Source organism: Perlucidibaca piscinae DSM 21586 (assembly GCF_000420045.1).
Lineage (GTDB): Bacteria > Pseudomonadota > Gammaproteobacteria > Pseudomonadales > Moraxellaceae > Perlucidibaca > Perlucidibaca piscinae.
The window spans coordinates 328,879-714,546 of the sequence record NZ_ATUE01000006.1; the positions used below are offsets into that span (position 1 = coordinate 328,879).

346 protein-coding genes, 12 tRNA genes and 5 pseudogenes (1 of these 363 only partly in view) are annotated in these 385,668 nt (G+C 64.6%); 133 read left to right on the plus strand and 230 right to left on the minus strand.

What is annotated here, in order from left to right:
- The 5 genes in view from phrB to F595_RS12975 are tightly spaced (at most 43 nt apart) and all read right to left on the minus strand, a layout consistent with a single transcriptional unit that may run on beyond the window.
- Positions 1–93, minus strand: the beginning of a protein-coding gene (gene phrB / locus F595_RS0105650) for a deoxyribodipyrimidine photo-lyase (RefSeq protein ID WP_022955902.1). It extends 1,368 nt beyond the left edge of the window; the window shows 93 of its 1,461 coding nt (coding positions 1–93); the start codon lies at positions 91–93; the stop codon falls past the left edge of the window.
- A 15-nt stretch (positions 94–108) separates the two neighbouring features.
- Positions 109–1,026, minus strand: a complete 918-nt coding sequence (locus tag F595_RS0105655; protein WP_169446963.1) for a MerR family transcriptional regulator — start codon at positions 1,024–1,026, stop codon at positions 109–111.
- A 43-nt stretch (positions 1,027–1,069) separates the two neighbouring features.
- Complete coding sequence (locus tag F595_RS0105660; RefSeq protein WP_022955904.1) at positions 1,070–2,287, minus strand: SAM-dependent methyltransferase; 1,218 nt, start codon at positions 2,285–2,287, stop codon at positions 1,070–1,072.
- Positions 2,284–3,048: a DUF1365 domain-containing protein gene (locus tag F595_RS0105665; protein WP_022955905.1), complete on the minus strand. Its 765-nt coding sequence runs from the start codon at positions 3,046–3,048 to the stop codon at positions 2,284–2,286. Before F595_RS0105665 ends, F595_RS0105660 begins: the two co-directional genes overlap by 4 nt.
- Entirely contained in the window at positions 3,045–4,358 is a 1,314-nt protein-coding gene (locus F595_RS12975; RefSeq protein WP_022955906.1) for an NAD(P)/FAD-dependent oxidoreductase, read from the minus strand. Before F595_RS12975 ends, F595_RS0105665 begins: the two co-directional genes overlap by 4 nt.
- A gap of 257 nt (positions 4,359–4,615) precedes the next feature.
- On the opposite strand from F595_RS12975, the gene F595_RS0105675 reads away from it, so the two are divergent.
- The 5 genes from F595_RS0105675 to F595_RS0105695 all read left to right on the plus strand — a co-directional run bounded on the left by F595_RS0105675 (position 4,616) and on the right by F595_RS0105695 (position 8,600).
- Positions 4,616–5,551: an ABC transporter ATP-binding protein gene (locus tag F595_RS0105675; protein WP_022955907.1), complete on the plus strand. Its 936-nt coding sequence runs from the start codon at positions 4,616–4,618 to the stop codon at positions 5,549–5,551.
- A complete protein-coding gene (locus F595_RS0105680) occupies positions 5,548–6,330 on the plus strand; it encodes an ABC transporter permease (RefSeq protein ID WP_022955908.1) in 783 nt (260 codons plus the stop codon). Before F595_RS0105675 ends, F595_RS0105680 begins: the two co-directional genes overlap by 4 nt.
- 4 nt (positions 6,331–6,334) lie before the next feature.
- Positions 6,335–7,153, plus strand: a complete 819-nt coding sequence (gene queF / locus F595_RS0105685) for an NADPH-dependent 7-cyano-7-deazaguanine reductase QueF (protein ID WP_022955909.1) — start codon at positions 6,335–6,337, stop codon at positions 7,151–7,153.
- An 86-nt stretch (positions 7,154–7,239) separates the two neighbouring features.
- Positions 7,240–7,902 carry a hypothetical protein gene (locus F595_RS0105690; RefSeq protein ID WP_156873808.1) on the plus strand — a complete coding sequence of 221 codons (663 nt, stop codon included), beginning with the start codon at positions 7,240–7,242 and terminating at the stop codon, positions 7,900–7,902.
- 20 nt (positions 7,903–7,922) lie between these two features.
- Positions 7,923–8,600: a hypothetical protein gene (locus F595_RS0105695; RefSeq protein ID WP_022955911.1), complete on the plus strand. Its 678-nt coding sequence runs from the start codon at positions 7,923–7,925 to the stop codon at positions 8,598–8,600.
- Here the strand turns inward: F595_RS0105695 and F595_RS0105700 are convergent.
- The 7 genes from F595_RS0105700 to F595_RS0105730 all read right to left on the minus strand — a co-directional run bounded on the left by F595_RS0105700 (position 8,584) and on the right by F595_RS0105730 (position 15,416).
- A complete protein-coding gene (locus F595_RS0105700; RefSeq protein ID WP_022955912.1) occupies positions 8,584–10,035 on the minus strand; it encodes a protein adenylyltransferase SelO in 1,452 nt (483 codons plus the stop codon). The two genes, F595_RS0105695 and F595_RS0105700, sit on opposite strands and share 17 nt — an antisense overlap.
- A 4-nt stretch (positions 10,036–10,039) precedes the next feature.
- On the minus strand, positions 10,040–11,185 hold the full coding sequence (locus tag F595_RS0105705) for an acyl-CoA desaturase (protein ID WP_026913269.1): 1,146 nt from the start codon (positions 11,183–11,185) through the stop codon (positions 10,040–10,042).
- Positions 11,186–11,293: 108 nt separating this feature from the next.
- Positions 11,294–12,544, minus strand: coding sequence for a serine hydrolase domain-containing protein (locus F595_RS12980; protein ID WP_022955913.1), 1,251 nt, complete (start codon positions 12,542–12,544; stop codon positions 11,294–11,296).
- Positions 12,545–12,557: 13 nt separating this feature from the next.
- A complete protein-coding gene (locus F595_RS12985; RefSeq protein ID WP_022955914.1) occupies positions 12,558–13,139 on the minus strand; it encodes a DUF4282 domain-containing protein in 582 nt (193 codons plus the stop codon).
- 17 nt (positions 13,140–13,156) lie between these two features.
- Entirely contained in the window at positions 13,157–14,200 is a 1,044-nt protein-coding gene (locus tag F595_RS0105720) for a DUF2804 domain-containing protein (protein ID WP_022955915.1), read from the minus strand.
- 5 nt (positions 14,201–14,205) lie between these two features.
- Positions 14,206–14,490 carry a PA4642 family protein gene (locus tag F595_RS0105725; protein WP_022955916.1) on the minus strand — a complete coding sequence of 95 codons (285 nt, stop codon included), beginning with the start codon at positions 14,488–14,490 and terminating at the stop codon, positions 14,206–14,208.
- Between the two features lie 11 nt (positions 14,491–14,501).
- Positions 14,502–15,416, minus strand: coding sequence for an acyltransferase (locus F595_RS0105730; RefSeq protein ID WP_022955917.1), 915 nt, complete (start codon positions 15,414–15,416; stop codon positions 14,502–14,504).
- 193 nt (positions 15,417–15,609) lie between these two features.
- On the opposite strand from F595_RS0105730, the gene F595_RS0105735 reads away from it, so the two are divergent.
- The 4 genes from F595_RS0105735 to modC all read left to right on the plus strand — a co-directional run bounded on the left by F595_RS0105735 (position 15,610) and on the right by modC (position 19,456).
- Positions 15,610–16,794 carry a CaiB/BaiF CoA transferase family protein gene (locus F595_RS0105735; RefSeq protein WP_022955918.1) on the plus strand — a complete coding sequence of 395 codons (1,185 nt, stop codon included), beginning with the start codon at positions 15,610–15,612 and terminating at the stop codon, positions 16,792–16,794.
- Between the two features lie 91 nt (positions 16,795–16,885).
- On the plus strand, positions 16,886–17,656 hold the full coding sequence (gene modA / locus F595_RS0105740) for a molybdate ABC transporter substrate-binding protein (RefSeq protein ID WP_022955919.1): 771 nt from the start codon (positions 16,886–16,888) through the stop codon (positions 17,654–17,656).
- 37 nt (positions 17,657–17,693) lie between these two features.
- A complete protein-coding gene (gene modB / locus F595_RS0105745; RefSeq protein ID WP_022955920.1) occupies positions 17,694–18,392 on the plus strand; it encodes a molybdate ABC transporter permease subunit in 699 nt (232 codons plus the stop codon).
- The gene (gene modC, locus F595_RS0105750) at positions 18,389–19,456 is read left to right on the plus strand and encodes a molybdenum ABC transporter ATP-binding protein (protein ID WP_022955921.1); all 1,068 of its coding nucleotides are present in this window, start codon (positions 18,389–18,391) and stop codon (positions 19,454–19,456) included. Before modB ends, modC begins: the two co-directional genes overlap by 4 nt.
- Before the next feature lie 18 nt (positions 19,457–19,474).
- On the opposite strand, the gene F595_RS0105755 is transcribed toward modC, so the two are convergent.
- The 7 genes from F595_RS0105755 to F595_RS0105785 all read right to left on the minus strand — a co-directional run bounded on the left by F595_RS0105755 (position 19,475) and on the right by F595_RS0105785 (position 26,587).
- Positions 19,475–19,825 (minus strand): DUF3147 family protein, encoded by a 351-nt coding sequence (locus tag F595_RS0105755; protein ID WP_022955922.1) that lies wholly within the window; start codon positions 19,823–19,825, stop codon positions 19,475–19,477.
- Positions 19,822–22,980 carry an efflux RND transporter permease subunit gene (locus F595_RS12990; protein WP_211213141.1) on the minus strand — a complete coding sequence of 1,053 codons (3,159 nt, stop codon included), beginning with the start codon at positions 22,978–22,980 and terminating at the stop codon, positions 19,822–19,824. The genes F595_RS0105755 and F595_RS12990 overlap by 4 nt, the downstream gene beginning before the upstream one ends.
- A complete protein-coding gene (locus F595_RS0105765; protein ID WP_022955924.1) occupies positions 22,970–24,553 on the minus strand; it encodes an efflux RND transporter periplasmic adaptor subunit in 1,584 nt (527 codons plus the stop codon). The genes F595_RS12990 and F595_RS0105765 overlap by 11 nt, the downstream gene beginning before the upstream one ends.
- On the minus strand, positions 24,550–25,821 hold the full coding sequence (locus F595_RS0105770; protein WP_022955925.1) for a TolC family protein: 1,272 nt from the start codon (positions 25,819–25,821) through the stop codon (positions 24,550–24,552). Before F595_RS0105770 ends, F595_RS0105765 begins: the two co-directional genes overlap by 4 nt.
- A 69-nt stretch (positions 25,822–25,890) precedes the next feature.
- Entirely contained in the window at positions 25,891–26,307 is a 417-nt protein-coding gene (locus F595_RS0105775) for a hypothetical protein (protein ID WP_156873809.1), read from the minus strand.
- A gap of 54 nt (positions 26,308–26,361) precedes the next feature.
- A tRNA-Leu gene (locus F595_RS0105780) sits at positions 26,362–26,447 on the minus strand.
- Between the two features lie 66 nt (positions 26,448–26,513).
- A tRNA-Cys gene (locus F595_RS0105785) sits at positions 26,514–26,587 on the minus strand.
- A gap of 206 nt (positions 26,588–26,793) precedes the next feature.
- Between F595_RS0105785 and gspE the strand changes: the two genes are divergently transcribed.
- The 11 genes from gspE to F595_RS0105840 all read left to right on the plus strand — a co-directional run bounded on the left by gspE (position 26,794) and on the right by F595_RS0105840 (position 35,528).
- Complete coding sequence (gene gspE, locus F595_RS0105790; protein WP_026913271.1) at positions 26,794–28,314, plus strand: type II secretion system ATPase GspE; 1,521 nt, start codon at positions 26,794–26,796, stop codon at positions 28,312–28,314.
- The gene (gene gspF, locus F595_RS0105795; protein WP_022955928.1) at positions 28,314–29,537 is read left to right on the plus strand and encodes a type II secretion system inner membrane protein GspF; all 1,224 of its coding nucleotides are present in this window, start codon (positions 28,314–28,316) and stop codon (positions 29,535–29,537) included. Before gspE ends, gspF begins: the two co-directional genes overlap by 1 nt.
- Before the next feature lie 12 nt (positions 29,538–29,549).
- Positions 29,550–29,975: a type II secretion system major pseudopilin GspG gene (gene gspG, locus F595_RS0105800; protein WP_022955929.1), complete on the plus strand. Its 426-nt coding sequence runs from the start codon at positions 29,550–29,552 to the stop codon at positions 29,973–29,975.
- Complete coding sequence (gspH, locus tag F595_RS14155) at positions 29,972–30,562, plus strand: type II secretion system minor pseudopilin GspH (RefSeq protein ID WP_022955930.1); 591 nt, start codon at positions 29,972–29,974, stop codon at positions 30,560–30,562. Before gspG ends, gspH begins: the two co-directional genes overlap by 4 nt.
- The gene (gene gspI, locus F595_RS13000) at positions 30,552–30,947 is read left to right on the plus strand and encodes a type II secretion system minor pseudopilin GspI (protein WP_022955931.1); all 396 of its coding nucleotides are present in this window, start codon (positions 30,552–30,554) and stop codon (positions 30,945–30,947) included. Before gspH ends, gspI begins: the two co-directional genes overlap by 11 nt.
- Positions 30,947–31,585: a type II secretion system minor pseudopilin GspJ gene (gene gspJ / locus F595_RS14160; RefSeq protein WP_022955932.1), complete on the plus strand. Its 639-nt coding sequence runs from the start codon at positions 30,947–30,949 to the stop codon at positions 31,583–31,585. The genes gspI and gspJ overlap by 1 nt, the downstream gene beginning before the upstream one ends.
- Before the next feature lie 22 nt (positions 31,586–31,607).
- Positions 31,608–32,606: a type II secretion system minor pseudopilin GspK gene (gene gspK / locus F595_RS0105820; RefSeq protein WP_026913273.1), complete on the plus strand. Its 999-nt coding sequence runs from the start codon at positions 31,608–31,610 to the stop codon at positions 32,604–32,606.
- On the plus strand, positions 32,606–33,814 hold the full coding sequence (gspL, locus tag F595_RS0105825; RefSeq protein ID WP_022955934.1) for a type II secretion system protein GspL: 1,209 nt from the start codon (positions 32,606–32,608) through the stop codon (positions 33,812–33,814). Before gspK ends, gspL begins: the two co-directional genes overlap by 1 nt.
- Before the next feature lie 28 nt (positions 33,815–33,842).
- The gene (gene gspM, locus F595_RS0105830) at positions 33,843–34,316 is read left to right on the plus strand and encodes a type II secretion system protein GspM (RefSeq protein WP_022955935.1); all 474 of its coding nucleotides are present in this window, start codon (positions 33,843–33,845) and stop codon (positions 34,314–34,316) included.
- Positions 34,313–34,891 (plus strand): hypothetical protein, encoded by a 579-nt coding sequence (locus F595_RS0105835; protein ID WP_022955936.1) that lies wholly within the window; start codon positions 34,313–34,315, stop codon positions 34,889–34,891. Before gspM ends, F595_RS0105835 begins: the two co-directional genes overlap by 4 nt.
- Positions 34,892–34,958: 67 nt before the next feature.
- Positions 34,959–35,528, plus strand: a complete 570-nt coding sequence (locus tag F595_RS0105840) for a 2-hydroxychromene-2-carboxylate isomerase (protein ID WP_022955937.1) — start codon at positions 34,959–34,961, stop codon at positions 35,526–35,528.
- 24 nt (positions 35,529–35,552) lie between these two features.
- On the opposite strand, the gene F595_RS0105845 is transcribed toward F595_RS0105840, so the two are convergent.
- The 4 genes from F595_RS0105845 to F595_RS0105860 are packed head-to-tail and all read right to left on the minus strand — an operon-like array spanning position 35,553 to position 42,687.
- Positions 35,553–37,016, minus strand: a complete 1,464-nt coding sequence (locus F595_RS0105845; RefSeq protein ID WP_022955938.1) for a glycosyltransferase family 2 protein — start codon at positions 37,014–37,016, stop codon at positions 35,553–35,555.
- Complete coding sequence (locus F595_RS0105850; RefSeq protein WP_022955939.1) at positions 37,013–38,101, minus strand: HEAT repeat domain-containing protein; 1,089 nt, start codon at positions 38,099–38,101, stop codon at positions 37,013–37,015. Before F595_RS0105850 ends, F595_RS0105845 begins: the two co-directional genes overlap by 4 nt.
- Positions 38,102–38,126: 25 nt before the next feature.
- Positions 38,127–38,504 (minus strand): response regulator transcription factor, encoded by a 378-nt coding sequence (locus F595_RS0105855; RefSeq protein ID WP_026913276.1) that lies wholly within the window; start codon positions 38,502–38,504, stop codon positions 38,127–38,129.
- Positions 38,505–38,520: 16 nt separating this feature from the next.
- On the minus strand, positions 38,521–42,687 hold the full coding sequence (locus tag F595_RS0105860; protein ID WP_084682846.1) for a CHASE domain-containing hybrid sensor histidine kinase/response regulator: 4,167 nt from the start codon (positions 42,685–42,687) through the stop codon (positions 38,521–38,523).
- A gap of 170 nt (positions 42,688–42,857) precedes the next feature.
- On the opposite strand from F595_RS0105860, the gene F595_RS14165 reads away from it, so the two are divergent.
- On the plus strand, positions 42,858–43,232 hold the full coding sequence (locus tag F595_RS14165) for a hypothetical protein (protein WP_156873812.1): 375 nt from the start codon (positions 42,858–42,860) through the stop codon (positions 43,230–43,232).
- Between the two features lie 58 nt (positions 43,233–43,290).
- On the opposite strand, the gene F595_RS0105870 is transcribed toward F595_RS14165, so the two are convergent.
- Complete coding sequence (locus F595_RS0105870; protein ID WP_022955943.1) at positions 43,291–44,943, minus strand: electron transfer flavoprotein-ubiquinone oxidoreductase; 1,653 nt, start codon at positions 44,941–44,943, stop codon at positions 43,291–43,293.
- 240 nt (positions 44,944–45,183) lie between these two features.
- On the opposite strand from F595_RS0105870, the gene F595_RS0105875 reads away from it, so the two are divergent.
- On the plus strand, positions 45,184–45,789 hold the full coding sequence (locus F595_RS0105875) for a DUF1285 domain-containing protein (RefSeq protein WP_169446965.1): 606 nt from the start codon (positions 45,184–45,186) through the stop codon (positions 45,787–45,789).
- Between the two features lies 1 nt (position 45,790).
- On the opposite strand, the gene F595_RS0105880 is transcribed toward F595_RS0105875, so the two are convergent.
- Together F595_RS0105880 and F595_RS13015 are read right to left on the minus strand one after the other, a co-directional pair.
- Positions 45,791–47,041, minus strand: coding sequence for an MgtC/SapB family protein (locus F595_RS0105880; RefSeq protein WP_022955945.1), 1,251 nt, complete (start codon positions 47,039–47,041; stop codon positions 45,791–45,793).
- Positions 47,038–48,684 (minus strand): L,D-transpeptidase family protein, encoded by a 1,647-nt coding sequence (locus tag F595_RS13015; protein WP_022955946.1) that lies wholly within the window; start codon positions 48,682–48,684, stop codon positions 47,038–47,040. Before F595_RS13015 ends, F595_RS0105880 begins: the two co-directional genes overlap by 4 nt.
- A gap of 98 nt (positions 48,685–48,782) precedes the next feature.
- Between F595_RS13015 and F595_RS0105890 the strand changes: the two genes are divergently transcribed.
- Positions 48,783–49,517: a murein L,D-transpeptidase catalytic domain family protein gene (locus tag F595_RS0105890; RefSeq protein ID WP_026913279.1), complete on the plus strand. Its 735-nt coding sequence runs from the start codon at positions 48,783–48,785 to the stop codon at positions 49,515–49,517.
- On the opposite strand, the gene rapA is transcribed toward F595_RS0105890, so the two are convergent.
- From rapA to F595_RS13020, 3 genes are read right to left on the minus strand one after another with little or no spacing between them, the layout of a single operon-like run.
- Positions 49,482–52,295 (minus strand): RNA polymerase-associated protein RapA, encoded by a 2,814-nt coding sequence (rapA, locus tag F595_RS0105895; protein ID WP_022955948.1) that lies wholly within the window; start codon positions 52,293–52,295, stop codon positions 49,482–49,484. The two genes, F595_RS0105890 and rapA, sit on opposite strands and share 36 nt — an antisense overlap.
- 17 nt (positions 52,296–52,312) lie before the next feature.
- Positions 52,313–52,981, minus strand: coding sequence for an RluA family pseudouridine synthase (locus F595_RS0105900; RefSeq protein WP_022955949.1), 669 nt, complete (start codon positions 52,979–52,981; stop codon positions 52,313–52,315).
- Between the two features lie 45 nt (positions 52,982–53,026).
- On the minus strand, positions 53,027–54,304 hold the full coding sequence (locus F595_RS13020) for a TCR/Tet family MFS transporter (RefSeq protein ID WP_022955950.1): 1,278 nt from the start codon (positions 54,302–54,304) through the stop codon (positions 53,027–53,029).
- Between the two features lie 134 nt (positions 54,305–54,438).
- Here F595_RS13020 and F595_RS0105910 point away from each other — a divergent pair, with 134 nt between their 5' ends.
- From F595_RS0105910 to F595_RS0105920, 3 genes are read left to right on the plus strand one after another with little or no spacing between them, the layout of a single operon-like run.
- A complete protein-coding gene (locus F595_RS0105910) occupies positions 54,439–55,371 on the plus strand; it encodes a DMT family transporter (protein WP_022955951.1) in 933 nt (310 codons plus the stop codon).
- 18 nt (positions 55,372–55,389) lie between these two features.
- Entirely contained in the window at positions 55,390–56,703 is a 1,314-nt protein-coding gene (locus F595_RS0105915) for an alpha/beta fold hydrolase family protein (RefSeq protein ID WP_040568143.1), read from the plus strand.
- Entirely contained in the window at positions 56,696–57,487 is a 792-nt protein-coding gene (locus F595_RS0105920; protein WP_022955953.1) for an MlaA family lipoprotein, read from the plus strand. Before F595_RS0105915 ends, F595_RS0105920 begins: the two co-directional genes overlap by 8 nt.
- Here F595_RS0105920 and cysG read toward each other — a convergent pair.
- The gene (gene cysG / locus F595_RS0105925) at positions 57,484–58,863 is read right to left on the minus strand and encodes a siroheme synthase CysG (RefSeq protein ID WP_022955954.1); all 1,380 of its coding nucleotides are present in this window, start codon (positions 58,861–58,863) and stop codon (positions 57,484–57,486) included. The genes F595_RS0105920 and cysG overlap by 4 nt on opposite strands.
- Before the next feature lie 3 nt (positions 58,864–58,866).
- Positions 58,867–60,150 carry a serine--tRNA ligase gene (gene serS, locus F595_RS0105930; protein WP_022955955.1) on the minus strand — a complete coding sequence of 428 codons (1,284 nt, stop codon included), beginning with the start codon at positions 60,148–60,150 and terminating at the stop codon, positions 58,867–58,869.
- A 192-nt stretch (positions 60,151–60,342) separates the two neighbouring features.
- Here serS and F595_RS0105935 point away from each other — a divergent pair, with 192 nt between their 5' ends.
- On the plus strand, positions 60,343–61,092 hold the full coding sequence (locus F595_RS0105935) for an EcsC family protein (RefSeq protein WP_022955956.1): 750 nt from the start codon (positions 60,343–60,345) through the stop codon (positions 61,090–61,092).
- A 228-nt stretch (positions 61,093–61,320) separates the two neighbouring features.
- On the opposite strand, the gene F595_RS0105940 is transcribed toward F595_RS0105935, so the two are convergent.
- From F595_RS0105940 to F595_RS14990, 6 genes and pseudogenes are all read right to left on the minus strand, one after another.
- Positions 61,321–61,614: an addiction module antidote protein gene (locus tag F595_RS0105940; protein WP_026913283.1), complete on the minus strand. Its 294-nt coding sequence runs from the start codon at positions 61,612–61,614 to the stop codon at positions 61,321–61,323.
- A gap of 11 nt (positions 61,615–61,625) precedes the next feature.
- Positions 61,626–61,916 (minus strand): annotated as a pseudogene (locus F595_RS13025) (type II toxin-antitoxin system RelE/ParE family toxin).
- A gap of 116 nt (positions 61,917–62,032) precedes the next feature.
- A complete protein-coding gene (locus F595_RS0105950; protein WP_022955958.1) occupies positions 62,033–63,334 on the minus strand; it encodes a replication-associated recombination protein A in 1,302 nt (433 codons plus the stop codon).
- Between the two features lie 33 nt (positions 63,335–63,367).
- Positions 63,368–64,009, minus strand: a complete 642-nt coding sequence (lolA, locus tag F595_RS0105955; protein ID WP_022955959.1) for an outer membrane lipoprotein chaperone LolA — start codon at positions 64,007–64,009, stop codon at positions 63,368–63,370.
- 14 nt (positions 64,010–64,023) lie between these two features.
- Positions 64,024–65,538, minus strand: a pseudogene (locus tag F595_RS14985) (DNA translocase FtsK); the annotation flags it as partial.
- Positions 65,539–66,135: 597 nt separating this feature from the next.
- Positions 66,136–66,681 (minus strand): annotated as a pseudogene (locus F595_RS14990) (DNA translocase FtsK 4TM domain-containing protein); the annotation flags it as partial.
- Positions 66,682–66,784: 103 nt separating this feature from the next.
- Between F595_RS14990 and trxB the strand changes: the two are divergent.
- The 4 genes from trxB (at position 66,785) to infA (ending at position 69,510) form a co-directional block, all read left to right on the plus strand.
- Entirely contained in the window at positions 66,785–67,738 is a 954-nt protein-coding gene (trxB, locus tag F595_RS0105965) for a thioredoxin-disulfide reductase (protein WP_022955961.1), read from the plus strand.
- A 15-nt stretch (positions 67,739–67,753) separates the two neighbouring features.
- Positions 67,754–68,491: a leucyl/phenylalanyl-tRNA--protein transferase gene (gene aat, locus F595_RS0105970; protein ID WP_022955962.1), complete on the plus strand. Its 738-nt coding sequence runs from the start codon at positions 67,754–67,756 to the stop codon at positions 68,489–68,491.
- The gene (locus tag F595_RS0105975) at positions 68,488–69,195 is read left to right on the plus strand and encodes an arginyltransferase (RefSeq protein ID WP_022955963.1); all 708 of its coding nucleotides are present in this window, start codon (positions 68,488–68,490) and stop codon (positions 69,193–69,195) included. The genes aat and F595_RS0105975 overlap by 4 nt, the downstream gene beginning before the upstream one ends.
- Before the next feature lie 96 nt (positions 69,196–69,291).
- On the plus strand, positions 69,292–69,510 hold the full coding sequence (gene infA / locus F595_RS0105980; protein WP_022955964.1) for a translation initiation factor IF-1: 219 nt from the start codon (positions 69,292–69,294) through the stop codon (positions 69,508–69,510).
- Positions 69,511–69,646: 136 nt separating this feature from the next.
- Here the strand turns inward: infA and F595_RS0105985 are convergent, their stop codons facing one another.
- From F595_RS0105985 to F595_RS0106000, 4 genes are all read right to left on the minus strand, one after another.
- Positions 69,647–71,338 carry an AMP-binding protein gene (locus tag F595_RS0105985; RefSeq protein ID WP_022955965.1) on the minus strand — a complete coding sequence of 564 codons (1,692 nt, stop codon included), beginning with the start codon at positions 71,336–71,338 and terminating at the stop codon, positions 69,647–69,649.
- Positions 71,339–71,434: 96 nt separating this feature from the next.
- Complete coding sequence (locus F595_RS0105990; RefSeq protein WP_022955966.1) at positions 71,435–72,319, minus strand: Dyp-type peroxidase; 885 nt, start codon at positions 72,317–72,319, stop codon at positions 71,435–71,437.
- 131 nt (positions 72,320–72,450) lie between these two features.
- Positions 72,451–74,622: a malate synthase G gene (locus F595_RS0105995; protein ID WP_022955967.1), complete on the minus strand. Its 2,172-nt coding sequence runs from the start codon at positions 74,620–74,622 to the stop codon at positions 72,451–72,453.
- Positions 74,623–74,738: 116 nt separating this feature from the next.
- Positions 74,739–75,743 carry a LysR family transcriptional regulator gene (locus tag F595_RS0106000; RefSeq protein WP_026913285.1) on the minus strand — a complete coding sequence of 335 codons (1,005 nt, stop codon included), beginning with the start codon at positions 75,741–75,743 and terminating at the stop codon, positions 74,739–74,741.
- Between the two features lie 129 nt (positions 75,744–75,872).
- On the opposite strand from F595_RS0106000, the gene F595_RS0106005 reads away from it, so the two are divergent.
- Entirely contained in the window at positions 75,873–77,474 is a 1,602-nt protein-coding gene (locus tag F595_RS0106005) for an isocitrate lyase (RefSeq protein WP_022955969.1), read from the plus strand.
- 275 nt (positions 77,475–77,749) lie between these two features.
- Here the strand turns inward: F595_RS0106005 and F595_RS13035 are convergent, their stop codons facing one another.
- Positions 77,750–78,664, minus strand: coding sequence for a metal-dependent hydrolase (locus F595_RS13035; RefSeq protein ID WP_022955970.1), 915 nt, complete (start codon positions 78,662–78,664; stop codon positions 77,750–77,752).
- Between the two features lie 105 nt (positions 78,665–78,769).
- Between F595_RS13035 and F595_RS0106015 the strand changes: the two genes are divergently transcribed.
- The gene (locus tag F595_RS0106015; RefSeq protein WP_084682850.1) at positions 78,770–79,807 is read left to right on the plus strand and encodes a helix-turn-helix domain-containing protein; all 1,038 of its coding nucleotides are present in this window, start codon (positions 78,770–78,772) and stop codon (positions 79,805–79,807) included.
- A 121-nt stretch (positions 79,808–79,928) separates the two neighbouring features.
- Positions 79,929–81,581 carry an OmpP1/FadL family transporter gene (locus F595_RS0106020; RefSeq protein ID WP_084682851.1) on the plus strand — a complete coding sequence of 551 codons (1,653 nt, stop codon included), beginning with the start codon at positions 79,929–79,931 and terminating at the stop codon, positions 81,579–81,581.
- A 106-nt stretch (positions 81,582–81,687) separates the two neighbouring features.
- Here the strand turns inward: F595_RS0106020 and ttcA are convergent, their stop codons facing one another.
- The 12 genes from ttcA to gyrA all read right to left on the minus strand — a co-directional run bounded on the left by ttcA (position 81,688) and on the right by gyrA (position 96,999).
- Complete coding sequence (gene ttcA / locus F595_RS13040) at positions 81,688–82,728, minus strand: tRNA 2-thiocytidine(32) synthetase TtcA (RefSeq protein WP_022955973.1); 1,041 nt, start codon at positions 82,726–82,728, stop codon at positions 81,688–81,690.
- A gap of 87 nt (positions 82,729–82,815) precedes the next feature.
- On the minus strand, positions 82,816–84,438 hold the full coding sequence (locus F595_RS0106030) for an OmpP1/FadL family transporter (protein ID WP_022955974.1): 1,623 nt from the start codon (positions 84,436–84,438) through the stop codon (positions 82,816–82,818).
- Between the two features lie 96 nt (positions 84,439–84,534).
- Positions 84,535–85,251, minus strand: a complete 717-nt coding sequence (gene pyrF / locus F595_RS0106035; protein ID WP_022955975.1) for an orotidine-5'-phosphate decarboxylase — start codon at positions 85,249–85,251, stop codon at positions 84,535–84,537.
- A gap of 10 nt (positions 85,252–85,261) precedes the next feature.
- The gene (locus F595_RS0106040; RefSeq protein WP_022955976.1) at positions 85,262–85,558 is read right to left on the minus strand and encodes a lipopolysaccharide assembly protein LapA domain-containing protein; all 297 of its coding nucleotides are present in this window, start codon (positions 85,556–85,558) and stop codon (positions 85,262–85,264) included.
- Positions 85,558–85,881, minus strand: a complete 324-nt coding sequence (locus F595_RS0106045) for an integration host factor subunit beta (RefSeq protein WP_026913287.1) — start codon at positions 85,879–85,881, stop codon at positions 85,558–85,560. Before F595_RS0106045 ends, F595_RS0106040 begins: the two co-directional genes overlap by 1 nt.
- Before the next feature lie 107 nt (positions 85,882–85,988).
- Positions 85,989–87,662: a 30S ribosomal protein S1 gene (rpsA, locus tag F595_RS0106050; protein ID WP_022955978.1), complete on the minus strand. Its 1,674-nt coding sequence runs from the start codon at positions 87,660–87,662 to the stop codon at positions 85,989–85,991.
- Positions 87,663–87,862: 200 nt separating this feature from the next.
- Entirely contained in the window at positions 87,863–88,585 is a 723-nt protein-coding gene (cmk, locus tag F595_RS0106055; protein ID WP_051144641.1) for a (d)CMP kinase, read from the minus strand.
- A gap of 2 nt (positions 88,586–88,587) precedes the next feature.
- Entirely contained in the window at positions 88,588–90,849 is a 2,262-nt protein-coding gene (locus F595_RS0106060) for a bifunctional prephenate dehydrogenase/3-phosphoshikimate 1-carboxyvinyltransferase (protein WP_022955980.1), read from the minus strand.
- Entirely contained in the window at positions 90,846–92,003 is a 1,158-nt protein-coding gene (gene hisC / locus F595_RS0106065) for a histidinol-phosphate transaminase (RefSeq protein ID WP_022955981.1), read from the minus strand. Before hisC ends, F595_RS0106060 begins: the two co-directional genes overlap by 4 nt.
- Positions 92,000–93,097 (minus strand): prephenate dehydratase, encoded by a 1,098-nt coding sequence (gene pheA, locus F595_RS0106070; RefSeq protein ID WP_026913289.1) that lies wholly within the window; start codon positions 93,095–93,097, stop codon positions 92,000–92,002. The genes hisC and pheA overlap by 4 nt, the downstream gene beginning before the upstream one ends.
- 39 nt (positions 93,098–93,136) lie before the next feature.
- Complete coding sequence (gene serC / locus F595_RS0106075; RefSeq protein WP_022955983.1) at positions 93,137–94,219, minus strand: 3-phosphoserine/phosphohydroxythreonine transaminase; 1,083 nt, start codon at positions 94,217–94,219, stop codon at positions 93,137–93,139.
- Entirely contained in the window at positions 94,216–96,999 is a 2,784-nt protein-coding gene (gene gyrA / locus F595_RS0106080) for a DNA gyrase subunit A (RefSeq protein ID WP_022955984.1), read from the minus strand. The genes serC and gyrA overlap by 4 nt, the downstream gene beginning before the upstream one ends.
- Positions 97,000–97,179: 180 nt before the next feature.
- Between gyrA and ubiG the strand changes: the two genes are divergently transcribed.
- The 3 genes from ubiG to F595_RS0106095 are packed head-to-tail and all read left to right on the plus strand — an operon-like array spanning position 97,180 to position 99,371.
- On the plus strand, positions 97,180–97,902 hold the full coding sequence (gene ubiG / locus F595_RS0106085; RefSeq protein WP_022955985.1) for a bifunctional 2-polyprenyl-6-hydroxyphenol methylase/3-demethylubiquinol 3-O-methyltransferase UbiG: 723 nt from the start codon (positions 97,180–97,182) through the stop codon (positions 97,900–97,902).
- Complete coding sequence (locus tag F595_RS0106090) at positions 97,899–98,573, plus strand: HAD family hydrolase (protein WP_022955986.1); 675 nt, start codon at positions 97,899–97,901, stop codon at positions 98,571–98,573. The genes ubiG and F595_RS0106090 overlap by 4 nt, the downstream gene beginning before the upstream one ends.
- A 39-nt stretch (positions 98,574–98,612) precedes the next feature.
- Positions 98,613–99,371: a YciK family oxidoreductase gene (locus F595_RS0106095; RefSeq protein ID WP_022955987.1), complete on the plus strand. Its 759-nt coding sequence runs from the start codon at positions 98,613–98,615 to the stop codon at positions 99,369–99,371.
- Positions 99,372–99,383: 12 nt separating this feature from the next.
- On the opposite strand, the gene F595_RS0106100 is transcribed toward F595_RS0106095, so the two are convergent.
- The 7 genes and pseudogenes from F595_RS0106100 to F595_RS0106130 form a co-directional block, all read right to left on the minus strand.
- Positions 99,384–99,821, minus strand: coding sequence for a DUF2721 domain-containing protein (locus F595_RS0106100; protein ID WP_022955988.1), 438 nt, complete (start codon positions 99,819–99,821; stop codon positions 99,384–99,386).
- 4 nt (positions 99,822–99,825) lie between these two features.
- On the minus strand, positions 99,826–100,836 hold the full coding sequence (rluB, locus tag F595_RS13045; RefSeq protein WP_022955989.1) for a 23S rRNA pseudouridine(2605) synthase RluB: 1,011 nt from the start codon (positions 100,834–100,836) through the stop codon (positions 99,826–99,828).
- Between the two features lie 29 nt (positions 100,837–100,865).
- Positions 100,866–101,393: pseudogene (gene scpB / locus F595_RS13050) on the minus strand (SMC-Scp complex subunit ScpB); the annotation flags it as partial.
- On the minus strand, positions 101,383–102,312 hold the full coding sequence (locus tag F595_RS13055) for a segregation and condensation protein A (RefSeq protein ID WP_022955991.1): 930 nt from the start codon (positions 102,310–102,312) through the stop codon (positions 101,383–101,385). The pseudogene scpB and the gene F595_RS13055, both read right to left, overlap by 11 nt.
- 49 nt (positions 102,313–102,361) lie before the next feature.
- Positions 102,362–103,579, minus strand: a complete 1,218-nt coding sequence (locus F595_RS0106120) for a tryptophan--tRNA ligase (protein WP_026913292.1) — start codon at positions 103,577–103,579, stop codon at positions 102,362–102,364.
- A 130-nt stretch (positions 103,580–103,709) separates the two neighbouring features.
- Complete coding sequence (locus tag F595_RS0106125; RefSeq protein ID WP_022955993.1) at positions 103,710–104,330, minus strand: L-threonylcarbamoyladenylate synthase; 621 nt, start codon at positions 104,328–104,330, stop codon at positions 103,710–103,712.
- Positions 104,327–105,325, minus strand: a complete 999-nt coding sequence (locus tag F595_RS0106130; protein WP_211213142.1) for a PHP domain-containing protein — start codon at positions 105,323–105,325, stop codon at positions 104,327–104,329. Before F595_RS0106130 ends, F595_RS0106125 begins: the two co-directional genes overlap by 4 nt.
- On the opposite strand from F595_RS0106130, the gene F595_RS13060 reads away from it, so the two are divergent.
- Genes F595_RS13060 through mnmC form a run of 3 tightly spaced genes read left to right on the plus strand, consistent with a single transcriptional unit; the run spans position 105,324 to position 107,451 of the window.
- The gene (locus tag F595_RS13060) at positions 105,324–105,908 is read left to right on the plus strand and encodes an inner membrane-spanning protein YciB (RefSeq protein ID WP_022955995.1); all 585 of its coding nucleotides are present in this window, start codon (positions 105,324–105,326) and stop codon (positions 105,906–105,908) included. The genes F595_RS0106130 and F595_RS13060 overlap by 2 nt on opposite strands.
- 23 nt (positions 105,909–105,931) lie before the next feature.
- Positions 105,932–106,231, plus strand: a complete 300-nt coding sequence (locus F595_RS0106140) for a YciI family protein (protein WP_022955996.1) — start codon at positions 105,932–105,934, stop codon at positions 106,229–106,231.
- Positions 106,232–106,236: 5 nt separating this feature from the next.
- Positions 106,237–107,451: an FAD-dependent 5-carboxymethylaminomethyl-2-thiouridine(34) oxidoreductase MnmC gene (mnmC, locus tag F595_RS0106145; protein ID WP_022955997.1), complete on the plus strand. Its 1,215-nt coding sequence runs from the start codon at positions 106,237–106,239 to the stop codon at positions 107,449–107,451.
- Here the strand turns inward: mnmC and F595_RS0106150 are convergent.
- The 5 genes from F595_RS0106150 to F595_RS0106175 are packed head-to-tail and all read right to left on the minus strand — an operon-like array spanning position 107,442 to position 115,212.
- Positions 107,442–108,029 carry a transglycosylase SLT domain-containing protein gene (locus tag F595_RS0106150; RefSeq protein ID WP_022955998.1) on the minus strand — a complete coding sequence of 196 codons (588 nt, stop codon included), beginning with the start codon at positions 108,027–108,029 and terminating at the stop codon, positions 107,442–107,444. The two genes, mnmC and F595_RS0106150, sit on opposite strands and share 10 nt — an antisense overlap.
- On the minus strand, positions 108,026–110,059 hold the full coding sequence (gene ligA, locus F595_RS13065) for an NAD-dependent DNA ligase LigA (protein WP_022955999.1): 2,034 nt from the start codon (positions 110,057–110,059) through the stop codon (positions 108,026–108,028). Before ligA ends, F595_RS0106150 begins: the two co-directional genes overlap by 4 nt.
- The gene (gene zipA, locus F595_RS14170; protein WP_022956000.1) at positions 110,059–110,955 is read right to left on the minus strand and encodes a cell division protein ZipA; all 897 of its coding nucleotides are present in this window, start codon (positions 110,953–110,955) and stop codon (positions 110,059–110,061) included. The genes ligA and zipA overlap by 1 nt, the downstream gene beginning before the upstream one ends.
- A 42-nt stretch (positions 110,956–110,997) precedes the next feature.
- Positions 110,998–114,507 (minus strand): chromosome segregation protein SMC, encoded by a 3,510-nt coding sequence (smc, locus tag F595_RS0106170; RefSeq protein ID WP_022956001.1) that lies wholly within the window; start codon positions 114,505–114,507, stop codon positions 110,998–111,000.
- Between the two features lie 9 nt (positions 114,508–114,516).
- Positions 114,517–115,212: a GntR family transcriptional regulator gene (locus tag F595_RS0106175; RefSeq protein ID WP_022956002.1), complete on the minus strand. Its 696-nt coding sequence runs from the start codon at positions 115,210–115,212 to the stop codon at positions 114,517–114,519.
- Positions 115,213–115,398: 186 nt separating this feature from the next.
- Here F595_RS0106175 and F595_RS0106180 point away from each other — a divergent pair, with 186 nt between their 5' ends.
- Both F595_RS0106180 and F595_RS0106185 read left to right on the plus strand, forming a co-directional pair.
- Complete coding sequence (locus F595_RS0106180; RefSeq protein WP_022956003.1) at positions 115,399–117,063, plus strand: nitrite/sulfite reductase; 1,665 nt, start codon at positions 115,399–115,401, stop codon at positions 117,061–117,063.
- A complete protein-coding gene (locus F595_RS0106185) occupies positions 117,047–117,547 on the plus strand; it encodes a DUF934 domain-containing protein (protein WP_022956004.1) in 501 nt (166 codons plus the stop codon). The genes F595_RS0106180 and F595_RS0106185 overlap by 17 nt, the downstream gene beginning before the upstream one ends.
- 78 nt (positions 117,548–117,625) lie before the next feature.
- On the opposite strand, the gene F595_RS0106190 is transcribed toward F595_RS0106185, so the two are convergent.
- The 8 genes from F595_RS0106190 to F595_RS0106225 all read right to left on the minus strand — a co-directional run bounded on the left by F595_RS0106190 (position 117,626) and on the right by F595_RS0106225 (position 124,988).
- Positions 117,626–118,720, minus strand: a complete 1,095-nt coding sequence (locus F595_RS0106190; protein WP_022956005.1) for a PepSY-associated TM helix domain-containing protein — start codon at positions 118,718–118,720, stop codon at positions 117,626–117,628.
- 16 nt (positions 118,721–118,736) lie between these two features.
- Entirely contained in the window at positions 118,737–119,144 is a 408-nt protein-coding gene (locus F595_RS0106195) for an ExbD/TolR family protein (protein ID WP_022956006.1), read from the minus strand.
- Between the two features lies 1 nt (position 119,145).
- Positions 119,146–119,895 carry a MotA/TolQ/ExbB proton channel family protein gene (locus tag F595_RS0106200; RefSeq protein WP_022956007.1) on the minus strand — a complete coding sequence of 250 codons (750 nt, stop codon included), beginning with the start codon at positions 119,893–119,895 and terminating at the stop codon, positions 119,146–119,148.
- 10 nt (positions 119,896–119,905) lie between these two features.
- On the minus strand, positions 119,906–120,571 hold the full coding sequence (locus F595_RS14650; protein WP_022956008.1) for an energy transducer TonB: 666 nt from the start codon (positions 120,569–120,571) through the stop codon (positions 119,906–119,908).
- Positions 120,572–120,632: 61 nt separating this feature from the next.
- Entirely contained in the window at positions 120,633–120,959 is a 327-nt protein-coding gene (locus F595_RS0106210) for a DUF3325 family protein (protein WP_022956009.1), read from the minus strand.
- Positions 120,956–122,656: a PepSY-associated TM helix domain-containing protein gene (locus F595_RS13080; RefSeq protein ID WP_022956010.1), complete on the minus strand. Its 1,701-nt coding sequence runs from the start codon at positions 122,654–122,656 to the stop codon at positions 120,956–120,958. The genes F595_RS0106210 and F595_RS13080 overlap by 4 nt, the downstream gene beginning before the upstream one ends.
- A 9-nt stretch (positions 122,657–122,665) precedes the next feature.
- Positions 122,666–122,944 carry a hypothetical protein gene (locus F595_RS0106220; RefSeq protein WP_022956011.1) on the minus strand — a complete coding sequence of 93 codons (279 nt, stop codon included), beginning with the start codon at positions 122,942–122,944 and terminating at the stop codon, positions 122,666–122,668.
- 4 nt (positions 122,945–122,948) lie between these two features.
- Complete coding sequence (locus F595_RS0106225; protein WP_022956012.1) at positions 122,949–124,988, minus strand: TonB-dependent siderophore receptor; 2,040 nt, start codon at positions 124,986–124,988, stop codon at positions 122,949–122,951.
- 268 nt (positions 124,989–125,256) lie between these two features.
- Here F595_RS0106225 and F595_RS0106230 point away from each other — a divergent pair, with 268 nt between their 5' ends.
- Entirely contained in the window at positions 125,257–125,676 is a 420-nt protein-coding gene (locus F595_RS0106230; RefSeq protein WP_022956013.1) for a hypothetical protein, read from the plus strand.
- A gap of 22 nt (positions 125,677–125,698) precedes the next feature.
- Here the strand turns inward: F595_RS0106230 and prpF are convergent, their stop codons facing one another.
- From prpF to F595_RS0106270, 8 genes are all read right to left on the minus strand, one after another.
- Entirely contained in the window at positions 125,699–126,886 is a 1,188-nt protein-coding gene (gene prpF, locus F595_RS0106235; protein ID WP_022956014.1) for a 2-methylaconitate cis-trans isomerase PrpF, read from the minus strand.
- A gap of 221 nt (positions 126,887–127,107) precedes the next feature.
- Positions 127,108–129,711 carry a Fe/S-dependent 2-methylisocitrate dehydratase AcnD gene (gene acnD, locus F595_RS0106240; RefSeq protein ID WP_022956015.1) on the minus strand — a complete coding sequence of 868 codons (2,604 nt, stop codon included), beginning with the start codon at positions 129,709–129,711 and terminating at the stop codon, positions 127,108–127,110.
- A gap of 87 nt (positions 129,712–129,798) precedes the next feature.
- Complete coding sequence (gene prpC, locus F595_RS0106245) at positions 129,799–130,953, minus strand: bifunctional 2-methylcitrate synthase/citrate synthase (protein WP_022956016.1); 1,155 nt, start codon at positions 130,951–130,953, stop codon at positions 129,799–129,801.
- 48 nt (positions 130,954–131,001) lie between these two features.
- Positions 131,002–131,901 (minus strand): methylisocitrate lyase, encoded by a 900-nt coding sequence (prpB, locus tag F595_RS0106250; RefSeq protein ID WP_022956017.1) that lies wholly within the window; start codon positions 131,899–131,901, stop codon positions 131,002–131,004.
- Entirely contained in the window at positions 131,901–132,671 is a 771-nt protein-coding gene (locus F595_RS0106255) for a GntR family transcriptional regulator (protein WP_022956018.1), read from the minus strand. Before F595_RS0106255 ends, prpB begins: the two co-directional genes overlap by 1 nt.
- Before the next feature lie 177 nt (positions 132,672–132,848).
- The gene (locus tag F595_RS0106260; protein WP_022956019.1) at positions 132,849–134,204 is read right to left on the minus strand and encodes a TrkH family potassium uptake protein; all 1,356 of its coding nucleotides are present in this window, start codon (positions 134,202–134,204) and stop codon (positions 132,849–132,851) included.
- A 2-nt stretch (positions 134,205–134,206) separates the two neighbouring features.
- Entirely contained in the window at positions 134,207–134,860 is a 654-nt protein-coding gene (locus F595_RS0106265) for a potassium channel family protein (protein ID WP_022956020.1), read from the minus strand.
- Positions 134,857–136,215 (minus strand): MFS transporter, encoded by a 1,359-nt coding sequence (locus F595_RS0106270; protein WP_022956021.1) that lies wholly within the window; start codon positions 136,213–136,215, stop codon positions 134,857–134,859. The genes F595_RS0106265 and F595_RS0106270 overlap by 4 nt, the downstream gene beginning before the upstream one ends.
- Positions 136,216–136,314: 99 nt before the next feature.
- Here F595_RS0106270 and F595_RS13085 point away from each other — a divergent pair, with 99 nt between their 5' ends.
- On the plus strand, positions 136,315–137,634 hold the full coding sequence (locus tag F595_RS13085; protein ID WP_084682884.1) for a lytic murein transglycosylase: 1,320 nt from the start codon (positions 136,315–136,317) through the stop codon (positions 137,632–137,634).
- A gap of 11 nt (positions 137,635–137,645) precedes the next feature.
- Here F595_RS13085 and F595_RS0106280 read toward each other — a convergent pair whose 3' ends face one another.
- From F595_RS0106280 to F595_RS0106300, 5 genes are all read right to left on the minus strand, one after another.
- Positions 137,646–137,891 carry a glutaredoxin family protein gene (locus tag F595_RS0106280; protein ID WP_022956023.1) on the minus strand — a complete coding sequence of 82 codons (246 nt, stop codon included), beginning with the start codon at positions 137,889–137,891 and terminating at the stop codon, positions 137,646–137,648.
- The gene (gene rlmKL, locus F595_RS0106285; RefSeq protein ID WP_026913301.1) at positions 137,888–140,119 is read right to left on the minus strand and encodes a bifunctional 23S rRNA (guanine(2069)-N(7))-methyltransferase RlmK/23S rRNA (guanine(2445)-N(2))-methyltransferase RlmL; all 2,232 of its coding nucleotides are present in this window, start codon (positions 140,117–140,119) and stop codon (positions 137,888–137,890) included. The genes F595_RS0106280 and rlmKL overlap by 4 nt, the downstream gene beginning before the upstream one ends.
- On the minus strand, positions 140,116–141,156 hold the full coding sequence (locus F595_RS0106290) for a quinone-dependent dihydroorotate dehydrogenase (RefSeq protein WP_022956024.1): 1,041 nt from the start codon (positions 141,154–141,156) through the stop codon (positions 140,116–140,118). Before F595_RS0106290 ends, rlmKL begins: the two co-directional genes overlap by 4 nt.
- Before the next feature lie 128 nt (positions 141,157–141,284).
- A complete protein-coding gene (gene pepN / locus F595_RS0106295) occupies positions 141,285–143,909 on the minus strand; it encodes an aminopeptidase N (protein WP_022956025.1) in 2,625 nt (874 codons plus the stop codon).
- Entirely contained in the window at positions 143,906–144,730 is an 825-nt protein-coding gene (locus F595_RS0106300) for a DUF2797 domain-containing protein (protein WP_026913302.1), read from the minus strand. Before F595_RS0106300 ends, pepN begins: the two co-directional genes overlap by 4 nt.
- A gap of 30 nt (positions 144,731–144,760) precedes the next feature.
- On the opposite strand from F595_RS0106300, the gene F595_RS13090 reads away from it, so the two are divergent.
- The gene (locus F595_RS13090; protein ID WP_022956027.1) at positions 144,761–145,222 is read left to right on the plus strand and encodes a DUF6231 family protein; all 462 of its coding nucleotides are present in this window, start codon (positions 144,761–144,763) and stop codon (positions 145,220–145,222) included.
- 6 nt (positions 145,223–145,228) lie between these two features.
- On the opposite strand, the gene F595_RS0106310 is transcribed toward F595_RS13090, so the two are convergent.
- Entirely contained in the window at positions 145,229–145,501 is a 273-nt protein-coding gene (locus F595_RS0106310; protein ID WP_022956028.1) for a YeaC family protein, read from the minus strand.
- A gap of 2 nt (positions 145,502–145,503) precedes the next feature.
- Positions 145,504–146,388: an NAD(+) kinase gene (locus F595_RS0106315; RefSeq protein ID WP_040568150.1), complete on the minus strand. Its 885-nt coding sequence runs from the start codon at positions 146,386–146,388 to the stop codon at positions 145,504–145,506.
- A 184-nt stretch (positions 146,389–146,572) separates the two neighbouring features.
- On the opposite strand from F595_RS0106315, the gene F595_RS13095 reads away from it, so the two are divergent.
- Positions 146,573–147,652 carry an AraC family transcriptional regulator gene (locus F595_RS13095; protein ID WP_051144642.1) on the plus strand — a complete coding sequence of 360 codons (1,080 nt, stop codon included), beginning with the start codon at positions 146,573–146,575 and terminating at the stop codon, positions 147,650–147,652.
- A gap of 158 nt (positions 147,653–147,810) precedes the next feature.
- Here F595_RS13095 and F595_RS0106330 read toward each other — a convergent pair whose 3' ends face one another.
- Complete coding sequence (locus F595_RS0106330; protein WP_022956031.1) at positions 147,811–148,404, minus strand: 6-pyruvoyl trahydropterin synthase family protein; 594 nt, start codon at positions 148,402–148,404, stop codon at positions 147,811–147,813.
- A gap of 204 nt (positions 148,405–148,608) precedes the next feature.
- Between F595_RS0106330 and F595_RS0106335 the strand changes: the two genes are divergently transcribed.
- Complete coding sequence (locus F595_RS0106335) at positions 148,609–149,595, plus strand: malate dehydrogenase (protein ID WP_022956032.1); 987 nt, start codon at positions 148,609–148,611, stop codon at positions 149,593–149,595.
- A gap of 70 nt (positions 149,596–149,665) precedes the next feature.
- On the opposite strand, the gene F595_RS14175 is transcribed toward F595_RS0106335, so the two are convergent.
- A complete protein-coding gene (locus F595_RS14175) occupies positions 149,666–150,829 on the minus strand; it encodes a GGDEF domain-containing protein (RefSeq protein ID WP_022956033.1) in 1,164 nt (387 codons plus the stop codon).
- A gap of 126 nt (positions 150,830–150,955) precedes the next feature.
- Between F595_RS14175 and F595_RS0106345 the strand changes: the two genes are divergently transcribed.
- Entirely contained in the window at positions 150,956–151,936 is a 981-nt protein-coding gene (locus F595_RS0106345) for a magnesium and cobalt transport protein CorA (protein WP_022956034.1), read from the plus strand.
- 136 nt (positions 151,937–152,072) lie between these two features.
- On the opposite strand, the gene rraA is transcribed toward F595_RS0106345, so the two are convergent.
- Both rraA and F595_RS13105 read right to left on the minus strand, forming a co-directional pair.
- Positions 152,073–152,552, minus strand: a complete 480-nt coding sequence (gene rraA, locus F595_RS0106350; RefSeq protein WP_022956035.1) for a ribonuclease E activity regulator RraA — start codon at positions 152,550–152,552, stop codon at positions 152,073–152,075.
- A gap of 10 nt (positions 152,553–152,562) precedes the next feature.
- A complete protein-coding gene (locus tag F595_RS13105) occupies positions 152,563–153,279 on the minus strand; it encodes an NAD(P)H-binding protein (RefSeq protein WP_211213143.1) in 717 nt (238 codons plus the stop codon).
- Positions 153,280–153,310: 31 nt separating this feature from the next.
- Between F595_RS13105 and F595_RS0106360 the strand changes: the two genes are divergently transcribed.
- Complete coding sequence (locus F595_RS0106360) at positions 153,311–154,012, plus strand: lytic transglycosylase domain-containing protein (protein ID WP_022956037.1); 702 nt, start codon at positions 153,311–153,313, stop codon at positions 154,010–154,012.
- 4 nt (positions 154,013–154,016) lie between these two features.
- On the opposite strand, the gene F595_RS0106365 is transcribed toward F595_RS0106360, so the two are convergent.
- Together F595_RS0106365 and ppsA are read right to left on the minus strand one after the other, a co-directional pair.
- Positions 154,017–154,328, minus strand: a complete 312-nt coding sequence (locus F595_RS0106365) for a Rieske (2Fe-2S) protein (RefSeq protein ID WP_022956038.1) — start codon at positions 154,326–154,328, stop codon at positions 154,017–154,019.
- 82 nt (positions 154,329–154,410) lie between these two features.
- Complete coding sequence (gene ppsA / locus F595_RS0106370; RefSeq protein WP_022956039.1) at positions 154,411–156,783, minus strand: phosphoenolpyruvate synthase; 2,373 nt, start codon at positions 156,781–156,783, stop codon at positions 154,411–154,413.
- Positions 156,784–157,113: 330 nt separating this feature from the next.
- On the opposite strand from ppsA, the gene ppsR reads away from it, so the two are divergent.
- Positions 157,114–157,938: a posphoenolpyruvate synthetase regulatory kinase/phosphorylase PpsR gene (ppsR, locus tag F595_RS0106375; RefSeq protein ID WP_022956040.1), complete on the plus strand. Its 825-nt coding sequence runs from the start codon at positions 157,114–157,116 to the stop codon at positions 157,936–157,938.
- A gap of 130 nt (positions 157,939–158,068) precedes the next feature.
- Entirely contained in the window at positions 158,069–160,306 is a 2,238-nt protein-coding gene (locus F595_RS0106385; protein ID WP_022956042.1) for an NADP-dependent isocitrate dehydrogenase, read from the plus strand.
- An 18-nt stretch (positions 160,307–160,324) separates the two neighbouring features.
- Here the strand turns inward: F595_RS0106385 and F595_RS0106390 are convergent, their stop codons facing one another.
- Positions 160,325–160,858, minus strand: a complete 534-nt coding sequence (locus F595_RS0106390) for a lipocalin family protein (protein WP_022956043.1) — start codon at positions 160,856–160,858, stop codon at positions 160,325–160,327.
- A 202-nt stretch (positions 160,859–161,060) separates the two neighbouring features.
- On the opposite strand from F595_RS0106390, the gene F595_RS0106395 reads away from it, so the two are divergent.
- On the plus strand, positions 161,061–161,846 hold the full coding sequence (locus tag F595_RS0106395; protein ID WP_169446966.1) for an endonuclease: 786 nt from the start codon (positions 161,061–161,063) through the stop codon (positions 161,844–161,846).
- Positions 161,847–161,893: 47 nt separating this feature from the next.
- Here F595_RS0106395 and clpA read toward each other — a convergent pair whose 3' ends face one another.
- Both clpA and clpS read right to left on the minus strand, forming a co-directional pair.
- Positions 161,894–164,167, minus strand: a complete 2,274-nt coding sequence (clpA, locus tag F595_RS0106400; RefSeq protein WP_022956045.1) for an ATP-dependent Clp protease ATP-binding subunit ClpA — start codon at positions 164,165–164,167, stop codon at positions 161,894–161,896.
- A 22-nt stretch (positions 164,168–164,189) separates the two neighbouring features.
- Positions 164,190–164,552, minus strand: a complete 363-nt coding sequence (gene clpS / locus F595_RS13110) for an ATP-dependent Clp protease adapter ClpS (protein WP_022956046.1) — start codon at positions 164,550–164,552, stop codon at positions 164,190–164,192.
- A gap of 345 nt (positions 164,553–164,897) precedes the next feature.
- Between clpS and F595_RS0106410 the strand changes: the two genes are divergently transcribed.
- The 7 genes from F595_RS0106410 to F595_RS0106440 all read left to right on the plus strand — a co-directional run bounded on the left by F595_RS0106410 (position 164,898) and on the right by F595_RS0106440 (position 172,969).
- Positions 164,898–165,542, plus strand: coding sequence for a pseudouridine synthase (locus tag F595_RS0106410; RefSeq protein ID WP_026913306.1), 645 nt, complete (start codon positions 164,898–164,900; stop codon positions 165,540–165,542).
- A gap of 86 nt (positions 165,543–165,628) precedes the next feature.
- A complete protein-coding gene (mnmA, locus tag F595_RS0106415; RefSeq protein WP_026913307.1) occupies positions 165,629–166,723 on the plus strand; it encodes a tRNA 2-thiouridine(34) synthase MnmA in 1,095 nt (364 codons plus the stop codon).
- 10 nt (positions 166,724–166,733) lie between these two features.
- A complete protein-coding gene (gene hflD, locus F595_RS0106420; protein WP_022956049.1) occupies positions 166,734–167,366 on the plus strand; it encodes a high frequency lysogenization protein HflD in 633 nt (210 codons plus the stop codon).
- A gap of 35 nt (positions 167,367–167,401) precedes the next feature.
- A complete protein-coding gene (gene purB, locus F595_RS0106425; protein ID WP_022956050.1) occupies positions 167,402–168,766 on the plus strand; it encodes an adenylosuccinate lyase in 1,365 nt (454 codons plus the stop codon).
- Between the two features lie 20 nt (positions 168,767–168,786).
- Positions 168,787–169,995 (plus strand): JmjC domain-containing protein, encoded by a 1,209-nt coding sequence (locus tag F595_RS0106430; RefSeq protein ID WP_022956051.1) that lies wholly within the window; start codon positions 168,787–168,789, stop codon positions 169,993–169,995.
- Between the two features lie 43 nt (positions 169,996–170,038).
- Entirely contained in the window at positions 170,039–171,421 is a 1,383-nt protein-coding gene (locus F595_RS0106435) for an anthranilate synthase component I family protein (RefSeq protein WP_022956052.1), read from the plus strand.
- Between the two features lie 135 nt (positions 171,422–171,556).
- Complete coding sequence (locus F595_RS0106440) at positions 171,557–172,969, plus strand: hypothetical protein (RefSeq protein ID WP_156873813.1); 1,413 nt, start codon at positions 171,557–171,559, stop codon at positions 172,967–172,969.
- A gap of 96 nt (positions 172,970–173,065) precedes the next feature.
- Here F595_RS0106440 and thrH read toward each other — a convergent pair whose 3' ends face one another.
- A complete protein-coding gene (gene thrH / locus F595_RS0106445; protein WP_022956054.1) occupies positions 173,066–173,680 on the minus strand; it encodes a bifunctional phosphoserine phosphatase/homoserine phosphotransferase ThrH in 615 nt (204 codons plus the stop codon).
- Between the two features lie 185 nt (positions 173,681–173,865).
- Here thrH and F595_RS13115 point away from each other — a divergent pair, with 185 nt between their 5' ends.
- A complete protein-coding gene (locus tag F595_RS13115; protein ID WP_022956055.1) occupies positions 173,866–174,624 on the plus strand; it encodes a phosphoadenylyl-sulfate reductase in 759 nt (252 codons plus the stop codon).
- An 8-nt stretch (positions 174,625–174,632) separates the two neighbouring features.
- Here the strand turns inward: F595_RS13115 and cysB are convergent, their stop codons facing one another.
- Positions 174,633–175,613 (minus strand): HTH-type transcriptional regulator CysB, encoded by a 981-nt coding sequence (cysB, locus tag F595_RS0106455; protein WP_022956056.1) that lies wholly within the window; start codon positions 175,611–175,613, stop codon positions 174,633–174,635.
- Between the two features lie 121 nt (positions 175,614–175,734).
- Between cysB and F595_RS0106460 the strand changes: the two genes are divergently transcribed.
- Both F595_RS0106460 and F595_RS0106465 read left to right on the plus strand, forming a co-directional pair.
- Positions 175,735–176,811, plus strand: coding sequence for a 3-deoxy-7-phosphoheptulonate synthase (locus F595_RS0106460; protein WP_022956057.1), 1,077 nt, complete (start codon positions 175,735–175,737; stop codon positions 176,809–176,811).
- Positions 176,812–176,948: 137 nt separating this feature from the next.
- Positions 176,949–178,565 (plus strand): S8 family peptidase, encoded by a 1,617-nt coding sequence (locus F595_RS0106465; protein ID WP_211213144.1) that lies wholly within the window; start codon positions 176,949–176,951, stop codon positions 178,563–178,565.
- A 245-nt stretch (positions 178,566–178,810) separates the two neighbouring features.
- Here F595_RS0106465 and nfuA read toward each other — a convergent pair whose 3' ends face one another.
- Positions 178,811–179,440 (minus strand): Fe-S biogenesis protein NfuA, encoded by a 630-nt coding sequence (gene nfuA, locus F595_RS0106470; RefSeq protein ID WP_156873814.1) that lies wholly within the window; start codon positions 179,438–179,440, stop codon positions 178,811–178,813.
- 140 nt (positions 179,441–179,580) lie between these two features.
- Between nfuA and metH the strand changes: the two genes are divergently transcribed.
- Together metH and F595_RS0106480 are read left to right on the plus strand one after the other, a co-directional pair.
- Positions 179,581–183,318, plus strand: a complete 3,738-nt coding sequence (gene metH / locus F595_RS0106475; RefSeq protein ID WP_022956060.1) for a methionine synthase — start codon at positions 179,581–179,583, stop codon at positions 183,316–183,318.
- 85 nt (positions 183,319–183,403) lie between these two features.
- Positions 183,404–183,640 (plus strand): hypothetical protein, encoded by a 237-nt coding sequence (locus tag F595_RS0106480; protein WP_022956061.1) that lies wholly within the window; start codon positions 183,404–183,406, stop codon positions 183,638–183,640.
- A 6-nt stretch (positions 183,641–183,646) separates the two neighbouring features.
- On the opposite strand, the gene sohB is transcribed toward F595_RS0106480, so the two are convergent.
- From sohB to F595_RS0106505, 5 genes are read right to left on the minus strand one after another with little or no spacing between them, the layout of a single operon-like run.
- Positions 183,647–184,687: a protease SohB gene (sohB, locus tag F595_RS0106485; RefSeq protein ID WP_022956062.1), complete on the minus strand. Its 1,041-nt coding sequence runs from the start codon at positions 184,685–184,687 to the stop codon at positions 183,647–183,649.
- Positions 184,680–185,516, minus strand: coding sequence for an NAD(+) diphosphatase (gene nudC, locus F595_RS13120; protein ID WP_022956063.1), 837 nt, complete (start codon positions 185,514–185,516; stop codon positions 184,680–184,682). Before nudC ends, sohB begins: the two co-directional genes overlap by 8 nt.
- Positions 185,509–186,225 carry a DNA polymerase III subunit epsilon gene (gene dnaQ / locus F595_RS0106495; RefSeq protein ID WP_022956064.1) on the minus strand — a complete coding sequence of 239 codons (717 nt, stop codon included), beginning with the start codon at positions 186,223–186,225 and terminating at the stop codon, positions 185,509–185,511. The genes nudC and dnaQ overlap by 8 nt, the downstream gene beginning before the upstream one ends.
- On the minus strand, positions 186,222–186,677 hold the full coding sequence (gene rnhA, locus F595_RS0106500; protein WP_022956065.1) for a ribonuclease HI: 456 nt from the start codon (positions 186,675–186,677) through the stop codon (positions 186,222–186,224). The genes dnaQ and rnhA overlap by 4 nt, the downstream gene beginning before the upstream one ends.
- Positions 186,674–187,393 carry a hypothetical protein gene (locus F595_RS0106505; protein WP_022956066.1) on the minus strand — a complete coding sequence of 240 codons (720 nt, stop codon included), beginning with the start codon at positions 187,391–187,393 and terminating at the stop codon, positions 186,674–186,676. Before F595_RS0106505 ends, rnhA begins: the two co-directional genes overlap by 4 nt.
- 29 nt (positions 187,394–187,422) lie before the next feature.
- Between F595_RS0106505 and gloB the strand changes: the two genes are divergently transcribed.
- The 7 genes from gloB to F595_RS0106540 all read left to right on the plus strand — a co-directional run bounded on the left by gloB (position 187,423) and on the right by F595_RS0106540 (position 196,331).
- Positions 187,423–188,208, plus strand: coding sequence for a hydroxyacylglutathione hydrolase (gene gloB / locus F595_RS0106510; protein WP_022956067.1), 786 nt, complete (start codon positions 187,423–187,425; stop codon positions 188,206–188,208).
- A 141-nt stretch (positions 188,209–188,349) separates the two neighbouring features.
- On the plus strand, positions 188,350–189,876 hold the full coding sequence (locus F595_RS13125) for a transglycosylase SLT domain-containing protein (protein WP_022956068.1): 1,527 nt from the start codon (positions 188,350–188,352) through the stop codon (positions 189,874–189,876).
- Positions 189,877–189,891: 15 nt separating this feature from the next.
- Positions 189,892–191,730: an extracellular solute-binding protein gene (locus F595_RS13130; protein ID WP_169446968.1), complete on the plus strand. Its 1,839-nt coding sequence runs from the start codon at positions 189,892–189,894 to the stop codon at positions 191,728–191,730.
- Positions 191,730–192,803: a microcin C ABC transporter permease YejB gene (gene yejB, locus F595_RS0106525; RefSeq protein WP_022956070.1), complete on the plus strand. Its 1,074-nt coding sequence runs from the start codon at positions 191,730–191,732 to the stop codon at positions 192,801–192,803. Before F595_RS13130 ends, yejB begins: the two co-directional genes overlap by 1 nt.
- Positions 192,804–192,805: 2 nt before the next feature.
- Positions 192,806–193,831: an ABC transporter permease gene (locus tag F595_RS0106530; protein WP_022956071.1), complete on the plus strand. Its 1,026-nt coding sequence runs from the start codon at positions 192,806–192,808 to the stop codon at positions 193,829–193,831.
- Complete coding sequence (locus F595_RS0106535) at positions 193,821–195,407, plus strand: ABC transporter ATP-binding protein (RefSeq protein ID WP_022956072.1); 1,587 nt, start codon at positions 193,821–193,823, stop codon at positions 195,405–195,407. The genes F595_RS0106530 and F595_RS0106535 overlap by 11 nt, the downstream gene beginning before the upstream one ends.
- Before the next feature lie 126 nt (positions 195,408–195,533).
- Entirely contained in the window at positions 195,534–196,331 is a 798-nt protein-coding gene (locus F595_RS0106540) for an enoyl-ACP reductase FabI (RefSeq protein WP_022956073.1), read from the plus strand.
- Positions 196,332–196,445: 114 nt separating this feature from the next.
- Here F595_RS0106540 and F595_RS13135 read toward each other — a convergent pair whose 3' ends face one another.
- The 10 genes from F595_RS13135 to F595_RS0106590 form a co-directional block, all read right to left on the minus strand.
- On the minus strand, positions 196,446–198,347 hold the full coding sequence (locus tag F595_RS13135; protein ID WP_022956074.1) for a SurA N-terminal domain-containing protein: 1,902 nt from the start codon (positions 198,345–198,347) through the stop codon (positions 196,446–196,448).
- Positions 198,348–198,460: 113 nt separating this feature from the next.
- Positions 198,461–198,736 (minus strand): HU family DNA-binding protein, encoded by a 276-nt coding sequence (locus tag F595_RS0106550; protein ID WP_022956075.1) that lies wholly within the window; start codon positions 198,734–198,736, stop codon positions 198,461–198,463.
- Positions 198,737–198,895: 159 nt separating this feature from the next.
- Positions 198,896–201,292: an endopeptidase La gene (gene lon, locus F595_RS0106555; RefSeq protein WP_022956076.1), complete on the minus strand. Its 2,397-nt coding sequence runs from the start codon at positions 201,290–201,292 to the stop codon at positions 198,896–198,898.
- Positions 201,293–201,450: 158 nt separating this feature from the next.
- Positions 201,451–202,743: an ATP-dependent Clp protease ATP-binding subunit ClpX gene (clpX, locus tag F595_RS0106560; RefSeq protein ID WP_022956077.1), complete on the minus strand. Its 1,293-nt coding sequence runs from the start codon at positions 202,741–202,743 to the stop codon at positions 201,451–201,453.
- Between the two features lie 27 nt (positions 202,744–202,770).
- Positions 202,771–203,409 carry an ATP-dependent Clp endopeptidase proteolytic subunit ClpP gene (gene clpP, locus F595_RS0106565; protein ID WP_022956078.1) on the minus strand — a complete coding sequence of 213 codons (639 nt, stop codon included), beginning with the start codon at positions 203,407–203,409 and terminating at the stop codon, positions 202,771–202,773.
- Positions 203,410–203,559: 150 nt separating this feature from the next.
- Positions 203,560–204,864, minus strand: a complete 1,305-nt coding sequence (gene tig / locus F595_RS0106570) for a trigger factor (RefSeq protein WP_022956079.1) — start codon at positions 204,862–204,864, stop codon at positions 203,560–203,562.
- Between the two features lie 223 nt (positions 204,865–205,087).
- Positions 205,088–205,163 (minus strand) — tRNA-Lys (locus F595_RS0106575).
- Between the two features lie 49 nt (positions 205,164–205,212).
- Positions 205,213–205,288, minus strand: a tRNA-His gene (locus F595_RS0106580).
- 20 nt (positions 205,289–205,308) lie between these two features.
- Positions 205,309–205,385: transfer RNA gene (locus F595_RS0106585), tRNA-Arg, on the minus strand.
- A gap of 28 nt (positions 205,386–205,413) precedes the next feature.
- Positions 205,414–205,490, minus strand: a tRNA-Pro gene (locus tag F595_RS0106590).
- A gap of 207 nt (positions 205,491–205,697) precedes the next feature.
- Here F595_RS0106590 and folD point away from each other — a divergent pair.
- Entirely contained in the window at positions 205,698–206,540 is an 843-nt protein-coding gene (gene folD / locus F595_RS0106595; protein WP_022956080.1) for a bifunctional methylenetetrahydrofolate dehydrogenase/methenyltetrahydrofolate cyclohydrolase FolD, read from the plus strand.
- Positions 206,541–206,691: 151 nt separating this feature from the next.
- Here folD and F595_RS0106600 read toward each other — a convergent pair whose 3' ends face one another.
- The 3 genes from F595_RS0106600 to F595_RS13140 all read right to left on the minus strand — a co-directional run bounded on the left by F595_RS0106600 (position 206,692) and on the right by F595_RS13140 (position 211,166).
- Complete coding sequence (locus F595_RS0106600; RefSeq protein ID WP_026913313.1) at positions 206,692–207,987, minus strand: hemolysin family protein; 1,296 nt, start codon at positions 207,985–207,987, stop codon at positions 206,692–206,694.
- Positions 207,988–208,065: 78 nt separating this feature from the next.
- Positions 208,066–209,466, minus strand: coding sequence for a cysteine--tRNA ligase (cysS, locus tag F595_RS0106605; RefSeq protein WP_022956082.1), 1,401 nt, complete (start codon positions 209,464–209,466; stop codon positions 208,066–208,068).
- Complete coding sequence (locus tag F595_RS13140; protein WP_051144644.1) at positions 209,463–211,166, minus strand: glutamine--tRNA ligase/YqeY domain fusion protein; 1,704 nt, start codon at positions 211,164–211,166, stop codon at positions 209,463–209,465. The genes cysS and F595_RS13140 overlap by 4 nt, the downstream gene beginning before the upstream one ends.
- 179 nt (positions 211,167–211,345) lie before the next feature.
- On the opposite strand from F595_RS13140, the gene F595_RS0106615 reads away from it, so the two are divergent.
- Together F595_RS0106615 and F595_RS0106620 are read left to right on the plus strand one after the other, a co-directional pair.
- On the plus strand, positions 211,346–211,846 hold the full coding sequence (locus F595_RS0106615) for a peptidylprolyl isomerase (protein WP_022956084.1): 501 nt from the start codon (positions 211,346–211,348) through the stop codon (positions 211,844–211,846).
- A 4-nt stretch (positions 211,847–211,850) separates the two neighbouring features.
- Positions 211,851–212,591, plus strand: a complete 741-nt coding sequence (locus tag F595_RS0106620) for a UDP-2,3-diacylglucosamine diphosphatase (protein ID WP_022956085.1) — start codon at positions 211,851–211,853, stop codon at positions 212,589–212,591.
- A gap of 1 nt (position 212,592) precedes the next feature.
- Here the strand turns inward: F595_RS0106620 and F595_RS0106625 are convergent, their stop codons facing one another.
- Together F595_RS0106625 and miaE are read right to left on the minus strand one after the other, a co-directional pair.
- On the minus strand, positions 212,593–213,396 hold the full coding sequence (locus tag F595_RS0106625) for a putative RNA methyltransferase (protein WP_022956086.1): 804 nt from the start codon (positions 213,394–213,396) through the stop codon (positions 212,593–212,595).
- Positions 213,387–214,049, minus strand: a complete 663-nt coding sequence (gene miaE, locus F595_RS0106630; RefSeq protein WP_022956087.1) for a tRNA-(ms[2]io[6]A)-hydroxylase — start codon at positions 214,047–214,049, stop codon at positions 213,387–213,389. Before miaE ends, F595_RS0106625 begins: the two co-directional genes overlap by 10 nt.
- Before the next feature lie 133 nt (positions 214,050–214,182).
- Between miaE and F595_RS13145 the strand changes: the two genes are divergently transcribed.
- Entirely contained in the window at positions 214,183–215,094 is a 912-nt protein-coding gene (locus tag F595_RS13145; RefSeq protein ID WP_022956088.1) for a lysophospholipid acyltransferase family protein, read from the plus strand.
- Between the two features lie 39 nt (positions 215,095–215,133).
- Here F595_RS13145 and F595_RS0106640 read toward each other — a convergent pair whose 3' ends face one another.
- Complete coding sequence (locus F595_RS0106640) at positions 215,134–215,775, minus strand: hypothetical protein (protein ID WP_156873815.1); 642 nt, start codon at positions 215,773–215,775, stop codon at positions 215,134–215,136.
- Between the two features lie 117 nt (positions 215,776–215,892).
- On the opposite strand from F595_RS0106640, the gene F595_RS0106645 reads away from it, so the two are divergent.
- Positions 215,893–216,228, plus strand: a complete 336-nt coding sequence (locus tag F595_RS0106645) for an Hpt domain-containing protein (RefSeq protein ID WP_084682854.1) — start codon at positions 215,893–215,895, stop codon at positions 216,226–216,228.
- A gap of 110 nt (positions 216,229–216,338) precedes the next feature.
- Here F595_RS0106645 and katG read toward each other — a convergent pair whose 3' ends face one another.
- A complete protein-coding gene (gene katG, locus F595_RS0106650; protein WP_407635949.1) occupies positions 216,339–218,495 on the minus strand; it encodes a catalase/peroxidase HPI in 2,157 nt (718 codons plus the stop codon).
- 450 nt (positions 218,496–218,945) lie between these two features.
- Between katG and F595_RS0106655 the strand changes: the two genes are divergently transcribed.
- The gene (locus F595_RS0106655; protein ID WP_022956092.1) at positions 218,946–219,326 is read left to right on the plus strand and encodes an MAPEG family protein; all 381 of its coding nucleotides are present in this window, start codon (positions 218,946–218,948) and stop codon (positions 219,324–219,326) included.
- A gap of 21 nt (positions 219,327–219,347) precedes the next feature.
- On the opposite strand, the gene F595_RS0106660 is transcribed toward F595_RS0106655, so the two are convergent.
- Both F595_RS0106660 and F595_RS0106665 read right to left on the minus strand, forming a co-directional pair.
- A complete protein-coding gene (locus tag F595_RS0106660) occupies positions 219,348–220,805 on the minus strand; it encodes a porin (protein WP_022956093.1) in 1,458 nt (485 codons plus the stop codon).
- 93 nt (positions 220,806–220,898) lie between these two features.
- Positions 220,899–221,324 carry a hypothetical protein gene (locus tag F595_RS0106665; RefSeq protein WP_156873816.1) on the minus strand — a complete coding sequence of 142 codons (426 nt, stop codon included), beginning with the start codon at positions 221,322–221,324 and terminating at the stop codon, positions 220,899–220,901.
- A 211-nt stretch (positions 221,325–221,535) separates the two neighbouring features.
- Between F595_RS0106665 and F595_RS0106670 the strand changes: the two genes are divergently transcribed.
- A complete protein-coding gene (locus F595_RS0106670) occupies positions 221,536–222,231 on the plus strand; it encodes a DUF2490 domain-containing protein (RefSeq protein ID WP_169446970.1) in 696 nt (231 codons plus the stop codon).
- Positions 222,232–222,331: 100 nt separating this feature from the next.
- Positions 222,332–223,954 carry a phytoene desaturase family protein gene (locus tag F595_RS0106675; RefSeq protein WP_022956096.1) on the plus strand — a complete coding sequence of 541 codons (1,623 nt, stop codon included), beginning with the start codon at positions 222,332–222,334 and terminating at the stop codon, positions 223,952–223,954.
- On the opposite strand, the gene F595_RS13150 is transcribed toward F595_RS0106675, so the two are convergent.
- Positions 223,929–225,158: an MBL fold metallo-hydrolase gene (locus F595_RS13150; RefSeq protein ID WP_022956097.1), complete on the minus strand. Its 1,230-nt coding sequence runs from the start codon at positions 225,156–225,158 to the stop codon at positions 223,929–223,931. The two genes, F595_RS0106675 and F595_RS13150, sit on opposite strands and share 26 nt — an antisense overlap.
- Before the next feature lie 164 nt (positions 225,159–225,322).
- Positions 225,323–225,399, minus strand: a tRNA-Val gene (locus F595_RS0106685).
- Positions 225,400–225,652: 253 nt separating this feature from the next.
- On the opposite strand from F595_RS0106685, the gene F595_RS14905 reads away from it, so the two are divergent.
- Complete coding sequence (locus F595_RS14905; protein ID WP_265596739.1) at positions 225,653–225,775, plus strand: hypothetical protein; 123 nt, start codon at positions 225,653–225,655, stop codon at positions 225,773–225,775.
- A gap of 9 nt (positions 225,776–225,784) precedes the next feature.
- Here the strand turns inward: F595_RS14905 and F595_RS0106695 are convergent, their stop codons facing one another.
- The 18 genes from F595_RS0106695 to leuC all read right to left on the minus strand — a co-directional run bounded on the left by F595_RS0106695 (position 225,785) and on the right by leuC (position 245,772).
- Positions 225,785–226,993 carry an O-succinylhomoserine sulfhydrylase gene (locus F595_RS0106695; RefSeq protein ID WP_022956099.1) on the minus strand — a complete coding sequence of 403 codons (1,209 nt, stop codon included), beginning with the start codon at positions 226,991–226,993 and terminating at the stop codon, positions 225,785–225,787.
- A 27-nt stretch (positions 226,994–227,020) separates the two neighbouring features.
- Entirely contained in the window at positions 227,021–228,526 is a 1,506-nt protein-coding gene (gene purF, locus F595_RS0106700; RefSeq protein ID WP_022956100.1) for an amidophosphoribosyltransferase, read from the minus strand.
- Between the two features lie 10 nt (positions 228,527–228,536).
- Positions 228,537–229,058 (minus strand): CvpA family protein, encoded by a 522-nt coding sequence (locus tag F595_RS13155; RefSeq protein WP_169446972.1) that lies wholly within the window; start codon positions 229,056–229,058, stop codon positions 228,537–228,539.
- 88 nt (positions 229,059–229,146) lie between these two features.
- Positions 229,147–230,076, minus strand: a complete 930-nt coding sequence (locus F595_RS14180) for an SPOR domain-containing protein (RefSeq protein WP_022956102.1) — start codon at positions 230,074–230,076, stop codon at positions 229,147–229,149.
- A 7-nt stretch (positions 230,077–230,083) separates the two neighbouring features.
- The gene (gene folC, locus F595_RS0106715; RefSeq protein WP_022956103.1) at positions 230,084–231,358 is read right to left on the minus strand and encodes a bifunctional tetrahydrofolate synthase/dihydrofolate synthase; all 1,275 of its coding nucleotides are present in this window, start codon (positions 231,356–231,358) and stop codon (positions 230,084–230,086) included.
- Between the two features lie 51 nt (positions 231,359–231,409).
- Entirely contained in the window at positions 231,410–232,273 is an 864-nt protein-coding gene (gene accD / locus F595_RS0106720) for an acetyl-CoA carboxylase, carboxyltransferase subunit beta (RefSeq protein WP_022956104.1), read from the minus strand.
- A 39-nt stretch (positions 232,274–232,312) separates the two neighbouring features.
- Positions 232,313–233,122, minus strand: a complete 810-nt coding sequence (trpA, locus tag F595_RS0106725; protein ID WP_022956105.1) for a tryptophan synthase subunit alpha — start codon at positions 233,120–233,122, stop codon at positions 232,313–232,315.
- A gap of 3 nt (positions 233,123–233,125) precedes the next feature.
- Positions 233,126–234,352, minus strand: coding sequence for a tryptophan synthase subunit beta (gene trpB / locus F595_RS0106730; protein WP_022956106.1), 1,227 nt, complete (start codon positions 234,350–234,352; stop codon positions 233,126–233,128).
- The gene (locus F595_RS0106735; protein ID WP_022956107.1) at positions 234,349–234,978 is read right to left on the minus strand and encodes a phosphoribosylanthranilate isomerase; all 630 of its coding nucleotides are present in this window, start codon (positions 234,976–234,978) and stop codon (positions 234,349–234,351) included. Before F595_RS0106735 ends, trpB begins: the two co-directional genes overlap by 4 nt.
- A gap of 132 nt (positions 234,979–235,110) precedes the next feature.
- Positions 235,111–236,136, minus strand: coding sequence for a FimV/HubP-related protein (locus tag F595_RS0106740; RefSeq protein ID WP_022956108.1), 1,026 nt, complete (start codon positions 236,134–236,136; stop codon positions 235,111–235,113).
- A 77-nt stretch (positions 236,137–236,213) separates the two neighbouring features.
- Positions 236,214–237,056, minus strand: coding sequence for a tRNA pseudouridine(38-40) synthase TruA (gene truA / locus F595_RS0106745; RefSeq protein ID WP_022956109.1), 843 nt, complete (start codon positions 237,054–237,056; stop codon positions 236,214–236,216).
- A complete protein-coding gene (locus F595_RS0106750) occupies positions 237,053–238,771 on the minus strand; it encodes a type IV pilus assembly protein FimV (protein ID WP_022956110.1) in 1,719 nt (572 codons plus the stop codon). The genes truA and F595_RS0106750 overlap by 4 nt, the downstream gene beginning before the upstream one ends.
- Entirely contained in the window at positions 238,772–240,319 is a 1,548-nt protein-coding gene (locus F595_RS0106755; protein ID WP_156873817.1) for a FimV/HubP-related protein, read from the minus strand. It abuts the gene before it with no gap.
- A gap of 60 nt (positions 240,320–240,379) precedes the next feature.
- Positions 240,380–241,351, minus strand: coding sequence for an Asd/ArgC dimerization domain-containing protein (locus F595_RS0106760; RefSeq protein WP_022956112.1), 972 nt, complete (start codon positions 241,349–241,351; stop codon positions 240,380–240,382).
- Positions 241,351–242,469 carry an aspartate-semialdehyde dehydrogenase gene (asd, locus tag F595_RS0106765; RefSeq protein WP_022956113.1) on the minus strand — a complete coding sequence of 373 codons (1,119 nt, stop codon included), beginning with the start codon at positions 242,467–242,469 and terminating at the stop codon, positions 241,351–241,353. Before asd ends, F595_RS0106760 begins: the two co-directional genes overlap by 1 nt.
- 84 nt (positions 242,470–242,553) lie before the next feature.
- Positions 242,554–243,627: a 3-isopropylmalate dehydrogenase gene (gene leuB / locus F595_RS0106770; RefSeq protein ID WP_022956114.1), complete on the minus strand. Its 1,074-nt coding sequence runs from the start codon at positions 243,625–243,627 to the stop codon at positions 242,554–242,556.
- A gap of 37 nt (positions 243,628–243,664) precedes the next feature.
- Complete coding sequence (gene leuD / locus F595_RS0106775) at positions 243,665–244,318, minus strand: 3-isopropylmalate dehydratase small subunit (protein ID WP_022956115.1); 654 nt, start codon at positions 244,316–244,318, stop codon at positions 243,665–243,667.
- Between the two features lie 35 nt (positions 244,319–244,353).
- On the minus strand, positions 244,354–245,772 hold the full coding sequence (gene leuC / locus F595_RS0106780) for a 3-isopropylmalate dehydratase large subunit (RefSeq protein WP_022956116.1): 1,419 nt from the start codon (positions 245,770–245,772) through the stop codon (positions 244,354–244,356).
- A 132-nt stretch (positions 245,773–245,904) separates the two neighbouring features.
- Between leuC and F595_RS0106785 the strand changes: the two genes are divergently transcribed.
- The 3 genes from F595_RS0106785 to F595_RS0106795 all read left to right on the plus strand — a co-directional run bounded on the left by F595_RS0106785 (position 245,905) and on the right by F595_RS0106795 (position 248,337).
- Complete coding sequence (locus tag F595_RS0106785; RefSeq protein WP_022956117.1) at positions 245,905–246,816, plus strand: LysR family transcriptional regulator; 912 nt, start codon at positions 245,905–245,907, stop codon at positions 246,814–246,816.
- An 83-nt stretch (positions 246,817–246,899) separates the two neighbouring features.
- Positions 246,900–247,343, plus strand: a complete 444-nt coding sequence (locus F595_RS0106790; protein WP_022956118.1) for an MAPEG family protein — start codon at positions 246,900–246,902, stop codon at positions 247,341–247,343.
- 40 nt (positions 247,344–247,383) lie between these two features.
- On the plus strand, positions 247,384–248,337 hold the full coding sequence (locus F595_RS0106795; RefSeq protein ID WP_022956119.1) for a homocysteine S-methyltransferase family protein: 954 nt from the start codon (positions 247,384–247,386) through the stop codon (positions 248,335–248,337).
- Positions 248,338–248,373: 36 nt separating this feature from the next.
- On the opposite strand, the gene F595_RS0106800 is transcribed toward F595_RS0106795, so the two are convergent.
- On the minus strand, positions 248,374–249,747 hold the full coding sequence (locus F595_RS0106800; protein ID WP_051144645.1) for a flavin monoamine oxidase family protein: 1,374 nt from the start codon (positions 249,745–249,747) through the stop codon (positions 248,374–248,376).
- 65 nt (positions 249,748–249,812) lie between these two features.
- On the opposite strand from F595_RS0106800, the gene F595_RS0106805 reads away from it, so the two are divergent.
- Positions 249,813–250,454, plus strand: a complete 642-nt coding sequence (locus tag F595_RS0106805; protein WP_022956121.1) for a TetR/AcrR family transcriptional regulator — start codon at positions 249,813–249,815, stop codon at positions 250,452–250,454.
- A 21-nt stretch (positions 250,455–250,475) separates the two neighbouring features.
- On the opposite strand, the gene F595_RS0106810 is transcribed toward F595_RS0106805, so the two are convergent.
- From F595_RS0106810 to F595_RS13170, 4 genes are all read right to left on the minus strand, one after another.
- On the minus strand, positions 250,476–251,483 hold the full coding sequence (locus F595_RS0106810; RefSeq protein WP_022956122.1) for a 3-oxoacyl-ACP synthase III family protein: 1,008 nt from the start codon (positions 251,481–251,483) through the stop codon (positions 250,476–250,478).
- A 103-nt stretch (positions 251,484–251,586) separates the two neighbouring features.
- Complete coding sequence (locus tag F595_RS0106815; RefSeq protein WP_022956123.1) at positions 251,587–254,688, minus strand: efflux RND transporter permease subunit; 3,102 nt, start codon at positions 254,686–254,688, stop codon at positions 251,587–251,589.
- Positions 254,688–255,815, minus strand: coding sequence for an efflux RND transporter periplasmic adaptor subunit (locus F595_RS13165; RefSeq protein WP_084682857.1), 1,128 nt, complete (start codon positions 255,813–255,815; stop codon positions 254,688–254,690). Before F595_RS13165 ends, F595_RS0106815 begins: the two co-directional genes overlap by 1 nt.
- Positions 255,812–257,224: an efflux transporter outer membrane subunit gene (locus F595_RS13170; RefSeq protein ID WP_051144646.1), complete on the minus strand. Its 1,413-nt coding sequence runs from the start codon at positions 257,222–257,224 to the stop codon at positions 255,812–255,814. Before F595_RS13170 ends, F595_RS13165 begins: the two co-directional genes overlap by 4 nt.
- Positions 257,225–257,348: 124 nt before the next feature.
- On the opposite strand from F595_RS13170, the gene F595_RS0106830 reads away from it, so the two are divergent.
- Positions 257,349–257,975 carry a TetR/AcrR family transcriptional regulator gene (locus tag F595_RS0106830; RefSeq protein ID WP_022956126.1) on the plus strand — a complete coding sequence of 209 codons (627 nt, stop codon included), beginning with the start codon at positions 257,349–257,351 and terminating at the stop codon, positions 257,973–257,975.
- 81 nt (positions 257,976–258,056) lie between these two features.
- Here F595_RS0106830 and F595_RS0106835 read toward each other — a convergent pair whose 3' ends face one another.
- Entirely contained in the window at positions 258,057–258,974 is a 918-nt protein-coding gene (locus F595_RS0106835) for a metal-dependent hydrolase (protein WP_040568155.1), read from the minus strand.
- 98 nt (positions 258,975–259,072) lie between these two features.
- Here F595_RS0106835 and F595_RS0106840 point away from each other — a divergent pair, with 98 nt between their 5' ends.
- Complete coding sequence (locus tag F595_RS0106840; protein WP_022956128.1) at positions 259,073–259,711, plus strand: TetR/AcrR family transcriptional regulator; 639 nt, start codon at positions 259,073–259,075, stop codon at positions 259,709–259,711.
- Here F595_RS0106840 and F595_RS0106845 read toward each other — a convergent pair.
- The 9 genes from F595_RS0106845 to F595_RS0106885 form a co-directional block, all read right to left on the minus strand.
- The gene (locus F595_RS0106845; protein WP_022956129.1) at positions 259,693–260,094 is read right to left on the minus strand and encodes a DUF2237 family protein; all 402 of its coding nucleotides are present in this window, start codon (positions 260,092–260,094) and stop codon (positions 259,693–259,695) included. The two genes, F595_RS0106840 and F595_RS0106845, sit on opposite strands and share 19 nt — an antisense overlap.
- Positions 260,087–260,443 (minus strand): HNH endonuclease, encoded by a 357-nt coding sequence (locus tag F595_RS0106850; RefSeq protein ID WP_022956130.1) that lies wholly within the window; start codon positions 260,441–260,443, stop codon positions 260,087–260,089. Before F595_RS0106850 ends, F595_RS0106845 begins: the two co-directional genes overlap by 8 nt.
- Before the next feature lie 3 nt (positions 260,444–260,446).
- Complete coding sequence (locus F595_RS0106855; protein WP_022956131.1) at positions 260,447–260,896, minus strand: thiol-disulfide oxidoreductase DCC family protein; 450 nt, start codon at positions 260,894–260,896, stop codon at positions 260,447–260,449.
- Positions 260,897–260,947: 51 nt separating this feature from the next.
- A complete protein-coding gene (locus tag F595_RS0106860) occupies positions 260,948–263,998 on the minus strand; it encodes an efflux RND transporter permease subunit (protein ID WP_022956132.1) in 3,051 nt (1,016 codons plus the stop codon).
- Entirely contained in the window at positions 263,995–265,041 is a 1,047-nt protein-coding gene (locus F595_RS0106865) for an efflux RND transporter periplasmic adaptor subunit (RefSeq protein WP_022956133.1), read from the minus strand. Before F595_RS0106865 ends, F595_RS0106860 begins: the two co-directional genes overlap by 4 nt.
- A 92-nt stretch (positions 265,042–265,133) precedes the next feature.
- Positions 265,134–265,820, minus strand: a complete 687-nt coding sequence (locus F595_RS0106870) for a sterol desaturase family protein (RefSeq protein WP_022956134.1) — start codon at positions 265,818–265,820, stop codon at positions 265,134–265,136.
- 103 nt (positions 265,821–265,923) lie between these two features.
- A complete protein-coding gene (locus F595_RS13175) occupies positions 265,924–266,661 on the minus strand; it encodes an HPP family protein (protein WP_022956135.1) in 738 nt (245 codons plus the stop codon).
- 69 nt (positions 266,662–266,730) lie between these two features.
- Positions 266,731–267,483: a hypothetical protein gene (locus tag F595_RS0106880; RefSeq protein WP_022956136.1), complete on the minus strand. Its 753-nt coding sequence runs from the start codon at positions 267,481–267,483 to the stop codon at positions 266,731–266,733.
- 10 nt (positions 267,484–267,493) lie between these two features.
- A complete protein-coding gene (locus tag F595_RS0106885) occupies positions 267,494–268,552 on the minus strand; it encodes an SAM-dependent methyltransferase (protein ID WP_022956137.1) in 1,059 nt (352 codons plus the stop codon).
- 113 nt (positions 268,553–268,665) lie between these two features.
- Here F595_RS0106885 and F595_RS0106890 point away from each other — a divergent pair, with 113 nt between their 5' ends.
- Complete coding sequence (locus F595_RS0106890) at positions 268,666–269,721, plus strand: MBL fold metallo-hydrolase (RefSeq protein WP_040568331.1); 1,056 nt, start codon at positions 268,666–268,668, stop codon at positions 269,719–269,721.
- 54 nt (positions 269,722–269,775) lie between these two features.
- Positions 269,776–270,645, plus strand: a complete 870-nt coding sequence (locus F595_RS0106895; protein ID WP_022956139.1) for a class I SAM-dependent methyltransferase — start codon at positions 269,776–269,778, stop codon at positions 270,643–270,645.
- Here the strand turns inward: F595_RS0106895 and F595_RS0106900 are convergent.
- From F595_RS0106900 to F595_RS0106920, 5 genes are all read right to left on the minus strand, one after another.
- Entirely contained in the window at positions 270,599–271,798 is a 1,200-nt protein-coding gene (locus tag F595_RS0106900; protein ID WP_084682860.1) for an MFS transporter, read from the minus strand. The genes F595_RS0106895 and F595_RS0106900 overlap by 47 nt on opposite strands.
- A 22-nt stretch (positions 271,799–271,820) precedes the next feature.
- Complete coding sequence (gene aroC, locus F595_RS0106905) at positions 271,821–272,939, minus strand: chorismate synthase (RefSeq protein ID WP_022956141.1); 1,119 nt, start codon at positions 272,937–272,939, stop codon at positions 271,821–271,823.
- 25 nt (positions 272,940–272,964) lie between these two features.
- Positions 272,965–273,858, minus strand: coding sequence for a 50S ribosomal protein L3 N(5)-glutamine methyltransferase (gene prmB, locus F595_RS0106910; RefSeq protein WP_265596740.1), 894 nt, complete (start codon positions 273,856–273,858; stop codon positions 272,965–272,967).
- Positions 273,859–273,983: 125 nt separating this feature from the next.
- Entirely contained in the window at positions 273,984–274,394 is a 411-nt protein-coding gene (locus tag F595_RS0106915; RefSeq protein ID WP_022956143.1) for a type II toxin-antitoxin system VapC family toxin, read from the minus strand.
- Positions 274,395–274,396: 2 nt separating this feature from the next.
- On the minus strand, positions 274,397–274,654 hold the full coding sequence (locus tag F595_RS0106920) for a type II toxin-antitoxin system Phd/YefM family antitoxin (RefSeq protein WP_022956144.1): 258 nt from the start codon (positions 274,652–274,654) through the stop codon (positions 274,397–274,399).
- A gap of 124 nt (positions 274,655–274,778) precedes the next feature.
- On the opposite strand from F595_RS0106920, the gene F595_RS13180 reads away from it, so the two are divergent.
- Together F595_RS13180 and folE are read left to right on the plus strand one after the other, a co-directional pair.
- On the plus strand, positions 274,779–275,507 hold the full coding sequence (locus F595_RS13180; protein ID WP_022956145.1) for a Smr/MutS family protein: 729 nt from the start codon (positions 274,779–274,781) through the stop codon (positions 275,505–275,507).
- A gap of 65 nt (positions 275,508–275,572) precedes the next feature.
- On the plus strand, positions 275,573–276,115 hold the full coding sequence (gene folE / locus F595_RS0106930; RefSeq protein ID WP_026913327.1) for a GTP cyclohydrolase I FolE: 543 nt from the start codon (positions 275,573–275,575) through the stop codon (positions 276,113–276,115).
- A 135-nt stretch (positions 276,116–276,250) separates the two neighbouring features.
- Here the strand turns inward: folE and F595_RS0106935 are convergent, their stop codons facing one another.
- On the minus strand, positions 276,251–277,009 hold the full coding sequence (locus F595_RS0106935; protein ID WP_026913328.1) for a TIGR01458 family HAD-type hydrolase: 759 nt from the start codon (positions 277,007–277,009) through the stop codon (positions 276,251–276,253).
- A gap of 139 nt (positions 277,010–277,148) precedes the next feature.
- Here F595_RS0106935 and hrpB point away from each other — a divergent pair, with 139 nt between their 5' ends.
- Positions 277,149–279,716 carry an ATP-dependent helicase HrpB gene (hrpB, locus tag F595_RS0106940; RefSeq protein WP_040568336.1) on the plus strand — a complete coding sequence of 856 codons (2,568 nt, stop codon included), beginning with the start codon at positions 277,149–277,151 and terminating at the stop codon, positions 279,714–279,716.
- 291 nt (positions 279,717–280,007) lie between these two features.
- Here the strand turns inward: hrpB and F595_RS13185 are convergent, their stop codons facing one another.
- The 5 genes from F595_RS13185 to F595_RS0106965 all read right to left on the minus strand — a co-directional run bounded on the left by F595_RS13185 (position 280,008) and on the right by F595_RS0106965 (position 287,022).
- Positions 280,008–281,096 carry a putative solute-binding protein gene (locus F595_RS13185; protein ID WP_022956149.1) on the minus strand — a complete coding sequence of 363 codons (1,089 nt, stop codon included), beginning with the start codon at positions 281,094–281,096 and terminating at the stop codon, positions 280,008–280,010.
- 5 nt (positions 281,097–281,101) lie between these two features.
- On the minus strand, positions 281,102–282,220 hold the full coding sequence (locus F595_RS0106950; RefSeq protein WP_022956150.1) for a putative solute-binding protein: 1,119 nt from the start codon (positions 282,218–282,220) through the stop codon (positions 281,102–281,104).
- 139 nt (positions 282,221–282,359) lie between these two features.
- Positions 282,360–283,250, minus strand: a complete 891-nt coding sequence (locus tag F595_RS0106955; protein ID WP_022956151.1) for an alpha/beta fold hydrolase — start codon at positions 283,248–283,250, stop codon at positions 282,360–282,362.
- On the minus strand, positions 283,247–284,074 hold the full coding sequence (locus F595_RS0106960; RefSeq protein WP_022956152.1) for an alpha/beta fold hydrolase: 828 nt from the start codon (positions 284,072–284,074) through the stop codon (positions 283,247–283,249). The genes F595_RS0106955 and F595_RS0106960 overlap by 4 nt, the downstream gene beginning before the upstream one ends.
- A complete protein-coding gene (locus F595_RS0106965) occupies positions 284,071–287,022 on the minus strand; it encodes an insulinase family protein (protein ID WP_022956153.1) in 2,952 nt (983 codons plus the stop codon). Before F595_RS0106965 ends, F595_RS0106960 begins: the two co-directional genes overlap by 4 nt.
- 86 nt (positions 287,023–287,108) lie before the next feature.
- Between F595_RS0106965 and F595_RS13190 the strand changes: the two genes are divergently transcribed.
- Entirely contained in the window at positions 287,109–288,644 is a 1,536-nt protein-coding gene (locus F595_RS13190) for a DUF3336 domain-containing protein (protein ID WP_022956154.1), read from the plus strand.
- Positions 288,645–288,761: 117 nt separating this feature from the next.
- A tRNA-Lys gene (locus tag F595_RS0106975) sits at positions 288,762–288,837 on the plus strand.
- A 122-nt stretch (positions 288,838–288,959) separates the two neighbouring features.
- Here the strand turns inward: F595_RS0106975 and F595_RS0106980 are convergent.
- From F595_RS0106980 to F595_RS0106995, 4 genes are read right to left on the minus strand one after another with little or no spacing between them, the layout of a single operon-like run.
- On the minus strand, positions 288,960–289,340 hold the full coding sequence (locus F595_RS0106980) for a type II toxin-antitoxin system VapC family toxin (protein ID WP_022956155.1): 381 nt from the start codon (positions 289,338–289,340) through the stop codon (positions 288,960–288,962).
- On the minus strand, positions 289,337–289,540 hold the full coding sequence (locus F595_RS0106985) for a type II toxin-antitoxin system VapB family antitoxin (RefSeq protein WP_022956156.1): 204 nt from the start codon (positions 289,538–289,540) through the stop codon (positions 289,337–289,339). Before F595_RS0106985 ends, F595_RS0106980 begins: the two co-directional genes overlap by 4 nt.
- A gap of 54 nt (positions 289,541–289,594) precedes the next feature.
- Complete coding sequence (chrA, locus tag F595_RS0106990; RefSeq protein WP_022956157.1) at positions 289,595–290,929, minus strand: chromate efflux transporter; 1,335 nt, start codon at positions 290,927–290,929, stop codon at positions 289,595–289,597.
- Entirely contained in the window at positions 290,922–291,797 is an 876-nt protein-coding gene (locus tag F595_RS0106995) for a ChaN family lipoprotein (protein ID WP_022956158.1), read from the minus strand. The genes chrA and F595_RS0106995 overlap by 8 nt, the downstream gene beginning before the upstream one ends.
- 58 nt (positions 291,798–291,855) lie before the next feature.
- Between F595_RS0106995 and F595_RS0107000 the strand changes: the two genes are divergently transcribed.
- Positions 291,856–292,275 carry a VOC family protein gene (locus F595_RS0107000; RefSeq protein ID WP_022956159.1) on the plus strand — a complete coding sequence of 140 codons (420 nt, stop codon included), beginning with the start codon at positions 291,856–291,858 and terminating at the stop codon, positions 292,273–292,275.
- A 1-nt stretch (position 292,276) separates the two neighbouring features.
- On the opposite strand, the gene F595_RS0107005 is transcribed toward F595_RS0107000, so the two are convergent.
- A complete protein-coding gene (locus F595_RS0107005; RefSeq protein ID WP_022956160.1) occupies positions 292,277–293,182 on the minus strand; it encodes a hypothetical protein in 906 nt (301 codons plus the stop codon).
- Positions 293,179–293,409 (minus strand): TIGR02450 family Trp-rich protein, encoded by a 231-nt coding sequence (locus F595_RS0107010; RefSeq protein WP_026913333.1) that lies wholly within the window; start codon positions 293,407–293,409, stop codon positions 293,179–293,181. Before F595_RS0107010 ends, F595_RS0107005 begins: the two co-directional genes overlap by 4 nt.
- A gap of 194 nt (positions 293,410–293,603) precedes the next feature.
- Here F595_RS0107010 and F595_RS0107015 point away from each other — a divergent pair, with 194 nt between their 5' ends.
- Both F595_RS0107015 and F595_RS13195 read left to right on the plus strand, forming a co-directional pair.
- Positions 293,604–294,641 (plus strand): putative solute-binding protein, encoded by a 1,038-nt coding sequence (locus F595_RS0107015; protein ID WP_022956162.1) that lies wholly within the window; start codon positions 293,604–293,606, stop codon positions 294,639–294,641.
- A gap of 151 nt (positions 294,642–294,792) precedes the next feature.
- Positions 294,793–296,121: a YncE family protein gene (locus F595_RS13195; protein ID WP_022956163.1), complete on the plus strand. Its 1,329-nt coding sequence runs from the start codon at positions 294,793–294,795 to the stop codon at positions 296,119–296,121.
- Positions 296,122–296,124: 3 nt separating this feature from the next.
- Here F595_RS13195 and F595_RS0107025 read toward each other — a convergent pair whose 3' ends face one another.
- Positions 296,125–297,051 carry a histone deacetylase family protein gene (locus F595_RS0107025; protein ID WP_022956164.1) on the minus strand — a complete coding sequence of 309 codons (927 nt, stop codon included), beginning with the start codon at positions 297,049–297,051 and terminating at the stop codon, positions 296,125–296,127.
- 12 nt (positions 297,052–297,063) lie between these two features.
- The gene (locus F595_RS0107030; protein ID WP_022956165.1) at positions 297,064–298,812 is read right to left on the minus strand and encodes an N-acyl-D-amino-acid deacylase family protein; all 1,749 of its coding nucleotides are present in this window, start codon (positions 298,810–298,812) and stop codon (positions 297,064–297,066) included.
- A 107-nt stretch (positions 298,813–298,919) separates the two neighbouring features.
- Here F595_RS0107030 and F595_RS0107035 point away from each other — a divergent pair, with 107 nt between their 5' ends.
- Genes F595_RS0107035 through F595_RS0107055 form a run of 5 tightly spaced genes read left to right on the plus strand, consistent with a single transcriptional unit; the run spans position 298,920 to position 303,762 of the window.
- Positions 298,920–300,020: an AraC family transcriptional regulator gene (locus tag F595_RS0107035; RefSeq protein WP_022956166.1), complete on the plus strand. Its 1,101-nt coding sequence runs from the start codon at positions 298,920–298,922 to the stop codon at positions 300,018–300,020.
- A 46-nt stretch (positions 300,021–300,066) separates the two neighbouring features.
- Entirely contained in the window at positions 300,067–300,441 is a 375-nt protein-coding gene (locus F595_RS0107040) for a response regulator transcription factor (RefSeq protein ID WP_022956167.1), read from the plus strand.
- A 1-nt stretch (position 300,442) separates the two neighbouring features.
- Positions 300,443–301,225 carry a YaiO family outer membrane beta-barrel protein gene (locus F595_RS0107045; RefSeq protein ID WP_022956168.1) on the plus strand — a complete coding sequence of 261 codons (783 nt, stop codon included), beginning with the start codon at positions 300,443–300,445 and terminating at the stop codon, positions 301,223–301,225.
- Positions 301,170–302,309: a HEAT repeat domain-containing protein gene (locus F595_RS0107050; protein ID WP_156873819.1), complete on the plus strand. Its 1,140-nt coding sequence runs from the start codon at positions 301,170–301,172 to the stop codon at positions 302,307–302,309. The genes F595_RS0107045 and F595_RS0107050 overlap by 56 nt, the downstream gene beginning before the upstream one ends.
- Positions 302,302–303,762, plus strand: a complete 1,461-nt coding sequence (locus tag F595_RS0107055; RefSeq protein WP_022956170.1) for a glycosyltransferase family 2 protein — start codon at positions 302,302–302,304, stop codon at positions 303,760–303,762. The genes F595_RS0107050 and F595_RS0107055 overlap by 8 nt, the downstream gene beginning before the upstream one ends.
- Here F595_RS0107055 and F595_RS0107060 read toward each other — a convergent pair whose 3' ends face one another.
- From F595_RS0107060 to F595_RS0107075, 4 genes are all read right to left on the minus strand, one after another.
- Complete coding sequence (locus tag F595_RS0107060) at positions 303,763–304,161, minus strand: response regulator (RefSeq protein WP_022956171.1); 399 nt, start codon at positions 304,159–304,161, stop codon at positions 303,763–303,765.
- Positions 304,133–306,238 carry an ATP-binding protein gene (locus F595_RS0107065; RefSeq protein ID WP_156873820.1) on the minus strand — a complete coding sequence of 702 codons (2,106 nt, stop codon included), beginning with the start codon at positions 306,236–306,238 and terminating at the stop codon, positions 304,133–304,135. The genes F595_RS0107060 and F595_RS0107065 overlap by 29 nt, the downstream gene beginning before the upstream one ends.
- 93 nt (positions 306,239–306,331) lie before the next feature.
- A complete protein-coding gene (locus F595_RS0107070) occupies positions 306,332–307,798 on the minus strand; it encodes a hypothetical protein (RefSeq protein ID WP_022956173.1) in 1,467 nt (488 codons plus the stop codon).
- A 2-nt stretch (positions 307,799–307,800) separates the two neighbouring features.
- The gene (locus F595_RS0107075) at positions 307,801–309,978 is read right to left on the minus strand and encodes a TonB-dependent receptor family protein (protein WP_022956174.1); all 2,178 of its coding nucleotides are present in this window, start codon (positions 309,976–309,978) and stop codon (positions 307,801–307,803) included.
- A gap of 256 nt (positions 309,979–310,234) precedes the next feature.
- Here F595_RS0107075 and F595_RS0107080 point away from each other — a divergent pair, with 256 nt between their 5' ends.
- The 8 genes from F595_RS0107080 (at position 310,235) to F595_RS0107115 (ending at position 322,252) form a co-directional block, all read left to right on the plus strand.
- A complete protein-coding gene (locus F595_RS0107080; protein ID WP_022956175.1) occupies positions 310,235–310,720 on the plus strand; it encodes a hypothetical protein in 486 nt (161 codons plus the stop codon).
- A 113-nt stretch (positions 310,721–310,833) separates the two neighbouring features.
- The gene (locus F595_RS0107085) at positions 310,834–311,988 is read left to right on the plus strand and encodes a glycosyltransferase family 87 protein (protein ID WP_022956176.1); all 1,155 of its coding nucleotides are present in this window, start codon (positions 310,834–310,836) and stop codon (positions 311,986–311,988) included.
- A gap of 4 nt (positions 311,989–311,992) precedes the next feature.
- The gene (locus tag F595_RS0107090) at positions 311,993–313,153 is read left to right on the plus strand and encodes a glycosyltransferase family 87 protein (RefSeq protein ID WP_084682863.1); all 1,161 of its coding nucleotides are present in this window, start codon (positions 311,993–311,995) and stop codon (positions 313,151–313,153) included.
- A 28-nt stretch (positions 313,154–313,181) separates the two neighbouring features.
- Entirely contained in the window at positions 313,182–316,655 is a 3,474-nt protein-coding gene (gene mfd / locus F595_RS13200; protein ID WP_022956178.1) for a transcription-repair coupling factor, read from the plus strand.
- A gap of 3 nt (positions 316,656–316,658) precedes the next feature.
- On the plus strand, positions 316,659–320,336 hold the full coding sequence (locus tag F595_RS0107100) for a fused MFS/spermidine synthase (protein ID WP_022956179.1): 3,678 nt from the start codon (positions 316,659–316,661) through the stop codon (positions 320,334–320,336).
- Positions 320,333–321,298 carry a sterol desaturase family protein gene (locus F595_RS0107105; protein ID WP_022956180.1) on the plus strand — a complete coding sequence of 322 codons (966 nt, stop codon included), beginning with the start codon at positions 320,333–320,335 and terminating at the stop codon, positions 321,296–321,298. The genes F595_RS0107100 and F595_RS0107105 overlap by 4 nt, the downstream gene beginning before the upstream one ends.
- The gene (locus F595_RS0107110) at positions 321,295–321,777 is read left to right on the plus strand and encodes a TadE/TadG family type IV pilus assembly protein (RefSeq protein ID WP_022956181.1); all 483 of its coding nucleotides are present in this window, start codon (positions 321,295–321,297) and stop codon (positions 321,775–321,777) included. Before F595_RS0107105 ends, F595_RS0107110 begins: the two co-directional genes overlap by 4 nt.
- Before the next feature lies 1 nt (position 321,778).
- Positions 321,779–322,252, plus strand: coding sequence for a TadE/TadG family type IV pilus assembly protein (locus F595_RS0107115; RefSeq protein WP_022956182.1), 474 nt, complete (start codon positions 321,779–321,781; stop codon positions 322,250–322,252).
- A gap of 13 nt (positions 322,253–322,265) precedes the next feature.
- On the opposite strand, the gene F595_RS0107120 is transcribed toward F595_RS0107115, so the two are convergent.
- From F595_RS0107120 to cpaB (F595_RS0107180), 13 genes are all read right to left on the minus strand, one after another.
- Entirely contained in the window at positions 322,266–324,356 is a 2,091-nt protein-coding gene (locus F595_RS0107120) for a TadG family pilus assembly protein (RefSeq protein ID WP_022956183.1), read from the minus strand.
- A 6-nt stretch (positions 324,357–324,362) separates the two neighbouring features.
- Entirely contained in the window at positions 324,363–324,605 is a 243-nt protein-coding gene (locus tag F595_RS0107125; RefSeq protein ID WP_169446974.1) for a DUF3613 domain-containing protein, read from the minus strand.
- 12 nt (positions 324,606–324,617) lie between these two features.
- Positions 324,618–325,400 (minus strand): tetratricopeptide repeat protein, encoded by a 783-nt coding sequence (locus F595_RS14185; RefSeq protein ID WP_022956185.1) that lies wholly within the window; start codon positions 325,398–325,400, stop codon positions 324,618–324,620.
- Positions 325,401–325,403: 3 nt separating this feature from the next.
- A complete protein-coding gene (locus F595_RS13210) occupies positions 325,404–326,606 on the minus strand; it encodes a type II and III secretion system protein family protein (RefSeq protein ID WP_169446976.1) in 1,203 nt (400 codons plus the stop codon).
- A 52-nt stretch (positions 326,607–326,658) separates the two neighbouring features.
- The gene (gene cpaB / locus F595_RS13215) at positions 326,659–327,624 is read right to left on the minus strand and encodes a Flp pilus assembly protein CpaB (RefSeq protein WP_022956187.1); all 966 of its coding nucleotides are present in this window, start codon (positions 327,622–327,624) and stop codon (positions 326,659–326,661) included.
- Positions 327,625–327,725: 101 nt separating this feature from the next.
- The gene (locus F595_RS0107145) at positions 327,726–327,971 is read right to left on the minus strand and encodes a DUF3613 domain-containing protein (RefSeq protein ID WP_022956188.1); all 246 of its coding nucleotides are present in this window, start codon (positions 327,969–327,971) and stop codon (positions 327,726–327,728) included.
- Between the two features lie 21 nt (positions 327,972–327,992).
- Complete coding sequence (locus tag F595_RS13220; RefSeq protein WP_022956189.1) at positions 327,993–328,715, minus strand: hypothetical protein; 723 nt, start codon at positions 328,713–328,715, stop codon at positions 327,993–327,995.
- Positions 328,712–329,602, minus strand: coding sequence for a type II secretion system F family protein (locus F595_RS0107155; protein WP_022956190.1), 891 nt, complete (start codon positions 329,600–329,602; stop codon positions 328,712–328,714). The genes F595_RS13220 and F595_RS0107155 overlap by 4 nt, the downstream gene beginning before the upstream one ends.
- 1 nt (position 329,603) lies before the next feature.
- Entirely contained in the window at positions 329,604–330,482 is an 879-nt protein-coding gene (locus F595_RS0107160) for a type II secretion system F family protein (RefSeq protein WP_022956191.1), read from the minus strand.
- 2 nt (positions 330,483–330,484) lie between these two features.
- Positions 330,485–331,759 carry a CpaF family protein gene (locus F595_RS0107165; protein WP_022956192.1) on the minus strand — a complete coding sequence of 425 codons (1,275 nt, stop codon included), beginning with the start codon at positions 331,757–331,759 and terminating at the stop codon, positions 330,485–330,487.
- 3 nt (positions 331,760–331,762) lie between these two features.
- Complete coding sequence (locus F595_RS13225) at positions 331,763–332,971, minus strand: AAA family ATPase (protein ID WP_022956193.1); 1,209 nt, start codon at positions 332,969–332,971, stop codon at positions 331,763–331,765.
- Positions 332,972–332,977: 6 nt separating this feature from the next.
- Positions 332,978–334,222, minus strand: a complete 1,245-nt coding sequence (locus F595_RS0107175; RefSeq protein ID WP_022956194.1) for a type II and III secretion system protein family protein — start codon at positions 334,220–334,222, stop codon at positions 332,978–332,980.
- Between the two features lies 1 nt (position 334,223).
- The gene (gene cpaB / locus F595_RS0107180; RefSeq protein ID WP_022956195.1) at positions 334,224–335,216 is read right to left on the minus strand and encodes a Flp pilus assembly protein CpaB; all 993 of its coding nucleotides are present in this window, start codon (positions 335,214–335,216) and stop codon (positions 334,224–334,226) included.
- 277 nt (positions 335,217–335,493) lie between these two features.
- Between cpaB (F595_RS0107180) and F595_RS0107185 the strand changes: the two genes are divergently transcribed.
- Complete coding sequence (locus tag F595_RS0107185; RefSeq protein ID WP_022956196.1) at positions 335,494–335,679, plus strand: hypothetical protein; 186 nt, start codon at positions 335,494–335,496, stop codon at positions 335,677–335,679.
- A gap of 175 nt (positions 335,680–335,854) precedes the next feature.
- Positions 335,855–336,010 (plus strand): Flp family type IVb pilin, encoded by a 156-nt coding sequence (locus F595_RS14490; protein WP_022956197.1) that lies wholly within the window; start codon positions 335,855–335,857, stop codon positions 336,008–336,010.
- Positions 336,011–336,071: 61 nt separating this feature from the next.
- Here F595_RS14490 and nagZ read toward each other — a convergent pair whose 3' ends face one another.
- Positions 336,072–336,950, minus strand: a complete 879-nt coding sequence (gene nagZ / locus F595_RS13230; protein WP_022956198.1) for a beta-N-acetylhexosaminidase — start codon at positions 336,948–336,950, stop codon at positions 336,072–336,074.
- Positions 336,951–337,071: 121 nt separating this feature from the next.
- On the opposite strand from nagZ, the gene F595_RS13235 reads away from it, so the two are divergent.
- Together F595_RS13235 and F595_RS13240 are read left to right on the plus strand one after the other, a co-directional pair.
- Positions 337,072–339,282, plus strand: a complete 2,211-nt coding sequence (locus tag F595_RS13235) for a carboxy terminal-processing peptidase (protein ID WP_022956199.1) — start codon at positions 337,072–337,074, stop codon at positions 339,280–339,282.
- Between the two features lie 54 nt (positions 339,283–339,336).
- Complete coding sequence (locus F595_RS13240) at positions 339,337–340,809, plus strand: phospholipase D-like domain-containing protein (protein WP_084682867.1); 1,473 nt, start codon at positions 339,337–339,339, stop codon at positions 340,807–340,809.
- On the opposite strand, the gene F595_RS0107210 is transcribed toward F595_RS13240, so the two are convergent.
- The 4 genes from F595_RS0107210 to F595_RS13245 form a co-directional block, all read right to left on the minus strand.
- A complete protein-coding gene (locus tag F595_RS0107210) occupies positions 340,793–341,851 on the minus strand; it encodes a pilus assembly protein TadG-related protein (protein ID WP_022956201.1) in 1,059 nt (352 codons plus the stop codon). The two genes, F595_RS13240 and F595_RS0107210, sit on opposite strands and share 17 nt — an antisense overlap.
- A 37-nt stretch (positions 341,852–341,888) precedes the next feature.
- Positions 341,889–342,314: a TadE/TadG family type IV pilus assembly protein gene (locus F595_RS0107215; RefSeq protein ID WP_169446978.1), complete on the minus strand. Its 426-nt coding sequence runs from the start codon at positions 342,312–342,314 to the stop codon at positions 341,889–341,891.
- Positions 342,315–342,436: 122 nt separating this feature from the next.
- Positions 342,437–343,555, minus strand: coding sequence for a Tad domain-containing protein (locus tag F595_RS0107220; protein WP_022956203.1), 1,119 nt, complete (start codon positions 343,553–343,555; stop codon positions 342,437–342,439).
- Positions 343,556–343,578: 23 nt separating this feature from the next.
- Positions 343,579–344,022: a TadE/TadG family type IV pilus assembly protein gene (locus tag F595_RS13245; RefSeq protein WP_084682868.1), complete on the minus strand. Its 444-nt coding sequence runs from the start codon at positions 344,020–344,022 to the stop codon at positions 343,579–343,581.
- 305 nt (positions 344,023–344,327) lie between these two features.
- Here F595_RS13245 and F595_RS0107230 point away from each other — a divergent pair.
- Positions 344,328–344,415: transfer RNA gene (locus F595_RS0107230), tRNA-Ser, on the plus strand.
- A gap of 75 nt (positions 344,416–344,490) precedes the next feature.
- Positions 344,491–345,642, plus strand: coding sequence for a glycosyltransferase family 87 protein (locus F595_RS0107235; RefSeq protein WP_022956205.1), 1,152 nt, complete (start codon positions 344,491–344,493; stop codon positions 345,640–345,642).
- A gap of 1 nt (position 345,643) precedes the next feature.
- On the opposite strand, the gene F595_RS0107240 is transcribed toward F595_RS0107235, so the two are convergent.
- Positions 345,644–346,096, minus strand: coding sequence for an HIT family protein (locus F595_RS0107240; protein ID WP_022956206.1), 453 nt, complete (start codon positions 346,094–346,096; stop codon positions 345,644–345,646).
- A gap of 461 nt (positions 346,097–346,557) precedes the next feature.
- Positions 346,558–347,046, minus strand: a complete 489-nt coding sequence (locus F595_RS0107245) for a hypothetical protein (RefSeq protein WP_022956207.1) — start codon at positions 347,044–347,046, stop codon at positions 346,558–346,560.
- Positions 347,047–347,232: 186 nt separating this feature from the next.
- Between F595_RS0107245 and F595_RS14190 the strand changes: the two genes are divergently transcribed.
- The gene (locus F595_RS14190; protein ID WP_022956208.1) at positions 347,233–347,811 is read left to right on the plus strand and encodes a helix-turn-helix transcriptional regulator; all 579 of its coding nucleotides are present in this window, start codon (positions 347,233–347,235) and stop codon (positions 347,809–347,811) included.
- A 47-nt stretch (positions 347,812–347,858) separates the two neighbouring features.
- Here F595_RS14190 and F595_RS0107255 read toward each other — a convergent pair whose 3' ends face one another.
- On the minus strand, positions 347,859–349,052 hold the full coding sequence (locus F595_RS0107255) for a Bcr/CflA family multidrug efflux MFS transporter (protein WP_022956209.1): 1,194 nt from the start codon (positions 349,050–349,052) through the stop codon (positions 347,859–347,861).
- The gene (gene rmuC, locus F595_RS0107260) at positions 349,049–350,443 is read right to left on the minus strand and encodes a DNA recombination protein RmuC (protein WP_022956210.1); all 1,395 of its coding nucleotides are present in this window, start codon (positions 350,441–350,443) and stop codon (positions 349,049–349,051) included. Before rmuC ends, F595_RS0107255 begins: the two co-directional genes overlap by 4 nt.
- Before the next feature lie 46 nt (positions 350,444–350,489).
- Between rmuC and F595_RS13255 the strand changes: the two genes are divergently transcribed.
- Together F595_RS13255 and F595_RS14195 are read left to right on the plus strand one after the other, a co-directional pair.
- On the plus strand, positions 350,490–350,975 hold the full coding sequence (locus tag F595_RS13255; protein WP_022956211.1) for a hypothetical protein: 486 nt from the start codon (positions 350,490–350,492) through the stop codon (positions 350,973–350,975).
- On the plus strand, positions 350,953–351,933 hold the full coding sequence (locus F595_RS14195) for an alpha/beta hydrolase family esterase (RefSeq protein WP_022956212.1): 981 nt from the start codon (positions 350,953–350,955) through the stop codon (positions 351,931–351,933). The genes F595_RS13255 and F595_RS14195 overlap by 23 nt, the downstream gene beginning before the upstream one ends.
- Positions 351,934–351,939: 6 nt before the next feature.
- Here F595_RS14195 and F595_RS0107275 read toward each other — a convergent pair whose 3' ends face one another.
- From F595_RS0107275 to F595_RS0107285, 3 genes are all read right to left on the minus strand, one after another.
- On the minus strand, positions 351,940–352,407 hold the full coding sequence (locus tag F595_RS0107275; RefSeq protein ID WP_022956213.1) for an RES family NAD+ phosphorylase: 468 nt from the start codon (positions 352,405–352,407) through the stop codon (positions 351,940–351,942).
- Positions 352,407–352,865 (minus strand): type II RES/Xre toxin-antitoxin system antitoxin, encoded by a 459-nt coding sequence (gene parS, locus F595_RS14200; RefSeq protein WP_022956214.1) that lies wholly within the window; start codon positions 352,863–352,865, stop codon positions 352,407–352,409. Before parS ends, F595_RS0107275 begins: the two co-directional genes overlap by 1 nt.
- Before the next feature lie 71 nt (positions 352,866–352,936).
- Positions 352,937–354,502, minus strand: a complete 1,566-nt coding sequence (locus F595_RS0107285) for a helicase HerA-like domain-containing protein (RefSeq protein ID WP_022956215.1) — start codon at positions 354,500–354,502, stop codon at positions 352,937–352,939.
- Between the two features lie 181 nt (positions 354,503–354,683).
- On the opposite strand from F595_RS0107285, the gene tusD reads away from it, so the two are divergent.
- Genes tusD through F595_RS13270 form a run of 6 tightly spaced genes read left to right on the plus strand, consistent with a single transcriptional unit; the run spans position 354,684 to position 358,129 of the window.
- Entirely contained in the window at positions 354,684–355,073 is a 390-nt protein-coding gene (gene tusD / locus F595_RS0107290) for a sulfurtransferase complex subunit TusD (RefSeq protein WP_022956216.1), read from the plus strand.
- A gap of 15 nt (positions 355,074–355,088) precedes the next feature.
- A complete protein-coding gene (gene tusC, locus F595_RS0107295; protein ID WP_022956217.1) occupies positions 355,089–355,445 on the plus strand; it encodes a sulfurtransferase complex subunit TusC in 357 nt (118 codons plus the stop codon).
- Complete coding sequence (locus F595_RS0107300; RefSeq protein ID WP_022956218.1) at positions 355,442–355,735, plus strand: DsrH/TusB family sulfur metabolism protein; 294 nt, start codon at positions 355,442–355,444, stop codon at positions 355,733–355,735. Before tusC ends, F595_RS0107300 begins: the two co-directional genes overlap by 4 nt.
- On the plus strand, positions 355,732–356,154 hold the full coding sequence (locus tag F595_RS0107305; protein WP_022956219.1) for a TusE/DsrC/DsvC family sulfur relay protein: 423 nt from the start codon (positions 355,732–355,734) through the stop codon (positions 356,152–356,154). Before F595_RS0107300 ends, F595_RS0107305 begins: the two co-directional genes overlap by 4 nt.
- Before the next feature lie 24 nt (positions 356,155–356,178).
- On the plus strand, positions 356,179–357,210 hold the full coding sequence (locus tag F595_RS0107310; RefSeq protein ID WP_040568365.1) for a glycosyl transferase family protein: 1,032 nt from the start codon (positions 356,179–356,181) through the stop codon (positions 357,208–357,210).
- Positions 357,194–358,129, plus strand: a complete 936-nt coding sequence (locus F595_RS13270) for a DUF1853 family protein (protein WP_022956221.1) — start codon at positions 357,194–357,196, stop codon at positions 358,127–358,129. The genes F595_RS0107310 and F595_RS13270 overlap by 17 nt, the downstream gene beginning before the upstream one ends.
- A 17-nt stretch (positions 358,130–358,146) precedes the next feature.
- On the opposite strand, the gene F595_RS13275 is transcribed toward F595_RS13270, so the two are convergent.
- The 13 genes from F595_RS13275 to F595_RS0107380 all read right to left on the minus strand — a co-directional run bounded on the left by F595_RS13275 (position 358,147) and on the right by F595_RS0107380 (position 365,605).
- Positions 358,147–358,440, minus strand: a complete 294-nt coding sequence (locus tag F595_RS13275) for an MGMT family protein (protein WP_022956222.1) — start codon at positions 358,438–358,440, stop codon at positions 358,147–358,149.
- Complete coding sequence (locus F595_RS0107325) at positions 358,437–359,489, minus strand: double zinc ribbon domain-containing protein (protein ID WP_022956223.1); 1,053 nt, start codon at positions 359,487–359,489, stop codon at positions 358,437–358,439. The genes F595_RS13275 and F595_RS0107325 overlap by 4 nt, the downstream gene beginning before the upstream one ends.
- Before the next feature lie 6 nt (positions 359,490–359,495).
- Complete coding sequence (locus F595_RS0107330; RefSeq protein WP_156873821.1) at positions 359,496–359,783, minus strand: hypothetical protein; 288 nt, start codon at positions 359,781–359,783, stop codon at positions 359,496–359,498.
- A gap of 118 nt (positions 359,784–359,901) precedes the next feature.
- Positions 359,902–360,183, minus strand: a complete 282-nt coding sequence (locus tag F595_RS0107335; RefSeq protein ID WP_022956225.1) for a type II toxin-antitoxin system RelE/ParE family toxin — start codon at positions 360,181–360,183, stop codon at positions 359,902–359,904.
- Positions 360,180–360,431 (minus strand): type II toxin-antitoxin system prevent-host-death family antitoxin, encoded by a 252-nt coding sequence (locus tag F595_RS0107340; protein WP_022956226.1) that lies wholly within the window; start codon positions 360,429–360,431, stop codon positions 360,180–360,182. Before F595_RS0107340 ends, F595_RS0107335 begins: the two co-directional genes overlap by 4 nt.
- A gap of 196 nt (positions 360,432–360,627) precedes the next feature.
- Positions 360,628–360,704, minus strand: a tRNA-Asp gene (locus F595_RS0107345).
- Positions 360,705–360,732: 28 nt separating this feature from the next.
- Positions 360,733–360,808 (minus strand) — tRNA-Val (locus F595_RS0107350).
- Positions 360,809–360,896: 88 nt separating this feature from the next.
- Positions 360,897–361,097, minus strand: a complete 201-nt coding sequence (locus F595_RS13280; RefSeq protein WP_022956227.1) for a hypothetical protein — start codon at positions 361,095–361,097, stop codon at positions 360,897–360,899.
- Positions 361,094–361,636, minus strand: a complete 543-nt coding sequence (locus F595_RS0107360) for a L,D-transpeptidase (RefSeq protein ID WP_022956228.1) — start codon at positions 361,634–361,636, stop codon at positions 361,094–361,096. The genes F595_RS13280 and F595_RS0107360 overlap by 4 nt, the downstream gene beginning before the upstream one ends.
- The gene (locus F595_RS13285) at positions 361,614–361,856 is read right to left on the minus strand and encodes a hypothetical protein (protein ID WP_022956229.1); all 243 of its coding nucleotides are present in this window, start codon (positions 361,854–361,856) and stop codon (positions 361,614–361,616) included. Before F595_RS13285 ends, F595_RS0107360 begins: the two co-directional genes overlap by 23 nt.
- Positions 361,857–361,868: 12 nt before the next feature.
- Positions 361,869–362,408 (minus strand): DUF6586 family protein, encoded by a 540-nt coding sequence (locus tag F595_RS14205; protein WP_022956230.1) that lies wholly within the window; start codon positions 362,406–362,408, stop codon positions 361,869–361,871.
- Between the two features lie 7 nt (positions 362,409–362,415).
- Positions 362,416–365,085 (minus strand): type I DNA topoisomerase, encoded by a 2,670-nt coding sequence (topA, locus tag F595_RS0107375; RefSeq protein ID WP_022956231.1) that lies wholly within the window; start codon positions 365,083–365,085, stop codon positions 362,416–362,418.
- Positions 365,086–365,161: 76 nt separating this feature from the next.
- A complete protein-coding gene (locus tag F595_RS0107380; RefSeq protein ID WP_022956232.1) occupies positions 365,162–365,605 on the minus strand; it encodes a hypothetical protein in 444 nt (147 codons plus the stop codon).
- A 197-nt stretch (positions 365,606–365,802) separates the two neighbouring features.
- Between F595_RS0107380 and lexA the strand changes: the two genes are divergently transcribed.
- Positions 365,803–366,414: a transcriptional repressor LexA gene (gene lexA / locus F595_RS0107385; RefSeq protein WP_040568157.1), complete on the plus strand. Its 612-nt coding sequence runs from the start codon at positions 365,803–365,805 to the stop codon at positions 366,412–366,414.
- Positions 366,415–366,424: 10 nt separating this feature from the next.
- Here the strand turns inward: lexA and F595_RS0107390 are convergent, their stop codons facing one another.
- From F595_RS0107390 to F595_RS0107410, 5 genes are all read right to left on the minus strand, one after another.
- The gene (locus F595_RS0107390) at positions 366,425–367,546 is read right to left on the minus strand and encodes a beta-ketoacyl-ACP synthase III (RefSeq protein ID WP_026913344.1); all 1,122 of its coding nucleotides are present in this window, start codon (positions 367,544–367,546) and stop codon (positions 366,425–366,427) included.
- 275 nt (positions 367,547–367,821) lie between these two features.
- A complete protein-coding gene (gene fadA, locus F595_RS0107395; RefSeq protein WP_022956234.1) occupies positions 367,822–369,000 on the minus strand; it encodes an acetyl-CoA C-acyltransferase FadA in 1,179 nt (392 codons plus the stop codon).
- Positions 369,001–369,014: 14 nt separating this feature from the next.
- Complete coding sequence (gene fadB / locus F595_RS0107400; RefSeq protein ID WP_022956235.1) at positions 369,015–371,165, minus strand: fatty acid oxidation complex subunit alpha FadB; 2,151 nt, start codon at positions 371,163–371,165, stop codon at positions 369,015–369,017.
- A 153-nt stretch (positions 371,166–371,318) separates the two neighbouring features.
- Positions 371,319–373,766: an ATP-binding protein gene (locus tag F595_RS13295; RefSeq protein ID WP_022956236.1), complete on the minus strand. Its 2,448-nt coding sequence runs from the start codon at positions 373,764–373,766 to the stop codon at positions 371,319–371,321.
- A 126-nt stretch (positions 373,767–373,892) separates the two neighbouring features.
- Entirely contained in the window at positions 373,893–374,324 is a 432-nt protein-coding gene (locus F595_RS0107410) for a PaaI family thioesterase (protein ID WP_022956237.1), read from the minus strand.
- A gap of 257 nt (positions 374,325–374,581) precedes the next feature.
- Between F595_RS0107410 and F595_RS0107415 the strand changes: the two genes are divergently transcribed.
- Complete coding sequence (locus F595_RS0107415; protein ID WP_022956238.1) at positions 374,582–376,345, plus strand: proline--tRNA ligase; 1,764 nt, start codon at positions 374,582–374,584, stop codon at positions 376,343–376,345.
- 92 nt (positions 376,346–376,437) lie between these two features.
- Here the strand turns inward: F595_RS0107415 and F595_RS0107420 are convergent, their stop codons facing one another.
- Positions 376,438–377,199: a hypothetical protein gene (locus F595_RS0107420; protein ID WP_022956239.1), complete on the minus strand. Its 762-nt coding sequence runs from the start codon at positions 377,197–377,199 to the stop codon at positions 376,438–376,440.
- 205 nt (positions 377,200–377,404) lie between these two features.
- On the opposite strand from F595_RS0107420, the gene F595_RS0107425 reads away from it, so the two are divergent.
- The 5 genes from F595_RS0107425 (at position 377,405) to F595_RS0107445 (ending at position 380,582) form a co-directional block, all read left to right on the plus strand.
- Positions 377,405–377,479: transfer RNA gene (locus F595_RS0107425), tRNA-Val, on the plus strand.
- Positions 377,480–377,704: 225 nt separating this feature from the next.
- Complete coding sequence (locus F595_RS0107430; protein WP_022956240.1) at positions 377,705–378,037, plus strand: H-NS histone family protein; 333 nt, start codon at positions 377,705–377,707, stop codon at positions 378,035–378,037.
- A gap of 104 nt (positions 378,038–378,141) precedes the next feature.
- Positions 378,142–378,540, plus strand: a complete 399-nt coding sequence (locus tag F595_RS14655; RefSeq protein WP_022956241.1) for a hypothetical protein — start codon at positions 378,142–378,144, stop codon at positions 378,538–378,540.
- Positions 378,541–378,580: 40 nt separating this feature from the next.
- Positions 378,581–379,867, plus strand: coding sequence for a DUF3422 family protein (locus F595_RS0107440; protein ID WP_022956242.1), 1,287 nt, complete (start codon positions 378,581–378,583; stop codon positions 379,865–379,867).
- A 151-nt stretch (positions 379,868–380,018) separates the two neighbouring features.
- A complete protein-coding gene (locus F595_RS0107445) occupies positions 380,019–380,582 on the plus strand; it encodes a lipocalin family protein (protein WP_022956243.1) in 564 nt (187 codons plus the stop codon).
- Here the strand turns inward: F595_RS0107445 and F595_RS0107450 are convergent.
- The 3 genes and pseudogenes from F595_RS0107450 to F595_RS0107455 form a co-directional block, all read right to left on the minus strand.
- A complete protein-coding gene (locus tag F595_RS0107450) occupies positions 380,579–382,171 on the minus strand; it encodes a cryptochrome/photolyase family protein (protein ID WP_084682875.1) in 1,593 nt (530 codons plus the stop codon). The genes F595_RS0107445 and F595_RS0107450 overlap by 4 nt on opposite strands.
- Positions 382,172–382,190: 19 nt before the next feature.
- Positions 382,191–382,265: pseudogene (locus F595_RS14995) on the minus strand (DUF2256 domain-containing protein); the annotation flags it as partial.
- A gap of 14 nt (positions 382,266–382,279) precedes the next feature.
- On the minus strand, positions 382,280–383,167 hold the full coding sequence (locus tag F595_RS0107455) for a MerR family transcriptional regulator (RefSeq protein ID WP_022956245.1): 888 nt from the start codon (positions 383,165–383,167) through the stop codon (positions 382,280–382,282).
- 238 nt (positions 383,168–383,405) lie between these two features.
- Between F595_RS0107455 and F595_RS0107460 the strand changes: the two genes are divergently transcribed.
- Positions 383,406–384,527, plus strand: coding sequence for an SMP-30/gluconolactonase/LRE family protein (locus F595_RS0107460; RefSeq protein WP_022956246.1), 1,122 nt, complete (start codon positions 383,406–383,408; stop codon positions 384,525–384,527).
- A gap of 417 nt (positions 384,528–384,944) precedes the next feature.
- On the plus strand, positions 384,945–385,668 hold a 724-nt coding region (locus F595_RS0107465), incomplete at its 3' end, for a VCBS domain-containing protein (RefSeq protein ID WP_026913350.1).

Consider the following 385,668-nt stretch of genomic DNA (forward strand, 5'->3'; position numbering starts at 1 on the left):
CGGGTCGCGGGCGGCAGCGGCGAGGGCGGTGTTGTCAGCAAGACGCAGGTCCTGGCGCAGCCAGACCAGGTGATGGGGCAGTGCAGCGGTCATCGTCTCATCCTGTGTTCAGCGGTGCTGGCGTCGCCATTGCAGCACCGTGGTGCCGAGGCTGCCGAGGTCGGTCATCAGGCGCACGCCGTCGACCTGGCGGCGCGAGCTGCGCAGCGCCGCGCCACCGGCCCAGATATCGACCGAGGCAGGCAGGCGGAAGCGCAGTTCCTCGAGGTATTCCACCGCGCGTGTGGCCGGGAACGACGCACTGATGGACAGCGCCACCACGTGCATGCGATGGCGCGACACGGCCTGCACCACATCGCGCAGCGGCATCTGTGCGCCGTAGCTGACGGCATCGACGTTGTCCAGGCGCAGCAGCGCCTCGACCATGAGAATGCCCAGCGTGTGCAGCTCGTCCGGCGGCGTGGTGAGCAGAACCCGGGGCGGCTGCGTGCTCGGGCTCAGGTTGCTGATGGCGTTGCGCACCAGACCCTGCACCTGCTCGGTGAACAGATGCTCCTCGTGAACCTGCAGGTCGCCGCGCATCCAGCCATCGCCCACCACCGTGGTGGCATGGGCGAGGAAGTCGATGATGAAGCGCTGCAGGCCCAGACTCACCAGCTGGTGCGACAGATAGGCCCTGACCCGGCCGGGATCCTGTGACTGCAGGGCCGACAGCAGCTCCTTCTCGAGCTCGGGGAAGCTCTGCTGGACATCCTGGCCCTGGGCCTTGAGCAGGGCATCCAGCTCGTTGCTGGCCAAGCTGATGATCTTGCCGGGACGGAATCCCTGCTCGATGAGGCGACGCAGCAGGCGCAGGCGATTGACCTGGTCCATGGGATAGATGCGATCGCCCTGGGTGTCGCGTGCCGGCTGCGGAAAGCCGTAACGGCGTTCCCACATGCGCAGCAGTTCCTTGGACACGCCGGTTTCGCGTTCGACAGCCTGGATGGGCAGCATCAGGGCGGTGTCGTCGCTGTCCTCGGTCATGGTGTTCATCCTCGTTGTCACGGTCACGGTCACAGGTGTCAGGTCAGGCCGGGCGCGTGAACACGGCCTGGCAGACATCGGTGCGGGCGGCGTCGAAGCCGGCCTCGCAGTAGCCATAGTAGAAGCGCCAGATGCGCTGGAACGCCTCATCGAAGCCCTGTTCGCCGATGCGGGTCAGATGGGCTTCGAAGCCGTCACGCCAGCGCCTCAGGGTTTCCGCATAATCCGGGCCGAAGCAGTGCATGTCCTGCAGCTGCAGGCCGGCGGTCTCGCCACACTGACGCAGACGTGTCGGTGACAACAGCATGCCACCCGGAAAGATGTATTGCTGGATGAAGTCTGTCTTGCGGCGGTAATCGTCGAAGCGGCTGTCAGCGATCAGGATGGCCTGGATGCCGGCGCGTCCGCCCGGCTTCAGCAGGTCATGCAGCTGACCGAAATACGATGGCCAGTAGCTTTCGCCGACGGCTTCGATCATCTCGATGGAGGCGATGGCGTCGTACTGGCCGCGCACGTCGCGGTAGTCCTGGAAGCGGAATTCGCACAGGGACTCGATGGCCGTGCCGCGCACCCGTTCACGCGCCCAGGCCAGCTGTTCGCGTGACAGCGAGATGCCGGTGACGCGCACGCCACGGGTGGATGCGGCGTGCTCGGCAAAGCCACCCCAGCCGCAGCCGATCTCGAGGATGTGATCCCCGGCCTTGACGCCGAGGCGATCGAGCAGGCGTTCGTACTTCGCGGTCTGGGCCTCGGCCAGGTCCTGGCCGGGATGGCTGAACAGCGCCGATGAGTAGGTCATGGTGCGGTCCAGCCAGAGCCGGTAGAAGTCGTTGCCCAGGTCGTAGTGGGCATGGATGTTCTTCTTGCTGCCCTTGCGCGTGTTGCGGTTGCCCACGAAGTGCTTGAGCTTGTACAGCAGCGTGCCCCAGAAGCTGCCGTAGAAGGCCTGCTCGAGCGCTGCCTCGTTGGCCATGGCCAGCAGCAGGAAGGCGGGGATGTCCGGTATCTCGAGCTTGCGGTCACGGTAGGCCTCGGCCAGGCCGATGTCGCCCGAGCGCAGGATCTGGCCGCACGCTGACCAGTCACGGATCTCCAGCGCAGCGTCCGGCCCGGGGGTGTGGCCGCCCGCATGCAGGGTGCTGCCGCTGGGCAGGGTCAGCTGCAGGCTGCCGACCTCGATGCGCTGCAGCAGGTTCATCAGCAGGCGTGCCATGGCTGGCGCGCGAGCGATCTCGATGCGGGTGTTTTCGGACAGGTTCATTGCGTGATCTCCTCGACCGGCGGCGCCGGCTTGCGATGAAACGTGGCGCCACGAAGCCAGAGCTTCAGGGCCTGCCAGTGGATGCGCCAGACCACCAGGACGGTGCTCCAGCCGAAACGGAACAGGGCGCCCAGCAGATGACGGGTGTCTGCGGGCTGGTGCACGGCATGCACCCAGGTCGCGAGCTGCAGTTCGCCATCGCGCCAGTAGTCGATGTGCAGCTGTTCGCGGGTTTCCGCCGCGCCGTCGACGCGACTGAAGCGGAAGCGGTATTCGCCTGCCACCGGCATGAAGGGCGAGACATGGAACACCTTGCGGCAGTTCAGTTCGCAGTCGTTGCCGATGACACCCTGGCCCGGTGCCGTAAGCAGGTAGACATGGCGCTCGCCAAAGGTGTTGTTGACCTCGGCCAGCACGGCGCGGCGCTGGCCGTCACGATCCAGGCAGAACCAGAAGCTGACGGGGTTGAAGACAAAGCCCAGCACGCGTGGCTGACAGATCAGCTCGATGTCGCCATCGGCTGCGGTGATGCCGTGGCGTGCCAGGATGTCGCGCGCCCAGGCCTCGCCATCCGCGCCATTGCCGTGATCGCGCCAGTGGTGACCGAACAGGTTCCAGCGTTCAAGGCTGAACAGCGGCGAGCGCAGGCTGGCTCGCGCCGACAGGCGAAAGCGTATGAGCAGGCTGCCATAGCGAAACACGTTGTGCGGGCCGCGCGGGCGCGCGTGCCCCACTTCGCCGACCAGCAGGCTGCTGTTCATGCCGCGGCTTCCCGCGCGTCGCTCGTGTCCGCAGCGGCCCGGGTCTGGCTGTCGCCCAGCCAGGGAATGTCGGCACCGAGCAGGCTGGCCACCGCCATGCCCGACTTCAGGCCATCCTCATGAAAGCCGTAGCCGGCCCAGGCGCCACAGAAGTAGACATGATCCAGGCCCTGGATCGCGGCCAGCTCGTGCTGCGCCTCGTAGGCCGGCTCATCCAGCAGCGGATGCGCGTAGTGCATGACCTTCAGGGTTTTTTCCGGTGCCGGCGGCACCGGCGGATTCAGCGTGACCAGCACCGGGCTGGTGAAGGGCAGGGGCTGCAGGCGATTGATCCAGTAGGTCACGGCCACCGGCGTGGCGCCGTCGCTGCCGGGCGCGGCATAGTAGTTCCAGGCCGACCAGGCGACGCGGCGCTGCGGCATCAGGTCGGCATCGGTGTGCAGATAGGCGACATTGGGCTGGTAGCGTATCGCCGACAGCACCTGGCGTTCGGCCGGACGGGCATCGCTGAGCAGGGCCAGGGCCTGGTCACTGTGCGTGGCCAGCACCGCGCAATCAAAGTCTTCGCTGCCGGCATCGGTCACCACCGTCACTCCGTGGCGGTTGCGTGACAAGGAGCGTACCGGGGTGGCCAGGCGCACGCTGGCGATGCCGTCGCAGAGGCGACGCACGTACTCGCGTGATCCGCCGCGTATGCTTTTCCATTGCGGACGATCGGAAATCTGCAGCAAGCCGTGGTTGAGGCAGAACTGGATGAAGGTCTCGGCCGGGAAGTCGGCCATCGCGGCCATCGGGCTGGACCAGATGGCGCCCCCCATGGGAAACAGGTACCAGTCGCGGAATTCGTCGCTGTAGCGGTTGTCGGCCAGCAGCTGACCCAGCGTGAGCTGGCGCTCGCGTGACTGCACCAGCAGGCGGCGGGCATGGCGGTTGAAATGCAGGATGTCACGCACCATGCGCCAGAAACCCGGTCGCACCAGGTTGCGCCTCTGCGCGAACAGCGTCGCCAGGCTGGCGCCGGCCCACTCCAGATCGACGTGCGGCAGCTTGACGCTGAAGCTCATGTCGCTGTCGGGGGTATCGATGCCCAGCCGCTGGAACAGCGCGACCAGGTTGGGGTAGGTGCGGTCGTTGTGAACCAGAAAGCCGGTATCCACCGGATGCGTGATGCCGTCCAGCGTGATGTCATGGGTATGGCTGTGACCACCCGCCCGGTCCTCGGCTTCAAACAGGGTGACCTCGTGGTGCGGATTGAGCAGCCAGGCCGCGCTGAGGCCACTGATTCCGGAGCCGATGACAGCGATTTTCATGATGTGTTCCGTTCCTGTTGAGCGTCTGTGTTGAACAGACGCGACATATGTCGTGTTGTTACAGTAGGCGAGCATCAAATTATTTGTATTGGACAAAATGATTTTGTTCAGTCTTTTTTCATGCTCTTAACTGGACAGACGTAGTACGCCAGCGGCAGCTGTTCCGCAGCGGCGGATCGGGCTCATGCTAGACTTGCTCGGTTCTGTGGCCGCGATCGAGCTGGCCGTTTCGTGCTCACGTCCTTTCAGGAGCCTTCATGACCGCCGCCTTGCAGCTGACTGGCGTCACCAAGACCTACCGTTCCGGCGTCTCCGCCCTCAAGGGCATCAATCTCACCGTCGCCCCCGGCGATTTCTTCGCGCTGCTCGGCCCCAACGGTGCCGGCAAATCCACCTCCATCGGCATTGTCAGTTCGCTGGTGAAGAAGACGTCCGGCACGGTGAGCATCTTCGGCCATGACCTGGACAGCGATCTCGAGGCGGCCAAGCGCCAGATCGGCGTGGTCCCGCAGGAGTTCAACTTCGGGCAGTTCGAGAAGGTCATCGACATTCTCGCAACCCAGGCCGGCTATTACGGCATCGCACGCCCCCGGGCCTACGAGCAGGCTGAGAAGTACCTGCATCAGCTCGGTCTCTGGGAAAAGCGCGACCAGCAGGCGCGCATGCTCTCCGGCGGCATGAAGCGCCGTCTGATGGTGGCGCGCGCGCTGGTGCACGAGCCGCGTCTGCTCATCCTCGACGAGCCCACGGCCGGGGTCGACATCGAGTTGCGCCGCTCCATGTGGGACTACCTGACCACGCTCAATCAGCAGGGCACCACCATCATTCTCACCACGCACTATCTGGAGGAGGCAGAGTCGCTGTGTCGCAACATCGCCATCCTCGACAAGGGCGAGGTGGTCGAGAACACCGACATGCGCTCGCTGCTGGCCAAGCTGCAGCAGGAGACCTTCGTGCTCGACATCAGCCACGAGCTGAACGTGGTGCCGGAGCTGGATGACTACCAGATCCGCCAGCCGGTGGCCGGCGCACTCGAGGTCACCATCCGGCGCGGCCAGACCCTGAATGCCGTTTTTGCCGCACTCAGTGCCCAGGGCATAGACGTCACCAGCCTGCGCAACAAGACCAATCGCCTCGAGGAGCTGTTCGTGTCCCTGGTGGAAAAGAACCTGGCTGACGGAGGTGCGGCATGAGCACGCTGCTTTCGCAACCCAACCGCATCGCGCTGCAGACCATCGTCGTCAAGGAAGTCCGGCGCTTCACGCGCATCTGGGTACAGACCCTGCTGCCGCCGGCCATCACCATGACGCTGTACTTCGTCATCTTCGGCAACCTGGTCGGACGCAGCATCGGCGGCATGGGCGGCATGCCCTACATGCAGTTCATCGTGCCCGGCCTGATCATGATGGCCATCATCACCAATGCCTACGCCAACGTGGTGTCCAGCTTCTTCGGGGCCAAGTTCCAGCGCAGCATCGAGGAGCTGCTGGTGTCGCCGGTGCCGCACGCCATCATCCTCTGGGGCTTCGTGCTCGGTGGCGTCGCGCGCGGGCTGGCGGTCGGCCTCATCGTCACCGTGCTGTCGCTGTTCTTCACCGACCTGCATCTGCATCACGTCGGTGTCATGCTCTACAGCGTGCTGATGACGGCCATCCTGTTCTCGCTGGGCGGCTTCATCAATGCGGTCTACGCCAAGACCTTCGATGACGTGTCCATCGTGCCGACCTTCATCCTGACACCGCTGACCTATCTTGGCGGCGTGTTCTACTCGATGGATCTGCTGTCGCCGTTCTGGCAGTCGGTGTCCTACCTGAACCCCATCGTGTACATGGTCAATGCCTTCCGCTACGGCGTGCTCGGCCACAGCGACGTCTCGGTGACGGTGTCGCTGACCTTCATCACGGTGCTGGTCGTGGTGCTCTACGTGGTCGCGCTGCGCCTGCTGCAGCGTGGCACCGGCATGCGGGAGTGAGGCCATGGATCTGCACGAGCTGACCCGTCTGGGCCAGGCCACCGACTATCCTGACGACTACGCACCCGAGCTGCTGCAGCCAATTCCGCGCAGCCTGGGCCGGGCCGGACTCGGTCTGGACGAGGAGGACGGACTGCCGTTCACCGGTGTCGACCTGTGGACGCATTACGAGGTGTCGTGGTGCGATGAGGGAGGCAAGCCGGTGGTGGCCATCGCCGAGATTCGCGTTCCGGCCGACTCGCCCAACCTGATCGAGTCCAAGTCGCTGAAGCTGTATTTCAACAGCCTCAACTTCATGCGCTTTGCCCGCCGCGATGACGTTCTGGCCGTCGTGGAGCGTGATCTGTCGGCTGCTGCCGATGCCGCGGTGCGCGTGACCTTGAGCGCCGCCGCCGAGGCCGGGACGATGCCGGCTTGGCCCGGTCTCTGCGTGGATGATCTGCCCTTGCGGACCGATGTCTACGAGCCTGATCCGGCGCTGCTCACGGTGACCTCGGACGAGATCGTCGACGAGGTGCTGCATTCGCATCTGCTGCGCAGCAACTGCCCGGTGACGGACCAGCCGGACTGGGGCAGCGTGCTGATCCACTATCGCGGCCCGCGTCTGGATCCGGCCGGCGTGCTGGCCTACATCGTGTCGTTCCGGCGTCATTCGGACTTTCACGAGCAGTGCGTCGAACGCATGTTTGTCGATCTGCAGCAGGCCGGGGCACAGCAGCTCTCGGTCTATGCCCGCTACACCCGTCGCGGCGGCCTCGACATCAATCCGTTCCGTTCCAATTTCGAGGTTTTGCAAAGCAGCTGGCGCACACCGCGTCAATGAGTCTTGCCAAAGCCGGTGTGGACGGCGAATATGCCAGCCACACTGCCTACCATGTGCCAACACAAACAAGAAGATGGATGCTGCTCATGACTTATTACTTCGCCTTCCCGCTGGATGCGGCCCTGCAGTCCTCGATTGACGAGATCCTGGCCGGCCAGGCGGTCGGACGCTTCCCGGATCCGTCGACCAGCGTCGCGGTCGCGATCGGCACCACCGACGGCATCGTCAAGGCCACGGCCGAGGACGTCATCCAGATCCTCAAGCACAACGGCGAGGGCGCGGGCGTGCTCGACGTGCTGGCCAAGCTGCTGAAAGGCACCATGCACGTGCTGATTCGCCAGATCATGGGCAAGGTCGACCACAAGGAGCAGGAGCGTCTGGCCGGCTATCTGCGCAACCGTCGCATCGTCATCAACGGCGAAACCCGCTTCGGCTTCGTCATGCCGGCGGCGCTGGGCGAGACCCTGGAAGGCATTCTCGAGAACATCGACCACGGCCGCATGGAACATGTCCGTGCCGAGCTGACGGCGGCCATGCTGGAGTTCGTCGATCACGCGGTGAAGAGCTTCTACGAGGACTTCACGCAGTGTCTCGAGCTCGGCATGATCAAGCGCAAGATGGTCGACATCGGTCATGGCACCGTGCTCAAGGGCAGCCACAGCGCCGTCAAGAAGCTGTTTGCGACCATGTCGGACGATGACCTCAAGCAGGTCGCCCAGCATTACCACACGATGTTCGTTTCCGACTGAGCCGGCGAGGTCCTGCACACGTGACAGAGCGTTTTGCCTTTCCGGCCTCGCAGGCCCTGGCGGAGGATTTCGAGGCGGTCATCCAGGCATTCGCGCATGGTATTCCGCGTGAGCCGCAGTCGGCACGTGTGGTTGCCCTGGCGCAGCGCTACGCCGACGAGATCGTCGATGCCCTGATCCTTGCTCTGGTGCGCGGGTCGGCTCCGGACAGCCATGCCCCGGGCGTGCTCGACAAGGTTGCCAGCCTGATCAAGGGCACGGTGCATGCCCTGATCCGTCAGGTGGTCGGCAAGCTCAGCAACAAGGAGCTGGCCTCGGTGGCTGACTATGTCAGACACCGTCGTTCGCGCATCGAGGTCGATGGCGTCCTGCGTGACCACATCAGCTTCGATCTCGAGCCCCAGGATGCCTTCTTCCTGCGCTCGACCTGGAGCAAGGCGGCACAGGGCGAGGGCGATCTGGCCGAGATGACCCGTGCCATGACCCTGTTCGGCGAGCTGGCGATTGACGCGTTCTACGTCGACAGCGCCAAGGCGCTGAGCATGGGCTTCATCGCCCGCAACATGTTCAATGTCGGGCACGTCGCGATCAGCAAAGGGGCGAAGACGGCCATCAGCCATCTGGTTCCGAACATGAAGGCGCGCGAGCTGCAGTATTTCGGCGCCTACTTCCTCGGCATGCTCAAGACGAGCAGCTGATCTCCAGGCAGCGCCCCCAGGCGGGCGCTTCACCGGCATAGGCGCTCCACTCGGCACGCTCCTCGAAGGGGGAGCGCACCACCTCCAGCAGACGCTTGAGCGGCACATCGTCGCCGTGTTCGGCCGCCTTGATGGCGATTTCCGCGAGGTAATTGCGCAGCACGTAGAGCGGATTGACGGCTTTCATGGCCTGCTGGCGCAAATCATCGGTGCACCCGGCCTGCTGCACGCGCCGCGCGTAGCGCGCCAGCCAGGCGAGCGCGCGTTCCTGCTCTGCCGGAAAGCGTTGCATGACCTGTTCCTGCAGCTGCTCCAGGGCATGTGAAGACAGCCAGCGGAAGCTCAGGTTGAAGTCGGCCTTGGCGGCTTGCAGCAGCGCCAGCCAGTCCTGAACCAGTTCGCGATCACCGCTCACCACGTCGTCCAGACCCAGGCGCCGGTTCATGCCGGCATCATAGTGCGCGATCAGCGTCGGCTCGTAGAGCGACAGGGCCTCACGCAGGGCTTCCACCGGAATCAGGGGTGACAGGCCATGCGCCAGCGCATTCAGGTTCCAGAACCCCACCGAGGGCTGCAGATACCAGGCGTAGCGACCGTTGTGATCGGAGTGGTTGCAGATGTGGTAGGGGTCGTAGGTTTCCAGGAAGCCGTAGGGGCCGAAATCCAGGGTTTCACCCACGATGGAGAAGTTGTCGGTATTCATCACGCCATGCGCGAACCCAGTACGCTGCCAGTCCGCCATCAGCCGCGCGGTGGCGGTCACCACCTCGCTGAAGAAGGCGCTGTGGCGCTGTGGCAGAGCGCTCAGATGCGGGTAGTAACGCGCGATGACGTGGTCGGCGAGCTGTCCCAGCAGGGCGGTCTGGCCGCTGTGGTGCAGCCACTCGAAATGGCCGAAGCGGATGTGGCTTTGCGCCACGCGCAGCACGGTGGCTGCGGTTTCCATGCGCTCGCGGCGTACTGGTTCGTCCGAGCCGGCAAGCGCCGCCACCCGTGTGGTCGGCACGCCAAGGGCATGCAGTGCCTCGCCGGCCAGGTATTCCCGGATGCAGGAGCGCAGCACGGCGCGGCCATCGCCCATGCGCGAGAAGGGCGTCGGGCCGGCACCCTTGAGGTGCAGCTCGAACGCGCTGCCATCCGGCGCCAGGCCATCGCCGAGCAGCAGGCCGCGACCATCACCGAGATCCGGATTCCAGCCACCGAACTGGTGGCCGCCATATTTCATCGCCAGCGGTTCAACGCCAGGCCAGCCCTGTGCCGCAGACAGCATGGCAAGCGCTTCAGGGCCCTGCCACCAGGCACGGTCGTCCAGGCCGAGGCGGGCCAGCAGGCCGGTGTTGAGATCGATCAGGCGGGGATGGCGTAGCGGGGAGGGAGCCTGCCGCCGCCAGAGGGCGGACGGCAGGTCTGCATGACGCTGTGCGAGCGGCAGCATGTGCTCAGGCAGGTACCTGGGCGGTGAGCAGGCGCAGGCGCTTGCGCTGCATCTTCAGACGGTACTCGATTTCCTGGAAGCGGGTGCGGAAGCTGGCTTCCTCCCACTTCTGCAGCAGCTGCTGCTTCTTCTCGGCATACCAGGCTTCCTTGAGCGCGCTCCACTCCTGCATGACCTGGGCGAAGTGCTCGGACTCCTGGGCCAGACGCTGCTTCCATGCCTCGAGCTGGGCATGACCGGCGGTCTTGCGCGCCAGCTTGGCTTCCGCCTGCTTGAACTGCATGGTCAGGCGCGCCTTCTCGATGGCGAATTCCGGGCAGCGCTTCAGGTTGCGCGCGAGACCCAGCACCGACAGCGAGAAGATCAGCCACTTGGTCGGGTCGAACTGGTACCAGCGAATGCCGTTGCGGTAGTCGTACTGGAAGATGTGGTGATAGTTGTGATAGCCCTCGCCGTAGGTGAACAGGGCCAGCACCGGGTTGTCGCGCGCCGAATTCTCGTCGGTGTACGGACGTGTGCCCCACATGTGCGCCAGCGAGTTGATGAAGAACGTGGTGTGGTGGCTCCAGACCAGGCGCAGCAGGCCGCCCAGCAGCAGGACGCCGGCCATGTCACCGGCCAGGTAGCCGATCAGGGCCGGCACGCCGAGGTTCATGACCACGGCCAGCGGCACGTAGTAACGGTGCTGGAACATCACGATGGGGTCGTTGAGCAGGTCCGGCGCGTTGCGGAAGTCATCCTTGCCGGACTCGTACTGGCGCAGCATCCAGCCGATGTGCGAGAACCAGAAGCCGCGACCGGCGGAGTAGGGGTCCTTGTCATCATCGTCGATGTGACGGTGGTGGGTGCGGTGGCCCGACGCCCAGACCAGGATGCTGTTCTGCAGCGCCATGGTGCCGAACAGCATGAAGAAGACCTTCACGCTCCAGTGGGCTTCATAGGCGCGGTGCGCCCAGAGACGGTGGTAGCCGCCGGTGATCGACATGCCGTTAAGTATCGACAGCACCACGAAGCTGACCCAGGCAGCCGTGGTGAAGTCGTTCGCCCAGGCATAGAGCGGAATCAGGATCATGGCGAGAAGCGGCGTGACGGCCAGGACAACGGCGCCATACCAGTTGATCGGGGGACGAGACGCGCGGTCTGCGTGCATGGGTAACCTCAATTCAGTGAATAAATGTTCACATCTTCAGTATACCGGAAAAGCGGTCAAGGGACCGCTCATCCGATAGACGGCTGTATATACAAATGTCATTTCAGCTTAATGACGGGGAAAAGAAAAGGAGATTTTTGTCAGCAATTTGCCCAGCGCCGGCAAATGTGGGCCCAGCACCGGCTTGCCCGAGGTCAGCAGGGCGACCGAGATGTCACGCTCCGGATCGGCCCAGCAGAAGATGTTGGAGAAGCCGAGATGGCCGAAGGCGCGACCGGTCATGGGGCCGTAGAGACCGACCGGATTCTGTCCCAGCATCATGCCCAGGCTGTAGCGCAAGGGCATCATCAGGGTGCCGTCGAACTGCGGCTTGCCGGCCTCGATGGTGGCCCGGCGTATGGTCAGCGGGTCGAAGATTCGCACTCCGTCCAGCGTGCCGCCACGCAGCAGCAGCTCGAAGAAGCGGCAGGCCTCGTCGGCGGTGGCGTAGATGTTGCCGGCCGGGCAGGCGATGTCCATGAAGCGCTCGTCGTTGGTGACCTCGACCACGCGCTCGAGACTGTCACCGAGGGCATTTTGGATGAACCAGTCCAGCGGACCCACGGGCTTGAATCCGGTGGCGTAGCTGCGAGCCTCGATGCCGCGCAGTTCAGGCACCAGTCCGTAGTTGAAGGTGCGCATGCCGAGCGGCTTCTGGATGGTCTCGGCCAGGTAGTCGCGCGGGTCCAGGCCGGTGATGGCCCGGATCAGCTCGCCGAGGATGTAACCCCCGGTCATGGCATGGTAGGCCGCGCGGTGACCACTGCGCGTCTCGGGTTCGGCCCGGTAGAGAATGTCCACGACGGCCTGGGTGTCGAACAGCGTTTCCGGATCGAAATCCCCCTTCACGGTGGGGATGCCGGCACGGTGCGAGAGGATGTGTGCGGTGGTGACATGGCGCTTGCCGTTGGCACCGAAGGCGGGCAGGTAGTGTTCCACCGGCGCCAGCAGATCGAGCTTGTGATCCTCGGCCAGCTTGTGGATCAGCATGGCGGTGACCACCTTGGAGGCGGAGAACAGGCAGAACGGGGTATCCGGCTGCGCCAGCACGCGTGCCGCGTCAGGACGGTCGTCGGGGCCGTTGCCGATGCGGTGGCCGATGGCGCGATCAAGAATGACCTCGCCGCCCTTGCGCAGGCAGATGGACACGGCCGGGGAGATGCCGGTGGCATAGAGTGCCTCGACGGCGGCCCAGACTTCGGCCTTGGCTTTCTCGCTGACGCCGACACGGGCGGGATCGACTTCACGTGACGGGTTGTATTGCGTCACCGAGGCCAGATCGGCAGGTACGCGGCAGGTGTTGCTGGACAGCAGTTTCATGGTCTTTTCTCTCTCACTTGTCCGCGGAGCGCTTTTCTTCCTGGGCGGCCTGGAAGGCCTTCATGAACGGCATCAGGCGCGATATCCAGTGGTTGCCGCTGAACAGGTGGTCGAGCTTGTCCACGGTCGGCTTGATGCTGGCCAGAGTGCGCACGTCTTCGGACATGCGGAACACCACGAGCAGGAACTCGGTGGTGGCGCGACAGGCCGAGGCCCAGACCAGCAGCGCCAGCGGTGACACGGCGAGGTAGGTGAGGCCGCGCTGGGTGTCTTCCTGGAAGGCATCCCAGACCAGCTGTCCGATGACGGCTAGGCCGCCAATCACCAGGATCACGTAGAGCATGGGTAGCAGCTGCACGGTCAGGTAGCGCTGGAACTTGAGGTCGAAGAGCAGGCGCAGGTAATCCATGGCGAGCTGCTGCAGCGAGCGCCGCACCGGGGTGGTTCGGGTCTGCTTCAGGGTGATCTGCGGCACCCGTTGCGGACGCTTGGGCGCTGCCGGGCGCGGCCTCTGCGACCCGTTGTCGAGATGACGCTCCGGATGGCCGGCTGGCAGGCGTCGGTTGGGATCACGGCCGGTGGGGGGCAGGGACATGCGTGGCTATCTCCGGATTACCAGCGGACAAATTGGTCTTCGACGAAGCCCGTCAAGGAAGTGACAGGATATATTGTCTCATTTACGCGCAAATGTCCGTCAAAGACACCGAAAATTTGCTGGAAGTGACTGGCGACCAGGGGCAGGCGCATTTTTTCCTGATGTCGCCCGAGGGCGGTGAAGCGCAGATCGACCTGGCCATCCAGCGACACGATGTGCCAGGGCGCCAGCGGCTTACGCTGCTCGAAATGAAATGCGGTCCCGGTCACAGGGACCAGGCGTCCGTCCAGCCACAGGCAGTTCTCGCTGTGCGTGGTCTCGTTGACGCCGCAGGAGAGATTGAGGCCGATGGTCACCGCCGGCGCGTTTGCGGGCTGGCTGAGTCCGGACAGGCAGGCCCAGTTCCACCAGGTCTCGCGACGCATGTAGCCGCAGGAGAAGTCGTGGTGGCCCATGGCACCGCAGGCGGCCAGATCGACGAGGCGGCTGCCCCAGCGCAACGTGCCGGTCAGCGGCAGGCCGGCGGTCTTGTTGGCGTAGACCCAGCCGTGATAGCCGGCACGCGTGCACAGCGACATGGGTTCGAAGCCGGTCTCGGGCATGTCGGCATCAATGCTCAGGGTGTCGCCCCAGCGCACCTGCAGCGATTTGCTGCGCGGTGTTCCCTGATAGCGCTGCACGATGTTCAGATCGCCGCTCTGGAAGCGGCTTTCACCCTCCACCGGGCTTTGCGACAGGGTCATGCCGAGATGCCCCGGCAGACGCACCGAATGCGTCAGCTTCTCCCCGCTGTGGCGGTCGAAGACATAGAGAAAGACGCTGTTGAGGTAGCCCAGATCGATCAGGGCACAGCCAAAGATCAGGTCACGGCTCATGCCGCCGAAGTACTGGAACTGCTTGTAGCCGAGATGCCGCGCCAGCAGGCCGCGCGCATGTCCGAAGGCATCGCGCTGGTCGTCCAGGGCCGGATCGATGCGCTGGACGCTGTCGGCAAAGCGGCCGAAGCGTGGCTGTCCCTGGGTGAACAGGGACTCGGGATCAAGCAGCCCGGCGCGGCTCATGGCGTTCAGACCGTGCGCTGCAGCAGGGCCAGGAAAGGAGCGGCCTGGGCGTGGCCCTGGAGCAGGTCGGTCAGGGTCTGGCCATTGCGGTTGCGCGCCTGCAGATCACGACCGGCGGCGCTGAAGAAGGTCAGGAAGCGGGCGAAGTCGTCGTCACGCATGTGCTTGTAGGCGGTGTAGAGAACATGAAAGTCAGCCGATTCGCCGGCGGGCGGCTGGCGCTCCAGGTAGGACTGGATGCGTTCGTCAGACCAGGTTTCGCCGAAACGGGCGGGTTGCGAGAGGGCCATGAGGAGTCCTGTCAGTGGTGTGAAGAGGGGGCCGCTGTCAGCAGCCTGTCCAGGGTATTGTCTTTCTCTGCCCAGATATTGCCAATCCATTGCTGGAATTCGGCGCGATAGGCGGCATCGTTCTCGTAGCTGGAATGGCAGAAATGCGGCGGAATGTCGCGCAGGCGCACATCGACGACGATGCGACGCACGCGGCCGCAGCAGAAGTCCCAGAAGCTGGGCACGCCATCCGGATAGGCGATGGTCAGGTCGAGCACGCAGTCCATGCGCTCGCCCAGAGCCGACAGCACGAAGGCGGGGCCGGCCGCCTTGGGCTTGAGCAGGTGCCGGTAGGGCGAGGCGGTAGCCTGGTGCTTGGCCGGCGTGAGGCGGGTGCCTTCGATGTAGCTGAGCACGCTGACCGGATAATCCGCGTACTTGGCGCAGGCCGCACGTGTGGTTTCCAGATCCTTGCCGCGCAGCTGCGGTTTGCGCGCCAGAAGCTCCTTGCTGTAGCGCTTCATGAACGGATAGTCGAGGGCATAGACGGCAAGGCCCACCACCGGCACGTAGAGCAGCTCCTGCTTGATGAAGATCTTCAGGGGCGGAATGCGCCGGTTGAGCACGTGGAAACTGGTCAGGATGTCGAGCCAGGCTTGGTGGTTGGCCATGACGAAGTACCAGCGGTCACGACGCAGGGTTTCCATGCCATGCACCTCCCAGCGCAGGCCGGGCAGCAGCCGGTAGAGGCGACCGTTGTTGGAGGCCCAGTTCTCCTGCACCGCCGTCAGCAGGCGTCGCACTGGCGGAGCCAGCGTCGGCAGCCACAGGGCCAGCAGCTTGAGCGGGCTCAGCAGCAGAATCAGCAGCGAGGAAAACACGGTGCTGGCAATCAGCAGCGTGCCCATGATGACGCCTCGCAAAGGGGCGGGAAGCAGTGACAGCATGAGCAACCTGGTGACGTGAAAACGGACTGAGCAGCCGAGTATGTCGACAGGCTCCGCAAACGGCAATCGTTCTGACATCTTGCGTCAGGCTGGCTGAGCGATCTCGTCATTGGCAATCACCGGCCAGACTGGCTAGGATCGCGACTCATCAGTCACGCAGTCTCGCGTGACCTGTCTGCCTGAGGAAATTGCGATGCCTGGTCCGCTTGCCGGCTTGAAGGTTCTGGATTTTTCGACACTGCTGCCCGGTCCGTTCGCCACCATGATGCTGGCCGATCTGGGCGCAGAGGTGCTGCGCGTGGAGTCACCGTCGCGACCGGACATGGTGCGGCTGATGCCGCCACTGGCCAGTGACGGCAACTCGGCGGCGCATGGCTACCTGAACCGCTCCAAGCGCTCCATTGCGATCGACCTGAAGTCGCCGGACGGCGTCGAGATCGTCAAGCGCCTGGTCAAGGACTACGACATCGTCGTCGAGCAGTTCCGTCCCGGCGTCATGGACCGCCTAGGTGTCGGTTACGAGGCGCTCAAGGCCGTCAATCCCGGCCTGATCTACTGCTCCATCACCGGCTACGGCCAGGACGGTCCCTACAAGGACCGCGCCGGTCATGACATGAACTACCTGGCCATTGCCGGGGTGCTGGGTTACAACGGTCGCCGCGAGACCGGGCCGGCGCCGATCTCGGTGCAGGTTGCCGACGTGGCCGGCGGCTCCTGCCATGGCGTCATCGGCATTCTTGCCGCTGTCATCCACCGCAGTGCCAGCGGCGAGGGCCAGCACATCGACATCTCGATGACCGATGCCGCTTTCAGCCTGCATGCCCTGACCGCGCCGGGCGCCCTGATGGGTGGGGATCAGCCGGATCTGGAAACCACCCAGCTCAATGGCGGCAGCTTCTACGACTGCTACCGCACCGCCGATGGCCGTCATTTCTCGGTGGGCGGACTGGAACCGCAGTTCTTCATGCAGTTCTGCGCCGCCATCGGTCGCCCCGAGCTGGCGCCGCAAGGCCTGGACATGCGTCCGGAGTCGGTGGCTGTGCTCAAGCAGGCCATCCAGGCCGAAATGGCCAAGAAGACCTATGCCGAATGGTCGGCGATCTTCGCGGCGCTGGATTCCTGCACTGAGCCGGTACTGAGCTTTGCCGAGGCGGTTGAGCACCCGCATGTGCAGGCACGCGAGCTGGTGATCGAGGTCGAGCAGCTCGATGGCGGCCGCCAGCGGCAGCTGGCGTCGCCGATCAAGTTCTCGAAAACCCCGCCGGTGTATCGTCACAGCGGCGTCAGCCTCGGTCAGCACACCCGTGACGTGCTGCGCGAGGCCGGCTACAGCGACGACGAGATCAGCGCGCGCCGCTCGGCCAACGTGATTTTCTGATCCTGCGTGCAGGCAGGGCAGTGACGTCAGCCAACGTGTAAACTGGCCGCGTCGCTGTCCTGTCGAGCGTGCCTGGCACGCAGGGTGTGCCATGCCGCTGTGTCGTTCACTCCTGCTTTTCTGCCTGCTGCTGTGCCAGCCGCTGACGGCCGCTGCCGCCAGCATCACCATCGCGGCGGCATCTGACCTCAAGTTCGCCATGGACGAGGTCATTGCGGCCTTCAAGCAGCGTCACCCCGGCGATCAGGTCGAGGTCGTCTACGGCTCGTCCGGCAAGTTCCAGACCCAGATCCGCCTTGGTGCACCTTATGACCTGTATTTCTCGGCCGACATCGCCTACCCGCGTGCGCTCGCCGAGGCTGGCCTCGCCGCCTCGCCGGTGACGCCCTATGCCCATGGCCGGCTGGTACTGTGGAGCACCCGGCCTGACAGCCGCACGCTGACGCTGGCCAGCCTGGCTGATCCGGCGATTGGCCGCATTGCCATTGCCAATCCCCGCCATGCACCCTATGGCAAACGTGCCGTCGAGGCCTTGCAGGCTGCCGGTGTCTGGTCACGGGTCGAGGCAAGGCTGGTGCAGGGCGAAAGCGTGTCGCATGCCGCGCAGTTCGTGCAGAGCGGCAATGCCCAGGTCGGCATCATCGCGCTGGCACTGGCGTTGAGTCCGGAGCTGGCGCGCCAGGGCGGCTATCAGCTCATCCCGGACAGCCTGCATGCGCCGCTGGAGCAGGGCTTCATCATCACCCGGCGCGCGGCCGGCAACGCGCTGGCGCGCCGCTTTGCCGCCCACATGCAGGCGGATGACACGCGTGCGCTGATGCAACGCTACGGGTTTGTCCTGCCTGAGCGTGAGCGGCGCTGAACCAGCACATGCGTAAGCGCGCAAGGAGTGTGGCGAGATGCTGATGGCAAGTGACTGGCAGGCGCTGTGGCTGACCGCCCAGCTGGCGGCGATCGTCACCGCGCTGCTGCTGGTCATCGGCACCCCCATCGCCTGGTGGCTGTCACGTACCCGCTCCCTGTGGAAAGGCCCGGTTGCTGCCGTGGTGACCTTGCCGCTGGTGCTGCCGCCCTCGGTCCTGGGGTTCTATCTGCTGCTCGCGATGGGCCCCGAGGGTCCGCTCGGGCAGCTGACCGATGCCCTGGGCATGGCGCCGCTGTCGTTCAGCTTCGAAGGTCTGGTGGTCGCGTCGCTGTTCTATTCGCTGCCGTTCATGGTGCAGCCGCTGCTGGCGGCCTTCGAAAGCGTCGGCAGGCGCCCGCTCGAGGTGGCCGCGACCCTGCGTGCCTCGCCGCTGGATGCCTTCTTCAGTGTCGTGGTGCCGCTGGCGGCGCCGGGCTTCCTCACCGCCTGCGTGCTCACCTTCGCGCACACGGTCGGCGAGTTTGGCGTGGTGCTGATGCTGGGCGGCAATCTGCCCGGCGAAACCCGTGTCGCCTCGGTGCAGATCTATGACCATGTCGAGGCGCTGGATTATGCCTCGGCCCACCGTCTGGCCCTGGTCCTGCTGATCTTCTGCTTCGCGGTCCTGCTGGTGCTGCATGCCGTTCGCCTGCGCCAGCGCCGCGCGGACAGCAGTCAGGAGAGCGCGTCATGACCGGGCTGCAGGCCCGTTTTCATCTGCAGCGTCCGGGCTTCTGCCTGGATGTCGCGCTCGACCTGCCGGCACGTGGCGTGACGGCACTGTTTGGTCCTTCCGGGTCCGGTAAGACCACGCTGCTGCGTTGCATCGCCGGCCTCGAACGTGCCCGCGGCAGCGAACTGGTGGTGGCAGGAGAGGTCTGGCAGGACGCCCGCCACTGGCTGCCGCCGCATCAGCGGCCGATCGGCTACGTGTTCCAGGAAGCCAGCCTGTTCCCGCACCTGAACGTGCTCGACAACCTGCGCTACGGCCAGCGTCGACAACGTGACGCGCAACGCATCAGCCTGCAGCAGGCCATCGACCTGCTCGGCATCGGGCACCTGCTGGCGCGACGTCCGCAGGCGCTGTCAGGCGGCGAGCGCCAGCGCGTCGCCATTGCCCGGGCACTGTCGGTCAGCCCGCGTCTGCTGCTGATGGACGAGCCGCTGGCGGCACTGGACCTGCAACGCAAGCGCGAGATCCTGCCGTATCTCGAGCGTCTGCATGACGAGCTCGACATGCCGGTGATCTATGTCAGTCATGCGCCTGACGAGGTCGCCCGCCTGGCGGATCATCTGGTGGTGCTGGACGAGGGCAGGGTGACGGCCAGCGGCGCGCTCGGTGATGAGCTGGTGCGCTTCGATCTGCCCGTCCGGCTCGGCGAGGATGCCGGCACCGTGCTTGACGGCGCCGTTGCCGAGATCGACAGGGACTGGCACCTGGCGCGTGTCGACATAGATGGCGGCAGCCTCTGGGTGCGTGACTCGGGGCTGGTCGTTGGCCAGCGCGTGCGCCTGCGTGTGCTGGCCCGCGACGTCAGCCTGGCGCTGGAGCCGGGCCGCAGCAGCATCCAGAACCTGTTGCGCGGGCAGGTCGACGCCATCGCCGACGATGACCATCCGGGTCAGGCCCTGGTACGCGTCCGTGTCGGGGACACCCGGCTGCTGGCGCGACTGACGCGTCGCGCCATCGCCAGTCTGGGCGTGGCCCCCGGGCAGGATCTGTGGGTGCAGATCAAGTCGGTGGCCTTGCTGGCCTGATGCCGGATGCAGGACGACCTAGAGCAGATCGATGCCGTATCGGCGCAACAGCCAGGCAAAGGCGGCAAAGCAGACGCTGGTGATCACGATGCAGCTCAGCAGGGTCAGCCAGAAGCCGACACGTGGCAGCAGCAGCGGAAACGCCAGGAACATGGGCAGCGTAGGCAGCACATACCAGAAGGTGTACCAGGCATGGTTGGCGATCCGTGCCTGGGGCTGGTTTTCCAGATAGAGCCAGATCAGCGTCAGGATGGTGACCAGGGGCAGGGCGGCCACCAGTCCGCCCAGCTTGTCACTGCGCTTTGCCAGCTCCGACACCAGCACGACCATCGCCGCGGTGATCAGGTACTTGCTTGCAATCCAGATCATCGTGCGTCTCCTTCTTTCGTTGGTGCGGTGTCATTGGCGATGCCACCAGTCCTGGCCATGTCGCCAAACCTCAGATACAGGCTGGGCACCACGAACATGTTCAAGGCCGTGGATGAGAGCAGACCGAACAGGATCACCACCGCCATCGGGGCCTGGATCTCGCTGCCCGGTTCACCGGCGGCCAGCGCCAGCGGAACCAGTGCCAGACCGGCTGCCAGCGCTGTCATCAGGATCGGCAACAGGCGCTCTCCAGCCCCTCTCAGTATCGCGGTTCGCAGATCCTGAACCCCTTCGACCTGCACCAGGTGGCGGATATGCGACACCAGCATGACCCCGTTGCGGGTGGCGATGCCGAACAGCGTGATGAAGCCGATCAGGGTGGCCACCGACAGCACGCCGCCGACCACATGCATGCCGACCACGCCACCGATCAGCGCCAGCGGCAGGTTCAGCATCACCACCAGGGCATCGCGCGTGGAGCGGAACGCCAGGTACAGCAGCATGAAGATGCCAGCCAGCACCATGGCACCCAGCACGGCCAGGGTTTGCGTGGCCTCTCTCGCGCTTTCGAACTGGCCGCCGTATTCGATGAAGTAGCCAGCCGGCAGCGTGACCTGCTGCGCGACGCGACGCTGAATGTCCTCGACCACGCTGGACAGGTCGCGCTCGGCGACATTGACCATGACCACGATCTTGCGCTGCACGTTCTCGCGACTGACCAGATTGGGGCCGCGGTCGCGCGTCACCTCGGCCAGCGCCGACAGCGGCAGGCGTGCGCCGGACGCGGTAGTGATCAGGGTCGACTGCAGTGCCTCGAATGACGCCCGCGCCGCCGGGTCGAAGCGCACCACCAGATCAAAGCTGGCCTGGCCTTCCAGGATGCGCGACACCTCGCTGCCGGCAAGCGCCGTCTCGACGGCATCGGACACCTCGCGCACGGACAGTCCATGCTGCGCGATGGCATCGCGGCGGAAGCGGATGCTGACAAACGGAATGTCCGCCTGCTGCTCGAGGGCGACGTCGACGGCACCGGGCACGCCGGTCGCGACACTCCTCACCGATTCGCCCAGCGTGCGCAGCGCCTGCAGGTCAGGGCCGAAGAGCTTGATGGCAATATTGGCCCGGGTGCCGGACAGCATGTGGTCGATGCGGTGCGAGATCGGCTGGCCGATGACGACACTCATGCCGGACAGTGCCGCGAAGTCGGCGCGCAGTGCTGCCAGCAGCTCGCCCTTGTCGCGCTCCTTCATCACCAGGGTAGTCTCGATTTCCGAGGCATGAATCTCCTGGGCATGCGGATCGGCAGGAGCGCGCCCGGTGCGTCGTGCGGTAGCCACCACCTCCGGCTGCGCCAGAAGGATCGCTTCAACGCGCTGTGCCATGCGATCGGATTCGGCCAGTGATGTGCCTGGCAACGTGGTGACGTTCACCGTCAGGCTGCCCTCGTTGAAGTCGGGCAGAAAGGTGCGACCGGCGCTGAACAGCGCCAGCAAGGCAAGCACCAGCGCGAGGCCCGAGATGCCGGCCACCCGTTGCCAGTGCGGCAGCAGGCGGGTCAGGCTGCGTTCGTACCAGGCCTTGAGCCGGCTGATCAGCACCGGCTCGCGATGGGCCAGCACCTGCGGGTCGTCAGGCAGAAAGCGCTCGGCAAGCAGGGGCGTGACCGTGATGGCCACCAGCAGCGAAGCACTCAGGGCCACCACATAGGCAAAGCCCAGTGGTGCCAGCAGACGTCCCTCCACGCCGGTCAGGAAAAACACCGGCAGGAACACCAGCATGATGATCAGCGTGGCGAACACGATGGAGCCCTGGATCTCGCGGGTTGCCTCGAACACGACCTGGCGAACCGGAGCACGGCTGGCGCTGCCGGACTCCCTGCGCTGACGCAGGCGCCGCATGATGTTCTCGACGACGATGATGGCGTCATCGACCAGGGCGCCCAAGGCGATTGCCAGGCCGCCCAGTGTCATCGTGTTCAGCGAGGCACCCAGGGCATGCAGAATCAGGATCGCGACCATCAGCGACAGGGGCAGGGCCACCAGCGTCACCGCCGTGGCACGCCACGACAGAAGAAAGGCGAACACGATGGCAATCACCAGAATCACGCCGTCACGCAGTGCCGACAGCAGGTTGTCCATCGCCCGCTCGATGAAGTCGGCCTGGCGAAAGATTCTGCTTTCTATCGTCATGCCTGCCGGCATGCTGCCCTGCAGGACGGCAAAGCTGTCATCCAGGCGTTGCGTCAGGGCCAGCGTGTTCACGCCCGGCTGTTTCTGGATCGCAAACACCACAGCAGGCTTGCCATTGTGCGATGCCGTTCCGCGCACCGTGCCCACGCCGATGGCCACCTCGCCCAGATGGCGCACAAGCACCGGCTGGCCAGCCACCACGGCCACCAGGGTCGAGCCGATATCGTCCATTGACTGCAGACGGCCCAGCCCCTGGATCAGGTACTCCTGGCCGTTCTCCTGATAGAAGCCGGCCGGCGTGTTCTGGTTGCTCTGGCGCAGGGCCTCAAGTACCTGATCCACCGTGATGCCGTATGTCGACAGCCGCTCCGGGTCGAGGGTGACCTGATACTGCTTCTCGTCACCGCCAATCGTGAGCACATCGGCAACGCCGGGCACGGCAAGCAGGCGTCGCCGGACGACCCAGTCCGCCGTTGTCTTCAGGTCGGCGCCGGAGGCGCGGTCCGACGTCAGCGCGACAAACATGATCTCGCCCATGACCGATGCCGCCGGGGCCATCTGTGGCGGCGGCAGATCGGCTGGCAGCGCGGAACGCGCCAGCTGCAGCTTTTCAGCCACGATCTGACGGGCTTCCCGGATCTCCATGCCCCAGTCGAACTCGACGGTGATCACCGCCAGGCCAATGCTGGTGTTCGAGCGCACCCGGCGCACGCCGGGCGAGCCATTGAGCGCGGTCTCGATGGGGAAGGTGACCAGGCTTTCGACATCGGTCGGTGACATGCCGTGCGCTTCCGCCACCACGGTGACTGACGGTGCCGTGAGGTCAGGAAAGACATCCACCGGCATGCGGGTGGCTTGCCATCCTCCCATGATCATCAGCACCACGGCCGCTACGAAGACCAGCAGCCGGTTGTGCAGCGACCAGAGAATCAGGCGGGCAACAAGCGACGGGGATTCAGTGCGCATGGCCATGCCCCATGGTCGCCGGAGAAGCCGCGGCAAGACGGATCTGGTAGGCACCGGTGGTCACCACGCGTTCGCCGGCGGCCAGACCTGACGTGATGGCAATGCGATCGCCATCACGCGCGCCGACGCGTACCGGCCGACGTTCGAAGGACTCACCCTGCCTGAGCACGTACACCACCGGCTGCCCGTGCTCGTCGAGCACGGCAGCAGCCGGAATCACGATGCCGGGGCGACCGCTGCCGCTGTAGACCCTTGCGCGCACACGCATGCCGGCACGCAAGCTGCCCTCGCCATTGGCAAACTCGAAAATGGCCGGCACGGTACGCGTGGTGGCATCGACCATGCCGCCATAGGCAACCAGACGGGCATTGCGTCCGACATCCAGGGTGACCGGCGTGGGCCCGCCGTCCAGCTCGAACGATGCCCCCGTGGGCGCCGCAATCCGCCCCAGGTCACTTTCGGCAATGCGTGCCTCCAGCCAGAGCGTATCCAGCGAGGCAACGTGAATGATGGTCTGGCCTTCGTTCACGGCGGCACCGGCTGCGCCATTGACCGCCACGATGCGACCGGAAACGGGCGATCTCAGGGCTATGCCACCCGATGCGCCGGCAAGGCCACGCATTCTCTGTGTCGCAGCCTGCAGTTCTGCCTTCGCCAGTCTGGCCGCCAGTGACGCCTCGCGCACCCGCCTGGCAGGAATGGCCTCGTCGGCCAGCAGCGCCTGCAGCCGTTCCAGGTCTGCCTCCGCCTGTTCGGAACGGATGCGGGCGCGCTGCACATCCAGCTCCAGGCTGGCAGCATCGGTGTCACCACCCAGTCGCGGACTCAGATAGGCCAGGACCTGACCCGCCTTGACCGCCATGCCGAGCTCGGGAAAGCCGTCGGCAGTTGCGCGCAGAATGCCCGCTCCGGGCGCTGTCAGCATGGCTTCGCCAGCGGCGCGAGGACGCAGCGTTGCCGACACCGCGACCGAGTCGCGCACGGGCGCCGACACGGCTTGCGCGGTCGCGAACGGCATCTTCCATTGCTGTTCCTTGGTGAAGCTGATCAGTCCCGGCTGTTCGGCATCATGCGACAACGCCAGATCGGCACTGGTCTGATCCGCGAACACATCCACCTCGCCAAGATCATGGACAATGGTCCGGGAAGGCGTCACCAGGCTGAGGGTGAGCCTGCGAATGCCCTGGTGCCGGGGTGTGAGCACCGGCCGGAAAATGCCAGCGGTGTCACTGACATTGACCTCGACACGCTCGTCCGGGCGATTGTCTCCCGACAGGGTGACGATGAGGCGGCCGGCGCTGGCGGGCGTGAAGTCCTTGAGCCAGGTCAGGTGAGCGACAAACTCCGATGCCTGACCAGCCACCAGGGGCGGGTACTCGACAAAAAGCTCGCTGTCCGGCGTGTAGTGGGTCACGCGCACGCCGGCGCCGTGACCATGCTCATCGTGGCCGGCAGCATCACCCTGTGCTTCGTCCGGGGCGTGCGCGTTCGCTGTCTCGTCAGTCGCTGCCGAACAGCCGGCCAGCACCAGGGTCAGGGTCGTGAACAGCAGAGTTGTCTTCAGGATGGTCATGGTGCGGCTCCCGCCAGCGAATCCAGTTCTATGCGGACCAGGCGAGCGCGCAGCTCGAGGTCGATGATCATGCGTTCGGCATCCAGCTCGGCACGATAGGCATCCAGCAGCTCGAGGACGCCGGCCTCACCCGCGCGATAGGCCTTTTCAGCGATGCGCGAGAGGGTTCTGGACTCGGCCAGGGCACTGGCCCGAAACGCGATGGCCGCGTCACGCAAGGCCTGCAGCTGATGCCATGTGCCTTTCACGTCAGCCTCGGCAGCGGACAGGCGCAGGCGTTTCTCGGCGCTGGCCGCCTTTGCCAGGGCATGCAGCCGGGCCGCCTGCGGCTGGCCACGATCAAGCAGAGGCAGTGGCACCGCGAATGACAGGGCCAGGCCCTTTTCGGTGCCGGTGACGGTGTCGATTTCCTTCTGGCCAATGCCCACGGTGACATCCTGGGCCCAGCCGCGTCCGGCCGCCTTGCCTTCGCTGGCTAGTGCCTCCGACTGCGCACTCAGCAGTCGCAGGTCGGCACGGGCAGGAAGACGCGCCAACAGGCTGTCCAGGTCTTGAGCAGGGGCGGGCAGCAGCTCGCCAATGACCCTGGTCGCAGCGGGATCGTCCGCAGCCACCAGATTGGCCAGTTGATGCCGTGTGCGCATCAGGCCGGCATCGGTCTGCAGGTACGTTGCCCGGGCGGTCTGCAGCTCCCGGTCCAGCCGCCGCTTGTCATAGCCGGACACCTCGCCGGACGTCGCCAGGCGCGTGACTGTCTTGCCGGTGTCCGCGAGACGGCTACGCCACGCCGACATGACCTTGAGATTTTGTTCCTGCGCCAGCGCTTCCGCGAAGGTCTGGCGGACCCGGACAGTCATGTCCTGACGGGCCAGACCCTGTTCGGCGACTGTGGCGTCACGGCGTCTTTCCGCACCTTGGGCAGTCAGGGCACGCTTGCCTGACAGATCCAGTGTCTGCGAAAGCTTCCACACGGTTTCCGTGGTCTCTGTCCCGGTTGCGCGGGTCTGGTCGCGGTCCAGCGAAAGCACCGGATTCGGCCAGCGGCCAGCCTCGGCAACGGCGCTGTCAGCCGCCGACAGGTGCTGCCGTTCGACCTCCGCAACGCCGGGTCGCGCCAGCGCGCGCTGGATGGCCTGCTGCTCGGTGAGTGCCTCGGCACGGGCGGTCACACTGCCGACGGCAGCGGCAAGAACAATGAGTCGGGCAAGATGCGTCCAGGAACGGACGTCCTGAACACGCGATTTGCGCGAAGGGGCATATCCCGGCATGGGGATCTCCTCGTCGAGTAAAGCCATGGGACGGACAGGGCAGGGCCAGTCCGTGACAGACATCAAGTGTCAGGCGACGAGGGCTTGCGGGGGTCTGAAGAGGGCGCTGGGCAGGCTGCCCGGAATGCCATCGGAGGGCTGGGGACTCATCACCATGCCGGCCACCGAGGTATCGACACGGGTTTCCTGGGTCAGTGTCAGCGGCATGTGACCGAGCAGGTGGCCCATCATGGTGTGGGCATCGTCATGCTCGTTCTGCATCACGCTGGCCAGATCACCCGCAGGCTGGGCATCGGGCGCGGAGACATCATGCATGTGATGCGCGCTGCCATCGCTGGCATCGGCATGCCCGGCGTGAGCCAGATGATGGTGACCGCCGTGCTCGTGAACCACCACCATCTGCCAGCCAAGGCCGGGAGAAAACAGTGTGGCCAGCATGAGCAGCAGGGTCAGGCGGGCGGTGAGCATGTGCAGACGGGTCATCATGATGAGAAGGCTAGCACCCGGATGTCGTGTCGCGCCAGAATGATTGCGTGGTGTTGGTGCCCGAGACCGGAATCGAACCGGTACGACCAAAGGTCGAGGGATTTTAAGTCCCTTGTGTCTACCAGTTTCACCACTCGGGCGGGTAGGGTGCTGCGGGTTTCCGCATCGCCTCAGAAGCGATCCTGACGGCAGCGGGGGAAGAAATATGGAGGCTGGGACCGGAATCGAACCGGTGTACGCGGAGTTGCAGTCCGCTGCATAACCATTTTGCTACCCAGCCAAAGGGGCGTTGCTCCCTTGCGAGAGGCGGCATCATAGCCAGCGCCCCCAACAGCGTCAAGCCGTCAACCACGCGTGGCTGCTGGCGTTTTAGGCTGTCGCGCCATGCCCCGGCAGGCGTTAATAAATGACATACAGAGTCACACTGACGCGCAACAAGGGCATGCAGTAGACTCGCATCAAAGTCACACGAACAGGTTGAATTTCATGATGTCTGCGACATTGGCCGTCTCCGACATGCCATGGCCGGAGCCACCGCGCGTGGTCCGGTTGCCCTACAGCTTTGCCAAGCGTCACGGGCTGGTCCTGCACATCGAATCCGAGGAAAACTGGTGCCTGCTCGCACGGCCGGACTGGAAGCTCAGTGCCCTGGCCGAGGCGCGTCGTCTGCTCGGCCGGCCGGTGTATTGCCGTCCGGTCTCGGAAAGCCAGTTCAATGATGCGCTCAGCCGCAGTTACCAGGGTGACGCCGGCGACTCCATGCAGGCCGCCGAAGGCATCGGTGACCAGATCGACCTCGAGAAGCTCGCGGACCTGGTGCCGGAAACCGAGGACCTGATGGAGCAGGAGGACGATGCCCCCATCATCCGCCTGATCAATGCCATTCTCCAGGAGGCGGTGCGCGAGAACGCCTCCGACATCCACATCGAGACCTTCGAGAAGCGCCTGTCAGTGCGTCTGCGCGTCGACGGCGTGCTGCGCGAGGTGCTGCAGCCGCGTCGCGAGCTGGCGCCGCTGCTGGTGTCGCGCATCAAGGTCATGGCGCGTCTCGACATCGCCGAGAAGCGCGTGCCGCAGGATGGCCGCATCTCGGTCAAGCTCGCCGGCCGCGAGGTCGACGTCCGTGTCTCGACCATGCCGTCGAGTTCGGGCGAGCGCGTGGTGCTGCGTCTTCTCGACAAGCAGGCCGGGCGCCTCAACCTGTCCAGCCTCGGCCTCACCGCCCACGATCATCACGTGCTGCGCGAGCTCATCGCCAAGCCGCACGGCATCCTGCTGGTCACCGGTCCCACTGGTTCCGGCAAGACCACCTCGCTGTATGCCGCGCTCACCGAGCTCAACGACCATTCCCGCAACATCCTCACCGTCGAGGATCCCATCGAGTACCAGCTCGACGGCATCGGCCAGACCCAGGTCAACACCAAGGTCGACATGACCTTCGCGCGCGGCCTGCGTGCCATCCTGCGTCAGGACCCGGACGTGGTCATGGTGGGGGAGATCCGTGACCGCGAGACGGCCGAGATCGCCGTGCAAGCCTCGCTCACCGGTCACCTGGTGCTGTCGACCCTGCACACCAACTCGGCCGTGGGTGCGGTGACGCGTCTGGTCGACATGGGCATCGAGCCTTTCCTGCTGTCGTCGTCGCTGATCGGCGTGGTGGCTCAGCGCCTGGTGCGCGTGCTCTGCAGCGACTGCCGCGAGCCGCACCGCGCCGATGTCGCCGAGTGCGAGCTGCTCGGTGCCGATCCGTCGTCGGCACCGACGATCTATCGCCCGGTCGGCTGCCCGGTCTGCAACCAGCGTGGCTATCGCGGTCGTACCGGCATCTATGAAGTGGTGGCCATCGACGAGCCGCTGCGTCGCCTGATCCATGAGCGGGCATCCGAGCAGGCGCTGGAACTGTCGGCCCGTGAAAGCGGTCCCGGCATTCGTCAGGATGGCATGCTCAAGGTGCTCGCTGGTGTAACATCGCTGGACGAAGTCTTGCGAGTGACACGAGAGGATTGATGCCTGCTTTTGACTATGTGGGTGTGGATGCGGCGGGCAAGCGACACAAGGGCATTCTCGAAGCGGACAGCGCCCGCCACGCGCGTCAGCTGCTGCGTGACAAGGGCTGGGTCCCGGTCGTGCTCGGTGCGGCTGCCGAAAACACGCAGTCGACAACCGTCAGTGCGCGCTTTTCACGTTTTCTGACCCCGGGCCTGAGCGCCCGCGATCTGGCCATGATCACGCGTCAGCTGGCCACGCTGGTGCAAGCCGGCGTGACCCTCGACGACGGTCTTCGCGCTGTTGCCCAGCAATCCGAGAAACCCTCGGTGTCGCGCCTGCTCACGGCCGTGCGTGCCCGTGTGCTCGAGGGCTACAGCCTGGCACAGAGCCTGGCCGAGTTTCCGCAGGCCTTTCCCTCGCTGTACCGTGCCACCGTCGCGGCCGGCGAGAAGTCCGGTCACCTCGACCTGGTGCTGAGCCGTCTCGCCGATTACACCGAAAGCCGCCACGAGACCCGTCGCAAGGTGCAGGGCGCGCTGATCTATCCTGCCATCCTCACCGTGCTGTCGCTGCTCATCGTGGTCGGCATGCTGACCTATGTCGTGCCTGACATCGTCAAGGTCTTCGAGAACCAGGAGCAGGCGCTGCCGCTGATCACCCAGCTGCTGATCGCGGCCAGCGACTTCCTGCGCGAATCCATGGGCTGGCTGGTCATTCTGCTGCTGCTGACGTTTCTCGGCGCGCGCCGCCTGCTGCGCAACCCGGTCTGGCAGACACGCTGGCACCGCTTCCTGCTGCGACTGCCGGTGGCCGGCCGCCTGATTCGTGATGCCCAGGCCTCGCGCTTCGTGAGCACGCTGGCCATCCTCACCCGCAGCGGCGTGCCGCTGGTGGAGGCACTGCACATCGCCACCGGCGTGGTCGACAACCTGCCCATGCGCGATGCGGTTTCCGAGGCCACCAGCCGTGTCACCGAGGGCGGACGCCTGGCGCCGGCGCTGAGCCAGTCTGGGCTGTTTCCGGCCATGATGATCAACATGATCGCCAGCGGGGAGTCCAGCGGCGAGCTCGACGACATGCTGGCGCGCACCGGGCAGATGCAGGAGCGCGAGCTGACCGGCAGCATCGCCACCCTGGTCGGCCTGTTCGAGCCCATGATGCTGCTGATGATGGCCGGGGTGGTTTTGCTCATCGTTCTGGCTATCATGCTGCCCATCGTGCAAATGAATAACCTGGTCTAAGGAGTTTCCCTGATGTCGCTGCCTCGCCGTCGCCGCCAAGCCGGCTTCACGCTGATCGAAGTCATGGTGGTGGTTGCCATCATCGGCATTCTTGCCCTGATCATCGTGCCCAATGTCGTCGGCAAGGATGACCAGGCCCGCGTCACCTCGACCAAGGCCAGCCTGAGCGCCGTCGCCAACGCCCTTGAGCTCTACAAGCTCGACAACTACCGCTACCCGTCGACCGAGGCCGGTCTCGACGCGCTGGTGAATCGCTCGCCGGAGGCGCGCGTGTTCCCCGATGGCGGCTACCTGAAGAAGACGCCGGTGGACTCCTGGGAGCATCCGCTGCAGTACGTGACACCGGGCAGCAGCGGCAAGGCCTATGACCTGTACTCGCTGGGTGCCGACAATGCCGAAGGCGGCGAAGGCTACGCGGCGGACATCTATTTCGAATGAGACAGCCGGGCCGGCAGCGCGCACGACAGCGGGGCTTCACCCTGATCGAGGTGCTGCTGGTCGTGGTGCTGATCGGCATTCTCATGGGCGTGGCCGTGCTCAGCCTGAATGCCGGGGACGGCAGCCGTCGCCTGCAGCAGGCGCAGTCGGCGCTGACCGGCCAGCTTGGCTACGCGCGCCTGCTCGCCGAGAACGAGCAGCAGGAGATCGGCGTGCGCCTGCAGGCACCGGGCTATCGCTTCCTTCGTTTCGAGCCGGCAACGCGGCGCTGGCTGCCGGTGCGGGATGACCCCGTGCTCAAGCCCCAGGAGTGGCCGGATCTGACCTTCAGCTGGCGTGACAGTGGCGAGCCGGTGGCGTCGCCTCTGAGCGCCGCTGCAGCCGGTCCGTCAGGCGTTTCTGCCTCGAGCCCGGCGCCTGAGCGCCCGGACTTCGTGTTTCTCTCCAGCGGAGAGGCTACGCCGGGTGAACTGACCATCAGCGTGCGTGACGGCAATGCACTGGCACGTCGTCTGCAGGTCAGCGACCTTGGCGATGTGCGCGACCCCGAGCGCCTGCCGACGGCAGGAGGTCAGCGTGGCAACTAGGCAGCGCGGCTTCACCCTGATCGAGGTGCTGGTGGCCATGGCCATCTTCGGCATCGTCGCGCTCACCCTGCTGACCCACAACCGTGACCAGGTCCGCCAGGCGGCCAGCCTGGAGGATCGTCTGCTGGCACACTGGGTGGCGCTGAACACGCTTACCGAGCTGCAGACCGGCAACAGCTTTCCTGACCTCGGCAAGGCCGAGACCAGTGCCGTCATGGCTGGCCGGGACTGGTTCGTCGACTACCAGGTGCAGCCGACCCCGGTCAACGATGTACGCAACGTGCGCATTGATGTGTCGGCCTACGACGTGGTCAGCGAGCAGAAGGGCAATGTGCTGGTATCGCTGACCGGTTTCGTCGGGCGCCGTGGCGGGGCGGGCAACTGATGCGTGCGACCCTGTCACAGCGCGGCTTCACTCTGATCGAGCTGCTGGTGTCGATTGCCATCATGGCGCTGGTCAGCGTCGGTGCCTTCAGCCTGCTCACCAGCACCACGGTGACCGGGGAGCGGGTGACGGCACGCCAGCAGCAGCTGTTGGGTCTGGAGCGCCTGCAGGGCGTGATCGCGAATGATCTGGCGCAATGGGTGGATCGCCCGGTTCGTGACGAGTTCGGTGACCCCTTGCCGCCATTCTTGCTGGCCCCAGACGGCAGCCTGGAGTTCACCCGCCGGGGACTCAGCAATCCGCTCGACAAGCCGCGTAGCGACATGCTGCGCGTGCGTTACGAGTTACGTGGCGACCAGCTCTGGCGGCTGTCCTGGAATACCCTGGACCGCATGCCCGGCATGCTGCCATCGGCCACGCCGCTGGGACCGGCAGGCGTGTCGCTGCGCTGGCAGGTGCAGGCCGCGCCCGGCAGCCGTCAGCAGTCGGTGTGGCCATCCACCGACTCCGGTGCCACCGGCCAGAGTCGCGCCGTGCTCACGGCGGGCGCCCCGGAAATCGTCAATCTCGTGCTGCGCCTGCAACCCTGGGGTGAAATTCGTCGTGTCTATGCCTTGCCCAGCCATGATCCGCAGTGACCGCAGACGCGGGCAACGTGGCGTGGCGCTGCTGACCATGCTGCTGGTGGCTGCCCTGGCGACCACGCTGGTGGTGGCCTTGCTGGGCCAGCAGATGCGCGTGCAGCGCGAGCTCGGCGGACAGCTGCAGCAGGACCAGATGGCCGAATACCATCGCGGAGCCGGTCTGTTCGCGCTGGCCGCCCTGCGCGAGGACGCACGTGGTGGCAGCACCGTCGATCATCCCGGCGAGTTCTGGGCTCAGCCGTTTCCGCCGTTTCCGGTACCGGGCGGCGTGATCATGCCGGTGCTGCGTGATGCCCAGTCGCGCTTCAACCTGAACAGCCTGGTGTCCGGTCGCCAGCTCAATGACGATGCCGTCGCGGTCTACCGCACCATCCTGCAGGCCAACGCCTTGCCCACGGAGCTGGCCGACAGCCTGATCGACTGGCTGGATGCCGACACGCTGCCGTTCTCGGCACAGGGCGCCGAAGATGACTACTACCTGCGTCAGAGTCCGTCCTACCGTGCCGGCAACCAGTCGCTGAGCACCTACAGCGAGCTGCGCCTGGTGCGTGGCTACAGCCAGGATGTGTTGCGCACGCTGGCACCGTGGGTGGTGGTGCTGCCAGCGCGCGCCAGTCAGCTCAACGTCAATTTCCTCACGCCGGCACTGCTGGAAGCGCTGCTGCCGTCGATTCCGCCGGCGTCGGCACTGGCTCTGCTGCAGAACCGCCCGCCAGCCGGCTGGAAGAAGGTCGACGAGTTTCTCGACAACCCGCTGTTCAACGGCGTCGATGCCGACAGCGTGGCGCGTCTGCGCCGCCTGCTCACGGTACGCAGCGACTATTTCGAGCTGTACACGCGCATTCGTCTGGCTGATCGCGAACGACAGTCATGGTCGTTGATTCTGCGCGAGCAGCGTGGTGCTAAACTCGCGGTCATCGCCAACGAGCGCAACCCGGCCTGGGTGCCGGTTTTCGAGGCGCTGCCCGCAGCAGCGGCCTCCGAGCCAGATCAAGAAGAACAAGGAACTCCCTGATGGACATGCTTTTTCTGCGCCTGCCGGCGCCGGGGCAGCGGGAACTGACCGCGCTCAGCTGCGTTGCCGGCAGCTGGCAGCGCCTGGGTATCTGTCGTGAGGGCGACGACCTGGGTGCCTGGCTGGCCGCACAGCGCGGCCTGCCGACGGTGCTGATCACCCCGGCCGGACTGGATATCGCGCTGACCCTGGACGCCACGCCCAAGCAACGGCGCGAGGCCGGCATCGCGCTGGTGGCGCTGGCTGAGGAATCGCTGGCCGAGGATTTCGAGCGCCTGCACTGGGTGCTCGACAGCCTGGATGAGCATCAGGTGCTGGCGCGCGGCATTCGTCGTGACTGGCTCGAGAGCTGGCTGGCACGCCTGGCCGATGCCGGCCTGAGCGTGAAGGCGGCCATCCCCGAAGCCGCGCTGCTCAGTGCCGATGCCGAGAACTGGGCCTGGCTGCCCAGCGGCAACGAGGTGTTTCTGCAAACCGCTCCCGGTCAGGCTGCCATGATCCAGCCCGCGGACGCCGTCACCGTGCTGACCCAGCTGCTGGCGCAACGGCCGATGCAGACGCCCGTGCGCCTGCGTCATCCGCAGGGCAGCACGCTGCCGACGCTGCCGGACAGCGTGCATGCCGCGCCCGCGCCCTGGCAGGACTGGAGCGATCTGCTGCGTCACCAGCCGCCCTCGGAATGGCTCAAGCATCGCGCCAACTGGCTGACCGGCGAGCTGGCACCACGCAGCCAGGCGCGCTATTCGCGGGTCTGGATCGGGGTTCTGGCGCTCGCGCTGCTGGTGGTTCTGGTGCAGGCCGGGTTCGCGCGCTGGGAGGCCCGTCAGCTGCAGCAGGCCACCGAGCAGGCCCGTGCCGAGGCCGAGGCGGCCTATCGCCAGGCCTTCCCGCAGGATCGTCGCATCATCAATCTCGAACGCCAGTTTGCCGCCCGCCAGCAGCGCGCCGGAGACCTGGCCGCCGACCAGATCCTCTCGCGGCTGGCGCAGACCAGCCCGGGCCCGCAATGGCAGATCCAGCGTCTGGATTACCGTGGCGGCAGCACCCGTGTCGAGGTCATGGGCCCGTCCCAGGGCGAGTTGCAACGCTGGTTGAACAGTCTGATCGCCAGTGGCCTGAGTGCGCGGATAGAGACCAGCCAGGCGGCTGACAATGCCATCAAGGCCACGCTGCTGCTGCAGTCCGGTGCCGAGCAGGGAGGTCGCTGAAATGTCGCTGCGAGATCAATTCGATAGCATGCGCGCCCGTGTCACCGAAGGTTGGCAGGGCCTGGGGGATCGCGATCGTCGCGCCCTGACGCTGCTGCTGGTGGTGTTTCTGCCGCTGATCTGTGTCTTCGGCATCTGGCTGCCCGCCGATCGTGCGCTGGTGACGGCGCGCGAGGAGCATGCCGCCGCGACGGCACTGGCGGCACGCATCCGCCAGCACGCCCCGGCGCTGGCCATGGCTGGTGCTGCCTCGGGAGGCTCGCTGACACCCGATACGCTGCCGCCGCAGCTGCAGTCGCTTGCCGGCACCAACGGCCTGGCCATCGAGCGCATGGACAAGGACGGCGAGGGCATGCGCCTGGTCTTCGCCTCGGCCCCGGCCGGTGGCGTGCACAGCTTTCTCGGCGCCTGCCGACAGCAGGGCATACGGATCAGCGAGCTGCAGATCACCCGGCTTGCCGACGGTTCCGGCAGCCAGGTCAAGCTGCTGGCGACGTTGTGATCACGGACTGGCTGAGCACGCTGGGTCGCACCGGCAACCGGGTTCAGGCCGAGCTGACGCCGCGCGAGTTTCGCTTGCCGGATGCGGTGATCAATGCAGCACTGCTGCGCTACGTGGTGCAGGGTGACATACGCCGCCTGAGTGTTGCCTGCCATGCCGGCTGCCTGACCCTGGACATCGCGTTCACCACGCCGTGGGCACAGGTCGCCGTCAGCGGCGACTTCCGCATTGATGACTTCCATCTCGATGGTGCGCTGCAGCGCGTGCTGCTGGCGCAGCAGGGCAGGTTGCGGGTGCAGGCCGACAACTTCGCCGCGCCCTGGCAAGGCAGTGTCTACCGTCTGCTTTCGCCGGTGTCCGGCTGGCTCGCCGAACGCCTGCTCAAGCACTTTCTGCTCAAGCTCAAGGGCACGCGCATTCTGCGTCGGCACTACCGTTTCGATCTGTCGCACTACATTCCGGCGCAATCCTGGCTGGCACTGACGGCCAGGACCGTGCCGCTGCACGGTTCCCGTTGCGAGCCCGGCACGCTGGTGCTGCTCGGGCATGTCGACGTGCTGGGTGTGCTCAAGTGACTTTGCTCGCAGTCTGATCCGGACTGCGCTAGTCTCGGGGCACCGCCATTTTCACCGGAGTGTTTCCGTGTCTGCACGCATTGAGTTCTTTTACGACATCGCCAGCCCGTACAGCTTTCTTGCCGCCCTTCAGATTCCGCGTCTGCAGGCACTGGCCGAAGTCGAGTGGCGCCCGTTCCTGATTGGCGGCGTGTTCAAGGCCTCCGGCAATGTCATGCCGGCGGCCAATCCGGCCAAGGGCCAGTACATGTTCAAGGACCTCAAGCGCCTGTTCGCCTATCACGGCGAGCCGTTCCGGTTTCCTTCCCGCTTTCCGATCAATTCGCTGCTGGCCATGCGCTGCCTGACCGCGCTGCCGCCGGAGCAGCGTCCCGAGGCCACCCTGACCCTGTACCGTGCCTACTGGGGCGGTGCCGATCGTGATCTGGCCGATCCGGCGGTGCTTGCCGAGCTGCTTGGAGCCGAGGTGGTGGCGCGTGCTGCCGACGAGGCCGTCAAGGCCGAGCTCAAGGCCACCACCGAGGATGCCGCGACGCGCGGTGCTTTTGGCGCACCGACCTTCTTTGTCGGCAAGGACATGTATTTCGGCGAAGACCGCGTGTTCCTGATCGAGCATGCGCTGCAACAGGCAGGCTGAGCCTGCCGGCAGGGCGACCTGGCATCAGGCGCCCTTGCTGTCCTCCGAGACCCATGACGTGCTGCGTGCCATCACGCCCCAGCTGGCCTTCTTGCCGATCAGCCAGTGCCAGGTGCCCACCAGTCGCCACCAGCTGATCAGCTGGCGATACCCCAGATTCTCCAGGATGGCCCAGAGAAACAGGTTGATGCTGTCGCTGAAGCGCGGATAGACATGAAAGCTGCGCTCTTCCAGCAGGATGGCGGAGCAGGACAGCACCAGCCCCAGTCCTATGGTGGCCAGGAAGAACATCAGTGCGGCTTCCGGGTTGAGGAAGCCGACGTAGTACAGCAGCACGGTGAAGATGAAGCCCAGGATCTCCACCATGGGGCTCAGGGCTTCGACCACGATCATGAATGGAAACGCGATCCAGCCCACCGTGCCCGAGCCGCGCCGGAAGCACAGTGACCGGTGTTCGCTGAGCACTTCGAGCAGTCCGCGCTGCCAGCGTATGCGCTGCTTGCGCAAGGTTGAGAGGTCTTCCGGCGCATCCGTCCAGCACACCGGATCGGGCACGAAGTTGATGTGATAGGGCAGGTTGTTCTCGATGTGGTAGCGATGCAGCCGAACCACCAGCTCCATGTCTTCGCCCAGGCTGTTGCACTTGTAGCCGCCGACACGGATCACTGTATCGCGCTTGAACACGCCGAAAGCACCACTGATGATCAGCAGCGCATCCAGCTGTGACCAGCCCAGCCGGCCGAACAGGAAGGCGCGCATGTATTCCAGCACCTGCATCTTGGCCAGTCGGCTTTTCGGCAGGCCGATGTTGGCGAGCTGACCGTTGTGCACGCGGCAGCCATTGACGATGCGGACGGTGCCGCCAGCGGCAATGGTGTCCTCGCGTTCGAGGAAGATGCGCACCACGCGCAGCAGGCTGTCACGCTCCAGTACCGAGTCGGAATCCATGCCGCAATACAGCGGGTATTTGGCGACATTGATGCCGGCATTGTTGGCGTCAGCCTTGCCGCCGCCATTGACCTTGTCGATCAGCACCAGGTTGGGAAAGCGCAGGGAACGGTACACCGCCTTGATCGGGGCGCATGGCACCTCGTAGCGGAACGCCATCGGGCAGGGTTCCATGGCAAATTCACGGATCATGATGCCGATGGTGTCGTCGTTGCCGCCATCATGAATGACCACCAGTTCGAACTGCGGGTAGTTCAGTTGCAGCAGGGAGCGCACCGAGGTCGCGATCAGCTTCTCCTCGTTGTACGCGGTCAGCAGGATGCTGACCCCCGGCAATGCTGCGTCATAGACACGTGGCAGGTACATTTCCCGGCCGCCGCGCGTGACATGACGGACGATGCTGAAGGCGATCAGGTTGAGTGACATGTAGCTGCCGAACACGATCACCTGATAGATCAGAAAGAACAGATAGATGACGCTGGTGAGTACGGCCAGGGGCCCGGAGCCCATGCTGGCCGGGGTCAGCAACCATTCGCTCATGACAGTGTTCCGTCAGTGATGCTTTCGGAATAATGCAGCCAGCCACGCAGGAACAGGGCTTCGCGCCAATGCTGACGTGCGCTTTCATGCGTCAGGCCGGGCAGCAGGGCCAGCGCGGCATCGCGCTGCAGGCCGGGCAACTGTGCCAGTGCGCGCGCTGCTGTCTGCTGCTGCTGCCAGTCATCACAGTCCAGCGCCGACACCAGCAAGGCCTGGTCCCTGCTGGTGCCGACACGACCCAGGGCGGCCAGCGCGTTGCGCCGCAGCGTGGCATTCTCATGCTGACTCATTCTGACCGCCAGTGCGTGAAGGTCGGGGTCATCATCGAGTTGCAGGATGATGGCCAGCAGCCTGGTGTCATCCGGGAAGCGCTTCATGACGTGTCTGGCGACCTGATGAAACTCGGACTCGGCCAGCGCATGCAGAATTTCCAGCAGCTTGCCCAGTCGTGACGCGGGCCAGGTCTCCAGTGCCTTGGCAAACTCGGCATGCAGCAGCTTGGCAGGTGCGAGCTTGAGCAGCTGGCCTATGCGCAGCGCAGGCCAGCCCGGGTTGTCGAGCCGGTCAAGGACCATGCCGACACCGTTGTGCGGATCGATTTCCACGAGGGCACGTGCCGCTGCCAGAGACATCAGCGGGTAGTCATTGTCCAGCATGGACAGGGCCAGGGGCAGGGCACGGGTGTCCTTCATGGCGCCAAGCGCCAGCAGTGCCTGCAGCTTGAGATCGGTCTTTCCCGATCTGAGCTGGGGCAGCAGATGTTCATGCAGGCGCAGGCGCATGGCCAGCACACCCAGACCATGCGTGCTTTCAAATCCCCTGATGCGTTCGACGCAGTCCAGCCAGATGTCGGTCACGATGCGCGCATCGGCAGGGTTCAGTGCCGGCAGCTGTTCGGGCATGTCATTGACCATGGCGGCAAAGCAGTACGGGCGCCAGATCGCATCCACGTCACGAGCCCGCTGTTCCCGCTTGAGCCTGAAATATCTGAGCACCAGGCTGGTCAGCAGGCAGCCGACACAGCTGAGCAGCAGCACGATGACCACGATGGTTATGGGCTGCAGGGTGATTTCTGTATCAGGCATGACGAGTAATCTTTTCCTGGTTAGCTCAAGCCCGGCTGCGCAGCAGCTTGTTGACGCGCGCGGTCAACTCGGCTGGCTGGAAGGGCTTGAGCAGATAATCGTTGGCGCCAATGGCAAGCGCCTTGACGATATCACTGGACTGGGTCTTTCCGGTCAGCATGAGCACCTGGATCCGTGCCGTTTCAGCATCCGCATGCAGGGCTTCCAGCACCTGGAAGCCGTCGAGCAGCGGCAGCAGCACATCCAGGATGATCACATCGGGTCGCAGACTTCGGGCCAGCTCCAGACCGGCCCGGCCGTCGGACGCATGCTGGAATGCGTAGCCCTGGCGCTCCATGAGAAAGCGCACCAACTGCGCCGAGGTCTGGTCATCTTCTATGTAGAGTATGGTCGGTGTCGACATGGCGACGGCCTCCGGTTCAATGGGCTTCGGCGAGAAGTATTTCGCCATTGTGCAGCAGTTCGGCGAGGGCTTCCTGCTCGCCGTCAGTTGGCTGATCTGACTGCAGCAGGCGTTGCTCGAGGGCCCGGGCCTGACGACTCAGCGGCAGCAGGCCTACGGTGCCGGCCTCGCCAGCCAGCTTGTGCAGTTTTTTGGCGAGATCGGCCCGCTCCGACGCGACATCCGGACGGCTGCCACGCAGGGTTTCGAGATGCCGGGGCAGGCTGTCGTGCACAAAGCTGCCTCTCAGCATGGCCATCATTTGTTCCAGTTCCGGATCATCGGCAGCTGAGTCCACGCTGTCGGCAATGGCAGGTTGCGTGACATGTTCCTTGATGGTGCTGATCAGCATGGTGGCCTCGAACGGTTTGGCGATGAAGCCGTTCATGCCGGCTGCCAGCGCCTGGTCGCGCTGGGTCTCGAAGGCGCCGGCCGTCAGCGCAAGTACAGGCAGGTGGCGCGTGGCGGCGTTGTCGCGGATGCAACGGGTGGCGGTATAGCCGTCCATGACCGGCATCTGGACATCCATCAGCACCAGATCAAACAGGGCAGGAGCCTGCTTGAGGGTGTTAACGGCCTCCTGGCCATCGCTCGCCTGCACCACCAGCGCACCGGCCCGCTCCAGAATGAAGGTAGCCACCTCACGGTTCAGACTGCTGTCATCAACCAGCAGCAGACGCAGACCTGCCAGCGCCTGCGGCTCCTGCAGCACCGGATCGTCAGCAAAACGCTTGCGGCTTTCGGCCTTTCTTTCAGCGTCCAGCTGAAAGTCGATGACAAAGCTGAACTCGCTGCCCTGGCCCGGAACGCTATGCACCGTCAGCACACCGCCCATGAGCTCCACCAGGCGCTTGCTGATGGCTAGCCCGAGTCCGGTTCCGCCATGATTGCGGGAGATGCTGCTGTCGGCCTGGCTGAAGGCGTCGAAGATGAGCTCCAGCTTGTCCTTGGGGATGCCGATGCCGGTATCACGGATGGCAAAGTGCAGCGAGATCGTGGTGCTGCCACGGCTGACGACATTGGCGTCAAGACATACGCTACCTGCGTTGGTGAACTTGACGGCATTGCCGAGAAGATTGGTCAGCACCTGGCTCAGGCGCAGCGGGTCACCGATCAGGTAGCGCGCTTCATCGGGAACCTGGTTGACGTTGACCGTTACCGGCTTGTTGCCCAAGGCTCCCTGGGCAATGCTGCTCAGGTTGTCCATGGTTTCCTGAAGATCGAAAGCGACACGTTCGAGCTGAAGATGACCGGCCTCGATCTTGGAGAAGTCGAGGATGTCATTGATGATGCTCAGAAGATGGTGACTCGCTATTTTGATTTTACGCACCATGTCGAGCGGGGTTGCATGCAGGGCTTGCTTTTCCAGCATGTAGCAGAGTCCGATGATGCCGTTCATGGGCGTCCGTATCTCATGGCTCATGGTGGCAAGGAAGTTACTCTTTGCTTGGCTTGCCTCTTCAGCAATGTTTTTGGATTCAAGCAAGGCTTCCTCGAAATGGATGCGTTCGGAAATGTCCTGCGCGATGCCGAGATAGCCCGTGATGCAGCCATTCGGTGCACGCAGCACGGTGACCGAAAGAGAGACCGGAACCCGTCGGCCATCTTTGCGGACATAGTGCCAGTTGCTACGTTCGACACCGTGCTGCTCGGGCAGGTGCACAAAGACGCGGAATCCTGACACATTGCTGCCGCTCAGCCTGCTCAGCTCAATGCCGCGAGCGACGACTTCCTGCGGACAATGGATGAGGGCGGGTGTCTGCTTGCCGACCATTTCCTCGGCGCTGTAGCCCAGCATTTCCTCAGCGCCCCGGTTGAACACTGTGATGATGCCATCGGCATCGGTGGCGATGATGGAGAAGCCGCTTGCCGCTGCCAGCACCTCACGGAACAAGGCGGTGATGCGTTGCAGTTCGAGTTCGGCCTTCTTGCGCTGGGTGATGTCGATGCGCAGCGACACGTAACGTTCGATCTCGCCGTTGCTGCCGTAGAACGGCGCGATCACGCTGTCTACCCAGTAGAGTTCGCCGGATTTCTTACGGTTGCAGACTTCGCCGCTCCAGGCCTTGCCCGAGCGTATGGTTTTCCAGATCTCCTGCCAGAATTCGCGGCTATGGGTATTGGAGCTGATCAGACGATGGTTCGAGCCGATCAGTTCTTCCTGGCTGTAGCCACTGATGTTGGTGAAGTTGTCATTGATCTCGATGATTCGGCCCTTCGCATCGGTGACCGAATACAGCATCTGCTGGTTGATGGTGGTGAGCAGGATGGTGTTCTGCTGCACCAGTGCCTCCAGGCGCATGCGGCTTTCAGTGATTTCCGTCACGTCATGCACGATGACGTAGAAGCCGACTACCTCGCCAGCGATCCGGTCTGGCAGGTAATGTGCCAGCGAGTGCCGGACAGTGCCATCGCGGGAGGTGATGCTGCGCTCGAACTGCTGGGCTTCGCCTGCGAGTACTCTGCGTATGTGGGGCAGATTCTGCTGATAAAGCTCGCGCCCGAGCAACTCACTCATGTGATGACCATGAATTTCACCATGGTCGGTAGCGAACCAGACCTGATAGGCCTTGTTGGCAACGCGGTTTATGAGGTTCTTGTCCCAGTAGCCGATCATCGACGGCATGGCGTCAAAAATGGTTTCCAGGTCGCGCTTGGCAATCTGCAGCTCCTCGGTTCTGCGCGCGACTTCCTGTTCCAGCGTGCTGTTGAGCTGGCGTATCTGCAACTCTGCCTGATGCTCGCGGCTGACATCATGAATGAGCAGAACTCGTTTTTGCACTGAAGCAGGCGTGCCCTCTGACTTAAACGCCGAGAAGTCCACATGCAGAGTCGCACCATCTACGCGGGTCAGTTCGCAGCGAGTATGTTGAACAGACGATCCGCTGAGCACGTTGTTGAGTAGCTCGAGAACAGACTGTCGACTTGTCTCATTTGTCAGCAGGTCCAGAAAATTCTGACCCATGACCATGTCGGTGGAATAGCCGAACAGGTTCGTTCCAGCCTGGTTCCAGTCCGTGATGCGGTTTCCGCTATCGATTTCAACAATGGCATCATTGGTGTTTCTGAGCATGCGCCAAAGACGTGCCTTGCTTGTCCACTCGGTGACTTGCTGATGCCGGAAGAGCGCATAGCTGTGAAACAACGCCGCTAGCAGAAGGCTCAGCAGACTGCCGATGAGAATCACATGCCATGGTTTCAACATCTGCTGGCTGACCAGCGTGGAGGGCGAGGCCGTGAACGTCAGCTGCCAGCGTTGTCCGAGAAGGCTCACATCGATTTGATGAGAAACCAGATCGCTGCCAGGATCAGCAAACGCCGGCGATTGAAAAAATGGCACCAGTGTGCCCGCCTGCGAATAAGCCGCCGCATTCAAGCCCATGGAAGTTGGTATGGATCCTCCAAGCACCATATCGGCAATCAGGGTGGCATTGACCAAACCAATGACTTTGTTGGCGCGCTCGGACAGGCTTTCAGGTGTCTTGATGCTTGCATAGACTGGCAGCACCAGCAAAAAGCCTTTGCGTGACTTGTCCACCTGTACCAGGTGAATAGGCTCGGTGAGCGTGGCCTCGCCAGTACTTGCGGCCTGTACAAGTGCGCGGTGGCGACGATCCTCTGAAGCAATGTCGAGACCGATCGCCGGTTTGTTTGGCGTTTCAGGCGTCAGCAAGTAAATGACCCAGCGTTCGCGGTTGACGGCATTGAACTGCTTGAGCTTCATCATCGTTATGCCCATGCTGAGAGCATCTGCCTTGACCTGTTCGTCACTCAGACTCCGTGGCAGCCGCTTGATGTAGCCGTAGCCCTGCATGCCAGGAAACTCGGAATGAATGTTGCGAGATGCGGCATAGCGGTGAAATGCCTCATAGTCCATACCGCCCGGATGTGCCAGAAATGCACCACGCAAACCGAGAAGACCGTAGACGTAGAGTTTCATGCGAGACTGGATCTTGTTCGCGGCCTCGCTCGATTGTGCGCGGATTTCCTGCTGGATATAGTTTGCTCGCTGTTCATGCAGCAGGTACGCAGTGGAAAAAGTCAGCAACAAGCCCACCAGCAGGGTAACGGTAAAGAAAAGACGCGGCCGTACGGGCTCATCTTCACGCGATTGCAATAAAAAACGCCAAGACCAGGGCTTCATGTTGATTCGCTCGGCAAACTCATGATTGTTAATGAGATCACGTTAGTTAATGCTGTAATTTATGGCGATTATGAAGTGACGTTTCGCAGGCTATCCACCGGTTGTCATGGTGAAATTGTTGGTTAACTGTCGCACTGATGAACGGGGTGTTTCAGACCCGAGGGGGCATCGTGGCTGCAATCTGGCTCTATGGTGAACATCTGGACGTGGATGATCTGGTCGAGCGTAGCTGTCTGCGCCAAGGCTGGCCTGTCCGTCGCGGCGTTGATGTCGCGTCCGACATGGACAGCTTGCGCGAGCAGCCACCGGCACTTCTCCTGCTCGTCGCCGGCAGAACGGCCCGTGATGACTTTGCCGCCCTCTACACCGTGCGCGCAGATGCCGCGCTCGCCGCGGTACCGGTGATGATGATAGGCACACCGGGCGGTCCGGTACGCGAGCTGGAAGAGGCGGTGGCCCTGGGCGCTAATGAATTCATGGATTCATTCCATGTCGAGGAGTTTGTCAGCCGCGTTTCCCTGCTGCTGGGCACACGTGATGCCTGAATCGCAGGCATGAAAAAAGCGGCCCTGAGGCCGCTTCTTTCAACACCGAATCACCCGATCACATGTTCGGGTAGTTCGGGCCGCCGCCACCTTCCGGAACCACCCAGTTGATGTTCTGGGCCGGGTCCTTGATGTCGCAGGTCTTGCAGTGCACGCAGTTCTGCGCGTTGATCTGGAAGCGCTTCTCGCCAGCCTGCTCGACGATCTCGTACACGCCGGCCGGGCAGTAGCGCTGCGCCGGTTCCGCGTACAGCTTCAGGTTCTTGGTCAGCGGAATGCTGGCGTCCTTCAGCGTCAGGTGGATGGGCTGGTCTTCCTCGTGGTTGGTGTTCGAGATGAACACCGACGACAGCTTGTCGAAGCTGATCTTGCCGTCCGGCTTCGGATACTCGATGGGCTGGTGGAACGAGGCCAGGTCCAGCGTCTTGTAGTCCGGGGTGGTGTCGTGGATGTTGAACGGCAGCTTGCCGTCAAACCAGTTCTGCTCGACGAAGTTGTAGGCAGCACCCATGAAGGTGCCCATGCGGTGCATGGCGGCGCCGAAGTTGCGTGCCTTGTACAGCTCCTCGTACAGCCAGGAGGCCTCGAAGCGGTCGACGTATTCGGTGACTTCATCACCACCGGTACGGCCGGCCTTGAGGGCGTCAAACAGGCCTTCAGCGGCCAGCATGCCCGACTTCATGGCGGTGTGGCTGCCCTTGATCTTGGAGAAGTTCAGGAAGCCGGCGTCGTCACCGATCAGCACGCCACCCGGGAAGGTCAGCTTGGGCAGCGAGTTGAGGCCGCCCTTGACCACGGCACGGGCGCCGTAGGAAATGCGCTTGCCGCCTTCTAGGTACTGCTTGAGCACCGGGTTGTGCTTCAGACGCTGCATCTCGTCGAACGGCGACACGTACGGGTTGTGGTAGGAGAGGTCGGTGATCAGACCCAGCGAGACCTGGTTGTTCTCGGCGTGGTAGAGCCACCAGCCACCGGTGGAGCCGGACTCGAGCAGGGGCCAGCCGGCGCCGTGCAGCACCAGACCGGGCTTGTGCTTGGCCGGATCGATTTCCCAGAGTTCCTTGATGCCGATGCCGTAGTGCTGAGGATCGGAATCCTTGTCCAGCTCGTACTTGCTGATCAGCTGCTTGCCGAGGTGGCCGCGGCAGCCTTCGGCGAACAGGGTGTACTTGGCGTGCAGCTCGTAGCCCGGGGTGAACGAATGCTTCTGTTCGCCGCTGCGCGAGACGCCCATGTCGCCGGTGGCGACGCCCTTCACGGAACCGTCTTCATTGAAGAGGATCTCGGAGGCGGCGAAACCGGGGAACAGCATGACTTCCAGCTCTTCGGCCTTGGTGGCCAGCCAGCGCACCACGTTGCCGAGGCTGACGATGTAGTTGCCATCGTTGTGCATGGTCTTGGGGATGGCCCAGTGCGGCGTCTTCACGGCCTTTTCCTGACCCAGCAGGAAGTAGACTTCGTCGCCGGTGACCGGCACGTTGAGCGGGGCGCCTTCGGCCTTCCAGTTCGGGAACAGCTCTTCCATGGCACGTGCTTCGAAGACCGCGCCGGACAGGATGTGAGCACCGAATTCCGAGCCTTTCTCGACCACGCAGACCGAGATCTCGTGACCGCTCTCGATGCTCAGCTGACGGAGACGGATAGCCGCGGACAAGCCCGCCGGGCCACCGCCGACCACAACAACGTCAAACTCCATCGCTTCTCTTTCCACGATGTTCTCCTACACGCAAAAGGACAAAGGGCCCGGGCAGTCCCTGACAGGGCAGCCGCACCAGACGCAAAACCCGCGTAGTATAAAAGCAAGGCGTGAGCAGTCCAATGCAATGCCGTGTCTTTTGTACGGTTTTGTCGCGGTTCAAGACGATCGGTCTGACGGAAACTGCGATAATCGTTGCAGAACCAGCAAGCCGGCAGGCCTGAGCCTTGTGGCCGGCGGGGGAACACCATGACCATGAGCACACCCATGATGCCGGCAACCGAGACCGATACCTCGCCGGCCAGCGCCGCCGACAGAGTCGCGCGTCGCCTTGAACAGGCCTGCGCCGGTCAGCGCAAGCCACCGCTGCATCTCTGGCACCCGGCCCTGAGTGGCGACATGGACATGGTGATTCGTCGCAACGGCGACTGGGTGCACGAGGGCACGGTGATCAAGCGCCAGGGCCTGGTCAACATATTCAGTTCCATCCTGCGTCGCGAAGTCGACGATCATTACTACCTGGTCACGCCGGTGGAGAAATGGCGCATCCGCGTGGACGATGCCCCGTTCCTGATCACCACGGTCAGCCGCGAGCAGCATGAAGGCGTCGACTGCGTGCTGCTGACCTGCAACACCGGCGAGGTCATCGTGGCAGGCCGCGATCATCCGGTCTGGCTTGAGGAGCGCAACGGCGAGCCCGCCCCCTATGTGCTGGTGCGTGACCGCCTGCATGCTCTGATCGGACGCAATGCCTGGTATGAGCTGCTGTCATGGTGCGAGGACGAGACGCTGGCTGACGGCGAGCATGTGCTGCATCTGGCCAGTGCCGGCCAGCGTTTCGAGATGGGCCGCTACCGCTGACTCAGGTCAGCAGAAGACCGGCCCAGAGCGCGGTCAGCACGGCAATCTGGCCCGGCACCACACGCAGGAAGAAATCGCGACCACCGCTGCTCCACGCCACCACGGCCTTGGACAGCGTGTTGGTGCTGAGTGCGGCCAGCACCGGAATCGCGACATGGTCCACCGGCAGGCGGCCGCTGGCTGCCAGCGAACCGGTCGAGATTGCCGAGGAGTGGGCATCGGCAAAGCCGCCGATCGCGGTCGCCAGCACCACGCCGTGCTCGCCCTGCCAGGCCAGCAGCGCTGCCGCCAGCCAGCTGATCACGGTGATCATCAGGGTGAGGAAACCGACCAGGCGCAGATCGAAGATGCTGCCTGGCGTGAGTGTGCCGTCATGGCTGACTTGGCCATGCCCGGGCCGCATGAACGCCACGCCATAGAGCACCGCGACCAGACCACCCAGCAGCAGCGGCCACTGCATGGCGGCAAAGGCGGGCGGGTAGGCGGCCAGCAGCAGCAGACCCATCTGCACGATGGTGGCGACGGTCGACAGCACGGCACCGGTCACGCAGGGCAGCAGCAGATCCGGCCGGCTTCTGGCCTGGACGCCCATGCTGGCGATGGTCGCGGTGCTGGACGCGAAGCCCGAGAAGAAGCCGGCCAGCGCCAGACCGCGCGAGGCGCCCAGCAGGCGGACGGCGAGATGGCCGATGGCACTGATGACCATCAGCAGCACGGTGAACTTCCAGATCACACGCGGATTCAGGGACTCATCCGGTCCGAGATAGGTATCGGGCAGCACCGGCAGGATGACCAGAACCGCCGTCAGCAGGATCAGGCCGTCACGCGCCTCGACACTGGTCAGCCAGCGCTTGGCGAAGTGATGCAAGGGCTCGCGCATGGCCAGCAGCAGGGTCAGGATCACCGCAAGGGCCACTGCCACCACGGCATCCTGCCGGCACAAGGCGCCCAGGCAGGCGGTCAGCAGCAAGGCCATTTCGCTGGTGAGCCCGGGGTCGCGGTCGCGGCTTCGCAAGTAGCTGGCGCCCAGCAGCAGACCGGTGACCGCGAGCAGCACCGACAGCAGCACGATGCCGCCGATGACCATGGCGACATACCCCGCCAGCGCCGTCACCGCACAGGTGCGCAGGCCGATGGCACCGCGTTCCTCACCATCGCCTTTCTTGCGCTCACGCTCCAGACCGACCATGAGGCCGATGCCGACCGCACTGGTGATCGGCAGCAGCTCCTCGAAGGTCATCAGGAAGCTCATGGCAGACTGCTCTCGCGGGCATTCAGCACGGGCAGGGTGCGGCGCGTGTCCAGCGCCGCGAGAATGCGGGCATCCTGGTCATAGACATCGGGCTTGAAGGAGACATGGCCGTCGTTGCCGATGTCCACGGTCCAGTAGGCAATCAGGATGGGTATCTGCTGATCCAGCGACTGGTTGCGGGTGCGCCGGTCCTGCAAGGCGGCATCCAGCTGTTCGCGTGTCCAGGCAGTCTTGCCGTTGAGCAGCAGTACGGCCAGTTCGTGGATGTTCTCGACACGGATGCAGCCGGAGCTGAACGCGCGCTGACTGTCGCTGAAGTGGCTTTTGTGCGGCGTGTCATGCAGATAGATGCTGTCGTCATTGGGGAAGCGTATGACCAGCTCGCCCAGCGAGTTCTTCGGGCCTGCGGCCTGGCGCAGAAAGATGTTGCCCGGTGCCGACCAGTTCACGCTGCCTGCCGGAATGACCTTGCCGCGTGCATCCAGCACCTGCATGGTGTTCCTGGTCAGGTAGCCGCGATCACGCCGGATGGCCGGCAGCGAGTCCTCGCGGAAGATGGTAGGCGGGACGGTCCAGGTCGGGTTCAGCGTCAGGTGCGTGATGCGTGACTGCAGGATGGGCGTGGGTCGCACGCTGCGACCGATCTGCACCCGCGATCGCCAGCGCACCACCTCGTTCTCGACATACTGGATGCGGTAGCCGGCCAGATCGACGATGACCGCGCGTGGCAGCTTCTGGCGGTCGAACCAGCGCAACCGCTCCAGGTTGGCGCGCAGCTGGCCGATGCGTGCCGACAGCGGCACATTGAGGGCATTGACCGTTGCCAGGCCGACGATGCCGTCCGCCGTCAGGTAGGACTCCTTCTGAAAGCGCATCACGGCCTCCTGCAGCACTGCGTCATAGACCGGGCTGTCGGCATTGCCGCCATCCGGCAGCAGACCGGCCAGGCGCAGGCGTTCGCGCAGCACCGGGACGCGCGCATCCTGGTCGCCCGGGCGCAGCGAGGCGCCGGCGGGCAGACGCGGCCACTCGCCGACCGTGGCCAGCTGCTGCCGGTAACGCGCCAGCGCCCGCCGCACGATGGCGTATTGCGGCAGGGTGGGGCGGGCACGCTGGAAGAAGTCGGCGAGCTGATTGGCCTCGGCGGCGTCGCGCGCCAGATCGAGGCCGGCCAGCGGGTCTATGCTGCGGCTCTTGAAGTTCCAGTGCGAATCCAGCTGTACCGGGTCAACCTTGCCGCGGAACAGGTCACGGCCGGCGAGCAGATAGGCCTGGGTGGCCAGCAGTTCGCGCTGCAGTACGGCGCTCTGGCTGGTGTCCTTCTCCAGCGCGGTCAGCGTAGAGAGAAAGTAGTCCTCGGGGTCGAGGCCGTCGTCACGCAAGCCGTCCAGCTCGCTCAGCAGGCTGCGCAGACGCGGTCTGTCCCATAGGCTGTGCCAGTCACGCGCCTGGTAGAAGCGGCTGACGGCCTGCGGCATGGCATCCGGGCTCAGGCTCAGCGAGGCGCGCACGTCATGGGGCGCGAGCACGCCGCTGAGTTCGGCTTCCAGAGCGGCGACGGCCGGGGCGGCGGGGCTCAACGTGAGGGCAAGGACGGCAAGCAGGGTGGCCGGACGGCAGGCGCGGAAGCGGTGAGGAACCATGACGTCCCCTTGAAATGGGTGAAAACTGACCTCATGGTATACTGATTGAATGGCAGGCCGGATGTCTCTCGGCTGGCAAAACGACGAGGGCATGCATCATGCGATCACGTTTCATCCAACGAGCGGCCTCTCTGCTTGCGGCAACGGCCCTGTCTGCCACCGCGTTGACTGCCAGTGCCTCGCCAGCCTCTGTCGCGGCCCTTAGCCGACTCGCGCCCGATCTCGACCCCAGCGTGCTGCAGCTGGCCATGAACGCCCTGCAGTGCGCCGGCGACAACGGCATGGCCGCGTCGTCACGCCTGGCTGTGATCGATTACTCGAAGGCATCCAGCGAGCCGCGTCTGTGGGTATTCGACCTCGAGCGCCAGCGTCTGCTGTTCCGTGAGCTGGTTGCCCACGGCCGCAACTCCGGCGACAACTACACGCGCCATTTCTCGAACCAGAAAGACAGCCTGGCCACCAGTCTCGGCCTGTTTCGCACCGGCGAGACCTACGTCGGCAGCAACGGCTATTCGCTGCGTCTGCAGGGGCTGGATGCCGGCTTCAACGACCGTGCCGAGGAACGCGCCATCGTCATGCATGGCGCCCCCTACGTGAACGAACAGGTGGTGCAGAAGCTCGGCCGGCTCGGTCGCAGCTGGGGTTGCCCGGCGGTGCGCAGCGGCATTGCCCGGCAGATGATAGACACCCTGAAGCAGGGCCACTTCGTGTTTTCCTACTACCCCGATCCCGAGTGGCTGGCATCGTCACGGCTGCTCAACTGCCGTGCGCCAGCCACCCTGGCGGCGCTGGGCCGCTCAGGCCGCAATGATCAGGCGTACCGCGTAGAGTGACATGTGCAGGCTGGCCAGGGCATTGCGGCCGGCTTGCAGTCGCTCGCGCTGAGCCAGGATCTCGCTGTCGCGCACGGCCGGATTGACCGCCTTCAGTGCCTGCAGGCGCTCCAGTTCGCTGCCCTCGATGCGCTCCCACTCCGCCAGTGCCTGTTCACGGCAGCTCGCCAGCTGCTGCTGGGCCAGTACATCGGCAGCGCTGAGCAAGGCATCGGCATCGTCGCGATGGGTCTTGATCACCGTGCGCGCCAAGCGGTTTTCCGGCACCACGAGCTGGCGCTGCAGACCGGCAGCCGCGACCTGGGGCGCCAGATCACGGCCGCGGGCATCGACCAGCAGTCGCAGCGGCTCGGCCTGCAGCACGCGGTCCAGCGCCAGATGTGCCGGCGCCTGCACGTCGGCCTGGTACCAGGCCTCGAGCAGCAGGGTGCCGGGCTTGACCGAGGTCTTCTGCAGCACGGCAACCTGCACGCTGCCCTGGGCTGCCTGCGACAGCCACTCCAGCACGCCGGTGACCATGGGGTGCTCCCAGGTCAGGAACTGCCAGTCTTCGTGTGACAGCGCGGTGTCGCGGCAGGCACACACGGTCATGCCGTCCGGATCGAGACCGGGGAAGGCGTCAATGAGCTGATGCTCACCAGGCTGCAGAATCCAGGTACGGTGCGCGCCATGGTCCTCGACGTGGACGCCGAACGCCTCCCAGGCCGCCAGCATGAAGCGGTCCAGGCGCTCTTCCGCGTCCTGCGCGGCGAGTGCGGCAACCAGCGGCTCGGCAATGTCGGCACGACAGGACTGCAGCTCCAGCAGGCGGTCGCGGCCATCGGCCAGGTCTTCTTCCAGGGTGGCGCGCAAGGCTGCGGCACGCTCGATGAGCGCATCGAGCAGGGCCTCGTCGGCACTCGGGCGCAGCAGCCCCTTGAGCTCGCCGAGATAATGTTCGTGCACGGTGGCGGCGGTGGGCGAGCAGCGTGCGAATACCGACAGCGCCTCGTCATACCAGCGGAACAGACGTGCCTGCGCGGAGTTTTCCAGAAGGGGCACATGCAGCTCAATGGTGTGCTTCTGGCCGATGCGATCAAGACGGCCGATGCGCTGTTCGAGCTGGTCGGGGTTGTCAGGCAGGTCGAACAGCACCAGATGATGGGCAAACTGGAAGTTGCGGCCTTCTGAGCCGATCTCCGAGCAGATCAGGATCTGCGCGCCCATGTCGTCGTCGGCGAAATACGCTGCCGCACGGTCACGCTCGAGCAGGTTCATGCCTTCGTGGAACACCGCTGTGCGTATGCCCTCGCGCAGGCGCAGCCAGTTTTCCAGGGCTTCGGCCACCGGTGCCGTGCGCGTGATCAGCAGGCACTTGTCGCGCTTGTGTGCTTTCAGCCAGCCGGCCAGCCAGGGCAGGCGCGGATCCTCTTCCAGCCAGACCTCTTCCTCGACGCGGGTCTCCGGCCAGATCGCGCCCTTGGCGACCCAGGGGACGTAGCTAGGCGGCACCGGCAGCGTCACCGGGTGACTGCGACGGACTGGAAAGCCGCCGACGGCGGCGCGGGTGTTGCGGAACAGCACGCGACCGAGGCCGTGGCGATCGAGCAGGGCATCGAGCGCGGCGCGGCGGCCCTGTTCGTCATCGAGCTGCAGCGCGAGATCCGGCAGATAGCGTGCCAGCGTGGCGGACTGGGCCGGCGAGAGGGCATCGGCCAGCAGGGCGTCGGCGAGATCGCGGGTGTCACGCCAGGCGTCATGTTCGTCGAGGAAGGCTTCCAGCGACGGATAGCGCGCCGGATCCAGCAGGTGCAGACGGGCGTAATGGCTTTCCACACCCAGCTGCTCGGGCGTCGCGGTCAGCAGCAGCAGACCGGGAATGGTTTCCGAGAGCAGGGCCACGGTTTCGTAATCGACGCTGGGCTCTTCCGGTGACCACGCCAGGTGGTGGGCTTCGTCGACCACGAGGATGTCCCAGGGCGCTTCGCAGGCCGAGGTGAGCAGATTGGGATGGTCGGTGAGCAGCGACAGCGGCGCCAGCACCAGCTGTTCGCTGAGGAAGGGGTTGTCACCGCTTTCCGCCATGGCCGCGCAACGCGTCAGGTCGAACAGGCTGAAGGCCAGGTTGAAACGGCGGCGCATTTCCACCAGCCACTGATGCACCAGGCTGTCCGGCACCAGGATGAGGATGCGCTGAGCTCGGCCCTGACGGATCTGCGCATGCAGGATGAGACCGGCCTCGATGGTCTTGCCGAGACCGACTTCATCGGCCAGCAGCACGCGCGGTTGCAGACGCCGGGCCACGGTGTGCGCGACCGAGAGCTGGTGCGGAATCAGGCCGACGCGGGCGCCCGCCAGGCCACGGGTGGTGCTGCGTGCCTGCGCCTGCTGTTCACGCGCGGCCTGCAGGCGCAGCGGAAACCACTGGCTGCCATCGATCTGGGAAGCAAGCAGACGTTCCTTGGGGCGTGACAGTCGCAGTTCCGGCGAGACCCGGGTTTCCATGAGATCACGTTCGCTGCCGTCCTGGCTGCGCACGCGGTAGCGGAACAGGCCATGAGCCTCGCTGACGCCGGTGACCTGCCAGGTCTGGCCATCGACGTCGGTGATGTCATCACCGACACTGAACTGGATGCGCGTCAGCGGCGCGTTGGCGCGGGCATAGACGCGTGATTCCTCGCTGCGGGGAAACAGCACGGTCATGGCGCGGGCATCGGCCTCGACGATGACGCCCAGCCCGAGTTCGGGTTCGGCATCGGAGATCCAGCGTTGGCCAAGGGCAGGCAGTGCGTTCTTCATGTCAGGGTCTGGCAGTGTCAGGAGGTGAAGGATTCCGGCAGCACGAAGCGCATGCGCTCGCCACTAGACGGATGATCAAAGGAAAGTTCGCTGGCGTGCAGGCACAGCCGCGCGCGAGCACACTGCCAGACCTCGCTGGCATAGAGGCTGTCGCCGACGATGGCGTGGCCCATGGCCTGGCAATGCACGCGCAGCTGGTGCGTGCGTCCGGTGACCGGGGTCAGGGCCAGCAGGGTGGTGTCCGCACGGCGTTCCAGCACCTGCCAGTGTGTGGTGGCGGGCTTGCCATTGACGGCATCGACGACCTGGCGCGGCTTGATTTCCGGCGCGTAACGCATGGGCAGATTGATTTCGCCGGCGTCATCGGCCACCAGGCCGGCAACCAGCGCGACGTAGCGCTTGTGCACGGTGCGCGCCTCGAACTGCATGCCGAGTGCGCGGACGGCCGCCTTGGTGCGGCCGAACACCATGACCCCCGAGGTGTCACGGTCAAGACGGTGCACGGCATGGAACAGCGGATCAACCGCCTGCAGGCGGGTCAGCAGACTGTCGTGCTTGTCGCTGCCGAGGCCGGGCACGCTGTGGATGCCCGACGGCTTGCTGACCACCACGCACTCCGCATCCGCATGCAACAGGGCCAGGCCAGGCCATGAGGCAGAGAAAACGGAGGAGGCGGGTTCAGTCATGGCGCGGATTGTACTTAAAAGCCTGGCCGGGGTGGCAAACGATTGTCAGACACTCGCCTGTACCGGCGGCAGGTCATCGTGACGTGGTGCCGGCCGGTAACGCAGGATCAGCACCAGCGCGACCGCCTGCAGCACGGCACTGACATAGAACGTGCCACCCAGGCGCCAGTCATCCGCCGGCAGGCTGGCTGCCAGACCCAGCAGTGGCGTGCCGATCAGCGGCGCGACCACGGTGCAGAGGCTGGCAATGCTGTTGAGCGCGCCCTGGGTCAGGCCCTGCTCATGCGCCGGTGCGGCATGCGAGACCACGGCCTGCAGTGCCGGCGTTGCAGTGAAGGCCAGCATGTTGAGCACGATCAGGACATAGAGCATCCAGCCTTCGGGTACCGAGCCATAGGCAATCGATGCCAGGCAGGCGGACAGGATGGCACGTCGTGCCAGGCTGACCTCGCCCCAGCGCTTGACCAGTCCGCCGAGCAGCACGCCCTGGGCAAGTACCGCCATGAGGCCGACCAGGCACAGGGCATAGCCGTTGTCGGCGGGCGTCCACTGGAAGCGGAAGGTGGTGTAGAGCACCCAGGTGGTGTGCATGATCCACTGAGCCAGCAGCACCAGGGCATAGATCACCAGCAAGGGACCGACACCATGCAGCGAGCGCAGATGCGTCAGCGCGCCGACCGGGTTGGCCTGTTTCCACTGGATCGGCCGGCGTTGCTCGCGCGGCAGCGACTCGGGCAGCAGCCACCAGCCGTAGACGGCATTGACCAGCGACATGCCGGCGGCGACCCAGAACGGCAGCCGGATGTCGCCGCTGGTGGCAAGCACGCCACCCAGCACCGGTCCGATGATGAAGCCGAGACCGAAGGCCGCACCGATGGCACCGAAGCCCTTGCTGCGTTGGGACGGTGGCAGGATGTCGGCGGCATAGGCATTGGCGACGGTCATGCAGGCACTGGTGGCACCGCTGACCAGACGCGCGAGAATCAGCACCACCAGCGATGTCGTGGTGGCTGACACGAGATAACTGAAGCCGAGACCGGCAATCGACAGCAGCAGCACCGGACGCCGGCCGTAACGGTCACTGAGCGCACCCAGCAAGGGCATGGCGAGGAACTGCACGAGCCCGAACACCATCATCAGCAGGCCGTAGGCATAGGCCTGCTGATCGGGACTGTCGACCAGCTCGCCGACAAGACCGGGCAGCACGGGCAGCATGAGACCGATGCCAAGCATGTCGATGAACACGGTGACAAGGACAAAGCGCAAGGCCGGGTTGCGGGTGTCGGGAGCAGGTGGCGAGGCGAGGGCGGTCACATCGGTCATCGCATGGCTGGAGTCATCGCAGTCTACCTGTCGCCCGCGGAAACGCCATCCGGACGGCATGCGACTCGTCAGTCCGGACGCCACATGGTAAAAGGCAGCTTGAGGCGACATGGGCTCGCCGGCAGGAACCCGTCATGTCGTCGTCCGCACCCGCCAGTGATACCGGATTTCTCTACGCGGCCGTGACGCTGCTGATCTGGTCGAGCTTTGTCGTGGTGTCACGGCTGGGCGCGGAAAGCACGCTGACGGCCTTCGACATCTCCGCCTTGCGCATTGCCACGGCCGCGCTGGTGCTGTCTCCGTGGTGGCTGCCGCGTCTGCTGCGACCGGCCCTGCGTCAGCTGCGCTGGTACCAGTCACTCAGCTTCGCCATGCTGGCCGGCATCTTCTATCCCTTGCTGGCGTATCTGGGCTTCGAGTCGGCACCGGCCAGCCACGGCGCCGTGCTGATCTCCGGCATGCTGCCGTTCTTCACCTCGGTGCTGGCGTTCTTCCTGCTTGGCGAACGTCCCGGCCGCACGCGCGTGCTGGGTCTGGTGCTGATTCTTTCCGGCGTGCTGACCTTGCTGTTCAGCCAGCATGCGCCGGCTGCGTCCTCGGCAAGCACGCTCAGCGGCGATCTCTGCCTGCTTGGCGCCAGTGCCGTCTGGTCGCTGTTCACGGTGCTGCTCAAGGTCTGGCGCGTGCGTGCCTTTGACGTGACGCTGGGCGTGTCGGCGTTCTCGGCACTGATCTATCTGCCGGTTTTCCTGCTGTTCCTGCCCAGTCAGCTGGCTCAGGCCTCGTATGCGGAAATCGGTCTGCAGGCGTTCTTCCAGGGCTTCGTGGTGGTCTGTGTCGCCATGTGGACCTATGCACGCGCCGTCGAGCTGCTCGGCAGCGTTCGCGTGGTGATCATGATGTCGGGTGTGCCGGTGGTCGGCGTGCTGCTGGCGATTCCGGTGCTGGGCGAAGCGCTTTCTGCCGGATCGGCACTGGGCACCGTACTGGTCTTTCTGGGCGCCTTGCTGGGGGCAATGAACAAGCCCGAGGCGGCCGCGACACCGGTTGGGAAGTCCTCCACATGAGTGCGTATAATTTATATTATGTTAAATAGCATGTTTTCCAGGATGAGTGTCGTGGTGGCTGCCAGCCTGTTCTGGCTCTCGGCACCCGCGCATGCCATCGCTGTGGATGCTGCCAGCTACGGCTTTCCGCTGAGCAATCCCTTTGTCGCCACCATCGCGACCACGCCGGCTCCGCTGCAGCCGCAGGATCTGCCGCAGGACAAGTTCATCGACCAGAGCGACTTCAGCCTATCGCTGCATCCGGACCGCGAGTTCACGCTGCCTGACGAATTCTGGGCCGTGAAGAAATTCAAGTACCGGCTGGCGCGCCAGCATCAGGCCGCGCCGCTGATCTTCATCATTGCCGGCACCGGCAGCGACTACGCGGCCGGCAGCATGGAGTTTCTCAAGCGCGTCTACTATCAGGCCGGCTATCACGTCGTGCAGCTGTCATCGCCGACCAGCTACGACTTCATGTCGGCGGCTTCGCGCTTCGCCACGCCGGGTTTCAGCCGCGAGGACGCACGCGATCTCTACCGCGTCATGCAGGAAATCCGCAACAGGCATCCGGATGTCGAGGTCACGCGCTATCTGCTCACCGGCTACAGCCTGGGCGGACTCCATGCCGGCTTTGTTAGCCAGCTCGACAGCATCAATCAGGTGTTTGATTTCAAACGGGTTTTGATGATAAATCCGCCGGTGAACCTGTTCGCATCGGTGGGCCAGCTTGACAAGCTGGTCAATGTCTCGGTGCGTGGCGTCAGTGACACGCAGACCTTCTATGATCATATTTTCAGCAAGCTGGCGACGTTTTTCCGGGACCGAGGCGGACTGCGTCTGGATGCCGCCATGCTCTACGAGTTCCAGCAGTCGGAACAGGGCCTGACCAACGAGGAAATGGCCATGCTGATCGGCACGGTCTTCCGCTTTGCCGCCTCCGACATCGTGTTCACCTCGGACCTGGTCAATCAGCGCGGCCTCATCGTGCCGCCCGGCAAGCGCCTGACCAACGGTACCTCGCTGACGCCGTATTTCGCGCAGGCGCTGCAATGCAACTTCAACTGCTACATCCGGACCCAGCTGCTGCCGTTCTGGCGCAAGCGCTTTGACGGTGAAGACATCAAGTCCCTGATCGAGGAAACCGGACTGGCGGCTATCGAGGAGCACCTGCGTGACAATCCGCGCATTGCGGTGATGACCAATGCCGACGACCTGATCCTGGTGCCCGGCGATCTGGCCTGGCTGCGCGCGGTGTTTGCCGACCGGCTCACCGTGTACCCGTCAGGCGGGCACCTGGGCAACATGAACTACCGCCGCAACGTGGCGGACATGCTGGCGTTCTTCCATGAATAAGCTCTGCCTTGCCGGCATCGGCATCCCTGCCCTGCTCGCCTCCGGTCTGGCGCTGGCGGCAGCGACGACAGCACCGGCCAGCCATGACGAAGGCTTCAGCAACCCTGTCGCCTCGCTGCGCTTCCACCAGATCGACGGCGCACCGGACCGCTTCGAGCGCGCCACGCTCAAGGCGCTCAAGGTGCATGACCCGCTGGAGCCGTTCAACCGGCGCATGTACCTGCTCAATCTGCAGCTGGACCAGCGCGTGCTGGTGCCTACCATGCGCTACTACCGGTTCTTCGTGCCCGCGCCGGTGCGCAGCGGCGTGCGCAACGTGTTCGCCAACCTGGGCGATGTCAGCAACCTGGTCAACAGCGTGCTGCAGGGCAAGATCGTGCGCAGCGGCAGCACCGGCGCCCGCCTGCTGCTCAACACCACAGTGGGCATTGCCGGGCTCTGGGATCCGGCGACCCGGCTCGGCCTGGCGCGGCAAAGCGAAGACTTCGGCCAGACCCTGGGCTTCTATGGCGTGCCGTCCGGCCCGTTCCTGATGCTGCCGCTGCTGGGACCGTCGAATGTCCGGGATGCCGGCGGCCAGGTTGTCGACATCAACATCGAGAGCGCCATAGACCTGCTTGGCGCCGCCACCTTGCAGGCCGAACAGCCCTATCTGATCGCGCTGCGCGTGGTCGATACCCGCGAGGCGGTGCCGCTGAATTACGGCCAGCTCAACTCGCCGTTCGAGTATGAAAAGCTGCGTTACGTGTTCACGCGGGCGCGTGAATTGCAGGTGGCGGACTAGTCGCGGAACCAGTTCAGTCGCTCGCGCAGCGTCACCACGTCGCCAACGATGATCAGCGTCGGTGCCGGCAGCGGCGTGGCTGCCAGCTTGTCGGTGATGTCCTGCAGGGTGCCCGTGACGACCTGCTGCTGAGGCGTGGTGCCACGCGAGATCATCGCGACCGGCGTGCTGATCGGCAGGCCGTGCGCCAGCAGCTGCTCACGGATCGGGCCGAGACTGACCAGACCCATGTACAGCACCAGCGTCTGGTTGGGATGCACCAGCTCTGCCCAGGGCAGATCCGGGGTGCCGTCCTTGAGATGGCCGGTGACGAAGCGTACCGACTGGGCATGGTTACGGTGCGTCAGCGGAATGCCGGAATACGCCGCACAGCCACTGGCGGCGGTGATGCCGGGCACGACCTGGAACGGAATGCCGGCATCGGCCAGTTCCTCGATCTCTTCGCCGCCACGGCCGAAGATGAACGGGTCACCGCCCTTGAGACGGCAGACGCGCTTGCCCTCGCGCGCCAGACGCACCAGCAGGCCGTTGATGTCTTCCTGCGGCAGGGCGTGATCCGCCCTCGCCTTGCCGACATAGATCCGGTCGGCATCACGGCGGCAGAGATCCAGAATGGGCGCGCTCACCAGACGGTCATAGACCACGACATCGGCCTGCTGCATCAGACGCAGCGCCTTGAAGGTGAGCAGGTCCGGGTCGCCGGGCCCGGCGCCGACCAGGTAGACCTCGCCGGAGGGCGGCTTTGCCGGATTCTCCAGCAGTCCGGCCAGTTGCTGGCGCGCTTCGGCCTCACGGCCGCCGAACACCAGCTCGGGCAGCGGACCGTCCAGCACCGACTCCCAGAACTGGCGACGTGCCGAGGCATCGGGAAAGTGCTGCTTGGCCTGCTTGCGGAATTCGCCCAGCAGGCTGGCGAGACGACCGTAGGCCGCAGGAATCAGCGACTCGATCCTGCCGCGCAGACGTCGCGCCAGCACCGGCGACACGCCATTGCTGGAGATGCCGATGAGCAGTGGCGAGCGATCGATGATGGCCGGGAAGATGACCGTGCACAGCGCCGGCGCATCGACCACGTTGACCGGGATGCTGCGGGCCTGGCAAGCCTGCGACACGGCGGCATTGACCGCCTCGTCGCTGGTGGCGGCAATGACCAGCACGTTGCCGACGACGTCATCTTCCTGGAAGCGACGCAGCTGCACCGTGCCGCCCTGTGCCTTGATGTCGGCACGCAGGGATGGCAGCACCTCGGGCGCGACCAGCGTCACCCGCGCACCGGCGCGCAGCACCAGCGAGGCCTTGCGTGCGGCGATGTCGCCGCCGCCGACCACCAGGCAGGGTCTGTCCTGCAGTCGGAACCCCAGCGGCAAGGTTTCCATGAATCAGCTCCGCACCGAGCTGAGCTGGGTCAGACCGCCGACATAGGGCTGCAGTGCGGCCGGAATGCGGATGCTGCCGTCGGCCTGCTGGCCGTTTTCCAGCACCGCCACCAGGGTGCGGCCGACCGCCAGGCCGGAGCCGTTGAGGGTGTGCAGCAGATCCGGCTTGCCGGTGTCCGGATGACGGTAGCGGGCCTGCAGACGGCGCGCCTGGAAGCTGCCGAAATTCGAGCAGGAGGAAATCTCGCGGTACTTGCCCTGCCCCGGCAGCCAGACCTCGAGGTCGTAGGTCTTGCAGGCCGAGAAGCCCATGTCGCCACCGCACAGCAGCATGACCCGATACGGCAGCTCCAGCGCCTGCAGCACGGCCTCGGCATGGCCGGTCAGGGTCTCCAGCGCGGCATCGGACTCCTCGGGACGCACGAACTGCACCAGTTCGACCTTCTCGAACTGGTGCTGACGGATCATGCCGCGGGTATCGCGGCCGTAGGAGCCGGCCTCGCTGCGGAAGCACGGCGTGTGCGCGACATAGCGGCGCGGCAGATCGGCGGCCGGCAGGATCTCGTCGCGGTGCAGGTTGGTCACCGGCACCTCGGCGGTCGGAATCAGGTACAGCTCACGCTCGCCCTGCAGCTTGAACAGGTCATCGGCGAACTTGGGCAGCTGGCCGGTGCCCTGCAGGCTGTCGGCATTGACCAGATAGGGAACGTAGAGCTCCTCGTAGCCATGCTGGCGCGTGTGCATGTCAAGCATGAACTGGGTCAGGCCGCGATGCAGACGTGCGAGATCGCCCCTGAGCACGGTGAAACGCGCGCCGGAGAGCTTGCTGGCACGGTCGAAATCCATGCCCAGCACCTCGCCGAGATCGACGTGATCGCGCGCCTCGAAGGCGTATTCACCGGGCGTGCCCCAGCGCCGCACCTCGACGTTGTCATCCTCGCCCTTGCCGGCCGGCACGCTGTCGTGAGGCAGATTGGGCACCGCCAGGGCCAGCGTCTGCCATTCTGCCTGCACCGCTGCCAGGGCCTGCTCGACCTCGGCCAGACGCGTGTTGATGGCGGTCATTTCGGCCTGCAGCGCATCGGTGTTTTCGCCCGCCTTCTTGGCCATGCCGAAGCGCTTGGAGCCGGCGTTGCGCTCGCCCTGCAGACGCTCGGTCTCGACCTGCAGATCGCGGCGACGGGCCTCCAGCGCGGTCCAGACCTCGCTGTCGAAGGCGACATGGCGCTTGGCCAGTGCGGCAGAAACGGAGGCATGGTCATGGCGCAGCAGTTTCGGGTCCAGCATGGAGGGAGGTCCTTGAAACGGTGTGGAATGGTGATGTGACAATGATAGTCGAGAAGCGGGCCGGATGGGTGCTGCTGTACTCGGGTTGCCGTGCGCGTGGCAGCCTGTCGGACGGAGCTGTTGCGGGCGTGGTGGCGATGGCATGCTCGGTGGCAGTGGATTTGCGGCAGGTGTTGGCAGGGAGTGCTGTGCGTGTTTTTCCAAGGGGTTGATGGGCTTGGATATTTCATCAGACTTTCTGCTTTATACCGCCAGTCATGTTTTTTATACCGCATCACTGCGGTCGAATTTAAGTTAGACAAGGGGGCAAGTGTGTCGAAAGGCTTGACGGAAGGCGCGATCATGCGCGCACTGGACTTTGCGTATGACAAGGCAGTCAATGGCGTAGCTGGCATGGATTCGGCGAGCGAAATCGCCGAGAGCTACATGAAGGTGGAGGGGTCAAAGATAGATCAAGCCAACTCATTGATCCGTTGGCAAAACACAAAGGCCGGAACGTCTGGGTTCCTGACTGGCCTTGGCGGCATCATTGTGATGCCCGTAACTATCCCAGCCAATATCGCTAGCGTCATGTATGTCCAGATTCGCATGATCGCTGCCATTGCACACCTCGGCGGTCACGACCTGAAAGATGACCGAGTAAAGGCTCTAGTTTATACATGCCTGACCGGCAATGCAGCCAAGGACATAATGAAGGACATTGGCATCGTTGTGGGCAGGAAGCTTACAGAGAATGCAATTAAGAACGTGAGTGGAAAGACCATAACAGCCATAAACCAAAAAGTAGGGTTTAGGCTTCTAACAAAGTTCGGAGAAAAGGGGGCCGTCAATCTTGGCAAAGCAATACCGCTAGTCGGGGGGATTGTTGGGGCAACGTTTGATTCCGTCACCACGAACATCATTGGCAACATAGCTCGTGACACATTTATCTCCAGCAAGTGAAGCCCTTGTCTAACAATTCATTCAAGCCGACGCCGCTTCGCGGCGCGGCTTAATTCAGGCGTTAAACGCCCTCAGCATGCCCTTGGCTGCTTTCAGTCGGGGAAGACTGCATGTTCTCGCATGAGCCGATGACTGAAATAATCTGGTCGGACTTCGGCGCTTACGGATCTGGATCCCATCCTGATTTAATTGTCGTAGAAAACCCAACCAATTGCGGCAGCAGTCACCTCAAGCCGCCACAACAGTCCACCGCAGTCCCAACGCCTGACTGACCTTGAGGATGGTCGCGAAGCTGGGGTTGCCTTCTTCCGACAGCGCCTTGTAAAGGCTTTCCCGGCCAAGCCCGGTATCGCGAGCCAGGCCTGTCATGCCCTTCGCTCGAGCGATCACGCCCAGCGCCTTGGCGATGAAGGCGGCATCATCCCCCGCCTCCTCCAGACAGGCTTGCAGATACATCACCATGTCTTCCTCGGTCTTGAGGTATTCGGCACTGTCCCACTTGCGCAGTTTGATGGTGCCCATGTCAGCCTCTTTCAAAGTTGTCGCGCCAGCTCTAGCGCGCTCCTGATATCACGGCGCTGTGTGGATTTGTCGCCGCCGGCCAGCAGAATCACGACTTCCCGCCCACGCTGCACGAAATACAACCGGTAACCGGGGCCATGGTGAATACGCATCTCTGAAACACCTTCGCCGACTGGTTTGCAGTCGCCGAAGTGACCCTATTCGGCACGGTCGATACGCATCTGAATGCGGTGGACTGCGATCAGGTCGCGCAAGCCCGCGAACCAGTCATCGAACACGTCCGTTGTGAGGATGGTCTTCATGGCATGCTCGTATCTTTCAGGATACACCCGAGCCCCGGCGGCCACAATTGCCAGGGCGCTCATGACATGAAGTGAAGTTCAGATTGTCGGCTTTCGCCAATCAACCGAACGGGGTCTCACCCCTTCCCCGCCTCCTTGTCCAGCTTCCGCAGAAACACCAGCTTGTCGCCGATCTTGATCTCCAGCCCGCGTGGCACCGGCTGGTACCAGCGTGGTTCCGGCATGTCTTCAGGCAGGTAGCGCTCGCCCGCTGCATAGGCATGCGGCTCGTCATGCGCGTAACGGTAGGCGTGGCCGTAGCCCAGCTCCTTCATCAGCTTGGTCGGGGCGTTGCGCAGATGCACCGGCACCTCGCGGCTGCTGTCCTTGGCGACAAAGGCGCGTGCCGCGTTGTAGGCGTTGTAGCCGGCGTTGCTCTTGGCGGCCACGGCGAGGTAGATCACCGCCTGGCCCAGCGCCAGTTCGCCTTCGGGCTTGCCCAGGCGCTCGTAGGTCTGGGCCGCGTCGTTGGCGATCTGCAAGGCGCGCGGGTCGGCGAGGCCGATGTCTTCCCAGGCCATGCGGATGATGCGTCGAGCCAGGTAGTACGGGTCGGCGCCGCCGTCGAGCATGCGGCACAGCCAGTACAGCGCGGCATCGGGGTCGGATCCGCGCACCGACTTGTGCAGTGCCGAGATCTGGTCATAGAAGTCGTCGCCGCCCTTGTCAAAGCGGCGCAGGCTGCCTTGCAGCACCTCGGCAAGACCCGCCTCGCCCAGCGTGCCGTCACCGGCCTCGGCGAGGTCGGCGGCCAGCTCCAGCAGGTTCAGCGCGCGGCGCGCATCGCCATCGGCAGCATGGGCAATGGCCTTGAGCTCGGTGTCCGTGAAGCGGGCATCACGCTCCGCCAGGCCGCGCGCATCGTTGCAGGCATGCTGCAGCAGGCCCTGCAGGTCTTCAGGTGCCAGCGACTTCAACACGTAGACACGGGCGCGCGACAGCAGCGCTTGGTTGAGCTCGAAGGACGGGTTCTCGGTGGTGGCACCGATGAAGATCAGCGTGCCGTCCTCGACATGGGGCAGAAAGGCGTCCTGCTGCGACTTGTTGAAGCGGTGCACCTCATCGACGAAGAGCACGGTGCGCTGACCGCTCTGGCGGTAGAACTGCGCCTCCTCGATGGCGGCGCGGATCTCCTTGACCCCCGACAGCACCGCCGACAGGGCCAGGAAGCGGGCATCACAGGCACTGCACATCAGCCGCGCCAGCGTGGTCTTGCCGACGCCGGGCGGCCCCCACAGGATCATGGAGTGCAGCTGGCCGTTCTCCAGCGCCTCGCGCAGCGGCCGGCCACGCGCCAGCAGGTGCTGCTGCCCCACGTACTCGTCCAGGCTGGACGGGCGCAGGCGTGCCGCCAGGGGCTGCCAGGGCGTGTCACGCATGGTCTGCCTCCTGACCTGTCGTCGTTGCCGGTCTCATTCGCGGATGATGTCGGTGCCCTTGGGCGGTTCGAAGCGGAACAGCGACGGCGCCAGCGTGGTGTTCAGGCGCAGATTGCGGAACTCGATCAGGGTCTGCTGGCCGAGGCTGTCCTTGAGCCGCATCACGGTCGGTGTCTTGCCCTTGAACTGCAGGCTCACGGAGGCGAACAGCGCATCCTTGGCACGTGGCGTGAGCTGGTATTCGGTCTGCAGCAGGCGCTTCTTCTCGCTGACGCGGAACTGCTGCTGCAGCAGCTTGGCATCGCCGGAGAGCAGCAGCGCCGGGGTCTGGCCCATGTCCTTGCCGAGCGGGCGTATGGTCATCTGCATCAGGTCAGGGTCATGCACCCTCACCTCCTTGCCATCCGAGACGATCAACTGCTGATAGGGCTGGTGCACGGCCCAGCGGAACAGGCCCGGCTTGCTCAGGCTCAGGCTGCCGGTGACCACGGTGGGCGCCTTGCCGGTCTGCTGGCTGGTCTGGGTGAAATCGGCCTGGAAGGTGTTCAGGCTTTTCAGGCGTTGCGCCAGGGCAGCACTGGCGTCTGCCGCCGCCGCATGGGCGGCAGCGGGCAGCGCGATCGCCAGCACGGCGATCAGGGAAACACGGCGGAACAGCGTAAAGTCAGCATTCACCTGGGGTTCTCCCCTCATTCGTTGCGGCTCGGTACCATGACTTCACGCTGGCCATTGCTCTGCATCGGCGACACCACACCCGCGTTCTCCATTGCCTCGATCAGGCGGGCAGCGCGGTTGTAGCCGATCTTGAACTTGCGCTGCACGAACGAGATCGACGGACGTCTCGTCTCCAGCACAAAGGACACCGCTTCGTCATAGAGCGCGTCCTGTTCCGGATCACCGCCGACATCGTCGAAGCCTCCGAAGCCGCCACTCTTGCCACCGCTGTCGGTGACTTCGAGGCTGCCTTCGAGAATCTCGTCGATGTAGTCCGGCTCTCCGCGACTGCGCCAGTCACCACAAACGCGGTGAACCTCGTCGTCGCTGACAAAGGCACCGTGAACACGTTCCGTGAGGCTGGTGCCAGGCGGCAGGAACAGCATGTCACCGTGACCCAGCAGCATTTCGGCGCCACCCTGGTCGAGGATGGTGCGCGAGTCGATGCGCGAGCTGACCTGGAAGGCGATGCGGGTCGGCACGTTGGCCTTGATCAGGCCGGTGATGACGTCCACCGACGGGCGCTGCGTGGCCAGGATCAGGTGGATGCCGGCGGCACGCGCCTTCTGCGCGATGCGCGCGATCAGCTCCTCGACCTTCTTGCCGACGATCATGATCATGTCGGCGAACTCGTCGATGATGACCACGATGAAGGGCAGCTTGCCGAGGTCGGCGGCCTCTTCCTGGAAGATGTCCTCGCCCGGGCGCCAGAGCGGGTCCTTGATCGGCTCGCCGGCGGCGATGGCCTCGGCCACCTTCTTGTTGTAGCCCTCGAGGTTGCGCACGCCGAGCTTGGACATCAGCTTGTAGCGGCGCTCCATCTCGGCCACGCACCAGCGCAGCGCGTTGGCGGCATCCTTCATGTCGGTGACCACGGGAGTCAGCAGGTGCGGAATCTTGTCGTAGACCGACAGCTCCAGCATCTTGGGGTCGATCATGATCAGGCGCAGCTCGGCCGGCGTGGCCTTGAACAGCATGGAAAGGATCATGGCGTTTACACCCACCGACTTGCCCGAGCCGGTGGTGCCGGCGACCAGCAGGTGAGGCATGCGCGCCAGGTCGGAGACGATGGGGTTGCCGGCGATGTCCTTGCCCAGCGCCAGCGTCAGCGGGCTCGGGCGCGAGGCGAAGGCCTGCGACGACAGGATCTCGGACAGACGCACCATCTCGCGGTCCTGGTTGGGCACCTCGATGCCGACCACGGACTTGCCCGGGATGACCTCGACCACGCGCACCGACACCATGGCCATGGCACGTGCCAGATCCTTGGCGATGTTGGTGATGCGCGCGACCTTGACCCCGGCGGCCGGCTGGATCTCGAAGCGCGTGATGACCGGACCGGGCTGCACCGCGACCACGGTGGCGTCGACGTTGAATTCCTTGAGCTTGATCTCGAGCAGGCGCGACATGGCCTCCAGGGTCTCGACCGTGTAGCCCTTCTTGCCGCGCGGCTCGGGCGCATCCAGCAAGGCCAGGCTGGGCAGTGTTGAGCCGTCACTGATGCGCTGGATCACCGGCTTGGCGGTCGGTCGTGGCGTGACCGCTGCCGGGGTGGCACTGGCCGGCTGCACGCTGCCCAGCGGCGCGATCGCGATGCCTGAGGCCGTGACCGCTGCCGCGCCAGCCGCAATACCCGCAGCCGAGGGCACGACCACGGTTGGCGCACGCGGAGCCGACGGCTCGTCAGTGTCCCAGGGCAGGTCGTCATCACTGGCGTCGTGGTCAACGGGCATGGCAGCCGGCAGGCCGGACGACACCGGCGCTGGCACGACAGATGCGGCAACCGGTGCGGCCATCGGCATGGCCTGTGCCTGCGGCATCACGGGCGCGAAACTGCCCGACGACAGTGTGGGCTCGATGCGAACGGCCGGTGTCGCCGACGGGGCAGCCGGCACGGATTGCGGCGCAGCGGCGGCCGCCACGGCCTTGTCGGCACGTTCGGCAGCGGCTGCCGAGCGGGCGGCCTGGTGCTGCTCCCAGCCTTCGGCCACGGTGTTCTTCAGGCGATTGCCGACCTCCCCCGCCGCCGGTCTGGCCATGGACCAGAGCCCGGTCGCGGCCAGCCACAGGCCGCTGCCGATGCGCTGCAGCAGCCACGACCAGGACAGGCCGCTGGCCAGCGTCACGGACAGCAGGAATACCGTGATCAGGATCAGCGAGCTGCCCATGATGCCGGTGTAGCGCCACATGGCCATGCCCAGGGTCTGCCCCAGCACGCCGCCGGCGGCATTTTCCAGACCATGCCCCGGCGTGACGAAATGCAGCTGCAGCAGCGCTGCCAGCGAGAACATGGCAATCAGCCAGGCCAGCGCCTGACGCAGGCCGGTCAGCGCACCGGCCGGCTGGCGCCAGAGCAGCATCACGCGCCAGATCAGCAGCGCGGGGACGGCCCAGGCCAGGCCGCCCAGAAGAAAGCCCAGCACATCGGCCATCCAGGCACCGAGCACGCCGCCGGCATTGCGCACCGGCTCGTTGCCGACACGCGTCCAGGCGCTGTCCGATGGATCATGGCTGGCGAGCGCCAGCAAAGTGAAGCCGGCGAACAGCAACCAGACCAGGGTGCGGATCTCGCGCAGCCCGGGCTTGTTGCCGGCATTTTCGTCAGCGGGTTGTCGAGACGCGGACACAGGCATTTTCCTTCATCATCAATGCGATCATTGTAGCGGTCAGCGTCGACCTTGGCATGGCCCCTGCTATACTGATCGCCTGTCTTTTACCCTTATTCGCGGAGTTTCCATGGCCAGTGTGCACCACCGTCTGATCATCCTGGGTTCCGGTCCGGCCGGCTACACCGCCGCTGTCTACGCCGCGCGCGCCAACCTGCAACCGGTGGTCATCACCGGCATGCAGGCCGGCGGCCAGCTCACCACCACCACGGAAGTCGACAACTGGCCCGGCGACGTCGAAGGCCTCACCGGTCCGGCCCTGATGGAGCGCATGCAGCGCCATGCCGAGCGCTTCGGCACCCAGGTGGTTTATGACCACATCAATGCCGTCAAGCTCGACCAGCGCCCCTTCGTGCTCAGCGGCGACAGCGCCGAATACACCTGTGACGCTCTGATCATCGCCACCGGTGCCTCGGCCCAGTACCTCGGCCTGGAGTCGGAAACCGCCTTCATGGGTCGCGGCATCAGCGCCTGCGCCACCTGCGACGGCTTCTTCTACCGTGGCCAGCGCGTCATGGTGGTCGGCGGCGGCAACACCGCCGTGGAAGAGGCGCTGTACCTGTCGAACATCGCCGAACACGTCACCTTGGTGCATCGCCGTGACAAGCTGAAGTCCGAGAAGATCCTCCAGGACCACCTGTTCGAGAAGGAAAAGGCCGGCAAGATCAGCATCATCTGGAACCACGCCCTGCAGGAAGTGCTGGGTGATGACTCCGGCGTCTGCAATGCCCGCCTGCGCTCCACCGTGGATGGCAACGAGCAGATCGTGCCGGTGGCCGGCATCTTCATTGCCATCGGCCACAAGCCGAACTCGGACATCTTTGCCGGTCAGCTCGCCATGGCCAACGGCTACATCTCGGTCAAGGGCGGCAGCGAGGGCAATGCCACCGCCACCAGCGTGCCCGGCGTGTTCGCCGCCGGCGACATTGCCGACCACGTCTACCGCCAGGCCATCACCTCGGCGGGTGCCGGCTGCATGGCCGCGCTCGATGCCGAGAAGTACCTGGACGCGCTGGGCCACTGAGGCGCGTCGACCGGCATGGTCCATCTGCCCTGGCTGGAGGCTGACGACCCGTTTCCTCCGCCCGGGCAGGCGCTGACCGAGCCCGCCGGCCTGCTCGCGGCCGGTGCCGATCTCTCCCCTGCCCGCCTGGTCTCGGCCTACCGGCAGGGCATCTTTCCCTGGTACAACGAGGGCGAGCCGGTGCTCTGGTGGTCACCGGACCCGCGCGGCGTGATCTTCCCCGAGCAGTTCGACGCCAGTCGCAGCCTGCGTCAGCAGCGTCGTCGCAGTGGCTGGATGCTGGCCGTTGACCGGGACTTCGACGCCGTGCTGGCCGGTTGTGCCGGGCCCCGTGCCGGCGCCGGAGGCACCTGGATCAGCCCCGACATGCAGGCGGCCTATCGCCAGCTGCATGACCTGGGTCTCGCGCACTGCATCGCGGTGTACCGGCACGGCACCCTGGTCGGCGGCCTCTATGGCGTCAACTGCGGCGGCCTGTTCTGCGGCGAATCCATGTTCAGTCATGCCAGCGATGCCTCCAAGCTGGCGTTCTGGGCCTTGATGCGTCTTGCCGTCCGCTGGCAGTGGCCCGTGCTCGACTGCCAGCTGCCCAACCCGCATCTGCTCAGCCTGGGCGCGACAACCATCCCCCGTACACGATATCTGTCGTTTGTCACTCGACTTGTTGAGCAGCCTGCGCCACAGTGGAATCATGCCGAGGCCCTCCTGCGCGAGGAGGGGTTTCCGGTGATGTCTCAAGGGACCGGGTCATGAGCAGCGCCTCTTCACTGAAGTTCTTCACCACCTCGCCGCATGACTGCAGCTATCTCGAGCAGCGCAAGGCGGTGACGCTGTTTGCCGACCCCGAGTCGGACATGACCCCGGCGCTTTACAGTCACCTGTCCATGCTCGGTTTCCGGCGCAGCGGCAACTACGTGTACCGGCCGCAGTGCGAGAGCTGCCGCGCCTGCATCTCGGTGCGCATCCCGGTGGCTTCGTTCGTGCCCAGCCGCAGCCACAAGCGCTGCTGGAAAAGCAACCAGGACATCACCGTCACCTGCGTGCCGGCGGCCTGGGATGAAGCCCACTACAGCCTCTACGCGCGCTACATCGCCAGTCGCCACCGCGACGGCGACATGTATCCGCCCACACCCCGGCAGTATCGCGAGTTTCTCACCTGTGACTGGTCCGAGACCTTCTTCGCCGAATTCCGCATTGACGGCCGGCTGGTCGCGATCGCCGTCACCGATGTCGTCGACGACGGCCTGTCTGCCGTCTACACCTTCTATGATCCGCAGGAAACCGCACGCAGCCTCGGCACCTACGCCATTCTCTGGCAGATAGCCGAGACCCGGCGCCAGGGCCTGGGCCATCTCTACCTGGGCTACTGGGTGCGGCATGCGCCGCGCATGCGCTACAAGTCGCAATTCCGCCCGCTGGAGCTGCTGATCGAGGGCGAATGGCTGCTGGCTCGATGACCTTTGCCAGCGCCAGGATTTTCATGCACAATGCGGCGGTTTTGTGGGCAGCCTGCTTCTGCCTTTACCACTGACTGCCCCCGAGGCCCTTGCTGCATGTCGAAAGAAGATCAGATCGAATTTGATGGTGTTGTCGTCGATACCCTGCCCAACACCATGTTCCGCGTCAAACTGGAAAACGGTCACATTGTCACCGCTCACATCTCCGGCAAGATGCGCAAGCACTACATCCGCATTCTCACGGGTGACCAGGTCAAGGTCGAAATGACGCCTTATGACCTGACCAAGGGCCGCATCACCTACCGTGTGCGCTGACCCCGTGCAGGTGGCATGAAAAAACCGGCGAAAGCCGGTTTTTTGTTTTCCGCGGGAACCATCACGGCGCACCCGCCGGGATGACAACCGCCCCGCCCCTGTGCGCCAGACAGCGCCAGGAACGGGGCGGCCGGACTCAGTCCTCCCAGACCACTTTCTGACGCATGGCCAGCCAGGCATCGGCGTTCGGCAGATAGCGGTCCTCGATGATGTTGCGCTTGATCTTCATGGTCGGCGTCAGGTAGCCGTTGTCCATGGTCCACTGGTCCTTGACCACCACGACGTAATCCAGCTTCTCGTGGTCCTCGAGGGTGGCGTTGACGCTGGCCAGCAGGGACTTGAACTCCTCGGTCAGCGTGGCCTTGTCGAGACGGCCGTCCTTGAGCTCGGCCTGGGCATCCAGCGACAGCATGAAGAGCGCGAACGGCTGCGGCTGACCCGGGCCGGTGACGCAGATGACTTCGACCTTGGGGTGGTTGTTGAGCTTCTGCTCGATGGGCACCGGGGCGATGTACTTGCCCTTGGAGCACTTGAACAGCTCCTTGACGCGGCCGGTGATCTTGAGGCGGCCCTGCTCGTCGATCTCGCCACGGTCACCGGTCTTCAGGAAGCCGTCATCGGTGAGGTCTTCGGCGGTCTTCTCCGGGGCCTTGTAGTAGCCCATCATCTGGCCCGGGCTCTTCACCAGCACTTCGCCGTTGTCGGCGATCTTGCACTGCACGCCGGGGTTGGCGTGGCCGACATAGCCGGGGCGCACCTCACCCGGACGCGAGCCGTGCGAATAGCCGAAGTTCTCGGACATGCCGTAGACATCCAGCAGCTCCAGACCGATGCCGTGGTACCACTGCAGGATGTTCGGCGGCAGCGGTGCCGATGCCGTGATGGCCAGGCGCACCTGGTCCAGACCCAGCTGCTTGAGAATCTTCCGCTTCACCAGCGTGGAAATGATGGGCAGGTTGAACAGCACCTTCTGCTTGGACGGCGGCAGCTTCTCGTTGATGGCCAGGTAGAACTTGGTCCACAGACGCGGCACCGAGAAGAACACGGTGGGACGCGCGCGCTGCAGGTCCTGCTGGAAGGTTTCCAGCTTGTCGGCAAAGAACACCTGGAAGCCGAAGTACAGCGAGGCGGTCTCGACCACCGCACGCTCGGCGACGTGGGCCAGCGGCAGGTAGGACAGCATCCGCTCGTTGCGCGAGATCTTGTAGGTGTCACGCAGCGCGTTGGCGACCGACACCATGGTGCCGAAACTGTGCATGACGCCCTTCGGGCGACCGGTGCTGCCCGAGGTGTAGACGATGGTGGCGAGCGCGTCGGTGGCCGGCAGCACCACCTCGCTGACCGGTTCGGTACCGGCGACGATGTCCTTCCACTGCGGGATGTCGCTGCGCGGGCACAGCGGCAGACCGATCTTGGGCAGGTCTTCCGGCAGGTTCGGGCCGATGTCGTTCCAGCCGTCGGCAACGCCATCCATCTTGCCGATCATCAGCAGCTTGACTTCGGCATGATCGAGCACGTACTCGGCGGTGTCCCAGTTCAGCGTCGGGTACAGCGGCACGGTGACGTGGCCGGCCATCCAGATCGCGAGGTCGGCAAGAATCCAGTGCGCACTGTTGCGCCCCAGCAGGGCAATGCTGGATTGCGCCGGCAGATTCAGCGACTTGATGTGATTGGCAACGCGCTTGACCTGATCAGCAGCCTCGCCCCAGGTGATTTCAAGGGTTTGTCCGCCCGGCATCGGCTGGGTCATGTAGACCTGCCGCGGGCTGGTTTCGGCCCACAGCATGAAGCAATGCAGCAGGGTGGATCGGGAGGCGTAACGGCTCATGACAGGCTCCATCTTGTTGTTGAAATGGCACTGGGACCAAGGTCGTATTGCAAGCTGTGTTATACCAGAAATCGTGACTCCGGAGTTCTGCTACAGTCACAATCCCAGGCGGGCGAGATCCAGGCGCGCGTCACGCAGCGGCGGGCACCAGAGGTAGGCGCCGTTGACTGGCCGGCTGAAGCGGAACAGGGCGTCGACGATGCCGTCCTCGGCGCCACTCATGCGTGTCAGCTGGGCCTCGAAGGCATCCAGCGAACTGCCGAAGGCGACAAACATCAGGCCGCCGTGATGACCGGCAACCCAGGGCATGGAACGGCGCCAGACAAAGGCCTCCGGGCTGAAGCTCTCCTGCGCGGTGCGCTTGACGTGGGCACTGTCCGGAGCCTCGTCAAGCTCCTCGTTGTCAGCACGACGACGGCCGATGGCCATGTCCTGTGCCGTCGGCGACATGGCGTCGAAGTCCTCGAAATCATGCAGCCACTGCTGCACCGCGACAAAGCTGGAGCCTTCCAGACCGTCACCGCCCCCAACCGCCACCGTCGCCACCCGGGCGATGTCATCGCCCTGCGGATTCTCGGTACCGTCCTCGTAGCCGGTCAGGTCCCTGCCCTGTTCGTGCAGGAAGGCCTCGACGCTGTGATGACGCGCGAACGCCGGCTGCAGTGCCTGTACCAGCTGACGCTCGCGATGCAGCAGCTCGCCGCGATCGCTGCCGCGCAGCCACAGCCACAGGGACACCGGATGGCAGGGAATCGGCACCAGGCTGCCGGGAATGACCGGGCCGGCGCGCAGGCCGGGCATGTCATGGCCCAGCGCCCGCAGCACATCCTGCCCGAGGGCGACGACCGTGGCCTTGCCGTCAGCCAGCGTCTGCAGACGCCGCAGTGCCGCGACCAGATCGCCGGTGTCGGCAAGCTGCAGGCTGATGTAGCGCGCCTGATCCGGCAGGCTGGCAAGTATTCCGGGCTGGCTGTGGGTCATGACAAGACATCTCGAAGGCATCACTGCACCGACCATAAGCGAGGCCGGGGCGAAAAAAAAGCCGCCGCCCGCTGCCGGGCGACGGCTTTCTGCTCGATCACGGTCCGCCGTGCGGGACGGCGGACAACGGATCAGGCGCGAGCGGCCTTGAGCTGCAGACGCGAGCGGTGCAGCACCGGCTCGGTGTAGCCGCTGGGCTGCTTGCACCCGTCGAACACCAGCTCGCAGGCCGCCTTGAAGGCGAGTCCGTCGAAGCCCGGTGCCATCGGCGTGTACAGCGGGTCGCTGGCGTTCTGCTGGTCAACGATGATGGCCATGCGCTTCATCACGTCCATGACCAGCTCGGCCGAGACCACGCCATGACGCAGCCAGTTGGCGATATGCTGGCTGGAGATGCGCAGCGTGGCACGGTCTTCCATGAGGCCGACGTTGTTGATGTCGGGCACCTTGGAGCAGCCGACGCCGAGGTCGACCCAGCGCACCACGTAGCCGAGGATGCCCTGGCAGTTGTTTTCCAGCTCGGCCAGCTTCTCGGCGTCCGTCCAGTCCGGGTTGGCGGCCAGCGGCGGGTTGAGGATGGCATCGACCGGATCGCCGGCGACCAGCTTGAGCTCGTCCTGGCGGGCCTTCACGTTGACCTGGTGGTAGTGCAGCGCGTGCAGCACGGCACCGGTCGGGCTCGGCACCCAGGCGCAGGTGGCGCCGGCATTCGGGTGGGCCGACTTGGTGGCGACCATTTCCTTCATCTCGTCGGGCTTGGGCCACATGCCCTTGCCGATCTGGGCGCGACCCTGCAGGCCGCAGGCGAGACCGATGGAGACGTTGCGACGCTCGTAGGCAGCGATCCAGGCCTGCTTCTTGACGTCGTCCTTGCGCACCACCGGGCCGGCTTCCATCGAGGTGTGGATCTCGTCACCGGTACGGTCCATGAAGCCGGTGTTGATGAAGATGGTGCGCTCGCTGGCCTGGCGGATGCACTCCTTGAGGTTCACCGAGGTGCGACGCTCTTCATCCATGATGCCGATCTTCAGCGTGTTGCGCGGCAGGCCGACGGCGTCTTCGGCAGCGGCGAAGAGCTCGACCGCGAAGGCGACTTCTTCCGGGCCGTGCATCTTGGGCTTGACGATGTAGGTCGAGCCGGTGCGCGAGTTGACCAGGGCGATGTTGGCCTTGTCGTTGCGCACGCGACGGGTGATCAGGGCAGTGATCAGGGCATCCATGATGCCCTCGAAGACTTCCTCGCCATTGAGCAGCACGGCCGGGTTGGTCATCAGGTGGCCGACGTTGCGCAGCAGCATCATGGAGCGGCCGTGCAGCGTGAAGCTGCCGCCCTGCGGGCTGGTGTAGCTGCGGTCGGCGTTCATGCGGCGCACCACGGTCTTGCCGTTCTTCTCGAACGACTCCTCGAGGGTGCCGGTGACCAGGCCCAGCCAGTTGCGGTAGCCCTCGACCTTCTCTTCGGCGTCAACGGCGGCAACCGAGTCTTCCAGATCCTGGATGGTGGTGACGGCGGCCTCGACCAGCAGGTCCTTGACGCCGGCCAGGTCATCCTTGCCGACATGGTGGCTGGCATCGACCTGGATCTCGATGTGCAGGCCGTTGTTCTTCAGCAGCACGCCGGTCGGGGCGGCGGCATCGCCGGTGTAGCCGACGAACTGGGCCGGATTGGCGAGGCCGGACTGGCTGCCATCCTTGAGGCTGACCACGAGCTGGCCGTTGGCAACCGCATAGCGGGTGGCGTCGACGTGCGAGCCGGCGGCCAGCGGGAAGGTCTGGTTGAGCACGTTGCGGGCATAGGCGATGACCTTGGCGCCACGGGCCGGGTTGTAGCCCTTGCCCTTTTCGGCACCGTCGGCTTCGTCAATCACGTCGAAGCCGTAGAGGGCGTCGTACAGCGAGCCCCAACGGGCGTTGGCGGCATTGAGGGCATAACGGGCATTGCGCACCGGCACCACCAGCTGCGGACCGGCGAGCACGGCGATTTCCTCGTCCACGTTCTCGGTGCTGATGCTGAAGTCGGCACCTTCCGGCACCAGGTAGCCGATCTCGGTCAGGAAGGCCTTGTAGGCGGCCTTGTCGAAACCGGGGTTGGCACGGTGCCAGGCATCGATGCGGGCCTGCAGGTCGTCGCGCGTGGCGAGCAGCGCCTTGTTCTTGGGGCTCAGGCGCGTCATCACCTGTTCGAACTGGCTCCAGAAGTCGCCGGCTTCGACACCCGAGCCGGGGATGATCTCGTTGTTGACCAGGTCGTACAGGGATTTGGCGATTGCGAGTCCGCCGTGTTGGATGCGTTGCTCAGTCATGTCCGTCAGCCTCGTGGGAGCGTGTGTCGAATGCGGTGTGCCGCCCATGCCGCCACAGGGCGAGGCGGCCGGGTGTCAACTCAGGTGGCGTAGTCTACTCAAAACCTCGGGTGTGGTCATTCCCGATCAATGGCCTTGCGACGGCGTGGCGACCATTGTCTGCCCTCCTCGTCGCGCCGCTCCTGCTCGTTGATCTGGCGGGCGACATAGAGAATCAGGTGACGCAGCCAGCGGTGCGCCGGACTGTGCTGGAGAATGGGTCCCCAGGCCATCTTCAACTCGAACTCCGGGATGAAGAACGGCGGATCCTTGACCAGCAGCTGCGGATGATCGCCCTGCAGACGGGCAATGCGTGACGGCAGCGTGGCGATCAGGTCGGTCTTGTGCGCGACCAGCGCCGGCATCTGGTAGTGACGGGTGTAGATGGCGATGTGGCGCTTCTGTCCGATGCGCTCGAGCGCGGCATCGATCTGGCCCAGCCCGCCCCGTTCCGGGTTCATGCCGAAGCCGATGCCCATGCCGGTCTTGGACACCCAGATGTGCCGGGACTCGATGTAGGTTTTCAGGTTGAAGCGGTTGGCAATCGGATTGCTCCGGTTGACGAGACAGGAAAAGCTGTCAGACCACAGCGTAATCTGATGAAATGACTGGGGAATCTCGTTGAAGCGGTTGATCGCCAGATCGACCTTGCCCTGCTCGATGTCCTGCACGCTGACGTCGGATGGCGTGAGGAAGTCGAGCACCACGTCCGGCGCTTCCGACCGCAGCGCCTTCACCAGCGCCGGCATCAGGGTGGCCTCGGCATAGTCCGATGACATGATCCGGAACACCCGCTTTGATGTCAGTGGTCGGAAATCCTGCTTGGGTTCGAGGATCTCGGTGACCGCGGAAAGCGCCTCCCGAACCCGTGGCGCAAGCTCCAGGGCGCGCTCGGTCGGGGTCATTCCACTGCTCGAGCGAATCAGAAGCGGATCATTGAAAAGATCACGCAAGCGCTTGAGTCCGTTGGACATTGCTGGCTGCGTTATGCCCAGCTGCTCGGCCGAGCGTGTCACGCTCTGCTCACGCAGAAGCACATCCAGATACACTAGGAGATTGAGGTCGACCTGCTCAAGATTCATTTGGTGAATACCGACAATCAGACGCATATATTTTGAAAATTATGCCACAGATCGTAGACTGCGCGGGCTTTCTGCCGAGGCCGTCCGCAGATGACATCGGCTTCATCCAACCCTGAACAGGAAATCGTCATGACGACTTACAAGTCTGCTCTGGAACACGTTCGCGCCGTCAAGGCCAAGCTCGGTGGCACCTGGGGCGCCATCCACCCGGAAGACGCTGCCCGCATGATCGTGCAGAACCGCTTCCGCACCGGCCTCGACATCGCCAAGTACACCGCCTCGATCATGCGCAAGGACATGGCCGAGTACGATGCCGACACCAGCAAGTACACCCAGTCGCTGGGTTGCTGGCACGGTTTCATCGCCCAGCAGAAGATGATCGCCAACAAGAAGTACTTCGGCACCACTGACAAGAAGTACATCTACCTGTCCGGCTGGATGGTTGCCGCCCTGCGCTCCGACTTCGGCCCGCTGCCCGACCAGTCCATGCACGAGAAGACCTCGGTGCCGGCCCTGATCGAAGAGATCTACACCTTCCTGCGTCAGGCTGATGCCCGCGAACTCAACGACCTCTTCCGCGCCCTGCAGAAGGCCGAAGAAGCCGGTGATGCCGCCAAGGCCGCCGAAGTCGAAGCCAAGATCAACGGCTTCCAGACCCACGTCGTGCCCATCATCGCCGACATCGACGCCGGCTTCGGCAACGAAGAAGCCACCTACCTGCTCACCAAGAAGATGATCGAAGCTGGCGCCTGCGCCATCCAGATCGAAAACCAGGTGTCGGACGCCAAGCAGTGCGGCCACCAGGCTGGCAAGGTTACCGTTCCGCACGAAGACTTCCTGGCCAAGATCAACGCCGTTCGTCTGGCCTTCCTGGAACTCGGCATTGACGAAGGCGTCATCGTCGCGCGTACCGACTCCGAAGGTGCCGACCTGACCCAGAAGATCCCGGTCTCCAAGAAGAAGGGCGACATCGCTTCCCAGTACATCAGCTACCTCGACACCAAGGAAATCGACATCAGCGAAGCCGCTGACGACGAAATCCTGATCAAGCGTGACGGCAAGCTGCACCGCCCGACCCGTCTGGCTTCCGGCCTGTACCAGTTCCGCGAAGGCACTCAGATCGACCGCGTCGTGCTGGATTGCGTCACCTCGCTGCAGAACGGTGCCGACATGCTGTGGATCGAGACCCCGACCCCGAACGTCGCGGAAATCGCCCACATGGTCAACCGCGTCAAGGAAATCGTTCCGAACGCCAAGCTGGTCTACAACAACAGCCCGTCGTTCAACTGGACGCTGAACTTCCGTCAGCAGGCTTACGACCGCTGGGTCGCCGCCGGCAAGGACGTGTCGGCCTACGACCGCGCCAAGCTGATGGACGCCAAGTACGACGGCACCGAGCTGTCCAACGACGCCGACGAAATGATCCGCACCTTCCAGGCCGATGCGGCCCGTGAAGCCGGCGTGTTCCACCACCTGATCACGCTGCCGACCTACCACACCGCCGCTCTGTCGACTCACGAACTGGCCAAGGGCTACTTCGGCGAGCTGGGCATGCTGGCCTACGTGGGCGGCGTGCAGCGCAAGGAAATCCGTGAAGGCATCGCCTGCGTCAAGCACCAGGCCATGGCCGGCTCGGACATCGGCGACGACCACAAGGAAATGTTCTCCGGTGACAACGCCCTCAAGGCGGGCGATGCCTCCAAGAACACCATGAACCAGTTCGGCGGCTGATGCCACCGACACGGTGAGTGAAAAAAACCGCGCGCAAGCGCGGTTTTTTTATGGGCGTTCACGGCACCGTGACGCTGCAGGGGGTGTCGGTCGGGGCTCAGGTTTCCGGGCTTGCAGGAACACCAACGCCGGGTTCCACCCAGATGTGGTGTACGTGCATGCCGCCAACACACCCACTCCCTGTTCCGGCCGGAACCTCGGCAATCATCCGCTGCCGGGAACCGGCCATGAAAAAACCGCCATGAAAGGCGGTTTTTTCATTTCAGAATAGACGCTTAGTGCAGAGACTTGGCGCCCTTGACGAGGTGGCTGATCTCGCCATCAACACCGAACAGACGCTCGCGCCATTCGGCAACCAGGGCGTTGGTGTCGTGATCGTTGGGATGGAAGCCCGGCTTGAAGAAGTCGAGGAACTTGGGCAGCAGACGCGTCATGCGACCCTGGCGACCAAACAGCGACAGGAAGCCGCGTGCGTTGTTGCGCACATCGAACAGCTTGCCGTCAGCCTGCAGGATGCTGGCCGTGGCATAGGCCATGACGGCACCCAGAATGACCGTGGTCAGACCCATGGTGGCGACACGCACGGCATAGCTGCCGCCAGTCTGCTGATAGACATCCCAGGCGACCGCCTTGTGTTCGGTCTCTTCCAGCGCGTGCCACATCCACAGCGGACGCACGTCCGTGTTGATGGCATCGTGGTGATCCTGCTCGGCAAGCAGCTGTTCGCCGAGCAGCGCGGTGAAATGCTCCAGGCAGATGGTCGCGGCAAGATTGAGACGCGGGTGGATCTTGCCGACGGTGTCGAGCAGGAAGCGCAGCTGCTTCTCGAGACGCTCGGCCGGCAGCTTGTGGTTCTCGATGTAGGCATTGAGCACCTGGTGACCCTGGGTGTGCAGGGCCTCCTGACCGATGAAGCCGGCGATGCCTGCCTTCAGGTCCTCGTCGGTGATCTGGTCGCGATAGTGCTTCACGGCACGCACAAAGAACTGTTCACCTTCGGGCAGGAGCACGGAGAATGCCGACCAGTACGCGGTCAGAAAGGCATCATCGGCGTACCAGTGCTTGCTGCGGGTGTCTTCAAGATTCATCGCGACGCGACGCGGCGGAATGCCGACGCGGGCGCCCAGCGGTTGACGCGAGGCCGTTTGCTTGAGGTTTTCGGTGACATCGGTCGAAAGTGATGCAGTCATCATGCCCCTCCGGATAAAGAAAAATCGGGCACGCCAACTGTGCTTTTGACCGGGTTCCGACAACAGGTTATTTTGGGACATCTTCTTGTCATTATGTGCCATTGAATGATGTCATCGTTGGACAACCTCGATACACAAGGCCTTCCCGGCGCCTATGCCCTGCTCCTGCTGGATGTCACGCGGCGCTGGGGCGTGGAGGACCAGGATCTGCTCGCCACCCATGGCCTGACGCGCGAACAGCTCACCTCGCCCACCGTGCGCATCCCCATGGCGGTCATGAACGCCATCTATGAGCAGGCTCTGGTGCTGACCGAAGAGCCGGCGCTGCCGTTCTACATCGGCATGCAGATGAAGCTGTCCAGTCACGGCTTCATCGGCTTCGCCGCCATGACCGCCGACACGGTGGCGCAGGCGCTGGAACTGGTCGAGCGCTTCATCAGCCTGCGCATCATGGGGTTTTCCATCCGCCTCACGCGCCAGGACGAGCGCGCCAGCATTCACCTGGACACGGCCTTCAACCTTCAGCCCCTGCGTGATGGCGCGGTAGCCGCGCTGATGATCGGTCTCGGCCAGATGGCACAGGTCGTCACCGGCCAGACCCTGTTCGGCGTCGCGGAAATCGACATCCCCTACAACACGCGCTACGAGTCGTTCAAGCACATCCTTCCCGCGCAGATCAGCTTCGGCCGCCCCGGCAACGTCATCCATTTCGATGCGAGCTATCTTGACCTGCCACTGGTCATGGCCGACAGCCACTCCATGCAGCTGGCCGTCGAGCAATGCGAACGCGAACTGATGGCCCTCGGACTCAACAATCGCTTCATCATGCAGGTCAGACAACTGGTGAAGAAGGAGCCACAAGGCTTTCATTCACTTGAAGAAGTTTCCGAGAAACTGCACATGTCTGAGCGCACGCTCAAACGTCAGCTGGCGCATGAAGGCACGACCTTTTCGGACATTCTGGAGGACATGCGCCGGCAGGCCGCCATCGAAATGCTGGAGCGCGGCGAAGACTCCGTGGAACGCATCTCGGACAGCCTGGGCTACTCCGATGTCGCCAACTTCTCGCGTGCCTTCAAGCGCTGGACCGGGGCCAGCCCGGCGCAGTACCGGCGCAGCCTGGGCGCGACACCGGGAGCCTGAGCCAGCTCTCGCTGGCCACGATCAATACATATGTCAGATTTTATCGGAATCTGCTCTTGCCCGTGCAGACACACTGTGAAAAACTCCGTAGATCCCCGTTATAATAAGAAAAGGGTGCTACATGGGTTCCTCCAGCCTTTCCCGCTTTCCGCGTCATCTCCTCGCCGCCTCCGTTCTGATGTGCTCCGTCGCCGTGCATGCCGGCGGCTTCGACCTGCCCACCATTGCGGCATCACACCAGGGCACCTCGAACGCCAACGCCATCGAGGCCAATGATCCCTCCGTGCTGTACTACAATCCGGCCGGCATCACCCGCCTGCGTGGCACGCAGCTGTCGCAGAGTGCGTCCCTGCTGCTGCTCCGCGGCAAGGTCGAGGATCGCGGCACCACCGGCACACCGCAGCCTGGCCAGGAAGAGGGTCGCCCGCTGGCTGACGCCCCCTACAGCGATGGCAAGCCGGGCTCGTTCTGGCCACAAGTCCTTGCTGCCGGCGGTCTGTTTGCCACCACGCCCTACGATGACATGGTCACCCTCGGTCTCGGCATCTTTGCCGCCGGTGGCGGCAACCTGAACTTCAAGAAGGACTGGGCTGGCGCCTACCATATCGATGCCGTCGCGGTCGAGCTGGTCAACATCAACCCCTCGGTCGGCATTCGCTTTGACGACAAGCACAGCGTGGGTGCTGGCGTGCAGATCATCGGTGGCCACCTGAGACAGCAGAACCAGATTGATGTCGAGGGCGTCGCGCCCTACCTGCTGTCGCCCGTCATCGACAATGCCACGCTGGAAACCCTGCGCCTCAACAACGAGCTGACCCAGATCGTCGGTCAGATCTGCGATCAGAACCTGCTGTCACCGGTCTGCAGCATCGACCTCGGTACCGTGCTGCCGCCCGACGTGACCCTGCAGCTTGCCGATGGTGCTGCTCCGCTGATCATCGACCCCAAGAGCACTGGTTCCGTACAGGTTGAAATGTACGGTTACGGTCTGGGCTACAACCTCGGCTACATGTTCCAAGTCAATGACCGTACCCGCTTAGGCATCGCCTACCGCAGCGATGTGGACATGAAGTTCCGTGGTGACCTGGAATGGGATCTCAATGACATCCGCGAGACGCCGACCGGCTCGGTCATCGTCAGCGCGATCAATGACGGCAACGGCGACATCCGCGACTTCCTGCGCAAGTACCTGCGTCCGGACACCACCGCCAAGTCTGACATCACCATTCCTGCCCGTCTGTCCTTCCACGGCTTCCACCAGCTCAGCCAGAAGATCGACGCCATGTTCGACGTGACGCTGATCAACACCTCCGTGCTGGACGAAATCCGTGTCAAGTTCTCTGACAAGAGGGACCCGCAAGGCAACAAGGTCGTGCAAGGCGATGCCAGCGTGCAGACCAAGTGGCGCGACTCCTACAAGGTGTCGGTGGGTGCCAACTACCGCTGGGATGACAAGCTGACCTTGAAGACCGGCTTCCAGTTCGACAAGACACCGGTGCCCGATGCCAATTCCCGTCACCCGGGCCTGCCTGACAGCAACCGCTACATGTATTCGGTGGGCGCCAATTACAAGGCCAAGAAGAACCTGAGCTTTGACGCGGCCTACAGCTACGTGATGCTGGAAGACTCCAACGCCAACTACCGCGACGCCTGCCGCGGCGTGATCAACGAGAATGACGGCAGCCCCTGTACCGGCAACGGCGGCACCTTCCGCGGCCGCTTCTCGGACACCAGCATCCAGGTGCTGTCGGTCCAGATGAACCAGCGCTTCTGAGGCAATCGACGTGCATGAAAAAGCCGGCATCAGCCGGCTTTTTCATGTCTGGGAGATTCATGACTGGAACATGCCCGTCACCCTGCCGGTGGCCGGGCAGCCAACGTCAATCCAGCTGCACGTTCACCATCGGCACGCGATCCGGTGCAGTCACCTTGGCCTCGGTCGGCACGCGACGCGTTTCCAGGCCCTCGAAGTCGAACAGCTCGCGATCGGCCAGCTGTGACGGCGCCACGTTCTGGATGGCGGTGAACATGCTGTCCAGGCGCTGCGGGTACTGCTTGTCCCAGTCACGCAGCAGCTGGTTGATGGCCGCGCGCTGCAGATTGGCCTGCGAGCCGCACAGGTTGCAAGGAATGATCGGGAAACCCTTGAGTGCAGCGTATTCGGCGATGTCCTTTTCCTTGCAGTAGGCCAGCGGGCGAATCAGCACGTTCCTCCCATCATCGGAGAGCAGCTTGGGCGGCATGGCCTTGAGACGGCCGGCATGGAACAGGTTGAGGAACAGCGTGGCCATGATGTCGTCGCGGTGGTGGCCGAGTGCAACCTTGGTGGCACCGATCTCCTGGGCAAAGGCGTACAGGTTGCCGCGACGCAGGCGCGAACACACGGCACAGTAGGTCTGCCCTTCCGGGGTCAGTTCCTTGACGATGCTGTAGGTGTCCTTCTCGAGAATGTAGAACGGCACGCCGCGTTCGGTCAGGTACTTCGGTAGCACATCCTCGGGGAAGCCGGGCTGCTTCTGGTCCAGGTTGACGGCGACGATCTCGAACGTGACCGGTGCGCTGATCTGCAGATTGAGCAGGATCTCCAGCATGGTGTAGCTGTCCTTGCCACCGGACAGGCAGACCATGACCTTGTCGCCATCCTGGATCATGTTGTAGTCCTGGATGGCCTGGCCGGTCAGACGGCGCAGGCGCTTCTGCAGCTTGTTCAGGCGCTGGCGGGTGGCGGCATCGGGACGCGCCGACGCGGCTGCCGTTTCCGGCAACTCAGCCTCGCCTGCGCTGTCGTCGCCATCCAGGTCATCCGCGTCATCGTCCAGGGTGAGAGCCGAGGCAGCAGCATCCTGCGCTGCCGGCGGCACGAACCAGCGGGCGATCGGGTCGTGTTCGGCGGAGGAAGTCGTGTCAGCGGGATGGCTCATGCGCGTGCCTGTGTCGATGAAAAAGTGCGCGCATTTTCGCGGAAGCCACCGGTGCTGTAAATCGCTTTGCGCATCCCCCGCATGTCTTCAGAAGCGCTGGTTGATCTGGATGCCCAGGGACTTCACGTAGGTATCCTTGAACTCGCCGCGAAAGGTGCCGCCGTTGCCGGTGCATTCGCCGCCATCGGTGGCACCGACGCCGTCATCCTGCGAGGGGATGTAGCCGGACGGGTGGCAGTCATCGGTGTAGTTTGCCTTGGCATCCTTGAGACGGATGTGGCTGTAAGCCAGGTCCATGCTCAGGTTCTTGCGCAGCAGCAGGTTGGCACCCAGGGAAAGCACCACGCGGTCGGCATCGGGCGTGGTGGCATCACGTGATTCCGGATCAGGCACCGGGGTCTGCTCGAAGCCGATGCCGCCGCGCAGCAGCAGCCGCTCGTCCCAGCGGTAGTTGGCGCCGGCAGCAATCTTCCAGGTATCACGGAAACGGGTGTTGACGACCCCGTCCCCTTGCCGAACGGTCCCGTTCGGTCCCTGCCGGTCGGCGATCTCCAGTCTCAGGGCCTGAATGCTGCTGGATCGGGTCCAGGTCGCCGAGCCCATCACGGCCCAGTCGGCATCGAGCTGGTGAAACAGGGCCATGCCGACCGAATCCGGGGTGGTGAAGCGGATGCGCCCGTCACTGTCCGGCCTCACGTAGCGCCGCGTGTAGTCCTGCAGCGAGATCTGCGGGGATGCCAGCGCCCCGGCCAGCGATACCGGATCGCCTTCGCGCACGCCGGTGATGTCAGGGATGTTGCCGCTGACATCGCGGAAATCCCAGTCGACGTCACCACTGACGCGCATGCGGATGGCGGATCGGTAGGTCAGGCCGACGCGAGTGCGATCGTCATTGAAACGGTACATGTAGCCGATGTTCCAGCCATGTCCGATGCCGAGACCGTCGAACAGCAGCTTGCCCTCGCCGGCGCCATCACTGACCAGCGGTCCGGCCAGCAGGTCGGCAACCTCGCTGCACACGACAGCGGAGATGCCGCCAACCAGCGGCAGGCCGGATGGCGAGCAGAGCTGGCTGGCACCGCTCTGGATGGTGCGGCGAGCGATGCCGTTGGCGCCCTCCTGGACGTCGACGCCGGCGCGCAGGCGCACATGCATGATCTGCGCGGACAGTCCGAGACCCAGGCTGTGCTTGTCATCGAAACGGATCGCCAGCGACGGGTTCAGGTTGATCGACTCGATGGCGCCGGCGTCCTTGAAGAAACGGCCTGCCCAGTCCGACTTGTAGTTGACGTTGGCGCCGTAGGGCACGAACAGGCCGAACCCCAGCGTGATGCGGTCATCGTAGGGCGTGACCACATAGAACTGCCCGGCCGGAATGGCTTGCGGATGATAGCTGCCGGCACTGCCACCGGTGACAGGCACCAGCTCGCCGTTCTCGTATTTGGTGGTGCCGTCATTGACGAAGCGTCCGCGCACCGACAGCACCTGACCGGCCTGACTCACGGTCGTTGAGCGCAGTCGCACCATGCCGGCGGGATTGAAGAACACGGTCGAGGCATCGGCCGCTTCGGCGGCATTGGCCTGGGCCGTGCCCATGGCTGCCGTGGACTGCCAGGGATACTCGAGACCGGCAGCCTGCAGGACCGCGGAGTGTGACAGGGAAACCAGAAAAACCAGGCGCGGAACGCCACGCGCAAGGGCTGCAAACATTATGACCAACCAGTCGTCGCCGATGAGCGGCGAATGGTGTCATGCAGACCTCAGGTTGACAAGCTCACGTGTCCAATTTGGAACCAAGTGAACGGATTACACGACACCCAGGGAACGGTTGATGTCGATCAGAGCCTGCACCGGGTCTGCCGCCTGCGTGATCGGCCTGCCGATCACCAGATAGTTGACGCCTGCGGCGACAGCCTCGACCGGCGTCATGATGCGACGCTGGTCGTCACCGGCACTGCCGGCAGGACGGATACCGGGAGTCACCAGCTGGAAACTGGCCGGCAGCTGCTCGCGCAGCATGACGGCCTCCTGGGCCGAACACACCACGCCATCAAGCCCGCTGTCGGATGCCAGCCTGGCAAGACGCAACACCTGGCTGCGCGCGTCATCGACACAGCCGGTCTCGGCCAGCTCTTCACTGGTCATGCTGGTCAGCACGGTCACCGCGGTCAGCAAGGTGCGGTGCTGATGCCGGGCAAGCGTCTCGCGAGCCGCTTCGAGCATGCGACGGCCACCGCTGGCATGGACATTGACCATCCACACGCCAAGATCGGCAGCAGCGGCAACGGCACCGGCCACGGTGTTGGGAATGTCATGGAACTTGAGATCGAGAAACACGTCAAAGCCGCGCGTCTGCAGATCACGCACCAGCTGCGGACCGGTGTGCGTGAACAGCTCCTTGCCGACCTTGAGGCGGCAGGAGCCCGCCGGCAGGCGATCAACCAGTGCCAGGGCATCGTGCGAGGTGGTGAAGTCGAGCGCGACAATTACCGGCGACGTGGTCACAGCGGAAACCGGGGACATGCGTAGAGACTCAGTAGATAGGTGGCGACGGCGGCACGGGGGGGGATGGGGGCTCGCTGCTGACGGTCGTGGCCTGGCGTGACTTGCGCCAGAGTGACAACCGGGTCAGGCTGCTGCCAGTGACAAGACCCAGCAGCATGCCGCTGACGAACACCACGAGGATGACGAAACCGGCGTTGACCGGTCCGATCTCGGCAAACAGCAGATTCAGGGTCAAGGGCGCGTTGTTGACGATCACCATCCAGAAGCCGGCGAACAGGAAAGCGGCCAGCAGCAGCCAGAACACCAGCTTGCGCAGCATGCTCATCAGCCCTCTCCTTCCGATGCCTGATGGATCGGCGTGTTCGCGGCGCTTTCATTGACGCGGTCACGCAATTCCTTGCCGGGCTTGAAGTGCGGCGTGCTCTTCGCCTCCAGCGACACGGATTCGCCTGTCTTGGGGTTGCGACCGATGCGCGGGGCGCGATGGTGCACCGAAAAACTGCCGAAACCGCGGATCTCGATGCGCTCGCCGTCACTCAATGTTGATGACAGATGCTCGACGATGGTCTTGACGGAAAGCTCGACATCCTTGCCCGTCAGGAGCTGCTGCCGGGCAGCCAGGCGCTCGATCAATTCGGATCTGGTCAGGGTCATGGCCGATGGCTCGCGTCAATAAATGACAATGGCCTGATTCTAAACAAAAAAAAGCGGGAGGTGACAACACCTCCCGCTTTTTTAGACAGCCGGTTGGCCGATCAATTGCCCATTTGGGCCTTGATCAGGTCACCGATGGTCTTCGGACCGGCGGCATCGCTGCCCTGCTCGCGCAGGCTGGCAATGGCTTCGCGGTCTTCGGCTTCATCCTTGGCCTTGACGGACAGGGAGATGACGCGGGTCTTGCGGTCGATGCCGATGATCTTGGCTTCGACGCTGTCACCGACAGCCAGGTGCTTGGTGGCATCTTCGACGCGGTCGCGGCTCAGTTCGGAAGCGCGCAGGCTGGCTTCAACACCATCCATGACTTCGATCGTGGCGCCCTTGGCGTCAACCGACTTGACGGTGCCCTTGACCACGGCGCCCTTGTCGAACTGGGCCACGAAGTCACCGAACGGGTCACGCTCGAGCTGCTTGATGCCCAGCGAGATGCGCTCACGCTCCGGATCAACCGAGAGAATGGTGGCTTCGATCGGATCGCCCTTCTTGAAACGACGGACAGCGTCTTCGCCGCTTTCGTTCCAGGAGATGTCGGACAGGTGAACCAGACCGTCGATGCCGCCATCGAGACCGATGAAGATGCCGAAGTCGGTGATCGACTTGATGTTGCCGGACACCTTCTCGCCCTTCTCGTGCTGACGCGCGAAGGCATCCCACGGGTTCTCGCGGCACTGCTTGATGCCGAGCGAGATACGGCGACGGTCTTCGTCGATGTCGAGAACCATGACTTCCACTTCGTCGCCGATCTGGACGACCTTGGACGGGTGGATGTTCTTGTTGGTCCAGTCCATTTCGGACACGTGCACCAGACCTTCGACGCCTTCCTCGATCTCGGCGAAGCAGCCGTAATCGGTCAGGTTGGTGATCTTGGCCTTGACGCGGGTGCCTTCCGGATAGCGACCCATCAGGGCCAGCCACGGATCTTCGCCCAGCTGCTTCAGACCCAGCGAGACACGGTTGCGCTCGCGGTCGAACTTGAGGACCTTGACGGTCAGTTCGGTGCCGACTTCAACGATCTCGGACGGGTGCTTGATGCGCTTCCAGGCCATGTCGGTGATGTGCAGCAGACCATCGATGCCGCCCAGGTCAACGAACGCGCCGTAGTCGGTCAGGTTCTTGACGATGCCCTTGACGACCTGGCCTTCCTGCAGGTTGGCGAGCAGCTGTTCGCGCTCGGCCGACGATTCGGCTTCCATCACGGCGCGGCGCGAGACCACGACGTTGTTGCGCTTGGCGTCGAGCTTGATGAGCTTGAATTCCAGCTCGCGGCCTTCCAGGTGCGCGGTGTCACGGATCGGACGGATGTCGACCAGCGAACCCGGCAGGAACGCGCGGATGGAACCGACGTCAACGGTGAAGCCGCCCTTGACCTTGCCGGAGATGATGCCGCGGACGATTTCGCCAGCTTCGAAGACCTTCTCCAGACGGATCCAGGTTTCGGCACGCTTGGCATCGGCACGCGACAGGATGGTGCGGCCCAGGCCGTCATCCAGCTGCTTGACGACGACGTCGACGTTGTCGCCGACGGCGACTTCGAGCTCACGGCGATCGTTGAGGAACTCTTCGCGGTCGATCACGCCTTCGGACTTGAGGCCGGTGTCAACGGTGACCCAGTCGCTGTCGATGCCGACAACGATACCCTTGATCAGCGCACCGCGCTCGACGTCCAGGGAAACCAGGCTTTCTTCAAAAAGGGCGGCAAATGAATCAGTCATGTAATCCTTCCAGTGCCGGGATTGGCACTTGTATGGCAGCCACCTGACCAGCTCAGGCGGGTTGGTTGGTTTACGCCACGGCGACGACCAGGCTGGTGGACGTCGACGCCATGACGCCAAAAACAAGAGGCCTTGACGGCCTCTTGTCGTTCAGCTCGCATTCGCCCGGTGGCCCGGCAGTTCACAGGCTCGTGAGCGAATCACAGGTATCTGGCGAGTCCGGGCGCTGTAGCCGCTGCCGCGAACACGCGATCGACCACGGCATCGATTCCGAGGTCGGTACTGTCGAGTATCAGCGCATCGGCGGCAGGCCTCAGGGGCGCCACGGCACGCTCGGTATCGCGCGCATCACGCGCACGGATATCGTCGATCAGACTCTCAAGATTAGCATCGAAGCCCTTTTCCAGCAACTGGCGATAGCGTCGCTCTGCCCTCGCCTCGGCCGACGCGGTCAGGAAGATCTTCACGTCGGCATCCGGAAACACCACCGTTCCCATGTCGCGACCGTCGGCGACCAGGCCCGGACCTTCACGGAAAGCCTGCTGACGAGCCAGCAGCGCCTGCCGCACGGCGGGCAAGGCCGCAACCTGGGATGCGGCACGGCCGGCTTCTTCGGTGCGGATGACATCGGTGACGTCCTCGCCCTCGAGCAGGATCACCGGCTCGCCATCGGTGTTGCTAATGAACTGCACATCCAGATGCGCAGCCAGCACTTCCAGTGCCGCCTCGTTGTCCATGGCCACGGCATGGCGTTGCGCGGCAGCACCGAGCAGGCGATAGAGCGCGCCGGAATCCAGCACATGAAAGCCGAGTCGCTGTGCGACACGGTGGGCGATGGTGCCCTTGCCCGAGCCGCTGGGGCCGTCGATGGCGATCACCGGAACCGTGATGGCACGCGGGCTTTTCTCGATTTCTGCACTCATGTTCACGCGTCCGTCTGTTGCGAGGCCGAGCGTTCGCTGGCCTGGATTCTCAGGCCGCAGCGACTGGCAAGGCCGATGAAGTCCGGAAAGCTGGTGGCCACATTGGCGCAATCACGGATCACGATGGGGCCGGCAGCACGCAGGCCTGCAATGGAAAACGACATGGCGATGCGATGATCGCCGTGGCTGATCACCTCACCCTGCCCGAGCTGGCCACCCTCGATGATGATGCCATCCGGCGTGGGGGTGGCGGCAATGCCCAGGGTGTGCAGGCCGTCGGCCATGACCTGGATGCGATCGGATTCCTTGACGCGCAGCTCCTCGGCGCCGGTCAGCACCGTGGTGCCTTGCGCGCAGGCGGCGGCAATGAACAGGGCCGGGAATTCGTCGATGGCCAGGGGCACCTGGTCCTCGGGGATGCGGATGCCCTTGAGGCGAGCGCTGCGGATGCGGATGTCGGCCACCGGCTCGCCGCCGATCTCGCGTTCGTTCATCACCGTGAGGTCGCCGCCCATGGCGCGCAGGATGTTGATGACGCCAATGCGTGTCGGGTTGATGCCGACATGCTCCAGGGTCAGGTCGGCATCTTCCGCGATGGACGCCGCCACCATGAAGAAGGCCGCCGAGGAAATGTCGGCAGGCACGTCGATGCTGGTCGCGGTTAGCTCGCCACCGCCCTGGATGGTGACGGTGGCACCATCGACCTGCACGTCGTAGCCGAAGCCGCGCAGCATGCGTTCGGTATGATCACGGGTCGGCGCCGGCTCGGTCACCGAGGTGCTGCCCTCGGCCCAGAGACCGGCAAGCAGGACGCCGGACTTGACCTGGGCACTGGCGATGGGCAGGTCGTAATGAATGCCCTTGAGTCCGCCGCGCGAGGCGGTCACCGACCCCAGCACGCTGACCGGCGGCGTGCCGCGCTCGCCCGTGGTCTGGATTTCCGCGCCCATCAGGCGCAGCGGCTTGGCGATGCGCTCCATGGGACGCTTGTTGAGGGAGGCATCCCCCGTCATCACGGTATCGAACGGCTGCGCCGAGAGAATGCCGGAAAGCAGACGCATGGTGGTGCCGGAGTTGCCGACATAGAGCGCGCCGGGCGGGGCCTTCAGGCCGCGCAGGCCGACGCCGTGCACACGCACGCGGCCACGGTCGGGACCTTCGATGACCACGCCCATGTCACGAAAGGCCTGCAGGGTGGCAAGCGCATCCTCGCCTTCGAGAAAGCCGCTGACCTCGGTGACGCCGTTGGCCAGCGAACCGAGCATGATGGAGCGGTGCGAAATGGATTTGTCACCGGGCACGCGGGCACGGCCGGACAGACGGCCGCCAGGCTGGACGGTGAAGATCAGTTCATTGGATGAGGTCATGGACTTGGCATAGGCCGTACCGGCCAACATGTGGGTGAAATGTTCTCGTGCGGCACGCGCACGGGTGAAGATGCCCAGCAGGGTCTCACTGTCGCCCTGCTCGATGGCGCGACGCAGGGTCTGTGTGCCTGCCTCGAAGGTGCCCAATGCCTGCAGCACGGCCTCGCGGTTGGCGAGGAAGATGTCATGCCACATCAGCGGGTCGCTGGCGGCGATGCGGGTGAAGTCGCGAAAACCGCCGGCAGCATACCGGAAAATGTCGAGATTTTGGGATTCGCGTGCCAGCGTGTCGACCAGCGAGAACGCCAGCAGATGCGGCAGATGGCTGGTGCGCGCGAGCACGGCATCGTGCCGGGCGACATCCATGGTCAGCACATCGGCATCGGCATGGCGCCACAGCGACTCGACCAGGGCCAGCGCGCGCGGATCGGTATCCGGCAGCGGCGTCAGGATGACCTTGTGGTTGGCAAACAGGCTGGAGCGGCCGGCAAGCACGCCACTCTGTTCGGAGCCGGCAATCGGGTGGCCGGGCACGAATCCGGCAGGCACCCTGCCCCAGACCCGCTCGGCAGCCGCCACGACATTGCCCTTGGTGCTGCCGACATCGGTGATCACCGTCTGCGCCGTCACCGCCGGCCGTATGCTGCGCAGGACCTGCTCGGTGGCATTGACCGGCATGGCCAGGATCACCAGATCCGCGCCGCGGACCGCATCGGCGGCGTCGCTGTAGCCGATGTCGATGAGTCCGAGCTGCTTGGCCGTGCGCAAGGTGGCCGCACTGCGGCTGGATGCCGTGATGCGCTCGACCAGCTGCTTCTCGCGCAGGCAGCGCGCCAGGCTGGAGCCGATCAGTCCGAAGCCGACGAACGCGACCTGGCGCAACGGCCAGCGGCTCATGCGCCCGCTCCTGCTGGCGACTCCGCGGCATCGGCACGGGCCAGCACGCGCTGCAGCGCGGAAATGGCAAACGCGTTCTCCTCAGCCAGGCCGATGGAGATGCGCAGATGCTGCGGCAGACCGTAGTTGGCCACCGGACGCACGATCACGCCCTCCTGCAGCAGGGCCTGGAACAGCGCCATGGCCGGGCGACCCATGTCGACACAGAGAAAGTTGCCACGTGACGGCATGGCCTGCAGACCCATGTCAGCCAGGGCTGTCAGCAATTGCTCGCGGCCGGCGGCATTGAGCGCGCGGCTGCGCTGCACGAAGGCGTCATCCTCCAGCGCGGCGGCGGCGGCGACCAGGGCCAGGCTGTTGACGTTGAACGGCTGACGCACGCGGTTGAGCAGGTTGCAGACGGCCGGACTGGATACCGCATAGCCGACGCGCAGGGCTGCCAGTCCATAGGCCTTGGCAAAGGTGCGCGAGACCACGAGGTTGGCATGCTCATCAAGCAGGTCGAAGCCGTTCAGCGCCGCCGCATCGTCGACAAACTCGCCGTAGGCCTCATCGAGCACCACGATGACGTGTGACGGCACGCGCGCCATGAAGCGACGGAAGTCATCGGCCTCGAACCAGGTGCCGGTGGGATTGTTGGGGTTGGCCACGAACACGACCTTGGTGGCAGGCGTGATGGCGGCGGCCATGGCCTCGAGATCATGGCCGAAATCACGTGCCGGCACCTCGATGCCGCGCGCGCCCACGGCCTGCACGGCCAGCGGGTAGACGGCAAAGGCATGCTGGCTGAACACGGCATCATCGCCCTCGCCCAGGAAGGCACGCGCAACCAGCTCAAGCACGTCGTTGGAGCCGTTGCCCAGCGTGATGCGATCCATGGCCCAGCCGAAACGGCGCTCGATGGCGGATTTCAGCACATAGCCGTTGCCGTCCGGATAGCGCGCCAGCTCCAGCGGGTTGAGCAGCGCCTGCTGCACCGCTGCCAGGGCCCTGGGCGACGGGCCCAGCGGATTCTCGTTGCTGGCCAGCTTGACCACACGGCTGAGGCCGAGCTCTCGCTGCAGCTCCTCGACCGGCTTGCCGGGCTGGTACGGTGAAAGCTTCTGCACGCCGGGACGCGCCCGGGACAGGAAATCGTGATCCGATCCGCTCACAGCACGGCCCTGGGGTAGGAACCCAGCCACTTCACGTCGCGCATGCGCGGGCTGAGCTCGGCCATGACGTCCTGCACCAGCGGATCATCGCGGTGACCCTCGAAATCGATGAAGAAGACGTAGGTCCAGAGATCGGTCTTGCTTGGCCGGCTCTCGATGCGGGTCAGGTTGATGCCGCGGCGTGCGAACGGTTCGAGAATGTGATGCAGGGCGCCCGCCTCGTTGTGCGGCAGCGCCACCACGATCGAGGTCTTGTCATCCCCGGACGGCGCCACGCCCTCGTTGCCGAGGATCAGGAAACGCGTGGTGTTGTTGGGGTTGTCCTCGATGCATTCGTGACGCTTCTGCAGACCGTAGATCTCGGCAGCGGTCTCGCCGGCAATCGCCGCCGAGTGCCATTCGCCCTTGATGCGACGCGCCGCTTCGGCATTGCTCGACACCGCGACACGCTCGGCCTTGGGGAAATGCGCATCCAGCCACTGCCGGCACTGCGCCAGCGCCTGCTGGTGGGCATAGATGCGCGAGATGCTGGCGACCTGGGTGCCTTCGCTGATCAGCAGGTGGTGATGGATGCGCAGCTCGACCTCGCCGATGATCCTGACCGTGCTGGTCAGGAACGAGTCCGCGGTATGCGTGACGATGCCCTCGGTGGTGTTCTCCACCGGCACCACGCCATAGCTGACGGCACCGGCCGTCACCTCGCGGAAGACCTCGTCGATGGTGTTCAGCGGCACGGTTTTCACCGAATGGCCGAAGTGCTTGAGCGCCGCCGTCTGCGTGAAGGTGCCGTTGGGGCCCAGAAAGGCGATGCTCAGCGGCTGCTCCAGCGCCAGGCAGGCCGACATGATCTCGCGGAACAGGCGCGCCATCTCCTCGGCATGCAGGGGGCCGGTGTTGCGCGCCATCACCTTCTGCAGCACCTGGGCCTCGCGCTCCGGACGGTAGAACACGGTGGCATCAGGCTGGCTGACACGCTTGACCTCGGCAACCTGCTGGGCACAGCGGGCGCGGGCATTGATCAGGTCCTGGATGCTGCTGTCAATGCGGTCAATCTCCTGACGCAGGGACTCCAGGCTGGGCAGCGATTCACTCATGGGCATCACTCGACATGCAGGGATGACGGACTGGCCGACTCAGCCGTGACGGCGAGAGAAGTCGGCCATGAACGCGATCAGGGCATCGACGGCAGCTTCCGGCACGGCGTTGTACAGACTGGCGCGCATGCCGCCCACCGAGCGGTGACCGGCCAGATTGAGCAGACGCAGCTGCTCGGCCTCGGCCAGGAAGGTCTTGTCGAGACGGGCATCAGCCAGCGTGAACGGCACGTTCATGCGCGAGCGATTGGGCACGGCCACCGGGTTGGCATAGAACGGATTGTCATCAATCGCGGCATAGAGCTTGCGCGCCTTGCGGGCATTGGTCTCGGCCATGGCGGCAAGACCGCCCTGCTGCTTCAGCCACTGGAACACCAGGCCGGACAGGTACCAGGAATAGGTCGGCGGCGTGTTGTACATGGAGCCGTTCCTGGCCGCCACGGCATAGTCCAGCAGCGTCGGCGTGCCCGGCAGCACCTGGCCGAGCAGGTCGTCACGCACGATGACCACGACGATGCCGGCCGGGCCGATGTTCTTCTGCGCGCCGGCATAGATCAGGCCGAACTTCGAGACATCCAGCGGCTCCGAGAGAATGCTGGAGGAGAAGTCAGCCACCAGGGGCACATCACCCACGGATGGAATGAAGTCGAACTCGACGCCGTGAATGGTCTCGTTGGGCGTGTAGTGCAGGTAGGCGGCATGCGGGTCCAGCTGCCAGCTGTCGAAGGACGGCACGCGGGTGAAATTGTTCGCGACATCGGTGGCGACGACATTGACGCCGCCGAACTTGCGCGCTTCCTCGATGGCCTTCTCCGACCACACGCCGGTGCAGACGTAGTCGGCCGAGGCCTTTCCACGCAGCAGGTTCATCGGGATCTGGGCAAACTGCAGCGAGGCGCCCCCCTGCAGGAACAGCACCTTGTAGTTGGCCGGGATGGCCAGCAGGTCACGCAGGTCCTGCTCGGCCTGTTCGGCGATGGCGACGAAGTCCTTGCCGCGATGGCTCATCTCCATCACGGAGCAGCCACGCCCCTGCCAGTCGACGAGGTCGGCCTGTGCCTGTTGCAGAACGGCTTCCGGCAGAGCGGCCGGACCTGCGCAGAAATTGAAAGCTCGCGTCATGCTTGCACCGGAGTATCAGTATCAGTGTCGTGTGAGGGGGCGGCTGCCGCATCGGCAACCACGGAGTCATCGGCGACCGTCACGGCATCCTCGAGAATGTCTTCCTCGACTTCGTCGAGACGGACCAGACCGACCAGATGTTCGTCCTTGCCGAGCTTGATCAGCGTCACGCCCTGGGTATTGCGGCCCGAGGACGAGACCTCGCCGACGCGGGTGCGTACCAGCGTGCCCTGATCCGAGATCAGCATCAGCTCATCGCTGTCGGCTACCTGGACGGCACCGATCAGCTCGCCATTGCGCTCGGAGGCCTGCATCGCGATCACGCCCTGACCGCCACGGCCACGGCGCGGGAACTCGGCGAGGCCGGTGCGCTTGCCGAAGCCGTTGCGCGACGCGGTGAGGATCTGCGCGCCCGAGACCGGAATGATCATGGAGATCAGCTGCTGGCCGGCCGGCAGTCGCATGCCGCGCACGCCGCGGGCGGTACGGCCCATGGTGCGCACGTGCTTTTCCTTGAAGCGGATGACCTTGCCGCCATCGGAGAACAGCATGACTTCGCAGGCGCCGTTGGTGACGGCAGCGGCGATCAGGGTGTCGCCCTCGTCCAAGCGCAAGGCGATCAGACCGTTGCTGCGCGGACGGCTGAACTGGGCCAGCGGTGTCTTCTTCACGGTGCCGGAGGCGGTTGCCATGAAGATGTAGGCGCCCGTGGGCTCGTCGAGACCGGTCAGCGCCAGATCATCGGCGTCGTCCTGCTCGCCACTGTCGCCGTCCTCGATCTCGACCGCCTCGCCGACGATGTCGTCAAGCTCCTCGTCATCGGCCACGTCCTGGTCGGCCTGCTCCGGGTGATAGGCGGCCAGGTCAATCGGCAGCAACGCGGTGACGCGCTCGCCCTCGCCCAGCGGCAGCACGTTGACGATGGGCTTGCCCTTGGAGCCGCGACCTGCCTGCGGCAGCTCGTAGACCTTGAGCCAGTAGACCTTGCCGGCGCTGGTGAAGCACAGCACGGTGTCGTGGGTGCTGGCGACCAGCAGATGCTCGATGTAGTCCTCGTCCTTCATCGCGGTCGCCGACTTGCCGCGGCCGCCACGGCGCTGGGCGCGGTAGTCGGTGATCGGCTGGATCTTGGCGTAGCCGCTGTGGGAAATGGTCAGCACCACGTCCTCTTCGCTGATCAGGTCTTCCAGCGTGAGGTCGAGGCGCGAGGCAATGATCTCGGTACGACGCTTGTCGCCATAGGTCGAGAGCATCTCGCGCAGCTCTTCGCGGATCACGTCGAGCAGGCGCTCGGGATCGGCGAGGATAAGCATCAGGGCGCGAATGCGGTCGAGGATCTCGCCGTACTCGGCGACCAGCTTGTCCTGCTCCAGCCCGGTAAGACGGTTGAGGCGCAGGTCGAGGATGGCCTGGGCCTGTTCCGGCGACAGCTTGTAGCGGCCGTTGTTGAGGCCGTAGACCAGCGACAGGCCTTCCGGACGGCTGGCATGCTGGTCACCGGCACGCTCGAGCATGCCCTCCACGGCGCCGGGCAGCCAGGTCTCGGTCATCAGGCGCTCGCGTGCCTCGGCCGGGCTGGGCGACTTCTTGATCAGCTCGATGACCGGATCGATGTTGGCCAGCGCAACCGCCAGGCCTTCGAGAATGTGGCCCCGCTCGCGCGCCTTGCGCAGCTCGAACACGGTACGGCGCGTCACCACTTCCCGGCGATGGCGCACGAAAGCCTCAAGAATCTGCTTGAGATTCAGCACCTTGGGCTGGCCTTCGTCGATGGCCACCATGTTGATGCCGAACACGCTCTGGAGCTGGGTCTGGGCAAACAGGTTGTTGACCACCACCTCGGCCATTTCACCGCGCTTGAGCTCGATGACGATGCGCATGCCGTCCTTGTCGGACTCGTCACGCAGCTCGGAGATGCCTTCCAGCTTCTTTTCCTTGACCAGCTCGGCGATCTTCTCGATCACGCGCGCCTTGTTCAGCTGGTAGGGAATCTCGGTGAAGATGATGCTCTGGCGATTGGTACGGGCATCGGTCTCGATGTGATGACGGGCACGCAGGTAGATGCGGCCACGGCCGGTGCGGTAGGCCTCGACGATGCCGGCACGACCGTTGATGATGCCCGCCGTCGGGAAATCGGGACCGGTGACGTGCTGCATCAGGCCGTCGATGTCGATGTCCGGGTTGTCGATCAGCGCCAGCACGGCGTTGATGACTTCGCTCATGTTGTGCGGCGGAATGTTGGTGGCCATGCCCACCGCGATGCCGCTGGAACCGTTGACCAGCAGGTTGGGCACGCGCGTAGGCATCACCGCCGGAATCATCTCGGTGCCGTCGTAGTTCGGCACCCAGTCGGTGGTTTCCTTGTCGAGATCAGCAAGCAGGTCATGCGCGAGACGGGTCATGCGCACTTCGGTGTAACGCATGGCGGCGGCGTTGTCGCCATCCACCGAGCCGAAGTTGCCCTGGCCGTCGACCAGCAGGTAGCGCAGCGAGAACGGCTGCGCCATGCGCACGATGGTGTCGTACACCGCCGTGTCACCGTGCGGGTGGTACTTGCCGATGACGTCACCGACGACACGGGCGGACTTCTTGTAGGCCTTGTTCCAGTCGTTGCCAAGCTCGTGCATGGCGTAGAGCACGCGGCGGTGCACCGGCTTCAGGCCGTCACGGACGTCCGGCAGCGCGCGCCCGACAATCACGCTCATGGCGTAGTCGAGGTAGGACTGTCTCAGCTCGTCTTCGATATTGACTGGAAGAATTTCCTTGGCAACGTCGGACATGCGGTTTTCTCTTCTTCTGGGCCGTCGTCAAAGCCGGCGATTGTATCACAGCTGACCATCGTCAGCAGCCTGCAGAACCGCGCAAACCCTGTAATGCGGCTATACTTCGCGCACTTCGCCGAGCCACCGCCATCGCGGCTGCCGGCGCATCCAGACCAGGAGATCGCAGCTGTGCAAGAAATGCTCAATGTCGACCGGGCCGAGATCGCCAAGTTCGAGGCGCTGGCGGAAAAATGGTGGGATCGCCAGTCCGAGTTCAAGCCGCTGCATGACATCAATCCGCTGCGCCTGGACTGGATAGACGAGCGTGCAAGTCTCTCCGGCAAGCGTGTGCTCGACGTCGGCTGCGGCGGCGGCATCCTGTCCGAAAGCATGGCGCGCCGCGGCGCCGCCGAGGTGCTGGGCATAGACATGGGCGAGGCGCCGCTGGCCGTGGCCACCCTGCATGCCAGCCAGCACGGCGTCGGCAACGTCAGCTATCGCCAGGTCACCGTGGAGGCGCTGGCCGAGGAGCAGCCGGCCAGCTTCGACGTCGTCACCTGCATGGAAATGCTTGAGCACGTGCCCGACCCGGCCGCCGTGGTCGCGTCCTGCCAGCGCCTGGTCAAGCCCGGTGGCACGGTGTTCTTCTCGACGCTCAACCGCAACCCCAAGTCCTGGCTGTTCGCCATCGTTGGCGCCGAGTACGTGCTGCGCATGCTGCCGCGCGGCACCCACGACTACCAGAAATTCATCCGTCCGGCCGAGCTTGGACGCTGGATACGCGACGCCGGACTGGATCTCGGCGACATGACCGGCCTGCACTTCAATCCGCTGACCGGACGCTACTGGCTGGCGGCCAATGTCGACGTCAACTACATGATGGCGACGTCGCGTCCGCTGTCGCCGGAGCAGGCATCGTGAGCAGCCTGCCGCACGCCGTCTTCTTCGATCTCGACGGCACCCTGGTCGACACCGCGCCCGACTTTCATGCCGTGATCAACCGCCTGCGTGAACGCGAGTCGCTGCCTGCCCTGCCTTACGACATCATCCGTGCGGTGGTGTCCGAGGGCGCGCGCGCCGTCATCAGCGCCGGCTTTCCGCACCTCGCCAGTGATGATCCGGCGCTGGAACAGCTGCGCGAGGACTTCCTGAGCGCCTACGAGCAGCACCTGGCCGACCATTCACGCCTGTTTCCCGGCCTTGATGACGTGCTTGCAAGCCTCGAGGCACAGGGCATCGCCTGGGGCGTGGTGACCAACAAGCACAGCCGCTACACCCTGCCCCTGATGCAGGCGCTGGCGCTGGACAGCCGCTCGGCTGCCACCGTCTGTCCGGACCACGTGACGCGCACCAAGCCCGACCCGGAGCCGCTGTTCAAGGCTGCCGAGCTGGCCGGCGTCGATGCCGCACGCTGCATCTATGTCGGTGATCACGTGCGCGACATCATCGCCGGCCGAGATGCCGGCATGCAGACCGTGGCCGTGGGCTGGGGCTATGTGCAGGACGGCGACTCGCCGGCGGACTGGCAGGCCGACGTGCTCTGCGAGCGCGTCGATGACTTTGCCCGCTGGCTGGCCGAGCGCCTGGCCTGAGCGCTTCTTTCTCTTACGGATACTGCTGCGAGACACACGATGCAAAGCTATGAAGCCGCTTCTGACCTGATGAAAGACCGCGTGGTGCTGGTGACCGGCGCCAGTGACGGCATCGGCCGCGTCGCGGCGCTCACCCTGGCCGCGCATGGCGCTACCGTGATCCTGCTCGGCCGCGTGCTGGAAAAGCTGGACGCCGTCTATGACGAGATCGTTGCCGCCGGCCATCCGACACCGGCCATCCTGACCCTGGACTTGAGCATGGCGGGCGAGCACGAGTGCCGCCAGCTGGCCGAGGTCGTGGAAACCACCTTCGGCCGTCTCGACGGCGTGCTGCACAATGCCGCCGTGCTGGGCGACATCACGCCGCTGGAAATGTACGACCCGGATACCTGGGACTTCGTCATGAAGGTCAATCTGCGCGCGCCCTTCGTGCTAACCCAGGCGCTGCTGCCCCTGCTCAAGCAGTCGCCCGATGCCAGCGTGGTGATGACCACCAGCAGCGTCGGTCGCCGTGCCCGTGCGTTCTGGGGCGCCTACGCGATCTCCAAGTGCGGCATCGAGGGCATGGTGCAGATGCTGGCCGACGAGCTCGCCAACGTCTCCAGCATCCGTGTCAACGCCATCAATCCGGGCGCGACACGAACCAACATGCGCGCCAGCGCCTACCCCGGCGAGAACCCGGACGGCGTCACCCGCCCGGAAGCCCTGATGCCGCTTTACCTGTATCTGCTCGGCCCGGACAGCCAGGGCATCACCGGGCAGTCCTTCGACGCCCAGCCCCCCAAGGCCGCCAGCTGAGCCGGCCAGCCCTCACAGATGCTTGTGCCAGGCCTGGTCGCGGACATCGAGCTCCTCGATGTCCGCGAGATGGGTTTCCAGTGCCCGCGTCGAAATCAGGATCTCGCGCAGTGACAGCGCCAGCGCAAGGAACATCAGCACCAGGCTGATGACGAAGGCGATCAGGGCGCCGAGCTGGAACTTCAGCAGCACCAGCCCGATGCAGAGAATGCACACCACCAGGCTGGATACGCCGCAGGCCTGCATGTCGCGAATCAGCAGCAGACGATTGCGCAGATTGCCGATCTGCGCCAGCACCAGCGCATCCGGCGCCCGCTTGTAGTGGTCATGCAGGTTGCGGATGAGTGACGCCAGCGCCAGGAAGCGGTTGGTGAACGCCAGCAGCAGCAGGGAAATGGCCGGGAACAGGATGGACGGGGTGCTCACGTCGATGATCATGGTGCCGGCCACAGGCTTACTCCTCGCCGTCCTGGCCACGACCGTCGCGGCGCTGCTGACGCAGGTAGCCACCCTTGCGGCTGGCCGGCTGGCTGTCACGCGCCAGTGCCGGAGTCGACGTGCTGCCGGGCCGGATGATGCGACCTGAGCGTGGCGCCGGCGCATCGGTGTTGGCAGCCGCCACCTTGCGACGCGTGCGCGAATCGACCGGACGTGCCTTGAGCGGGTTCTCGCGCTGCTTGTCGATGCGGCGCTTGGCCAGCCCGAACAGGCCGGTGCCGCCACGACGCGGACGCAGCTCGACCGCGCCCAGCAGCGCGTCGATGTCGGGCTTGTCGAGCTCGATCCAGCGCCCGGTGCGAAGCTCGCGCGGCAGCTGCTGGGTGCCGTAGCGTGTCCGCAGCAGTCGCGAGACCTTGAGCTCCTGCGACTCGAACAGCCGACGCACTTCGCGGTTGCGGCCTTCCTTCACCACCACCTGCCACCAGCGGTTGAAGCCCTCGCCGCCGAGCTCGGACATGCTCTCGAACTTGGCCGGACCGTCCTCCAGCTCGACACCCTCGCAGAGAGTGCGCTGGATCTCGGGCGTGACCACGCCCATCACGCGCACCGCGTATTCCCGCTCGATGCCGCTGGAGGGGTGCATGAGGCGGTTGGCAAACTCGCCGTCATTGGTGAACAGCAGCAGACCGGTACTGTTGATGTCGAGGCGTCCGACCATGACCCAGCGCTCGCCGTTGAGACGCGGCAGACGGTCGAACACGGTGGGACGCCCCTCGGGGTCGGAACGCGAGCAGATCTCGCCTTCCGGCTTGTAGTAGGCAATGACGCGGCGACGCAGCTCGGACTCAACGGTGAAATGCACCAGGCGTCCGTCCAGGCGCAACTCGGCATCCGCCTCGATGCGATCACCGAGGCTGGCGACACTGCCATTGACGCTGACGCGGCCGTCGAGGATCGCCTGTTCCATGTGGCGACGCGAACCCAGGCCGGTACGGGCGAGGACCTTCTGCAGTTTTTCACTCATTGTTTTCTATCCAGGTCAGCGGCGATCTCGTCGAGATCGCGAATGGAGGCCAGCGCTGGCAGATCGGCCAGGCTTTGCAGGTTGAAGTCGTCGAGAAAGCTGCGCGTGGTGGCAAACAGTGCCGGACGCCCAGGTACTTCCTTGTGGCCGGCGACACGAATCCACTCGCGCTCGAGCAGGGTCTTGACGATCTGGCTGCTCACCGACACGCCACGAATGTCCTCGATCTCGGAACGCGTGATGGGCTGGCGGTAGGCGATCAGCGCCAGCGTCTCCAGCAGGGCTCGCGAATAGCGCTGCGGACGCTCCTCCCAGAGCCGGCTCACCCAGGGCCCGACGTCACTGCGGACCTGGAAGCGCCAGCCCGAGGCCACCTGCTGCAGCTGCACGCCACGACCGGCATAGTCATCGGCCAGTGCCGCGAGAATCGCCTTCAGACTGCCGGCATCGGGCGCTCTGCCCTCCTCGAACAAGGCTTGAAGCTGCTCGATGGAGAGCGCACGGCCGGCCGCAAACAGCGCGCCTTCGACAATGGCTTTGAGTTCGTCAGGCGTCATCGAATGCCCCTTCGCTGCCGGACGCTTCCGGCTCGTTGTCGTTCAGTTCAGCGAGATCCAGATCATTACCTTGGGCATCGCCGATCCGGGCCCGGACATGGATGTCGGCAAAGGACTCGGTCTGTACCAGATCAATCAGCCCTTCCTTGACCAGCTCCAGGATGGCCATGAACGAGACCACCACGCCGAGCCGTCCCTCCTCGACCACGAACAGCGAGACAAACGGGTGGAAGCCGCCACCGCGCAGGCGGTCGAGAATGCCGCTCATGCGCTCGCGCATGGACAGCGTCTCCTTGGAGATCTGGTGCGACTCGTAGAGATCGGCACGACGCAGCACGTCCTGCAGGGCCAGCAGCAGCTCGCGCAATTCGACCTGCGGCGGCTCGACGGGACGTCGGTAGTCCGGCGCCATGGCGGCGGCGACAAAGAAGTCGCGACCCTCGCAGGGCAAGCCGTCGATCTGCTCGGCAGCCCGCTTGAAGCGCTCGTACTCCTGCAGACGACGGATCAGCTCGGCGCGCGGATCGACCTCCTCGACGCCATCCGGCCCCTTCGGGCGCGGCAGCAGCAGGCGCGACTTGATCTCGCCCAGCCAGGCGGCCATGAGCAGGTATTCGGCGGCGAGGTCGAAATTCAGCGCGCGCATGACCTCGATGTACTCAAGGTACTGGTGCGTGATCTTCGCCACCGGGATGTCGAGGATATCGAGGTTCTGCGCGCGAATCAGGTACAGCAGAAGGTCCAGCGGCCCCTCGAAGGTGTCGAGAAAGACCTGCAGGGCATCCGGGGGAATGTAGAGATCGTCCGGCAGCGTGGTGACCAGCTCACCCTTGACGCGTGCCACCGCCGTCAGGGACGCAGGCGCATCCTCGGCAATCGGTGCAGCGGTGGCGGTGGTTTCCGGCACGGTGTCGGTCATGTCGTTCTCGGCTTGCCGCTTCGCAGCGGTAAAAGGCATTAGACCGGGCTTAGCGCGTGTAGGCAAGCCCCAGTGCCTGCCGGACATCGGCCAGGGTGGCGCCCGCCACCTCGCGGGCACGCTCGGCACCATCGGCCAGCACGCTGCGCAGCATGTCCGGGGCCTGCTCGAACTCGCGGCCACGGGCACGCATGGGCTCCAGCTCGGCATTGATGGCATCGATCACCGGCTTCTTGCACTCGAGGCAACCGATGCCGGCACTGCGGCAACCCTGCTGCACCCACTCCTTGCGCTGTGCATCGGAATAGACCTCGTGCAGCTGCCAGACCGGGCAGACATCGGGATTGCCGGCATCGCTGCGACGGATGCGCGCCGGATCAGTCGGCATCTTGCGCACCTTGGCATCGACATCATCCGGTGCTTCACGCAGCGAGATGGTGTTGCCATAGGACTTGGACATCTTCTGGCCGTCGAGACCCGGCATTTTGGAGGCCGGCGTCAGCAGCGGCTGCGGCTCCGGCAGGATGATCTTGCCCGAGCCCTCGATGGAGCCGAGCAGACGCTCCTTGTCACCCAATGTGATGTTCTGCTGGTCACGCACCAGGGCCTGCGCCGTGCCCAGGGCCTCGACATCGCCGGTCTCCTGGTAGCGCTTGCGCAGATCGACATAGACCTTGGCCGCCTTCTTGCCCATCTTGGTGATGGCGGACTCGACGGCCTGCTCGAAGCCGGGTTCGCGACCGTAGAGATGATTGAAGCGGCGCGCGACCTCGCGCGTCAGCTCGACGTGCGAGACCTGGTCGGCACCCACCGGCACCAGACCGGCGCGATAGAGCAGGATGTCAGCCGCCTGCAGCAGCGGATAGCCGAGAAAGCCGTAGGTGGCCAGATCCTTCTCGCGCAGCTTTTCCTGCTGGTCCTTGTAGGTCGGCACGCGCTCCAGCCAGCCCAGCGGCGTCATCATGGACAGCAGCAGATGCAGCTCGGCGTGCTCGGGCATGGCCGACTGCACGAACAGGGTCGCGGCGCGCGGATTGACGCCGGCGGCCAGCCAGTCCACCAGCATGTCCATGGTGGCCTGCTCGATGGCGGAGGGATCGTCGTAATGCGTGGTCAGGGCATGCCAGTCGGCGACAAAGAAGAAGCAGTCATATTCATGCTGCAACTTGACCCAGTTCTTCAGCACGCCGTGGTAGTGACCGAGGTGAAGACGCCCGGTCGGGCGCATGCCGGACAACACGCGTTGCTGCGAAGCGACTGAACTCAACACCCATCCCCTGCAAAGACCACAATCAGCCGGTGAGTATAGCCTGCCTGTTTCGTCATTGCAGTGCGGCGGGCGGCCAATTTGGCCATGACCGGTTCATGCTGGGGGATCGGTCGCGACGCTGGCACGCTCAGGCAAAGGCGCTGACATCGCCGAGGCCTTCGCGCATGACCTGCGGCACGCCGTCGCTGAAATCAATGACGCTGGTGGCCTGGGTGCTGCAGATGCCGGCATCGAGCACGGCATCGATCTGGTTGTGCAGACGCGCCAGGATGTCCTCGGGATCGCTGAGCGGATCGCTGTCACCCGGCAGGGTCAGCGTCGTCGACAGCAGAGGCTCCTGCAGGAGCTCGAGCAGGCCCCGGGCCACCGGATGATCCGGTACGCGTATGCCTATGCTCTGCTTCTTCGGATGCAGCAGGCGGCGCGGCACATCGCGGGTGCCGGGCAGAATGAAGGTATAGGCACCCGGTGTGTGCGCCTTGAGCAGGCGGAACACCGGATTGTCGACCTTGGCGTAGGTGCCGATCTCCGACAGGTCACGGCAGAGCAGGGTCAGGTGATGCTTGTCGTCGAGCTGGCGCAGACGTCTCAGCTTTTCCATGGCGGCCTTGTCGCCGATGTGGCAAACCAGCACGTAGCTGGCATCGGTGGGCACGGCCAGGATCGCCCCGCCCTGGATCAGCTCGACCGCCTGCTTGAGCACGCGCGGCTGCGGATTGACCGGATGCAGTCGCCAGTGCTGGGTCATGACAGGGCCTCTGCCACCACCGGGACAGACCCGGTGGCAACGTCCGTCGCCATGCACGCTGGCAGACCGTCGACCGGCCAGCCCCAGGCCGTCCACACCGGTGTGCATCCTGCCGGCAGACGCGGAAAGTTGCCCAGAGCAATCCAGGGTGCCGGGGTGCCATGGTAGTCACTGCCCTGCGAGGCCAGCAGCCCCAGCTCGACCGACAGGCGACCCAGATACTGCACCATGTCCGGCTTCTCGGTGGCGGTGGCAACCTCGATGGCCTCGCCACCCGCCTGCCGGAAGGCCGCGATCAGGCCTCGCATCTTGGTCCGCGTCAGCGGATAGCGGCCGGGATGCGCCAGCACCGCGACTCCGCCGGCTGCGCGAATCCAGCTCACCGTATCCTCCAGGCTGGCCCATGGCATTGGCACCGAGGCCGGTTTGCGCGGGCCCAGATAACGGTCAAAGGCCTGCTGGATGGAGCTGACATGGCCGTTCGCAAACAGCCACTGCGAGAAATGCGTACGACTGATGGCGTCGGGACTTTGCGCCAGGGCCAGAACACCGTCGTAAACACCGGTCATGCCCAGTGCCTCCAGCTTGTCGGCCATGTGGCGGGCGCGCAGCGCGCGCGCACCGGCCTGTCTTGCCAGTCCGTCACGCAGAATGGGGTTTTCCGGATCAACCTGCAGACCGACCACATGGATGTTGTGCCCGTTCCAGGCTGCCGAGATCTCGACGCCGTTGATCAGGCAAAGACCGTGCACGGCTGCGGCGGCTCGGGCCTCGGTCAGGCCCGCCACGGCATCGTGATCGGTCAATGCCAGGGCCTTGACGCCGGCGCGCGCAGCCAGCGCCACCAGATCGGCTGGCGCAAGGCTGCCGTCCGAGTAGCGACTGTGGCTGTGCAGATCAATTTCCGGCATGGCATCCGGCTCCACGACTGCTTTAAGATGCCCCACTTTAACAGATCCGGACTGCTGACGCGGGCCGGCACGGAGACTGCTCATGAGAGCCTGGCTGGACTTCCTGCCGCTGGTGGTGTTTTTCGCGGCCTACAAGATGCACGGCATCATGACGGCGGCCATGGCCCTGATGATCGCCGTGGTGCTGATCTACGGCGGGCTCTGGTGGCGCGAGCGACGTCTCGAGACAGGCCAGTGGATCACCGTGATCGCGACCGTGCTGCTGGGCAGCCTGACGCTGCTGCTGCATGACGAGCGCTACCTGCAGTGGAAGGCACCCGGCGTCTATGTCCTGCTCGCCCTGATCTTCGCCGGCAGTCGCTGGATCGGCGAGCGCCCGCTGGCCGAACGCATGATGGGACAGGCCGTGACCTTGTCGGCCGCGCAATGGCAGGGTCTGAACTGGGCCTGGGTGGTGTTCTTCCTGGCATCGGCTGCCGCCAATGCCTGGGTGGTGCTGTTCCTGCCCGCCTGGTGGGTGGACTTCAAGCTGTTCGGCAGCCTGGCCATGACCTTTGCCTTCGTGCTGGCACAAGGGGTCTGGTTCGTCCGCATCGGTGCCCTGCGCGCTGACACCGGCAACGGCTCCGGCAATGATTCCGGCCACGACCCCCGCAACGATTCCTGACCCTGACGCGAGCATCCGACACCATGTGGTACGCCATTCTTTCCGAAGACGCCCCTGATACCCTGCCCCTGCGCCTGGCCCATCGCCCGGCGCATCTGGCACGCCTGCAGGCACTGCAGGCCGAAGGACGCCTGCTGCTGGCCGGTCCGCATCCGGCCATCGACAGTGAGGATCCGGGTCCTGCCGGCTTCACCGGCAGCCTGGTGGTCGCCGAGTTCGACAGCCTCGACGCCGCCCGCGCGTTTGCCGACAGCGATCCGTTCGTGACGCACGGCGTCTATGCCCGCGTGGTGGTCAAGCCCTTCCGCAAGACCCTGCCCTGACCGGCATGACGGTTGATGTCATCGTGGTCGGTGCCGGCATCGCCGGCGCCAGCACTGCCTGGCATCTGGCCGAGCGTGGCGCCAGCGTGCTGGTTCTGGAGTCCGCCGCGCAGCCCGGCAGCGGCGCATCCGGCAATCCGGTCGCCATCCTCTACCCCAAGCTGGTGCCGGCCCAGCATCTGGACGGACACCTGCAGTCACAGGCCTTCCTGCGCGCACTGAAGACATTGCAGGACCCGCGCCTGAGCCCGCACTTCCTGCGCTGCGGCGTGCTCTGGCTGGCCGGGCGCAAGCCGGTCGTCGACATGGACAGCCGGCATCCCTGGTGGCAGACCCAGGTCTGGCCGGTGACGGCGGCCGAGGCCGGTGCGCATGCCGGGCTGACGCTGTCCACCGGTGGCTGGTGGCTGCCGAATGGCGGTCTGCTTCATCCCGCCGGCCTGCTGGCCGCGTTGCTGGCGCATCCGCGCATCCAGGTGCGCACCGCCTGCCGCGTGCTGGGACTGCGACCTGTCGCCGGCAACACGGGTGCCGGCATGGCGCCCGGCTGGCAGGTACACACCAGCACGGGCGAACTCGAGGCTGCCTCGGTGGTGATTGCCAACGCCGGCGATGCCCTGGCCTTGCCACAGACCGCCACCCTGCCCCTGAGTCCGGTGCGCGGACAGATCACGACCTTCAGTGGCGCCAGCGCGCAGCGCGCCGTGCTCTGCTATGGCGGCTATCTGAGCCCGTCCTGGCGGGGGCTGCAGTGTCTGGGCGCGACCTTCCAGCCCGGTCGCGTTGACGACGCGCTCGACGACAGCGATGACAGGGTCAATCTGCAGACGCTGGCAGCGCTGCTGCCGGACGTGGCGCGGGCGCTCGCGGACAGTCCACGCGGACCGTCACGCACCAGCGTGCGCTGGCAAACCACGGATTACCTGCCGCTGATGGGCGAACTGCCCGATCTGGCGCGGTATCGTGACTGGCTGCTGCAACGCAAGCCGAAGAAGGGACTGCGGGCACCGGCGGATCCCGACAGCCCCCGGCTCTTCGTCAGTGTCGGCCATGGCGCCAAGGGCTTCACCCAGGCCTGGTTCGGCGCCGAGCTGATTGCCGCGCAATGGGCTGGCGCGGAACCGGAGCTGCCGGCAGACCTGATTGCGCAGGTGCGTCCCGAACGTTTTCTGGAAAAGGCCTGGCGACGCGGTGAACTGACGGTTCCGGCTCAGGGCTGAGCGGGCAGCAGACAGCTTGCCAGCTGCTCGCGGTAACGCGCCTCGGTCGCCACCACCTTGTCGGTATAGGCCAGCAGCCAGGGCTTCTGCAGATGTCTGCCGGCGCGGTAGCCGTTGCGTCCCTCGTGGTAGGTCAGATACAGCATGCGCATGTCGTCGGCAGCCGCGCCCATGCTCTGCCGCGTGCCCTGGTGATACCAGCCGATGAAGTCCACGGCGTCGGCAAAGTCGTCACGCCGCGCATAGCCCCTGCCCTCGCGCTGGCGATACTCGTCCCAGGTGCCGTCGATGGCCTGGGCATAGCCATAGGCGGAGCTCGGTCTGGGGCCGGGAATGAAACCGAGGTAGCGGATGCGTCTCGGTCTCGCCTCGGGCCGGAACGAGGACTCGTGATAGACCGTGGCCATGATGATGGAGGGGCTGACCTGCCAGCGTGCCTCAGCGCTCAGCAACGGATGCTGCCACTGCGGACGCTGGGCGAGCACGCGACAGGCATCATCGGCATGACGTGGCGGCAGCGACAGGCTGCTGCACCCGCTCAGCAGCAGCACCGCACCGGCGGCGGCAAGACGTTTCATCGTTCATGCTCCTGCAGCAGCGCCAGCAGGCCGGCCTCGTCCATCACCGGAATGCCGAGTTCGCGCGCGCTGTCGAGCTTGGAACCGGCACCCGGTCCGGCCACCACGGCATGCGTCTTCTTCGATACGCTGCCACTGACCTTGGCGCCGAGGGCGCGCAGGCGATCACCGGCCTGGTCGCGACTCATGGACTCCAGGGTGCCGGTCAGCACCCAGGTCTGACCCTGCAGCGGCTGGGCCTGCGGCTGCGGTGCCTCGACCTCGGGCCAGTGCACCCCGGCGGCCTGCAGCTCGGCAATGACCTGCCGGTTGTGCTGCTCCTGCAGGAAGTCGCGAATCGACTGCGCCACCACGGGGCCGACGTCCGGCGTCTGCACCAGCAGCTCGACCTCGGCCGCGATCAGCGCCGGCAGATTGCCGAACTGACGCGCCAGTGCCGCTGCCGTGCTCTCGCCGACATTGGGAATGCCGAGCGCGAACAGGAAGCGCGGCAGCGTGGTGTCACGACTGCGCGCAATGGCCTGCAGCAGGTTGCCTGCGGATTTCTCCGCCATGCGTGGCAGCGTCAGCAGCTGCTCCAGCGTCAGCCGATAGAGACCGGCGCTGGACTCGAGACCGAGCTGATCCACCAGCAGATCTATCCACTTCTCACCCAGGCCCTCGATGTCCATGGCACGCCGGGAGGCGAAATGACGTATCGCCTCCTTGCGCTGTGCCGGGCAGTAGAGACCGGCGGAGCAGCGCGCGATGGCAGCCTCTTCCTCCTTGATCACGGCCGAGGCACAGACCGGACACTGCGCCGGCAGCGCCGTCAGGGGGCGCTGCTCATGCCCGTCATCATCGACGCGGCGCAGTACCTTGGGAATCACGTCACCGGCACGGTGGATGACCACGGTGTCGCCAGCACGCAGATCGAGACGCATGACCTCGTCGTGGTTGTGCAAGGTGGCATTGCTGACCACCACACCGCCCACAGGCACTGGCGTCAGGCGCGCGACCGGCGTCAGGGCCCCGGTACGACCGACCTGCCAGTCGATGGCCTCGAGTCGCGTGCTGACCTCCTGGGCCGGGAACTTGTAGGCCACCGCCCAGCGCGGCGCGCGCGCGATGAAACCCAGCTCCAGCTGCTGGCGACGGTCATCGACCTTGACCACCATGCCGTCGATGTCGAACGGCAGCGCATCGCGTTGCGTCAGCAGGTGGGTCCAGGCCTGCTGCACGAAATGCGGACCGGGTCCGGTGCAGGCCAGCTCGCTGACCTGGAAACCCTGCCCGGCCAGCCAGCGCAGGCTCTGGCTGTGGCTGGCCGGCCACTCAGCCCCTTCGAGCCGGGCAATGGCATAGGCATAGAAGCTCAACGGGCGCTGCGCGGTGATGCGCGAGTCGAGCTGGCGCAGGGCACCGGCAGCGGCATTGCGGGGATTGGCAAACGGCTTGTCACCGGCTGCCAGCTGGCGCGCATTGAGCGCCTCGAAGCCGGCGCGCGGCATCACCACCTCGCCACGCACTTCCAGACGGGTCGGCCAGGCGTCCGCCGGACCGGCAAGACGCAACGGCACGGTGGCAATGGTGCGCACATTGGCGGTGATGTCTTCGCCGGTACTGCCATCGCCCCGGGTCGCCGCCTGCACCAGCACACCCTGTTCGTAATGCAGGGCCACGGCGAGGCCGTCGAACTTGGGCTCGCAGGCGTAAGGCACGCCAACCGCCAGCTCCCAGCCCAGCCGCTCACGCACGCGGCGGTCGAAATCCAGCCAGTCGGTCTCGTTGAAGACATTGTCCAGCGACAGCATGGGCACGACATGCGGCACTGGCGTGAATGCCGTGTTGATGGCGGAGCCGACACGCTGCGATGGCGAGTCGGCGCTGATCAGCTCAGGGTGTTCGCGTTCGAGCGCCAGCAACTCCCGGAACAGCGCGTCATAGCTGGCATCAGGCAGCTCGGGCGCATCCAGGGTGTGATAGAGGTGGGCGTGATGGTGAATCAACGACCGCAGAACCTGCAGTCGTTGCTCGGGAGAATCGGACATCAGTGACTCGACAGACGGTGACGTTCAAAGGCCGCAAGCTCATCGCGCCACTGCGCCATGAGTTCGGGCGTGACCAGCGCGGAGCCGGAATCCAGCATCTCGCCATCGAGGTCGGCAGCCAGTCGCCGCGCCGTGTCCATCATCAGATCGAAGGCGGTCAGCGACTTGTAACCCGGCACTGCCATGAAGAAGCTGACGCCGGGCACCTGCAAGCGGCTGAGTTCGTCAATGTTGAAAGTTCCGGGCTCCAGCGCCTGCGCCATGCTGAACAGGGTCATGCCGTGGCCGGTGGGAAACTCGTGACGGTGGAAGATGTTCATGTCGCCAAAGCGCAGACCGTACTGCAGCAGACGCTCGAGCAGCTGCTGACCGGCAAAGCCGTTCTGTCGCGACATGACATGCAGGGTGATGACGTAATCGACCGGAGCCGGCTCGGCAGCCACCACCGGCAACGGTTCAGGCTCAGGCTGGTCGGCGAACAGATCGGTCTGCTCGCGGGCAGGCCGGACGGGCTGCGGCGGGATCTCCGTGGCGACCGGTGTCGCCGCAGCGGCATCGGACGTTGCGACCTGAGCTGCAACGGCATCGAGCAGCGCATCACACGGCGGGTTGTCGGCTGACGGGGCTGCCGGAACGGTCGTGTCAGCGGACGGCTCTGGAGCCGGGGCATCGACAACCACATCCCGTGGCGGCACGGTCGGCGCCTGTCGCGGCTTCACGCGCACCGGACTGACGATCTCGTTTCGCTCCACCGGCGTGTTGTCGATGCGGTCCTGGGGTACCGGCTCGATACGCAGCTTCAGACGCTGGCCGCGCCTGAACACCAGACCCGCACCAACGGCAACCAGCAGGACAATCGCCAGAGCCCAGGTCCACCACGGCAAGCTCGCAATCATTTCTCGCTCATCCCCTCAACAGTAAACGGCAGTCGCCCCAATTCACTGGGCGGCCAAGGCAGCAGCCTCATCGACATTCACGGAGACCAGACGCGACACGCCCGGCTCCTGCATGGTGACCCCCATCAACTGGCGAGCCATCTCCATGGCAATCTTGTTGTGTGTAATGTAGATGAACTGTACCTGTTCAGACATCTGTTCCACCAGCCTCGCGAAACGGCCGACATTGGCATCATCCAGCGGCGCATCGACCTCGTCGAGCATGCAGAATGGCGCCGGATTGAGGCGGAAGATGGAAAACACCAGAGACAGCGCGGTAAGCGCCTTCTCGCCGCCGGAAAGCAGGTGAATAGTGGAGTTACGCTTGCCGGGCGGGCGCGCCATGATGGTCACGCCAGCCTCCAGCAGGTCCTCGTCGGTCAGCTCCAGATAGGCGCTGCCACCGCCGAAGACCTTGGGGAACAGGTCCTGCAGGCCGGCATTGACCTTCTCGAAGGTCTCCTTGAAGAGCTGCCGGGTCTCGCGATCGATCTTGCGGATGGCGTTCTCGAGGGTTTCCAGGGCCTCGTTGAGGTCGGCATCCTGCTGATCCAGGTAGACTTTGCGCTCGGCCTGGGCCTGGTACTCCTCGATGGCAGCCAGGTTGATGGCACCAAGCCGGCTGATGCGGATGCCGGTGCGTTCCAGCGCCAGCTGCCATTCCGACTCGCCGGCCTCTGGCGGCAGGCTGGCCAGCACGTCATCCAGCACGTGTTCGGTTTCCTGCAGCTGCTCCAGCACACTCTCGCGGCGCGCCACGGCCGTCTGCCAGGACAGCCGATGCCCCTGCAACGCGTCACGCAGGCTCTGCACCGACAGATCGGCGCGGCTGCGCGCCTGCTCCAGCTCGCGCAGCTGCTGCTGGATGGCCTCGACCTGATCGCGCACGCGCGCCAGTGCCTGCTCGGCCTCCAGGTGGCGGGCCAGCAGCTCGTCCAGCCTGTCGCCATCCTCCTCGCCCGGTGCTGACAGCTCCATCTGCTGCTGCACCAGGGCTTCGCGGCGCTCACGCAGGGCATCCAGCTGCTCTTCCAGACGGGCCAGACCAGCACCCAGTCCCTGCACGCGGGCACGCACCGACTGCTCGCGCATGCCGCTCTGGTAGACCGCATCACGGCGCTGGCGCTGCTGCTGACGCGCCAGTTCGACCTGGCTGCGCAGGGTCTCGCGCATGCCCAGATGCTGCTCGCGATCACGCGTGTCCTGGCTCATCAGATCCAGTGCTTCCTGCAGCAGCAGTCTGGCCTCGGCCAGGTTTTCCTGATCCAGCTCCTGTTGCCGACGCACTTCCTGCTGGTCCTGGCCGATGCGCTCGCGACGGGCCACGAACTGCTCCAGACGCACCTGGCGGGCACCGATCTGCGCCTGCAGCTCGGCAAGCTGGCGCTGGCGCTGGGTCAGCTCACGCTGCAGATTCTCACGGCCCTGCTCGTCCTGGCGCAGCTGTTCGCGAACCGCCTGCTGGCGCTGCTGGCATTCGGCCAGACTGTCCTGCAGGCTGTCGCGCTCGCTGCCGAGGCTGTCGAGCTCGCGGCGACGGGCCAGCTGACCGCTGGCCGGGTCCTTGTCACGTACCTGGTAGCGCAGCCAGGCGGCTCCCACCCAGATGCCCTCGGGCGTGATCATGGATTCATGCGGTGCCAGGCTGGCACGCTCGCGCAGCGCCGTGTCGAGGTCATCCGCGACGCGGATGCTGTCGAGATGCGTGCGCAGCCAGTCCGGGCCGCTGATCAGAAGCCCGCTCAGGCGACCGCTGGCCGCCGTGACAGCAGCGCCTGATCCGGCGGGTGCATCACTGAAGCAGATCTGGCCGGCCGGCAGCCTGGCCAGATCCGCCGCGATGGCACGCATGTCATCAATCTGCAGCGCCGACAGGGTCGGACCGAGCACCGTCTCCAGCGCGGTTTCCCAGCCGGCCGCAATCTGCAGGTCAGCGGACAGCGGCCGCGCCTGGATGCCACGCTCCTGCAGCCAGGCATTGACCGCGCGCTGGCCCTTCTCGGCGGCTTCCTGCAATGCCGACAGCGCGGCATGACGACCGGTGACCGCCTGCAGACGCTGACGCAGCTGGTCGAGCTCGGCAGCAACCCGCGACAGCTCGTCACGTTGTGACTGCACCGACGCCAGCACGCCGGCCACGCCCTCCTCGGCCTCGGCCACCCGCATCTGCTGCTCGGCAGCCTGCTCCTGCAGCTCGTCGAGCTCTTCCTGCAAGGGGCCGCCCTGCAACGCGGCCTGCTCCTGGTCGAGACGCTGCAGGCGCTCCTGGCCACGGCGCAGCGCCTGTTCGAGGTGCTGGATGCGCGACTGCTCGACATCGGCACGCTGACGCGGCGCCTGCGACTGCAGGTTGAACTGGTCCCAGGCCAGCTGCCAGGACGCCATCTGCTGCTCGGCATCGGCGAGCTGCTCGTCGGCGCTGTCGGCTTCGGCACGCAGCAGCTCGTGACTGGGAGACAGCGTCATCAGCTCGTCCTCGGCCTCGGACAGGGCGGCACGGTCCTGGTCAAGCAGGCCCTGGGCCTGGCCCGCCTGGCGCTCGACCACCTGCAGGGCATCCCGGATCTCGACCAGACGCTCCTGGCGGTAACGCTGCGCCTGCTGGACCCGGGCGATGTCGCTGCCGAGCTGATAGTAGTGGCTCTGCGCGGCGTTGAATTCGTCACTGAGGCTGAACTGCACCTCGCGATCACGCACCAGCGCGGCCTCGTGCTCGCGCTGAGCGGCCATGGCGGCCTCGAGACGCACCTCGTGATCGCGGATGGTGCTCTCGAGCCCCTGCACCTCCTGATCCAGCGCGCGCCAGCGCAACGCCTGCAGCTGCGCACGCAGCTGGCGCTCCTCGGCCTTCAGTTCCTTGTATTTCTCGGCATCGCGGGCCTGCTTCTCAAGATGCTGAAGCTGCTTGCCAAGTTCCTCACGTATGTCATTGAGGCGGTCAAGATTTTCCCGCGTATGACGCATGCGGTTCTCGGTCTCGCGACGGCGTTCCTTGTACTTGGAGATGCCCGCCGCCTCCTCGATGTATACACGCAGCTCCTCGGGCTTGGACTCGATCAGGCGCGAGATCATGCCCTGCTCGATGATGGCGTAGGAGCGCGGGCCAAGGCCGGTGCCGAGGAAGATGTCGGTGATGTCCTTGCGCCGGCAGCGCGTGCCGTTCAGGTAGTAGTCGGAACGTGCCTCGCGGGTGACCACGCGCTTGATCGCGATCTCGGCGTATTGCGCGTACTCGCCGCCCAGCCCGCCATCGGCATTGTCGAAGATCAGCTCGATGGAAGCCTGGCCCACCGGCTTGCGCCCGGTGGAGCCGTTGAAGATGACGTCGGTCATGTTCTCGCCGCGCAGGTGCTTGGCCGAGCTTTCGCCCATGACCCAGCGCACGGCGTCGATGATGTTGGACTTGCCACAGCCGTTGGGGCCGACAACCGCCGACAGATTGGTCGGGAACAGGGCCGTGGTGGGATCCACGAACGACTTGAAACCGGCCAGCTTGATGGATTTGAGACGCATGAACAGTCCTTAGCGGCGGTAACGGCGCGCCCAGGCCATCTCGATCTGCTTGACGCGCAGCAGGGACTCGATGACCAGGTTGCGTTGGTGTAGCAGGAATTCCTCGACCAGCTCGACAGCCTTGTCGGACTGCCGCAGCAGGATGGCATCGAGCAGGCCGCGCAGCAGCCCCCAGGACTCCTCAAGCTCGCGACGGCTCATCTGCAAGGCCATGTAGCAGGCACGACGCAACGAGGGGTGCAGGTCGGCCAGGGTGTTGTCGAGGTAGAGATTGCCCGCGAAACGGCGCGCCTTCATCAGCAGCGCCAGGCTGCCGTCGTGAAAGGCCTCGACCTCCTGCTCGTCGACGGCGGTGCGCAGACGGGCCAGGTCCTCCAGGTAGGGATCGAGATCCTGCTGGCGCCAGAGGTCGGTCATCTGCCGCACCACCAGCCCCATCAGCACCACCATCATGTCGTAGAGACCCTTGACCTGGGTCGGCGACAGCTCGGAGACCACCGCGCCGCGGCGCGGATAGATCATGATCAGGTGGCGACGCTGCAGGATCAGCAGGGCTTCGCGCACCGAGCTGCGACTGACGTCCAGCTCGGCGGCGATGCGCAGTTCCTGGATGCGCTCGCCCTCGACCAGATCACCGGAAATGATCTGGTCGCCGAGGTGCTGGGCGATCTGTTCAGCAAGACTGTCGGTTGCGCGGAAGCTCATGCCTGCCAGGGGTTCGTCAGGATCAAAGGGCTATGCTAGCACAGCTGTTCACTCTCGCCAGACTGTCTGACATGCGTGTTTTTTATAACCGGATCACGCAGTCAACATAACTAAAATGCATTTTAAATAGATAATGCGCCCTGCTACTCTTTACGCCGCTTTTTCTGACTCCCCGGAAGCCTCTCCATGTACCGCTACGATGCGTACGACCAGCGAATCGTCGATGATCGTGTTGCCCAGTTCCGTGACCAGACCCGCCGCTACCTTGCCGGCGAGCTGAGCGAAGACGAGTTCCGTCCGCTGCGTCTGCAGAACGGCCTCTATGTCCAGCGCTTCGCCCCCATGCTGCGCATCGCGGTGCCCTACGGCATGCTGTCAAGCCGTCAGCTGCGCATGATCGCCGACATCAGCCGTCGCTACGACCGTGGCTACGCGCACGTCAGCACGCGCCAGAACATCCAGCTCAACTGGCCGGCCGTCGCCGACGTGCCGGACATCCTGGCCGACTTGGCCACGGTCGAGATGCATGCCATCCAGACCAGCGGCAACTGCATCCGCAACACCACCACCGACCAGTTCGCCGGCGTCATCGCGGGCGAGATCGAGGATCCGCGCCCGACCTGCGAGCTGATCCGCCAGTGGTCGACGTTCCACCCGGAATTCGCCTTCCTGCCGCGCAAGTTCAAGATTGCCGTCAACGCCCACCCGGACGTCGACCGTGCCGCCACCCAGGTGCATGACATCGGCGTCTACATCGTGCGCAATGCCGCCGGCGAGCGCGGCTACAGGATCCTCGTCGGTGGCGGCCTCGGCCGCACCCCCATCGTCGGCTCGGTGATCCGCGAGTTCCTGCCGCACCAGGACCTGATCGCCTACCTCGATGCCGTGCTGCGCGTGTACAACCTGCATGGCCGCCGCGACAATAAGTACAAGGCGCGCATCAAGATCCTGGTCAAGGCGCTGACCCCGGCGGTCTTCGCCGAACAGGTAGAGGCCGAGTTCAAGCACCTGCAGGGCGGTGCGCTGACCGTGCCGGATGCCGAATTCCAGCGTCTCGCCAGCTTCTTCACCGAGCCGGACTACCAGCGCGACCTGCCGGCGCAGTCCGCCGTACTGAACGCCGCACGGGCCGCCGATCCGGCACTGGACAACTGGGTGCACCGCAACGTCAGCGCCCACAAGGTGCCCGGCTATGCCATCGTGACCCTGTCGCTGAAGCAGACCGGCATCGCCCCGGGCGACATCACCGCCGAGCAGATGGATGCCGTCGCCACCCTCGCCGACCGCTACAGCTTCGGCGAGCTGCGCACCACCCACGAACAGAACATCGTGCTCGCCGACGTGCGCCAGGACGACCTGCCGGCACTGCATGCCGAGCTCAAGGGTCTGGGCTTCGACACCGCCAACATCGGCTTCCTGACCAACATCATCTGCTGCCCGGGCGGCGACTACTGCTCGCTCGCCAATGCCAAGTCGATTCCGATCGCCGAGGCCATCCAGCGCCGCTACAGCGACCTCGAGGAGGTCTACGACCTCGGCCCGATCGACCTCAACATCTCGGGCTGCATGAACGCCTGCGGCCATCACCACGTCGGCCACATCGGCATTCTCGGCGTCGACAAGAAGGGCGCGGAGTTCTACCAGGTCTCGCTGGGCGGCAGCGCCGGTCATGACGCCAGCATCGGCGACATCCTCGGCCCGTCGTTCAATGCCGAGGACATGGCCGAGGTCATCGAGGAGATCCTCAACACCTACCTCGACCTGCGTCAGGCCGGCGAGTCCTTCCTGGCCACCTACCGCCGCGTCGGTATCGAACCCTTCAAGGAGCGCGTCTATGCCAACGCTGATTAAGGATGGCGTGATCGCTGTCGACACCTATGTGCCGGTTCTGCCGGTGGATGGCGTGCTGACCCTGCCGGCAGGCGGTGACATTCTGGTCTCGCTGGACACCTTCACGGCACATCGTGAGCAGGTGCTTGCCCATGGCGGCCGCAAGGGCGTGCAGCTGAAGCCGGACCAGTTTGCCGAGTCGCTGGCTGATGTCGTTGCCAGCCTGGACCTGATCGCCGTCGAGTTCCCCGCCTTTGCCGATGGTCGTGGCTATTCCACGGCCTACCTGCTGCGCCAGCGCCTTGGCTACGGCGGTGAACTGCGCGCCGTCGGCGACGTGTTCAAGGACACGCTGTTCTACCAGCAGCGCGTGGGCTTCAACGCCTTCGCCATCCGCGACGACAAGGATGCCAGCGTGGCCCTGAAGGGTCTGCAGGACTTCTCCGAGGTCTATCACGCCTCGGCCGACCAGCCCTCGCCGCTGTTCCGTCGCCGCCTGGCCTGATCGCCCGGGGGCGTGTCAGACCGGCAACAAAAAACCGCGCCTGTGCGCGGTTTTTTGTTGGGCGGCGCGTGACTCTGATCAGGCGCGGCGGCGACGCCCCGTGACGAACAGATAGGCGCCAATGATCGCGAATGCCGGCAGCGCCAGGCTGCTGAACAACAGCATGAGCTGGCCGGACCAGCCCCAGTACTGACCGGTATGCAGCATCTTCCAGGCGGCCGTCAGCTGCTCGCCCTGCGGGCGCTGCTCGAAACGCAGATGCTTGGCGACCGAACCGTCAGCCGCCACCAGCAGTTCATGCTTCTCGCGGTCATGGGCCAGGTCGGCGTCGTAGTACTCGACCTTGACCTCACCGTCCTTGAGGCTCTTGAGGGCGATCACGGCACGATCATAGGCAGGCACCTGCGCCGAGAACACCGACCAGCCGGCATCCACACGCGCGGCGAACTCGGCTGCCGGCAGCACCGGCGGCAGCACATCAGGAGCCTTGGGCTTGGCCGGCAACTCGACATCCAGCGCTCGGTAGATCGCGGCCTTGTAGCTGTCGTAGGACCAGCTCAGTCCGGTGCTCGCCGAGAACGCGAGCAGCAGGAAAACCCAGGTGCCGGCGACGGCATGCAGCTGCCAGTAGAACGCACGCCCCTTCAAACCGGGTCGCAGCAGGAGCCAGTAGCGCGTTTCGCGCGGGCGACGCAGCCAGCGCAGCGTGATGCCGCTGAAGGCCATGACGATGAGGATGATCGCCGACACGCCCGTCACCGCCTTGCCGACATCGTCCAGCAGCAGGCGGCGATGCAGGCCCTCGATGAGCTCGAAGGTCTCCTCGCCGCGCACCTCGGGCAGCACGGCACCCGTTGACGGGTGCACCAGGACAGACTCGCCCTTGGCATTGCCGACCTTGACGAAGGTGACTTGCGACGGCCTGTCGGCACGCCCGCTCACGGTCAGTGCCTGGATCGGCCTGTCGGGACTGGTCTGGCTGACCGCCGCATACAGTGCTGCCGGTGACAGCACCGGCGAGCGGTTGTCATCCAGCGTCAGCACGCCGGGGTTGAGCAGACGCAGGATCTGCGGCTCGAAAGCCATCAGGGCGCCGGTGCTGCCCACGACAATGAACACGAGGCCGGCGACGAGGCCGAGCCAGCCATGCAGCAGGAGAATGCCTTTCTTCACGTGCAACGTCCTTGCATCAATCCAGTTGTTCGGTGACGAAACCGACCTTGCTCAGACCGGACTCGCTGGTGGCCGACAATACACGAGCCACTGCCTCGTAGGGAGTCTTGCGATCCGCACGCAGGTGGACTTCGCTGTCATCGGGGAAAGGCGCCAGCGCCGCCGCCAGCCCCTCCGCCGGCACCGGATTGCCGTTGACGCGGATGCCGCCATCCGCCAGCACGGCAATCTCGACCGGCTTGGTCTTGATCAGCAGCGGTTGCGAGCTGGCCTTGGGCAGATCGACCTTGACCGCATGCGACATCAGTGGCGCGGTGATCATGAAGATGATCAGCAGCACCAGCATGATGTCGATGAAGGGAATCATGTTGATCTCGGCGTTGGCCTCGATCTCGTCGCCCTGCTCGAACGATCCGAACGCCATGTCAGACGCCTCCCGCCTGCTGGGTCTGCTGGACGCGGGTGATCATGCGGTCCGAGGTGCGTTCGACGTCATGCAGCAAGGTGCCGGTGGCGAGGCCGGTGGACAGGAAGGTGAACACGTCATGGGCGAAGGAGTTCAGCTGCACCAGGGTGTTGCGGTTGAGGCGCACGAAGACGTTGTAGGCCACGGCACTGGGGATGGCCACCGCCAGGCCCAGACCGGTCATGATCAGCGCCTCGCCGACGGGACCGGCGACCTGGCCGATGCCACCCTGGCCGTTCAGGCTGATCGCCATGAGGGCGTGGTAGATGCCCCAGACCGTGCCGAACAGGCCCACGAAGGGCGCGCTGGAGGCCACTGTGGCGAGAAAGGTGAGACCGCTTTCGAGACGGGCCTTGTCCTGGTCAATGGCACGCTTCAGCGAGCGGGTCAGGAACTCCTCGGCCGAACCGGCATCGATCAGGCTGTTCTGGTTGCGCGACTGGTGCTGCTCGACGGCGGTGAAGCCATGATGCACAAGGTGCGAGAACGGATCGGTGATGCCGGTGCTGCGCAGCTTGCGCGCCACGGCCTCGATGCTGGGCGCGGCCCAGAAGCCGCGGATGAACTCGCGCGAGCGGTTCTGCGCACCGTAGTAGCGCCAGCCCTTGGTCAGGATGTAGTACCAGGTCCCCACGGACATGATGAACAGCACGAACAGAATGAACAGGGCAACACCATCTGCCTGCGCGATGAAACTCTGGAACCCCATGATCAACCTCTCAACGCGTCAACTTGAAGACAACCGGGACGATGACCCAGTCGGAAAAGGCATCGTCACCACGACGAGCCGGAACAAAACGCCAGCGCCTGACCGCATCAAGCGCGGCATCATCCAGACGGACAAAGCCGCTGCCCTGGTGCAGCAGCACCTCCTGCGCCTTGCCGTCAGCACTGACCAGCACGCGCAGCAGCACCTTGCCCTCTTCGCCGTTGCGGCGTGACAAGGCCGGATAGGCCGGTGCCGGATTGTTCAGATAGCCGGCATCGAAGCGCGGCGGCACCACCGGTGGCGCCAGTGCCGGCTCGGGCGGCGCCGGCTTGCTCACTACCGGCTGAGGCGGCGGCGGCTCCGGTTCACGCGTGCGCTCAAGCGGCGCTGGTGCGGGCTCGGCGGAGCGCACACGCTGCACCACCGGCTTCGGTCGCGGGGTCTCGACCACCGGTTTCGGCGGAGTCACCACGGGCTTGACCGGTGCTTCCGCCGGCGGACTGACCGAGATCATGCGCACCGACAGGACATCGGTCTGGATGCGCTCTGCCGGCGAGGCCAGGAACCAGAGTGCCGCGAACACGGCGACGTGCACGCTTGCCACCGCCCCCAGCGACAGGGCGGCATGGCGAGGCGGAAGCTGGAAGGTGTCGTGGGAGCTGGCGTATTGCGTCATGGGTGAATGGTAGCCTGTGGCTGATCCACATTCAATTAATGAGAATCACTATCAAGTAAAATCAGGGGATTTCCTGGCGATTCAGATGCAACAGACGCAGGACAGAGGGACGCCATGCCAGCAGACAGGCTGTCGCGGTGGATGCCGCGATCTGCAGCATGAGCCAGACCAGCAGTGCCATCCCGCCCTGATCGACCTGCAGGCAGCACCAGCCTGCCAGCACAAGACAGCCTAGCCCCAGCACACGCAGGCGCAGGACATGCGCCCTGGATGGCAGCGCGCTGGCGGGATGAAGCCGTCGCCAGTGCTCCGCCTGGGATGATGCCAGCCACGCCATCCCGGTCAGGGAGGTGAGACAGGCCGCTGACAACCAGAGTGCGGCGTTCATGCCCGTCCCTCCTTGCGAGCATCCGTCCTCTCTGCCTCTGCATGGAAAACGGTAGCGGTTTCCGCTGACGTTCGCTGCAGCCGCCACCCGGTCAGTGTACTCAGCACGGCAACCAGCAAGAGGATCAGATCCAGACCCGCGACGGGCCAGTAGGGCTCGACAATCACGGTTTTCACCAGATGATCCCCCGTGCTCAACCAGTTGGCAGCAACGGCGACCACGGCCATCCCCGCGATGCACAGGCATTGCTCTTCCCAGGCGCGGCTTCTGGTAGCGGGCTGCAGTGGCAACGATCGCCACAGGGCATGTGCCAGCGCCAGCAGCCATCCCGCCCAGAACAGGCCCTTCTCCCAGTCCGCCTTGCCGGCAAGCTCTGACGGCAGCAGGCGGTTGGCAATCAGCATGGCCAGGGTGGCGATCACCATGCCGGTCACCGTGGCAACGGCAAACGCCTCAACCAGCCCTGTCCCCGGCCTCTGCTCACGGCGTCGCTTTCTGACGAAGAAGACAAAGCCGGTAGCGATGCAGACGCATCCCAGCAGACCGCCCAGCACATAGAGCCAGCGCAGCAGCCAGTGCTCGAAATGCTGCAGGTGCAGCCCGGTCAGGAACTCGTTCAGCGCCAGCATCGCAGAATGTGGCGGGTCCTCATGAATCACCTCGCCGCTGCTGGCGCGGAAATGAATGCCCTCGCCCACCAGCGCCACCCGGTCGCTGCCGGCGCGATACAGGCTCACATAGCTGTTGGCATCCCCGACGTGATGCACCACGAGGTAACCGACATCACCCGGCATGTCGCGTGCGGCCCAGCGGCGACGCGCTTCCGCCATCATCGCGTCGACCGAGGCCATGGGTGCTGCCACACCGGCACGCTGCGCCGGCAGACCGGTGTTCCTGGCCTCGATCTGGTGCTGCTGGTCGTGCATGGGTCTGAGCAGGGTGTGCGTGACCGGCAGATAGATGCTGCCGGCAAAGATCACCAGCCCGGTGAAGGCAAAAAAGAAATGGAACGGCAACGCGACCACGCCCGTCAGATTGTGCAGGTCCAGCGTCAGGCGCTGCGGCTGCTTCCACGGACGCAGCGTGAAGAACTCGCGAAGCAGCCGGCGATGAATGATGACGCCGGTGATCAGCGCCACCAGCATGGCCAGCGCAGCCAGTCCGACCACGAAATAGCCGATGTTCTTCCACGCCCAGTTCAGGCTGTAATGCATGGGATAGAACCAGTCGCTGCCGATGCGCAGAGCATCGTCGCGCAACTGCCGGCCGTTGCGCGGATCCAGCACCACGTCGCCGCGGATGCGCTGGGCCTCCTGACCTGTGGCGGGATGCGGCACGCGGAAGCGCACGCCGGTCGCCAGCACCGGGTCACGATGGGTGATGTAGGCCCAGTAGCGGTCAGCGGGCAATGCCTCTCGCGGCGTCATCGCCCCCGCAGCCGGATCATGCAGCACCGGCATCTGGCGCGCGTAGTCGTCGGCATCCGGACTCACCTGGCGCAAGGCCGGGAGAATGATGCGATCAAAGGATGGCATGGGCTCGGCGTTGAAGCGTGTCCCGGGGATGGCCCAGCGATCGATCTCGCGGTCAAACACCGACAGGCTGCCGAAGAAGAAACAGACCATGAGCACGAAACCCAGCACGAGACCGAACCAGGTGTGTACCCAGGCCATGGACAGGCGAAAACTGCTGAACATGACGAAGACTCAGGTAATGATGCGCTGCTGCAGCCAGATTGCTGACAGCAGCAACACCGGAGTAGTCAGCAGCAGCGTCAGCCAGACGACGCGCTGGCTGCGTGCCGCGAATGCCCACAGAAATACCGCCGGATAGATCAGGAAGGCGAGCATGAACATGCCCGCTTCGGCATCGTGAAAGTCCACCCCCAGCATGACCAGCGTGGTCATGCCGAAGGCGGCGATGCTCCAGATCAGCGCGTAGCCACCGAGCACGGCAGCCAGTACGCGAGACAGGATGGCTGCCATGGACTCAGAACCGGTAACGGGCGGTCAGGTTGGCATTGAAGCGCTCACCATAGCCGCAGTCCTGGTTGAGACCGCGACACCAGGACACGTACTGCGTATCGGCGAGGTTCTTGGCGTCGAGACGCACATCCCAGGGGCCACGACCGTAGCCCACCATGGCGTCGTAGAGCGTGACATCGGGCACCTCCGGAACGCCGTTGTTGCCGGTCACGTCACCCAGATAGCGCACGCCCGCTCCGGCACGCCAGCCGCCGGCAAAGTGGTATTGCCCCCAGGTCGACGCCGTGCGCTCGGCAATCGCCCCCAGACGCTTGCCGGTGACATCGTTGAGCGCCGTCATGTCGGTCAGGTTGGCCAACAGCTCGAGTGCGCCCAGACGATGGCGCCCTTCGACCTCCCAGCCGCGGATGGTGGCGCCCACCTGCTCACGTCCGCCGGGCGTCTTGCCATCCACCACGCGGTTCTGCTGCTTGATGTCAAACCAGGCCGCGGCTGCCGAGGTATTTCCCGAGCGCGAGAGGTACTTTATGCCGGCCTCATGCTGCTCACCCGTGGTCGGCTTGAGGAAGCCCGGATTTGCCGTGCCGTCGGTACCCAGATTGGGGGTGAAGGCGGTCGACCAGCTGACATAGGGCGACAAGCCGTTGGCAAACCGGTACATCAGACCGGTCCGCCCGGTGGTTTCACTGTTGACGACACGCGAGTCCGCTGCCGCACCGAGATTGTCGACCTCGTTGCGGGCGCGGTCATGGCGTGCCGCCAGTGACAGCACCCAGGGCCCCAACTCCATGTGGTCCATGGCGTAGACGCCGGTCTGCACGATCTTGTTGTCCGGGCGATCCGTGAGCGTCAGCGACGCGAGGAAATTGCGCATGCCGGCGCTGCCATAGACCGGGTCGTAAAGGTTGAAATCATCGACGCCATCGGCGGCCAGGGTCGGATTGGCATACGCGTAGTTGTCCTCGTCCCAGCCGGCATGCTGGTGATCGATGCCGAGCGCGACATGATGACGCGTCGGGCCCAGCGCCAGCGTGCCTTCCAGCCTCACATCGGTGGCCAGCACATCGGTTTCACGATCGGCAGCATGCACAGTGCGTCCGATGTTGCCGGCGTCATCGGGAACCTGGCCGACACGCGCCCAGATCTCCCTGGTCACGCTGTCGGAGCGGGTCTGGCGTGCGCTCGCCGCCAGCTTCCAGTTGGCGGTCAGCAGATGATCCATGAACAGGCTGAACTCCTGCTTGCGTGTGTCATAGCGGTCCCATCCGGGCTCGCCGACAAACCGGCTGCTGGGAATGCTGCCGCGCGGTGCCCGGTCTATGGTGCCCTTGCCGGGCAGGAACTGTGACGACACCTTGCTGTCATTGGCCTGGTAGGTGTACTGCGCAGTGACACTGGTGCGCGCGGTCGGTCGCCAGGTCAGCGAGGGCATGAACAGCTCGGCATCGTCATTGACGTAGTCCACCTGGCTGTCACTGTCACGCCTCAGCGTCACCAGCCGGTACAACAGGGTCTTGTCCGCGTTGAGCGGCCCCGTCAGGTCCAGCGCAATCTGCTTGCGCTCATGCGACCCCACCTGCACTTCAATCTCGCGCGATGCCGTCTGATTCGGCTTCTTGGTCACCACGTTGATGATGCCGCCGAGCTCGGCCTGGCCATACAGCACCGACGACGGCCCCTTCAGCACCTCGATGGACTCGAGGGCATTAATTTCAGGACGCACGGTGTTGTAGAAGCCGAACAGGCTGCGCAGGCCATCGGTGTAGTTCGACGGATTCAGGCCCCGCACCGCGGCCCAGTCGCCGCGCGTGTCAAAACCGTAGCGACCGGCATAGACACCTGCGCTGTAGAGCAAGGCATCCTGGATGTTCTTGGCGCCGGTTTCACGGATCTGCGCCACATCGATGATGTTCATCGCGAACGGCGTGTCCTGCACGCTGACCGGGCTCTTGCCTGCCGCGGCAACTCGCGACTGGGTGATCAGCGGGTCAGCGCCCTCTCCGGTCTCTGCGCTCGCCGCCACCGTGACTTCCGGAAGCAGCATCGGGCTGCCGGGCGCCTCCGTATCGGCAATCGCGGCCCCGGCAGACGGCAGTACACAGGCCCAGGCGATTGCAACGGCAAGGGGAGAACGGGTGAAAGGGGTGGACGACCTGCTCATGACAACTCCATATTGAATCTATATCGTAATGCTAACGCTTCTCATTTATATATTACAAGCGCATGATGGATGGATACCTGACGTGCACCGGCGAAGACAGGCCACGTCATTGATCAATGATGAAAATCATTCAACGAGAAAGGAGCACCGCATGACTGTCACGACCCCTGCCCTGCCTCATGGCAACGAGCCGCTGCTCGATGATTGCGCGGCATCCTATCTGGTCACCCTGCTCAAGCAGGTCTGCATGCTTGGCCTGGCGATCAGCATCGAGATCGGCCGTCGGCCGAGGAAGATGGTGCAGTCCGGGGTGATACGGTCGATACAGCGTCGCGGGGAATGGCTGCATCTGGTGATCGGCCGCAAGTCCCTGCTGCTGAAGACATCCACGCTGAGCGAGCTTCAGGCCGACAGCAGCGGCGATGGCGAGCCCGTGCTGATCGCGCGCGACAGCAAAGGACACGCCAACCTCCGGATGCGTTGCTGCTTCGGATGCGCACGCACGGCGGGCATCTGGCGTGCCTTGGTCGACCTTGAGCAAACCCGACGCGCCTGCAGCTATTGCAGCTGACAGGGCGTCCGGCCGGCATGGATCAGAAGCTGTCGCCAGGCACCCGCACCCAGCCTTCCATGACGATGCGCGCGCTGCGGCTCATGATGGCCTTGGTCACCGTCCACTGACCGTTGACCTGGGCAGCCGCCGCACCGACACGCAGGGTGCCGGACGGATGCCCGAAGCGCACGGCCTCGCGCGCCCCGCCACCGGCCGCCAGGTTCACCAGCGTGCCCGGAATCGCGGCGGCAGTGCCGATGGCGACCGCGGCCGTGCCCATCATGGCGTGATGCAGCTTGCCCATGGACAGCGCGCGCACCAGCAGGTCCACCTCGCCCGCCTTGATGGTCTTGCCGCTGGACGACACATGGTCGGTCGGCGGCGCCACGAAGGCGATCTTGGGCGTGTGCTGGCGCGTCAACGCCTCTTCCGGCGTCTTGATCAGGCCCATGCGCAGCGCGCCGGCGACACGGATGGCCTCGAAGCGCTTGAGCGCCGCCGGGTCCGTGTTGATCTGCTCGCGCAGCTCGGTGCCGGTGTAGCCGATCTCGGCCGCGTTGACGAACACGGTCGGGATGCCGGCGGTGATCATGGTCGCCTTCAAGGTGCCAATACCGGGTACGTCGAGATCATCCACCAGATTGCCGGTGGGGAACATGGAGCCGCCCTCCTCGCCGTCGTCCGACGGATCCATGAACTCCAGCACGATCTCGGCAGCCGGGAAGGTCACGCCATCCAGCTCGAAATCACCGGTCTCCTGGACCTGGCCATTGGTCACCGGCACATGGGCGATGATGGTCTTGCGTATGTTGGCCTGCCAGATGCGCACGACGCAGACGCCGTTCTCGGGAATGCGCGAGGCATCCACCAGACCGGCATGGATGGCGAAGGCGCCGGCAGCGGTGGACAGGTTGCCGCAGTTGCCGCTCCAGTCCACGAAGGCCTTGTCGATGCTGATCTGCCCGTACAGGTAGTCGACATCGTGATCCGGCACACTGCTCTTCGACAGGATCACGCACTTGGACGTGGACGAGGTCGCCCCGCCCATGCCGTCGATGTGCGCGGCATAGGGGTCGGGGCTGCCGATCACGCGCATGAACAGCTTGTCGCGCGCCTCGCCCGGCACCTGGCAGCGCTCGGGCAGATCCTGCAGGCGGAAGAACACGCCCTTGGAGGTGCCGCCACGAATGTAGGTGGCGGGGATTTTCACTTGCGGAACATGGCTCATGGGGAATTCCCTGGCTTCACAAATAGGTATTGATCACGCATTTCGGCTCAACACCAACAGTCCGTGTTACGACGGTTGGGTCACAGCCCAAGGCGCGGTGATCCGGACTGGCTCCGGAAAACCGTCACGCGCCATGGATGGCGCGTGCGAGCCCCCAAGGACGGGTTCACGGCGTGTTTTCCGGAGCCAGTCCGGACCACCGCGCCGTGAACCTGCCAGCTTCAGGCCGTCGCCGTCGCTTCCAGGAAGTCCTTGGCGAAGCGCTGCAGCACCCCACCGGCCTCGTACACCGACACTTCCTCGTCGGAGTCCAGTCGGCAGGTCACCGGGACGCGCACGGTCTCGCCGTTGCGACGGTTGATCACCAGCGTCAGGTCCGCACGCGGCGACAACGCACCTTCCACGTCATAGGTCTCGGTGCCGTCCAGCTTCAGTGTCAGGCGCGTGGTGCCCGGCTTGAACTCGCAGGGCAGCACGCCCATGCCGATCAGGTTGGTGCGGTGGATGCGCTCGAAGCCCTCGGCCACGATCACTTCGACGCCGGCCAGACGCACGCCCTTGGCGGCCCAGTCACGCGAGCTGCCCTGGCCGTAGTCGGCACCGGCGATGATGATCAGGTTCTGCTTGCGGTTCATGTAGGTTTCGATGGCTTCCCACATGCGCATGACCTTGCCTTCCGGCTCGACGCGCGCCAGCGAGCCCTTCTTGACCTGGCCATCGACCACGGCCATCTCGTTGACCAGCTCCTTGTTGGCAAAGGTTGCGCGCTGGGTGGTCAGGTGGTCACCGCGGTGGGTGGCGTAGGAGTTGAAGTCCTCTTCCGGCAGACCCATCTTGTGCAGGTACTCGCCGGCGGCCGAGTTCATCACGATCGCGTTCGACGGCGACAGGTGGTCGGTGGTGATGTTGTCCGGCAGGATGGCCAGCGGACGCATGCCCCTGAGGGTGCGCTCACCGGCCAGTGCGCCTTCCCAGTACGGCGGACGACGGATGTAGGTCGACATCTCGCGCCAGTCGTACAGCGGCGATGCGGCCTTCTCCGAATCCTTCTTCTCGAACATCGGGATGTAGATCTGGTTGAACTGGGCCGGCTTCACCGACGTCGCCACCAGCGCGTCAATTTCCTCGTCCGACGGCCAGATGTCGGCAAGACGGATTTCCTTGCCATCCACCACGCCCAGCACGTCCTGCTCGATGTCGAAGCGCACGGTGCCGGCGATGGCGTAGGCCACGACCAGCGGCGGCGAGGCCAGGAAGGCCTGCTTGGCGTAGGGGTGGATGCGGCCGTCGAAGTTGCGGTTGCCTGACAGCACGGCGGTCGCGTACAGGTCGCGGTCAATGATCTCCTGCTGGATCTTGGGATCCAGCGCGCCCGACATGCCGTTGCAGGTGGTGCAGGCGAAGGCGACGATGCCGAAGCCCAGGGCTTCGAGATCGTCGAGCAGGCCGGCCTCCTTCAGGTACAGCTCGACCACCTTGGAGCCCGGCGCCAGCGACGACTTCACCCAGGGCTTGCGCACCAGGCCCAGTTTGCGGGCGTTGCGCGCGATCAGGCCGGCGGCGATGACGTTGCGCGGGTTGGAGGTGTTGGTGCAGGAAGTGATGGCGGCGATGATCACTGCGCCATCCGGCATCAGGCCATCGGCTTCCTGGGCACGCGCCTTGTCGAGATCGACGGCGATGCCGCGCTCCTTCAGCGCCGACACCGGCAGGCGGCGATGCGGGTTGGACGGGCCGGCCATGTTGCGCACGACGGACGACAGGTCGAACGTGAGCACGCGCTCGAACTCGGCATTCACCAGGCTGTCCGACCACAGGCCGGCTTCCTTGGCGTAGGTCTCGACCAGCTTGACCTGCTCATCGGAACGGCCAGTCAGACGCAGATAGGTCAGCGTCTGCTCGTCGATGGAGAACATGGCGGCGGTGGCACCGTATTCCGGGGCCATGTTGGAGATGGTGGCGCGGTCACCGATGGTGAGACCCGGCACGCCCTCGCCGTAGAACTCGAGGTAGGCGCCGACGACCTTCTCCTTGCGCAGGAACTCGGTCAGGGCCAGCACGATGTCGGTGGCGGTGATGCCGGGCTGGCGCTTGCCGGTCAGCTCGACGCCGACCATGTCCGGCGTACGCATCCAGGACGCGCGGCCGAGCATGACGTTCTCGGCTTCGAGGCCGCCCACACCCACCGAGATCACGCCCAGCGCATCCACGTGGGGGGTGTGCGAGTCGGTGCCGACGCAGGTGTCCGGGAAGGCCACGCCGTTCTGGCTATGGATCACCGGCGACATCTTCTCCAGATTGATCTGGTGCATGATGCCGTTGCCGGCCGGGATCACGTCGACGTTGTCGAACGCGGTCTTGGTCCAGTTGATGAAGTGGAAGCGGTCCTCGTTGCGGCGTTCCTCGATGTCGCGGTTCTTCTGGAAGGCGTCGGGATCGAAGCCACCGCACTCGACGGCCAGCGAGTGGTCGACGATGAGCTGCACCGGCACCACCGGATTGACCTTGGCCGGGTCGCCGCCCTGGTCGGCGATGGCGTCACGCAGGCCGGCGAGGTCGACCAGCGCGGTCTGGCCGAGGATGTCATGGCAGACCACGCGCGCCGGGAACCACGGGAAGTCGCGCTCGCGCTTGCGCTCGACGAGCTGGGTCAGGCACTCGGTGACGATGGCCGGATCGGCCTTGCGCACGATGTTCTCGGCGTGGATGCGGGCGGTGTACGGCAGGCCGTCCCAGGCACCCGGCTTGATGGCGTTGACCGCGGCACGGGCGTCGAAGTAGTCGAGCGACGTGCCCGGCAGGTTCTTGCGGAATTCGTTGTTCATGATGTCTCTCTTGGTCAAAGGCCCCGCCTCCGTCAGGAGGCAGGGCCGGTCACGGGCTGACTGCGGTCAGGCCTCGCGGGCAACGGCTTACTTTCGATCCTGGATCGGCACGAACGTCTGGTCTTCCGGACCCGTGTAGTTGGCGCTGGGACGGATGATCTTGCCATCAATGCGCTGCTCGATGACATGCGCCGACCAGCCGCTGGTGCGGGCGATGACGAACAGCGGGGTGAACATGTCGGTGGGAACACCCATCATGTGGTAGCTGACGGCCGAGAACCAGTCCAGGTTGGGGAACATCTTCTTGATTTCCCACATGGTGGCTTCCAGACGTTCGGCGATGTCGTACATCTTCATGTTCGACTGCTCGGCCGACAGGTCCTTGGCAACCTGCTTGATGACCTTGTTGCGCGGGTCGGACACGGTGTAGACCGGGTGTCCGAAGCCGATCACGACTTCCTTGCGCTCGACGCGGGCGCGGATGTCGGCTTCAGCCTCATCCGGATTGTCGTAGCGCTTCTGGATCTCGAAGGCGACTTCGTTGGCGCCGCCGTGCTTCGGACCACGCAGCGCGCCGATGCCGCCGCAGATGGCCGAGAACATGTCGGAGCCGGTGCCGGCGACCACGCGCGAGGTGAAGGTCGAGGCGTTGAACTCGTGCTCGGCGTACAGGATGAGCGAGGTGTGCATGGCGCGCACCCAGCTGTCGCGCGGCTTCTCGCCGTGCAGCAGGTGCAGGAAGTGGCCGCCGATGGAGTCATCGTCGGTTTCCACGTCGATGCGCTTGCCGTTGTAGGCGAAGTGGTACCAGTACAGCAGCATGGAACCCAGCGAGGCCATCAGCTTGTCGGCGATGTCGCGCGCGCCCGGGTGGTTGTGGTCATCCTTCTCGGGCTTGACGCAACCGAGCACGGACACGCCGGTGCGCATCACGTCCATCGGGTGCGACGACGGCGGCAGCTGTTCGAGCGCGACCTTGACCGCGGCCGGCAGGCCGCGCAGGGCCTTGAGCTTGGCCTTGTAACCGGCCAGTTCGGCAGCGTTGGGCAGCTTGCCGTGCACCAGCAGGTGGGCGATTTCCTCGAACTCGCTGGTGGTGGCCAGGTCGAGGATGTCATAGCCACGGTAGGCCAGGTCGTTGCCAGTACGGCCGACGGTGCAGAGCGCGGTGTTGCCAGCGGCGGTGCCGGACAGGGCGACGGACTTCTTGGCCTTCGGAAGGACTTGCTGGGGTTCACTCATTGTCATTCTCCTGATCGAATTCTTCTGCTTTTCAAGCAGTTGCGTTGCTTACTTGTTCTTGGAAAAAAGCTGGTCAATCTTGTCTTCGTAGCTGTGGTAGTCGAGGAACTCGTAGAGCTCCTTGCGCTTCTGCATGAGGTCGAGCACGTTGACCTGGGTGCCATCGCGACGCACGGCTTCGTACACGGCCAGCGCCGCCTTCTGCATGGCGCGGGTACCGGACAGCGGGTACAGGACCATGGCGATGCCCTGCTCGCCCAGCTCCTGGGTCGTGTAGTACGGGGTGTCGCCGAACTCGGTGATGTTGGCCAGCACCGGCACGTTCACCGCGTCGCAGACCTTGCGGTACATGGTGATGTCGGTCATGGCCTCGGCGAAGATGGCATCGGCGCCGGCCTCGACATAGGCGCTGATGCGGTCGATGACGCCGTTCAGGCCTTCCTTCTGCAGCGAGTCGGTACGTGCCATGACCACGAAATCGCTGTCGGTCTTGGCGTCGACGGCGGCCTTGACGCGGTCGACCATCTCGTCGATGGCGACGATTTCCTTGTTCGGACGATGGCCGCAGCGCTTCTGCGCCACCTGGTCCTCGATGTGCACGGCGCCAGCGCCGGCCTTGATCATTTCCTTGATGGTGCGGCCGATGTTGAACGCCCCGCCCCAGCCGGTGTCGATGTCGACCAGCAGCGGCGTGTCGACGGCGGCGGTGATGCGGCGCACGTCGGTGAGCACGTCATCCAGCGAGGTGATGCCCAGGTCCGGCAGACCGTAGGAGTAGTTGGCGCAGCCGGCGCCGGACAGGTAGATGGCCTTGTAGCCGACCTTGGTCGCCATCATGGCGGCGTAGGCGTTGACGGTGCCCATGACCTGCAGCGGCTTCTCGGCGGCGATGGCGTCACGGAAGCGCCGACCGGCGCTGTGGCTGTGGGGATGGTCGTTGCAGGACATCAGGCACTCCTGGCCGGGATCGCCGGCGTTTCACGGGATGGTTCACGGGATGGATTGACGCGCGCCTCGATGTTGGCGCGCGCGACGGCGATGTGACGCCGCATGAGAAACTCGGCAAGCTCGCCGTCGCGGGCCTCGATGGCCTCGACGATGCGCTGATGCTCACCCAGGGCGCGGGCCGGGCGTCCTTCGGTGAGCGAGAACTGGCCGCGGTAGATACGCACGCGGTGATACAGCTCGCCGCACAGCATCTGGATCAGCACGGCATTGTGGCTGCCGTGGATGATGCGGTAATGAAAGTCGACGTTGCCCTCTTCCTGGATATAGGCACGGCCATCCTGCTCGGCAATCTGGCGCTCGTGCGACGCCAGCAGCGCCTTGAGCTCGCGGATCTCGGCATCGGTCATGTGCTGTGCCGCCAGGCGACAGGCCAGCCCCTCGAGGGTTTCGCGCACCTGGTAGATCTGCAGCAGCTCGTCCAGCGAGAGCGCCATGATGCGCACGCCGACGTGGGGAATGCGGGTGATGAGCTGACGACCTTCAAGCCGACGCAGTGCCTCGCGCAGCGGTCCGCGGGACACGCCGTATCGTGACACCAGCTCGGCCTCGGAAACGCGGGAACCGGCTTCCAGCTCGCCCTTGACGATGGCGTCCTGGAGCTGGGCGAAGACCTTGTCGGCGAGGGTGAGACGCGGCTCCGATGACACGCCGGCCACGACCGCCAGCACGGGTGGCAGTTCGGCATCTGGGCGGGGCGTCCGATCGGTCATTGCAGGCGTCCGAATTGTCGACAATCCATGGAATGCAGCGACGATACGCCCGCACTCCCCCGGGGTCAACCAACGGCATGGCCATTTTGTCGACAAACAGGCTGCCTGATAAACAGAAAGCGCACCCTGACGCACAAAAGGCGGCAGCCAACTACCAGATTGTCGACAAACCGCCGGTCAGCCGATGTGCACGTCACCCGAGGCATAGCGGATGCGCTGCAGCTGCGGTCGTGCCAGCAGGAACACCAACGTCAGCGGTCCGATGCGACCAATGAACATGGCCACCATCAGAACCTGCTGACCGGCGTCGGACAGATCAGAAGTGATGCCACGGGACAGGCCGACGGTGGCACAAGCCGACACGGTCTCGAAGAACAGATCGAGAAACTCCTGCTCGGGATCGGTAATGGTCAGTGCAAACAGCGACAGCATGACGATCATCATGGCGATGAAGACCATCGCAAGTGCCTTCAGGACCAGTTCCTGACCTATGGTGCGACCAAACACGACCGGCTCGCTGCGACCACGAAGAAAAGCGCGTGTCGCGAGGACCAGCGTCATGAAGGTGGTTACCTTGATGCCACCGCCCGTCGAGTTGGTACCGGCGCCAATGAACATGAGGATGATGCAGAACATGGTTGCCGCCATGGTCATGCCGCCGACATCAATCATGTTGAATCCACTCGAGCGCGGCACCACGGAATGAAAGAAGCTGATGGCCAGCTTTTCATCAGCACTGTATGGCGCCAGCGTATCGGGGTTGTTCCACTCGCAAAGCGCGAAAACCAGAAAACCCAGCAGAAGCAGCGTGGCCGTACCCGACAGCATCAGACGTGAATGCAGTGACAATGTCTTCCAGCTCGCGCTGAGCCGTATTTCCGACAGCACGGTAAATCCCAGACCGCCAACGATCGACAAGGAACCCAGCACCAGCGCCAGCGGCCAGTGGCCGGCCTGTCCCACCATGCCTTCGGATGTCAGTGCAAAACCCGCGTTGTTGAACGCGGAAACACTGTAGAAGATCGACTGGTAGACGCCCTGAATCCAGCCATCAACGGGAACCATGATGTTCATCAGCAGGAACACGCCGAACAGTTCGATGGTCAGCACCAGCAGAAAGATGCGCTTGACCAGCCAGCCCAGATCCATGACCCGGGTATGGTTCATGGCCTCGCGCACCACCCGCTGTTCGCCGATGCCCAGCTGGTGACCGAGCAACAGCATCATCAGAGCGGCGAATGTCATGATGCCGATGCCGCCGAGCTGGATCAGCAGCAGCAGCACCAGCTGACCAGGCAACGTCAGCGACTGCTGCACATCAATCACGGAAAGACCGGTAACGGTCACCGCCGAGGTGGCCGTGAACAGGGCCTGATGCCAGCTCAGGTGCTCTCGCGTGGCCCAGTCCGACTGCAGTGCGGCCGCCCCCAGCAGAATCATCAGCAGAAAGCTGCCGGCGACCAGGCTGGCCGGGTTGAATCCGGTCGGCTTGCGGTCATGCCGGCGCGATCGCAGCCAGGTCGGACGCCACATGATCAGAAGATCTGCTTGGCAAACTTGAGCAGGTTGTCGAGCTCGCCGGCAAGCACGATCTGGTCACCCGGCTGCAGCACCAGCTCGCGGTACGGTGGCGGCAGCACCGACCGGCCACGCTTAACCAGCGTCAGCTGGATGTCGTTGAACTGCATGTCCTGGGCGTAGTTGCGATGCGCGGCGATGCGCTCGTTGACCTGTATCTCGACCACGAACCAGCCGTTGCCCAGCGAGATGTAATCAAGCATCTGCGGGTGCGTCAGGCTCTGCGCCACGCGCACGCCGATCTCGTGCTCGGGATGGATGATGCGGTCGGCCTGCAGCCGCGACAGGATGCGGTGGTGGGTATCGGTGATGGCCTTGACCCAGACCTGGGCACAGCCGGCATTCTTCAGGGCCATGGTGCTGAGAATGCTGGCTTCGAGGTTCTCGCCGATGGCAACGACAATGCCGTCGTAGTGCTTAAGTCCCAGTTCCTCGATGACCTTCTCGTCGGTGGCATCGGCAATCAGGCTTTGCGTCAGCTGTTCGGCATGCTTGTTGACCATGGCATCGCGAATGTCGATGCCCAGCACCTCGTGACCCAGGCGGATCAGCTCCAGTGCCACGGTGCTACCGAAGCTGCCCAGACCGATGACGGCAAATTTCAGTTTCATGTGCGAGTTCCCGTTTCCTGCCACGCCATGGCAGCGGCAATGCCCCGCTGCTCATCCATGCGCAGAATGGTGACGATGGCCACAACGAACAGGGCCAGACAGAAGAGGATGGCATCCGCCAGCCCGAAGGCGGCCTGCAGAACACCCAGACCGACCATGCCGAACACGGCGGCCAGCTTGGCGGCCATGCCCCAGAAGCCGAAGAACTCGGCGGCCTTGCTGGCCGGGGTCAGTGCCCCCACCAGGGCACGTCCGGCCGATTGCGCGGAGCCCAGGCTGAGGCCGGCCAGGGTGCCGGCGAAGAGAAACACGTACTGTGGCTCCCACTGCTTGCCAAGCAGGGCATTGCTCGCCTCGGTGAGCTCGGGCGTCAGCCAGATGGCAAGAATGGCCAGCACCCACAGGCCCTGCGACAGGGCATAGGTGAGGCGTGCGCCAATGCGGCTCTGCAGCAGGCCGAAACCGATGGCACCGACGGCAGCCGTGAACTGCACGATGACGAACATCAGCGTGCGCACCGACTCGTCCCAGCCGATGACCTGGGCACCGTAGATGAAGGCGAAGCTGATGATGATGGCGATGCCGGCCATGGAGAAGAACACCGAGATCAGCAGCTGACGCAGATCGCGGAAGTGCTGGATGTCCTGCCAGGTCAGGCGCAGCCGCTCAAGTCCGAACGTGAGCAGTCCCTGCCCGACCGGCAGCGCGCGACGCTGACCGCGCTCGCGCAGCCAGAGAAAGGTCGGGATGCAGCCGAGCAGCACGAACAGCGCCGTGAACGGGCCGACCCAGCGCACCGTGTCGTAGTTCTCGAGGCTGACCTCACCGAGAAACTGCAAGGCGAACGCGGTCGCCACCAGACCGCCGATGTAGCCCAGTCCCCAGCCCAGACCGGAGATCCAGCCCAGCGACTCGCGCGGGCCGAGATCCGGCAGGAAGCTGGCAATCAGGCCCTCGCCCAGCGAGAACGCGAAATGCGTGATGATGACCAGCAGCATGGCGAGCGTGATCCAGCCCGGCTCCACCACGTAGAGCAGGGCCGAGCCGACCACGGTCAGCACATAGGTGGCGAACAGCCAGGCCTTGCGGGTGGCGGTGTAGTCGCTGATGGCGCCACAGAGCGGATTGACCACGGCCACCGCGAGACAGCTGATGGCGATGCACAGGCTCCATAGCAGGTTGCCGAGGGCGTAGTCGGGAGCGTCGCCGACGATCACGCGGGTGAACAGGTCACCGAAAATGACCGTGACAATGAGCAGGGTGTAGGCCTGGTTGGCGAAGTCGTACAGGGCCCAGCCGACAATTTCGCGTTTGGGTGCCAGCGGCGTGGCAGCGGAAGCAGCAGGTGCGGTCATGGACTATCCACGGAACGGGCCGGATGCCGGCAAGTCTACTGTAAAAGCCGGGGTGCCATGCTAGGGTTGCCGAATGTCCTGCTGCTGCCCGTCCTGTTCATGTCCGCTGCCCGTCCTCTGACCATCCGCCTGCCCGTGGCCGCTGCCGCCCTGTTGTTGTCGGCCTGTGCCGCACAGCGGCCACAGCCGCCTGCACCCGCCATCGCGCCGGCACAACCCGCGCTGGTGGCAACGCTTCCCGGTGCCCCGCTGGCGGAGTGCGTCGAGCGCCTGCGCCCGGCCGCGCTTGCCGCAGGTGTCCAGGCCCTGACCCTGGAGCGCCATCTGGCCGACCTCAGCGTCGATGCCGAGGTGCTGTCGCGTCTCGACAAGCAACCGGAGTTCAGCCTGCCGATCTGGGATTACCTGGCCGGCCTGGTCGACGAGGAACGCATCGAGGCCGGTCGCGAGAAACTCCAGCAGTATCAGGATGTGCTGGCGCAGATCAGCAGCCGCTATGGCGTGCCAGCCGAGGCCGTGGTGGCGGTCTGGGGCATTGAAAGCAATTTCGGCCAGACCACCGGCAGCTATCCCCTGCTGCGCTCGCTGACCACGCTGAGCTGTCTGGGTCGGCGCCAGGCCTTCTTTCGCGGCGAGCTGTTCGCCACCCTGCGCATCCTGCAGTCAGGCGATGTGGCTGCCGGCCAGCTCATCGGCTCCTGGGCCGGCGCCTTCGGCCAGACCCAGTTCATGCCCACCACCTACGAACGCCTGGCCGTGGATCATGACGGTGACGGTCGCCGCGACCTCATTGCCAGCGTGCCCGATGCCCTCGCCTCAACGGCGCGCTTCCTGCGTGATGCCGGCTGGCGCAGCGGCCAGCCCTGGGGGCTTGAGGTGCGCCTTCCTGCCGGCTTCGATGCCCGTGGCGAAAGCCGGCGCAACACGCGCCCGCTGTCGGCATGGATGACGCGCGGCCTGACCCGGGTCGACGGCAGCCCGCTGCTCTCCCCAGCCAGCCAGCAGCCGCAGCCTCCGGAACGTGGCAGCCAGGAAGCGCTGTCCGCGGCAACGCCAGCCGGCCTGATTCTGCCTGCAGGCGTCAACGGCCCGGCCTTTCTGGTGCTGCGCAACTTCAATGCCTTCTACCGCTACAACGCGGCTGAAAGCTACGGCCTGGCCATCGCGCATCTGTCCGATCGCCTGCGCGGCGAGCCCGCCTTTGCCACGCCCTGGCCTACCGACGATCCCGGCCTGTCACGCGCACAGCGTCGCCAGCTGCAGGAGCTGCTGGTGCGACGCGGGCATGACATCGGCGAGATTGACGGCCGCCTTGGCGAGCGCAGTCGTGCCGCCATCCGTGCCGAGCAGCAGCGTCTGGGACAACCGGCTACCGGCCGTGGCGGACAGAAACTGCTGCTGGCATTGCGCGAGGACTGAGCACCGCCCGATCACGGCGTGCCGGCGAGACGCAGGATGTCGAGCAACGAAAACGGCCAGCCCAGCTCGCGACCCTCGGCGTTGAGCAGCACCGGAATGCGCTCGCCGTAGCGCTGCACCAGCGTCTCGTCGAGCGCGATGTCACGGTATTGCCAGACCAGTCGACGTGCCGCGCCGGCGCGGCGCAGCAGCGCCTCCGCCTCGTCACAGAGATGACAGCCGCGCGTACCCAGCAGCGTGAGCTGGCGCTCGCTCATGGCAGCGGACGGTGACGCAGACGCCAGCAGCGATGAATCCGGGCATTGCGCTGGAAGTCGAAGCCGATGGTGTCGGCACTGATGTCCTCCACCACGTACTGCTCGCCCAGCCAGTCATCGAGCTGGAACTTGCGGAAGTTGTTGGAGAAGTAGAGCGTGCCGTCCTGGGTCAGCAGATTCATGCTCATGCGCAGCAGCTGCACATGGTCACGCTGCACGTCGAAGACATCGTCCATGCGCTTGGAGTTAGAGAACGTCGGCGGATCGACGAAGATCAGCTCGTAGAGCTCGCGCGACACCGCCGCCTGCTCGTCACGCAACCAGCTCATGACATCGGCTTGGATCAGCCGGTGCCGGGCTTCCGGCAAGCCGTTCAGCGCCAGGTTGCGATCCGCCCAGTGCAGATAGGTCGCCGACATGTCCACCGTGGTGGTGGAGAGCGCACCGCCGTTGCCGCCGTCACCCAGCGCGGCCTGCACGCTGGCGCTGCCGGTGTAGGCGAAGAGGTTAAGGAAATGCTTGCCGCCAGCCTCTGCCGCCAGACGCAGACGCATGGGACGGTGATCCAGGAACAGGCCGGTATCCAGATAGTCGGTGAAGTTCACCAGCAGCCTGGCACGTCCCTCGCGGACCTCGAAGAACTTGCCGCCCTTGCCCTTCTTCTCGTACTGCTGCTTGCCGGTCTGGCGCTCGCGCACCTTGATGAAGACCTTGTCACGGTGCAGGCCCATGACCTTGCGAATGACCAGCAGTGCCAGCTTGAAACGCGCAGCGGCCTTGTCGGGGTCGACCGACTTCGGCGGCGCGTATTCCTGCACATGCAGGCGGCCGTCGTAGACGTCGATGGCCAGGTTGAACTCGGGAAGATCGGCATCGTAGAGACGGAAGCAGCGCACGTCCTCGCGCTCGGCATCCTTGAGCGCCGCCTTCAGGTTCTTGACCAGACGGTTGGCGAAATCCATGCCCTCGGGCGGGATGTCTTCCAGCGAACCCGGGAACTGCAGCGGCAACTCGGGCTCGGACGCCAGCACCCGGCCATGGCGGGCAAAGATGGGCAACGCCCCGTTGAACAGGCGCAAGGTCGCCAGATGGCCGAGCCCCAAGGCATCGGCATGCTGGATGTCGGCAGCCAGCACCACGGCGTCCCAGTGCGGCAGCTGCTCGCGCAGGCGGCGACCGATCGCGCGGTAGAGATCGCGGATGGTGCTCTCCTCGCCCAGGCGCTCGCCATAGGGCGGATTGCTGGCAATCAGCCCCAGCGGGGCATCCGGCACGCGCTCCTGCGCCTGCGCCTCCTCGGTCCAGCTCGCCGGCAAGGCCCATTCGGAAATCGCCTGGCAATCCAGCGTGATCCACGCCGCCACGCCGGCCGACTGCGCGTTGCGCCGTGCGCAGGCCAGCGCCTGCTCGTCGGCATCACAGCCGACCAGCATCGGCGTGCCACGCTGCAGACCGGCACGCTTGCGGGCTGCCGCTTCCTCGCGCAGGCTGCGCCACAGATTCAGGTCATGGCCTGCCCAGCCTTCGAAGCCGAAGAACACGCGTGACAGACCCGGCGCGGCATCGGCCCACATCAGCGCGGCCTCGATCAGCACCGTGCCCGAGCCGCACAGCGGATCAAACAGCTGGCCACGGCCGCGTGCCGGCCAGCCCGCCTGCATCAGCATGGCGGCGGCAAGATTTTCCTTCAGCGGGGCATCGGTCTGCGCCACCCGGTAACCGCGCTTGTGCAGGCTGTCCCCGGAGAAATCGAGGCTCACGGTGAGACGGTCCGCCTCGATGAACAGGTGCAGGGCCAGATCAGGCTGATCCGTGTCGATGGCAGGACGCTCACCCGTGCGCTCGCGGTAGCGGTCGACAATCGCGTCCTTGAGACGCAGGGAGGCAAAACGCGTGTGCGTGTTGACGCCCTTGGCAGCGGCAGCGCGGATGGCCAGGGTGGCCTGTTCACGCAGCACCTTTTCCCAGGGATGCGCGAGGGCGGCCTGGTAAAGCGCATCCGGATCGCCGGAAGGCACCGTGAACAGCGGCATCAGCACCCGCGACGCCAGCCGCGACCAGAGGCAGAAGCGATACCCCGCCGCCAGATCGCCACGTACCGCGATGGCACCCTTGAGGCGCCGCGGCTCGCTGCCGCCCAGCGCCGTCAGCTCCTCGACCAGCAGATCATCAAGGCCGTCGGCGCCAGTGATGACCCAGTCGCGCAGACGTTCCGGAGGCAGACTCACGAAGCCACCTGCAGCGCGCGACGGGCCTCGGCAATGCCGGCATTGGCCCGTGCGATCACGCCCGGGCCCTGATAGATGAAGCCGGTATAGATCTGCACCAGCGAGGCGCCGGCAGCGATCTTCTCGCCTGCCGAGTCGGCATCGTCAATGCCGCCGACACCGATCAACGGCAGACGGCCGTCCAGCGCCTGATGCAGTTCGCGCAACACGCGGGTGGCACCCTCGCGCACCGGACGACCGCTGAGACCGCCGGTTTCGGCAGCATGCGGCCGGCCGGCCACGGCCTCACGCGCCAGGGTGGTGTTGGTGGCGATCACGCCATCGATCTCCTGCGCCAGGAACACGCCGGCCATGCCCTCGACTTCCTCGCGCGTTAGATCCGGGGCGATCTTCACCAGCAGCGGCACGTAGCGGCCATGCTCGCCGGAAAGCTGCGCCTGACGCTCCTTGAGGGCAGCGAGCAGACGCGTCAGCGCCTCCTCGCCCTGCAGGCTGCGCAGGCCCTGGGTGTTGGGCGAGGAGATGTTCACGGTCACGTAGTCGGCATGCGCATAGACACGCTCGAGGCAATGCAGGTAGTCATCGGCGGCGTTCTCCACCGGCGTGCTGGCGTTCTTGCCGATGTTGATTCCGAGCACCCCGTCATAGCGCGCGCGTTCGACATTGCGCACCAGATTATCGACGCCGCCGTTGTTGAATCCGAGGCGATTGATCAGGGCACCGGCCTCGGGCAGACGGAACATGCGCGGCTGCGGATTGCCCGGCTGCGGTCGCGGCGTCACGGTACCGATCTCGATGAAGCCGAAACCCAGCGCCGCCAGCGCATCGATGTAGTCACCGTTCTTGTCGAGGCCTGCCGACAACCCGACCGGATTGCGGAAGGTCAGGCCCAGCAGCTCCACCGGCTGATCCGGCACCGACGGCCACAGCGACAGCAGGCCGAGACGCTCGGCCTGGCTGAGCAGATTGAGCGTGAGGTGGTGGGCTTTCTCGGGCGGCAACTGGAACAGGGCGGCGCGTACCAGGGGGTACCACATGGGGCAGGGTCTCGAGGCGTAAAACGCCGATTATAACGCGGATTGCGGAGCAGCGAGGCTGATCGCCGCAACAGGCCGGTCGACGCCACGGACATCGACCGGCCTCAGCCTGACTCGCCCTCGCCCGCTCAGCCCGCCAGCAGCTTGCTCACGGTCTCGCGGGTATCCGCCGACAGCTCGGCATCCGCGAGGCCGTTCAAGGCCGCCTCGGCATGCGCCGACAGAGTCGGCACCAGCTTGCGCCAAAGCCCGAAGGCCGCGCACAGGCGCGAGGCCAGCTGCGGGTTGAGGCTGTCGATGTGCGCGATCCGCTGTGCCAGCCAGTGGTAGCCGGCGCCATCCTCGCGATGAAAGGCCAGTGGATTGTTGGCGGTGAGCTGGGCGACCACGGCGCGCACGCGATTCGGTGTCTGCCAGTCGAAATCCGGACGGCTGATCAGGGCGTCAGCAAGCGCCAGCGCATCCGCCCCAGGACGGCTGGCCTGGGTGGCGAACCACTGGTCCAGCACCAGCGCCTCGTGATGCCACCGGGCATGAAACGCCTGCAGCGCGGCGTCAGCTCCCGCCAGGCGATGGTGCACCAGCAGCGTCAGCGCGGACTGCTGTGCGGTCATGTGCGGCGCGCCGCTCAACCAGCGCGCCGCGATGTCGGCAGCCTGTGCCGGCTTGACACGCGCCAGCAGGTCCAGCGCCTGCCGGGCGAGCTGGCGTCCGGCAATGTCCTCGGAGCGGTAACGGTAGGGCCGCAGCATGACGTCCTGGGCGAGAATGCCGTCGCAGACCGGCTGCAATGCCTCGGCCAGCGCCTGCAGCAGACGTTCGCGACGCTGCACCAGCACCAGCGGATCAACCTGGTCGAGAAACTCGGCGAGGTAGCCGATGCCGGGCAGCTCCAGCAGCTTCACCGCCAGCGCCGGATCCTGCACCGCCAGCGCTGGCCAGAGACTGCGCAGCGCCGTGACCAGGGTGTCCTGCAGCTCAGGCTCCTGTGTCAGCACGCTGGTGGCCAGCGCCTGGATGGCGGCCCAGCGCGTGTAGCCGTTGTCGTCCACGCGGGCGATGTGGGCCAGCTGCTCCGGCGTGCGTTCGCTGCGGAAATGCACCGGTGCGCTGAAGTCACGCCCCAGCGACAGCACCGGTGCCTCGGCCACGCCATCGAGCAGCCAGCTCTGTTCGGCAGCCTCCAGCAGCAGCACATGCTCGCGGCCGACCTGGCCGTGCAGGGAGACGGTCAAGGCACCCTGCTCGCCGAGCAGTGCCACCCGTACCGGTACCGGCAGCGGCCGTGGCGATGGGTATCCCGCCAGCACCGGCTGCGACTGACGCATGGTCACGCGGTACTGGCCTTGCGCGGGCAGCCATTCGCCCTGCACCTGCACCGTGGGCGTGCCCGGCTGGCGGTACCAGCGCAGCCAGCTGTCCAGCCAGGTATCGGCAGGCTTGCCGTTGGCATCGCCCAGCGCGCGCAGGAAGTCCTCCACGGTGACGGCCTGGCCGTCGTGGCGCTGGAAATAGAGATCGGCACCGCGGCGGAACCCCGCCTCACCCAGCACGGTGTGCAGCATGCGCGCGATCTCGGCACCCTTCTCGTAGACGGTCAGGGTGTAGAAGTTGTTGATCTCGACAAACGACTCCGGCCGCACCGGGTGCGCCAGCGGGCTGGCATCCTCGGCGAACTGGTGGGTCTGCAGGAAGGCCACGTCCTCCAGGCGCTGCACCGCGGGCGACAGCTGGTCAGCCGAGAACTGCTGGTCGCGGAACACCGTGAAGCCTTCCTTGAGACAGAGCTGGAACCAGTCACGGCAGGTCACGCGGTTGCCGGTCCAGTTGTGGAAGTACTCGTGGGCGACCACCGACTCGACGCGCTGGAAGCCCAGGTCGGTGGTGGTGGCGGCATCCGCCAGCACGCAGCTGGTGTTGAAGATGTTGAGGCCCTTGTTCTCCATCGCGCCCATGTTGAAGTGCGACACGGCCACGATCATGTAGCGGTCGAGGTCGTATTCGCGGCCATAGCGCTGCTCGTCCCAGCGCATGGCGGCCTTCAGCGAGGCCATGGCGTGATGGCACTTGGGCTGGTCGACCGCCGCCGTGTAGATCTCCAGCAGCACCTCGCGGCCGGACGCCGTGACGTAGTGATCCTGCAGGCAGGCCAGATCGCCGGCCACCACCGCGAACAGGTAGCTGGGCTTGGGATGCGGGTCATGCCAGATCGCCAGATGGCGGCCATCGCCGAGATCACGCTGCTCGACGAGATTGCCGTTGGCCAGCAGCACCGGGCAGCGCGTCTTGTCGCCGATCAGGGTGACCGTGAACGGGGCCATCACATCGGGCCGGTCGGGATACAGGGTGATCTTGCGGAAGCCCTCGGCCTCGCACTGCGTGCAGTACAGGCCATGCGAGCGATACAGGCCCTCGAGCGCGGTATTGCGGTCCGGATCCAGGCGCACGCGCGTGACCAGCGTGCCACTGGTTTCACTGACCGCCAGCCGCCACTGTTCGCCAGCGCGCTGCCAGTCCGACTCCGCCAGGTCACGACCGTTCCACTGCGCCGACTCCAGGGTCAGATCAACGCCATGCAGGACCAGCGGCGCCTGCGGATCGGCGTCCGGCTGACGCGTGACCGTGAGAATGGTATCCACCCAGGTCGCCGTCTCGGTGAACTCCAGCGTCATGCGCACGTCACGCACGGCAAAGGCCGGGGCCTGGTAGTCCTTGAGCCAGATGGTGCCTGGCACGTTGGCTGCTGCAGTCATGTCGGTGTCACTTCCCATTCATGTCCGGTGTATTTGCGCACGTTGAGCACGCCGGTGTCGAAAATCAGGTACTGGCCCTTGATGCCGGTGAGCACGCCGCTGGCCTCCTCCTTCTCGGGACTCAGCGATTTCGCCTTGGTCGCGAAGGTCGTGACCGGGTACTGCAGTCGCAGCGGTTCGGCATCCAGACGCTCGACGGCGCCGGGAAACTCGGTCTCGAGCTGCGCCAGGGTGTCGCTGATCAGCGGCAGCAGGCGCTCGCGCTCGGCCACCAGGTCAACCTCGCTGACCTCGCCCTTGACCAGGGCCTGCCACTTGGTCTTGTCGGCAACATGCGCGGCCATGGCGGCTTCGATCAGCCCGGACAGACGGCGCGTGCGCACGCGGAACACCGGCAGCGCCGCGACCGCGCCCTGATCCACCCAGCGCGTCGGGATCTGCGTCTCGCGGGTGATGCCGACCTTGAGCCCGGTGGAGTTGGCGAGATAGACCACATGCGGAATCATGCAGTGGCTGTCACCCCAGGCCGGCTCGCGGCAGGTGCCCAGGTGGTGGTGACAGGTTTCCGGCTTCATGATGCAGAGGTCGCAGGCAGCCAGCTTCTGGAAGCAGCGGAAGCAGTAGCCCTGGTTGAACGACTTGTTGCTGGACTTGCCGCAGGCCACGCAGGTGATGCGCTCGCTGGCACGAATGCTGAGGTGACGGCCGATGTACTGGTTCATCGGCAGCAGCAGCTGATCCAGCGGCAGGTAATACTGCAGCGTGCCGTCCTCGGTGCCGCAGTTCCGCTCGCTGACCATTTTCTTTACAGTACCGCGCATGCTGTCTCCCGACCTTTCGGATGTGTTGCCATGATGCCACCCGCCGCCTGCAAGATACTCGCCGATGTGCTGCAGGCCACACCGGGCAGCCAGGGTCTGGCTGTCGCTCAACAGACGCTGTCCCTGCCCGACACGCTGACCTGGCAGCAGCTGGATTTCGTCCAGATGCGCGAGCGCCCCTGGCAGCAGCGCCACGACCTTGCCGTGGCCTGGGTAGACGCCGGGCAGCCCGTGGCTGGCGTGCGCCACGCCCTGTCCGCTTTGCGTGATCTGCATGCCCGTCGACTGATCGCCTTCATCCCGCGCCGTCTGACCGGCTGGCAGGATGCCGACGCGCTGGCGCTGGGTCTGCAGAAGCTGGCCAGCTTCGAGCACGAGGGAGACACGATGGATGCCTGGAGCTACGACATCCTGACCTACAAGCAGGTGCCGGACTGGCTCAATCCGCGTTTCTGGGCCAATCCGGAAAACTGGGGCAAGTATCGCTGGTGAGCGGCGTCAGTGCATGAACTTCACGGGCTTTTCGTGCTCGTGGTGTGGCGTATCGCAGACCTCGCCTTCCTTCTTTTCCTTGTCGATGTAGCCGCTGCGCTGCTCCGGTGCCAGGTTGCGGCTCTCCCAGGCGACCACGGCCTGGATGCAGGTCTCGAGCTGCTCGCGGCTCAGACGGCGGCCATCCGGCCACTTGCCCAGCTCGACAGCCCGACGAAGACTGCCGACGATCTCCGGATTGAGGACCTGCAGCATGCGGGCCAGCACGGCATCATTCATGATCAACACTCCTGCGAACTGAGGTGGCTGCTCCAGCCCAGCTTGGTACGGCACGCCGCGTAGAAGTCATGGCCTGGCGGATGCAGCAGGCGCAGCTTGAACGGGTGCTTGCGGATATAGGCCCAGTCACCGGGCTGCAGCACATGGCCGGGCTGGCCATCGGCACTGACCATGGGCGGCAGCCCGGACAGCACCTTGATCTTGATCTCGCTGTTGCCGTCGACCACGATGGGTCGGCTGCTCAGCGTGTGCGGATGCATGGGCACCAGTCCGATGGCATCCAGCCTCGGGTGCAGAATCGGACCGCCACCGGACAGCGCATAGGCAGTCGAGCCGGTCGGCGTGCAGACGATCAGGCCGTCACTGCGCAGGCGATAGACGAAGTCGCCTTCGACATAGAGCTCGAACTCGATCATGTGCACGGTCTTGCCGGTGTGCAGGATGACGTCGTTGACGGCGAGCAGCTCGCTCTTGTGCAACGCGCCGCTGCGCACGTCGACGCTGAGCAGGAAGCGCTGCTCCTCGACAAAGTCCCCACGCAGCACGGCGCCGATCTTCTCGGCAATCTCGCTGGGCGCGACATCGGTGAGAAAGCCCAGACGGCCCCGGTTGATGCCCAGCACCGGGGTATTGCTGCGCGCCAGGATGCGTGCCGCATGCAGCAGTGAGCCATCGCCACCGACCACGATGACCAGGTCGCAGGCCTCCCCCAGCGCGGTGCGGGAGCAGATCTGGAGATCATCACGATCAAGCAGAGCCGCCGTGTCTTCATCAAAGATCACGCGACAGCCTTGCGCCTCGAGGTAGCACTGCACGTCGAGCAAGGTATCGGCGACGGCCGTGTTGCCCGGACGTCCCATCAAGCCCACATTGCGAAAAGAATCCATAGACCGGGACACCTGAAACGGTTTCGCGAGTCTAGCGATACCTGAGTGCAGCGCAAAGACTCCAGCGCTTTCCATGGCGCATATGTGGTTACAAATACCGCCTAAGGGCGAATAGACAAACCGCGGCAGCCTGCGTATTTTCGTGACCGCACAGTCACAGACAGCCCGGAGCACGACGCACAGGATGAACATGCCCTCCGCCTTCACGGCCTCCTACGGCCTGACCACCTTGCCGCAAGTCCGGCTCATGCTCGACGCCGCTCAGCTGCCCGCCGCGCAATGGGCACCGGTGATGCATGCCAGAATGCATGACTCGCCACTGCAGGCCGGTGACCGCGAGCCGCTCTATGCCCTGACCGATTTCATGCGGCTTGGTGAATGGCTGATGCGGACCACACCGGTATCGTCACGTCTGGGGCTGGTCATGGGCCGCCGCACCCGTGACACCGACTACGGCATCGCCGGCCAGATCGCACGCAGCGCCAGCACCGTGGGTGAAGCCCTGGACAGCTTCCTGCACTACCTGCCACTGGTGATGCAGTGCCATACCAGCGAGCCGGCACTGCACACGGGCGCCCAGCCGCGCCTGCAGATGCACTCGCTGGCGCCCTACTCGCGCTACAACAGCTTCATTGTCGACGGCATCCTGGCTGGCTGGTTTCGCCAGCTGAGCTGGCTGACCGGCCGCAACGATGCCGTGCTGGCCGTCGACATCGAGTACGAAAACTGCCCGCATGCCCAGGAATTGCTGAACTTCTTTCGCGTGCCGGTGAACTTCCGCCAGGCGGCCAACCAGCTCTGGCTGAAACCCGGCGCGCTGGACTGGCCGGTGGTCACGGCACAGCCGCAATTACACCAGCAGCTGCGGGCACTGGGGGATGAGCTGCTGGCACAGCGCGCGCAACGTGCCACGCAGACCGGGCGCCTGCAGCAGTGGCTTGCGCCACGCCTGTCGGGCCAGTCACCCACCGTGGAACAAGCCGCCGATGCCATGGCCATGGCGCCATGGACGCTGCGCCGCCGCCTGCAGCAGGAAGGCACCAGCTTCCAGGACGTGCTCGACAGCCTGCGTCGCGACACGGCCATCCGCCTGATCCAGCAGCATCAGCTCAGTTTCGGGGAAATTGCCTGGCTGCTCGGCTTCTCCAGCCCGGGAGCCTTCCAGCGCGCCTTCAAGCGCTGGACGCAGCGTACGCCGGGCGACTATCGCCGGCACCAGCAGGTCAAGGAGGCCGACTACAACTCGGTGGCGTCGTCGGCGTAATCGGGATCGTAGGGTTCACGGTCATCCAGGCGGCCGAGCTGGTGCTCGGCCCACAGGTCATCGCGCTCCATGTCCATGCGCTGCCTCTCTTCTTTCTGTCTTTTGTCGCAGGCCAGTAGGCCATTCGCTCATGACCGGAAGATGACAGCAGCGCGACCTCAGGACACCTGCAGATCGACGGATGGATTGCTGCGCCGACCACCGGCCAGCAGACGCTGCCACAGCGTCGGATCCGGCCATTCGGCCTGCACTTGCGGCGAGAACTCGATGTGCTCCAGCGCGACCGGCCCGATGCGCGGGTTGTCGATGTCGGCACGGAAGCACTGCGCGTAACCCGTGGCCGTCTCGTGCACGATCACCGAGTGCAGTCGCACGTCCTGCTCGCCGTTGGCCATGTCGGTAAGCGTCAGCGCGCGGTCGATGAGGGTGAAGAACACGCGCGAGAACTGCTCGGCGGACGGTGACACCGGCAGCGCGATCCAGCGCGCGCTGAACTGCTGGCAGGCAGCAATGTAGTCGGGCAGATCGCGATCCCAGTACGCCACGGCGTGGTCGAAACTGTCGATGAGCGTGCGGATGTCGCTCTTCATCAGGCCGAAGTCATAGACCATCTGGCCATTGTCCAGCGCGGAAGCCTCCAGCAGCACCTCGACCTGGTAGCTGTGCCCGTGCAGCGAGCGCTTGCAGCGATCACTGCTGCAATTGCGAACGATGTGCGCATTCTCGAAACGGAACAGCTTGCGGATCAGCATCAAGGACATCCGGATGTGCATTAACTGTGCATATTCTACCAAAGCCGACTGTCTGGAGCGGGGCTTTTTCCATCGCATCTTGCCGGGGCCGTGTGTAGAATCACGACCTGACCTGGTCGCGGTCCCTTGCTCCTCATCCGGGAGTCTCTCCTGACCTAGGAGCCCAGCGGCTTTCACACAAACGCCCTACCCAGGAGTTTCAACATGAAGCAGCCCGTTCGCGTGGCAGTTACCGGCGCCGCCGGCCAGATTGGTTACAGCCTGCTGTTCCGCATCGCCTCCGGCGAAATGCTCGGCAAGGATCAACCGGTCATCCTCCAGATGCTCGAAGTGCCGTTCGAAAAGGCCCAGGCCGCCCTCAAGGGCGTGATGATGGAGCTGGAAGACTGCGCGTTCCCGCTGCTCGCCGGCATGGTCGGCACCGATGATCCCCGCGTCGCTTTCAAGGATGCTGACTACGCCCTTCTCGTCGGCGCTCGTCCGCGCGGCCCGGGCATGGAGCGCAAGGACCTGCTGTCGGCCAACGCCGAAATCTTCACCGTGCAGGGCAAGGCCCTGAACGATGTCGCCTCGCGCAACGTCAAGGTTCTGGTCGTCGGCAACCCGGCCAACACCAACGCCTACATCGCCATGAAGTCGGCTCCGGATCTGCCGACCAAGAACTTCACCGCCATGCTGCGTCTCGACCACAACCGTGCCCTGTCGCAGATCGCTGCCAAGACCGGCAAGGCCGTGGCTGACATCGAGAAGATGGTCGTCTGGGGCAACCACTCGCCGACCATGTACGCCGACTACCGCTTCGCCACCATCGGCGGCGAAGGCGTCAAGGCCATGATCAACGACGAGGAATGGAACAAGAACGTGTTCCTGCCGACCGTCGGCAAGCGCGGCGCCGCCATCATCGAAGCCCGCGGCCTGTCCTCGGCTGCCTCGGCCGCCAACGCCGCCATCGACCACATGCGCGACTGGGCCCTGGGCACCAACGGCAAGTGGGTCACCATGGGCGTGCCGTCCGACGGCTCCTACGGCATCCCGGAAGAAGTCATGTACGGCGTGCCGGTTACCTGTGCCAACGGCGAATACACCCGCGTCGAAGGCCTGGAAGTCGACGCGTTCTCGCGTGAGCGCATGGACTTCACCCTGAACGAGCTGCTGGAAGAGCGCGAAGGCGTCAAGCACCTGCTGCCGTAAGCGCATTGCATGGGGAGCTTGGCCTCCCCGTGTCGTGACATGAAAACGCCCCGCGAGGGGCGTTTCTGTTTCAGACAGGTACTGCCGTCAGCCCGGCAACGGCAACCCGGTTGCGCCCGGACTGCTTGGCTTCGTAGAGCGCCTCATCCGCAGCGTGAATTAACTGGTCGGCTGCATCAACCTGTGGCTGCGCGCTGCAGAGCAGGCCCAGGCTGGCGGTGAAATGCAAAATCTTGCCCGATGGCAGACTGACAGCGGTCGCCGCCAGCTGGTCACGGCAACGCTCGGCAATCTGGGCCGCCTGGGAACGATCCGCGCCCGGCAGCACCACCATGAACTCCTCGCCGCCATAGCGACCGACGTGATCGGTCTCCCTGATACTGCCCTGCAATGCACGCGCCGCGGCACGCAGCACGGCATCCCCCGCCGGATGCCCGTGCGTGTCATTGACCTTCTTGAAATGATCGAGATCCAGCAGGATCAGCGACAGCGGCTGCCCCTTGCGCTGACAGATCTGCAGCTCATCGGCGAACTGCGCAAGAATCTGGCGGCGATTGGCCAGACCGGTCAGGCCGTCGGTGATCGCCAGACGCTTCACGCGCTCCTCGCGATCACGCCACCACATCAGCAGTTCGTCGATCATCACCACATTGACGATGAAGAACGGCACCGAGAAATACAGGGTCGTGGAAAGCCAGAACAGCGAGCTTGCCGCAGACAGGTCGTTGCGCAGGATAGGTGCATAGGGAATCCAGCCCAGCGTTGCCGCGTAGCTCAGACCTATCAGCGCCGTCAGCCCGAGCATGGTGGCAATCCACACGGCTCGACGCTCAAGCAGAATGAAGCCGAACAGGGGGGCGCCGACCAGGATCACGCCGGCAGGATAGGAGACCGTGCCAAAGGAGTAGGCGAGCAGGATCATCGACCAGGTAAAGAAATGAATCACCAGATGCTGGTAAAAGCGAAGCTCGGGCTTGCGTCGGCGCAGGTGGAGTCCCCACAGGGCAATCGCCGCACCGCTGAACACCAGCAGGATCTCGATCTGCATCATGATGGTGAGCATGTCGCTATCGACCAGCAGATCGCGGTCTGTCCGGCTCATCACATAGATGGACCAGATCAGTGCCTGCAGGTAAAGCGGAATGGCAAACAGCAGCAGAACCAGCGACTTGTCGACCGTGCTCCAGCCCAGAGCAGCCGCCAGGCGCTTGCGCAGTCCGTAATTGAAGATCATCTTCTTTTTCTTGTTTTCATGAAGGACAGCGGCTTTCTAGCACGCCCGTCGGCAAGTGCCTAGAGGGCCGCTCCGCTGCCCGGCAAATCAGGCTAGGATCCGCTGCAGAACCTGACGGGGCAATTCATGTCAAACGCGCTGATCAATTCCGTGGCCTATGACAACCAGGGCAAACGCCTGGACAAGGTGCCTCTGGAGTCTGCCTGTGACTACCTTGAGGCGCATCCTGAAGCCTTTCTCTGGATAGGTCTGCACGAGCCCGATGCCAACATGCTGGGACTCATCCAGAAGCAGTTCAATCTGCACGAGCTGGCCGTCGAGGATGCGCTCAGCGCACACCAGCGCCCGAAGATGGAGACCTACGGCAACTCGCGCTTCATGGTCACGCACACCGCCGAACGCCATGGCAGCAAGATCGTCTTCGGCGAGACGCACCTGTTCCTTGGCGAGCGCTTCCTGATCAGCATCCGGCACGGACCGTCACACACCTACGCCGGCATGCGCCAGCGCGTCGAAGCCCGGCCGCGCCAGCTGGCCTGCGGTCCGAGTTATCCGCTGTACGCGATTCTCGACTTCATCGTCGACAACTACGCGCCCATTGTCGATGACTTCAAGCAGGGCCTGATCCAGCTTGAAAAGGAGATCTTCCTGCCCAACTACAAGCGCGGCACCATCAAGCGCCTGTACGAGCTGAAGCGGGAGCTGATCACGCTGCGCCTGGCCACCGCCCCGCTGCAGGACATCGCGCAAAGCCTCAGCCATGGCGAAGACGACTTCATCCACCCGGGCATCATGCCCTACTTCCGTGACATCGCCGACCACTGCACGCGCATCAACGAGGCCATCGACGCGCTCAACGAACTGCTCACCGCCGCCATCCAGGTCAACTTGTCACTGGTCACGGTGAAGCAGAACGAAGTGGTCAAGCGCCTGGCCGGCTGGGCCGCCCTGCTCGCCCTGCCGACCCTGGTCACCAGCATCTACGGCATGAACTTCGAGTACATGCCGGAAACGCAATGGCAGTACGGCTACCCGCTGATGCTGACGCTGACCGGCCTGGCCTGCCTGCGCCTGCACCACGTCCTGAAACGGGCCGGCTGGATGTGACGGCTGGGCGGCTGCCGGGTGGGGCCGGTGCCTGCCCGGACCGTCACGAGCCATGGATGGCGAGTGCGAGCGCTACAGGGACGTATTCACGCGCGTGTCCGGGCAGGCACCAGCCCCACCCGGCAGCCACATCAGGTCAGATCAGCTTCTTGTCGGAAACGATCACGCCGTTGTTGTCAGCATAGACATACTGGCCCGGCACGAAAGTGATGCCGCCAAAGGTCACCGGCACATCGACATCGCCAATGCCCTTGCGCACGCTCTTCAGCGGCATCGAGGCCAATGCCTGCACGCCAAGGTCGAGGTCGCCAAGCGCATCCACGTCACGTACGCAGCCGTAGACGACAACGCCCGACCAGCCGTTCTGCACGGCGCTCTCGCCGATCAGGTCGCCGAGCAGGGCGCAGCGCAGCGAGCCGCCGCCATCCACCACCAGCACATCGCCCTGGCCCGGCGTGGCCAGCAGTTCCTTGACGCGCGAGTTGTCCTCGAAGCACTTCACGGTGCGGATGCGGCCGCCGAAGGCGTCGCGACCGCCGAAGGTGTTGAACATGGGCTCGCAGACGCGCACGTGATCCGGGTGGTCGTCGCAGAGATCGCAGGTGACAAAAGACATGAAGGACTCCTCAGGCAGGGGTATCTGCCAGCGCCATGATGTCGTCATGGCGCTGGCGCAGGATGGGTGAACGCAGAGGCTTGCCGGCCAAACGCACCATGGCGGCGGCAACATCGCTGCCGGCAACCGGACGATAGGCCGAGAGCGGTCCGCGCATCAGCGGGGACAGCGGACGCATCAGCCAGGTCGCTGCCTGCTCGCCGGTGCGGTGTTCCTGACGGTCGCCCAGCAGCAGCGAAGGCTGCATCAGCACCAGATGGGCAAAACCGATGTCGGCCAGGGCCTGCTCGACCTCGCCCTTGACCCGGCTGTAGAAGCTGAGCGCGCCCGGACTGGCGCCTATGGCACTGACACTGATGAAGCGCGCGGCACCGGCACGCGCGGCGGCACGGGCAAAATTCAGCACGGCATCCTGATCGACGGCACGGAATGCGGCTTGCGAACCGGCCTGGCGTATCGTCGTGCCGAGGGCATTGAAGGCGACGTCACAGGGTGGCTGCGGCCAGCTTTCCGGCTGCATCAGGTCGACCACATGCACATGCAGACGCGGCGACTGCAGATCCGGTGCCCGCCGGACAAACAGGTGAGTCTCGGCCGCGGTCTCGGCCAGCAGGCGTGCCACCAGCTCGCGACCGATCAGGCCAGTGGCTCCGGCCACCCAGACATTGCGCATGGTCTCGCCCTCGCGAACAAAACGCGACTTTACCCTGCCCCGGCCGTTTGCCACAATTCATCTCCGCCCTGCCGGCCGAGTGACCATGCGCGTGCGACTCCCAGCCTCCCCGACCCGACACCTGCGCCTGGCTCCGGCCCTGGCAGCCGTGTTGCTGTGCGTCGCCGGCAGCGCCACCGCCGGCAACCTGTACCGGTTCCAGGATGCCGACGGCAACATGCTGCTGACCAACCAGGTCGATGCCGAGCGCAAGCCGCTGCACAGTGGCAACCGGCAGTATCGCAAGCTGGTCAAGGTGACCTGGTATCCGGACACCAATGTGCATCGCTACGGCAACTGGGGTGGCAACGAGGCCGCCGTGCGTCCCAGCTTCAGCAAACTGCGCAATGCCTTCGACCCCCTGATAGAAGCCGCAGCCTCGCGCCACGGCCTCGAGTTCGGCCTGGTCAAGGCGGTCATTCATACTGAATCGGGATTCGACCCCAATGCACGCTCCGCACCCGGCGCACAGGGTCTGATGCAGCTCATGCCGGCAACGGCAAGGCGCTACCAGGTTGGCAATGCCTACGATCCGGCACAGAACATCGAGGCTGGCTCACGCCATCTGCGCTATCTGCTCAACCGCTACCGGGATCTGCCACTGGCCCTGGCGGCCTACAATGCCGGCGAAGGCAATGTCGATAAGTACGGCGGCATCCCGCCCTTCCCGGAAACGCAGGATTACGTGCAGCGCGTCACCGGTCGCTACGAACGCCTGTACCAGACGCGCACGGCCGCCACCAACTGAACGCTCAGTCCGGCAGCCAGACACCGATCTGGTTGCCCTGGCTGTCGAGTTCATAGCGCGTGAGACAGGGGCCCGGACCGGGCAGACGACACTCGCCGGACGCCAGCTCGAAGGACCAGCCATGACCGGGGCAGCGAATGCGCCCGTTGCTGACATCCGCCGTGGTGAAGGCCTGGCCGCGGTGCGGGCACTGGTTGCGGATCAGATGCACCTGGCCCTCCTCCTGCAACAGCAGCATCGGAATGCCCTGCAGCACGAATTCGCGGCGGTAGCCATCCTCGAGAAACATCAGCTTTTCCAGCGCATGGAACTGCATGGTTCGTCACACCCCCCTGATCACCGTGCCCCAGACAGCAGAAAGGCGGGGTCTCCCCCGCCTTACGTGCCTGCCCGACCGCTTACTTGCCGTGGTTGGCGGCCAGGAAGAACCAGGTCTCCAGCACCGAGTCCGGATTCAGCGACACGGTGTCTATGCCCTCGTCCATCAGCCACTTGGCCAGATCGGGGTGGTCCGACGGGCCCTGGCCGCAGATGCCGATGTACTTGCCGGCCTTGCGGCAGGCCTGGATGGCACGCGAGAGCAGGAACTTCACCGCCGGATCACGCTCGTCGAAGAGGTGAGAGACGATGCCGGAGTCGCGGTCCAGACCCAGGGTGAGCTGGGTCAGGTCATTGGAGCCGATGGAGAAGCCGTCGAAGTGCTGCAGGAACTCCTCGGCCATGATGGCGTTGGTCGGCAGCTCGCACATCATGATGATGCGCAGGCCGTTCTCGCCACGCTTCAGGCCCTTCTCGGCAAGCAGCTCGATGACGCGGGCAGCGCCGGTGGGGGTGCGCACGAACGGGATCATGATCTCGACGTTGGTCAGGCCCATCACGTCACGGACCTTCTTGAGCGCGCGCACTTCCAGGTCGAAGCAGTCACGGAAGCTGTCGGAGATGTAGCGGCTGGCGCCACGGAAGCCCAGCATCGGGTTCTCTTCCTCGGGCTCGTAGAGCTTGCCGCCAATGAGGTTGGCGTATTCGTTGGACTTAAAGTCCGACATGCGCACGATGACCTTGCGCGGCCAGAACGCGGCGGCGATGGTGGCCACGCCCTCGGTCAGCTTCTCGACGTAGAAATCCACCGGCGAGGCATAGCCGGCGCAGCGCTGATCCACTGCAAGCTTGATATCGCGCGGCAGGCTGTCGTAGTTGATCAGGGCCTTGGGGTGAACGCCGATCATGCGGTTGATGATGAACTCGAGACGGGCCAGGCCGACACCTTCATTCGGCAGCGTGGCGAAATCGAAGGCACGGTCCGGGTTGCCGACGTTCATCATGATCTTGAACGGCAGCTTGGGCATGGCATCGATGGTGTTCTTCTGCACCTCGAAGTCCAGCAGCCCTTCGTAGATGAAGCCGGTGTCGCCTTCGGCGCAGGACGCGGTGACCTGCATGCCGTCGACCAGCACGTCGGTGGCGTTGCCGCAGCCGACGATGGCCGGCACGCCCAGCTCACGCGCGATGATGGCGGCGTGGCAGGTGCGACCGCCGCGGTTGGTGATGATGGCGCTGGCGCGCTTCATCACCGGTTCCCAGTCCGGATCGGTCATGTCGGAGACCAGCACGTCGCCGTCCTGGACCTTGTCCATTTCCTTCACGGAGCGCACCACGCGCACCACGCCGGAGCCGATGCGCTGACCAATGGAACGGCCTTCGCAGAGCACCTTGCCCTTCTGCTTGAGCAGGTAGCGCTCCATGGTGCCGGCATTCTGGCGGCTCTTCACGGTTTCCGGACGCGCCTGCACGATGTAGAGCTTGCCGTCGTCACCGTCCTTGGCCCACTCGATGTCCATCGGCGCACCGTAGTGCTTCTCGATGATCAGGGCCTGGCGTGCCAGTTCCTCGACTTCCGCATCGGTGATGGAGAATTTGCTGCGTTCGAGCTTGTCGACCTCGATGATCTGGGTCGAGCGGCCGGCCGCACCGCTGTTGGCATAGACCATCTTCTGCGCCTTGGTGCCGAGGTTGCGGCGCAGCACGGCCGGACGGCCGGCGCTGAGGGTGTTCTTGTGGACGTAGAACTCGTCCGGATTGACCGCGCCCTGCACGACCATCTCGCCCAGACCGTAGGACGAGGTGATGAAAACGACATCACGGAAACCGGATTCGGTATCGAGCGTGAACAGCACGCCGGAGGCGCCGATCTCGGAACGCACCATGCGCTGGATGCCGGCCGACAGTGCCACCAGCTTGTGCTCGAAGCCCTGGTGCACGCGGTAGGCAATGGCGCGGTCGTTGAACAGCGAGGCGAACACTTCCTTGATGGCAATCAGAACGTTGTCGTAGCCACGAATGTTCAGGAAGGTTTCCTGCTGGCCGGCAAAGGAGGCATCCGGCAGGTCTTCGGCGGTGGCGGAGGAGCGCACGGCCACCGGGGTGTTCTCGTTGCCGCCGGTCAGTTCGTCGAAGGCGGCGCGCACTTCCTGCTCCAGCGCGGGCAGCAGGGGGGTCTCGACCACCCACTGGCGAATCTTGCGGCCAGCTTCGGCCAAAGCAACCACGTCATCCACATTCAGCTGATCCAGCACATCGTGAATGCGCTTGTTCAAGCCGCTTTGCTCGAGGAAGTCACGATAGGCCTGAGCCGTGGTGGCAAAGCCGCCAGGGACAGAAACACCTGCGTTGGCGAGATTGCTGATCATTTCGCCGAGTGAGGCATTCTTGCCGCCGACGATTTCCACATCGTGCTTGCCGAGTTTCTGGAAGGGAATGACGAGATTGGCCAAGGTAAGGCTCCTGCAGTAGGACTGGATGACGTCGCCGTGGATCGCACGGTCGCGACGAAGCCCATCGATTCTACTCGAAGGCCCCTGCAAATGCTGATGACGTTCATCGCCTGCCGGACCAAGGTATAACTTCTGTATTTTTCTGCACGTGTTTCAGGATGACATGACAAGTCAATGTTTTTACTATAAAAACAAGAACCGGAAATTGTCCGGGGGAAGCGCCGTTCATCCCCCTTTGGCATTGACAGGAAAAATAGGCCTCATTCACCACGGAAATGAAAAGAGGCTCTGCTCAGACACGCGGCCCCGTACGCCGCCAGAGGACCGTACATGAAACGCTCGGTATTCTTCATCTCGGACGGCACCGGCATCACCGCCGAAACCCTGGGACACAGTCTGCTGGCCCAGTTCGAAAGCATCTCCTTCGACGAAACCACCCTGCCCTACATTGATACCGTCGCCAAGGCCGAGACCGTGGTTGCCGAGATCAACCGCACCGCGGACGCCGACGGCATCCGCCCCGTCATCATCGACACCATCGTCGACAAGGACATCCGCGACGTCATCGGCAAGGCCAACGGCTACATGCTGGACGTGTTCGACACCTTCGTCGGCCGTCTGCAGGAAGAGCTCTGCACCCAGGCCATCAACGCCGTGGGCAAGTCGCATTCCATCGACAACAACCCGCATTACAACGATCGCATCGAGGCCGTGAACTTCGCGCTGGACAACGACGATGGCGCGCGCACCCGCTACTACGACAAGGCAGACATCATCCTGGTCGGCGTGTCGCGTTCGGGCAAGACCCCGACCTCGCTGTACATGGCACTGCAGTTCGGTGTCCACGTCGCCAACTACCCGCTTACCGAAGACGATTTCGACGACCTGCGCCTGCCCGCATCGCTGCGTGAGCACAAGGCAAAGCTGTTCGGCCTCACCATCGATCCGGAGCGCCTGAGCGCCATCCGCAATGAACGCCGCGCCAATTCCACCTATTCCTCGCTGAGCCAGTGCCAGAAGGAAGTCCGCGCGGCCGAGGCCATCTTCAATCGCGAGGGCGTGCCTTTCATTCGCACCACGCATGCCTCCATCGAGGAACTGTCAACGCGCATCATGGCTGCCGTCGGCATCAAGCGACGCACGCTGCAGCCCTGATGATGCACTGGCTGTCGCCGACTACCCGCGCCCTATCGGACTTTCGGCTGATGATCATCAAGGTGCCGGTCAGTTGGTGGTACGGTATCGGTCATCACCTCTTTTTCCCCCTCAACCTCGAGACGACGAGATGAGCACGCAACAACCCACGATCATTTACACCCTGACCGATGAAGCACCACGTCTGGCCACTGCATCGCTCCTGCCTATCGTGCAGGCCTTTGCAGCATCAGCAGGCATCGATGTGGCCACCAGCGACATTTCGCTGGCAACCCGCATCCTCGGCCAGTTCCCCGAAGCCCTGAGCGAATCGCAGCGCGTGCCCGACACCCTCGATGCCCTGGGCAAGCTCACGCAGCGACCGGAAGCCAACATCATCAAGCTGCCCAACATCAGCGCCTCGGTGGCCCAGCTCAAGGCCGCCATCAAGGAGCTGCAGGAAAAGGGCTACCCGATCCCCGACTACCCCGAGACACCCCAGACCGACGAGGAGCGGGAGATCCGCACCCGCTACGGCAAGTGCATCGGCAGCGCGGTGAACCCGGTGCTGCGCGAGGGCAACTCCGACCGCCGTGCCCCCCTGGCCGTGAAGAACTACGCACGCAAGCATCCGCACAGCATGGCCGAATGGAGCCAGGCCTCACGCACGCACGTCTCGCACATGCACTCGGGCGACTTCTATCACGGCGAGAAGTCCATGACTCTGGATCGCGCTCGCGACGTCAAGATGGAGCTGATCACCAGGAGCGGCAAGACCATCGTGCTCAAGCCCAAGGTCTCGCTGCTCGACCGGGAAGTGATCGACTCCATGTTCATGAGCAAGAAGGCGCTGCTGGCCTTCTATGAAAAGGAAATCGAGGACGCGCACAAGACCGGCGTGATGTTCTCGCTGCACGTCAAGGCCACCATGATGAAGGTCTCGCACCCCATCGTGTTCGGCCATTGCGTGCGCATCTTCTACAAGGATGCGTTCGAGAAGCACGGCAAGCTGTTTGACGAGCTGGGCGTGAACGTGAACAACGGCATGGTCGACCTCTACAACAAGATCGCCACCCTGCCCCAGAGCCTGCAGGACGAGATCAAGCTCGACCTGCACGCCTGCCACGAGCACCGGCCCAAGCTGGCCATGGTCGACTCGGCCAAGGGCATCACCAACTTCCACTCCCCCAACGACGTCATCGTCGATGCCTCGATGCCCGCCATGATCCGCAACGGCGGCAAGATGTACGGCGCCGACGGCCGCCTGAGGGACGTGAAGGCAGTCATGCCGGAGTCCACCTTCGCCCGCATCTACCAGGAAATGATCAACTTCTGCAAATGGCATGGCGCCTTCGATCCGACCACCATGGGCACCGTGCCCAATGTCGGCCTGATGGCACAGCAGGCCGAGGAATACGGCTCGCATGACAAGACCTTCGAGATTCCCGAAGACGGCGTGGCCAACATCACCGACCTGGATACCGGCGAAGTGCTGCTGAGCGAGGACGTGGAAGCCGGCGACATCTGGCGCATGTGCCAGACCAAGGATGCGGCCGTCCGCGACTGGGTCAAGCTGGCGGTGACGCGCGCGCGCAACTCCGGCATGCCCGTGGTGTTCTGGCTGGATTCCTACCGCCCGCACGAGGCGCAGCTGATCGCCAAGGTGCGCATGTACCTGCAGGAGCATGACACGGCCGGCCTCGACATCCAGATCATGAGCCAGGTGCGCGCCATGCGCTACACGCTGGAGCGCGTGATCCGCGGCCTCGACACCATCAGTGCCACCGGCAACATCCTGCGCGACTACCTCACTGACCTGTTCCCCATCATGGAACTGGGCACGTCGGCCAAGATGCTGTCCGTGGTGCCGCTGATGGCCGGTGGCGGCATGTACGAAACCGGCGCCGGCGGCTCGGCCCCCAAGCATGTGCAACAGCTGGTGGAAGAAAACCACCTGCGCTGGGACTCGCTGGGCGAGTTTCTGGCACTGGCAGTGAGCCTGGAGGAGCTGGGCATCAAGAACGACAACGCCAAGGCCAAGGTGTTGGCGCGGACGCTGGACGAGGCGACTGGCAAGCTGCTCGACAACAGCAAGGGCCCCTCGCCCAGAACGGGTCAGCTCGACAACCGCGGCAGCCACTTCTACCTTGCCCTGTACTGGGCGCAGGCCCTGGCCGGGCAGACTGACGACGCCGAGCTCGCCGCCCGCTTCAAGCCGCTGGCTGACACGCTGTCGGCCAACGAGCAGCGCATCATCGATGAACTGGCGAGCGTCCAGGGAACACCATCCGACATCGGTGGCTATTACCTGCCCGACCCGCACAAGATTGATGCCGTGATGCGCCCGAGTGCCACGTTCAACGCAGCGATCGCGTCGCTGCGTCAGTAAGCAACCCGGCTCCCTGCCTCACTCGGCAGCATCGACACCCGGTTGCGGCACACGCCGCAACCGGCTGATGTCATACCCCGCATCGCTGACACGCTGCACCAGCGCCCGATACGCCGACTCCGGCACCTCCGGCGCGCGTGCCATGATCCACACGTAATCACGCTTGCTGCGCCCGATGATGGTGTATTGGTAATCCGCCGATACGTGCATGATGCGGAACTCGGCCCGGATCGGCCACACGAACTGCATGCCCCAAAGCCCACCCCCCGAGGATTGATCCACGTAGCCCGTGGGTCGGTAGACCTTCTCGGCACCCGTCAGACTGCCCTCGCGAAAACGGAACGTGGTTTTGACTACGTTGGGAGGTTGCAGTTCATAGGTCTCCGTGGCGGCATGGGCATGACGCTCGAGAAACGCCGGAATATGCGCGATCACGTGCCAGGTGCCCATGAAGCGAGGAATGTCGACCTGCGGCTCGGTGGGCAGCGGCGCAACTGTCGCGCACCCGGACAGCCCGACCGCGGCCAGCACGGTCAACCCGATTTTCTTCATCTGCGTTCTCCGCCAGCAAAAGGATCTTTCTAGGTAACGCGATTCGGACGCGCAACACCACTCGACACCATGAAAAATCTCGAAAGCACCTGAAGAGATCAGTAATCACTCATTCAAATACAATGTTTTATGATTGGATATTGATGTTGTTTTTTATCTGGATAAGATGCCGCGCCACACCACTCAGTTGCTGACCACAGCCATGAACCGTTCCTGTTTCACCACCGCGCTGTCCCGCTCCGCCATCGCCTTGCTGCTGGCTGCCATGCCACTGGCTGCCGCCGCCTTCACCGCAGGCACACCCGGCCAGGATGTCGACATCCTGACCTTCCGTGACGCCAAGGACGTGCTCAAGCGCAAGGTGCATGCTCCTGGCGAAAAGGACTTCTATTGCGGCTGCGACATCCAGGCACAGGGCAAGAAGTGGGTCGTGGACTGGCAAAGCTGCGGCCTGGTACCCCGGAAGAACCCGGAGCGCGCCAGCCGCATTGAATGGGAACATGTGGTTCCCGCCTCGGATTTCGGCCGCCAGCGCGCCTGCTGGCGCGAGGGGGGGCGCGACAACTGCAGCGACACGGATCCGGTGTTTTCCGCGATGGAGGGAGACCCCTACAACCTGCTCCCGGTCGTTGGCGAAATCAACGGTGATCGCGGCAACCTGCCCTATGGCATGCTGCGCGATGACGAAGGTGCCGGCTATGGCCAGTGCGGCAGCCGCGTCGACTTCAAGGCTCGCGTCTTCATGCCGCGAGCCGACGCCCGTGGCGATGTCGCACGCATCTACGAATACTTCGGGGAACGTTACGGACTGCGCATCTCGCGCCAGCAGCAGCAGCTGTTTGCCGCCTGGTCACGCAGTGACCCGGCCGACACGCGCGAATGCCGCCGCGCCGAACGCATCGCTGCCGCCACCGGCCAGGTCAACAAGGTGCTGACCAAGGCCTGCAATGGCGTCAGCCGGGGCTCAGCGCGCCTCAGCGAGAACTGATGAACCGGGGCAGGCAGCAGCTGAAGCTGCGCCCGCCCCGTCCTGACTCACTCGGTTCGCGCCAGCTCGCGGCGCTCCACCACTTCGGCGTCCAGCACCAGGGCGCCGTCCCTCACCGAAATGTGAACCTTGCCACCCTTGTCGGCGAGCACGCCGAACAGGATCAGCTCGGCCAGCGGCTTCTTCAGGTGCTCCTGGATGACACGCGCCATCGGGCGCGCGCCCATGAGCGGGTCATAGCCCTTCTCGGCCAGCCAGGCACGGGCATCGGCATCGACATCCAGCTGCACGTGCTTGTCGTCGAGCTGGGCCTGCAGTTCGACCAGGAACTTGTCGACCACATTGCCGATCACCGCCGTGTCCAGCGCAGCAAACTGGATGATGGCATCAAGACGGTTGCGGAATTCCGGCGTGAACGCCTTCTTGATGATCTCCTTGCCGTCCGAGCTGTGATCCTGCTGGGTGAAGCCGATGCTGGCACGGGTGACCTGCTCGGCGCCGGCATTGGTGGTCATCACCAGGATGACATGACGGAAGTCGGCCTTGCGACCATTGTTGTCAGTCAGCGTGCCGTGATCCATGACCTGCAGCAGCAGGTTGAACACCTCCGGATGCGCCTTCTCGATCTCGTCGAGCAGCAGCACGCAGTGCGGATGTTTGACGATGGCCTCGGTCAGCAGACCGCCCTGGTCATAGCCGACATAGCCCGGGGGAGCCCCGATCAGACGCGACACGGTATGGCGCTCCATGTACTCGGACATGTCGAAGCGCACCAGCTCGATGCCCAGCGTGCGTGCCAGCTGCTTGGTGACCTCGGTCTTGCCGACACCGGTGGGACCAGCGAACAGGAAGGAACCGATGGGCTTTTCCGGTGCCTTGAGACCGGCACGGGACAGCTTGATGGCCGCGCTGAGCGCGACGATGGCATCGTCCTGGCCGAACACCGTCATCTTGAGGTCGCGCTCGAGGTTGCGCAGCGACTCCTTGTCATTGGAAGACACCGCCTTGGCCGGAATGCGCGCAACCTTGGCCACCATCTCCTCGATCTCGCCGACACCGATCACCTTCTTGCGGCGGCTGGGCGGCTGCAGGCGCTGATAGGCACCGGCCTCGTCGATAAGGTCGATGGCCTTGTCCGGCAGGTAACGCTCATGGATGTAGCGATCCGCCAGACTGGCCGCCATGTGCAGGGCCTTGTCGGCATAGCGCACGCCGTGATGCTCCTCGAAACGCGACTTGAGACCGCGCAGGATGCGGTAGGTTTCGTCGACGCTGGGTTCGGTGACGTCGATCTTGTGGAAGCGGCGTGACAGCGCACCGTCCTTCTCGAACAGGTTGCGGTATTCCTGGTAGGTGGTCGAGCCCATGCACTTGAGCGAGCCGTTGGACAGCGCCGGCTTGAGCAGGTTGGAGACATCGAGCACGCCGCCACCGGCCGAGCCGGCACCGATGATGGTGTGGATCTCGTCGATGAAGAGCACCGCTCCCTTCTGTTCGGTGAGCTCATTGACCAGCGCCTTGAAGCGCTTCTCGAAATCGCCACGGTACTTGGTGCCGGCCAGCAGCGCGCCGATGTCCAGCGAGTACACGGTGGCGTTGGCGATGGCCTCGGGCACCTTGCCTTCGACGATGAGCCAGGCCAGGCCCTCGGCGATGGCGGTCTTGCCGACGCCGGGTTCGCCCACCAGCACCGGATTGTTCTTGCGGCGACGGCACAGCACCTGGATGGCGCGCTCGATCTCGTGCTCACGACCGACCAGGGGATCAAGCTTGCCCTTCCTCGCCATCTCGTTGAGATTGACGGTGTAGTTCTGCAGCGCCGAGTCCGGTGCGGCATCCGGCGTGCTCTCGGTGTCCTGGCTGCCGGACTCCTCGCGATTTTCCTCGCGCTGCCCGCCGCCATGCGACAGGTAGTTGACGATGTCGAGACGATTGATGCCCTGGTGCTTGAGCAGATAGACCGCCTGCGACTCCTGCTCGGAGAAGATGGCCACCAGCACGTTGGCGCCATTGACCTCGCGCCGGCCGGACGACTGCACATGGAAGACCGCGCGCTGAAGCACGCGCTGGAAGCCCAGCGTGGGCTGGGTCTCGCGCCCGCCATCCGGCACCGGCAGCAGCGGTGTCGATTCCTCGACATAGGCCGAAAGCTCGCGACGCAGGGATGGCACTTCCGCGCCACAGGACTGCAGGGCAGTCACCGCGGACTCGTTGTCGAGCAGCGCAAGCAGCAGATGCTCGACGGTGATGAATTCATGACGCTTGCCGCGCGCATCGCGGAACGCCAGATTGAGGGTCAGCTCCAGTTCACGACTCAACATGCCTGCCTCTCCTTGCTGCCCGTCAGGGCTTGGGCTCTGCCTGGCACAACAGCGGATGCTCGTTCTGCCGTGCGTATTCGACCACCATGGCCGCCTTGGTTTCGGCGACGTCCCGCGAATAGCTGCCAATGCCTGCCTTGCCCTGGTGATGCACCTGCAGCATCACGCGGGTGGCGTCAGCACCGGACAATCCGAAGAACCGCTCCAGCACCTCGACGACAAATTCCATCGGGGTGTAATCGTCATTGAGCATGACCACCTGATACTGTCGCGGCGCCTTCAGCTCCGGCTTGGCCGACTCCAGTACCACGGCCCCCCGGGCACTCCCGGGCGCATCCTCGCCGGCCCGTGGCGAACGGGTCGCCTGAGCCTGCTGGCAGGTCATCGCATGACGCGACGGTCGTTTCTCATGTTCCATCAACAACACACATCCTCCGAGCCCTTTCAGTTCGACTCTAGCAGAAGCCTGCCCGCGAAAAGACAGGTCAGTCCTGAAAAAAACACGGCTCGACATCGGCTGGACGAGTGTCCGGACAGTGCGTCAGAAACTCGTCAGTCAAGATTGATCACGCAAGTGTCATGCCAGAAAAAACACGCCGCTACTGCAACAGGAGCGAGAGGGAATCGCCAGCGTACAAAGGCTGACAACCACAGGCGGCACGGTGACGCATGCCATGCACGAAGGCATATACTCGGCACCCTGATTGCCCGGAGGCATCCCGTGCACAAGATGGCGCCTTCCCGGCCTTTTCGCAGACCACCGTCGCAGACTGTCCCGCCGACCGGGCCGGGCCGTCTGGTCCTGCTCAACAAGCCCTTCCAGGTGCTCACCCAGTTCACCGCCGAATACGGCAAGCGCACGCTCGCCGACGTGCTCGCGGCACACCCGTCAGCGGATCGGCTGGCAGGCTGCTATCCCGCCGGCCGTCTGGATTACGACTCGGAAGGCCTGCTCCTGCTCACCAGTCACGGTCCCTGGCAGGCACGCATCGCGCACCCGCGTCACAAGCTGGTGAAAACCTACTGGGCCCAGGTCGAAGGCGTGATCAGCGAGGAAGCGCTGCAGCAGCTGCGCGACGGCGTCAGGCTCAAGGACGGTCCGGCCCGGGCAGTGGCTGCAGAAGCGCTGGCAAGCCCGGAGCTGCCGCCACGTGATCCGCCGGTTCGCTACCGCGCGATGATTCCGACCAGCTGGCTCAGCCTGTCGCTGGATGAAGGCCGCAACCGCCAGGTGCGACGCATGACGGCCGCCGTCGGCTTCCCTACCCTGCGCCTGGTGCGTGTCGCCATCGGTCCCTGGACGCTGGACGGGCTGGCACCCGGTGACTGGCGCGAGGTGCCCGCCAGCGAGGCCGCGGCTGTGCTCGGACGCTGATCCGCGGCAGCATGCGGTGTCCCTGCCCTGCATTCCTTGCTAGCATCCGCATCCGTTTTCCGCGTTTTCACAGCGAATACAGAACCATGACTGAGTTGTCCCGCCGCAAGGTGATCGTGGGCATGTCCGGCGGCGTCGATTCGTCGGTCTCGGCCTGGCTGCTGCTGCAGCAGGGCTACCATGTCGAAGGCCTGTTCATGAAGAACTGGGAAGAGGACGACGGCACCGAATACTGCACGGCCCGCCAGGACCTTGCCGATGCCCAGGCCGTCTGTGACCGCCTCGGCATTCATCTGCACCAGGCCAACTTTGCCGCCGAATACTGGGATCGGGTGTTCGAGCACTTCCTGCACGAGTACCAGGCCGGCCGCACGCCCAACCCGGACATTCTCTGCAACAAGGAAATCAAGTTCCGCGCCTTCCTCGATTACGCGCTGGCGCTGGGTGCCGACTGCATTGCCACCGGGCATTACGCGCGCCGAGGCAGCGGCGACCCGGCCACCCTGCTGCGCGGTCTGGATGCCAACAAGGACCAGAGCTATTTCCTGCACGCCGTGTCCGGACGCGAGATCGCACGCACCCTGTTTCCGGTCGGCGAACTGGAAAAGCCGGAGGTGCGACGCATTGCCAGCGAACAGGGACTCGCCACGGCCGCCAAGAAGGATTCCACCGGCATCTGCTTCATCGGCGAGCGTCGCTTCCGCGACTTCCTCAAGCAGTACCTGCCGGCGCAACCCGGCGACATCGAGAAGGATGATGGCAGCGTCATCGGTCGTCACGAGGGCTTGATGTACTACACCCTGGGCCAGCGCCAGGGCATTGGCATCGGTGGTCGTCGTGATGCCGAGGAGTCAGCCTGGTACGTGGTCGGCAAGGACCTGTCGCGCAATGTCCTGATCGTCGGCCAGGGTCACGGGCATCCCATGATGATGAGCCGCAGCCTGCGCAGCAGCCGTGTCGACTGGGTCGCAGGACATCCCCCCGCTGTCAGCTTCCGCTGCACGGCCAAGACACGCTACCGTCAGCAGGACCAGGCCTGCCGCGTCGAGATGGACGGCGAACACGCACTGGTCGTGTTTGATGAGGCCCAGCGTGCCGTCACGCCGGGTCAGTCGGTGGTGTTCTATGACGGCGATGTCTGCCTGGGCGGCGGCGTGATCGAGGAGACCGGTTCACAATGAGTGCTGCAGCATGAGTGGTGTCAATCGCGACAAGACCCTGGCCCTGGCGGCCGTGTTCCAGGCGGCCGGGCTGGTCAACGACCTGGCGCGGCGCGGTCAGTGCGACAGCGAAGCGGAAGCCTTCCTGCTGCGCTCGGTACTGGTCATGGATACCGATGCCGTCAGCGACATCTACCCGCAGCAGCGCAGCCTGACCCCCGGGCTGACCTGGCTGGAAGGCAGCCTGGCCGAACAGGGCAAGGGCTCCGAACATGCCGGTGAACTCATCCGCCTGGCGCTGGCGGTGATCCAGGTCGAACGCCATTTCGAGAAACGCCCCGATCTGCAGCAGGCCCTGCGCCAGCGTCTTGAACAGGTGCAGCGGCAAAGCCTGCTGCAGACCGACATGAGCGCCTCCGCCCTGGCCCAGGCGCTGGCGGGCGCCTATGTCGACCATCTCGGCAGCCTGCGCTTCCGCATCCAGGTACGCGGCGACGCCCGCCACCTGCAAAGCCCGGGCATGGCCGAGCGCGTGCGTGCCATCCTGCTCGCCGGCGTGCGTGCCGCCTGGCTCTGGCATCGTCTCGGCGGTCGCCGCTGGCATCTGGTGTTCACGCGCGGCCAGATCCTCGGGGAGATCCGCGCCATCGCGAAATCGGTGTAAACTCCGCGCCTTTCTTGCTGCTGCCGGAGCCTGACATGGCCTTCTCGACCCTGACCGCCCTTTCTCCCGTGGATGGCCGCTATGCCGGCAAGGTCGACGCCCTGCGTCCGATCTTCAGCGAATTCGGCCTGATTCGCGCCCGCGTCGAGGTCGAGGTACGCTGGCTGCAGCGCCTGGCCGCCCTGCCCGGCGTTGCCGAAGTGCCGGCATTCAGCGCCGAGGCCACGCACTTCCTTGACCAGCTGGTGGCCAGCTTCAGCGAATCCGATGCCGAGTGGATCAAGACCACCGAACGCACCACCAACCATGACGTGAAGGCGGTCGAATACTTCCTCAAGGATCGCGTCACCGCCCTGCCCGAGCTCGCCGCTGTCAGCGAGTTCATCCACTTCGCCTGCACCTCGGAAGACATCAACAACCTGTCGCACGGCCTCATGCTGAAAGCCGGCCGCGATGTCGTTCTGGCGCAGATGCAGACCGTCACCGACGCCATTCGCGCGCTCGCGCACCGCTACGCCGATGTCTCCATGCTGTCGCGCACACATGGCCAGACCGCCTCGCCGACCACCCTCGGCAAGGAAATGGCAAACATCGCTTACCGCCTGCAGCGCCAGGTCGACCAGCTCGCCGCCGTGCCGCTGCTGGGCAAGATCAACGGTGCCGTCGGCAACTACAATGCCCATCTCGCGACCTATCCGGACGTGGACTGGCAGGCCAATGCCGAAACCTTCGTGACCTCGCTGGGGCTGACCTTCAACCCCTACACGACGCAGATCGAGCCGCACGACTACATCGCCGAGTACTTCGACGCCGTGCGCCGCTTCAACACCATCCTCATCGACTTCGACCGCGATGTCTGGGGCTACATCTCGCTGGGCTACTTCAAGCAGAAGCTCAAGGAAGGCGAAGTCGGCTCCTCGACCATGCCGCACAAGGTCAACCCGATCGACTTCGAGAACTCGGAAGGCAATCTCGGCCTCGCCAACGCCATCCTTGGTCACCTCGCCGAGAAGCTGCCGATCTCGCGCTGGCAGCGCGACCTCACCGACTCCACCGTGCTGCGCAACCTCGGCGTCGGTCTGGCGCACAGCGTCATCGCCTATGACGCCTCCCTGAAGGGCATCGGCAAGCTGGAAATGAATGCCCAGCGCCTCGCTGACGACCTCGATGCCTCCTGGGAAGTACTTGGTGAAGCCATCCAGACCGTGATGCGCCGCTACGGCATCGAGAAGCCCTACGAGAAGCTGAAGGCGCTGACCCGCGGCAAGGGCATCGACCGCGACAGCCTGCGCACCTTCATCGACACGCTCGACATGCCGGAAGCGGCCAAGGCCGAGCTGCGCGAGATGACGCCGGCCAGCTACATCGGCAACGCCATCGCCCAGGCTCGCGCCATCTGAATCACCACGGATACGCTGACATGACTCTGCTCGCCACGCCGGATGCCGTCGCACGCTGCCGCACGGATGCCCCTCTGCCGTGGCTGGGCGGTCTGCGTCCCAGCGAATTCCTGCGTGACTACTGGCAGAAGAAGCCGCTGCTGGTACGCAATGCCTTTCCGGCGCTGGCCGACCTGCTGGAGCCGCGCGAGCTGCTCGAGCTGGCAGAGACCGAAGACGTCGAGAGCCGCCTCATCATCGAGCAGGGCAAGACACCCTACGAGCTGCGCGAAGGGCCGTTCCACGCCACCACCTGGCGCAAGCTGCCGGCCACCGGGTGGACCGCGCTGGTGCAGGCCGTGGATCACTACCTGCCGCCGCTGGCAGACCTGCTCGACCACTTCGCCTTCGTTCCGGAATGGCGCATCGACGACGTCATGGTGTCGTATGCGGTACCGGGCGGCAATGTCGGACCGCACTACGACCTCTATGACGTCTTCCTCGTCCAGGGTCCTGGTCAGCGTCGCTGGCAGCTCGGCGAGCGCTGCGATGAAAACACGCCACGCAGTCCGCACAGCCAGCTCAAGATTCTCAGCGACATGCCGGTGCACTTCGACGAGACCCTGTCCTGCGGTGACTTTCTCTATGTGCCGCCGCACCTGGCGCACCATGGCGTGGCCGTCAGCGAATGCCTGACCTACTCGGTGGGCTTCCGGGCACCGGCCCTGACGCACCTGCTGGAACATCTGGTCGATGCCTCGCTGCAGGAGGCCGAGGCCGCCACCCTGTTCACCGACGCCAGCCGCGCCCTGCCTGCCGCTCCGCTGGCCCTGACCGCGGATGACGGCATCGCGCTGCACCGCCAGGCAATGGCCCTGCTGCTCTCGCCGGAACGCCTGCTGCCTGCGCTCGCACCGCTGCTCAGCGAACCCAAGTACGGTGATTACGAGCCCGAAGGTGAAACAGTCAGCCGGGGAGACCTGCGCAGCTTCCTCGCCGAGGGCGGCGATCTGCTGCGTGACCCCGCCTCACGCTGGCTGTGGCTGGAACAGAGCGGCACGCTCTGGGTCAACGGCCAGGTCATGGACCTTCCCGCATCCGGCTCGGCTCGCCAGCTGACCGCCATGCTGCAGGGACGCCGTCTTCACAATCACGCGCTGTCACAGCTTGATGATGCCGGGCTGGACTGGCTCTGCCAGCTGCTGGGCAGCGGCCTGCTGCTCGCCGTGGATGGCCTGTCGCCTGCCTGACCGCTGGTGATGCGCCGGTCGAACATGCCACGATAGGCACATCATGCCGATACGCGCCCTCACCTACCAGGCCAGTCCGCTGGCACTCTTCGACCGCTTCATCGACTGGTCCTGGCCGGTGCTGCTTGACAGCCAGGATGCCGGGCGCTGGGACATCATGACCGCGGCGCCCGATGCCACGGCAACACTGCTGGCCAACACGTGCTGGCAGATCGAGGGCATGCCGGAAACCGGCTTCTCCGACGCATTCGCTGCCCTGCAGGCACTGTCCGCAAGCACCTCGGCATGTGCGCAAAAGTTCGAGGTCGATCTGCCGTTCAGTGGCGGCGTCATCGCCACGCTGGGCTATGCCGCCGCCAGCGAGCGCGGACTGCCGGAACGACGTCATGACGACTGGCCCTGTGCCTTCATGGCACGCTACCGCTGGGCGATCTGCACCGACCATGACAGTCGGCAAAGCTGGCTGGTCTGGCAGAACGACATTGCCCCCGACCTGCTGGAACGCCTGCTCGTTGTCGTCGACACGCCGCCTCCGGCAGCATCGCGTCCTGCCCCGTTGCGCATGCTCGCGCCATTCAGCGCAGATACGGACACTGCACGCTACGCGGACGACATCGCGCGCATTCATGACTACATACGTGCCGGCGATTGCTACCAGATCAACTACACCCAGTCCTGGTCAGCCCCATGCGAAGGTCAGGGCTGGTCTGCATGGCAGGCACTGCGGGCTGCCGCGGGCGCGCCCTACTCGGTGTACTGGCGGCTGCCATGGGGAGAGATGCTGAGTCTCTCGCCCGAGCAGTTCCTCCAGGTGCAGCCGCGCCCGGATGGCGGCGCCCGTATCCTGACTCGCCCGATCAAGGGCACGCGTCGTCGCGAACCGGATGCCGTTGCCGATGCTGCCGAAGCCCGGGCACTGCGCACCAGCGGCAAGGACCTTGCCGAAAACGTCATGATCACCGACCTGCTGCGCAACGATCTCGCCAAGCACGCCACGATTGGCAGCGTCAGGGTTCCGGAGCTCTGCGCGCTGCACAGCTATGGCCAGGTTCATCATCTGGTTTCCACCATAGAAGCCAGGCTTGCACCCGGTCACTCTCCGGCACAGCTGTTCCGCGACGCCTTTCCGGGCGGCTCGATAACCGGCGCCCCCAAGAAGCGGGCCATGGAGATCATCGAGGCGCTGGAGGTCACTGCACGCGGCATCTACTGCGGCAGCGTGATCATGGCCGATGCCAGCGGCCGTTGGGACAGCAGCATCACGATACGCACCTTTGTCATCGGCAATGGCCGGATCCGTACCTGGGCAGGGGGTGGCATCACCCTGGACTCGGTCTGGCAGGACGAACACCAGGAATGTCACAACAAGATTGGCGGCCTCATGCGCACGCTGGAATCCCTGCACGACAGTGACGACGGCTGTTGAAGACACCCGCTTGCCACTGTTTTTTTCAACGCACTGCCCTACAATCCCCGGCCAAGCCTTTCAGCTGACACTCATCAAACGACAACGGACAGTCACCGGCAGGCCATCAACGGCATGCCGAACCAGGGAGCTTTCATGCACACGTTCAAACTCACCCGCCTTGCCTTCTGCCTCGCTGCCGCCGCAGGCCTCGCTGCCTGTTCCGAAGACAAGGACATGGGTCAGCAGACCCCCAGTGAGCCGATGATCCTCGATCCGGTCCAGGCTGAACTTGCCAACGTCCTGACCGACGTCTGCACAAGCATCATCGACGCCACGCCGGCCCAGTCCCCGCTGAATATCGGTGGCTTCGTCTGCGCCCTGGAAACCACGGTCAACAACGCGGTTGACGGCCCGGACAGCCTGATCACCAATCTGGTCACCAGCCTCCAGGCCCTGGGTGAGAACCCGTCGCCGGAACAACTGCAGGCCACGCTGACCTCCCTTCAGGCCGCCATTACCGGTGAAGGCTCCAATGTGGGCGTCGAAGAGCTGGTCACCCAGCTCGCCAGCGATCTGCCCTGCGCACTGCTGACGCTCGCCAAGCAGGAATGCGTGGCCGGTGACACGCCCCAGCAACAGCTGCAGGCGTATCTTGACCTGCTGGCCGGCGGCAATCCGTTTGCCGGAACACCGCTGGAGCCGCTGGGCGATGCCGCAAGTCCTGTTCTGCAGCCGCTGGTCGCTGCGCTCGGCACGGTATTCGCGGCAGCACCGGGCACCAGCCTGGATGGCGAGGTCGTGGATGCCCTGGGCACCGGCCTGACCGACATCGGCAACCTGCTGGTCAGCGGCTACAACAGCATTCCCGGCGCACAGCAGATCCCCGTCGCAGGCGAGCTTGTCGCCACCCTCGGCAATCTGGTCAGCGGTCTCGGCACCACGCTCGACAGCCTGGAAACCGGTACCGGTGGCTCGGTTGGTGATGTCCTCGACAGCACGCTTACCGATGTGGTCAATCTGCTCACTGCCGACACCGGCCTGCTCGGTGCACTGGCTGACGCATCCGGTCAGCAGCAACTGGTCGATGCCGTCACCACCGGCAATGAACAGCTGAACAGTCTGGTTGACGATGTCACCACCGCGCTGGACACCTCGCTGCTGCAACCTCTGGACGAAAGCGCCCTGAACCCGCTGCTCGGCGCACTCGCCCCGCTGACCTGCACCCTGCAACTGTTCGGTGACTGTGCCGAGCAGGGTGACCCCCTGGCCGAAGCCGGTGCCCTGCTTGGCCTCCTGAGCGGCAGCGACCTGGGCGCGGAAAATCCGCTTTCCGGTCTGCTCGACCAGGTCACCAGCGCCCTCGGCGGCGGTGACACCAGCGCCCTGACCGACCTGCTGGCCGGTACCCCGCTGGAACCGCTAGTGGGCCTGACTGACACCCTGTCGGAAGCCATCGGTGGTGGCGATGCAACAGCCATCACTGACCTGATCGAGAACAACCCGCTCGCTGGCGTGCTCGACACCCTGCTTGGCGACACCGGGCTGCTGGGCCTGCTTGGCGCCTGACAGACCGCTGTCACTGCGCCATGAAAAAACCGCCGAAAGGCGGTTTTTTCATGTCTGAGCGCACCTCCCGGCAACCCGTGCCGGGCACGCACGGACTCAGGGGATCTTGCGCAGCGATGCCTTGCGGATCTCGGCCTTGAGCTCTTCGTAGTTGTGCGTGACCGGGAACTGCGGGAACTCGCGGATCACGTTCTCCGGCGCATCGAACAGGATGCCCTGCTCGGCTTCGCTGAGCATGCCGGTGTCGTTGTAGGAGTCACCGGCGGCGATGCAGCGGTAGTTCAGCGAATGGAAGGCCTTGATGGCCATGGTCTTCTGATCCGGCTGACGCAGGGTGTAGTCAGTGATGGTGCCGTCTTCCGCGACTTCCAGCTTGTGGCAGAACAGCGTCGGCAGATCGAGCTGCTCCATCAGCGGCTTGGCGAACTCGTAGAACGTGTCCGACAGGATGATGAGCTGGAAGTTGTCGCGAACCCAGGCCAGGAACTCGCGCGCGCCCGGCAGCGGCCCCATCTCGGCGATCACCGCCTGGATATCCGGCAGACCCAGCTTGTGCTCGCGCAGGATGCGCAGACGCTGCTGCATCAGCACGTCATAGTCCGGAATGTCACGGGTGGTGGCCTCAAGCTCCTTGATGCCCGTGCGCTTGGCGAAATTGATCCAGATTTCGGGGACAAGCACGCCTTCCAGATCGAGACAAACCAGTTCCATCACAGCACCTCACGCGGGTAGACAGGGAGCGGGACGCCAACGGCCCCGAATGCGCGGCAAGGGTACTGGCAGACGCTGGCGCATGCAAATACCGGCGAACAGCTCTGCTATCATCGCCCGCAGGCGCGCAGCGCGTTCACGCCGCCAGCGCCCCATCTCATCCGTTGTCCAGCCAGGAGCCCGTCATGCCCGTTACCGCCGAACACGTAGCCGCCTGGGCCGCTGAACACGAGGGCAAGAGCCCGCAGACACTGATCAGGTTCGCGCTCACCACGTTTCCGAACATGACGCTGTCATTCAGCGGCGCCGAAGACGTGGTGCTGATCGACATGGCGGTGAAGAGCAAGCTGCCCTTCCGCGTCTTCACCCTCGACACGGGTCGCCTGCACCCCGAGACCTACCGCTTCCTCGACACCGTGCGTCAGCACTACGGCATCCCGCTGGAGGTCTGCTTCCCGGAACCCGCCGCGGTGAAGGCCATGGTCGATGCCAAGGGCCTGTTCAGCTTCTACCAGGACGACCACAAGGAATGCTGCGGCATCCGCAAGGTCGAGCCGCTGCGCAAGGTCCTCGCCACCACCACGGCCTGGATGACCGGCCAGCGCAAGGACCAGAGCCCGGGCACGCGCAACAGCGTGCCGCAGATCCAGCTCGACACCAGCTTCACCGGCACTGACGGCGCGCTGGTGAAATTCAATCCGCTGGCGAACTGGAGCTCGCAGGAAGTCTGGGACTACATCCGCGCGCTGGAAGTGCCCTACAACCCGCTGCACGAAAAGGGCTTCATCAGCATCGGCTGCGAGCCCTGCACCCGCCCCGTGCTGCCTGGCCAGCACGAGCGCGAAGGCCGCTGGTGGTGGGAGGAAGCCACCAAGAAGGAATGCGGCCTGCACATGGGTAATGTCGAAGCCGAGGCGGTGTCATTCGAGATCCGCCAGGGCTGAGCAAGGCCTCAGAATCGGGGCAGATCGCTGGCGCGGAACAGGTGATCGACCTCGGCCCGGGCATCGCCCCGGTTCAGCACCGACTCCACCACCGCCCGCTCCAGGTGCGGCGCGAAGGTTGAAATGAAGTCGAACATGAAACCGCGCAGGAAGGTGCCGCGACGGAAACCGATGTGGGTGACGCTGGGCTCGAACAGGTGCCCGGCGTCCAGCGCCACCAGATCCTTGTCGTCACGCGCCGGCTCGTAGGCCATCTGCGCAATGATCCCGACCCCCAGTCCCAGTCGCACATAGGTCTTGATGACGTCGGCGTCGGTGGCGGTGAACACCACGTTGGCGGCCAGGCCGGCCTGGCTGAAGGCCTCGTCGAGCTTGGAGCGGCCGGTGAAGCCGAACACGTAGGTGACGATGGGATAGTCCGCGATGGCCTCCAGCGTCAGGGGATGCACGTCGCACAGCGGATGCCCCTTGGGCACCACCACCGTGCGGTTCCACTGGTAGGCCGGCAGCATCACCAGATCGGAGAAATGCTCCAGCGCCTCGGTGGCAATGGCAAAGTCCACGGTACCGTCGGCGGCCATCTCGGCGATCTGCTGCGGCGTGCCCTGGTGCATGTGCAGGGCGACATCCGGATAGCGCTGGCGGAACGCCTCGATCACCGGCGGCAGACGGTAGCGGGCCTGGGTGTGCGTGGTCGCCACCGACAGGCTGCCGCGGGCCTCGTCCGAGAACTCCAGAGCCACCTGGCGGATCGAGTCGGTGAGACGCAGCACCTCGCCGGCCAGCTTGAGAATGGACTGCCCCGCCGGCGTGACCCGGCTCAGGTGCTTGCCGTTGCGGGCAAAGATCTCCACCCCCAGCTCATCCTCCAGCAAGCGGATCTGCTTGCTGATGCCGGGCTGGGACGTGAACAGCGCGGCCGCCGTCTGTGACACGTTGAGCTCGTGCTGAGCCACTTCCCAGATGTAGCGGAGCTGCTGAAGCTTCATCGCACAGACACTCTTGTGATAAGTCGTGGCTCATTTATAACAAAACCTGATGGACGTCACACGCACCGTTCATGTTTGAAAAGACTTTGCAGTATGATCGGGCGATTCCGTGGAGAGCCTTATGACCCTTGCTGACAACCAGATTGACGACCTCAACATCCGTTCCATCGACGTGCTGATCACGCCGGACCAGCTCAAGCACGAGCTGCCATTGAGCGACGCGGCCTACCACACGGTGCTCAACGGCCGTCAGGTCATTCGCAACATTCTCGATGGCAAGGATCACCGCCTGTTCCTGGTGGTCGGCCCCTGCTCGATCCATGACCTCAAGGCTGCGCACGAGTACGCGCAGCGCCTCAAGGTGCTGTCCGAGCAGGTCAAGGACACGCTATATCTGGTCATGCGCGTGTACTTCGAGAAGCCGCGCACCACGGTGGGCTGGAAAGGCCTGATCAACGACCCGTTCATGGATGACAGCTTCCGCATCCAGGATGGCCTGCACATCGGCCGCAAGCTGCTGCTCGAACTCAACGAGATGGGACTGCCCTGCGCCACCGAGGCGCTCGATCCGATGTCGCCGCAGTTCCTGCACGACCTCATCGCCTGGTCGGCCATCGGCGCGCGCACCACCGAATCGCAGACCCACCGCGAGATGTCCTCGGGCCTGTCGTCGCCGGTCGGCTTCAAGAACGGCACCGACGGCGGCCTCAAGGTGGCCACCAACGCCCTGCTCTCGGTGCAGAATCCGCACAGCTTCCTGGGCATCAACTCGGAAGGCAAAGTGGCCGTGATCAACACCACCGGCAACCGCTACGGCCATGTCGTGCTGCGCGGCGGCGACGGCAAGCCCAACTACGACTCGGTGTCGGTGGCGCTGGCGGAACGCGAACTGGAAAAGGCCAAGGCCCCGCTCAACATCATGATCGATGCCTCGCATGCCAACTCCAACAAGGATCCGGCGCTGCAGCCGCTGGTCATGGACAACGTCGCCAACCAGATCGTCGAGGGCAACACGTCTATCGTTGGCATGATGATCGAGTCGCACCTCAAGTTCGGCCGCCAGGACATCCCCAAGGATCTCTCCCAGCTCGAGTACGGCAAATCGGTCACCGACGGCTGCATCGACTGGGACACCACCGAAAAGGCCATCCTGTCCATGCGTGACAAGCTCAAGGACGTGCTGCCGGGACGTCGCTGACCCGTACGCCGCGAGCCCGCCAGGCCGCCCGATTCCGATGCCCAGCATTTGACCAACCAGTCATTTGCGGCATTGAAATCCGGCGGCCTTGCTGTTTACGTGCTACCACTACAATCAAGAACAAATCGGAGACCATCGTGTCAGCCTCCCGTCACCTTAGCCGCCTGACCGCCTTGGTCGCCCTGCTGTCGTCCGCACCGCTTGCCCTCGCCAGTGTCGGCAGCCCTGACCGTGCCGGCGAGCCCATTCCCGGCCAGTACGTCGTGCAACTGCAGCTGCCCGTGGTGCAGCAGGTGCTGGGTCGCCTGCCCCTGCGTTCGCTGATCAGCCAGCTGCTGCTGCCGGTCACCAGCGAGCTGCCCTTCCAGGTCTACGAGCATGCCTTTCCCGGCTTCGCGATCCGCTTGTCCCCGCAGCAGGCGGCTCAGCTTGACCGCATTCCCGGCGTGCATGTCGAACAGGACCAGGTGATGAGCGTGCAGGCTCGTACCACGGTCAGCACCAGCCTCTATGGCCTCGACCGCATCGATCAGCTGAGTGGCACCAACAGCACCTACAGCTATCCGTCGCTGGCCGGTCAAGGTGTCAATGTCTATGTCATTGACACCGGTCTGCGCTCGACCCACATGGAATTCACCGGCCGTGTCGGCACAGGCCGCAACTTTGCTCCCAACAGCAGCTCCCTGCTCGGGGCCAGCACCAATGCCAGCAACACCACTGACTGTGACGGGCACGGTACTCATGTCGCCGGCACGGTTCTGGGCAGCAGCTATGGCGTTGCACGCAGTGCCACGATCTATCCGGTACGCGTGCTGGGCTGCGACGGCTCCGGCAGCAACTCGGGCGTGATTGCCGGCATTGACTGGATGATCGCCAACCACCGCAAGCCGGCCGTCGGCAACATGTCACTGGGTGGTGCCGCCTCGACCACGCTGGACACCGCCGTGCGCAACGCCATCAGCAACGGCATCACCATGGTGGTGGCAGCAGGCAACGAGAACACCAATGCCTGCAACGGCTCGCCGAACCGGGTCACGGAAGCACTGGTGGTAGCCGCATCAACCGCGGCCGACCGTCGTGCCTCCTATTCCAACTACGGCAGCTGCGTCGACCTGTTCGCACCGGGCGATGCCATCCGCTCGGCCGGCATCAGCTCCGACAGTGCATCCGCCACGCTCAGCGGCACCTCCATGGCAGCGCCGCACGTGGCCGGGGCAGCCGCGCTGTATCTGGCCAGCAGGCCGTCACAATCCCCGGCTCAGGTTGCCAGCGACCTGTTGCAGCAGACCTCGGTGAACCGCATCACGGACGTGGTGGGCAGCCCAAACAAGCTGCTGCATGTCGGCGTGCTTGAGGATGATGCCAACTTCGTTCCGGGAGACGATCCGGATCCGGTCGAGCCGCCCCCGCCTGCCGTCCCCTGCACCGGCTGTACGGCCTACACCATCACGCTCGATGGCACGGCCCGCAACGTGCTGGCACCGAACAGCAATGGTTTCAGCTTCAGCGGCGGCACCTTGCGCGGCTACCTGATGACGGGCAGCGTGAAGAGCGGCAGCATCGGCATCGCGCTGGAACGTCGTGTAAGCGGCCTGCTGTCGACCAGCTGGCAGGCGGTGAGTGTCAGCCCGCTGTCCGGAACCAGTGCCAACCAGGCGGTCACGTCCGGGAATCTGGCCAGTGGCACCTACCGCTGGAGGCTGAGCACGTCGACAGGAAGCGGGACGGCGACGTTCTACGGGCAGCCGCGCTGAATCAGAACTACTGTGGCACCGGGGGCCCTGACCCCTGCTGAAAATGCACTGACGTGATCATTTTCAGCAGGGGCCAGGGCCCTCGGCGATTCAGGTGATGCAGCCGGTTCGGAAGACTGACTCTCACCAAGGAACACTGCAAACGTCGCACAAGGCAAAGGGGCCGGAGGCTGCTGGAAAACGATCACGCCAGTGCGTTTTCCAGCAGCCTCCGGCCCCTTTTGCCGACTGCCGACTTCACCCGCTCACTTGAAGTAGGCGTTGTCCTTCTTGCTGTGGTCCGTGCTGTCGGTGACCCGTGCCAGCTCCGGAATATGCGCCTTGAGCGTGGTCTCGACGCCCTGCTTGAGCGTCATGTCGACTGCCGAGCAGCCCTGGCAGCCGCCGCCGAACTTGAGCACGGCAGTCAGGCCATGCTCGGGATCGGTGTAGCATTCGAGCAGACTGACATTGCCGTTGTGCGCAGCAAGGCCCGGGTTGACCTCGGCGAACAGCACATGATTGATGCGCTCCTCGATCGGGCTGTCGGCAGAGATGTTGGGAACCTTGGAGCGTGGCGCCTTGAAGGTCAGCTGACCGCCCATGCGATCCTTGTTGAAGTCGATCACGGCATCCACCAGGTAGCTGGCCGAACGACCTTCAACAAATGCCGGGAAGCCGTTGAACTCGACACGAATGTCGTCTTCGCGTTCCTCGCCCTGCGTGCAGTAGGCCATGCAGCATTCGGCGCGCGGCGTACCAGCGTTCTCCACGAAGATGCGCACGCCGATGCCCGGGCTGTTCTGCTTGGCGAGCAGCTCGACCAGATAGGCCTGGGCCGTTTCCGTGATGGTCAGGTTGGTTTCGGGCACTGTGGTGTTCGTGGACTCGCTCATCAGACACGTCGCCGGGAAAATGGAAAGGGTCAAAAGTATAGCAGCTCGGCATCGCGGGCGTCGTCGGCACATGACAGGGACGCCGCGCATCAGAACTGCTACACTATCCATCCATTTTTTTGGATGGATAGTTTCCTGCCATGCCCGCGCCCGCCGCCCTGACGCAACGCCTTTCCGCTTTTCATGCTGCCCTGCGGGAACGCATCCTGATCATCGACGGCGCCATGGGCACCATGATCCAGCGTCACAAGCTGCAGGAGGCCGATTATCGCGGCGAACGTTTCGCCGACTGGCCGCGTGACGTCAAGGGCAACAACGACCTGCTGGTGCTCACCAATCCCGGCATCATCGCGGGCATCCACGATGCCTACTGCGCGGCCGGTGCCGACATCCTCGAGACCAACTCGTTCAACGGCACGCGTGTGTCCATGGCCGACTACGGCATGGAGTCGCTGGTGCCCGAGCTCAACCGCGAAGCCGCCGCCCTCGCCCGGCGCGTCGCGGACGAGTGGAGCGCGCGTGAGCCGCACAAGCCGCGCTTCGTCGCCGGCGTGCTCGGCCCGACCTCGCGCACCTGCTCGATCTCGCCGGACGTGAACAACCCGGCCTTCCGCAACGTGAGCTTTGACGAGCTGGTCGAGAACTACCGCGAAGCGACTGTCGCGCTGATCGAGGGTGGCGCCGATCTCATCCTGATCGAGACCGTGTTCGACACGCTCAATGCCAAGGCCGCCATCTTCGCCGTGCAAGGCGTCTACGAGGAGCTCGGCGTCGAGCTGCCCATCATGATCTCGGGCACCATCACCGACGCTTCCGGTCGCACGCTCTCGGGCCAGACCGCGGAGGCGTTCTGGAACTCGGTGCGGCACGCCAAGCCGATCTCGATCGGCTTCAACTGCGCGCTCGGCGGCAAGGAACTGCGCCCCTACGTGGCCGAACTGGCCGGCAAGGCCGAGACCTTTGTCAGCGCCCACCCCAATGCCGGCCTGCCCAACGCCTTCGGCGAGTACGACGAAACCCCGGCGGAAACGGCATCCATCCTGCGCGAGTTCGCGGAAAGCGGCTTCCTGAACCTTGTCGGCGGCTGCTGCGGCACCACCCCGGATCATATCCGGGCCATCGCCGACGCCGTCGCCGGCCTGCCGCCGCGTGCCGTGCCGACGCTGACGCCGGCCTGCCGCCTGTCCGGCCTCGAGCCGTTCACCATCGCGCAGGACAGCCTGTTCGTGAATGTCGGCGAGCGCACCAACGTCACCGGCTCCAAGAAGTTCGCCCGCCTCATCCGCGAAGAGAACTACCAGGAAGCGCTGGACATCGCGCGCGGCCAGGTCGAGAGCGGTGCCCAGATCATCGACATCAACATGGATGAAGGCATGCTCGATTCCGAGCGTGCCATGGTCACCTTCCTCAACATGGTCGCCACCGAGCCGGACATCTGCCGCGTGCCCATCATGGTCGACTCGTCAAAATGGGAGATCATCGAGGCCGGCCTCAAGTGCATCCAGGGCAAGCCGGTGGTGAACTCGATCTCGATGAAGGAAGGTGTCGAGGAGTTCAAGCAGCGCGCGCGCCTGTGCATGCGCCATGGCGCCGCCGTCATCGTCATGGCCTTCGACGAACAGGGCCAGGCCGACACCGAGGCGCGCAAGAACGAGATCTGCAAGCGCTCCTACGACATTCTGGTCAACGAGGTCGGCTTCCCGCCGGAAGACATCATCTTCGACCCTAACGTGTTCGCCGTGGCGACCGGCATCGAGGAGCACAACAACTACGCCGTCGATTTCATCAATGCCTGCGCCTTCATCAAGCGCGAGCTGCCGTATGCCATGATCTCGGGCGGCATCTCCAACGTCTCGTTCTCGTTCCGCGGCAACGAGCCGGTACGCGAAGCCATCCACTCCGTCTTCCTCTACCACGCCATCCGCAACGGCCTCACCATGGGCATCGTCAACGCCGGCCAGCTGGCGATCTACGACGATCTGCCGGCCGAGCTCAAGGAGCGCGTCGAGGACGTGATCCTGAACCGTCGTGCCGACGGCACCGAACGCCTGCTGGAAATCGCCGAGCAGTATCGTGGCGATGGCGCCAAGGCCGCCGTCGAGGACGAAGCCTGGCGCAGCCTGCCCGTCGGCAAGCGCCTCGAGCATGCGCTGGTCAAGGGCATCACCACCTTCATCGTGGAAGACACGGAAGAAGCCCGCCTGTCGGTGGCACGTCCGATCCATGTCATTGAAGGTCCGCTCATGGACGGCATGAACGTGGTTGGCGACCTCTTCGGCGCCGGCAAGATGTTTCTGCCCCAGGTGGTGAAATCGGCGCGCGTGATGAAGCAGGCGGTAAACCACCTGATTCCATTCATCGAGGCCGAAAAGAACGGCGTCGTGGAGGCCAAGGGCAAGGTGCTCATGGCCACGGTCAAGGGCGACGTCCATGACATCGGCAAGAACATCGTCGGTGTCGTGCTCGGCTGCAACGGCTATGACATCGTCGACCTCGGCGTCATGGTGCCCTGCGAACGCATCCTGCAGGTCGCCCGCGAGGAGAAGGTCGACATCATCGGCCTCTCCGGCCTGATCACGCCCTCGCTCGACGAGATGGTTCATGTCGCGCGCGAAATGCAGCGCCAGGACTTCCACATCCCGCTGCTGATCGGTGGCGCCACCACGTCCAAGGCGCACACCGCGGTCAAGATCGACCCGCAGTACAGGAATGACGGCGTGGTCTATGTCGCCGACGCCTCGCGCGCGGTCGGCGTCGTCACCACCCTGCTCAGCCAAGACATGAAGCCGGCCTTCCTTGCCGAGCGTCGTACCGAATACGCCGAGGTGCGCGAGCGCATCGCCAACCGCCAGCCGCTGGCAGAGCGGCTGCCCTATGTGCGCGCAACCGAGCTGGGCCTGAAGACCGACTGGGCCGGCTACGCCCCGGTGGCACCGCGCCGCAGCGGCATCACCGTGTTCGACAGCCAGCCCGGCACGGATGCTGAAGCGGTGACGCTGGGCGAACTGGTCGACTACATCGACTGGACACCCTTCTTCATCTCCTGGGACCTGCACGGCAAGTACCCGAAGATTCTCGACGACGCCGTCGTCGGCGAGGCCGCGCGCAATCTTTTCAAGGACGCGCAGGCCATGCTCGGCACGCTGATCGCTTCGCAGCAGCTGCGCGTGCGCGGTGTCATCGGTCTGTGGCCGGCAAACCGGGTTGGTGCCGACGACATCCGGGTCTGGGCTGACAGCGCACGCAGCCAGGTGCTGGGCGAGATCCATTGCCTGCGCCAGCAGAGTGACAAGGGCAGCGAGGGCGTCAACCTCTCGCTGGCCGACTTCGTGGCCCCGCTGGACACCGGCATCAACGATCATGTCGGCGGCTTTGCCGTTTCCGTGCATGGCGCCGACGAGCTGGCTGCCGCCCATGAACAGGCCGGCGACATGTACAACGGCATCCTGATCAAGGCCCTGGCTGACCGCTTTGCCGAAGCCATGGCCGAGTGTCTGCACCGTCGCGTGCGCACCGACTACTGGGGCTACGCGCCAGACGAATCGCTGGGCAATGACGAGCTGATCGCCGAGAAATATGTCGGCATACGTCCGGCACCGGGCTATCCCGCCTGCCCCGAGCACAGCGAGAAGGCCGAGCTGTTCCGCTGGCTGTCGGCACCGGAGCGGGCCGGCATGACGCTGACCGAGCATTACGCCATGCTTCCGGCAGCCGCCGTATCGGGCTGGTACATCGCGCATCCGAAGGCTGACTACTTCAATGTCGGCAAGATCGGTCGCGACCAGGTCGAGGACTATGCCCGCCGCAAGGGCTGGGAACTGGCCACGGCGGAGCGTTGGCTTGCACCCAATCTGGGGTATGATCCGGACAGAAACTGAAGTGCCGGTCCGTCCCTGAGGTCGTGACCGGTCGCTCTCGCAGAAGATCTGGTCGCCCTCGAGGCAAAACGGACGGAGGCATTCAGTGCAAGGTGGTTACGGACATGCGCTGCCGCCTGGCGGCCCCAAGCCCAAGCCGCGCTGGCGGCGGGCACTCAGCCGGTTCCTTCGATCCGGCTTCAATGTTGCCGGCCTCAAGCAGGTCGATCTTGACGAGAATGCCGAACATGCCGAGGTTTTCGTACTGTCCGGCATTCTCCTGTTCGGCCTCATTGTCGGGGCCTGCTGGATACTGATCCAGCAGTACCTCGGCATCGAGTGAACGCGATTACCAGCGCGGGCTGCTGGTGCCGCGCTGCCACCAGCGCATGACCAGGCGATCGATGCCGGCCTCGGCCACCAGACCGAGACGCTGCCCCAGCGTCTTGCGCACGCTCCAGCGCAGCGCGAACAGATCGGCATCGCTGGCACGCGCACGCAGGTAGTCATCGCTGGTCCTGAGCTCGTCCACCAGCTTCAGGCTCACCGCCTGACTGCCATACCAGTGCTCACCCGTGCCCACCTGATCCAGGTTCACCTGCGGCCGCCATTCGCCAACGAAGGACTTGAACAGCGCGTGCGTCTCTTCAAGCTCGGACTGGAACTTGGCGCGCCCTTCGGGCGTGTTTTCACCAAGCACGGTCAGCGTGCGCTTGTACTGGCCGGCCGTGAGCACCTCGACATCCACGTCATGGCGCTTGAGCAGCCGGTGGATGTTGGGAACCTGGGCCACGACACCGATGGAGCCGATGATGGCAAACGGCGCCGCCAGCAGCTGCGAGCCTATGCAGGCCATCAGGTAGCCGCCGCTGGCCGCCACCTTGTCGACACAGATCGTGAGCCTGAGCCCGGCACTGCGGATGCGCGCCAGTTGCGAAGCCGCCAGACCGTAGCCATGCACCAGTCCGCCGGGGCTTTCAAGCAGCAGCACGACCTCGTCATGTTCGGCGTCGGCCACCGCCAGCAGTGCCGAGATCTCGTGGCGCAGCTGGTTGACGGCAGAGGCGGCCAGATCGCCATGAAAGTTCAGCACGAACACGCGCGGTCGCGTGCGTCCCTCGGCGAGATCCTGCTTTGCCTTCTTCGCTTCCGCCTTGCGCTCGCGACGCGCCTGCTTCCAGCGACGCTCGTCCCAGATCAGCTCGCGCAAGCCGTCCGCTTCCTGCTGGTAGCGCTCGTTGAGCGCATCCACCGAGAGATGCCCCTGCTCCTGCGCGCTGTCGCCTTCGCGTCTGACGCGTGCCGCCACCAGGATGACGACAAGCACCAGTACGGCCGCCGTGATGCTCTTGGCCAGAAAAAGCCCGTATTCCGCCAGCCACTCAACCATGAACTGTCCTTCGCTCCTGCACAAACTGGTCAATGAGCGCGCGCGCGATGCTGCCCGGAGGCGGTATCAGCGGCAGGCGCGTGTAATGAAAGAAATCCGCCTCGGCAATCTCGTCATCCTGCAGACGCAGTTCGCCACCCGCATAGCGGGCATGAAAGCCCAGCATCAGATTGCTGGGAAAGGGCCACGACTGGCTGCCGAAATAGCGCAGATCGCTGATCTCGACACCGACCTCCTCGCGTACCTCGCGCACCAGCGTGGCCTCGGCGGTCTCGCCGACCTCCATGAAACCGGCCAGGGTGCTGAACATGCCGTTGGTGAAGCGATGGGCACGTGCCAGCAGCAGGTCGTCACCGCGCGTGACAAGGCCGATGACACAGGGATTGATGCGCGGATAGACGCTGAGGCCGCAGCTGACACATACCCGTGCCCGCTCGCCCTGGGGGTGTCCGCCAGTGGGCGTTCCGCAACGACCGCAGAACCGGTGCGTGTCCGCCCAGGCGAGAATCTGCGCGCCCCGCCCCGCCACGGCGAACCAGTCATCATCGACCTGGCCAAGCAGTCGACGCAGATCAACCCAGATCCAGTCGTCCGCTTGCACCGCGCTGGCTGCCACGGCCACGACATGCACCAGCACCGCCTGCCAGACACCAACGACATGCAGCGCGGCATCCGCCGGCAACCACCAGCGCAACTCGTCCCAGGTCGGGCAGCGCTGCGGGTCATCACGGTGCACAAGCACCCGGTTGTCGCTGAACGCCAGCATCAGGGCATCGCCACTCGGTCGCCCTGCCGGCAGGATGTTCAGGGTCTGGAAACGCTCAGTCATGGATATCCCGGAACAGGCAGCGGCCGCCAGCGGACTTGTCGAGAATCTGCAGGCGGGCCTCGTGCGCCGCCAGCTCCTCGTCGGCAACCCCGTAACCGGGCAGCGCCGGCCGGTTGGCGGGAAGCCGGCGAATGCCCTGGCCGGCGGAACCGCCAGCGCCGTCAGCGTCCTCGTCATGACCCAGCGACAGACCGACCTGCCCCCCCGTCATGGCCAGGTAGACATCCGCCAGGATCTCGGCGTCAAGCAAGGCGCCATGGTAGGTACGGTCACGGTTGTCGGCAAAATAGCGCCGCGCAAGCGCATCGAGATTGTTCTTCTGGCCGGGATGCTTGCTGCGTGCCATCTGCAGCGTATCGAGCACGCTGCACAGCTCGGTCACGGCCGGACGCCCCAGCAATGACAGCTCGTGATTGATGAAGCCGATGTCGAAGGCCGCGTTGTGGATGACCAGCTCGGCGCCACTGACGAAGGCCAGGAAGTCATCGACGATCTCGGCAAAGCGCGGCTTGTCACGCACGAACTCGTTGCTGATGCCGTGCACCGCCATGGCGCCGGCATCGATCTCGCGATCCGGATTCAGGTAATGATGAAAGCTGCGTCGGGTCAGGCGACGGTTGACCAGTTCCAGGCAGCCGATCTCGATGAGTCTGTGCCCCAGCGCCGGATCCAGGCCGGTGGTTTCGGTGTCAAGAATGATCTGTCTCATGCGCGCTTCTGCTGCTTCAGTGCGTTGTCGATGGCCTCGTTGGCAAGCCGGTCGACGGCTTCGTTGCCAGGATCTCCGGCATGCCCCTTGACCCAGCGCCAATCGATCTGATGTGGCGCGGCGGCAGCCAGCAGGGACTGCCAGAGGTCGGCATTCTTGACCGGCTGCTTGGCGGCCGTCTTCCAGCCACGGGTCTGCCAGCCCGGAAGCCATTCGGTCATGCCCTTGCGAAGGTACTCCGAATCGGTCCACAGCACGATGCGGCAGGGCTGCTTGAGCGCCTGCAGCGCCGACAGCGCGGCCTGCAGCTCCATGCGGTTGTTGGTGGTATGGGCCTCGTAGCCGGAGATCGCCTTCTGGTGCGGCCCCTTGGCCAGCAGCGCGCCCCAGCCGCCCGGGCCGGGATTGCCGCGGCAGGCGCCATCGGTATAAATGACTACATCGGGCGTCATGCCATGTCCTTGCGTGTTGAGTTGGGTGTGCTGGCCTGCGGCAGCCATTGCGGCGACCAGGCATCGCGTGCAGGCACGGTGCGCCGGCCGGAGCGCAGCGGAGCCAGCGTGTTCTTCTGCCAGAGCTGAACCGACCAGTGTGCCGTCACCGGCAGCAGACGTTGCCAGGACGCCGACCAGTGCCGACCCCAGCGCGGCGGTAGCCAGGTCAGCCGGCGACTGTCACCCCAGGTTGCCTGGCGAAGCTGCAGAGACTGCTCCGCCAGCCAGGGCATGGCGATGCGGCACCAGGCATCCAAGGGATCACCATGCACCGCCACCAGAAGGCGAGCATCCGGTCCCAGTGCCAGACAGGCCTGGGCCAGCATCTCGGGCAGCATGGCGTCGTGGGCTGCTGCCACCTGCCAGGCCACGGCATCCAGGCTGCCCGGCTGCAGCGGCCAGTGCGCCAGGCTGGCAAGACAGCGCGAGCCACCCTCCACAGACGCGGCATCCGCAGGCACGACATCCGGCAGTTCAGCCAGCAGGGTGTGCCACCAGCGTATGCCACTGCCGGCCAGTGACAAGCCGCCAGCATCCGCCGCCAGCGCCAGGCCATGCAGCCCGTGCAGCTGCTGCAATCCCTGCTGCCACGGCGCCTGCAGGCGTGCCAGCAGCAGCTGCCGGCTTTCTGGCGGCTGCGGGCTGCGAAGCGATGCCGTATGGTGTAGGTTCATGTGCGCAATAGTGAACGAGCAGACTGCGGATGTCATCCAAACCTCAGGTCAGGGCGCTGCCCGCCTTCAGTGACAACTACATCTGGATGCTGAGCACGGATCAGGGGCATTGGCTGGTCGATCCGGGCCAGGCCGAGCCCGCCCTGCAAGCGCTGGCGCAGAGCACGCTGCCGTTGCTGGGCATCCTGATCACGCATGGTCATGCCGATCATGTGCTTGGCATCGCCGACATTGTCGCCGCCCACCCCTGCCCGGTATACGGTCCGGCTGACACGGTGGCAGCGGTTAGCCGGCCCTGGTGTCTCGACCGCGAGATGCAGCACGACCTGCCCGGGCTGGGTCGCCTGATCACGCACCCGGCACCGGCACACAAGCGCGATCACGTGCTCATTTACCTGCCCGACCACGGCATGCTGTTCTGCGGCGACACCCTGTTCAGCATCGGGTGCGGCCGCCTCATGGAAGGAACTCCAGAGGAGCTGGCCGATGCACTGGGCTGGATTGCCGCCCTGCCAGGCGACACCCGTGTCTATCCGGCGCATGAATACACCCTGGCCAATCTGCGTTTCGCGCGCCTGTTCCAGCCCGATGACGCGGCGCTTGCCGCCCATGAGACCTGGTGTCGGCAACAGCGTGATGCGCTGCTGCCTACCCTGCCCACGGCGGTTGCCCGCGAGCGTGCACTGAACCCCTATTTTCAGGTGCATGATGCCCGTTTCCAGGCACGCGCGCGTCAAATCACCGGCGACGCCTGTGTCGACGGCCTCGGCACACTGGCGGCGATACGCCGCTTCAAGGACGGTTACACCGGCTAGTCTGCTGACAAGACAAGGACTTGGCTGACAAACGTGGGTTGCCATATCACATTCTTCCTGCATAGAATGAAATTTGGCGCATTTTTTGTATTCCTTTACTGACTGCACTGGAATCGGCACCCAAGCCGCGGACCCGTATTCATGACCCCATTTTCCCGTTTTTGCAGACGTTCAGGTTCGGCGCATCCACTGTCAGCCCTGCCGCTGACCGTGCTGGCCTGCCTGATCGGCACGCTTGCCTGGCCGACGCTTGCCGTCGCCGACACCTCCATCATCGATCCGGACCCTGCCCTGCAGCTGCCGGATGATCTCGCCGACATCCGTGCCCTGGCCCAGGAACAGATCAGCGCAAGCGCGTCTGACAACCTCGTCAACCGGCTGCGCCAGGGCTTTGTCATGCCCACGCGCAGTGACAACCCGCGCGTGGCCCGTCATCACCAATGGCTGGGCAGCAAGCAGGCCTATCTCGACACCCTGATGCTGCGTGCGTCACGCTATCTGCATCTCACCGTGTCGGAAGCCGAGCGCCGCCAGCTGCCCACCGAGCTGGCCCTGCTGCCGGTGATCGAAAGCTCCTACAACCCCATGGCGGTGTCACGCTCCGGTGCCGCCGGGCTCTGGCAGTTCATTCCCGATACAGGCCGCCTGTTCGGCCTGCGCCAGACTGCGCTGTATGACGGCCGCCGTGATCCGGTCGAAGCCACCCGTGCCGCCTACGACTACCTGAGCCAGCTCTACGCCACCTTTGGTGACTGGGAGCTGGTGCTGGCCGCCTACAACGCCGGCCCCGGCACCGTGTCGCGCGCCATGAAGCGCAATGCCGCTGCCGGTCTGCCCACCGACTACTGGTCGTTGCCGTTGCCCGAGGAAACGCAGAACTACGTGCCCCGCTTCCTGGCTGTGGCCGCACTCTTCCGCGAGCCCGAGCGCATGGGCCTGTCTCTGCGCCCGATCGCCAACCGTCCGCACTTCCGCACCGTGCGCACCAGCGGCCCGGTGACACTGGCAGCCGCTGCCGAGGCCGCCGGCGTGTCCGTGCAGACCTTGCGCGAGCTCAACCCGGGCCTCAGCCGCGAACAGATGGACCCGAAAGGCCCCTATCATGTGCATGTGCCGGCCAGTCTCGATGTCGCCGGTGAAAACCGCATTGCCCAGCTGACACCGATGATTCCGGGCTACTTCAGCGTCGATCGCCGCCTGGCCAGCCTGGCCGATCCGGCACCCGTCGCCGCGGCACTGCCCGTCGTCATGCGCCAGGAAACTCCGGGCCGCCATCGCGTGCAGGCCAAGGAAACCTGGTATGCCATTGCCCGCACCTACAACGTACCGCCAGCCGTGCTCACTGCCGCCAACCAGAGCAGTCTGAAGACACCGCTCGAGGTCGGTCGCGAACTGGTCATCCCGAACACCGGCAGCACCCCGGCCGCTACGTCCGGTGCGCGCATCATCACCGTGGCCAGCCAGAACACGGCGGCAAATGCCCAGGACAGCCGCATCGAGATCATTCGTCGCGTGCTGCCGGGCGAGACGCTGGAGTCCATCCGTCGTCAGTACCAAGTCACGCTGGCCGAACTGCGCGCGTGGAACGGCGATCTGCAATCGCTGACCGCCGGACAGACCCTGATCCTGCGCCTGCTGCCGGATGCCGCCCTGCCACGTTCCTTGTGATTGCGGAACATGGGCATGACAACCGTGAGGTCCTGGCTCGCCGTCGTGGTTCTGCTGCTGGCCCAGCCTGTGCAGGCAGCGGGCGAGCAACCCCGGCACATCAGCCATCATGCGCTCAGCCTGCATGGCAGCCCGGCCCTGCCTGCCGGCTTCAGGCACTTTCCCTACGCCAACCCGCAGGCCCCGAAAGGTGGCCTGCTGCGACTTGATGCGCTCGGCACCTTCGACAGCCTGAACCCGTTCATCAACCGCGGCGTCGCTGCCGATGGCCTCAGCCGCATCTACGACACCCTGACGGTGAGCTCGGAAGACGAGCCCTACTCGCGCTACGGCCTGCTTGCCGAGCGCATCGAGGAAGACCCGCAGGATGGCAGCTGGATCATCTATCACCTGCGCCCGCAGGCACGCTTCCACGACGGCAGAGCGGTCACCTCGCGCGACGTGGTGTTCAGCTTCGAGACCATCCAGCGCGTCGGCTCGCCCGCCTACAAGGCCTATTTCGCCGGTGTCGCCCGTGTCGAGGCGCTGACTCCGCACAGCGTGAAATTCCATTTCCGCCAGCGCGACAACCGCGAGCTGGCCCTGATCGTCGGCGAGCTGGCCATCCTGCCCGCGCATTACTGGCGCACGCGAAACTTCGACAGCACCAGCCTGGAACCGCCCCTGGGCAGCGGCCCTTACCGCATCAGCAAGGTCGATCCCGGTCGCGGCATCCACTACGAGCGCGTGCCGGACTACTGGGGCCGTGACCTGCCGGTGAATCGCGGCCTGCACAACTTCGACCGCATCCAGTACCGCTACTACCGTGACGGCAGCATCGCCTTCGAGGGCTTCAAGGCCGGCCAGTACGACATACGCCACGAGAACAAGGCCAAGACCTGGGCCACCGAGTACAACTTCCCGGCCGTGCAGAAAGGCCAGGTGCTGCGCATCGAGCAGCGTCACCAGCGCCCTGCCCCGGCCCAGGGCTTCTTCTTCAATACCCGCCGCAAGCCGCTGGATGATCGCCGCGTTCGCGAGGCGCTGGCCCAAGGTTTCGATTTCGAATGGGCCAATCCGCGCCTGTTCTACAACGCCTACGCACGTACCCGCAGCTATTACGACAACTCCGAGCTGGCCGCGCAGGGCCTGCCCGGCCAGGCCGAGCTGCGCATTCTCTCGCCCTGGCGCACGCAGCTGCCCGCCACCGTGTTCGGACCCGCCGTGCTGCCCCCGGTGAGCCAGGGTGACGGCTACAACCGCCGCAACCTGCTCAAGGCCCAGACCCTGCTTCAGCAGGCCGGCTGGCGCTATCGCGACGGCGCCTTGCGCAATGCCGCCGGGCAGCCGCTGGTCCTGGAAATGCTGCTGGTGCAGCCCGAGTTCGAGCGCATCGTGCAACCGTTGCGCAGGCAGCTGGCTCGCCTGGGCGTGACCCTGAACATCCGCATCCTCGATGCCGCCCAGTACGTGGAGCGACTGCGCCAGTTCGACTTCGACCTCACCGTCAGCGGCGTGCCGGCCTCGATCTCGCCCGGCAACGAGCTCTGGAACTACTGGAGCAGCGATGCCGCCAGAACACCGGGCAGCCAGAACCTCACCGGTCTGCAGTCCCCCGTGGTGGATGCCCTGATCGCCGGCATCACCCAGGCCAGAAGCCGGGCCGACCTGGTTGACCAGGTGCGCAGCCTGGATAGGGTACTGCGCGCCGAATGGCTGATGATTCCCAATTACCACACACCCTTCTTCCGCATTGCCGCCTGGGACCGCTTCCAGCGCCCGGCCCTGACACCACGCTACGGTGACGGCCTGGACAGCTGGTGGTTCGATGCCGCCAAGGCGCGACGTCTGGATGCCGCGACCGGGAAGCCCTGATGCTGAACTACATCATTCGTCGTCTGCTGCTGATGATCCCGACCCTGTTCGGGCTGCTGCTGATCAACTTCCTGATCATCCAGGCCGCGCCCGGCGGCCCGGTCGAGCGCACCCTGGCGCAGCTGCAGGGCCACGGCGGTGGTGCCATGGCCGCGGGCGGCGACGTGGTCAGCCAGAGCAGCGGCCCGGGCGGCTACCGCGGCAGCCAGGGCATCGATGCCAGCCTGATCGCCGAGATCGAGAAGCAGTACGGCTTTGACAAGCCGGCCAGCGAGCGTTTCTGGCAGATGATCAGCCAGTTCGCGCAACTGGATCTGGGCCAGAGCTTCTATCGCGACATTGACGTCTTCGACCTGATCATCGAGAAGCTGCCGGTATCGCTGTCGCTGGGCCTGTGGAGCACGCTGCTCATCTACCTGATCGCGATTCCGCTGGGCATACGCAAGGCGCGCTACCCGGGCAGCCGCTTCGACGTCTGGACCAGCGGCGTCATCATCGTTGCCTACGCGATCCCCGGCTTCCTGTTCGCCATCCTGCTCATCATCCTGTTCGCCGGCGGCAGCTACTGGCAGATCCTGCCCATGCAGGGACTGGTGTCCGACCACTTCGATACCCTCGACGCCTGGGGCAAGGTCAAGGACTACGCGGCACACCTGGTGATGCCGACGATCTGCCTGACCCTGGGCGGGCTGGCCACGCTGACCCTGTTCACCCGCAACAGCTTCCTCGAGGAGCTCGGCAAGCAGTACGTGCTGACCGCGCGCGCCAAGGGTGCCAGCGAGCGTCGCGTGCTGCTCGGGCACGTGTTCCGCAATGCCATGCTGATCCTCATCGCGGGCCTGCCGGCGACACTGTTCGGCATCCTCTTCACCGGCACCTTCCTGATCGAGATCATCTTCAACCTCGATGGCCTCGGCCTGCTCAGCTACGAGTCGGTGATCAACCGCGACTATCCGGTGATCTTCGGCACGCTGTTCCTGTTCACCCTGCTGAGCCTGCTGCTTCGCCTCATCGGCGACCTCTGCTATCGCCTTGTCGATCCGCGCATCGACTTCGCCAGGGCCGCGACATGACGATGCCGACCTTCTCACCGCTGACACGTCGCCGCTTCGCGCAGTTCCGCGCCAACCGCCGTGCCTGGTGGTCACTGTGGCTGTTCGCCGTGCTGGTGGTCATCACCCTGGGCGCCGACCTGATTGCCAACGACAAGCCCCTGCTGGTGCGCTACCAGGGCGAGCTCATCCTGCCCCTGCTGGAAGAGGTGCCGGAAACCCGCTTCGGCGGCGAGTTCGACACCGCCACCGTGTACCGCGACCCGGCGGTGCAGGCGCTGATCGAGGCCGAGGGCTGGATGCTGTGGCCGATGATCCGCTTCCATGCCGAAACCATCCACCTGGAGCGCAGCGAACCGGCGCCGTCACCGCCCTCGGCGGACAACTGGCTGGGCACCGATGACCAGGGCCGCGACGTGCTGGCACGGCTGATCTACGGCATCCGCACCTCGCTCGCCTTCGCCACCCTGCTGACACTGGCGACGGTGATCCTCGGCGTCGGCACCGGGGCCCTGCAGGGCTATCTTGGCGGCTGGGTCGATCTCGCCGGCCAGCGCTTCATCGAGATCTGGTCGGGCCTGCCGGTGCTGTTCATGCTCATCATCCTGTCCAGCCTGGTGACACCGAACTTCTGGTGGCTGCTGGCGTTGCTGGCCTTGTTCAGCTGGACCGATCTGAGCGGGCTGGTGCGCGCCGAGTTCCTGCGCACGCGTCAGCTCGACTACGTGCGCGCCGCCCGTGCCCTGGGCGTGCGTCCGATGGTGCTGGTCTGGCGCCATGTGCTGCCCAACGCCATGGTTGCCACCGTCACCCTGCTGCCGTTCATCTTCACCGGCGCCATCGGCATGCTGACCTCGCTGGATTTCCTCGGCTTCGGCCTGCCGCCGGGCTCGGCCTCGCTGGGCGAGCTCATCGCCCAGGGCAAGAACAACCTGCAGGCGCCCTGGCTGGGCCTCACCGCCTTCTTCAGCCTGTCCCTGCTGCTCACCCTGCTGGTCTTCATCGGAGAAGGACTGCGCGATGCCTTCGACCCCCGCCATGTCGAATAAGCCGTCGGCACTGCTCAGCATCGACGGACTTGCCATCCGCAGCCGCGATGGCGCGGCACTGGTGCATGACCTGTCGCTGACCCTGTCCAGCGGCGAATGGCTGACACTGGTCGGCGAGTCCGGATCCGGCAAGTCGCTGACCGCGCTGTCCTGCCTGGACCTGTTGCCGCGCTCGCTGCACGCGGACGGTGACATTCGCTGGCAGGGCCAGCTGCTGCGTGAGATGAATGCCACGCGCCGGCAGCGTCTGCGCGGCGGCGACATCGGCATGGTGTTCCAGGAGCCGCTGACCGCGCTCAACCCCCTGCACCGCATCGGTCGTCAGCTGGTCGAGGCCATCCAGCTGCATCAACCGGTATCGCATGCACTTGCCGAAAGACAGGCCGTGCAGCTGCTGCGCGAAGTCGGTATCAGAGACCCGCAGCGGCGACTGCGCGCCTGGCCGCACGAGCTCTCGGGCGGTCAGCGCCAGCGCGTGGTGATCGCCATGGCACTGGCCAACCAGCCGCGCCTGCTGATTGCCGACGAGCCCACCACGGCGCTCGATGCCATCCTGCAGATCCAGATCCTTGATCTGATCAAGACGCTGCAGAAGCGTCGCGGCCTTGCCGTGCTGCACATCAGCCATGACCTGCCGCAGGTACGGCGCTATGCCGACCGCGTCATGGTGCTGCGCGCTGGCACCGTGGTCGAGTCAGGAGCCACCGCCGAGGTCTTTGAACACCCGTGCCATGACTACACGCGCACCCTGCTGGCGCCATTCGCGACCACGCCGCCGGATGCCGCCAGCGAAGGCCCGCCCCTGCTCACCGTGAGCCGTCTTGATGTGCGCTTCCCGCGCAAGACCACCTGGTGGGGCCGGGTCAGCGAATGGCAGGACGCCGTCAGCCAGGTCGGCCTGACCCTGCGTGCCGGCGAAGCACTTGGCATCGTCGGCGAGTCCGGCTCCGGAAAATCCAGCCTGGCCAACGCGCTCATGCGGCTGACCCAGGCCTCCGGCTCGGTGCGCTTTCGCGACCTTGACTGGCTGAGCTTGCAGGGCGAACCCCTGCGCCAGCAGCGCAAGCATCTGCAGATGGTGTTCCAGGACCCTTACAGCAGCCTCAGCCCGCGCCTGACCGTGGCCGACATCATCGCCGAAGGTCTGCTCGCGCATCAGCACGGCATGACGGCCGCCGAACGGGATGCCGCGGTCGTGGCAGCCCTCAACGAAGTTCAGATCGATGCATCCGCCAGGCACCGCTACCCGCATGAGTTCTCCGGCGGACAGCGCCAGCGCATTGCCCTCGCACGCGCCCTGATCCTGAAGCCCTCGCTGCTGGTGCTGGACGAGCCGACCTCGGCCCTGGACAGACGCACGCAAGGCGACATCATCGCCCTGCTCAACCAGATCCGCGCCCGTTCCGGCCTCAGCTACCTTCTCATCAGCCATGATCTCGATGTCATACGCGCTGTCTGCCAGCGCGTGCTGGTGCTGCACCAGGGACGCATCGTCGAGCAGGCCGCCACGGCCCAGCTTTTCGCCAGACCGCAGCACGCCTATACCCGTGCCCTGCTTTCCGCTCGCCGGGACTGACACTTTGCCGTCCGGGCATGGCAGGCCCTCCTCGCCTGACGAGGTTTCGTCCTATACTCGGGCCTGCTGTCGCCGGACTGGCGACCACCACACCCCCACCAGAACTGTTCCAGAAAGGAGTCCGACATGGGCATGATGACCGGCAAACGCGTGCTGATCGTGGGCATCGCCAGCAAGCTGTCGATCGCATATGGCATTGCGCAGGCCATGCATCGTGAAGGCGCCGAACTTGCATTCACCTACCAGAACGAGAAGCTGCGCAAGCGTGTCGGGGAGTTCGCTGCCCAGTTCGACTCCACCCTCACCTTCCCCTGTGATGTCGCCTCCGACGACGAAATCCGCCAGGTCTTCGTCGATCTCGGCCGGCACTGGGACGGTCTCGACGTGCTGGTGCACTCGGTGGGCTATGCGCCGGGCCATGAGCTGGAAGGCAACTACGTCGACGTGACCACCCGCGAGGGCTTCCGCATTGCCCACGACATCAGCTCGTTCAGCTTCGGCGCCCTCGCCCAGGCTGCCAAGCCGCTGATGCTGGGCCGTAACGGCAGCCTCCTGACCCTGACCTACCTGGGTGCCGAGCGCGTGGTGCCGAACTACAACGTCATGGGCCTGGCCAAGGCCTCGCTGGAAGCCAACGTGCGCTATCTGTCGGCCAGCCTCGGCCCCGAGGGCGTCCGGGTCAACGGCATCTCCGCGGGCCCGATCCGTACCCTCGCTGCCAGCGGCATCAAGGACTTCCGCAAGATGCTGTCCTACAACGAGGCAGCAACGCCGCTGCGCCGCAACGTCACCATCGAGGAAGTCGGCAATGCCGCCGCCTTCCTGTGCTCGGACCTGGCGTCGGGCATCTCCGGCGAGATTCTCTACGTGGACGGCGGCTTCAACACCGTGGCCATGCCGGACCTGAACGCACTCAGTCAGTAAACACCGGCTGCCGGCAAACGCTGGCGTGACGACGAAAAAAAACCGTGCCAGGCACGGTTTTTTTTCATTCCGGTCACGCCTGCGGCGCACCCGGAAGCCTCACTGCGGAAACGCTTACTGCTCAGCAGATACGGCGGTTTTCTCGACATCGGCCTCGGCACGCAGCCATGCCAGCATGTCCTGCAGCTCCTGCTGGCCACGATTCTCGGCCACCATGGACTGCGTGCTGAGACGCTCGTTGCCGGCAAAGACGGCACCCGGCTTGACGGCAGTGACCGCCACCACGGCAGCACCACCCGCGCCCAGGCCGACCACGGTCGCCTGCGGCTTGCCATTGACCGGATGCGGCGCCCGGAAGATGTCACGCAGCAGCTCCTGCGACGGCATCTCGGTACGACGCGTGATGCCGGCCTGCGCAGCCACGCGCAGCCCCTGCGCTGCTGCCGCCGCTGCCAGACCGTCCTTGCCGGCAGTCTTGACCATGCTCTCGGCAAGCTTGCGGGCCTCAGCCACGGCCTTGTCCTGCTTGAGCTTGCCGGTGATGACCTCGGTGACTTCCGCCAGCGGCACGCGACGTTCCTTCTCATGCTTCGCCACGCGCAACCACACCGTGCTGCCATCCGCGAGCGTGATGCCACCGGAGTTCTTGCCCTCGAGCAGCACATCATCACTGAAGGCAGCCTCGATCACCTTGCGCTCTCCGGCAAGTCCGTCGCTGCCCTGACGCGTGAACAGCGGCGTGGTCTGGATGGCTGCGCCGGCACTGGCTGCCGGCTCCTGCAGATCAGCTGCCTCGTAGACCAGGGCATCGACCTTTTCCACGGCCTGACCGTAGAGCTCGTCAGCACGCGCCTGGCGCACCTCGTTCTCGAGCTCGCCACGCAGGCTGGCCAGGCTGGGGGCGGCAGAGGCACGAATGTCGGTGAGCTTGATCAGGTGATAGCCGAACGGTGTCTTGATGACCGGCGACACATCGCCAGCCTGCTTGAGCGCAAACAGGGCCTGCTCGAACTCCGGCACGAACATGCCCTTGCCGGCATAGCCGAGGTCACCACCCGTGGCGGCGGAGCCCGGATCCTGCGAGTTGGCCTTGGCCAGCGCGGCAAAGTCGGCACCCTCGGCCACCTGCCTGGCCAGTGCATCGGCCTTGGCCTTGGCCTGGGCATCACTGACCTTGTCGCTGACCGTGATCAGGATGTGCGAGGCCTGACGCTCCTCACCCGCTGCCAGCGCCTTCAGGCGCTCCTCGTAACGCGCCTTGATCGCGTCCTCGGTGACTGCCGATGCCGCCTCCTTGACGAAGCGATCACGAGCCAGCTGGATGTAGGCCACGCTGACCTGTTCCGGCAAGGTGAAGCGGCGAGCCTCCTTGCGGTAATAGGCATCGATCTCGGCCGGCGTCACGGCAACCGTGGCGAGGAAACGCTCGGCTGGCACCACCACGTACTCGACATCACGTTGCTGGTTGTCGAGACGCGCCAGCATGTCGAGCTCGGCAGACGTGATGAACGCGCTTTGCAGCCAGCCTCCAACGCGCTGGGCGGCGAGGATTTCCTGACGCGCACGCTCCGGGAAGGTGCTCGGGCTTTCGCCGATCTGCGACAGCACCTGGGCATAGCGCTCGGGCGAGAACTTGCCATCGGCCTGGAAGGTCGGGGTGTCGCGGATCAGCTTCTGCAGCGTCTGTTCGGACACCCGGTAGCCTGCTCCCTCGGCAGAACCCAGCAGCAGCTCGCGCTCGATCAGGTTGTCGAGCACGCGGTTGCGCAACTCGGCCTGCTGCTCGGGCGTCAGCGTGGCGCCCTCGCCCATGCGCGCCAGCAGCTGCTGACGCTGATTGTCCACGGCGCGGTCCAGCAGCGACTTGGAGATCGCGGTGCCATTGACCGAGGCCACCTCGGGATCACCGCTGCTGCCGAAGTAGGACTCCAGACCGACAAACACGAAGGGAATCGCCAGCAGCGCCAGCAACGTCTTTCCCAACCAACCACGCACCATCTCACGAAACGCTTGCATAAACCCTTTCAACCACTGTTCATGAACCGGAGGACGCCCTGTCCGCCGAAAAAAAAGCGCGCCGGGATGGGCGCGCTTTCTGAATGCCTCACATCATCCAACGGCTGACGCCATCAGCTGTTGACGGCATCCTTCAGGCCCTTGCCAGCCTTGAAGGACGGCGTCTTCGACGCCTTGATCTTGATTTCCTTGCCGGTCTGCGGATTGCGGCCGGTACGGGCAGCGCGTTCCTTGACAGCGAAGGTGCCGAAGCCGACCAGGGTCACTGCATCGCCACCCTTGAGGGCGCCGGTGATTGCGGCCACGGCAGCATCCAGCGCACGGCCGGCATCTGCCTTGGTCAGGTTGGCAGATTCGGCAATGGCGTCGATGAGTTCAGACTTGTTCACAGTAGTCCCCTATGGATATTCGTGTTGTTAGGTGTTGTTCTTTGTCGACGAACACGCCGTCGCCGAGGTGAACCGATTTATAAATCGCCCTCTCGCGAAGGGTCAAGCAAAAGTCGGACATTTGGCCTCATAAGGTGAAAAAAGTGGCAACGAGCCCCGTCAGTGATGGCTCGTGCTCGGCAGTTCACGCTTTTCCACGCGGGCCAGACCCTCGGCATAGGCCTCCTCGCTGAGCGCCTGCGGCGCGCGCGTCAGGGCAATGGCCAGGACCTCGTCAATCCATTTCACCGTGCGGATGTCCAGCGACGCCTTGACGTTGTCGGGGATCTCCTTGAGGTCACGGGCGTTCTCCTCGGGAATGAGCACGATGCGCACGCCTCCGCGATGCGCCGCCAGCAGCTTCTCCTTGAGACCGCCGATGGGCAGCACCTGACCGCGCAAGGTGATCTCGCCGGTCATGGCGACATCGGCACGCACCGGAATGCCGGTCAGCACCGAGGCCAGCGCCGTGCACATGCCGATGCCGGCACTGGGGCCGTCCTTGGGCGTGGCGCCCTCGGGCATGTGGATGTGCAGGTCGCGCTTCTCCCAGGTGTCCGGCGCCAGTCCCAGTGTCTGCGAACGCGAACGCACCACCGTCATGGCGGCACGGATGGACTCCTGCATGACGTCGCCCAGCGAGCCGGTCATCACCGTGGCGCCCTTGCCCGGCACCGAGATGGCCTCGATGGTGAGCAGCTCGCCACCCACCGAGGTCCAGGCCAGACCGGTGACCTGACCCACCTGATCCTCGGCCTCGGCCTTGCCAAAGCTGTGCTTGCGCACGCCCAGATAGTTCTCGAGGTTGTCGCTGTCGATGGTCAACGCACCGGCACGCGTGCCCATGACCACTTCCTTGACCACCTTGCGGCAGGCCTTGGCAATCTCGCGATCAAGACCGCGCACACCGGCCTCGCGGGTGTAGTAGCGCACGATGTCACGGCAAGCCGCTTCGGTCAGCGTCAGCTCGTCAGCTTTCAGGCCGCTGGCTTCAAGCTGCTTGGGAATCAGGTACTGACGCGCGATGGCGACCTTCTCGTCCTCGGTGTAGCCGGGCAGACGGATGATCTCCATGCGGTCCAGCAACGGCGCCGGAATGTCCATGGAGTTGGCGGTGCACAGGAACATCACTTCCGACAGGTCGTAGTCGACCTCCAGGTAGTGGTCGTTGAAGGCCTTGTTCTGTTCCGGATCCAGCACCTCGAGCAGTGCCGACGACGGGTCGCCGCGCATGTCCGAGGCCATCTTGTCGATTTCGTCGAGCAGGAACAACGGGTTGCGCACGCCGACCTTGGACAGCTTCTGGATCAGCTTGCCGGGCATGGAGCCGATGTAGGTGCGGCGATGACCGCGAATCTCGGCCTCGTCACGCACGCCGCCGAGCGCCATGCGCACGAACTGGCGGTTGGTGGCCTTGGCAATCGACTGCCCCAGCGAGGTCTTGCCGACACCGGGCGGGCCGACCAGGCAGAGCACGGCACCGTTGAGCTTCTTCACGCGCGACTGCACGGCAAGGTATTCAAGAATGCGGTCCTTGACCTCATCCAGTCCGAAGTGGTCGGCATCGAGGATCTCGCGCGCCTTCTTCAGATCGATGCGCACGCGGCTGCGCTTCTTCCAGGGCACGCCCAGCATCCAGTCGATGTAGCTGCGCACCACCGTGGCCTCGGCCGACATCGGCGACATCTGGCGCAGCTTGCGCAGTTCGGCCTCGAGCTTCTTGCGCGCCTCGACCGGCAGGCCGGCCTCGGCCATGCGCTGCTCGATCTCGGACAGCTCGTTTTCCTCGCCGTCGCCGAGATCGCCGAGCTCCTTCTGGATCGCCTTCATCTGCTCGTTCAGGTAGTACTCGCGCTGGCTGCGCTCCATCTGCTTCTTGACGCGCCCGCGGATGCGCTTCTCGACCTTGAGGATGTCGATCTCCGACTCCATCAGCGCCATCAGGTGCTCGATGCGGGCCTGGATCGGCAGCACGTCGAGAATGGCCTGCTTTTCCTCCAGGCGCAGCGACAGGTGCGCGGCAATGGTGTCGGCCAGTCGGAACGGATCCTCGATGCCGGACACCGAGGTCAGCACCTCGTTGGCCACCTTCTTGGACAGCTTCACGTACTGGTCGAACTGGTTCAGCAGCGTACGTGCCAGCACCTCGGCCTCGGCCTTGCTGAGCTGCTCGAGCGGGATCTCCGCGACCACGGCACTCAGATACGGCCCGGCCTCCTGCACCTCGCTGAGCGAAACACGGCGCAGCCCCTCGACCAGCACCTTGACCGTGCCATCGGGCAGACGCAGCAACTGCAGCACCTGCGCCACCGTGCCGATCTGGTAGAGACCGTCCTGGCGCGGGTCGTCCTCGGCGGCATCGCGCTGCGACACCAGGAAAATCAGCTTGTCACTGGCCATGGCCTGGTCCAGCGCGGCAATCGAGCGTTCGCGGCCGACAAAGAGCGGAATCACCATGTGCGGATAAATGACGACATCACGCAACGGCAACAGCGGAAGTTGAAGGGTGTCGGTCATGATGATGCTCCGGGGATCAAGGCGACGATCCAGACGTGATGATTATCATGTTGTGGGGGAGCGTCTGCAGGAATACAAGCACTGACAGACGAGATTGCTCGAAAAGGCAACAAAAAAGGGGCCTGAGCCCCTTTTCCGTCATCTCCGGCAAACCGGCATCACTCCGGCATGGCGCGCGCGGTTTCCGGGTTGTCGTAGACCAGCAGCGGCTCGCTTTCGCCCAGTACCACCTTCTCGTCAACCACCACCTTGCTGACGCCTTCCAGCGACGGCAGCTCGTACATGGTGCCGAGCAGAATGCCTTCGAGAATGGAACGCAGGCCGCGGGCGCCGGTCTTGCGCTCGAGCGCCTTGGCGGCAACCGATCTCAGCGCTTCGGGACGGAACTCCAGGGTGGCGCCTTCCATCTCGAAGAGCTTGCCGTACTGCTTGGTGAGCGCGTTCTTGGGCTCGGTGAGAATCTGCACCAGGGCCGCCTCGTTGAGCTCGGTCAAGGTCGCGATCACCGGCAGACGGCCGACAAACTCGGGGATGAGGCCGAACTTGACCAGATCCTCGGGCTGCACGGTCTGGAACAGCTCGCCCGTGCTCGGTGTCTTGTCCTTGCTCTTCACGGCGGCATTGAAGCCGATGCCACCCGGCTCGGAACGCTGCTGGATGACCTTGTCGAGGCCGGCAAAGGCGCCACCGACGATGAACAGGATGTTCGAGGTGTCGACCTGCAGGAACTCCTGCTGCGGGTGCTTGCGGCCACCCTGCGGCGGCACGCTGGCGACCGTGCCCTCGATGAGCTTGAGCAGCGCCTGCTGCACGCCCTCACCGGAGACATCGCGGGTGATCGACGGGTTGTCGCTCTTGCGCGAGATCTTGTCGATCTCGTCGATGTAGACGATGCCGGTCTGCGCCTTCTCGACGTCGTAGTCGCACTTCTGCAGCAGCTTCTGGATGATGTTCTCAACATCCTCGCCGACGTAGCCGGCTTCCGTCAGCGTGGTCGCGTCGGCGATGGTGAACGGCACGTTGAGCAGACGCGCCAGCGTCTCGGCCAGCAGCGTCTTGCCCGAACCGGTGGGGCCGATGAGCAGGATGTTGCTCTTGGAGAGCTCGACATCGGCACCCTGACGGCCGCCCTGGGCCTTCTTCATGCCGGCGCGCAGGCGCTTGTAATGGTTGTACACGGCCACCGCGAGCACGCGCTTGGCCTGGTCCTGGCCGATGACGTAGTCATCGAGCGTGGACTTCAGTTCGCGCGGCGTCGGCAGGCGATCGGCCGACTTGTCGTCGACCTTGTCCTGCACTTCCTCGCGGATGATGTCGTTGCAGAGATCAACGCACTCGTCGCAGATGTAAACCGACGGGCCCGCAATGAGCTTGCGAACCTCGTGCTGACTCTTGCCGCAGAAGGAGCAGAACAGCAGCTTGCTGTCTCCGCCCCGCTTTTCTTCCGTCATGTTCTTGTTCTCGTGCCTTGAGGGGCGTCACGGACGCTGGGTCAGAACCTGGTCAATGAGACCGTAGGCCTGCGCATCCTGCGCGGTGAGGAAGTTGTCACGATCCGTATCACGCTCGATGCGCTCGATGGGCTGACCGGTATGGTCGGCGAGGAGCTGATTGAGCAGTGCCTTGATCTTGAGAATTTCCTGGGCGTGGATGGCGATGTCCGAGGCCTGGCCCTGGAAGCCGCCCAGCGGCTGGTGAATCATCACGCGCGAATTGGGCAGGCAGTAGCGCTTGCCCTTGGCGCCGGCCGACAGCAGGAAGGCGCCCATGGACGCCGCCTGGCCGATGCAGATCGTGGACACGTCCGGCTTGATGAAGCGCATGGTGTCGTAGATCGCCAGACCGGCCGTGACCGAACCGCCCGGGGAATTGATGTAGATGTGGATGTCCTTGTCCGGATTCACCGACTCGAGGAACAGCAGCTGCGCCACCACCAGGTTAGCCATGTGGTCCTCGACCGGACCGACCAGGAAAATGACGCGCTCCTGCAGGAGACGGGAATAGATGTCGAACGCACGTTCGCCACGCGCGGACTGCTCGACGACCATGGGCACCAGACCCAGATTTTGCGGGTCGAAGGAAGCAGCGGAAGGCGTAGCCGGGAAATCAAACTTCATGGGACATCCTGCCAGTCAACACCGGCATGGCCGGTGATAGGAACATTAACCAACAGCTGTCGTGAAACTGCCACGCCCAGCCGATAGATGACAGGGAGTGTCAGCGCGATTGCCGTGCGCGGTCAAGGCCACGCACGGCTCTCGAGGGGCTTATTGACGCGCGGAACGCACCACGTCGAGGTAGCGGGCAGCCTGATCGACCACTTTTGCAGCAGCCAGCACGGCATCGACGACCTGGTCTTCGAGCACCATGGCCTCGACCTGGGCGAGCTGGTCACGGTTGCCGTAGTAGTAGTTCACCACTTCTTCCGGGGTCTCGTAGGACTCGGCGACTTCGCTGATGACGGCCTTGACGCGGTCGGCATCGACGCTCAGGTTCTGGTCCTTGATGATCTGGCTGATCAGCAGGCCCAGGCTCACCGAACGCGACGCCTGTTCAGCGAAGAGCTCGTCCGGCAGCATCTTCGGGTCCAGCTTGGCGCCACCGCCGAACTGCTGGAACATGGCCTGACGCTGACGATTGATCTCGTTGGCGACCAGCGCCTTGGGCACGGCAACCTCATGGCTGGCCAGCAGACCGTCCATGACCTGGGCCTTGACCTTGTTCTTCACGGCCTGCTTGAGCTCGCGCGTCATGTTCTTGCGCACGTCCTCGCGGAACTTCTCCAGACCGCCTTCGGTGACACCGAACGCCTTCAGGAACTCGGCGTCCACGTCCGGCAGCTGCTGCTTCTGCACCGCGTGGCAGGTGATCTTGAAGACGGCGGCCTTGTCGCGCAGGTGCTCGGCCTGGTAATCGCTCGGGAAGGTCACGTTGATGTCCTTCTCTTCACCCGCCTTCATGCCGACGATGCCGGTCTCGAAGCCGGGAATCATGCGGCCGGAGCCCAGCACCAGCTCGGTGCCCTTGGCGCTGCCGCCGTCAAAGGCTTCGCCATCGATGCTGCCGGCGAAGTCGATGGTGACCTTGTCACCATCAGCGGCCGCGTCAGCGCTTGCGCTGAAGGTGGCGCGCTGCTTGCGCAGGCTTTCGATCATCTCGTCGATGTCGGCATCGGTGATCTCGACCACCGGACGCTCGACGCTGATGTCAGCGAAGCTGGCCAGCTGGATCTCCGGGTAGACCTCGACCAGCGCGGTGAAGCTCAGGTCTTCGCCGGCCTTGTCGCTGACTTCCTCGATGCTCGGGAAACCGGCCGGGTTCAGGCTCTGCTGGGTCACGGCCTCGTAGAAGCTGTCACGGATGATCTCGCCCAGGGCTTCCTGGCGGATGGACTCGCCGAAGCGCTTCTGCACCAGCGACAGCGGCACCTTGCCGGGACGGAAGCCGTCCATGCGAACAGTGCGGGCAGCCTTGGCGACACGCGCGCTGACGTCCTGATCAATCTTGGCGGCCGGAACCACAACCTTGACGCGACGCTCCAGCGTGGAGACGGTTTCAACGGTGACTTGCATGACAACCTCAACGGCTTTGGTGGAGTCCCTCGGGACTGCAGAGAAAAGTGGCTTCCGGCAGGAAAAACAGTGCTCGTGCCGGTAGCGGCAGCGATCCGTCCGGAAAGCAAGGCACAGGATTATAGAGAAAGCCGGAGAGAATGAAAGGCCGCCGGAAAACCGGCGCAGAAAAGAAAAAGGCGCCTGACGGCGCCTTTCGTGCTCTGCGCTGCAGAGCGGTAGTTGGTGGGTCGTGAAGGATTCGAACCTTCGACCAATGGATTAAGAGTCCACTGCTCTACCAACTGAGCTAACGACCCGATTTCTTCATGCTTCCGGCTTGCGCCGCCCTGCCTGAAGGAGGGGTGATGGGGTGGCCGATGGGACTCGAACCCACGACAGCCGGAATCACAATCCGGGACTCTACCAACTGAGCTACGGCCACCACAACTATGCCATGAGGGATGGCGCGCCCGGCAGGGCTCGAACCTGCGACCCTCGGCTTAGAAGGCCGATGCTCTATCCAGCTGAGCTACGAGCGCATTTAACGCTGTTTCTGCCTGGGATCGGTGGTCGGGGTAGAGGGATTCGAACCCCCGACATCCTGCTCCCAAAGCAGGCGCGCTACCGGACTGCGCTATACCCCGAATTCTGCAGATCAACTGCCGAATCGGCTTTCCTCATCGCGGGGCGGATATTACGGAGGAGGCAGAAAGGCGTCAACAGGATAATTGAACATGCCCGCGCGAATGTCGAAAGTTTCGGCATTGTCATGATCCGCAGCCGGGACTGACAGCTGCAGCCGGGCATGCGAAAATGCGCGCCATTCCCGCCTGCCCGCCCCCGGAGTCCGCATGACCGCCCTGCTGCTTGATGGCAAAGCCCTGTCCCTGAAGATTGAAGCCGACCTCGCCACACGCGTGGCCGTCATCACGGAGAAAAGCGGTCGCACGCCCATCCTCGCGACCATCCTAGTCGGTGACGATCCCGCCTCGGCAACCTATGTCACCATGAAGGGCAAGGCCTGCCAGCGCACGGGCATGGACTCGATCCGTCTCGAACTGCCCGCCTCGACCACGACCGAGCAGCTGCTCGCCGAGATCGGCAAGCTCAATGCCAACCCGGATGTGCACGGCATTCTTCTGCAGCACCCGGTGCCGGCGCAGATCGACGAACGCGCCTGCTTCGATGCCATCGCGCTGGAAAAGGATGTGGACGGCGTTACCTGCCTGGGCTTCGGCCGCATGAGCATGGGCGAGCGCGCCTACGGCTCGGCCACGCCGGCCGGCATCATGACCCTGCTGCGCAGCTACGGTGTCGAACTGGCCGGCAAGCACGCCGTGGTGGTCGGGCGCAGCGCCATCCTCGGCAAGCCCATGGCACTGATGCTGCTGGCTGCCGACTGCACGGTGACCATCTGTCATTCGAAGACACGCAATCTGCCGGAACTGGTGAAGCAAGCGGATATCGTGGTTGGCGCGGTAGGACGCCCGGAGTTCATCCAGGCCGACTGGATCAAGGATGGCGCCGTGGTGGTCGATGCCGGCTATCACCCGGGCGGCGTCGGCGACATCCAGCTCAAGCCGCTGACCGATCGCGTCAGCGCGTGGACGCCGGTGCCTGGCGGTGTCGGTCCGATGACCATCGCCACCCTGATGGCACAGACCGTGGAAGCCGCCGAACGCCAGCTGGGCTGATCGGTCCTGCGGTTCCCGTCGACTGCATGGTTGGCGGAAAGGGGGTGGGGTTCGTTGAAAACCGTCGCACGCCATGGATGGCGTGCGCGAGCCCCCAGGGACGGGTTCACGGCGTGTTTTCCGCGCTCCCCGCCCCCTCTGCGGATTTCACTTAGTGCTCGTTGCGCCCAGGCCGACTGACCAGCACCTTGTCAATCCGCATGCCGTCCATGTCGACGATCTCCATGCGCAGGCTCTGCCAGCTCATCACCTCGCCCGTGCGCGGGATGCTGCCAAGCTCGAACAGGATCAGGCCGGCCAGGGTCTGGAAGTCGCGGCTGGCCTCGAGGTCTTCGCACTCGAGCGGGAACAGGTCGCGGAAGCGCTCGATGGATAAGGCGCCGTCGAGCAGCCAGGAGCCGTCCTCGCGATGCACCACGTCGGGATCGTTGTCGCTGACATTGCCCGGCATCTCGCCGACCATGGCTTCCAGCACGTCGGTCAGGGTCACCAGGCCCTGCACTTCTCCGTACTCATCAACCACCAGCGCCAGGTGTTCGCGGCGCTCGCGGAACAGGTCGAGCAAGGCCAGCGGTGACAGGCCGATGGGCGCGAACAGCACCGGCTTGAGCAACGCCTCGATGTCCCAGGCTTCGCCCAGCAGCTGGCGCTGCAGCAGGACCGGCAGTGACAGCACGCCGAGAATCTTGTCCTCGCTGCCACGACACACCGGCAGATAAGTGTACGGCGTGCCCGACAGCATGCTGCGCTGGGTCGCGATGTCCTCGTCAAGGTCCAGCCAGGCAATGTCAGGCCGCGTGGTCATGATCAGGCTGAGGTTCCAGTCGTCCATGCGGAAGACGTTGGCCACCAGTTCACGCTCGGCGTGTTCGAACACGCCCGCCTCGGCCCCTTCCGCCATCAGCACCTTGATCTCTTCCTCGGTGATGGGCGGCTCGTTGACGCGCTTGGCGCCCAGCAGGTCAAGCACGCGCTCGGTGGACCAGCTCAGGAAACGCACCACAGGATGGGTCAGCAGCAGAACCGCGCTCATCAGCGGCGCCACGATGGTGGCAATGCGCTCGGGGGACTGCATGCCCAGACGCTTGGGCACCAGCTCACCGATGATCAGCGAGAAATAGGTGATGCCGATGACCATGCAGGCAGTGGCCAGCGGCTTGGCATAGTCGGCAATCAGCGGCACGGACTGGAACACCGGAATCAGGCGCTCCGTGATGGCGCCCTCGCCCAGCGCACCGCTCATGACCCCGATGAGGGTGATGCCGATCTGCACGGTGGACAGGAAGAAGGTCGGGTTGTCCGCCAGCTTGAGGGCCGCCTTGGCGCCCTTGTGACCGTTTTCGGCGAGTTGCTGGAGGCGAATGCGTCGCGAGGACACGACAGAGATTTCTGACATGGCGAACACGCCATTGCAGGCAATCAGCAGGAGAATTAACAGTATGTCCATGGAGAGCGGCGGGAAGTGACCGGTAGCGTGGATCGCCGCGATCACATCATAGCAGCATTGGCTTCCCGCCGCCCGGACTCAGTCGGCCTTGCGCCAGCGCACGCCCTCGCGCGAGAACTCGACGATCACGCCCATGGCCTTGAGCTGGTCACGGATCTCGTCAGAGCGCTGGAAGTTCTTGGCCTGGCGCACGGCCACGATCTCGGCCACCAGCGCCTCGACCTCGGCAATGAAGCCGGCATCACCGGCACCCGCCTGGCGGAAAGCCTCGGCATCATGCTGCAGCAGACCGATCAGGCCGGCCAGGCGCTTGAGCAGGTTGGCGTGCTGGCTGGCGCCGGCGGCATCACCGGCCTTGTCGCAGCGATTGGCCTCGCGCACCAGCTCGTGCAGCACGGCGATGGCTTCGGGGGTGTTGAAGTCGTCGTTCATGGCCGACGCGAAGCGTGCCTGGTATTCCCCGGCAGCGGCCGGCTCTCCGGCTGTCGCGTTCACGAAGGCGCCCAGCGTGGTGTAGAAGCGCTCCAGCACCTGCTTCGCCTGATCCAGCGCGGCATCGGAATAGTTCAGCGGGCTGCGGTAGTGGCTGCCGGCAATGAAATAGCGCAGCACTTCCGGGTGGTAGAGCTTGAGCACTTCGCGGATGGTGAAGAAGTTGTTGAGCGACTTCGACATCTTCTCCGAGTTCACCTGCACGAAACCGACGTGCATCCAGGTGTTTACGTAGGTCTCGCCCGTGGCGGCCTCGCTTTGCGCGATCTCGTTCTCGTGGTGCGGGAACAGCAGGTCGCCACCGCCGCCGTGGATGTCAAAGCTGTTGCCGAGGCAACAGGTCGACATCGCCGAGCACTCGATGTGCCAGCCCGGACGCCCGCCACCCCAGGGCGAAGCCCAGGCCGGCTCGCCCGGCTTGGCCGCCTTCCAGAGCACGAAATCCATGGGGTCGTTCTTGATCTCGTCGACCTCGACGCGGGCACCGGCCTGCAGGTCATCGAGCTTCTTGTTAGACAAACGGCCATAGCGCGGGAAGCTGGACACGTCGAAATAGACGTCGCCGTTCTTCGCCGGATAGGCATGTCCCTTGTCCACCAGCGTGCCGACCATGGCCAGGATGTCGTCGACATGATCGGTGGCCTTGGGCTCGAGATCGGGCGCCAGCGCACCGAGGGCAGCGGCATCCTCGTTCATGGCGGCGATGAACCGGGCCGTCAGCGCCTCGATGGGCTCGCCGTTCTCGTTGGCGCGCTTGATGATCTTGTCGTCGATGTCGGTGATGTTGCGGACATAGGTGACCTTGAAACCGCTCTCGCGCAGCCAGCGCGTGATGATGTCGAAGGACACCATGACGCGGGCGTGACCGATGTGGCAGTAGTCATAGACGGTCATGCCGCAGACATACATGCTGACGGCGCCGGCCTGGCGCGGCACGAAGACGGCCTTGCGACGCGTCTCCGAGTTGTAGATGACCAGCTCGCTCATGCCTGGCCACCGTGCTTGGCCGCGGCTGCACCGCCCTGCTCGACCTTGCCCCAGGAGTCCTTGAGGCCGACGGTACGATTGAACACCAGGCGCTCAGGCGTGCTGTCGCTGTCGACGGCAAAGTAGCCTTCACGCTCGAACTGGAAGCGTTCGCCCTGCTGCGCGGCAGCCAGAGCCGGCTCCAGGCGCGCCTCGCGGATCACGGTCAGCGACTCGGGATTGATGCAGGTCTTGAAGTCGGCATCGCCACGATCCGGTGCCGGGTCACGGAACAGGCGGTCGTAGAGACGCACCTCGGCCACCACGGAGTGCGCGGCCGACACCCAGTGGATCACGCCCTTGACCTTGCGATCCGGCGGATTCACGCCCAGGGTGTCGAGATCAACCGAGCACTCCAGCGCCACGACCTCGCCGTCGGCATTCTTGTGCACGACATCGCAGCGGATCACGTAGGCATTGCGCAGTCGCACCTCGCCACCCGGCACCAGGCGCTTGAAGCCCTTGGGCGGCACTTCCTCGAAATCGGCACGATCAATGTAGATCTCGCGTGCCAGCGGCAGTTCGCGATCACCGAGATCGACGGTGGGATGGCGTGCGGCCGTGAGCACCTGCACCTGATCCTGCGGCCAGTTGCTCAGCGTGACCTTGAGCGGGCGCAGCACGGCCATGGCGCGGGGCGCCGAGTTCTCGAGCTGCTCGCGCACGCAGAACTCCAGTAGCGAGACGTCACTGATGCCTTCCGACTTGCTGATGCCGACCTTGTCGCAGAACACGCGCAGCGCCTCCGGGCTGTAGCCGCGACGACGCATGCCGGCGATGGTGGGCATGCGCGGATCGTCCCAGCCGCTGACCAGCTGCTCGTCGACCAGCTGCTTGAGCTTGCGCTTGCTGGTCACCGTGTAGTTCAGGTTGAGACGCGAGAACTCGATCTGCTGCGGGTGCGGCAAGCTCGGCAGGTTGTCCAGCAGCCAGTCGTAGAACGGACGATGCGCCTCGAACTCCAGCGTGCACAGCGAATGCGTAATGCCTTCGAGGGCATCGGAAATCGGGTGCGTGTAGTCGTACATTGGGTAGATGCACCAGGCGTTGCCGGTCTGGTGATGCTCGACATGACGGATGCGATAGAGAATGGGGTCACGCAGGTTGATGTTGCCCGAGGCCATGTCGATCTTGGCGCGCAGCACATGCGCGCCATCACCGAATTCGCCGGCCTTCATGCGCGCGAACAGATCCAGGTTTTCGGCAATCGGACGCTCGCGGTACGGGGAGTTGCGTCCCGGCTCGGTGAGCGTGCCGCGACCTTCGCGGATCTGCTCCGGGGTCTGCGAGTCGACATAGGCCTTGCCAGCCGTGATCAGTTCGACGGCAAAGTCGTGCAGAGCCTGGAAATAGGCCGAGGCGTAACGCACCTCGCCGGCCCAGCTGAACCCCAGCCATTGCACGTCACGCTGGATGGCGTCGATGTACTCCTGCGACTCTTTTTCCGGGTTGGTGTCGTCAAAACGCAGATTGCACAGGCCATCCGCCTCCTGGGCAACGCCGAAATTCAGGCAGATCGACTTGGCATGGCCGATGTGCAGATAGCCGTTGGGTTCCGGCGGAAAACGGCTGACAACCTGGCTGCACTTGCCGCTGTCGAGGTCAGCAACGATACGGGTACGGATAAAGTCTCTGGGTTCAATCATAGTCACGACGATCATCGGGCTGGCAGACGACGGGGTGGCATGACAAGGGCGAAACGGCCGCCTATCATGTCGCCACCCGGGAGCAGCACGACGGTACTGTCCTCGCTGTCTGTACGGCAGTAAATAATCGAACAGTGTACCGTGCGCCTGCTCGGCTGCTCAACCAATCACCCTCGCCACACAGGAATGTCGCCATGAAAGTTGCGCTCAACACCAACAAGGGCCGTATCGTGCTCGAACTCAATGCCGAGAAGGCACCGAAGACCGTCGCCAACTTCGTCGACTACGTGACCTCCGGCCATTACAACGGCACCATCTTTCACCGCGTCATCGACGGCTTCATGATCCAGGGCGGCGGTTTCGACGCCAAGATGCAGCAGAAGTCGACCAAGGCACCGATCCAGAACGAAGCCGACAACGGCCTCAAGAACGACATCGGCAGCATTGCCATGGCACGCACCAACGATCCGCATTCCGCCAGCGCGCAGTTCTTCATCAACGTCGGCAACAACAGCTTCCTCAACCACACCGCCAAGAACCCGCAGGGCTGGGGCTATGCCGTGTTCGGCAAGGTCAGCGAGGGCATGGACGTGGTCAACGACATCAAGGGCGTGGCCACCGGCAATGCCGGCTACCACCAGGACGTGCCGCGCACACCGGTGATCATCGAAACCGCTGAAGTGATCGCGGAGTAAGTCCGTGGCGCGCGCCCTGCTGCTCTCCGATGTCCATCTCGCGCCCGACCTGCCGCGGTGCAGCGAGGCCCTCAAGGCCCTGCTGCGCGATCTGCCGGCGGACTGCGAGGCCGTCTACGTGCTGGGCGACCTGTTCGAGGTCTGGGTCGGCGACGACCACCACACGCCGTATCTGGACGACATCTGCGAGACCTTCCGCAGCGTGGGCGCGCGCGGCATCAGCCTGGCCTTCTGTCACGGCAACCGCGACTTTCTGCTCGGCGCCAGCTTTGCCGAGCGTGCCGGCGGTCGCCTGATGGCCGAGGCCGAAGTCGTCGAGCTCTGCGGCACCCCCACCCTGCTCATGCATGGCGACCAGCTCTGCACGCTGGATGCGGCCTACATGGCCTTCCGCGCGCAGTCGCGCAATCCGGCCTGGCAGCAGCAGATGCTGAGCCAGCCGCTGGAGCAGCGCCTGATGGTGGCGGAAATGATGCGCATGAAGAGCCAGATGGCGAACAGCAACAAGGCCGAGAACATCATGGACGTGACCCAGGACGAGGTCGTCCGCGTCATGGCCGAGGCTGGCGTCGAGCGTCTGATCCATGGCCACACGCACCGCCCGGGGCGTCACCAGGTCGAGCTGCCCGGTGACATGTCGGGCGAGCGTCTGGTGCTGGGCGACTGGCGCGAGCACGAAGGCACTGCCGTCATCGCCTGGGCCACGGCCGAGGGCGTTGAACTGCGCGACTATTCGTTCAGGTAACTCAGACGCGGCGAAACAGCATCAGGCTGAACGCCGCTTCGGTGGCAACGTCGGGCAAGGCTTCCAGGGCGGCCCGGCGCTCCGCTTTCGCCTTCCAGGCATAGGGCGTCATCGCCAGCAGATCGACCAGCGCCTGCCGGGTCAGCTGCAACGGCACACGCAGCTCATGGCGCTGCTCCAGCTCGAAACTGTCGGCAAAATCGCGCAGGAACTTGTCCGGCTCATGTGCCCTGACTTCACCGAACAGCCCTTCCCGGACATGCCAGAGGTGATCCGGCGCCGGCGTCACCACCAGCACATGCCCGCCTTCGCGCAGCACACGGTGCATTTCCGCCACCGGCAACGGGCTGAACAGGCTGCACACTACATCCTGGGACGCGTCTGCCAGCGGTAGCGCCACCGCGCTGGCCACCAGCCAGGTCAGCGCCGGAACACGTCGTGCCGCCAGCTGGATGGCCGGCTTGGCGATGTCAATGCCGGTCACCTCGCCGGCTACCGTCGCCATGGCCTGCGTGTAGTAGCCCTCGCCGCAGCCTATGTCGAGCAGGCTGCGTGGCTGCAGGGGCGCCAGCATGGCCTGCACGCGGTCACGCAGGGGCTGGTAATGCCCGGCATCCAGAAAGGACCGGCGCGCACGCACGCTGTCCGGCGTGTCGCCAGGATCCCGGCTTTTCTTGTGCTGCACCGGCAACAGGTTGACATAGCCTTCGCGGGCCACGTCAAAGCTGTGCCCGGTGGCGCAGAACCAGCGCCTGGGCTCCCGTGTCAGGGCTTCCCGGCAGAGCGGGCAACGCATCAGGGACATGTCGCGCTCGCGAGTGCGCCGGCACGGACAGGAGTCAGGGTTGGCGGACCGCTGTGGAAGCGGATCTCGTCATCCGGCTGGCTGATCAGCGCCTGCTCAACCTCGCGGAAGAATGCGACGCGCTCACGTATGGAGGTGCCGGCATAGGTCTCGGCGAGTCCGAGGTAATGCTGGAAATGCCGGGACTCCGAACGCAGCAGGAAAGTGTAGAAGCGCTTGAGCTCGTCATCCAGATGCGGCGCGATGGCGGCAAAGCGCTCGCAGGAGCGCGCCTCGACGAAGGCACCGATGATCATCAGGTCGACCAGACGCCCCGGCTCCGAGGTGCGCACATGCTGGCGCAGCCCCTCGGCATAGCGTGAGGCCGAGACCGGCCGGTAGCCCAGCCCGCGCTGCCGCATCAGGTCACGCACCTGTTCGTAGTGCAGCAGCTCCTCGCGCGCCAGCTGCGCCAGCTCGTCCTGCAGGCGGTCGCGATCGTTGTAGCGGAACATCATGTTCATGGCCGTGCTGGCCGCCTTCTTCTCGCAGTTGGCATGGTCCTGCAGCAAGGTCGGCAGATCGGTCAGGGCCGCCTGGATCCAGGATTCAGGCGTCGTGCAGCCGAGAAAGTCGAGAACCGGCTGCATGAAGTCGGGGGCTGTCGCGGGCATCGGCAGGCTCCAGTAAGCAAGCCGGTCATGATACCCGAAGCCGACCGGATGCCGTGCCGTTCGCCGCATAAAGCTTGGTCGTGTCCGGGGCTTGCACTATCCTTGTGCGCGGTTGTCACGAGTTCTCTGCCCTATGTCCCAGCCCGCCCTGAGTTTCAAGGATCGCCTGTCGATCGCCTTGCTGAGCTTCTTCGGTCGCCTGCCACTGCCCTTCCTGCAGCGCCTCGGGCGCTGGCTGGGCCAGCTCGCCAGTGCCCTGCCCGGGCTCGGCCCCTTCCCGGTGGTGCTGCGCAACCTGCAGCTGTGCTTTCCGGAAAAGACGGGGGCCTGGCACGAGGAAACCGCGCGCAAGAGCATGATCAGCACCGGCATGACCGCGTTCGAGTTCGCCAGGACCTGGATCATGCCGCCGGACTACAGCGTCGCGCAGATCCGCGAGGTGCATGGCGGCGAGCTGTTTCATGATGCGCTGGCCAGCGGGCGCGGCGTCATCGGCATCGTGCCGCACTGGGGCACCTGGGAGTTCATGAATGCCTGGGTCAACCAGTACACCTCACCGGTGATCATGTACAAGCCCGGCAAGCAGCCCGGCGTTGACGCGCTGGTCGCCCTGGCCCGCAGCCGCCTCAAGGCCACCGTGGTGCCGGCCGATGAAACCGGCGTGCGCGCCACCTTCAAGGCGCTGCGTCAGGGCGGGTTTTCAGCCATTCTTCCGGATCACACCCCGACCGAAGCCGGCGGCGTGCAAGCGCCATTCTTCGGCATCATGACGCGCACCGCGGTGATCGTGCCCAAGCTGGCCGCCAAGACCGGCTGTGCCGTCATCATCATGGGCTGCGTCCGCCGCGCCGATGGCGACGGCTTTGACATGCAGTTCCTGCCGGCTGACCCCGATGTCAGCAATCCCGACGTGGCCGTGGCTGCCGCCGCCATGAACCGCTCCATGGAAGCACTGATCCGCATGGCCCCGGAGCAGTACCAATGGACCTACAAGCGCTTCAAGCACAACGCCACGCTGGCGAACCCCTACCGCTTTCCGGATTGATCGAGCCAGCCACGGCCTGTCGCGCAGAACGCGGGACGGTCACCCGTCCAGATTGGTGTCGGAGCTCGGATCGGGCCTGAAGTCGGCACTGCCGTGACGCGCCAGCGGTGCGTCCTCGACACCCGGCTTGAGCTGGTTCACCAGGCTGAGCACGTCGATGGTGGAGATCTCCTGGATGGCCGGATCCTCGATGCGCGCATTGACCTCCTTGACGATCTGGTCACGCACGATGGGCTCGACCAGCATCAAGGTGTCGAGCACGTTGCTGGGCAGGTTCTCGCTGTTGATGTCGATGCGGATGTCACGGCCGCGCACGCGGTGCGGCACCAGCTTGAGCACCACGGGGGCGTAGGTTTCCACGTCGATGCGCACGCTGATGGTGACATCCATGGTGAACTTGAGATGCAGGTTGAGGATGGTGACATCCAGCTTGACGTCGCCCAGCACCTTGAGCACGAAGCTGATGTTGGGCAGCAGATCCAGCAAGGGATCGACCGTGATATCGTCAAGCTGGAACAGGTAGTCCACCACCATCAGGTCGGCTGGCAACTTGCGCATGGTGCCGGCAATCGTCGAGTCCAGGGCGGACTGGATCTCGTGTCCGATGCGGCGCGCCGTGACCACGTGATGGATGAATTGATGGCCGAATTCGGCGTAGCTGATCTTCTGCATGCGGCTCATGCCGTTGGCTCTCTCTGATGACGCCCAATGCAGGGATAGTAGGTGGCCTGAGGGCCGGAATGCAAAACCTCATGTGCTGTCAAAGACAGCCTTCCATCCATTGATCGGACAAACACCATGGCAACACCGGATGACGAATTGCAGGCCATGCTGGCGGAGCTGAAGCAGCAGTTTCTGCAGCGCGCAGGCGAACAGGCCGCGAGCATCGTTGCCGCCTGCGCCAGCCTGGACCCAGCCCTGCCCTGCGGCGATCAACCTGCAGCCACCGAGCTGATCCGCTTCTGGCACCGGATTGCCGGCAGTGCCGGCAGCTTCGGGCTGGACGATTTGTCCGTGTCGGCACGCGCGCATGAACGCTGGCTGGAGGCTGACGTGACGGATGCTGGCATCCTGCCGGCTGAGCGCGCCGACCGGATCAGCGCCATGTCGGCGCTCGCCGCCCGCCTGGGCTGATGCCACCGAGGCGGCAGGCCCGCTTCCGGCGAGCATGAAAAAGGCGGCAACCGGAGTTGCCGCCTTGTGCAGGGGCATGACCCGGCATCGCGAAGGATGCCGGGCACGGCTTACTTCAGATCGAAGCGATCCAGCGTCATGACCTTGTTCCAGGCCTTGACGAAGTCCGCAACGAACTTGGCCTGACCGTCGGCAGCGCCATACACCTCGGCCACTGCGCGCAGCTCGGAGCTGGAACCGAAGGCCAGATCCACCGGGGTGGCCGTCCACTTCAGGGCGCCGCTGGCACGATCAACCCCTTCGTACAGGCCCTCGCCCTTGCCCGACTTGCGCCACTGCGTCGACATGTCGAGCAGATTGACGAAGAAGTCATTGCTCAGCACCCCCGGGCGACTGGTGAGGACGCCATGCGCAGACTGGCCGGCATTGGCGTTGAGCACGCGCAGGCCACCGACCAGGGCGGTCATTTCCGGCACCGTCAGCGTCAGCAGGTTGGCACGATCGACCAGCATGGTGGTTGGCGAACGGTGCTCGCTCTTGCTGAAGTAGTTGCGGAAGCCGTCAGCACCGGGCTCCAGCACCGAGAACGAAGCCACGTCAGTCTGGGCCTGGGAGGCATCCATGCGACCCGGCACGAACGGCACCGAGACCTTCTGCCCGGCCTTCCCGGCAGCCTGCTCGATGGCTGCAGCACCGCCGAGCACGATCAGGTCCGCCAGCGACACTTTCTTGCCACCGGCCTGGGCCTTGTTGAAGTCCTTCTGGATGCGCTCCAGCTTGGCCAGCACCTTGGCCAGCTCGCGCGGATTGTTCGCCTCCCAGTCCTTCATCGGTGCCAGGCGGATGCGCGCACCGTTGGCGCCGCCACGCATGTCGGTACCCCGGAAGCTGGATGCCGAGGCCCAGGCCGTGCGCACCAGCTCCGGACCGGTCAGACCCGAGGCGAGAATGCGGCTCTTCAGTGACGCGATGTCGGCGGCATCCACCAGGGCATGGTCGACGGCAGGGATCGGATCCTGCCAGATCAGGGTTTCCTTGGGCACCTCGGTGCCGACATAGCGCGCCACCGGACCGAGGTCACGATGAGTCAGCTTGAACCAGGCCTTGGCGAAAGCGAGCTCAAACTCCTTGGGATTGGCCAGGAAGCGGCGGCTGATCTTGTCGTAGGCCGGATCCATGCGCAGTGCCAGGTCGGTGGTGAACATGATCGGGGCATGCAGCTTGCCCGGGATGTGGGCATCCGGCACGTTCTTCACCTGATCGGCATTCTTCGGCACCCACTGGGTACCGCCGGTCGGGCTCTTGGACTTGACCCAGTCAAAGGCATACAGGTTGGTCAGGTACATCATGGTCCAGCGCGTGGGCGCTGCGGTCCAGGCACCTTCGAGACCGCTGGTGACGGTGTCTTCCGAGTGGCCCTTGCCACAGCTGTTCTTCCAGCCCAGACCCTGCTCCTCGAGCGTGGCGGCAGCCGGCTCGGGTCCCAGGCATTTGGACGGATCATGAGCGCCATGGGCCTTGCCGAAAGTGTGTCCGCCGGCGATCAGCGCCACGGTTTCCTCGTCGTTCATGGCCATGCGACCGAAGGTCTCGCGGATGTCACGCGCGGCGGCCAGCGGATCGGGATTGCCGTTCGGACCTTCCGGGTTGACGTAGATCAGGCCCATCTGGACCGCTGCCAGCGGCTTCTCGAGCTGGCGATCACCCTTGTAGCGCTTGTCATCCAGGAACCTGGTTTCCGGACCCCAGTAAACCAGATCCGGCTCCCAGTCATCTTCACGACCACCGGCGAAGCCGAAGGTCTTGAAGCCCATGGACTCCAGGGAGACGTTGCCGGTCAGCACCATCAGGTCGGCCCAGGACAGGTTGCGGCCGTACTTCTGCTTGACCGGCCAGAGCAGGCGGCGTGCCTTGTCGAGGTTGGTGTTGTCCGGCCAGCTGTTGAGTGGTTCGAAACGCAGCTGGCCACCACCGGCACCGCCACGTCCGTCCGACACGCGGTAGGTGCCGGCACTGTGCCAGGCCATGCGGATGAAAAACGGGCCGTAGTTGCCGTAGTCAGCCGGCCACCACGGCTGCGAGGTCGTCAGAACCTGCTCGATGTCCTTCTTGACGGCGGCCAGGTCCAGGCTGGCAAACGCCTTGGCATAGTTGAAGTTCGGGTCGAGGGGATTGGATTCCGCGCCATGCTGGCGCAAGGGTGAAAGATCCAGCTTGTCCGGCCACCAGAATTGCGGCGACACGTTGGATGCGGCCGCACCGGTCATGGCAGGCGATGCCGGTGCCGGCTTGGCCATGACCATCGGGGACAGCGCCATCGCAATAGCGACGACCAGGGCTTTTCTGTTCATGACATGTACCTCGCTGAGTTGTGCTTGTTCTGTGTGTGCTGCAATCCGTGGTCACTGTCGGCGACAGCCCTCGATGACCAATCCTACATCGGTTTGTTATGGCGCCTGCAACGACTCCGACAACCGGATCAGGTGACCGAAGAACGGCAATGCCATTCGTGCAACCGGGTTCGGCAAGAAATTGCCTTGTACCTGAAGCGCCCGTGCTCATTCATCCTACGGATTGCCGGAACAATGTGTAATTGATTGTTTTTCTGTTGTTGATAGAGGATTTCTATTGCATGGACAGACGCAGGACATAATCAGGCCACTGGATCGTGGCGCAGATATCACTATAGTCGAGACATCCTTTTCCGGAGCCCCGTCATGACTCTCGCCTACCTCTGTGTCGTCTTTGGCTTTTTCCTTCCCGTGCTGCTGGCCGGCTATGCCAAGCTCAGCTCGGGCTTCCGTCCGCGTGACAACCGCAACCCGCGCGAGTTTCTTGCCACGGTGCAAGGCAAGGCAATGCGCGCACGCTGGGCCGAGCAGAATACCTATGAAGCGCTGCCGGGCTTCTTTGCTGCCGTGGTGATTGCGCACCAGCTGCAGGCGCCGCAACACCAGGTTGACGCCCTGGCGCTGGGCTTCATCGCCCTGCGCCTGATCTATGCCTGGTGCTATGTCAGCGACCGTGCCAGCCTGCGTTCGCTGGTGTGGACAGGGGCCCTGGCCTGCACGGTCGCGTTGGTGCTGATCGGCTTCTGACGCTGGTCGCGCCAGCCGGCCTCAGAAGCTGTACTGCAGCTGCAGACGCAGAGCGTCGCTGTCAAAAGCGGCGTAATCCGGCTTGTCGGCACGGTTGCCGGTGACCAGGTTGTTGCGATCCATCTGGTGGTAGACCGCCGTCAGTTCGAGCTGGCGATTGAACTGCCACTCGAGACCGAACTCCCAGTCGTTGACGCGATTGCGCGGTGCGTTGGTCTCGGCCTTGTTGTAGCCGTCGAAGCTCTGCCATTTCACGAATGGCATGAGCACCTGCTCCTTGCCACGCTTGAACTGGTACATGGCCTGAATGTAGCCACCCTCGATGTCACGCTCGTCGATGGTCCGCGTTGCCAGATCGAGACCGGGGCTGGTGCCCCAGTTCCACTCCGCCTGCAGACCGAACGGCTGCGGGTAGAGAATCGCGCTGACACCGACGCGCTCATCGTCGAAGCCTTTGCGGAAGCGGGCGTCTGTTCTGAGACGATTGACGTCTTGCTCTCTGACACCGTTGAGGCCCGTGAACTTGCCCGTGCTCGGCACGAACTTGCCGCGGTACCCCTGCACGCCCAGCTCATAGAACTGCCCGCCAGCGGCCTTGAACGGAATGCTGACCCGGGCGACCTGGTGCAGGGTATCGTTGGTGTCGCGGCGATTGGCACCCTGGCCGTTGTAGACCCCGTAGCCGATCATGCCGTAGTTGCCTGAATGCTTGAGGCCAGCCTGCTGGATCTCCTGGAACAGCTTCTGCACCGGCTGCGGCGTGTAGTAGTAGAACACCCCGGTGTCGCGCTCATCACGCACCCCGCTGTTGAGGGCATCGGCACGATCCAGCGTGAGACGGTTCTGGCTCGACTGCAGGTTCTCGAAGCCGAACGGCACCTTGGACTGACCGACGCGGAATCGGTGCACCTTGGCCGTGTCGACATTCACGTCGGCATAGGCGTCGCGAAGCTGCAGCACGTTGCCGGTGGTGCCTGACGTCGAGGCGAAGTCGGGCTGGATGTAGACGCTGAGGTGGTCATTGACGTCGCTGGAGAACACCAGCCGGCCGCGCCGGATGAGGAAGCTGTCGCCATTGATGGAATCGGCATCCCCGACCGAGCGATCCGTCCACAGATCAACGCCTTCGTCACCGGAGAGGATGTCGCTGTAGCGCGCCTGGACATAACCGCGCACCTGGACCGAGGGGCGACTGCCCGATGGCTTGGCCGCTGCCGGTGCGGCGGCGGCTGCCGTGACGGCTGACGGGGCCGATGAGGACGTCGCGGCATCTGCCAACCGTGATGCTGCCGTCGCCTCGGCAGCGGCATCGACCGGGCGGAAACTGCCCAGCTTGATGCGTCCGTCACCGGGCTCGGCGAAAAGCTGACGGGTCTTGGCATCCATGTAGAGGTCAATCGCGCCCGAGGTCTGCGCCAGCGCCAGGCCGGAGCCCAGGCAGAGCGCGAAACAGGACAGGGAACGGGTAAGTTGTCGCATGCGTAGCATCCTGTGACAGGTAAAAAAAGGCCGGGTGGCTGACTGGACACACCCGGCCAAGAGGGTTTCGGGATCAGCGGACAGAGGGGAACATCAGCCTGCCGCCACCAGGCGGACGGTCAGGGACGGATTGCGGCTGCCGCGTTCGTCGATGACCGCCGACAGCTCGCACTTGCCGCTGGGCACGACGTGCGTGGTCTTGAACGGGCCGACGCCGCGACGCGCCACCGAGCCGCATGCCACCTCGCCCCCCGCCGTGGCCAGCATCACCTGACCGGCAGCTGGGTCATAACGCAGGCCATTGACGGTGATGCGGCGCAGGTAAGGGTCTTCCGAAAAGGTGCGGAAGGCGTACAGGCTGACCCAGGCAGTGTTGGAACGGGTATCGACGACAAACTCGGTCATCGGGTCATACAGGGTTCCGGCAGGCTCCTGATGGATCACCGGGCTGGCAATCGCGGTGGAGGAAACGAGCAAGGCAAGGGCTGCCAGCATCGATGGGGCGGGTCGCGTTTTCATGACAAGTCTCCGTGAGCTCACGGAGCCATTAGAGAATCATCCTGCGTCGTGATGATCTGCTGAAAGACAGATCCTGATGTCCGCGAAAAGACAGACACAGGATCGTCATGAGGATGTCATCGTTCTGTCATGACCAACGACATCGTAGGACGCCGCCATGCCACGGAGAACCGCTCCCCTTTCAACCTCCACCACCAACGCATCTCGCCCCGTGCCTCGCAGGCAGCCAGGCCATGCGCTGGCAATGCTGGGCCTGCTGGCGGGCGTCACCAGCGCCCTGCCCGTTCGCGCCGCGACCATTGATGACGAACTGGTCTGGGGTGCCTGGTTCAACACCGCGACCCTGAGCGACCGGCTCAGCGTGATATCGGACCTGCAGGTGCGCAGCAGCGACAACGCCGATCAGGTCCGCAACGTGCTGGCCCGCGCCGGACTCGCCTGGCAGCTGGACGACCGCCATCAGATCGTGGCCGGCTATGCGCACGTGATCACGCACCCCGACAGCGGCGACAGCCTGACCGAGCAGCGCACCTGGCAGCAGCTCAGCCGCCGCGACACCGTGGCCAGCCTGCCCCTGACGCATCGCCTGCGCCTCGAGCAGCGCCGCATCGAGCTGGCCAGCGGGGACACCACGACGTCGGATCGCTTGCGCTACATGGTGCGCACCACCCTGCCGCTGAGCGGGCCGAACTATGTCGCGCTGCAGAACGAGATCTTCCTGACGCTGAGTGGTCGCGAGGCACTGAATGACCGGGTGTTCGACCAGAATCGTGCCTACGCGGGTCTGGGTCGCAAGTTCTCGCCCTCGGTGGATGCCGAGGTGGGCTACCTGAACCAGTGGCTGCAGGGCCGTGCGGACGATACCCGCAACCACGTGCTGCAGGTCGCCCTGATCACGCGCTGGTGACAACCGCTGCGCGAGGGGAACGGCACTGCGGAGATTCCACGCAGCACCCCCGGCTGTGCCATGATCGGGCATCCCGCCTGTCTTGCCGGAGCTTTTCGTCATGTCCGCACTCACGCCCAGCACCCTGCGCATCGGCCGCCGCTACCGCGCCAATCGCCTTGAGGGTCCCTACGATGCCCTGGTGATCGGCTCCGGCATTGGCGGGCTGACCACGGCCGCGCTGCTCGCCGACATCGGCTGGAAGGTGGCCGTGCTCGAGCAGCACTACACCGCTGGCGGCTACACCCACAGCTATGCCCGCAACGGCTATGAATGGGATGTCGGGGTTCACTACATCGGCGACATGGGGGCGGCCACCACGGCCCGTCGCCTCATGGACCACCTGAGCCAGGGGCAGCTGCAGTGGGCAGCGATGGATGCGGTCTACGACCGTTTCTTTCTCGGCGACCAGACTTTCGAGGCAGTTGCCGGCAAGGCGGAGTTCCGCGACAACCTGGTCCGGCATTTCCCCGACGAGGTGGCGGCGATCGACCGTTACCTGGAGCTGCTCGCCGAGGTCAGTAGCGGCATGCGCGGCTTTGCCCTGTCGCGCCTGCTCAGCCCGGGCCAGCTCAAGCTGGTCCAGCCGGTTCTGCGTCGCCTGCTGCCAGACAGCTTTCACCGCACCACGCGCGACGTGCTCGAGGAGCTCACCGGCAACGCCACGCTGATCGCCGTGCTGACCGGCCAGTGGGGTGATCTTGGCCTGCCGCCGGCACGCTCGTCCTTCATCATCCACGCCCTCATCGCCCGTCACTACCTGCATGGCGGCTTCTACCCGGTCGGCGGCAGCTGGCGTATTGCCGAGACCATCATTCCGCGTATCCAGGCCAGTGGCGGCGAGGTTTTCACCTATGCCCGCGTGCAGCAGATCCTGATCGAGAACGGCAAGGCCTGCGGCGTGTTGATGGCCGACGGCGAACGCATCCTCGCCCCCTGCGTGATTTCCTCGGCGGGCGTGATGAACACCTTCCAGCGTCTGCTGCCACCGGATGCCGTGACGCGCAGCGGATATGACCGGCTGCTCAGACAGGTGACGCCGAGCATGGCCCATGTCGGTCTGTACATCGGACTGAAGGAGACCGCCGAGGCGCTGGGACTCCCGCGCAGCAATTTCTGGATCTACCCGAGCGCGGACTACGAAGGCGATCTGCAGCGCTTCGAGCAGGATCCGTCCGCTCCGCTGCCGGTGGTCTATGTCTCGTTCCCGTCCGCCAAGGACCCGGACTATGCCAATCGTCACCCCGGCACGGCGACCATCGAGGTGGTGGCGCCCGCTCCCTTCGCCTGGTTCGAGCGCTGGGATGGCAGCACGTGGGGACAGCGTGGCGAGGACTACGAGGCCTTCAAGCAGGCCCTGGGTGAACGCATTCTCGAGGTCATGCTGGAGAAGCTGCCGCAGCTGCGCGGTCGCATCGACTACTGGGAAATCTCCACGCCGCTGTCCAGCCAGCACTTCAACGCCTATGCCCGGGGCGAGCTGTACGGCATCGACCACACGCCCGAACGCTTCGCGCAGCACTGGCTGACGCCGCGCACGCGCATTCCCGGACTCTGGCTGACCGGCCAGGACATCATGTCCTGCGGCGTGGTTGGCGCCATGATGGGCGGCGTGCTGACCGCCCAGGCGGTGGGCGGACTGAAAGTTCTGCGCGTGCTCAAGCGCGTGATGGGCGGGCAGTAACGAGCCGGCTCAGCGGGTCACTGATGGCCGTTGGCGGGGTGCCTGGCCAGTGCCATGAGTCATTGCCGGCACGCTCCCGACCCCTGCCACTGGGGTCGTTGACGGTGAATGACCTGACCTTCAGGTAGTCTTCCGGGTCGCGCACGTAGTCCAGCTGCGGTGGCTGTGGCAGGGTGTTCAGCGCCGCCCGCCATTGCGTTTCATACGCAGCCGCGCCACCGCCGATGACCGGGAACCAGGCGTCATGATGGTTGGGGATGAACAGCGTTGAGCGTGCCGCCTCGACATGAACATCCACGCATTCCGGCAGAGATCTGATCGCGTCGCGGATGGCATCGGCCTGCGGATCATTTTCCGGCATTTCTCCGGTCGAATCATTCCACAGCAGGAAAAACCGGCCGACACGGAAATGATAGGCCCAGGTCCCCCCTTCGGGCTGACCAACGCCACCATCGTCTGGCAGCGTCAGCAGGAAGGAGAGCGTTTCGGACACATCCGTGTTCAGTGACAGCAGGAAGGGAATCAGCTCGGGCGTGTACGCCAGCGGCATGCCTCCCTGCAGCAGCGAGGCCGGATCCGCGGCAGAATGGCTGTGCTTGATGATCTGGATATCGGCGAGGTCTCTGAACACGCGCACGGGAAACACGGTACCGGCGGGGTTTCCGGCATCCGTTCCCAGATCCAGGCAGGCAAAGGGCCGGGCGGACGGATTCGCGGCGGCATCCGCGCGCGCCGCATCGCACACCGATGAGCCTGCGACCAGTGCCGCCCCCGTCCGGCTCGCGACATACCTTGCATCCGCTGCGTGATCGAAATGGCCGTGACCGATGAAGATGGCCTCCGGCTTGAGAGCGACAAGGTCGTCACGGCTAACGGGCACATAGCCCTTGTGAACCCCTACCACCTCCCAGGCATCCAGCAGCACGAGGTGGCCACCGATGGCGACAATGAACGTGGATACTCCCGCCCACCACAGCTTCACCCGGCTCGGGTCCTCGCCGGTATCCCCCAGGATTCGCAACCGCGCTGCCCGGGTCTCGGCATCCAGTGCCGGTGCGGAAGGCAGTGGCTGCCAGTCCGCCGGAGCAACGTCGCCGGCGTTCCGCATCAGGGGCTGACGCTGGCTGCTGTCCGCGTCATCGGTGTTGCATCCGGTGGCGATGATGAGTGACAGGGCGATGATCATGGTCTGTCTGAGCAGCATCGCGGTCGTCTCCCGGCGCGTTTTTGGGAGCAGTGTAGCCCATGCCGTCGTGCTTTCCAGTGCGCGAGACCGGCACGGGTCAGCATCCGGTTGGGCAACGATCGTCCTCTGCCGCGCCAGAAACGAAAAACCCGCTGGCGCAGGGCGCCAGCGGGTTTCGGAATTGGTAGGCACTAGCAGACTCGAACTGCTGACCCCCACCATGTCAAGGTGGTGCTCTAACCAACTGAGCTAAGCGCCTGAGGTCGTTTCAGGTGTCCCTGAAAGTGGAGCGCATCTTACCCAAGCGCCTTGCCACATACAACCCGGTTTCGTGTCGACTGGCGAAAATTATGGCGATTGATCGCGATCAGGACGAACAGCGCTGGATTTTTGCGGAACACGCTGCGGGTGCGGGCTCGCGCGCAGCGAACCTGATGCTCGTCCGACAGCGCAACACGCGCGCCCGGAATTGCACTAGCGTCAGCACTGTCCCCCTCACTGGAGCGCGCGTCATGCCGGAAGGTTACCTGATGGGTATCGCCACCCTGGTCATCGGGGTGCTGGGTTTTCTGCCTGCCCTGCTCGCCAGCAGGCGCAAGTCGCCAGCCCCGGACAGAAGCGCCGGGTCACGCTAGCCGGAACGCTCAGCCGCGCAGCCCGCGCGCGCAGTCGGCAATCAGGTCATCGATGTCTTCCAGACCCACGGCAATGCGGATCAGGCCGTCGCTGATGCGCGCCGCCGCCTTGGCCTCGGGACTCAGACGCCCGTGCGTGGTGGTGCCGGGATGGGTGACCGTGGACTTGGTGTCGCCCAGATTGGCCGTGATGGAGAGGATGCGGGTGGCATCGATGAAGCGCCAGGCGGCATCGCGGGCGGTCTCGCCGTCACGCGGCCTGACCTCGAACGAGAGCACGCCGCCGAAGCCGCGCTGCTGGCGTGCCGCCAGCGCATGCTGCGGGTGCGATGCCAGGCCCGGGTAATGCACGGCGGCGACTTCCGGCTGGGCCTCCAGCCAGGTGGCCAGACGCAGGGCGCTGGCGGCATGGGCATCCATGCGCAGACGCAGGGTCTCCAGCCCCTTCAGGAACACCCAGGCATTGAACGGGCTGAGGCTGGGGCCGCAGGTGCGCACCACGCCGTAGATCTCTTCCAGCAGGGCATGCGGACCGACCACCGCGCCGCCCAGGCAGCGGCCCTGCCCGTCCAGGTACTTGGTGGCGGAGTGGATGACCAGATCCGCGCCCAGCGCCAGCGGACGCTGCAGTGCCGGTGTGCAGAAGCAGTTGTCGACGGCCAGCAGCACGCCATGTGCGTGCGCGATGTCGGACAGCGCGGCAATGTCGACCAGCTCGCCGAGCGGATTGCTCGGGCTCTCGACGAAGAACAGGCGCGTTGCCGGCGTGATTGCCGCCTGCCAGGCCGACAGGTCGGCGAGCGGCACGAAACGGGTCTTGATGCCGAATTTGCCGGCATACTTGTCGAACAGCACGTTGGTGGTGCCGAACAGGCTCTGCGAGGCAACCACCTCGTCGCCCGCCTTGAGCAGCCCCAGCACCATGGCCAGGATGGCAGCCATGCCGGAGGCCGTGGCGACGCAGCGCTCGCCACCTTCCAGTGCCGCCAGGCGCTGCTCGAAACCGCGCACGGTGGGGTTGGTGAAGCGCGAATAGATGTTGCCGGGCTCGCTGCCACCGAAACGTGCCGCCGCCTCGGCAGCGGACTTGAAGACGAATGACGAGGTCAGGAACAGCGCCTCGGAATGCTCGCCCTGCTCGCTGCGGTAGTTGCCGGCCCGCACCGCGTCGGTGTCAAAGCCGGCAATGTCGTTGACCGGATCCTGATTCGCTGACATCTGCTGACTCCCCTGCTGCTGCCCGACTCACCCGTTGGCGAGGTCGACGATGGTGGCACCCTGGCCCTTGCCGATCTTGGCCTGATCATTGCGCGAGGCCTGCAGATCGTCCAGATAGCGTTCGTCGATGTCGCCGGTGATGTACTCGCCGGTGAACACCGAGCAGTCGAACTGCTGGATGTCCGGGTTGCCTTCACGCGCGGCGGCGATCAGGTCGTCCAGCTTCTGGTAGATCAGCGCATCGGCACCGATGAGGTCGCAGACTTCCTGATCGGTACGGCCATGGGCAATCAGCTCGGCCTTGGCCGGCATGTCGATGCCGTACACGTTGGGGTATTTCACGGCCGGCGCCGCCGACGCGAAATAGACCTTGCTGGCACCGGCATCGCGCGCCATCTGGATGATCTCGCGGCAGGTCGTGCCGCGCACGATGGAGTCGTCGACCAGCATGACGTTCTTGCCGGCAAACTCCAGCTCGATCGGATTCAGCTTCTGGCGCACCGACTTCTTGCGCTGGCCCTGGCCGGGCATGATGAAGGTGCGGCCGATGTAGCGGTTCTTCATGAAGCCTTCGCGGTACTTCACGTTGAGCTGGTTGGCCAGCTCCAGCGCGGCGGTGCGGCTGGTGTCCGGGATCGGCATGACCACGTCGATGTGCAGATCCGGGTAGTCGCGGCGTATGGTCGCGGCCAGCTTCTCGCCCATGCGCAGACGCGCCTTGTACACCGAGATGTTGTCGATGATGGAGTCCGGGCGCGCGAAGTAGACGTACTCGAAGATGCACGGCGCATAGACGGGGTTGTCGGCGCACTGGCGGGTGTGCAGCTGGCCGCTGTTGCTGATGAACACGGCTTCGCCCGGTGCCAGGTCACGCACCACGCGAAAGCCCAGCGAGGTGATCGCCACCGACTCGGAGGCAATGATGTATTCCTTGCCTTCCGGGGTGTCGCGCTCGCCGTAGATGATGGGACGGATGCCGTTGGGGTCGCGGAAACCTACGATGCCGTAGCCGGTGATCATCACCACCACGGCATAGGCACCCTTGCAGCGCGTGTGCACGCCGCTGACGGCGGCGAACACGTCATCCACCGAGGGCACGATCTTGCCGCGGCTCTGCAGCTCGTGGGCGAACACGTTGAGCAGGACTTCCGAGTCGGAGTCGGTGTTCACGTGGCGCAGATCGGTGCGGAAGATCTCGCCCGCCAGCTTGTGGGCATTGGTCAGGTTGCCGTTGTGGGCCAGCGTGATGCCATAGGGCGAATTTACGTAGAACGGCTGTGCCTCGGCCGAGCTCGACGAACCGGCCGTTGGGTAGCGCACGTGACCGATGCCGAAGTTGCCGGCCAGTCGCAGCATGTGACGGGTATGGAAAACGTCGCGCACCATGCCGTTGTCCTTGCGTAGGAACAGTCGGCTGCCCTCGGTGGTGACGATGCCGGCGGCATCCTGGCCACGGTGCTGGAGCATGGTCAGGGCATCATAGAGGGACTGGTTGACCGGTGACTTGCCAGCGATTGCTACGATTCCGCACATGGTGACCTCTTCAGGGCTGTGACGACGACAGAGTCGACATCGTCGGCTGTTCAACACGGACCAGTGTGTAGGCTTGGTCCTTGAGCTGGCGAACCAGCGGCTCGTATTGCAGGAAGAACGTCGGCAGCGACGAATCCTTGAACCAGGCATCGTCCTTGACGAAGGGTGCCATCAGCACCAGGGCGACAAGCACCAGCACGATGCCGCGGCCGGCGCCGAAGACACCGCCCAGAAAACGGTTGGGCAGGCTCAGCGCCGTCTCGCTGATGAGGAAGCTCACCAGCTGGGCCAGCAGGCCGAACACCAGCAAGGTGCCGAAGAACAGGCTGCCATAGGACGCGAGGAGGCGCAGTGACGGGGTCTCGACCCAGGTCGCCAGCAGCGCGCCCACCGGTTCGTTGTACCAGCGCGCCACCAGCACGGCGGCAAACCAGCCTGTCAGGGCAATGATCTCGCGGGCAAAGCCGCGAACAAAGCCGTAGACCAGCGACAGCGTCAGCACACACAGAATGACGAGATCGGCAGAATGCAAGGATGCGGTCTCAGAGACGCGGCAACAGCCCGCGAAGGCGCGCATGATAGCAAACCACGATCGCCAGCGTCATTGCCCGTGCCGGGTTTTACGGGCGATAGGCCTGGATCCAGCCAGACAGCTTGAGGGCAGGATCCGCAGCCACGCGCGACTTCACCGACTCGGCCACGGCACGATCCAGTTCGGGGCCGATGCTGACCCGCCATGCCCCCTCCTGCCCGCCGATGCCGGCGCGATAGCCCTTGGCGCGCAACGTCGCCACCAGCTCGTCAGCCTTGGCCTTGCTGGACAGGCTGGCCACCTGAACCACCCAGGCCTGGGCAGCTGCCGGATCGGCCTCGGCGACCGCCGGTTTGCTGGCCGCCGCCTTCGCCTTGGCAGCCGCTTCAGCCTTGGCACGGGCTTCTGCCTCCGCCTTGGCCTTTGCCTTGGCTGCCGCGTCGGCCTTGGCCTTGGCCAGAGCGTCGGCACTCATTCGGGCCTGAGCGGCCTTGGCGTCGGCTTCCGCCCTGGCCTTGGCAGCCGCCTCGGCCTTGGCGCGGGCATCGGCGTCAGCCTTTGCCTTGGCCGCTGCCGCGCTGGCAGCCGCATCCGGCTTGGCCGTCGAGGCAGCGGCAGCAGCAGGCTCGACCACTGCCGGTTTTGCCGGTACCACTGGCGCCGCTTGCTCGACCGCAGCGGCAGGGGCCGTGGCCGGCGCAGGAGCGGCCGATGGCGTCACCATGCGGAACTGCTGTTCGACCGCGGGCTCGGGGGCCGGCACCGTGACCGTCGGCGGCTGTACCGGATAGAACGTGGGTTCGCCATGGCTGGCGCTGATGTCAGCCTCGAGGGCGGCAGCCTCATGCGTGATGGCCGGGGCCAGCGCGGCCGTGTCAGGCACCTTGGGCGCAACCGGTGCGGCTGGCGGCTGAAGGGCGCGCACACCGGCGCCTTCAAGCAGCAGCGGCAGAAAAAGCACAGCACCGGCCACCAGCACCACACCCCCGAGAATGCGTTGCTTCACTGCGAGATCCATGACTTGCTCACTCGATCGCCAAAACGGCGCCCACGGTATGAAAGGAACCAAAGACGACAATTCTATCGCCCTCGCGCGCCTGCTGGCGAGCGGCCTGCAGGGCATCCTGCACGGTCTCGTGCACACCGGCCGGGGAGATGCCGGCATTCTGCAGGCACTCGGCCAGAAGCTGTGCCGACGCGCCGCGCGGCACATCCAGACCGGCCAGCCACCAGTGCCGGACATGACCCCGACTGGCGGCAATCACGCCGGGGATGTCCTTGTCGGCGAGCATGGCCAGCACGGCATGCGTGTCCTGCCCCGGTCGGGGCACCGGCAGCTGCTGCCAGAGAAAGCGCACGCCATGCGGATTGTGCCCGACGTCCAGCCAGACCTCGGGCTGACCCGGCAGACGCTGACAGCGACCCGCCAGCTGCACGCCGGCAAGGCCGGCACGTACGGCATCCACCGTGACCTGCGGACCACCGACCTCGGCAAGCGCCGCCAACGCCGCCAGTGCGGTGGCGGCATTGGCCACGGCCACCGCCGGACGCGGCAGATCGGCTAGGATGACGTCACGACCCTGCCAGCACCAGGTCAGGCCCCTGCCACTCGCGGACATCACGTCGGTGTCGCGAACGCTGAAATCGCGTCCGGCCTGCCAGACCGGACAGCCCCGGGCCGCGATCTGCGCCAGCATGCCCGGCTCGGGATCACTCTCGCCCAGCACCACCGGCCGGCCGTCACGCACGATGCCAGCCTTTTCACGGGCGATCTCGGCGCGGGTATCGCCGAGAAATGCCTGATGATCAAGATCGACACTGGTGATGACGGCAACCGTCGGATCGATCAGGTTAACCACATCCAGACGACCGCCCAGACCGATCTCGAGAATCAGCAGATCCGGCTGGCATTGACGAAACCACCAGAACGCCGCCAGCGTGGTGTGCTCGAAATAGGTAAGGCTGACGTCACCGCGCGCAGCCTCGACGGCCTCCAGTGCCGCGTGCAGCTGGTCATCGCGGATCTCCTCGCCGGCAAACACCATGCGCTCGTGGAAGCGCAGCAGATGCGGCGAGGTATAGACGCCTGCCCGCCAGCCCGCTGCGGCGGCCACCGCACGCAACGTGGCGACCGTCGAGCCTTTGCCGTTGGTGCCTGCCACGGTGATGACCGGGATGTCCCAGTGCAGCAGATCAAGACGCCGGGCGACCTGGCCGACGCGCTCCAGGCCCAGCTCGATAGCCAGTGGATGTCGTTGTTCAAGTGCCTGCAACCAGACCGGAACAGAAGAAAAGACCATGAGGGGAAAACCACTTGAAGCAGAACGCGCCCCGCAGGGCGCGCAGAGGTGTCACACCGGGAAGTGCATGAACTTGGCAAGCAGCCGGAACAGCGTGTCACGCATCTCGTGACGGTGAATGATGATGTCCACCGTGCCGTGAGCCAGCAGGAACTCGGAGCGCTGGAAGCCCTCCGGCAGCTTCTGGCGCACGGTCTGCTCGATCACGCGCGGGCCGGCGAAGCCGATCAGGGCATTGGGCTCGGCGGCATTGATGTCACCGAGCATGGCCAGGCTGGCGGAAACCCCGCCATAGACCGGATCGGTGAGCACCGAAACATAGGGAATGCCGGCCTCGCGCAGGCGTTCCAGTGCCGCCGAGGTGCGCGCCATCTGCATCAGCGAGAACAGGGCTTCCTGCATGCGGGCACCGCCGGAGGCGGCGAAGCAGATCAGCGGCACGCGATTGGCCAGACAGTATTCGGCGGCGGCGACAAAGCGACCGCCCACCACCGAGCCCATGGAGCCGCCCATGAAGTCGAACTCGAAGGCGGCAACCACCACCGGCAGCTGGTTCAGCGTGCCCTTGACGACCACCAGCGCATCCTTCTCGCCAGTCTCGCCCTGCGCCGCGCTGAGCCGGTCCGCGTAACGCTTGGAGTCCTTGAAACGGAGGATGTCGACCGGCTCGAGCTCGGTGGCCAGCTCCTCGCGACCGTCGGCATCCAGGGTGAGCTCGATGCGCTGACGGGCACTGATGCGCAGATGATGCTGACACTTGGGACAGACGTGCTGATTGCGCTCGACCTCAGCCTGATAGAGGATGGTCTCGCACTTGGGGCACTTGCGCCACAGGCCTTCCGGCACCGAGGCACGACGTTCGGCCGTGGACTCGCCGACGTTGGGCAGGATGCGCTCCAGCCAGTTTGAACTCATCTCAGCACTCCTGAACATGCCCGCAACGGGTCACGCCGGTCATTTGACCTGATCAATGGCCTGACGCAAGGGTGCCAGAATGGCGGCCAGCGCGGCAGGCACTTCATCGGGTGTGGCAGCCAGTTCGCCGGCACGCTGCACCAGCACCGAGCCGACCACCACGCCATCGGCATGACGGGCGACCGCCGCTGCGGACTCCGGATCCTTGATACCAAAACCCACTCCGATGGGCAAATCGGTGACACCGCGCAGCGCCTTGATGCGTTCGGCCACGGCGTCGGTATCGAGCGTGCCGGCGCCGGTCACACCCTTCAGCGACACGTAGTAAACATAGCCGCTGGCAGCGGCGGCAATCCTCGCCGCACGCGTCAAAGTTGTGGTCGGAGCTAACAAATAGATGGGATCAATGTGCTGCGCACGCAGTTCGACATTGAATTCCTCGGCCTCTTCCGGCGGCAGATCGACGGTGAGCACGCCGTCAACGCCAGCGGCCGCGGCCAGCTCGGCAAAACGGCCGTAGCCGGTGATCTCGACCGGGTTCAGGTACCCCATGAGCACGACAGGCGTGTCGGCATCACGGTGGCGGAACTCGCGCACCATGGCCAGCACGTCATGCAGGCTGACCTGGTGACGCAGGGCACGCTCATGACCCAGGGTGATGGTCGGACCATCGGCCATGGGGTCGGAGAACGGCACGCCGAGCTCGAGGATGTCGGCACCAGCCGCGACCAGCGCATGCAGGGTGGCAACCGTGACGCCAGGCTCGGGATCACCCGCGACCACGTAGGGAATCAGGGCCTTGCGACCTTGCGCCTTGAGCTTCTGGAAACAGGTGGATAGACGGCTCACGGCTCACCCCTCGTGTGGTGTCAGGCCGGCGACGGTGAGCAGGTCCTTGTCACCGCGTCCGGAAAGATTGCAGATGATGATCTGGTCAGGACGCATCGTGGGTGCCAGCTTCTCGACATAGGCCAGCGCGTGGCTGGACTCCAGTGCCGGGATGATGCCCTCCGTGCGCGTCAGGCGATGAAAGCCGGCCAGTGCTTCCTGATCGTTGATGGCGACGTAGTCGACGCGACCGATGTCCTTGAGCCAGCTGTGCTCGGGACCGACGCCGGGATAGTCGAGACCGGCAGACACCGAATGCGTCTCGATGATCTGGCCGTTGTCATCGCTCATCAGGTAGGTGCGGTTGCCGTGCAGCACACCGATGCGACCGGCATTGAGCGGCGCCGAGTGCTGCCCTGCCCCGGCCATGATGCCGTGACCCGCCGCCTCGACGCCGTAGATGGCGACATCGGTGTCAGCGAGGAAGGGATGGAACAGGCCGATGGCATTGGATCCGCCACCGACGCAGGCAACCAGGGCATCGGGCAGACGCCCGGTCTGGGCCAGGCACTGGCGGCGCGCCTCGCGACCGATCACCGACTGGAAGTCGCGCACCAGCATCGGGTACGGGTGCGGACCGGCCACGGTTCCGATGATGTAGAAGGTGTTGTCGACGTTGGTGACCCAGTCACGCATGGCTTCGTTGAGTGCATCCTTGAGCGTGCGCGAGCCGGAGGTCACCGGTACCACGGTGGCACCGAGCAGCTTCATGCGCTGCACGTTGGGAGCCTGACGCACCACGTCCTCGGCACCCATGTAGACCACGCACTCCATGCCCAGACGGGCCGCGATGGTGGCGGTGGCGACACCATGCTGGCCGGCACCGGTCTCGGCGATGACACGGGTCTTGCCGGAGAGCTTGGCGAGCAGGGCCTGGCCGATGGTGTTGTTGATCTTGTGCGCGCCGGTGTGATTCAGGTCTTCGCGCTTGAGGTAGATCTGCGCACCGCCGAGTTCGCGGCTCCAGCGTTCGGCGTGGTAGAGCGGCGACGGTCGGCCGACGTACTGGGCCAGGTCGTGATCGAACTCGGCCACGAAGGCCGGATCATTCTTGAGGCGAGCATAGAGCTGATCAAGGTCATCCAGCGCCGCCATCAGGGTCTCGGAGACAAAACGACCGCCATGACGGCCGAAGCGCCCGTGCGGATCCGGGAACTGGGCGTAGTCGATGGGCGGATGGGACGATTTCATGCGGAAGCTACTCCTGCCATAAAGGCCTGAATTCGGTGGACATCCTTGAGGCCCTTGGCCTGCTCGATGCCACCACTCACATCTACAGCATAGGGTCGCGTCTGACGGATGGCGTCAGCCACATTGTCCGGGGTCAGACCGCCAGCCAGGATCAGCGGCCGCTCGGCCGTCGCCGGCATCTTCTGCCAGTCGAAGCACAGGCCGGTGCCGCCATGCTGCTCCGGATGCCAGGCATCCAGCAGAATGCCGCTGGCGCCCGGGTGCGCCGCCATCGCCGCCGCCACATCGAGGTCCGCATGCACGCGCAGCGCCTTGATCCAGGGCCGGCCGTAGCGTGCGCACTCGGCATCTGTTTCATCCCCATGGAACTGCAGCAGCGCCAGCGGAACCCGGGCCAGCGTATCGCGAATCCGGGCTTCGTCAGCGTCAACGAACAGACCGACCGTGGTCACGAACGGCGGCAGCGCCGCCACGATGGCAGCGGCCTGTGCCGGCGTCACGGCACGCGGACTGGGGGCATGGAAGACGAAACCGATGGCATCGGCACCGGCCGCCACTGCCGCCCGGGCATCGCACAACCGTGTGATGCCACACATCTTGACACGGGTACGGGTAGCGGCAGGCATGGACAAGGCGGTTCAGTCCGGAAAAGCGGAAGTTCGCGAGTGTAGCAAAGGCATTGCCCGCCCGTCAGCGCACGAAGCAGGCAAATGCGGAACGGGGCCCTGGGGCCCCGTTCCGGCATCGACGGGAGCGTCTTACTTGCGACGCGCCATCAGGCTGTTGACGGCGAAGATGCCGAGCAGGATGAGGCCGATGAAGGCCAGCATGACGATCGAGAACACCTCGTGCGGTGCACGACCGGAGGCAGACTCGGCAGGAGCCGGTTCTGCAGCCGGCTCGCTGGCCACGTCCTCCGTCACCACCTCGTCCACAGCCACATCCGTGGTGGCAGCATCGGGATTGGCAGCGGCATTGAGTTCGGTCTCGCGCGCATCCAGAGCCTGCAGACGGGCCTCGAACTGGGCCACCATGGCCTGGGCGTCCTGGAGCTGGGTCTGCACCACGGCACGTTCCTGCTGCAGGGCTTCCAGGGTCTCCGGCTGGCCGGTGGCCGGGGCCGACATGTCAACGTTGCTGGCGACAACCACGGCAGGTTCGGCAGTCGCCGGAGCGGCGGCGGCAACAGGCTCGGTGGTGATCTCGACAGCCGGGGCGGCGGCAGGCGCCGGCTCAGGCGCGGCCACGGGAGCCGGCTTCGGACGCGACGGCTTGGGGGCCGACATGCGCGGCTTGGGCTTGCTCACCGGCTCGCCTTCGACATAGGACGGGCTGCTGGCACGGGGCGCCGGCTCGCTGCGGGTCACTTCGCTGGCCGAGGACGAGGCCAGCGGCGAGCCGTTCAGCGCGGAGTAGACCTGCTGCAGACGACCGCCGCCGAGTGCCTGCAGCTCCACGATGAAGGTCACCGGACCGTCACCGACTGACTCGCCGGAACGGGCTCGGGCCACCAGCTTGCCGCCGTCATCGAGCACGGTGAAACGAACGGAGTCTGCCCAGTCAGGACGGCTCAGACCGAGACGGGCGTGGTCGGCAGCCGATGCCACGCGCACGCGCACGTCGCCGGGCTTGGCGGCACCCAGCTCGTCGAGCGCGATATCCATCTTCAGGGGCTCGTTCGGACCGGACCACGCCGACATGCCCGAGACCGTGATCGCACTGGCTGGTGCGGCCAGAACCAGCGCAGCAGCAAGCAGCGCAGCCTGAGGGACACAACGCTTCATGACAGACTCCCTAAAAACGACAAAAGAAATGTTTCCAGTCTTATAGTTATCAAACACGGCTGCCGGCAAGCGCTTTTTCAGCGAACAGGCCAGCCGGCCATCCATAATGGCCCCAGCGGCTCACGCGGTAAATCGAAACCCGACGGATACAAGGCATCCACGAAGTAGAGGCCGTCCGGTGGCGCGGTCACGCCGCCCAGGGTGCGATCACGACTGGCCAGCACCTCGGCAGCCCACGACACCGGCATCCTGCCCTGCCCGATCGCCATCAGCACGCCGGCGATGTTGCGCACCATGTGATGCAGGAAGCCGTCAGCCTGGATGTCGAGGCGGAACAGCGGCCCCTCCTGATCCAGCTGCAGAAAATGCACATCACGCACCGGCCGGTTGGACTGGCAGGCGACGGCACGGAAGGCGCTGAAATCGTGGCGGCCGACCAGCGCCTGCGCGGCTTCCTGCATGGGCGCCAGCTGCAGCGGGTGGTAGTGCCAGGTGGCGCGCCCGGCGAGCAGGCTGGAACGGCGCGGATGGTTGTAGATGACGTAGTGGTAGCGCCGTGCCACGGCCTTGAAACGGGCATGGAAGTCTGACGCCACAGGCTGTATCCAGCGCAGGCTGACCCCTTCCGGCAACGCGGTGTTGACGCCCATCAGCCAGCTGCGTTCGCTGCGCGGCGACGGGCTGTCGAAGTGCGCGATCATGCCCGAGCCATGCACGCCGGCATCGGTACGCCCGGCCGCATGCACATGCACGGGATGGTTGGCGACGCGGGCGATGGCCCGCTCCAGGGTCTCCTGCACGCTGGGCACGCCGGCCTGCTGGGTCTGCCAGCCGCGAAAGGCGCGGCCATCGTATTCGATGCCGATGGCGTAGCGCTGGTTGCCGGGATGCGCGACCACCGGCGACAGCGACTCAGTCACGCCAGGCGCCCCAGAATTTCCTGCGCACGCTGGCGCTGGCTGTCATTGCCCCCCGCCAGCACCTGCTGCAGCAAGGCGCGGGCGGGCTCGTTTTCCTGCATGTCGAGATAGGCCAGGGCCAGGTCGAGCCGGGTCTGGTGCGCCTCGCTGTCAGCGTCAACGAGGAAGTCGTACTCCTCCTCAGGATCGAACACCGACTCCGCCGCCCGCGCCAGCCAGGCCTCGCTCTCGGCCGTGGGCCGTGCCAGATCGGCTGCCGCAGGGAGGTCCATGACAGCTGCCGGTGCCGCTGAAGCCGCCACGGATGCGGCCATTGCCGGAGCTGATGGCTCAACTGCCTCCGCCTCGCCGGACGACGCCTCAGCGCCCTGCTGACGGCGCATGCGCCACAGCAACCACAACACCAGCAACAGCGCACCAGCCACCCAGCTCCACATGAAAAACTCCTGACGCCAGAATGAAACCGCCGCCGGCGTGCCGGCTTCCCGCTCGACCTCCCCGGCTGGCGGGGATGATTGCGCCGGAACAGCAGCCGGGACCTCACCTTGCAGTGCCTGCAGATGCCCGTCCAGCACCTCCAGCTCGAGACGCTGCGAGGCGGCCTCGTCAGTCAGCGCCTGCAGCTGGCCGCGCAGGCGCGACTGGCCGGCCAGCAGGCTGGCATGCTGCAGCCGCGCCGACTGCAGGGCATGCGCGATGGCCAGGTCGTCACCGGTCTCGTTCGTGGTGGCTGTCCCGTCGGCACGGCCGGACTCGCCCGCCGTCGGTGCAAGCAGTGTCAACACCGGCTCGCCGGCAGCACTGCCGGCTGCCTGCACGGCGCGGGCTGCCGGCGACGCCGGAATGGTGCTGCCACCAGGCAGATCCTGGCTGAGCAGCACTGGCCGGGTCAGTGCCGGCTTGTCGCTGGACAACCAGCGCAGTGCCTCCGACGGTGACGGCACCGTGACCGCATCCCGATGCGGGATGACCAGCGTGGCACCGACACGCAGACGATGGATGCTGCCGGCAATGAAGGCATCGGGATTGGCTTGTGCCAGCAGCTGCTGACGCTGCGCCAGGGTCAGATCCGCCGCCGCCCAGGCCTGCGCGAGCCGGCTCAGGCTGTCACCGGGACGCACCAGCATGGGCACGGAACGCATGTCGAGTTCGGCCTGCAGTCCGCGCCAGGGAATCACGTTGAGCACCGGTCTGACGCTGCCGGTCTGGCCAGCGGAGCCCTGCGCGCCGGTGACCGGGGCGGATGGTGCTGGCGTGGCTGAATCCGGCGACGACGCCAGCGGCAGGGAAGGTGTCGTGGCCGGAATCGTGACGCTGGCATCGGCACCGGGAATGCTCGCGGCAATCTGCTGCAAGCGGACATGACCCGGCCACTGCAGCTTGAGCAGGAAGGACACCGACACCTCGGACACCGGTCGCTCACCCAGCACCAGGATGCGCGCCGTGCCGGCACCGAGCGGACTGACCTCGAAGCGCAGCTGATCCAGCCACTCGGGGCGCGTCAGGCCAAGGCGCTGATGATCGGCCGCAGAGGCCGCCGACACGCTCAGGTCCTGGACGCGGGTACCGAACAGGTCATCAACCACCACCTCCAGCTGCATCGGCTGACCGGACTGCGAAATCACACGCATGTCCATCACGGCCAGGGCAGCGGCCGGCTGGCTGAGTGCCAGCAGCAGTGCCAGCATCAGCGGGCCTGGAAAACGCGTCGACATTCAGACACTTCTCCGGCGTCGCCACCAGGCAGCCAGCAGCGCCAGCACAGTGCCGCCGGCAACGGCCAGCCAGACCTCACGGCGTGGCGCGGACTCTGCCGAGCCTGTCACCGGTGCCTCTGCCGCGTCACTGGCGGCCGGCGCCGGCGCAGTGCCGTTCAGCTGCGCCAGACGCTGGTCAAGAAACTGCAGATGGGCATCCTGCTCCTCGGCACGCGTGGTCAGTTCCTGCAGGCGGCGGGTCAGCTGGTCACGCTCGCGCAGACGCTCGCCACGCTGATTGCGGGCCTCGGTCAGCGCCGCCGTGATGCCGCCACCGCTGCCTCCACTGCCCTCGCTCTGGCCGTCACCCCCCTGCCCCGCGTCGGCACCTGGCGCTTCCAGCGTGAGACGGGCCGAGTCGGGACCGGTCTCCGCCGACTCGACGGGCGGCGCTGGTGGCACATCGACGGTGGTGGTCAGCGGCTCAGGCTCGGGCAGGCGGCCAAGATCCGGCAGCGTCAGCACGGCATCGGCACGCAGCCGGTTGATGTCGCCCTGGATGAACGCCTGCGGATTGCTCTGCACGATCAGCTGCTGGCGCTGACGCAGATTGAGACCGGACTCCTCCCAGCGTGCCGCCAGACCGCTGAGGGTCTCGCCGGGACGCACGGCAAGCCGCTTCTGCGAAAGATCACTGAAGCGGTCGAGACTGGGATCACGCGGCAGCTGTACCGGAGCGGCGGGCACGGCAGCACGTGGTGCCTCGACCGTTGCCGGCTCGGTCGCCTTCGGCACCGGCTTGACCGGTTGTTCAGGCATCGGGGCAGTAGCTGGCGCAGCCGCAGGTACTGCTGGCGCCGGCACGGGGGCTGGCACAGCTACCGGAGCGGGAGCGGCTGGCTGCGTGGCGGCGGTCGACACCGAGGGGCGCAATGCCGGCTCGGCGAGCACGGGAGCGGTTGCCGCTGGCGTGACGAAAGACGAGGTCGGTGCGGGTGTCGCTGCCGTCACGGCCGGAGTCGAGACTGGCGTGCTGGCTGCCGGCAACGTGGCAGACACTGTCGCAGACGGCGCGGGAGCAACCACCGTCTGAGCGACTGCCGGGGCATCGACGCGAGCAGGGGCAAGCACGGGCTGCGGGCGCGTTGCCAGGGGCTGGGCGCGCACCGGATCAACCAGGGTCGCGGTCACCGGCTGCAGCAGCAGACGGCCGGGCCAGACCAGACGCAGCACGAAGGACACCTGCTGCGTATACATGGTCTGCGGCGCGGTGACATAGAGCGTGGCACGACCTGCCTGGGCATCCGGAATCAGGTAGAAGCGCATCTGCTCGCCCCAACCCGGATACGGCACGCCCAGGCGGGCATGATCTTCTGCCCAGGCCAGATTGACGTCGATCTCGGCCGGCAGCACGCCGCCCAGATTCTCCAGCGGAATCGCCAGGCGCAGGGCCTCGCCCGGCGCCGAGCGCGCCTGCGGCGTGCCCAGCGACAATGCCAGGACCGGACCGGAAATACTCAACAGGCAAGCCGAAGCCAATGCCGTCAACACGCCCGCACGCGCCATGCCACCACTCCCGTTCTTGTTATCAGCCGTATCGCGGCAAACGCAGGGATAGTCGCTGATTCAGGCCTGTTGCAGCAAGCTGTCGAGCAGCGGGCGCACCAGGCCGACGCGGATCGGATCCGCCATGACATTGAGGTGTCCGCGCGTGCCGTCAAGCTGCAGACGCGAAAGGATCACCGCGTCATTGGCGACACCTTCACCCACCGGGCTGGGCTGCGTTTCCGCCGCCGGCTTGTCGTGCACGCGCACGCCCGGCTGCTGCTTGAACAGGGCCAGCATGGCGGCACGCGAGAGGACGTCCTGCTGCTGCCAGCGCACGTCGAGGTGAGCGCCGTAGAACACCGGTACGATGATCTGGCGCACCCGTGTCAGCACACCCGGCAGCGCACGTGCCAGGCCCTGCAGCAGACGTCGCTCGCGCGGCGTGTGGCCGGCCTGATCCAGCGAGGACTCGGCCGACAGCAGATTGAAGGCCACCTGCTGCGGCCAGACCGCGGTGTCGATGCCACGGCCGTTGAGCAGATCGCCGGTCTGGCGTGCCAGCTCGCCGATGCCGGCACGTCCGCGCAGAGACACCGGCGCCAGCACGGTGATGTCGAGCTGCTGCAACGGCGACTGCGCATGCAGCGGCAGCAGCCAGGACAGCAGCTGCTGCATCGGGTCATCGAGCACGATCAGCAGGCTGTCGGGGGCAGCCTGGCTCAGCGGCACCGCCTGCGGATGATTGCGCAGGTGGCCGGTGGCATCCCAGACGCGGACGCCGGCGGCCAGCAACTTGCCGGCAAGTTCGTCGGCGATATCGGCAGGAACGGCCAGCACCGCCTCGTTGAGATCGTCGAAGTCGGCCTGATCGGCAACTTCCACCGCCAGCGGCTTGTCACGGAAAAGACGCGTCTCTTCCTGCGAGCGCTCACTGGCGAACAGGCGCAGACGACCGACAAAGGCCGGCTGCTCCTCAAGGCCGTCAAAGAAGGCGCGACCGAGCTCGCCGGTAGCGCCGAACAGTCCCAGCGACTGCGTGATGGCACCCATCAGGCGGCCGTTCCACGTGCCAGCAGGATGCGCAGCATGCGGCGCAGCGGCTCGGCCGCGCCCCACAGCAACTGGTCACCGATCACGAAGGCCGAGATGTACTGCGGGCCCAGGTTGAGCTTGCGCACGCGACCGACACCGATCTTGAGGCCGCCGGTGATGCTGGCCGGGGTCAGCTCGTTGACGGTGATCTCGCGGTCATTGGGCACCCACTTCACCCAGTCATTGCCGGACTGGATGATGCGCTCGATCTCGGCCAGCGGCAGATCCTGGTTCAGCTTCAAGGTCAGCGCCAGGCTGTGGCAGCGCATGGCACCGATGCGCACGCAGAGGCCGTCGACCGGAATGACGGCCTCGGTGCCGAGAATCTTGTTGACCTCGGCCTGGCCCTTCCACTCTTCCTTGGACTGGCCGTTGTCGAGCTGCTTGTCGATCCAGGGGATCAGGCCGCCCGCCAAGGGCGCACCGAAGTACTCGCGCGGCACATCCTGTCGGATGGTCTGCGCGACCTTGCGGTCGATGTCGAGGATGGCCGAGGACGGCGTCGCGAGCTCGTCGGCGACGGCAGCATTGATCACGCCCATGCCCTTGAGCAGCTCGCGCATGTGGTTGGCGCCGCCGCCCGAGGCCGCCTGGTAGGTCATGGAGCTGACCCACTCGACCAGGCCTTCGCGGAACAGGCCGCCGACGCCCATCAGCAGGATGGAGTTGGTGCAGTTGCCGCCAATGAAGTTCTTCACGCCCTTGTCGAGCGCGGACTCGATCAGGCCGCCGTTGACCGGGTCGAGGATGATGACGGCGTCATCTTCCATGCGCAGCGTGGAGGCGGCGTCGATCCAGTAGCCGGCCCAGCCGGCGGCGCGCAGCTTGGGAAAGATCTCGGTGGTGTAGTCGCCACCCTGGCAGCTGATGATGGTGTCCATGGCCTGCAGGGCATCGAGGTCATGGGCATCCTGCAGGGTGCCGGCGGCCTTGCCGCCGAACGACGGCGCCGGTGCGCCCGGAGCCGAGGTGGTGAAGTACACCGGCTCGATGTGCGCGAAATCGTTTTCTTCCACCATGCGCTGCATGAGCACGGAACCCACCATGCCGCGCCAGCCGATCAGACCAACCTTCATTTTCTCTCTCCGGGGCTTGCGCCCGCTTCTTCAAGACTGCCGGCAAGACATCAACTTGCTGCGACAATGCATTGTTTCAATTGATTAAAGCGCTTCCACCACAGCAGCGCCCATGGCGGCCGTGCCGACCTTGGTGGTGCCTTCGCTCCAGATGTCGGCGGTACGCAGCCCCTGGTCGAGCACGCGGCCGACGGCCTCCTCGATGGCCTTGGCGGCGGCCTCCTCGGCGAAGGTGCAGCGCAGCATCATGGCCACCGACAGGATGGTCGCGAGCGGATTGGCGACGCCCTGCCCGGCGATGTCCGGCGCCGAACCGTGGCAAGGCTCGTACATGCCCTTGCGGTTCTGGTCCAGCGACGCCGACGGCAGCATGCCGATGGAGCCGGTGAGCATCGCGGCCTCGTCCGACAGGATGTCGCCGAACAGGTTGCCGGTCACGATCACGTCGAACTGCTTCGGGCGCTTGACCAGCTGCATGGCGGCATTGTCGACGTACATGTGCGAGACCTCGACCTGCGGGTACTCGGCGGCGACTTCGTTGACCACCTGCTTCCACAGCTCGGTGACTTCCAGCACGTTGGCCTTGTCGACCGACAGCAGCTTCCTGTTGCGCTGCATGGCGAGCTGGAAGGCGACGTGAGCGATGCGACGGATCTCCGATTCACTGTAGACGTCCGTGTTGTAGCCCTGGCGCTCACCGTTCTCCAGCGTGCGGATGCCGCGCGGCTGGCCGAAGTAGATGCCACCGGTGAGCTCGCGCACGATCAGGATGTCGAGGCCGGCGACCAGCTCCGGCTTCAGCGACGAGGCATGTGCCAGCTGAGGATACAGGATGGCCGGACGCAGGTTGGCGAACAGATTGAGTTCGGAGCGGATCTTGAGCAGACCGCGCTCCGGGCGGATCGAACGCTCGATCTGGTCCCACTTCGGACCGCCGACGGCGCCGAGCAGCACGGCATCGGCCTTGCGCGCGGCGTCCAGGGTGACATCCGGCAGCGGCACGCCGTGGGCGTCGATGGCGGCGCCGCCCAGCAGCTCGTGGCTCCAGCTCAGGCCGAGGCCGAACTGGTCGTTGACCTTGGCGAGGACCTTCTCGGCTTCCGCCATGATTTCCGGACCGATGCCGTCACCGGGCAGAATGACAATATGCTTGCTCATGCTAATCAATCTCTTGCGTTAATAACTTCAGGTCGTTTCAGGCGCTGCGCAAGGCATTGAACACCCAGGGGCGCGCCACCTTCGCCTTCGCCTCGAAGGCACGGATGGCATCGCCATCCTGCAGGGTCAGGCCGATGTCATCGAGGCCGTTGAGCAGGCAGTGACGACGGAAGGCATCGACCTCGAAACCGAAGGCCTCGCCACTCGGCGTGATGACCTGCTGCTTTTCCAGGTCGACGGTGATCTCGTAGCCCTCGGTCGCGAAACACTCGCGGAACAGCTGATCAACCTGGGCTTCCGGCAGGATCACCGGCAGCATGCCGTTCTTGAAGCAGTTGTTGAAAAAGATGTCGGCATAGCTGGAGGCGATGACGGCGCGGAAGCCGTACTCGTCCAGAGCCCACGGCGCGTGCTCGCGCGAGCTGCCGCAGCCGAAGTTCTGGCGTGCCAGCAGCACGCGCGCGTCCTGGTAGCGGGCCTGGTTGAGCACGAAGTCCGGGTTGAGCGGACGCGTGCTGCAATCCTGGCCGGGATAGCCCTCGTCGAGGTAGCGCCACTCGTCGAACAGGTTGACGCCGAAGCCGGTGCGCTTGATCGACTTCAGGAACTGCTTCGGAATGATCTGGTCGGTATCGACATTGGCGCGATCCAGCGGCGCGGCAAGGCCTTTGACGACGGTGAACTTCTGCATGATCTTGCTCCTCTTGCCTTTTCCGGATCAGTGCGTCAAAAGCTGCGGACATCGACGAAGTGGCCGGCAATTGCCGCCGCCGCCGCCATTGCCGGGCTGACCAGGTGGGTACGGCCGCCATTGCCCTGGCGACCCTCGAAATTGCGGTTGGACGTCGACGCGCAGTGCTCGCCGGCACCGAGCTTGTCGGCATTCATGGCCAGGCACATGGAGCAGCCCGGCTCGCGCCATTCAAAGCCGGCAGCGAGGAAGATCTGGTCGAGTCCTTCGGCCTCGGCCTGCTGCTTCACCAGACCGGAACCCGGCACCACCATGGCCTGCTTGATCGTGCTGGCGACCTGGCGGCCCTTGGCGACGGCGGCGGCGGCACGCAGATCCTCGATGCGCGAGTTGGTGCAGGAGCCGATGAAGACACGGTCGAGCTTGATGTCGGTGATCTTCTGACCGGCATGCAGACCCATGTACTGGTAGGCGCGCTCGAACGAGTTGCGTTCGACGGCATCCTCGGCATCATCCAGGGTCGGCACGCTGGCGGTGACCGGCACCACCATCTCCGGGCTGGTGCCCCAGCTCACCTGCGGCTCGATGGCAGCGCCATCCATGACCACGACGGTGTCGAACACGGCGTCGGCGTCGGAGTGCAGCGTTTGCCAGTAGGCCACGGCGGCGTCCCACTGGTCGCCGGTGGGCGCGAACGGCTTGCCGCGGAAGTATTCGATGGTCTTGTCGTCAGCGGCGACCATGCCAACGCGTGCACCGGCCTCGATGGCCATGTTGCACACGGTCATGCGGCCTTCCATGCTCATGTCGCGGAAGACCTGGCCGCCGAACTCGATGGCGTGGCCGTTGCCGCCAGCGGTGCCGATCTTGCCGATGATGGCGAGCACGACGTCCTTGGGCGTCACGCCGGCACCCAGCACGCCGTCGACACGAACCAGCATGTTCTTCGACTTCTTCTGGATCAGGCACTGGGTGGCGAGCACATGCTCGACCTCGGAGGTGCCGATGCCGTGCGCGAGGCAGGCGAAGGCGCCGTGGGTGGCGGTGTGCGAGTCGCCGCAGACAACGGTCATGCCCGGCAGCGTCAGGCCCTGCTCGGGACCGACGACATGCACGATGCCCTGGCGCACGTCATTGATGGTGAACTCGACGACGCCAAAGTCGCGGCAGTTGTCATCCAGCGTCTGCACCTGGATGCGCGAGGTCTCGTCAGCGATGGCGACGACGCCACCGGCGCGCTCGGCCTTGTCGGTGGGCACGTTGTGATCCGGCGTGGCGACGTTGGCATCGATGCGCCAGGGCTGGCGACCGGCCAGCTTGAGGCCTTCGAAGGCCTGCGGCGAGGTCACTTCGTGCAGCAGCTGACGGTCGATGTAAATGAGGCAGGAGCCATCGTCGCGCTGGGCAACGAGATGGTCATCCCACAACTTGTCGTACAGGGTCTTGCCGGCCATGACAGCCTCCTCAGCAGATTGCCGCCGTGCTGACGCGTCAGCAGGCGCTTTTCGGATGAGGCAAGACTAGTCTGGCCTATTCAATAAATCCAATTTATAGTTTTTATACATATGATTCTTTAGCGGAATGACATGGATACCGCCGTCCTGCAAGCCTTCATCGCAGTTGCCAGCCACGAGTCCTTCTCGCAGGCCGCCGATGCGCTGCACCTGACCCAGCCCGCCGTGAGCAAGCGCATCCAGGCGCTGGAGGAGCAGCTCGGCACCCCGCTGTTCGATCGCGTCGGCCGTCGCATCACGCTGACCGAGGCCGGTCGTGCCCTGCTGCCGCGCGCGCGCCAGTGGCTGCACGACCTCGATGACATGCGGCGCGTGGTCAGTGACTACGCCGAAGCCGCCACCGGTCAGCTCACTGGCACGCTCACGGTCGGCACCAGCCACCACATCGGCCTGCATCGCCTGCCGCCGGCGTTGCGTGCGTTCAGCACCATGCACCCGCAGGTGCGACTGGACATCCGCTTCATTGATTCCGAGCAGGCCTATGACGCGGTGCTCGACGGCGATCTCGAGCTGGGCATCGTCACGCTGCCGCCCATTCCGGACGAGCGCCTCATCGCACGGGTGATCTGGCCCGATCCGCTTGCCTTCGTGGTCGCCGCCGGGCACCCGCTGGCAGCACACGCAGGCGCTGCCGGTCCGGTCGGCATACGCGCCGCCGACCTCGCCGCACACCCAGCCATCCTGCCCTCGCCCAACACCTTCACGCGCCAGATCGCCGAGAGCATGTTCCGGCGCGAGGGCCTGCAGCTGCAGGTGCACCTTGAAACCAACTACCTCGAGACCATCAAGATGATGGTCTCCATCGGCCTGGGCTGGAGCGTGCTGCCGGCCAATCTCTGCGACGCCGACGTGGTCGCCGTACCGGTGCAAGGCGTGGCGCTGCGTCGCGACCTGGGCGTGGTGCATCATCCGCGGCGAGTGCTGTCACGGGCGGCGCAGGCCATGCTGGGGTTGCTGGAAAGGGAAGCCGTCACGACAGGATGAACGGTGTTGACGGACGCCGACTGACGTTGTCCAAATAAGCGGCAGGTCCGGCACACGCCTCTGCCGGCAACGGAGAACAGCGCATGAATGCCTCCTTCGACATGCTGGGTCCGGTCATCGCGCTGGTGGCGTGGTCCATGGTCATGTGGGTGTGGATGTATGCGACCCGTCTGCCGGCGATGTTTGCCGCCGGGATGAAGCCGGATCCGGAGGCGCCACGCGGCGAGCAGATGGCGCTGCTTCCGGCCAGGGTGCGCTGGAAGGCTGACAACTACAACCACCTGATGGAACAGCCAACCGTCTTCTATGCCATAGCAATCTCTCTGGCCGTGCTCTCGGTCGACTCGACCATCAGCCTTGGTCTTGCCTGGACCTATGTGATGTTGCGCGTGGCGCACAGTCTGGTGCAGGCGCTGGCAAACCGGATCGAGATCCGCTTCCTGCTGTTCGTGCTATCCAATATTCCGCTCTTTGCGCTCACCTGCATTACCGCGTCGGCCTATCTGACGCGACTGGCAGGCGCATGAGCCTCACGCCAGTGGCGGATGCCTGGCACAGGAGACGGCAATGGCCCTGTACAGAAAATCCCTGCCACAGCTCGGCGGCGAGCTTTTCCTCACCGATGGCGGCATAGAAACCACGCTGATTTTTCTGGAGGGCCTGGAGCTTCCGCTTTTCGCCGCATTTGATCTGCTGCGAACGCCCGAAGGCGAGGCTGCGCTGCGCCGGTACTTCACGACATACGCCGCACTGGCCGAACGGCTCGAGGTCGGGCTGGTCCTGGAAACTGCCAGCTGGCGTTCGAATCCGGACTGGGGCAGCAGGCTGGGCTATGGCCGTGACGACCTGGCCAGCGTCAACAGGAAGCTGGTCCGCATGCTCGAGGACATCCGTGCCGAGCATGCCAGCCAGCGTACTCCGATTGTCATCAGCGGGTGCATAGGGCCTCGCGGTGACGGCTACGTGCCGGACCATGCCATGTCGACGAGCGAGGCCGAGGCTTACCATTCGCCGCAAGTGGAGACCTTCGCTGACTCGGCGGCCGATCTGGTCACCGCCATCACGATGAACCATGTCGAGGAAGCTGCCGGCATCACCCTGGCTGCACGGCGCGTGAACATGCCCGTGGTGATTTCCTTCACGGTGGAAACAGACGGAAAGCTGCCCACGGGGCAATCACTCGGCGACGCCATCACGTCCATCGATGAACTCAGTGCCGGTTACCCGGCCTACTACATGATCAACTGTGCCCATCCCAGTCACTTCGACACGGTCGTGCGTGGCAGCGATCCGTGGACGGCGCGCATACGCGGGCTGCGCGCGAATGCCTCGAGAATGAGTCATGCCGAACTGAATGAATGTTCCGAGCTGGATGTGGGCAACCCGGCGCAACTGGGCCGGGAATATGCTGATCTGAAGCAGCAGCAGCTGAGGCAGCTCAATGTCATCGGGGGCTGCTGCGGCACCGACCACCGCCACGTCGAGCAGCTTGCGCTGGCCTGCCTGCCCCTGTTCAGGTGAGTGGAGCGGCAGGCTGCTGATTACTGCCTGAACCCGTCACCACTGCCTCGCCACCACCTCCCCCGCCGCACGCAGCCCTGACTGCAGTGCGCCATCCAGATAGCCGGTCCACTCGGTGGCGGTCTCGGTGCCGGCCCAGTGGATGCGTCCGCAGGGCTGGCGGATGACGTCGCCGAACGAGGTCATGACGCCTGGCGCCGTGTGCGCGACATAGCAGCCCCGGCTCCAGGTCTCGCGCGTCCAGTCCTGCTCGACAATCGCCAGCGGCTGCGCGGCCTCGGGCCCGAAGTAGTGCACCAGATCGTTGATCACCAGCTGGCGACGGGCCTCCTCGCCGAGCGCGCTGGCGGCGATGGCGTGGTCGGCGTCAATGAAGCCGACCAGCACGCCGAGGCTGTCGTCGCCCAGTGACTGGTCGAAGACGACATTGAAATGCCGGTCGGTGCTGACCACCGCGCCGTTGAGGCCGCGCTGACGCCAGAACGGCCGCTCGTAGGCGATGTGGATCTTGATCACCGAGCCCATGGGCATGCGCTCGTTGAGGGCGTTGCGCTTCGAGGGCAGCGCCGCGTTGAAGTGGATGCGGCTGGCCAGCAGTGGCGGCACGGCCATGATCAGGTGACGGGCGCGATGGCGCTCGCCGCGGGCGATCACGGTCACACCGTCGTCATCCTGCTCGACGGCCAGCACCGGCGCGTCGAGCAGGATGTCACCCGCCAGCCGCTCCGCCATGCGACTGGGAATCTGCCAGGCGCCGCCGGCGAACTTGTCCTGCTGAGCACCGCCCTCGGTACCGATCAGTGTCTCCAGCCCCCCGCCCTGACGCAGATAGTTCAGGAAGCACAGATACGAGACCTGACGCGGCTCGGCACAGAGCACTGCACGTGTCAGCGTGCGCGCGAAGTCGCGCGCTCCGGCGGTGCGCACATGCTTGAGTATCCAGCTCTCGATGCTCTCGGCATCCCATTCGCCGGCGCGCGCGGTGGTCCAGGGTGCATCCTTTGGCAGGCTGCGCATTTCCCGCTGCCAGCGGCGTTCAAGCAGGCCCAGCTCCAGAAGCGACAGCAGCGGCAGTTTTGGAATGTCACCGTGGTAGCTGCTGACCTTGCCCTGGCGCGAGAGCAGACTGGCTCCACGGGTGTACTGGGGATACGTCGCCACGCCCAAGTCGCGGGCCTCGGCCAGCAGCAGGTGCTGCTCAGGGCCCACCCACTGGCCGCCGAGGTCGATGACCTGCCCGCAGATCTCGCCGGGCATTGAACGGCCACCAACGCGGTCACGCGCCTCCAGCACGCGCACGCGCTTGCCGGCCAGCTTCAGGGTCAGTGCCGCCTTCAAGCCGGCAAAGCCGGCGCCGACCACAATGACATCTAATGGCCCCTCTGCCGGACTCTTGTCGCTATAGTTCATGGTATCCGCCACCTGACTGAGTGCTTGTGGGAAAATATAATGAACGCGTTCAATTAAATCAAGCCATGACTCTGACCCAATCTTCCGGCAACCGTCGCGGTCGCCCGCCACGCAGCAGCCAGCAGACCGATGACATTCGCCTGCGCGTGATTTCAGCGGCACGCACGTTGTTCGTGCAGGAAGGCTATGCCGGCGTGTCGATGCGCAAGATAGCCCAGTGCGCTGGCTGCTCTCCGGCTGCGCTGTACACGCTGTTTCCCGCCAAGCGCCAGCTGCTGCTGCACCTCTGGGGCGAGCTCTTCGAGCAGCTTCTGGTGCGGATGGCTGATTGCCGGCGTGACACGGGAGCCAAAGACAGGCTGCCGGCACTGTGCCGGACCTTCATGGATTTCTGGCTGGCACGGCCGAATGACTATCGCGCCATTTTCCTGATCGAGGATCAGCCCTCGGACGAGAACGATCGCTATTTCGTCGACAGTGCCGGCGTTCTGGCACGGCTGGACATCCTGCGTGACGCCATCGTCGAGGCGCAGGCATCGGGAACTCTGGCACCTGGAGATCCGGAGCAGGTGCTGAACTTGCTGCTCTGCGGCATGCAGGGGGTATTACTGAATGTCATCACCATTCCGGAATACCCCTGGGGGGATACGACACGTCTTGTCGATGACATGGTGCGGGTGCTGCTGGCGGGGCTGCGCGGCCGATGACCGGCCACGCCCCCGACGGGCTTACCAGCGCATCAGCACCGAGCCCCAGGTGAAGCCGGAGCCGAAGGCCACCAGACAGACCAGATCGCCCTTCTTGACCTTGCCTTCGGCACGCGCCTCGGACAGGCAGAGCGGAATCGTGGCGGCGGTGGTGTTGCCGTACTTCTGGATGTTGTTGTGCACGCGCGATGCGTCGATGCCGATCTGCTTGGCGACCATCTCGTTGATGCGCAGGTTGGCCTGGTGCGGAATCAGCATGTCGATGTCAGCGACCGTCAGCCCCTGGGCGTCCAGCACTTCCTGGATGACTTCGGGCATGCGCTTGACCGCGTTCTTGAACACCTTCTGGCCTTCCATGTTGGGGAAGATGCGACCGGACTCGACGTCGTCGTGGGTGACGTAGCTGTCACGGCCGGCGGCCATGCCGGGGTACTGCATGGCCAGGCACTCGGCATCGCTGCCGTCGGAGTGCACGCGGGTGATCAGGATGCCGGCCTCCGGATCATCGCTGACGCCTACCACGGCGGCGCCGGCAGCATCGCCGAAGAGCACGCTGACGGTACGGCCACGGGTGGTCTTGTCGAGGCCGCGCGAGTGCACCTCGCCACCGATCACCAGAATCTTCCTGTACTGGCCGGCGCGAATGAACACGTCAGCCATCTGCAGGCCGTAGATGAAACCGGAGCACTGCTGGCGGATGTCGAAGGCCGGCACATGGCCGATGCCCAGCTCGCGCTGCACCAGCACGCCGCAACCGGGGAAGAAGTAGTCCGGTGACAGCGTGGCGTAGACGATGCAATCGATCTCGGACGCATCGACACCGGCGTCGGCGAGCGCTGCACGTGCCGCTTTCACGCCCATGGTGTAGTTGCCTTCCTCGGCATCGACCCAGTGGCGCTCCTCGATGCCGGAACGCTCGACGATCCAGTCGTGGCTGGTTTCCATGACTTCGGCCAGGTCATGGTTGGTGACGGTGCGGGCCGGCACGAAGGTGCCCAACCCCAGGATGCGTGCGCGCGGTGTGCTCATGTAACGCCTCGGTGGTCTGGTTTTCATTGCCGCCGCGTCACCCGCGACGGTCAGCTGGCCGGGAGTCTAACCCGGTCAGCCGATCTCGTCGAAGCACCGCCGATCAATGCGCAACCACTCCGCCGGATGGCAGCTGACCGCCCTCGCCTGTGGCCTCAGGCTGCCGCACCTTGAACCAGGTCGCGTAGAGCGCGGGCACGAACAGCAGGGTCAGGGCGGTGGCCACCACCAGACCGCCCATGATGGCCAGCGCCATGGGCCCCCAGAACACGCTGCGCGACAGCGGGATCATGGCGAGGATGGCCGCTGCCGCCGTCAGCACCACCGGCCGCGAGCGACGCACGGTGGCCTCGACGATGGCCGTCCATGCCGCCGCGCCCTGGCGGATGTCCTGCTCGATCTGGTCCACCAGGATCACCGAGTTGCGCATGATCATGCCGCCCAGCGCGATCACCCCGAGCAGCGCGACGAAACCGAACGGCGCGTTGAACAGCAGCAGTGCCGGTACCACGCCGATCAGACCCAGCGGCGCGGTCAGGAACACCATGAAGGTGCGCGAGAAGCTCTGCAGCTGCAGCATCAGGAAGGTCAGCATGACCAGGAACATGACCGGGAACACCGCGGCCAGTTTCTGGTTGGCCTGCACGCTCTCCTCGATGGCGCCGCCCTGCTGGATCTCGTAGCCGGGCGGCAGCGCATCCAGCACCGGCTTCAGCGACGGCCAGATCTGCTGGGTGGCGAATGGTGCCTGCACGCCGTCGGCGACGTCGCTGCGCACGGTCAGCACCTGGTTGCGGTTGCGCCGCCACAGCACCGGCTCCTCGAAGGTCGACTCGACCTCGGCGACCTGGCTCAGCGGCACCGCGCCGCCGACGCGCGAGAACAGCGCGATGTCACCAACGCCGCTGAGCGACTGGCGCTCCTCGGGCGTGCCGCGCACCACGATGTCGATGAGCTCCTCGCCGCGCCGCACCTGGCTCACCGGCGCGCCCGACAGCACCGTCTGCACGGTGTCGGCAATGTCGGCACTGCTGATGCCGAGCTGGCGCGCCTTGTCCTGGTCCACGTTCAGGCGCAGGGCACGCACCTGGTCGTTCCAGTCCAGCTGGGTGTCACGCACCAGCGGGCTCTGACGCACGATGTCGCGCACCTGGTAGGCAATGCGACGCACCTCGGCGGCATCCGGTCCGACCACGCGGAACTGCACCGGGAAGCCCACCGGCGGGCCGAACTCCAGACGCAGAACGCGGCCGCGCAGGGTCGGGAACTCGCGATCCGCCTCGAACAGCGCCAGCAGGCGCGCACGCACCGCCTCGCGCGCCTCCAGGTCACGGGTCATGATCACGAACTGGGCATAGCCGGGATTGGGCAGCTCGGGTTGCAGCGACAGGTAGAAGCGCGGCGAACCCTGACCGGTGTAGGCCGTGAAGAAGGCGATGTCCTTGTCCTTGGCAAGGATCTTCTCCAGCCGGATGACCTCCTGCTGGGTAGCCTGGAACGAGGCACCCTCCTTCAGGCGCAGCTCGACCAGCAGCTCGGGCCGCGACGCCGTCGGGAAGAACTGCTGCTGCACCAGCTTCATGCCGGCGACCGCGAGCACGAACAGCGCGACGGTGCCCAGCAGCACGCTGCGGCGGTGCGCCACGCACCAGTCCACCCAGGCGCGCAGGCGGGTGTAGATCGGCCGGTCATACGGGTCATGATGCCCGCGCGAGGCCAGGTTGTCCGGCAGCAGCACCACGCCCAGATAGGGCGTGAACAGCACCGCGACGAACCAGGACACGATGAGCGCGATGCCGACGATCCAGAAGATGCCACCGGCATACTCGCCCGAGGTCGACTCGGCGAAGCCCACCGGCATGAAGCCGGCCAGCGTCACCAGTGTGCCGGTCAGCATGGGAAAGGCCGTCGAGCTGTAGGCGAAGGTGGCCGCCTTCACGCGATCCCAGCCCTGCTCCATCTTCACCACCATCATTTCGACGGCAATGATGGCGTCATCGACCAGCAGGCCGAGCGCGATGATCAGCGAGCCCAGGGTGATGCGGTCGAGATTCCAGCCGGTGGCCTTCATGATCACCGCCACGATGCCCAGCACCAGAGGTACCGAGGCCGCGACCACGATGCCGGTACGCCAGCCAAGGAACAGGAAGGACACCGCCAGCACGATCACCAGCGCCTCGATGAACGCGGTCTGGAACTCGGCCACCGAGGAGGCGGCCACCGTGGGCTGGTCGGCATACTGGATGAGCTCCACCCCCACCGGCAGATCGGCACGGATGGCCGCCAGCGCAGTCTCCAGATCACGACCGAAACGGATGATGTCGGCCTTGGGCACCATGGTCACGCCGAGCGCCAGCACGGGGTGGCCGTTGTGGCGGATGGTGGCACTGGCCGGATCCTCGTAGCCGCTGCGCACGCTGGCGACATCGCCGAGACGGATCAGGCGACCACCTGCCGACAGGCTGACATCAGCGACATCCTCGACCGAGCGCAGGCTGCCGTCGATGTGGGCGAAGACACGGTCACCGGCGGTGTCGATGGAGCCCGAGGGTCGTACCTGGTTCTGCTGGGCAATGGCCTCGAACACCGCCTGCGGTGGCAGGCCGAGGGCGGCGAGCCGGCGACTGGAGAGCTCGACATAGATCTTCTCGGGCTGCTTGCCGAGGATGTTGACCTTGTTGGCCTGCGGCACCCGCTGCAGGCGACGCTTGATCTGCTCGGCGAACTCCTGCAGCTCGGCCTGGGTCAGGCCGTCTCCGCGCAGGGCATAGAGCGCGGTATAGACATCGGTGTACTCGTCATTGAAGAACGGACCGCGCACGCCGGCAGGGAACTCGCGCTGGATGTCGCCGATCTTCTTGCGCGCCTGGTACCACAGCGCCTTCAGCTCGTCCCCGGAGTTGCGTCCGTCGATGACCACGGTCATGCCGCCATAGCCCTGGCGCGCGAAGCTCTGCACGTACTTGATGTTGGGCAGCTCCTGCACCGCCTGCTCCATGCGGTTGAGCACCTGGTCCTGCACCTCCTGCGCGCTGGCGCCCGGCCAGGCCACCACGGCCGTCATCGCCGGCACGTTGAACTCGGGATCCTCCTGGCGGCCTAGGCCGTTGAAGGCGACCACACCGGCCAGCAGCGAGGCCAGCATCAGGAAGATCACCAGGGCGCGGTGATTGACCGCCCAGGCGGAGAGGTTGAAGCCCTTCATCAGCGCGCCCTCGCCACCAGATCCAGGCCGGCGCCGCTGCGCTCGACCGCACGCACGCGCATCCCGCCATCGAGCTTCTGCACCCCGGCAATGACCACGCGCGCGCCATCCGCCAGGCCGCTGACCGTCACCGTGTCATTGCCGTGGCTGAGCACCTGCACCGGCTGCTGCTGCAGGCGGTCCTTGCCAGCCGGCAGCACCCAGACAAAGGCATCCTGCGCCGCCTTCGACAACGCCGAGGCCGGCAGCACCACCCGCTCACCGGGCATGGTCTTCGACGGCACCGCGGCAAAGCGCAGCTGAGCGGTCATGCCCAGATGAAGGCGCTGACGAGCGTCAGCCGTCAGACCGCTGAGGGAAAACCGGGCCGGATAGGTACGCAAGGGCTGGCTGGCGGTGGGTGCCACCTCGCGCAGGCGCACGGCAAACGGCGCACCACCGGCACCCCAGACCTCGGCCTGCGCAGGCAGCGAGGCAACGTCGGCCACCAGGGCCTCGGGAATGTCGGCTGCGATCTCGATCTCTCCGGGACGCGCCACCGACACCACCGGCATGCCCTCGCCCACCACCTGGCCCGCCTCGGCGTGCACGGCGGTGATCACGCCATCGTAAGGTGCGGACAGGGTGGCATAGCGCACCCGGTTGGCAGCCAGTTCGAGCTGGGCACGCACGGCGCGCGCGCGCGCCTGCACGCGGTCGTTGTCGGCCTGGCTGACCGCCCCCTCGGCGACCAGGGCCGCAAAGCGGCTGGAGTCCGCCGTGGCCTGCTCGGCCTCGGCACGGGCCGCGGTCAGCGCCAGGGTGTAATCACTGCTGTCCAGACGCAGCAGCGGCTGCCCCTTGCGCACGCTCTGACCAACCTCGACCAGGCGTGCCCCGATGCGACCGGGCACCTGGAAGCCCAGCTCGCTGGCGTAACGCGCCACCACCACCCCGGCCACCGTGCGCGACGGGTCCTGCGCGGCCTGACCCGAGCCCACGGTCATCACCAGCACCGGGCGTGGCGGCTTGCTTGGCGCCGCCTCGCTGCTGCAGCCGCTCAATGTCAGCAGTGACAGCCCCAGAACCACGCCTCCGGCGAGCGGACGCAACGGAGAAAGCAGAAAACGCGGACGGGATGACATCATGACGACGACCTCGGGGACGAAGACTGGGAAACGGGGGCGGGCTGCCAGCCTCCCCCCAGCGCCTGATGCAGGCGCACGCGATTCAGGGTGGTCTGCAGCTGGCTCTCCACCAGCGACTGCTCGGCAGCCAGTGCGGCGCGTTGCAAGGTCTGCAGCTGCAGCAGATCGATCTGGCCGGCGCGGTACAGGCTGTTACCCTGACGCAGTGCCTGCTGACGGGCATGCAGAGCGCCCTGCAGCAGCTCGCGACGGCGGCGTTCGTCGGCAAGCGCGGTCAGGCTGACCTCGACTTCCTCGACCGCCGTGAGAATGCGCTTCTCGTAATCCAGCAGCGCCTCGCGCTCACGCGCCGACTGCGCCAGGTTGCCGGCCTGCACAAGGCCGCCGGCGAACAGCGGCGCGCTGAACGCCGCCGCCACCTGCGAATAGCGCACTGGCGACAGGGCCACCTCGTTGATGGTCAGGCGCTGGCTGCCCAGCACCGCACTGAGAAAGACACGCGGCAGGAAATTCAGGCGCGCCTCGCGCAGACGCTCGCTGGCTGCCGCCAGCTGCTGCTCGGCGGCACGCAGATCGGGGCGGCGCGCCAGCAGATCCACGGGCTGACCGGTCGGCACCGGACCGGCTGCCGGCCAGGCCATGCGCACCGGCAGATCCTTGAGCTCGGCCACTGGCTGCGACGGATTGTCCCCCAGCAGCACCGCCAGCCGGGCCTCGCTGGCCGTCATCAGGGTGTTGAGTCCGGGGCGCAGGGCCTGGGCATCCAGCGACTGGCCGCTGGCGAGCTCGACATCCAGCGCACTGGACAGGCCCAGGGCATGGCGACGACGGATCAGTCGCTCCGTCGTGTCCAGCGTTGCCAGCGTGGCATCCAGCAGCTGCAGACGCTCGCGCGCTGCGCGCCAGCTCAGGTACTGACGGGCGATTTCGCCGCTGACCAGCAGACGGGCGCCGTCGACACCGGACTGCGCAGCCAGCAGGTCATGGCGCGCAGCCCGGCGTGCGGCACGTGCGGCACCGAACAGGTCCAGCTCCCAGCTCAGGTCCAGCGCCAGGCGCGAGGCCTGCACGTCAGGCTCGCCGTTCTTGTAGACAGCCGGCAGCTCGCTGCGGCTGTCGGACTCGGAGCCGGTGGCGGACAGGCCGGGCAGCAGTCGCGACTGCTGCGCCATCAGGCCGGCACGCGCCTGCTGTACACGGGCAATGGCCACGCGCGTGTCATGATTGCTGGCCAGGCCACGGGCAACAAGCCGGTCCAGCACCGGATCACCGAGGTCCTGCCACCAGTCAGCGGAGGTCGTCAGGATGGTCGTCTCGCCGCCATGGCGATAGCTCCCGGAGAGCGAGACTTCCGGGGACGGCGGCGTGGCAGCACAGGCGGAAAGCAGCACGGCAAGACCGGCCGTCATGACCACGGGAAGCCGATTGAGGGATACTGTGAATGACATCGACATGGCGGGCCCAGGCTTTGACCATTAACTATACTATGTCGTATAGTAATATTACTGATTTACTGGACTGTCAAGTATATATATGAACGACACCTCCCCTAGGCGCGGACGTCCCCGCGACCCCGAGCGCATGCGCCGTGTCATCGAGGCCGCCTCGCAGCAGTTCCTCGAACAGGGTTACGACCGGGTCAGCATGGATGCCGTGGCCCAGGCCTCGGGCGTCTCCAAGATGACGCTGTACAACTACTTTCCCAGCAAGGAAGCGCTGTTCGAGGCCTGCGTGACCTGTCGTACCGAGCGCATGTTCGAGGACGTCGCCCAAAGCCCGCTCGATCCCTCCCGTCCGGCGGACGGCCTGGCGCAAATCGCCCGGCAATTTCTCGCGCTGATGCGCGCCGATGACGTGCTGCAGATTCACCGCACCCTGTTCGGTATCGCCAGCAGCCAGCCCGAGGTCTGTTCGCGCTTCTTCAAGGCAGGCCCGCAACGCGTTCGCGAGCTGGTGCATGGCTACCTGTCGGCGTCGGTGCGGGCCGGGCAACTGGACATCGAGGATGTGACACTGGCGACAGAACAGTTCCTGGCCTTGCAGCTGGGCAGCCCGCATGTTCGCGCGCTGCTTGGCATGGGCAAACCCTCACCCGCCGAGGACGAGGCGCTGATTGCGGCCAACGTGACACTGTTTCTGGCCGGCTACCAGTCACGCTGAAACGCGACCCGCCATGAAAAAAGGCGGCGCCTCCTGAAGGGAGACGCCGCCGTTCAACGCTCAGGGAAAAAGCGGCCGGACTCAGCTGGCCAGTGCCACCGCCTGACGGTTGCTGAATTCCGCGCTCAGCATGCCGCCCTCGACAAAAAGCCGCTGCTTCCATTCCGCTTCAAGAGCCATTGTCTGCTGCTGGCTGGGGTGGAAGTCCGCCTTCAGGTAGTCGGGAATCGACTTGAACACCGCAGTCAGAAAGCCGTCGCGGCCGAACAGAGCCTTGATGCCCCTGGCGTTCTCGCGCCAGTTGCCAAGCTGGCCATCCTTGGCCATCAGAAGCAGCCAGCTGCCGAGAATCGGCGGGGCCATGAACACCAGCAGCATCGCCACGGCGGCGCGGCGCTCGGCCAGCGTACCGCCCACCTGTTCAAAGACGTCATAGGCCACCGACTTGTGCTCCAGCTCTTCGACGGCATGCCAGTACCAGAGCTTGAGCATCTCGGCGTCGGAGGTAGCGGCAAACTCGGTGTGCGTCAGCCATTGTTCGGCGAGATGGGCTGTCCAGTGCTCCATGGCGGTGGTGCAGGCGAGCTGAAGACGCGGCGCAAAACGCTCGAGCTGGCGCAAGCCGAAACGCACGAAACGATCCGGCAAATCCGGGTCCAGGCCACGCGCACGGAAATAGTCGTTGAGCTTGTCATGCTCACGCCCGTGCAGCGCTTCCTGACCCATGAAGCCGGCTATTTCGGCGCGCAGCACCGGGTCGCTGATACGCTCACGGAAATGCCGCACCGACTCCATGAAGAAACGCTCGCCGGGCGGGAAAATGCCCGAAAACACCACGAAAAGCTGGCTGGCCAGGGCATTGTTGTTGAACGCGAAATAGCGCTCGGCGGTTTCCGGGAAACGGAAGTTCATGTGGCGTGGCGGAATGCCGACCTGGGCACCCGTCAAGGCACGCGACACGGGGGATGATGGCGTCTGGATGGACGTGGACATGATCATGTACCTCTCGAACCGATGAAGATCACAGTTACAGTCTTGACTGTCACAACCTGTTCTGTGAAATTAATCCGAAAGATCATTCGGATTCAATTCGGATCATGGCCACTCCCCGCACACCCCGGCAACCACGCGCCAAGGCCACCGTCGACGCCATCATCGAGGCGGGCTTCATCAGTCTCGGCAAACACGGACTGACGGGCACCACCACCTCGCACATCGCGGAGATCGCCGGCATCAGCGTGGGCTCGCTGTACGAGTACTTCGCCAACAAGGAAGCCGTGCACGACGCCATGCGCGAGCGTTTCATCAACGAAATGATCGCGCGGCTCAAGCCCGAGGCGGCACGGATCGCGCGGATGGATGTCACCGAGGCGATCCGGACCATTCTCGAGGTCATTCATGACTTCCTGATGGAGCAGGAACAACGCAATCTGCGCTATGCCCGCGCCGCCCTGCTCGGCCAGGCCGAGCAGGACATGGCGCCACTGATCCGCTTTCTGCAGGAACTGACGCTGCAGTATCTGCTGCATCACCCGCAGTACGCGGTGACGTCGCGCCTGGCCACGATGACCTTCATTTTCATCCATGGCGGCATGTATGCGGTGCTCAGGCACCTGAGCGACCCCGCGCCGGAAATCAGCTTCGAGGAACTCGTCGAAGGCCTGGGCCTGATGGTTTTCCATTACCTCGATGGCGAGCAGCGTCGCCGCAGCGAGGCTCAGGGCACGACCGGCTGATGGGCATGGCGCAGCAGCAGCGCCAGATCGATCACCTGCAAGGCCTGGACATCGGTGGCTTCCAGCACCACGGGGGGCGCGATGCCGACCAGGGCCGCCTGCAGCCAGCGGTGCGCGCACAGGCACCAGCGATCGCCGGGATGCAGCCCGGGAAAGCGATGCTCGGCGCGCGGAGTGGTCAGGTCATTGCCGCGCGAGCGCGAATACACGAGAAAGTCGCGCGTCATGATGGCGCAGACCACATGCTGTCCCCGGTCACCCTCGCTGCCCCGGCAGCAGCCATCGCGGAAATAGCCGGTCAGGGGTGCGTAGGAGCACGCCATCAGGTCACCGCCAAGCACGTTCTTGCGGGTCGGCAGCGGGGCATCCAGCCAGTCAGTCATGGTCCGTTCTCCGGGTTCGGGTGCGCTCGCTGCGGCGCACGCGTTCAATGAAGCCGGGCGGGCGGCGCCGTACCCAGGCCAGGAACCGTGCCATGGCCGGGTGCGCACGCAGACGCTCGACGGTGTGGTAGTGCGACGCCAGTTCCTGCTCGGTGAACAGGGCATGGATCTGGCGATGGCAGACGCGATGCAGCACCCAGGTGTCACGGCCGCCATGCGAACGCGGCACGAAGTGATGGGCATCGCACTGCCCGTCCGGAATCTCGCGCTCGCAGAGCGGGCAGATCGCCGGGGCAGGCATGGGCGGCACGGGTGCGGCTGCGCGCTGCAAACGCTTGATGCGGCCCATGACTCACAGCGCTCGTGAATCACGCGTGGCCAGCCGGCGCCGCACCCAGGCAAGCAGGGGCGGACCCAGATGGCGCGACAGCGGGTGGCGAAAACGCAGGAACAGGCGATAGGCCAGCTGCCAGAACGGCTGCAGCAGCGGCTGCCGGTACAGCGCGGCCAGCACCGGATGGCCGGCGCGCGCATAGGCGGCAGCGAACACGGGAACCCCGACCAGCAGCTCGCCGTCATCGAAACGTCCGTGCAGCGCCGCCAGCGCCCGTTCGCAGCTCAGGCCGTGGCACGCTGGCTGGTAGTCGTCGGCGGCAACATCGACGAACGCCAGCTGGCGACGTTGGTTGCCGGCACGCAGCCAGAGCATCTCCGCCGCGCACAGGGGACAGCTGCCGTCGTAGTACAGCGTCAGGACGCGGCTGTCTGCCGTGTCCGTGCCGGTCGGATCATGAACACTCATGTTGGCAGCTTAGCGCGTGCCGGTCGCCTTGCCCCCTGAACAAGACCGCACTCAGGCGGCGGTCCTGTCGAGCTTGAACCACATCGCGTACAGCGCCGGCACGAACAGCAGCGTGATCAGCGTGCCCACGGCCACGCCCCCGATCAGCACGTAGGCCAGCGGTCCCCAGAAGCCGTCGAAAGTCAGCGGCACGAAGGCGAACACGGCCGCAAACGCGGTCAGCACCACCGGACGCGCACGGCACACAGCCGCTTCCACAACCGCCGTCACCGGCACCATGCCCGACTCCAGGTGGTCCTTGACCTGCTGGGTGAGAATCAGCGTGTTGCGCATCAGGATGCCGGCCAGGCCGATGAGACCGAGCAGCGCCACGAATCCGAAGGGCTGGTTGAACAGCAGCAGCGCCAGGACGGCGCCGATCACGCCCAGCGGCGCCGTCGCCACCACCATGAAGGTGCCCGAGAAGCTGCGCATCTGCAGCATAACGAAGATCAGCATCAGCGCCACCATCAGGGGCTGCAGGCGCTCGATGGAGACATTGGCCTTGTCGGACTGCTCGACGCTGCCGCTGATGGCAATGTGGTAGTCACGCGGCAGCGAGGCGCGCAGCGGCTCCATCTTCTGCCACAGCAGCGCGGTCATGTCATTGGGCTGCATGTCGACGACATCGGCATGCACGGCAATGAAGGGCTCGCGGTTGTAGCGCTTGATCACCGGCTCCTCGTAGCGGGTCTCGACACGGCCCAGCTGCAGGATGGGAATCTTGCGGCCATCGGCGCTGCGCAGTTCGAGACCGGCGAGACGCACCTCGGGCGCGCTCTTGCCGCGCGCATGCACCTCGACCACGCGATTGCCCTGGCGCAGCGTGGTCACCGCCCCGCCCTCCAGCTCGAACTGCAGCTGGCGCGCCACCTCGGCCGGGGTCAGGCCGATCTGGCGCAGGCGTGCCGGATCCATGTGCAGCTGCAGCACCGGCGCGCGCTCGTCCCACTCCAGATGCGCGGAACGGATCTGCGGCTCGGCCGCCATCAGGTCGCGCAGACGGGTGGCAATGTCACGCAGGGTGTTGATGTCCGGACCGGCGACGCGAAAGCTCACCGGCCACATCACCGGCGGTCCGTAGAGCAGGCTGGACACGCGCACCCGGGCCTCGGGAAACTCGCCGGCGGCGATGCGCCGGTTTAGCTCGGCGATGATCTGGTCGCGGGACTCGGTGTCGTGCGCCACCGCGACGATCTTGGCGAAGGCCGGATCCGGCTGCTCGGGCAGGATGGAAATGAAGAAGCGCGGCGCACCGCCACCGACATAGGACGACAGCGTGCTGACCTGCGGCATGGGCTTGAGAATGTTCTCGAGCCGGCGTGCGACGCCATCGGTGACGGCGACCGAGGTGCCCTGGGGCAGGTAAACGCTTATCATCACCTCGGGCCGGTCCGAGCTCGGGAAGAACTGCTTCTGCACCGGCCCGACCATGGCACCGATCGACAGCAGCAGCAGACCGACCGTGCCCCAGACCACCTTCTTGCGCTCATCCACGCACCACTGGATCAGCCGGCGCAACTTCACGTAACCCGGCGTCCGGTAGATGTCGCCACCGGCAGCGGCGGCATGCGCTGACTGGTCCGGCAGCATCTTCACGCCCAGGTAAGGGGTGAAGGTCACCGCCACCAGCCACGACACCAGCAGCGAGATGCCCAGCACCCAGAAGATGTTGCCGGTGTACTCGCCGACCCCGGACTTGGCGAAGCCGATGGGCACGAAGCCCACCACGGTGACAAGGGTGCCGTACATCATCGGCGCCGCCGTCACGTTCCAGGCATGGGTGGCGGCACGCACGCGATCCCAGCCCTCCTCCATCTTCACGATCATCATCTCGATGGCGATGATGGCGTCGTCAACCAGCAGGCCCAGCGCCAGGATCAGCGCGCCCAGCGTGATGCGGTCGAGGTTGATGCCCATGCTGCGCATGATCACGAAGGTCAGGCCGAGAGTGACCGGAATCGCGATGCCCACCACCAGGCCGGCGCGCAGACCGATGGCGAGGATGCTCACGCCCATGACCACCAGCATGGCGATCAGGAACTTGGCCTGGAACAGGTTGACCGCCTGCGAGATCGCGTTGGCCTGGTTGGTCAGCGGCTCGAAGCGCATGCCCAGTGGCAGACGCTCCTGCTCGGCGGCGATGAAGTCCTTGAGGCGGGCACCGAGCTCGAGACCGTTCTCGCCATCGTGCATGACCAGACCAAGCAGCACGGCGTCGTCGCCGCGCGAGCGCACCAGGTAACCCGGCGGCTCCTCGTAGCCGCGACGGATGCTGGCGATGTCGCCCAGACGTATCAGCGAGCCGCCGATGCGCAGCGGCACCTCGGCGAGCTCGTCAGGACCGGCCAGGGTGTTGTCGAGGCGGATGTAGACGCGCGGTCCGGCGGTCTCCATGCGGCCGGCGGGAATCAGCCGGTTGTGCTCCTCGATGGCCTGGAAGATCTGTGCCGGATTGATGCCGAGGTTGACCAGCTTGAGGCTGTCGAACTCGAGGAACACCCGCTCCGGGCGCTCGCCGAGAATCAGCGCCTTCTCGACGCCGGGCACGCGCTTGAGGCGATCACGGATGCCCTCCATGACCTGGACCACCTCGCGGTGCGGCAGGCCCGGCGCGGTCAGTGCCATCAGGCTGAAGTAGACGTCCGCGAAGTCGTCGTTGGAAATCGGCCCGATGACACCGGCCGGCAGTCGCGGGGCCTCGTCCTGCATGCGCTTGCGCACGTCGTAGAACAGCTGCGGCATCTTCTGGCTGGGCGTGAAGTCCTCGAACTCGACGATGATGTCGACCCGGCCGGGGTGAATGATGCTCTGCAGATTGAGGATGTTCTCGACCTCCTGCAGACGCTTCTCCAGCGGATCGGCGACCTGGCGCTGGATCTCCTCCGGGGTGGCGCCAGGCCAGATCGCCGACACCATCATCACGCGGATGGTGAAGGCCGGGTCCTCGGCACGCCCCATCGCGAAGAAGGCATGGATGCCGGCAGCGATCGACAGGATCAGAAAGAACAGGGTGACGGCGCGCTCGCGCACCGCCAGCGCCGACAGGTTGGGAAAGCTCACGGCGTGAGCTCCCGCACCGCCATGCCCGGCTTCAGCAGGTGCGTGCCGAGCGCGATCAGGCGCGTTCCGGCAGGAATCTCGCCACGCACCCGGGCAGACTCCGGCCCCACCACCAGGATGGCCACCGGCTGCGGCTGCGCCTTGCCGTCAACGATGCGCCAGACCCGGGCGCCCTGACCGCGCTCGTCGAGCGCACCCAGCGGGATCTCCAGGTCCTGGCCGCCAGCGGCGATGATCTCGAAGCGGGCACTGACGATGCTGCCCAGCTCCGGCACCACGGAGGGCCTGACCAGCTGGTAGCGCGCGCGCCAGGTGCGGCTGACCGGGTCCAGGGCACCCGCCACCTCGCGCAGACGCAGATCGAGCAGGTCGCCCGAGCCCAGCTTGACCACGCCCGTGGCCGGCACCTTCTGGCCTTCCGGCACGAACACCTCGACCTCGCGCTCGCCATCACGGGCAAGCACCGCCACGGTCTGGCCCGGCGCCACCACCTGGCCGGGCTCGACGCCGACCTCCATGAGCACGCCGGCGGCATCTGCGCTGATCGCCCCGTAGGCGGCCGCATTGCGCGCCTGCTGCCAGCGCGAGGTGGCCGCGTCGGCACGACTGCGCACCTCGCGTTCGCTCAGCTGCACGCGCTCCAGCAGCTGCCGGCTGATGAAGCCCTTGTCGAACAGCGCCTGGTGACGTGCGGTATCCGACGCCGCCGTCGCCAGCGCGGCTGCGGCCGCGGCACGCTCGGCATCGGCCGCACGCACGCCGGCCTCGAGATCACGCGGATCAAGGCGGAACAGCAGCTGACCGGCCCGCACCCGGGCACCGGCATCGACGCGGCGCTCGATGACCTGGCCGGCGACCCGGAACGACAGCGGCACCTCGTTACGCGCGCGCACGGTACCGGTCAGCGCCATGTTCACGCCGTCGGCACCACCGACGACATGGGTCTTGACCCACGGCGCCGGATCCCCGGTCTTCGCATCCGGATCAGAGCACGCAGCGACAGCCAGACCGAGACAGAGTACGACGACGATGCGTTTCAACATGAAGATGATTCCTGCAGCGTGACGGCACATGGCCGCAACGGACTTATTCAGACAGCCGACGGATTTTGCTGGCAACTATGCCACGAAGGCTGTCACGACGACAGCCCCCTGCCACCGCGTTTGTCCAGATCCCGTGCCGTTCCCGACGGTGCTACCGAGGCGGCATCGGGTCCCGTGCCAAGCCAGCGGTCCAGTGCCGGCAGCATGAAACTGAACCAGTAGTCCTCATGACGGAAATGGTGCAGCCGGTGGTTGCGGAAGACCGCCTGGTAATACGCGGAGCGCGGCTGAATGCGGGTATGGACGATCCAGTGCGTCCATTCATAATTGAGTGCGGCGAGACCGAACCCGGTCAGGAAGCTCAATGCAACGGCGCGATCCGGCAGCAGCGGGACCGCCAGCACAAGCATCGGTGCCAGCATCACAGGCACATACACCGGAAGAAACACGAGACGGACACGCCATGGCTCGGCGTGGTGCGCCCGGTGCTTGACGGCAGGATCCGGATCAATCCGCCAGCGACCGAGCTGCCACGGACGCGCATGCAGCACATGACGATGCAACAGCCACTCCATCACCGGCCAGACGGCGATGGCAAGCGCGAAACCGGCCAGATCCCGAACGGACCATTCGCCGAGTGCGAAACGCCAGCCGGCAACGCCCAGCACGAATACAAGAATCACGCAGACGCCGGGCTGTCGCAGATACACTGCGAGGGCACCGGAAAAGGTTTCAGGGGCCCGCCGGCTCGCAAGCCAGCTGGGTTCAGCCTCGTTCATGAAGTGCACTCACGTGTCAGGAGGTGCTGCCATCCTGACGCATCCGGCAGCGCACGACCAGTCCGCTCACGCATGCTGCCGTCCGGCCGATGCCGGAGCTCCGTCAGTACCCGGACTGCTGCTGACGCGCCAGGGCATCGTGCAGTGCCGTGGCATCCTCGTCCGTGATGTCCAGCGGCGTATCGATCTCGGCGAACGCCGCACGAATCTGCTCCGGCGTCAGAGGGAGCAGAACGGCCTGTTCTTGCCGCGCATGCCGCTCGCGTCCTGGATGCAAGCGCGCGGCGATCGCCGGATCCTGCAATCGGACAGGCTGGCGCCAGGCGGCCGGGTAGCGTCGCCACGGGAAGGCAGCATTCAACACCACCGCAGCAAGCACAATCAGCACGGCATCCCAGAGCACGGGGGTCATCACGAAGGACCAGTCCGGACGCACGCCGGCACCAGTGGCAAGCACCACCGACAGGGCCGTGGCGCCACCCGGCGGGTGCAGACAGCGCAGCAGGTGCATGACGGCAATCGCCAGCGATACCGCCAGCGCGGCCGACAGCGGACTGGCGCCCAGCACGCTGACCACCAGCACGCCGACGACGGCCGAACTGACCTGGCCGCCGATCACCGACCAGGGCTGCGACAGCACGCCGTGCGGCACCGCGAACACCAGCACCGCCGAGGCACCGATCGAGGCCACCAGCACCAGCCCGGACTGGCTGCTGTCCTGCCAGGCATGACCGAACGACGCCAGCAACCACATGCCGGCCAATGCCGTCAGCACGGCAATCAGCTGTTCACGCCAGGACACCGTGTGCTCGGGCCAGCCCAGAACCTGTTTCCACCGCATGCCGCGTCCCTCGCCCTGCCGAATGCGAAAATCGCACCAATAGTAGGCACTGAGACGGCAAATGACCAGTTATGGTGCGGGCAATGTGCCCGGTGCCGTGGCTGGCTTGCGACGGTAGTCGATGTCGACCAGGTAGGCCTTGCCGGTGGCGGGGTTGAGCACGTTGGACACGCCGCGATACTGCAGCAGCTCGCGACTGGTCAGGCCGTACACCACGTCGATCGGATCAACCAGCAGACGCAGCAGCGAGTCGGGCTGGATGCGCAGGCGAAGGGCCTGCTCGTCACCGACGCGGATGCGCCCCTGCGGCAGGATGCGGAACCGGTACTGGTCCAGCTGGCCGACCACGGCCAGACGCAGCGACACCGGCTTGCCCGCCTCCAGCGTGGCCAGCTTGTCGACCAGCAGGGCATTGAAGCCGGAATCGGCCGCCAGGTCCGGCAGGCGCGGCAAGGTCTTGCGTTCAACCTGGCCGTTGCGCACCTTCTCCAGCTGCAGGCCGTTGCCCGACACCGCCGTGATGCGCTCCTCGTAACCGGCGCCCGGCAGGCGATAGCGCATCAGCGGCACGTAGGGGTCACGGCTGAAGTCCAAGGTCTTCTCGCCCAGCAGGCGGCCGTCCGGCGCCACGTAGCGGATGCTGCCGGAGCGCCATTGCACGCCGTCGTACTGATGACGATGCACTTCGGTGTAGAGGTAGCGACCGCTGCCCTGCTCGGTGGCATAGCCGAGGTAGCGTGTCTCGCGCGGTGCGGCCGACACCGCAGTGCTCGTCATCGCGAGCACCGCGGCCAGGGTGACTCCCCGCATCACGATACGCATGACATCTCCCTCAGCGCTTGCTGAACAGGTAATGACCGACACCCCACTCGCGCCCGTGGTCGTAGCCGAACAGCTCCGCCACCGCCATGTAGAACATGCGCCAGCGCTGGAACCAGATCGCCGCCTGCTCATTGCCGTAGCAGGTCCGGAAAAGGGCCATGATCTCGTGGCGTGACGCGTCCATGCCGGCCAGCCAGTGGTTTGAAGTCTTCTCGTAATGACGGCCGTCGACCCACCACTGCCGGGTCAGCACCAGGTGATCCTGGAAGTTGGCCAGCAGGGTCTCCGAGGGCATGATGCCGCCACTGAAGAAATAGCGCGTCATCCAGTCCTCGCGCTCGCGATCCTCGAAGAAATAGGCCAGGTGGCGGTGCGCGAAGATGTGCACGAAGAGCTGGCCGTCGTCATTCAGCCAGCGCGACAGCTTGGCCAGCAGCAGGCCGTAGTTGCGCATGTGCTCGAACATCTCGATGGACAGGATGCGGTCGAAGCCGGGCTCAACGCGCTGGCCGTCTGCGCTGACCGCGGGGAACTCGAAGTCGACGATGTTGCCGGTCAGGATGGTGAGGTTGCCCAGACCGCGTTCGGCCGCGCGCGCCAGGATGAATTCGCGCTGGCCGTGCGAGTTCGACAGGCCGGTGACCGAGGAATTGGGAAAACGCTCCGCCAGCCACAGCGACAGCGAGCCCCAGCCGCAGCCGAGGTCGAGCAGGCGCTGGCCGTCACGCAGGCCGGCACGCTCGGCATAAAGCGACAGCATCAATTCCTCGGCCTCGGCCAGAGTCTCGTTGCCGGTCGGGTACAGGGCGCAGGAATACTTCAGGCGCGGCCCGAGGTGGCGGTGAAAGAAGGCCGCCGGCACCTCGTAATGCTGCTCGTTGGCAGCCTGGGTCTCGATGGCGATGGGGCTGGCGCGGAGCTGGTCGAGCAGCTCCTGGCGCCGCGTGCTGGCACGCTCGGCATCGTCGGCACCCTCGTCACGCAGGCGCTGCGCCATGAGCTTGCGCATGCCGTGACGCGTCAGTGCGTCAGGGATCATGCCGCGTTCACAGAGATCGATCGCATCCATCCGGAAATTCCTTGTCAGCTTGTGGCAGTTGCCGTGTTGACGGATAGTGACCGCGGTTTGTTACACCGCAAACAGGACAAAAAAAGATGCGCCGGATTCCGGGAGTGACGGTCATGCGCGCGGGACATCAACGCCAGCCCGTGCGGATGCTGCTCATCCTGGCGCTGGCCACCCTGCCGGCTGCCCTGCCCGCGCAGACCGTCAGCGCATCCTGGCCCGACGGCTTTCACAACACCACGCCGGGCCGCGAGCCGCAGACGCGCGACCTGCTGCCCTGGCTCTGGGGTCGGCTCACCGGCCCGGCGATCCGCCACGCGCCTGACGAGATCGCCCGGCAGCCGGTGGATGTCGCGCGCCTGCACCAGCGCGTCGACGGGCTGCGCGTGACCTGGCTGGGTCACAGCACGGTCCTCATCGAAATCGACGGCTTTCGCGTGCTCACTGATCCGGTGTTTTCCGAACGCGCCTCGCCGTTTTCCTGGCTGGGGCCGCGGCGACTCACCCCGCTGCCGGTCGACCCTGCCCGTCTGCCGCACATCGATGCCGTGCTGATCTCGCACAACCACCACGACCACCTCGATGTCGGCAGTCTGCGCCAGCTGGCGCGGCAGCCCGGCGGCGCCCCTGCCGTGTATGTTCCGCTCGGCGATGACGACTGGCTGCGCGAGGACGGCATCCCGCAGGTGCAGGCACTGGACTGGTGGCAGCAGGTCACGCTGGGGCCGGCGCGCATCACCTTCGTGCCGGCGCAGCACTGGAGTCGCCACATCACCCGCCGTGGCCGTGACCGGAGCCTGTGGGGTGGCCATGTGCTGCAGGTCGGCGCAGTCTCGGTCTATCACGCCGGCGACACCGGCTACGGGCCCGACTTCAAGGCCATCGGCGATCGTCTCGGCCCCTTCACGCTGGCCCTGCTGCCGATCGGCGCCTACCAGCCGCGCTGGCTGACCCGGCGTCAGCACATCGACCCGGCCGAGGCCGTGCAGGCGCACCGGGATCTGCGCGCCAGGCAAAGCCTGGGGGTGCACTGGGGCAGCTTCGTGCTCAGCGACGAACCCATCCAGCAGCCCCCGGGCGATCTGGCCGAGGCACGCCGAGCCGCGGGCGTGTCCGAGGACGAGGTGATGACCTGGGCGATCGGCGAGACGCGGTCTTGGTCTGCCCCCTGAAACCGGCTAGTCTCAGGCCTCGACGTCAACCACACGAACGGCCAGGAGAGCCCCATGGCACGACGCGACGCCAGCGCCATCAGTCCCACCGCCTACTACACCAGCGCCGTCTGGCTGCATCACGGCCTGTCGCACCCGGCCTTCGCCCACCTCAACAGCCATCTCTACTATTACGGTCTGAAAGGCCCGCAGATGGCCTTCAAACTGCTCGGCGGTCCGACCCTGGATGATTTCCTGCTGGCCCGACACCAGATCATCGACCACGAGCTCGATGCCGCCATCCGCGACGAAGGCATCACCCAGGTCATCGAGATCGCCGCCGGCCTGTCTCCGCGTGGCTGGCGCTTCGCCGAGCGCTTCAGGGACAGCCTCACCTACATCGAGGCCGACCTGCCCGGCATGGCTGAACGCAAGCGCAAGCTGCTCAAGCATGGCGGCATCGACAGCGATCACCACCACGTGCTCGACATCGACGCCTTCGCCAGCGACGGCGCCTCGCTGGAAGCCATCGCGCGCACGCTGGATCCGGCGCGCGGACTGGTCATCATCACCGAGGGGCTGGTCAACTACTTCGACACCGACACCGTGGCCGGCCTGTGGACGCGCATCGCGGCGGTGCTCAAGCGCTTCAGCAAGGGCATCTACCTGAGCGACCTGCATGTGCAATCGGTCAATCAGGGCATGTCCGTGCAGGCCTTCATGGGCGCGCTGTCGACCTTCGTGCGCGGGCGCGTGCATCTGCACTTCAGCGGCGAGACGCAAGCCTGCGAGCAGCTGCTGGCCTCCGGCTTCGACTGGGCACAGCTGCTCACGCCCTCGGACTACCGCCAGATCCTGCCCGACTGCAACCGCAGCGGCGCCGATCTGGTGCGGGTGGTCAAGGCACGCTGTGGCGCACTGCCGTCCGCTCACGCCCCCAGTTGAGCAGCAGCAGAGCCATGGCACAGAGCAGGCCGGCGCAGGTGAACACCCATACCGCGCTGGCCGGCGTCCACACCAGGCCCGCCGCCCACGAGCCCAGCGCCACCCCGCTGCCCCAGAGCATGCTGTAGATGGCCTGGCCCTGACCCTGATGGCCGCCACCGAAATGCCGGTGGATGAGCACCATGGCAGCGGCATGAAAGCTCGCGAACGAGGCCGCATGCAGCAGCTGCGCCGACCAGATTGCCCAGGGCGAGTCCGCCAGCGCCCCGATCATCAGCCAGCGCACGCCGGCCAGCGCCAGACTCCACTGCAGCAGGCGCGCCTCCCCCGCCGCCGGCAGCAGCCGGTGCATGTACCAGAACATGACCACCTCGGCGAACACGCCCAGCCCCCACAGCCAGCCGATGGTGCCGCGCCCGTAGCCGTGCTGCTCGAGGTGGATGCTGTAGAAGGTGTAGTACGGCGCGTGCGAGAGCTGCAGCAGGAAGTGCGCGATGAAGAAGGTCAGCACCGGGCGCCGGCAGAGGATGGCGAACACCCCCTCCGTGCGCTCGTGGCGCGTCTCGGTGGCGACATCCGGCACGAACAACGTCGCCAGCCAGGTCGCGAAGGCGCAGATCAGCAGCGCCAGCGGCAGGTGACTGACCGGAAAGGCCTCGAAGTACAGCCCCAGCCCGGTGCCGGTGGCAATGAAGCCGAGCGAGCCCCACAGGCGTATGCGGCTGTAGCGCTCGCGCTGGCTGCCCAGGTGCGCCAGCGTGACCGCCTCGAACTGCGCCAGAATGGCATTCTGGAAGAAGCCGTAGACCAGCAGCACGGCTGCCAGCGGCCAGTAGTCGCGCACCACGAACACGCCCAGCCAGCCGATGGTGATCATCGCCGCGCCCAGGCGCACCAGCGCCAGCCGGCGTCCGCTGCGGTCGGCGACATAGCCCCAGAAGTTCGGGGCCACGATGCGCGTCAGCATGACGATCGCACCGAGCTCGCCGATGGCGGCGGCATCGAAGCCCAGCGACTGCAGGTACAGCCCCCAGTAGGGCATGAAAGCGCCGATGACGGCGAAGTAGAAGAAGTACACCGCCGCCAGCGGCAGCACCGGAACCGGGCTGGCGCTGGCGTCAGGACGGGCCGCAGGCACGGATCGGGTCGTCATGGAACGACCGCGCGCGGCCGGCTCAATAGCCCGGGTCGGCGTTCGGCGCCAGCGCCGGAATCAGCGGCAGTTCACTGCGCACCAGGGCATTCTGCGCACGATGGCGCAGCGCATGATCGAGCAGCACGATGGCCAGCATGGCCTCGGCGATCGGTGTCGCGCGCACGCCCACGCAGGGGTCGTGCCGGCCCTTGGTGACCACCTCGATGGCCTCGCCGCGCGTGTTGATGCTGCGACCCGGCGTGGTGATGCTGGAGGTCGGCTTGAGCGCGATGCGCACGATCAGGTCCTGGCCGCTGGAGATGCCGCCGAGCACGCCACCGGAATGGTTGCTCAGGAAGCCCTCGGGGGTGAGCTCGTCGCGGTGCTGCTCGCCGCGCTGGCTGACCACGGCAAAGCCGTCACCGATCTCCACGCCCTTGACCGCGTTGATGCTCATCATGGCATGCGCGATGTCGGCATCGAGACGGTCGAACACCGGCTCGCCCCAGCCCGCCGGCATGCCCGAGGCGAACACCTCGACGGCGGCGCCGATGCTCGAATGCTCCTCGCGCATGCTCAGCACCAGACGCTCCATCTTCGGCACCGCCTCGCGGTCACCGCAGAAGAACGGATTCTGGCTGACGTAGTCCCAGTCGCAGGTCTGCGCCTTGATGTCACCGATCTGCGACACGCGACCGCGGATGGTCACGCCGAACTGCTCCTTCAGCACCTTGCGCGCGATCGCGCCGGCGGCCACGCGCATGGCGGTCTCGCGGGCGCTGGAGCGGCCACCGCCACGGTAGTCACGAAAACCGTACTTGTGGCTGTAGGTGTAGTCGGCGTGGGCCGGACGGAAGGTCTCGGCGATGTTGCCGTAATCCTTGGAGCGCTGGTCGGTGTTCTCGATCAGCAGCGCGATCGGGGTACCGGTGGTGCGACCCTCGAACACGCCGGAGAGAATGCGCACGACATCCTCTTCCTTGCGCTGGGTGGCGAACGACGACGTCCCCGGCTTGCGGCGGTCGAGATCCCCCTGCAGGTCGGCCTCGCTGAGCGCGATGCCCGGCGGCACGCCATCGACGATGGCGGTCAGGGCCGGGCCATGCGACTCGCCGGCGGTGGTGACGGTGAAGACAAGTCCGATGCTGTTGCCGGCCATGATGACGCTACTCTCGCAAAAGGTCTCAGATGCTGCTTTCGAACAGGGCCTGGTGCTCGCGGCACAGGTCCGCGGTGAGCACGAACACGCCGCTGCCGCCGCGCTCGAACTCGACCCAGACAAAGGGCACGTCCGGGAAGGTCTGCTGCAGGGCCCACTGCGAGTTGCCGACCTCGATCACCAGCACGCCATCGTCGGTGAGGTAGTCGGCAGCCTCGGCGAGGATGCGCTTGGTGACGTCCAGGCCATCCGGGCCGGACGCCAGGCCAAGCTCGGGCTCGCGCAGGAACTCCTCGGGCAGATCGGCCATGTCCTCGGCATCGACATAGGGCGGATTGCTGACGATGAGGTCGTAGCGCTGGCCCGGCAGCTTGCTGAACACGTCCGACTCGAGCAGGCTGACGCGATGCTGCAGCTCGTGATGCTCGACGTTCACCGCTGCCACCGACAACGCGTCGAGGGAGATGTCGGTGGCATCCACGAAGGCGTCCGGGAACTCCTTGGCGCAGGCGATGGCAATGCAGCCGGAGCCGGTGCAGAGATCGAGAATGCGCAGCGGCTCATCCTTCAGCCATGGCAGGAAGCGGTCCTCGATGAGCTCGGCAATGGGCGAGCGCGGCACCAGCACGCGCTCGTCGACATAGAACGGCATGCCGCAGAAATAGGCCAGGTTGAGCAGATAGGCCAGCGGCGTGCGCTCGTTGACGCGGCGACGCAGCAGCTCGGCGACCTGACGGCGCTCGCTGGGCAGCAGCACGGCATCGAGGATCTGGTCATCCGCCGACCACTCCAGGTTCAGCGTCTGCATGACCAGGGCCGAGGCCTCGGCGAAGGGATCGCTGGTGCCGTGACCCAGATGCACGTCGCAGCCGCGGAAGCAGGTCACGCAGAAGCGCATCCAGTCGCGGATGGTGCTCAGGCCCTGGACGGCCTCCTCGAGCTGGGCGTCGGACAGGGTCAGGGCGGGCAGATCGTGGCTCACGCGGGCTCCGGAAATCGGCTGGCAAATGGCAAGGATGTGATTCTACATGGATTTCCGGTGACTCAGGCAGTCACGTCAAAGGGATTGATAACCGCCACCCCCAGGGCCTTGAAGTCAGCCACGTTGCGACTGACCACCGTGAGACCATGCCGAATGGCGGTGGCGGCGATCATGGCATCCTCATGCAGGGTGTCTGACTGCCGGTGCATCAATCTGGCCCACTGCCTGAAGGCGGCAGCATCCATGTCGAGAACAGCCCGGGTGGCCACCACCCCCTCCAGCCAGGCCTCCAGTACAGCCGCTTTGTCCGGATCCTGTTCGCGCGTCAGCTCGATGCCAGCCTGGATCTCCCCCACCGACACCGCTGACAAAAAAAGATGCCGATCCTCGATGCGCTGCATCCACGCCACGACGGCACCATGCGGTCGTGGCTTGCGCAATTCGGAAATGACATTGGTATCGATCAGGTACATCGTCACTCCTGGGCGTGAATGACACGCCGGCGCGCCCGGCCGCGTGTCGGGAGAATCAGCTCGCCGCGCACCTCATCCGTGAGCAGCAGTTGCTTCAATGACGGGCCGGCCTGCGCCTGCAAGCGCTGCCACTCCGTCACGGGTACCAGCACCGCTGCCGGCAGCCCTCGCCGAGTCACCATCTGCGGCCCCTGATCAAGACAACGGTCGAGGAACTCGCTGAAACGCGCCTTGGCGTCTTGCACCGGCCAGCTCTGCATGATTCGCCACCAAATAACTAGTCATATGACTAGTTTTTCACGAGGACATCCTGCGCGCAACAGTCACGTCGCGACATCGCTATCGCCTATAATCAGGTCTCTTGCCTGAAGGTATAGACCACGCATGAAAGATCCGCTGCTGACCACTCTGCGCCGCCAGCTCAAGGCCGAGGCGCCAGTCGTGCCCGCCGTGAAGACAGCAGCTGTCAGCGTGCCGGCACGCGCCGAACCCGAGCTCAGTGACGAGGAGCTCTTCGCCCGCGCCACCCGGGGTGCCCGACGCATGGACGCTGCCGTCCCGCCACCATCACGCCCGACCAGACCGCGCAAGCCGGATGCCATGACGCTGCTGCGCCGGGCGCAGGCTGAGGGGGGTGACCAACGGGAACAGGTGCCGCTGTCCGATACCGTGGCGCTGCAGGCCGGCGTGGCGCCGGAAGCCGTGCTGAGCTTCAAGCGCAACGGGGTCCAGGAGCGCCAGCTGGAACAGCTCAAGGCCGGCAAGCTGCCCTGGCGTCACGCCGTCGACCTGCACGGCTGTACCCTGGAGCAGGCGCGCGAGGCTGTCCTGCAGCTGCTGGACGAAGCCAGACGCGATGGCATCACGGTCGTGAAGATCGTCCATGGCAAGGGCCAGGTGAATGGCCAGGCCCTGCTCAAGACGGCCGTCAGCGGCTGGCTGCGACAGGTGCCCGGCGTGCTCGCCTATGTCAGCGCCAGCCCGCGTGACGGCGGCACCGGGGCCGTGCTGGTGCTGCTCAAGCGCCCGCGCGAGACGGGCACGCCCGGCGACCACCCGGAAAAACGCGCCGCCGCGGATGCGGACGGCGCAATCAGGCCGCGCGGCGTGTAGGCTTTACTCCCCCAGGCATTACCGATACGGTGCGCTTCCCAACTGCCACTTGCACGAGAACAATCATGGAAAACGCCTACGCGGACATCATCCGCGCCGTGGGTGAAGACCTGGGCCGCCCCGGCCTGCTCGACACACCGAAACGTGCCGCCAAGGCATTCAAGTACCTTTGCAAGGGCTACGAGGAAGATCTCGACACCATTGTGAACGGTGCCATCTTCCCCTCCGAGAACGACCAGATGGTCCTGGTCAAGGACATCGAACTGTATTCGCTGTGCGAGCATCACCTGCTGCCGTTCATTGGCAAGGTGCACGTCGCCTACATCCCGTCCGGCAAGGTCCTCGGCCTGTCCAAGGTGGCTCGCATCGCCGACATGTACGCGCGTCGCATGCAGATCCAGGAGAACCTGACCAAGCAGATCGCCGACGCCATCCAGAAGGTCACCAACGCCCGCGGCGTCGCCGTGACCATCGAGGCCAAGCACATGTGCATGATGATGCGCGGTGTCGAGAAGCAGAACTCGGTGATGAAGACCTCGATCATGCTGGGTCTGTTCCGTGAGAACCCGCAGACGCGCAACGAGTTTCTGTCGCTGATCAAGGACTGAGTCCAGCGAACAGCTGCTGCTCAACGCGATCGGGTGGGGTGCATGGCAAAACGCGCCGTGGATACATCCCTGTAGGCTCAGCTCGGCATCCATGCCTCGCACGGTTTTGCCACGCACCCCACCCGATCGCTCGCGTTATCTGTTCAGCACCGCCATCACCGCGCTCAGCACATCCGCCGCACATGTCGCACCCGGCGGCAATTGCTGTTCATCTCCGCTGCGGTACTTGCCGGTGCGCACCAACACGCCCTGCAGACCTGCGTTCAGCGCACCCAGCACGTCTGCGTCGACGTCGTCACCGATCATGACCGTGTCCGCCGCTGACACGCCCATGCTGGCGCAGGCCAGGTCGAACATGGCGCGCCCGGGCTTGCCGATGACCTCGGCAGTCACGCCGCTGGCGTACTCCAGCGCTTTCACGAAGGGACCGGCATCCAGCTCCAGCCGCTCGCGTCCCTGGAAGTAGCGATTCATGCCCACGGCAAGCAGCGGTGCGCCCTGCATGAGCAGGTCAAAGGCGATGTCCAGGCTGCGGTAATCCAGACCCTCGGCAGCGTCGCAAAGCACCACGGCATCCGGGTCATGGCAATCCACCCCGCTGAACTCGCTGCGAATGTCCGGATGCACCAGCAGCAAGGGTCGCAGGCCGCGACGGCGCAGGGTTTCGGCAACCACGCGGGGGGCGGCAAACAGGTGCGCCGCGGACACGTTCAGACCCAGCCCGGCCAGCTCGGCAAGAATGGCGCTCTGCGGACGCCGGGAAGTATTGGTCAGCAGACGCCAGGGCAGCCCGGCATCATCCAGTGCCTGCAACGCCTCACGCGCACCAGGCAGCAGGCGCCCGCTGTCGGTGAGCACGCCCGCGATATCCAGACACACGGCTCGTATCGTCATGACACCCTGTTCCTGCCCCGTCATGGCGTCAGCATAGAACATGGCGACCCTGCCGCAACAGCAGGTCGGCAATCAGCACTCCCGCTCCATGCCGTCATCGCGGTATAAAGCGCGCCTGACTCCCTGACCGATGGCCGCCATGTCCCTGCCCGTCGACCTCGTGCTGCCTGACCTGCTCGCCACGCTGAGGCAACGCTCCGCGCTGGTGCTGCAGGCGCCACCGGGCAGTGGCAAGACCACGCGCGTGCCGCTGGCGCTGCTGGGCTGGCAGTCAGACACCAGCGGGCGCATGTCCCGGCTGGAGGAGCCCGCCTGGCTGGCCGGACGCCGCGTGGTCATGCTCGAACCTCGCCGGCTGGCCGCACGTTCGGCGGCACGCTACATGGCCTCGCTGATCGGCGAGCCTGTCGGCCAGCGCATCGGCTATCGCACGCGTCTCGACACCCGGATCAGTGCCGGCACCCGCATCGAGGTGGTCACCGAGGGCATCCTGACCCGGCTGCTGCGTGACGACCCGGAACTTTCCGACTACGCCGCCGTCATCTTCGACGAGTTCCATGAACGCTCGCTGCAGGCCGACCTCGGGCTGGCGCTGACGCGCGAATGCCAGGACGTGCTGCGCGACGACCTGCGCCTGATCGTGATGTCCGCCACCCTCGATCCGCTGCCGCTGTCACGCCTGCTCGGGGACGCCCCGGTGCTGTCCTGCGATGGTCGCCTGCACCCGGTGACGATCAGCTACAGCCCGCCAGATCGTCTGCCATTGCCGGATCATCTGCGCCAGGAAATCCTGCGCCTTCTGCACCAGGAGACCGGCTCGCTGCTGGTGTTCCTGCCCGGCGAAGGCGAAATCCGGCGGCTTGCCGAGCGTCTGCAGGATGCCCTGCCGCCCGATGTCGACCTGTGTCCGCTGTTCGGACAGCTCGCCGGCGAGGATCAGGACCGGGCCATTGCACCGGCGGCGGCCGGGCGACGCAAGGTGGTGCTGGCCACCAGCATCGCCGAAACCAGCCTGACCATCGAAGGCATTCGTGTCGTGGTCGATGCCGGCCTCATGCGCGTGCCCTGCTTCGATCCCGGCAGCGGCATGACACGGCTGGTCACGCAGCGCGTCTCCCAGGCCAATGCCGAACAGCGACGCGGGCGCGCCGGTCGCCTCGGCCCGGGGCACTGCCTGCGCCTGTGGAGTGGCGAGGAACAACAGCGCCTGCGCCCGTTTGCCACGCCCGAGATTCTCGCCGCCGACCTCGCCGACCTGGTGCTGGCACTGGCGGCCTGGGGCACCCGCGACCCGGCCGGCATGGCCTGGCTGGATGCACCACCGGCACCGGCCTGGGCACAGGCCCGAGACCAGCTGACGGCGCTGGGTGCACTGACCGCCGACGGCAGCATCACGGCGCATGGCGAGGCCATGCAGCGACTCGGCCTGCCGCCGCGACTGGCGCATCTGATGCTGTGCGGGCGTGCAGAAGGACTGTCACGCCTCGCCGCCGACCTCGCCGCGCTGCTTGCCGAACGCGACCTGCTCGACAGCCGCGACGGTGCCGACATCCACCACCGGCTGGCCGTGCTGCGCGGCGAGCGCGCCAGCACCGGGGTCGACCGCGGCCGCCTGCGCCTGGTGCGGGACAGCGCGCGCCGACTGATGGACAGCACCCCGCACACGGCTGCCGGGAAGCCGCCGCGCGACAGCGCCCTGACAAAACGCATTGACCGTGCCGACAGCCCGGCCGATGTCGGTCGTCTGCTGGCACGGGCATGGCCGGATGCCGTGGCCCGTCGCCGTCCCGGCAATGCGCCCCGCTACCTGCTTGCCAGCGGACGTGGTGCCTCGCTGCCAGCTGACGATGCCCTCGCCGGCGAACCCTGGCTGGTGGTTGTCGAAACTGACGGACAGGCCCGCGAAGCACGCATCTTCCAGGCCGCGTCCGTCGACGCAGCCGACATCGAGAGCCTGTTCGCGGACCGCATCAGCACGCAGGATGATCTGGCCTGGGAGGCGCAGGCCGGAGCCGTCAGCGCCCGCCGCCTGAGGCGACTGGGTGCCATCGTGATCGACGAACAGCCGTTGCCACGCCCTGCCGCCGAGGTGCTGCTGCCCGCCTTCGTCGCCGGCGTGCAGGCAAGCGGCAGCGATGCCTTGCCATGGACACCGGCGCTGCGCCAGTGGCAGGCCCGCGTCAACATCCTGCACGACCTGGTGCCTTCAGACTGGCCGGATGTCAGCGATACGCAGCTGCTTGGCACCCTCGCGGACTGGGCCGGCCCTTGGCTGACCGGCATGCGCCGCCTCGCCGACCTGGCCAGCCTGCCGCTGCAGGATGCCCTCGGCAGCCTGCTGTCGTGGCCGCAGCAGCAGGAGCTGGAGCGTCTGCTGCCACGCAGCCTCGACGTGCCCAGCGGCTCGACCGTGGATATCGACTACACCGCCGAACACGGCCCGGTGCTGGCGGTGAAGCTGCAGGAAGTGTTCGGCTGGCAGGACACGCCGCGACTGGCCGACGGCCGCATCGCGCTGACCATGCATCTGCTGTCACCGGCACGACGACCGGTCGCGGTCACCGGCGACCTCGCCAGCTTCTGGCGCAACGCCTATGGCGAGGTGCGCAAGGATCTGCGCGGGCGCTATCCCAAGCATCCGTGGCCGGAAGATCCGCTGACGGCGGTGGCGCAGCGCGGGGTCAAGCATCCGAAGCCCAAGGGCTGAACAGCGGGAGCACGCGGAAGGCGGGATGGCGAGAAAACACGCCGTGAATACGTCCCTGTAGGCTCGCATGCGCCATCCATGGCGCATGACGGTTTTCCCCGCCATCCCGCCTTCCGCGTGCCCCTAGAGATACCCCTGCTGTCAGTGAGCACCAAGTGCCCTGACGTTCTGGTGGCCGGAGGCTCTGCAGGTGACATCACGCGCCATGGATGGCGCGTGAGAGCCTACAGGGACGTACTTGCGGCGGTCACCGGCAGAGCCTCCGGCCACCAGAACACGACAGCACAGGCCTCACTCGTCATACGTCCCGCACTCCGCATCCCCCGGCACATGCTGGCACCGCGTGCGCTTCATCAGGCTCATCATGGTCGGGTGGTAGACGCCATCCTTCATCAGGCGAATGCGCGCTTCGCGCAGCATCTGGTAATAGCGATCACGCTCGGCCGGAGGCAGGTCGATCCAGCGGCTGGCCGGCACGTCCTTCTCGGCCTCCTTGAGCTGGACCACCAGGCGATCCAGATACTGCAGGCCGAAGGCGCGGATCTGCTGCAGGCGGCGATCCAGGTCAGGAATGCGTGGCACCACCAGGTCGCGACGCAGCACCACCGAGCCCGTGGCCTGCAGCAGCGGGAAGCGGATCACCCCGCCCTTGTTGCCCATGCCCTTGTACAGCTCCATCGGTTTGAAGCCCAGCGCCGGCGCGGCGATGATGTCAGCCTGGCCGTTGTTGAACTTGCCGGCGTAGCTGGTGAAGTCGGCGGGGACCGGCTGGGCACCGAGGCCGGAGATCATCTTGGCCTGGATGGGATCCCACTCCAGCACCACCACGCGCTTGCCGGCAGCCTTGCTCAGGGAGTTGATCTGGCGGTCATTGACCACGACGAAAATGGCCCCGATCGGCACCACGGCAGCGACCTGGTAACGGCCGCTGATGGCCAGCGAGGCCACCACCGGGTGCGAGAGCTGGGTCAGCAGACTCTTCATTTCCTCGTAGTTGCGCAGGTTGCCGGGCGCATCCAGGCTGCCGACCGCGAAGTTGAACTGCTTGGCGCGCAGGGTCGACAGCGCCACCAGCTCGCAGCGGCCGGCCTTGAAGTCCTCGGCGGCGACGCGCTCGTCACTGTAGGGCTTGATCTCGACGAAGAGCTTGAACTCCTGGGCCATGGTCGCCAGCTCGCGTGCCACGTCGATGACCTTGCCGCCACTGCCCATGGGGTCGAACACGCAGGCCTTGAGGTGTACCGGCGACGGCAGCGGATCCGGCTTCTTGACCGGCGCCGCCTGAGACGGCAGTGCCAGGGTGGCAAGCAGCGAGGCCAGCAGCGCCAGCCCTGGCAACGATCGCCGGCGTTCTGCCGGCAGGGACAGATGACAGGTCATGGCGCTCACTCCTCGAAGGTGCTGCATTCTTCATTGCCGGGCTCGTGCTTGCAGCGCACGCGCTTGAGCAGATTCATCATCGAGGTGTCGTAGACGCCGTCGGCGGTCATCTTGATGCGGGCCTGACGCAGCATGCGCTGGTAGCGGATGTGCTCCTCCGGCGACAGGGTCATCCAGACCTGGGGCGGAATGGTCTTCTCGGCCGCCTGGAGCCGCACGATGAAGTTGTCGAGGAAGCCCAGCCCGTACTCACGCAGCTTGCGCAGGCGCACGTCGAGGTCGGGAATCTTGTCGATCAGCAGGTCGCGACGAATCATCAGCGTGCCGGTGGCATGCAGCAGCGGAAAGCGGAACACGCCGCCCTTGGTCCCGATGCCCTTGTGCAGCTCCAGCGGCTGATAGGCGATGGCCGGCGCGGCGATGATGTCGACCTGACCGTTGTTGAACTTGCCACCGTAGCTGGTGATGTCGGACGGCACCGGCTGGGCCCCGATGGAGGAGATCATCCTGGACTGGGAGGTGTCCCAGTCGAGCACGCCGACGCGCTTGCCGGCCGCCTTCTCGATGGAGTTGATGGCACGGTCACGGGTCATCACGTAGAGCGCCCCGATGGGCAGCACGCCGACCACCTGGTAGCGTCCGACCAGCGCCATGGGCTCGAACGCGGGATGGGCCAGACTGCGCAGAAGCGTCTTGACCTCGGCGTAGCTGCGCAGGTTGCCGGGCGAGTCGATGCTGCCGACGACGCGGTTGAACTGGCGGGCGCGCAGGGTCGAGACACCCAGCATCTCGCACTGGCCGGCCTTGAAGTCCTCGGCAGCGACCTGCTCGTGAATGTGGATCTTGGGTTCGACCAGCAAGCCGTACTTGCGTGCCTCCAGCACCAGATCCTTGGCCAGGTCGGCGATGGGTCCGTTGTTGCCGACCGGATCGAAGATGCAGGCACGCACCCTGACCAGGGTGGGCAGCGGCTTCATGGCCGCCTTTTCCGCCGCCTTGCTGGTGGCCCAGACCGGCTCGGCACTCGCACCGCCGGCAGCATGAACGCCAGCTGCTGCCAGCCCCAGTGCCGCTGCGGCGAACAGGCCGGCCGGCGTGAAAAACGCATGTCTGCGGATAGTCATGTGCGTGTCCTGTTGTTCTTGTCTGCAGCAATGCCGGCACTGCTGCCTGCCCTGCTGTCACGCCCGGGATAGCTACTCAGACTACGTCAGACCCGTACCGCCGGCTTCACCGCAGTGACTGTCCGCGCAGTCACTGCGGTCAATCTGCCCAGAAGCCGGCAATCGCTGCCGCCACGGCCTCCGGGCTTTCGTCGAGATGCAGGTGATGCCCGCCCGGCAGGCTGACCACGGCGAGATCGCGGAAGGCAGCGACACGGGCCTGCGCCAGCGCGTGATCAAAGGGCATGCCGGACTCGCCGCGTACCAGCAGGGTCGGCGCGGTGATGGCGCGAATGCAGGACAGCACCTGGGCCTCGCTGAAGCGCATCAATGACGACTGGCGCAGACGCTTGTCGGTGCGCCAGCTCAGCGTCCCGGACTCCTGCCTCAGACTGCGCTCGCAGAGCAGACGTGCGGCCGGCTCGCTGAGCGCACCGGTAAGACCGTTCATGCGCGCCTGCACGGCGGTGTCCATGTCCGGGATGATCCGCCGACCGGGCTGGAAGCGGCTCCAGCTGTCGAGAGCATCGCGAGCCTGGCTGGCGTAGTCATCGGGAGTGGCCGTCAGCGGACCCAGGCCTTCGATCAGCACCAGGCGGCTGACGCGTTCGGGAAAGATGCCGGCGAGCAGCAGGCAGAGGCCGGCACCCAGCGAATGGCCGAGCAGACGCAGCGGACGATCCGGCGCAATCGCGTCCATGACCGCCAGCAGATCGTCCAGGTAGTCGGCATTGTGGTAGCGATAGCCGTCCGGGCGCGAGTCGCTGAGCCCGTGACCGGCCAGATCCATGGCATGCCAGGTCACCTGCGGCAACAGCGGTGCCAGCCGGTCGAAGGTGGCGGCATTGTCCATCCAGCCATGCACCGCGAGCACTGGCTCGCTTTTTGGAAGAACACCTGGCCAGACCTTGACCGCGACCTGACCGCGCCCGTGCGGCAGGTGCACGGCCTGTTCCCGTGGCGAGTTGCCACCGTGTGTGCCGGCGCTCATGCGCCACCGCCGTGGCCGTCATCCGCGAACGCGCCCATCGCGCGCAGTGCCTTCAGCACCGCCTGCGCCGTGGCCTCCGGCTGCTCGAACGGGAACAGGTGTCCGCCCGGCAGCAGCTGCAGCGGCACGCCCTGGGCGCGTGCCAGCTGGTGCATGCTGCCCTTGCTGGTGAAGATGCTGGTTTCGCCGGCCATGACCGTCAGCGGCACGTTCAGATGACGCTGATAGCGCCAGCTGTTGCTGGGTGTGTGCCGGAACACCTCGACTTCGACCTCGGCCGGGATGGTCAGGCAGACGCCCTCGGGGCAGTCACGCAGCCCGTGACGCAGATAGTCCGCGAAGCAGGCCTCGGTGAAGTCCCGGAACAGGGCCTTGTGGCGCAGGCTGGCGCCCGCCTCTTCGCGACTGGCCCAGACGCTGCGCCGCCCCAGGCTGCGGCCGGCCGGCGTCACCTTGTCGATCTGGCCGGTGAGCTTGGCAAGCCCCACCATCAGGCCGGCAGCCGGCGGTATGTAGGCCGGATCCATCATGATCATCGCGCTGAACAGGTCCGGGTAACGCTGCTGTGCCATGAAGCTGGTCATCGCGCCCATCGAGTGCCCCAGCGCGATCACCCGGCGGCCCTGCGCCTGGCGACGCACCGAATCGGCAACCTGATCCACCAGCCGCGTCCAGCTGCGATCCGGTGGATAGGCCGGGTCGGCACCGAGCACCGGAATCATGACCACATCCACGGCATCGCGCAGACGCAGGAACAGCTCCTCGTAGCAGGCACTGGGAAAGCCGTTGGCGTGGGCGAAATGGATCAGCGGACGCACGCTCATGCCGCACCCTCCTGCAGGCTGCGCACGATCAGACCCAGAGACAACGCCGCATCGCGCTGGGCAGCCGGTGCAATCACCACCGTCGAGGCTTGCGCCGGCGTCAGGTAGCGGGCCGCGACACGGGTCAGGTCGGCGACCTCCAGACCGAGCAGACGCTCGCGCAGGCGCTGACGCTGCGCCACGGTGCGCCCGTAAAGCTGGTTGTGGAACGCCTGACGGGCCTCGCCGGCCGGTGACAGCGGCTTGTCCATGTCGGCGAACAGGCCGAGCTGGGCCTCCTCGAGGGCCTCCGCACGGTGCGCAGTCGACAACAGCCAGTCCAGGCTGCGATCGAAGTCTTCCAGCGTGCCCTGGAAACGCGGATCGCGATAGGAGTAGAAGCGGAAGGCGCAGGCGTTGCTGTCATAGCTGGCACCACCGCCATAGGCCCCCCCCTGCTCGCGGATGGCACGGTGCAGGTAGCCGTTGCGCAGGAAGCTGCCCAGCGCCATCAGCGCCGGCGCGTCATCATGGTCAATGGGCACGGCCGGATAGGCACGTGCACAGAATTGCACCTGGGTCTGGGTCAGCCAGGCTTCCTGCACCGTGGAGATAGCCGGCACCGGCTGATCCAGCCAGGGACCGGACGCCACCGGCGAACCTTCCGGCCAGAGCGCATTCAGGGTCTCCAGCGCCTCCGGCAGCAGGCCGCTTTCGCCAATCAGCAGGAACTGGCGCGGCGCCTGCTGCACCTTGGCATGCAAGGTCGCCAGATCAGCCAGCAGGCGCTGACTGCCGGCCTCGTCCATGCCGTCGTGCAGCTGCTTGAACCAGGCAATGCCGGCCAGTCCGCTGTGGCGCTGCTGGAACGCGGCCAGGGCGCTGAAGCTGCGTGCCGCTGCCTGCATGGCCAGACCATGCCCCTGCCCCGTGATGCTGCCCTCCCAGCGTGTCTTGAGCTGCGCCAGCAAGTCACGAACCCGCGCCGGCTCGTCGAAACGCAGGCGTGCGAAGGTTTCATGCAGCAGGGCCTGGAAGGCCGCCTGGCGATAGCCCAGGGCCTTGCCGCTGACCACCAGATGCACTTGCGCCTGCGCCGGCGAGTCCAGACTGGTTCGCCCTGACAGCGACATGCGCAGGCCGCCGCTGACCGCCGACTGACGCTGCTGCATCACGCGGTAATCGGCCTCGCCAACCCCCAGCTCGGAGAACACGCTGGTGTATAGCGGCAGCAACGACACCTCGGCATCCGTCAGTGCAGGCAGCTGGATGATCAGCTGCTGATAGAACAGGCCGTTGGTGCCCTGGGCATACGTTGCCACCGGCAGCGCGTGGTCCGTGCCGGCACGCAGCAGATGCGATTCGCCAGCCAGCGCCTTGACCTGCGCCGGCACGTCCGCCAGCGTCACGCGCGGCAGCAGCGAGACATCGTTTTCCTGGGCCTGGCGCGCCGCCAGCGCCTCGGCCTGCTCGCGCACCTGCTGCAGCTGCGACGCCGACATGCCGGACTTGATGGCTGCCAGGCGCTCGGCCTCATGGGCGTCACGACGAGCCGCCAGCTGATCATCCGGGCGCAAGGTCAGGCGCACGCGGTGCGGGTTGTCCAGCAGCAGGCGACGCACCAGCCCGGGCACGAATGCCGGGTCGAGAATGGCCTGGCGCAGGTGCGCGAGCTCGGCCTCGATGTCCCAGACCGCGAGCGGATCGCTGTCCTGCAAGTAAGGCGTGAGGCCGTTGAGCAGCAGCTGCAGCCCGTAGGGATAGCTGTCGCCGCCGATCTCGCGCTGGCTGAGCTCGAACTGGTGCAGCACCGCCTCGACCTCGGCCAGTGCCACGCCCTGCTCGGCCACCTGCTGCAGGGTGTCGAGGATCAGTGCCTCGACGGCCGCGGCGTGCTCGGGCTCCGAGCCCTCGATGCCGGCAATGAAGGACATCTCGCGGCCCTGGTCATCCAGTCCCATCAGGGCGGTAGGCGCCTCGCCCAGCTCGGTGGTCTCGAGCGCATGGCGCAGCGGCGAGGCGGCATTCTCCAGCAGCACGCCACTGAGCAGATGCGCCTCGAAACGGGCACGCACATCGGCCGAGGCGCCCAGCAGCCAGGCCAGCACGTGATGCGTCTGCGGGCCGTCCGCCGATTCCGGCGCATAGGCCTCCTCGACGCGCAGCGGCGCCAGCCGGCGCTTCTCGTCACGGCCGCTGACCGGCTCGCCGACGCTGTCGAAGCGCTGCAGGGCCAGCGCGTGGAAACGCGCCTGCAGGTCCGCCGGCGCGCGGTCGCCATAGGTCATGAACACGGCATTGGAGGGATGGTAGTGGCGGCGATGAAAGGCCAGCAGCGCCTCGTGGGTGAGATCCGGGATATGGGCCGGATCACCGCCCGAGTTGTAGTGGTAGGTGGTGGTCGGGAACAGGTGCGAATACAGGGTCTCGTGCAGCACGCTGTGCGCCGGGCTCATGGCGCCCTTCATCTCGTTGTAGACCACGCCCTTCCAGACCAGCGCCGAGCGCTCGTCAGCGGCATCGGCGAACTCGACTCGAATGCCTTCCTGGGCAAAATCCAGCGGATGCAGATGCGGAAAGAACACCGCGTCCAGATACACGCCGAGCAGGTTGTCGTAATCCTGGCGGTTCTGGCTGGCGAACGGATAGGCGGTCCAGTCGCTGGCCGTGAACGCGTTCATGAAGGTGTTGAGTGAACGCCGGATCATCAGGAAGAACGGATCGCGCACCGGGTAGCGCTCGGAGCCGCAGAGCACGGTGTGCTCGAGAATGTGGGCCACCCCGGTGCTGTCCTCGGGCATGGTCTTGAAGGCCACCAGGAACACGTTTTCCGGATTGTCCGCCGCCAGATGCAGGTGGCGGGCACCGGTCACGTCGTGCCGATACTCGCACAGGGTCGCGTTCAGGGCCGCGATGTCGACCTGGCGCAACAGGGTGAAACTGGCATGGGGCGTGGTCGCAGGCAGCAAGGAGACACTCCGATTCGTCAAAGGTTGGATCTGGACAGCCAAGGATCGCATGATAAAGTGGCTGATTCCGATGGGGAGTACCAGACATGGTCGTCAACAAGAAACTCGCTGCGTTATACCGCGAGCGTGCCAATGCCACCAGTTACCAGCACTGGCGTGATGTCTCGCTGGAGCTCGACGCGCACACCGGCCGTGATCTCTGGAAGATAGAAACCTCGTCGGATGACTACCATCACGAGGTGCTCAGCGAGCGCCTGCTGACCCTGCGCCAGTGGCAGCAGGCAAAGAACCACAAGCTGCTGATCCGCGCCCTGCGTGAAGGTCTGCATCATGACCTCGGCAACATGGGCAACTCGCGCCTCTACAACCAGACCCATGTCGGCACCAAGCGCCTCATCGAGGACTACGTCGCCCAGGTCTGTGACAGCCTGAACTACCTCTGCGATGCCACCATCGAACACCTGACCAACGACGAGAAGCTGGCCCTGTTCGAGGACATCCTGCGCAGCTTCGGCCAGCCCGCGCTGCAGCTTTCCGGTGGCGCCACCCTGGGCATGTTCCACATTGGCGTGTGCAAGGCGCTCGACGAGGAAGGCCTGTTGCCCAGCGTGATCTCCGGCTCCAGCGCCGGCTCGCTGGTCGCCTCCATCATCGGCACCCACACCCGTGACGAACTGCAGGACTTCTACGACGGCGACGCGCTTTACAAGCACGCCTGGAGCTGGAACAAGCTCAGCGACGGTTTGCGCGGCAAGGGCTTCGCCAACCAGAAGCAGCTGGAAACCTTCATCCGCCAGAACATCGGCGAGTTCAGCTTCGAGGAAGCCTTCAAGAAGACCGGCCGCCACATCAACGTCAGCATCTCGCCCATCGGCGCCAACCAGAAGTCGCGCCTGATGAACGAGCTGACCTCGCCCTACCTGCTGGTCTGGAGCGCCGTGCTCGCCTCCTGCGCGGTGCCGGTGCTGTTCCCGCCCGTCACCCTCACCAGCAAGTCGGCCGAAGGCCAGCACCGCCCCTACATGCCGCTGGAACGCTGGGTCGACGGCTCCATGCGCAGCGACATGCCGCGCCGCCGTCTGATGCGTCTGTACAACGTCAACTACTTCGTGGCCAGCCAGGTCAACCCGCACATCGTGCCGCTGCTGGAGTCGGAGCGACGCCGCCAGGAAAAGGGTGCCATCGGTTCGCTGCCCAAGCGCATCCTTAAAACGCAGTCACGTCTGCTCGGCATGGGCGCCCTGCAGGTGGTGCATGACAAGGTCAGCAACGAGGCCCTGCGCGCCACGCTCAGCCACGCCTACACCATGATCTCGCAGAGCTACTACGGCGACGCCACCATCGCGCCGCGCCAGTACACGCTCAAGCACTACCGGCACATGCTGCAGAACCCGACCAAGGAATCCATCATCTGGTTCCGCCAGCAGGGCGAACGCGCCACCTGGGCACGCATCGACCAGATCCGCGTGCAGTCACGCATCAGCCGCACCCTGCAGGAATGCGTGGCGCGTCTGCTGCAGCGCCGCGCCCACAACTGGCACGAGGCCGAAGTGCGCGCCATCCTCACCGATCGCGAGGACTATCTGGCCCATCACCAGCCGGCACAGGGCAAGCGCGCCTGACAACCCTGCCCGGCTGCTGCCGGGCGGGGGCAAAACCTGCGCGAACTGGCAGTCATGGCTTGTCATTCCGCACCGTTTGCGTAAACTACGCGCCGATGATTGCCACGCCATCAGCACGGGTCGTTAGCTCAGTCGGTAGAGCAGTTGGCTTTTAACCAATTGGTCGCGTGTTCGAGTCACGCACGACCCACCATTTTCAAGCCTTGCAAGGCATCAGGCCTTCAAGGCTGTCCAATATTTCGGCAACTGTCTGATGAAAGGGCGCCCTCGTGGCGCCCTTCTTCATTTCAATGTCATCGTCCGGCGCGATACGTATCAATGAATCGGTGCGTTATGGCAGACGCCGAAACGCTGCGCGAGCAGACTCAGTCGCTTGTCGGCTGTCCAAAGACGCAGCCCCGGCGTCAACATCGTCGATGCCAGCAGCATGATGTCGACAAGACCGCATCCTTGTCCGAACAGATCTTCGCGCTCGATCAAATCGAGCACCTCGGCATGACTCGCCTGCTGCGCCTGATGCAGCAAACCCATGAAGGCGATGGTTCGGGAGCGTTCCGGCGGGGTACCACAGGCAATCTCGCTAATCACCATGGGATGGCAATAGACCTGATCCGCCTTCAGCAAGTCGACCAATGTCTGGTTGCCGCGACGAAAATGGTCCGACCACACGGATGTATCCACAAGCACACCACTCATGCCGTCGGCATCTCGCGACGGCGAGGAACCTCGGGCATGCCAGGGGCCTGACCGCCCAGCAATGCCAGACGCTTGGCAGCCTGGACACGAATGAAGGTCTTCATGGCTTCACGAAACACGTCGACCTTGTCCATGTCGGCGTCTGCCACCTCAAGTGCCTTGGCATAGAGCGCATCGTCGATGGTCACGGTGGTTCTCATGACTCTTCTCGCATCAATATTGAATCAATATCGCATCATATTTGATGCCATCGATCACCCGCCCAGCAGCATCCCCGCCAGACCGCAGACCAGCAGAACCTCGATCACGCCGCGCTTGAGCACGAACAGCGCGATCATGGCCAGTGCCATCAGCAGCAGCGCCTGCCAGTCCACGCCCGACACCAGGCCTGCATCCAGACCCTGCGGCCACAGCACGTGGTAGCCGAAGAACAGCGCCAGACTGGCAATGACACCGACGACGGCAGCACTGATGCCGGTCAGCGGGGCCGTGAAGCCGAGCCGGCCATGGGTGGACTCGACCAGCGGTCCCCCGGCGAGAATGAACAGAAAGGACGGCAGAAAGGTGAACCAGGTCGCCACGCAGGCACCGGCCACCCCCGCCAGAAAGAGCTGGTCAGGGCCGAATACCTGATGGGCCTGGGCGCCGAGAAACGCCACGAAAGCCACCACCATGATCAGCGGACCGGGCGTGCTTTCGCCCAGCGCCAGGCCATCCATCATCTGCGGCGTGGTCAGCCAGTGGAAATGATTGACGGACATTTCCGCCAGATACGGCAGCACCGCATAGGCACCACCAAAGGTCACCAGCGCGGCCTGGCTGAAGAACGCCCCCATCTGGGTCAGCGTGCCCTGCCAGCCGAACACGACCGCCAGCACAGCCATCGGCAGCAGCCAGAGTCCGGCGCCGATCAGCAGCAGACGCAGCAGGCGTGAACTCCGGAAGCGTGCATGCTCGGGAATGGGCGTGTGATCGCCTATCACCGCCTGGTCATCTGGACCGGTATCTGCCGCAGCATGCCCTGCCCCGTTCATCAGGCCCGGCCGGTACCGTCCCAGCAGCCAGCCGATCGCTGCCGCCATCAGCACGATCAGCGGAAACGGCAGCTCCGCCGCCACCAGCGCAACGAAGGCCGCTATCGCCAGCGCCCACAGCCAGCCATTGCGCAGCGTGCGCGAACCGATGCGGTGGGCGGCATGCACGACGATGGCGGTGACGGCAGGCTTGATGCCGTAGAACAGGCCAGCCAGCAGCGACTGGTCACCGAACTGCAGATACAGCCACGACAGACCGATCAGGATCAGCAGCGACGGCAGCACGAACAGCACGCCAGCCAGCACCCCGCCCCAGGTGCGGTGCATCAGCCAACCCAGATAGGTCGCCAGCTGCTGCGCCTCGGGGCCAGGCAGCAGCATGCAGTAGTTCAGGGCATGCAGAAAGCGGCGCTCGGATATCCAGCGCTGGCGCTCGACCAGTTCGCGATGCATGAGCGCGATCTGCCCGGCGGGGCCGCCGAAGCTGATGAAGCCAAGCAGCAGCCAGAAGCGCACGGCATGGCGAAAAGGGATGGCAGCAGGGGTGTCAGTCATGCGTCACCGGTTTCCTGAAAAGGTGGCAGAGGTCTTCGCGAGCCGGGGCCGCGACACGATCAACCTCATCATAGCGACTGTCGCTGCCCGCATCAGCCGTGGCTGCCGACTCCATGGTCGCGATCACCCGGACCTGCAGGCCGGCATGACGCTGCAGCCAGTACGGCACGCCGATGTCACGCCGCACATGGCCGTTTCCGGCCAGCAGCACCGCACCGGTATCGACCCGTGTCATCAGCTGCCGGGTCATCCACAGATCACGCGCCACCTGCATGCGGACCATCCCGGCCATGCCGGCGCGTGGCGCCACGCCGCAGTGTCCCGCGATGATTGCCGCTTCCTGCTCGCGCGCAATGTGCGCTGGCAGCTCCCCGGTCGGCAGATAGTCAGCCAGCGCATCCGGCAGCACGCTGGCAAGGCCGTCACGCATCACGCGCAGCGACTCCGTGCGCGAGACATTGCCGGGCAGCACCGGCAGCCGATACCGCAGTGCCAGAGCCAGCACCGGTTCGTAGTGCCTCCAGTCCCAGCCATCGCCACCGGCGGCCCTGATCACGCAGGCCGCGCTGCGACAGGTGGCCATGGCATTCGCCAGATCGGCGGCACGCTCGCGGTCGAACTGCTCCATGACCAGGGCCGGTCGCCAGCCGGCATCCATCTCGGCCTGCAGGCGCTGCAAACGCCGGGCATGACCCGCCGGGTTGTCATGAATCTCGCCCAGCAGCAGCAGGCGTCCCGGCTGGGCAGCCGGGGCCAGCGCCGGTGAATCGGCGGATGGCGTGAGCTGCGACGGCACCTGCTGCGTACCGGCAGAAACACCACCGGCAAGCAGCAGGCACGACAACAGCAGTCCGGGCAGATGACGCATCCATGACCTCGTCGGACCAAGCAGTCTATAATGCTCGCTGAAAAACCGGAGATTCGTCATGAAATACCTGCACACCATGGTCCGCGTCACTGACGTCGAGCAGTCGCTGAACTTCTACCGCGACGCGCTCGGTCTGGACATCGTGCACCGCAAGGACTATCCGCAGGGACGCTTCACCCTGATCTACCTGGCCGCCCCTGGCGATCACGACGCCCAGATCGAGCTGACCCACAACTGGGATCCGGAAACCTACACCGGCGGTCGCAACTTCGGCCACGTCGCCTATGCCGTCGATGACATCTACGCCACCTGTGCCCGCCTGCAGGCGCATGGTGTCGCCATCCTGCGCCCGCCACGTGACGGTCACATGGCATTCGTGCGCTCGCCGGACGGCATTTCGGTGGAGCTGCTGCAGCGTGGCGAGCCGCTGCCGCCCCGGGAGCCCTGGCAGTCCATGGGCAACACCGGAACCTGGTGAATCAGGCCAGTCGCTGCAGCACCGTCACCACCCGCCGACTGCCGGGATAGAGCCAGGGATCCTCGACGACCGCGCATGACAGCAGACGATGCGGCAACTCGCAGGCCTGCCAGTGCGCGGCCTGCGCGTCGGCCTCGAGCTCGTTCAGATGCACGCAGAGCAGCAGGCCGCCCGGAGCCAGCAGCGACAGCACATGCGCTGCCATGGCCCGGGGCTGGAAATGCCGGTCAGGCAAGCCCCAGCGCTGGTGCGGGCGCGCGAACACGAAGGGCATCAGCCAGGTGATCAGCGCATGACGACCGGTGTGCGCCAGCACGTCCCCGGCCAGGTAGCGCGTCTGTGCCGCTGACACGCCGGTGGCGGACAGCAGCGACTGACACCAGGTCATCAAGGCCTGGCCATAATCGACACGGCGCCGCCCATCACGGTAACGACGGCCGGCGTCCAGCTCGATGGCATCCAGCTGCAGGACCGTCGCCGCCATTTGCGCAGCCTGCGCGGCCAGGAACGTGGCCCAGCCGGGCATGACCGCCGCATTCTTGGTTCCCACGTCGAGTGTGGCCAGCATCGCATCAGGCGCACCTGCCTGCAGCGTCCACCAGTCCGGTGTCATCCACGGACGCAGATGGCCGTCGGCCAGCCACAGCAGGGTCAGACTGTCCGCGCTGATGACATCCGGGAGACCGGCTGGCCATTGCGACAGCGCCGGGTACTGCGCACACAGCCTGGCATGCTCGGCCTCCGCGCGACGGCGAGCCTGCGGCAAGCGCGCAGGCAGCGCTGGAAAGGCGCGCTGCCAGTCCGCCCAGTCCGCCGGGACAGGACGCGGCAAGATGGCTGACTGACGACGCTGGAACTGCCAGTCGCGCCAGCGGGCACGCAGTCTCTCCGGCAGGGACACGCTCATTGCCAGCCCTGCTTCCAGCACTGCTCGTCCGTCAGCAGTCGCCAGGCAATGCGCTGGGTGCGGCGTGTCAGCACCGCCTGCAGCATGACCTCGGTCACGGGCTGCGAGGGATCATCCGGCAACACCAGTTCGGTGACCAGAAAGTGCTTTTCGCGATCGCGTGGGCTGACCGCTGTCCATTTGCTCAGCCTGAGCTTGGCGGGATTGAGGCGACGTCTGGCGTGCATGCCGCTGGCTCCGGAAAAATGCAGGTCCATGGTAGAGCCCGGCGCCACGACCTGCCACTGCACGCGCGCAGCAGCTGCATCCGCCACTCGTCGGATACTGAAGTCACCCCAGCTAAAATGACAAATGTCGGCTTTAAAGATGACGCCGTTCCCTGTAAAAAGGCATCTCGAATAAAAACAGCGTGAGCGCACTCATGTCCCGACACCTGCTTCTCCCCACCCTGATCGCCACCACCGCCCTCGCCGCCCAGCCCGCCTTCGCGCAGCAGAAGCTCTGCGTGTATGACCTGCTCGGCAGTGCCGGCGACATCGCCAACATGTCGCGTGACTACGCCGTCGCCGCCAAGACCATGGGCGCCGACATCAAGGTGCAGGCCTACACCGATGAACGGGTGGCCACCCAGGACCTGCTCGCCGGCCAGTGCGATGCCGTCTTCGCCACCGGCCTGCGTACCCGCCAGTTCAATCCGACCGCTGCCGCCATCGACTCGCTGGGTGCCGGCACCCTGCTGCGTGACGGCAAGGTCGACATGAACGGCAGCTACGAGGTGGTGCGCAAGACCATCCAGACCTTCAGCTCCCCGGCCGCCGCCAAGCTGATGACCAAGGGCAACTTCGAGGTCGCCGGCGTGATCCCGTTCGGCACCGCCTACCCGGTCGTCAACGACCGCAACATCAAGACGGTCGAGGCACTGGCCGGCAAGCGCATCGCCTCGTTCGACTATGACAAGGCACAAGCCGTGATGATCCAGCGCATCGGTGCGCAGCCGGTGTCGGCCGACATCACCAACTTCGCCAGCAAGTTCAACAACGGTTCCGTGGACTTCATCGCCGCTCCGGCTGCCGCCTACCGACCGCTCGAATTGCACAAGGGCATCGGCACCAAGGGCGCGATCAACCGCTTCCCCATCCTGATCCTGTCCTACCAGCTGATCATCAATCCGTCGAAATTTCCCGAGGGCTTCGGCCAGAAGTCGCGTGCCTACTGGCTGAGCCAGTTCGATCGCGCCATGGCGCTGGTGAAGAAGGCCGAACGAGACGTGCCGGCCAATGTCTGGGGCGATCTGACCCCGGAGAACATGATCAAGTACACCATCATGCTGCGTGAGGCGCGCGTCGACATCGCCGAGCGCGGCATGTACGACAAGCAGGGCCTGAAGATCATGAAGCGCGTGCGCTGCAGCCTCAGCCCGGCCGACTCGGAATGCGCCAGCAACAGCGAAAACTGGTGACACCCTCCTCTGCGTGAGTGTTGGGCGCCTTCGGGCGCCCTTTTTTATGGGCCCGCATGCGCGTTATCATGACAAACGTCGGATGCGTCATCGTCAAAACGCCTCCGGGACACCATAACAAGAACACCAAGCCCCGTCCGCGAGACCTGCCATGCCCCGCCCCCTGCCCCGAACACGTTCCGTTGCCCTGACCGCCGCGCTGCTCGCCATCGCTCTCGTCGCCTGCAGCGAATCCGACAACACCCCTGCCGGCAACACGACCGCAACCGGCAACTCGTCCGCCCAGACCCGACCTGACGTTCCACCCGCCATTGCCGCGAACACGCGCGAGGTGCTGGTGGTCAGCAACAACTGGGACGGTACCGCCGACTTCGTCGAGGCCGGCAGCTACAAGCGTCTGCTGCGCCTCAACATCATTCCGGACAAGGCCGAACGCCTGCGCGAGATCCAGTCCTCGCCCGACCGCTACGGCTTCTACCTGGCCATCCAGCAGCTGATTGGCGAGGGCAACGACCAGTACGTCGACGACAGCTACACCTCGCCGGACGGCAAGTTCCTCTACGTGTCGCGCCCGAGCTTCGCCGATGTCGTCGCCTTTGACCTGGCCACCCGGAACATCGTCTGGCGCACACCGATGGAGGGCTACCGCTCCGACCACATGGCGCTCTCGCCGGACGGCCGCCAGCTTGCCGTCTCCGACTCCACCGCCAACAAGGTGCAGATCATCGACGTGCGCGACGGCAAGGTGCTGGGCGCCTTCGAGTCCGGCGACCAGCCGCACGAGAACACCTACTCCGCCGACGGCAAGCGCATCTTCCATGCCAGCATCGGCACCGTGTACACGCCGCTGGACCAGGTCATCTTCGACAAGACCAAGGGCAAGCGCTATTTCCAGGTGGTCGATACCGCCACCAACACCGTGCTGAAACGGGTCGACATCGCCCAGAAGCTGCGTGAAGCCGGCTATCCCGACTTCAGCTCGGCCGTGCGCCCCATGGCCATCTCGCCGGACGAGAACCGCTTCTACCTGCAGCTGTCGTTCTTCCACGGCTTCGTCGAGTACGACCTCGCGCAGGACCGCATCGTGCGCGTGGTGCCGCTGCCCAAGGTCACCACCGAGCCGCGCGAGAACTACCAGCTCGACTCCGCCCACCACGGTCTCGCCATCACGCCGGATGGCAAGACCTTGTGCGCGGCCGGCACCATGGACGGCTATGCAGCGCTGGTCGACACCGCCAGTACCGAGCACCGGCTCGTGCAGGTCGGGCCCAAGCCTTACTGGTCGACCACCAGCAGCGACGGCACGCTGTGCTACGTCTCGATCAGCGAAGAGGATGCCGTGGCCGTCATCGACTACCGAACCGCCCAGCTGATCGGCAAGTTCCCGGTCGGGGACCACCCGCAGCGCATGCGCACCGGCCGTCTGGCGAAGACTGCCGTGCGTGAGGAGACGGCGCTGCTCAACACGTCGGCGCGCTGAGACTCAGGGCCGCCCGTAGCGCGGCCATAGCGCCGATGCCGCCCGGTGCAGGAAGGCGTGCCGATGTGCGACCTTGGCCGGGTCGCGGTCATAGCCGCCACCCAGCACCCCCGCCACCGGAATGCCGTCCTGCAGGCAGCGTGACAACACCAGGTGATCACGTGCCGCCAGGCCGGCATCGCTGAGCATCAGATAGCCCAGACCATCGTCGGCGTGAACGTCGACGCCGGCATCCAGCAACACCAACTCCGGGTGGAAACGCTTCAGCGCCTCGTCCAGTTCAACCGCCAGCACCGCCAGATAGCCGTCATCATCGAGGCCGTTGGGCAGACCGACATCGCGGCTGCTGACCGCCTTGCGCGCCGGGAAGTTCTTCTCGCAATGCAGTGACAGCGTGAACACGCCGGGGTTGCCGGCGAGCAGTCGCGCGGTGCCGTCGCCCTGATGCACATCGCAATCAACGATCAGGATGCGCCGTGCCTCGCCACTGGCCAGCAGAGCGCGGGCGGTCACCGCCAGGTCGTTGAGGGCGCAGAAGCCGGAGCCGGCATCGCGATGGGCATGGTGAGTACCACCGGCGAGATGGCAGGCCAGGCCATGACGCAACGCCAGCCTCGCTGTCAGCAGCGTGCCGCCGACCTCGTGCAGGGTGCGCGTCACCAGCGCCGGGCTCCAGGGCAGCCCCAGGCGCCGTCCCTCCTGGAAGGTCAGCGTGCCGGTCACGAAGCGCTGCAGGTAGTCCGGGCAGTGCGTCAGCGCCAGCACCTCACCCGGGCAGGCGTCCGGACGATGCAGATTGTCGTCGCCCAGCAGTCCTTCCGCCCGCAGCAGGTCATGCAGCAGGCGGAACTTGGCCATGGGGAAGCGGTGGTTGTCCGGAAACGGGAAGCTGTAGCAGTCGTGGTAGACTAGGGGCAGGCGCGTCGTCATGCCCCGATCATGTCATGAACCCCGCGCCGGCAGGAACTGGCCGAAGCCCTGCTGATGCCCCAGCTCGGGCACCACCTCGCCATCGACCACGGCCGCGCGGCCATTGATGAACACCTGCTCCACGATGCCCGGGTTGCGATTGACCAGGCGCTGCAGGCCGAAGTTCTCCATCTCGGCCCAGTGCACCTGCTCGAGATTCTGGGCAAAGCCGGCGGGGTCCAGCACCACGAGATCGGCGCGATCCCCCTCGCGGATGCGACCGGCCTCGATGCCAAACCACTCGCCCTGCTCGCCGGTCACGCGCCACACCGCGCGCTCGTCGCTCATCACCGGGTCGGACTCGGCCTGCGAGCCATGCACCATCTTCAGGAAGCGCAGCGGCAGGTTGTAGAAGGCCATGTTGCGGATGTGCGCGCCGGCATCCGAGAAGGTGATCAGCGTGCGCGGATCCTGTGCCATCGCGCGAACCGCCTGCGGCCGGTGGTTGCCGACCGTGGTGTACCAGCGCAGCGAGCGGCCGAACTCGACCACGAGATCGAGGAACAGGTCCACCACGTGCACCGAGCGCTCGCGCGCGATGTCGGCGAAATTGCGTCCGACCAGGCTGCGGTCCGGGCAGTCGAGCACGATGGCGTCGCCGAAGTCGCGCTGCCAGACGCGCGGGCTGAGCTTCTCGCCGTAGAACTTGCGGAAGTTGCGGCGGTAGCTCTCGTCCTTGAGCAGCGCATTGCGTTCGACCTGGTCGCGCAGATCCAGTGCCATCTCGCCCGCCCCGAACTCCTCGAAGAACACCACGTCGATGCCATCGGCATAGACCGTGAACGGCGTCGGCAGGAACTGCCAGCGGAAATTGCCGCCGAGGGCGTTGATGAATCGCGACACCAGCTGCGCCATCGGGCGCACGGTGCGGTTGCCCTTGAGCTCGATGAGCGCGATCAGGGTCATCTTCAGCGGCTTGCGCAGCCAGCCCAGCGCGGCGCCGACATACTCGAAGATCAGCAGCGGATTGGCGGCATTGGGCGCGCCCTGATGGATGCGTCCGCGCCGGCGCAGGATGCGGTTGAAGCGACCGAGCTCGCGCAGGCGGGCATAGGTGCTGGGCAGGCTCTTGGACCACTCGCGGTCGCCGTCGATCTTGTCCCAGGTCAGGCGCATGGTCGACATGCCGAGGAAGCCGGCATCCAGCGCCTCCTCCAGCATCTTCTCCATGTGCGTCATCTCGGCCTCGGTCGGCACGATGGCGCGGTCGGTGGCACGGTGCAGGCCCATGGTCGACACGCGCAGGTCGCTGTGCCCCAGGAAGGAAATCAGGTTGGGCCCCAGCGGCAGGCCGGACACGTAATCGACCCACTCGCGCGGCCTCTTCCAGGTCTTCTTCTGCTGCAGGATGGGCAGCACCTTTTCGCGCGGCACGGTCTCGACCCGGGTGAAGATGTCGGAGGCATCCTCGGCATCGCTGCACACCATGCTGAGCGAGCAACTGCCGACCAGCACCGTGGTGACGCCGTGGCGCACCGACTCCGACAGCGACGGAGCCACCATCAGTTCGGCATCGTAATGGGTGTGGGTGTCAATGAAGCCGGGGGTGATCCACTTGTCACGCGCATCAATCACACGGAGCGCCAGCGCCGGATCCAGCGGCTGCTCACTGACCGTGGCGATGCGCCCGTTGGCAATCGCGAGATCGCGGATGGCCGAGGGGCCGCCGGTACCATCGAAGTAGCGTCCACGCTGAATCAGCACGTCATAGATCGCGGTCATGCCAGGTCTCCGGTTCTTGTTCTGTGATAACTGGACAATAACCGGCGTGACCCGCCAGTATTTGACAAATCACGAGTCCTTGACGAAAAAATCAGCGAGTCAACCGCATGCGCTACATCGCTCGCAGTGGCGGGCTGCTCGGCTATGCCGATCTGGTGCGCCAGCACGGCGGCAATCCGCTGCAGCTGCTCGACGACATCGGTCTGCCCGCGCAGGTGCTGACCAGCCCTGACCTCTACATTCCCTATCAGCGCATGGCCGAGCTCATGGAACACAGCGCCGCGCAGCTGCGAGCACCCGGCTTTGGTGTAGCACTGGGGCAGCGCCAGGGCCTGGACGTGGTAGGCGCCCTCGCCAGCCACCTCTGTCGCGAGAGCCACATCGCCAGCGCCATGATGGTGCTGCAGCGCCACCTCGGCTTTCATGCCCGCGGCATCGAAATGACGGTGACCGTGCAGGATGACGCGCTGGAGATACGCCTGGACCTGGCCTTCCAGCACCGCCAGCCCAGCCACCAGCTCATGGCGCTCAGCCTGTCCCTGCTCGACAAGGGTCTGCGCGACCTGCAACACGATCACCTGCCGCCACGGAACGTGCGCATGAGCGGCCCGCCACCCGCCGGCGACTCGGCAACGCGCTACCACGACGTGTTCCGCTGCCCGGTACGGTTTAATGCCGAGTGCAATGCCGTGATCTACCCGGCGGCCCTGCTGCTGCAGCCGGTACAGGTCGCACCAGACCTGCAGGCTCGTCTGGCACGACTATGGCGGGATGACTGGTCACAGCCCAGCACGGTCTCCCTGATCACCCAGGTCGAGCGTGCGATCTCGGCGCTGCTGCCCACTGGAGAGTGCCGACTCGATACCGTGGCCAATCTGGTCGGCCTGCATCCGCGCACTCTGCAAGAACAGCTGAAAGCCTGTGAAAACTCCTTCACGCACACGCTTGAACGCGTACGCCATGACCTCGCCTGCCAGCACCTGTGCAACAGCGATATCCGCCTCACGCGTCTCGCCCTGGATCTGGGCTATGCCGATGTCGCCGTGTTCAGTCGCGCCTTCCGGCGCTGGAGCGGACAATCGCCGAGGCGATGGCGCCAGGACAATCGCAACATTCAACTGAACGCTCAACTACAAAATCGTCACGCAGGCACGTCACAAACAGGCTGCTCGGACAGATCTATCATGGTAGATTTAACCGACATATGACTGATTGATGCGCCTGGATGCGCAACCACAACACAGGAAGGAAAGGGTGACTGCACGCAAGATCATGCTCATTGAAGACGACGACATCGTGGCCGGCCTGGTGCGCTTCCTGGTCGAGCGTCAGGGTCATGAGCTGGAATGGCTGAACACAGGTGCTGACGCCGTCGAAGCCGTGACTCGGCTGGCGCCCGATGCCCTCATCCTCGATGTGCTGCTGCCGCATCAGGACGGCTTCGCCATCCTGTCGAAACTGCGTGCCCAACCCGAAACCGCCCGCCTGCCCGTGCTCATGCTGACCGGCAAAAGCCGCGAACAGGACATCGTGCAGGCCCTGGAGCTGGGTGCCAACGACCACCTGGCAAAACCCTTCCAGCCGGCCGAGCTGACCGCTCGCCTGCAACGCCTGCTGCCCGGAAGATGACATGACACGCCACCTGTACGCCCTGCTGCCCCTGTTGCTGCCACTCGCCACCAGCGTGCAGGCCGACGCCTTTGATCCGCTCGCCGACACCGGCTGGCTGGAGGCTGGCTACGAGGAAAGCCGCTACGACAGCCTGCGTCCCGGTCGCTCCTTCGACCCCTACCGCATCACCAGTGTCAGCGGGAGCCTCACGCACAAGGATGCCGTCTGGTATGGCGAACTGGCGTTTCATGACCGCTTCAACACCAGTGACACCCAGCTGCTGATCGGCAGCTACCAGCCGGTCACTGCGACCGGCCAGCTCCATGTCGAAGCCTATGTCACCGAGGATGCCGACTTCCGTCCGCGTCTGCAGGCCTATGCCGGCTGGTACCAGAAGCTGCCCGCCGGCTTCACCGTCGAGCCCGGCTACCAGACCAGCCGCTATCCGGCCGTCAACATCGACCGCTACAGCCTGGCCACCGAGAAATACCTCGGTGCCTTCCGCATCGCGCATCACATCGGCCTGGTGCAGGTCTCCGAACAGAGTGAAATCAGCCAGCGCCTGCAGCTGGACTGGTACCGAGGCGAGCGCGCCCGCGTCGGCATCGGCATGGCCTGGGGTGATGATCAGGAACAGGAAGAAAATGGCGATGTCACCGTGCGCCCGGTGCGCAGCTACTTCGCCACGCTGGTGCAACCCGTCTCGCCGCGCCTCGATCTGACCGCGTCATTGCAGACAGCACGCTATGACGACCTCTATCGCCAGAACGGGGGGCGCGTTGGGCTTCGCTACCATTACTGATCCGGCGCTGCGCGGCGTCCTCATCACCACCATCACACTGCTGCTGCTGTCCCTGGCCTGCCTGGTCAGCGCTCTGATTCTGCGTGCACAACGTTTGCGTCGCGAACAGCGTCTGGCAGTGCTCGAAGCTACCTGGCGCGTGCTCTGCCATCGTGCCATGGTCTCGGACCTGCCTGAGGAACTGCCCGAGCTGAGGCCAGGCGATGCTCCCCTGTTCGCGCAGATCTGGCTGGACTTCCTGAACCGGGTGCGTGGCGATCACGTGCAACGAGGCCTCAAGCATCTGGCCCGGCGCATCCGTCTCGACCACCATCTGCTCCGCCGCCTGCACTCCCGGCGCACCGATGACCGCCTGCTGGCACTGCTGGTACTTGGCCGCCTGCAGGACAGCCGCGTGCTCCCACTTGCAGAGCGCTGCCTTGACGACGACTACCCTCTGCTGACGCTGTCCGCTGCCCAGGCCCTGATGCAGGTGGATGCACACCGCTACACCCGCATCGTGCTGACCGCCATTGCCGAACAGCCCTGGCCGCTCAGCCGGCTGCGCGAACTGCTGGCCCTGGCCAAGCCGGACTGGCTGCAGCAGGAGACTCGTGCCGTGCTCGGCTCCTGTGACGCCAGCCATGGCCAGCGCATCCTGCGCGTGCTGGCCGATCTCGGCAGCTCCGACATCGACGCGGTCAGCAGCCTGCTGCTGAGCCGTTTTCCTGGCCATGACGGAATCCTTGCCAGCATTCTGACCCATACCGGCAACCCGTCGCGTCATGCCCTGGCGCTGGAGGCACTGGGCCATCCAGCGGAGGCTGTACGCATGGCCGCCTGCGTCGCGCTGACGCGCATCGGCCTGCCGCGCGACCGCGATATCCTGCGCGCGCGCTGGGCCCAGGAGACGCCAGCGCTGCAGAGTGCCATCGCCAGCACGCTGATGGCCTTGCCGCGCATGAACGAAGAGGAAGCCAGAGTCATTCTCGCCGATCTGTCCGGCTCGCCCACGCTGAGCCTGATCTGGCTGCAGGAAATGCTCACACGCGGATGGGGCGAGGATCTGCCCTTCCAGCACTGGATGACGGTTGCCAATGCCTGACCTGAACGATCTTCTCGCGTTGCCCCTGGTGCACGATGGCGTCGCCGCCGGGACAGCCCTGCTGCTGACCAGCCTCTACCTGTTCTTTCTGATCTACCAGGTGCTGGTGACCGGCGGCTACATCAGCCTGAACCTGATCGCGCTGACCATGGTGCGACGCGTCACCCGCACTGGCCGTGACCTGTTCATGCCCCAGGTCTACGAACATGACCTGCCCGGTGTCAGCATCATCCTGACGGCCTTCAACGAGGAGAGCCTGATCGTCACCTCGGTACGTTCGCTGCTGCAGCAGGACTACCCTGATTTCGAGCTGGTGGTGGTGCATGATGGCGGCACAGACAACACGCTGGGTGTGATGATCGAGGCCTTTGACATGGTGCCAGCGCCTCGGGCCATCGACTACCTGATACCCTGTGCCACCATCCGCAGCGTCTACCGGTCGCGTACCCACGCCAACCTGATCATGGTCGACAAGGTCAATGGCGGCGGCAAGGCGGATGCCAACAATGCCGGCATCAACGTGGCCAGCAAGCCCCTGTACTGCGGCATGGACGCCGACTCCGTGCTGGAGCGCAACAGCCTGCTGCGGGTGGTGCGCATCTTCCTCGAGCGTCCGCACACGGTCGCCGCTGGCGGCACCGTCCGCATCGTCAACGGCTGCCAGGTGCGCCAGGGCGAGCTGGTCAGCACCGGTCTCCCGCGCAGCGCGCTGGGCTGCTACCAGGTGCTCGAGTACCTGCGTGCCTTCCTATTCGGGCGCCTCGGCTGGTCGCAGCTCAACGCCCTGCTCATCATCAGTGGCGCATTCGGGGTGTTTGATCGCCAGGCGGTCATCCGCGCCGGTGGCTACCAGCGCGGCAGCCTGGGGGAGGACATGGAGCTGGTGGTGCGACTGCACCGCTACCATCTAGAACGCAAACTGCCCTACAGCATCAACTTCGTGCCCGATCCGGTGTGCTGGACTGACGCGCCGGAAGACCGGGCCACCCTGCGCAAGCAGCGCATCCGCTGGCAGCGCGGTCTTCTCGAGGTGCTAACCGAGCACCGCAGCCTGCTCTTCAAGCGAGGCTCCGGTGCCATCGGCTGGCTCGCCTACCCGTTCATGATCCTGGCCGAGGCCTTGAGTCCTGTCGTCGAGATCGTGGGCTTGGTGTTCACACTGATCCTGGTGCTGCTCGACCTCATCAATCCGGTGTCACTGGCCCTGTTCCTCGCCGCCAACATCGCGCTCGGACTGGTGCTGTCAGCGTCGGCACTGCTGCTGGAAGAGCGCAGCTTCCATGTCTACCCCCGCTACCGTGACACCCTGCAGCTGTTCGGCTGGGCGGTCCTGGAAAACATCGGCTACCGCCAGCTGCACAGCTGGTGGCGCCTGGTCGGTACCTGGCACTGGATACGCGGCAAGGAGGCGGTGTGGGGCGCCATGAAGCGCAACACCGACTGGATGAGCTGATCAGGCCGCATCCGCCGATGCCAGCCGGTTCCAGATCTCGCGCAGCTGCCCGACCAGCTCGGTGGGGCTGAACGGCTTCGCCAGCACCGCATCCACGCCCAGATCACGCCACTGCTGAAGTTCGGCCGGATGCACCTTGGCGGTGAAGAAGCAGATCGGAAGATCAGCCACCGGACGCATGCTGCGAATCGCCGCCAGGGTCTCTATGCCGTCCATGCCCGGCATCATCACATCGAGCAGGATCAGATCCGGCCGGTAGCCGCTGGCCAGGCAATCCAGCGCATCCTGACCCGATGCTTCGGCACGCACGGTCATGCCGCCCATGCGCTGCAGAATCAGCGTCACCAGCGTGCGAATGTCAGGCTCGTCATCAACCAGCAAGACGTGTTGTAGAGACATGTTGGCTCTCCTGGGCAGGGGCTTCCTGTGTGGCCGGGTGGCGACATGGCAAGGTCAGGGTGAACTGGGCGCCGGAACCGGCCGGCGATGCCGCCGTCAGGGTGCCATCCATGCGCTCCATGAGGCCGCGACTGATGGCCAGACCCAGTCCGGTGCCGCCGCGCTCGCGCGTATCGGAGGCATCGGCCTGGGCAAAGCGCTGGAACAGGCGTGGCAGGAACTCGGGCGGAATGCCCGGACCGTCATCTCGCAGGGTCAGGCTGACGCGCTCACCATCGCAGTGCCAGCGCAGGTGCAGCTGCCCGCCCACCGGCGAGAACTTGATGGCGTTCGAGAACAGGTTGCGCAGCACCTGGATCAGGCGATCCGGATCCACCTCGACAAACAGGTTGTCCGGCATGGGCTGCACATCCCAGTGCAGCTGCCTTGTCAGCATCTGCGGCCGCGCCAGCGACATCGCCGCCTCCAGCGACTCGCGCAGACTCTGGGTGGACAGGCGCAGCGACAGCTTGCCCAGCTCCAGGCGCTCGATGTCGAGCAGGTCATTGATCAGGCCGGTCAGCACCTGGGCATTCTCGCTGGCCATGTTCATCATGGCGCGGCGGTCGTCCGGATGATCATCCAGCAGGCCGCTAGCAACCATCTCGACGGCGCCACGAATGGCGGTCAGCGGGGTACGCAACTCATGTGACACCGTCGCGACAAACTCGCGTTTCAAGCGCTCGTTGTGACGCACCGCACGCAGATCCTCGATCATCGTCCACGCGTAGGGCTCGCCATTGGCCTGCCGCATCGACAGGGCGCGCACCAGCACCGGCAGATGCTCCGACTCCCCCCCCAGCGCCTCCAGCTCCAGCCACGACGGCTGCTGCCAGCGCTCACGAAAACTTTGCGCCGACCAGGTGGTGAACAGCGACAGGAAGATCTTGCCCACCAGCCCATCGTCGTGCTGGAACAAGGCATAGGCCGCCGGATTGGCATCAAGAATCCGGCCATCCTGGCTGCAGCGCATGATGGCGATCGGCGCATGCTGGATCAGCGCCGAGAGTCGCGCCTCGCGATCAATCAGATCGTCATTGCGGGTGATGGCGAGCAACTCGGCCTGCTCGCGGCGACGGTTCTGCGAATGCATCCAGGCCATCAGCAGGGCCGTGAAGGCCATGCCAGCCAGCCACAGCGCCGGCGCCGACAGCGTGTGGCGACTGGCCCAGAAGGTCTCGCTGGGCCTGATCGTCAGCTGCATCGGGTGGCCGGCAAAATCCAGTCGAACACGACGCATCACCTCGCCGGCATGAGCATTCTGCTGGTTGACCTGCATCAGACCCGGCGTCAGGGTGTCCCGGAGACTGTCGAGGCTGACGCTGTAATCGACGGCATCCGGCAGATCCTGCAGCAGTGGAGCCAGCATTTCCCGGGCGGCAAGACTGACCGCGACAAACCCGCGCAAGGCCAGCTGGCGCTGCGCCGCCGTCTCCACCGGAACGTCACGGCGATACACGGGCTGAAACAGCGCGATGATGCGGGTCTTGAGCAACACGCTCTGCACCTGCGAACTGGCACGCACACGCCCGCTGTCCTGGGCCTGCAGCATGGCGACCAGACGCTGATCGTCGCAGCGCAGGTCCAGACCCAGCAGGTGATCGGTAGGCACCCGGCCGACAATGTGCACGATGGGGTAATGCCAGCGCGTGGTCGACGGAATGCAGCCCGGTGTCATGTCGTGATAGGGCTGTGCATCGTGGCTGCCCGCTGGCTGAGGCACGGTCCAGTATACCGAATGGAACACGTCGAGCTTGGACGTGGCGAAGTGCTTGAAAGCTTCCGGCGAAGGGCCTGGTTCACTGGCACTGACAAAGCGGCCGATGTCGCCGAGCGATTCAAGACGCTGCTCCAGCGCCTCCCGAATCACGTCCTCACGACGCTCGGCGCCGACCTCGAAGCGCTGCACCCAGCTGTCCTGCTGCTTCTGCCAGACGAACCCGGCAAGAAACGTGGACAGCAGAAAACCGCCCAGCAGCAGAACCAGCTGCAGACGGTTGTGCAGAGCATGAAATCGCAGCCACCGTGGTGTTCGCACCGGCACGCCACCCCTTGTCCAATATCCCCAGTATTACAACAAACGTGGGAAAGAGCATGGGTTGGGCTTTTGCAAGCAGCATGGGGACTTGTGTTAACGACGCCGCCAGAGCAGCAGCCCCCAGAGCGTCACGGCGAACACCAGCGCCGAAAACACGCCAGCGACCAGATCGCGCGCGTCCTTGCCGAGAAAGTCCAGCCAGTTGACCTTGTGCAGATAGGCAAAGCTGAAACCCTCGACACGATCCGCATCATGCACCACCGAGGCCACGGCGGCATCGACCGGGTCCACATACACTGCCAGAGTGTCGGGCGTGTCAAAGCGCACCTTGTAGACTGGCAGACGCTTCTGCACAAAGCCGTATTCGTGCGTGAAGCGCGTCACTGGCTCGACATCCAGCCAGCGCGCGCCCGATGCCACGTCAGCGGCCAGCATGCGGGCATAGTCGACAGCCTCGACCCGCTCACCGGTACGCGCCGAGGCATAGACCTCATGGAGCACAGGTGCAGCGCCCTGCTCGGCATGCAGATGTCCGGAGCCCCCTGACTGCTTGTCACCCACAGCGCCGTGCAGGTGTCCCGGCATCAGCTGATAGCCATGCCAGAGTGGCCCAGCCGGTGTGGCCAGCACCTGCAGGCGCGCCCCTTCAGGCAGATTCGCCGGTGCCGGCATGACCACCTCGCCGGCCCGGAAGGACGACGCCAGCGGGTAGGTCACGAACCCCGGCCGCCCCTTGTCGATGACCAGCACGTGCAGCATGCCGCTGACGCACCACGCCAGCACCGCCAACGTCACCAGCAGGCCGAGCCGGCCATGCCAGCGTCGCATCGCCGGCCGCGCGCTGCCGTCCACGGCCGTCACCCGCGCCACCCCGGCCACGGCCATGACCATGATCAGGCCCAGCGCCAGCACCATGGCGACATCACGACTGGGCTCGTGCGCCCACCATTTCCAGCTGTGCAGATTGCCGAACAGCGCGCTGAAACGGGTCTTCCAGGTATCCGTCAGGGCCGCCAGCTGCAGGCTGCGCGGCTCGATGAAAGCGACCAGGCCATCCGGCCGGTCAAACGCCACCCGCCACACCGGCAGGTAGCGGTTCACGACGGGGTATTCGGCGCTGAAGGCCGTCACCTGGCTCAGCGACACGGCAGCCACGCTCTCGCCCGTGTAGTGACGCGCCAGAAACTCGACCAGCTCACGCTCGATCTCTGCCGGCTTGCCATTGCGGGCATCGACATGGCGCAGGCTGCCATCCGGCAACTGCGCCATCCAGAACGGCACCCCTCGCCAGGTCAGTGCTCTCAGCTCGCGCAGCTGCAGCTCGGCGGGCAGCACGCTGGCTGGCGGCGGCAACGCTTTCCAGGACAACCCGGCAGGTGCCGTCACCAGCTCGACCGGGGGCTGCTTGGCCACAGCCGACGGCTGCCAGCGCGACATCACCGGGTGCAGCAGACCGGTCAGGCTCCACGCCAGTGCCGGCAGGAACACCCACAGGGCCAGACGGCGGTGACGAGACAGCAGCCAGTGGCGGCCATGGGAAAGGAATCCGCGCAAGGCCATGGTCAGAAGCCGACCCTGACGCCCACGGTCAGCGTCCGAGGATTGCCGGGGGTATAGGCATTCTGGGTATCCGGCGCATAAACGCCGCTCTTGAAGGTGCTGCTGGCCGTTTCGGCATAGCGCCTGTCAGTCAGATTCGACAGCACGCTGAACAGCTCCAGCTTCTTGAGCTCCCAGCGCGCACGCAGATTGACCAGGGTATGGCCGTCATAGCGCACCGTGTTGGCCTCGTTCATCCAGTAGGAACCGATATGCTGCACTTCGGGCGTGAGCGTCACGCCCTCGACCGGCGTCCAGTCAATGCCTGCCAGGGCAATGCTCCGGGGGGCGCCCGGAATGGTGTTGCCGTCGAAGTTCTCGGCCGCCGATGCGCCCGGACGGAAACGGGTGTAGCGATGGCGGGCAGCGCTGGCGCTGAGGTAGGTCGATACCTGATCCGTGACCCGCCAGGAGGCCCCCAGCTCGACCCCCTGGTGACGCGTGGCACCGGCATTGCGGTTCTCGCGAATCAGCGGCGAATTCTGCACCGTGTAGAAAACGATCTCGTCCTCGCCATCGAGCTGATACAGCGTCACCTCGACATGGCCCCTGCCCGGCCAGCGCTTGCGATAGCCAAGATCCGCATTGCGGAACGTGGCCTCGGTCAGGTTCGGTGTCTGCAGAGAGGCATAGAGCTGTGACACCTCCGGTGGCACGAAGCCCATGCTCCAGTTGGCAAAGACCTCCTGGCCCGGGTCAATCGAATAGGCCACGCCGAGGCGTGGCGAGGTCTTGCTGAACGAACGCTTTTCATCCGGTGCCCCGGTCATGGCAGACGGCACAAGCAGATTGTCGAAGTCATAGCGGATCTGGTCATGGCGCAGGCCCGCCACCACCGTCGTGCGCGCCAGCGGTTTCAGCTCAAGCTGGGCATAGACCGACGGATTCTGAATGCCCACCTGGTACTTCCGGCGCTTGCCCGCCACCGTGTACGACACGTAATTCAGGTTGGCATCACGCACGACACTGGTGCTGTCTTCGTCATAGTCATTGGTGGTGTAGTCGTAGGCCACGCCGCCGACAAGACGCCCGGCCAGCCAGGGCAGACCCTGCTGCCATTGCGCGTCGAAACCACCCGAGTTGTAGGCGTTCTCGTTGACACGGCCATTGGTCGTGCAGGTCAATGCCGGTGGCACTGGCGCGCAGCTGCCCAGCTGATAGCTGGGAATCTGCCCGTGGGAATTGTCACGCACATAGGCCGTGACGCGGCTGCTGCGATCGGCGCCCCAATCCGTTTCGAAGCTGGTGGACAGGCGCAGCGCGGTATCGGTGCGGGTGGTGAAGCGGTTGTAGCTTTTCTTCGGATTGTTGCGGAAATCCGACTCCCCCAGCGAACCCGTCATGTCGGTGTACATGTCGGTGTAGCTGAGGACAGTCTTCAACCACGACGCGCTTGACAGAAAGTAGTCGAGACGCGCGCTGAACGAATCCTTGTGACCATCGCTGTAGTCACGCCAGCCATCCCGCACCTGGCTGCGGTAGTAGGCCACGCGCACGCCGACATCACCCTTGGTGGTGCTGGCGCCGACATCGACACGGTCATAGCCCTTGTTGCTCATGCGATAGCCCACGCTCGCCTCGGGCGTCAGGCTGGGCGCCCGGGTCAGGAAATTGACCGCACCACCAATGGCATTGCTGCCATAGAGCGACGAGCTGGCACCACGCATCACCTCGATGTCGCCGGTACCCGCCAGATTGATCTCGTTCAGCGCATTGTGGTTGAACACGCCAATCGGGCGAATCGGCACATTGTCTTCAAGGTACTGGTACACCGCACTCGTGGTGATGGGCTGACGAATGCTCATGCTGTGCTGCTCGTTGCCGAGATCGGTCATGTGCACACCGGGAACCCGGTCCAGCACATCGCTGATCAGGCGCGGCTTGCTGTCGGCAATCACCTTCTCGTCCAGACGCGTGATCGGCGCCGGCGTCTCGCCCAGCGTGGTGGCCGTGCGCGATGCCGTGACCACCACCTCCAGCAGCTCGGCCGCTTCGCCAGCCTCCGGCTCAGAATGCAACACGGCAGGCGCGGCCTGACCAACAAGCGACCAGAGCATGCCACTTGCTGCGGCCAGACCAGTGATCAGCGGGGCGAGACGAAAGGTGGCAGGAGCAACAGCGGCGTGGCGAGGCATGAGCATGTGCAGCTTCCAGGGGCTGAGTCAGTTTTGCGGACACCGCATTCTAGAAGGCGCACAAGCGTCATGGGCTGCGACATAGTGTCGCACCCGCCGCAGATCACAATGCGCCTGGACTGTCATCGACAAGCACTTGTTTTTGCAAGCCGTAACGCGTAAAACCGACATAGGTTAAAAAAACAACAACGACACGCTCGATACAGTTTGCAAATAACGCACTACCGAATTGGCCTGTATCAAGTCAACAGGAGCCTGCACCATGAGCTTCACCAGCCCGCATGATTCCACGGTGAAACCCATGACCAGCCTGACCCTGCCCGCCAGCTCCGCACCGCAGCAGCACACCGGCATCAGCCGTCGTGAACATGTCCAGCATGCTGCCAACCTGCTCTGGTTCGCGACCGCGCTCGGCCTGACTACCAGTGCCGATGCTTTTGCCATGCACTCACCGCTGCCGATGGAGCATGTCGGTCTTACCCTGATCATGGTCATTCTGCTGCTGCCCGGCGCACTCCGACTCGCCTCCGCCACTGCCTGGCAACGCGGAACCATTGCCGTCAGCTATCTGGTGGTGTGGTGGCACTATGTCGGCCTCATGGAGCCGACCAGCGCCCTGATTTCGGTCAGCGCGCTCATTGCCGGCTGCGCATTCCTGGCACCTGTCGTCACGCGACACGCCGCCATCAGCAAAACCAGTCTGCTGAGCGTGATTGGCCTGACGCTCCTGACACTGACCGGGATCTGAGTCCGTTCCGACACAAACCAATTCAGGGCTGGCATACTCCGGGCGTTGGCTAACGGACATGGACAGCCCCTGACGTGACTTCTGCAGTTTCCCCATTACTGACTCGTCGACAGGTGCACCTGATCACCTTCGGCATTGTGGTATGCCTTCTCGTCCTTGCCGAGTTCTACATCCGCCTGCACATCACGCCGATGGAAAACGGCAAACCCAAGCACAGTCAGGATTTCATCACCTTCTACACCGCATCTGACCTGACACTCGAGGGACGCCCGGATCTCGTCTTTGATCCAGATGCCTTTCTGGCACGTGAAAGAGACATCGTGCCGTCCACCAAAAGCATCCCCTGGTTCTATCCGCCAACCTATCTGCTGATAACGTATCCACTCGCGCTCACCGACTACGTCACCGCTCGACTGGTTTTTTTTCTTGGGGGGCTTTTGCTGTTTGTCCACGCTGCGCACCTCTGGTTGCGCTGGCCGGGAGGACTGTTTGCGGTTGCCGCATTTGCGCCCGTGTTCAGCAACCTGACCTTTGGCCAGAACGGTCTTTTCACAGCCAGCTTCATGCTGCTGGCGCTGCATTATCTGGGCAAACGCCCCTGGCTGTCGGGCCTCTTCATCGGCCTGCTCACCATCAAGCCGCATCTGGGCATCCTGATTCCGCTTGCCTTGCTGGTGTCGCGTGACTACCGGACCTTCCTCTGGGCAACGGTTTTTTCCCTGCTGATCATCCTTTCATCGGCACTCGCTTTCGGCATGGCTCCCTGGCAGCATTTCTCGGCCATGCTGGCCGCCGCAGGCAGTCATCTCAGCGAGGGCAAGCTGCTGTTGTCCGGCATGATCAGTGTCACATCAAATGCCCTGCTGCTGGATTTTCCAGACAGGACCGCCCTGCTGATGCACGGGATCGCATTCCTGCCCTTTCTGGTTGTTTTCATGCGCACCTGGCGACACAGCGCGAATCCCTTCCTCAAGGGAGCCAGCCTGAGCCTGGCCACGCTCATGTGCAGCCCTTACCTCTTTGACTACGATCTGACCTGGCTGGGCATGGCGATTGGCTTTCTGGCCGTGAACGCCAGCAGGAATGGTTGGCTTCGTGGAGAGTCGGCCATTCTGGCCATGGCTTGGCTCCTCCCGCTGGCCGACTTGCTGATGACGCTGGGTGGCAGCAAGGACTGGTTTCCCTACAATCTGTGGCTGCCCATGAATCTCGCGCTGCTGTGGCTGGTGCACCGCCGCATCACGCCCCTTTCATCATCGCAAACTTAACAAGATGGATCGTTTACGCATCTATCCTTGGCTGTTCGCACTGACCCTGTCATCAGCTTACGCACTGATGGTCTGGCACTCAGAAAACATGATCGGACTGTCAGGCATACCGATCGGTGCCGATTACATCACTTACTGGTCAGCAAGCCAGATGGCCGAGCATGGACGTCTGGCTGACAGTTACGATGTGGTTGAGATCAGGTCAGTTCAACAATTGGCTGCTCCAGTCAGTAGCGTCTGGGGCTGGTTCTATCCACCCACCTTCGCCATGCTGCTTGCGCCAATAACGTCCTCCAACTACTTGGCTTCGTTTGTCATTTTCAGCATCTTCGGACTGTTGATCTTTACTGTTGCCATACTTCGGATAGCTCCACCAGCACGTTTATTGCACGCAATGTTGCTTGCACCTGCCATATTCATCAATCTTGGCAATGGCCAGAATGCCGCATTGACAGCTGGAATTGCCGGACTTGGCCTCAGCATGATTGGACGTCAACCAATCGCTGCCGGGCTCCTGCTGGGCGTATTGACCTTCAAGCCCCAGCTCGCCCTGCCGCTGGTGTTTCTGCTGGCTATGCACCGGGAATATCAGGCACTTGCTGGTGTAATGATCACAACAGTACTGCTGGCGACCATCTCTGTTGCAATCTATGGTTGGGAGCCATGGTGGGCATGGTTAGGCGGGATTGAGCTTGCAAATCAGCTGAATACCAAGGGGCAGCTGCCTTGGCACAAGATGAGCTCCCTGTTTAGTTTCCTGAGGGCAATTGACTGGAGCATCTTCGCCGCACAGATTGCACAGGCAATCTTTGCCGTTGCCATACTACTCTGGACATGGAAACGGTTCAAACACCTCACAGCCAGTCCACTGCGGCATGCCGCATGGTGCGCTGCCTGCCTGACGCTGAGTCCGCATCTCTTCAACTACGACATGCTCTGGCTGGTGCCATGTTTGGCTTGGCTTGCCATTTATGCAGATGCCTTTTCTGCAAACACCATGCGGTGGCTGATGCCAGCTGCAACCCTGATCTGGATTTATCCACTGGCTGCACCACTTCTGCAAACCCAGCTTGGCTTGACCTTGGAGTGGCTGACGCCATTGCTGATGCTTTGGATACTGCATCATGCCGAAAGAAATCTGGCCAAGCACAGGAACACCACATGACATGCCTTCTGGTTATCGAGGCTGAGACGTGAATATCGCCTTCACTCACCCCCTTCCCCACCTGCCCGGCGACCGCCGCCACTGGGGCAATCTTCCCGGTGCCGCTCTCGCCCTGACCCTGGCCGAGACCGCCAGCCGTCATCCAGGACTGGTCGTGGTGCTGATGCCGGGCACCCAGGCCGCCACCCGCCTGGAGGATGAACTGCGCTTCTTTCTGGCCGCAGAGCCGGACTGCCCGATCTGGCATTTCCCGGACTGGGAAACGCTGCCCTACGACCAGTTCTCGCCACACCAGGACATCATTTCGCAGCGTCTCGCCGTACTGCATGCACTGCCTCGCGCCACGCGCGGCATTCTCGTCGTACCAGTCAGCACCAGCGTGCACCGCTTGCCGCCGCCGGGCTGGCTGAACAGCCAGACCCTGTCGCTGCATACGGGTCAGCGCATCAGCCTCGAACGCACGCGCCAGGACCTCGAAGCCGCTGGCTACCGCGTGGTCGATACCGTCTACGAGCATGGCGAGTTCGCCGTGCGCGGCAGCCTGATCGACCTCTACCCCATGGGTGCAGAGCATCCGGTGCGCATCGAGCTTTTCGACGACGACATCGAGACGCTGCGCCTGTTCGACCCGGATACCCAGCGCACCCTCACCGCCATCGATCAGCTGTCCCTGATGCCGGCGCACGAGTTTCCGCTCGACAAGGCCGGCATCCGCCGCTTCCGCGACCAGTGGGCTGACACCTTTCAGGGCGATCCGCGACGTTGCAGCCTGTACAAGGACGTGCAAAGCGGACTTGCCGCCAACGGCATCGAGTACTACTGGCCGCTGTTCTTCGACACCACCGCCACGCTCTTCGACTACCTGCCCGATCACAGCCTGCTGGTTACCGATGCGCTGGCCAGTGAGCAGTTCCAGCAGTTCTGGCGCGAGGTCAGCAACCGGATCGAACAGTATGGGGGCGATGCCACTCGCCCCCTGCTGCCACCCGAGCGCCTGTTCCTGCGCGAGAACGAATGGCATGGCGCACTCAAGCGCTTTCCCCGCGTGTCCGTGCAGGCCGATGCCGTTGGCGTCGAGGCCGGATGCCACAACTGGTCGTTCAGTCCCGGTCCGGCTCTGCCTATCGAGAGCAAGGCCGAACATCCGCTGCAAACGCTTGCCGATTTCGTCGGCCGCCAACGTTCGGATGGCCACCGCGTGCTGCTGTGTGCAGACAGCGCAGGTCGTCGCGAGAGCCTGCTGGAGTTGATGACGCGGCATGGTCTGTCCGCTGATCCAGTCAGTGACTGGGCTGCCTTCCGCACCAGTGACTCGCCGCTGGCCATCACCGTGGCCCCGCTGGAACAGGGACTGATCGGCAGCGGACTGGCCCTGATCGCCGAATCGCAGCTGTTCGGCCAGCGCGTGCAGCAACGGCGTCGGCGCAAGGCCACCAGCGCCGATGGCCAGGACGAGCTGGCCATCCGCAGCCTCAGCGAAATCCAGCCAGGCGCCCCGGTGGTGCATCTGGACCATGGCGTCGGTCGCTACCAGGGTCTAACCACGCTGGACATGGACGGCCAGACCCAGGAGTTCCTGCTGCTGGAATACGCGGACAAGGCCAGGCTTTATGTGCCAGTGGCCAACTTGCACCTGATCTCGCGCTTCGCCGGCGCCGATGACGCCATGGCGCCGCTGCACCGGCTCGGCACCGAGCAGTGGCAGAAGGCCAAGCGCAAGGCCGCAGAACAGGTTCACGACACCGCCGCCGAGCTGCTCAATCTCTATGCCCGGCGTGCCGCCCGCAAGGGCCACGCCTTCACCATGGACGAGGTCGAGTACGCCCTGTTTGCCAACGGCTTTCCCTTCGAGGAGACCGCCGACCAGCAGAACGCCATCCTTGCCACGCTGGCCGACATGCGCTCACCGCGCCCCATGGATCGACTGGTCTGCGGCGATGTCGGCTTCGGCAAGACCGAGGTCGCCATGCGCGCCGCCTTCGTCGCCGTGCAGGGCGGCAAGCAGGTCGCCGTGCTGGTGCCCACCACCCTGCTGGCCCAGCAGCACTACGAGAACTTCCGTGACCGTTTCGCCGACTGGCCGGTACGCATCGAGGTGCTGTCGCGCTTCCGCACCGCCAAGGAGCAGAAGGCCGCACTCGATGCCGCTGCCGACGGGCGCATCGACATCCTCATCGGCACCCACAAGCTGCTCGGTGACGACGTGCACTTCAAGCAGCTCGGCCTGATCATCGTCGACGAGGAACACCGCTTCGGGGTCCGCCACAAGGAAGCCCTCAAGCAGCGTCGTGCCGAGGTCGACATGCTCACGCTGACCGCGACACCGATTCCGCGTACCTTGAACATGGCCTTCGCCGGCATGCGCGACCTGTCCATCATCGCTACCCCGCCGGCACGACGCCTGGCGGTAAAGACCTTCGTGCGCGAATCGCACCCCATGGTGATCAAGGAAGCCATCCTGCGTGAACTGCTGCGCGGCGGTCAGGTCTACTACCTGCACAACGAGGTCGAGAGCATCGAGCAGTGCGCGCGTGAACTGACGGAGCTGGTACCGGAGTCACGCATCGGCATCGCCCACGGTCAGATGCGCGAGCGCGAGCTGGAACAGGTGATGAGCCAGTTCTATCACAAGCAGTTCAACGTGCTGGTGTGCTCGACCATCATCGAGACCGGCATCGACGTGCCCAGTGCCAACACCATCATCATGGACCGCGCCGACAAGCTCGGCCTGGCCCAGCTCCATCAGCTGCGCGGCCGCGTCGGCCGCTCGCACCACCAGGCCTATGCCTACCTGCTGACACCGCATCAGAAGTCTCTAACGGCGGATGCGGAAAAGCGTCTCGAGGCCATCGCCAGCGCCACCGATCTCGGCGCCGGCTTCGCCCTCGCCTCGCAGGACCTGGAAATCCGCGGTGCCGGCGAGCTGCTCGGCGAAGACCAGAGCGGCAACATCCAGACCGTGGGCTACTCGCTGTACATGGAGATGCTCGACCGCGCGGTGAAGGCCATCCGCAGCGGCAAGACCCCGAACATGGATCAGCCCTTCACCCTGGGCGCTGACATCAACCTGCGCATCTCGGCACTGATCCCCGAGGACTACCTGCCCGACGTGCACAACCGCCTGGTGATGTACAAGCGCATCAGCAGCGCCAACAGCCAGGAACAGCTTGACGAGCTGCAGGTGGAGATGATCGACCGCTTCGGACTGTTGCCTGAACCGGTGAAGAACCTGTTTGCGGTTAGCGCGCTGAAGCTTAAGGCGAATGCCTTGGGAATCCGAAAGATCGATGCCGGGATCAGCCACGGCAAGATCGAATTTGCTCCGGACACACCTGTCGACCCCAGCCTGCTGATCAGGCTGATTCAGAGCAATCCGAAGAAGTTCAAGCTGGAAATGCCCAGTACGCTGAAGATTGCAGACACGATGAATGTTCCTGCCACTCGTATGCGCATGGTAGCCGATCTTCTTGATAGTCTTTCCAAAACTCAACCAAGGACCTGACCCATGGCCGGGCACGACATGAACAAGGATGTCATCACCGTTCGAAGCATCATCACGCTGCTGACGTTATTTGTTGCCGCGGTTGAGCTGCTTGCTCTGACTGGATTGATTCCCTCGTTGGTACTTCGAGCAGGAAACGTCCCACTGGCAATGCTTCATGGAAAGTCCCCATTTCTGAGTGCGGCACTTGCAGCGTTTCTAATCCCGGCGTTCGCGCATGCACAACGCCTGCTGCCACGTCTGGCGATTGTGATGACGGGTGCTGCAGTTGCTGTCGTGATGACAAGTGCCGACAACCCGCCAACGCAGAACCTGATGGCACTACTGGGATGTCTTGGCATGTCCGCCCTTGGCTACCTGCTTTGCTGCAAGTGCACAGGCCAAGCCTATGCCACTCAGGTCTCTCAACTTTTCAAGGAAGCCACGACGCTCTGGCTTTTCGTGCTATGTGCAACATCAGCGCTTGAGCTGACGGCCGCACTGCGCCCGCTGACACTGGACAGGAATCTGCTGGTCTGGGATCTGCTGCTTTTCGGAGACCTCCCGGCTCGTGTCGTTCACGACGTGGTCACCGATCTGCCACTGCTTTTCTTGATCAGCGCCATGGTCTACCTCGCCTTGCCATTTGGATTGATGCTGCTCAGGTATTGGCAGCTCAGCCATCCCGGCAGGATACCGTTCAATGTGACACACAGCTTTCTGCTCACTGGTGCACTAGGCTTTCTGCTGTATTTCCTCTTTCCGGTATGCGGACCAAAGTTCATTCTCGGATCTGCCTTTCCAGACCACATACCTGATGTCAACGGTGCACTGGCGCTGCCAGCCATGGTCGACCCGTTCCCCCGAAACGGAATGCCTTCGCTCCATACGGCATGGGCCATGATCATCGCGTTGGCAACAAGCTACCTGGGTGGCATGAAGCGCTTCGCAGGCATCCTTTTCCTCCTGCTTACTGTGCTGGCAACACTGATGCTGGGTGAACATTATGTGCTCGATCTTTATGCCGCCATTCCGTTCGCCCTGCTGGTCAATGTGCTGCTGACCCCCTATCGCGCAGAAGATGCCGCGCTGAGGATGCGGCATCTTCTGCGTTGCGGCTTGCTGACCTTGATTCTCGCCAGTACCGGCCTTCTGGAGCCAGAACAGATTTCGCTGCTGCCAATGCCGGTTTGGCATCTCATTCTGGGACTTGGCCTGCTGCTCTGCCTGCTGACGTTTCTTGAGATTCGTCGACTCCCGCTGAGTTCTCAGAGCAGACATGTCACACCCGATAACTCTCCATCTCGAGAAACACGGACAGACTATCTGGTGACGGTACTGTTCTTTGTGTCAGGTTTTGCCGCGCTGGTGTATCAGGTTCTTTTCTCGAAGTTTCTTGGGCTCACGTTCGGCAGTACCGCAGTAGCAACGTACACGGTACTGGCAACGTACATGATCGGCCTGGCATCAGGCACGGTAATCGGCGGGTGGCTTGCCTCACGACTTCGCGATCCTGTGAAGGCATATGCCATTGCGGAGCTCGCAATTGCCGCATACTGCCTTGCCACCCCATTCATCCTGGCAGTGACCAAGAACGCGTATGTCGGGCTTGCCACAGGACTGCCTCCGGATGCCGATGTGCTAGTTAGCTACAAGGTATTCTTGGGCGCGTTTACTCTGCTGGTCCCCACAATATTGATGGGGCTGACCACGCCCATGCTCCTGGCTTACTTCAACCGTCGGGAAGGTTTTGGCGCCAGCGTAGCTCGCCTGTACGGCGCCAACACGATTGGTGCAAGTGCCGGAGCACTTTGCACCGGCTACTTCTTGATGCCATGGCTTGGCGCCAACGGGACGTTGCTGTTTGCAATCGCGGCAAACGTAATGATCTTTTTCATTGTTCTCGGTCTCCGCAAGCGCACGGAGCCGATCGCCGGATCAAGGCCAACAAACGAAGTTGTCAAACCTCATGACACCAGCCGGGACAAGCGTCGCCTTGTCCTGGTATCAACCATCCTGTTTGTGTGCGGATTCATCACGCTTTCACTGGAAACGCTGTACATACAATTGCTGGCAGTCGTTGCAGGCAACAGCGCATATGCGTTTTCGCTGATGCTTTTCTCGTTTCTGGCAGGCCTTGGACTCGGAGCACATCTTGCCAAAAGGCTTCTTGCCACCAGTGCGTCCACCCCGGAAATGCTCTTTTTCAAAGGCATCTTTTTCCTGATTGTCGTCATCCTGCTCAGTACATGGGCCTGGGACAGGCTTCCGATGTATTTCGCAGGCTTCGATGGTTATCCACTGGCAACCAGCTTTGGATCGCGTGAGATCATTCGTGGTTTGACATGCGTTCTGCTGATGATACCGCCAGCCATCTGCATCGGATTCTGCTTTCCGCTTGCCATGGAAATTCTCGGTCGGGGCATGGATGTGGCGTCTCGCCCCATGGCCTTTGGCATTGCCTCAGCATTCAACACGGCAGGAAACATTGCCGGCGTACTCATCGGTGGGTTCATTCTTCTGCCTGCTGCAGGCTCACTGCTCAGCCTGAAGCTGATCGCATTGCTGGGACTTCTTCTGCTGGCAATCATTCTATGGCAATGGCGCAATGAGCTTGACCGGAAGTCTTCGCTTGCAAGCCTGGCGGCAGCAGGCCTTCTGCTCATGCTGTCACCGCAACAATTCAACCTGTCGCTGCTCGCTTCCGGAGCCAATGTCTATTTCTCGAGCCAGGCCTATGGTGAGGTTATTGATCATGCCGAGAGCATCGATGGCGGCCTGACAACGGTGAATCGTTCGGTTGCACACGATGGAAAAGAAACATTGACGCTGCTGACAAACGGAAAATTCCAAGGCGACAACAGCAAGGAACGCGAAATGGCTGCGCAGGTCGGCTTTGTGCTTGCGCCGTTGTTGCATACCGAGGCGCGCGAGAATGCTCTGGTCATTGGATATGGCACAGGAGTCAGTGCCAGAACGCTGCACGATGCTCAGTTCAAGCAACTGGACATTGTGGATATCAGCGGAGATATCCTCGAAATGGCTGACAAGCACTTCAGCGATGTCAACATGTCCATCCGTCAAAAGCCACATGTCCAGACGCACGTCACGGATGGGAGGAACTTCCTGCTGTTAAACCAGAAAAAATATGACCTTATCTCCATGGAGATCTCTTCAATCTGGTTTGCTGGCGCTGCCTCGCTTTACAACGACGAATTTTACGCCTTGGCTCGCAACAATCTGAAAAACAACGGTGTTCTGCAGCAGTGGATCCAACTTCACCGCATAAGCCAGAAGGACATTGCCTACATCATCAGCACCCTGCGAAATCACTTCAAATATACCTGGCTCTACTTTGTTGGAAATCAGGGGATTCTGGTCGCCACCAACGACGCTCAGCGCACGCCAAACGCGATTGCTCTCGAGAAAATCATCACTACCCCCTCCCTCCGGATGCAACTTGATCTGTATGGCGGTCACCCGGAATCTCTTCTTGAGAAACAGCTGCTGGGGCCTGATGAGATCAACCGCTTCGTGCAGACACAGCAGGAGAAACATGACGATCCACTGATTGCAACAGACGACAACCTGTATCTGGAATACAGTACGCCCAAAGGAAATATCCGTTCCTACATCGACTCGCTGCGGCAAAATGTGGCGTTCCTCACGTCCTTCCGCATCGATGGAGAGCACTCGCAATGATGATGGCCCCCATCAGCAATGATGATGCATGGACCCCGTCTCGTTTGGTGGCAGGCCTCCTGCTGGTTGCCACGCTACTGACATTGTTTGTCGAATTTCCGGACGCTGACAATCGATCATGGGCCAGCATGCTCGGATCACATCTTCAATCTGCATGGCGATGGATTCTCCCCGTGATGCTGGTTGCCGGGATCCTTCAATTCCTGTTTCCTGCAACAGTGCGAAAGCCCAAGTTTCTTTTCTATGAAAATGCCGTTGATTTGATTCATATTCTTTTCAACAGCCTGTTTTACCTCACGTTTTTTGGTATTGCTGCTTCAGCAACCCGCCGTTTTCTTGTCGACCACACTCCCTGGCTGATCTTTGACTGGGCCGCTGACTTGCCTTTGTTCGCACAAGCGTTGCTCATGCTGCTGCTGCTTGATTTTCTGGTCTATTGGCGACACAGGTTTGAGCATCGCATCAGCCTGCTGTGGCCAATTCACCTGATTCATCACACAAGTCGCCGAATCGATGTACTGACAACGCACAGGCTGCACTTTCTCGAAGTCATGCTCGGCGGCATCATCGTGGGCTGGGCAACTAGTGTTTCAGGGTTGTCTCGCGATGCCATCAGCATCGCGTTGCTCGTTTACATTCACTACAATCATTTCATTCACAGCAACATCGACGTTCGCTTCTCATCGCCGCTCAGATTCATTCTGGTCAGTCCGTTCATGCATCGATGGCATCATGCACTCGACAAGGAAGGGCATGACAAAAACTTTGGTGTGGTCTTTGCCTGGAATGACTGGGTATTCGGGACCGCGTTCCATCCCTCACATGAGCCGGCATGTTTCGGTTTGGAGCTGGATCAAGCGCACGAGGTCAATGAAAGCTGGCTGCGTCAGCAGATCTATCCCTTCCGCATATGGGTCCAGAAACTGGCAGCGCTGACTCATATACGGAGACAGGTGTCATGAGGCGACAAAGCGGTACCCGAGCAGTTAGCGTCAAGGCGAGTCGTGGCGCTGCACTGATCGAAACCGCACTGGTTTTTCCGCTCTTCTTTGCCGTTGTCTGGGCGACCTTGGGCTATGGCTTGCCTTTCTTCATGCTCCAGACCATGAACCATGCCACGGAAGAGGCCGTCAGAACGGCACTGCGTGCCGATCCCCTGCAAGGCGGTTCAGCCTATCGTGCGAAGTTGATCTCGCTGGCAGACGCAGCACTGACAGAAAAACTGAGCAGTCTTCCGGCCAGCATGGAGAACCCGCTTGTGCACTCGGTGACGGTGCAAACGATTGCCGGTGCACCCACGCTGGTGGTCAGGGTCAGCTACCCTGACTATGATCAGAATCCGATCATCCCGATTCTGACCCTGCCAGGCATCGGTCCGGTACCAAACCTGTCCGGAGATCTCATGGCGGAGTCACGCTACCGGCTCGAGTCCGGAGGTTGACATGACAGATCACGCACGCAGCCAGCTAGGTACCGCCACCATTGAGCTGGCACTGGTTTTCAGCCTGCTGTTCAGCATGGTCTGGGCCATCATCAGCTACACGCTTCCGCTCATTCTTCTTCAGAACATGCATCAGGCCGTGGCGGCCGCAACCCGGGTCGCGGCGCTGGTGCCGGTGAATACGGCCGACCACCAGGGCCAGGTTCGATCCGTCGTCGCAGCCGAATTGCGAAATCAGCTGGACTGGCTGCCTGCACGCTGGACCCAGCCACTCGATCTTGCCGCCAGTCAGAACATCAGCTTCAGCACTGCCGCGGGTTGTCCGGCACAGCGCCCCTCTTGCCAACTGACCATTGAGTTGCGCTACCCGGGCTATGCCAGCCAACCTATCGTTCCAGGCATCACCCTGCCAGGCATCGGTCAGATTCCACGTCTTCCCGCTGATCTGACGGCACACACACAAACCCTGCTTTGAGCAATCAGCCCTGTCATTGCACCAGGCTGACACCCTGTGCACTCGAACAACTCAGATTGGCTCCCACGTCAGAGATACCCAGTCCCAAACCCAACGCCGGGAACAGGGTTTGCAGAACCGGCGTGAGCAGCGGCGTGAGCACGGACGACACCAGATCCTGCACGCCGTCCTTGACGCCGTTGATGGTGCCGATGCCCGTGGTCAGCAACGAGCCCACCACTCCGCTGCTCTGGCTCTGGTAAGCCTCCAGATTGATGTCGCTGATCAGGCCGCCCAGGGTAGACAGCAAATCAGGCGTTGACTGCAGCCGCTTGTAGGCTGGCCCGGTTGAGGCATTGATCTCCGGCAGATTGGCTTCAGCCGGTGCGGTGTAGGTCAGTGTTTGCTGTGTCATGCCAAGGCCACTGTTCTCGCTGCCCACACGCAGGGCAAGTCCGGCCTCAGGATAGTAGGTGGCATCATTGCGGTTGCTGACCCAGGTATTGGTGCTGGCCTTGTACCACTCCCAGTTCGAGCACAGGGTAAGCAGGCAGGATCTTGGTCGGGCAACCTGGCGACCGAACTCGAGGATGGGAATGGCTGACGCTGCGGGCAGCGTCTGGTTGGCAAAGACTGCCGACTTCGACTCTGCCTGGGACACCGTGCCGTCTGCGTTGGTGTCCGTGCCGATACGGCCAATGCGCAGATCAGCGATTGAGGTCTTGGCGGGCACGGTCAGGGCCTTGGCCGCACCAGGTCCGCAGCTGTAGCCGGTGACGCGCGCCTCGCCACTGCCCACCTGCACCGCGACATCAAGCCGCACGTTGTTGGCCAGCGTCTTGGCATACGTCACGTTGAAACTGTTGCAGGTCGGCTGCAGGAAGCCGCCACACAGCACGCTGTTGAGCAGGCCGTCGATGGCACTGAAGATGTTGAGGCTGAGTGCGTTCTGCAGAAACGAGGTCACCGGGCTGGCCAGCTGAAGCACGCCATTGAGCACGTTGTCGACGACCTGGATGACCGTGCCGAGGCTGATGCCCGTATAGAGCCTTACTTGTGAGGACTTCACGAAGATGCGATTGGGACCGTCGTAGGTCGGCGCTTCCGCCACTGCCAGCGCCGGGTTGCCGATCGCGGACAGCTGGGGAGGCTCGATGACCTTGATCGCCAGAGCCACGCCGCCCCCGCCAGCCAGCGGCAGGCTGATGTCACTGGCGACAGCGCTGTTCCTGTTGGCCAGCAGGATGCTCGAACGCAGCAGATCGAACAGGTTGACCTGTGCGTCCGCCCCCGCATAGGACGTGCCTGTCTGCAGATTCAGCACATCATCGAGAATCAGCGTAGTCGGCCCAGTAGCCAGCTTGAGCAGGTTGATGGCCCCCAGCGCTGCCGTGGTGCTGGCCGTTCCGGATTGCTGAGACAGCGCATCGGCACCCGCGGTCAGCACCTGACCGACGGTAACCTGGGTACCCAGCACCTGGTCATACCCCCCGGCCGACAGGTTGAGCGTCGTCTTCAACGCATCCAGGAAGTCAAACAGGTTGATCTGTGACGACACCAGTCCGTTGTAGCCCAGCGCATCCAGCGACAGACTGCCGCCAAGCAATCCCCCCAGCACGGCGTTCAGCAGCGTGGCCTGGGTGCTGTCGATGCTGGCCACGGTGGTGCGCATCGTCAGGGCAGCCAGCGGCACGCCACGACTGGCGACAGCCACGGCACGCAGGGTGACATCACCGCCGAACAGGCCGCCGGCAATCAGGCTGGCAGGGACAGGTCTGGTCAACGTGACCCGAATGGTCTGCAGTCCGGTGGCATCCACCGTGAACACGCGCTCGCCATTGCTGGACGAAAGCCGGCCGCACTCGGCGACCAGCGTGCCGGCCTGGCTGTCAAAGCCGTTGCGTGTAGCGGCCTGGCTGGCATAGCTGTTAGCCAGAGCACCGGGGCTGACGCAATCTGCCCCGCGAGCCACGGCCTCGATCGCGCTGACATCAGCCACGCGCTGCAAATCGCGCTTGGCGAGGTAGAGACGACCGCTGTCGATGACCAGCACCATGCACAGCACGGCAACCAGCGTGAAGCTGGCCGTGAGAATGGTGATGGCCCCGCGCTGGCGACGGGTCATGAGCGGTCAGTCCTTGCCGCTGAGCTTGGTGTCGAACTGAACCGGCGGCACATCCTGGTCCAGGGTCTTGAGGAAGCGTGCCGAGGCCTTTTCACGGTAGGCACCGGAGAGCGCCTGCGGGTTGTCTGACTTCTGCTCACCCGTGGACTGCATGGCAAGCAGGTCATCCGTTGCCTGACCGGGGCTGCTTCCCGCGCTGACCGCGGCAGGCATCAGCAGAATCAGCAACGTCAGCAATCGAGTCTTCATGCGCATATCCTCTCAGGCGCGACGCGGATCAATCGGGCAGCGCACGCGCTGACCGTTGAGCCGCACCGACATCAGGTTGGCGCATGCCTCGGCAAGGCGTGCGCGTGTTTCGTCCGGTGGTGCCCAGCGCAGACTGAGCTGGCGCCACTCGTCGGCGTTGTTCATGACCAAGGCGCGCAGCAGCAGGTTGAACACCGGCTGCGGATCGGCCTTGGCCAGCTCATGCGCCGTACGCAACTCGAAGGCCGCCTGATCATCCTGCTGCAGCTGCAGGAAGAGCACCCCGAGGTCGTTGCGATAGCGAGGCTCAACCGGGTAGGCCTTCACCACCCGGCGCAAATGACCTGCCGCATCGGTCAGTCGCCCTTCACGGGCCGCCAGCAGGCCAAGTCCGTGTTCAGCGCGCACATCGTTGCACTGGCGCAGCACGGCCTCGTACCAGCGTCGCGCCTGTGAGGGTGCCAGCTCGCGAAGAATGTCGGCGCGCAGCAGTGCCACGGCGGGCTGGGTGGCCGGCAAGGCATCCACCTGTGCCAGGGCCGCATACCAGTCGCCATCACGCATCAGCGCCTCGATGACTGACCGCCGCAGCGACAGTGACTCGTCGGCGCGTGCACGGCAGCGCAATGACGGCAGCGGCTCGGCGCTGGCGAGGGCATCGTTGTCGACCATCGCGGGCGAGGCCGGCACCGAGGTATTCGACCGCACATCAACCGGGACAGGCCGGGTCGCCGGGCGACTCTGACAGCCCGCCAGCACCAGCATCAGCACCAGCAGACCGCCAGCACGGATCACGGCTCAGCGCCCCGATGCCGGCGCATCCCCATAGGGTGACACCGGACCCTGCCAGAACAGGCTGCCGGCGCCCGGCTCGTACTGACGCCACGGCGATCCCGGCAAGGCAGGCAGCTGGGCATCCCGGCGCAGCGGACGCACCAGGCGTGGCGTGACGATCATCAGCAGCTCGCGATCATCGGCCTCGAAACGCGTGGAACGAAAGAAGGCCCCCAGCACCGGCAGATCGCCAAGTCCCGGCAGCTTGTCGACATTGCTGAGCGTGCTGCGTGACACCAGACCGCTGATGATGAAGCTCTCGCCATCGGCAAGCGCGATGGTCGTGTCGGTGCGACGGATACGCAGCGCCGGCACTTGCGTGCCCTGGATGCTCAAGGCATTGCTGAAATCGAGTTCGCTGACCTCGGGCGCGACCTTGAGCAGGATCTGCTCAGCATCGAGGATGGTCGGCGAAATGGTCAGCCGTACGCCGAATTGCTTGTACTCGATGGCCACCGAGCCGTTCTGGCCCTGCGGCACCGGGATCGGCACCTCGCCGCCGGCCAGGAAGTTCGCCGACTGGCCATTGAGCGCCACCAGCGACGGCCGCGATAGCGTGTAGGCATAGCCGGTCTGCTCGAGCAAGTTGATGGCAGACATGAAACGGTCGCTGCTGCCGCCCCAGAAGATGTTGAAGGAATCGGCCACCGAGCCCAGGCTGGTGAGTGCTGCGGCACCCGGTGATGCAGTCACGCTGCCACTGCCGGGCGAGGTGAACACGTTGGGGCGGTTGCTGCTGCGGATCTGCAGGCGCGTGCCGACATCGATCAGCCTAGACCGGCTGACCTCGACAAAGCGGATGTCAGCCTGGATCTGAGAGGGCAGCGTCGCCAGGGTTTGACGGGTCTGCTGCTCGCTGCGGCCGGCCTGGGCTGGTGACGTCAGCTGCTGGGTAGCCTGCAGGTCCGGGGCGACGCGAACCAGCGCGCGCGCCGGCTCGCTGGCACAGGCGGTCCAGACGAAGAGACTGGTCTCGCCGGTGGACTTGCCCTGCAGCAGCAAGGTGCGTGGATTGACTACCGCCACATCGGCAACGCCAGGCTCGCCGATCGCGATGCGCGACATGGCGGCTGGCAGCGACAGGGTTTGCTGCAGGCCGGCACGGATGTCGATCTGTGCCGGCAATGCCGGACTCACGCACGCGGTGGCGTAAGTCGAGAGCGGCATGAGGCTGATCAGAACAGACGATGCGACATGACGAAGGAGCATGACTGGATTCTCAAGGCGCATCGGCGCGGTTCAACCCGCGGAAAATGACGATGTTGCCTGTACCAGACGGTTTGGCAGCGCTTGTCATGCCCGCGCGTGGTGATGTGGCTGGAGGAGGGTTGAGCCGTGGCGCCGCTTGCGCAGGACCCAGCGGTGCAAGCGCGCCAGCACGTTCCAGCCGGTTGTCGCGCGGACCGGTGCGACCGGCTATCACTGGCGCGACATCAGACCCGCCCTCATCAGCAGGTCGTATGGCCAGACGGAGAATGCCGACGCTGCTGGCCAGCATGAGCCGTGTCGTATCCTGCTCCCGTACGGCAAGAATGGCGGTACGGGCGGATCGGGGATCGCTTTGTTCAGCAGGCTGAGCGGATGGCGTTGACGTTGCTGGCGTATCCCCGCGCAAGGCAGCCGCGCTGGCCAGCTGCGTACCGAAGCCAACCACGCGCAAGGCGCGCATGACGACCTGGGCTGAACTGGACGGGCGGCTTTCACCAGGCACGTACATCAGCACATCCACCGTATCACCTGGCTTGACGAAACCACCGCCGCCAATCACTTCATCCACAGCGATCGCAAGCGCCCGCTCACCGGGACGCAGCAGACGCGCAACCTCGCTGCCGGGCTGGAACTGGCCAAGCAGGAGCACGGAGCCCGCAGCAACATCCGTTTGCACAAACTTGCCGATCAGCTGTTCGGGAGCAGTAAATGCCTGAGGCACCGGCATGGCCAGATGATCCAGCGCAAGATCTTCCGCGTTCAGAACCTGGAACGCCTTGAGATCACGACTTGCCACCAGTACCGGATGCCGATTGGCCGCTTCGGCAGCGGCCTGAGCCTTGACCTCGGCGACCGTGGCCTCGGCGGCAGCCATCTGCTGACGCGCCTCGACAGTGGTCTGATAACCAAACCAGCCCGCTGCCCCTGCCGCCAGCAACAGGACCAGACTGAGAATGACAAACAGCCGGCTGTTCATGCCCTACCCCGCCTACGAACACTGTTGCGAGCGTAACAGAATGCAGCCACGCATCGGTCCGGCATTACGAATCGCAACAAAAAGCCGCATTCCCTTAACGATCAGCGCCCGACACGGAAGTTGTTGCCATAGAACGTGGCAGGAATCGCGTAGTCATACGTCTTGATGAAACGATCGACGGCCTTTTCACGCTCGATCTCGTTGGCGGCCTGGACTGACACCCTGGAAGCGACGACACCACTACGCTGCAACTCGAGCCACTCTGTCGTGCGCGGCTGAAATCTGTCCGCCTGAGCCAAGGGGGCAAGCAGCACCAATGCGCTGACGCTGAGCAGGAACTTTTTCATGGCTGACTCCTATGTCTGCATTCACAACCGCAACGGACAGGCGGATGCCTGACCTTTCTGAAGGGTAACCAGCTCACTGCAGCTCTGCAGCAAGCTGTCGAACTCGGTACGCGTCGGCTGCCATCGGGCGATCAACTGTTCGGCGTCCTTGCCATTGTCAGACACCATGGCAAGCAGCAGCAGATTCATCGCCGCGAGTCGATTGTCCGGATCCAGCTCGATGGCCACACGCAGCTCGAACTCCGAGGCCGGGTAAGCACCCTGCTGCAACAGGGCATAGCCAAGATCACTGCGAAAGCGGGCATCAGCTGGAGCCCGTCGTACCGCTTTTTCAAACTCGATCGTTGCATCTCGCCAGGCACTGCGCTGCCCGGCCAGCAACCCCAGTCCATGATGCGCATCCGCTTCACGGCAAGTCTTGCGCAAGGCCATGTACCAGTCTGCGGCTTCAGGTCGCTTGAGGCGCCGCAGAATGTCCGCTCGCAGCAAGGCAGTCTCGGCATCCTGCGCGGGCAATGACAGCACTTCCGCATAGGCTGCGTGAAGTTGTCCGTCACTCACGCGCTTGCTGACCAAAGAGCGTTTCAGCACCACGGCTGAGTCAATGGCCGTGGACGAGGCACACGCCAGCCGTGGCACATCCCTGTTCTGCGAAGCGATCAGATCAACCTCTGCCGCATGTGCCGCGAGGCTGACCAGACAGCCGAAAAGCAGCAACGCATCCCGGATGAAGCCACGGATCATGAGAAGGCATCTGCCAGGGAAATGAAGCCCGGACCCGCAATGAGAATGACCAGTGCCGGGAAAAAGAACACCACCATGACAATGGTCATCTTGGCAGACAGCTTGGACACCTTTTCCTGAAGGTCGGTCAGCCGCTTGCCATTCATCACTTCGATCATCTTGGTCAGTGAGCTCTTGGCACTGCCACCCTGGGTCAGCATTTGCCTGAGCACCACCACGATGTCCGTGAACTCCGGATGATCAAGTGCTGCGGCCGTTGTCTGCAGTTCGCTTTCAAGACTCAGGCCTTGCTCGGCACGTCGCAAGGCCGTATCGAGCTCGTAGCCGAGCTCGGGAAGGACCTTTCTGCCCTCGATGACCAGTACGCGCAACGCCTGTTCGACGGCCAGGCCCGAGTCGAAGAGGATGCGCAGCATCTGCATGAACAGGGAAAGCTCATCACTCAGGCGTTTCATGCGTGCCTCGGCGCGACCCACGATGAGCTTCTTGGGAAGCAGAAACCCGAGAATGGCCATGCCTGCGGCATACAGCAGATTGTTCCCTTCCGTGCCGACCGACAGCAGCCAGAGTGCCGCTGCTGTTGCCAGCACCAGAGGCAGGATGGCGACCAAGGCAAACATCAGCGCACGCTGCTGATGCGTGCGGAAGCCGGCACGCCAGACTGCCAGTGCCAACTCGCTGTCCTTCTCGAGGTACTTGCGAATGCGCTCCTGGTCATTGAACACGTCAGCCAGACGATTGCTGAAGAGCAGGGCATCGTCCTTGCCGGAGGGGTTCAGCGAGAGACGACGCTCGACAAGACGACGCTCCTGCATCTGGCGATAGATCACGTAACCGACCAAGGCGCCCACAAGCAGCAGCAGCGGGATGATGACCCAGAGGCTCATGTCAGATACTCCTCAACATGCGCCAGATCACCAGCATGCCGGCGAGCTGGGCACACCCGGCACCGATCAGGATGTTCAAACCGGTTGGATCGTCGATCATGGTCATCAGGTAATCCGGATTGACTGCCATCATGTAGGCGCCCAGCGCAATGGGCATGAGGCTTAGCAGGGTGGCACCCACCCGGGTTTCACCGGTCATGGCCTTGAGCTGACGTGACGCCTTTTCACGCTCCTGGATCAGGTTGATGACGTTGTTGAGCAGCTCGATGAGACTGCCGCCAAAACGCGCATTCACGCTGATGCCGAGGGCAAGCACCCGCAGCTCCTGCAGGTTGTAGGTTTCCGCCAGGTCATTGAATGCTTCGGGAATGGTCATGCCCAGGGTGATGTTGCGACGCAGCTTCTCCATCACGGACTTGAGCGGCTCCTCGGCATCATCCGTGGCAATGAAGAATGCGTCGCCGATGGTCTTGCCAGTGCGCATCATGCGCACCACCTGGTCCAGCAGGCGCGGCATCTGGGCGATGAGCATGCCTTGACGCCGACTGAACAACACGGTGAGTACCGTGTAGCCCGTGGCCAGAATGCCGACCAACACCAGAGCCCCGGCCTTGATGCCCAGGGAAAAAGTCACCGCAATCACCACCACAACCAGTCCCAGCGCCAGAATGCGCCGTGCCGTGTCCGAGAGGGAAAGACCCGCCCTCTCCAGAACCGTGGTCACCCAGTCCCGGCGATAGGCCTGGAATCGCTGCATGCCCACCGTGGCAAGGCGCTGCTCGATCAGCTCCTCCTTGGCACGCTCACGACCCTGCGCGACAAAGTAGAGTGCACCGATGAGGAACAAGGCCGCGAGAAACAGGTAGACAAATATGGCCATGATCAGCGGGCCTCGGCCTGCTTCATCAGCTCGATGACACGGGGCTTGGCAGGGCCGGCCGCGCTTTTCTCGTGATTGCCGCTGATCCGGTTCAGCTTGTACAGCGGATTGGTCACGTACTGCTCGTCACGCAGGTCAACCACCTCGGTGATTTCGGCAACGCAACGACGACCGTTGGGCAGGCGAGTCAGCTGCACGACGATATCAATGGCCGACACGATGATGGCGCGCAGCGTGGCTTCGGAGATCTTCTGGCCCGACAGGCCAACCAGGGTCTCCAGACGCAGCAGGGCGTCCGCCGCCGTGTTGGCATGAAGCGTGGACATGGACCCTTCGTGGCCGGTGTTCATGGCCTGCAGCATGTCCATGACTTCGTAGCTGCGGACCTCGCCAACGATGATGCGGTCAGGACGCATACGCAGCGCGTTGCGGATCAGGTCGCGGGCGCTGACCTCGCCAAACCCTTCGGCGTTGGGCGGACGGGTCTCGAGGCGAACCACGTGATCGTTGTTGAGCTGGAGCTCGGCCGTGTCCTCGACGGTGACGATGCGCTCATGATGACCGATGAAGCCAGACAGCACGTTGAGGAAGGTGGTCTTGCCGGTACCGGTACCGCCACTGACCAGGATGTTGGCCCGCTGCGACACGGCTTTTTTCAGGAAGGTCAGCATTTCCTCGTTGAGCGAGCGGTAGGTCACCATGTCGCCGGCGCGCAGCAGGTCACGACGGAATTTCCGGATCGAGATGCTGGGGCCGTCAAGCGCGATGGGCGGAATGATGGCGTTGACCCGGCTGCCGTCCGGCATGCGCGCGTCGACCATCGGACTGGACTCGTCGAGACGACGACCGATGGGTGCGAGAATGCGCTGGATCACCCGATGCACATGGTTGTTGTCGACGAAGCGCAGGTCGCTGCGGCTGATCACGCCGTCACGCTCGCAGAAGATGCGGTTCGGGCCGTTGACCATGATTTCCGTCACCGACGGGTCATGCAGCATGGACTCCAGCGGACCGAAGCCCACCAGCTCGTCCACCAGCTCCTCTGCCATCTTATCGGCTTCATAGCGCGACAGCGGCAAGGCGTTGTCATGGACGTAGACCGTGAGCTTGGACTGCACGTACTCGATGATCTGCTGACGCGGATTCTCGAAGATGTTGAATCGATCCTCTTCCACCCGGTCGATCAGGTAGCGGTGAAAGCGGAACTTGATCTGGGCGATGTCCTGCTCGACCTTCTTGGTGGTCAGCCGACCACCGGGAATGTAACCGATGGCCATGACTTATTTCCCCTTGGTGCCCTTGAGCAGCCCCATGAAGCCGGATGTTCCCGCACCGGCTTGCTTGACCTGCGCCTTGTTCCCGTAAAGACCGGACCAGTGCTCGTAGCGACGGGTCAGCGGATCGGACGGCGCCACTTCATAAAGCAGCTGGCCGAGATTCATGGCACGCAAGCGCAGTTCCGGCTCTGCCGGGAGCTCGATGACCTCCTCGAACCCGAAGGAGCGCAACACGGCCTTGCTGTCCGGGGCGATCTTGGGCTGGTAGTGGTCAAGCAGCAGCATGGGATGCGTCACGGGACAACCGATTTCACGGAGGTGTGCCATGAAGCCCAGTCCGGCACGGCAGCTGGTGATCGACTGGTCCACGACGACAACCAGCTGGTTGGCATTCCCGATCAGCAACTCCGTGACCGCTACCGTGGGCAGACCGCAGATGTTGACCACCACATGCGTGAAGAGACTGCGCAAGGTCCCTACCAGCAGGAACATTTCCGAGGTCGTGATGTCATTCAGGTCCATGCCCTCGACAGGTGCGGACAACACCTTGACACCTGACTTGTGACCGGGGAACGCCGTGTCAGTCAGATTTCTGTCCAGGCGACGGAGATTTCGCAAGGTATCGAGGAAATTGAACTGCCCCTCGAGGCCGTAGAGCATCTGGGCTTCGCAGAATGGCTGACCGAGGTCCAGCAGCAGCACGCGCGCATCCGGGTTCAGCCGGGCGATGCCGGCCGCCACGTGCAGGGCATGAAACGCGGACTGCAGGACCGGACGTTCGCTGGCAAGGACGATCAGACTGCCTTGCTGCATAGGCGACTCGATGATGGATGGCGTGCGCTCGGCGAGGCGACGCACAAGACCTGCCAGCTCGCTGCCACGGGCATTGAAGGTGATGAAGTCACGTGCACCGGCACGCATGGCGCCGAGCAGTCGCTCCTGGTCCTGGATCTCGGACAAGGCAATGCATGCAAGCGTGGGGCGCGCGGCCACCAGTCCTTCAATGAACTGGATGTCACCCATCCAGTTGTCGCGACGAATGGGCACAAAGACGATGGAGGCAGCCGCCAGGCTGATCAGCTGCAGCACATCGTTCAGCTCGCGCTGCTGGCAGAGCACGACATTGGCCGTGCCTTCCAAGGAGTTCTGCAACCATTCATGCTCCTCGCGAAGCGTGCTGACAAGAACAACGGATTGTTGAGATTCAGACATGATGACTCACCGGGACAGGCCAGAGGTCGGACCGTTGGCGTAACGGTCGCCCAGGAAGAAAAGCTCCGCCATCGACGGGTCGTAGTCACCTAGTGGTGCACCTGGCAGCGACGGCATGCTGGCAGAAGCCGCCAGCGGCGTGACCAGGCGTGGCGTGACGATCATCAGCAACTCCCTGTCTTCCGCCTCGAAGCGGTTGGAGCGGAAGAACGCGCCCAGAACGGGGAGGTCGCCCAGACCCGGAAACTTATCGACGTTGCTGGTGGTAGTCTTGTTGAGCAGGCCGCCGATGACGAAGCTTTCGCCATCCGCCAGTGAAATCGACGTATCAGCCCGGCGCACGCGCAAGGCCGGAATGACGGAGTTCTGGATGGTCAGGGCGTTCGCGAAATCAAGGTCGCTGACCTCTGGCGCCACCTTGAGAATGATCTTCTGACGACTGATGACGGTAGGCGTCAAGGCAAGACGAACCCCGAACTCCTTATAATCAATGGCGATACTGCCGTTCTGGCCCTGCGGCACCGGAATCGGCACCTCGCCACCCGCCAGGAAGGTCGCCGTCTGTCCCGACATCGCCACCAAGGATGGCTTGGACAGGGTGTAGGCGTAACCGCTTTGCTCAAGCAGATCAATGGCACCCAGGAAACGGGAACTGCTGCCGCCCCAGAGGATGTTGAAGCTGTCGTTGATCGTGGTCAGGTTGGTGATGGTGCCGATGCCGGGCTGTGCCGACGCAACCCCGCCCCGGGGCGATGAAAAGAAATTGGTGCGGTTGAGGCTGCGGAACTGGAAGCGTGCACCGATGTCCTTGAGCCGGGACCGGCTGACCTCGACAAAGCGGATGTCCGCCTGCACCTGGCTGGGCACCTCATCCGAGGCGCCGGCCTTGCGCGTCAGCTGGGCGGACAGCGACTGCACGTTGACCTGCATGCGAACCGGCTGCTGGGAACAGGACGTCCACACCAGAACCGAGGTAGATCCCGGCTTCTTGCCCTGGACAAGCAGGTTGCGGCCGCCCACGACGCCCACGTCAGCGATTTCGGCCTCTGCCACGGCAATGCGGACCGGAGGCACAGGCAACATGATCGACTCATGGAAATTGGCCTGAACCGCCAGCGTTGCCGGCAGGGACATCGCAACGGCAGCACAGTTTGTGGCCGCTACGGGGGTCGTGGCCAGCGCAAACGAACTGGCCGTCAGCAGCGCGGAAAACGTCAGGAAGGCACGGGGCTGATGATGAAGTGTGCGCATGTTATTTGGACTCCGTGCTCAGGCCGCGAATGATCACTACAGAACTGCCAAGGTCAACGCCGGTTCGTGCCCGCGCGCGTGCCGGAGCAGACGTCGCGCCGCTGCTGCGGGACATGCCCTGAAGTTGCAGGGCGTTGTCAGTGAGGAAATAGCGCTGTGCCGGCACGGCGGACTGTCGACTCGGCGTCGGCACCACATCCACCACCGGCAAGGCCTCGCTCTTCGGTGATGCGCTGCCGGACAACGCGACCATGCCCGGACTGTCAAGTTGCTGGCGCAATTCTTCCGTGGGCACGATCGACAGGCGCAGTTCGCCCAGACTGTTGGCCAGCATCAGGCGAGAGACGTCTGCCGACGCGACAGCAAGCACGGCGGTGCGGGCTTCGCGGAGTCGACGCCCTGCCTCTTTCTGTTGCTCGTCCTTTTCCTTGCCGGAAACGTCCGGCGCCACATCGATCAGCGCCGAGCCGAAGCTGAGCACACGCACGCCACGCATGACCAGCTGCGTCGAAGCTCGACGGCCCTCCTCCGCGGCCAGGTACAGCACGATGTCAACAACATCACCCGGCTGCAGGAATCCCCCGCCACCCACGACGTCATTCACCGGAATCGCGACCGCCCGCTCGCCGGCGCGCAGCAGCCTGGCCACCTGACCGCCGGGATTGAAATGGGTGTCATTCAGCGCCGTACCCGCAGGCAAGTCGGTCATCACGGTGCGGCCCACGAGACCTTCAGCCGACTGGCTGGTGCCGGGAAGCGGATGCTTGACCATTTCCACGGTGAGGTCCTCAGGCACTAGAACCTGAAATCCGCGCACTGCCCGCGCAAGGACCACCATGGCGGTCTTGCCCTCATTGGCCTGGCCTTCGGCCCGTTTCTGCGCGGCAAGCGCCTCGGCCTTGGCGTCGGCTGTGGTCTGGTAGGCGAGATAACCGAGTACTGAAGCACCGATCAGAAGAACCAGTGACACCAGCAGAAGAACACGACTGTTCATGGAAGGCATCCTTGCGGAATGAGTTACTGACGTGTGGGTTCACGTTACGCGCTCGCGTCTGACGGCGCAATCCCTGTGCCGACATGTGGTTACCTTAAATCATTCACTCACACAGCGCGACAGAATTCTTACATTATCTTAACCAAATGCACCATTCAGAGTGCTTGCCTCTGTCGCTGCCCTTCGATTTAATCTGGATGAATATTGTTCTTTCCCGTACATATGCCATGATCCACTGTGAAATCGCATCCTGAGCGCAACACGGAGGTTGCCTGTCATGCCTGCACACCGATATTTCAAGTTCGCGCCATCACGCCAAACGCTGCGCGGCGCAACCCTGATCGAATACGTGCTGCTGGCAGCCCTGATAGGCCTGGCAGCCTTTGCCACCGTGCGCCTGACCGGGGTGCAGCTGGAGACCGCCTATGCCAGCGTTTCAACCAGTGTCGATGGCGCACTGTGAAACTCGTGCTCGCTGAATATGTCTGGACAGCGACTTTTTGATGCGAAAACCGCTGAATTGGATAAAAAACAAACAAACAACTTGACTCGAACGATAATTGAACAGTAATATGTTGATGGTTCTTAGATAAAGGACTATCTAAAGAGTGTTGTTTACCCCCATGGAGAGGAAAATCATGAAGCTGTTCAATCGCAAGTCCGAGCAAGGCGCCACCATCATCGAATACGTGCTGCTCGCCGCTCTGCTGTCCATCGCTGCCATCGCTGTGCTCGGCGGTCTGGGCACCAACATCTCGACAACTTTTGCTTCGGTCTCGACCTCGCTTCAGTAATCGAGCTGATCTGGAAAAAGGGAGATTTTCTCCCTTTTTTCATTTTAAGAACTTTTGAGGTCTAACCAAGTACGCTTCGAACCGCCTCTCGCGAATTGCAGATCAGAACCACGCCACACCCCGCCCCCATCGCCACAGCCACGCGCTGACGCATGTCTCCCAGGCCAGCCGCGCCTTCCATGCACAGGTCATCCGAGAACACCACACCTGTGAAGCCCAGCTGCTCACGCAGCACCGTCTTCAGCCAGAACTCGGAGAAGCCGGCTGGCAGCGGATCCACCTGCGGGTAAACCACGTGCGCCGGCATAATGCCGTCCAGTTCGGCCGCGAGCTCGCGGAACGGCACCAGGTCATAGGCCGAAATCTCGTCCCAGCTGCGGTTGTCCACCGGCAGCTCCAGATGCGAGTCGGCCGCCACCGAGCCATGTCCCGGGAAATGCTTGCCGATGGTCATCATGCCGGCCGCCTTCATGCCCTGCATGAAGGCCCGGATCAGCGTCACGGCTTTCATCGGTTCGCTGTGAAAGGCGCGATCACCAATCACGCCACTGACACCGACATCGAGATCGAGCACGGGGGCAAAGCTGAAGTCGATGCCGACCTCGCGCACTTCGCGCGCCATGGTCTCGCCCCACTGTCGTGCCGAGGCAATCGCCGCGTCGGGGTCGCGATCATAGTGATGCCCTAGCGTGCGCATGGGCGGAATGCGCGTGAAACCCTCGCGCAGACGTTGCACACGGCCGCCCTCCTGATCTACGGCAATCCACAATTCGGGACGTACCGCGCGCATGGCATCGGTGAGCGCACGCACCTGCTCGGGGGTGTCGACATTGCGGCTGAACAGGATGACGCTGCCTACCATCGGATGCGCCAGCAGCTCGCGGTCTTCGTCGGTCAGGGTGAGGCCGGCAACATCGATCATCAGGGGGCCGCGGGTCATGGCGACAGGCTCCGGAAACAGGGACTGGACAGGCTGCCGAGCCTGCCGCCCCCCCCTGCAAATGTCAAAGCCAAAACGCTCCCGAGGCCGCTGATCTTGGTGATATGATCAGGAATCCAGCATGCGCCACCTCATGAGCCAGACCAGGATGTCCGAGTCCATGCCGCACACGATGCGCCCGTTTCACCCGCCCGTTGCACGGGGCATCCACCGCAGCATTAAACTCGCTGCCGCCTTCGCATCGGCACTGGCCACCCTGCCCCTGATGGCGGCCGAGACACCCCCGCTCGAGCCCACGGCGCAGCAGAGCCAGACCACCCGACTGGTGGCTCGCCAGCTCAGTGTGCTGCACTACAACCGCCTGACCCTCGACGACCAGATGTCGCAAACCATCTGGACACGCTACCTTGATGCCCTGGACGGTCAGCGCATCTATTTTCTGGCGGCTGACATCCAGGCCTTCTCGGGCAACCGCACTTTGTTCGACAACCAGATCAAGGCCGGCCAGCTCAACGTCGCCTTCGCCATGTTCAACCGCCAGCAGCAGCGCACGCGTGAGCGCCTGGAGTTCGTGCTCAAGGAGCTCGACACCAACCAGAAAGCCCTGCTCGACTTCAGCGACAATGACAGCATCGAGAATGACCGCAAGGATGCCCCCTGGGTGCGCTCGAAAGCGGAACTCGATCAGCTCTGGCGACTTCGTCTGAAGTCGGCGGCGCTGTCGCTGCGGCTCGCCGACAAGACTGACGCCGAGATCATCAGCACGCTCAAGCGTCGCTACAAGTCGCAGTTCACGGCCATCAGCCAGAGCAAGCCGGAAGATGCCTTCCAGCTCTTCATGAACGCCTATACCGAGATCTACGACCCGCACACGCAGTACCTGTCACCGCGCAATTCGGACAACTTCAACATCAACATGAGTCTGCAGCTGGAGGGCATCGGTGCCGTTCTGCAGACGGATGACGAGTTCACCAAGGTGGTGCGTCTGGTCCCCGGCGGTCCTGCCGACAAGTCGCGGCAGATCAAGCCCAATGACCGCATTCTCGCGGTGGCCGAGGGCAACAAGGACTTTGTCGACGTCGTGGGCTGGCGCATCGACGAGGTCGTCCAGCTGATTCGTGGCGCCAAGAACACGACCGTTCGCCTGCAGGTGCAACCGGCCGGCGCCGACTCCGGTGCCGTCAAGACCGTCAGTCTGGTGCGCAACACCGTCGCGCTCGAGGACCAGGCCGCCAGCAAGCGCATCCTTGATGTTACGCGCAATGGCCAGGTACGTCGCGTCGGCGTGATCAAGCTGCCGACCTTCTATGCCGACTTCCAGGGCATGCAGTCCGGCGATCCGGACTACCGCAGCACCACCCGTGACGTGCGCAAGCTGCTGCTGGAACTCAAGCAGGAACGCGTGCAAGGCATAGTGCTGGATCTGCGCAACAACGGCGGCGGCTCGCTGACCGAGGTCAACGACCTGCTTGGCGAGTTCATCAGCACCGGCCCCACCGTGCAGGTGCGTGATGCGCGCGGCCGTACCGAAACGCTGGGCGACGGCAACCCCGAGGTGACCTGGTCCGGCCCGCTGGTGGTCATCACCAATCGCCTGTCGGCATCGGCCGCCGAGATATTTGCAGGCGCCATCCAGGACTACGGACGCGGCCTGATCGTCGGCAGCACCACCTTCGGCAAGGGCACCGTGCAATCCCTGCGCGACCTCAGCTATGGCCAGCTCAAGATCACCGAGGCTAAGTTCTACCGCATCTCCGGTGCCAGCACGCAGAACAAGGGCGTGGATCCCGACATCGCGTTTCCGGAGCTGTTCGACAACAAGGAGATTGGCGAGTCGGCACTGGACCACGCCCTGCCCTGGGATACCATCAAGGCCGCGCGCTATGCTCGCCTCGGCGACCTGGGCGCCCGTCTGACAGCGCTGCAGGCAGCATCGCGCCTGCGCCAGCAACGCGACCCGGACATGCGCTACCTGCTCGAACAGCAGAAGTTGCTGATCGATCTCAAGGACCAGAAGACCACCTCGCTCAACGAGAAGGCTCGTCTGGCCGAAAAGACCGCGCTCGATGCACGTCGCCTGGGCATCGAGAACCGCCGCCGCCAGGCCAAGGGACAGCCCCTGCTCAAGACCTGGGCAGAGCTTGAGGAAATCCAGTCCAAGCAGAACCCGGAAAGCGACCCCAACTTCGAGCGCCCCGAGGAGCGTGCCCTGGCCGAGGAGGCTGCCGAGATCCTGATCGACACGCTGACTCCCGCACTGACACGCGCCACGGCCAAGCGTTCCGCTCCCGCTGTCACGTCGCCCGCCCGGCGACCGGTGGTGGAGCGCTGACGAATGCCCCTTGCGGGCACCGTGTGACGGCGCAGATGTCAGGTGCCAACGGCCATGACTGACGCCATGCATCACGCTTGGCCGGACGCCCTGTTTGACCGGGTCAGCGGCACGCGTGCCATGCCCGGCCACCGGGTACAGCTGGTGCTCGACAGCCGTGAACACGAGCCCTGCGCACTGGATCTGATTGCCCGTGCACGTACGCACATTCACATTGAGCATTACCTCGCGGAAAACGATGCCTGGAGCACGTCCCTGCTTTCGGCGCTATGCCAGCGGGCACGCGAAGGCATCCAGGTACGCGTGCTGCTCGACTTCATGGGCAGCTGGAGACTGGGCTGGGGTTGGGGACGTGCGCTGCGCGCAGCAGGTGGCGAGCTGCGCTGGTTCAATGTGCCCGGTCTTGGCGAACCGCTTGGCTGGGTGGTTCGCAACCACCGCAAACTGATCAGTATTGATGGCACGGATGCCCTGATGGGCGGCTGGTGCCTGAGCGCGCGCTGGCGCGGCAGTCAACCGAACGACCCCTGGCGGGACACCGGAGTGCTGGTCAGCGGCCCGGTGGTGGCGCTAGCAGAAGCTGCCTTCGGCGCTACATGGCAGCTAAGCGGCGGCAGCTCGGCGCAGCCGTCATCGGCGCCCGCATCGTCCCTGCTGATGTGTCACGATGATCATTTTCATGACGATGTGCGCGTGCGCCTGCTTGCCGGTCGTCCGCAAGCCAGTCCCCTGTTTGCCCTTGAACAGCTTGCCATGGCATCGGCCCGCGAGACGCTCTGGATAACGGATGCCTATCCGGTGGGGACGCCAGCCTGGCTGGACGCCCTTCGCCGCGCTGCGGCCGATGGCGTCGATGTGCGTCTGCTGGTGCCTGGCAGCACCGACCTGCCCCTGCTGGGCATGTTGTCACGATCCAGCTACCGCGCCCTTCTGGAGGCCGGCATTCGCGTGTTTGAATGGAATGGCGGCATGTTGCACGCCAAGTCGCTGGTCATTGACGGTCATTGGAGTCGCGTCGGCTCAAGCAACTCCAATCCCGCCTCGTGGCTGGGCAACTACGAACTCGATGTGGTGATCGAAGACGCCGGCTTCGGCGACATGATGAACACGCGTTTCCTGATTGATCTGGATCATGCCACCGAGATCGTGCTGCGCGCCGACAGGGCGGTTCGCGCCGTACCCCCGACACGTCCCCCCGGGCAAGAGCGCAACACACTGATCCGAACCGTGAAACAGGCACGTTTGAATGCCAAGACGCCGCTGCGGGTGTCACGCTCGGTTGCACTTGCGGTACGCGAGGCGCGCGCACTGCCGCCCAGTGACGCCGGCCTGCTCGCGCTGGGCGGAAGTCTGGGCTTGCTGGTGACACTGGCTGGCTGGCTTCTGCCGGAATGGCTGGCTGGCGGCATCGCCCTGCTCAGCGGACTGGTCAGCATCAACTTGCTGCGCATTGCGCTGCGACGTTACGGATTGTACCGACGCGGCATGATGCCGTCGAACCCGCGCGACCTCAGTCCGCCAGAATAGCGGGGGTAGTCGCTCCGAAGAAGGCGCCACCACCCGCTCCGCCACTGGTGCCGGGAGCCTTGAAGTTGGCGATGAAACTGCCTTCGACGTATTTGCTGCTGCCGCCTACGGCGGCAGTCAACCGAAATGGCGCAAACGCGACGATGGGAACAGCCCCACTTTTGGACAGGTCAGCCTTGTCGACCACCGGTATCAACACATCCCAGCTGCCGCCCTTGGCATCGATGAGATCCTGCACGACCTTGTAGATCGACGTTTCAGTACCAGACTGAATGAATACCTCGTCATCAAGAGTCAACTCCACCGTATTACCCGTGCTGAGAAGGGTCTTGGTGACCTTGGCACTCTGGCTGAACAGATCCAGCGAGCTCCATTGACCGGCGGAGCAGTTGGGGTAGTGATATGCCGAGCCGATGCGAACCACCTGGTTGGCGTTTATGGGTGCGCCGTTAGCCCAGTATTGATCGAACATGCACTTGTTGAGCACCATGGGAAACAGCGAGCCCTCTCCGGCAAACCCGGGTGTGGCAATGACTGCGACCGCGCTGGCTTGAATGGAGGCCAGGTAACGCTGGAACACCGGCGCAAAGAGGAGATCCAGCGCACCTCCGTTGACTCCCTCGTCCAGCGTCACGGTGACCCTGACCGCCGGGTTCTCGCCCAGCAGCGGCGCCGGAGACCCCTCATCATGCGGACGCATGGGGCCTCCGCCTTCAATCGGCCAGAATCCGAGGTCAATCACACCCGTCTGCAGCAAGGCTCCGGCAGCCCGGTTCAAGGTAATCGCTTCAGCAGCCCCCTCTTCGGCCGAGTTCCAGTCCGGCGCGATGTAGCTGCCGAGGCGTGCAGCGCCTGCAAGCGCAGCCGCATCAGCTGCATTCTGCAGCTCGTTTCGGGCTACAAGGATGCGCGACACGTCAATAGCCAAAGCGGTCAAAGCAACAAGGCAGAAAGTCAATGGCGCAGCGAGCAGCATGATGCCACCACGCTGGGCCTTGCCGATGCGAGGGAGTGTCACGGAACATGCCTCGTGAATGGCCATCACGGACTCCCTGCAGGCGGACTCTGGCCCGCCCGACTCACTCAAAGATCATGGTGGCCGTCGCGGCCAATGGGCCCGGACTGAGCACCTTGAGCAGCGCAAGTCCGGTGTAGGCATAGCTGACCGTCACGCGCAGTGGCTCACCCGGGATACGCCCGGCTGGCTCCTCAATCACGACCTCAGGGGCCACCTGACTGCCAAAGGTGATGAGGTGTTCCTGGCAATAGTCGAGTGCCGTCTGGGTGATGTCTTCATGACTGGGTGCCGGAACACGGAAAGAGATACCTGCCCGAGCCGCTTCCCGGCTGGCATTGGTGATCACCGCCTGGTTGTAGAGCGCCAACCCGTACGTGATGGTCGCGAATGCCAGCATCAAAAAGACGGGCAAAACGAAAGCCATCTCGATGACGGCGAGACCACGACCGTGGTGACGTGACTTGCCTAGCAGGTAATGACAACGCATAGCGAACACTCCGAATACCCACATTTGAATATGCGTCGGATGCGGAGTGAAGAATGTGGTTTAAATGCTGGTTAAATGTCAAGAAGATCGCCTTTTGGCGACCTTCTTGTAAACACCTTGATTTAATTGACGAGAATCGATTTGGTCATCACACCGGCAGTACGCGGGCCATCCAGATCCGGAAGGCCATCGACAAACTTGACGGGATCGGCAATCGTGAACTCGATGAAATTTGTCACACCGCCAGATTTACCGTTGTTAAGTACCGGTTTGCCCTTGTTGATATTACCCAGTTCGAGTGCAATCAGGTTTTGTATCGTGACATTTTTCTGCCCCGTCGGAAGCAGGGTTTCCGAGAGCAACGGCACCAGCACCACATCACCGGTGACCTTGCCATACAGATTGGTTACCGAGCCTCCGAGAATGTCGGTGGTGTCACCTGGCTCGACAGGAACAGCCACTTCAGGATCACTGAGAATATCCTGGACGCTCTTGTTGCCGTTGCAGCCAGAGTCCGTGCAGAAGGATACCCACTGGGCAAACCCCTGGAAGACATTGCCACCAATATCCTTGCAGGCCACGTCGTTGGGTTGACCGGCGGAGGAGGAACCATAAACCCTGAATGTAAGCGGTGAATTGGTCTTGGGAGACCCATCGGCATTGAGCAACGCATTCTTGAGGCAGTTGGAGAAGGCGAATGGCATTCCCTTGCCACTGGTGGACGTGGCAATGACACCCGTTGCCGAGGCATCCAGCTCGAAGAAATCAACACCCATCAGCGGTGCAAACACGGTCTGGATCACGCCAGAAGCGGAGGCTTCGGAACGGTCGACGGTAACGCGCATGGCAGGGAGTTCGTCCGAAGCCAGCGAGAACGAGGCGATCGGCAGATCGGAACAGTCTGCAACCAGTTCGAATGAGCCGCCTTCAGACCAGACGCCCACAAGCACCGAAAGATCACCGGCAGCAACAGCTGTCTTCAACACCTTGTTCTTGGCTGCATACGTTTCTGCCGCATCACAGGCAGCGGCCCAGTCCTGGTCATAGAAATTGCCGATGCTGCCAATGCCCGCGAGGGCGGCGGAATCTGCGGCGTTCTGCAGTTCCCCCTTGACCACGTAGGCGCGGCCAAAGTCCACCGTGAATGCGGTGATGCCAAGCAACGAGACCATGGCTCCCATGACAAGAATCAGGGAGGCGCCACGCTGGTTGCGGCGCGGCTTGGCGAAAAAGCGATTCATGATGGGCCTCCGCCGGAAACAGATCAGATCTCGAACTTCATCTGTGTTTCGGATTCCATGCTGATCACGTTGCCAACACCCATCAGGGCTCCAGCAACCGTGTTGAAGTCGAAGTTCACGCGCACGATCAGCGTGTTGTCCATCTTGGTCGGGTCAACGGCATTGATGGTGGAGACAGGTTCAGCCTCTGCCGTGCACGTTGTAGAACCGCCAAAATTGATCAGACGACCATTGCAACGATTGATCGCATCCTGGGCAATCGCGTCGTAGTCAACGGTGGTGGAATAGACGATGCCGTTCCGAGCTGCCTCGCGACTGGCGTTGGTGATCACCGACTTGTTGTACAGGGCTATGCCGAAATTGATGACGCCGAAAAGCACCAGAAGCACGAGCGGCAAGGTCAATGCGGCTTCAATGATGGCAACACCTTTCTGCCCGGATGCGGACTTGCGATTCAATCTGATCATGTCAACTCTCCCTGTAACCTGATCAATCCCGTTCCGGGATCCTGATCAAGGACATGCACTGGCTGGCAGGGAGCGACACGCTAACGTGGTCTCATCAGGCAGTCATTGCCTGAGTGATGCGACGCGGCAAAGGTTTTGCCACATGCTTCGACAGTCATTGCTGCTGCCGAGGCTCCCTGCATCGATGAACGTTTACATTTTAACCACACTACATCACGAAAAGCCACTGCTTTAATCACGGGCACGATGGATTGCTCAATGCCCCCTGCCAATGACCTGGCGCCTGTTGTAGGATGCGCTGCGCGGGAGGCGTGGCAGAGTGGTTGAATGCACCGGTCTTGAAAACCGGCGACGGGCAACCGTTCGTGAGTTCGAATCTCACCGCCTCCGCCACTTTCTTCCTCACGTGTCTCATGGCTGCATCGAGGCCAGGTCACCGGGTAGGTGCTCATGCACGAAACGCCCCGCATGACACTGCCACACTGGTTGCCGGTGTGGCGGCTCGACCTGTACGCACGGCTGCTTTTGCTGCTTTATCTTCTGCTTCCAGCGATCTGGCTTGTCACTGACTTCAGTCAGGCACCCGGCGTGCTGGGGCGCGATTTCATTGCATTCTGGGCTGCTGCCAAACTGACATCGGCCCAGAGTGCGCTCGCCGTCTATCAGCCGGAAATTCTGCTTTCCTTTTCAAGAACAGCCGTGCCGGATGCGTTTGATCTGCCGTGGTTCTATCCGCCTACCTATTTGTTGATGGTGCAATGGCTGAGACCGTTCAGCTACCCGGAAGCATTTGCTTACTTCACCGGCGGAAGCATTGTGCTCTATGGCTTCGCTGTCTACGCGCTGTGTCGTTCGAAACGGATGACCTGCTATGCCCTGGCACTGCCCTTCGTGTTCATCACGGCGCAATACGGCCAGAACGGACTGCTGCTGGCCGCGATCGTGGCTGCAGCTGCCCGAATGCACTCCCGGCCCTTCATTTCCGGTGTTCTATTGGGATTGCTGTGCATCAAGCCGCATCTGTTCATCGGCCTTGGCCTGCTGTTGATCACGTGTGCCAGCCCTGCCATGTGGGGCGGTGCATTGCTGTCCTCACTGGTTCTTGCAGTGTCCGCCACCCTGATGTTCTCACCAGCCATCTGGGTGATCTTTTTCGAGACGCTGGACCGGGCTCGGCTGCTTCTCGAGCAAGGTGTTCTGCCATGGTGGCAGATGGGCAGCCTGTTCAGCGGACTGCGACAGTGGGGGGTGGATGTCACCGGCAGTCACGCTCTTCAACTGATCTGGGGACTGCTGGGACTGCTTATGACCTGGCGAGTCATTCGATCAACCCGGCGATGGGAACTGCATTGGGCGGCGAGCATCGCCGGCGGACTGATGGTGAGTCCGTTCCTGTATCAGTACGACATGGTACTGCTGGCCATTCCGCTGGTTCTGCTGGTGATGTCGGCCTGCAAGGATGGTCTGCCAGGCGGACAGGTACAGGCGTTCCTGGTTGTCGCGATGCTGCCGTTGCTCGACTATCTGAATCTGACGCATCTCAACTGGGTCCTGCCAGCCATCGTGCTGTTCATGTGCTGGCGACAATCCCGTTGCAGCTCACTACCCGGCAGATCGTGAATCATTGATCCAAACGTGCTGAAGCCAGCATGTCTGCCTGCTTTTGCAGCAGCCTCCGTTTGCTCTCTCCCACACGCTTCGGCACTGCCAGCGTGGCGACATGCCAGAGCATGCGCCCCACGGTGTGAAGGGTGTCGTTGCCGTAGCGCGGAATGACATGAATGTGCACGTGCGGCACCGACTGGCTGGCCGCTTTGCCGTCATTGATCAGGAAGTGCTGTGCAAGGCTGCCGAGGGCCTGGCGCTGGGCATGAGCGACGCGATGCGCGACCTCGAACAGGTGCGAGCGCGTGTCGGCATCCAGCTCCGCCAGCGTGGCCACCGACCGGCGCGGAACGACCAGGACATGACCGGGCGACATGGGATGGATGTCCATGAAAGCCACGCAGCAGTCGTCCTGGTGCACCCAGTGGGCTGGCAGGCTTCCGGCAATGAGCTGATCAAAAACGGTCATGGCGTGACTCCCGACGATGGTTTTGAAAACAATACCTTGCCAGATACTGGTCCGACAGTCTCTCGTTTGTGTGCGCCAACTGAAGAAGTGTCTTAGAACGATGACAGCTAAGCCAACCCTGCCGGTCACCGGTCGGGATGCCTGGGAACGGCATGGTAACCGCATCAAGTCGGCTGGACATCTGTTCGTCCTTAGACAGATTGGTTACTGGTCGCTCGCAGTCCGGTATGCGATGGTCGGTGTGTGGACATCAGCACCTGATGTCGCGACAGGGAGGATGTGCATGACGACAGCGGTAATCGCAGGCGTTCTGGCCCACAGCCTGTGGGCATTGCTCAGGAACCCGCCAATCCGTCTGCCTGACTTGGCAGAGCAACCATCTCGCCAGTGAGCTGGCAAACTGACGGGGCCCTTGGGCCCCCGTCGTGTATTCCGCACAAGGCAACGTGCGACGCATGCCGTCATTCGATGAGATCCTGGGTCTGAAGCACCAGTATCCCGTTTTGCATCACCGTGATTTCCACGGTCTCTCCCACGAAAATCACGTCCGCGATGCTGGCTTTCCACTGGCTGTTCGGACAGCCAGCCTCGCTCCAGGTCGGATCCGGCGGGGTGTCGGTGCTGAGCTTGAGGGTCACCGATCCGTTCTTGATGCTGTTCGAGGGCACCCTCAGGTCCCCCCCGATATCAGTGATGGCAGCCGGATTCTGGCCCGGCGACAGCTTGCCCTTGGGATTCTTGCACAGGGTGCTCACCTCGACAGGCTCGCTGAGCACGCGAATGGCAACGTCGAGATCTCCGTTGCCCAGACCGGTCAGCTTCATGCTGCATGTCGCGACCTTGCCGTCATCGATGCAGACCGGTCCCTTGTTGAACTGCGGATTGCCGGCCTGCACCAGCCCGGCGGTCAGGGCGCCGACGACGCCCATCATCAGGATCTTCATGTTCATGGTGTGCTTCCTTCCGTGGTCATGGTCAGTCTGCGTCGCGTCTGCACGGCGACGTCAGCATCGTGATCATGGGCGGGACAGGCCTCACCAGCCATCGCCTCGACCGGCTAGCCCTTGCGGTGTAGATCGCCGAGTCGTAGGGTGAATGTGTTGACGCACGCGCGTCGCTGCAGGGATGCGGCCAGCATGCATGCTCATCTGTTGACAGCCTGGCTGCTCGGCAACGCGGCCGACTGGCGCTCCGCCATGCGTCAGGTGATGGCGGCCTCGCTGCCGTCGCCCTGCTCGCTCTGCGATGCCCCTCTCTGCGACATGCCACGCCTGCTGGCGCTGGGGCAGCCGGATGTCGTGCTCTGGGATCGGGAGGCACGCGACTGGATAAGCGTCTTGCAAATCCTTGCACGACGCGCGCCGCATGCCCTGCAGGTGGTCGTTGGTCGACGCTGGACCGCAGATGAGGAGTCGCTGGCGCAGGCACTGGGCGTGCACCACTGCCTGTCACGTGTGCAGATCGACGCCACCCTGCCGGCCCTGTTGCGTACGCGACTGGTACCGGCGTTCTCCTCCGTCTGTCCGGAAGAATCTCGCATGAGCGTGCTGACGGCACGCGAGCAGCAGATCGTGGAGGCCTTGCAGAACGGCCTTGACAACAAGTCCATCGCACGGCTGCTGGGCATCAGTCCGTCCACCGTGAAAACCCACCTGCATCATGTCTTCGACAAGCTGGGCACGACGCGCACGCAGCTGCTGCTGCACGGACGCTGACGTTCAAGCAGCCCAGAGAGTCGTGAGGCAGCAGACCGCTGGCGTCTTCAGGCCACGTCACGCAGGAAGCGGCTGCGCAGACAGGCCAGCAATGCACATGCCGCCATCACCGTGCACAGCGTTTTCGCATCGGTGCCCTGCAGGGCACTGACGATGCCGGCGGCAATCGCGCCGGACAGGCTGCCGATGGTGCCGTACAGGGCAGACGCTGTGCCTGCGTGAGAGGCATAGGGCGCCATGGCGAGGATGGTGGCGTTGGGCAGCACGAAACCCAGGCAGCCGGTGAACAGGAACAGTGCCGGCAGCAGCGCTGTGAAGCCACCAGCGCCGGTCCAGCCCAGTACCAGCAAAACCAGCCCTGCCCCGGCCTGCATCATAAGGCTGCGCTGCAGCAGCCTGAGCGGACCCCAGCGGCGCACCAGGCGGCCATTGAGCTGGGTGGCGAGAATCAGCCAGAAGGCGTTGGCGCCGAACAGCCAGCCGTACTGGTCGGCACTGAGTCCGAAATGGTCAATGAACACGAACGATGAGGCCGCAATGAACGCGTAGAGGCCTGCCATGCTGATGCTGCTGGTGAGGGCAAAGCCGCGAAAGCGATGGGTCTTCAGCAGCAGCCAGTAATTCTGCACGATGCTGCCCGGGCGCAGCGGGCGCTGGTGTTCGGGTTGAAGGGTCTCGGGCAGATGGCGGTGCAGCGCGGTCAGGGTGATGACGCCGTAGAGCGCCAGCACCACGAAGATGGCATGCCAGTCGAACAGGTGCAGCAGCTGGGCCCCCAGCAATGGCGCCACCATGGGCGCGATGCCCATGACCAGCATCATGGCGGCGTACATGCGCGCCGCCTCGGCGGTATCGAAGCTGTCGCGCACGATGGCCCGGGCGATGACCACGCCAGCGCAGGCACCGAAGGCCTGCAGGAAGCGCAGCACGATGAGGGCATCGACCGAGGTGGCCAGGGCACACCCTATGGAGGCCGCGATGAACAGACCGAGGCTGGCATAGAGCGGTGGCTTGCGCCCGTAGCGGTCGGCCAGCGGCCCATAGAACAGCTGGCCGAGGGCAAAGGCGGCGAAGAACGAGGCCAGGGTCAGCTGCAGCCGGGCGGCGTCGGTGGCGAGATCACGCTGCAGGCTGGGCAGAGCCGGCAGGTACATGTCGATGGACATGGGCGCGAAGGCGGTCAGGCTGCCGAGCAGAAACACCAGCAGCGGCGTGCGTTGCAAACGACTGGCGTCGGTCATGCATCGGTCTCGCGTTCGCTGACGTCAGCGCGCAGCAGATCGGCACTGCGTTCGAGCACGCTGTCGGGCATGTGCTTGCTCGGCTTGACGCCGAGGTCACGCAGCATCTCGGCCTGGCGCACCAGACTGCCACGACCGCTGCTGAGCTTCTTGTGGGTGTCGTCATAGGCCTTCTGGGCCTGCTGCAGGCGCTGGCCGACCTGCTCCAGACCTTCCACGAAACCGACGAACTTGTCGTAGAGCTCGGCGCCTCGACGGGCGATATCCTGGGCGTTGCGGTTCTGCTGCTCCTGGCGCCACAGGTGGGCGACGGTACGCACCACGAACAGCAGCGTGCTCGGGCTGACCAGCAGCACGTTGCGCTTCCAGGCGTCGTGCCAGAGGTCGGCGTCGTGACTGGCGGCAAGCAGGAAGGCAGGCTCGACCGGGATGAACAGGATCACGAAGTCCAGCGAGCGCAGCTGGTAGAGCTCCTGGTAGTTCTTCTCGGACAGGCCCTTGATGTGCGCACGCACCGAGTCGACGTGGCGCTTCACGGCGCCATCACGGGCAATGTCATCGTCGGCGTTGCAGTGGTCAATGTAGGCGGTGAGCGAGACCTTGGCGTCGATGATCAGGTGCTTGCCTTCAGGCAGATGGATGATCACGTCAGGCTGGGCGCGGCTGCCGTCATCGCGGGTGTGGCTTTCCTGGACCTCGTACTCCTCGCCCTTGCGCAGACCCGAGGCCTCGAGCACCTTCTCGAGGATGAGTTCGCCCCAGTTGCCCTGGGTCTTGTTCTGGCTGGTGAGCGCACGGGTCAGGTCATTGGCGCGCTGGCTGAGCTGCTGGTTCATGGCCTGCAACTGGCGCACCTGCTCGGCCAGTGCCGAACGGTCCTTGCTTTCGCTGACGTAGGCGGTCTCGACCTTGCCCTGGAACTCCTGCAGACGCGCCTTGAGGGGCTCCAGCAGCTGACCCAGCGCGGACTGGTTCTGCTCGCTGAAGCGGCGCGACTTTTCCTCGAGAATGGACTGCGCCAGGGTCTGGAACTGATGGGTGAGCTGCTCGCGCGCCTGCTGCAGCAGGGCCAGCTTCTCGCCACCCTGCTGGCGCTCGCCCTGCAGCTCGCTTTCCAGCCGGGCAGCCCGGGTCAGCGCCTGCTGGTGCTGCTCGCGCAGCTGGATCAGCTCGTGACTGAATTCCTGGGCACGCTCGTGCTGCTGGGCGGTTTCCTGCTCCTGCGCCAGCAGACGCTCCTGCAGGCGCGCCAGCTCGCTCTGGCTGTCGACACGCACGCGCAGTTCGGCCGTGGCCAGTGCAGTGTCAAGCTGGCGCAGACGCGGCATGAAATACAGGACCGCCAGCAGCACACCAACCGTCAGACCCGCCAGCAACGCCATCACATCCATGCCACACTCACCTTGTCTTGATTACCCGGAAAGGACGCACGATAGCATGCGCACAGGTGCATCAGATGAGCTTGCACGGGCGAAAACCGGTCCTTGGCTGCCGCGACTGGTCGGCTATGTCTGGGCGGCCCCCGTGACGCTGATCGGTCTGCTGCTTTCCGTGCCAATACGCCTGAGTGGCGGCCAGTGGCAATGTCACAGTGGCGTGCTCGAAGCCTGGGGCGGCACGGTGGCACGCTGGTTGTTGCAGGGTGGTCGCCGGCGGATTCTCGCGATCACCCTGGGTCATGTCGTGCTGGCCCCGGATCGATACTGGCTGGAAAGCACGCGCGCCCATGAGCGTGTGCATGTGGCGCAGACGGCACGCTGGGGTGTGGTGTTTCCGCTGGCCTACGGCGTGGCGAGCCTGCTGGCCTGGTGGCGGGGAGAGCCGGCCTACCGGGGCAATCGCTTTGAGCAGGCTGCCTATCGGGTGCATGATCCGCTGAATCTGGCCACGGAGAGCCGCCATGAATCAGATATCACGTCGTGATGCCGTGTTGCGGGCACTGGGTCTGGTCTGGCTGGGGGGCATCGGCTTGGTGCATGCCGATGCCCCCCAGCCAGACCAGACAAGCACGGCTTGTACCGTGCACGTGACGACTGCCTCGTATGCCTGGAAAGACGATGCGCGCCCGTATCGCCTTGCACAGGGTCGGTGTACACCGGCCACAGCCCCTGAACGACTTGTGGTGGCACTGCATGCAGGCGGCTCGGATGCCCGAGCCATGGCGGACTACACGGGCCTGGATGCCCTGGCTGATGACGGACGCACCGTAGTGGCCTATCCGCAGGGTGACCGGCGCGTGTCAGGACTGCTGACCTGGAATGCCGGCCACTGCTGCGGCAATGCCATGCTGCGCAACGTGGATGATGTCAGCTATGTGCGCGGGCTGATCGCCCTGTTGCGGGCGCGCTTCGGCCTCCCCGCCGGCGCGGTGTATCTGGCCGGGCTGTCGAATGGCGCCATGCTGGCCTACCGGCTCGCAGCCTCAGCACCGCAGGAGATAGCCGGCGTGATCGCGGTGGCAGGCACGGTCGCCACCTCGCCGCCGCCAGCTGCCGCACGCCTGCGCATCCTGCACGTGCATGGGGACGATGACCAGCACGTGCCCTGGCTGGGTGGCACCGGCCAGCGCACGCTGTCAGGCACCGAGCATGCCTCGGTGCGCGACACCCTGCAGCCTTGGGTTCAGGTCACGCAGGCGACGCAACCGGTCGAGATCGTTCGCCTCGCGGCACTGGATGATGCACGCACCCGGGTCACGTCATACCGCTACCGGGATGCTGCCGGCGTCGTGCGTGTCGAACTGATCGGCATTGCCGGTGGCGGTCACACCTGGCCGGGCAGCAGCCGCTTCACCGGCTGGCTGGGCGAGGCCAACCGGACCATGAACATGAATCGGGTGATGCGGGAGTTCATGGCGGACGCCTCGGAGATGACGCCATGACTGCCGTCAGGTCAGCAGGGTCTGGCGCGCTCCCCTGAGCCGGGCATCGATGTCCAGCAGATCCACCCACTCATGGCGGACGCGCGAGAACGCCGGATGCTCCGGATTCAGGAGCAGGTTGTTCTCGAGGGGAATGACGACACTGGGAACACGCAACCCGACACTGTCGCGTGACGTGAACCAGGCCATGCCAACGGGCTGGGCATATCGACGATCCCCGTCCCAGCCCTGGGGCAATGTCGCAGCGTCCACGTCCTGGATCAGCTCATCCGGCACGTCGACGCGAATGACGGCAACGGGAAACGGCACATCGCTGCTCTGCACCAGAATCTCCAGCATGGCCAGCGCAATGCTGCTGGCCGTGTAGACCATATGCGTGCCCTTGCGATGCCAGCGCCCCTGGGTCAGGGCGCTGCCGGTGCCGGTCATGGCCGAGGCGGCGAACGCCGGATGGCAGAGTCGCCAGACGATCATCAGCAGAACACGCCATGCTGCATGCGCAGCAAGGCGTCATTGACCTCTTCGGCCCCGAACTCGGTATCCAGCAGGGAGGCCGGCGTGGCGCCCGCCGACAGGCTGCGGTTGGGACGTTGCAGCCAGGTGTAGGCCTGCTTTGCGCTGCCGAACGTCTCGATGGCACGCGCGAACACCTTGGCGTAGCGCACGACCTTGGCGGCATCCTCGCCAGTGAGACGCTCGTTGTAACGGCGCGACAGGGTGCGAAAAGACATGCCGACCGCGTCGGCGAATTCCGGTGCGGGGATGTTCAGATCGTGGAGGAAGGCCTTAACCAGCGCGCCATCCAGCCCGCTGCGTATCTGCGCGACCAGAACGTCGGCTGGCGCGCTCGCCAGCTGCAGCAAGGCATTCGACTGCAGCCGCCCAAACGCACTGTCCGCCACATGATAGCCACTTCCGATGGTGATGCTCATGGCATGCCCTCCTCATGAACACCCACAATACGCCAGTTTTGCAAAAACAACCACAAAAATGGCATGAATCGTCAGCGCCGGCTCAACGACCCCAGCAGACCGCGGAGCAGCTCGCGGCCGATCTTGCGGCCGACCTCCGAACTGGCGGCACGGGCGGCGCTTTTCGCGGCACTTTCCCAGACACTGTCAGGCTCGCGCGCGGGTCTGCGCGCCGCCGCCCTGTCAGCGGCGGCCTGCGCCTTTTCAGCCGCCAGCCTGGCCTTTTCCGCTTCTTTGGCCTGGGCCTCGGCGAGCCTCCGTGCCTCGCTCTGACGCTCGGCTTCCGCAGCCGCCTGCGCCTGCTGGCCGGCACGCGCCTGCAACTGCTCGTAGGCCGACTCCCTGTCCAGCGCGGCATCGTAGCGGGCCTTGAACGGCGAGCGGCTCATCACGGTCTGGCGCTCCTCGGGCGTGATGGCGCCCATGCGCGAACGGGGCGGACGCACCTTGGCACGCTCCACCGGGGTCGGCACCCCGCCCTCGCCCAGCGTTGACACCAGTGCCTCGCCCACGCCCAGCTCGGTGATGGCCGTGGCGACATCCAGCCCGGGTTTGGCGCGGAAGGTGTCGGCGGCGGCACGGACGGCTTTCTGGTCGCGCGGGGTGAAGGCGCGCAGGGCATGCTGCACGCGGTTGCCGAGCTGGCCGAGGATGGTCTCGGGCAGGTCCAGCGGGTTCTGGGTGATGAAGTAGATGCCGACGCCCTTGGAGCGGATCAGGCGCACGACCTGCTCGATCTTGTCGAGCAGCGCCTTGGGCGCGTCGTTGAAAAGCAGGTGCGCCTCGTCGAAGAAGAACACCAGTTTCGGCAGGTCGGCATCACCGCGCTCGGGCAGGTCCTCGAACAGCTCGGACAGCAGCCAGAGCAGGAAGGTGGCGTACAGGCGCGGCTGCTGGAAAAGCTGGTCTGCGGCGAGCACGTTGATGACGCCACGGCCATCCAGCGTGGTCTGCATGAAGTCCTCCAGCTGCAGGGCCGGTTCGCCGAAGAAGGCCTCGGCGCCCTGCTGCTCCAGAGTCAGCAGAGCGCGCTGTATGACGCCCAGGGTGGCCTTGCTGACCGCGCCGTAATCGCTGCCCAGGCTGGCCGGGTTGTCAACCGCCATCGCCAGCAGGGCTCGCAGGTCCTTGAGGTCAAGCAGCAGCAGGCCCTGGTCGTCGGCGTACTTGAAGAGCAGGTTGAGCACGCCCTCCTGGGTGTCGTTGAGGTCCAGCATGCGCGCCAGCAGCAGCGGGCCGAGGTCGGAGATGGTGGCACGCACCGGGTGGCCCTGGCGGCCGAAGACATCCCAGAACACCACCGGATAGGCCTGGGTGCGGAAATCGGTCATGCCGGTCTTGAGGGCGCGCTCAGGCAGCTTGGGATTGGCGGCGTCACCGGCTTGCGAGAGGCCGGCGACATCGCCCTTGATGTCGGCCAGGAAGACCGGCACGCCAAGATCGGAAAAGCCTTCAGCCAGGATCTGCAGGGTGATGGTCTTGCCGGTGCCGGTAGCGCCGGCCACCAGGCCGTGACGGTTGGCATAACGTCCGGCAAGCGCGCAGCGCATCGGCTCCGGCTCGCCACTCTGTCCGATCAGTACCGATGCCTCTGCCATGCCAGTCTCCCCCGTTGTCTGTGCCGGATAGTGTTGTTGTGCGACGCCGGTGGCGTCGGCTGCTGCGCAGCAGACGGCGCAGGCAATGCAGCCGATTACGCGTCAGACCGGCGCCCTTGTCAAAGGGGGTTTGCGGTATGCTTGCCTCCTGAACCGCCGCCCCGATGAACGAGTCGACGAGATGCGCTTTGCCCTGCTGATCACCGCTGCCCCGGAGCAGACTGCCGCCCGCGATGCCTTGCGCATTGCCGAGGCCTTGCTTGCCGCCGGGCATGAGCTGCTGCGGGTGTTCTTTGCCGGCGCTGGCGTGGCGCATGGTAATGCCTTGGTCACCCCGGGACGCGACGAGCCCGACCTGTGCGGCGAGTGGCAGCGTCTGCAGCGCGCACACGGTCTCGACCTGGTGGTCTGCGTGGCGGCCGCCCTGCACCATGGCGTGCTGGATGCCGACAACGCGCAGCGCTGGGAGCGCCCGGCAGCCAGCCTTGCCGACGGCTTCGTTATCAGCGGCCTGGGCCAGCTGGCGGATGCCCAGCTGCAGGCCGACCGTCTGCTCACCTTTCCGGCCTGAACGGAGCGGCCTGCCATGAAACGCCTGCTCTACATCGCCTGCCGCGACCCTTATCAGGATGCCCGCGCCCAGGAGCTGCTCGATGCTCTGCTGGTGGCGGCCAGCTTTGGCGCGCAGGTCAGCGTGCTGTTCCAGGACGAGGGTGTCTGGCAGCTGCTGCCGGACCAGCAGGCGGTCGTGCTCGGCCGCCGCACCCTGGGCGCGCAGCTGGAGGCGCTGCCGCTGTTCGAGGTCGATCAGCTCTATGTCGATGCCGATGCACTGGCGCAGCGCGGCCTGTCGCCGGAGAGCCTGCTGCTGCCGGTGCAGGCGCTGTCTGGCGAGGCCCTGCCCGACCTGCTGCGCCGCCATGACCAGGTGATCCGACTGTGAGCACCTCGGGAGATGCCCCTCTGAACACCCTGCATGTGCTGCATGACCCGTCGGCATTGCCGGCGTTGCGCCGCCTGTGGTCTGCCGGTGACAGCCTGCTGCTGGCCGGCGCGGCGGTGACGCTGGCCTGCCGTGCGGATGCCGCCCTGCCATCGCCCTGCCATGCCTGCGTCGAGGCCGTGCGAGCACGCGGCCTGTCGACACGTCTGCCAGCACACATGGCCACGGTGGATGCGGCCGGCTGGGTGGCACTGGCAGTTGCGCATGCGCGCAGCGTGAGCTGGTCATGACCGGGACTGGCGTGAACACGCCGGCGACCGCCCGGCAGACCAGTGTCACTGACGCGCAGGGCGCAACACCGTTCTGGGATGTCGCCCGGCTTGATCCGTCGCTGGCCGCGCCGGCGCAGTTCGACAGCGAGGGCTTCCTGCGGGATCTGGCGGACTGGAGCCCGGCGCTGGCGCACGGCATCGCGCGCTGCCTGGGCCAGGAGCTGACCCCAGAGCACGAGGCCGTGCTGGCCGCCTGTCGCGACTTCCACGCCCGCTACCAGCGCATGCCCACGACCCGGGTGTTCGTGAAATACCTGGGCGAAACCCTGGGGCCGCCGCACGGCAGCAGCATGACGCTGATGCAGCTGTTTCCCGACACCCCCATGCGGCGGGTGGCGCTGTGCGCCGGTCTGCCCAAGCCCCCCAACTGCTTCTGAACTGCTGGAGCCCTTGCCGTGGTCATGAAGAACCGCTACCTCGCCGCCGAGCATCCGTTCGCGCCCTATGTCCGCATTCTCGGCAAGGGCAAGACCTCGAGTCGCTCGCTGACGCTGGAGGAGGCGCGCGCGGCCATGGCCATGATTCTCGCCGGCGAGGTCGAGCCGGTGCAGCTCGGTGCTTTCCTCATGCTGCTGCGCGTCAAGGAGGAAAGCCCGGCCGAGCTGGCCGGCTTCGTGCTGGCCGCGCGTGACCGCATCGCGGCGGAGCGCGCAGCGGCATTGGCGGCAGCCGGCATCACGACACCGGTCTGCCCGGATCTGGACTGGTCGTCGTATGCCGGCAAGCGCAAGCACTACCCCTGGTTCCTGCTCGCGGTAAAGCTGCTGGTGGCCCATGGCGTGCGCGTGTTCATGCATGGGGCCAGCGGCCATACCCTGAATCGCCTCTACACCGAGGCCGTGCTGCCGCGACTGGGCCTGCGCCACTGCGCGGGCTGGGCCGATGCCGACCACAGCCTGCGCGACAGCGGCTTCGCCTACCTGCCACTGTCGCGGGTGAGCCCGGTGCTGGGCGACATCATCCAGCTGCGCAACGTGCTTGGTCTGCGCTCGCCGGTGCACACGCTGGCACGCCTGCTCAACCCGCTGGATGCCCCGGCGGTGCTGCAGGCCATCTTCCATCCCGCCTATCGCGAGTCGCACCAGCAGGCCGCCAGCCTGATCGGCTATGGCAACAGCTGCGTGATCAAGGGTGAGGGCGGCGAGATCGAGCGCAACCCGGACGGGCTCTGCCTGGCCAAGCAGATTGTCGATGGCGAGCTCCGCGAGGAGACCTGGCCAGCCCTGTTCCCGCAGCGTCATGAGGCCGAGGAAGCGTTTGACCCGGAGGTGCTGCTGGCCGTGTGGCGCGGCGAGCAGACACACGACTATGGCGAGATGGCCGTGATCGGCACGTTGGCGCTGGCGCTGCGGGTATTGCAGCGTGCCGCGTCACAGGATGACGCGCTGGCTCTGGCGAGCACCTGGTGGCAAGGGCGTGACCGCCACATCTGAGCCACTGCCCTGGCTGCGCTGGCGACACCGGGAGGTGCGTGACCTGGCCTGGGTCATCGGCAGCCCGCCTCTTCTGACTCAGCCGGGATGGCCTGACTCGGGTGACTGCCGGCACTGGCTGTCATGCAGCCAGGACTGGCTGGCCACCCTGGATGCCGACCCTGCTGCGCTGCTGGGCTTCCTGGCCGAGGCCCGCGACCATCGCCTGGGTCATGCCGTCGAGCGCCTGCTGTGCTTCTGGCTGAGCTGGCCGGACAACCCCTGCTACCGGCTGGTGGCACACCAGGTCGCCATCCGGGAGGACGGGCGCACGCTGGGCGAACTCGACTTCGTGGTGCGCAGCATGGCCACCGGCCAGCTTGAGCACTGGGAAATCGCCGTCAAGTTCTTTCTCGGGATTGCCCCCGGCGGCCGCCTGTGTGACTGGGTGGGTCCGGGATTGCGTGACCGTCTGGATCTCAAGGTTGCACGCCTGCTGACACATCAGCTGCCATTGGCACGAACCCCGCGTGCTCGCGCGGTGCTGGCCGGACTGCCCGGTGCTGACGGCGACGGGTTGTCGGCATCGCGTGCACTGGTCAAGGGTTGCCTGTTCTACCCGCTGGATGCCGACCTGCCCAGCTGGCAACCACACGGCACTGCCAGCGATCACCTGCACGGCTGGTGGGCAACGCAGGCAGACTTTCTCAGGCGCTTTGCGGAGACCGGACTGGCCTGGTCCCTGTTGCCCAAGGCGCATTGGCTGACACCACTCAGCGCTGGCGAGGCACCGGATGATCAGCGATGGATGAGCCCGGCCGAGCTGATCGCCCGACTGTCTGATGGCAGCCAGCGCGCCGTGATGGCGGTGATCGGCTGCCGCGACGGGCGTGAAGTGACGAGAGGCTTCGTGGCGCCGGCGGGCTGGCCCGCGGGCTGACGCACTGCGCTATTGCGTCAGTCGCGACAGACCGCGCCCTCGATCAGCAGGCGACGACGCTGTTCGCGGCCGGCGTCGCTGTCGACAGGCAGACTGACGCGGCCACGGGCGTTGATGACACGGTGCCAGGGCACCTCGGTGTCGTCGGGCAGCCGGCACAGCACGCGCGCCACCAGACGAGCGCCCTGCCCCAGCCCGGCCTGGCGGGCCACCTCGCCATAGCTCATGACCTCGCCGGCAGGAATGCTGCACACCACGGCCAGCACGCGGGCCAGGCGCTCTTCGGCCGGGGTCGGCAGGCCTGTGCTCATGCCGTGCTGCCATCGGCCGAGGGCACGCTGCCGCAGCCGGGACAGAAGCGCGCCAGCGCGGGCATTCGCACACCACAGCGGGTGCAGGGCATGAAGACCTTGAGACCGCAGTGCATGCAGAAGTTGCGCTGCGGGTCCTGCAGAGGGATGGCTCGCTCGCAGCCGGGACACAGGCCCTTGGCAAGACGGGTGTGGGTAAGCTCGTAGTCCAGCTGCTGACGACGCTGGGCATCCGGCAGTGCCTCCTGGGCCTGCTGCTGCTCCAGATAGCGACGCATGGCACGGATGGCGTAGTGCCCGAGCACGGCGGTCAGCAGCAGGCCGACGCCGTAGCGCACGTAGCCGCCGTAGCTGGGCAGGTAGGGCACCAGCTCGACGAAGAAGGCGAAGCCGGCAAAGAAGATGAAGCCCCAGACAAAGGGCCAGTAGGCACTGTGGCGTCGGCGCAGATAGAGCCAGCCAGCGATCACCAGCAGCGGCAGGGTCACCGCCAGACGCAGCAGGAAGACCTGCAGCTCGTTGCGACGCTGGGACTCCTGCCAGCGTGTCTGCGCCTGCTCCTGCAGGACCTGCAGTCGTCGCTGATCCTGCGAGCGACGCTGGTTGATGGCAAGCACGCCCTGCTGCTGCTGTTCGACACGCTGCTCCCAGTCACGCTCGCTGCGCTTCAGCGCTTCAAGATCACGGGTACGCGTCAGCAGATCGGGGTCGCGGGTCGCGGTGGACGTGGTCTGGCGGGTCTGCAGCCAGGCGGACAGGTTGTCACGGGCAGCGGCGGTCTGGTTGCGTGCCGCCTCCAAGAGCAGACGATCACGGGCCAGGGCCTCCTCGAGATCCGTGATTTCACGCTCGACGGATTTCAGGCGCTGCTGCAGCTGACCGGCCTCGGGCTGAGCCAGGAAGCTGTCAAAGGCGGGTGCCGGATGGGTTTGCGGCAGGTCACCGACAATCAGGCCGCCAAGCCCGATGAGGAAGCTGGCGAAGATCAGGGACAGCAGCCAGAGGCCGCGACGAAACCAGGTTTCAGACCAGCGCAGGGCTCGGCTCATGCAGGTTCAGCGCTCCAGGGCAACCACGGCCCGCCCCTGCTGCAAGGCGCGCTCATAGGCTGACATCAGGTCACGACTGATCGACAGCTTGGCCGGCGTGACGGTTTCGACGTGATCAATGACCACCGACTCCCAGCCTTCTTCCATGGCGGCGGTGGTGGCATCGGTGAAGTCGGTGCGATTGTCATACTGGGCCAGCATGACCACGAGATTCTTGCGCTCGCCGAACCTGCAGAAGGCCCGGGCACGCGGGGTGGCGACGGCATCGCCGGTATAGACCATGACTTTTTTCATGTCAGCGCCCTCATCCTTGAGTGTTCGCGGGTGACCGGCAGGGGCCGGCCATCTTCGTGACGAACCGTGACTGTTCATTTTTAGCACAGCTGCGGACATTTGGCGAACGCCGGTCAGATCAACGATAGACGCGGTCATGATCCCCGATATCGACCGGGACAATCTCGTCATCAGCAATCAGGAAATGAATGACGACACGGTAGCTGAGGTTGATGGATATCGAGTGCAGCTGACTCATGCGCCCTTCCAGCTTGTGCAGACGCAGGGACGGATGAAAGGGATCCAGCTCAAGCAGACTCATGGCCTTGCGGTATTGCGAGATCAGGGTCGGGTGACGCTTGAGGAATCTGGCGGCGCGGCGGTTGTAGACATCGGTATAAACGATGCAGTAGCGGCTCATGTGCTGATGCGCGCAATATGCTCATCGACACTGTCGCGATGCACGCGACCCGCAGCGAGATCCGCCTTGGCCTCAGCCAGCGCTGCATCCAGCTCCAGCTCTCGCAGACGGTCGTATGTCTCCATGGATAGCACCACGTAACGCGCCTGGCCACGTACCGTGATGATGGCCTCGCGATGAGCGCTCAGGGCTTCATCTAGTACCGGAACGCCTTTTACCTTGAGGTCATTGGCAGTGATCATGTGCATGGCACACCTCATCAAGCACGATTAGCAGCACGATTGTTCATGCTGACAAAAGTACCCCTAAACGTACCCCAAAACAACCAAGGTACCGTCGTGTATCCGTATGCACAGGCAATGAGCCCCAAAAAGCAGAAAACCCGCACAGGGCGGGCTTTCTGGGGTGTTTCCGATCATGCCTGGGCATATGGAAACTGTCATATGGCGCAGCGGACGGGACTCGAACCCGCGACCCCCGGCGTGACAGGCCGGTATTCTAACCGACTGAACTACCGCTGCGCGTCGGTTACACAATGACCCAAGAGCGTGGTGGGTGTTGACGGGATCGAACCGCCGACCCGCTCCTTGTAAGGGAGCTGCTCTCCCAGCTGAGCTAAACACCCGCTGCAGTCGCTGTGTGGGGCGCATTATAGGGGGAAGTTTCAGGCTGTCAAAAGGAAATTTCAGGCTTTTTCACTGACTGCCGCTTTTCTAGCCATGCGAGCCGGCGAGGTGCTCGCGCACAGCCTGTTCCGCCTGTGCGCGGCTGGCGTAGTGCCTGTCCCACTGCTGTCCCTGAGGCTCCACCACCACCCAGGCGGTGATGCGCAGGCTGAAGGTCTGACGATCCAGCTCGCCCCACTCCAGCACGCTGTAGCCGGTGTCATCGACTGGCCAGGCATTGCCGATCATGCCTGCTCCTCGATCAGCACGGGGGTGTTCAGCGGCACCTGGTCGAACAGGGCGATGAGGTCGCGATTGCGCAGGCGGATGCAGCCATGCGACAGCGGCAGGCCCATGGGCTCGCTGTCCGGCGTGCCATGCAGATAGATGTAGCGATGCAGGGTGTCGACCAGGGTGCCATCCGGCAGCCAGCCGCGATTGCGTCCGGATTCGTCGCCGGAGAGCCAGAGAATGCGGCTGAGTATCCAGTCGCGACCGGGGAAGCGGGCGTGCAGCTCGGGCGTCCAGACTTCGCCGGTCGGGCGGCGCCCGCGCAGCACGGCACCTTCGGGCAGGCCGTCGCCGATGCGGGCTCGGACATGGTGCCAGCCACGTGGCGTGCATTCGCTGCCGCTGCGCTCGCCCGCGCCCTTGCGGGCGGTGGACACCGGCAGGGTCAGCAAGGTGCGGTCGCCATCGCGCAGGCTGAGGCGCTGGCTGGCAATGTCGACATGCAGCCAGCGCCCGGATGGCAGCGGACGCTCCTCAGTGCAGGAGTCGCGGCTCATGGTCTTCGTCGGGATGGGCGAGCTGGTGAGTGGCCATCTGCACGCCGGCACCGACCATGGCGCGGGCGATGTCGCTGGTACGGCTGCCCAGCAGCAGGCGTGCCTCGGGCGAGAAGCGCACGCTCACCAGCGGCTCGCTGTCGGGTGCATCGCCGCTGCGACGCAGACAGACCTCGCCGTCGTCGGTCTCGGTCAGCTCGAGAAAAGCAAAATCAGTCATGAAGGTCCTGCGTCAGAATTCGACCAGCTCGGCGCGAAAATCGCGGATGGCCTGGGTCAGGGCCTGCTGGACATGGTGGAGACCGTCAAGGTCAGACGCGCTGAGGGGAGCATCCTCGCTGGTGTTGAACACCGGAATGGCCATGCGTGACGGCGAGTCTTCGTCGATGGCAATGTCGGTCAGCGCCACGGGCAGATAGCAGGCCGCCATGCGCTGGCGCAGCTGCGCCAGCCATGACCCGGGCTGTTCGGCCAGTTGCAGGAGGATTTCCGCCTCCGGCGAGACCTGGCCACGCTGGGCCATGGCAGCGGCCAGGGCTTCCGGGGTGCTCACCGCCGGCTGCACCTTGTAGAAGCGCGACAGCTCCTGCATGAAGGCGCCCAGTGCCGAGTGCAGATGCCAGATCGCGGCTTCGCGGCAGCTCAGTGCGCGCGGCTCGCTGTCAAAGGCGCTGCTGTCGGCGAGTGCTGCCTGCAGCTGCTCCAGCTGCAGGCGCGCGAAATAGATCTTCTGGTTGGTGCGCGCCGGATGGATGTTGCGTTCCTTGCTCATGATGACCTCACTCGTCGCCCTTGGCGGCCTTGCCAGGCTTGGGCGCGGTCACGGTCCAGCGACCGCCATCACAGAAGGCCTGCCAGCCGGTGGCCTTGCCGTTCTCGTCCTCGGTCATGACGTACTGCTCGCGGGTCTTGCGACTGAAGCGCAGCACGTAGGGGCGCCCCTCGGGGTCACGGGTCGGGGCATCCAGCAGATAATGGTGCTTGGGATCGAGCTGGTCACCCACCAGCTTGAGCTCCTCGATCAGCGGTGCGCGGGTCTCGCGGTTCTTGGGGAACTTGCTGGCGGCGAGGAAGAGACCGCTGGCGCCGTCACGCAGCAGGAAGTGGTCGTCGACCTTGGCGCAGCGCAGCATGGGCATGCTGATGGGCTCGGCCTTGGGTGGCGCCGCTTCGCCGTTGCGCAGCAGCTTGCGGGTGTTGCCGCAGCTGCTGCTGGTGCAGCCGAAATACTTGCCGAAGCGACCGGTCTTGAGCTGCATGTCGGCGCCGCACTTGTCGCACTCGATCAACGGGCCGTCATAGCCCTTGAGGCGATAGCTGCCCTCCTCCACCTCGTAACCGGCGCAGTCCGGGTTGTTGCCGCAGACATGCAGCTTGCGCTGTGCGTCAATCAGGTAGCTTTCCATCGCCGTGCCGCAGAGCCGGCAGCGGTGCTTGGCGCGCAGCTGCAGGGTCTCGGCTTCGTCTTCCTGATCCGCCGTGTCCGCGGAAATGGCAACCGCCTCGTCGCCACGCACCAGGTTGAGGGTGAACTTGCAGCGCTCCTTGGGCGGCAGCGCGTAGCCCGAGCACCCCAGGAAGACACCGGTGGATGCGGTGCGGATCTGCAGGGGACGACCGCACTGCTGGCAGGGCAGATCGGTCTGTACCGGCTGGTTGCGGCGCATGCCGTCCTCGTCCTGACCGGCCTTGTCGAGCTTGCGCTTGAAGTCCTCGTAGAAGCGGTCGAGCACCGCCTTCCAGTCTTCCGAACCTTCCGCGACCTTGTCGAGCTGGGCTTCGAGGTCGGCGGTGAAGGCGTAATCCATGAGGTTGCTGAAGTTCTCGCTGAGGCGGTCGGTGACGATGTCGCCCATTTTCTCGGCATAGAAGCGGCGATTCTCCAGGCGCACGTAGCCGCGCTCCTGGATGGTCGAGATGATGGCCGCGTAGGTCGAGGGACGACCGATGCCGCGCTTTTCCAGCTCGCGCACCAGGCTGGCTTCGGTGAAGCGGGCCACCGGCTTGGTGAAGTGCTGCTTCGGGTCCAGCGCCTGCAAGGCCAGCTTCTCGCCCACCGCGACATCAGGCAGCACGACGTCTTCCTTGTCCTTGCTGATGGCGCTCATGACCCGGGTGAAACCGTCGAAGCGCAGGATGCGGCCGCGCGTGCGCAGCTCGAAATCCCCGGCGGCCACGGTCAGGCTGGTGCTGGTGTACTCGGCATCGTTCATCTGGCAGGCCACGAACTGGCGCCAGATCAGCTCGTAGAGACGCTCGGCATCCTTCTCGAGGCCGTCGACCGTGCCCGGACGGGCGTTCACGTCGGAGGGACGGATGGCTTCGTGGGCCTCCTGCGCGCCTTCCTTGCTGCTGTAGGAAATCGGCTTGGCCGGCAGATACCTGCCACCGAACTGCTTGCCGATGAAGCCGCGCACCGCGTCCAGGGCATCCTGGCTGAGGTTGGTGGAGTCGGTACGCATGTAGGTGATGTGGCCGGCTTCGTACAGGCGCTGCGCCAGCGTCATGGTCTTCTTCACCGAGAAGCCGAGACGGGTGCTGGCGGCCTGCTGCAGGGTCGAGGTGATGAACGGTGCTGACGGCTTGCTGCGCGTCGGCTTGTCCTCGCGCTTGCTGACCGTGTAGGCGGCCTTCTGCAGCAGCGCGACAGCGGCCATGGCCTGCTGCTGGCTCACCGGCTTGAAGGCGTCACCGCCCTGCCGAGCTACCTCAAGGCGCAGGGCAGCCTGGCCGGGGGTCAGGGTGTCGGCCCAGATCTCCCAGAATTCTTCCGGCACGAAGGCACGGATCTCGCGCTCGCGTTCGACGACGAGACGCACGGCCACCGACTGCACGCGTCCGGCGGACAGGCCGCGGGCGATCTTTTCCCAGAGCAGCGGCGACACCATGTAGCCAACCACGCGATCGAGAAAGCGACGCGCCTGCTGGGCATTGACACGGTCGATGTTGAGCTCGCCCGGTTCCTTGAAGGCTTCGGTGATGGCGGTCTTGGTGATCTCGTTGAACACCACGCGCTTGTAGCGGCTGTCATCGCCACCGATGACCTCGCGCAGATGCCAGGCGATGGCCTCCCCTTCGCGGTCCAAGTCGGTGGCGAGATAGATGGTGTCCGCCGTCTTCGCCAGGGCCTTGAGCTCGCTGACCACCTTTTCCTTTCCGGGCAGCACTTCGTAGCGCGCCTTCCAGTGCTTTTCCGGATCGACACCCATGCGCGCCACGAGCGCGGCGCGCTGCTTGCCTTCCTTCTGCGCGGCCTTCTGTTCAGGACTGAGCTTGCGGGTCTCGGCAGCGGCCTTGGCACGTTCGGCCGGATCGCTGGCGGCGCCGCCACTGACAGGCAGGTCACGCACGTGACCGACGCTGGACTTCACGATGAAGTCCTTGCCGAGGTACTTGTTGATCGTCTTGGCCTTGGCCGGTGACTCAACGATGACCAGAGATCTGCCCATGGTGTCGGGAATTCCTTGCGGAGAAGCGGCGGCTGCCACTGAAGAGCGGCATATATAAGGGGGTGTTACGTCCCGGTCAAGCCGGCAGCTCGCGAAGGATGGCCAACATGGCGGGTACCGAGGCCGGATTGCCGTCCTCGCGCCAGTACACGGTGGCGCCATTTATCGATGCCTCCACGCCCAGCCAGCCAGCCGGTGCCGGGGTCGGCCACGGCATGGGCGCGAGCCAGGCCTCGGGCTTGCCGACCGGCTGCCAGTTGCCGAGACCGCCATGCCAGCGCCAGCGTCCGAGACGCGCCGTGGCCATGGGCAGGATGATCTGGTAGTGCCCGACCATGCGCTCACCGATCGGCAGCTGCAGCCACTCCGGGGCATGGCGCAGGGCGACGCTGAAGCCGGCCTGCTTGGCCTGCTGGCGTTGCGCCTCAAGCGCGCGCTCGCGGGGACTCGGACGCAGCCAGAGCAGATTGCCGATGATGACGCCGAGAACCAGCACCAGCACGATGACGAAGGTGGACATGAACTTCCTTGCAGGAACGGGAGGCTGGCCGACGTGGCAAGCGCAGGGCTCCAGTCTAGCAGACCGGCCCGCCCCGATAGCGCCGGACCGGCTGCGCAATCGCTCCGACCAATGGCGAACTGATCGCAAGGACAGCACTGTACATAAAAACAGCCATGCGCTATGGTCAGGACATGTTCATCCCAAGGAGTGTCCTCATGCAGGCACTGACGACCCGCCAGGCCGAGATCCTGGACTTCATCCGAGAATCCGTGGCTGACACCGGCATGGCACCAACCCGGGCCGAAGTCGCGCTCAAGTTCGGTTTCCGCTCCAAGACGGCTGCTGTCGACCATCTGCGCGCTCTTGAGCACAAGGGCTACATCAAGCTGCATGCCGACGTGTCACGCGGCATCCAGCTGCTGGTCGATGATGAGGAAGACACCGACCTGATTCCGGTGATCGGCTCGGTCGCCGCCGGCCTGCCGCTGGAAGCCGTGGAGAATCATGACCAGAGCCTGCCGGTGCCACGCGGGCTGTTCAGCAAGCGTCCGACCTATCTGTTGCGGGTGCGCGGCGAGTCCATGAAGGATGCCGGCATTCTCGACGGCGACCTGATCGCGGTCAGCAAGACCAGCATCGCACGGGCTGGCCAGATCGTCATCGCGCGCATCGACAACGAGGTGACGGTGAAATACCTCGATTACGAGAAGAAGATGGTCAAGCTGGTGCCGGCCAATCCGACCTTCGAGCCGCAGATCATCTCGCCGGACAAGGTGGTGATCGAAGGGGTGTTCGTGGGACTGATTCGCGACAGCTTCATGACCTGAGCCCTGCCCGTCAGACGCGGCGTACCAACACCGAGCCGATCGAGTAGCCGGCACCGAATGAGCAGATCAGCCCGAGATCACCGGGTGCCAGGTCATCGCGGTGATGATGAAAGGCAATGATGGAGCCCGCCGAGGCCGTATTGCCGTACTCGGCCAGAATCAGCGGTGCCTTGGTCGGGTCATGCCCCTTGCCCAGCACATGACGGGCAATGTAGTCGTTCATGTTGATGTTGGCCTGATGCAACCACAGGCGCGACATGCGTTCAGGTGCCACGTCCAATGACGTGAGCTGGTCGCGGATCAGCTCGGCGACCATGCCGCAGACCTCCTTGAACACCTTGCGTCCCTCCTGGCGGAAGAGCTTGTCGCGAGCATCCGGCGGAGTGTCTTCGCAACGATTGAGAAAGCCGAAATTGTTGCGGATGGCATTGGAGAATCGGGTTTTCAGGCGTGCGCCCAGCACCTCGTACTGGACCGGCGAGGTAGCCAGGTCAGCCGGCTCAAGCAGCACGGCCGTGGCAACATCGCCGAAGATGAAATGGCAGTCACGGTCGTCCCAGGCCAGATAGCCGGAGGGAATCTCCGGACACAGCACCAGCACGCGGGTGGCCATGCCGGAGCGTATGGCATCGACCCCGTTCTGCAGCGCGAAAGTGGCCGAGGAGCAGGCCACATTCATGTCATAGGCATAGCCGGTGCAGCCCAGCTCGCCCTGGACCTCGATGGCGACGGCCGGGTAGGCGCGTTGCAGCGCCGAGGTCGAGACAATGACCAGATCAACATCGGCAGCCTCGACACCAGCCTGCGCCAGCGCCGCACGCGCCGCTTCCACCGCCATTTCCGCCTGCACCGACAGGGCCTCGTCGGGCCGTGCCGCAACGCGGGGCACCAGGCGCTGCGGATCGAGCAGACCGTCGGCGGAAACCACATGGCGACGCTGGATGCCGGACGCCCGGCTGATGAAGTCGGCATCGGAACGGAGGCGCGGCGACAGGCGGGCAGCGCCGATGTCGGCTGCGTGTTCACGGTTCCAGGCATCCGTCGCCGCATTGAAGGCGGCCACCAGCGCATCGTTGTCGATGACCGCCTGGGGTACCGAAAGCCCGGTGCCGCTGATGACCACTGCCGTCATGCCACTCTCCTCCACCATGGATGCCGATGATCCGCAGCCCGTGGCTGCTCAGGAATTGGGCGATGGTAGTAGAGGCACGTCCCGGGCATGGCCCGCCCGGGCGTTTCTGTCGGGCACGATGGCTGATTCGTGCGCTGCAGTGACAGGGCCCGGGAAGTGGGGCTCCAGGAAAGACAAAGGCCACGCGGATGGCGTGGCCTCTGGCAGGACGCGCGGGACGGGATCGCCGTCCGCTGCACGAATCTGGTGTGGCGTCCGCAGGCGGACGCCGGCGCTCAGATGCGCTCGATGACGGTGGCGATGCCCTGGCCGAGACCGATGCACATAGTGGCGAGACCGAGCTGGGTGTCCTTCTGTTCCATCACGTTCAGCAGCGTGGTGGTGATGCGAGCACCGGAGCAGCCCAGCGGGTGACCGAGGGCGATGGCGCCGCCGTTGTGGTTCACCTTCTGGTCGATCTGGTCGAGCAGGTTGAGGCCCTTGAGCACGGCCAGGCCTTGGGCGGCAAAGGCTTCGTTGAGCTCGACGGTCTGGATGTCGTCAATGCTCAGGCCGGCACGCTTGAGCGCCTTCTGGGTGGCAGGCACCGGGCCCCAGCCCATGATGGCGGCTTCGCAGCCGGCCACGGCCATGGAGCGGATCTTGGCGCGCGGCTTCAGGCCCAGGGCCTGGGCACGTTCGGCGCTCATGATCAGCATCGCGGAGGCTCCGTCGGACAGTGCCGAGGAGGTGCCGGCGGTGACGGTGCCGCCCTTGGGATTGAAGGCCGGCTTCAGCGAGGCCAGCTGTTCCAGCGAGGCGTCCTGGCGGATCACTTCGTCGATGTCACAGAGCTGACGGAAACCGTTGGCGTCATGGCCTTCGATACCGATGATCTCGTTCCTGAAACGACCGTTGACCGTGGCGTCCCAGGCCTTCTGGTGCGAACGCAGACCCATCTGGTCCTGCATCTCGCGGCTGATGCCATTCATCATGCCGAGCATTTCGGCAGTCAGACCCATCATGTTCGAGGCCTTGGCGTAGTACTTGGACGCGGCCGGGTTGAGGTCGATGCCGTGCATCATGCCGACGTGGCCCATGTGCTCGACGCCACCGATGACGAAGACATCACCCTGGCCGGTCATGATCTGGGCGGCGGCCGTGTGCAGGGACTGCATCGAGGAGCCGCACAGGCGGTTCACGGTCTGGCCCGGCACGGTGCGCGGCAGCTCGGCGAGCATGGCGATGTTGCGGGCGATGTTCATGCCCTGTTCCAGGGTCTGGTTGACGCAGCCCCAGATCACGTCCTCGACTTCCTCGGGGTTGGCATTCGGGTTGCGGGCAAACAGCGCCTTCACCAGCTCGGCGGAGAGGGAGTCGGCGCGCACGTTGCGGAACATGCCGTTCTTGCTGCGGCCCATGGCGCTGCGCACGCCATCGACGATCACGACATCACGCGGATTCAAAGTAGTCATGTCTGGCTCCTGTCTCAGCCGAAGAATTTCTGGTTGTTGGCGGCCATGTCACGCAGCAGCTGCGGCGCCTCGTAGGCCTTGCCCAGGTGCGCATACTTCTCGCACAGCGCGACGTAGTTGCCGATGCCCATCTGGTCGACGTAGCGGCAGGCGCCACCACGGAACGGGGGGAAACCGATGCCCATGATCAGGGCCATGTCGGCTTCGGCCGGCGAGGCGACGATCTTCTCTTCCAGGCAGCGCGCGATTTCGTTGACCAGCGGCAGCATCAGGCGGGCGATGACCTCGTCAGCGTCGAACTCCTTGCGGGCACCGACGACCGGGGCGATCAGCTCGTAGGTGGTCGGGTCGACGACCTTCTTCGGCTTGCCCTTCTTGTCCTGCTCGTAGACGTAGAAGCCCTTGCCGTTCTTCTGGCCGTAGCGCTTGTTGTCGAACATGACTTCGGTGGCGGACTTGTAGTCCGGCTTCATGCGATCCGGGAAGCCTTCAGCCATGACATGCGCAGCGTGCACGCCGGTGTCGATGCCGACCACGTCGAGCAGGTAGGCCGGACCCATGGGCCAGCCGAACTTCTCCATGACCTTGTCGACGGCCTGGAAGTCGGCGCCGTCACGCACCAGCAGGTCGAAGCCGCCGAAGTACGGGAACAGCACGCGGTTGACCAGGAAGCCCGGGCAGTCGTTGACCACGATCGGGGTCTTGCCCATCTGCTGCGCCAGCTTCACGGTAGCGGCAACGGCTTCATCGGAGGACTGCTCGCCACGGATGACTTCGACCAGGGGCATCATGTGCACCGGGTTGAAGAAGTGCATGCCGACGAAGTTCTGCGGACGCTTGAGGGCCTTGGCCAGGTGGGTGATGGAGATGGTCGAGGTGTTGGACGCGAGGATGGCGTCCTCGGCGACAAGGCCTTCGACCTCGGCCAGCACGGCCTGCTTGACCTTGGCGTTCTCGACCACGGCTTCGATGACGACGTCGACGCTGCCGAAATCACCGTAGTTCAGTGTCGGACGGATGCTGGACAGCACCTTGCCCATCTTGTCGGCGGTCAAGCGGCCCTTGGCGACCTGGCCGGAAAGCAGCTTGGTGGCTTCGCCCATGCCCAGATCCAGGGCCTCGGTGCGAATGTCCTTCATGATGATCGGCGTACCCTTGCTGGCCGACTGGTAGGCGATGCCGCCACCCATGATGCCGGCACCGAGCACGGCGGCCTGCTTGACGGCCTTGGCCGACTTGGCCTCGTGCTTCTTGGAGGCTTTCTTGACGGCCTGGTCGGCCAGGAAGAGGCCGATCAGGGCGTTGGCCTGCGGTGTCACCGCAGCCTTGGCGAAGTACTGCGACTCGACCTTGAGGGCTTCATCGCGGCTCAGGTTGGCGTGAGCCTGCATGGCCTGCAGGGCCAGCTTGGGCGCCGGGTAGTTCGGGCCCGCCTTGCCGGCCACCACGGCAGTCGCCGTGTTGAAGGCCATCATCTGTTCCATGTTGTTGAGCTTGACCGGCGAGGTGCGCTCGCTGCGGCGGGCCTTCCAGTCCAGCTTGCCGGCGACGGCCTTGCTGACCAGGTCAATGGCGGCATCACGCAGCAGCTCGGGGGCGACCACGGCATCCACGGCACCGGCCTTGAGGGCGGCATCCGGACGCTGTTCGGCACCGGCGGCAATCCACTCGACGGCGTTGTCGATGCCGATCACGCGGCTCAGACGAACCGTGCCGCCGAAGCCCGGGAACAGGCCCAGCTTGACTTCCGGCAGACCGACCTTGGCGGCGCTGGACATGACGCGGTAATCGCAGGACAGGCACATCTCGAAGCCGCCGCCGAGGGCGATGCCGTTGATGGCGACCACGGTCGGCACCGGCAGGTCTTCAAAGGCGTTGAACATGGCGTTGGCCTGCAGCGTCCACTCGGCAACACGGCCCTCGCCTTCGGCGAACATGCCGCCGAACTCGGTGATGTCGGCGCCGACGATGAACACGCTCTTGGCCGAGGTGACGATGACGCCCTTGACCGAGGCGTCGGCCTTGATGGCAGCGGCGGCTTCACCCAGCTCGCGGACAGTGGTGGCGTTGAACTTGTTGACCGATTCGCCGGCGAGGTCGAAGGTCAGCTCGGCAATGCCGTTTTCCAGCGCTTGCACGCGGATGGCGGTTCCGGAAAAAATCATGCAGGGTTCTCCTGTGACAGGGTAATAACGCGTACCCGCCGGCTGCATGCGCCGGTCATCCGGGTGGCGAGTGCAGCGAGTGTACGCAAAACAGCGGGTTTTGACAGAATCTGTCAGGTTCAAAGCGGCCACATTTTGTGACCGCCCGGTCAATCAATTGCCCTTGGCTTGCGTCAGCGCTTTCGCCGCCGCCGCTTCCTCGGGCTTGTCATCGTCGTCATCGTCCTTCTCGGCGTCATGCCAGACGGCAAAGCGCTCGGCCACCGCCGCAAACACGGAGCCCTCCGGGTAGTTGCCTTCCTTGTCCAGCATGCCGGCCGGCTTGCCCAGCAGCAGCGCCACCGCCTCCTCCACCTGGCTGACGGCATGGATGCGGAACTTGCCGGCACGCACCGCGTCCAGCACTTCGTCGCGCAGCATCAGATGGCGCACGTTCTGCACCGGAATGATGACGCCCTGCTCGCCGGTCAGCCCCTTGAGCTGGCAGGCAGCGAAGAAGCCCTCGATCTTCTCGTTGACGCCGCCGATGGGCTGGACCTCGCCAAACTGGTTGACCGAGCCGGTGATGCCCCATGACTGCCTGACCGGCAGCTTGCCAATGGCCGAGAGCAGGCCGCAGAGCTCGCCCAGCGATGCCGAGTCGCCATCCACGCCGGAATAGGACTGCTCGAAGGCGATGTTGGCGGCGAAGCGCAGCGGATGCTCGGCGCCGAAGCGCGCCTTCAGGTAGCTGGTGAGGATGAGCACGCCCTTGGAGTGGATGGCGCCACCGAGCTCGACATCACGCTCGATGTCGGTGATCTCGCCACCGCCATAATGCGCGGTAACCGAAATGCGCGACGGCAGGCCGAAACTGGCATCGCCATAGCTGACCACGGTGAGGCCATTGACCTGGCCCACCACCTCGCCCTCGCACGAGAACAGCTGGCTGCCCTTGCCGATGTCCTCCAGATAGAGACGGCGAATGCGGTCATGACGGCGCTCGCGACCCTGCAGGGCCTGCAGGACATGGCCCGAGGTGATGCAGTCGGCGCCCTGCAGGCCGGCACAGTAGTTGGCTTCACGCAGCAGATCGGCAGCGCTGCGGGCATGCAGCGAGAGCAGGTCCTGGTCATCGGCCGTGCGTGCGCTCTCCTCGATGAGTCGGGCGACGCCGCTGCGATCCAGCGGCAGCAGCTGTTCCTGGCGCGCGATGTCGGCGAGGAAATGGGCGTAGGTGAGCTCGTTCTCCGGCGTGCGCGGCATGTCGGACTCGAAGTCGGCGCGCATCTTGAACACGGTTTCCAGCTCGGGATCGAACTCCTGCAGCAGATAGAAGGTCTCGCGATCGCCGAGCAGCACCAGCTTGAGGTTGAGCGGAATGGGCTCGGGCTCCAGCGACACCGTGCCGGTGAGGGTCAGCATCTGCTCCAGCGACGACAGCTTGAGCGACTTGGCACGCAGGGCGCGCTTCAGGCTCTGCCAGGCGTACGGATGCTCGAGCACCTGCTCGGCCTCGATGATGAGGAAGCCGCCGTTGGCACGGTGCAGGGCGCCGGGACGGATCAGGGTGAAGTCGGTGGCCACCGTGCCCATGTAGGTGACCTGCTCGACATGACCCAGCAGGTTGTAGTGCGTGGGCAGATCCTCGACGATGACCGGCGCGCCCTGCTTCGGATCACGACTGACGATGGCGTTGACCTGGTAGCGCACCGGCGGCAGGTACTCGCCAGCTTGCCCCACGGATACCGTGGCATCCTGGTTGTCGCCGGCATTGAGCACCAGCTCGAGGTGATCAAGCAGGTCGCTGCGGTAGGCCTTGAGGTAGACCACCAGTTGCGGATGCGCCTGGTACTTCTCGGTCAGCCGGCTCAGGATGGGGTCGATGACGGCCAGCGCGACTTCCTCGTTGAGGGTGTCGATATGCTCGCGGTTGCGCTCCTCGATCTGGTCAAGCTTGCGCGCCACCTTGCGCAGGCGGTTGTCCATGTCGGTCATGGCCTCCTTGAGGCGCTGCTGGCGCGCCGGAGGCAGCTGTGACATCGCCTCCATGGCCATGACGTCACCATTCTCCGCCATGGGCGAGAAGCCGTAGCCACCGGGTGTGCGCAGCACCAGCTTGACGCCTTGCTTCTCGGCAATGGCGGCGAGCTGGGTCAGGGCATCCTGCTGCACGCGGGCAAGCTCGCCCTTGAGGCCTTCGCGGCGCTCCTGGTAGCGCTCGCTCTCAAAGGCCGCCATGATGCGTTCGGACAGCTTGCGCCAGGCCTTGTGGATGTCCTGCTTGAACGAGGTGCCCAGCCCGGCCGGGAGCTCGATGGCCTGCGGATAGCGCGGATCCTTGAAGTTGTTGACATAGATCCAGTCTGACGGGGCCGTGCGCTGACGCGCGACCGACTCCAGGTAACGACGAATCATGGTGCCCTTGCCAAGGCCGTTGTGGCCGATGGCAAACAGGTTGTAGCCGTCATGCGGCATGGCCACGGCCATTTCCACCGATTCGCGGGCACGCTCCTGACCGAGAAAGTCGGTGACCGGCTTGAGTCGACGCGTGTTGCGGAAGGGCAGATTCTTCAGGGGCGTGGCGCGATAGAGCTGGCTGATTGCAAGAGGCTTGGACAAGAAGAAAGTCTCCGGCAAGGCGACCCTGCGGATCCGGGTCGAATGCCCTGAGTGTAGCCGACACGGGCCGGCGCTGGCACCTGCCACAGACCACCGGTGCCTGCGGCAGAGCGCCGCCTGCGCGACTCAGCCGGTACGAGCGGGAATCGCGTAGGTGCCGGTAGCCTGCGCAACTGGCGCATCCTGCCCCTCGGCATGAATCAGCACGTCAATGACGGCCGAGCTGCGGCCAAGACGCAGGAAGCGCGCGCTGGCAACCAGGTCGGCATCACGTGGCTTGTTGAGAAAATGGATGTTGAGGTTCTGCGTCACTGCCAGCCCTACCGGACCCAGACGCGCCAAGATGAGGGCATACATCGCCGTATCTGCCAGCGCCATCATGGTTGGCCCGGAGATGCTGCCGCCCGGACGGATGGCGCCGGCGTCATAGCGCCAGCGCACCTGCACGGCCTCGTCGGCCACCTGGTTCACATGGTAGCCCGCGGCACGAAACGCCGGAATGCCGGCATCAATGAAGGCATTGAGCTGGTCGGTGGTCATCTGCATGGTGACGGACATGGCAGGCACTCGATGGGAAAGCATGATGCCGCGGATATTACATAAATATCACCAAAGCGGCAGCATCAATAATTTATTGATGACGCACGCCGCCTGAAGACGGCATTTCCGGCCATGCGGGAACACCAACGCTGGGTGGAAGAAGGAAATCACGGCCGGCATGTCCCGTCAGCCATCGCTGACAAATGATGGTCAGTCGCCCTGCCCCTTCGTACAATGCCGGGCTTCACTCTCCAGCCATTGATCCGGGAACCGTCATGCGCGCCAGTCGCTACCTGCTTGCCACCCTTCGTGAAACCCCGGCCGACGCCGAGGTCATCTCGCACCAGCTCATGCTGCGCGCCGGCATGATTCGCAAGGTCGCCACCGGCCTCTACAACTGGCTGCCGCTGGGCAATCGCGTGCTGAAGAAGGTAGAGCGCATCGTGCGTGAGGAGATGGATCGCGCCGGTGCGCTGGAAGTGCTGATGCCGGTGACGCAGCCGTCGGAGCTCTGGGAGGAGTCCGGCCGCTACGTGCAATACGGGCCCGAGCTGCTGCGCTTCAAGGATCGCCATGACCGCCTCTTCGTGCTTGGCCCGACGCACGAGGAGGTGATCACCGACCTCGCGCGCAACGAGCTGCAGAGCTACAAGCAACTGCCGATGAACCTGTACCAGGTGCAGACCAAGTTCCGCGACGAGATCCGCCCGCGCTTCGGCGTCATGCGCTCGCGTGAATTCATCATGAAGGATGCCTACTCCTTCCACGTCGACCAGGCCTCGTTGCAGCAGACCTATGACGTGATGTACGACGCCTACTGCCGTATCTTCACCCGACTGGGCCTGGACTTCCGCCCGGTGCAGGCCGACACCGGATCCATCGGCGGCACCGGCTCGCATGAATTCCATGTGCTGGCCAGCTCGGGCGAGGATGACATCGCCTTCTCCAACGCCTCCGACTACGCAGCCAACATCGAGATGGCCGAAGCCCTTGCGCCGACCGCGCCGCGCGCCGCCGCCGGCGAAACCATGACGCAGGTCGCCACTCCAACGCAGACCGCCTGCTCCGATGTCGCCGCCCTGCTCGGCCTTGCCGTGACCCGGACCGTGAAAGCGGTTGCCGTGGTGGCGCCGGTACCGGTGGATGCCGAGACCCTGAAGGCCAACCCCAAAGCAGAACCGGCTCAGCGCTTCTTCCTGTTCCTGCTGCGCGGCGATCATGACCTCAACGAGATCAAGGCCGGCAAGCTCGACGGCCTCAAGGACTTCCGCCTCGCCACGGAAGCTGAAATCGTCGCCGCCCTGGGCTGCGTACCCGGCTTCATCGGTCCGGTCGGTGTCGCCGCCAATGTCACCGTGATCGCCGACCGCACCGTGGCCGCCATGAGCGACTTCGTCTGCGGCGCCAACCAGGCCGGCTTCCACCTGACCGGGGTCAATTTCGGTCGCGACCTGCCGGAGCCGGCGCTGGTCGCCGACATTCGCAACGTTGTCGAAGGCGATCCCTCGCCCTGCGGCAGCGGCACGCTGGTAATCAAGCGCGGCATTGAAGTCGGGCACATCTTCCAGCTCGGCAAGAAGTATTCCGAGGCACTGAACTGCCGCGTGCTGGGCGAGGATGGCAAGCCGCTGGTGGTGACCATGGGGTGCTACGGCATCGGCGTCACCCGCGTGGTGGCCTCGGCCATCGAACAGAACCACGACGACAAAGGCATCATCTGGCCGGACGCCATCGCGCCCTTCCAGATCGCCATCGTGGCCATGAACTGGGCCAAGTCGGTACGCATCCAGGACGAGAGCCTCAAACTCTACGAGCAGCTCACCGCCGCCGGCTATGACGTGTTCCTCGATGACCGCAACGAACGCCCCGGCGTGAAGTTCTCCGACATCGAACTGATCGGCATTCCGCACCGCATCGTGGTCGGCGAAAAGGGCCTCGATGCCGGCACGCTGGAGTACAAGGGTCGCCGAGATGCCGAATCGCAGGATGTTCCCGTGGCGGGCCTGATGGACTTCCTGGCGGCTCGCGTGGCGCGCTGACGCGTGTTTCAGCCTCATCGCTGACATGAAAAAGGCGCCCCGCAGGGCGCCTTTTTCATGAACTGAGCGTGGCTGCCGGAGCAGCCAGCAACTCAGCCGCTGCAGCTTGAGCCAGTGAGTCCGACCAGCAGCTCGCCAAGCACCGGAATCGCGCACAGCTGGCTGGGGTCGGCCAGGTCAGCAGGATCGGCCGGAAGGCCCGGGATCGACGGGGCCGTGCTGCCGCCGTCACCGCAGTCACCACCGCTGGCCGCAACGATCTGCGCACCAATCACGGGAATGGCACACAGCGCGGTGGCATCCGGAAGACCGGTGCCGCCACCCGCGCCCGAACAGTCCTCACCGAGCGCGGAGACCAGTTGCGGCCCCAGTTGCGGAATGGCGCACAGCTGGGTCGGGCTGAGCTCGGCCGGCAAAGGCGAGGAAGACGGCGCATCTCCGCAGGTGCCGCCAGCGGCGTTCACCAGCGCTTCGCCGATCGTCGGAATGACGCAGAGCTGACCGGCACTGATGGGCGACTCGCCACCACCGGCATCCGGACAGGACTCGCCTGCAGCCTGGACAAGTGCCGGACCGATGCCAGGCAGGGCACACAGCTGGGTTGCGCTGATCGGACTGGGCTCGGCGTCATCACAGTTGCTGCCTGCACCTTCGGCAATCGCGGGGCCCAGCGTGGGAATCGCGCAGAGTTGAGAAGCACTGACCGTGCCACCGGTACCCGGGGTCACGGCAGGAGGATTGTTGCTGCCGTCGTCCGCATTTTCCGGCAGGGTGAGATCGTCGTCTTCGGCCTGGCAGGCGGAGAGCGCGAGCACGGAAGCCACGCAGAATGACACGGCAATACGCTTGAACATGAGAAACCTCTTCTTGTTGTTGTGTGTTCCTGAGTCAAGGATAGCCATAAAATCCTCAAATGGACAATTGTTCGTTTATCAACCGTTGCCGGCTCATTCCCCGTGCACTGCCTGCACGTCTGGTCAAAAAACGCCCCACAGGACTTGCATGCCGCAGCGCATGTCGTACAATGCGCGCCTCACAGCGCAGCATTCAGGCGTTCGTGGGCGATTAGCTCAGGGGGAGAGCACTACCTTCACACGGTAGGGGTCACTGGTTCGATCCCAGTATCGCCCACCACTTCAGAAACCCGTTGAACCTTGCGTTCAGCGGGTTTTTCTTTTGAGCAATGCGATTTGCTGTCAATTCACCGGAATTTGGTGGCCTTGTCATCGGATGCTGTATCTGCATCGGAAAATCGTCTAATATATCGATTAATACGTATTGTATTTGGCATGAACCCTTTGCAATTCCATTTCGTGACAGATATAAATTCGGCTTATATTTTCCAGCGGAGCACGGATCATGGATTTTTCCCAATATTCCATTGAGCAGCTTGAATCATTCCAGGTTGCCATCAGCAAGGAAATCACCAGCAAGCGCGAACAGAAACGGCGTTCGCTGATGAGCGACATGGAGCGCCTTGCCCGGGAAGCCGGCGTTTCGCTGACCGAGCTGTTCGGCGAGGCCGCCGCACCGGCGAACACGAAGAAAGCCGTCAAGGCCAAGGGGTCCGTCGCTGCCAAGTACCGCAATCCCAATGATGCCAGCCAGACCTGGACTGGCCGCGGGCGTCAGCCGCTGTGGGTCGCCGCCCTGCTTGCCTCGGGCAAGACACTGGACGATCTGGCTATCTGACATCAGGCCATCAACCTGGTTGACGATAATACGCCCGGCAATCCGGGCGTTTTTCTGACGATGATTCGTGGCTTTTCCGATCCGGTTATCCATCATGGCACCTCATGTGCAGCGGCATTGAATATCTGGATGCATTGATCACCTGGCAGAACGAGCCCGTAAAACTGCCTGTTCGGCTGCGAAACGGCGACATCACCTGGATACGCTGGGGTGAATTGCATGGCAGGCAAAGTTCATTTGTGCATGGCCCCTGCGCCCGCCTGGATTCGATCCAATCCGGCAAATGGGATCGCTTTCAGCCGCAGCCGGTGAAAATACCTCTTGCCCGCTACATGGAGCGTGATTCACGCGGGACTCCCGTCTGGATCAAGGTCAATCCCGGTCAGCACCTGCAGGGACTGATCGCCACCTGGCAAGGTGAGCAGCGGATCTATGTCGTGACCGTTGAGACGCCAAAAAACTTCCGTCACGTGCAGCCTCGGTGGCCCAGGCTTCTGGACTAACCTCTACAATCGCGACCTTTCCGTTGGCTTGAGTCCGCTTGTGAATACCGACGCCCTGCCCCTGCACCCCGACCGCCACACCCTGTTCAACGAACTGCACGCGCGACCGTTCCCGCTCCTGCAGCCGGGTACGCGCATCTCGCAACTGGCGCTGCTGCACCAGGGTTGCACCGCGGATGACGAAGTGAGACATCTCGGCCATCTGGCAGGGCTGCTCGGACAGCCGGCGCCGGCCAACAGCACATCGTGCCATCATCTCGATTTCGGCAGCTTCGAACTGCGCTGGGAACGCCATACCGAATTCTCGACCTACACCATCCTGCGCGAGGTCGGTGGCCATGAGCCTTTTGCGGCAACGGCGCTGTCGCTGCTGCCGACCGCCTGGGTTCGCCATCTGCCGGGGCAGGTGCTGAGCGGGCTGCATGTCGAGATCCACGACCAGAGTTGCATGGGCAGCACGCCGGATGGCGTGCGCCCTCTCTTCGAGGGCCATCGCCTGATCAGCTCCTGGGTACTTGGCCACAAGGCACGCCTGTGGACAGCCTGGCGCCTGCACCAAGATGGCATGGGCCGCATCCTGATCCAGAACCTGGCGCTGAACCCCTGCCAGCTTGGTCGCCTGGTGCGCCGTCTGCTGGAACTGGAAAACTACCGGATGATGGTGCTGCTCGCATTCCCGATGGCCCGGCAGATCGGACCTGATCTGGCGGCAATGAGTGCCGAGCTGGCAGGCATCAACGCCGAGATCACGGCAATTGCCGGTCTCGATGACGAACGCCGTCTGCTCGCGGCGCTGGCCGCCCTGGCAGCACGCATCGAGCACATCCGCTCGGAGACCACCTTCCGCTTCACCGCGACACGTGCCTACTACGACCTGGTGCAGGATCGCCTGCAGGGTCTGCGCGAACAGGAAGAACCTGGCATGCAGACATTCAGCGAATTCCTGCCGCGTCGTCTTGCTCCGGCCTTTCGTACCGTGGTGGCGGTGGTGGACCAGCTGGATGCGCTGGCCGGACGTATCGACCGGGCCAGCGAGCTGCTGCGCACCCGCATCGACCTGACCCTGGAAGCGCAGAACCAGGACCTGCTGCACTCCATGAACCGCCGCAGTCAGGCCCAGCTGCAGCTGCAGCAGGCGGTGGAGGGACTCTCGGTGGTGGCCATCAGCTATTACCTGGTGGGGCTGGTGAAATATGCCGCCGAGTCACTCAAGGACATGGGCTTGCTGGAACATCCGGCACTGATCACCGGACTGGCAGTCCCCGTCTGTGCCGTGCTGGTGTGGCGAGGCATGCGCCGCCTGCACCGGGCCATGCCAGCCGCGTGACCCCGGCGAGCACGGCCGGCCAGCGCACTGGCGGCCTGCCTTGACGGGATGTGCAGACCGGATGATCGTGTCCGTCGATGGCTGTCAGATTGCTGCTGATCGCGGAACATGTCAGAAACACCCAACGTTGGCGCAACAGGATGTCATTCACATGGTCTCCCTCCTCCTCTCCACTCGACGACATCGCTGGCTGACCCCATTGCTGCTGATGGCCACCGTGCTGCTCAGCGGCTGTCTGGCACCGCCACAAGGCATCACGCCGGTCACCCCCTTCGTGCTTGAACGCTACCTCGGCACCTGGCATGAGCTGGCACGGCTGGACCACCGCTTCGAGCGCGGCCTGACCCGGGTCTCGGCGCAGTACGTGCTGCGCGACGATGGCGCGGTCACCGTCATCAACAGGGGCTATCGTGCCGCCGAGGGCACCTGGGACGAGGCACGTGGCGTGGCGCGTTTCCAGAGCGAACGCGACACGGGGTCACTGAAGGTGTCGTTCTTCGGCCCGTTCTACGGTGGCTATCACATCGCGCGACTTGATCCGGACTACCAGTGGTCCCTGGTGATCGGGCCCAGCCGCGACTATTTCTGGATCCTGTCGCGTCAGCCGGTGATTCCGGAGGCGGCCTACCAGCAGCTGGTGGCGCAGGCGGCGGAACTGGGCATAGACACGCGCCAGCTGATCCGCATCATGCCGAAAGCGGCCGAAGCACCCTAGAGCTGATCGAGACGACTGCGCCAGAACACGGCCTGCTCTCGAATGGCCGTGCGCTCCGCATCCGGCATGCGATCAATGTTGCGGTACACCATGCCGATGCGCGGGTTTCGCCGCAGGCGGGACTCGTGGCGCAGGTGAAAGTCCCAGTACAGGGCATTGAACGGGCAGGCCTTGGGTCCCAGCCGCTGCTTGCGGTCATAGGCGCAGCCCTTGCAGTAGTCGCCCATGCGATCGATGTAGGCCGCCGCCGAGACGTAGGGCTTGGTCGCCAGCACCCCGCCGTCGGCGAACTGGCTCATGCCCAGAGTATTGGGCAGCTCCACCCATTCAAAGGCATCGATGTACACCCCCAGATACCAGCGATGCACCGCTGCCGGCGCCAGCCCGGCCAGCAACGCGAAGTTGCCGATCACCATCAGACGCTGGATGTGATGGGCATAGGCCTGCGACAGTGACTGCCCGATCGCGTGCGCCAGACAGGCCATGCGGGTATTGCCCGTCCAGAACCAGTCCGGCAATGGCAGATCGTTGCCGAGCGCGTTGGCCTCGGCCAGCTCCGGCATGCGCGCCCAATAGAAGCCGCGCACGTACTCGCGCCAGCCCAGGATCTGGCGTATGAAGCCTTCCGCCGTTGGCAGGGACACCTCGCCGCGCCGCCAGGCAGCCTCGGCGGCGGCTATGACCTCGCCGGGCGCCAGCATCTTGACGTTGAGCGCGAACGACAGCAGGGAGTGAAACAGACGCCAGTCCTGACGGGTCATGGCATCCTGGAAGCGGCCGAAGTGCGGCAGACCATTGCGAATGAAGTCATCCAGCATGACCAGCGCTTCGTCGCGATCCAACGGCCAGGGCATGGTCTCGGCCTGCGGGTCGCCGAAGCAGTCCACGCCGGCCTCGCGGATCATGACCCAGAGCGCGCGATGATCGTGGCTGGGCAGGCGCAACTCAGGCAGCGGCGGATCACCACGCCAGGACTCGCGGTTGTCGTGATCGTAGTTCCACTGGCCGCCTTCGGGGCCGCCATCCAGCGCCATCAGCACACCGGTGCGCTGACGCATCTGGCGGTAGAACGACTCCATCAGCCACTGCCTGCGATCGGCAAAATGCCGGGAGACAACATCGCGCGCGGTCAGGAAATGCTCGCTGTCATGTGCCGTGACCGTCAGGTGGTGACTGGCTGCCCAGCGTGACAGCTGCACATCAAGCCGCCACTCGTCAGGCAGCTGGTAGCGCAACGCACTGGCACCGCTGGCATCCGCCAGGGCGTCGAGGTTGTCGGTGAGATGCTGGGTATTGAGCGGATCATCCAGACTCAGGTAATGCACGCGGTGACCAGCGGCAGCCAGCTCGCGCGCAAAGGCGCGCATGGCGGCAAACACCGCGATGACCTTCTGGGCATTATGACGGACGTAGTCGGTCTCCTGTCGAACTTCCTGGAAGACCGTGACCGTGTCCGGATCGACTCGGGAGAACCAGCTGTGCCTGCGGTTGAGCTGATCACCGAGCACCAGCTGCAGGCAGCGTGCCGGCCAATGATCGGCCGGCAGCACGCTGTCCGCGACAGCGATCGGAACAGTAGCGAACCTCATCCCAGACCGCCGCCCACTTGCGTCGCCAGCTGAACGGTCGCCCGCAGGTCGCGCAGGGCTTCTCCGGCAGATGCGGCTTGCGATGCCCACCCATGACCAGGACTCACGTCAGTGCCGGTGCGTCTGGCGCCAGTCAGCCACGGCATGGCGCAGGCTGGGCAGATCATGGAAGAAGCGAACGGCCTCGATGCTGCGCCGCGTCGACCGCAAGCCCGATCCGCCACCCCAGACTTCGACGGCCAATGGCAGCTGGAAGCGCAACTCCTCCAGGTACTCGATGGCCTTGGCCACCGGATAGGCGGCACTGAACGAGATCGCGACGATGTTCATGCGCTGCTTCTTGGCCGCCTGGGCGACTTCGCGGTGGCCCATGCCGACACCGAAACTGAAAGCCTCGGCGTCATCCAGGCGCAGCAGCGACTCGACCATCAGCAGTCCCATGCCATGCTGCTCGCCGGGAGGCGTGGTCAGCATTACGCGAGGTGGCTGAGCCGGTTCGCGCAGACAGCTGATGGCCGCGCGCATCTGGGTCTGCACCTGGTCGGTGAAGAGATGCTCCTCGTGCACGTCCAGTTGACCCCGCATCCAGGCATCCCCAATGATGACTTGGGCATGCTGCAGGAAATCCAGCACGAAACGCTCCAGCCCCAGTCGGGTCAGCTGATGCGCGACGTATTCGCGTACCTGGTCCGGCTGATGTGTACGCAGCACCTGAAGCAGCTCCTGTTCCAGCTCGGGAAGCATGGCGTGACGGGCCTTGCTCTGCGAGGCCAGCATGCGCTCGAGTTCGACGGTTTCAAACGCCACCAGCTTGCCGGGACGGAAGCCGATGTCGATCAGACGGCGCATCAGACGCAGCCGCGTGACCTGCTCCAGCGTGTAGACGCGGTCGCCCATGGCATCGCGCAGTGGCTGAGGAAAGCCGTAGCGACGCTCCCACATGCGCAACAGTTCCTTGGAGACACCGGTCTCGCGTTCCACGGCCGTGATCGGCAAGAGCAGGAGATCCGGACTGGCTTGCTGATGAGGGGTTTGCAAATTGACGGGGGAACCCATGACTATTACCTCCAGGTCTTCAACCGGTGACGAACGTTGCGGTTCACCGTGTCGCAAGATCTTCAGGCAGGGTCGGATGGCCGCGCCGCGCTCGCTTGCGCTGATCTTGTCCAGTACAAGATGCTCGCAGGATGATCAGGTCTGTATTGGACAGAACTAACACAAAGGCAGATTTGTCATGGACAAAACCAGAAAATCCCGGGCCAGGATCATCAAGCGCCTTCTCCAGCTGCTGCTGCTTGCCCTGCTGATTTTTCTGGTCGCCTATCCTCTGCCCATGGAGCCGGTGGCGTGGCAGCCGCCTCAGGCACCGACGCTGGAAAACGGCCCCTATGCGGAAAACACGCGCCTCAAGGATCTGCACCGCATCGGCGCCCCCAACCTCTCCGGTCCGGAAGCCTTGGTCTTTGACGGGGAACAGCACCTGGTCACCGGCCTGCTCGATGGTCGCGTGGTGCGCACCGGCATACTGGACGGCAGCGTTCAGGACATCGGCCACACCGGCGGGCGTCCCCTGGGCCTGGACTGGCATCCGGACGGTCGACTGATCATCGCTGACGGAAAACGGGGACTGCTGGCGATGGCCCGGGATGGCACGGTGGAAACCCTGACCACCCAGGGCAATGACCTGCCCATGAAATTCACCGACGACGTTGCAGTCGACCGTGCCGGCCGTCATGCCTATTTCAGTGACGCGTCCAGTCGCTGGGGCTATGGTCAGGACGGCGAGGCCGTGCTGGAACACGGCGGTGACGGTCGCCTGCTGCGCTACGACTTCAAGAGCAAGACCACGGAGGTCTTGCTGGAGGGTCTGCAATTCGCCAACGGCGTGACCCTGGGTCCGGACGAGGCCTACGTGCTGGTGGCGGAGACCGGTGCCTACCGGATCACCCGCTACTGGCTGGCCGGTAAGCGTGCCGGCACGACTGACGTGTTCATCGACAACCTGCCCGGCCTGCCGGACAACATCCGCTTCAACGGCCGCGACCGCGTCTGGGTCGCCCTGTTCACGCCGCGCAACCCGCTGCTTGATCGTCTGGCAGGCTGGCCCTGGCTGCGCAAAGTCGCCGCACGCGCCATGCTGATCTTCCCGAAACCCATCGATCACCATGCCATGGCGCTCGGGATCGACCTCGACGGGCATGTCGTGGCCAATCTGCAGGACGGCAGCGGCGGCAACTACTCGCCGGTGACCACCATCGCCGAGCGCGGTGAATGGCTCTATCTCGGCTCGCTGAAGCAGACCCAGCTCGCGCGTTTGCCGCTGAGCAAGGCCGCTCTGGCTACGCCCTCCCCGTGACCCGAGTTATCCCCAATATCTGTGGATAACTTCGTGGAAAAGAATGTTGGCAGCAGGCGAAAGCCGCGCGACAAGCGGCTTTCAACCGTTCGTCCAGTTTTTGATCACAATTATTTTAATAAGCAAATTCAATAACTTGGACTGATTGCCGGGTTTTTGACCCGGTTCAGATCAGAAAACAGTCGGATTGCACAGAAAGCGTGCAGGGGTGTGCACAAAAACACGGCAATTGCATGAGCTGCGGGTTTTCGTACGACGAAAGGTCTTGCAAACCGCACGAACGGCATAGTAGCGGATACCCAGAAATGAACCGCTTGCACGGCTTGCTGCAAGACTCGGAAAGAAACCTCAGGCAAGCGTCTGTTTCCGTTTGTAAGCTTGTGTTAGAAAGCTCTTACAAAAGCAAGGAGCGCTCACATGGCCAGCACCACCTCGACCACGTCCTACACCAAGACCCCGCAAGCCACCGATGACAGCTACGCATTCAGCGAGGATGCCCTGACGCTGAACAGCGAATGGACCCTCGACGTCATGTCGAATGACCTGGGCGGCAAAGCCAAGGTGCTCTGGAGTCTGGATGGTGTCGAAGCCAATGCTGCCGACTACGCAGCGCGTGACATGCAAGGCACGACCAGCAATGGCAACATGATCACGATCTCGGGCGGCAAGATCACGTACAAGGTGCTCAACACCTTCGATTATCTCGCTGCTGGCGAGACCGGGGTTGATACTTTCCAGTACCAGATCAAGCTGGCCAACGGCACCATCAGCATTGCCGAAGTGTCCATCGTGGTCACCGGCACCAATGACGCCGCCGTGATCACCGGCGACATCGCCGGCTCCGCCGCCGAGACCAACGCCCCGGTCACCATCTCCGGCGTGCTCACCGCCACCGACGTCGACAACGATGACGGCTTCCAGGCCGAAACCATCGGCGGCACCAACGGCTCGCTGAGCATCAACACCACCGGCAGCTGGACCTTCACCGCCAACAGCGCCTTCGATTCCCTGAACGTCGGCGACAAGGTCGAGGAGACCTTCACCGTGAAGTCGGTGGATGGCACCGAGCAGGCCATCACCGTCACCATCAACGGCACCAACGATGCCGCCGTGATCACCGGTGCCAGCACCGGCTCCGCCG

Coding starts and splice junctions, on each gene's coding strand:
- F595_RS0105655 (WP_169446963.1), bottom strand. CDS start 1,026: ATGACCGAGGACAGCGACGACACCGCCCTGATGCTGCCCATCCAGGCT.
- F595_RS0105660 (WP_022955904.1), bottom strand. CDS start 2,287: ATGAACCTGTCCGAAAACACCCGCATCGAGATCGCTCGCGCGCCAGCC.
- F595_RS0105665 (WP_022955905.1), bottom strand. CDS start 3,048: ATGAACAGCAGCCTGCTGGTCGGCGAAGTGGGGCACGCGCGCCCGCGC.
- F595_RS12975 (WP_022955906.1), bottom strand. CDS start 4,358: ATGAAAATCGCTGTCATCGGCTCCGGAATCAGTGGCCTCAGCGCGGCC.
- F595_RS0105675 (WP_022955907.1), top strand. CDS start 4,616: ATGACCGCCGCCTTGCAGCTGACTGGCGTCACCAAGACCTACCGTTCC.
- F595_RS0105680 (WP_022955908.1), top strand. CDS start 5,548: ATGAGCACGCTGCTTTCGCAACCCAACCGCATCGCGCTGCAGACCATC.
- queF (WP_022955909.1), top strand. CDS start 6,335: ATGGATCTGCACGAGCTGACCCGTCTGGGCCAGGCCACCGACTATCCT.
- F595_RS0105690 (WP_156873808.1), top strand. CDS start 7,240: ATGACTTATTACTTCGCCTTCCCGCTGGATGCGGCCCTGCAGTCCTCG.
- F595_RS0105700 (WP_022955912.1), bottom strand. CDS start 10,035: ATGCTGCCGCTCGCACAGCGTCATGCAGACCTGCCGTCCGCCCTCTGG.
- F595_RS0105705 (WP_026913269.1), bottom strand. CDS start 11,185: ATGCACGCAGACCGCGCGTCTCGTCCCCCGATCAACTGGTATGGCGCC.
- F595_RS12980 (WP_022955913.1), bottom strand. CDS start 12,544: ATGAAACTGCTGTCCAGCAACACCTGCCGCGTACCTGCCGATCTGGCC.
- F595_RS12985 (WP_022955914.1), bottom strand. CDS start 13,139: ATGTCCCTGCCCCCCACCGGCCGTGATCCCAACCGACGCCTGCCAGCC.
- F595_RS0105720 (WP_022955915.1), bottom strand. CDS start 14,200: ATGAGCCGCGCCGGGCTGCTTGATCCCGAGTCCCTGTTCACCCAGGGA.
- F595_RS0105725 (WP_022955916.1), bottom strand. CDS start 14,490: ATGGCCCTCTCGCAACCCGCCCGTTTCGGCGAAACCTGGTCTGACGAA.
- F595_RS0105730 (WP_022955917.1), bottom strand. CDS start 15,416: ATGCTGTCACTGCTTCCCGCCCCTTTGCGAGGCGTCATCATGGGCACG.
- F595_RS0105735 (WP_022955918.1), top strand. CDS start 15,610: ATGCCTGGTCCGCTTGCCGGCTTGAAGGTTCTGGATTTTTCGACACTG.
- modA (WP_022955919.1), top strand. CDS start 16,886: ATGCCGCTGTGTCGTTCACTCCTGCTTTTCTGCCTGCTGCTGTGCCAG.
- modB (WP_022955920.1), top strand. CDS start 17,694: ATGCTGATGGCAAGTGACTGGCAGGCGCTGTGGCTGACCGCCCAGCTG.
- modC (WP_022955921.1), top strand. CDS start 18,389: ATGACCGGGCTGCAGGCCCGTTTTCATCTGCAGCGTCCGGGCTTCTGC.
- F595_RS0105755 (WP_022955922.1), bottom strand. CDS start 19,825: ATGATCTGGATTGCAAGCAAGTACCTGATCACCGCGGCGATGGTCGTG.
- F595_RS12990 (WP_211213141.1), bottom strand. CDS start 22,980: ATGCGCACTGAATCCCCGTCGCTTGTTGCCCGCCTGATTCTCTGGTCG.
- F595_RS0105765 (WP_022955924.1), bottom strand. CDS start 24,553: ATGACCATCCTGAAGACAACTCTGCTGTTCACGACCCTGACCCTGGTG.
- F595_RS0105770 (WP_022955925.1), bottom strand. CDS start 25,821: ATGCCGGGATATGCCCCTTCGCGCAAATCGCGTGTTCAGGACGTCCGT.
- F595_RS0105775 (WP_156873809.1), bottom strand. CDS start 26,307: ATGATGACCCGTCTGCACATGCTCACCGCCCGCCTGACCCTGCTGCTC.
- gspE (WP_026913271.1), top strand. CDS start 26,794: ATGATGTCTGCGACATTGGCCGTCTCCGACATGCCATGGCCGGAGCCA.
- gspF (WP_022955928.1), top strand. CDS start 28,314: ATGCCTGCTTTTGACTATGTGGGTGTGGATGCGGCGGGCAAGCGACAC.
- gspG (WP_022955929.1), top strand. CDS start 29,550: ATGTCGCTGCCTCGCCGTCGCCGCCAAGCCGGCTTCACGCTGATCGAA.
- gspH (WP_022955930.1), top strand. CDS start 29,972: ATGAGACAGCCGGGCCGGCAGCGCGCACGACAGCGGGGCTTCACCCTG.
- gspJ (WP_022955932.1), top strand. CDS start 30,947: ATGCGTGCGACCCTGTCACAGCGCGGCTTCACTCTGATCGAGCTGCTG.
- gspL (WP_022955934.1), top strand. CDS start 32,606: ATGGACATGCTTTTTCTGCGCCTGCCGGCGCCGGGGCAGCGGGAACTG.
- gspM (WP_022955935.1), top strand. CDS start 33,843: ATGCGCGCCCGTGTCACCGAAGGTTGGCAGGGCCTGGGGGATCGCGAT.
- F595_RS0105845 (WP_022955938.1), bottom strand. CDS start 37,016: ATGAGCGAATGGTTGCTGACCCCGGCCAGCATGGGCTCCGGGCCCCTG.
- F595_RS0105850 (WP_022955939.1), bottom strand. CDS start 38,101: ATGCCTGATACAGAAATCACCCTGCAGCCCATAACCATCGTGGTCATC.
- F595_RS0105855 (WP_026913276.1), bottom strand. CDS start 38,504: ATGTCGACACCGACCATACTCTACATAGAAGATGACCAGACCTCGGCG.
- F595_RS0105860 (WP_084682846.1), bottom strand. CDS start 42,687: ATGAAGCCCTGGTCTTGGCGTTTTTTATTGCAATCGCGTGAAGATGAG.
- F595_RS0105875 (WP_169446965.1), top strand. CDS start 45,184: ATGAGCACACCCATGATGCCGGCAACCGAGACCGATACCTCGCCGGCC.
- F595_RS0105880 (WP_022955945.1), bottom strand. CDS start 47,041: ATGAGCTTCCTGATGACCTTCGAGGAGCTGCTGCCGATCACCAGTGCG.
- F595_RS13015 (WP_022955946.1), bottom strand. CDS start 48,684: ATGGTTCCTCACCGCTTCCGCGCCTGCCGTCCGGCCACCCTGCTTGCC.
- F595_RS0105890 (WP_026913279.1), top strand. CDS start 48,783: ATGCGATCACGTTTCATCCAACGAGCGGCCTCTCTGCTTGCGGCAACG.
- rapA (WP_022955948.1), bottom strand. CDS start 52,295: ATGAAGAACGCACTGCCTGCCCTTGGCCAACGCTGGATCTCCGATGCC.
- F595_RS0105900 (WP_022955949.1), bottom strand. CDS start 52,981: ATGACTGAACCCGCCTCCTCCGTTTTCTCTGCCTCATGGCCTGGCCTG.
- F595_RS13020 (WP_022955950.1), bottom strand. CDS start 54,304: ATGACCGATGTGACCGCCCTCGCCTCGCCACCTGCTCCCGACACCCGC.
- F595_RS0105910 (WP_022955951.1), top strand. CDS start 54,439: ATGTCGTCGTCCGCACCCGCCAGTGATACCGGATTTCTCTACGCGGCC.
- F595_RS0105915 (WP_040568143.1), top strand. CDS start 55,390: ATGTTAAATAGCATGTTTTCCAGGATGAGTGTCGTGGTGGCTGCCAGC.
- F595_RS0105920 (WP_022955953.1), top strand. CDS start 56,696: ATGAATAAGCTCTGCCTTGCCGGCATCGGCATCCCTGCCCTGCTCGCC.
- cysG (WP_022955954.1), bottom strand. CDS start 58,863: ATGGAAACCTTGCCGCTGGGGTTCCGACTGCAGGACAGACCCTGCCTG.
- serS (WP_022955955.1), bottom strand. CDS start 60,150: ATGCTGGACCCGAAACTGCTGCGCCATGACCATGCCTCCGTTTCTGCC.
- F595_RS0105940 (WP_026913283.1), bottom strand. CDS start 61,614: ATGGGCACCATCAAACTGCGCAAGTGGGACAGTGCCGAATACCTCAAG.
- F595_RS0105950 (WP_022955958.1), bottom strand. CDS start 63,334: ATGCGTGACACGCCCTGGCAGCCCCTGGCGGCACGCCTGCGCCCGTCC.
- trxB (WP_022955961.1), top strand. CDS start 66,785: ATGGCCAGTGTGCACCACCGTCTGATCATCCTGGGTTCCGGTCCGGCC.
- aat (WP_022955962.1), top strand. CDS start 67,754: ATGGTCCATCTGCCCTGGCTGGAGGCTGACGACCCGTTTCCTCCGCCC.
- F595_RS0105975 (WP_022955963.1), top strand. CDS start 68,488: ATGAGCAGCGCCTCTTCACTGAAGTTCTTCACCACCTCGCCGCATGAC.
- infA (WP_022955964.1), top strand. CDS start 69,292: ATGTCGAAAGAAGATCAGATCGAATTTGATGGTGTTGTCGTCGATACC.
- F595_RS0105985 (WP_022955965.1), bottom strand. CDS start 71,338: ATGAGCCGTTACGCCTCCCGATCCACCCTGCTGCATTGCTTCATGCTG.
- F595_RS0105990 (WP_022955966.1), bottom strand. CDS start 72,319: ATGACCCACAGCCAGCCCGGAATACTTGCCAGCCTGCCGGATCAGGCG.
- F595_RS0105995 (WP_022955967.1), bottom strand. CDS start 74,622: ATGACTGAGCAACGCATCCAACACGGCGGACTCGCAATCGCCAAATCC.
- F595_RS0106000 (WP_026913285.1), bottom strand. CDS start 75,743: ATGAATCTTGAGCAGGTCGACCTCAATCTCCTAGTGTATCTGGATGTG.
- F595_RS0106005 (WP_022955969.1), top strand. CDS start 75,873: ATGACGACTTACAAGTCTGCTCTGGAACACGTTCGCGCCGTCAAGGCC.
- F595_RS13035 (WP_022955970.1), bottom strand. CDS start 78,664: ATGACTGCATCACTTTCGACCGATGTCACCGAAAACCTCAAGCAAACG.
- F595_RS0106015 (WP_084682850.1), top strand. CDS start 78,770: ATGATGTCATCGTTGGACAACCTCGATACACAAGGCCTTCCCGGCGCC.
- F595_RS0106020 (WP_084682851.1), top strand. CDS start 79,929: ATGGGTTCCTCCAGCCTTTCCCGCTTTCCGCGTCATCTCCTCGCCGCC.
- ttcA (WP_022955973.1), bottom strand. CDS start 82,728: ATGAGCCATCCCGCTGACACGACTTCCTCCGCCGAACACGACCCGATC.
- F595_RS0106030 (WP_022955974.1), bottom strand. CDS start 84,438: ATGTTTGCAGCCCTTGCGCGTGGCGTTCCGCGCCTGGTTTTTCTGGTT.
- pyrF (WP_022955975.1), bottom strand. CDS start 85,251: ATGTCCCCGGTTTCCGCTGTGACCACGTCGCCGGTAATTGTCGCGCTC.
- F595_RS0106040 (WP_022955976.1), bottom strand. CDS start 85,558: ATGAGCATGCTGCGCAAGCTGGTGTTCTGGCTGCTGCTGGCCGCTTTC.
- rpsA (WP_022955978.1), bottom strand. CDS start 87,662: ATGACTGATTCATTTGCCGCCCTTTTTGAAGAAAGCCTGGTTTCCCTG.
- cmk (WP_051144641.1), bottom strand. CDS start 88,585: ATGAGTGCAGAAATCGAGAAAAGCCCGCGTGCCATCACGGTTCCGGTG.
- F595_RS0106060 (WP_022955980.1), bottom strand. CDS start 90,849: ATGAGCCGCTGGCCGTTGCGCCAGGTCGCGTTCGTCGGCTTCGGACTG.
- pheA (WP_026913289.1), bottom strand. CDS start 93,097: ATGAGTGAATCGCTGCCCAGCCTGGAGTCCCTGCGTCAGGAGATTGAC.
- serC (WP_022955983.1), bottom strand. CDS start 94,219: ATGACGCGAGCTTTCAATTTCTGCGCAGGTCCGGCCGCTCTGCCGGAA.
- gyrA (WP_022955984.1), bottom strand. CDS start 96,999: ATGTCCGACGTTGCCAAGGAAATTCTTCCAGTCAATATCGAAGACGAG.
- ubiG (WP_022955985.1), top strand. CDS start 97,180: ATGCTCAATGTCGACCGGGCCGAGATCGCCAAGTTCGAGGCGCTGGCG.
- F595_RS0106095 (WP_022955987.1), top strand. CDS start 98,613: ATGCAAAGCTATGAAGCCGCTTCTGACCTGATGAAAGACCGCGTGGTG.
- rluB (WP_022955989.1), bottom strand. CDS start 100,836: ATGAGTGAAAAACTGCAGAAGGTCCTCGCCCGTACCGGCCTGGGTTCG.
- F595_RS13055 (WP_022955991.1), bottom strand. CDS start 102,312: ATGACCGACACCGTGCCGGAAACCACCGCCACCGCTGCACCGATTGCC.
- F595_RS0106125 (WP_022955993.1), bottom strand. CDS start 104,330: ATGACCCAGCACTGGCGACTGCATCCGGTCAATCCGCAGCCGCGCGTG.
- F595_RS13060 (WP_022955995.1), top strand. CDS start 105,324: ATGAGAGCCTGGCTGGACTTCCTGCCGCTGGTGGTGTTTTTCGCGGCC.
- F595_RS0106130 (WP_211213142.1), bottom strand. CDS start 105,325: ATGAGCAGTCTCCGTGCCGGCCCGCGTCAGCAGTCCGGATCTGTTAAA.
- F595_RS0106140 (WP_022955996.1), top strand. CDS start 105,932: ATGTGGTACGCCATTCTTTCCGAAGACGCCCCTGATACCCTGCCCCTG.
- mnmC (WP_022955997.1), top strand. CDS start 106,237: ATGACGGTTGATGTCATCGTGGTCGGTGCCGGCATCGCCGGCGCCAGC.
- F595_RS0106150 (WP_022955998.1), bottom strand. CDS start 108,029: ATGAAACGTCTTGCCGCCGCCGGTGCGGTGCTGCTGCTGAGCGGGTGC.
- ligA (WP_022955999.1), bottom strand. CDS start 110,059: ATGTCCGATTCTCCCGAGCAACGACTGCAGGTTCTGCGGTCGTTGATT.
- zipA (WP_022956000.1), bottom strand. CDS start 110,955: ATGATTGCGAGCTTGCCGTGGTGGACCTGGGCTCTGGCGATTGTCCTG.
- smc (WP_022956001.1), bottom strand. CDS start 114,507: ATGCGTCTCAAATCCATCAAGCTGGCCGGTTTCAAGTCGTTCGTGGAT.
- F595_RS0106175 (WP_022956002.1), bottom strand. CDS start 115,212: ATGAGCTTCCGCGCAACCGACAGTCTTGCTGAACAGATCGCCCAGCAC.
- F595_RS0106180 (WP_022956003.1), top strand. CDS start 115,399: ATGTACCGCTACGATGCGTACGACCAGCGAATCGTCGATGATCGTGTT.
- F595_RS0106185 (WP_022956004.1), top strand. CDS start 117,047: ATGCCAACGCTGATTAAGGATGGCGTGATCGCTGTCGACACCTATGTG.
- F595_RS0106195 (WP_022956006.1), bottom strand. CDS start 119,144: ATGGCGTTCGGATCGTTCGAGCAGGGCGACGAGATCGAGGCCAACGCC.
- F595_RS0106200 (WP_022956007.1), bottom strand. CDS start 119,895: ATGGGGTTCCAGAGTTTCATCGCGCAGGCAGATGGTGTTGCCCTGTTC.
- F595_RS14650 (WP_022956008.1), bottom strand. CDS start 120,571: ATGACGCAATACGCCAGCTCCCACGACACCTTCCAGCTTCCGCCTCGC.
- F595_RS0106210 (WP_022956009.1), bottom strand. CDS start 120,959: ATGAACGCCGCACTCTGGTTGTCAGCGGCCTGTCTCACCTCCCTGACC.
- F595_RS13080 (WP_022956010.1), bottom strand. CDS start 122,656: ATGTTCAGCAGTTTTCGCCTGTCCATGGCCTGGGTACACACCTGGTTC.
- F595_RS0106220 (WP_022956011.1), bottom strand. CDS start 122,944: ATGGCAGCCATCCTGTCTCGCGTACTGGCTGCCGTGCTCGGTGGCTAC.
- F595_RS0106225 (WP_022956012.1), bottom strand. CDS start 124,988: ATGCTGCTTCCGGAAGTCACGGTGGCGGCGAGCGCAGAGACCGGAGAG.
- F595_RS0106230 (WP_022956013.1), top strand. CDS start 125,257: ATGACTGTCACGACCCCTGCCCTGCCTCATGGCAACGAGCCGCTGCTC.
- prpF (WP_022956014.1), bottom strand. CDS start 126,886: ATGAGCCATGTTCCGCAAGTGAAAATCCCCGCCACCTACATTCGTGGC.
- acnD (WP_022956015.1), bottom strand. CDS start 129,711: ATGAACAACGAATTCCGCAAGAACCTGCCGGGCACGTCGCTCGACTAC.
- prpC (WP_022956016.1), bottom strand. CDS start 130,953: ATGAGTGAACCCCAGCAAGTCCTTCCGAAGGCCAAGAAGTCCGTCGCC.
- prpB (WP_022956017.1), bottom strand. CDS start 131,901: ATGTCCTGCAACGACCATCCCCACAGCCACAGCGCCGGTCGGCGCTTC.
- F595_RS0106255 (WP_022956018.1), bottom strand. CDS start 132,671: ATGACCGATCGGACGCCCCGCCCAGATGCCGAACTGCCACCCGTGCTG.
- F595_RS0106260 (WP_022956019.1), bottom strand. CDS start 134,204: ATGTGGCGTCCGACCTGGCTGCGATCGCGCCGGCATGACCGCAAGCCG.
- F595_RS0106265 (WP_022956020.1), bottom strand. CDS start 134,860: ATGAAACTGAAATTTGCCGTCATCGGTCTGGGCAGCTTCGGTAGCACC.
- F595_RS0106270 (WP_022956021.1), bottom strand. CDS start 136,215: ATGACCGCACCTGCTGCTTCCGCTGCCACGCCGCTGGCACCCAAACGC.
- F595_RS13085 (WP_084682884.1), top strand. CDS start 136,315: ATGTCCGCTGCCCGTCCTCTGACCATCCGCCTGCCCGTGGCCGCTGCC.
- F595_RS0106280 (WP_022956023.1), bottom strand. CDS start 137,891: ATGAGCGAGCGCCAGCTCACGCTGCTGGGTACGCGCGGCTGTCATCTC.
- F595_RS0106290 (WP_022956024.1), bottom strand. CDS start 141,156: ATGTGGTACCCCCTGGTACGCGCCGCCCTGTTCCAGTTGCCGCCCGAG.
- pepN (WP_022956025.1), bottom strand. CDS start 143,909: ATGACTGCAGCAGCCAACGTGCCAGGCACCATCTGGCTCAAGGACTAC.
- F595_RS0106300 (WP_026913302.1), bottom strand. CDS start 144,730: ATGCGCGGTACTGTAAAGAAAATGGTCAGCGAGCGGAACTGCGGCACC.
- F595_RS13090 (WP_022956027.1), top strand. CDS start 144,761: ATGATGCCACCCGCCGCCTGCAAGATACTCGCCGATGTGCTGCAGGCC.
- F595_RS0106310 (WP_022956028.1), bottom strand. CDS start 145,501: ATGAATGATGCCGTGCTGGCCCGCATGCTGCAGGTCCTCAATCCGGAG.
- F595_RS0106315 (WP_040568150.1), bottom strand. CDS start 146,388: ATGGATTCTTTTCGCAATGTGGGCTTGATGGGACGTCCGGGCAACACG.
- F595_RS13095 (WP_051144642.1), top strand. CDS start 146,573: ATGAACATGCCCTCCGCCTTCACGGCCTCCTACGGCCTGACCACCTTG.
- F595_RS0106330 (WP_022956031.1), bottom strand. CDS start 148,404: ATGCTGATCCGCAAGCTGTTCCGTTTCGAGAATGCGCACATCGTTCGC.
- F595_RS0106335 (WP_022956032.1), top strand. CDS start 148,609: ATGAAGCAGCCCGTTCGCGTGGCAGTTACCGGCGCCGCCGGCCAGATT.
- F595_RS14175 (WP_022956033.1), bottom strand. CDS start 150,829: ATGATCTTCAATTACGGACTGCGCAAGCGCCTGGCGGCTGCTCTGGGC.
- F595_RS0106345 (WP_022956034.1), top strand. CDS start 150,956: ATGTCAAACGCGCTGATCAATTCCGTGGCCTATGACAACCAGGGCAAA.
- rraA (WP_022956035.1), bottom strand. CDS start 152,552: ATGTCTTTTGTCACCTGCGATCTCTGCGACGACCACCCGGATCACGTG.
- F595_RS0106360 (WP_022956037.1), top strand. CDS start 153,311: ATGCGCGTGCGACTCCCAGCCTCCCCGACCCGACACCTGCGCCTGGCT.
- F595_RS0106365 (WP_022956038.1), bottom strand. CDS start 154,328: ATGCAGTTCCATGCGCTGGAAAAGCTGATGTTTCTCGAGGATGGCTAC.
- ppsR (WP_022956040.1), top strand. CDS start 157,114: ATGAAACGCTCGGTATTCTTCATCTCGGACGGCACCGGCATCACCGCC.
- F595_RS0106385 (WP_022956042.1), top strand. CDS start 158,069: ATGAGCACGCAACAACCCACGATCATTTACACCCTGACCGATGAAGCA.
- F595_RS0106390 (WP_022956043.1), bottom strand. CDS start 160,858: ATGAAGAAAATCGGGTTGACCGTGCTGGCCGCGGTCGGGCTGTCCGGG.
- F595_RS0106395 (WP_169446966.1), top strand. CDS start 161,061: ATGAACCGTTCCTGTTTCACCACCGCGCTGTCCCGCTCCGCCATCGCC.
- clpA (WP_022956045.1), bottom strand. CDS start 164,167: ATGTTGAGTCGTGAACTGGAGCTGACCCTCAATCTGGCGTTCCGCGAT.
- clpS (WP_022956046.1), bottom strand. CDS start 164,552: ATGACCTGCCAGCAGGCTCAGGCGACCCGTTCGCCACGGGCCGGCGAG.
- F595_RS0106410 (WP_026913306.1), top strand. CDS start 164,898: ATGGCGCCTTCCCGGCCTTTTCGCAGACCACCGTCGCAGACTGTCCCG.
- mnmA (WP_026913307.1), top strand. CDS start 165,629: ATGACTGAGTTGTCCCGCCGCAAGGTGATCGTGGGCATGTCCGGCGGC.
- hflD (WP_022956049.1), top strand. CDS start 166,734: ATGAGTGGTGTCAATCGCGACAAGACCCTGGCCCTGGCGGCCGTGTTC.
- purB (WP_022956050.1), top strand. CDS start 167,402: ATGGCCTTCTCGACCCTGACCGCCCTTTCTCCCGTGGATGGCCGCTAT.
- F595_RS0106430 (WP_022956051.1), top strand. CDS start 168,787: ATGACTCTGCTCGCCACGCCGGATGCCGTCGCACGCTGCCGCACGGAT.
- F595_RS0106435 (WP_022956052.1), top strand. CDS start 170,039: ATGCCGATACGCGCCCTCACCTACCAGGCCAGTCCGCTGGCACTCTTC.
- F595_RS0106440 (WP_156873813.1), top strand. CDS start 171,557: ATGCACACGTTCAAACTCACCCGCCTTGCCTTCTGCCTCGCTGCCGCC.
- thrH (WP_022956054.1), bottom strand. CDS start 173,680: ATGGAACTGGTTTGTCTCGATCTGGAAGGCGTGCTTGTCCCCGAAATC.
- F595_RS13115 (WP_022956055.1), top strand. CDS start 173,866: ATGCCCGTTACCGCCGAACACGTAGCCGCCTGGGCCGCTGAACACGAG.
- cysB (WP_022956056.1), bottom strand. CDS start 175,613: ATGAAGCTTCAGCAGCTCCGCTACATCTGGGAAGTGGCTCAGCACGAG.
- F595_RS0106460 (WP_022956057.1), top strand. CDS start 175,735: ATGACCCTTGCTGACAACCAGATTGACGACCTCAACATCCGTTCCATC.
- nfuA (WP_156873814.1), bottom strand. CDS start 179,440: ATGAGCGAGTCCACGAACACCACAGTGCCCGAAACCAACCTGACCATC.
- metH (WP_022956060.1), top strand. CDS start 179,581: ATGCCCGCGCCCGCCGCCCTGACGCAACGCCTTTCCGCTTTTCATGCT.
- sohB (WP_022956062.1), bottom strand. CDS start 184,687: ATGGTTGAGTGGCTGGCGGAATACGGGCTTTTTCTGGCCAAGAGCATC.
- nudC (WP_022956063.1), bottom strand. CDS start 185,516: ATGACTGAGCGTTTCCAGACCCTGAACATCCTGCCGGCAGGGCGACCG.
- dnaQ (WP_022956064.1), bottom strand. CDS start 186,225: ATGAGACAGATCATTCTTGACACCGAAACCACCGGCCTGGATCCGGCG.
- rnhA (WP_022956065.1), bottom strand. CDS start 186,677: ATGACGCCCGATGTAGTCATTTATACCGATGGCGCCTGCCGCGGCAAT.
- F595_RS0106505 (WP_022956066.1), bottom strand. CDS start 187,393: ATGAACCTACACCATACGGCATCGCTTCGCAGCCCGCAGCCGCCAGAA.
- gloB (WP_022956067.1), top strand. CDS start 187,423: ATGTCATCCAAACCTCAGGTCAGGGCGCTGCCCGCCTTCAGTGACAAC.
- F595_RS13125 (WP_022956068.1), top strand. CDS start 188,350: ATGACCCCATTTTCCCGTTTTTGCAGACGTTCAGGTTCGGCGCATCCA.
- F595_RS13130 (WP_169446968.1), top strand. CDS start 189,892: ATGACAACCGTGAGGTCCTGGCTCGCCGTCGTGGTTCTGCTGCTGGCC.
- yejB (WP_022956070.1), top strand. CDS start 191,730: ATGCTGAACTACATCATTCGTCGTCTGCTGCTGATGATCCCGACCCTG.
- F595_RS0106530 (WP_022956071.1), top strand. CDS start 192,806: ATGCCGACCTTCTCACCGCTGACACGTCGCCGCTTCGCGCAGTTCCGC.
- F595_RS0106535 (WP_022956072.1), top strand. CDS start 193,821: ATGTCGAATAAGCCGTCGGCACTGCTCAGCATCGACGGACTTGCCATC.
- F595_RS0106540 (WP_022956073.1), top strand. CDS start 195,534: ATGGGCATGATGACCGGCAAACGCGTGCTGATCGTGGGCATCGCCAGC.
- F595_RS13135 (WP_022956074.1), bottom strand. CDS start 198,347: ATGCAAGCGTTTCGTGAGATGGTGCGTGGTTGGTTGGGAAAGACGTTG.
- lon (WP_022956076.1), bottom strand. CDS start 201,292: ATGACCGACACCCTTCAACTTCCGCTGTTGCCGTTGCGTGATGTCGTC.
- clpX (WP_022956077.1), bottom strand. CDS start 202,743: ATGACGGAAGAAAAGCGGGGCGGAGACAGCAAGCTGCTGTTCTGCTCC.
- clpP (WP_022956078.1), bottom strand. CDS start 203,409: ATGAAGTTTGATTTCCCGGCTACGCCTTCCGCTGCTTCCTTCGACCCG.
- tig (WP_022956079.1), bottom strand. CDS start 204,864: ATGCAAGTCACCGTTGAAACCGTCTCCACGCTGGAGCGTCGCGTCAAG.
- folD (WP_022956080.1), top strand. CDS start 205,698: ATGACCGCCCTGCTGCTTGATGGCAAAGCCCTGTCCCTGAAGATTGAA.
- F595_RS0106600 (WP_026913313.1), bottom strand. CDS start 207,987: ATGGACATACTGTTAATTCTCCTGCTGATTGCCTGCAATGGCGTGTTC.
- cysS (WP_022956082.1), bottom strand. CDS start 209,466: ATGAGCGAGCTGGTCATCTACAACTCGGAGACGCGTCGCAAGGCCGTC.
- F595_RS13140 (WP_051144644.1), bottom strand. CDS start 211,166: ATGATCGTCGTGACTATGATTGAACCCAGAGACTTTATCCGTACCCGT.
- F595_RS0106615 (WP_022956084.1), top strand. CDS start 211,346: ATGAAAGTTGCGCTCAACACCAACAAGGGCCGTATCGTGCTCGAACTC.
- F595_RS0106625 (WP_022956086.1), bottom strand. CDS start 213,396: ATGTCCCTGATGCGTTGCCCGCTCTGCCGGGAAGCCCTGACACGGGAG.
- miaE (WP_022956087.1), bottom strand. CDS start 214,049: ATGCCCGCGACAGCCCCCGACTTCATGCAGCCGGTTCTCGACTTTCTC.
- F595_RS13145 (WP_022956088.1), top strand. CDS start 214,183: ATGTCCCAGCCCGCCCTGAGTTTCAAGGATCGCCTGTCGATCGCCTTG.
- F595_RS0106640 (WP_156873815.1), bottom strand. CDS start 215,775: ATGAGCCGCATGCAGAAGATCAGCTACGCCGAATTCGGCCATCAATTC.
- F595_RS0106645 (WP_084682854.1), top strand. CDS start 215,893: ATGGCAACACCGGATGACGAATTGCAGGCCATGCTGGCGGAGCTGAAG.
- katG (WP_407635949.1), bottom strand. CDS start 218,495: ATGACCGGTGCGGCCGCATCCAACGTGTCGCCGCAATTCTGGTGGCCG.
- F595_RS0106655 (WP_022956092.1), top strand. CDS start 218,946: ATGACTCTCGCCTACCTCTGTGTCGTCTTTGGCTTTTTCCTTCCCGTG.
- F595_RS0106660 (WP_022956093.1), bottom strand. CDS start 220,805: ATGCGACAACTTACCCGTTCCCTGTCCTGTTTCGCGCTCTGCCTGGGC.
- F595_RS0106665 (WP_156873816.1), bottom strand. CDS start 221,324: ATGAAAACGCGACCCGCCCCATCGATGCTGGCAGCCCTTGCCTTGCTC.
- F595_RS0106675 (WP_022956096.1), top strand. CDS start 222,332: ATGTCCGCACTCACGCCCAGCACCCTGCGCATCGGCCGCCGCTACCGC.
- F595_RS13150 (WP_022956097.1), bottom strand. CDS start 225,158: ATGCTGCTCAGACAGACCATGATCATCGCCCTGTCACTCATCATCGCC.
- F595_RS14905 (WP_265596739.1), top strand. CDS start 225,653: ATGCCGGAAGGTTACCTGATGGGTATCGCCACCCTGGTCATCGGGGTG.
- F595_RS0106695 (WP_022956099.1), bottom strand. CDS start 226,993: ATGTCAGCGAATCAGGATCCGGTCAACGACATTGCCGGCTTTGACACC.
- purF (WP_022956100.1), bottom strand. CDS start 228,526: ATGTGCGGAATCGTAGCAATCGCTGGCAAGTCACCGGTCAACCAGTCC.
- F595_RS14180 (WP_022956102.1), bottom strand. CDS start 230,076: ATGGATCTCGCAGTGAAGCAACGCATTCTCGGGGGTGTGGTGCTGGTG.
- folC (WP_022956103.1), bottom strand. CDS start 231,358: ATGGTCTTTTCTTCTGTTCCGGTCTGGTTGCAGGCACTTGAACAACGA.
- accD (WP_022956104.1), bottom strand. CDS start 232,273: ATGAGTTCAAACTGGCTGGAGCGCATCCTGCCCAACGTCGGCGAGTCC.
- trpB (WP_022956106.1), bottom strand. CDS start 234,352: ATGAAATCGTCCCATCCGCCCATCGACTACGCCCAGTTCCCGGATCCG.
- F595_RS0106735 (WP_022956107.1), bottom strand. CDS start 234,978: ATGCCTGCCGCTACCCGTACCCGTGTCAAGATGTGTGGCATCACACGG.
- F595_RS0106740 (WP_022956108.1), bottom strand. CDS start 236,136: ATGAAGCGTTGTGTCCCTCAGGCTGCGCTGCTTGCTGCTGCGCTGGTT.
- F595_RS0106750 (WP_022956110.1), bottom strand. CDS start 238,771: ATGTCGACGCGTTTTCCAGGCCCGCTGATGCTGGCACTGCTGCTGGCA.
- F595_RS0106755 (WP_156873817.1), bottom strand. CDS start 240,319: ATGGCGCGTGCGGGCGTGTTGACGGCATTGGCTTCGGCTTGCCTGTTG.
- F595_RS0106760 (WP_022956112.1), bottom strand. CDS start 241,351: ATGGGTGCCATCACGCAGTCGCTGGGACTGTTCGGCGCTACCGGCGAG.
- asd (WP_022956113.1), bottom strand. CDS start 242,469: ATGAAGGTTGGTCTGATCGGCTGGCGCGGCATGGTGGGTTCCGTGCTC.
- leuB (WP_022956114.1), bottom strand. CDS start 243,627: ATGAGCAAGCATATTGTCATTCTGCCCGGTGACGGCATCGGTCCGGAA.
- leuD (WP_022956115.1), bottom strand. CDS start 244,318: ATGCAGAAGTTCACCGTCGTCAAAGGCCTTGCCGCGCCGCTGGATCGC.
- leuC (WP_022956116.1), bottom strand. CDS start 245,772: ATGGCCGGCAAGACCCTGTACGACAAGTTGTGGGATGACCATCTCGTT.
- F595_RS0106785 (WP_022956117.1), top strand. CDS start 245,905: ATGGATACCGCCGTCCTGCAAGCCTTCATCGCAGTTGCCAGCCACGAG.
- F595_RS0106790 (WP_022956118.1), top strand. CDS start 246,900: ATGAATGCCTCCTTCGACATGCTGGGTCCGGTCATCGCGCTGGTGGCG.
- F595_RS0106795 (WP_022956119.1), top strand. CDS start 247,384: ATGGCCCTGTACAGAAAATCCCTGCCACAGCTCGGCGGCGAGCTTTTC.
- F595_RS0106800 (WP_051144645.1), bottom strand. CDS start 249,747: ATGAACTATAGCGACAAGAGTCCGGCAGAGGGGCCATTAGATGTCATT.
- F595_RS0106805 (WP_022956121.1), top strand. CDS start 249,813: ATGACTCTGACCCAATCTTCCGGCAACCGTCGCGGTCGCCCGCCACGC.
- F595_RS0106810 (WP_022956122.1), bottom strand. CDS start 251,483: ATGAGCACACCGCGCGCACGCATCCTGGGGTTGGGCACCTTCGTGCCG.
- F595_RS0106815 (WP_022956123.1), bottom strand. CDS start 254,688: ATGAAGGGCTTCAACCTCTCCGCCTGGGCGGTCAATCACCGCGCCCTG.
- F595_RS13165 (WP_084682857.1), bottom strand. CDS start 255,815: ATGATGTCATCCCGTCCGCGTTTTCTGCTTTCTCCGTTGCGTCCGCTC.
- F595_RS13170 (WP_051144646.1), bottom strand. CDS start 257,224: ATGACGGCCGGTCTTGCCGTGCTGCTTTCCGCCTGTGCTGCCACGCCG.
- F595_RS0106830 (WP_022956126.1), top strand. CDS start 257,349: ATGAACGACACCTCCCCTAGGCGCGGACGTCCCCGCGACCCCGAGCGC.
- F595_RS0106835 (WP_040568155.1), bottom strand. CDS start 258,974: ATGATCATGTCCACGTCCATCCAGACGCCATCATCCCCCGTGTCGCGT.
- F595_RS0106840 (WP_022956128.1), top strand. CDS start 259,073: ATGGCCACTCCCCGCACACCCCGGCAACCACGCGCCAAGGCCACCGTC.
- F595_RS0106845 (WP_022956129.1), bottom strand. CDS start 260,094: ATGACTGACTGGCTGGATGCCCCGCTGCCGACCCGCAAGAACGTGCTT.
- F595_RS0106850 (WP_022956130.1), bottom strand. CDS start 260,443: ATGGGCCGCATCAAGCGTTTGCAGCGCGCAGCCGCACCCGTGCCGCCC.
- F595_RS0106855 (WP_022956131.1), bottom strand. CDS start 260,896: ATGAGTGTTCATGATCCGACCGGCACGGACACGGCAGACAGCCGCGTC.
- F595_RS0106865 (WP_022956133.1), bottom strand. CDS start 265,041: ATGTTGAAACGCATCGTCGTCGTACTCTGTCTCGGTCTGGCTGTCGCT.
- F595_RS0106870 (WP_022956134.1), bottom strand. CDS start 265,820: ATGAACGAGGCTGAACCCAGCTGGCTTGCGAGCCGGCGGGCCCCTGAA.
- F595_RS13175 (WP_022956135.1), bottom strand. CDS start 266,661: ATGCGGTGGAAACAGGTTCTGGGCTGGCCCGAGCACACGGTGTCCTGG.
- F595_RS0106880 (WP_022956136.1), bottom strand. CDS start 267,483: ATGCGTATCGTGATGCGGGGAGTCACCCTGGCCGCGGTGCTCGCGATG.
- F595_RS0106885 (WP_022956137.1), bottom strand. CDS start 268,552: ATGGATGCGATCGATCTCTGTGAACGCGGCATGATCCCTGACGCACTG.
- F595_RS0106890 (WP_040568331.1), top strand. CDS start 268,666: ATGCGCGCGGGACATCAACGCCAGCCCGTGCGGATGCTGCTCATCCTG.
- F595_RS0106895 (WP_022956139.1), top strand. CDS start 269,776: ATGGCACGACGCGACGCCAGCGCCATCAGTCCCACCGCCTACTACACC.
- F595_RS0106900 (WP_084682860.1), bottom strand. CDS start 271,798: ATGACGACCCGATCCGTGCCTGCGGCCCGTCCTGACGCCAGCGCCAGC.
- aroC (WP_022956141.1), bottom strand. CDS start 272,939: ATGGCCGGCAACAGCATCGGACTTGTCTTCACCGTCACCACCGCCGGC.
- F595_RS0106915 (WP_022956143.1), bottom strand. CDS start 274,394: ATGTACCTGATCGATACCAATGTCATTTCCGAATTGCGCAAGCCACGA.
- F595_RS0106920 (WP_022956144.1), bottom strand. CDS start 274,654: ATGCAGAGCTGGCCGGTGCAAGACGCCAAGGCGCGTTTCAGCGAGTTC.
- F595_RS13180 (WP_022956145.1), top strand. CDS start 274,779: ATGAAAGATCCGCTGCTGACCACTCTGCGCCGCCAGCTCAAGGCCGAG.
- folE (WP_026913327.1), top strand. CDS start 275,573: ATGGAAAACGCCTACGCGGACATCATCCGCGCCGTGGGTGAAGACCTG.
- F595_RS0106935 (WP_026913328.1), bottom strand. CDS start 277,009: ATGACGATACGAGCCGTGTGTCTGGATATCGCGGGCGTGCTCACCGAC.
- hrpB (WP_040568336.1), top strand. CDS start 277,149: ATGTCCCTGCCCGTCGACCTCGTGCTGCCTGACCTGCTCGCCACGCTG.
- F595_RS13185 (WP_022956149.1), bottom strand. CDS start 281,096: ATGACCTGTCATCTGTCCCTGCCGGCAGAACGCCGGCGATCGTTGCCA.
- F595_RS0106950 (WP_022956150.1), bottom strand. CDS start 282,220: ATGACTATCCGCAGACATGCGTTTTTCACGCCGGCCGGCCTGTTCGCC.
- F595_RS0106955 (WP_022956151.1), bottom strand. CDS start 283,250: ATGAGCGCCGGCACACACGGTGGCAACTCGCCACGGGAACAGGCCGTG.
- F595_RS0106960 (WP_022956152.1), bottom strand. CDS start 284,074: ATGAGCGTGCGTCCGCTGATCCATTTCGCCCACGCCAACGGCTTTCCC.
- F595_RS13190 (WP_022956154.1), top strand. CDS start 287,109: ATGGTCGTCAACAAGAAACTCGCTGCGTTATACCGCGAGCGTGCCAAT.
- F595_RS0106980 (WP_022956155.1), bottom strand. CDS start 289,340: ATGAGTGGTGTGCTTGTGGATACATCCGTGTGGTCGGACCATTTTCGT.
- F595_RS0106985 (WP_022956156.1), bottom strand. CDS start 289,540: ATGAGAACCACCGTGACCATCGACGATGCGCTCTATGCCAAGGCACTT.
- chrA (WP_022956157.1), bottom strand. CDS start 290,929: ATGACTGACACCCCTGCTGCCATCCCTTTTCGCCATGCCGTGCGCTTC.
- F595_RS0106995 (WP_022956158.1), bottom strand. CDS start 291,797: ATGCGTCATCTGCCCGGACTGCTGTTGTCGTGCCTGCTGCTTGCCGGT.
- F595_RS0107000 (WP_022956159.1), top strand. CDS start 291,856: ATGAAATACCTGCACACCATGGTCCGCGTCACTGACGTCGAGCAGTCG.
- F595_RS0107005 (WP_022956160.1), bottom strand. CDS start 293,182: ATGAGCGTGTCCCTGCCGGAGAGACTGCGTGCCCGCTGGCGCGACTGG.
- F595_RS0107010 (WP_026913333.1), bottom strand. CDS start 293,409: ATGCACGCCAGACGTCGCCTCAATCCCGCCAAGCTCAGGCTGAGCAAA.
- F595_RS0107015 (WP_022956162.1), top strand. CDS start 293,604: ATGTCCCGACACCTGCTTCTCCCCACCCTGATCGCCACCACCGCCCTC.
- F595_RS13195 (WP_022956163.1), top strand. CDS start 294,793: ATGCCCCGCCCCCTGCCCCGAACACGTTCCGTTGCCCTGACCGCCGCG.
- F595_RS0107025 (WP_022956164.1), bottom strand. CDS start 297,051: ATGACGACGCGCCTGCCCCTAGTCTACCACGACTGCTACAGCTTCCCG.
- F595_RS0107030 (WP_022956165.1), bottom strand. CDS start 298,812: ATGACCGCGATCTATGACGTGCTGATTCAGCGTGGACGCTACTTCGAT.
- F595_RS0107035 (WP_022956166.1), top strand. CDS start 298,920: ATGCGCTACATCGCTCGCAGTGGCGGGCTGCTCGGCTATGCCGATCTG.
- F595_RS0107045 (WP_022956168.1), top strand. CDS start 300,443: ATGACACGCCACCTGTACGCCCTGCTGCCCCTGTTGCTGCCACTCGCC.
- F595_RS0107050 (WP_156873819.1), top strand. CDS start 301,170: ATGACGACCTCTATCGCCAGAACGGGGGGCGCGTTGGGCTTCGCTACC.
- F595_RS0107055 (WP_022956170.1), top strand. CDS start 302,302: ATGCCTGACCTGAACGATCTTCTCGCGTTGCCCCTGGTGCACGATGGC.
- F595_RS0107060 (WP_022956171.1), bottom strand. CDS start 304,161: ATGTCTCTACAACACGTCTTGCTGGTTGATGACGAGCCTGACATTCGC.
- F595_RS0107070 (WP_022956173.1), bottom strand. CDS start 307,798: ATGGCCTTGCGCGGATTCCTTTCCCATGGCCGCCACTGGCTGCTGTCT.
- F595_RS0107075 (WP_022956174.1), bottom strand. CDS start 309,978: ATGCTCATGCCTCGCCACGCCGCTGTTGCTCCTGCCACCTTTCGTCTC.
- F595_RS0107080 (WP_022956175.1), top strand. CDS start 310,235: ATGAGCTTCACCAGCCCGCATGATTCCACGGTGAAACCCATGACCAGC.
- F595_RS0107090 (WP_084682863.1), top strand. CDS start 311,993: ATGGATCGTTTACGCATCTATCCTTGGCTGTTCGCACTGACCCTGTCA.
- F595_RS0107100 (WP_022956179.1), top strand. CDS start 316,659: ATGGCCGGGCACGACATGAACAAGGATGTCATCACCGTTCGAAGCATC.
- F595_RS0107105 (WP_022956180.1), top strand. CDS start 320,333: ATGATGATGGCCCCCATCAGCAATGATGATGCATGGACCCCGTCTCGT.
- F595_RS0107110 (WP_022956181.1), top strand. CDS start 321,295: ATGAGGCGACAAAGCGGTACCCGAGCAGTTAGCGTCAAGGCGAGTCGT.
- F595_RS0107115 (WP_022956182.1), top strand. CDS start 321,779: ATGACAGATCACGCACGCAGCCAGCTAGGTACCGCCACCATTGAGCTG.
- F595_RS0107120 (WP_022956183.1), bottom strand. CDS start 324,356: ATGACCCGTCGCCAGCGCGGGGCCATCACCATTCTCACGGCCAGCTTC.
- F595_RS0107125 (WP_169446974.1), bottom strand. CDS start 324,605: ATGAAGACTCGATTGCTGACGTTGCTGATTCTGCTGATGCCTGCCGCG.
- F595_RS13210 (WP_169446976.1), bottom strand. CDS start 326,606: ATGCCGCTCTCGACTTACGCCACCGCGTGCGTGAGTCCGGCATTGCCG.
- cpaB (WP_022956187.1), bottom strand. CDS start 327,624: ATGAACAGCCGGCTGTTTGTCATTCTCAGTCTGGTCCTGTTGCTGGCG.
- F595_RS0107145 (WP_022956188.1), bottom strand. CDS start 327,971: ATGAAAAAGTTCCTGCTCAGCGTCAGCGCATTGGTGCTGCTTGCCCCC.
- F595_RS13220 (WP_022956189.1), bottom strand. CDS start 328,715: ATGATCCGTGGCTTCATCCGGGATGCGTTGCTGCTTTTCGGCTGTCTG.
- F595_RS0107155 (WP_022956190.1), bottom strand. CDS start 329,602: ATGAGCCTCTGGGTCATCATCCCGCTGCTGCTGCTTGTGGGCGCCTTG.
- F595_RS0107160 (WP_022956191.1), bottom strand. CDS start 330,482: ATGGCCATATTTGTCTACCTGTTTCTCGCGGCCTTGTTCCTCATCGGT.
- F595_RS0107165 (WP_022956192.1), bottom strand. CDS start 331,759: ATGGCCATCGGTTACATTCCCGGTGGTCGGCTGACCACCAAGAAGGTC.
- F595_RS13225 (WP_022956193.1), bottom strand. CDS start 332,971: ATGTCTGAATCTCAACAATCCGTTGTTCTTGTCAGCACGCTTCGCGAG.
- F595_RS0107175 (WP_022956194.1), bottom strand. CDS start 334,222: ATGCGCACACTTCATCATCAGCCCCGTGCCTTCCTGACGTTTTCCGCG.
- cpaB (WP_022956195.1), bottom strand. CDS start 335,216: ATGAACAGTCGTGTTCTTCTGCTGGTGTCACTGGTTCTTCTGATCGGT.
- F595_RS0107185 (WP_022956196.1), top strand. CDS start 335,494: ATGCCTGCACACCGATATTTCAAGTTCGCGCCATCACGCCAAACGCTG.
- F595_RS14490 (WP_022956197.1), top strand. CDS start 335,855: ATGAAGCTGTTCAATCGCAAGTCCGAGCAAGGCGCCACCATCATCGAA.
- nagZ (WP_022956198.1), bottom strand. CDS start 336,950: ATGACCCGCGGCCCCCTGATGATCGATGTTGCCGGCCTCACCCTGACC.
- F595_RS13235 (WP_022956199.1), top strand. CDS start 337,072: ATGCGCCACCTCATGAGCCAGACCAGGATGTCCGAGTCCATGCCGCAC.
- F595_RS13240 (WP_084682867.1), top strand. CDS start 339,337: ATGACTGACGCCATGCATCACGCTTGGCCGGACGCCCTGTTTGACCGG.
- F595_RS0107210 (WP_022956201.1), bottom strand. CDS start 341,851: ATGGCCATTCACGAGGCATGTTCCGTGACACTCCCTCGCATCGGCAAG.
- F595_RS0107215 (WP_169446978.1), bottom strand. CDS start 342,314: ATGCGTTGTCATTACCTGCTAGGCAAGTCACGTCACCACGGTCGTGGT.
- F595_RS0107220 (WP_022956203.1), bottom strand. CDS start 343,555: ATGAATCGCTTTTTCGCCAAGCCGCGCCGCAACCAGCGTGGCGCCTCC.
- F595_RS13245 (WP_084682868.1), bottom strand. CDS start 344,022: ATGATCAGATTGAATCGCAAGTCCGCATCCGGGCAGAAAGGTGTTGCC.
- F595_RS0107235 (WP_022956205.1), top strand. CDS start 344,491: ATGACACTGCCACACTGGTTGCCGGTGTGGCGGCTCGACCTGTACGCA.
- F595_RS0107240 (WP_022956206.1), bottom strand. CDS start 346,096: ATGACCGTTTTTGATCAGCTCATTGCCGGAAGCCTGCCAGCCCACTGG.
- F595_RS0107245 (WP_022956207.1), bottom strand. CDS start 347,046: ATGAACATGAAGATCCTGATGATGGGCGTCGTCGGCGCCCTGACCGCC.
- F595_RS14190 (WP_022956208.1), top strand. CDS start 347,233: ATGCATGCTCATCTGTTGACAGCCTGGCTGCTCGGCAACGCGGCCGAC.
- F595_RS0107255 (WP_022956209.1), bottom strand. CDS start 349,052: ATGACCGACGCCAGTCGTTTGCAACGCACGCCGCTGCTGGTGTTTCTG.
- rmuC (WP_022956210.1), bottom strand. CDS start 350,443: ATGGATGTGATGGCGTTGCTGGCGGGTCTGACGGTTGGTGTGCTGCTG.
- F595_RS13255 (WP_022956211.1), top strand. CDS start 350,490: ATGCGCACAGGTGCATCAGATGAGCTTGCACGGGCGAAAACCGGTCCT.
- F595_RS14195 (WP_022956212.1), top strand. CDS start 350,953: ATGAATCAGATATCACGTCGTGATGCCGTGTTGCGGGCACTGGGTCTG.
- F595_RS0107275 (WP_022956213.1), bottom strand. CDS start 352,407: ATGATCGTCTGGCGACTCTGCCATCCGGCGTTCGCCGCCTCGGCCATG.
- parS (WP_022956214.1), bottom strand. CDS start 352,865: ATGAGCATCACCATCGGAAGTGGCTATCATGTGGCGGACAGTGCGTTT.
- F595_RS0107285 (WP_022956215.1), bottom strand. CDS start 354,502: ATGGCAGAGGCATCGGTACTGATCGGACAGAGTGGCGAGCCGGAGCCG.
- tusD (WP_022956216.1), top strand. CDS start 354,684: ATGCGCTTTGCCCTGCTGATCACCGCTGCCCCGGAGCAGACTGCCGCC.
- tusC (WP_022956217.1), top strand. CDS start 355,089: ATGAAACGCCTGCTCTACATCGCCTGCCGCGACCCTTATCAGGATGCC.
- F595_RS0107305 (WP_022956219.1), top strand. CDS start 355,732: ATGACCGGGACTGGCGTGAACACGCCGGCGACCGCCCGGCAGACCAGT.
- F595_RS0107310 (WP_040568365.1), top strand. CDS start 356,179: ATGAAGAACCGCTACCTCGCCGCCGAGCATCCGTTCGCGCCCTATGTC.
- F595_RS13275 (WP_022956222.1), bottom strand. CDS start 358,440: ATGAGCACAGGCCTGCCGACCCCGGCCGAAGAGCGCCTGGCCCGCGTG.
- F595_RS0107325 (WP_022956223.1), bottom strand. CDS start 359,489: ATGAGCCGAGCCCTGCGCTGGTCTGAAACCTGGTTTCGTCGCGGCCTC.
- F595_RS0107330 (WP_156873821.1), bottom strand. CDS start 359,783: ATGAAAAAAGTCATGGTCTATACCGGCGATGCCGTCGCCACCCCGCGT.
- F595_RS0107335 (WP_022956225.1), bottom strand. CDS start 360,183: ATGAGCCGCTACTGCATCGTTTATACCGATGTCTACAACCGCCGCGCC.
- F595_RS0107340 (WP_022956226.1), bottom strand. CDS start 360,431: ATGCACATGATCACTGCCAATGACCTCAAGGTAAAAGGCGTTCCGGTA.
- F595_RS13280 (WP_022956227.1), bottom strand. CDS start 361,097: ATGATCGGCAATGCCTGGCCAGTCGATGACACCGGCTACAGCGTGCTG.
- F595_RS0107360 (WP_022956228.1), bottom strand. CDS start 361,636: ATGAGCCGCGACTCCTGCACTGAGGAGCGTCCGCTGCCATCCGGGCGC.
- F595_RS13285 (WP_022956229.1), bottom strand. CDS start 361,856: ATGACTGATTTTGCTTTTCTCGAGCTGACCGAGACCGACGACGGCGAG.
- F595_RS14205 (WP_022956230.1), bottom strand. CDS start 362,408: ATGAGCAAGGAACGCAACATCCATCCGGCGCGCACCAACCAGAAGATC.
- topA (WP_022956231.1), bottom strand. CDS start 365,085: ATGGGCAGATCTCTGGTCATCGTTGAGTCACCGGCCAAGGCCAAGACG.
- F595_RS0107380 (WP_022956232.1), bottom strand. CDS start 365,605: ATGTCCACCTTCGTCATCGTGCTGGTGCTGGTTCTCGGCGTCATCATC.
- lexA (WP_040568157.1), top strand. CDS start 365,803: ATGCAGGCACTGACGACCCGCCAGGCCGAGATCCTGGACTTCATCCGA.
- F595_RS0107390 (WP_026913344.1), bottom strand. CDS start 367,546: ATGACGGCAGTGGTCATCAGCGGCACCGGGCTTTCGGTACCCCAGGCG.
- fadA (WP_022956234.1), bottom strand. CDS start 369,000: ATGACTACTTTGAATCCGCGTGATGTCGTGATCGTCGATGGCGTGCGC.
- fadB (WP_022956235.1), bottom strand. CDS start 371,165: ATGATTTTTTCCGGAACCGCCATCCGCGTGCAAGCGCTGGAAAACGGC.
- F595_RS0107410 (WP_022956237.1), bottom strand. CDS start 374,324: ATGTCCGTCACCATGCAGATGACCACCGACCAGCTCAATGCCTTCATT.
- F595_RS0107415 (WP_022956238.1), top strand. CDS start 374,582: ATGCGCGCCAGTCGCTACCTGCTTGCCACCCTTCGTGAAACCCCGGCC.
- F595_RS0107420 (WP_022956239.1), bottom strand. CDS start 377,199: ATGTTCAAGCGTATTGCCGTGTCATTCTGCGTGGCTTCCGTGCTCGCG.
- F595_RS0107430 (WP_022956240.1), top strand. CDS start 377,705: ATGGATTTTTCCCAATATTCCATTGAGCAGCTTGAATCATTCCAGGTT.
- F595_RS14655 (WP_022956241.1), top strand. CDS start 378,142: ATGTGCAGCGGCATTGAATATCTGGATGCATTGATCACCTGGCAGAAC.
- F595_RS0107445 (WP_022956243.1), top strand. CDS start 380,019: ATGGTCTCCCTCCTCCTCTCCACTCGACGACATCGCTGGCTGACCCCA.
- F595_RS0107450 (WP_084682875.1), bottom strand. CDS start 382,171: ATGAGGTTCGCTACTGTTCCGATCGCTGTCGCGGACAGCGTGCTGCCG.
- F595_RS0107460 (WP_022956246.1), top strand. CDS start 383,406: ATGGACAAAACCAGAAAATCCCGGGCCAGGATCATCAAGCGCCTTCTC.